Source organism: Streptomyces sp. WMMC500 (assembly GCF_027497195.1).
In the GTDB taxonomy this organism is placed as follows: Bacteria; Actinomycetota; Actinomycetes; order Streptomycetales; family Streptomycetaceae; genus Streptomyces.
The window spans coordinates 6,389,139-6,850,511 of the sequence record NZ_CP114905.1; the positions used below are offsets into that span (position 1 = coordinate 6,389,139).

A 461,373-nucleotide genomic window follows, 5' to 3' on the forward strand; every position below is an offset into this window, starting at 1 on the left:
CATCCCGGACTCCAGCGCCTTGCGCAGCGCGACCAGCTCGCCGAGCGCGCGGGGTCCCTGCATCAGCCCGTAGGGGAGGTTGTCGAGCAGCGGGGTGAAGGAGAAGTCCCGGACGAACACGCCGCTGCCGCGGCGGGTTTCGAGCACGCCCGTGGACTCCAGGGCCTTCACCGCCTCCCGGACGGAGTTGCGGCTGACGCCGAAGAGGCGGGCCAGCTCGGCCTCCGGCTTGAGCGGGTCGCCGGCCCGCAGCCCGCGCTTGATGATGTAGTGCCTGATCTCGTCCTGCACCGTCTTGTGCAGCGGGGGCACCGTCCCCACCCGCTTGAACGCTGGTTGCACCGACGTCTCCCGCCCGCTCTCGTCCACTCTCGCATCCCCACTCTCGACTCCCCGTCCTACCACGGCTCTTGACAGCGGCACACCGTCAACCTACGGTCGCGAACCTGTAGGATATCTTGCAGACTCCGAACGGTCCCACAGGGGGAGCCTGGTGACCACACAGACGGGGTCGGCCCTGAGCATCAGGGACCTGACCGTTGAGTTCGACACCCCGGCCGGCGTGGTGCGCGCGGCGGACGGCGTGAGCTACGACGTCGCCGCCGGGGAGACCCTCGGCGTCGTCGGCGAGACCGGCTCCGGCAAGAGCGTCACGGCCCTGGCGGCGCTGGGGCTGCTGTCCGCCGGGAACGTGCGGCGGGTGACGGGGCAGGCGCTGCTGGGCGACACGGACCTGCTGGCGCTGCCGGCGGACGAACTGCGCGCGGTGCTCGGCCGCGACGTGGCGATGATCTTCCAGGACCCCGGCTCGGCGCTCAACCCGGTGCAGCGCGTCGGCGACCAGATCGCGGAGGCGCTGCGGGTGCACGACCGCACCCTGACGGCGCCCGCCGCGCGGGCCCGGACGGTGGAGCTGCTCGACGAGGTGGGCGTGCCGAACCCCGCGGGGCGGTACGACGCGTACCCGCACCAGTTCTCCGGCGGGATGTGCCAGCGGGCGGTCATCGCGATGGCGATGGCCAACCGGCCGCGGGTGCTGATCGCGGACGAGCCGACGACGGCGCTCGACGTCAGCGTGCAGGCGCAGATCCTCGACGTGCTGCGGCGGGCGGCGCGGGAGACCGGGGCGGCGACCGTGCTGATCACCCACGACCTGGGGGTGGTGGCGGAGACCGCGGACCGGCTGTGCGTCATGTACGGCGGCCGGGTGGTCGAGTCGGGCACGGTGCACGACGTCTTCGCCCGGCCCCGGCACCCGTACACGGCGGCCCTGCTGGCGTCGCTGCCGCGCCTCGACGTCCGCGCCGACCGCCTCACGCCCATCCCGGGCCAGCCCCCGGACCTGATCGACGTGACCCCGGGCTGCCCGTTCGCGCCGCGCTGCCCGGTGGGCCACGACCGCGCACGGTGCGCGGAGGAGCGCCCGGAGCCGGTGGTGATCGGCAACGGCACGAGCGCGTGCCACTACCCCGACGAGGCGGGCCCGCCCCCAAGGGCGGTGGGACCCGAGCGGGATCCCGCGCCGCGCGCCGCGGGCACTGGCGGCGGGGCGGGTGGCGGGACCGGCGTGCAGGGCACGGCTTCGCCGCACCACGGTGAGCAGGAGAAGTCCGGGGTGCGGCCGAGCGGCGGCGAAGGCCCGCCCGCGGCTGCACCGCGAGGCGCGGGGGCGGGAGCCGGTGTCTCCGCGTCGGATGTGCGGGCGTCTGCGGCCGAGTCGCGGCCGACTCACGCGGCGTCCGGCACCGAGGTGGGCGGGCCGCAGGAGACAGCCTCGTCGACGCGTGGCGCGACGGGGGAGTCCGGCGATCCGCCGGGTAGCAGTCGTGCGCACGACCCGGCCGGCGGCGCCCTGTCCGCGGCTGCGCCGCGTGGTGCCGCGGCGAAGTCCGCCGTCCCGGCCACGGACGCGGGCGCGTCCGCGTCGCCTCCGGCACCGGGTGCGCCCGGCGCTGCCGCTGGCGGGTCGCGGGAGGCGGCTGCGCCGCGTGGTGCGGCGGCGAAGTCCGGTACCCCGCCGGACGGCGGCTCCGCGCCGGACGGCGGGGTCGCGCTCGACGTGCGGGACGCGCGCAAGCTCTTTCCCGTCCGTACCGGCGTCTTCGCCCGCACCTCCGGGTACGTGCACGCCGTCGACGGGGTGTCGTTGCAGATATCCGCCGGGCGGACGCTCGGTCTCGTGGGGGAGTCCGGCTGCGGCAAGTCGACACTGGCGCGGATGCTGCTGCGGCTCGTCCGGCCCAGCGGCGGGGAACTGGCCGTCGCCGGGCAGGACCTCGTCCGCGCGAACCGCGGCGAGCTGCGGCGCATCCGGCAGCGGGTGCAGATGGTCTACCAGGACCCCTTCGCCTCGCTGAACCCCCGGCTCAGCGTCGGCGACAACGTCGCCGAACCCCTGCGCCTCGCCGGCGGCTTCAGCCGCCCGCAGCGGCGCGCCCGCGTGCTCGACCTCTTCGACCTTGTGGGCCTGCGCCCCGAGCACGCCGACCGCTACCCCGCCGAGTTCTCCGGCGGGCAGCGCCAGCGCGTCGCCATCGCCCGCGCCCTCGCGCTGCGCCCGCGGCTGCTGCTCCTGGACGAGCCCGTCTCCGCGCTCGACGTCTCCGTCCAGGCGCAGGTCCTCAACCTCCTCGCCGACCTCCAGCGCGAGTCCGGCATGGCCTACCTCTTCGTCAGCCACGACCTGTCCGTCGTCCGGCAGGTCGCCGACGACGTCGCCGTCATGTACCTCGGGCGGATCGTGGAGACCGGCCCCGTCGAGCGCATCTACGGCCGGCCCCGCCACCCGTACACGCGCGCGCTGCTCGACTCCGTGCCCGCCCCCGATCCCGCCGGCCGCGAGACCCGCCGCCGGGCGCCGCTCGGCGGCGACGTGCCGAGCCCGGCCGACCCCCCGTCCGGCTGCCGCTTCCGCACCCGCTGCCCGCTCGCCGTGGAGCGGTGTGCCGCCGAGGAGCCGGCGCTGCGCGACGTCGACGGCGGCCTGACCGCCTGCCACTTCGCCGAGACCCTCCGCGCCCCCGACGCCCTCCGCCGCCCCGACGTCCCCCGCGACTCCGACCCCGGCGCTGATCCCGATCCTGACCCCGATGCCCCCCGCGCCACCGGTCCCGTACCCCGCGAGGTGCGCACGTGACCGCCGCCCGCACCCCCGGCCGCCCCCCGTCCCCCGCCGCTGCCGCTGCCGCTGCCGCCGATGTTCGCCGCGCGGTCGATCCCCCACGGCGCGAGGTGCGTTCATGACCGACACCGCCCCGTCCAAGACCCCCGCCGCCGGCCCGTCCGCGAGGACGCCCCGCTTCGCCGCCGCCCGCCGCTTCGCCCGCTCACGCTCCGCGCTCGCCGGCGCCGCCGGGCTGCTGCTGCTCGTGCTCCTCGCCCTCCTCGCCCCCTGGGTCGCCCCCTTCGACCCCAACGAGCAGGGCGCCGACAACCTCCTCGGCCCCTCCGCCACCCACCTCCTCGGCACCGACGAACTCGGCCGCGACATCGCCTCCCGCGTCATCCACGGCACCCGCGCCTCGCTCCTCGTCGGCTTCGGCGCCGCCGCCCTCGGCGCGCTCGTCGGCGTCCCGCTCGGCCTCGTCGCCGGCTACGTCGGGCGCTGGGCCGACGCCGTCGCCATGCGGCTGACCGACCTGATGCTCGCCGTGCCCGGCATCCTGCTCGCGCTCGTCATCATCGCCGTCCTCGGCCCCGGCCGGCTGAACCTCATCCTGGCCATCGGCATCGGAGCCGTACCGGAGTTCGCCCGGCTCACCCGCGCCGCGACGCTCTCCATCCGGGAGCGCGACTTCGTCGTCGCCTCCCGCGGCATGGGCGCGCCGGCCGCCGACACCATGGTCCGTACCGTGCTCCCGAACGTCCTCGGCCCCATCCTCGTCCAGCTCGTCGTCACCGCCTCCCTCGCGGTCGTCGTCGAGTCCGGCCTCAGCCTTCTCGGCCTCGGCACCCCGCCGCCCGCGCCCTCGTGGGGCGGGATGCTCCAGGAGGCCCGCTCGTACCTGCACCAGAGCCCCTGGTACGGCGTCTTCCCCGGGCTCTGCCTGGCGTTCACCGTCTTCTGCCTCGACCGGGTGGGCCGCGGGCTGCAACGGGCCTACGGCACGGCCGTGTCGAGCGGCGCACGGGAGGGGACGGTCTAGATGTACGCGTACGTCATCCGGCGGCTGCTGCAGTTCGCCCTGGTGCTGTTCCTCGGCTCCGTCGCCGTCTGGGCGTTCGTCTTCGCGCTGCCCGGCGACCCCGCGACGGTCCTCACCGGCCCCGACGCCGCCCCCGCGGAACTGGCCGCCACCCGCGAGCGGCTCGGCCTGGACGACTCGGTGGCGCGGCAGTACGTCACCTGGCTCGGCAACGCCGTCACCGGCGACCTCGGCGACTCCTACTTCTCCGCCGAGACCGTCCGTTCCACGCTCCTCGACACCGTCCCCGCCACCGGGCAGCTCGCCGCGTTCGCCATGGCGCTCACCCTGCTCATCGGCATCCCCGTCGGCACCGTCGTCGCGCTGCGCCCCCGCTCGTGGGCCGGCCGCGCCGCCGACGCGTACCTCACCGCCGGGCTCGCGATCCCCGCCTTCTGGCTCGGCCTGCTGCTCATCATCGTCTTCGCCGTGCAGCTCGGCGCGCTCCCCGCGGCCAGCGACTACGTGCCGCTGTTCAGCGACCCGGTGGGTGCGCTGCGGGCCACGATCCTGCCCGCGCTCGCCGTCGCCGTGCACGCCTCCAGCGTGCTCGCCCGCTTCCTGGCCGCCTCGCTGCGCGAGGTGATGGGCCGGGACTACATCCGCACCGCGCGCGCCAAGGGCGTGCCGGAGCGGTACGTCGTACGCCGGCACGCGCTGCGCAACGCCGCGCTGCCGACCGTCACCGTCGTCGGCATCCAGCTCGGCGGCTTCCTCGGCGGCACCGTCGTCATCGAGGCGGTCTTCAACTACCCGGGCCTCGGCCGGCTCCTCTACACCTCGATCGGCGAGCGCGACTACGCCGTCGTGCAGGGCGGCGTGCTCTTCGTCGTGGCCGCGTTCCTCTGTCTCAACCTGCTGGTCGACGTCCTCTACGCCTACCTGGACCCGCGGATCCGGCTCGCCTGACCCGCCCCACCGACTCCGACTCCTGAAGGACCCCGCTCCACCGACACCCGCGCACGCCCTACACCAAAGGAGTCCCGCCATGGCACGACCCGCGCCACGGCTCAGCCGGCGTTCCCTGCTCAAGGCCGCCGGTCTGACGGGAGCCGGCACGCTGGCCGGAGTACCGCTGCTGACCGCCTGCGGCGAGGGCAGCACGTCCGGCGGCGCGTCCGGCCGGCTGACCCTCGGCACCACGCAGATCATGCAGTTCGACCCGTACCAGACGAACACCGCCCTGCACATCCATGCCTTCTACGCCTACCTCCTCGACTACACGGACGACTACACGGCCACGCCCGCGGCGGCCTCGAAGTGGGAGTTCGCCGACGACAAGAAGTCCGTGACCGTGACGCTGCGGAAGAGCGAGTTCCACTCCGGCCAGGCGGTCACCGCCGCCGACGTCGTCGCCGGCGTCGAGCGCGCCAAGGACCCCGAGGCGGGGTTCACGCTGGCCGCGACGACCGCGTTCATCGACCGCGCCACCGCCGAGGACGACCGCACCGTACGGCTGGACTTCGCCGAGGCCGTGCCGGACGAGCTGGTCCTGGACTGGATGTTCGCCTTCCCGCTGGTCCCGGCGAAGCGGAACGAGGTCGCGGTGCTGGAGAAGGAGCCGGCCGGCTCGGGACCGTTCCTGCTGGAGGACTTCCGCCGGGACCGGCTGCTGCGGCTGAGGAAGAACCCGGACTACTGGAACAGCGGCGAGCCGCGGCTGGACGAGGTCGAGTTCCGCTTCTTCCGCGACGAGGAGTCCCTCGTCAGCGCGCTGGAGTCGGGCGACCTCGACGGCGCGCTGTACCTGTCGCTGCGCAACGCCGACCGGCTGCGCGACCGCTTCAAGCTGGTCCAGGGCGCCGGGCGGATGGACCTCTTCTTCATGAACGGCGCCAGGCCGCCCTTCGACGACAAGAAGGTGCGCCAGGCCCTCGCCCGCGCCATCGACCGCGAACGGATCATCGACCAGGTCCGCTTCGGCCTCGGCGAGCCCGTCTACACCGCGTTCATGCCGGAGTCCCCGGCGTTCGACCCCGCCTACCTCGACTCCCACGGCTTCGACCTCGACGCCGCGGAGAAGATGCTGGACGCCGCCGGCGGGCCGCGCAAGGCGACCGCCGCGTTCGGCCCCGAGCCCGGCGCCAAGGACATCGTGCAGGCCATCCAGGCGGACTTCGAGAAGATCGGCTTCGAGCTGACGCTCCAGCCGATGGAGGAGACGGCGTTCCTCGACGCGCTGTTCGCCGGCGAGCTGGAGTGCTGCATCGCCGCGCAGCCGAACAACCTGCAGAGCCCGTCGCTGATCTCCCGCGGGCGGCAGATGCTGACCACCGAGGACAACGTGATGATGGGCGCGAGCGTGCCCGCCCGCTACGCCGCCGCCGTCGAGGCGAGCCGCACGGCGCTCACGCCCGACGCGCAGACCACGGCGTACGCGGAGCTGAACGCGGTGCTCGTCGACGAGGCGTGGGTCGTGGGGATCGCCACGCGGCCCTCGCTGGCGGCGCTGGAGAAGAACGTCAGCGGCTACGCGGTCGACAAGCGCGACTTCCTCGACCTCACGCACACGCGCACCGCCTAGCGGCGGGCGGCGGGTGGTTGGTGGTTGGCGGTGGGCGCCTGGCCGGTGGCCGGTGGCCGTGGGGTGGCCGGGTGGCCGGGTGGCCGGTGGCCGGGTGGTCGGCGGGCGGTTGGTGGTAGGGGCCTCGCGCCTGGCCGGTGGCCGGTCGCCGGTGGCCGGTGGTCGGCGAGCGGTGGTCGGCGGGCGGTTGGTGGTACGCGCCTGGCGCCTGGCCGGTGGCCGGTGGTCGGTCTGCGGTGGACGCGGGGCGCTGGACGTGCCCGGGCGTCGGCGGCGCACCGGGCGCCGCCGGCCTCGCCGCCGCCCGGCCACCGTCCCGCCCGCCACGCGGCGCCGCCCGGTCACGGCTGTTCGGCCCGTCCGCCGACCTTCGTCCGCCCGTGTGCCCGCCCGTCCGCCCTGTCCGTCCGTCCACCTGTCCGGCGTCCGTCCCCCCACCGAGCCTGTCCGCCCCGCCTGCCCGCCCCGCCCGCCGCGCCAGTCTGTCCGTCCTGCCCGTCTCGCCCTCCCGTCTGCCCGCCCCTCCGCGCCGCCGCGCGACCCGCCCCGCCCCGCCCTCCTGCCCGTCCGCGTCGCCGCGACCCGACCCGTCCTGCCCGCCCGTCCCCGCCGGCCCTCCGCGGCCCGCGCCCGCACACCCGGCCCCGATCCTCCGAGAGAGGTCTCGTATGAAAGCGCTCGACTACGCCGCCGCCCCCGTGATGAACCTGCTCACCGCGGTGTTCACCCCCTTCCGCCCCGACGGCGGCCTCGACCTGGAGACCGTCGGCAAGCAGGCGGACGCGGTGGCGGCCTGGGGCTGCCCGGCGGTGTACGTCGGGGGGACCGCCGGCGAGGGGGCGTCGCTCACCACCGCGGAGCGGATGGCGCTGCTGGAGCGGTGGTGCGCGGTGGCGGAGGGGCGGATGGACGTCATCGCGCACGTCGGCCACACCAGCCTCGCCGAGGCCCAGGTCCTGGCCGCCCACGCCGAGGCGAGCGGCGCCCGCGCGGTCTCCGCCGTCCCGCCGTACTTCCACCGGCCCCGGGACGCCGCCGCGCTCACGGACTTCCTCGCCCCGCTGGCCGCCGCGGCGCCCCGACTGCCGTTCATCTACTACCACATACCGTCCGTCACCGGGGTGCAGGTGCCGGCCAGCGAGTTCCTCACGGAGGCCGCCCGGCGCATCCCGACCTTCGCCGGCATCAAGTACGCGGACAACGACCTGGCCGACTTCCAGCGCTGTCTGGAACGGGCCGGGGACACGTACGAGATGTACTTCGGCAGCGCCCGGCTGCTACTGGCCGCCGCCGGGGTCGGGGCGCGCGCCGCGATCGGCTCCGCGTACAACTTCGCCGCCCCCGTCTACCTGCGGCTCATCCGCCACCTCGAACGCGGCGAGACCGACCGGGCGCGCGCCTGCCAACTCCTCGCCCAGGCCGCCATCGACGCTGCCTCCCGGCACGCCGGCGAGCTGCCGGGCTTCAAGGCGGCGACCCGCCTCGCGGGCGTGGACTGCGGTCCGTGCCGGGAGCCGCTGGGCACCCTCGACGACGCCCAGCTCGCCGCCCTGCGCGCCGACTTCGACCGCATCGGCTTCCCGGACGGGCGGCCCGCGTGACCGCGCCGCCCCCCGCGCCGCAAACCTCGCCGCCAGGGCGCTGTGCCGGCGGCAGGCCCAACGTGCTGGTCATCCAGGCCGACCAGTACCGCTGGGACTGTCTCGGCGCCGCCGGTCACCCCGACGTCCGCACCCCCGCCCTCGACCGGCTCGCCGCCGACGGGGTCCGGCACACCGAGGCGTACTGCCCGTACCCCGTCTGCACCCCCTCCCGCTACGCCCTCCTCAGCGGCCTCTACGCCCACCAGCACGGCGCCTGGACGAACCACAGCACCCTCGACACCGCCCTCGGCACCTTCCCCCGCGCCCTGCGCCGCGCCGGCTACCGCACCGCCGCCGTCGGCAAGATGCACTTCACCCCGACCTACCTCGACGTCGGCTACGACCGCCTGCACCTCGCCGAGCAGCACGGCCCCGGCCGCTACGACGACGACTACCACCGCGAGCTGCGCGCCGCCGGCCTCGCCGACGTCGTCGACCTCCTCGACCAGGAACTCGCGCTCCGCCCCCAGGCGCCGCCGGGCTACCGGGCCACGTACGGCACCGGCCGCTCCGACCTTCCCGAGGAGTGGCACTCCACCACCTGGATCGGCGAGCGCGCCCTGCGCGAGCTTGAGGAGTGGGACGACGGCGGCGGGCAGCTTCTGCACGTCTCGTTCGTCAAACCCCACCACCCCTTCGATCCGCCCGCACCCTGGGACACGCTCCACGACCCGGCCGCGCTCACGCTCCCGCCGGGCTGGACCCCCGCGATCCCCGACGCCGATCTGCCGCACGCGCGCGCGTACTTCGACTACGGCCCGCTGACCGAGCCCGTGCTGCGCACCGTCCTCGCGCACTACTACGGCGCCATCGCCCAGCTCGACCACCACGTCGGCCGGCTGCTGGGCGCGCTGCGCCGGCGCGGGCTCTACGACGACACCCTCGTGCTGTTCACCTCCGACCACGGCGAGTACCTGGGCTTCCACCACCTGCTGCTCAAGGACGGCCCGATGTACGACCCGCTGGTGCGGGTGCCGCTGCTGGTCAAGTACCCGGCCGCGGCCCGCGGCGGCGACCGGCGCGGGGAGGTGAGCGCCACCCCGGCCTCGCTGGTCGACGTGGCCCCCACGGTGCTCGCCGCCTGCGGCGCCGCCGGACCCGGCGACCTGCCGGGGCGCGACCTCGCGGGGCCGGGCGCGGGGCCCCGGTACGTCTTCGCCGAGGACCGCCGGCGCGGCCGGGTGCTCATGGCCCGCTCCCGTACGCACAAGCTGCTGCTGGCCGCCGATCCGGCGGAGGACGCGCTGTACGACCTGGCGTCCGATCCGTACGAGCTCACCGACCGGCTCGCCGACCCCGCCTGCGCGGACGCCGCCGCCGAGCTGCGCGAGGCGCTGTGGCGCTGGGCGGTGTTCGACACCCCGGTGCCGGCGCGCCTCGACGAGAACGCCCCCCGCGTCGCCGGTGCCCCGGGCCCCGCCGCGGCGACCGGCGGCGATCCGCGCGCCGCACCCCGCGCGCACGACGCGGCGGCCGTCCGCCGCGCCCTCGACGCCGGCGGCCCCGCCGCCTGGGCCCCCTCCCGCTCCGCCTCCTCCGGTGACACCCACCCCTGAAGGGAGCACCATGTCCGCACCGCCCCGCCCGTCCGCCCCCCAACCCCGCCGCGGCCGGGGGCCGTTCCGCGCCGCCGGGCCCGCCGCCTGCGCCCTGCTGCTGGCCGGTGCCGTCCCCGCCGCCGCCCTGCCCGCGGCGCAGGCACCGGACGCCGCCGCCGGATCCGGGTCCCGGCCCACGGCGCGCATCGCGTACTCCACCGTCTTCGAGCGCGGTGAGGACGGCTACCACTCCTTCCGCATCCCCGCCGTCGTCGAGGCCGCCGACGGCACGCTCCTCGCCTTCGCCGAGGGCCGGGTGGCCGGCGCGGGCGACGACGGCGACATCGACCTCGTGCTCAAGCGGTCCCCGGACGGCGGCCGTACGTGGGGCGAGCTGGACGTCGTGGCCGACGACGGCGGCAACAAGTTCGGCAACCCCGTGCCGGTCGTGGACCGCGCCACCGGCCGCGTCCTGCTCAACACCACCCGCACCGGCGGCGGCGTCTCCGGCCAGGACGTCATCTGCGGCCGGGCGACGGCCGAGGAGACCCGGCGCTCGTTCGTCCAGCACAGCGACGACCACGGCGCCACCTGGTCCGACCCGCGGGAGATCACCGCCGACGTCAAGCGGCCCGAGTGGCGGCACTTCGTCGGCGGGCCCGGCCACGGCACCCAGCTCACCCGCGGCGCGCACGCCGGCCGCCTCGTCATCCCCGGCAACCACTCCCGCGCCCCCGAACCCGGCGGCGCCTGCCCCGACGACCGCCTCTTCGGCGGCCACGCCCTCTACAGCGACGACGGGGGTGGCACCTGGCACCTCGGCGGCGTCGACGAGGTCACCGACGGCACCGTCATCCCCAACGAGACCTCCGCCACCGAACTCTCCGACGGCACCGTCTACTTCAACACCCGCGACCAGCACGGCAGCAGCCCCGGCGCGCGCGCCGCCACCGTCAGCGGCGACGGCGGCGCCACCTTCGACGCCCCGTACCGCGAGGTGCCCGACCTCCTCGCGCCCGTCGTCCAGGGCGCCGTGCTCACGCTCCCGGCCGCCTCCGACCCGGCCGGGCGGCTGGTGTTCTCCGCGCCCCGGCACGCCACCGCGCGCGAGAACCTCACCCTGCGCACCAGCCGCGACGACGGCGCCGCCTGGCGGGAGGGACCGCAGGTCCACGACGGCCCGGCCGGCTACTCCGACCTCGTACCGGCCGCCGGCGGCGTCGGCGTGCTCTACGAGAACGGCGACCGCACGCCGACCGGCGACGGCCTGCTCCCGTACCACCGGCGGATCACCTACGCGCACGTGCCCGCCCGGCTGCTGAGCACCCCGCCGCCGCGGCCCTCGACCACGCCCGACGCCTCAGGACACCGCCACCACTCCGTCGTCAGCGGCAGCCCGGAGCGGGTCCGCGGGGTCTCCGGTCGCGCCCTGGAGCTGTCCGGTGACTACGTCGAAACCCCGCTGACCGGCGAACTCGCCTTCGACGAGGGACCGTTCACCGCCGCCGCCTGGTTCCGCAGCACCGAGCGGGAGCAGCAGCAGGCCGTGCTCTGGGCGCACTCCGAGGAGGCGGCGGACGCCAAGTGGTGGATCCGGCTGGAGCCGGACCAGAACCGCATCCGCGGCCACGTGAACACCGGCTCCCAGAACACCTTCGTCTCCGCCCCCGGCGACTTCGCCGACGGCGAGTGGCACCACGTCGCGCTCACCCGCGACGACACGGGCATCACTCTCTACGTGGACGGCGCGCCCGCCGCCGCCTCCGGCCCGGTCGCGGGCTCGGTCTCCGCGGACGCCCGCACCGGCATCCGGGCCGGCGCGCGCGTCAACGGCATCAACAATCCGCTCGTCGGCGCCGTGGACGAGGTGTGGCTGTTCGACCGCGCCCTCGACGCCGCGCAGACCGAGCGGCTCGCGGCGGACAACCGCCCGCCGCGGGGCGCGGCCGTGCTGCACCTGCCGCTGGAGACGGTCCGCCGCGGCTAGCGCCCCGCGCGCGGGGCCCGTCTTCCGCCCCCTCGGCTCGCACGGAAAAAGCGAGTCGGGAGGGGGGTACGGGCCCCAGCTCTTGCGTTTTCCGGGGCCCGTTACAGTGAAATCGCCCGTTGCGGGTACTGTGACGTATGGCACGAAAGCGTGTCGCCACGACTGCCGGGCCCGTGATCGGGTAGCGGCGGGCGTGACCAGCCGTCGACCGAGGAGGACCCGCGGTGGCCGCTCCCGCTCCGTACGAAGTCAGCCACGCCCTGCACCTCAAACCCGTCGAGGGCGCCGACCCCGACTACGGCCTGGCCGGTGCCTGCTCCTGCGCCGAGCTGCCGCTGACCAGCGAACCCCCGCTGGCCGCGGGCACCCCGCTGACCAGCGAGCCGCCGCTCGCCGCCGACGACAACCTCATCAGCGAGCCGTTGCCGCCCGTTCACTTCACGTGACGGCCTGCTGACGGCGCGCGGCAGCCGCAGTACGATCAGCCTGCCGGCTCACCCCGGCGGCGACCCTCCGGGGCCCGCGACCTGTTACGTGGGTGAGTCCGGAGCCGATGACGTCGCATACCACCTGGGGGTGGCATGTCTCTGGCGCGGTTAGCTGCGCTGCACGGAGTCGCGGTCAGTCACGAACACACACCGGGCCGCGCCCTCCCCGTCCCCGAGGACACTCTCGTCGCCGTCCTCGCCGCACTCGGCGTGGACGCCTCGGGGCCCACCGCCGTCGCGGAAGCGCTCGCGGCGTACGAGAAGGCCGAGCGGGACCGCCTCCTGCCCGCGGCCGTCGTGCCACCCGCCGGCACCCGCCTCGACCTCGACCCGCTGCCCGACGGCACCGAGACCGCGCTGACCGGTGAGGACGGCGACGCGCTCGACCCGCGCGCCCCGCTCCCCCTCGGCGTGCACACCCTCACCGCCACCGCCCCCGACGGGCGCACCGGCCGGGCCACCGTCATCGCCGCTCCCACGCGCGTGCCGCAGCCGCGGCGGCGCGGCGCGGGGCTCGCGCTCCCGCTGCCCGCGCTGCTGTCCGGCCGCTCCTGGGGCATGGGCGACCTCGGCGACCTCGCCGAGCTGGCGGCCTGGTCCGCGCGCACCCACGGCATGGACTTCGTGCAACTGGCGCCGCTGCACGCCGCCGTGCCCGGCGCCGCGGGGCGGCCCGCGGACCCGTCCCCGTACCGGCCCTCCTCGCGGCGCTTCGCCGACCCCGTGCACCTGCGGATCGAGGACATACCGGAGTACCGCTACCTCGCCCCCGCCGACCGCGCCCAGGCCGACGAACTCGCCGGCCGCGCCGCCGCGCTGCGCGAGAAGGTACGCGCCAAGGGCGGGCTCATCGACCGCGACGAGGTGTGGCGGCTCAAGCGCGCCGCGCTGGAACTGCTGCGCCGCGTCGAGCTGACGCCCGGCCGGCGCGTCGCGTACCACCACTTCCTCGCCGAACAGGGCCAGCCGCTCGACGACTACGCCGCCTGGTGCGCGCTGGCCGAGATCCACGGCCCCGACTGGCGCTCCTGGCCCGGCGGCCTCGCCGACCCGCGCTCCACCGCCACCACCCGGGCCCGGCACGACCTGCTCGACCGCATCGACTTCCACTGCCGGCTCGCCTGGCTCACCGACAACCAGCTCTGGCGCGCCCAGCGGATCGCCCGGGACGCGGGCATGGCCGTCGGCGTCGTGCACGACCTGGCGGCCGGCGTGCACCCCTCGGGCGCCGACGCCTGGGCGGAGCAGTCCGTCCTCGCCGCCGGCTGCACCGCCGGCGACCCGCCGGACGCCCGCGACCCCCGCGGTACGGACCGGGGCGTGCCGCCGTGGCGGCCCGACAAGCTGGCGGCCGCGGGCTACGGCCCGTACCGCTCGGTGCTGCGCGCCGCGCTGCGGCGGGCGGGGGCGCTGCGCATCGGGCACGTGAGCGGGCTGTTCCGGCAGTGGTGGGTGCCGGCGGGCCGGGCGCCGGCGGAGGGCACGTACGTCGCGTACGACGCGGCGGCGATGCTCGGCGTGCTGGCGCTGGAGGCGCACCGGGCGGGCACGCCGGTGATCGGCGAGGACCCGGGCGGCGACCCGGCCGACGGCGGCGTACGGGACGCGCTGGCGGTGCGCGGCGTGCTGGGCACGTCTGTGTTGTGGACGCAGCGGACCCAGCGCGAGGCGGCGCCGGAGACCGTCGCGGGCGTTCCGTGCCCGCGGCCGCCGGAGGTCTGGCGGGCCGACGCGCTGGCCGCGGTCACCGGCCCCGACCTGCCGCCCACCGCGGCCCGGATCAGCGGCGCACACCTGGCGCTCCGCCACGAACTCGGCCTCCTCGACGCCCCGCTGCCCGCCGCCCGCGTCGCCGACGCGGTCGAGGTCGGCACGTGGCTCGACCTGCTCGAACGGCTCCGGCTGCTGCCCGGCGGACGGGCCGACGAGGCGTCCGTCATCACCGGCCTGTACCGCCTCCTCGCCCGCAGCCCCGCGCGGCTCGTCGCCGTCTGGCTGCCGGACGCGGCCGGCGACCGCCGGCCGCAGCACGTGCCGGGCGCGGGCGCGGAGTACCCCGGCTGGAAGCTGCCGGTCGCCGATCCGGACGGCCGCACGCTGCTCTTCGAGGAACTGGCCGACGCGCCGCGCACGCACCGGTTGCTGGCGGAGGTGGTGCGCGAACTCGGCGGCGGGGACGACGCGGACCCGGACGCTCCCGACGGAGAGCAGTCCGGCGGCGAGCAGTCCGGTGAGCGGGAGTCCGGCGGCGAGGAGTCCGGTGGGGAGGACTCGCGCGCGGAGACCCGCGCCGCCTCCGGGCGTACGAGCGGGGAGGCGCCCCGTGCGTAGAGGCGCCCGTTCCGTCGGCACGGGAGCCGCGGCCGTCGCCCTCACCGCCACCGCCCTGCTGCCGGCCGCCGGCGAGACCGCGTCCGCCGCCGACGAGTGCACCCGGCCGGTCGAGCCCGCCTCCCTGATGGCCGTCGAGGACTGCGACAGCCCGGAGCGCATCCTCGCCAAGGCCGCCCACATCGTGCCCACCCGCGGCCAGCTCGCCTGGCAGCGGCGCGAGGTGACCGCCTTCACCCACTTCGGCATGAACACCCTCACCGACCGCGAGTGGGGCTCGGGCGCGGAGGACCCGGCGCTCTTCGACCCGGGCCGCGTCGACGTCGCCCAGTGGATGCGTACGTACCGGGCGATGGGCGCCGAGATGGCCATGCTCACCGCCAAGCACCACGACGGCTTCAACCTCTACCCGACGCGCTACTCCGACCACTCCGTGGCCGCCAGCCCGCACAGCCGCGACCTCCTCGGCACGTACGTCAGGGAGGCCCGCAAGGCGGGCCTCGGCGTGGGCGTCTACCTCTCCCCGTCCGACGGCTCGGAGCTGCCGCACGCCTGGCACGCCGGCTGGCTGGACCGGCTGCGCGCGAAGCAGGAGGCGGGCGAGCCGCTGACGAGCGTCGAGCGCACCGCGCTCGCCGACGGCGGCCCGCCCTCGGGCCACGGCCGCTACGGCAACGGCAGCCCGGTGCGCACGCACACCATCCCCACCCTCGTCGAGGGCGACGACCGCGCCGACGACGTCGCCGCCGGGCGGCTGCCCACGTTCACGGTGCGCGCGAACGACTACGACGCCTACTACCTGAACCAGGTCTACGAGCTGTTCACCGAGTACGGCCCCATCGACGAGCTGTGGCTCGACGGCGCCAACCCGTGGCGGGACGCGGGCATCGCGCAGGAGTACGGCTTCCGGCAGTGGTACGAGCTGATCCACGCGCTCTCCCCGGACACCGTCGTCTTCCAGGGCCCGCTGGGCATCCGCTGGGTCGGCAACGAGCGCGGCGTCGCCCGCGAGACCGAGTGGAGCGTCACCCCGCACACCGTCGACCCCCGGTCCACGCACGGGGCGCTGCCCAGCGACTCCACCGACCCCGACATCGGCTCGCGCGACAGGCTGCTGGCCGACGGGGTGCGGTACCTCCAGTGGTATCCGGCGGAGGCCGACGTCTCCAACCGCCCCGGCTGGTTCCACCACCCCGGCGAGCGGCCGAAGACCGCGGACGAGCTGTTCGCGCTGTACGAGCAGAGCGTCGGCCGCAACGCTCCGCTGCTGCTCAACGTGCCGCCCGCGCGCGACGGCCGGATCGCCCCCGAGGACGTACGCGAACTGCGTGCCTTCGGGGACCGGGTGCGCGCGGTCTACGGCGCGGACGTGCTCGACCGGCGCGGGCCGCAGACGTTCGACCGGGTCCGGCTGGCGGAGGACGTTCGGCACGGCCAGCGCGTCGAGCGGTTCGCGGTGGAGGCGCGGGATCCGGCGACGGGGGAGTGGCGGGAGATCGCGGCGGGCACGACGATCGGCGCGTACCGGATCCTGCCGCTGGCCGCGCCGGTGACGGCGGAGAAGCTGCGGGTGCGCGTGGACGAGGCGCGGGGCGAGCCGCGGCTGCTGCCGGTCACGGCGCATCTGAGCACCGCCGGGGGCCCGTAGCACCTTAGGCGACCCCGGGCGCGCGGACGGCGGCGGTGTTCGCTACGGTTTGAGCGTGGACAGGAAGAAGACCCTGCGCGCCGGTGCACTCGCCGCCGGGACGGCGCTGATGATGCTGATGTCGTCCCCCGCCGCCTCCGCGCTCAACCGCGACGACGGCGACGACCCGGGCCCCGGGCTGAGCGTCGCGGAGACCCTCGGTCTCTTCGTGCTCACCCCGCTGGTGGCCTTCGCGGTGATCGCCGGTCTGGTGGTCGCGGCGGAGCGGAAGAAGAGCTGACGGCCGCCCGACGCGGCGCGCAGGCGCCTGCCCCGCAGCCGGGGCAGGCGCTTTTGGCGCGCGTACGGGCGCGGACGTGACCGGCGTGACCGGGGCCGGGCGCCTCGGCACCCGGCCCCGCCGCCCGCTCAGGCGAAGTCCGGCATCTCGCCGACCGTGCGGTTGACGTTGATCACGGTGAACGACGCGCCCTGCGGGTCCTGAAGGGTCGCCATCCGCCCGAACGGCGAGTCCTGCGGCCCGAACGTCACGTTGCCGCCGTGCCGCCGCGTCGTCTCCACGGCACGGTCGCAGTCCTCCACGGCGAAGCAGACGCCCACGTGCGGGGGCGTCCCGGCGGGGAAGACGTCGCCGCTCATCTGCGCCCGGCCCAGCAGCGGGTCGCCGTCACCGACGCTCCACACGGCGTAGTCCATGGTGTCGTCCTGCATCTTGCGCACCCGGTAGCCGAAGACCTCGGGGAAGAAGGCGTCGGCGTGCTCGGGGTTGCGGGTGTCGACCTCGGCCCAGCAGAACGTGCCGGGCTCGCCGATCGCGGCGAAGCCCTCGTGGCTGCCCGGCTCCCACAGGCCGAACCGGATGCCGTCCGGGTCCTCGGCGATGGCCATCGTGCCGTACGGGCCGACCTCCATCGGGCCCGTGACGACCCGCCCGCCGTTCTCGCCGACGTGCTCGGCGGTGGCGTCGGCGTCGGGCGTGGCGAAGTAGAGCGTCCATTCCGCCCGGGCGTCCTGCTCCCCCGGCATCGGCGGCGCGAGGCCGGCGGCGACGCCGCTGTCCGCGGACGCCTGGGTGTAGTGCCCGGCGGCCTTGCCGCCGTCCTCGAAGGTCCAGCCGAAGACGTCGGCGTAGAAGCTCTTCGCGGCCTCGAGGTCGGGGAAGGTCGCGTCCGCCCAGCAGGGTGCGCCTTCGGGTCGTACGGTCATGATCGGTCGCCTCCTTTGAGGCTGGGGGGTATTGCGCGGATTCGTGCACTTCTCACGCTAGTCCCGTGACCCGCGGCTCGCGCGCGGACGGCTCGGGGACGGCTCCGGAGCGCGCACCCTCGCACGGGAAGCGACGCAGCGGTGCCGCGCCCTCGCCGTCGGTGACCGGCCCGGGCGGGCCGTCCGGCGCCGCCGGGCGCGCTGGCAGAATTGCGTCACGCATCCACCGCGTGACGCCGACCAGGAGGGACAGGAGCGTGCCGGACGAGACGTGTGCGGTCTGCGGCGGGCCGCTGCCGCCCCGCGCCGGCCGCCGGGGCCGCAGCACCGTCTACTGCTCCGCCGCCTGCCGCCAGCGCGCCTACCGCGGGCGCCGCGCCCCCGAGGCGGCCGGCTCCGTGCGGGACCTGATCTCGGACGTCGCCGCGCGCGCCGGGCGGCTCACGCCGCGGCCGCCGGAGACGTTCTACGCGGAGGTGACGGAGCTGTCGTCGTCGGTGGGGCGGCTGCGGCGCATCGCCCGTACGGCGCGGGACGCGGCGGCCGAAGGACCGGCCGCACCCGAAGACGGCGCCCCCGCACCGGACGGCGTCCCGCCCGGCACCGCCGGAGAAAGCTCCGCGCCCGCCGCCGGAGAAAGCTCCGCGCCCGCGGCCTCGGAAAACGTCACGCCGCGGCCCGTGACGAATGAGCCGGCGGAACCCCCGGACGACGCGGACTTCGCCGGCCTGATGGAGGCGTACCGCCGCGAACTGCAGGTCCACTGCTACCGGATGACCGGCTCGTACGACGAGTCGGAAGACCTCGTCCAGGAGACGTTCCTCAAGGCGTGGCGCCGCCGCGAGACCTACGAGGGCCGCGCCGCCGTACGCGCCTGGCTCTACCGCATCGCCACCAACACCTGCCTCGACCACCTCCGGCGCCACTCCCGCGCCCCCGCCCGCTACGAGCGGCTGCCCGGCATGGCCCACGGCGACGCCGAGCCGCCCACCCGTATCACCTGGCTCCAGCCCTACCCCGACGAACTGCTGGCCGACGTGCCCGCCGCCGACGCGGGGCCCGAGGCCCAGGCCGGCGCCCGGGAGACCGTCGACCTGGTCTTCCTCGCGGCGCTCCAGCACCTGCCGCCGCGCCAGCGGGCCGTGTTCGTCCTCCGCGACGTCGTCGGCCTGCCCGCCGCGCAGACCGCCGGCCTGCTGGACCTGAGCACCGCCGCCGTGAACAGCGCCCTGCAGCGCGCCCGGCCCGCGCTGCGCGCGCACCTGCCCGCGGGCGGGCCCGCGGAGTGGACGCCGCTGAGGCCGCCGACGCGCGCGGAGCTGGCGGCCGTCGACCGGTACCGGGAGGCGGCCGAGCGGCTGGACATGGCGGCGATGGCGGCGGCGCTGACGGAGGACGCGAAGCTGACGATGCCGCCGAACCCCTTCTGGTTCGTCGGGCGGCAGACGATCGTGGACTTCGTCTCGCAGTCGCTCGATCCGGCCCTGCCCGCCTTCTTCGGCGACTGGCGGCATGTGCGGACCCGCGCCAACGGCCGCCCGGCGGTCGCCGGTTACGTGCGCCGGCCGGGCACGACGGTGTACCGGGCGCAGACGCTGGAGGTGCTGCGGGTGGCGGACGGGCGGATAGCCGAGATCACGACGTTCGAGCCGCATCTGCTGCCCGCGTTCGGGCTGCCGATGACGCTCTGACCCGGCGGGTCCTGCCGCACACGTGATGCTGCCGGATGTCGGCTACTTCCAGCAGCGCCTGCCCTGGGACGGTCGCCGCGCGGGGCCCGCGCCGGCGGGGAGCGATGACTGCCGCGGCCCGCGTACGTCTCAATGGCCGGCATCACACGATGACGACATCCGAGGAGCGACAATGCTGCTGCAGAACAAGAACGCGATCGTCTACGGCGCCGGCGGAAGCATCGGCGCCGCGGTGGCCCGCACCTTCGCCCGCGAGGGCGCCCGGGTCCACCTCGTCGGCCGGCACGCGGCGAACATCGAGGCGGTGGCGCGGGACATCACCGAGGCAGGCGGCACGGCCGACGCGGCGGTCGTCGACGCGCTGGACGAGCGCGCGGTGGAGGAGCACGCGGCCGGGGTGGCCGCCGAGGCGGGCTCCATCGACGTCAGCATCAACCTGATCACCCGCAACGACGTCCAGGGCACCCCGCTGGTCGACCTGTCCGTGGCCGACTACGTCTCCTGCGTCACCCGCGGCCTCACCACCAACTTCATCACCGCCCGCGCTGCGGGCACCCGCATGGCGGAGCAGGGCTCCGGCGTCATCCTGGCGCTCAACAGCGGCTCGTCCCACACCAGCCCGCTCATGGGCGGCACCTGCCCCGCGGACTCGGCGATCGACGCCCTCATCCGCTCCCTCGCCCAGGAACTGGGCCCCCGCGGCGTCCGCGCCGCGGGCCTGTGGGCCGCCGGCGTCCCGGAGAGCCTCACCCCGCAGAAGCTCGGCGCGGTCAACCCGGCGATGGCCACCCCGGAAGCCCTCCAGGGCGTCCTGGACACGCTGGACGACCTCCGCATGCTCCCGGCGTCCCCCCGCATCCAGGAGATCGCCGACCTGGCCGCCTTCCTCGCCTCCGACCGCGCGAACGCCGTCACCGGCACCTGGGTCAACGCCACGGCGATGTTCCCGAGCTGACGGTGGCCCGGGTGCCGGGCCGCCGGCCGGTTCTCGCGCCGGGCCGTGCGGCGGCTCGTGCCGTACGGGTGGGCCCCCGGGCCGGGGGCCCACCGGCGTCAGGACCCGGCGGCGGCGTCGGCCTGTTGGGCGCGGAGGGCGCGTTCCACGCCGGCGCGGGACTCCGTCACCATGCGGCGCAGGGCCGGGGACGGCTGGGTCTCGGCGAGCCAGGTGTCCGTGGCGTCCAGGGTGGCCTGGGAGACCTGGAGGGCCGGGTAGAGGCCGACCACGATCTGCTGGGCGATCTCGTGGCTGCGGGAGTCGAAGACGTCCTTGACCGCGTCGAAGTACTTCGCCGTGAACGGGGCCAGCAGGTCGCGCTGGTCGGTCTGGACGAAGCCGCTGATCACCGCCTCCTGAACCGCGTTGGCGAGGTTGCCCTCCTCGACGACCTCCTGCCACGCGCGCGACTTCGCCGCCGCGGTCGGCCGGGCCGCCCGCGCCGAGGCCGCGTGGCGTTCGCCCGCGGCGGTCCTGTCGCGCTCCAGCTCCGCCGCGATCGCGTCGTCGTCCGCGCGGCCGGTGGCGGCCAGGCGGTGCAGCAGCGTCCAGCGCAGCTCGGTGTCGACGTCGAGGCCGTCGATCGTGCGGGACCCGTCGAGGAGACCGGCGAGCAGGTCGAGTTGGTCGTCGGTGCGGGCGGTGGCCGCGAAGGCGCGGGCCCAGGCGAGCTGGTGGTCGCCGCCCGGCTCGGCGGCGTGCAGCCGGGTCTCGGCCTCGGCCGTCCAGCGGGCCAGGCCCGTGGCCCGCCAGTCGGGGGCCGCGTAGAGGTCGAGGGCCAGCTTCACCTGGCGGTGCAGGGACTGCACCACGCCGATGTCGCTTTCCTTGCGGATGCCGGAGAGGACGAGGGCCAGGTAGTCCCGGGTGGCCAGCTCGCCGTCGCGGGTCATGTCCCAGGCCGACGCCCAGCACAGCGCCCGCGGCAGCGTGGTCTCGAAGTCGCCGAGGTGGCGGGTGACCACGTCCAGGGAGGCGGGGTCGAGCCGGACCTTGGCGTAGGTGAGGTCGTCGTCGTTGAGCAGGATGACCGCGGGGCGGGGGCGGCCCGCCAACTGCGGGACGTCGGTGAGCTCGCCGTCGATGTCCAGCTCCAGCCGGTCGGTGCGGACCAGCCGGCCGTCCTTCAGGTCGTACAGCCCGACGGCGATGCGGTGCGGGCGCAGCACCGGCTCGCCCTTGGCGCCCGCGGGCAGCGCGGGAGCCTCCTGGCGGATGGCGAACGACCTGACCACGCCGTCCGGTCCGGTCTCCAGCTCGGGGCGCAGCACGTTGATCCCGGCGGTCTCCAGCCACGCCTTGGACCAGGCCGCGAGATCCCGCCCGCTGGTCTCCTCCAGCGCGCCGAGCAGGTCGCTCAGCCGGGTGTTGCCGAAGGCGTGGCGCTTGAAGTACGCCTGCACGCCGCGGAAGAACTCGTCCTCGCCCACGTAGGCCACGAGCTGCTTGAGCACCGAGGCGCCCTTCGCGTACGTGATGCCGTCGAAGTTGACGAGCACGTCGTCGAGGTCGGTGATCTCGGCCATGATCGGGTGGGTGGACGGCAGTTGGTCCTGGCGGTACGCCCACGTCTTCATCTGGTTCGCGAACGACGTCCACGCGTGCGGCCAGCGCGAGCCGGGCGCCTGGGCGAGGCAGGCGGTGGAGGAGTACGTGGCGAACGACTCGTTCAGCCAGAGGTCGTTCCACCACTCCATGGTCACCAGGTCGCCGAACCACATGTGGGCCAGCTCGTGCAGGATCGTGTCGGCCCGCATCTCGTACGCCGCGTCCGTGACCTTGGAACGGAACACGTACTGGTCGCGGAAGGTGACCGCGCCCGCGTTCTCCATCGCGCCGGCGTTGAACTCCGGGACGAAGAGCTGGTCGTACTTCTCGAACGGGTACGGGTAGTCGAACCGCTGCTGGAACCAGTCGAAGCCCTGCCGGGTGACCTCGAAGATCGCCTCCGCGTCCAGGTACTCCGCGAGCGACGGCCGGCAGTACACGCCCAGCGGCACCGTCCGCCCGTCGCCCTCCCAGGTGCCCTGCACCGACGCGTAGGGCCCGGCGATCAGCGCGGTGATGTACGTCGAGATGCGCGGCGTGGGCGGGAAGCGCCACACCCCGCCCGCCGGCTCCGGCGCCGGGGAGTTGGAGACGACCTGCCATCCCTCCGGCGCGGTCACCGTGAAGGCGAACGTCGCCTTGAGGTCCGGCTGCTCGAAGCTCGCGAACACCCGGCGGGCGTCGGGCACCTCGAACTGCGTGTACAGATACGTCTCGCCGTCCACCGGGTCGACGAAGCGGTGCAGACCTTCACCCGTATTGGTGTACGCGCAGTCGGCGACGACCCGCAGCTCGTTCTCCCCCGCGCGCAGCCCCGGCAGGGCGATCCGGGAGTCGGCGAAGACCTCGGCGGCGTCGAGCGCGGTGCCGTTCAGCACCACCTCGTGCACCTCGGGCGCGACGAGGTCGGCGAAGGTCTCCGCGCCCTCCTCGGCGGCCGAGAACCGCACCGTCGTCACCGACCGGAAGGTGCCCCCCTCCTTGGCGCCGGAGATGTCGAGGTCGATCTCGTACGCGTCCACCTTCAGCAGGCGCGCGCGCTCCCGCGCCTCTTCCCGGGTCAGATTCGTGCCAGGCACCTGGGCTACTCCTTACCCCTACGACTGACCGCAATCCTCGCACGCCGGACCCTCGCGCGGAGCGGCCTGTGGATGACGGCGGCACCCCCGGCCGTACGGCCCGTACCGCCTGTGGACAACTCCGCCCGGCGACCGCCCGCGCGCAGGCCGGACCCGCGGCTATGACCCGCGGCCCGGACCCGCGGGCCGGGCCCTCAGGACCGGCGCTCCGCCGCGACCAGTTCCGCGATCTGCACCGCGTTCAGCGCCGCACCCTTGCGCAGGTTGTCGCCCGAGAGGAACAGCGCGAGCCCGTTCTCCGCCGTCTCGTCGCGCCGGATGCGCCCCACGTACGAGACGTCCCGCCCCGCCGCGCCCAGCGGCGTCGGCACGTCCGCGAGCGCCACGCCCTCCGCGGCGGCCAGCAGCTCCGCGGCCCGAGCGGGGCTCAGCGGCGCGGCGAAGCGGGCGTTGACCTGCAGCGAGTGCCCGGTGAAGACGGGCACGCGGACGCAGGTGCCGGAGACCTTCAGCTCCGGGATCTCCAGGATCTTGCGCGACTCGTGGCGCAGCTTCTGCTCCTCGTCCGTCTCGTCGAGGCCGTCGTCGACGAGGGAGCCGGCCAGCGGCAGCACGTTGTACGCGATCGGGGCCGCGTACTTCGCCGGCTCGGGGAACGCGACAGCGGCGCCGTCCCGGGTCAGCTTCGGCGCCTCCTCGCCGGCGGCGCGGACCTGCTGGAACAGCTCCTCCACGCCCGCGAGGCCGGAGCCGGAGACCGCCTGGTAGGTGGCGACGACCATGGAGACCAGGCCCGCCTCGCGGTGCAGCGGCTTGAGCACGGGCATGGCGGCCATCGTCGTGCAGTTCGGGTTGGCGATGATGCCCTTGGGGCGGTCCGCCACCGCGTGCGGGTTGACCTCGGAGACCACCAGCGGCACCGACGGGTCGCGGCGCCACGCGGAGGAGTTGTCGATCACGACAGGGCCCTGCGCCGCGACCTTCTCGGCGAGCGCCTTGGACGTGGCGCCGCCGGCGGAGAACAGCACGATGTCGAGCCCGGAGTAGTCGGCGGTGCCCGCGTCCTCCACCGTGACCGCACCGCCCGGAGCCTCCCGCCACGGCAGCGTGCGCCCCGCGGACCGGGCCGACGCGAACAGGCGAAGCTGGTCCACCGGGAAGGCGCGCTCGGCGAGGATGTCGCGCATCACTCCGCCGACCTGGCCGGTGGCTCCGACGATTCCGATCTTCATGGCTCTCCGTTCACAGTGCGGGGTGCGCCCCCCATGATGCCGGGCGCCCGGCGGCAGGCTCCAGTCGTTTCCCCTGCCCGGCCGCCCGCCCCGGGCGCGCCCGCGCGGCGAACTGAGACGCACGCCACAGGGGCGGGACGCCGTCGCTCCGGCGTCCCGCCCCCGCGGGTGCTGTCGGTTCGCTCAGGACGTACGCGCGGCACACTCCGCGTACGTACCCGCTCGCGCTACGGCACGACCGTCCCGATCCGCACGCTGCCCGCGCCCGCCGCCGTGCCGCGGGCGTTCTGCAGTCGCACCTCGCCGAAGAACTCGCGGCCCTCGGGACCGGGGGCCGCCACCGTGACCTCGGCGCCGACCTCGGCGCTCGCGCCGCTGTCCAGCTCCACCGGCTCGTCGCCGACGCTCACCTCACCCAGCGCCGGGGAGAAGTACACGTCGCGGTAGTCGTACTCCGTCGTGCCCGCCGGCACGTCGTAGGCGAAGACCTCCACCGTGTACGTGCCGGGCTCCGGGTCGGTCAGGGAGACCGCCTCCTCCGAGTCGGCGTCGGCGGCCTGGCCCACCTGCACGCCGTCGCGGTAGACCGTGAGGTCGAGGTCCGCGTTGGCGTCGGAGGGGGCGCCGATCACGGCGTCGAGCCGGGTGACACCCTCGGCGACCTCGATCGTCGTGGTGTTCGTCGCACCCGCCGCGATGCTCGGGCGCTCCGCAAGACCGGAGCCGAGCGGCCCGCCGGCGAGCTTGCCGGACACCGGCGCGAACCCGTTGGTCACCGTCCACTCCACCGGGCTCGGCGTGCCGACCTTCGCCTCCTCGATCGTCTGCACCTCCGGGTCGAAGGTGGCGCCGAGCACGGACGCCCCGACCGTGAACGGGTTGTCCAGCTCCGGCGAGGTGCGCCGCGACTCGACCTCGATCTCCCACACCCCCGGCATCGGGTTCTCGTAGGAGCGCAGGTCGGGGCGGCAGGTGTTGGCCGGGTTGTCGTAGTTGTTGTAGCAGAACGGCGTGGACGTCTCGTCGGCCGGAATGCCCCACGGGTCGATCGCGATCCAGCGGGTCTGGCTCTTGCCCTTGAGCCCGCTCATCGCCACCTCCAGGGTCTTCGCGCCCTCGGGGACCTTCACGAAGTACGAGCGGTGCGCGTTGCGCTGCACCGCGCCGGAGACCTCGTGCGCGTACGCCGGCTCCGCCAGCTCCTGCGAGGTGACGACCGTCGTCAGCACCCGGTGGTCGACGCCCTCGGTGCGCTTGCCGTCGACCAGCAGCGCGGCGCTGTGCAGCCCCGCGGAGCGCGGCTCGGCCTGCACCCGCACGGTCAGCGGCTTGCCCCGGCGCAGCGTGACGTCGTCGTCCCCGAGCAGCGTGAACGTGCCGTCGTTGCCCTGCCAGTCCAGCTCGTGCGGCGTGCCGCCGGCCGGTCCCGAGGTGCGGGTGAGGGTGATCTCGTACGTCTCGGACCCGCCGCGCGCCGGGCCGCTCTCGCGGTCGTAGACGCCGGTGCCCACGCCGGGGGTGGCGAGGAAGCCGGCGAGCGCGGTGTCGACGGGCGCCTGCACCTCGTACTCGTACGAGGTGGCGCCGTCCTCCAGGGAGTCCCAGGCGTCGACGACGTCGACCCGGCCGGCGCCCTCCGCGTAGGTCTGCACGCCGGGGATGTGGTCGGCGGTGGAGGTCAGCGCGGTGCGCAGGGCGTTCGGGGTGACGTCGACGCCCTCCCGCTCGGCGGCCGACAGCAGCAGCGCCGCGGCGCCGGCGGTCTGCGGCGAGGACATCGAGGTGCCCTGCAGCATGCCGTAGCCGGGCGGCAGTTCGTAGCCGGCCTCGGCGACGGGCTCGCCGGGCTGCCAGGTCGGGATGGTGTTGACCGACGCGCCGGGGGCGGTGATCGTCGGGGTGGCGCCGCCGTCCTCGCGCGGACCGCGGGAGGAGAACGGCATCATCGCGTACTTCTTCTGCACGACGCTGCCGTAGTTGGCGGCCCAGGTCTCGCGGGAGACGGCCGCGCCGACGCTGATGACCTTGTCGGCCAGGCCGGGGTCGCCGATGGTGTTGGCGCCGGGGCCGTCGTTGCCCGCGGAGATGACGAGCTGCACGCCGTAGGTGTCGATGAGCCGGTTGTACAGCTCGGCGCGGGCGTTGTTGCCGTCGTTGAGCGGCGGCAGGCCGCCGATCGACATGTTGACGATGTCGACGTTCCGGTTCGCCACCAGGTCGATCATGCCCTCGGTGAGCGCGACCGCGGTGCAGCCGCCGCTCCAGGTGCAGGCGCGGGAGGAGACGAGCTTCGCGCCGGGCGCGGCGCCGTCCATCCGGCCGCCGAAGAGGCCGTTGGCGGCGGTGATGCCGGCGACGTGGGTGCCGTGCGCGCCCTCGACGACGCCGATGTTGACGAAGTCCTCCTTCTTGCCGATCCAGTCCCCGCCGTAGGGATCCATCGGCACGTCCCTGCGGATCTCCACGACGAACGGGATGGCCTCGGCGATCGCCGTGTCCGGGTCGTCGGTGCCGAAGGAGGCGAACTTGTGGTCCTCGCCGTACGGGGCCATCGGCTTGTCGTTCCGGAAGTCGGCGTCGTCGCCGAGGTCGACGCGGACGGTGCCGGCCTGCGCGTCGTACAGCAGCGCCCACGTGTCGGTGGTGTCGCCGTCGCGGTTCAGGTCGCCCTGCATCTCGCCGCCCAGCGTGGCGTTCTCGCTGAAGAGGCTGACGGAGTAGTCGCCGCGCGGGGCGGTGTACTCGCGGTCGTCGAACGTGAAGGAGGGGCCGGAGACGTCGGTGACCATCGGCCGCCAGGTGCGGTCGCCGTCCACGATCGGGTCGGTGGCCGTCACCCAGTCGGTGATCTTGCGCTCGCCGGTGGTGGTCTTGCGCAGCGCCGGGTGGGCGAGGTCGACGCCGGAGTCGAGGATGCCGATGGTGATGCCGCGGCCGTCGGCCTTCGGGTGCTTCTCGACGAAGTCGACGGCGCCGGTCTCGTGGGCCGGCTGGTACGGGTTCTCGGCCGGCGTGGAGCGGTCGGGGGCGGGGTACGCGCCGCCGCCCGTGCTCCCCTTGTCGCCCTTGGCCCGGTCGGCGCCCGGCCGCGGGTCCGGCAGCTCGATCTCCTCGTTCAGATCGATGCCGTGGACGGCGGACATCTTCGCGGCCCTGTCGATGGCGGCGTCGGCGCGGCCCGTGGGCACGGTGGCGCGGACGTAGCCGAGCTTGTCGTGCGTACGGCCGACGGAGGCGCCGCGTACGCCGCGGAAGGTGCCGGCGACCTCGGCCGCCTCGCCCGGCTCGACGGCGACCAGCAGCGTGACGTGCTTGTCGCCGTCCGCCTTCGCCTCGGCGAGCAGTTCGGCGTCCTTCGCGCCGAGTTTGTCCGCCGCCGCCTTGGGCCGGTCGGGCTCCGGTGCGCCCTCCGCGGCCTGGCCGGCCGCCGAGCCGGTCGCGGTGAGCGCGGCGGCCAGTCCGGCCGCGAGGGCTATTCGGGCGGCGGCACGCGGCCGTCCGCCCCCCGGTATGCGCCCGGGTGTGCGTCTGCGAGAGATCGTCATCTCTTGTTCAACCCCCACCTGTGTGGAAACCGGCATCCGGTGCCGGCTGTCCGCATATCTATCAGCAAGGCACGTGCGCGCGGGGGGAGTTGAGAGTGGCGGATTGCGGCGTTGGCGCATAGCCGCCAACGGGTCGCGGGCGGCGTGTTCCCGCCGCGGTGAACCCACGGTGACCGTGGCCACTCGAACGGGCGAGGATCGCGTGTCCATTGCGCGGTGTTTTCGGCCGGTGGAGGTATTTGTGGGCTTCCCGGCCGCCGTCGTTCCGGTTGCGTTAAGTAGCAGGTCACCCGGCGTGCCAAGGCTCCGAGTGTACGGGTGACCCACCCGCGTCGAAGCCTCCCGCTCATCCCCCCTCAGGAGCGCCGATGCACCGCGAAAGCACGTCCACCAGGCCCCCGGGCCCCGGCCGGCGCGCCGTCCTCCTGGGCGCCGCCGGGGCCGCGGGTGCGGCCGCCGGTCTCGGGCTGGCCCTCGGGCCGGGCCAGCCGCAGGCGACCGCGCGGTCCGCCGGGCCGCCTGCCCTGGCCTCGCGGGCCGGCGCTCAGGGGCTCGTGCCCGGCGGACGGCCCGCGCCGTCGTCGGCGGGCACCACGATCCGTACCACCGCGGCGGCCGTGGGTCACGGCGGCTACCGGCACCTGACGGAGGGCGCCGGCTGGCCCCGGGTCGTACGCGCGGAACTGGGCGCCGCGGGCCCGCGCCGCGAGGACAAGCGCACCCCGCTCGCCGCCTTCGTCCAGCTCACCGACCTGCACATCGTGGACGTGCAGACGCCGCTGCGCTCCGAGTACTTCCGCGAGCGCGAGGGCGACGGCTGGCGCCCCCAGGAGGCGCTGAGCGTGCCGGGCGCGGTCGCGCTGATCGAGCGCGTCAACTCGCTGACCGTCGGGCCCGCCACCGGGCGCGCCCTCGGCTGCGCCGTCACCACCGGCGACAACACCGACAACAACAACGGGCTGGAGCTGGAGTGGTTCCTCACCGCGATGAGCGGCGGGCGGATCGTCCCCAACAGCGGTGACCCGAGGTCGTACGAGGGCGTGCAGAACAGCGGCGTCGACCGCTACTGGCACCCGGAGAGCCGGCTGCGCGACGCCGACAAGGCGCTGGGCTTCCCGCGCGTGGACGGCTTTCTGGAGGCCGCGATCCAGGAGGTGGAGAGCCCGGGGCTGCACCTGCCCTGGTACTCCACCGTCGGCAACCACGACCTGCTCCCCGGCGGCTGCTACGCGGCGCGCCAGCCGTTCTTCGCGGAGTACGCGGTCGGCGACCGGAAGCTGATGACGCTGCCGGAGTCGATCGCCGGGCCGCTCTTCGACGCCCTGCGCGCGCACACCGACCCGCGGGGCGAGGCGTTCGCCGACATGCTGCGCACGCAGCGGCACCTGATGCGCACGGTCACGCCGGACGAGCGGCGGCTGCCGTTCACGTCGCACGAGTACGTGGCCGCGCACCTCCAGGAGCGCTTCGCCGGGGCGGGCCCCGTGGGCCACGGCTACACGGAGGACAACCGCGTCTCCGGCGACCTGTACTACGACTTCGTGCTGAGCGAGACGGGCCCGGGCGTCGTCGGCATCAGCCTGGACACCACCGACCAGGGCGGCGACTACCGCGGCTCGGTGGGCACGTCCCAGTTGCGCTGGCTGGAGCGGAAGCTGGCGGAGCACAAGGACTCCTACGTCATCGTCTTCAGCCACCACACCAGCAAGTCGATAGACAACACGACGCCGGACCCGTTCCGGCCGGACGACGAGCGGCACACGGGCGCGGAGCTGCTGGAGCTGCTGCTGGCCCACCGCAACGTGGTCGCCTGGGTGAACGGGCACAGCCACCGCAACGAGATCACCCCGCACGGCGACGCCTCCGGCGGGCTGTGGGAGATCACCACGGCCTCGCACGTGGACTTCCCGCAACTGGCCCGCGTGGTGGAGCTGGCGGACAACGGCGACGGGACGCTCTCGCTGTTCACGACGCTGATCGAGTCCGCGGCCCCGTACCGCGTGCCCGGCTCGGAACTCGACCAGACGGGCCTGGCGTCCCTCTACCGCGAACTGGCCCTCAACGCCCCCCACTCCCCGCGCCGCCGCGCGCTGTCGGGCCTGGAGACGGACCGCAACACCGAGCTGCTGCGCACCCGTTGACCCCGGGGGCCGGGCCCGCCCCCGGCCGCCGGCGCGAGTGCGCCGTGCGGGCGGGGGCGCGGCGCCGGAGCGCCGGTCCCCGGCGCGGCTACGCGGGGGCGGGGGTGTCGAGCAACTGCGTCTCCCAGGCGTACGCGACCCCGGTGCCGCCGCCGTGCAGGGCGTTGACCTCCACGAGCGCCGGGACGGTCGCCTCGCGGGCCCAGTCACGCTGCAACTCACCCTGGACGGCAAGCCAGGTGATCGGCACCACGCCCGCCTGGACCATGCGCCTCACCGCCATGTCGTGCGCCTCCGGCGAGACGCCGCCGGAGGCGTCGGTCACGACGTAGACGGCGTAGCCGTCGTCCAGGGCATGAAGCGCCGGCATGGCCACGCAGATCTCCGTCCAGAGACCGGCCATGATCAGCTTCTTGCGCCCGGTCGCCTTCACGGCGTCCACGACGCGCCGGTCCTCCCAGGTGTTGATGAGCGTCCGGTTGATCGGCTGCTGGTCGGGGAAGACGTCCTGCACCCCCTGGATCAGGTGGCCGCCGCGCCCCTCGACGACGGTGGTCAGGATCGTGGGGATGCCGAAGGCCCGGGCGGTCTTCGCGAGCCCCACGGTGTTGTTGACGACCATCGCCGGTTCGTGGCTGTTGAGGTTGGCGAACTGGAACGGCTGGTGGTCGATCAGCAGCAGGACGCTCTCCTCCGGCGTCAGCAGGGCGTCGAGTCCGGTCTTCTTGGCGCTCATGGCGTCTCTCCTTCTCTCTGTCGGACGGGTCGAGTGTCAGGTCCCCCCGGGGCTCGGCGGATCGGCCGGTCAATCGGTCGCCCCGGGGCCGGCGGACCGGGCTATAGACTCCGAACGGCCGCACTCTCGCGGCCTGGCGCGACCTTCCGGGGTGGGACATGGACCTGTGGGGCCGGCGCGCCGAGACCGCGGCCCTCGACCGGCTGCTGGACCGGGCCGCGGACGGCGCGGGCTCCGGGCTCGTGGTGTGGGGTGAGCCGGGCATCGGCAAGACCGCCCTGCTCGACTACGCGGCGCAGGCGGCGTCCGGCGCCACCGTGCTGCGGTGCCGGGGCACCCGGACAGAGGCGGGGCTCGCGTTCGCCGCGCTGCACGAGCTGCTCTGGCCGGTGGCCGACCGGCTGCGGACGCTGCCCCCGGCGCAGGCCGCGGCGCTGCGCGGGGCGCTGGGGATGAGCCGGGATCCGGCGAACCGGTTCCTCATCGGCGCGGCCGTGCTGTCGCTGCTCACCGGCCTGGCCCGGGAGCGGCCGGTGCTCGTCGTGGTGGACGACGCCCAGTGGGTCGACGAGGCGACCGCGCACTGTCTGGGCTTCGTCGCCAGGCGCGTGCGGACCGACCCGGTCGCGGTGCTCCTGACCGGACACGAGGATCCCGCCTCGGGTCCGTGGGAGGGCCTGCCGTCGATGGAGGTCGTGGGCCTGGCCGACGACGACGCGCGCCGGCTGGTCCACGCCGTCGTGCCGGACGCCGGCGAAGCGCTGGTCGAGCAGACGGTCCGGGCGGCGGGCGGCAACCCGCTCGCCCTGCACGAACTGCCCACCCTCGACCGCGAGACCGACGGCGCCGCGCCCCTCCCGCCGTCCGCGGAACCGGTGCGGGTCGGGCCGCGGCTGCGGCGGGCGTTCTGCGCGCGTACGGAGTCCCTGAAGCCGCCGGCGCGGGCGCTGCTGCTGCTGGCCGCCGCCGAGGACCGGGGGGACCGCCGCGTCGTGCACCGTGCCGGGGCCGGCTGGGGCGTTGACGTGTCCGCCTGGGACGAGGCACTCGGCTCCGGTCTGCTCCATGTCTCGGGCGAGCGCGTCGAGTTCCGCCATCCGCTGATCCCGGCGGCCGTCTACGACGGCGCCCCCTTCTCGGAGCGGCAGGCCGCGCACCGGGCGCTGGCCGCGGCCCTGCCGGCGGAGGCCACCGCGGAACGGGCCTGGCACCTGGCGGCGGCGGCCGACGGGCCCGACGAGGACGTCGCCGCGCTGCTGGAGCAGGCCGCCGAGGAGTGCCTGCGGCGCAGCGCGGGTCCGATGGCGGCCCGTACGCTGCGCCGGGCGGCGGAGCTCTCGCCGGCGCCGGCCGCCGCCGCGCACCGGCTGGCCGCCGCCGCCCGCGCCGCGTGGGACGCGGGACGCGCCGAGACGGCGCGGGAGCTGCTCCAGGAGGCCGAGCGGCTGTGCGGCGAGCGTACGGTCGCGCGGCTGAGCGGCGGTCTGCGCGGCATCCTGGAGTTCGCCTACGGGATACCCGAACGCGCCCACCACTACCTGGCCTCCGACATGGCCGTGGTCACCGGGCCCCGCCGCGCGGTGGAGCTGGGCACGCTGGCGGTGCGCGCCGCGTGGTCGGCCGGCCGGCCCGACCTCCAGCGGGAGGCGCTGCGGCAGGTACGGGCCGTGCCCGCGGACGGCGATCCCGCCCTGGCGGAGCTGCTGCCCGTGCTGCGGAACTGGTGGTCCTGCTACGACGAGACCGGTGCGGCCACCCCGGCCACCCAGGCCCTGGCCACCGGCACGGTCGGCCGGCTCGGTACGGCCGCGTGGGAGCTGCTCCCGCCCGTGCCGCTGGTCCAGGCGTGGGGCGTCGAGGGCGGGCTGCTCGACGTGCTGCGCGTGCAGGCCGCACAGTTGCGGCGCCGGCACGAACTCACCGCGCTCGCGCTGGTGCTGTCCCAGACCGCGGTCCTCGACGTCGCCGCGGGCCGGTGGGACGCCGCCGGGACCGCGGCGGCCGAGGGGCTGCGGCTGGCCGAGGAGGTCGGCGCGGCTCACGTGGCCACCCAGTGCCGCACGACGCTGGGAGCGCTGGCCGCCCCCCGGGGCGACGGCCGCGCCGTCGACGAGCACGCCGCCCGGATCCTGGAGGTCTCCGTGCCGCGCGGGGTGCGGGTGCTCACCGCGGCGGCGTACTGGCACCGCGGCCGGGCGGCGCTGTTCGCCGGCCGCCCGCAGGAGGCGCTGCTCGACCTGCGGTGTCTCGCCGAGCCCGGCCACGAGGCCGCACACCCCACCTCCGCGCTGTTCGCCGCGGCGGACATCGTCGAGGCGGCGGTGCAGGTCGGCGCCGCCGACACGGTCGGGCCCCAGGTCGCCGGGGTGGAGGAGTGGGCGCGGCGTACCGGCGCGGCCTGGGCCCGTACGACGGGCCACCGGCTGCGGGCCCTCGTCCAGAGTGGGCCGGCGGCCGAGTCCTCGTTCCGGGCCGCCCTGGACAGCCCGGGGGCGGCGGGGCGTCCGTTCGAGTACGCCCGCACCCGGCTGCTGTACGGGGAGTGGCTGCGGCGGGCGCGCCGCCGGGCGGACGCCCGGCACGAACTGGGCGGAGCGGCCGAGGTCTTCGGCCGCCTGGGCGCGGAACCGCTGCGGGCGCGGGCGCTGCGCGAGCGGGCGCTGACCGAACGGCCGGCCGCCTCCCGCGAGGCCGACCCGCCGGCCGCGGCCGGGCTGACCGCGCAGGAACTGCGGGTCGCGCGGCTGGCCGCCGACGGCCTGACCAACCGGGAGATCGGGGCGCGGCTGCTGATCAGCCCGCGCACGGTGGGCCACCACCTGGCCAGCGTCTACCCCAAGCTCGGCATCACCTCCCGCACCGAACTGGCCCGGATCGACTTCGCGGCGGGCCTGCGGCTGCGGCCGGCCGGTGAGTGACCGGCCGTGCGCCGCTGACCGGCCGCGCACCCGTACGGGCCCGGCGTCCCGCGGCGGTCGGGCGGCTCACCTCGGCAGGACCACCACGTGCACGGCCTGCTCGCGTTCCGCCGCGGCCAGCATCGCGGCGCGCACCGTCTCCGCCTGCTGCTCCAGCGACTCGCGCAGCCCCCGCGGGGTGAGGTGGACGACCGTGATGCCCAGGCGCTCCAGGGTCTCCCGCTTCTGCGCGAACGGCGACCACGGCCCCTCCTCGTCGTAGGGGGCGCGGCGCGGGGCGCGGGCGTCGATCTCCACGGCGACCGCGTGGTCCGGCCAGTAGGCGTCGACGCCGCCGAGGTGCGGGCCGCCGGGCAGGCGGAGGTCGACGTGCCAGAGGGGGTCGGGCAGGGCGTGGGTGTGGACCATGGCGTACAGGCGGCCCTCGGCCAGCGCGCGGCCCTCGGCGATCAGGGTGTCGACCGCGTCGATCACGTGCGGGCGGCCCAGCAGCCGGGCCCGGCTCAGCTCGCGTACCACCGCCGCCGCCTCGCAGTGGCCGCCGCGGACCGCCTCTGTCAGCAGCCGGTGCACGTCGGCGGCGTCGGTGAGGAGCGCGACCGTGTCGGCCAGGGCGCGGGGGACCGGGGCCACCGGCAGGCCCGTGACGTGGTCGGGGCGGGGCAGCGCGTGGGCGCGTACGAGGCGGACGAGGCCGGTGGAGCGCAGCCGGCGGGTGCGGGGGAGCAGGACGTCGATCCGGTCGAGGGCGAGCAGCGGCGGCGCGGCGGCGAAGCCGTGCAGTGCGAGCGCCGCGAGCCCGGTGATCATCGCGTCGCCGTACGGGGCCGGGGCGGCGCCCTGCGCCGGGGCGGAGGCGGTGGTGCCGCGGGTCTGGCCGGGGACGGTGGCGCGGCCCGGCGCCCGGCCGGCGTAGAGCAGGGCCGCGTGCAGCCGCTCCGCCGGCGTCGGTGGCCCGGCGTGCAGGAGGTAGACGCCGGGCAGGAGTTGCTGCCACGGGCCGCCGGGGCGGCAGCGCTGCGCGGTGTCGGCCGGGGCGATGCCGTGCTCGCGCAGTTGCCGGGCGGTCATGACCTGGCCGCGGGCGCCGGCGGCGTCGTGGAGCGGGCGCGGGCTGAGCGGTGCGGGGAAGGGCGGGTTCGCGTTCATGGCCGCTGGATTCCCGGCCGCCCGCCCTCCCCTAACCGCTGTTACAGGGCCGTCGAAGAATGCGGACAAGCCGGGGCTAATGGGCACACGTTCGACGGTCGGGCAGGTGAGCGCTCACCCGGTACGGGCCACGCCCCCGCGGGGGTCAGCCCTGCCCGTCGCGCGCCTGCGCGCGCAGCGCGCGCGCCAGGTCGTCGCGCGCCTCCCGCACCAGCCGCCGCAGCGCCGGCGGCGCCGAGCCCTCGGTGTCGCGCAGCCACGTGTCCGTCGCCTCCAGCGTCCCCTCGTGCGCCTGCAGCGCCGGGTAGAGGCCCCGTACGACCGCCATGGCGCTCTCGATCGTCCGCTCCCGCCAGATCCGCTCGATCGCCTCGAAGTACCGCGGCGCGTACGGCGCGAGGAGGTCCCGCTGCCCGGGCCGGGTGAAGCCGGAGATCGTCGCCTCGACGATCGCGTTGGACAGCTCGTCGGAGTCGACGACCGCCTTCCAGGCCGCCTCCTTGACCCGCGCGTCCGGCCGGGCGGCCAGGCAGCGGACCTGGTGGCGCCTGCCGGAGGCGGTGTCGTCGCGGGCCAGTTCCGCGTCGATGGCGGCCGTGTCGGCGGCGCCGTGCGCGGCCAGCGGGAGCAGCACCTCCCAGCGCAGCTCCTGGTCGACGTCGAGACCGTCGATCTTCGCCTGCCCGTCGAGGAGGCCGCGCAGCAGTTGCAGGTCCTGCTCGGTGGAGGCGACGGAGGCGAAGAAACGGGCCCAGGCCAACTGGTGGTCGCTGCCGGGCGGCGCCAGCCGCAGCTCGCCCAGCGCGCCCTCGGCGAGGGTCTGTTCGGCCTCGGCGCGGTGCCCGGGGGCGGCGTAGTGGTCGACGGTGTAGTGGGCCTGCTGGTGGAGGCCCTGGAGTACGCCGATGTCGGTCTCGCGGCCGGCGAAGCGCAGCACGAGGCCCAGGTAGTCGCGGGCGGGCATCAGACCGTCGCGGGTGAGGTCCCAGGCGGCGGCCCACAGCAGGGCACGGGCGAGGGGGTCGGTGACCTCGCCGAGGCGTTCGCGCACGGTGTCGAGCGAGTCCTCGTCGAAGCGGGCCTTGCAGAAGGTCAGGTCGTCGTCGTTGACGAGGATCAGCTCCGGGCGCGGCTGCCCGGCCAGCTCGGCGACGACCGCGTGCCCGTCGGTGACGTCGACCTCGGCGCGCGCGTAGCGCACCAGCTCCCCGGACGCGCCCGGCTGCGCGTACAGCCCGACGGCCACCCGGTGCGGCCGCGGCGGCGCCCCGGCCGCGGCGGGGCCCGGGCCGGTCGCGGGGCCCTCGCGCAGGACCGCCAGCTCGGTGATCCGGTCGCCCGCGTCGTACGTCGCCTGCGGCGTGAGGGTGTCGACGCCGGCGGTCTGCAGCCACGACCGGGCCCACGCCGACATGTCCCGGCCCGAGGTCTCCGCCAGCGCCGCCAGCAGGTCGGCGAGGCGGGTGTTGCGGAAGGCGTGCCGCTTGAAGTAGCGGCGGGCGCCCTCCATGAAGGCGTCCCTGCCGACGTACGCGACGAGCTGCTTGAGCACCGCGGCGCCCTTGGCGTACGTGATGCCGTCGAAGTTGAGCTTGGCGGCCTCCAGGTCCGGGATGTCGGCCGTGATCGGGTGCGTCGTCGGCAGTTGGTCGGCCCGGTACGCCCACGCCTTGCGGCGGTTGGCGAAGGTGATCCAGCTCCCCGTGAACCGGGTGGCCTCCGCGAGCGCCAGCGCGCCCATGTAGTCGGCGAACGACTCCTTGAGCCACAGGTCGTCCCACCACTCCATGGTCACCAGGTCGCCGAACCACATGTGCGCCATCTCGTGCAGCACGACGTTCGCCCGGCGCTCGTACGCCGCGTCGGTGACCTTGCCGCGGAAGACGAACTCCTCGCGGAAGGTGACGAGACCGGGGTTCTCCATGGCGCCGATGTTGTACTCCGGCACGAACGCCTGGTCGTACTTGCCCCAGGGGTACGGGTAGTCGAAGTGGTCGTGGAAGAAGTCCAGGCCCTGCTTGGTGACGGTGAAGACGTCGTCGGCGTCGAAGTGCCGGGCGAGCGACCTGCGGCACAGCGCGCCGAGCGGCACCACCAGCTCCCGCCCGTCGTCGAGGGTGCGCGTGTAGCGGTCCTCCAGGTGGGCGTACGGGCCGGCGACGACGGCCGTGATGTACGTGGAGATCGGCTTCGTCGGCTCGAACCGCCAGGTCGCGAAGGTGTCCTGGTGCCGCTCGGGGCGGCCGGCCGGCGCCGCGCCGGAGAGCACCGTCCAGTGCGCGGGGGCGGTGACGGTGAAGGTGAACGGGGCCTTGAGGTCCGGCTGTTCGAAGGTGGCGAACACGCGGCGGGCGTCGGCCGGCTCGTACTGCGTGTAGAGGTAGACCTCGCCGTCCTCGGGGTCGACGAAGCGGTGCATGCCCTCGCCGGTGCGGCTGAACGCGCAACGCGCGTCGACCACGACCTCGTTCTCCGCCGCCAGGTCCTCCAGCGCGATCCGGGAGCCGTCGAAGACCGCCCCGGGGTCGAGGTCCCGGCCGTTGAGGGACACCGCGGTCACGTCGGGGGCGACGAGGTCGAGGAAGGTCGCCGCGCCGGGCTGGGCGCAGCGGAACCGCACGGTGGTCACCGACCGGAAGGGTCCGGGGTCGGGGGCCACCGCCGTGCGCAGGTCGAGCTCGACCTCGTACGCCTCGACCTCCAGCAGCCGCGCGCGCTCCCGGGCCTCCTCGCGGGTCAGGTTCTCACCGGGCACGGGGGGACTCCTTCGTCTCGCAGGTCCGACAGCGAAATCATGTCATGCGGGTACCCCCGCGGCGGTGCTGACGTACCAGGCCCGCGAGCGACAGCGCCACCGTCAGACCCGCCGTGGTCAGCAACTGCGTCCGGGAGTCCGGCTCGCGCAGCATCAGCACCAGGATCCCTCCCATGGCGGCCAGCGCCGCCCAGGTCAGGTACGGGTACGCCCACATCCGCACCGTCAGCAGCTCCGGCGCCTCGCGCTCCAGGCGGCGGCGGGTGCGCAACTGGGCGACGGCGGTGAACGCCCAGACCACGAGGATGGCGGCGCCGGTCATGTTCAGCAGCCACTGGAAGAGCGTGTCGGGCCAGCGGTAGCTGAGCAGCACGGCGGCGAAGCCGAAGGAGCAGGTGGCGACGACCGCGCGGCGCGGCACGCGGCCGGTGAGCCGGCCCAGGAAGCGCGGGCCCTGGCCGCGGGCGACCAGGGAGTACGCCATGCGCGAGGCGCCGTAGATGTTGGCGTTCATCGCGGAGAGCAGGGCCACCAGCACGACGACGTTCATCACCTGGCCGGCGGCCGGGATGCCGAGGTGGTCGAGCGCGGCGGCGTACGGGCCGGACTTCACCGTCGGGTCGTCCCAGGGGATCAGCGCGACGACGACCAGCATCGAGCCGACGTAGAAGATCGCGATCCGGTACATCGCGGTGCGCACCGCGCGGGCGACGCCGCGCCGCGGGTTGTCGGACTCGGCGGCGGCGATCGTCACGTTCTCCAGCCCGCCGTACGCGAAGACGGAGGCGAGCAGGCCGACGAGCAGCCCCTCGGAGCCGTTCGGCAGGAAGCCGTCGCCCGCACCCGTGAGGTTGCCGGTGCCGGGCGAGTCGGTGCCGGGCAGCAGGCCGAGCACGGCCAGCAGGCCGAGGGCGAGGAAGGCGGTGATCGCCGCGACCTTCAGCCCGGCGAACCAGAACTCGGCCTCTCCGAAGTTGCCGACCGCCGCCAGGTTCGTGACGCAGAAGACGGCCATGAACAGCAGGACCCACATCCAGGACTCGGTGCCCGGCAGCCAGCCCGTGACGATCTGCGAGGCGCCGATGGCCTCCACGGCGATGGCGACGCCCAGCAGCGACCAGAACATCCAGCCGGAGGTGAACCCCGCCCACGGGCCGAGCGCCCGCTCGGCGTGGACGGAGAAGGAGCCGGAGGCGGGGTTGGCGGCGGACATCTCGCCGAGCATCCGCATCACGAGCATGACGAGCAGCCCGGAGACGGCGTAGGCGAGGACGATGCCGGGGCCCGCCGCGGCGATGCCGGCGCCGGAGCCGACGAAGAGCCCGGCGCCGATCACGCCGCCGAGGGCGATCATCGTCAGGTGGCGCTGCTTGAGGCCGGTGCCCAGCGCGGTCGGCACGGGGGCGGGGGGCGCCGCGGCGGTGGCCGTCTCTGCGGTGACCGCTTCTGAGGAGGCCGCGGTGGCCGGGGTCGGGCTCGCGGCGCCGTCGGCGTGGGGGGATGTGCTCATGCTCGTGTCCTGGGGGGTAGTGCGTGGCGACGACCCAGTGTGCGGCATCGCGCCCGGCGCGGGCCGCGGCCGGCGAGCCGGCGTTGGAGGGGTTCCACAGCGGGAGTCGGGCGTGGGGCCGGGCAGTTGGGCCGGCGCGAAACCAGATCCCGGTGTGGCGTATCTCACGTGACCTGCTCGGATGCCGGAATCGCGGTCCTCGGGCCGGTGGCCGCGGCGGTGCGGGGGAGTGACAGGTATGTGCGGGGCGGGTTGGCACCTTTCCACGGTGATCGGCCCGGGGCCGTCGGTTAGCGTACGCACGTCCCCGTACCCCGCGGCGGACCCGTGAACCGAGACCGGAGAACCCGATGAGCACTGCCGCCGTGTCCACCCCGCACGCCGTCCGCCCCGGCGCCGTACTCGCCGACGTGCTGCCCGCCTCGACCGCGGCCCGCGCCCGGCTGCGCGACGCCGCGCTCGTGTGCGGCGGCGCGGCGCTCACCGGCGCCGCCGCCCAGCTCGCCGTGCCGGTGCCCGGCTCGCCGGTGCCGGTCACCGGGCAGACCTTCGCCGCGCTGCTCGTCGGCGCCTCGCTGGGCACCGGCCGGGCGTTCCTCTCCCTCGCGCTCTACGCGGTCGCGGGCGTGGCCGGGATGCCGTGGTTCGCGGAGGGCTCCTCGGGGTGGGGCATGCCTTCGTTCGGCTACGTCCTCGGGATGCTGCTCGCCGCCGCGGCCGTCGGCGCGCTGGCCCGCCGCGGCGGCGACCGCGACGTGTGGCGCACGGCGGGCACGATGGTCCTGGGCAGCGTCGTCATCTACGCCGTGGGCGTGCCGTACCTGGCGCTCTCGCTGAACGTCTCCGCCGCCGAGGCGGTCTCCCTCGGCCTCACCCCGTACCTCCTCGGTGACGCCCTGAAGGCCGCCCTCGCCATGGGCGCGCTGCCCGCCGCCTGGCACGTCGCCGGGCGCGCGCACCGGGGCTGACCGGGGGCCCGTAGACTCCGGGCCATGCGCGTGTACCTCGGCAGCGACCATGCCGGCTACGAACTCAAGAACCACCTCCTCGGCTGGCTGAAGGAGCACGGGCACGAGCCCGTCGACTGCGGCCCGCTGATCTACGACGCCGACGACGACTACCCGCCGTTCTGCCTGCGCGCCGCCGAGCGCACCGCCGCCGACCCCGGCAGCCTCGCGGTCGTCATCGGCGGCTCCGGCAACGGCGAGCAGATCGCCGCCAACAAGGTGGCGGGCGTCCGCGCGGCGCTGGCGTGGAGCGAGGAGACGGCGCGGCTGGCGCGCGAGCACAACGACGCCAACGTCGTCGGCATCGGCGCGCGGATGCACACGCGGGACGAGGCCACCAGCTTCGTCGAGGTGTTCCTCGCCACCCCGTACGCCGGCGAGGAGCGCCACCGGCGGCGCATCGACATGATCGGCGCGTACGAGAGCGGCGGCACGCTGCCCGACGTGCCGGCGCACCACCCGCAGCCGTAGCGGCCGGGGGGGAGCGGGACGGCCGGGACGAGACGGACAGGAGCGAGCTAGGCGCATGCCCGAGGGTCACACCATCCACCGCCTGTCCGTCGAGTACGGCGTCCGCTTCGGCGGCCGGGCGGTGCGCGCGGCCAGCCCGCAGGGCAAGTTCGCCGACGGCGCCGCGCTCATCGACGGCTGCCGGCTCACCGGCACCGACGCACACGGCAAGCACCTCTTCCTCGGTTTCGGGCCCGTCGGCCACCTCCACGTCCACCTCGGCATCTACGGCAAGGTCGGCTTCGGCGACGGCCCCGCGCCGGCGCCCGTCGGCGCCGTCCGGCTGCGGCTGGCCACCGGCGCCGGCTACGCCGACCTGCGCGGCCCGTCGGCGTGCGAGCTGGTCACCGAGGAGGAGAAGGACGCCGTGCACGCCCGGCTCGGCGACGACCCGCTGCGCGCCGGCGACGACGGCGAGGCGGCGTGGGCGCGGATCTCGCGCAGCCGCGCGCCGGTCGCCACGCTCCTCATGGACCAGCGGGTGATCTCCGGCGTCGGCAACATCTACCGCACCGAGGTCCTCTTCCGGCACGGCATCGACCCGTACCGCTTCCGGCACGGCATCGACCCGTACCGCGCGGGCCGCGACCTCGGCCGCGCCGCCTGGGAGGCGGTCTGGGCGGACCTGGCGGTGCTGATGCGCGCGGGCGTGCGCACCGGGCGCATCGACACCGTACGGCCCGAGCACATGCCCGAGGCGATGGGCCGCCCGCCGCGCGTCGACGGGCACGGCGGCGAGGTCTACATCTACCGCCGCGCGGGCCGCCCCTGCCACCTCTGCGGCACCGACGTGCGCACCGCCACCCTCGCCGCGCGCAACCTCTTCTGGTGTCCCACGTGCCAGCCCACGTGACCCTCGTCCCAACTGCGAGCGGGCAGGCTCTCTCTCGTTCCCTCCGAGGTGAATTCGCATACGATTCCGGCAGTGCCGCCCGAAGAGTGCGGTCGGCACGCCGCGAATCGACGCCCGACGCGGCGGGTGGATAGGGTCCCGGGGCATGGCCGGAGGCGCGGGTTCCACCTCGCAAGCGGCCCGGTGGCACAAGACGCTGCACCGGGCCCGCGTCGGCGTGCGCAGGGCCGGTGTCGACTACTTCCGCGGCGAGGGCTCCGACTGGCTGGCCCTCGTCGTCCTCCTGCTGACCATCCCGGCGCTCGCCGCCGGCACGATCCTCTCGGCGGCCTGGGTCTCGCCGGGCGCGCTGGCGCTGCCGATCTTCATCGGCGGCCTGGTGCTGCGGCCCGCCAGCCTCCTCGCGCTGTACGCCGCGTCCGCCACCGCGCTGATCGTCGAGGCGATGCTCCTCGGCCCGTACGCCGAAGGCCCGGCCCGGGTGACACCGGGCGACGTGCTCGTCATCGCCTCGGTCGGCCTGACGGGGCTGACCGTCGCGCAGTTCCGCAGCCGCGTCGGCGTGCCGTGGCGGCGCGGCGGCACGATGCTCTTCGACCTGCGCGAGCGGATCCGGGTGCAGAGCAAGCTGCCGCGGCTGCCGCGCGGCTGGCACGCCGAGATGTCGCTGCGCCCGGCCGGCGGCCAGTCCTTCTCCGGCGACTTCGTCGTCGCCGCCCGCACCCACGGCGGCCACATCCTGGAGGCCGTGCTCACCGACGTCTCCGGCAAGGGCATGGCGGCCGGCTCGCGGGCGCTGCTGCTCTCCGGCGCCTTCGGCGGGCTGCTCGGCTCGCTGCCGCCGCACGACTTCCTGCCCGCCGCCAACGGCTATCTGCTGCGCCAGGAGTGGCAGGAGGGCTTCGCCACCTCCGTGCACCTGGTGCTGGACCTGGAGTCCGGTGACTACGAGCTGTTCTCGGCGGGGCACGTGCCCGGTGTTCAGCTCAGCGCCGGCACGGGGCGCTGGGAGGAGAAGGGCGCGGAGGGGCCGCTGCTCGGCGTGGTGGAGGAGGCGCAGTTCGACCCGCTGAAGGGGACGCTGCGCCGCGGGGACGTGCTGATGCTCTTCTCGGACGGCCTGGTCGAGGCGCCGGACCGGGATCTGACCGAGGGCATGGACCGGCTGATAGGCGAGGCGGACCACTACGCGTCGAGTACGTTCCGGGGCGCGGCCTGGCACCTGATCGAGAAGGTGGCCAAGGACGTCAAGGACGACCGGGCGCTGCTGCTGATCTGCCGCGAGTGAGGCGTACGGACCGGGGCGCTCGCGCGTCGCGGTCGCGCACGTACGCCCCGGTCCCCGCGGTCAGTTGGCCGTGGCCGCCTCCGGCGCGGGTGCCGGTGCGGCGCCGCCCCCGGGCGGTCTGCCCCCGGGCAGGATGCGGGCCAGCCAGTGCGACCGCCCGGCCGCCAGCGGCCCGAGCACGGCGAGCAGCAGCACGTACCCGGCGATGAACGGCGACAGCCGCCCGTCGAGGCCGGCGGTGGCGGCCATCGTGGCCAGGATCAGCGCGAACTCGCCGCGGGCCAGCAGCGTCAGCGCGATGTTCGACGCGGGCAGGGCCCCGAACCCGTAGAGCTTCGCGGCGGCGAGGCCCGCGGTCACGTTCATGACGATCGTCAGGAGCACCGCGAGGGCCACCGGGGCCGCGACCGAGGGCAGGTCGCCCGGGTCGATCGAGAGGCCGAAGCCGAAGAAGAAGAGGGCGCCGAAGGCGTCCCGCAGCGGGTGCACGAGCGTACGGATCCGGTCCGCGGACGTCGTGCTGCCGAGCATCAGGCCGACCATGAACGCGCCGATGGCGTCCGCCACCCCGAACCACTCCGAGATCCCGGCGACCAGGACCGCGGCGCCGAGGAAGGAGATGACGAGCAGCTCGTTGTCGCGGGTGTCGAAGAGCCGGCCGACGACCTTGGTGCCGTAGCGCGCGAGGGTGGCCAGGGCCAGCAGGAACGCCAGCGCCTTGCCGGCCTGCAGGGCGGCCTCGCCGGGGCCTTCCGCGCCGGAGAGCACGGGCTGCAGCACGGCCAGGTAGACGGCGAGGAAGATGTCCTCGACCACGATGATGCCGAGGATGGGCCTGGTCTCGCCGTTGCCGATCCGGCCCAGGTCGACGAGGATCTTCGTGACGATCGCGGACGAGGAGATGCCGAGCACACCCGCCAGCACCAGCGCCTCGGACGTGCCCCAGCCGAGCGCGAAGCCGAAGCCGAGTCCCGCGCCCACGTTGAGCAGCAGATAGACGCCGCCCACCTGGGCCATGCGGCGACCGCCCGACTTCAGGTCGTCCATGTGGAATTCGAGGCCGAGGTAGAAAAGCAGCAGGACGAGGCCCAGAGCGGTGAGCATCTCCAGGTCGTGCGGGTCCTCGACCAGCACGATGCCGGGGGTGTTCGGGCCGAGCAGGATGCCGGCGAGGATGAAGAGCGGGATGGTGGGCAGCCCGATGCGGCTGCCGATGCGGGCGAGGATGGCGGCGGCCATGAAGGCTCCGCCCATGGCGATCAACGTGTCTGCGTGTCCGATGGGTTCCTCCCGGGGTCGTGGGGACGGCCGTTCCGGGACCTGAGTCCTTTACTTACTTTACCTTATTGTTGTCATGGCAACTAATCTCCGGGGCGCTCGGGTTAACCCCACCTCCCGTCCGCCAGCAGCCGCCATGGGCAGGACCGCCCCCGCTCCGTAGCGTCGGAACCACGATGACCAGGGCGGCGGTCCCGGCCACCGCCACGGCGCACGGCCAGGACGAAGGGGCGGACGACATGCGGCTGCGGAGCAGGGGAGAGCGGCAGGACGACGGGGCGCCCGCCGCCCCCGGCCACGCCGTCGAACTACGCGGCGTACAGCGGCGCTACGGCCGCGGCGCCGGCGCGGTCCACGCGCTGCGCGGCATCGACCTCGCCCTCCCGCGGGGCACGTACACCGCCGTCATGGGCCCGTCCGGCTCCGGCAAGTCCACGCTGCTGCAGTGCGCCGCGGGCCTCGACCGGCCCACCGCGGGCTCGGTGCTCCTCGGCGGTACGGAGCTGACCCGGCTCGGCGAGAACAAGCTCACCGAACTGCGCCGCAGCCGCCTGGGGTTCGTCTTCCAGGCGTTCAACCTGCTGCCCTCGCTGACCGTCTCGCAGAACATCCTGCTGCCGATGCGGCTCGCCGGGCTGCGCGCCGACCACCGCCGGGCGGCGGAGGTGCTGGCGCAGGTCGGCCTCGCGCAGCACGGCAGGCGGCGGCCGGCGGAGCTGTCCGGCGGCCAGCAGCAGCGGGTGGCCATCGCCCGCGCGCTGGTCACCAGCCCGGACGTGATCTTCGCGGACGAGCCGACGGGGGCGCTGGACACCCGCACCGCCGCGGAGATCCTGGCGCTGCTGCGGCACGCGGTGAACACCCTGGGCGCGACGGTGGTCATGGTCACGCACGACCCGGTGGCCGCGTCGTACGCGGACGTGGCGCTGTTCCTCGCCGACGGCACCCTGGCGGGCAGCCTCCGGCGGCCGACGGCGGAACAGGTCGCGGCCCGGATGACGGCGCTGGACCCGCGCGGCCCGCGCCGTGCGGCGGAGCCGGCGGCGTGAGCGGCGGGCGGCCGGGGGCGGGGGAGACGGCGGGGGCGCGGGCGCGGACGAACGGGCTCGCGCGGGCCGCGCTCCGGTTCCGGCCGGGCGGCTTCGCAGGGACGTTCGTCGCGCTGATGATGGCGGCGCTGATCGTGTCGGCCTGCGGGATCCTGCTGGAGACGGGCGTACGGGCCACGGTGCCCCCGGACCGGTACGCGCACGCGCCGGTGGTGGTCGCCGCGGACCAGCGGGCGCACCTGACGGTGGGCAGCGGCGACGGCGAGTACGACGCCTCGGAGCAGGTACCGGACCGGGCGCGGGTGACGACGGCCCTGGTGGAGCGCGTCGCGGCGGCACGGGGCGTCGCGGCGGCGGTCCCGGACGTCACGTTCCCGACCCGCCTGGCGGCGGGGGCGGACGCGGACGCAGACGCCGCCGCGCTCACGGCACAGGGCTGGGGCTCCCACGCCTTCACCGGCGCCGCGCTCACCGCGGGGTCGGCGCCGGGGGCGGGGGAGGCGGTCCTCGACCGCGCGACGGCACGCGCCACGGGCGCGGAGGTGGGCGACCGGATCACGCTCGTACTCCCGTCCGGACACCGGCCGTTCCGCGTCTCCGGCCTCGCGGCCCCGGCGAAGGCACCCGCCGCGGGCGGTCCGTCCCTCTACCTCGCGGACGACACCGCCGCCCGGGCCGCCGGGCATCCCGGGCGGTACGACGCCGTCGCCGTGCTGCCCGCCGGGGGCGTCGGCGCCGGGCAGCTCGCCGACGCCGTGCGCGGTGCCGTGGGGGAGCGGGCCGAGGTGCACACCGGGGACGGGCGCGGGGGCGCCGAGGATCCCGGTGTCGCCGCGGCCGAGGAGCTGCTGACCGGGCTCGGCGGCTCGTTCGGCGGCATCGCCGCCACCGTCGCCGTCTTCACCGCCGCCGGGACCGTCGCCCTCTCCGTCGCGCAGCGCAGACGCGAGTTCGCCCTGCTCCGCGCCATCGGCGCGACCCCGCGGCAGATCCGCCGCTCCGTGGCCGCCGAGGCGCTGCTCGTCGCGCCGGCCGCCGGGCTCGCCGGCCTGCTGCCCGGCATCGGGCTCGCCTCCTGGTGGTTCGGCCAGCTCAAGGACCGCGGCGCCGTGCCCGCTGCCGTCGACCTGCACGTCTCCGTCATCCCGCTCGCCGTCGCCGTGGGGACGGCGCTGCTCAGCGCCCTCGTCGCCGGCTGGGCCGCCTCCCGCAGGCCCGCGCGGACCAAGCCGGGACAGGCGCTCACCGAGGCGTCCGTGGAGCGGCTGCGCCCCGGGATCGTCCGCACCGTCCTCGGCCTCGCCGCGGCCGGCGGCGGCATCGCCCTCAGCGGCGTCGCCGCCCGCTCCGCGGGGGACGACGCGGCCGAGGCGGCGCTCGGCGTCGTGATGCTCTTCATGCTGGCCGTCGCGCTGCTGGGGCCGCTGATCGCGCGGCTGGCCGCCGGGCTGTTCGGCCTGCCGCTGCGCGCCGGCGACGCCAGTGCGGAGCTGGCCGCCGCCAACTCCCGTACGAACGCCCGCCGGCTGGCCTCCGCGATCACGCCGATCGTGCTGGCGACGGCGTTCGCCTCGGTGCTCGTCTTCATGCACACCAGCGAGGACCACGCCACCGCGACCCAGCAGCGCGACGGCATCGTCGCCGACCACGTCGTCACCCACCCCGCCGGGCTGCCCGCCGACGCCGCCGAGCGCGCGGCGCGGCAGCCCGGGGTGGACGCGGCGGTGGGGGTGCTGCGCACCCAGGTGCTGGTGCCGGTCGGCGGCGGGGGCGACCGGTGGCTCCAGAGCGCGACCGCGCAGGGCGTCTCCGGCGACGGGCTGGCCCGCGTCCAGGATCTCGGTGTCCGCGACGGCGCCCTCGACCGGCTGCACGACCCGGGAACGGTGGCGCTCGACGCGAACCTGGCGCGCTCCGCGGGCGTCGGCACCGGCGAGCGCGTCGGGCTGCGGCTGCCGGACGGCACGCCCGTGCGGGCCGAGGTGGTGGCCACGTACGGGCGCGGTCTCGGGCTCGCCCAGGTGACGCTGGACCGCGCGGTGCTGGCGGGGCACGTCACCGCGGCGTACGACACGGACCTGCTGGTCAGCGGCGGTCGCGCCGCCGACCTCGGCGCCCTGGGCGGCGCAGGCGCCGCGGTGACCGACGCGGCCGGCTACGCACAGCGGCAGGACGCCGAGCGCAGCCTCAACCGGTGGGCGAACTTCACCATGGCCGGGGTGCTCGGCGGCTTCGCCGCCGTCGCCGCGGTCAACACCCTCGCCATGACGGTCCTGGACCGCCGCCGCGAGCTGGGGATGCTGCGGCTGATCGGCTCCACCCGCCGCCAGGTGCTGGGGATGATCCGCTGGGAGGGGCTGCTCGTCGGGGTCGCGGGCCTGGTGCTGGGCGGGGCCATCGCGGCGGCGACGCTGGTGCCGATGGTCCGCGGGATCACCGGCGGGGAGCCGTATCTGCCGCCGCTGACGGTCGCGGCGTTCACGGCGGGGGCCGTGGGGCTGGGGCTGCTGGGCACCGTGCTGCCGGCCCGCGCCGCGCTGCGCCGGGCCGACGGCGGGCTGACGGCGGGCTGACGGAGCGGCTCCGGCCGCCCTTCCGCGAGGAGGGGCGGCCGGAACGGCGTGCCGTACGGGACTCAGCGGGTGGCGGTCGCCCGCTCCCGCTCGGGGGCGGGCTCGGCCGCCGTCCGCGAGCGCGGCGAGCCGCCGCGGCCGTCGCCGGGGTCGGACCTGAACAGCCAGTCCATCTTCGGCTCCATGGCCCACCGGAACATCTGCCGCACCGGCGGGGTGCACAGCGCCGTGACGATCACGGCCGCGATCGCCGTCACCGCGACGGCGCCCAACGGCGTGTGCGCGAAGTCGTTGTCGTACCAGCCCCAGAAGCGCGAGCCCTTGGCGAGGAACCCGTGCAGCAGGTAGCCGTACAGCGTGCCGGCGCCCAGCACCGTGAACCACATCGTGCGCCGCGGCACCCAGGCCAGGAAGCACGCCGTGAGCACCAGCGCGCAGCCGAACATCGCGAACGTCATCGCCGGTCCGGCCCAGATGGGCGCGCCCAACTCCTGTGCGGAGTCGCGGTGGTAGAACCAGCCGGCGTTCATCCGCGGCACGGCCCAGTACGCGACGACCGCGGCCATCACGCCCACCGGGACGGACAGCAGCCGCACCTCACGCCGGCGCACCAGATCGAAGTGCTCCGGCCTGAGCATCAGGCCGAGGACGAAGAAGGGCATGAACTGCAGCACGCGCTGCAGGTCGAGGTCGTTGCCGACGGTGTCGCTCATGGACGCGGCGGTGGCGATGACCAGCGCCAGCGGGACCGGCCAGCGCACCGCCTTCCACAGCGGCGCCGTCATCCGCCAGACGAACAGCGCGATCAGGAACCACGTCAGATACCACGGGTCGAGGATGCTGATGCGGTAGTCGGGGACGTCCCCCGCCCAGCGGTTGAAGAACGTGTACGCGGTCTCGAAGATCACGTACGGCACGAGGACGCCGGTGACCAGTCGTTGCACGCGCCCGGGGCGGCCGAGGTCGAACGAGCGTGACATGTAGCCGGAGATGAGGATGAATGCCGGCATGTGGAACGAGTAGACGAGCATGTAGAGCGCGGACGCGGCGCGGCTGTCGTCGCGCAGCGGCTCCCACGCGTGGCCGAGCGCGACCAGCACGATGGCCAGGTACTTTGCGTTGTCGAAGAAGGGATCGCGGGTCTTCGGCGTGCCGGAGTCGCCGGCCGGACGAGCCGCGGTCCGCGGCGGGTGGGTCACGAAGCCTCCAGATGCGAGTCCGGCGGCGGAACCCGGAACCGCACCGGCGGGTTGGGGTCGAGGGGGGATCGGAACATCGTCGGCACCATAGCGTCCGAGTGTCGCGCCAGTAAATTCGAAGTCGGTGTCGGCAATTTCTCGCCGTGAAGAAGGACGGCGTGGTCAGCGGGCATCATCGTATGCCAGGTTTGTCCTGAATGAATCGGACATAGGGGTACGAAACGTGGGCGTGTCCGGCGATCTTCTTTCGGCCGGTTTTAGCGTGCATGCATCCGGTGTGAATGGGGAATTGCGACGCCCGGGAACGCCCGTCCGCGTACCGCGCATTACGTATATCCGGGCCCCCGGAGCGCGGAATTCGGATTCGCCGGCGGTTTCCCCCGGCCCGCCGCCGGGGATGGACCGCATGGGCGCGCCACCGGCGCGGAGGTCGTACGGCGCCCCGCGTACGGCGCTGCGCGTGCGCCGTGGGCGCAGATCGGTGTAAGGGGCGCGAGATATCAGCCAGTTGGGCATCCCACGCACCCCCGTGCACCTCTTGGTGGCACGATGGATCCACCGGGGTGTGCGGGCGGCGGGTGCCCTGGGTGGGTGAACGAGAACCTAGGGGTGATCAGGGCGTGGCTATCTCACTGTCATTGGTGCTGCTGATGGGGATCATCCTGGTCGTGCTGATCCGCGGCGGCTCGATCAAGGTGGGCCCGGCGATCGTTGCGGTGCTCTTCGGCTTCTTCCTGGCGTCCACCAGCGCCGCTCCGGACATCCAGGACGCCCTCGACGAAATAAGCCAGAGCATCAGCGACATCGGCACCTGACCGCCCTCCGGGGCGCACCCGGCCGCCGCGCACACGTCAACGGCCGGGACCCCGGCCTGCGCACGTCACCCCGGACGCGGCGCGGCCCGGATCCCGGCCGTCTCACCGAGCGGGTGACGGGAATCGAACCCGCGTAGCCAGCTTGGAAGGCTGGAGCTCTACCATTGAGCTACACCCGCAGGCGCCACCGCGGCGGGTGGCACGCCCTGCATCGTAGCCGCTGAGCCCCCCATCCCGCACGCCGCCCGCCTCCGGGCGCCCGCGTGCGGGCCCGGGGGCGCACACGCGCGTGCCGCGGCACGTGCCGTACGGTCCGCGACCCGGGGCGCGCGGCGGCCGCGTGCGGCGTCACCAGGGACGTAATCGGCGGCGGCCCGGCTGCGCGGGCATGTACCCTACTGCTCGCACATGCGGGGTGTGGCGCAGCTTGGTAGCGCGTCCGCTTTGGGAGCGGAAGGTCGTCGGTTCGAATCCGGCCACCCCGACCGCGGCGGCGACCTTCGGCGCGAAGGTCCCTTTACGGGGAGCGGACCCGGCACCGGTACTATGCAAGCTGCGTTCCTGCGTGCCTGGACCGGGCCGCGCCACGCTTCCAGCCGAAGCCCGGACGCAGCCACAAGAAGTCCAGAAGAAGTACAGCACTTCCCAGACGCCATCCCAAGGAGACCGACCGTGAAGAGCGCCGTGGAGACCCTGAACCCGACCCGGGTTCGGCTCACTGTCGAGGTGCCCTTCGAGGAGCTCAAGCCCAGCCTCGACGCGGCGTACAAGAAGATCAACCAGCAGGTCACGGTGCCGGGCTTCCGCAAGGGCAAGATCCCGGCCCGGATCATCGACCAGCGGTTCGGTCGCGGTGCCGTCCTGGAGGAGGCCGTCAACGACGCGCTGCCGAAGCTCTACGAGGACGCCGTCAACGAGGGCGACCTCAAGCCGCTGGGCCGGCCCGAGGTCGACATCACCGAGCTGAAGGACAACGAGACGCTGACCTTCACCGCCGAGGTCGACATCCGCCCCGAGTTCGAGATCCCGGACTACTCCGGCATCAGCGTCGAGGTCGACGCCGTCGAGGTGCCCGACGAGGACGTCGACAAGTCCGTCGAGCAGCTCCGCGAGCGTTTCGCCTCCACCACGCCGGTGGAGCGCGCCGCGGCCGAGGGCGACGTCGTCACCATCGACCTGGAGGCGCGGGTCGACGGCGAGGTGCTGGACGACGGCGTCGCCAGCGGCGTGTCGTACACCATCGGCTCCGGCGAGCTGCTCGACGGCATCGACGAGGCGGTCACCGGCCTGGAGGCCGGCGGCTCCACGACGTTCGCCTCCGAGCTGAAGGGCGGCTCCGCGGCCGGCCAGGAGGCGCAGGTCAAGGTCGACGTCACGCAGGTCGCCGAGCGCGAGTTGCCGGAGCTGGACGACGAGTTCGCCCAGATGGCCAGCGAGTTCGACACGCTGGAGGAGATGCGGGCGGACAGCCGCAAGCGGCTGGAGCAGATGAAGCGCTACGACCAGGCGCAGCAGGCCCAGGAGAAGGTGCTGGACGAGCTGCTCGGCCTGGTGGAGATCCCGGTGCCGGAGAAGCTGCTGGAGGACGAGATCTCCACCCGCCGGCACAACCTGGAGAACCACCAGCTCGCCCAGATGGGCCTGAACCTGGAGGGCTACCTGAAGCTCCAGGAGAAGACCGCCGAGGAGTTCGAGGCCGAGCTGAAGGAGCAGGCGGAGCGCGGCATCCGCACGCAGTTCGTCCTCGACGAGCTGGTGGGCAAGGAGCAGGTGAACGTCGGCCAGGAAGAGCTGACCGAGCACCTGATGCGCCGCGCCCAGTCCTCGGGCATGAGCCCGGACCAGTTCGCGCAGGCGGTCGTCGAGGGCGGCCAGGTGCCGGTCCTGGTCGGCGAGGTGGCCCGCGGCAAGGCGCTGGCGGTCGTGGTCGAGGCCGCGACGATCAAGGACACGAACGGCGAGACGGTCGACCTGTCGGACGAGGACGAGACGGCCGAGACGGTCACGGCCTCCGCCGAGGAGACGGCGGACGAGGACGAGCCGTCCGAGAAGGCCGGCGCCTGACCCGTACGACCCACCCCCGGGCCCTGCCGCCCCGCGGCGGGGCCCGCGGCATGCCGCGGGCGGCCCCGGCACCCGCCGGCCGGCCCGGACCGGCCCGGACGGCCCGCCCCGCCCCGGCCCGGACGGCCCCGTAGCCCGGCCCGGCGGGCCTGCGCTCACAGCGAACAGTTCCGGAACCGGGATGGCCGCCGCCTACCTGCGCGTTAGGGTCCATAAGCAAGTCAGGCAACTAGGAACGTACAGTCAGACGGCCTCTGGCGGCCGTCGCAGAGTGAGCAGGTGGACACGTGACGAACCCGATGCTTTCCGGCCCGGGCGAGCCGTCCTTCGGCGGCCTTGGCGACCAGGTCTACAACCGGCTGCTCAACGAGCGCATCATCTTCCTCGGCCAGCCCGTCGACGACGACATCGCCAACAAGATCACGGCGCAGCTCCTCCTCCTCGCGGCCGACCCGGACAAGGACATCAACCTCTACGTCAACAGCCCGGGCGGCTCCGTGACCGCCGGCATGGCGATCTACGACACGATGCAGTTCATCAAGAACGACATCGTCACCATCGCCCTCGGCCTCGCGGCTTCCATGGGCCAGTTCCTGCTCAGCGCCGGCACCCCCGGCAAGCGCTTCGCGCTGCCGAACGCCGAGATCCTGATCCACCAGCCCTCCGCCGGCCTGGCAGGCTCCGCGACGGACATCAAGATCCACGCCGAGCAGCTCATCCGCACCAAGAAGAAGATGGCGGAGCTGACCTCGCTGCACACCGGCCAGACCGTCGAGCAGGTCATCCACGACTCCGACCGCGACCGCTGGTTCTCCGCCGAGGAGGCCAAGGAGTACGGCCTCATCGACGAGGTCATGCCGTCGGCCGCGGGCATCCCCGGCGGCGGCGGCACCGGCGCCTGAGGCCCCGGCGCCCGGCGACGACCGCACCAGACCCGCGCAGCCCTTCACAGCCGCACTGCCACCAGGACGGAACACCACGATGCAGAACTTCCCCGGACGCGGTCTCTACGACCGCATGGCCGACGAGGCCGCCGACGCCCGTCGTTCGCTGGGCGCCGAGTCCCGCTACGTCATTCCGCGCTTCGTCGAGCGCACCTCGCAGGGCATCCGTGAGTACGACCCGTACGCGAAGCTCTTCGAGGAGCGCGTCATCTTCCTCGGCGTGCAGATCGACGACGCCTCGGCGAACGACGTGATGGCCCAACTCCTGTGCCTGGAGTCGATGGACCCCGACCGGGACATCTCGGTCTACATCAACAGCCCCGGCGGCTCCTTCACGGCGCTCACCGCCATCTACGACACGATGCAGTTCGTCAAGCCGGACATCCAGACCGTCTGCATGGGCCAGGCCGCCTCGGCCGCCGCCGTGCTGCTGGCCGCCGGCACCGAGGGCAAGCGCATGGCCCTGCCGAACGCGCGCATCCTGATCCACCAGCCGTACACCGAGACCGGCCGCGGCCAGGTCTCCGACCTGGAGATCGCCGCGAAGGAGATCTTCCGGATGCGTAACCAGCTCGAGGAGATGCTGGCCAAGCACTCGACCACGCCGATCGAGAAGATCAAGGACGACATCGAGCGGGACAAGATCCTCACCGCCGAGGAGTCCCTCGAGTACGGCCTGATCGACCAGATCGTCTCCACCCGCAAGCTGTCCGCCGGCATCGGCGGCTGACCGCTCGCGGCCGGCTCCCGGCTCCGTGTCCGCGGCGCCGGACCATTGCCCGGGCCCTCGTCCTCTGGACAGGGCCGCCCGTGGAGCGGTCCCCTGGGATGCGAACCAGTGAGTTGGGCCCAAGGGGACCGCTCGGGGCTCCGGGCAAGGTACCGTCGATACGCAACCAGGTTCCGCCCCCCAAGAGCGGATCCCAGGCGAAGGGGAAGCACCTCGTGGCACGCATCGGTGACGGCGGCGATCTGCTCAAATGCTCGTTCTGCGGAAAGAGCCAGAAGCAGGTCAAGAAGCTCATCGCAGGACCCGGTGTCTACATCTGCGACGAGTGCATCGACCTCTGTAACGAGATCATCGAAGAGGAGCTGGCCGAGAGCTCCGAGGTGCGCTGGGAGGAACTGCCCAAGCCCCGCGAGATCTACGAGTTCCTGGAGGGCTACGTCGTCGGCCAGGAGGCCGCCAAGAAGGCGCTCTCCGTCGCCGTCTACAACCACTACAAGCGGGTGCAGGCGGGCGAGAACGGCGCCGCGGCGCAGAACCGCGAGGACGGCATCGAGCTGTCGAAGTCCAACATCCTGCTGCTCGGCCCCACCGGCTCCGGCAAGACGCTGCTGGCGCAGACCCTGGCCCGGATGCTCAACGTCCCCTTCGCCATCGCCGACGCCACCGCCCTCACCGAGGCGGGGTATGTCGGCGAGGACGTCGAGAACATCCTGCTGAAGCTGATCCAGGCCGCCGACTACGACGTCAAGAAGGCCGAGACCGGCATCATCTACATCGACGAGATCGACAAGGTCGCACGGAAGAGTGAGAACCCGTCGATCACCCGTGACGTCTCCGGCGAGGGCGTGCAGCAGGCGCTGCTGAAGATCCTGGAGGGCACGACGGCCTCCGTGCCGCCGCAGGGCGGCAGGAAGCACCCGCACCAGGAGTTCATCCAGATCGACACGACGAACGTGCTGTTCATCGTCGGCGGCGCCTTCGCCGGCCTGGAGAAGCTCATCGAGTCCCGGGCGGGCGCCAAGGGCATCGGCTTCGGCGCCACCATCCGCTCCAAGCGCGAGCTGGCGAACGAGGACCCGTTCCAGGAGGTCATGCCCGAGGACCTGGTGAAGTACGGCATGATCCCCGAGTTCATCGGGCGGCTGCCGGTCATCACCAGCGTGCACAACCTGGACCGGGCCGCCCTGCTGAAGATCCTGGTCGAGCCGCGCAACGCGCTCGTCAAGCAGTACCAGCGCCTCTTCGAACTCGACGGCGTCGAGCTGGACTTCGACCGCCCGGCGCTGGAGGCCATCGCCGACCAGGCCATCCTCCGCGGCACCGGCGCCCGCGGGCTGCGCGCCATCATGGAGGAGGTGCTGCAGTCCGTGATGTACGAGGTGCCGTCCCGCAAGGACGTCGCCCGCGTGGTCATCACGGAGGAGGCGGTGCACTCCAACGTCAACCCGACGCTGGTGCCCCGCTCCCGCACCGCCGAGCCGGAGCAGCGGCACCAGGAGAGCGCCTGAGCCGCACGCGCTCAGCGGCCGCCACGTCCCGGACGAGCCGGGCGCGGCACGCCGTACCCACACGGAAAGGGGCCGCCCACCGGGCGGCCCCTTCGCGTGTGTGCCGTCGGGCTCAGCCGAGCGGCACCCGGACGTCGTTGCGGACGTCCGCGGTGGTGGTCGCGGCCTCGTCGATGCTCGTCTCGCCGCCGGTGATGATCAGCGACGGGTCGGTCATGGCGACGTAGCCGATGGTGCTGCTGTCGGCCCAGGCGCAGGTCGGGAAGTTGAAGCTGTCGACCGGCGCGCCGGAGTCGTCGCTGGAGAACTTCACGTACTGGCACTTCATCGAAGCGCCCTCCTCCAGGCCCTCGGGCTGGACCTCCTCCGGGCTGCCGACCAGCTCGGCGCTGTCGCCACCGCCCGCGGACGGGTCGGCGGCGGCCTCCTCGGCCATGTACGTGAAGAACGCGTCCAGGACCATGTCCGGGTCGGAGACCTCGCCGTAGACGCCCTGGAACTGCAGGATCTTCGCCGTGGCGCTGTCGCCCGCCTTGTAGCCGGCGCCGACGTCCTTCGGGTCGGAGATCCCGATCGTCTCCAACTGGTCGATGTCGCTCGACGAGAGCCCGGAGCCGGAACTGCTCGCGGCGTCCTTCTGGTACTCGGTCGCGACCGTCTCGGGGGCCGTCAGCTTGTACTTCTCGTCGCTGGCGGGCGGGTCGTCCCCGCCGCCGCCGTCGTCCCCGCTGCCGCCGTCGGTCTGCGAGTTCTTCGACTCGTCCTTCTTGCCGTCGTCCTCGTCGTCGCCGCCGATCAGGAAGAACGCGGCCACGGCTATCACCGCGACCGCGACCACGGCGCCGACGACGACGAACAGGGTCTTGTTCTTGCCGCCGCCGGCCGGCGGCGGCGGGGGAGCCTGACCGTACCCGGGCTGCTGCCCGTACGCCTGCTGCTGCTGGCCGTACTGCTGCTGGCCGTAACCCCCGGGCTGCCCGTACGCGCCGGGCTGTTGCTGCTGCCCGTAGCCCTGGTCGCCGCCCTGCTGCGGGTAGCCGTAGCCGGGCTGACCCGGCTGGCCGGGCTGCGCCGGCTGGGCGTAGGGAGACTGCGCCGGCTGCTGCGGGGGCTGCGGGGGCTGGCCGTAGGGACCGGGCTGCCCGTACGGGCCTGGCTGCTGCCCTCCACCCCCGTACGGTCCGGGTGGCGGCGGCTGGTTGTGACTCATTCCGGTTCCCTCCGTGAGTTAATGCTGTCCGCCCATACTGTCGGATCGCGCCGCGTCGTGCTGCCTCGGGTCTCGAACAGTCGCCGCGCGGTTGTCCACAAGGACGCACGCGGTCCACAACTGGTTCGCAGCGGAGTGTGACGCGCCTCTAGACTGGCCGGCGTGACCGACGCAGAGAACCCGCAGAGCAGCGCAGCAGAACTTCCCACGCAGTACACGCCCGGCGAGGTCGAGACCTCGCTGTACGAGGGCTGGGTAGAGCGCGGTTACTTCGCGGCGGACGCCAAGAGCGACAAGCCGCCGTACGCGATCGTCATCCCCCCGCCGAACGTCACGGGGAGCCTCCATCTCGGCCACGCCTTCGAGCACACGCTGATCGACGCCCTCACCCGCCGCAAGCGCATGCAGGGGTACGAGACGCTGTGGCAGCCCGGCATGGACCACGCCGGCATCGCCACGCAGAACGTCGTGGAGCGCGAGCTGGCCAAGGAGGGCCTGTCGCGGCACGATCTGGGCCGCGAGGCGTTCGTCGAGCGGGTGTGGACGTGGAAGGCGGAGTCCGGCGGGCAGATCGCCGGCCAGATGCGCCGCCTCGGCGACGGCGTGGACTGGAGCCGCGACCGCTTCACCATGGACGAGGGCCTGTCGCGCGCCGTCCAGACCATCTTCAAGCGGCTGTTCGACGACGAGCTGATCTACCGCGCGGAGCGCATCATCAACTGGTGCCCCCGCTGCCTCACCGCGATCTCGGACATCGAGGTGGAGTACCAGGAGGACGACGGCGAGCTGGTCTCCGTCCGCTACGGCGAGGGCGAGCAGTCCATCGTCGTGGCCACCACCCGCGCGGAGACGATGCTCGGCGACACCGCCGTCGCGGTCCACCCGGACGACGAGCGCTACCGCCACCTCGTCGGCACGGAGATCGTGCTGCCGCTCACCGGCCGCCGCATCCCCGTCGTCGCCGACGCGCACGTGGACCCGGAGTTCGGCTCCGGCGCCGTGAAGGTGACCCCGGCGCACGACCCGAACGACTTCGAGATCGGCCGCCGCCACGGCCTGCCGATGCTCACGATCATGGACGAGCACGCGGTCATCACCGCCCACGGCCCGTTTCAGGGCCTGGACCGGCTGGAGGCCCGCTCGGCGATCGTCGCCGCGCTGCGCGCCGACGGCCGGATCGTGGCTGAGAAGCGCCCGTACGTGCACTCGGTGGGCCACTGCTCCCGCTGCAAGACGACGATCGAGCCGCGGCTGTCCATGCAGTGGTGGGTCAGGGTCGGCCCGCTGGCGAAGGCCGCGGGCGACGCGGTGCGCGACGGCCGGGTGGCCATCCACCCGAAGGAGATGGAGTCCCGCTACTTCGGCTGGGTCGACAACCTCAACGACTGGTGCATCTCCCGCCAGCTCTGGTGGGGCCACCGCATCCCCGTCTGGCACGGCCCGGACGGCGAGCTGGTCTGCGTCGGCCCCGGCGAGGAGCCGCCGAGCGGCGAGGGCTGGACGCAGGACACCGACGTGCTGGACACGTGGTTCTCGTCCGGCCTGTGGCCGTTCTCCACGCTGGGCTGGCCGGAGGAGACCGAGAGCCTCGCGAAGTTCTATCCGAACGCGGTCATGGTCACGGGCTACGACATCCTCTTCTTCTGGGTCGCCCGGATGATGATGTTCGGGCTGTACGCGATGGACGGGGAGATCCCGTTCCGTACGATCGCGCTGCACGGCATGGTCCGCGACCAGTTCGGCAAGAAGATGTCGAAGTCCTTCGGGAACGCGGTGGATCCGCTGGACTGGATGGACAAGTACGGCTCCGACGCCGTCCGCTTCACCCTCGCCCGCGGCGCCAACCCCGGCACCGACGTGCCGATCGGCGAGGACTGGGTGCAGGGCTCGCGGAACTTCGCGAACAAGGTGTGGAACGCCACGCGCTTCGCGCTGATGAACGGCGCCACGGTCGAGGGCCCGCTGCCCGCCGCGGCCGAGCTGTCCACGACGGACCGCTGGATTCTCTCGCGGCTCGGCGCCGTCGTCGCCGAGGTCGACGCGCTCTACGACGACTTCCAGTTCGCGAAGCTCTCCGACGTGCTGTTCCACTTCGCCTGGGACGAGGTCTTCGACTGGTACGTGGAGCTGTCCAAGACGACGTTCGCGGCCGGCGGCCCCGCGGCCGACGCCTCGCGCCGCGTCCTGGGCGAGGTCCTCGACGTCACGCTGCGGCTGCTGCACCCGGTGGTCCCGTTCGTCACCGAGGCGCTGTGGACGACGCTGACGGGCCGCGAGTCCCTCGTGATCGCCGACTGGCCCGCCGACGCCGGCTTCCGCGACGCGGCGGCCGAGGCGGAGATCGTGAAGCTCCAGGAGGTCGTCACCGAGGTCCGCCGCTTCCGCGCCGACCAGGGCCTCCAGCCGGGCCAGCGGGTGCCCGCCCGGGTCGAGCTGACCGGCGCGGGGCTGGCGGCGCACGACGCCGCTATGCGGCAACTGCTGCGCCTGCAGCCCGAGGACGCGGCCGGCCGGGAGTTCACCGCCACGGCGTCGCTGCCGGTGGCCGGGGCGACCGTCGCGCTGGACCTGTCCGGGACGATCGACGTGGCGGCCGAGCGCAAGCGGCTGACGAAGGACCTGGCCGCGGCCGAGAAGGAGAAGACGCAGGCGGAGGCCAAGCTCGGCAACGAGGGCTTTCTCGCCAAGGCGCCGGAGCCGGTCGTGGCGAAGATCCGTACCCGGCTGGCGAAGGCCGAGGAGGACATCGTCCGCATCGGCGCCCAGTTGGAGCGCCTGCCGCAGGCGTAGCGCGTACCGTACGGGCCCGGGACGACCGCCCCGGGCCCGTACGCCGGGCTACGCGCTGTGGCCCAGGGACTCCGGCCGGACCGGGTGCGCGAAGGGCAACCCGGCCGCGTAGCGGGCCAGTTCACCGGCCGCCGCCCGGCCCAGCCGCGGCAGCTCGCCCGCCAGGGACCCCGCGACGTGCGGCGTCAGCAGCACGTTCGGCAGCTCGTACAGCGGCGAGCCGGCCGGCAGGATCTCCGGCTCGGTGACGTCCAGGACGGCGTGCAGCCGCCCCGCGACCAGCTCCTCCGTCAGCGCCTCCTGGTCCACCAGCGAGCCCCGCGCGGTGTTGACGAGCGTCGCCCCGTCCCGCATCGACGCGAGCAGCGCGCGGCTGATCAGGTGCCGGGTCTCCGGCAGCGCCGGCGCGTGCACGGTGACGACGTCGGCGGTGGCGCACAGCTCGTCGAGTGGTGCGGGCGTGGCGCCGAGCGCGCGCAGTTCGCCCTCGTCCGCGTACGGGTCGTACACCAGCGCCGACAGGTCGTACGGGCGCAGCAGCTCCAGCACCCGCCGCCCGATCTGGGAGGCGCCGACGACGCCGACGGTGCGCCGGTAGTTGCCGGCGCCCGGATGGTCTCCGTACCAGTCGTACGGGCCGCGCCGCCGCCGGTACTCCTCCCGCACCTGAAGCACCCGCTTGTTGGCGAACAGCACCGCCGCGACGGTGTACTCCGCCACCGGCAGCGCGTTCGCCCACGCCGAGGAGGAGACCGCGATCCCGCGCCGCCACACCGCCTCGGTGAGGTGGTGCTTGACGGACCCCGCGGCGTGCACGACGGCCCGCAGCAGCGGGGCCCCGGCGAGCACCGCCTCGTCCAGCGGCGGGCAGCCCCAGCACGTCACGAGCACCTCGGCGCGCGCCAGCGCGGCCGCCGCCCGCGGCTCGGCGAAGTCCGCGGCGACCAGGCCGGGTTCGAAGTCCGCGACCTCGGCGAGCCGGTCCCGGGTCGCCGCGTCGAAGAGCAGCGGCAGGGTGTCGGGGGCCATCGCGAACAGGGCGCGCGGGCGGCGCGCCGCGCCGCCCGGAGGGCTGCCCGGGGAGTCGCCCGGGGGATCGTTCGGGGAGTCGTTCGGGGACACGCGGTCGCCTCCTGTGTCGAACCTGCGATCCGACGCTGCTTGTCGTACATCCGCCGGCCCCCCGCCGGAGCGGGGAGTGTCGTAGCCGGACCCTAGACTGGCACCGTGAGCGCCCGCGATGAACCCGCAGGTCCCGACCCGGATGAGACTCCCGGCGGCCGGGACACCCCGGACAGCCCCGACAGCCCCGACGACGCAGCCTTCGACGAGATCGTCGACACCGAGACCGACCGCGACCCCGACCTGGCGGTCATCGAGGCCGGCAGTCGCACGCTGCGCACCCAGGCGGGCCCGCCCGCCGGCGACGGCGTGCCGGCGCCCCCGGCCGACCCCGAGGTGGCGCGCGCCCTGCGCGAGGCCGAGGCCGAGCTGCTGGCGCGCTGGCCGGAGACGCGCATCGACCCGTCGCTGGAGCGCATCCGCGCGCTGCTCGACATCCTCGGCGAGCCGCAGCGGGCGTACCCGTCGATCCACCTGACCGGCACGAACGGCAAGTCCTCCACGGCCCGGATGATCGAGGCGCTGCTGGTGGCGTGCGACCTGCGGACGGGGCGCTTCACCAGCCCGCACCTGCAGTCGATCACGGAGCGGATCGGCCTGGACGGGGCGCCGATCGACGCCGAGCGGTTCGTGGAGACGTACCGCGAGCTGAAGCCGTACGCGGAGATGGTCGACGCCCGGCAGGAGCACCCGCTGTCGTTCTTCGAGATGCTCACCGCGATGGCCTTCGCCGCGTTCGCCGAGGCCCCGGTGGACGTCGCGGTCGTCGAGGTCGGCCTCGGCGGCACCTGGGACAGCACGAACGTCATCGACGCCGCCGTCGCCGTCGTCACCCCCATCGCCGTCGACCACAGCAGGCTGCTCGGGGACACCCCCGGCGCCATCGCCGCGGACAAGGCGGGGATCGTGAAGAAGACCGCGACGTCCCCGGGCGGCGGCCCCGGCACCGTCGTGATCATGGCCCAGCAGCCCGTCGACGCCGCGCAGGTCCTGCTGAAGCGGGCCGTAGAGGTGGACGCGACGGTGGCGCGCGAGGGCATGGAGTTCGGCGTGCTGAGCCGGGAGGTCGCCGTCGGCGGGCAGTTGCTGACGCTGCGCGGCCTCGGCGGCGAGTACCCCGAGGTCTTCCTGCCGCTGCACGGCGAGCACATGGCGCACAACGCCGCGGTCGCGCTCGCCGCCGTCGAGGCGTTCTTCGGCGTCGGCTCGGAGCACGCCCGCAGCCTCGACCTCGACACCGTCCGGCGCGCCTTCGCCGGCGTCACCTCGCCGGGCCGCCTGGAGGTCGTACGGACCTCGCCCACCGTCGTCCTCGACGCCGCCCACAACCCGGCAGGCGCGCAGGCCACCGCCGCGGGCGTGCAGGAGGCGTTCGGCTTCAGCCGGCTCGTCGGCGTCGTCGGCACCAGCAGGGACAAGGACGTGCGGGGCGTGCTGGAGGCGTTCGAGCCGATCTTCACCGAGGTCGTCGTCACCCGGAACTCGACCACCCGCGCCATGGACCCGGACGAGCTGGCCGCCCTCGCCGTCGAGGTCTTCGGCAGCGAGCGCGTGCAGGTCGAGCCGCGCCTCGACGACGCCCTGGAGGCGGCGATCACCCTGGCGGAGGAGGAGGACGAGTACGCGGGCGCGGGCGTGCTGGTCACCGGCTCCGTGATCACCGCAGGAGAAGCCCGGCTGCTGCTCGGCAGCACATAGCCCGGAGGGCGGGGCGGGCGACACATACCTCGGGTGCGCCCACTACCCTGGCGGGAGACGGACGGGTGCACCGTTGCCCGTGTGCCGGGTCCGTCCTCACCGCCGAACGAGAAGGGGCGAGCGATGCGCACGCTCTGTGCGAGCACGCTGATCGGCGAGATCCTCGTCATCGGCCTGACGGGTCTCGTCGCGATGCAGCAGTCCGACCTGTCGAACGGAACGATCTGGGCGGTCAGCGGCGCCGCCATGCTGCTGTGCCTGCTGGTCTGCGGCATGCTCGGCCGCCCCGGCGCCGTGCAGGTCGGCTGGGGCCTGCAGATCGCGCTGATCGCCTCCGGCTTCGTGGTGCCGGCGATGTTCTTCCTGGGCGCGGTCTTCGCCGCCCTGTGGTGGGCGTCGGTGTACTACGGCCGGATCGTCGACCAGGCCAAGGCGGCGCGGGCCCGCGCCGCCGCGGAGGAGACCGACGGCGCCCCGGCGTAGCCGCGTCGGCGGGGATGCGTGCGGGCGCCCGCGAGCAGCCCGGTAGGGTCGGATTCCCCCGAAACCAGCAACGCACTGCCAGGAGCCGTACATGAGCCAGCGCACGCTCGTCCTCCTCAAGCCCGACGCGGTACGCCGCGGGCTGGTCGGCGAGATCATCGGCCGGATCGAGCGGAAGGCCGGCTGGTCGATCGCCGCGCTCGAGCTGCGCACCCTCGACCGCTCGATCCTGGAGCAGCACTACGCCGAGCACGTGGGCCGGCCGTTCTACGAGCCGTTGGTGGAGTTCATGGCCTCGGGACCGGTCGTCGCGCTCGTGGTCGAGGGCGAGCGGGTCATCGAGGGAGTCCGTACCCTGTCCGGGCCGACCGACCCGATCGCCGCCGCGCCCGGCAGCATCCGCGGCGACTTCGGCACCATCGTCCGCGAGAACCTCGTGCACGCCTCCGACTCCGAGGAATCCGCCGCGCGCGAGCTGAAGCTGTTCTTCCCCGACCTGGCCTGACGTCCGCGCAGGTCGGCAGCGGGCCCGACGCCCGACGAGGCGACCGGATCATTCGGTCGCCTCTTGGCATGTGCAAGCGAAAAGAGGGAATGGGGCTACCGACACGGTGCCGTATTGACTGCGACACCCTCGCTCCCTCCACGACCTCGCGAGACTACGATGTCCCCCACGGGCCGTAGCGCGCGCCGCCCGGCTGCCGACCCCCGTCCGCCACCACCTCGGAAGGCCAGACGTACCCCATGGCGAACAACATGTCTTTTTCGCCATGCGGTACCTCACTTGTCGCCGGATCCTGGCCTGTTGGCCATGGCGGACCGTGCGCGCCGAGGGTGAATGGTGGTTGTGACCAGCAAGGATTCGCAGATGGTGAGTAACAGTATGAGTTTTTCGCCATGTGGGATCATTCTGCTGGCCGGGTGATCATCCTTTCATTTGTCGGCGTGTTCCCTTTCTTCTGACGCTTGTCAGAGTTGTATGTGCGCCACGCATCGCCGCGTGGCCCAAGTCGGGCCCCGCGTACGGACGGAAAGGGACCTGACACACCGATGCCTCGCACCCCAACAGTTCACCCTGCCGTGCTCGCATGGCGTGACGCGCTGCACCAGCAAGGGAACTGCACCCAGAAATCTGCTCAGACCATGGCCGGACACATCATGGCCATGGTCCGCCGACTCGACGTCGAACCCACCGAACTCCCCGAGAATGCCGTGCATTTGCACTTCCGGGGCCGCGCCGTATCCGCGAAGACCTGCAAGGTGTACGAGGACAGCCGGAAGGCATTCGCACGCTGGCTCGACAACGGGGCGTGCATCTTCCGGGACGGCAGCCCGAAGCGGATCACGGAATACGCCGACGAAGATGTCGCCCGCTTCCACCGGCGGCTGTGCACGTCGAAATCCGAGACGACAGCGGACCGCTACGCACATCAGGTCGCGATGATCGCGCGGGAGGCGGGAAAGCTCGCGCGGGACCTCACCGAGGACGACCTGTACGACCACATCCAAGACCGTGACGACAAGAACCAGCGCTCTAGGGGCCGCCCTCTGCGCGCCAACTCGGTTAGTGCCAAGCTGGCCGCCATGCGCGCATTCCTCCGGGTCATGCACCTGCCGGACATCACCCGGGACGTGCGCGCAGAAATCAACCTGACCGGGAGGGATGAGGCGCACACGCCGCCCATCCCCAAGGAGACCCTGAAGTTTCTGCTCGACTGCGCGCAACTCGACGCACAAGACAGCTCGCGCGCGGTCGCAGAAACGGGAAAGCGGGCACGCACGATGCTGCTGCTCGGCTCCACCAACGGACTCCGCATCCACGAAATGCTGCACATCGGGCGGGAAAGTCTCGTCTGGCGTGACGGCACCGCCTATCTGGAACTCCGCAAGCACAAGTCGGGCCGGCGTCTTCCGTCCGTGTATCTGCGCGCCTCTGCTCAGGTCGTGGCAGACCTCACCGAGAACTATCGCCGAAAGGAAAAGGTATGTCTCTCGGACTGGACGCCGAGGAAGGCTGCTGAATGGCTCGTGGCGTTCGCCATAAGGCATGGCGTAACGGGACTGCGCAGTCACATGCTCCGGGCCCGGTTCGGAACGTCGCTGTACCGCGAGAGCGGAAACAACCTGGTGGCCGTCAAGGAGTACATGCGGCACAAGGACATCGGGACCACGCAGAGGTACGTCGTCATAGAGGAGGACGACCCCGCGCATGCAGCGGCATTCTCGCTCGGGTCGGATTGGACGGCTACGCCGCCCAAGGTGCCCGCACAACCCGCCCGCGGTGCCGATTGGCGGCCCGGTGAGGTAACGGCCGGTAAGCCGATAGCCAAAGCCACGGACGCCGCCTAGGGCTGTCGAGCGACAGGGGTACTCCACTGGTGTACTGAGACCCGGCAGGGAGCAACCTTTCCCGGTCTAAGTCTCGGACTGTGGCATAGTCCCTGGCGCGAGGCATCGGTGCGACAGGGAGCACCGATCCGACACGGCCCCCCGGCGCGCTTATCGTCGGGGGGCCGTGCTTTGCGCCCCCGGGGCAGCCGGAGACGCGGCACCCGCGAACCCTCGGGGGCCCGCAGCGATGCCGGGCATCCCTTTTACGCGCCCATAGCTGCAAGTGGCAACCAAATGAAGCACTGAGTCATATGCCGTGGCGCTATGCAATCGGCGCCACCCCTCGCCACTCACTCACCGTGATATCCCGCGCTGATAGTCAGTACATCGCATGGAACACGTGTGTGACCATCGCATGTCTGAATCCCGGGATAGGCGCGGGTGTCCCCGCATACTCGAAGCGAGCGAATCGAAAGGAAATGCCATGGCACAAAGAAAATCCGCATGCCCGCACCGTCGAAAGCAGTTCCACGCGGCAGCCAACGCCCGAACAGAAATCTGGATCTGCCGGGACTGCGACCGGAAGTTGATCAAAGTCGTGAGAGCACGGCCCGCACCGCAGAGGGCCGACAGGTGAACGCGGTTCTCCTCCTGGTGGCCCTGGCCGTCTGGCTCGTGGCGCTGGCCGCTGTCGCCGCTATCGGATACGTCGCCATCTTCGCCGCGCGGTGGCTCGAATCGCTGCGCTGGCCCGAGGACGCCACGGGCGCAGTGCCCGGCCCTCGGCACACCGAATAGGGGAACTATGGCAGGCACGCAGAAACCGCGCGGAATTCAGCGGTGCGCATGCTGCAACAGGATCCGCGGCGCGTACCACAAGATGTCCTGCGTCTACACGTACAGCGCCGAGGCTGCAAAGCATCAGAAATGGGTGACCGTCGAGCCGGCGGAGAGCGACCGGCCGGAGAACGAGGAGTGACATGGAACTCGACTTGACTGCATTCGTGGCCGTGAAGCCCGGGGCAGGGTGGCGCATTCGGCAGCTCAGCCGAGAGAGCGTGTGGGAGCAGTGGGAACCGCTTATCGGGTGGGCAGTCGACGAGTGGGGGGAGACCCGCCCTCTGGTGATCGTGCGAACCGGCCGCCTCCTGGCGCTCGCGATCCCGCCCGCGGACAAGTACCAGATCCAGCAGGAGCTGGATTTCCCCGTGCAGCACTTGCCGGAGTCGGCGGAGGATGCGGCGGCGGCGTGAGTAGCGCACTGCGGCCCGGAGGATCGTCACGAGCGTGGCGGAGAATCCGGGCCGCCGTGCTGTCCGAGGAACCGGTATGCCGGTGGTGTGGCAATGCCGCTTCCACCCATGTCGATCACATCATTCCGCGGGCCCGCGGCGGGGACGACCGGCGGGAAAATCTGTGCGGCGCGTGCGGCCCGTGCAATCTCGCACGCGGCGACGGAATGCCGGTGGCGGCGCCCTCCGCGGATTGGTGAGCGGCGCGGGTGATAATCGGGCCGTGACAGAAACCCGCACGGTCCGCGCGATGGATGCCGACTCGGCTGCTGCCCTATCCGGAGCGCTGGCCGCATTCGCGACTGGAGGAGGGTCGTACGTGCTGGTGAGAATCGAGCGGATCCGGCAGGAAGCGGAAACCGAGCGGCAGCGCAGACAGCACGCGCACGAAATCCACCTGGAGAACCTGCGGCACAGACACGCCATGGAACTCGGGGCGCAGAGTCGGTCCCGCGAATTCGAGGGTGATTCGTGATGCCGGGGGGTGGATGCGAAAACACGGGGGGAGTGGCGCGCGCTGACGAGACCGGGCGGGGGAGGAGGGGACGGCCGAGGACCGGGCCGGGCACGTCGACCAGGCGCACGCCCGGCCCGGCCCGGCCGGGCCCGCGCGGTCGAGCTGCACGGCGCGGGCCCCGCCCGCTCCCGCCCGCTGCGCCGCGTAGGGGCCCCGGTGGGGGGCCGAGGGCCGGGCGGGCCGGTGGGCCCGCGGGCCGCCGTCACGGCGCGTCAGCCGCGCGCGCAGCGGACCCGCGTAGGCGCGTCGCGCGCCTCGACGGCCCGCGTTTTTGATCACCGGGGGGCCGCGGACACCCCGCGCCCCCTGTCCTCCCTCCCCGGCTGGGGGGTGGGGGGCCGCCCGGTGGGCGGCAGGAGACGCTGAGAGGGGCCGTGCATGGCTGCCAGAGGGTCACGGGCCCCGCGGGGCCCCAGCGGGCCGCACACGGCCGCTGAGAGCCGCACGGGGGGCCGAGGGGCGGGCCGGGTCGAGACCGGGGTCACGCGCGCCATCCGTGCCGCCCGGGACGGGGCGGCGGCAGACCCTCGGCTAGCCGGTCTGGAATCCCTGGCACGCACCCTCGCTGCGGGTGTCGATATCGCCGCGGACCAGCCGTACGCCCTGGCGCAACTCTCCCCCCGCCTCCTCGATGTGCTGGAGACGCTGATGCTCATTCCGCGGCAGACGCACTCGGATGCGCTGGCGCAGCTTCTCGCAGACATCGCCACACCGACCGTTCCGGGTGATGACGAATAGGCGCGGGATCCCTCCCGCCTTCGCCACACCCCGGGATCCGCGGGCCCCCACGTACGGGCCCGCTGTCGGGACCCTGGCCGCTTCCATGGGCACGCCGTATATGCCGTGGCAGCGGCAGGTGGTGAATACCGCCCTGGAAGTCGGCCCCGATGGCCGACTGAGGTATTCCCTGATTGTGGTGACGGTCCCGCGGCAGTCGGGGAAGACAACGCTGCTGGCGAGCATCTTCGCGCACGCGATGCTCACCAGGTCGCGGGCCCGCTGCTGGCTCACCGCACAGAAACGCGAGGATGCGCGCGACACGTGGGGCGAGCTGTCCAGCCTGATCGAAACTTCCCCGCTGGCCGAGATCACGCGTCGGCGCAATGCGAACGGGCAGGAAATGCTGTCGGTGCCGCTACTCGGCTCGACGCTGCGCCCCTTTCACGCGGGTGACGAACGGGCTTTGCACGGAAAGCAGAGTGACCGGGTCCTCTGCGATGAGGCATTCGCCTTCTCGCGGGAGCAAGGGCGCGCCATTCTGCAAGCGGTGGTCCCGACACAGGCGACGCGGCCCGATGCCCAGACATGGGTGGTGAGCACGGCCGGGACAGCCGCTAGCACGTGGTTGTGGGACTACGTGCGCGACGCACGCGAGCGACTGTCGACCCCGGGCGGCGGCACCGGGCGTATGGCGTTCTTCGAGTGGGGCATTCCCGCGGACACCGAGGACCTGACGGACCTGGACGTATACGCCGCACATCACCCGGCACTCGGGCACACCATCGGTCGGGATGCCCTGGAAACGGCGGCTGAGCTGCTGTCTCCGGCGGAGTTCGCGCGGGCTTACGGGAACTTCTGGACGCAGACGGAATCCTGGGCACTGGCACCCGCACTGTGGGACGGGGCCCGGACAGCGGTCCCGCTGGATATGTCGGGGCCGCTGTCGTTCGCCGCCGAGGTATCGGCGGACCGGAAATCGTCGGTCATCGCGGTGGCCGGACAACGCAGTGACGGGCAGGGCCTGGCCGCGGAGATTGTTGATTTCCGGGATGGAATCGCGTGGGTGGCGCCGCGGATTCTGGAACTGGCAGAGCGCTGGAATCCGGCCGCGGTGGTGGTGGACCCGGGGTCACCGGCGGGCACCGTGTACCGCAGATTGTCAGAGCAGCGTGATATGCGGCTGCCCATGGTCGACGTCACCGCCGGCACCCTGGTAGACGCACATACCGAATTCCTCGACGGACTTGTGTCCGGTGCCTATGCGCACCGGACCCATAAGCGGCTGGACGCGGCCGTGCGGGCGGCTACGACACGCCTCCTGCGGGAGACATCCGTGTTCTCCCGATTGGTCGCCGAGGACGGCACGACACCCGCGCCGCTGTTGGCCGCCATGCTGGCGCTCTATGGCCTCTCACACCCTCCCGCCGCATTCCCCGCGGAGCTGGTCACCGCGGCGTGAGACGTGCCATTACCGGCCGCGGAATGCGCATGGTCGTATATTGCCGCTATGGGCCTTTCCGACATTCTCCGGCTGCGGCGCCGTACGAGCGCTATCGCAGCGGCCGAAGATGTCGACATCGGGCGCCCGGTCGCGCCACCGGCAGGGAACATCGCCCCCGCACTCGTCTCGCAGATGGAAGCGGGGATGTCGAATCCGCTCGCCTTTCAGGCGATGGGCGGGTGCCTTACCCGGGAAATCGCCCTGGCCGTGCCCGCGGTGCGCCGCGGCGTGCGGGTCATCACCACGGCCATTGCGCAAATGCCCCTCACCCGCTGGCGCGGAATGGACCCGATGGATCCCGGCCCCTATCTCCAGCAACCCGAACCCTCGCGCGCGTACGTGACGACGCTCACTCTCACCGTGGAAGACCTGATCATGCACCCGCATGCGTGGTGGATGGTGGTCCACCGCGATGCGGCCGGATACCCCCTGAATGTGCGACGCCTCGAACCAGAGCTAGTGACCGTCGAGACCGAATACGCCACGGGGGAGGTGACCCGGCAATACGTCGCCTACCAGGGTCGCCAAGTGCCGCAGCGGGACCTTATCCGCTTCGACGGCCCGGACCTCGGGATTCTGCGGCTTGGGATTGTCGAGATCCTGACCGCGCTGCGGCTAGAGATGGCGGCCCGCATGTATGCGGATCCCGAGGTTCCGTCCGGCTACTGGAAAAACTCCGGTGAGTACCCCATGAAGCGGGACGAGATCACCACGTTCATGGCCGAATGGCGGGCCGCACGCGCACGCGGATCCTCCGCATTCGCAAACGGGTCCGTCGACTGGGTGTCGGTCTTCATGCAGCCTGACCAACTTCAGCTTGTGCAGGGCCGGGAGGAAGCCAGCGCACAGATTGCGCGACTGCTCAACCTTCCGGCCCGCTACGCGAACGCCAAGAGCGCGGATTCGATGACGTATAGCACCATCGCCACGGAACACCGGGACCTGTACGACCTGTCTCTTCAGTGCTACATGGCCCCCATCGCGCAGCGGCTATCCATGCCCGACCTGAACGGCACGCCGCGGGGACAGCGGGTCGCATTCGACGCTGATGTCTTCCTGCGCAGTGAGCCGAGGGACCGCGCGGAAGTCGGCGAAATCCTGATCCGCTCCGGCCAGTCCACCGCCGAGGAACAGCGCCAGGAGCAAGGGAAGCCGCCACTGCCCACCGAGGAGGACTCCGCCAATGCGGCCTGAAGTCATCACGGTACAAAACTCCGCCGTCACCGCCGGCGGAACGCATGAGGGCCGGACTATCTCCGGGACACTGGCGACGTACGGAATGCGCGTCCACCCGCACGGCCCCTGGTACGCCGTAAGGCTCTCCCCGGGCGCGCTGAGAATCCCCGCGGAACTGTCCGCCGTGAAGCTGCTCGACTCGCATGACGACCGCGCCATTATCGGCTCACTCGCCGAACTGGACGACGACGGCGGACGGGTCCGGGGAGTCTTCCGGGTAGCGACCACCGCCGCCGCCACGGACGTGCTCACGCTCGTATCCGAGGGGCACGTAGACGGCCTGTCGGTGGGATACCGCGTCCTCGACGGCCGGGAAGTCATCGAGCAAGAGGAAGAAGTTTTCGAGGTCACCGCGGCCGAACTCTTCGAGGTCTCGGTAGTCGGGTGGCCCGCGGACTCCACCGCGCGCATCGGAGAAATCACACAGACAAGGGAGAATGCAATGCCCGTAGAGACTCCGGCCGCGCCGGACACCGCCCCCGAGACGCTTACCCGCGCAGACCTGGAAACCGCCGTCACGCACGCCGTGAGCACGGCCCTGGCGACACAGGCCCCGCCCCCGGCCGTGGACGTGCTGGAGGGAGCGCAGACAACCGCCAGGGCCGCCAGCGGCGGCCGGGCCGGGCCGCCCGTGCTCCGCACCGCGGACGGCCGTGTCATCGCAGTACAGGCCCGGGACCGGGCCCGCAGTCAGTACCCGGGGGTGTGGACCCCGGACGGCCGGTACATCACCGCGGGTGACTACCTCGCGGCATGGGCCCGCGCGGTCGGCCCCGAGGGTGACAGCGGCGAATTCTCCGCCATTCGCGCAGCTCTGGCCGACGAGATCACCACCGATGTTCCGGGACTCCTGCCCACGAGCATCATTGGCGAACTACTGGGCCGCCCGACCGGCAGGCGGCGGCTGTGGGATTCGCTGTCGATGAAGGACATGCCCATGGTGGGAGAGAAGTTCTCCCGCCCGAAGCTGACGCAGAACACCGCGGTCAATCCGCAGACGGCACAGAAGACCGAAGTGGCGTCGCAGAAGATGACGGTCACACTCGAAGATGTGCAGAAGACGACGCTGGCGGGTGCGCTCGATATCGCCTACCAGGTGATCGACTGGACTTCCCCGGCATTCCTGAACGAAGTGGTGCGGAACTTCGTAGCCGTCTACATGGCGCGCACTGACCTGCTGGCAGCAACGAACCTGAACGCGGCGGCTACCGGCGGGCCCGTTGCGTGGGACGGCACTCCGGCCGGTCTGAATACCGCGCTGGCTACCGCCGCGGGTCTGGTCTACGAGTCCATTCCGACCGGTGCGGACGCCATTCCCAATACCGTCTGGATCAGCACGGACGTGTGGGTCAGACTCGCCGGACTGACTGACACCACGGGCCGCCCGCTGCTGCCCTACCTGTCTCCGTCGAATGCGTCGGGGCAACTCGACGTGTCCGACCCGGAAACCGGGATCACGAATTCGCCCTTCCGCTGGGTGATTTCCAAGAATCTGCCCGACGCCACGATGATCGTCGGTGATGCGGAACTGACCGAGAGCTACGAGAATGGCCGCCGTTTCCTTCAGGCGGAAAGGCCCGATGTCCTCGGCAGGGATCTCGCGTACATGGGATACGTCGCCACGTACTTCCCGTACCCGGCATCGCTCGTGCGGGTAACGGTCCCGGCCCCCGCTCCCGCACGCGCCGCGAAGTAGGCGGGCGGGAAATGGCTACGTCGGTCACACGGGAGGCGGTAGCGGCGCACATGGGAATGACGCCGCCCGCTCCCGAAAGCGTCGACGGACGGCACCTTGACGCTTCCGTTGCAGCGGTAAACGCGCTCCTGCCGGATTTCGCGCATGCGCTCGACGGCCTTCCGCCCGGGGCGGAATGGCCCGCTGACGTACTACTCGCAGGGATCATGCTGGGAGCACGGCTGTACGCGCGCCGCAATTCTCCCACCGGCGTGGCCACCTTCTCGGAACTCGGAGCGCAATACGTCAGCAGGTGGGACCCGGACATTGAAAGGCTCCTGAGAATCGGGACGTGGGAGCCGCCGAGAGTGGGTGGATAATGACTCGTCTCATCACAGACGCCATGGAAGAAATCGCGGCAGCACTCCGCCTGGAACTGCCAGAGCGGCGTATCGTAACCGATCCGCGGAACGTAACCGCGCCATGCGTGCTCATCAACCCGCCGACCATTCAAGACCCGCACACCCTCTGCGGTGGATTCCGGTACCAATTCGAGGTACTGGTAATCGGTCTGGCCGGAGCCGGCGCAGAGCTGCATGTTCTAGCGGAACTACTCGCGGAAGTGCTCGACGTACTGCCCATCACCCTCGCCGAACCGGTGCCCGTCGAAATCGGCCCCGCATCCGGCACTGACCCGAATCAGGGATACCGACTGACAACGAACTGGATGGAGTGAATGAGTCATGGCTGCGAGCCTGCATAGGCGGGGAATCTTCGAACTCTCCCTGGACGGCACAACCTACACGGCGTATAGCTGCGCCCCCACCGCTGTCGTGCTCACCCCGGAAGCAGGGGATACCCCCGATCCAGTCGAGCCACTCTGCGGTGATCTCCTGACCGGTGAGCCTGGCCCGACAAGTTGGACCATGAATCTGACCTCCCTCATGAATTGGGAGGCAGCGGATACCGCCACCACATCGCTTGTCCTGTGGGCCCTGGAGAATGACGGTCAGACCGCTTTCTACCGGTGGCAGCCCGGCCCCACGAGCAAGATTTTCTCGGGGCAGGTGCGTGTGGTGTCCATTCCGATCGGTGGCGATGTCGGGGGTGAATACCCCACACAGGAGGTGGAGTGGCCCATGGTGGCCAAGCCAGTCACCACGGACCCGCCCCCGCCCACTCCCGTGGTCCCGTCCGCCGAGACGCCCGACACGAGGCCCGGAAAGGCCGCGGGCAAGCCTCGCGCCACGGTCGGCTAGGCGGCCCGCTATGGCGCGTGGACAGACCGTTGTGGCGGTACGGGGCGGACGGGAGCTGCGGCGCCGCCTACGGGCCGTTGACGGCGGCCTGGAGGACCTGAGAGCGGAGCATCGGTGGGTGGCCCGCTACGTCACCCAGGCAGCCATGCCGGGCACCCCGCGGCGTACCGGACGACTCGCCACTACAGGCCGCGCGTCGGGCACCAAGACGGCCAGCATCGTTCGGTTCGGCCGCGCGAGCGTCCCGTATGCAGGACCCATTCACTACGGGTGGCCCGCCCGCCGAATTCCCGCCCACCCATGGGTGATTGACGCGGCACAACGAAGCGAACCGACTTGGCGTAGCCATTTCGAGAGAACCATTCACACCCTTGTCGAAAGGACCCCGGGAGCATGAACACCCTTCCGCCGCCGCCGCCGAACGCCCCGGCCCCGCCGTCGTTCGGCTGGTACACCAACCCGCGCGACCTGACGAACGGAGAGATTGACGCCATCAAACGTCGGCTCAAGGTAAAGGAAATCGCGGATGCCGACGGACCCGCCTTTCTGGCACACGTTGCCGTGGCATTCGCGCGGCGCGAAAACCCGCAGAGATACCCATGGGAGTGTTCAGCGGACATCCCCATTTCAGAGCTTCCGGTACCGGAAGCGACACCGGACGAAAAGGAACTCGCCCAGTACGAGGAGGCAGCCGCGGAGGCAGCAATTCTCGGAACGGATGAGCCGGCGGACCCCGCCTAGCCGGAGAGGTAGGGGCCCGCGTGGTGCTGGCCCGAGCATGGCGCATCTCTCCGGCTGCACTCAGGGAATGCACCCTGGCAGAAACCGCAGCCATGCACGCCGTCATCGCAGCAGAAATCCGGCAGCGGGAAGCCGAGGAACGGCGCCACAGGAGGTGAGCACAGATGGCAGGACGACCGGCAAACCTCACCATTCGAGTCACGTCTGATTCGCGGCAGGCTCAGCGCGATATGCGGGAGATGCCCGGCCGCGTGTCGGGCATGATGGACAGTCTCAAATCAGCAGGGCCCGCTGCGGCGGCAGCGGCCGGGGCCGCCATTGGTGCCGCGATTATCGGCGCATTCTCCGAGGCACTTGACCAGCGGCGCATCACGGCCACCTTGGGCGCCCAACTCGGTGCCACCCCGAAACAGGCGAAACGATACGGAGAGATTGCCGGGGATCTCCTCGCCAAGGGGATCACCGCGGACTTTCAAACAGCGTCGGATTCCATCGGTGAAGTCATGCGCGCGGGTCTGCTCGACCCGACAGCGACGGACAAACAGATTCGACAGATGGCTACGAAGGTCTCGGACCTAGCCACCACTTTCGGACAAGAGTCCTCTCAGATCGCACGGTCTGTTTCCCAAATGCTGAAGACCGGCATGGCGGATAGTGCAGCGGAAGCGTTCGACATTCTGACCCGGGGTTTTCAGACCGGAGGTAATGCGGCAGATGATTTGCTGGACACGTTCAGTGAATACTCGACGCAGTTCCGGAAGTTGGGACTTGACGGTGCGGACGCCATGGGCCTCATTTCGCAGGGACTCAAGGGTGGTGCCCGCGATGCGGATGTAGTCGCAGATGCGCTCAAGGAATTCTCTATTCGCGCAGTGGATGGCTCTGAGTCCACCAAGAGGGGTTTTGACGCAATCGGCCTGAGCGCGGACGAGATGGCCCGGAAGTTCGGGACCGGTGGCGATACCGCGAAACGTGCTCTGGACGAAACCATTGACCGCCTCCGCGCCATGAAGGATCCGGTCGACCAATCCCGCGCGGCAGTCGACCTATTCGGAACTCAGGCCGAGGATCTGGGAGCGGCCCTCTTTTCTCTGGATCCCTCGGAAGCGGTGAATTCCCTCGGGAAGGTCGGGGGCGCCGCGGGCCGGATGGGGAAAACGCTGAGAAGTGGCCGGACGGATGTCCAGCAGCTTTACTCCAGACTGAAACAAGAGTTTGTCGAGAGCATCAACAATCACGCCATCCCGGCCCTTAGCAGATTCGGGCGGTGGGTGAACCGCAACCGCGATTCCCTCGCCGCCATCGTGGCGTTCGTGAACGCGCGATTCGTTCTCGCCTGGAATGCCATCAAGGCGGTTGCAGATCAGGTCTCCGGTGCCTACCGGAGAAACGAGAAGGAACTCCGGCCGCTGACAGGCGCGTTGAAAAGCGCTTGGCGCTTGGTATCCAAGAACCTCATTCCCATCCTGACCAAGTTGGGAACGAAGGTAGGGACCCTCGTGGGTTTCTATCTCGCGGGACTCATCAGCGCCATTGCCGCGGTAGTCACCTTTATTTCGTGGCTGGTGGACTGGATCAAATCCGCCGTGAGCTGGCTCGCGGAACTCGGCAGATGGCTCAGCAGGATTAAACCGCCAGGATGGCTGTCCGATCTCGCGGGGAGCATTGGCGGCATTTTCTCTGCCGCTCCCTTCAGCGGCGGCCCCGACACCGGAAACGGAATCCGCACGCTTACCGCGGCCGAGACCCGAGCAATCAGCGTCCCGACTGTCATGACCATGAGCCGGCCCGCGCCCGTTGTGAACGTCTATATCGACGGACGGCAGATCACAGGAATGGTGCAGCGCACCGTATCCGGCGCGCTGGCCACTGAGGGAATCCGGCGCCGCGCGGGATCGAGGTACACGTAATGGCGACCTGGCAACGCATCATGGCTCAGGACTTCACCACGGCCGGAACCTGGGAAGCGGTCAACCCGGCAAGCGGCGCGGTCGAGGGGCCCGTAGAAGTCATTCCGGACGGCACGGACAGCGCAGCAATCGCCCGGGGTGCCAAGATCCTCCGCGCGGGACAAGGCAGTCAGATTCAGCTCGCAGCGTCGAGCCTGTACCGCGTGCAAGCCAGGCTGCGGACCCTGACCACTCCCACCGGGGTCGTGCCACGGGCCTCTGTGGGATTCTCCGGGGTCGCCAGCGACGGCACGACCACTATCAACCAGACCGGCGCGCCATCGCCTACAGGGCAGGCATACGCCTGTTGCAGAGACCAGTCCATCACGACCGCGTACACCACCTACATCGGGTACGTAATGGGCACCGCCACCCCCGGCGGAGAAGGCCCGGCAAACGACATTGGCGCGCCCCTGAAGATGCACCCGGCCATCGCCTACGTGCGTCCCCATGCGTACATGCTGCCGGGTGCCACGGACGGCGAAATGCTCCTTACCGCCGTGACCGTGGACGAGGTTCCGTCAGCGGCGCGGCGGGCCCGCCTACAGACAGCAACCGGCGCATTCCCGACGTGGACCGAGATCCTGGAATGGCCAGAGGAGACGTACGACCGCGATAACGCAGTGCTGGCCATTCACCGTTCCCCGGCACCCGTCGTCGTATTCGACTCCCTACGCATGCCCCACAGCACCCTTTCTCTCCTGACCCGCACCGAGGCAGATTACATTCAGATGGAATCCGTCCTGTCGCAGAACGAGCGCCTGGTGCTGGATCCCGAATGTCCCGCCGTTGCCCTCGGGAACACCGTCACATTCGTGGTGCTCTCGGCTACCAAAGAGCGGGTATCCGGCAGGGCCGGGGACTGGCGCCGCATGTGGCACCTCTCCATTCAGGTGGTGACCGATGCGTGAGGTACCGGAGTGGTGGGCGGACGCACTCCGTACCAGCCACCAAACCCGGACACGAGTCATGGCCTATCGAGAGGGCAGCCCTCAGTACGATGTCCCGATCACTGAGGGAACCGTCACATTCGATGCGACCGCGGAAGAGGAGAGACGCTGCGAATTCACCGTGCCGCGTTTCGACTCAAACGGCTTCGACTGGCAACCCGGACGGGACCGACTTCACCCCCTGGCCCCGTACGGGCAGAGCGTCTACATCTCGAATGGTCTCTTCAACCCGGCAAGTCCCGGGGAATTCTACATGTGCCACATGGGGCACTATCTGATCACCAACGTTGAATCCGACTCGCACACTGTCAAGGTGACCGGAGCCGACCTATGGCGGAAGCTCAAAGAGCAGCTAATCCAAGGAAGTCCCATTGACGGATTCGGGCCATCGAACACCTATCAGGGCGCACTTGGTCGACTGACGTGGGTAGGACTTCAGAACTCGCTGACGGATGACGTGCAGATCATCACGCCCGATTTCTCGGCAATGCCGACCAATCCTCGCCTCTCACAGTTCGTTGCCACCCCCTTCATGAGCGACCGCACGGAGCCCATTAAGACATTGGCCGAAGCATGGGGTGCCCGCGTGTACGTGAATGACGTTGCAGATTTGGCGTTCGTGCCCCATGTCCGCGAACCAAGCGGAACTCCGGTGTTCACTTTCCGGGGCGGCCCCACCGGGACCATGCTGCGGCGGGTCCGCACTCAGGATCGGGACGGCGTTTACAACTGGATCATTGCGCAGGGAAAGAACCCGGCAACCGGCGCGAATACATACTTCGGGAGATTGTTCACTCAGACCGGCCCGCTCGATATCCGGGGCCCGCACGGGTGGGTGTCACAGTATTACGAGACCGGGCAGTTCGCGACGGTAGACGACGCCGTGCGGACGGTAAATGACCTGTGGGCAGCGTCCATGCTCAGAGGCTTCACCGAGACCGTTTCCGCCGTACCGAACGCTGCCCTACAGCTTTACGACACCGTGCGTGTCATTGACGACGACGGATCCTCGAATGTCATGCTGATTCTCGCTCTCGACGTTCCCCTCACCGCATCCAGTCTGGGCGGTGAAATGCGCGTCGTGGTCGGGGAACGGGTGGACAGCACGTCAGCCGCCGCAACCCGAAAGGCAGGGATGAGCAATGCCGACGCTGGCACAAACTCTCAACGATGAATCTCCGCCGGCGGATACCCGCATCTCGGCGCTCTCCTCAGGCTCGACCAGCACGACGATTCAGACGTCGGACGGCACGATGGTAAATGCCATCGGAGTCACGCCCACCACGGGCCGGGTGATCTCTATTCGAATCGGTGGGCTCCGGTACGCAATTGGCTGGATTCGCTCCTGAGAGATGCCCTGTACTCTGTGCGGATGCTGACGGTTGACTGGACATTTGAGGTACCCGCGATCAAGCCCAAGCGGCCCCTGATCGACCGTTTCAGGCGCGCGGACCCGCCACCGCCCCGAGGCGAGATGATCGTGGGCCAGGCCCAGGTCAACGACCTGAACGAGGCTGCGGACGCCTTCCGTACGGCCATGCGGGAGGCGCACGGGTCTACGTGGACGCCCGATCACGCGCAAGGGGCGGCATGGATCGTCAACTGCATGGTTCGGGAGGGTCCGCCCGCCCTGGCGGAGACTGGCGAATGGCAGATTCGAGTGGGTGGGTACGTAGTTCGGGTTTCAACAGCCCCCGCGCGCTAGTAGATTGGGGCCATGAACAGGTACAACGTCAACATGAACATGGAGCGTACTGCCTGGGCCATTCTGGACCGGGAGTACTTCGACTTCTGCGCCCTCCCGGTAGAGGGGCCCGACGGCACGACCGAACTGCGGCGTTTGTTGTTCATCAGCCGGGAAGCCGCTGAGAAGTGGCTGATGGGGTGCTATCGGGCATGGGACGCCGGGAAGGTCCCGGTTCCGAAGAACTGGCGCCCCATGCCACCCGAACCCATGGTCGACCTTGCTGCCGACTTGTATTTCCACGGCAGTCAGCGGGGGGCCGCTACCTGGATTGGTGAGATCCAGGCGTACCCGGAGGAGACACCGGAGCGTAGGCGGGACCACTGATCATCGGTGCAGCCAGGACGGTTGCGTCCCGTGACCTCTGTACTTCGACCACGGCCGGGCCCGGCAACGGCCCGGCCGTTGCGCTGTCCGGGCGCTGTCCTGGCAAGATCCTTGCGGTACGCCGTGCGGGTCATCTCTGCATGTGCGCTTCTGATCGGTAGGGTTACATGGAGCGCACACACGCAGAGGGATCTACGGCCGCTGTGACCTGCAAGGATGTTGGTACAGGTGAGTAACAGTATGTCTTTCATCGGCCGTGACATGGCCGTCGACCTTGGGACCGCCAACACGCTGGTGTACGTCAGAGGCCGGGGCATCGTGCTGAACGAGCCGTCGGTCGTGGCCATCAACACCAACACCGGCGGGATCCTCGCGGTCGGCGCCGAGGCGAAGAAGATGATCGGCCGCACCCCGGGCAACATCGTCGCGGTGCGTCCGCTGAAGGACGGCGTCATCGCCGACTTCGAGATCACGGAACGGATGCTGCGCTACTTCATCCTGAAGATCCACAAGCGCCGCTACCTCGCCCGCCCGCGCGTCGTGGTCTGCGTCCCCTCGGGCATCACGGGAGTCGAGCGCCGCGCGGTCATCGAGGCCTCGACCCAGGCGGGCGCGCGCCAGGTGCACATCATCGAGGAGCCCATGGCCGCGGCGATCGGCTCCGGGCTGCCGGTGCACGAGGCGACGGGGAACATGGTCGTGGACATCGGCGGCGGCACCACCGAGGTCGCGGTGATCTCCCTCGGCGGCATCGTCACCGCGCAGTCCATCCGGGTCGCCGGGGACGAGCTGGACAACGCGATCATCCAGCACATCAAGAAGGAGTACAGCCTCCTGCTCGGCGAGCGCACCGCCGAGATGATCAAGATCACCATCGGCTCCGCGTACGACACCGACCGGGACGAGCACACCGAGATCCGCGGCCGGGACCTGGTCAGCGGGCTGCCGAAGACGGTCGTGATCTCCTCGGCCGAGGTGCGCAAGGCCATGGAGGAGCCGCTCAACGCGATCGTCGACGCGGTCAAGACGACGCTCGACAAGTGCCCGCCGGAGCTGTCCGGCGACATCATGGACCGCGGCATCGTGCTCACCGGGGGCGGCGCGCTGCTGGCCGGCCTCGACGAGCGGCTGCGGCACGAGACGGGGATGCCGATCCACCTCGCAGAGGAGCCGCTCGACTCCGTCGCGCTCGGCTCCGGCAAGTGCGTCGAGGAGTTCGAGGCGCTGCAGCAGGTGCTGGACGCACAACCGCGCCGCTAGCCCGCAAGTCCGCACCACCCAAGCCCCAGACACCCAGGAAGGCGCTTCGGAAGCACGTGAGGGACACACGAGAGAGCCGGGTCCTGCTCCTGCTGCTCATCACCATCTCGTTCGCGCTGATCACGGTGGACATCCGGGGCGGGGACGACTCTCCCCTGGACGCCACGAAGCGGGGGGCCGCGGCGGCGCTGGGGCCCGTCGAGAACGGCGTCGCCACGGTGGTCGACCCGGTGGGCAACGCGATCGAGGCGGTCCGCGAGTCCGGGGACAGGCACGACCGGATCGCCGAGCTGCAGCGGCAGAACGCCGAGCTGAAACAGCGGCTGGGCAGCGACGACCGCAACCGCGCCCGGGCCGCCGAGCTGGACAAGATCCTGGGCACCGCGGGCGCCGGCCGGTACGGGATCAAGGGCGCCCAGGTCATCGCCATAGGAGCGGCCCAGGGCCTGTCCTGGACCGTGACCATCGACGCCGGCTCCCGCGACGGCCTGGAGCGGGACATGACCGTGCTGAACGGCGACGGCCTCGTCGGCCGCATCACCACCGTCGGCCCGTCCACCGCCACCGTGCTGCTCGCCAACGACCCCGAGTTCACCGTCGGCACCCGGCTGGAGAAGACCAGCGAGCTGGGCTTCGCCACCGGCCAGGGCGACCGGCCCATGAAGGTCGAGCTGCTCAACGGCAAGCTGAAGGTGGCCAAGGGCGACCGGCTGGTGACCTTCGGCTCCCGGGGCTCCCGGCCGTTCGTGCCGGGCGTGCCGATAGGAGTCGTCTCGTCGGTCGAGCCGGTCGGCGACGTCACCCGCACCGTGTACGTCGAGCCGTACGCCTCGTTCACCCGGCTCGACATCGTAGGAGTCGTCGTCCAGCCGCCCCGCGACGACCCGCGCGACGCGGTGCTGCCACCCGAGCCGAAGGCCACGCCGACGCCGACCGTCACCGTCACCGTCCCCCTGGGCGGCGAGGACGCGGCGGACGGCGGGGCGGACGCCGGGGCCGGGACCGACGCAGGTACCGACGCCGGTACGGACACCGGTGCCGGCGTCGGAGCCGGGGAGGACCCGGCCGGCGATCCCGCCGCAGGGGGCCCCGCGGCCGGAGAGGACGGGCTGACCCCATGAGGCACGTGAACCGCGTTCTGCTCTGCGCCACGCTGCTGGTGACCGCCCTCGTCTTCCAGGTCACCGTGCTCGCCCGGCTCCATCTGCCCGGCGCCGTGCCCGATCTGACGCTCCTCGTCGTCCTCGCCCTCGCGATGGTCTACGGCCACGTCGGCGGCGCGCTCGTCGGCTTCACCGGCGGCCTGCTCGCCGACATCGCACCGCCCGCCGACCACGCCGTGGGCCGCTACGCCCTCGTGCTCGCCGTCATCGGCTACCTCGCCGGGCTCATCAAGCCCGAGTCCGGCCAGGTGCGTACCGCGGCGGGCCCGATGATGGTCGTCGGCTGCGCCGCCGTCGGCTCCACGCTGCTGTACGCGGGCGTCGGCGCCCTCGTCGGCGAGGGCTCGGTGCGCGGCGTGGGCCTGGGCAACCTGGTCTTCACCGCCGCGATCTACGACCTGCTGCTCGCCCCGTTCACCGTCCCGCTGGTGATGGCGCTGGCCCGCAGGGCCGACCGCGACACGACCGCCGAGGCCGCGGAGACCGCCACCGGCGGCACGGCCTCCGGCGACTCCGCGTACCGCTGGCTGGCCGGCGGCACCGCCAGCCGCGCCGCCGTCAGGCGCGCCCGCTCCTACGGCCGCGGCGGCATCGGCCGGCAGCGCGGCAACCTGTTCGGCCCCAAGTCCAAATCCGCCAAGGCCACCCGCATCAAAGGGGTGAAGCGGCTGTGACCAACATCCCCGAGACCGGCAAGTCCACCCGGGTCACCGTCCGGCTCGTCGCGATTCAGGTGCTCGTGCTCTCGCTGCTGCTGACCCTCGGCGGCCGGCTGTGGTACCTGCAGATCCGCAACGGCCAGGAGTACGAGGAGGAGGCCGCAGGCAACCACGTCCAGCAGGTCATCGAGCCCGCCGTCCGCGGCTCCATCCTCGACTCCCGCGGCGAGCCGCTCGCCGACAACGAGACCCGCCTCGTGGTCTCCGCCAGCCGCACCGACCTGATGCGGATGGAGGACGAGGGCGAAGCGATACTGACCAAGCTCGCCGGCGTGCTCGGCATGAAGCCCAGGACCGTGATGGAGCGGGTCCGGCTCTGCGACGCCGAGACCCCCAAGCCGTGCTGGAACGGCTCCCCCTACCAGCCCATCCCCATCACCGACGAGGCCACCGCCCGCCAGGCGCTGCAGATCCGCGAGCGCGAGGAGGAGTTCCCCGGCATCACCGCGGAGCCCACCGCCGTCCGCCGCTACGGCGCGCCGAACGAGGCGAACACCGCGCAGGTGCTCGGCTATCTCTCCCCGGTCACCGACGAGGAGATCGCCGCTGCCGAGGACAGCGACAACCCGCTGCTGCGCACCGACCAGATCGGCCGCTCCGGCCTGGAGCGCTCCTACGACTCCGAGCTGCGCGGCCAGGCCGGCGTGACGAGCTACCGCGTCGACAAGCTCGGACGGGTGATAGGGGAGGCCGACAAGCAGCCCGGGACGCCCGGCTCCAACCTGGTCACGAGCATCGACTCGCGGGTGCAGGCGCTGGCCGAGAAGGAGCTGGACAAGGCGATGAAGGCGGCGCGCACCCAGTTCGACGACAACACCGGCACGAACTACAAGGCGGACTCCGGCGCGATGGTGGTGATGGAGGCCGACACCGGCCGCATCGTCGCCATGGCCTCCAACCCGACGTACGACCCGAACGACTGGGTCGGCGGCATCGACGCCGGCACGTACAAGAAGCTGACCGGCAAGAAGGCCAACTACCCGCTGCTGAACCGGGCGATCCAGGGCCAGTCGGCCCCCGGCTCGATCTTCAAGCCGATCCCGACGACGGCCGCGGTCAACGCCGGCTACGACTTCGACGGCAGCTACGAGTGCAGCAGCGACTACAGCATCGGCGGCCAGGTCTTCAAGAACTTCGAGTCGCAGAGCTACGGCGCCATCGGCCTCGGCCGCGCGCTGGAGGTCTCCTGCGACACGGTCTACTACCGGCTCGCGCACCAGGAGTGGCTGAACGACGGCGGCAACAAGCCGAAGAAGAAGCCCGACGACTGGTTCTACAAGACCGCGCACCAGTTCGGCCTCGGCGCGGAGACCGGCGTCGACCTGCCCAACGAGGTCACCGGCCGGGTGCCCGACCGGCAGTGGAAGAAGGACTACTGGCGGGCCAACAAGGACGCCTGGTGCAAGCAGGGCAAGCAGGACGGCGACTACGCCGAGCGCATCGCGTACGAGAACTGCCTGGAAGGCATGCGGATGCGCGCCGGTGACTCCGTCAACTACTCCATCGGCCAGGGCGACACGCTCGTCACCCCGATACAGATGGCGACGATGTACGCCGCGATCGCCAACGGCGGCACGCTGTACGACCCGACCGTCGGCAAGGCCGTCATCAGCGCCGACGGCAAGAAGATCGACATGATCGAGCCGAAGTCGCACGGCAAGCTGCCGCTGGACAAGGCCACGCACGCCGCCATGAACGACGCGCTCGCGGGCGTCGCGACCCGGGGCACCGCCGCCTGGCGGTTCACCGGCTGGCCGCAGGACGAGATCCCGATGCACGCGAAGACGGGCACCGCCGAGGTCTACGGCAAGCAGACGACGTCGTGGTTCGCGACGTACACCGAGGAATACGCGATCGTCATGACCATGTCCCAGGGCGGCACCGGCTCCGGCGCCTCGGCGCCCGCGGTCCGCGCCGTGTACGACGCGCTGTACGGCGTCGGCAAGGGCGGCGGCATCGACCCGAAGAAGGCGCTGCTGCCGAAGCCGGAGAAGGACCTGCCGAAGATCTCGCCGGACGGCAGGATCGAGGCACGATGACGGCGACCGACGGGTACTCGGTCCGGCGCTTCACCCCCGAGCTGGGCACGTGGGGCAAGCTGACCGCGCGCGACTCGCTGGTGCGCCGGCTGGACTGGATGCTGATGCTCTCCGGTCTCGCGCTGTCCGTCGTCGGCACCGCGCTCGTCTGGTCCGCGACCCGCAACCGCGACGACCTCACCGGCGGCGACCCGTACTTCTTCGTGACAAGGCACGCGATCTTCACCACGGTCGGCATCGCGCTGATGGCCGCCACCGTCTGGGTGGGCCACCGCACGCTGCGCGGGGTGGTGCCGGTGCTGTACGGGCTGTCGCTGATGCTCGTCGCCATGGTGCTCAGCCCGCTGGGCAGCACCATCAACGGCTCCCGCGCCTGGCTCGACCTCGGCGGCGGCTTCACGGTCCAGCCGGCCGAGTTCACCAAGATCACGATCATCCTGGGGATGGCGATGATCCTGGCCGCCCGGGTCGACGCGGGTGACCGCCAGTACCCCGACCACCGCACCGTCGTCCAGGCCCTCGGCATGGCCGCGGTGCCCATCGGGATCGTCGTGCTGATGCCGGACCTCGGCTCGGCGATGGTGCTGACGGCGATCGTGTTGGGCGTGCTGCTTGCCTCCGGCGCGTCGAACCGCTGGGTGCTGGGCCTGGTGCTGGCCGGCGTCAGCGGCGCGGCGCTGGTCGTCTCGCTGGGCATGCTCGACGAGTACCAGGTCAACCGCTTCGCGGCCTTCGCCAACCCGGCGCTCGACCCGGCCGGCGTCGGCTACAACACCAACCAGGCCCGTATCGCCATCGGCTCCGGCGGGGCCACCGGCAAGGGCCTGGGCGAGGGCAGCCAGACGACGGGCCAGTTCGTGCCCGAGCAGCAGACCGACTTCATCTTCACGGTGGCCGGCGAGGAGCTGGGCTTCGTGGGCGCGGGGCTCATCCTGCTGCTGCTCGGCGTGATGCTGTGGCGCGCGTGCCGGATCGCGCGGGACGCCAGCGACCTGTACGGCACGATCGTCGCGGCGGGCGTGGTGGCGTGGTTCGCGTTCCAGTCCTTCGAGAACATCGGGATGACGCTCGGCATCATGCCGGTGGCGGGTCTGCCGCTGCCGTTCGTGAGCTACGGCGGCTCGTCGATGTTCGCGGTGTGGATCGCGGTGGGACTGCTGCAGTCCATCAAGGCGCAGCGGCCGCTGTCCGCCTGACCGCGGCCGGAGCGGCGCGGCCCCGGCGGCGGTACGGAGCCGGGGCGGCGTTCTCGGCGCGGGCCCGGCGCACCCGCGTCACCACCGCCGCAGGAGCAGCACGGCCGCCGCCGCGACCACCCCCAGCAGCACCGCCCCCACCCCGGCCGCGAGCCGCCCGCCGCGCAGCGCCCCCCGCGCACCGTCCACGGAGACCTGCCCCGCCCCGGTCAGCGCGAGCGCCACGCCCGCCGCGCACAGCAGGACCTCGTACTCGATGCCCCGTGGATCCGCCGCCGCGATCGGGCCGCTCCAGTCGAAGCCCCACTTGACGGCCACCGCGTTGATCATCACGCCGATCACCGAGGCGGCCGCCAACGGGGTGAGGAAGCCGGCGACCAGCGCGACCCCGCCGACGATCTCGCTCAGCCCCAGCACCCAGGTCATCGTCCGCTCGGCGGGGTAGCCGGCCGCGGCCAGGGTCGCCGCCGTCGGGTCGAACCCGGCGCCGCCGAACCAGCCGAGGAGCTTCTGCGCGCCGTGCCCCGCCATGACGACGCCGGCCGCAGCCCGCAGCACCAGCAGCCCGGCGTCGACACCGGTCACGCCCTCCCTGACGTCCTCGGCGTAGCTGATGACGGGGATGGTGCGCGTCTGGGTCATGGGCGGGCTCCTTGTCGTTCTGGGCGCGACGCTAGGACACCCCCGGAACCCTCGCCACCCGGCTCCTCCCGTGATCCGGCACCGCGCACCTCATGACCAAACGCCCCGACGCGGCTAAATTCGATTCATGGTGGACACGGTGCGCGAGATCGAGCGGAAGTACGAGGCCACGGCGGGTGCCCGCGAGCTCCCCCCGCTGCCGGACCTGACGGGCGTCGAGGGCGTCACGGCGGTGATCGACCAGGGGACCGCCCTGCTCGACGCCGTCTACTACGACACCGCCGGCCGCCGGCTGGCGGCCGACGGCATCACCCTGCGCCGCCGCACGGGCGGCGAGGACGCGGGCTGGCACCTGAAGCTGCCGGTGGCGGCCGGCGTACGCGACGAGGTGCGCGCCCCGCTCGGCGAGGACATCCCGCGCCGCCTCACGGCACTCGTCCGATCCCGTACGCGTGACGCGGAGCTGGCGCCCGTGGTCCGCATCCGCTCGGAGCGGGACGTCCACCAACTGCTCGGCACGGACGGCGAACCGGTCGCGGAGGTCTCCGTCGACCGGGTGACCGCGGAGCGCCCGGAGACGGGGGCGACGGCGCAGTGGGCCGAGGTGGAGGCCGAGCTGAGCCCCGGGGGAGACCCGGCGCTGCTGGACGCGGTGGAGGCGGCGCTGACCGGGGCCGGGCTGCGGCGGTCGGCGGCGGGGTCGAAGCTGGCGCGGGCGCTGGAGGAGACGGACGAGAAGGCGGGGAAGAAGGCGAAGGACGGCAAGAAAACGAAGAACGGGAAGGACGGCAAGAGCAGCAAGAGCGGCAAGGACGGCAAGGACGGCAAGAAGAAGTCGGCCGGCAAGAAGAAGACCGCCGACAACAAGCCCGCGAAGCCCCCGAAGCCCGCCGCCCGCCCCGCCGGCGACGTCGTCCTCGACTACGTCCGCAAGCAGATCACCGCCCTCATCGAGCTGGACCCCGCCGTCCGCCGCGACCAGCCCGACGCCGTCCACCAGATGCGCGTGGCCAGCCGCCGCCTGCGCAGCACGTTCCGCAGCTACCGCGCCGTGCTCGACCGGACCCGCACCGACCCGCTGTCCGGCGAACTGCGCTGGCTGGCCGGTGAACTCGGCGTCGACCGCGACCGCGAGGTGCTCACCGAGCGGATCCACGCCGGCCTCGGGGAGCTGGAGCGCCCCCTCCTCCTCGGCCCCGTCCGCGGCCGGCTGCGCATCTGGTCCACCGCCCGCCGCACCGGCTCCCGGCGCCGTGTCGTCGCCCTGCTCGACGGCCGCCGCTACCTCACCCTGCTCGACGACCTCGACGACGTCCTCGCCCACCCGCCGCTGCGCCCGGCCGCCGACCGCCCCGCCGAGCCCGTGCTCCGCAAGGCCGTCGACCGGCAGTACCGGCGCTTCGCCGGACACCTCCAGGAGACCTTCGACCTCGCGCCGGGCCCCGACCGCGACACCGCCATCCACGAGACCCGCAAGGCCGCCAAGCGCACGCGCTACGCCGCCGAGGTCGCCCGCCCCGTCCTCGGCCGGGAGGCCAAGGACGTCACGTCCCTGATGCGCGAGGTCCAGGATCTGCTGGGCGACTACCAGGACGGCGTGGTGGCGCGCGCCGCGCTGCGCGAGATCGCGGTGCAGGCGCAGGCCGCGGGGGAGCCCTCGTTCACGTACGGCATCCTCTACGCGCGCGAGGAGGCGCGCGCGGCGGAGCTGCGCGACCGGCTGCCGCGGCTGTCGCGGAAACACCTCTGAGCAGCGCGAAGAGGGGCACGTGCCGGGCGCGCGCTACGCTGAATGGCCACCCGCGTACGTATCACAGGACCGCCGAGGACAGCTTTCCCGATGACTGCCGCGCCCGCATCCACCGCCGAGTCGGTCTTCCCCCGCCTGGAAGCCCTCCTGCCGCACGTCCAGAAGCCGATCCAGTACGTCGGCGGTGAGCTGAACTCCACCGTCAAGGACTGGGACGCGGTCGACGTCCACTGGGCGCTCATGTACCCGGACGCGTACGAGGTCGGCCTGCCCAACCAGGGCGTCATGATCCTCTACGAGGTGCTGAACGAGCGGGCGGACACGCTCGCCGAGCGCACGTACAGCGTGTGGCCGGACCTGGAGGAGCTGATGCGCGCGCACGACGTGCCGCAGTTCACCGTGGACAGCCACCGTCCCGTGCGCGCCTTCGACCTCCTCGGCGTCTCCTTCGCCACCGAGCTGGGCTACACCAACCTCCTCGCCGCCCTCGACCTCGCCGGCATCCCGCTGGCCGCCGCCGACCGCGGCGACGACGACCCGATCGTCGTCGCCGGCGGGCACGCCGCGTTCAACCCGGAGCCGATCGCCGCCTTCGTGGACTGCGCGGTGATCGGCGACGGCGAGCAGGCGGTGCTGACGATGACCGACATCGTCAAGGCGTGGAAGGCCGAGGGCCGCCCGGGCGGGCGCGAGGAGCTGCTGTTCCGGCTGGCGAAGACGGGCGGGGTGTACGTGCCGTCGTTCTACGACGTCGAGTACCTGCCCGACGGCCGCATCGCCCGCGTCGTGCCGAACCGCTCCGGCGTGCCGTGGCGCGTCTCCAAGCACACCGTCATGGACCTCGACGAGTGGCCGTACCCGAAGCAGCCGCTGGTGCCCATGGCCGAGACCGTGCACGAGCGGATGAGCGTGGAGATCTTCCGCGGCTGCACCCGCGGCTGCCGCTTCTGCCAGGCCGGCATGATCACCCGCCCGGTACGGGAGCGCAGCATCACCGGCATCGGCGAGATGGTCGACAAGGGCCTGAAGGCCACCGGCTTCGAGGAGGTCGGGCTGCTGTCGCTGTCGTCGGCGGACCACAGCGAGATCGGCGACGTCGCCAAGGGCCTCGCCGACCGCTACGAGGAGGACAAGGTCGGCCTGTCGCTGCCCTCCACCCGCGTCGACGCCTTCAACATCGACCTGGCCAACGAGCTGACGCGCAACGGCCGCCGCTCCGGCCTCACCTTCGCCCCCGAGGGCGCCACCGAGCGCATCCGCAAGGTCATCAACAAGATGGTCTCGGAGGAGGACCTGATCCGCACGGTCGCCACCGCGTACGGCAACGGCTGGCGGCAGGTCAAGCTCTACTTCATGTGCGGGCTGCCGACCGAGACCGACGAGGACGTGGTGCAGATCGCGGACATGGCGGCCAAGGTCATCGCCAAGGGCCGCGAGGTCGCGCGGTCCAACGACATCCGCTGCACCGTCTCCATCGGCGGCTTCGTGCCCAAGCCGCACACGCCCTTCCAGTGGGCCCCGCAGCTCTCCGCCGAGGACACCGACGCCCGCCTGGAGCAGTTGCGCGACCGCATCCGCGCCGACAAGCGCCACGGCCGCGCCATCGGCTTCCGCTACCACGACGGCAAGCCGGGCATCGTCGAGGGCCTGCTCTCCCGCGGCGACCGCCGCGTCGGCGACGTCATCCGCGCCGTCTACGAGGACGGCGGCCGCTTCGACGGCTGGCGGGAGCACTTCTCGTACGAGCGCTGGATGCGCTGCGCGGAGAAGGCGCTCCCGGCGCACGGCGTGGACGTCGGCTGGTACACGACGCGCGAGCGCTCCTACGAGGAGGTCCTGCCCTGGGACCACCTGGACTCGGGCCTGGACAAGGACTGGCTCTGGGAGGACTGGCAGGACGCGCTCGACGAGACGGAGGTCGAGGACTGCCGCTGGACACCCTGCTTCGACTGCGGGGTGTGCCCGCAGATGGACACTTGGCCACAACTGAGCGAGAGCGGCAAGAAGCTCCTACCTCTCACCGTGGTCAAGGGCCAGACCAGCGGAAACGGCGGCTGAGGGTGGACGAGGCCGTACAGCGGTTGGCGGACGCTCTGGCCGAGGCGAGCGAGAACGAGGTAGCCGCTGCCCTCCGCACGGTGGGCATGCCCGCGCCGCGACAGCCGACGGTCCAGGAGGCCCCGAGAACGCCTCTGCCGCCTCCTGGAGGCTCGTCGGACATCCACTGTGAGGTCGAGTGGGTGTGAAGGGGCGGGCAGGCGCCTGAGGGCGTTGTGCCGGCTCGGCGGCGCGTGCCGTGCTGCCCTCGTGCCCTCGTGCCACGGCTCTTCCCTCTGTACGGTCTGAGGGGTGTCCGGCGCACGTCGGGTTGGTCACCCGTAGGGCGTGTGCCGGTTGATCGCACACGTACTAGGGGAGCTGGTTCCGGCATGGCGTCTGACGCTGCTCGGGCATCGGGTGAGGGGTTCACGTCGACACGGGCAGCGCGGGTGATGTCCGCGGCCTGCCGCTCCGCGGGCCTGGACGACGACGGCGCGGAACTGATCCGTTTCGGCGAAAACGCACTCTTCCGACTGGCCGCGGCGCCGGTGATCGTGCGGATAGCGCGCGGGCCTGAGTGGCTTGAGAACGCGCGCAAGGAAGTGGCCGTCTCCCGCTGGCTGGCAGACGCAGGGCTTCCCGCATCCCGAGTGCTTGAGGACCTGGACCAGCCGCTGTCCATCGAGGGGCACCCCGTCACCTTCTGGCATCTGATCGTAGAGGGAGAACGCAAGGCGACGTACGGCGAGCTGGGCGCCGTCCTCCGGGATCTCCACGCTCTCATGCTGCCCGCCGGCCTGGAGCTGCCAAGGGTTGAGCCTTTCGACAAGTGGGACCTGCGGCTGGAGCGGGCCCCGATCCCGGAGGACGACAAGGCGTTCCTGCGGAAGCGGCAGCGGGAGCTACAGGACAAGTACGCAGAGTTGCGCTTCGAGACGCCCAAGGGTCCCGTCCACGGGGACGCCCATGTACAGAACCTCATGGTGTATAAGCGGGGCCAAGTGATCCTGATCGACTTCGAGGGCTTCTGCTTCGATCACCCCGAGTGGGACCTGATGGTCACCACAGTCGAACACCACAGCCTCGGCTGGCAGACAGACGAGCAGTACGCGGACTTCGTGATGGCCTACGGTCGAGACCTCTACGAATGGCCCGGCTACTCAACGCTGCGTGGCATCCAAGAGTTCGGCATGACGACGTGGCTCATGCAGAACGTCGGTGAAAGCAAGCGGGTAGCCGAAGAGTACAGGCGCCGGATCGGCGCCCTGCAGGATGACGACGCCCCCAGGGACTGGCATCCCTGGTGACTTGGTCATGTCATCTTGGCTTCCATGCCATCTACCGAGAGTCGCTCCAGTGAGTGGATCTTCGCCCATCGGCGCCCAACGTCGTGCGTGAGGTAGTGGCGAAAAATCCCTCCATCGACACCGAAGTTGGGCCAGACTCTTGGCATGCCTCTCGATAACGATCCTGAAGCTCAGCTAGATCCGCCCAAGCCCGAGGATCAGGTTGCGCACAAACTAATGCGCAAGATCGAGCGTCTTGCAAAACGACTAATAACGGTCGACTTCGAGGGAGCAGACGGTCTTTGGGGGTTCCAGCGTGACCTTTTGGCACTCCAGTGGGAAATCCAGAAACAAATCAGAGCCGAAAAGCAGGAAGTGCGTATCCGGAAGAAGGATTCTGAGGCTCTAACATCCCTTAAGTGGGCTCGGTGGCAATCCAGAAGATTGGGGGACTCGTTTGCCTGGGTAATCCTGGGAATGGACAGAAAGTTGCTATACGCGCTCTCGGAAAACGCACCGGTTCCAGTTTCGCAGGAGGGTCACGGAAGTCGCGGACTACTTGCGGTCTCTGAATACTTGGCAGGTCAGGGCTGGGGTTTCCCTCTCATTCATGATATTACAGATACCTTACGCATTGGGGACGTCACCTTCGTCAGGTTCGAGGGTGAGTCGAGAAGTGTGTGTACAGTCGAAGTGAAAACGCGATCGCTTGGCCCAGACAGCGATGAAGAGGGCTCAGCCCTCTGGAAATACCAGGTTGCGATATCCTTTATGGAATCTCGTGACGCCGAACTTAATATCACTGTCAAGGTTCCATCAGAGAGTGAGCAACGCCCTGGGCGGCCAGACAGACGAATTAGTCGCCAATCAAAGCGCATGGCAAAAGCCATCACCTGGCAGCAAGCCGAGGGTAGAAAAATTGTTGACATTGACGGCAGGCCGACACTAACCGCATCCCTGGAGTCGTCTTCCTCCTCCAAGTGGAAGATGCTGAGGCGAGTCATCCGCAAATCTAGGACTGACGGCTACGCGAGCGAATTCATAGATGGCGCGTTTATGATCGCTGCTTTCTATGAGAATTACGGAATAACCGCAGAGACAGTTAGGGATGATCGGATCAGGAAGGACATGGAAGCCTTTGCAAAGCTGAATCAAAGCAACTTCAGTAACACCCTTGAAATTGCCTCGATCCCTACTGACGTTACTCGGGGAGCCCAGCTTTTCCGACCTTACTACCTGTACCCGATCCCCCAACGGGCGATCTTTGACTTGCTGTACGGCCGCCTGGCCATAATTGTTGGCGTCAATGCCGGTGGCATTGCAGGCGCGCTCAAGGATCATGGCCACAACGTGCAAATATCAGAAGAAACCACGCCGCCTTCGCGTGCCATCATTCTTTCGGATGTGGTAGCTATCGAAGGGCAACCGTATAGAGTGGAGCTGCACGATCTCGGCGTTCCTATCCAAGAGGCTATCTACGAATTCAAGGGGGTCGAGTTTGTCGCGGAATTCACTGACTCAATTAGAGACCATCATGATCTTATGATGGAGCACATTACGACGGCGTCACAATCCGAACTTGAAGGGCAATGACTCGGGTGAGTGCTGGATACCGAGATGCACGCTGCTGTGTACGGTCATGGCTCCGTGGTAATCGATGGGCTCTGTGACTGGTTCAGTTCGTCGGCTTGAGAGAGATTCAAAACTGAACGACTTATACCCGACCATCCGATAAGGTCATCCTTTAGAATGCCATTGAACTGTGCCAGAATGTCACGCGAGAGTTCCCTAGGATCTTCGCTGCATGCCCTACGAAACTGCATCTCCCTCTTGAGCTGTTGCAGTTTTGAGAGTGTAGATGAGCGTAGCTGCCATAGTTCCTGATCTCGAAATAGATTGTTTCGTGCTGCCAAGATTCCGGCACAGCCTGCTAGCCCCGTGCTGGCCAATCCAAACCAGGGGTACTTCCAAACTGCGCTGGCGACACCAAGTATCGCAATGCCTGCGTTAAGTGCTGCGATGAGTGTGATAACTCTGCCGACGCGCTTCCTGGATATCTGGCGGATTCTCGCATACTCCTGCTCGTACCAGCTCACATAATGTAATACGAGTGTGAAGGCGTCCGCACCGTCGGGGGGATCTGGAGGGGTGTGCATGCCGTGTGCCTTGGCTAAGAGTGGTTGCCGTCTAGAATCTTTCGATCGTTTCACAGGTTCCTGTCTCGTTAATCGACTCTTGGCTGGTGACATAAACGCTAATCGTCGTTCAGGCTCTCGATAGCTGCGCGTACTTGCTCATTGAACTCTGTGGCGACGTGATTAGTCGTCAGCTCACTGACGTCACGTTGGAAGTCGTTGACGTAGCGTTGGAAGCGAGCGGATTGCAGGGAATCTCCAGCGTTGACGGCGAGAGTAGCGGTCTCTAAGGCTGCTTCGAGTTCACCGTTGATGAGTTGGCTCTTGGCGAGGACCATACGGCAGAAGCCGAGGGTGCGGGCGTAGTTAGGGTCGGTGTCGCCGACGGCCTTCTGGGCGTACTTGACGGCTCCGCGGCGCTGTTTCAGGTCGCGGAAGCAGTGGCAGAACTCGCCCATCAGCTCGGCAGAGTCGAAGTAGCCGAGCCATTCGGGGTCTTCGGCTGTGTCGGCGCGCTCGAAGTAGCGCTCTGCTTCGTTCATGGCTCGTCCTGCGGCGATGGGGTTGCCCGCGTTGGAGTAGGCGCGGGCCGCCATGGCGGCGAACAACGCCATGGCGCGGGGTGTGGACTTGCCCTTGCCGCCCTCGACGGCGGCCCGACCGAGACGGATGGCCTGCGCGTGGTTGCCCAGGTAGTTGGCCTGATGGCTGAGGTTGGACAGGATGCGGGCGCCGAACATGCGGTCATCGATGACCTGGGTGAGGCGGAGGGTGCCCGTCAGGTAGCGGTAGGCGAGACGGTGGTTCCCGGTGTCGTAGGCGGTCCAGGCGAGAAGTTGGGAGATCTCGGCCGCGGCGCTGTAGAGCGCCTTGCCGACCTTCTCGGTGTAGCTGGCGCTGAGCAGCGGCAGGACTTCTTCGCGGAAGTAGGCCCGTAACGCCTTGTGGCCGTGTCCGCCGCCGTATAGGAAGTCCAGGTGCATGAACATGTCTGCGGCGGTGCGGACGGCGCGTACATCGCGCATGCCGACGCGCTTGGAGCTGGGGCGGTCGGGCTGGACGCCGTCCGGGCGGGCGACCATCCACGATAGGACGGCGGAGCTGAGTTCGGCGTCCGGGATGATCAGCTTGCCGCCCGTGGACTCCGGTCGCTCCTCGCTGGTGCCTTCGAGCATCGCCAGGGCGTCGGTCATCGTCTCGGGGTAGCTGGGCGACGCGGGGGCAGAGGGTTCGTACGGGTCGGGGAAGCCGAGATCGCTCAGTGAGACCCGAGGCTTTAGTTTGGCGCTGAGGACCTGCGCCATGTCGGCGGCTGCCTGGGGCTGGATGCCCCCGCCGTCGCGCCAGCGCTGCACGGACACGTGGGTTGTTCCGAGACTTCGGCCCTGGTGGACTGCGTGGTCGCGCATGCGCTTGGCGAGGCCCTTGCTGGAGACGCCGGCCTCGTACATGAGGGCTATTAGCTGCGCGTTCGGCTCTCGGTTCATGCTCCCTGCACCCATCCGAGATGACGGCTCGTGTTCATGGTGTCACAGATCACATACCTCAGGGGGTTCATTCGTGAACCCCTCCCCGTCCCGGTGTTCACGTGAACCCCCTGGTGAACGCTCCCGGTTGGCACGCTCGCGTCGTTCACTGGGGGACGTACGGAGATCGCTAATGACTCGGAGGGACGCCATGGGGAGCGGCGACAAGATCACGACACGGAGGCTTCAGTGGCCGCGTGTGTGCACGCTTCGCTGATATCCCCTCCGGTCGAGCACTTCCGAGCCATGACCCTGTATGCAGAGTCGCCGGACACTGGGCACGCGGCCCGGCGGCTGGCTACGACAGCCCTTGAAGACTGGGGGCTCGCGTGGCTGAGCGATGATGTGGAGATCGTGATCGCTGAGCTGGTCGCCAACGTCGTCAACCATGCGGTCCCGGATGAGCGGCTGTGCTGTCCGGGGGCGTCCAGGCGGCTGGACGTCACGCTCCGCAAGTGGCCGTCCTGGTTGTTCCTCGGGGTTGCCGATGAAGATTCAAGTCCGCCCACGTTCCCCGGCGGAGAGCTGTTCTCCCCGGAGCTGATCGGCGGTGCCCGATCGGCCCCCTGCTCTTCGAGGCTCGCCCCATGGGAGCTGCGTAAAGCCTCGGAAGACGGCGACACCCGACCCGGCGGGCCCGGCCCGACGACTGACGGTCGCCTCTTCACCTCCTCGGGCGCCATCGGGCATCGGGCGCCGGCCGACCGGCCGGGACCGGCGGGCACGCCGCACGCCCGGCCGGGGCGGCTGAGGCGCCCGGCGCGCCGCAGGCGCGCCCTTGAGGAAGTAGAGAAAGTTTCGACCGATCCCCGTTGCTCAGGCGCTGCGGCTTCGGCCGGGCGGCTTGTCGGCGGTGATCCGGTAGGCGAGTTCGGCGCGGTCCGTCCCGGCGCGAAGCGTTTCGAGGATCAAGGGCCGGTCGTCGGCGCCGTGCGTGACCCGGGCGAGGTGCATGACCGGGGTGGCGTCCGGGAGCTGGAGCGTGGTCCGCTCGTCGGGCAGCGGCATGCGGGCGTGTACGGTCTCGGACCACCACAGCTTGTGTCCGGCCTCGGCGAGCAGTGCATAGATAGCGTCGGGCTCGCTGTCCGGTGTCTCGGCGAGCGCGTCGATACCCTCGGCGACTTCGAACGGGATAGTCGTGCGGTGCAGGGCGCGTGTGCCGGTGGCCGAGTCCATAAGCAAGCGGTCGCACACGAAGATCGCTTCTTCCGCGTCCAGCCCGAGAAGCGCGCCGGTGTGCTTCGAGGTGTGGGAGCGGAAGACCGTGGGCTCTTCCACGGTGGTCCACTCAGTGCCGCCCGCGGACGTGAAGCGGCCGTTGCGGGTGCGGGTCACCCGGCGCTCGATGGTGAGCGTGGGCTGTCGCGTGCGGCGGACGAAGCTGCCTTTGCCGTGGCGGACTTCGATGAGTCCTTCCGCGCGCAGGACCGCGATGGCGTTGCGGACGGTCGGGCGGGACACCTCGTATCGCTCGATGAGCTGGGACTCCGAGGGCAGCGGTGCGCCGGCCTCGAACTCGCCGGAGAGAATCGCCTCCCGGATGGCGGCGGCAACCTGCTGGTAGAGCGCTCCGGGCCGCTGGATCTCGCTCATCTCGGCACCTTCGTCTTCCCATCCTCGTAGGCACGTCGCACGCGCGGCGTCACTCGTCAGAATAAGTCGTTGACCCTCGGTCGTACAGAGGCACATACTCATAACTCATCAGGACAAGTGACGTCAGATCAACTGGCGTTCTGATTGGCCAAGGAGGCCCAAGCAATGCAGTCCATACCCGTGGACACGGCGCGGCTCGGCGTACTGCGGTGCGCCATCGCGCCCGAAGCAAAGATCGTCAACCCGGAAACCAAGGAGGTCAGGAAGGACCGCGACGGCAACACGATCTACACGGTCGCGGTGACGGTACGACAGGACGGGCGGCGGATCTCCGTGATCGAGATCACCGTGGCCGGAGAGCCGAAGGGGATCGAGGAAGGACAGATCCTCAAGGTCAGCGGACTGACCGCGTTCCTCTGGCAGATGGGCGAGCGGCACGGTGTCAGCTTCCGCGCCGACTCCATCAGCCCGACCATCGTCCCGCCGGTCAAGGGCGGTGGTACCGGATGAACTGGACCCTGATCGCCTTAGCGCTGGCGGTGCTGGCGTGGGTGCTGGTCGTCGGCGACTTCCTCAAGCGGCGCCGTCCGGCCTGGCACTGGTACGTCGCCAGCTATCCCGTGACCGCCGGCCGGGTGCTGTTCACCTGGCGCAGGCTCGCCATCCTCACCGGCCTGGCCGTCTCCCGGCGGCCGCCGCGGGGGCTGCTCGGCGACTTGGTGGTCAAGGGTGAGGCGCTGCGGCCGATGCCGCCGCGGATCTCGTTCCCGCGGGCAACCCGGATGGGCCTGACCGTGACCGTTCGCCTGCACCCCGGCCAGACCCCGGCTGTGGTCATGGCGGCGGCCGATGGCCTCGCACACGTCTGGAAGGTCCACGCCGTCCGCGTCACCTCCCCCGAACGCGGGCTCGTGTTGCTGACCGCGAGAGCCCGAGATCCGCTGGAGCGCCCCGGGCTCGTCAGGGCCCCGGCCCGCCTGCTGTCCGCCCTCATAGGGGCACTGGAAAGCGGCGGCGCGTGGGTGATGGACCTGCGGATGGTGCCGCACTGGTTCATCGCGGGAGCCACCCGGTCAGGCAAGTCAACGCTGCTCGCCCGGCTGGTCACCGAACTGGCCCCGCAACCGGTCGCCCTGATCGGCATCGACTGCAAGGGCGGCATGGAACTCGGACTGTTCGCCCGGCGGCTGAGCGCGCTTGCGGCCAGCAGGCGCGAGGCTGTCGCCGTCCTCGGCGCCCTCGTGATCGAAACACAGGACCGCATGCGCGTCTGCCGCGCGGCGGGCGTCCGCTCGATCTGGGAGCTCCCGGACAAGCTCCGGCCCGTGCCCGTCGTCGTCATCGTCGACGAGCTGGCCGAGCTGTACCTGTCCGACGGCACGCGCGCAGGCAAGGCGGAAGCCGAACAGTGCTCCACCTACCTGCTGCGTATCGCCCAGCTCGGCGCGGCACTCGGCGTGCATCTGGTCGTCGCCGGCCAACGGATCGGCTCCGACCTCGGCCCCGGCGTCACCGCACTGCGCGCCCAGCTCGGCGGCCGGATCTGCCACCGGGTCAACGACCCGGCCACAGCGGAGATGGCCCTCGGCGACCTGAACAAGGACGCCGTAGCGGTCGCCCAGTCGATCACGCCCGGGGAAAGCGGCGTAGCCGTGTGCACCGGACCGGACGGCGGCTGGAGCCGGGCCCGCTCGCACCTGACCACCACCGAGGAAGCAACCACCGCGGCGGTGCGGCACGCGGAGATGACCCCGCTGCTGCCCGCCCTGGACCGGGCCCTTGAGGCGCTGAGGGGAGACGGGTCATGACCAGCGCAGGTACGGCCGTCTCGCTCGTGGTCGTGTTCGGGATCATAACGTTTCTCCTCGTCCGCTCCCGGGATGTACGCGCCTGGGAGGCGGCCTGCATCGCCTCTTCGGATCTACCTCGGGCAGACCCCGGTGATCCACACGGTCGACGGCTTCATGACCTGGATCACCAGCGGCTTCGCCCACTTCTAGGAGGTCGCCAAATGCCCATGCCCCGAGTCAGGTGCCCGAACTGCAAGGGAGAAGGCGCCCGGACGACGTGGACAGGGCGGCGCCGTCGCTGCCGTGTCTGCCGGGTGTCGGCAACGGCTGAATGTGGTGCCACTCCCAACGGATGAATGCTGACCCTCTTGGACGGTCTGGCTCGTTGAGCCCGGCCGGGAGGGATGGTGATCGGAGTGGAGGACTGGGCGGAGATCCGGCGGCTGCATCGGGCTGAGCGGATGCCGATCCGGGCGATCGCGCGGAAGCTGGGGATCTCGCGGAACACGGTGCGGCGGGCGGTGGCGTCCGACCGGCCGCCGAAGTATCAGCGGGCCCCGAAGGGCTCGATCGTGGACGCGGTGGAGCCGCAGATCAAGGAACTGCTGGCGGTGTGGCCGGACATGCCGGTGACAGTGATCGCCGAGCGAATCGGCTGGCAGCGTGGGCTGACGGTGCTGCGTGATCGGGTGCGCGAGCTGCGGGGAGAGTTCCTGCCGGCGGATCCGGCGTCCCGGACGGTCTATGAGCCGGGCGAGCTGGCCCAGTGCGACCTGTGGTTCCCGCCCGCGGAGATCCCGCTGGGCTTCGGGCAGACCGGCTGCCCGCCGGTGTTGGTGATGGTCTGCGGCTACTCGCGGTGGATCGCCGCGCGGATGCTGCCGTCGAGGACGGCGGCGGATCTGATCGCCGGACACTGGCGGCTGTTGAGGCGGCTGGGATCCGTGCCGCGGGCTCTGGTCTGGGACAACGAGCCCGCTGTCGGGTCCTGGCGAGGCGGACGCCCGCAGCTGAGCGAGGACTTCGCCGCCTTCGCCGGCCTGCTGGCGGTGCGGGTCATCCAGTGCAAGCCCGCTGATCCGGAGGCCAAAGGGCTGGTGGAGCGGGCTAATGGCTATCTAGAAACCTCGTTCCTGCCCGGGCGGATCTTCGCCTCGCCGACGGACTTCAACGTCCAGCTCACCGACTGGCTGACCAAGGCCAACCGGCGCATCCACCGCGCCTTGCAGGCCCGCCCGTCCGACCGGCTGGAGGCAGACAAGGCCCGGATGCTGCCGCTGCCGGCGGTCGATCCGCCGGCCTGGTGGAAGACCTCGCTCAGGCTGCCGCGAGATCACTACGTCCGCGTCGACACCAACGACTACTCCGTCCACCCGCTCGCGGTCGGCCGTCGCGTCGAGGTCACGGCCGATCTCGAGCAGGTCGTCGCGGTCTGTGACGGCACCGAGGTTGCCCGGCATGCCCGCTGCTGGGCCCGTCACCAGTCGCTCACCGACCCGGTCCATGCCCAGGCCGCCGGCTCCCTGCGGCGCCAGCCCACGGCCCTGGCCACCGCCGTCGACCTCCAGGTCGAACAGCGATCCCTAGCCGACTACGACCGCATCTTCCACGTGATCGACGGAGGCGCACGATGACCACCACCAGCACCCGCGACGTCGCCTCCGAACTGGTCTATCTCACCCGGGCATTGAAAGCCCCCGCCCTGCGGGACGCCGCCAGTCGGCTGGCCGAGCGGGCTCGCGCGGAGGAGTGGGGCTATGAGGAATACCTGGCCGCCTGCCTGCAACGTGAGGTCGCCGCCCGCGATGCTCACGGCGCCGAGGGCCGCATCCGCACAGCCCGCTTCCCCTCCCGGAAGTCCCTGGAGGACTTCGACTTCGACCACCAGCGCTCGATCAAACGCGAGACCCTCTCCCACCTGGGAACCCTCGACTTCGTCGCCGGGAAAGAGAACGTGATCTTCCTGGGGCCGCCCGGCACCGGCAAAACCCACCTCGCCATCGGCCTGGCCATCAGGGCCTGTCAGGCCGGTCACCGGGTCGCGTTCGCCACCGCCGCCCAGTGGGTCACCCGCCTTGCCGAAGCCCACCAGGCGGGCCGGCTGACCGACGAGCTGACCCGGCTGGGCCGGATCCCGCTGATCGTGGTCGACGAGGTCGGCTACATCCCCTTCGAACCCGAAGCGGCGAACCTGTTCTTCCAGTTCATCTCCGGCCGCTACGAACGCGCCTCCGTGATCGTGACCAGCAACAAACCCTTCGGACGCTGGGGCGAGGTCTTCGGCGACGACACCGTCGCCGCCGCCATGATCGACCGCCTCGTCCACCACGCCGAAGTCATCTCCCTCAAGGGCGACAGCTACCGCATGCGCGGACGCGACCTCGGCCGGGTTCCCACCGCCAACACCAGGGAATGAACAACATCAACTGACGCGACAAGGGTCAATATTCACCCGATGGGCCTGGCCCACGATTCGGCCGTTGCCGACAGCCGGGGGCGGGGAGTGATCCGCTGAACGACCGAGAGGCCGCCTGACCAAAGAGAAGGGAGCAACACCCATGGACGACACCGCGCCAGCCCTCGTCCGTCTGGCCGCTGCGGCGGCCCACCCCGGAAGGTCACCACCATCACAAGCGAGACCACTCCGGCTGACAGGCGCGTCGTGCTCGACTTGGCGGCGCGCCTGCGTCAGCTCTCCGACACAGACCGTGATGCCATCCGCATCGTCCAGAACCCCCAGTTCGACCGCTGGCTACGACAGATCATCGCCACGGGCGGCTGTGCTCGCCCGGTCCACCTCTCCGGCTGGACCACCACAAGCGACGCTGCGACCGGCGAGATCCTCCACCACTACGACACCCGACACGAACCCGGCGAACGGCTGGCCGTCCGCTGCCGCAACCGCCGCTCGACTGTCTGCCGCCCGTGCTCCCGGCTGCACGCGGGCGACACGTACCACCTCGTCCGTGCCGGCCTCCTCGGCGGCAAGAGCGTCCCTCCGTCCGTTCGTGAGCGGCCTCGCCTCTTCATCACCCTGACCGCGCCGTCCTTCGGTGCTGTCCACCATGCTGAGGAACGATGTCGCCCTCGTCGTGGCCGGGGCGAGTGCGAACACGGCCGCCCGCTGAGCTGTGGGACCGTCCACGACTCGGCAGACCCCCTCGTCGGCCAACCGCTCTGCCCGGCCTGCTACGACTACACGGCACACGTCCTCTGGCACGCGCATGCTGGGGAGCTGTGGGACCGCTTCGTCCGCGGAGTCCGACGCCACCTCGCCAGTGCGGCCGGAGTGACACAGTCGCGCTTCCCGGAACACGCACGCCTCTCCTTCGCCCGGGTGGCCGAGTATCAACGGCGGGCCGCTGTCCACATCCACGTCGTCGTGCGGCTGGACGGCCCGGCCGGGCCGGATGACGTGCCTCCCACGTGGGGCACGGTTGAGCGTGTCACGGATGCCGTCCGGGTTTCGGCACGGCAAGTTGTGGTGTGTGCCCCGTACAGCAGAGCCGCGGGAGAGATCGCACTGCGGTGGGGCGGCGAGATCGACGTTCGGCCTCTGTCATCCGACGAGGCGGCCCCGGCCGATGACGCCGTAGCCGCATACGTGGCCAAGTACGTCACTAAGGGAGCGGCCGATGCATGCGCCGGCACCGATTACCGCCTCTCCTCCTGGGACGACATCGACGCGGCCGCGGTAAGCGATCACGTACGTACCCTCATGCGAACCTGCTGGCGTCTCGGCGGACTCCCCGAATTCGAGCCGCTGCGGCTGCGTGCCTGGGCCCACTGCCTCGGTTACAGAGGACACATCCTCACGAAGTCACGTGCCTACTCCACTACGTACGCCTCGCTGCGGGCTGCGTGGACTGAGAGCCAACAGAGTGGCAAGCCGTCCAGCGAGGGGACCGTCACCGATGGCCAATGGCGTTACGTCGGGTCGGGACACACGCCCGGTGCGGCGCTCATCGCGGCAGGTGTCGCGGAAGACCTTGAAGAGTCCCGGCGGCTCCGCGCGGAAGCGCGAATCGAGAGCGAGATCGTGATCGTGGATGACGAGGGGAACGAGGAGCCGTTCGACCCTGCGTCATGGTTCGCATGAGACATGGAAGCCGCCTCTCGCGAGTCGAGGAGGCGGCTTCTACGTGCTCGTATGTGAGAGGTCAGAACTCCTCAGCGAAGTCGTCCTGCTTGATCACCAGACGATCCCGCACGTCCTTGGGGACTCTCAGCTTCAGGTGCACCTTCGGGGCACGCTGCTTCGGGATCTTCGTGCGAGTGACCGCACACTGGATGCCGACGCGCCGGAGGTCCGCACCCATGGCCTCCATGCCTCCCGCTTCCCAGCGCTGACGGAACGTCTGGCCGTTGTGAACCTTGATCCATCGGTCTTCGGTGGTCTGGGGATCGACGGCATCAAGGTCGGCGATCATCTTGTCCAGCGTCTCCTCCGCCTGCTCCCTGGTGAACCGGGTCTTCGTGTACCGGCCGCCCGGCTCCAGCTCCTTCATGTAGTAGGCGATGGATTCCTGCAGCCGCTTGACCTCCTTACGGGCCTCCTCGCCGCGGGCATACTCCCGGACCTGGACGGGCTCGTCCCCGAGGACGCCCAGTACTTCCTTGACGAGTCGGCTGTACACGGCGTCCGGGTCGGGTGCGCCGTGGCCGCCGCTCTTGCACTTCTGGCAGCGGAGGTACTTGTAGTCACCGAACTTGTTCCGGGTGTGGTGCACCGTCATGTTCGACTTGCAGACCGCGCAGATCAGTACGCCGAGGAACTTCGTCGCTCCGCTCGGGGAGCGCTGCGGCTGGTTCTTGGCGTGCTTGTCGAGTGCCGCTTGGAGAGTGTCGAACTCTTCCTCAGTGAAGATCGGCTCCCCGATCCTGATCGGCTTGCCGTCGCGTCCGAGGACCAGCTTGGAGCGGCGGTAACCACCGTTCTTGTCCTCCTCTACCCGGTACCCCATGGTCCCGGGGTTCCGGAGACGACGGGTCAGCGTGGCTACCGTCAGGCCGTCGCTGACGAGTCCCGATCGCTTCATCACATGGACCATGCGGCGACGGGGCACTCCCCGCAGAGCCATCCGTCGCCCCCAGTGCAGGACCCTGTAGGCGGTCTCATCGATGGCCAGCCTGACCCGGCCGTCGTCGTCTTCCACCGTGACGTAGCCGTACGGCGGCTTGCCCACGATCCAGTCCGACTGCGTCTTTGCGTAGTCCCAGAGGCTCGCCACTCGCGTGCTGGTGTTAGCGGCCTCGATCTCGGCCACGCCGCCGATGACCGTCACCATGATCTTCCCGGCCGTGGTGGTCAGGTCGATGGTGTCGTGCTTGGAGACGAGGTTCTTGCCGTACCTCAGCGACCAATTGATCATGGTGTTAAGGTCGCTCAGGTTCCGGATGAAGCGGTCCATCTTCCAGAACAGAAGGGCGTCGAACTCCGGCGTGCGGTTGTTGAGCCAGTCGCCCAACTGCTTCCGCTTCCACGGTGGGACCTTCGTGGCCGACACGTTGAGGTCGCTGGCCACGCCTGCCACTCGATACCCCTTCTCTATGGCAAGGGCGCGTAGGTCCAGCTCCTGACGTACGGGAGAGGTGGTGTCGTCGGTGAAGACCGACAGCCGGACCGAGAGCAAGGCACGTGGGGCGTCAGCCGGGAGCTGGGCCTCCTTCTCCTGCAGCTCGGCGAGGAGGGCTAAGTCGGCCTCGGTCCACTCGGTGTCTACGGAGTAGGCCGCCCGCTCGGCTGCGGTGCGGCGCTTGGTTCGGGTCCCCATGTCGTCGCAGGCTACTGCAGTTTTAAGACTGAGTCCATGTGTCCGCAGCTCGACACGGAGATCCAGATCGGCCCGACGGGCAGGAAGCTGCTCCCGCTGACGGTGAAGAAGCCGTAGGCGGCGGCCACGGTGGCGGAGGGGGATGCCGTCGGCCGGATGGCTGAGGTGCCGGCCGACGTGGGCCGGGACGAGCCGTCGCCGGGTCCTGCGAGGGCTCGTCATTCTGCGCCACTGCCGGCGGTCGGCGACGCAAAGCGAGGCGATGGGCAGGGGATGACCCCTGGGCCCTGTCGAACGACCGCCGGGTCTCAGCGGCTGAGAATCTGCCACAGTTTCAAGGTTTTTCCGCTGTGAAACAGTGACCAGCCAGGTGCGGCGCGGCGTCCGGGCCCCCGCCCGCGGGCGCCCACCAGGCAGGTGCGCACGCCACTGCGGCCTCGACGAGATCCTCTCGCGTGACGTCCGGATCGCCGAGCCATGCCTTGACGGCGCCGGCGAAGCCGTGTGCCAGGAACTGGGCGACCACCTGGTGTCCGGTTTCGGGAGTGCCGGGGATTGCCTGTCTGGTGCAGCGCGCCAGGTAGGCCAGGGCGTAGTTGTCGAAATGGTCCACCAGCGCGGTGTAGATTCCGCGGTCTGCGGGATCGCCGAGGGACTGCCGGTAGAGGTCCGCGTACCGCTCGACATGGTCGGCGACCTCGCCGACGGCCAGGCGCAGGAGGTCCTGATCGGCCCAGCCCTCGGCGCGATGTCGGTCCTCGAGCCGGTGTCCGGTCTCCAGATCGGCGTAGAGCACCTCGATGAGCGGGTCGAGGACGGTGCTGTAGCGGTTGTAGAAGGTGGCTCGGGTGACACCCGCACGCTTCGTCAGCTCGGCCACCGTGATCCGGGAGACGGGCCGTTCTGAGGCGAGTTCCACGGCGGCGCGCTGCAGGGCGCCGACGGTGCGCATGATGCGGGGATCGGTCCGATCGCTCACCAGGTCTGCCTCCGCCGCGTGTCTCGTTCTCCGTTTGCGCACCCCTGTGACCAGTGCTGTTATTCAAGCGTCCGATAGTTTCACGAAGGAGCCCCTCATGGCCGCCCACGACTCGCTGTCGCCTCAGGAAGCTGCCGACCGTCTTGCCATCCGCGAGCTGATCGACGCGTACGCGCACTGTGCCGACCGCCGGGACGCCAGGGGGCAGATGGCCCTGTTCACCGAGGACACCCGTTTCCTGACCTTCATGGACGCCACCGCGGCCGAGCCGACGCAGGAAACGCACGGGCGGGACTCTCTGGCGCCGGTGTTCGACATCCTCAACACCTACAAGGCCACGACCCACTTCAACGGCCAGAGCACAGTCATCCTCGACGGCGACCGGGCGAGCGGTGAGAGCTACTGCATCGCCCACCACATCTCGTACGGCACGGACGACGAGCGCACGATCATGATCGCGTCCATCCGCTATCTCGACCAGTTCGTCAAGCAGGACGGTGAGTGGTTCTTCGCCGAACGCCGCCTGATGGTCGACTGGACCGAAACCCGCCCCAGCAAGCCCTGAGCGGCGCGGTACGAACACACGCGGTGCCCGTGTCCCACGAGGGCATGCCGGCGAGATGCCCGGCCGAGGCACTCGGCCCGGCCGGTTGCGCACCTACGGAGGAGTCATGGACAAGCGGGAACTGGGCAGTCAGGGGCTGGAGGTGGGCAGCCAGGGCCTCGGCTGCATGGGCATGAGCGCCTATTACGGCGCCACCGACGAGGCGCAGTCGCTGTCCACCATCGACCGCGCCCTCGAACTCGGCGTCACGCTGCTGGACACCGCGGAGAGCTACGGCCCGTTCATCAACGAACAACTGCTCGGCAGGGCCCTGGCCGGGCGCCGGGACACCGCCGCCGTCGCGACCAAGACGGGCATGGAGATCACCGACGACGGCCGGATGGTCGGCCTCAACAGCCGGCCCGAGTACCTGCGCCATGCCCTCGACCGGTCCCTGCGGCACCTCGGCACCGACTATGTCGACCTGTACTACCTGCACCGCATCGACCCGGGCGTGCCGATCGAGGAGTCCATCGGCGCGCTGTCCGAGCTGATCGAGCAGGGCAAGCTGCGCCACATCGGCGTGTGCGAGGCGTCCGTGCAGACGATCCGGCGCGCCCACGCGGTGCACCCGCTGACCGCTGTGCAGACCGAGTACTCCCTCTTCGAGCGCGGGATCGAGCACGACGGGGTGCTCGACACGCTGCGGGAACTGGGGATCGGCCTTGTTGCCTACTCTCCGCTGGGGCGCGGCTTCCTGTCCGGCGCGATCACCAGTCCAGACGACTTCGACGAGGACGACTGGCGCCGCACCGACCCCCGCTTCCAGGGCGCGAACTTCGACCGCAACCTCGAAGTCGTACGCGAGGTCCGCCGCGTCGCCGCAGCCAAGGACGTCAGCCCTTCCCAGATGGCGCTCGCCTGGGTCCAGCACCAGGGCGCGGTGGCCATCCCCGGCACCAAGCGCCGCCGCTACCTGGAGGAGAACGTCGCTGCTACCGAGATCACCCTGACCGCTGACGATGTCACCGCGATCGAGGCGGTCGCCCCGCACGGTGTGGTCACCGGCGACCGCTACGCCCCGGAGGGTATGGGTTTCCTCAACGGCTGAGAGCCGACCGGCGCGGCCCCGGAGGACAGGCAGGCGTCACCGCGACCCGGGTCGACGGTGGTCGAGCGCAGGTCGAGGGCATCGTCCGCTCGTTCAACAAGGCGGTGGATCCCGGCGGTCAGCAGGGTCTGGCGTCGGCCGCGTGTGCCGACGAGGGTGTTCACGGCTGGGTCGCGGCGCTTGCCGTGCCGCGTGTGCGCCCGTGGAGTGTGTCGCTCACGGCGACGGCCACGACGACCAGCACGGCCAGGAAGGACAGGACGAGCGGTTCGGTGACCGTGGCGACGGGGATCAGCAGGCACAGCGCCGCGAGGGCGAGCAGACGTGAGGGGACCCAGAAGCCGGAGACGGTGCGGTGGAAGAGGAGGTGCCCGGCGAGGAAGAGGGCCGGGCCGAGGAGGATGGCCGTTGCGGTCGCCGTGGTCATGGGGTGGCGGGGTCCGGCGATGGTCAGTTCGTCCCCGACCGCGGTGACGATGATGCCGGCGATCATCGGGATGTGCAGAAAGGTGTAGCCGATGCGGCCGATGCGTGCCGGATCGGCGGCGGCCCCGATGGCCCGGGCGCCGAGGCGGGCGGAGCGGTCGAAGTAGATCCACCACAGGGCGACGCTGCCGAGGAAGGCGATGACCAGCGCCCCCAGTGTGGTGGCGCTCGGCCGGTGGCCGGCGAAGGTGGCGCCGGTGACGAGGATGGACTCGCCCAGGGCGATGATCACGAAGAGATGGCAGCGCTCCGCCATGTGGGAGCCGGTGATGGCGCGGTCCTCGGTGCCGGACCTGCCGAGCACGGGCACCCGGAAGCCGACGAGGGGGCCGGTGTTGTCGACGACCACGGCGGCCAGCCACACGAGCTCGCGCGTGCCGCCCGCCGCGTAGCCGCCGGCGATCCACAGCACCGCGGAGGCGGCCATCCAGACGGTGATGCGCTGGAAGGTGCGGCGGAGGGCCCGGTCGCGGCGGCTGAGCCACAGCACGGCGAGGGTGCGGCCGACCTGCATGAGCACGTAGCTTCCCGCGAACCACAGGCCCCGGTCGCCGAAGGCGCCGGGCACGCCGGCCGCGGCGACGAGGCTCACCAGCATCGTCCCGATCAGCACCGCGCGGACCGGCAGGGACCGGGGGTCGAACCAGTTGGTCATCCATGTCGCATACATCCATGCCTGCCACATCGCGAGCAGGATCAGTGCCGCGTGGAAGGCGCCGTGCCGGTTCAGGTCCTCCAGGAGGAGATGGGAGATCTGGGTGACGGCGAAGACGTACACGAGGTCGAAGAAGAGCTCGACGGGCGTGACCGCCGTTGCGTCCTCGGCCCGCTCACGCAGGTAGGGGTTGCCGGCGTCCACGCGCCCGGTCCTTCGCCGGGAGGCTGAGCGGGGATGCCGTGCGCGGCCGGCGTGGGAGCGGTGGCCGGCCGGCGTTCGGCGTGGCGGGTGCGCTCATGCGCCCGACGCGTCCCTCTCCGGGCCGGACCGCCGCGGGGCGGTGATGCGGCGTACGGATTCGAGGAGCGCGGCACGGTGCTCGTCGAGCCGCTCGGCCGACAGGGGCTGTGTGCCCGCCACGGCCCTCAGCGCGGGCGGCGCGTCCAGCCAGCTCTCGGTGATGCGCAGCACCACGGCGAAGAGGTCGACGGCGGGGAGGCTGTCGTCGAGGCGGCCCGCACGCTGGGCGGCGGCCACGGCGTCGACCCTGGTCCGGTAGCTCTCGATCTCGGTCTCGCTCCAGTGGGCGTGCTCGAAGCGGCGCCAGGCCGCCAGCCGGGCCGTCTCGGGGTGGGCGAGCATGTAGTCGAAGCGCGCGGCCGCGAAGGCGACGAGGTCGCCGTCGGTGAGGGGCGTCTCCTTGAGGAGCTGTCCGATCTCGTGCCGCAGCACGGCCTCGAAGAGCGCTTCCTTGTCCCCGAAGTAGACGTACAGCAGGCGCTTGTTGGCGCCTGCGCGCTCCGCGATGCGGTCGATGCGGGCCCCGGCCAGCCCGCGCTCGGCGAACTCCGACGTGGCCGCGGCGAGCAGCACGGCCTTGGTGGCGCGGGAGTTCCGCGGGCGTGGGGGCCGCGGGTGGGTCTCGTCCGACTTCGTAGCCATGAGACCCAGGCTAGCCTAAGTAACCGGCCTTTGACTTATTCGGGCATTCCGGTCTACGGTGTAACCGTTCAGTTAGATGTGGCTGGACGGCACCGGAAAGGACGGCCCGCATGACGACCACCTCCGAGCTCCCGACCTTCACCCTCACCGGCGGTCTGACGCTCACGCGCATGGGATACGGCGCGATGCAGTTGGCCGGTCCCGGCGTCTTCGGCCCGCCCAGGGATCGCGGCCAGGCGGTCGCCGTCCTGCGCGAGGCGGTCGAGCTGGGCATCACCCATATCGACACCGGTGACTTCTACGGCCCCGCCGTCGTCAACGAACTGATCCGCGAGGCCCTGCACCCCTACCCCGACGACCTGCACATCGTCACCAAGGTCGGCGCCCGCCGCGACGACCGGGGCGGCTGGATCCCCTCCCTGGACCCCGCCGACCTCAAGGCCCAGGTCCACGAGAACCTCCGGCACCTCGGCCTGGACGTCCTCGACGTGGTCAACCTGCGCACCGGCTCGCACGAGGGCGTCACCGAGGACTCGATCGCCGACCAGTTCGGCGCCCTGGCCGAGCTGCGCGAGCAGGGCCTCGTTCGCCACCTCGGGCTGAGCGGCGTCTCGGACGCCCAGCTCACCGAGGCGCAGGACATCGCGCCGGTGGTCACCGTGCAGAACCTCTACAACCTCGCCAACCGCGCCGACGACGCCCTGGTCGACCGTTGCGCGCGCGAGGGCATCGCCTTTGCCGCGTTCTTCCCCCTCGGCGGCTTCAGCCCTCTGCAGTCGCAGACCCTCTCCGACGTCGCCGACCGCCTGGGCGCATCGTCCCAGCAGGTCGCCCTGGCCTGGCTGCTGCAGCGCTCGCCGTCGACGGTGCTGATCCCCGGCACCTCTTCCGTCGCCCACCTGCGTGAGAACGTCGCCGCCGTCGACCTCGCCCTGCCCGCGGACGCGATCACGGCACTCGACGCCATCGGCGCCTGAGGAAACCGCCCGTCCGGACCGCGTGAGCAACGCGCCGGACCCGACGTCAAGGACCGCACCATGCCCGACACCACCATCGCGGACCGGCCGGTCATCGGATTCGTAGGTCTCGGCGATCAGGGCGCGCCCCTCGCGCAGGCCATCGCGGACGCCGGATTTCCGCTGCACGCCTGGGCCCGGCGCCCCGCCTCACTCGCCGCCCTCGACGGCAGACCGTACTCCGCGCACGAGACGCTGGCCGACCTGGCCCGCGCCGTCGACGTGGTCGCTCTGTGTCTGCGCGAGGACTCCGACATCCTCGAACTGGTCGAACAGCAAGGGCTGCTGGAGCACATGCGCCCGGGCTCGGTCCTGGTCAACCACGGCACCGGCCTGCCCGCGACCGCGCACCGCCTGCAGAAACTGGCCGGCCCGTCCGGCATTCACATCGTCGACGCGCCGGTCAGCGGCGGCCACGCGGTCGCCGTGGCGCGGGAGCTGACGACCATCGCGGGCGGCGACGACGCGGCCCTCCGGCTGGTCACCCCGGTCTTCGAGAGCTTCTCCAAGCAGGTCATCCATGTCGGGCCGGCCGGTGCGGGCCAGTACGGCAAGTTGTTCAACAACGCCGTCATGATGATGAACCACAAGAACCTGCTGGACGCCCTCGCCGTCGCCCGGGCACTCGACCTCCCCCTCGCCCCGCTCCTGGACGTCCTTCGCTCCGGCTCCGCCGCAAGCTTCGCGCTGTCCGCCTTCGGCCCCTCGATCACCGCGCAGAACGCCGACCACCTGCGCGAGCTGGAACTGATCGACATGGACCTGTTCGCCGCCGCCACCGCCGGGAACGCCGGGGAGGAACGCGACACGGTCGTGGCACGCGCCGCCGCCGGCGCCCGGGGACTTCCCGAACTCACCCGCATGACGGGGAACTGACGCCATGACGCGGGCGACCGGAACCGCCCCCCACCGAGGAAGCACCGTGTCCGACCTCTTCCGCAGTCCCTTTGACCGCCACTCGACCGCCGCGGACGTGATCGCCGGCGTCGACCTCTCGGGCCGGCGTGCCGTGATCACCGGCGCCACGTCCGGCCTCGGTGTGGAGACGGCCCGCGCGCTGGCGGCTGCCGGCGCCGAGGTCACCCTCGCCGTCCGACGCCCCGACGCCGGCGAGGCGGTCGCGGCCGACCTGCGCACCAGGACCGGCAACGACGCCGTTCACGTCGCCCGCGTCGACGTCGCGGACCTGGACTCGGTCCACGCTTTCACCGCCGCCTGGACCGGCCCCCTGCACATCCTCGTCAACAACGCCGGGATCATGATGCTCCCCGAACTGGAGCGCGGCACCGGCGGCCACGAGCAACAGTTCGCCACCAACTACCTGGGACACTTCGCCCTGGCCCGCGGCCTGCACGGCGCGCTTGCCGAGGCCGGTGGGGCACGCGTGGTGACCGTGGCCTCCAGCGGCCACCTCTTCTCCCCGGTCGTCTTCGACGACGTCGACTACCGCTTCCGCCCGTACGACGCGCTGGGCGCGTACGGCCAGTCCAAGACCGCCGAAGTGCTGATGGCGGTCGAGGCGGACCGGCGCTGGGCAGGCGACGGGATCAGGTCGAACGCCCTGCACCCCGGTGCCGTCGCCACCAACCTCCAGCGGCACACCGGCGGGCTGCGGACGCCCGAGCCGTACCGCAAGACCGTCGAGCAGGGCGCGGCCACATCCGTCTTCCTCGCGGCCTCTCCGCTGGTCGCCGACATCGGAGGCCGCTACTTCGAGGACGTCAACGAAGCGCCGCGGGTCACGGAACGGCCCACGGAACCGGGCGTGCCCGGGGTGGCGGCCTACGCACTCGATGGCGCGAACGCCGAGCGCCTGTGGGGGTTCGGTGCCACCGTGCTGAGCCGCCGTCGCTGAGCGTGCGGCATTTCATGGCATTCCCGGGGCGCTTTTCCTTGCTCCCCTGATAATCGCACTATTGGTCCGCACGAGGGACTTGAGCGCGATTGTTCCGCGCGCCGTGTCGTCGGCGCGCCGCCCTCGTTTCGCATGACGAAGGTGGGGATTCGGGAGAACGGCCGTCGCTTCGACGGTGAGGAACTCGCTCCGAAGACTCCGTGGCGGAAAGGATGCCAATTGAAGTACGTCAAGTCTGCCGTGGTCCTGTGCGGTGCCGCTCTGGCGCTCGGCGCGGCGGGCCCGGCGGGCGCAATCGACCCCGGGCTCACCAACCCGGACCTGAGTCTGGACGCCGCGGCCGCGCAGGCCGTGGAGGGTCTGGTGAACCAGCCCACGACCGAACTGGTGCAGCACAACCTGCCGGTCGACGGGCCGGAGGTCCGAGAAGTCACCCGGCCGGTCGACGATGCGGCGCACGACGTCATGCGGGACGTCCTGCCACAGGACGTCCTGGCGCCCGCCGGCGTGGAGTCCCTCGGCGGCTCCTGAGCGATCGGTTTCGCTCCGGATGCATCCGATCGTCCGAACGGACGTTTTCGGATAACTCACTCGCGGGTGCGGAGTCTTTTCAGCGTGCCCGCATCGTTGTTCCCTCAGGCGGAAAAGGAAAGAAAAACATGAGGAAGTACCTGAAGTCCGCGGCGGTTGCCGTCACCCTGGTCGGCGCCTCGGCGATGGCCGCCCCGCAGGCGCTGGCCGCCGACGACGGCGACGGTCCGTACGCCAACGGCAACGGCTCGATGCAGGCATACGGCAACACCCAGACGGACGGCTACATGAGCCCGAACATGGCCCTCGTCAACGGCTCGTTCAACGAGCCCTGCGTCGCGCTGCCGCAGGCCGGCAAGAACGTGAAGGACCTCGTCGGCGTGGTCAACGTCGGCGTGGACGACGTCCTCAACCAGAACCAGAACCAGACCTGCGCCAAGAACTCCAGCGCGGACCAGGGCGACGCCCCGCTGTCCCACCTGCTGGACGGCTTCCCGATCCTCTCGGGCAACGGCGCGGGCAACGACGCCGGCTGAGTCCGGCACCAACGGGGAATCCCGGTACCCGGCCCGGGGCGAGTCGCGTGCTCGCCCCGGGCCGGGTCCTTGTGCGGGGCAGGTGCGGGAGTCCACGTACAGGAGTACCCGCACGGGAGTGACGCCCGCGGCGCGCGAAGGCGGCCCGCGGAGTGCTTCTCCGCGGGCCGCCCTCACCGCTCTGCCAGGCGGCTGTGCTCAGCCGACGAGGCCGGCGGCGAACGGGCCGACCGTCGGCAGCTCCTGCAGGGACGCGCCCTCGGCCAGCGGGCCGGTGACCGCCGCGGTGCTCACCGGCGCACCGTTCTCGCCGATCTGCGTGCCGACCGAGTTGTCCAGCGGGTCGGAGCCGGTCTTGGCCATCGGGTTGAGCTGGAGGTCGGTCAGCGGCGCGAGCGCCGTGCGCCTGGCCGTGTCCGCACCCCGGTTGACGCCGGCCAGAGCAGCATTGACCTCGTCGGTGTCGATCTCGTTGTTCTCGCCGACCTTGATCTTGTCCAGCGTGTCCACCGCGTCGGGCAGCCTGCCCGCGAGGCCGTCCGCGGGTGCCGCGGCGGCCCCCGCGGCTCCGCCGGCCGCGAGCGCGGAGCCCGCCGCCGCCGTGATCAGGCCGGCGCGCAGCAGGGCGCGCTGCGTACGGGAGGGGATTCGGGAGGCGTGCTGGCCCATGGTCACCACCAGTGAGTAAAACGACACTTTCAGTGGCATGCTTCCACAAACCCCTGGATTACTGAAAATCCTCCCTTGCGCCTCACTGTGCGCATCCGCCTCAACTGTTTTGTGAATACGCTGTGACCTCCGGTTATCCGGTTGCCGGGGTGCTCCGAAGCCCGTAAACATGGCCCGATGCCGCAATTGACCACCCCCCACGTTCGATTCCGGGCCTCCTTCGCCGGGGCGATGAAGGAGTTCGAGGCCGAGGGCAGGGGCACGGTCGGCGACGACACGTCCATCGGTCAGGACCTCCGCCGCTGGCGCCGGCGCTGGCACGACCCCGCGGTCTTCGACTCGTACGTCGCGGGGCTGCGCGCCGAGGCCGACGAGACGATCCCGATGATCCGCCCGGGCTGGGTGCACTGCACCACGCTCTGGTACGGGGACGGCGACACCTATCTCGGCCGGATCGCCATCCGGCACTCCCTCACCGACTGGCTGCGCGAGCAGGGCGGCCACATCGGCTACGACGTCCGCCCCTCCGCCCGCCGCCGCGGGCACGCCACCGCTATGCTGCGCGACGCGCTGCCCGTGGCCCGGGACCTGGGCCTGGCGGAGGTGCTGGTGACGTGCGACCACGACAACGTCGGATCGCGGAAGGTCATCGAGGCCAACGGGGGAGTGTTCGAGGACCGGCGGGGGCTGAAGTTGCGGTACTGGGTCGCCACGGGGGCGGCACGGGCGTAGCGGCGCAGGGGGATGTCCGCACGGGCGGACGAGGGGGATGAGGGCCGTGGCCCAGGAACGGGGACGGGAACAGGACCGGGAACGGTACGGATCGGCGGCGCCCGGCGGCGGTGGCTGTCTCGCGGCGCCGGTCCGGTGGACTGTGCTGATCCTGGTGGTGCCGGTTCGGGCCGCGTGGGACGTGCTCGTGGCCGCCGCCAAGGGGCTCGGTGCCGGGCTCGCGTGGCTGGGCGGCAAGCTGGTGGCCGCGCCGGTGGTGTGGCTGTACGGGCGGGTGCTGGCGCCGGTGGGCCGGGGTGTGGTGTGGCTGTTGCGGGCCGCCGGGGCGGGGGTGGCCTGGGTGTGGCGGTGGGTCGTCGTCGCGCCGGTGGTGTGGGTGTGGCGGTGGCTGGTCGTGGCGCCGGCGTCCCTGATCTGGTCGTACGTCCTGACCCCGCTCGGCCGCGGTCTGCTCTGGCTGCTGCGCGGCCTCGTCATCGCCCCCGCGACCGCGGTCCACCGCTACGTCCTGCGCCCCGCCGGCACCGCCGTGACCTGGCTGTTCCGTACCACGGTCCGCCTCGTGGCGGCCGGCGGGCGGGCCACCGGCGCCGGCGGCAGGTGGCTGGCGTACACGCTCGTCGTCGCGCCGGCGTCGTGGACGTACCGCCGGGTGCTGACGCCCGTCGGGCACGGCGTGGCGTGGACGCTGCGCGCGACCGGCCGCGGCATCGCCGCCGCCGGGCGCGGAACCGCCGCGGGGGTCGCGTGGCTGTGGCGGTGGGTCGTCGTGGCGCCGGCGGTGTGGCTGTACGGGCGGGTGCTGGCGCCGGTGGGCCGGGGTGTGGTGTGGCTGGTGCGGGCCGCCGGGGCGGGGGTGGCCTGGCTGTGGCGGTGGGTCGTCGTCGCGCCGGTGGTGTGGGTGTGGCGGTGGCTGGTCGTGGCGCCGGCGTCCCTGCTCTGGTCGTACGCCCTGAAGCCGCTCGGTCTCGGCCTGGTGTGGCTGGCCTTGGGGTTCGTCACCGTCGTCGGCTGGGTGCTGCGCACGCTTCTCGCCCCCTTCCGCCTTCTCTGGCGCCACGTCCTCGCTCCCGCGTGGGCCGCCGCGGGGCGCTTCACCCGGTGGCTCTGGAACGCCACCGCCCGGCCCGCGGGCCGGGCCGTCCGCGACGCCTGGCGCGCCGCGCGGGACGCCGTCGCCGCGGCGCGCGCGACGGCCCGCCGCACCCGCATGGAGCTGCGCAGCGCCCTGTTCGGCGCCCCGGACAAGCCCGCGCGTGAGGCGGCGCCGCCCGCCCCCGAGCCGTTGCCGGTGGCCGCCCCGGCACCCGCCGTGGACCTGCAGAAGCACGTGCCGCGGGGCGGCGGCCGGCACCGCTGACCGCCTCCTGTGCAGGCCCGCCGCTGCCCAACGCGGCGCGTGTACGACGCACATGAATGTCCGACGGAGCGGAGCCGCCGGAAGGGCGGGCACGTACGCTGGGGACAGGACAAGCTCACGAACGAAGGACTGAACGACTCTGGGCAAGCGACAGCCCGAAGGCCCGCCGCCCGCACCGCCGGTGCAGCGCATCCGACTCCGCTACACCAAGCGCGGCCGCCTCCGGTTCAACAGCCACCGCGACTTCCAGCGCGCTTTCGAGCGGGCGCTGCGCCGCGCGGAGGTGCCCATGGCGTACTCCGCCGGCTTCACCCCCCACCCCAAGGTCTCGTACGCGAACGCCGCTCCGACGGGCACCGCGAGCGAGGCCGAGTACCTGGAGATCGCGCTCGCCGAGGCCCGGGACCCGGAGCTGCTGCGCGCGCTGCTCGACGAGTCCTTGCCCGCCGGTCTCGACGTCGTCGACGCCGTCGAGGCCCGCGCTCCGGGGCTCGCCGACCGGCTGGGGGCGTCGGTGTGGGAGCTGGTGCTCGACGGCGTGCCGCCCGCCACGGCGGAGGAGGCGGTCCGCGCCTTCCTCGCCGCGGAGACGGTCGAGGTGGAACGGCAGACGAAGAAGGGGATGAGAACCTTCGACACGCGCGGCGCCGTGGCCGCGCTCGACGTGCTCCCTGCCGGGGGCGATAGGCCGCAGGCGGGTCCTTGTGCGATACTGCGGCTGGTAGTGCGGCACCTGACACCTGCCGTACGACCCGACGACGTCCTGTCCGGCCTGCGAGTCGCGGCTGACCTGGCGCCGCCGGTCCCGGCAGCGGTGACCAGGCTGGCGCAGGGGCCGCTCGACGCGGAGACCGGCACGGTGACCGATCCGCTTGCGCCGGACCGCGACGATGCCACGGCCCTTGCCGCCACACCGCGGGCCGCGAGCGGAGCCCCGCCCACGGCGGGGGACGGCACCGGGTAGGGACGGTGTCGAAGCGCCGCCGGTGGACGAGGGAGCCACCCCGGACCCGGCAGGCGCATGGACCAGCAGACTTTCGCCGGTCCGCCTGAGGAGGCGGGCCCGGCGAGCGAGACAAGAGCCCTCGCGCGGCGCATACGTCCCGGGCGGTGGCCCTGTGCACGGCACGGGCGCCGCCGCCGTACGGGGGGTGGCGCCCGGGGGCGTGACGGGAGAACCGCCCGCATGCTCGAACCGATTGAGCCTTCGGAAGCGCAGTCGCCTTCCGCGGGCAGCACCGGCGATGCCGAAGCCGCCGTTGGCGGACCACTCGACACCCCCAGTGACCGCCTGCCCTTCCGCCGCCGGTACCCGGCGGCGGCGGAGCCGGCGGCGGAGGTGTCACCGAGTACGTCCGCGCCGTGGGGCGCGGACGCGATGCAGAGAGAGACGGAGCCGGCCGCCGGGGACCCGGGGTCGGCGCTGACGTATGAGCCCGCCGCTCCGACGGCGGGCGGGACGGGCGCGGCGGAGCCGGTCGCGGGCCTCACCGGGGAGGTGCCCGCCGCGGCGGGCGGCCTCGGCGCACCCGCGCCTGCCGGCGGCGCGCCGGACGTGCCCGCGCCCGCGGAGCCGGTCGTAGCCGCGGCGGAGGCCGCCGGGCCGCCCGCGGCCGTAGCCGCGGAGGACACCGCCGGTGCGGCGTCGGCGGAGCCGGGTTCCGGTGCCGCGGTCGCCCCGCCGGCGAGGCGGTCGCGGCGGCGCGTCGTACGCGACGCCGGTACACCGGAGGCCACTACGCCGGACACCGCCCCGGACACCGCCGTGCCGGACACCGCGACCTCGGAGACCACCACCCCGGACACCGCCGCGGAGCCGCCCATCGAGCGGCCCGAGCCCGCGACCTCCGGGCACGCGGCACCCGCGGCCGGCCCGGACCGGCCCGCCGCGGAGCCGTCCGCCGGGGCCGCGCCGCCGCGGAGGCGGCGGGTCGTACGGGACGCGGGTACGCCGCGGCCGACGGCCGCCGCCGATCCCGGTCCCGTGGCGCAGCCCGCCGCGGCCGGACGCGCCGCCACCACAGACCACAACGACAGCACCAACGAGGGAGCCCAGACCGTGGCCGACAACGAAACAGAGGCCGACGGCGCAGATGCTTCCGCCGAGTCCGGCCCGCGCCGCAGGCGCCGCCGGGTGACCCGCACGGCGGGCACCCCGACCACCGGCACCGAGCAGGCGCCGCAGCAGACGGCGGCGGAGCCGGCCGCCGAGACCGCCACCGGCGCCAAGCAGGCGGCGGCACCGGAGCCGGCCGCCGAGACCGGCCCTGTCGCCGAGGAGCGGCCGGAGCCGGACGCCGACGCCGCCCCGAAGGGGCGCAAGCGCCGCCGTGTCGTACGCGACGCAGGTACCCCGGAGGCTGCGGAGCAGGCCGCATCGGCCGAGGCCCCGGCGCCCGCCGGGGAGCCGGGGCCCGCCGAGGCCCCGGCCGCCGGCGAGGAGCCGGCGCCGCGCACCCGCCGCGTACGCCGCCGCAAGACCGACGCTGAGGCCGCCGACGCGGCGGAGAGCGCGGCCGACGCCGCGCCGGGCGACGGGACCACCGCCGCGTCCGCCCCCGGCGAGGACGCCGCCGAGCCCGCCGCGGGCACCCGGCGCCGCAGGTCGCGCCGGGTCACGGCACCCGCGGGCGAGCCCACCCACGTCGAGCCCGCCGCCGAAGCCCCGGCGACCGCCGAAGCCGCCGAGTCCGCTCCGGCCACGGCCACGGCCGCCGCCACCGAGGCCGAGCCGGCCGCCGGCACCGGGCGCCGCCGCACCCGCCGCGTGACCGCCCCGGCGGGCGAGCCCGCCGCCGGTGCCGCGGGCGCCGGTGAGCAGGCCGACGAGCCCGCCGCCGAGTCCGAGCCCGGCACCGCGGCCCGCCGCCGTACGCGCCGTGCCGCCGCCTCCGCGGGCGAGCCCGCCACCGGCGACCAGGCCGCCGCCGCGTCGGCCGACGCCGGAGCCGAGCCCGGCACCGCCCCCCGCCGCCGTACCCGCCGTGCCGCCGCGTCCGCCCCCGAGCCGGCCGTGGAGGACGCCACCACGCAGTTCTCCGACCCCGTGGCCGAGCAGGCCGCGCCCGGCTACGGCGCCGCGCCGCTCGCGCTCTTCCAGGCGCCGGTGTTCACCGAGCCCGCGTTCCAGACGCCGCAGCGCGCCGCCGCCGAGGCGGCGGTGGGGCCGGAGGAGGACGAGGCGGCCGACGAGCTCGAGGACGCCGACGAGACCGGGGCACCGGCGCAGGCGGGCGCCGAGAGCCACGGCGAGGCCGCCGCGGACGGTGGCGCGGAGGACCACGAGGAGCAGGAAGACCACGACGACGGCGAGGACCGCGGCCGTCGCCGGCGCCGCCGCGGCGGCCGGCGGAGGCGGCGCGGCGAGGGTGCCGAGGACGGTGACCGCGGCCCCGAGGACGCCGAGTCCGCCGAGTCCGCCGAGGACGCCGCCGCGGGCGGCGACGGTGCGGACGCCGAGGACACCGACCGCGGCAGGGGCGGCTCGGCCGCCAGCAGCACCAGCAGCCGCCGGCGCCGCCGCCGGCGTCGCCGTACCGAGGGCGCGGACGGCCCCGACGGGTCCCCGGACGACCCGGAGCGCACCGTCGTCAAGGTCCGCGAGCCCCGCGCCAAGGCCGAGCCGAGCGACGAGGTGCAGTCCATCAAGGGCTCCACCCGGCTGGAGGCGAAGAAGCAGCGCCGCCGCGAGGGCCGCGAGCAGGGCCGGCGGCGGGTGCCGATCATCACCGAGGCCGAGTTCCTGGCCCGCCGCGAGGCGGTGGAGCGCGTGATGGTCGTGCGCCAGCAGGGCGACCGTACGCAGATCGGCGTGCTGGAGGACAACGTCCTCGTCGAGCACTACGTCAACAAGGAGCAGTCGGCGTCGTACGTCGGCAACGTCTACCTCGGCAAGGTGCAGAACGTCCTGCCCTCCATGGAGGCCGCGTTCGTCGACATCGGCAAGGGCCGCAACGCCGTCCTGTACGCCGGCGAGGTCAACTTCGAGGCCCTCGGCCTCGGCCACAGCCCCCGCCGCATCGAGCACGCGCTGAAGTCCGGCCAGTCCGTCCTGGTCCAGGTCACGAAGGACCCCATCGGCCACAAGGGTGCCCGTCTGACCAGCCAGGTCTCGCTGCCCGGGCGCTACCTGGTGTACGTGCCCGAGGGCTCGATGACCGGCATCAGCCGCAAGCTGCCCGACACCGAGCGGGCCCGGCTGAAGACGATCCTCAAGAAGATCGTCCCCGAGGACGCCGGCGTCATCGTCCGTACGGCCGCCGAGGGCGCCAGCGAGGACGAGCTGCGCCGGGACGTGGAGCGGCTGCAGAAGCAGTGGGAGGACATCCGCAAGAAGGCGAAGGGCGGCAACGCGCCGACCCTGCTGTACGGCGAGCCGGACATGACCGTCCGCGTGGTCCGCGACATCTTCAACGAGGACTTCTCGAAGGTCATCGTCAGCGGCACGAAGGCGTGGGACACCATCCACGGCTACGTCTCGCACGTGGCCCCGGACCTCGTCGAGCGGCTGTCGAAGTGGTCGTCGGAGGTGGACGTCTTCGCCACGTACCGGATCGACGAGCAACTGATGAAGGCGCTGGACCGCAAGGTGTGGCTGCCGTCCGGCGGCTCGCTGGTGATCGACAGGACCGAGGCGATGGTCGTGGTCGACGTCAACACCGGCAAGTTCACCGGGCAGGGCGGCAACCTGGAGGAGACGGTCACCAGGAACAACCTGGAGGCGGCCGAGGAGATCGTGCGGCAGCTCAGGCTGCGGGACCTCGGCGGCATCATCGTGATCGACTTCATCGACATGGTGCTGGAGTCCAACCGGGACCTGGTGCTGCGCCGGCTGCTGGAGTGCCTGGGCCGCGACCGTACGAAGCACCAGGTCGCGGAGGTGACGTCGCTGGGCCTGGTGCAGATGACCCGCAAGCGGGTCGGGCAGGGCCTGCTGGAGACGTTCTCCGAGGCGTGCGCGCACTGCAACGGGCGCGGCGTGATCGTGCACATGGACCAGCCCGCGGCGGCCGGGTCCGGCGGCGGCAAGCGGAAGAAGAAGGGCAAGGAAGGCAAGGAAGGCAAGGAGGGCAGGGAGGCGAAGGACGCCGGGGACGTCCAGGCCGGCGGCGAGGCGAAGGCGGTCGAGGCCGTGCCCGCGGAGGTCGCGGGCGTCGCGCCCGTCGAGGCGGAGCCGGCGGCGGCCGGCGAGCCCGCGGAGCCGGCGCGGCCGGCCCGTACGCGCCGGCGGGTGACGCGCAAGGCGATGTCGCCGGGCGGCCCGCCGCAGGCGGCGGAGCCGGCGGCCGGGGAGCCTGCCGGCACCGACGCGGCGGCGGCGGAGCCGGCGGCGGAGGCCGCGGCGGCGTCCGTGGCGGCCGTGGAGACCGTCCGGGCCCCGGAGCCGGCCGCCGTGGAGGCGGACGTCCCGGAGCAGCCCCGGGCCCGTAAGAAGACCGCCGCCAAGCGCGCCTCCGCCAAGAAGGCCACGGCGAAGAAGGCCGCGGCCAAGAAGACGGCGAAGAGCACGGCGAAGACCACCGCGAAGAAGGCCGCGACCAAGTCCGCCGCGACCAGGACGGCGACCAAGGCCACGGCCAAGAAGTCGGCCAAGAAGTCGGTCAAGAAGACCGCCGCGGCCGAGCAGGGCTCCCCGCCCTCGGTCTCCGTCACCACGGAGGACTGACGCCCCGGGTCGATCCCGCCGTCACGCCCCCTCGCCCCGCCGGTCCGCCGGCGGGGCGAGGGGCGTTATGCCTCACTTGTCGGTGCGCTTGACATCGGTTCGTACGCCGGTTTGGATACAGCGCACTCGAACGCGCGGGCGCCCCCATCGCACGGCAGTCGAGGCAGCAACCGCCGGCCGTGCACCCAGGGGGTCGTTTCCGCCATGTCCGTGTTCAAGCCCACCGGACGCCATCGTGCCGTCGCCCCGCGCAAGGGCGCGCGCCGGGCGATAGCGCTGGCCACCGTGCTGTCCGCCTCCGCCGCCCACGCCGTGAGCAGCGCGGGCGGCGCGGCGGCGGAGCCGCGGGTGTGGATCGAGGGGCCGATCTTCAACGACCCGCTGGGCACCGTGGACGAGCAGCACGCGATCCGCACCCGGCTGATCGAGCTGACCGACGCGGCGGTCCCCGGCTCGACGATCAAGGTGGCGGTCTACCACATCTGGGAGCAGCCGATCGTCGACGCGCTCGTACGCGCCCGCGACCGCGGCGTCCACGTGCAGGTGCTGCTGGACGAGACCAGCCGCAGCGACCGGCCGGACAACACCATGTACGCGAGCCTGCGGGCGGCGCTCGGCACCAGCACGGCGGCGCCGTCGTTCGTGAAGCTCTGCCCGGTCGACAAGTCCTGCCTCGGCGACCCGAAGTACGGGGTGTCGATCATGCACAACAAGTTCTGGCTCTTCTCGGAGGTCGAGGGCGCCCGGAACGTCGTCGTCCAGACGACCTCCAACTCCACCCCTTCGGCACACACGAAGTTCTTCAACGACGCGCTGCTGCTGCCGGACAACCCGGCGATGTACGGGGCGTACTCCGAGTACTTCCGCGACATGCTCGGCGCCGGCTGGCAGAGCTGGCGCTACCGCGCGGTGACCGCGAACAACGGCCTCTACAAGGCGTACTTCTTCCCGCGCGCCGGCACCACCAACAGCACCGACACCATCCACGCCGTCCTCGACAACGTGCGCTGCACGTACAAGGACGCCGCGGGGGTGACGCAGCGGACCCTGGTCCGGGTCGCGATCTTCAAGATCACCCGGAAGGCGATCGCCGACAAGCTCGTCGCGCTGAAGAAGGCGGGCTGCGGCGTCAGCCTCGTCTACGCCGAGTCCGACAGCGCGCGGAGCCAGGGCGGCACCCCCGGCACCTGGGAGGTGCTGCACGCCTCGGGCGGTCCCTCGCTGCGCTGCTACAACGACGACCGGGACCCGCAGAACCCGGGGCAGAAGCTGACCACGCCGTACATCGTGCACAACAAGTACGTGCTGATCGACGGCATGTACGCCGGTGCCCGGGACAAGCTGGTCTTCACCGGCTCGCAGAACTTCACCGGTCCCGCGCTGCGCGAGAACGACGAGGCCGTCGTCAAGGTCGACAGCGACCCCGTGCACGACACGTACCTCGGGCACTACACGTCGGTGCGGAACGTGGCGTGGCCCGGGACGGCGGACAGGACGAACCTGTGCCAGGGAGTGAAGCCGCTGCCCCAGGACGGCGAGCGACCGCTCCGATAGACCGGTTTGACCAGGCGGTCAAGGGGCCCGTAACCTTGAACGTCGGCGTGTCTGCGTGGCACGCCAGGCTCCTGAGCAACTCCCTCCCGAAACCTCCTCGTGAGCAGCGGGAGAGGCCGCTCGTCCCATGTCCCCCACCCGGGCGGCTGGCATCAGGGGTCTCCGTCGCGACTGAGAAAGAGAGCTGAAGCGCGTGTACGCGATCGTGCGCACCGGCGGCCGCCAGCAGAAGGTTTCTGTGGGCGACGTCATCGAGGTAGACCGGATGTCCAGCAAGAGCGTCGGCGACAGCGTCGAGCTCTCCACCCTTCTCGTCGTCGACGGCGAGACCGTGACCAGTGACCCCTGGGTCCTGGGCGGTGTGAAGGTCCAGGCCGAGGTCGTGGACCACCACAAGGGCGACAAGATCGACATCCTGAAGTACAAGAACAAGACCGGTTACCGCAAGCGGATCGGTCACCGCCAGTTGCACACCGCGCTGAAGATCACCGAGATCCCGGCGCCGGCCGCGAAGTAAGGGACTGAGGAGAGATGGCACACAAGAAGGGCGCATCGTCCACCCGGAACGGTCGCGACTCCAACGCCCAGCGGCTCGGCGTCAAGCGCTTCGGCGGTCAGGTCGTCGGCGCCGGTGAGATCATCATCCGGCAGCGCGGCACCAAGTTCCACCCGGGCACGGGCGTGGGCCGCGGCGGCGACGACACGCTGTTCGCGCTGATCCCCGGCTCGGTCCAGTTCGGCACCAGCCGCGGCCGCAAGGTCGTGAACATCGTCCCGGCCGCCGGCTGAGCACCGGCTCCGGACACCACACACCTGATCCGAGGGCGGTCCGCCGCTCCGCACGTGCCACGGACGACGTGCGGGGAAGCCGGGCCGCCCTCGGCGCGTTCTCCTCTCGCCGAGAAGGCGTCGTACGGACGAGCGTTCCGTACGGCTTCCCCCTCGGGAGAGGGGAACTCAGAACCACGACGCTCCTCACCGCCGGGAGGCACACCCTCATGACCACCTTCGTGGACCGCGTCACCCTGCACGTGGCCGCGGGCAACGGGGGACACGGCTGCGCCTCCGTGCACCGCGAGAAGTTCCGGCCGCTCGGCGGCCCCGACGGCGGCAACGGCGGGCACGGCGGGGACGTCATCCTCACCGTCGACCAGAACGTCACCACACTGATCGACTACCACCACACCCCCCACCGCAAGGCCACCAACGGCAAGCCGGGCGAGGGCGGCGACCGCGCGGGCGCCAACGGCAAGGACCTCGTGCTGCCGGTGCCGGACGGGACGGTCGTCCTCACCCGGGACGGCGAGATCCTCGCCGACCTCGTCGGCCACGGCACCACCTTCGTCGCCGCCCAGGGCGGCCGCGGCGGCCTCGGCAACGCCGCGCTCGCCTCCCCGCGCCGCAAGGCCCCCGGCTTCGCGCTCCTCGGCGAGCCGGGCACCGCGCGGGACGTCGTGCTGGAGCTGAAGACCGTCGCCGACGTGGCGCTCGTCGGGTATCCGAGCGCCGGCAAGTCGTCCCTGATCAGCGTGCTGTCCGCAGCCAAGCCCAAGATCGCCGACTACCCCTTCACCACCCTCGTGCCGAACCTCGGCGTCGTCACCGCCGGCGCCGTGACGTACACGATCGCCGACGTCCCGGGCCTCATCGCCGGCGCCAGCGAGGGCCGCGGCCTGGGCCTGGAGTTCCTGCGGCACGTCGAGCGCTGCTCGGTGCTCGTGCACGTGCTGGACACCGCGACCCTGGAGTCCGACCGCGACCCGGTCAGCGACCTCGACGTCATCGAGGAGGAACTGCGCGCGTACGGCGGCCTGGACGACCGGCCGCGCGTGGTCGTCCTCAACAAGATCGACATCCCGGACGGCCGGGACCTCGCCGAGATGGTGCGCCCCGACCTCGAAGAGCGCGGCTTCACGGTCTACGAGGTCTCGGCGGTCGCGCGTACGGGCCTGAAGGAGCTGTCCTACGGGCTGGCCGGGATCGTCGGCGCGGCGCGCGCGGCGCGGCCGAAGCAGGAGTCGACGCGGATCGTCATCCGCCCGCAGGCCGTCGACGAGGCCGGCTTCACCGTCGCCCGCGAGGGCGGCGGCAGCGGGGACGGCGCCGACGTGTTCCGTATCACCGGCGAGAAGCCGGAGCGCTGGGTGCGCCAGACCGACTTCGGCAACGACGAGGCCGTCGGCTACCTCGGCGACCGGCTGAACCGGCTGGGCGTGGAGGACCGGCTCCGCAGGGCGGGGGCGAAGCCCGGCGACGACGTCGTCATCGGCACGGGCGAGGACGCCGTCGTCTTCGACTGGGAGCCCGCCATGGCCTCCGGCGCGGAGATGCTGGGCCGGCGCGGCGAGGACCACCGCTTCGACGCCCCGCGCCCGGCCGCGCAGCGCCGCCGGGAGCGGGAGGCGGAGCGGGCCGAGGAGGAGTACGAGGACTTCGACCCCTTCGCGTGACCCGTACGGGCGCGCCCCACGTCTGCGGGCGCCACCCACGCTCACGGGCGTGAGCCACGACGACGGCGGCGGCCCGCGGGAGGTGCTCCCGCGGGCCGCCGCCGTTCACGTCTCCAGGTCCGGTTCCGCCTCGGGGTCCAGGTCCGCCTCCGCCCTCGCGTCGGCGTCCTCGTCCGTCACCGGATCCGGGTCAGGGACGCGGCCTAGACGCCTGCCGGCTCCTCCGGCTCCAGCTCCATCTCCTCGGCCGCGTCCCGACGCTGTGAAGGGATATCGGACTCCCCTCGCGCGTCCATGCGCGCCGCGCGCGCGTCCGCCTTGGCGCACAACGCCACCGCGGCGGCGTTGAAGCGCACCAGGGACGGTGGATCGGAGGGTCCGAGGAGGTGTTCCTTCAGCTCGGTGCGGGCCTGCACGAGGGTGTCGTGCGCCGGGTCGCGGACGGCCCGCAGGAGGGCGGGGACCTGCTTCGCCTTGGGGCCGAGGATGGTGCCGGCCCGTACGGTCGGGAACTCCGCCGTGAACTCCGCCTCCGTCCGGCCGCTGGTGTTGGCGACCGCGTACGGCTTCTCGCTGGTCAGGTAGTCCGAGATGACGCTGGAGACATCGCTGATCAGCACGTGCGCGACGTTGAAGCAGGCGTAGATGCCGGGGCGGGAGTCGGTGATGATCTGGTGCTCCCACGCGGGCAGCGAGGCCCAGTACGCCTCCTCCCAGGCGGCGGTCGCGGCCTGCACGGCCTCGGCCCGGCCGGGCTGGGGGGAGGACTGCACGAGCATGCGCTCGACCTCGTCGGCGCCGGTGCGGAAGGACGTGGTGGCGAGCGCGTCCAGCTCCGTCTGCACCCGGGCCAGCTCGGCGGCGGCCTCCGGACCCGGCCGCTCGACGCCCCGGCCGCCCCCGCCCCCGCCGCCCGCGGCGGCCTCGGCGACCATCGCGGCGTTCGCCTCGGTGATCATGGCCTGGATCCGCTTGTTGGCCTCGCCCGCGCGCGGGTCGACCGAGCCGGTCAGCGGGTGCGGCTTGTACAGCAGCCGTACCCCGGGGTCGGCGAGCAGCTCGCGCACGATGTTCTCGCCGGCCAGCACGACGGAGGTGTTGCCCGGGTTGCCGTCCCAGCCCTCCCAGGTGGGGGCGTACAGCACGGTGGTGAGGCCGTCGGCGGGCGGCGGTCCCGCGTATGGGCGGATCGGGGCGAGCTGCGGGCGGCCGACCTCCACCACGTCGTGGTCGTCGACGCCGATGTCGGCGAGCTGGTAGCGGTCGCGGGCCGCGGGACCCGCCACCCACACCTCGTCGTACGCCTTGGCGTAGGGGTTGCAGCTCGACAGCTTGTCGCTCTCGCCGTGGTTGGTGAAGGCGTGCTTGATGGTGGGGATGCGCAGCACCTGCGAGGTCTTCCCGGAGTTCGCCGGGTGCAGCAGCATCTTCAGCGTCGAGTGCTCCAGGAGCATCAGGTCGGCGACCTTGGGCAGGCAGACGATCGGCACGTCGGTGGCGGTGATCTTCTGCACCATGAAGCGCTCGCGGAGCACGATCAGCGGCTTGCCGTCGAGGGCGGCCAGCGTGGAGACCCACATGTTGGCCTGGTACGCGGACGTGGCGCCGCCGGAGAAGTAGAGGCCCACGGTCGGGCGGTACTCCTGCAGCCAGCCGGCGAACCACTCGCGTACCCGCTGTTCGTCGGCCGTGCGCTTGTCGGGCAGCAGCCAGGTCGCCAGGTACAGGGCGCCGCCCAGACTCAGCGCCAGCGAGATGCCGAGGCCCAGCACGCCCCACACCGCGTCCGCGGTGGCGGCGGTGGTCAGCAGCCCGACCGTGACCGGCACCGAGAGGTACAGCAGGCGGTGGCTGGAGCGGCGGGCGAGGATCCGCGGCGGCGCGGGCGCGAGGCCCAGCGCGGAGACGTCGACGTTGCGGGTGACGACCGGCAGCGTACGGTCGCGGCGCACCATGATCATGACGCCCTGGATGAGGAAGTGCACCAGGTACGTCGACAGCAGCATGACCGTCAGCGGCGACTGCTCCTTCAGCGGCTCGATGCCGTCGATCTGCAGGAGGCCGAAGAGGATGAGCATGTCGCGCAGCAACTGGCGGACCATCACGTCGAAGCGGACCCTGCTGAGCAGGGAGAGCAGCCCGGGCTGCCGGTGCTGCAGATAGAGGTCGAGGGCGAGGCCGCCGGCGGCGGCGGCGACGAGCAGGGGCACGTTGGGCTTGAGCGCGCCGACGAGCTGCGCGCAATACGCTGCTAGCAGTGCGGTCAGCGCCATGAGCTGCACGGCGCGGCGGGGGGCGATACCGGCGAAAGGCACGGGTGCTGACTCCTGGCAGGAAAGTCGTGAGGGCAGTCCCGGGACCGCGTGGTTCCGGGGTGGTACGGAGTTGACCCCAGACCGTATGACGGTGACGGGGCAGGAGACAATTCTCCACCCGGCATGGGCCGCCAATCGGGCTCAAATGCGGGTATGGGTCCTTGCCGCCCTTTTCGTTTCCGGGATCCGCACACGTGTCCGCCCCGGCGCGCCGGCGGGGCAGCCGGGGCTCCGGGGCTCCCGCGGGCTCCGGGCGGATGTCCGTACCGTGGGACGGCGCCGCCGGGCGGCCGGCCGGTGGCGTAGATTCGCAGTTCCGTACGTAAGGGACGCGGGCCGGGAAAGCGCAGGGGTACAGGTGGCAGGGGCGAGTCGGGAAGCCGCGGCGGGTGCCCGCAGGATCGTCGTGAAGGTGGGGTCGTCCTCGCTGACCACCGCGGCCGGCGGGCTGGACGCGGACCGGGTCGACGCGCTCGTGGACGCGCTCGCCAAGCACGGCGAGCGGGAGATCGTGCTGGTCAGCTCCGGGGCCATCGCCGCCGGTCTGGCGCCGCTCGGCCTCGGCAAGCGGCCGCGCGACCTGGCCAGGCAGCAGGCGGCGGCCAGCGTCGGGCAGGGGCTGCTGCTGGCCCGCTACACCGCCTCGTACGCCCGCTACGGCCGGCGCGTCGGGCAGGTGCTGCTGACCACCGACGACATGAGCCGCCGCACGCACTACCGCAACGCGCAGCGCACCCTGGAGCAGCTCTTCGCCATGGGCGCCGTGCCCGTCGTCAACGAGAACGACACCGTGGCCACCGAGGAGATCCGCTTCGGCGACAACGACCGCCTCGCCGCCCTCGTCGCCCATCTGGCCCGCGCCGACCTGCTGGTGCTCCTCTCCGACGTCGACGGCCTCTACGACGGCCCGCCCGCCGCTCCGGGCGCCACCCGCATCGCCGAGGTGCGCCACCGCGGCGAGCTGGCCGGCATCCGGCTCGGGCCCGCCGGGCGGGCGGGGGTGGGCACGGGCGGCATGGTGACCAAGGTGGAGGCCGCCAGGATCGCCACCGGCGAGGGCGTGCCCGTCGTGCTGACCTCCGCCGTGCACGCCGACGCGGCGCTGGCCGGGCTGCCCACCGGGACGTACTTCCACCCCACCGGGCGGCGCGCCCGGGGCCGCCTGCTGTGGCTCGCGCACGCCTCCACCCCGCTGGGGGCGCTGGTGCTGGACGACGGCGCGGTACGGGCCGTCACCGAGCGGCGCACGTCGCTGCTGCCGGCGGGCATCAAGGAGGTGGAGGGCCGGTTCACGGCGGGCGACCCGGTGGAGCTGCGGGACACCGCGGGCCGGGCGGTCGCGCGCGGGCTCGTCGCCTTCGACGCCGAGGAGCTGCCTCGGCTGCTCGGGCGCTCCACCCGCGAGCTGGCCCGGGAGCTGGGTCCGGCGTACGAGCGGGAGGTCGTGCACCGGGACGATCTCGTGGTGCTCGACAGGTGAGGCGCGGGCGGTGCTGTGCGACAACAGAGGCGTCACGGGTGACGGGCGACAAGTGCTGTGCGGCGGGCGACAGTTGAGCGCCGGGGGCACGCGAGTGAGGCGCGAGGGGTGACGCACCCCGCGTGAGACCGGCGCGCGGTCCGCGAAATTCCGCAGTCGCGGCAGAGACCTTGGGCAAAAGCACCACGGGCGGGCGCGTCGGCTGGTCAACTTTGTTGTATGGGGCTGCCGCGGCGCGCAGCCCGTTGCAGACTCGTATTCAGGAGGCCGCCCGTGACCCAAGGGCGTCCAGGGGCGCTGCCCCGGGGAACGGCACAGCGGACGCTGACCAGCGTCAAAGGGACCGGAGGTGGGCAGGCGGGCAGCGCGGAGGAGCCGGCGACCGCGGCGGACGCCGACGGGCCCGCCGCGGACGGTGCCCACCGGCTGTGGCACGTCACGCTGAGCGTCGCGGGACCCGAGGCCCCGCTGAAGGAGGTCAGGCGCGGTCTGGAGCGGCTGGCACACGACCACCCCTTCCTGCTGACCAGCCGTTACGCCAACGACCACGCCGAGATCCGCTACTGGGAAGAGGCCCGCGACCTGCACGACGCGGCGGCCGTGGCGCTGCGGCTCTGGGGGGAGCACCGGGCGTCGGCGCAGTTGCCGCCGTGGGAGATCGTCGGCCTGGAGGTGATCGCGCGGGAGACGTACCACCAGCGCATCGCCGACGGCTACGGGCCGGCCCCGGCGGTTCCGGTGGGGGTGCATCCGTTCTGAGCAGCGCGGAGCCGGCCGCACCGGTCGGGGGCGTACGGGGGCGTGCGCCTCGGCGCACGCGGCGGCATCCGCGCCCGAGGCGGCTACCGGCGCACGCGCACGGGGTGAAGCGCGGGAGCACACATCCGCCGGTCCCGCGTCTCGCGGAGTGATACGGCACGTCCGCGATGTCGGCACCGCCGACTACGCTGCTCGGCATGAGCAGCGAAACCCTGTCCCCGGTCGGCCAGGCCGCCCAGCGTGCGCGTACCGCGGCGGCGATGATCGCCCCGCTGCCCCGGGCGGCCAAGGACGCCGCCCTGCTCGCCGTCGCCGACGCGCTCCAGGCGCGCGCCGCGGAGGTCGTCGCGGCCAACGCCGAGGACGTCGCCCGGGCGCGGGCCGACGGGGTCTCCGACGCGATCGTGGACCGGCTGACGCTGACCGAGGAGCGGATCGCCGGCGTCGCCTCCGACGTCCGGGACGTCGCCGGGCTGCCGGACCCCGTCGGCGAGGTGGTCCGCGGCTCCACGCTGCCGAACGGTCTCGAACTGCGCCAGGTGCGGGTGCCGCTGGGCGTCGTCGGCATCATCTACGAGGGCCGGCCCAACGTCACCGTGGACGCCGCCGCGCTGTGCCTCAAGTCGGGCAACGCGGTGCTCCTGCGCGGCTCCTCCTCCGCGTACGCCTCGAACACCGCCCTCGTCGCCGTGCTGCGCGACGCGCTGGCCGCCGCCGGGCTGCCGCCGGACGCGGTGCAGTTGGTGCCCGGCCAGGGCCGGGAGTCCGTGCACGAGCTGATGCGCGCCCGCGGCCTGGTCGACGTGCTGATCCCGCGCGGCGGCGTCGGCCTCATCCGCACCGTCGTGGAGGAGTCCACGGTCCCGGTGATCGAGACCGGCACGGGCAACTGCCACGTGTACGTGGACGAGCACGCCGACCTCGACCTCGCCGAGAAGATCCTCGTCAACTCCAAGGCGCAGCGCCCCAGCGTGTGCAACGCCGCCGAGACCGTCCTCGTCCACCAGGCCGTGGCCGACGCGTTCCTGCCCCGCGCCCTGCGGGCCCTCCAGGCCGCGGGGGTGACCGTGCACGGCGACGACGCCTGGGTGAAGGCGGGCGCCTCGGCCGGCGTGGAGGTGCCCCTCGCCGGCGACGAGGACTGGGCCACGGAGTACCTGTCGTACGACATCGCCGCCGCCGTGGTGCGCTCCCTGGACGACGCGGTCGCGCACATCCGCCGCTGGTCCTCCGGGCACACCGAGGCCGTCGTCACCCGCGACACCGGCGCGGCCCGCCGCTTCACCTCTCTGGTGGATTCCGCGGCGGTCATGGTCAACGCCTCGACCCGGTTCACCGACGGCGCGGAGTTCGGCTTCGGCGCGGAGATCGGCATCTCCACGCAGAAGCTGCACGCCCGCGGGCCGATGGGGCTGCCGGAGCTGACCTCGACGAAGTACGTCGTCACGGGCGACGGCCAGCTCAAGGGCCAGTAGCCCGGCGCCCGACAGCCGAACGGACCACAGAGCCGCCGGGAGCCGGACCGGCGGCCCGTGCGCCCGGCGGGCGCCTCGGGGCCCCTGAGCCCGGCGGGCGGCCTTTGCGCCCGGTGAGACCGGGCGGCGGCCCCGGTGCCGTGAGAGGGCCGTACAGGCGGCTTCCCGGGCCCGTACCGCGGCCCGCGCGGGTCGCGGGGACGGCCGGGACCCGTCGCCCGGATCCCGCGCTGCCTGGCGCATCCCGACTGTCCCGGTTTACGCTGGTCGGGTGCCGGACGATGCGGGGGGCAGGCCGTACGCCGAAGGCGACGAGCCCGACAGCCACCACCACGGAGGCGCGGACGAGGAGTTCGCCGCCGTGGTCCTCGACGAGGACTTCGTCCGTTCCGCCCACTTCCACGAGCCCAGCGCCGTGGAGCGCATGGTCGGCGCCGCCGAGGCGCGCGCCCAGGCCGAGGCCGTCCTCGACGACGCCGCGCAGGAGAGCCGGCTGTACGACGGCTGGGACGACCCGGACGCCCCCGACCCGTACGGCCCCTACGGCGGCGCCCTGCGCCCGTACCGCGGCCACGGGCACTGGCAGCGCCCCGTCGCCCTGCTGCTCGCCCTCCTCCTCGGGGTCGGAATAATCGCGCTGTCCTTCGCCGCCGTGTACCGTTCGGGCCCCGACGGCCGCGACGACGCCCCGCCCCCCGGCGGCTCCAGCCCTTCGGCCACGACCGGCGCGGACGCCCGCGAGCCGTCGCTGACACCGCGCTGAACCCCTGCCGGACCGGCGCCGGCGATCTACGCCGGGCGCTTCCACCCGATTGGTCCTCACCCTCCCCCTACGTCCTGCGGCCGTGGGCGGTACCCCCACGGCGCAGCGGCAAGTTGGCGTTGACGCGCCGGTTTACGCGGGCCGCCGCGGACCTACTCTTCTGTATATGGCCGGGCACGAAGGCCCGCCCGACGGGACACCCGAGCGCGCCCCGGGAGGCGGAGACGACGAGTACCGCTCCATCGTCTTCGATGAGGCGTTCGTCAAAGCTGCCCGACTGGAGGAGTACTCCGCCCGCGAGCGCGTCGGCGACCACACCCCCGCCGTACGCAGCCGCCGCCCACACCGCCCCGGCGCCTCGCGGCAGGCCCTGGTGCTCGTCCTGCTCATCGCGCTCGCCTTCGGCACCGCCATCTACATGGGCGTACGCCACCCCTACCGGCAGCCCGGCGTCCCCGCCGCGGCGCCGCTGCGCAGCACCGTCGTCCCGCTGACGCCCGACGGCCCGGTGCCCGGCGGCCGGCCAGGCGAGCTGATCGCCGACAGCCCCGCCGCGGACTTCGGCACCGGCGCCGCCGGCATCGAGCTGCCGGACCCGGACTCGACCCGGCACTTCACCGAGGAGCAGGTCGTCCAGGCCCTCACCGCCAGCAAGGACTACCTCGTCACCTCGGCGGCCGACGTCGGCACGCTCACCGGTGGCAACGTCCGCGACGTGCGCGTCCAACTCGACCCGCAGCAGCACGGCCAGTTCGACCAGAGCCTGGCCCGCCCCGCCGACGACGGCAGGCACGCCGCGACCGGCTGGATGATCCGCTTCGACCCCGAGCACGTGCGGCTGGCCGACCAGCGCGTCCGGGTCGACGGCGCGGTGAGGTTTGCGGAGGTGAGCGAGCAGGAGCTCGAGGTCAGCGCCGACCACGTCTTCGTCTACGTGCTGCGTTCCGCCAAGGAGTCCGCCGGGGCGGCCGGAAGCGCGGACGCCTCGCTGTTCACCGTGCGCCGCCAGGTGCGCATCCGCTTCGACCACGACGACCTGCGCGACCGCCAACTGGAGCTGGCCGAGACCGCGCTGACCGCCGGGCCGCTGGCGTGCACCGCGGACGCCGCGGCGTACCTGCGGCCGCTGCTGGCCGGCGAGCGGGATCCGCAGAAGACGCCGCAGGGCACCAACCCGTTCGCGACGCCGGGGCAGTTGAGCGGCGCGCTGTGCGGGGTGCTGGACACGGGCCAGGTGACGAGAGCGTCGTAGCCCGCGGAGGTACGGGCCGGGCGCACGGGCGGACGGGACGTACGGACCGGAGGGGCCGGACCCGCCGACCGCGCGTACGACCGGCACCCCCGCACCCCCCAAAGAACGGCGCCGCCGCCCCGGGACGAGGGGAGGCGGCGTGCGTACGGGGGGCGGGCGCTGCCCGCCGAGCGGAGGGGGTGCTCAGTTGGGCGAGGCGTCCGAGGGGCCGGACCCGTCCGACGGACCCGAGCCGCCGGAGCCGCCGGTGCCGCGGCTGTTGAAGCGGTCCCGCAGCTTGCCGCCTATGTCGGCGGTGCCGCCCGCGATGTCGTTGACGAGCCGCAGCAGCGGGTCCTTGCTGTTCTTCACGGTGTCCGCGTAGCTGCTGGCCGACTCGCGGAAGGAGTCGCGCGCGGAGGCGTCCTTGTCCTCGTCGCGCCGCGGGTAGTGGCCGTCCATGATCCGCTGGTAGTCGCGGCTCTCCGACCACCTCTTGAGCTCGGCGGCCCGGATGGTGGTGAACGGGTGGCTGCGCGGCAGCACGTTGAGGATCTTCAGGACGGAGTCGCGGACGTCGCCGCCCTTGTCGTACTCCTCGGCCTGCTGGAGGAAGGCGTCGACGTTCATCTCGTGCAGGTGGTTGCCGCCGGCGAGCTTCATCAGCCCGCGCATCGACGCCTCCAGGTCCTGCCCGACGAGCAGCCCGGCGCGGTCCGCGGACAGCTCCGACTTGCGGAACCACTCCAGCAGCGCGGCGATGATGGCCCGGATCGCCAGGGCGCCCAGCGGGATCCAGGCGAGCGCGAGGGCGAGGTTGGTGAGGAAGAGCATGATCGTGCGGTACACCGAGTGGCCGGAGAGCGCGTGGCCCACCTCGTGACCGACGACCGCCCGCATCTCCTCCTCGTCGAGCAGCTCGACGAGGCCGGTGGTGACGACGATGATCGGCTCGTCCATGCCGATGCACATCGCGTTGGGCTGGGGGTCCTGCTTGACGTACATCTGCGGGACCTTCTCCAGGTCCAGGATGTAACAGGCGTCGCGCAGCATGTCGTGCAGGTGCTGGAACTGCTGGTCGCTGACCCGCACCGAGTCGGAGAGGAACAGCAGCCGCAGCGAGCGCTCGGGCAGCATGCCGCTGATCGCCTTGAAGACCTTGTCGAAGCCGGTGAGCTTGCGCAGCGAGACCAGCGCGGAGCGGTCGGCGGGGTGCTCGTACGCCCGTGAGGAGATGCCGGGGAACCTCCGGCGTTCTCGGCTCGGCACGTTCTTGTTGAGTTCAGGCATGTGCGTCCGTCCCCTCCCCGTACGTCTGACCCCCAAGGCTAGTGCGACAACGGGCCGGCGCGGCCGGGAGTTCCGTAGCAGGTTCGTCACGGCACCCGTACCGGGCGGTGACCTCGACGGCCGCCGCGGCGGGCCCGCCCGCGCCCCCCGATGGCGGAGCCGACGTGGGGGCACGCCGCGGACCCGCTTACGATGTCGAGGCACGCCCACCCGACGACACCGGATTGGCCACAGTGACCATGAGCGCTCTGACCGCCGCCCACGACCTCGCCGTGACCCTCGCCGCCGCATCCGAGAGCGGAGGCGGCGGCCATCACGAGAGCGACGACTCCAGCCTCAACGCGTACTTCGTCGGCGGGAGCGCGCTGTTCATCCTGCTGCTGCTGCTCTTCATCACCACCCGCTTCAACCGGGACCGCTGAAGGCGGTGAGGCGCAGACTGGGCGTGATGGGCGGGACGTTCGACCCCGTCCACCACGGTCACCTGGTGGCGGCGAGCGAGGTCGCCGCCCGCTTCCACCTCGACGAGGTGATCTTCGTGCCCACGGGCGAGCCGTGGCAGAAGAGCGAGAAGGCGGTCTCGCCGCGCGAGGACCGCTATCTGATGACCGTGATCGCCACGGCGTCGAACCCCCAGTTCTCGGTCAGCCGCATCGACATCGACCGCGACGGCCCGACGTACACGATCGACACCCTCCGGGAGCTGCACGCGCTCGAACCGGAGGCGGAGCTGTTCTTCATCACCGGCGCGGACGCGCTCTCCCAGATCTTCACCTGGCGGGGCTGGGACGAGCTGTTCTCGCTGGCCCACTTCATCGGAGTGACCAGGCCGGGTCACCGGTTGCACGACCCCGGGCTGCCCGAGGGCAGGGTGTCGCTGGTCGAGGTTCCCGCGCTCGCCATCTCGTCCACGGATTGCCGGGAACGGGTGGCTCGTGACGAACCCGTCTGGTATTTGGTGCCAGACGGCGTTGTGCGCTACATCAACAAGCGAAGGCTTTACCGCGACCCGGAATGAAGCGCAGGATCTACGGGGGCGGCGGGGGCCGCACGGGGAGCGAAGGGTAAGCACGGGGGGACCGTGGGCGGGGATTGCCCATAATGGAAGGGGCACCAGTGAACGACGGATACCGCGGCCCTCAGGGCCACGACCCGTACGAGGACCCCTACGCCCGCGGCTACGACGCGTACGGACAGCAGGGCTACGACTACGACGGGCAGGGCGCCCCCCAGGACCCCGGCCAGCGCTACCGGGATCCGTCCGGCGGCTACGGGTACGACTACGACCCGTACGCCCAGCAGCAGCCCCCGCAGCAGGCCCCCTACCCGGCCCAGGCCCCCCACCCCCAGGCGCGGCAGCACTACGCCCCGCAGGCCCCGCCCCCGGCCGTCGGGTACGACTACGACTACGACCCCTACGGCCCGGCCGCGCACTCCGGCGAGCAGCCCGTGACCGCCGTACCCCCCGACGGCGACTGGGCGCGCATCCCGCAGCAGCGCGCGCCGGGGGAGCCCGCCGGCCCGGGCGGGCCGCCCCACGAGCCGCGCGAGTACGCCACCGAGCAGTTCTCCTTCGTCGAGGACGAGACCGAGTCCTCCGAAGACGTCATCGACTGGCTGAAGTTCACCGAGAGCCGCACCGAGCGGCGCGAGGAGGCCAAGCGCCGCGGCCGCAACCGCCGCGTCGCGCTGCTGGTCGTCATGGTCCTCGCCGTGCTCGGCGGCACCGGCTACCTGTGGGCCACCGACCGGCTCCCCTTCGTCGGCGGCGAGTCCGGGCCCCCGGCGGCGGCCGAGGAGAAGCGCGACACCCTCGTGGTGCACCTGCACGACACCGACGGCGGCGGCAGCGCCACGGCGCTGCTCGTGAACAACGCCACCACCGGCAAGGGCACCACGGTGCTGCTCCCCAACGACCTCGCCGTCTCCGGCGACGACGGCACCGCCACCACCCTCGGCCAGGCCGTCGACGAGCAGGGCGCGGGCGCCACCCGGGACGCGATCGACACGCTGCTCGGCTCGCAGATCAAGGGGAGCTGGCGGCTGGACACCCCGTACCTGGAGATCCTCGTGGAGGGCGTCGGCGGCATCACCGTCGACGCGGACGCGACCGTGCCCGGCGCGAAGAAGGGCGACGACCCGCTGGTCGAGGAGGGCCAGAAGCGCAGGCTCAACGGCGAGCAGGCCATCGCCTACGCCACCCACCTGGCGGACGGCGAGCCGCAGACGGCGCAGTTGCAGCGCTTCGGGCAGGTCATGCAGGCGGTGCTGCGGAACCTGCCGAGCGATCCGGCGGGCGCCAAGAGCCTGGTGAAGTCCATGGGCATGGTCCTCGACCCGTCGCTGTCGGAGGCCGAGCTGGCCGCGTCCCTGGCGTCGCTGTCGGAGCTGGCCAAGGAGGGCGCGTACGCGACCGAGACGCTGGACGTCGGGGGCGACGGCCGGCCGAGCGAGCAGGCCACGCGGAAGGTCGTCGAGGACGTCCTCGGCGGCACGGTCAAGAGCCCCGACGGGGCCGCGGCCCCGCGGGTCAGCGTGCAGAACGGCGCGGGCAGCGCGAAGCCGGCGGAAACGGCGAAGGTCGCGCTGGTCAACGGCGGCTTCACCTTTGTCGACGGCGGCCAGGCGGCGGAGCCCGCGGAGACCTCCGAGGTGCGCTACAAGGACGCGGCGGCGAAGGAGCAGGCCGTGCAGGTCGCCAAGACGCTGGGGCTGCCGGAGAAGGCGGTGGCCAAGGGCGAGACGCCCGCGAACGCGGACGTCGTGGTCGTCCTCGGGCAGGACTACGAGGGGTGACGGTGCCGGAAGCCGCGGGGCTGTCGTACGGGCGTGAGATCCTGGAATGTGTATCCACGGTGATACCCCGAGTTCCCGACAGAAGTGGACAGCCCCGCCCGTGACCGCAACGGACCGCTCCATCGACCTGGTCAGCACCGCGGCGCAGGCCGCCGCCGACAAGCTCGCGCACGACATCGTCGCGTACGACGTCAGCGACGTCCTCGCCATCACCGACGCCTTTCTGCTCGCCTCGGCGCCCAACGACCGCCAGGTCAAGGCCGTCGTGGACGGCATCGAGGAGGCCCTGCTGAAGGAGCGCGGCGCCAAGCCGGTGCGGCGCGAGGGCGAGCGGGACGGCCGCTGGGTCCTGCTGGACTACTCGGACATCGTGGTCCACGTGCAGCACTCCGAGGAGCGGGTGTTCTACGCGCTGGAGCGGCTGTGGAAGGACTGCCCGACGCTGGACCTGCCGCCGGACGCGGTGGCCACCCGGGGCCGCGCCGCCGAGTACGCGCAGGCGCACGGCGACGGGGTCCGGCGGGATGCGTGACCGCCGGATCGTCCTGTGGCGGCACGGCCAGACGGCGTGGAACCTGGAGGGGCGCTTCCAGGGCCAGACGGACATCGAGCTGACCGAGGCGGGCGTGCTGCAGGCGCGGCGCGCCGCCCGGCTGCTTGCGGCGCTGCGGCCGGACGCGATGATCTGCTCCGACCTGCTGCGGACGCGCGCCACGGCCGCGGAGCTGGTGGCGCTGACGGGCCTTGAGGTGACGTACGACAGCGCCCTGCGGGAGACGTACGCGGGCGTCTGGCAGGGGCTGACGCACGACGAGATCATCGCGCGGCACGGCGAGCAGTACGCCGCGTGGAGGCGCGGCGAGCCGGTGCGGCGCGGCGGCGGTGAGCTGGAGACCGAGGTCGCGGACCGGGCGGCGCCGGTGGTGCTGGCGCACGCCGACAAGCTGACGGACGTCGGCACGCTGGTGGTGGTCAGCCACGGGGGCACGATCCGCACGACGATCGGGCGGCTGCTGGGCATCGAGCCGCGGCACTGGGAGGCGCTGGGCGGGCTGTCGAACTGCAGTTGGTCGGTGCTGGGAGAGTCGGTGCGCGGCTGGCGGCTGCTGGAGCACAACGCGGGGAGCCTGCCGGAGCCGGTGCTCGGCGACGACACGTGAGGATCGGGCGGTCCGGGGAAACCGATTTTTGTTTCCGGCCCCCTTCCCGCTAAGCTCTGACACGTTCCGCCCGCCAGGTTCGGCGGCCGTACGGGGCTATAGCTCAGTTGGTAGAGCGCTTGCATGGCATGCAAGAGGTCAGGAGTTCGATTCTCCTTAGCTCCACGCGAACGATCTTCGAAATCCCGTCCCGCTGGGGCGGGATTCGTCGTTTCCGGAGCCCTCAGCGATCCCTCAGCGACTCGCTCGGGCGCGCTCCTCCGACAGGGGGCGGGCGTGGGCCGGGCAGCCGATCAGCGGATCGGCCAGGGTCCGCAGGCAGTCGAGCAGCTTGCGGCTCTCGTCGTCCGCGGGGGTGTAGACCACGATCCGGGTCTCCGGCATGCCCGTGATCGACAGCGACGTGGAGACGCAGCGCAGCTCGCCGACCGAGGCGTGCTGCACGACCTTGATGCGTGAGCCGGGCGGGGCCACGTCCCCGCTGCGCCACATCGCCGAGAAGTCCTCGCTGATCTCGGACAGGCCGCGGATCAGCCGCTCCCAGGACGGCTCGCCGACGTGCCGCCCGTACGCCCCGCGGAGCGTCGCCACCAGGATCGGCAGCTCCTCGTCCCGGTTGGTCATCGCGCAGCAGCAGGCGCGGGTGGAGAAGAGCTGCCACAGGACGTTCCGCTCGTGCGGCTCGGCGGCGCGGACGGCGGGGAACATCCGCTCGTACAGGTCGTTGGCCGCGAGGACGTCGTAGCGCGAGTTGTAGACCGCCGCGGGCAGGTCCATGGCTGCGAGGATCCCGAGCACCTCCGGGCCGACGGACCGGGCGGCGGCGGCCGGCTCGGGCGCGTACGGCACCGCGGCGAGGTGGTAGAGGTGCTCGCGCTCCATCGCGTCGAGGCGCAGGGTGCGCGCCACCGCGTCGAGCACCTGGGGGCTGGCGTTGATGGGCCGGCCCTGCTCCAGCCACGTGTACCACGTGACGCCGACGCCGGAGAGCTGCGCGACCTCCTCGCGGCGCAGCCCCGGGGTGCGGCGCCGCGGGCCCGGCGGCATGCCGACGTCCGCCGGGGTGATGCGCGCCCTGCGGCTGCGCAGGAAGGCGGCCAGCTCCGGCCTGCGGCGTCCGTTCGCCACCGTCGTCATGCTCATCTCCCCAGGGTCGGGCCGGCCGGCCCGCCGTGCCAGGTGCTGTCAGTACCAGCATTGGCAGGCTCTCATTACCAGTACAGCGCCCGGGAGATGCTCGCGGTATGCGTGAGACCACCACGACCTCCCCCGCCGACGGCCCCCGGTCGCCCGGCACCGCCGATGCATCCAGTAAAGCGCCCGGCACCGACATCGCCCCCGGCGTGCGTACCGGCTGGCTCCTCGGCGTCGTCCTCGCCGGTCAGTTCATGGCGCTGCTCGACGTCTTCATCGTCAACGTCGCGGCCCCCACCATGCGCACCGACCTGGGCACCTCCGGGGCCGAGCTGCAACTGATCATCGCCGGGTACGTCATCTCGTACGCCGTGCTGCTGATCACCGGTGCCCGGCTGGGCGCCATGTTCGGCCACCGCCGCATGTATCTCGTGGGGCTCGCGCTCTTCACCGCCGCCTCGCTCGCCTGCGGGCTTGCCGCAGGGCCCGGCCAGCTCATCGCGTTCCGGCTGGTGCAGGGCGCCGGCGCGGCGGCGATGATCCCGCAGGTGCTCAGCCTCATCCAGCGCACCTTCACCGGCACCGCGCGCGTCCGGGCCCTCGGCGTCTACGCGGCGGTCCTGGCCACCGGCGCGGCGGCCGGGCAGATAGCCGGCGGCATCCTGGTCAGCGCCGACCTCTTCGGCTGGGGCTGGCGCCCGGTGTTCCTGGTGAACGTGGTCGTGGGCCTGCCCCTGCTCGTGCTCGGCGCCCGGCTGCTGCCGGGCGACGAGCCGCGGCCCGCGGCGGGCGGCGGCCCGGTCTACGGCGGGGTGCTCGACCGCGGCGGGCTGGTGCTGCTCGCCACCGCGGTCTCCCTGTTCACCGTGCCGCTGGTGCTGGGCCAGGAGCTGGACTGGCCCGCCTGGGGCTGGGTCATGCTGGCCGGCAGCGTGGCGGCGGCGGTGGCCTTCGCGGCGTACGAGTCGAGCCTGGCCCGGCGCGGGGGCGTGCCGCTGTTCCCGCCGCGCGTGGTGCGTGCGCCGGGGATGCCCGTGGCCGTCGTGCGCACCGGTCTCTCGATGGTGGTCAACGGCGGGTTCATGTTCGTCATGGCGCTGCACCTGCAGTCGGGGCTCGGCTTCGGCGCGCTGCGCGCGGGGCTGACCTTCGTGCCGACCGCCGTCGCCTTCGGGGCCGCCGGGCTGACCTGGCAGCGGCTCCCGGAGCGGCTGCGCCCGGCGCTGGTGCCGGCCGGCTTCGCGACGCTCACGGTGTCGTTCCTGGCGGTGGGCCTGGCGATGCGCGACGGCGGCGAGGGCGGCCCCGGCTTCTACGCCGGGCTGACCGGCGTCGGGCTCGGCCTGGCGCTGGCCTTCAGCCCCAGCCTGACCGGCGCGCTCGCGCTCGTACGCCCCGAGGACGCGCCGCACGCCAGCGGCCTGATGACCACCACGGCACAGCTCGGCAGCCTCATCGGCGTGGCCACGATCGGCACCCTGTACCTGGAGCGCGTGGGCCCGCTGACTGCCCAGGGTTCCGCGGACGCGATCTGGGACGCCTGTCTCGCGCTGGCCGCTGTGGGGGTACTGGGGCTGCTTGCGGGGGTTCGGTACCGGTATCGGCGCTGACCGCCTCCGGCGCGCGTGGCAGAATCACAGCATCCTCACAGGGCGGAAGCCGAAGGGAGGGGCTGCGAGATGCCTTCGTGCGCCACCGGGAGGCAGCCGGCGGCCGATTCCCGCCGGCCGGGAACGTACCGCGCCTCCGCCCTGCACTGTCCGGCCTGCGGTTCCTCGCACGTCGCGCAGGTGCTCGGTGACAACGGCGGAGTGTCCTATGTGTGCACGGCCTGCGGCCATAGCTGGAGCTGAGTGATGGGAGCACACAGCAGGAAGTGCGACTGGTGCGGCAACGGCACCCCGATCGTGCGCGACATGGAGCCGCTCAACCCCGACTACCAGTACTGGTGCGAGGAGTGCGCGCGGGCGCTGATCATAAAGGGCGACCCCATCGAGACGTACCGCGAGCTGGAGGGCGAGCCGATCTACGGCCGGCTGCTGGACGAACACTGCACGCTCAAGCGCTTCTACTCGTTCGCGACGGCCTGATCCCGCGCCTCCGGCGGTGGGGTAGGGTGAAGCCCGCCCAGGGGCTATAGCTCAGTTGGTAGAGCACTTGCATGGCATGCAAGGGGTCAGGAGTTCGAATCTCCTTAGCTCCACTCGGCTCCCCTCCGGGCTGCGATATCCTGGGCGCATGCGAGCCCGACGCCTTCTGCTTAGCGGGCCGCGCTGACGGCAGGAAACACTCAGCGCGGCGTCCCCTCCTGTGCGAGGGGATTTTTCGTTTCCGCCCCCGGACCGCAGGCAGAGACCACCAGGAGCTTTGAGGACGATGAGCAGCGAGACGACCACCGCCGCCGCCACCGAGTCAGTGCCGGCGACGGCACCGCACCGCTACACCGCGGCCCTGGCCGCCGAGATCGAGGCACGCTGGCAGGACTTCTGGGCCCGCGAGGGCACGTACGCGGTGGACACCGCCGCGGCGTCGGACAAGCCCCGGAAGTTCGTCATGGACATGTTCCCGTACCCCTCGGGCGCGGGCCTGCACGTCGGCCACCCGCTGGGGTACATCGCCACCGACGTCTCCGCCCGCTACGCGCGCATGACGGGCCACGACGTGCTGCACACCATGGGCTTCGACGCCTTCGGCCTGCCCGCCGAGCAGTACGCCGTGCAGACCGGCACCCACCCGCGCGTCACCACCGAGGCGAACATCGCCTCGATGCGCCGGCAACTGGGCCGCCTGGGCCTGGGCCACGACACGGACCGGTCGTTCGCCACGATCGACCCGGACTACTACAAGTGGACCCAGTGGATCTTCCTGCAGATCTTCGAGTCCTGGTACGACGAGGAGGCCGACGCGGCCCGCCCGATCGCCACCCTGGTCGAGCAGTTCGAGACCGGCAAGCGCGAGACGCCCGACAAGCGCCCCTGGGCCGATCTGACGCCCGAGGAGCGCGCCGAGGTACTGGGCGGCCACCGCCTGGCGTACGCCTCCGACTCGCCGGTCAACTGGTGCCCCGGCCTGGGCACCGTGCTGGCCAACGAGGAGGTCACCGCCGACGGCCGCTCCGAGCGCGGCAACTTCCCCGTCTTCAAGGCGAATCTGCGGCAGTGGATGATGCGCATCACCGCCTACGCCGACCGGCTGCTGGCCGACCTGGACGAGCTGGACTGGCCCGAGGCCATCAAGCTGCAGCAGCGCAACTGGATCGGCCGCAGCGAGGGCGCGCGCGTCGACTTCCCCGTCGACGGGCACGAGGACGCCCGGATCTCGGTCTTCACCACCCGCCCCGACACCCTGTTCGGTGCCACGTACATGGTGCTGGCGCCCGAACACCCGCTGGTCGACGGCATCGTCCCGGCCGGCTGGCCGCAGGGCACCCACGGGGTGTGGACCGGCGGGCACGCCACGCCCGCGGAGGCGGTGGAGACGTACCGTGCGCAGGCCGCCGCCAAGTCCGACGTGGAGCGACAGGCAGAAGCCAAGGAGAAGACCGGCGTGTTCACGGGCGCGTACGCCCTGAACCCGGTCAACTGCGAGCGCGTCCCGGTCTTCATCGCCGACTACGTCCTGATGGGCTACGGCACCGGCGCCATCATGGCCGTACCCGGACAGGACCCGCGCGACTGGGAGTTCTCCGAGGTCTTCGAGCTGCCCATCATCCGTACCGTGCAGCCGCCGGCGGACTGGGACGGCAAGGCGTACACCGGCGAAGGGCCCGCGATCAACTCCGCCGGGGAGGGCGTCGACCTGAACGGCCTGGACGTGGCCGAGGCCAAGCGGAAGATCATCGCCTGGCTGGAGGACCAGGGCGTCGGCGAGGGCACGGTCAGCTTCCGGCTGCGCGACTGGCTGTTCAGCCGCCAGCGCTACTGGGGCGAGCCCTTCCCGGTCGTCTACGACGAGAACGACGTCGCCCACGCGCTGCCCGAGTCGATGCTGCCGCTGGAACTGCCGGAGGTCCGCTCGGCCGAGGACTACTCCCCGCGCACCTTCGACCCGGACGACGCCGACAGCCGCCCCGAGACGCCGCTGTCGCGCAACGCCGACTGGGTGAACGTCACCCTGGACCTGGGCGACGGCTCAGGCCCCCGGCGCTACCGGCGCGAGACCAACACCATGCCCAACTGGGCCGGCTCCTGCTGGTACGAGCTGCGCTACCTGGACCCGCACAACGCCGCGCGGCTGGTCGACCCCGCGATCGAGCGCGCCTGGATGGGCCCGGCCGAGGGCAAGCCGCACGGCGGTGTCGACCTGTACGTCGGCGGCGCCGAGCACGCCGTGCTGCACCTGCTGTACGCCCGCTTCTGGTCCAAGGTGCTGTACGACCTGGGATACGTCTCGTCCGCCGAGCCGTTCCACAAGCTGTTCAACCAGGGCATGATCCAGGCGTACGTCTACCGCGACGCCCGCGGCTTCCCGGTGCCCGCCGCGGAGGTCGAGGAGCGCGACGGCGGCTACTGGTACGGCGGCGAGCGGGTCAGGCGCGAGCTGGGCAAGATGGGCAAGTCCCTGAAGAACGCCGTCACACCCGACGAGATCTGTGCCGAGTACGGCGCGGACACGCTGCGGCTGTACGAGATGGCGATGGGCCCCCTGGACGTCTCCCGGCCCTGGGACACCCGCGCGGTCGTCGGCCAGTACCGGCTGCTGCAGCGGCTGTGGCGCAACGTCGTCGACGAGTCGACCGGCGCCGTCACCGTCGTGGACGCCGAGCCGGACGAGGAGACGCTGCGGGCGCTGCACAAGGCCGTCGACGGGGTCACCAGGGACATGGCGGGGCTGCGCTTCAACACCGCCATCGCGAAGGTCACGGAGCTGAACAACCACGTCACCAAGCTGCCCGCGGTGCCGCGGAGCGTCGCCGAGGCGCTGGTGAAGCTGGTCGCGCCGCTGGCGCCGCACGTCGCCGAGGAGCTGTGGCGGCGGCTGGGGCACGGCACGACGGTGGTCTACGAGCCGTTCCCGGTCGCCGATCCGCGGTATGTGGTCGACGAGACGGTCACGTGCGTGGTGCAGGTCAAGGGCAAGGTCAAGGCCCGGCTGGAGGTGTCGCCCGACATCGCCGAGTCGGAGCTGGAGGCGGCGGCGCTGGCGGACGAGGCGGTGCAGCGGGCGCTGGGCGGTGCACCGGTCCGGAAGGTGATCGTACGGGCGCCGAAGCTGGTGAACGTGGTCATCTGAGCACGCACGGCGCCTTCGAGCGGGGCGCGCGCTCCGGCGTGCGACCGCCGCGGAAGCGGTGCGGGAGCGGTGCGCGGGGCGTTCCCTAAGGGACGGTTCCGGGAAGGCCGGGGGCCGGCGGGGCCGCCCGGCCTCTCCCGTACCCCGTACGCTGGAGGGAAGACCGCCTGCCGTGGCCGCCGGGGCCTGCGGGGCCCGAGATGGAGGGATGCAGACCTCATGGACGTCGTCGTCGCTCTGCTGGCGTTGCTCTTCGTGCTCTGTGTCGTTGCGGGCGCGGTCCTGACCGTGAAGGCGACGCGGGCGGTGAAGCGCGGCGTCGAGCGCACGGTGGCCGACACCCGCAAGACGGTGCAGGAGACTACGCTCAAGGCCCGCCGTGCGGTGCAGCCGGGCGCGGCCGGCGACATCGCGGGTCTGCGGCTCACCCTGCGCAGCTCGATCGACTCCACCCGCCGCGAGCTGGAGCAGGCCGTGGAGGGCGACCCCGGGCTGCGCGAGTCGATCGGCCTGCTGGACCGGCTGCACGAGTACGGGCGCCAGGTCGACGGCGAGCTGCGGCTCCTGGAGCGGGAGCCGGACAAGTCGCGCGTCGCGGAGCGGCTGCCGGAGCTGCGGAGCCGCGCGGAGCGGATCGCGCAGTCGGCGAACTCGCTGCGCTGGGCGGCACAGGACCGCGCGCGGCACACGGCGGAGGACGAGGACGGGCTGGACGCGCTGACGACGCAGATCGACCTGGAGACGGGCGCGTTGCGGCACTGGACGCCGGCGGCGGAGCAGGAGGCGGCGGAGGCCGCCGCGGGTGCCGCGTCCGCTGGAGACGCGGGGGCGGCGGACGACGGGGGCCGGTCTGGGGACGGCGCGGGTCGGTCCGGTCGGTCGACCCGCTCGCCGAAGGAGCAGCCGGCACTGTCGTCCGGCGGTACGGCGGAGGGGCAGGACGCCTTCCAGGCGCTGCTGTCGAAGATCGAGAAGATGCGCAAACCGGAGTCGGCGTAGGGCTGTCCGGGGCGCCGCCCGAGGGCGGGACACCGGGTGTGACCTCGGCGGACCGCTTGGTCCTTACGCGCCGTGCGGGCCCTCGGATGCGGCCTGTTCCGCGCGCCCAGTAGTGTCTTGGGCATGTCCCCCGATGTCGCGATCGTCGCCGATTCCACGGCCTATCTGCCGCCCGAGGCGATGCGGCGGCACGGCATCATCTCCGTTCCGCTGACCGTCGTGCTCGGGGACCGCGCGCTGGAGGAGGGCACCGAGATCTCCGCCCGCTCGCTGGCGGAGGCGCTGCGCAAGCGGAACCCGGTGACGACGTCGCGGCCGAGCCCGGCGCTCTTCGCGGCGACGTACCGGAAGGCGGCGGAGGCGGGCGCGCGGGGCATCGTGTCGCTGCACCTGTCGGGGGAGGTCTCCGGGACGTACGACGCGGCGGTGCTGGCGGCGAAGGAGGCGCCCGTGCCGGTGCGGGTGGTGGACACCCGGATGGTGGCGATGGCCCTCGGGTTCTGCGCGATCGCCGCCGCGGAGGCGGCGGAGGCCGGCGGCACCGTGGACGACGCGGTGGCGGCCGCGGAGCGGCGGGCGGCGGGCACGTCGGCGTTCTTCTACGTCGACACCCTGGACTACCTGCGCCGGGGCGGCCGGATCGGCACCGCCCAGGCGCTGCTGGGCTCGGCGCTCGCGGTCAAGCCGCTGCTGCGGCTGGACGGCGGGCGGATCGAACTGCTGGAGAAGGTCCGTACGGCGAGCCGGGCGATCCTGCGGCTGGAGGAGATGGTGCTCGACCGTGCGGCGGAGGGCCCGGTGGACGTCGCGGTGCACCATCTGGCGGCCGCGGAGCGGGCGGCGGAGCTGGCCGACCGGCTGCGGGAGCGGGTGCCGGGGCTGGGGGAGCTGCACCTGAGCGAGGTGGGCGCGGTCATCGGGGCGCACACGGGGCCCGGGCTGCTGGGTGCGGTGGTGTCGCGGCGGGACGGCGCGTAGCCGGGGTTTGTCCACAACCGGCGGGTTATCCACAGAAGTTGCCGGTGATCACCGGGGGTGGGGGCGGGGCTCGTACCTTCGGGTCATGAGCGCACGGACGGAGACCAGGGGACCGGGCCGCCACGAGCCGCGCAGGCGCCGCCTGCGCGGGAGGACGGCGGCGGGGGCGACACGCGGGGCGGCGCGGGAGCGACTGCGGACCCGAGCGACGACGATGCTCACGCCGCCACCGCCGCGATCCCGCCACCCACCCGGCGACCCGCCACCGCGACTCCACTGGTCCAGCAAGGACCCCCCGCGCTTCCCCCGGAGGGAGTCGGGGGAGGCGACCCGGCGGACTCCCGCGGAGCCGTCGGCACCGGGGGCTCTGGGACGGGTCGGTGGGGATCGTTCGCGCGGCGGGTCGGGTCCGCCTGGGCCGGAGCGGCAGGTTGTCCGGCAGGCCGCGGGCAGCCGCGGCGCCGGGGCGGGGCCGGACCGTGCTTCTCCACCGACGTCCGCCGTCGAGCCCGTGCTCGGCGCTGGGCCTACGCCCGCCCCCCCTTCCGTGCCCACGGCTGCCGTGCCACCCCTCCGCACCGCCGTTCCCACGGTCCCTGACCCCGCGGGTGCCGCCTGCCCGCACGACGGGGAAGACCCGGACCAACCGGCAGCGGGGCGGGGGGATCTGGGGCGGTGGGAGCGGTGGGGGGTTGCGGTGCGGGAGCGGCTGCCGGTGTGGATCCGGTTGCGGTGCGGGCTGGAGCCCGCGGCGTGCGCGGCCCTGGTGCTGGTGCTCGTCGCCGGGGTCGCTCTCGCCGCGTACCACTTCTGGTCCGGCCGGCCCCAGCCCGTACGGCCTCCGGAGGCACGCGGCTCCGCACCGCCGCCCGCCGCGGCGGCGGACGCGGCGGCGCCGGCGGCCGCGGGGGAGCCGAGCGCCGGTGCGGCGGCGGACCTGGTGGTGGACGTCGTCGGCGAGGTGCGCGAGCCGGGCGTCCACCGGCTGCCCGCCGGGTCCCGCGTCGAGGACGCCTTACGTGCCGCGGGCGGTGTCCGCCCCGGTGCGGGAGCGGACGGCCTCAACCGGGCGCGCCCGCTGGCCGACGGCGAGCAGATCGTCGTCGGCGAGCCGCCGGCGGCGGCGCCGGGCGGGCCACCAGCGCCGCTCGCGCCAACCGCCCCGGGCCTGAGCCCACCCGCGGGAGGCGGCTCACCCACGGGGGTGGTGAGCCTCAACTCCGCGACACCGGAACAGCTCGACGCGCTGCCCGGCATCGGTCCCGTGCTGGCCCAGCACATCATCGACTACCGCGACCAGCACGGCGGCTTCACCGACATCGAGCAACTCCGCGACGTGAACGGCATCGGTGACAGCCGGTTCGCGGACCTCCGTCCCCATGTCCAGCCGTGACGCCGCCCCCGCCAGGACCGTCGCCGCGCACCCCGGACAACCGGCAGCGCCCCTTGGCCGGTTGCCGGACACCCGACGGGCGAGCGCGGCGGTGGCCCGGTCCGGTGCGGCGGGGGCACCGACGGAGGCACCGGCCGATCTGCGGCTGGTGCCACCGGCGTTGGCCGCCTGGGCGGCGGCGGCCCTGGCGCTGGGAAGGGAGGGAGCCGCGGTGCCGGTGGCGTGCGCGCTGGCAACGGCCGCCGGACTGGCGCTGCTTGCCGCCGCCCGCCGCCGGGGCAGGCGGCACCGCCCGCGGCCCGTGCCTCGCGCGGGGGGCGCCGTCCGACCGGTCACCGCCGCGTCGTCGCGGGTGCTGGCGGCCGGGGCCGCCGCCCTGCTGTGCGGCGCCGCGGGGGCGGGGGCTGCCGCGCTGCACGGCGCCGACCTCCACCGCGGTCCGCTGCCGGCGGTCGCCGAGCGGTACGGGCAGGCCACCGTCGAGGTGGAGGTGACCTCCGACCCTCGCCTCACCCGACCGCAGGTCCGCGGCCCGGCTGCCGCCCCCGCCGCCGTACTGGTCAGGGCCGAAGCCCGCCTCGTCACCGTCCGCCCCGCCGACACGTCCCCCGTGCCTCCGAACGGCCCGGCCACCGACGCAAACACGGCCACCGGAACCGGAACGAGCACGGGCACGGGCAGCGGCACCGGCACCGGCACGGAAACCGGCGTCGGCGCCGCGCCGCCCGCCTCCGTCACCGTGCCGCCGCCCTCCGTCCCCGCACCGCCCGCCTCCGTCCCCCCGCCCACCGCCGGTTCCGCATCCCGGCCCTCCGCCCCGGAGCCGACGGCCCCCGCCGCCGCAGGTCCCCCCGGCCCCGCAGCCGCGGGCGCGCCGCAGACCACCCGCGTGCGGACCCCCGTGCTCGTCCTCGTGCAGCCCCGGGACTCCGCCGCGCGGCGGGCCTGGCTGGGGCTGCTGCCCTCGACCCGGCTGCGGGTCGAGGCGCGGGTCTCGCCGGACTCCGGGGGCGGCCGGGCCGTGGGCGCCGTGCTGCGCGTCGCCGGGCCCGGGCCGCCGGACGTCGTGCGCGGGCCCGGCGACCTGCAACGCGCCGCAGGCGCTCTGCGGGGCGGGCTGCGCGAGGCCACCGACGGGCTCACCCCCGACGCCCGCGCGCTGCTGCCCGGGCTCGTCGTCGGCGACACCTCCCGCATCCCCGCCGACCTGCAGGACGCCTTCCACGCCACCGACCTCACCCACCTCCTCGCCGTCTCCGGGGCCAACCTCACGATCGTCCTCGCCCTCCTCGTCGGCCCGCCCCACCTCGCCGCCCGCGCAGAGCGCCGCGGGCTCGCCCCGCGGCTCGGGATCCCACTGCGCGCCACCGCGCTCCTCGGCGGGCTCCTCACCCTCGGCTTCGTCGTCGTCTGCCGCCCCGAGCCGAGCGTCCTGCGGGCGGCGGCCTGCGGCCTCATCACGCTGCTCGCCCTCGGCACCGGCCGGCGCCGCTCCCTGCTTCCCGCCCTCGCCGCCGCCGTCCTGCTGCTCGTCCTGTACGACCCGTGGCTCGCCCGCGAGTACGGGTTCCTCCTCTCCGTGCTCGCCACCGCCGCCCTGCTCACCCTCGCGCCCCGGTGGAGCGCGGCGCTCCGCGCCCGCCGCGTGCCGCCGCGGCTCGCCGAGGCGCTGGCCGCGGCCGGCGCCGCGCAGGCGGTGTGCGCGCCCGTCGTCGCCGTGCTCGCGGCGCGGGTGAGCCTGGTCGCGATCCCGTGCAACCTGCTCGCCGAGTTCGCCGTCGCGCCCGCCACCGTCCTGGGGTTCGCCGCGCTCGCCGTCGCCCTGCCCGCGATGCCGGCCGCCGAACTGCTGGCGACGCCCGCGGGCTGGGCGGCGGAGTGGATCGCCGGCGTCGCCAGGACCGGGGCCGCGCTGCCGGGCGCCACGTACGGCTGGCCCGGCGGCTGGTACGGCGGGCTGGCCCTGGCCGCCGTGACCCCGGTGCTGCTGCTCGGGCTGCGCCGCCTGGCCCGCCGCCGGTGGCTCTGCGTCGCCTGCGTCCTGCTGGCGCTGCTCGCCGTGCTCCGCCCCGTGCCCCTCACCCGGGTCCTCACCGGCTGGCCGCCCGCCGGCTGGCGCCTCGTGGCGTGCGACGTCGGCCAGGGCGACGCGCTCGCGCTGGCCGCGGGCGACGGGCAGGCGGTCGTCGTCGACACCGGCCCCGACCCCGCGCTCGTGGACCGCTGCCTGCGCGACCTCGGCGTCCGCCGCATCCCCCTGCTGGTTCTCACCCACTTCCACGAGGATCACGTCGCGGGCCTGGCCGGCGTCCTGCGCGGCCGGGCCGTGGGCGCCATCCAGGTCGGCGGCCTCGACGAACCCCCCGGGCAGGCAGCCGCCGTGCGCCGTACGGCCGCCGCCGCGGGGGTCCCGGTGATCCGCGCGCGGCCGGGGGAGCGGCGCCGGGTGGGCGGGCTGACGTGGCAGGTGGTGTGGCCGGCGGCCGGCGCACCGCCCCCGGCCGAGCCGAACGACGCCAGCGTCACCCTCCTCGTCCGCACCGCGGGCCTCACCGTGTTCCTGCCCGGGGACCTGGAGCCGCCCGCCCAGCGCGCGTTGCTCACCGCCGTTCCCGAACTGTCCCGCGTCGACGTCCTGAAGGTTCCGCATCACGGCTCCGCCTACCAGGACCACGAGCTGTTACGGCGCCTCAAGCCCCGCTTCGCCCTCGTCAGCGCCGGCACCGGCAACCCGTACGGCCACCCCGCGCCCCGTACCGTCGCCGCCCTGCGCGCCCAGGGCGCCGCGGTGCTGCGCACCGACGAGCACGGCCCCCTCGCGCTCACCGCGGAAGGAGACGACGACCGTACCCCCGCCGCGACCGTGGGCGGCAAGTAGCCGGGCCCCGCCGCCTCCTGTCCCGGTCCGCCACAGAGATCCAAACGGACCGCTGAACTCCGGCACTTGACCCAACCCCGCACCAGCCGTCACAACCCGGCTGTCACCCCCCGGTTTGCCTGGAAAGCAGCACCAGTGCTCGAATGAATGCCCGAGCTACTGAAATTCCACGGGGGTGGATGCTTCATGATCGGTCGTCTCCGACGCAGATCCTCGGCCACGGCAACCCGGCGCGGCCCCGGCATGATCGGCCTGCGGGTCCCCGCACACGCGGGGGTGCTGAGCTGCCGCGTACTCGATCCGGTCGACCATCCGCTGCCGCAGGCGGAGGTCGTCCTCGCCGACGCCGCCGGGCGCAGGGTCGTCAGCGGCGAGAGCGATCCGTTCGGCACCTTCGTCGTGGCCGTCCCGGCCGGCAGCTACCGGCTCTCCGTCAACGCCGAGGGCTTCACCCCGTACCGCGGCGAGGTCGAGGTCGCCGAGGGCGCCCACCGGTCGCTCGGCGACCTCGCGCTCAGCCCCTCCCCGCTGCCGCAGCTCCCCCCGCCCGGCGACTGGGAGATCGACCCGGCGCACACCACCATCGCGTTCGTCGCGCAGCACATCGGCATGGCGCGCGTACGCGGCCGGTTCAACGCCTTCCAGGGCGCCCTGCGCATCGGTCAGCGCATGGAGGACTCGGCGCTGCGCGTGTCCATCGAGGCGGCCGGCATCGACACCAACATCAGGATGCGCGACGACCACCTGCGCTCCCCGGACTTCCTCGACGTCCAGCGCTACCCGGTGATCGAGTTCGCCGGCGACCGCTTCCTGCACCGCGGCGGCCCCCGCTGGGCCGTCACCGGCGCGCTCTCCATCCACGGCGTGAACCGCACCGTCACGCTCGACACCCACTACCTCGGCACCGGCTACGGCACGGAGGGCGAACTGCGCGCCGCCTGCCGGGCCACCGTCGAACTGCACCGCGAGGACTTCACGCTCAACTGGCAGCACATGCTCGCCCGCGGCATCGCCGTCGTGGGCTCCAGCATCCAGGTCGAACTGGACATCCAGGTGGTGGCCGCGAGCTGACGCCCGGGCCGGCGGCCCCGCGGAGTTACTCCGCCGGGCCGTCCGGCACGGTCGCGGAGCCCTCCAGCCAGCCGTCGTACGACTCGGCCAGCTCCTCCAGCTCCGCCGCCACCGCCTCCCGCGCGTCCTCGACGACGACGAGCCACTGCGCGTCCTCCGCGTCGTCCTCGCCGGCCAGGGCGTCGCGGATCAGTTGCGGCTCCCCGGTCAGGCCGAAGCGCTCCACGGCCAGCCCGGCGACCTCCTCCGCGGCGTCGCGGTCGGGCAGCACGAGTACGTACGTCAGGTCGTCCACGCCGCCATTGTGCCGGTGGGCGCCGGCCAATGTCGTAGCGGCGTGGGATGCTGTACGGCGATGGCTGCGACGACCCGGAACCCCAGGACCGGCAACGGCAAAAGCGCCGGCGGCGGCGACCCGCTCACCCCCGTCACGCTCGCCGTGGGCCAGGAGGACCTGCTGGTCGACCGCGCGGTGCGGGAGGTCGTGGCCGCCGCCCGCGCCGCCGACCCCGACACCGACGTGCGCGAGCTGACCCACGACGCCCTCCAGCCCGGCACGCTCGCCGAGCTGACCAGCCCGTCGCTCTTCGCCGAGCGCAAGGTCGTCGTCGTGCGCGGCGCGCAGGACCTCGGCGCCGACGCGGTGAAGGACGTCAAGGCGTACGTGGCCGCCCCCGCCGACGAGATCACGCTGGTGCTGGCGCACGCCGGCGGCGCCAAGGGCAAGGGCCTGCTGGACGCGGCGCGCAAGGCAGGCGCCCGGGAGGTCGACTGCGCGAAGGTGACGCGCCCCGCGGACCGGCTGGCGTTCGTGAAGGCCGAGTTCCGGGCCGCGGGCCGCACCGCGACGCCGTCCGCGTGCCAGGCGCTGGTCGACGCCATCGGATCCGACCTGCGGGAGATGGCCGCCGCCTGCGCGCAGCTCGCGGCCGACGTGGACGGCACGATCGACGACGCCGTCGTCGCGCGCTACTACACGGGCCGGGCCGAGACCTCCGGCTTCGAGGTGGCCGACCGGGCCGTCGAGGGCCGTACGGCCGAGGCCCTGGAGGCCCTCCGCTGGGCCCTGCACACGGGCGTCGCGCCCGTCCTGCTCACCAGCGCCCTCGCCCAGGGCGTCCGCTCCATCGGCCGCCTCGCCTCCGCCCCGCGCGGCATGCGCCCCGCGGACCTGGCCCGCGAGCTGGGGATGCCGCCGTGGAAGGTGGACCGGGTCCGCAAGCAGATGCGCGGCTGGACCGCGGACGGCGTGGCCACGGCCCTGCGCGCGGTGGCCCAGGCGGACGCGGACGTCAAGGGCGGCTCGGACGACCCGGCCTACGCCCTGGAAAAGGCGGTGGTCACCATCGCCACCGCGGCCCGCACCCCCTGACCGGAGGCCGGCACCCCCTGACCGGGGGTCGCCGCGGCCACGCGAAAGGCCCCGCCGGCCCCGGGGAAGGGCCGAAGGCGGGGCCTTGCGGTCTGGCTGTGCGCCGCACCCGCGTGGCGAACGCAGGCCGCGTGCGGCGTGGAGTCTTCTCGTGCCCGACCGGAGCGGAGTGAGAGGGCTCGCGGCGGTCCGGCAGAGGGCCCTGGGGCCCGGGATCAGGCCTGGAGGGCCTGGACGCGCTTGGCCAGGGCGGCCTTCTTGTTCGCCGCCTGGTTCTTGTGGATGACGCCCTTGCTCACTGCCTTGTCCAGCTTGCGGGCGGCGGCGCGCTGCGCCTCCACGGCCTTCTCGGCGTCCCCGGCCTCGACGGCCTCGCGGGTACGGCGGATCGCGGTGCGCAGTTCCGACTTCACGGCCTTGTTGCGCAGCCGGGCCTTCTCGTTGGTCTTGATCCGCTTGATCTGGGACTTGATGTTCGCCACGTAGCTGCCTCTTGGAGATCTTCGGAAAATGTCCTGTGGGACCTGGACTGCCGGACCTCACCGGGTCCAGACACAGTGGCTCAGGCTACCAGCAGCCGGGACGGCCGCCCAAACCGTCCCCGGCCCCGCGCGCATGGGACGATGGGGGCGACGAGTGCAGACACGCCCCTCCCTCCCGACAGGACCCCTAGGTGCCCGCGACCGAAACCACCGTGCCGCAGCCCAGCCGTACCGAGCCCGCGCTGATCCGTAACTTCTGCATCATCGCGCACATCGACCACGGCAAGTCGACGCTGGCCGACCGGATGCTCCAGATCACCGGAGTCGTCGAGCAGCGCCAGATGCGCGAGCAGTACCTCGACCGTATGGACATCGAGCGCGAGCGCGGCATCACGATCAAGTCCCAGGCCGTACGCATGCCGTGGTCCCCCTCGGAGGGTGAGAGCCGCGGCACGGCGCACATCCTCAACATGATCGACACCCCCGGGCACGTCGACTTCACGTACGAGGTCTCCCGCTCCCTCGCCGCCTGCGAGGGCTGCGTCCTGCTGGTGGACGCCGCCCAGGGCATCGAGGCGCAGACCCTCGCGAACCTCTACCTCGCGATGGAGAACGACCTCACGATCATCCCGGTGCTGAACAAGATCGACCTGCCCGCCGCCCAGCCGGAGAAGTTCGCCGCCGAGTTGGCCGGCCTGATCGGCTGCGACCCGGCGGACGTGCTGCGCGTCTCGGCGAAGACCGGCCAGGGCGTCGAGGCGCTCCTCGACGAGGTGGTCCGGCAGGTGCCGGCGCCGGTGGGGGTCAAGGACGCGCCCGCCCGCGCGATGATCTTCGACTCGGTCTACGACTCGTACCGCGGCGTCGTGACGTACGTGAAGGTCGTCGACGGCACGCTCGGCAAGCGCGAGCGGATCAAGATGATGTCGACCGGCGCCCAGCACGAGCTGCTGGAGATCGGGACGAACTCGCCCGAGATGACCCCGGCCGACGGCCTGTCCGTCGGCGAGGTCGGCTATCTGATCACGGGCGTCAAGGACGTCCGCCAGTCGAAGGTCGGCGACACCGTCACCCGGCTCAGCAAGGGCGCCACCGAGCCGCTCGGCGGCTACAAGGACCCGAAGCCCATGGTGTTCTCCGGGCTCTACCCCGTCGACGGCTCCGACTACCCGGAGCTGCGCGACGCGCTCGACAAGCTCCAGCTCAACGACGCGGCGCTGGTCTACGAGCCGGAGACCTCCGCGGCGCTCGGCTTCGGCTTCCGCGTCGGCTTCCTCGGCCTGCTGCACCTGGAGGTGATCCGGGAGCGGCTGGAGCGCGAGTTCGGCCTGGACCTGATCGCCACCGCGCCCAACGTGATCTACCGCGTCGTGCTGGAGGACCGCACCGAGCACGTCGTGACCAACCCCAGCGAGTTCCCGGTCGGCAAGATCGAGGAGGTCTACGAGCCGGTCGTACGGGCGACGATCCTCACCCCCAGCGAGTACATCGGCTCGGTCATGGAGCTGTGCCAGAACCGCCGCGGCACGCTGCTCGGCATGGACTACCTCTCCGAGGAGCGGGTCGAGATCCGCTACACGCTGCCGCTCGCCGAGGTCGTCTTCGACTTCTTCGACCAGCTCAAGTCCAAGACCCGCGGCTACGCCTCCCTCGACTACGAGCCCACCGGCGAGCAGAGCAGCCAGCTCGTCAAGGTCGACATCCTGCTGCACGGCGACAAGGTCGACGCCTTCTCCGCGATCACGCACAAGGACAAGGCGTACGCCTACGGCGTGCGGCTCGTCGCCAAGCTGAAGGAGCTGATCCCGCGGCAGGCCTTCGAGGTGCCCGTACAGGCGGCGATCGGCTCCCGCGTCATCGCCCGCGAGACCATCCGCGCCATCCGCAAGGACGTCCTCGCCAAGTGCTACGGCGGCGACATCTCCCGGAAGCGGAAGCTGCTGGAGAAGCAGAAGGAAGGCAAGAAGCGGATGAAGATGGTCGGCAGCGTGGAGGTGCCGCAGGAGGCGTTCATCGCCGTGCTGTCCTCCGACGAGGGCGACGCCAAGCCGAAGAAGTAGCACCGGGGCGGCATCCGGGCGGCGTCGGGGGCGCCGGCGGCGGGACGGAAGCGGAACCGTACGGACCGGGCCGGCGCGGGGCGTACCCCGCCGGCCGGGCTTCGAGACCTATCCGACGCCTCGCAGACCCTTACGTCGCTCGCAGTCACCCTCTAATCTGCTGGTTACTCGCCAGTTACCAGCGAAGAGCAGGGCCGGAGGATGCAGTGACCGAGACCGAAACCCAGACGAAGCTGGACAGCCGCCCGCCGTCCGTCGCCACGCTCTTCCTTGACCGCGTCGAGTCCACCCCGGACCTGGAGGCGTTCCAGTACCCCGTGCGCGCCCCCGGCGGCGGGGCCGGCGGGGCCGACGAGTGGCGATCGCTGACCTGGGCACAGTCCGCCGAGCGGGTCTTCGCCATCGCCGCCGGGCTGCTCGACCTCGGCCTGCGCGAGGAGGAGCGGGTGGCGGTCGCCTGCAACACCCGGCTGGAGTGGATACTCGCCGACCTCGGCATCCTCTGCGCCGGCGGCGCCAACACCACCGTCTACCCCAGCACCAACGCCGAGGAGACCGCGTACATCCTCGCCGACTCCGGCAGCCGCGTGCTCGTCGCCGAGGACGCCTCCCAGCTCGCCAAGGTGCGCGAGATGCGGGCCTCGCTGCCCGACCTGGCGCACGTCGTCGTGGTCGAGGCCGCGGACGCCGCGGCCGAGGAGGGCGACCCGGAGGGCTGGGTGCTCTCCCTCGCCGAGCTGGAGCGCCGCGGCGCGGACTACCTGGAGAAGCACCCCGAGGCGGTACGGGAGCACATCCAGGCCCTGCGCCCCGACCAGCTCGCCACCCTCATCTACACCTCGGGCACCACCGGCCGCCCCAAGGGCGTACGGCTGTCGCACGACACCTGGTCGTACATGGGCTACGCCATCGAGGGCATCGAACTCGTCATGCCGGAGGACGTGCAGTACCTGTGGCTGCCGCTCGCGCACGTCTTCGGCAAGGTGCTCACCGCCGGGCACATCAAGGTCGGGCACGTGATGGCCGTCGACGGCCGGATCGACAAGATCGTCGAGAACCTGCCGGTCGTCCGGCCCACGCAGATGTGCGGTGTCCCGCGCATCTTCGAGAAGGTGTACAACGGCGCGGCGGCCAAGGCGAAGGCCGGCGGCGGCGCCAAGTACAAGATCTTCCTGTGGGCCGCCGAGGTCGCCCGCGAGTACGCGCGCGTCACGCAGGACAACCACCGCCGCACCGGCAAGCGCACCGCCCCGGCAGGGCTGCGTACCAAGCACGCCCTCGCCGACAAGCTGGTCTACGGCAAGTTCCGCGCCGCCTTCGGCGGCCGGATGCGCGGCATGGTCTCCGGCTCCGCCGCCCTCGCCCCCGAGATCGGCTACTTCTTCGACGGCGCGGGCCTGCCCATCCTGGAGGGCTACGGCCTCACCGAGTCCGCCGCCGCCAGCTTCTGCAACCGCCTGGAGACCTACCGCACCGGCACCGTCGGCAAGCCGCTGCCCGGCTGCGAGGTACGGGTCGCCGACGACGGCGAGATCCTGCTGCGCGGCCCCGGCATCATGCAGGGCTACCACGGCCTGCCGGAGAAGACCACCGAGGTGCTGGAGGGCGACGGCTGGTTCCACACCGGCGACATCGGCGAGCTGTCCGACGACGGCTTCCTGCGCATCACCGACCGCAAGAAGGACCTGATCAAGACGTCCGGCGGCAAGTACGTCGCGCCCAGCGAGGTCGAGGGCCAGTTCAAGGCGATCTGCCCGTACGTCGGCTCGATACTCGTCATCGGTGCGGACCGTAACTTCTGCACCGCCCTGATCTCCCTCGACGAGGTGGCCCTGACCGGCTGGGCGAAGGAGAACGGCCTGGAGGACCGGCCGTACGCGGAGCTGGTCGCCTCGGCGGAGGCGGAGGCGCTGGTCGAGGGGTACGTCAAGCAGCTCAACGAGCGGCTGCAGCGCTGGCAGATGATCAGGAAGTTCCGGATCCTGCCGCGGGACCTCGACGTCGAGCACGGGGAGCTGACGCCGAGTCTGAAGCTGAAGCGGCCGGTGGTGGAGCGGGAGTACAAGGACCTGATCGAGGACATGTACGCCGGCGCCAGGGAGGCCTGAGGCGCTCCTGCCCCGGACGGCGCCCGCGGGGCCGACATCCGCCCCGCCCGCGGACCGCTCGCACGTGCGACCGGTCCGCGGGCGTGCGTCTGCCGTCGTCCACGGCGCGCGAGAAGGGCGTTCAGGGGTGTGCGGGCGGCGTGAGTGTCGCCGGTCGCGCCCCTCGTGCGGGCGAAGCGCTCTCTCTCATTGACGGCGGCCGTGGCCCCCTTCCGCGGGGTGGGGAGAGGGCCGTGCCGGCGCGGGCGGGGTCTCGTACGCACGCGTGTCCACCGCGGTGAGCTGTGCGTTCGCCGCCGCGGCGGTCCCGGGCCCGGCGCGCGCGCCGCCGGGCCGACGTGCTGGGCGGGGGTGGCCGGAGGGGGTAGTCCGGGGGGTGCGGCGGGGGTCGGATGGGCCATATCCGGTCACCAGTTGTGTCACTTGGTGCATCTGGGCGAGCTCAGTCTGTCACTCTGGCTACGTGGGGAACGCCCGTATGCCGGGATTGGGCCGGGAGAGGACAGTGGGGACGACCTTCGCAGTGCAGGCCGCGCGTCGATCCACCGTGGTGTCGGTCGTGCGAAGAGAGCCCGCGGAGCCGGACGGCGAGGCCGGCGGGACCGGTCGGACCGACCGGACCGGCGGAGGCGGCGCGGAAGGTGCCGGCGGCACGGACGGGGCCGACGGCACGGACGGTGCGGACGACGTGCCGGCGCACGGTGGAGAGGCCCGCGAGGACGGCGCCCCCGCGACGTACCGTACGGCCCGGGACGGCGGTGGCACCGGGGGCGGGGACGGCGGTGGCGGCGGCTCGGCCGACGGCGGTGCCGACGACGACGGCGGTGCGGGCAGCGGCGCGGACGGCCCGGCGGCGGGCGCGGCTGCGGACGGTGCCGCCCCGGACGGCGCGTCCGCGGACGGTGCGGCCCGCGGCGCGCGGGACGTGACCGACATCGCCCTGACGCTCGCCGCCGGGATGCCCGCCGCCGCGGCGGCCCGCCGGTTCGTCCGCGGGCTGCTGGCCGGCCGCGCCGGGCCCGAGGTCGAGGACGCCGAGCTGCTGACCAGCGAGCTGGTCACGAACGCCGTGGTGCACGCCGGCACCGACGTACGGGTGCGCTGCCGGCTGGTCACCGAGGACGCGACCGCCGCCGGGCTGGCGTGCGACGGCGCGGACGGCGGCGGGCCGGCCGCGGAGCCGACGCTGCTGGTGGAGGTCACGGACGGGCACGCGGCCCGGGTGATGCCGCTGCCGGCGCCGGAGGAGTCGTACGGCTACGGCCTGCAGCTCGTCGCCGCGCTCGCCGACGCCTGGGGCGTCGAGCACCGGCGCAGCGAGAAGACCGTCTGGTTCCGGATGGGCCCGCTCCGCGAGGTCGCGGACGAGTCCGTCACCGACTCCGTCACCGACTCCGCCGCCGACTCCGCCGCCGACGACGCAGCCGCCGCGGTACCCGGCCGGGAGACCGGCGAGGCCGGCGCGTACGGCGTACCCGACGAGGAGGCCCACGGCCGGGGCGTACCGCACCATGCGGACGGCTCCGGCGGCGAGGTCGTGCGCGGCGCGCACGACCTCGCCGACGACGACCTCGCCGACCTGCACGTCGCCCACACCGCCGCGCTCCGCCTGCCCAGCCAGGCCACCGCGCACACCCCGCGCAGCGCCACCGACCCGGAGCTGCGCGGCGGCGGCCCCTGGGCCGGCGTCGGCGCCTTCTCGTTCCTCGCCGAGACCTCCGACATGCTCGCCGGGCAGTTCGACGAGGACATGGTCGCCTCCCTGGCCACCCAGCTCCTCGTGCCCCGGCTCGCCGACTGGAGCGCCGTCTGGCTCGAACGGACCGACGGCGCGGAGCCCCGCCTCGCGCAGGTCTGGCACGCCGCCGAGGAGCGGATCTCACCCCTGCGCAGCGCCCTGGAGCAGTGCCCGCTGCCGCCGCCCGACGCGCGCCCCGTGCCGGTGGCCTGGCCCGGCGGGACCGGCGGCGTCGCCCGCGGCCCGGGGGACGCCGGCTACGGGCTCGGCGGCCCCGCGCTGGCCTGCCCGCTGGTCGCCGGCGGCCGGCGCGTCGGCACGCTGCTCTTCGGCCGCACCGGCATCGCGCGGATCGGCGGCGACGTCGTGGCCGTCGTCACGGACTTCGCCCGCCGCGTGGCGCACGCCGTCTCCGCGGCCCGCCAGTACACCCGGCAGGTGACCATCAGCGAGGTCCTGCAGCGCGGCCTGCTGCCCAGCGGCATCGCGGAGATGCCGGCCATGGACACGGCCGTCGTCTACGAGCCGGCCGAGGGCGCCGCCGCGGGCGGCGACTTCTACGACCTCTTCCCCAGCGGCAGCGACCGCTGGTGCTTCGCGCTCGGCGACGTCTGCGGCCAGGGCCCCGAGGCAGCGGTCGTCACGGGCCTCGCCCGCCCCGTGCTGCGCCTGCTGGCGCGCGAGGGCTACGGCGTCGCCGACGTGCTCGCGGGCCTGAACCGCACGCTCGTGGAGCACGCCTTCGAGGCGGTGGAGGCGGCGACGGCGTTCGGGCTGCCGCCGGAGCAGGCACGCTTCCTGTCGCTGCTGTACGGGGAGCTGGTGCCGTACGCGCGGGACCGCGGCGGCGTCCGGTGCACCGTGGCCAGCGCCGGGCACCCGCTGCCGCTGCTGCTGCGCAGCGACGGCGGGGTGCGGGCGGCGGCGGACGCGCAGTTGCTGCTGGGCGTGCTGGACGACGCGGAGTACTACAGCCAGTCGTTCGACCTGGAGCCGGGCGACACGCTGCTGTGCGTCACGGACGGGGTGACGGAGCGGCGGTTCGGGGACCGGCTCTTCGACGACGGCGACGGGCTGGCGGAGGCCCTGTCGTGCTGTACGGGGCTGGGCGCGGCGGCGGTGGCGGAGCGGATCAGGACGGCGGTGCACGACTTCGCGCCGGTGCCGCCGCGGGACGACCTGGCGATGATGGTGCTGCAGGCGCGCGGGACGGAGCGGGGCGGGTACTGAGGGGGCGGGGACCGGGGCCGGAGGTTGCCCGGCGGCCGGGGGACAATGGGCGCATGCCCTCCGTACTGCCCGATGGCGAGCCCGCGCCCGTGGACGGGACCCTGCCCGCCGAGGCGCTGGCCGGGGCCGCCGACCGCCCCCTCGGCTTCTACGCCCACGTCCCCTACTGCGCCACCCGCTGCGGCTACTGCGACTTCAACACCTACACCGCCGCCGAACTGCGCGGCACCTCCCGTGACGACTACGCCGCCACCTTCGCCGAGGAGGTCCGCCTCGCCCGCAAGGTGCTCGGCGACGACCCGCGCGAGGTCGAGACGGTGTTCTTCGGCGGCGGCACGCCCACGTTGCTGCCGGCGGCGGACCTGGGGCGGATGCTGGCGGCGATCCGCTCGGAGTTCGGCCTCGCGGCGGACGCGGAGGTGACCACGGAGGCCAATCCGGAGTCGGTGGATCCGGCGTCCCTGGCGGCGCTGCGGGAGGCCGGCTTCAACCGGATCTCGTTCGGCATGCAGAGCGCGCGGGAGCACGTGCTGCGGGTGCTGGACCGTACGCACACCCCGGGGCGGCCGGAGGCGTGCGTGGCGGAGGCGCGGGCGGCGGGGTTCGCGCACGTGAACCTGGACCTGATCTACGGCACGCCGGGCGAGACGGACGACGACTGGCGGGCCTCGCTGGCGGCGGCGCTGGAGGCGGGCCCGGACCACGTGTCGGCGTACGCGCTGATCGTGGAGGAGGGCACGCAACTGGCGCGGCGGATCCGCCGGGGCGAGGTGCCGCCGACGGACGACGACGTGCACGCGGACCGGTATCTGATGGCGGAGGAGGCGCTGTCGGCGGCGGGGATGCAGTGGTACGAGGTGTCGAACTGGGCGGTGCCCGGGGACGCCGCGCGCTGCCGCCACAACGAGCTGTACTGGACGGGCGCGGACTGGTGGGGCGCGGGTCCGGGTGCGCACAGCCACGTGGGCGGGGTGCGCTGGTGGAACGTCAAGCACCCGGCGCCGTACGCGTCCGCGCTGGCGGCGGGGCGGTCGCCGGCGGCGGGCCGGGAGGTGCTGACGGAGGAGGACCGCAGGGTGGAGCGGATCCTGCTGGAGCTGCGGCTGTCGGCGGGCTGCCCGCTGTCGCTGCTGCGCCCGGCGGGGGCGTCGGCGGCGGAACGAGCGGTAAGGGACGGCCTCTTGGAGCACGGCCCTTACGAGGCGGGCAGGGCGGTGCTGACGCTACGGGGCCGGCTACTGGCAGACGCGGTGGTCCGAGACCTGGTCGACTGACGGGGCTTCCCGACCCCGGTCCCGAACTCCCCCGATGACCCCCGCACACCCGCCCAAGGGTATGCGCCTGCTGTGACATTTCCGGCTCACCGCCCCGGTTGCTCACGCCGCTCGATCCAACGTGCGTGCGAGGTGCGCGTCCCGAGGCAAAACTCGACGCCTGCGGGTGATTTCGCCCGTTTTGAACGGGGGCGATGCCGGAAGTTCGCCTCGGTAGCGCACACGCGGTACGGCCGGACCGTGCCGGTGCGCCCCGGTCAGCCCTCCGGGGCCGTGACGAAGTCGATCAGTTCCTCCACCCGCCCCAGCAGCGACGGCTCCAGGTCCCGGTACGTCCGTACCGAGTCCAGGATCCGGCGCCAGGCCGCGCCCGTGTCCGGGGGCCAGCCCAGTTCGCGGCAGACGCCCGTCTTCCAGTCCTCGCCCCGCGGGATCCGCGGCCATGCGGCGATGCCCACCGAAGAGGGCTTGACGGCCTCCCAGACGTCCACGTACGGGTGACCCACCACCAGCGCGTGGGCGCTCGTCACCGACTCCGCGATGCGCCACTCCTTCGTGCCCGGCACCAGGTGGTCCACCAGCACTCCCAGGCGCGCGTCCGGGCCCGGGGCGAAGGACTCGACCACCGACGGGAGGTCGTCCACGCCCTCCAGGTACTCCACGACCACGCCCTCGACCCGCAGGTCGTGGCCCCAGACGCGCTCCACCAGCTCCGCGTCGTGGCGGCCCTCGACGTAGATGCGGCCGTCGCGTGCCACGCGCGCGGTGTGGTCGCGGACCGCTATCGAGCCGGAGGCGGACAGCAGGGGGCCCGTGGCGGCCACCCGGCCGGGGAGCGTCAGCGTGACCACCCTGCCGTCGATCATGAAGCCGCGCGGCGTCAGCGGGAACACCCGGTGCTTGCCGAAGCGGTCCTCCAGGGTCACCGTCGGGCCCTCCGCCGTCTTCTCCGTGCGGATGACCGCGCCGCAGAAGCCCGTGCCCACCTCCTCCACCACGAGGTCCGGCTCGGCCGGCACCTCCGGGGCGGGCTTCCGCGGCTGCTTCCAGGGCGGCGTGAGATCGAGGTCGTCGTAGCGGCGCACGAAGGTGAGATTACGACAAGCGCCCCGCCAGCTCGTCCCGTTGGGCCCGTACGAAGTCCGCGTCCACCGCCGCCCCGTGCCCCGGCACGTACACCGCCGCAGGACCGCCCAGCTCCAGCAGCCGGTCCAGGGCCGCCGGCCACCGCACGGGGTCGGAGTCCGGGCCCGACGAGGGCGGGCCCGACTCCTCCACCAGGTCGCCGCAGAACACGACGGCGGGCCGCCCCGGGACGTACACCGCCATGTCGTGCGACGAGTGCGCCGCGCCCAGCTCGACGAGCAGCACCTCCCGGCCGCCCCCGAGGTCCAGCGGGTACGTGCCGGAGACCGCGTGCCGCGGGGCGACCAGGACGTCGACGGCCTCCGCCGCCGCGTCGCGGGACAGCCCGTGGCGTACGGCGTCCGCGCGCAGCTCGTCCGCGCCCGCCCCGCGCAGCCGGCCGGCGATGCCCGCCGGGCCGTGGACCTCCGCCCCGGCGAAGGCCGCGGTGCCGAGTACGTGGTCGAAGTGCGGATGGGTGAGCGCGATGCGGGTCACCGGGCGCCCGAAGCGCTCGCGTACCGCCCGGCGCAGCTCCGCGCCCTCGCGCAGCGAGGCGCCGGTGTCCACGAGCAGCACGCCTTCCGCGCCGCCCACGGCGCCCGCCGTCGCGTCCCAGCGGGGCAGCCGGCGCCGTACGACGTCCGGGGCGAGCTCTTCCCAACCGCCACCCATGGCACGACGCTATAACGTGACCGGCCGCCTTGCCCGGGCCGCCCTACCCGGCCGTACACTGGCCCCGAACCCTGGCACTCTGCGCCGTCGAGTGCCAGCGGCGGAACGGCGGGACGGGAACCGAGTGTGGAGGTGGGCAGCATGCTCAGCGAGCGCCGGCTCGAAGTGCTGCGCGCCATCGTCCAGGACTACGTGGGCACGGAGGAGCCGGTGGGCTCCAAGGCGCTCACCGAGCGGCATCACCTGGGTGTCTCCCCGGCGACGGTGCGTAACGACATGGCCGCCCTGGAGGACGAGGGCTTCATCGCCCAGCCGCACACCAGCGCCGGCCGCATCCCCACCGACAAGGGCTACCGGCTGTTCGTCGACAAGCTCGCGGACGTCAAGCCGCTGAGTGCGGCCGAGCGGCGGGCGATCCAGAACTTCCTGTCCGGCGCCGTCGACCTCGACGACGTCGTGGGGCGCACGGTGCGGCTGCTCGCGCAGTTGACGCGGCAGGTGGCCGTGGTGCAGTACCCGTCGCTGACCCGGTCGACCGTGCGCCACGTCGAGCTGCTCCAGCTCGCCCCGGCGCGCGTCATGCTCGTGCTCATCACCGACACCGGCCGGGTCGAGCAGCGCGTGATCGACTGCCCGGCGCCGTTCAGCGAGGACTCCCTCGCCGACCTGCGCGCCCGGCTCAACAGCCGCGTCGTCGGCCGCCGCTTCGGCGACGTGCCGCGGCTGGTGGCCGACCTGGCCGAGTCCTTCCCGGCGGACGACCGCGGCACGGTGCAGACCGTGCTGTCGGTGCTGCTGGAGACACTGGTGGAGGAGACCGAGGAGCGGCTGATGATCGGCGGCACCGCCAACCTCACCCGCTTCGACCACGACTTCCCGCTCACCATCCGGCCGGTGCTGGAGGCGCTGGAGGAGCAGGTGGTGCTCCTGCGGCTGCTGGGCGAGGCCAAGGAACCGGGCATGACGGTGCGTATCGGTCATGAGAACGACCACGAGGGGCTTACCGCCACCTCGGTCGTCTCCGTCGGATACGGTTCAGGCGGCGACACCGGCGAAGCCGTCGCCAAGCTCGGCGTGGTCGGACCTACCCGCATGGACTACCCCGGAACGATGGGAGCGGTACGCGCAGTGGCACGGTACGTCGGACAGATCCTGGCGGAGTCATAAGTGGCCACGGACTACTACGCGGTCCTCGGCGTCGGACGTGACGCCTCGCAGGAAGAGATCAAGAAGGCGTTCCGCAGGCTCGCCCGCGAGCTGCACCCGGACGTGAACCCGGATCCGAAGACCCAGGAGCGGTTCAAGGAGATCAACGCCGCCTACGAGGTGCTGTCGGACCCACAGAAGAAGCAGGTCTACGACCTCGGCGGTGACCCGCTGTCGCAGAACGGCGCCGCGACCGGCGGCTTCGGCGCCGGCGGCTTCGGCAACCTCTCCGACATCATGGACGCCTTCTTCGGCCAGGCCGGCCAGCGCGGGCCGAGGTCGCGCACCCGCCGCGGCCAGGACGCCATGATCCGGCTCGAAATCGAGCTGGAGGAGGCGGCGTTCGGCGCCACCAAGGAGATCCAGGTCGACACCGCGGTGGTCTGCGGCACCTGCAACGGCGAGGGCGCGGCGCCCGGCACGTCGGCGCAGACGTGCGACATGTGCCGCGGTCGCGGCGAGGTCTCCCAGGTCACCCGCTCCTTCCTCGGCCAGGTCATGACCTCGCGGCCCTGCCCGCAGTGCCAGGGCTTCGGCACGGTGGTGCCCAACCCGTGTCCCGAGTGCGCGGGCGACGGCCGGGTGCGCTCGCGGCGCACCCTGACGGTCAAGATCCCCGCGGGCGTCGACACCGGCACCCGCATCCAGCACGCCGGCGAGGGGGAGGTCGGCCCGGGCGGCGGCCCGGCGGGCGACCTGTACGTGGAGATCCGCGAGCTGCCGCACCCGATCTTCCAGCGCCGCGGCGACGATCTGCACTGCACGGTGACGATCCCGATGACGGCGGCCTCGCTGGGCACGAAGGTCAACCTGGAGACGCTCGACGGCCTGGAAGAGGTCGACATCCGTCCCGGTACGCAGTCGGGGCAGTCGATTCCGCTGCACCAGCGCGGCGTGACGCATCTGCGCGGCGGCGGCCGGGGCGACCTGGTCGTGCACGTCGAGGTCGAGACGCCGCAGAAGCTGGACCCGGAGCAGGAGCGGCTCCTGCGCCAACTCGCCCAGTTGCGCGGCGAGGAGCGCCCGCAGGGCCAGTTCAAACCGGGCCAGCAAGGGCTGTTCTCGCGCCTGAAGGACGCCTGGAGCGGACGTTAGCCCGAAGGGCCGGATTCCGGCGCTTCGGGCGTCCCGACCTGCGTGACAGGTTGGTGTCCTCCCCCCCCCCTCGGAGAGCGGAGGATGCCAGCCCGATCGCTCGGGCTGAGGTTCGCGGTGCACCGGCCCGGCAACCCGAAGCCCTTCCCGCGCAGCAACGGCCCACCCGGCCGCCGATCGCTTGGTTCTCGCGATACCGGCACGCTACCAGCTCCCAGGGACATCAAAGGGGGGCGATGACAGGATGAGCCCATGCCCACCGAGCTGAACGATCTGTTCACCTTCCCGATCGTGCAGGCGCCCATGGCCGGTGGCGCATCCTGCCCGCAGCTCGCCGCGGGTGTGCTGGAGGGCGGCGGCCTGGCGTTCCTCGCCGCCGGGTACAAGACACCGGAGGCGATGTACGAGGAGATCCGCCAGTTGCGGGCCGTCACCGACCGGCCCTTCGGCGTCAATCTGTTCCTGCCCCAGCCCCCCTCGCCCCCGGATCCCGCCCAGATCGAGGCGTACGCCCAGCAACTGGCCGGCGAGGTCGAGTGGTACGGCACGGAGCTGGGCGACGCCGGGGCCGCCACGGACGACGCCTTCGACGCCAAGGTGGCCATACTCCTGGACGAGCCGGTGGCGCTGGTCTCGTTCACCTTCGGCTGCCCCGAGCCGGCCGTGCTCGACGCCTTCGCCCGCGCCGGGACGTACACCGTCGTCACCGTCACCAACGTCGTGGAGGCGCGCCACGCGCAGGCCGCCGGCGCCGGCGCCGTGTGCGTGCAGGGCGTCGAGGCCGGCGGCCACCAGGGCGGCTTCCGCAACGATCCGCGCGACGACCGCGTGGGCCGCGGGCTGCTCACGCTGCTCGCCGAGGTGCTGGAGGCGGTCGACGTGCCCGTGATCGCCGCCGGCGGGCTGATGCGCGGCGGGCAGATCGCCGCCGTCCTGTCCGCGGGCGCCGCCGCCGCGCAGCTCGGCACGGCGTTCCTGGTCTGCCCCGAGTCGGGCGCCCACGCGCTGCACAAACGGGCCGTCACCGGCGGGGTGTTCACGCGTACGGAGCTGACCCGCGCCTTCTCCGGCCGCCCCGCGCGCGGGCTGGTCAACCGATTCGTACGCGAACACGGCCCGTACGCCCCCGCCGCCTACCCCCAGCTTCACCACCTCACCTCCCCGCTGCGCGCCGCCGCCGCCCGCGCCGGCGACCCGCAGGGCATGTCGCTCTGGGCGGGACAGGGCTACCGGCTGGCGCGCGAACTGCCCGCCGCCGAGCTGGTGGAGGTCCTCGCGCGGGAGCTGGCCGACGCGCTCAGCGGGACGACGAAGCCCGCCGGCGACGCCCCCGGGGGCCTGCTGTGACGGCCCCGGTGTTCGTCGCCGACGCGGCCGTGCTGGACGCCGCCCGCCCCGGCGCGGTGCTCGCGCTGACCGGGCCCGAGGGGCGGCACGCGGTGTCCGTGCGTCGGCTGCGCGCCGGCGAGGACGTCGTGCTCACCGACGGCGCGGGGCGCGGCGCGTACGGGACCGTGGCGGGCGCGGAGGGCGCCGACCGGCTCCTCGTGACCTGCGCCGAGGTGGTCGAGGAGCCCGCGCCGAGCCCGCGGCTCACCGTCGTGCAGGCGCTGCCGAAGGGCGACCGGGGCGAGCTGGCCGTCGAGACCATGACCGAGACCGGCGTGGACGCGGTGGTGCCGTGGACGGCCGCCCGCTGCGTGACCCGGTGGCGCGCCGAGCGCGGAGAGAAGTCCCTGGCCAAGTGGCGTGCCACCGCCCGCGAAGCGGGCAAGCAGGCCCGCCGGCTGCGGTTCCCCGAGATCGCCGGGCCGCACTCGACGAAGGAGCTGCTGCCGCTGCTCGCCGGCGCCGCGTTCACCGCCGTGCTGCACGAGGAGGGCGCCGCGCCGCTGGCCGCCGCCGAGCTGCCGCGCGCGGGGGAGATCGTGCTCGTGGTCGGCCCCGAGGGCGGCGTCGCGCCGGAGGAGCTGGCCGCGTTCGCGGACGCGGGCGCCGGGGCATACCGACTGGGGCCGACCGTGCTGCGCACCTCCACCGCGGGCACCGCGGCGGGCGCGGTGGTGCTCGCGGCGACCGGCCGGTGGTCCTGACCGCCCGGAGCCAGAAGTTCCGTTCACCCGGACCCGCACGTTCCGTATGCCGGCGTCACGGGGGCTTTTCCCGCGTGTTCACCGGTACGCCCCGATTCGTTCCACCCCGGTACGGGACGAAGGTCACACCGCACCGCAAAGCGGTGGTGGGCGCCGCCTCCGCATGATGGGATGATCCACGTGACTCAGCCTGCTTACCTGCGATTCCCGCACCTGCACGGCGACTTGATCACCTTCACGGCGGAGGACGACGTCTGGGCGGCGCCCCTCGACGGCGGCCGCGCCTGGCGGGTGAGTGCCGACAACATGCCGGTGGACCACCCGCGCATCGCCCCCGACGGCACCCGCGTCGCCTGGACCTCCACCCGCGACGGCGCCCCCGAGGTCCTCACCGCGCCCGTCGACGGCGGCGCGCCCGCCCGCCTGACGTACTGGGGCAGCGGCAAGACCTCCGTACGCGGCTGGACGCCCGACGGCGACGTGCTCGCGCTCACCACCCACGGCCAGTACTCGCTGCGCCGCACCTGGGCGCACGCCGTGCCGCCCGACGGCGGCCCCCCGCACGCGCTGCCGTTCGGCCCCGTCGGCAACGTCGCGTACGGGCCGGAGGGCCGCGTCGCGCTGCTCACCGCGGGCATGGGCCGGGAGGCGGCGTACTGGAAGCGCTACCGCGGCGGCACCGCGGGCCGGCTGTGGCTGCGTACCGCGGCCGACGCGGAGTTCACCCGGCCCGCCGAACTCGACGCCGTCCTCGGCAACGCCGAGTACCCGCTGTGGGCCGGCGGGCGGCTGGCGTTCCTCTCCGACCACGAGGGCACCGGCGCGCTGTACTCCGCGGATACGGCCACCGGCACCGACACCTCCGACGCGTACGCCGCGCTGCGCCGCCACACCCCCCTCGGCGGCTTCTACGCCCGCCACGCCGCCTCCGACGGCACCCGCGTCGTCTACGCCAGCGCTGGCGAGCTGTGGCTCCTTGACGACCTCGACGAGGGCACCGAGCCCCGCCGCCTCGACGTCCGCCTCGGCGGCCAGCGCACCGACCTGCGCCCCCGCCCGCTGCGCGCCCGCCACAACCTCGGCGCCGCCCGCCCCGACCACACCGGCCGCGGCAGCGCCGTCGAGATCCGCGGCACCCTGCACTGGGTGACCCACCGCGAGGGCCCCGCCCGCGCGCTGGCCGCGGAGCCGGGCGTACGGGCCCGGATGCCGCGGGTGTTCCGCGCCGAGGGCGCCGAGCACGTCGTGTTCGTGACCGACGCCGAGGGCGAGGACGCGCTGGAGTTCACCCCCGCCGCAGGCCGCGACGCCGGCGCCACGCCCCGCCGCGTCGCCGCCGGCCGCCTCGGCCGCGTCACCGCGCTGGCCGTCGCGCCGGACGGCAGCCGCGTCGCCGTCGCCTCCCACGACGGCCGGGTGCTGCTCGTCGAACGCGCCTCCGGCGACGTACGCGAAGTCGACGCCAGCGAGCACGGCGACGCCGGCGGCCTGGTGTTCTCGCCCGACTCCGCGTGGCTGGCCTGGTCCCACCCCGGCCCCGGCGAGCTGCGGCAGGTGCGGCTGGCCACCACCGACGGGCTGGCCGTCGCCGAGGCCACGCCGCTGCGCTTCCGCGACTACTCCCCGGCGTTCACCGCCGACGGCAAGCACCTGGCGTTCCTCTCCGAGCGGGCCTTCGACCCCGTCTACGACAGCCACGTCTTCGACCTGTCGTTCCCGTACGCCTGCCGCCCCCACCTGATCACGCTGGCCGCCGAGACGCCCTCGCCGTTCGGCCCGCAGCGCCACGGCCGGGCCCCCGAGCGCGGCACCTCCGACGACGGCGACGACGCCGGCTCCGGCGACACCCCGCCCGTCACCCGCATCGACCTCGACGGCCTCGCCGACCGCATCCTGCCCTTCCCCGTCGAGGCCGCCCGCTACTCGACGCTGCGCGCCGCCGAGGGCGGCCTGCTGTGGCTCACCCACCCGCTGCGCGGCGTCCTCGGCACCGACACCGCGGGACCCGACGACGACGGGCCCACGACCCGGCTGGAGCGCTACGACCTCGGCAAGCAGCGCGTGGAGGAACTCGCCGACGACGTCGAGGGCTTCACCGTCACCGGCGACGGCACCCGGATCCTGCTGCGCACCGACGGCAAGCTGAAGGTCGTCCCGGCCGACCGCAAGGCCAGCCACGTCGACGACGGCGACGGCGACAACGTCACCGTCGACCTCACGCGGATACGGCAGTCGCTCGACCCGGCCGCGGAGTGGCGCCAGATGTACGCCGAGGCCGGCCGGCTGATGCGCGACAACTTCTGGCGCGCCGACCTCGGCGGCGTCGACTGGGACGGCGTGCTGGAGCGCTACCGCCCGCTGCTGGAGCGCGTCGCCACCCACGACGACCTCGTCGACCTGCTGTGGGAGGTGCAGGGCGAGCTGGGCACGTCGCACGCGTACGTCGTCCCCCCGGGCGGCGCCACCCCCACCGGCGCTCCGGAGCGGCGGCAGGGGCTGCTCGGCGCCGACCTCACCCGCGCGGACGACGGCAGTTGGCGCGTCGAGCGGATCCTGCCGTCCGAGACCTCCGACCCGCACGCGCGCTCCCCGCTGGCCGCGCCGGGCGCCGCGGTCCGCCCCGGCGACGCGATCGTGGCCGTCGACGGCAGGCCCGTCGACCCGCAGGCCGGGCCCGCGCCCCTTCTGGTGGGCGCGGCGGGCAAACCCGTCGAGCTGAGCGTGCTGCCGGCCGACGGCGGCGACGTGCGGTACGCGGTGATCGTGCCCACCGCCGACGAGGAGCCGCTGCGCTACCACGCCTGGGTCGCCGGCCGGCGCGCGTACGTACACGAGGCGTCCGGCGGGCGCCTCGGCTACCTCCACGTACCCGACATGCAGGGTCCCGGCTGGGCACAGCTCCACCGCGACCTGCGCGTCGAGGTCGCCCGCGAGGGGCTGGTGGTCGACGTCCGCGACAACCGCGGCGGGCACACCTCGCAGCTCGTCGTGGAGAAGCTGGCGCGGCGCGTCGTCGGCTGGGACGCGGGCCGCGGCCTCAAGCCCGTCAGCTACCCGATGGACGCCCCGCGCGGCCCGGTGGTCGCCGTGGCCAACGAGTTCTCCGGCTCCGACGGCGACATCGTCAGCGCCGCGATCCGCGCGCTGGGCATCGGGCCGCTCGTCGGGCGGCGCACCTGGGGCGGGGTCGTCGGCATCGACAGCCGCTACCGGCTGGTCGACGGCACGCTGGTGACGCAGCCGAAGTACGCCATCTGGCTCGAAGGACCGGGCTGGGGCGTGGAGAACCACGGCGTGGAGCCGGACGTCGACGTGCAGCTCACGCCGGAGGACTGGGCGCAGGGGCGCGACCCGCAGGTGGAGACGGCGGTGCGGCTGGCGCTGGCGGAGCTGGAGCGCAGCCCGGCGGCGGTGCCGCCGGAGGTGCCGGGACCGGCGGCGGCCGCGCCCGACCGGGCGGGGCCGGCCGCGCCGGACTCGGCGGAGCGGGCGGAGTCGGAGTCGGAGTCGGAGTCGGAGTCGGGGGAGCAGAGAGAGAAGCCGGCGGGGGAGTAGCGGCAGGGGCATCGGCCACGGGCTGCGGGCACGGGCCGGCGGGGTACGATGCGCCCCGTACCGCCCGACTCGTACGAAGGAGGCCGGGAACATGGCCGGGGAGCCGCAGGCCGACTGCCTGTTCTGCAAGATCACCTCGGGGGACGTGCCCGCGACGGTCGTCCGCGAGACCGCGACGACGATCGCCTTCCGCGACATCAACCCGCAGGCGCCCACGCACGTCCTCGTCATCCCCAAGGCCCACTACCCGGACGCCGGCAGCCTCGCCGCCGCCGACCCGCAGCTCGTCGCGGACATACTGCGCGAGACCGCCGAGGTCGCCGCCGAGGATAAGATCGACGCCACCGGCTACCGCGTCGTGTTCAACACCGGCACCGGCGCCGGCCAGACCGTCTTCCACGCGCACGCCCACGTGCTCGGCGGACGCGGCCTGAACTGGCCCCCCGGGTAGCGCGGACCGCCCGGACTTGCCCGCACGCGAACTCGTCGTCCTCGGCACCGCCAGCCAGGTCCCCACCCGCCAGCGCAACCACAACGGCTACGTGCTGCGCTGGGACGGCGACGCCATCCTCTTCGACCCCGGCGAGGGCACCCAGCGCCAGATGCTGCGCGCCGGCGTGGCCGCGTACGGCCTGACCCGCGTCTGCGTCACCCACTTCCACGGCGACCACTGCCTGGGCCTGCCCGGCGTCATCCAGCGCATCAACCTCGACCGCGTCCCGCACCCCGTGACCGTGCACTTCCCGGCGAGCGGGCGGGAGTTCTACGAGCGGCTGCGGTACGCGAGCGCGTACCGGGAGACCACGAAGATCGAGGCGGGCCCGGTCGAGGCGGACGGCGTCATCGCCGCCACCCCCGCGTACACCCTGGAGGCCCGCAAGCTGCACCACCCCGTGGACGCGTACGGCTACCGCCTCGTCGAGCCGGACGGCCGCCGGATGCTCCCCGGTCTCCTCGCGCGCGCGGGCATCGCGGGGCCGGACATCTCGCGGCTGCAGCGCGAGGGCTCGCTGCGGGGCGTGCGGCTGGAGGAGGTCTCGGAGCCGCGCCGGGGGCAGCGGGTCGCGTTCATCATGGACACGGGGCTGTGCGAGGGGGTGTACGCGCTGGCGGAGGAGGCGGACCTGCTGGTCATCGAGTCGACGTTCCTGGGCGCGGAGACCGATCTGGCCGTCGAGTACGGGCATCTGACGGCGGCTCAGGCGGCGGGGGTGGCGATCGCGGCGGGCGTACGGCACCTGGTGCTGACGCACTTCTCGCAGCGCTATCCGGACCCGGGGGACTTCGCGCGGGAGGCGCGGGAGGCGGGGTACGCGGGGCCGCTGACGGTGGCGACGGACCTGGGCAGGGTGGCGGTGCCGGCGCGGCGCTGAGGCGGCCGGGGGCGGGCCGGGCCCCGGGGCCGGTCAGGCCGGAGGGCTGGCCGCCGGCCCCGCCCCGGTTTCCGTACGGGCGGGCCGGCGGGTGCGGCGCAGGGTGCGCACTGCCAGGGCCGCCCCGAGCAGTGCGGCGCAGAACGCGGCGACGGCCGCCGGGCCTGCGGCGTCCACGGCGTCGGCGAGGGCGCGTTGGGTGGTGCCGGCCGCCTCGATCACGGGGTCGGTGGTGGCGGGGTCGTCCTGGGCGCGGATCTCGTACCAGCCGTAGTAGGCCACGTAGGCGCCGACGAGGAGGAGCACCCCGCCGCCGAGGCGCGGCGTGGCGGCGCCGAGGCGGCGCAGCGGGGCGACGGCGGTTGTACGGGTGAGCGCGACGCTCAGGGAGGCGGCACCGACGATCAGCCCCATCCCGGCGGCGTAGGCGACGAACAGGACGATGCCCTCCGCGGTGCTGCCACTGCGGAAGGCGGAGACGACGATCGCGAGGAAGGGGGCGATGGTGCAGCCGAGGGACGCGGTGGCGTAGGCCATGCCGAACAGCGCCATCGAGGGCAGGGAACGGGACAGCTTCGGTGCCCGCCGGAGTTTCGGGGCGAGGACCGCCAGCCGGCGGCCGGCGAGCAGCCAGGCGCCGGCGGCGGCGACGAGCAGGCCGAAGGCGATGGTGAACCAGGGCAACTGCTCCTGGACCTGTCCGGCGACGGGCTGGACGGCGAGGCCGAAGACGCCGAAGAGGGCGGCGAAGCCGACGGTCATGGCGGCGGTGGCGGCGAGGGCGCGGCCGACGGCGACGGTGCGGCCGGGCGGGTCGTCGCCGAGGACGAGAAGGGACAGGTAGGCGGGGAGCAGGGCGAAGCCGCACGGGTTGACGGCGGCGAGCATCCCGGCGCCGAGCGCGAGGGCGAGGGGCAGGTCCGCCATGCCGGTTCAGCCGGTGACGGTGGCGAGCTTGTCCGCCAGGCCGTCGCCGCCGGGGAGTACACCCTCGTAGACGGTCTTGCCGTCCTTGTCGAGGATCACGTAGACGCTCTGCTCGATGATCCCGAACTTCTTCCAGACGTCCCCGGCCTCGTCGGACAGGTGCGGGAAGGCGCCGACCTGCATGTCGGCGACGAAGTCCCGCATGGCCTGGGGCTCGTCGAGCCCGGCCACGCCCAGCACGTTGGCCCGGCCCTGGAACTCGGACGCGACCTTGGCGGTTTCGGCACTCTGGCCCTGGCAGACGGTGCACCACGGGGCCCAGAACCACAGCACGACGGGCTTGCCCGCGAGCGTCTTCGCGTCGAACGGCCTGCCGTCCACCGTGGTGCCGGTGAAGGACAGCGCCTCGGGCACCTCCGTCTCCGCCGCGCCGCCCTCTCCGCCCTCTCCACCCTCTCCGCTCTCTCCGCCGTCTCCGCCGTCACCGCTGTCCGCGGTCGCAGGTGGCTGGGCGGGGGAGGACGACTGCGCGGATTCGCCCCCCGCGTCGCCGGCGGATGGGGAGTCCTCGCCGGAGCACCCGGCGAGCGTGACGAGAGTGAGGAGGCCGGCGGTCAGCGTGGCCGGGATGAGGGTACGGGCGCGCAAGGGGACTCCTGTGGGTTCGGTCTCGGTGGTGAAGATAGCCCGTGGGGTCCGGGCGGGCGGCGCTTCACTTCTTACGGCTGGGTGACGTCTCTTACGGCTGGGTGACGTCGGCGGGCGGCGCTCCGGCACAACCGATGTTTCCGCCGCGTGCCCCCGGGCGATGCGCGAGTATGTTCGGCACACCTTGACGACGCCCAGAAGGTCACCGCGATGAACGGGCCCGTGCCGAACGACGACCGCGACCCGCACTCCCGGGTGGACAGCACCGTGCCGCACTCCGCACGGGTGTGGAACTACTGGCTCGGCGGCAAGGACAACTATGAGGTCGACCGCCAGGCGGGGGACGAGATGCTCGCCTTCGCCCCCGCCCTGGTCGCATCGGCGCGCGAGGACCGGCTGTTCCTCATCCGCTCGGTCCGCCTGCTCGCGAGCGAGCTCGGGATACGCCAGTTCCTGGACATCGGCACCGGCCTGCCCACCGCCGACAACACCCATGAGGTGGCCCAGCGCGCCGCTCCCGACGCCCGGGTCGTCTACGTGGACAACGACCCCCTGGTCCTCGCGCACGCCCGCGCCCTGCTCACCAGCACCGAGGAAGGCGCCACCGCCTACATCGACGCCGACGTGCACGATCCGCAGGAGATCCTGCGGGTCGCGGCGCACACGCTGGACTTCGCCAGGCCGGTCGCCGTCACCATGCTGGGCATCGTGAACCACATGCCCGACATCGAGGTGGCGCGCGCGGTCATCCGGAGGCTGATGGACGCGGTGCCGCCGGGCAGCTATCTGGTGATCTCCCACCCGACGACGGAGGTCGACACGGAGGCCATGCGCCAGGTGGCAGACCACTGGAACGGGCGGGGCAGCTCGCCGCTGGTCATCCGCTCGGCCGCCGAGGTCGAGAGCCTCTTCGCGGGCCTGGAACTGCTGGAGCCCGGAGTCGTCTCCTGCCCGCGCTGGCGCCCGGCCCCGGCGGAGGCACCGCAGGTCGGCACACGCGTCGACGTCGCACACTACTGCGGCGTCGCCCGAAAGCCCTGACGCGCTGTCGCGCCGCGCGAAGCGTGCGGCCGGGCCCGGCCTGTTCCGCCTGCCCGGCCCGTTCCGCCGGGCCGGACCGGGCAGTCGGCGAGGTGAGAGGGAGCGGCGGGGCGGTGTGCGGGCCGTTGTCAGTGGGTTGATGCAGACTGGCATCAGTCGGACAGGTGTTCCGTTATCGGTGCGGAGGGAGGTGCTCACGTGACCACGCCCACGGGCTCGTCCGCCCCGGCCCCGCCTGCAGTGGACCCGCTGAAGCACGTGCGCGGCCCCGCGGACCCGGCGGTCGACGTCTACCTGACGGGGACGGTCTTCCTGGACATCGTCTTCACCGGCCTGGACAGCGCCCCCGTCCGCGGCACGGAGTCCTGGGCCCGCGGCATGGGTTCCAGCCCCGGCGGGGTGGCGAACATGGCGACGGCCCTCGCCCGCCTCGGCCTGCGCACGTCCCTGTCCGCCGCCTTCGGCGACGACGTCTACGGCGACCACTGCCAGGAGGCCCTCGCCGGCGAGGGCGTCGACGTGTCCCTGTCCCGCACGTGCCGCGGCTGGCACTCGCCGGTCACGGTCTCCATGGCGTACGACGGCGAGCGCACCATGGTCTCGCACGGCCACGAGGCGCCGCCCCCCGACGAGCCCCCGCGCTGCCCGCCGCCGAGCCGCGCCTGCGTCGCGTCCCTCGCCCCGGACCGCCGGCAGCCGTGGATCGAGCAGGCCGCGCGGCACGGCAGCCGTATCTTCGCCGACGTCGGCTGGGACGAGACCGGCCGCTGGGACCTGGCGGAGATACCGGAGCTGGCGCACTGCGAGGCGTTCCTGCCGAACGCCGCGGAGGCCATGCGCTACACGCGGACGGACTCACCCCGCGCGGCGGCCCACGCGCTCGCGGAGCACGTGCCGGTGGTGGTGGTCACGATGGGTGCGGAGGGCGCCTACGCGGTGGACGGCCGCACGGGCGAGAGCGCCGAGGTGCCGGCGATATCGGTCGCGGCCCTGGACACCACCGGCGCCGGAGACGTCTTCGTCGCCGGCTTCGTCACCACGTCACTCGCCGACTACCCGCTGGCCGACCGCCTGGCGCTGGCCGGACTGACGGCGGCGCTGTCGGTCCAGGAGTTCGGCGGCTCCCAGTCGGCCCCCGGCTGGACGGAGGTCGCGGCCTGGTGGGAGCAGGTGCGCACGGTCCCCGAGCAGGACCCCCAGGCCCTGGCCCGCTACTCGTTCCTCGACGACATCACCCCCTGCGCCCCCCGCCGCTGGCCGCTGCGCCGAGCGGTGCCGACGATCGGCTTCCGCCCGGAACCGAAGGAGGAGTAGCCCCGGACCCCGGTCAGACCCGGGTCGTCCTCCGCAGCTCCCCGTCCGGGCAGGCCAGCAGAACCGGGGTCCCCGGCGGCTACAACAGGTGGTCGGCCTTGCCCGCTTTGATGTCCTGGATGAGTGTGCGCAGCGCTTCGCGTGTGTCCGTGAGGTAGGTGTCCTCCTGGCCTGCTACGGCTATGTAGGCGTTGCCGTCGTTGTCGGTGCCGATGCGGAAGCAGTTGTTGCCTTCGGCGCAGAAGGGGTCTTCCCACTTGATGTCTGTCACGGTCGGATTCCTTACAGGTCCCTGATAACGGCGTGAATGAAGTCTCTTGACGCTTCGGCGGGCAGGCTCATTCGGTCCATCCATTGCAAGTGAGCCCGATACTTCGAGAGTTGCAGCTCTGCATGCATGAACTCAGGGCTGTGGGCTGAGTCGAGTTGCGCCGTGTCGAGTTGAGGTACGGGCCCCTCCGCGTAGAGCAGCGCGTGCCCGGCTCCGGGGAAGCTTCCGAGTTCAACGGGTACGACACGCACGACGACGTTGGCTCGCTCGCTCCACTCGATCAGGGCGTTGAGCTGCCCTCTGGTCGCCTCTCGTCCACCGAACAGCATGCGAAGCGCGGCCTCGTGCACGTATCCCACGTACGTCACCGGTTCGTCGCGGACCAGAACGCACTGCCGGTCCATGCGATGAGCGACGCGCAGTTCGACTTCGAGGCGCGACAAGGCGGGGAGCCCCGCCGCGAAGACGCTCCGCGCGTAGTCCTCCGTTTGGAGTAGCCCAGGCACGTGGACAGTCTGAATGGTCTGAATACGGGTCGCGTGCCACTCCAGCTCGACGATGTCCAGAAGGGCGGGCGAGAGTCGCCCCCGGTACTCATCCCACCAGCGAGGCTTGGACGGCTGGGCCATGTCCACCAGCGCTTCCAGGTACCGGTCGTCCGCGCACTCGCAGTGTGTCGCCAGCGTCCGCAGACGGTCCGGGCTGATGTTGCGGATGCCTGTCTCGATGTTGGAGATCTTGCCTCGATCGACTCCCAGCAAGCCCGCGACGTACTCGGAGCTGAGTCCCGCCTCCGTGCGCAGCTTCTTGACCTCCGCGCCGAGTCTGCGTTGTCGCTGCGTAGGTGTGGTGCGTGGCGGCATCGATCGCCCTTCTCCTCGGACCATGGCCCAGTCTGCCGGGAGCGGCCAGCGTAATCCACTGGGGGGTGAACCATCACTTCAGGGGTGGTGTATGCACCACGTCACGCTCTACTGTAAGTCACGCGATGCTCACGCAAGGTGCACATGAAGAGCATCGCGCGAGCCTGCCCGCGGCCTCCTGCCGTAACGGCCCTGCCCCGACAACGCCTCTCGTGTCGCCAACGACACGCCCCCGTACCAGTGTTCACGCCGCCGAATGGAGTCGTCATGCCCGAGAACGCACCTACGGCACCCGCGATGTCCGACGCCGCCCCCGCCACCACCCCGCTCGCCCGCCGTACTTCCGCAGGTCGTCCCGGTCACCAACCGGTCGCAGGGCGGGCGCGAACCAGCCTGCCCGCCTACTCGCTCGGCTCGCCGTACGCCCTCTGCGCTGGTCCGGCGGTCACTCAGTGCCCGCCGCCCCCGCCGGACCTCGGGGAGCCCTCCGCCGCCTGCTTCGTCTACGGGCTGACGCTCCCCTCAGCCGCCTGGGCGCCGGTGGTCGCGTACCAGGCGGCCGAGGCCGTCCTCGACGTGCACGGAGCCGCGGACGGGCTGGTCGAGCCCACACTCGGTCTCGTCCACGAACTCGCCGTCCACGCCTGCCGCTTCACCGGGGCGGGGGAGATGGTCCACCTCGTACTCCGCCGCTCCGACGGCGTCCTGCACGTGGTGGCGTACGACACGCACACCCCGCACCTCAACTCCCGGCTCGCCGCTCAGTGCGCCGAACGCCGCCGGGTGTCTCTCGCGGTGGTTCGTGAACTGGCGGAAGGGCGGGGCGGGGAGTGGGGGTTCGCCGCCTCGCACCCGCCCGCCCCGGGGGTGTGCACCTGGGCCTCGATCGCGTGCGACGGGCAGGACCCGGTGGCGTCGGGCGCGGCCGGGACGGAGGTCGCCTGACCGGCCGCGGGGCGGGGGTCCGGCGCGGCAGGCGCCGGGCCCGTCGTCGTAGCGGTGTGACTCGGATACGGCCCAAACGGGCCATGGGATGGCCTCGGCGATGCGCGGGCGGTCCAGTCGTCGCCTCAGTATCCGTCGCGGACCACCGCCAACCCGCCGACCCGGGTCATGATGCCCGCCGGCCCGTGCCGGGCCGAAGCGAGCACGCTGGCCGGTCGACCGAGGGTGTCGCCCTGCTCCACCTCGATCGCGACCGTCTGCGCTCCCGTCGTGTCGAGCAGGTGGGCCGCCAGGCAGCCGGTGCTGTTGGCGTTGGCGACGTCCTCGTCGACACCGATCGTCGGCGCGAACATCCGCGCCGCACCCGGTCGGCCGCCCACCGGCGGTACGTACACGAAACAGCCGAGGAGCCCGTACCGCCGGCACGCCGCTGTCAGCCTGCCGAGGTGTGGGCGGACTCGGAGCAGCGCCGACCGGTCGTGGACCGGTACCAGCACGCGTGGTGCGCCGGGCGCGGCGATCCGTGGCGCGTCGGTCGGATGCGGATCGTCCGCCGTGAGCCCGAGCGCGGCGACGATCGCGGCGTGCTCGTCCGGTGCCGGGTGGCGCAGCGCGACGAGGCCCTGGTCGAACCACACCTCGATGCCGGCGGGGCGGCGGATCGCGGTGGTGTCGAACGTGCGCCCGCCGGTGTGCTGGCGGTCGTTCAGCTCGCTCAGCGCGGTACGGGTCAACCGGACGGCCTGCGCGGCAACGGTGCCGTGGCCGCAGCCGGACAGTTCGGCGGTGGCGGTGAAGAAACGGACCGGCCGGCCACCGTCCGGCGTCCGCCCCGGGCCGAGGAACGCCGCGTGCGAGGTGCCGGCCGCAGCAGCGACCGCACGCCGGTCCGCGTCCGTCGCCGCCGGGTCGTCGTCGGTGACGGCCGTGGGGCTACCGCCCCGGCAGTCGCGCCGCACGCACGCATCAACCACCGTGACATCCGGCCAGGACATCGGTCAGTCGATGCCTTCGACGATGCGGAAGTCGCGCTCGACGCCGTCGGAGAGGGCGGCCAGCGCCTCCTGGTAGGCCGCACTCTCGCGCGTCGCGACGGCCTGCTCGAAGCTGTCGAACTCGACCAGGACGGTGCGCTCGGCGATTCCGGCGTCATACGCCACGACCCGGCCGCCAAGGACGATGGTGCGGCCGCCCCCGGGCTCGACGGCCAGGCGGGCCAGCTTGTTGTAAGCGGCCAGCTTTTCAGGATCCGAAATGGTGCGGTAGACGCTGACCCAGTAGCCCTTGGGCATGGAACCTCCAGTGTGGGACGAGTGCATCCGTCGCGTTCGTTTCGAAATCAGAAACGCCGAGTGGATGCTAGTGTTTCGAATAACGAAACGCAAGGAGGGTCATGCCGACACCGCGCCCAGGAACACCGGTTCGTGGATCGACGACCGGCCGTCCCCTCATGGCCGCGCTGGACCTGTTCGGCCGTCGGTGGGCGCTGCGCATTCTCTGGGAACTGCGTGCGGGTCCGCTCGGCGCCCGCGCGCTGTTGGCACGGTGCGAAGGTCTGTCATCCAGCGTTCTCTACCAGCGCCTCCGCGAACTCGCATCGAGCGGGATCATCGCCCAGTCAGCCGATGGCTACGAGCTCACTCGGCTGGGGACAGCCCTCCGTGATGCCCTTCGTCCGCTCGACGAATGGGCGAACTCCTGGGCGGAGGAGCAAGAACACAACGATCAGGGGCCCACGGAGGCGTGAAGGTCACGCCCGACCAGGCTCCCGGTTCCGTCAGGTCCGGGTGGTGCTGCGGACCTCCCCGTCCGGGCCGGCGAGCAGAATCGGGGTCCCCGGCCCGCCGAGGTCCCGCACGGCCGCGAGGTCCGCGTCCGCGGGCGTTCCCGCCTCGGTGACGACCGCCGCGGCCTCCAGCGACGTGGCGCCGCTGGCGACGGCCATCGCCACGGCGGTCTGGAGCGCGGTCAGCCGCAGCGACTCCAGCGCCACGGTGCCCGCGACGTAGGTGCGGCCGGTCTCGTCCCGTACGGCCGCCCCCTCCGGCACGGCGTTACGCGCGCGGGTGCTGCGCGCCAGCGTAACGATCTTGCGGTCCTCGGGATCCAGCGCGCTGCTCTCACTCATACCGCCGAGCATACGAACCACCCGCCCCCGCCCGGGGCACCGTCCCCGGCTACGGGCCCTCGTCCTGTTCCTCCGGCGCCTCCCGCACCGGCTCCACCAGCACCGTCACGATCTTGTTCCGGCGCCCCGCCGGCGACTCCGCCGTCAGCCGCAGCGCCCTCAGCCCCGGGTCGGAACCGTCGTGCGTGACGTCGACCTCCGCCGTCGCCCCCGCGATCGGCACCCGGCCCAACTGCTTCGCCAGCAGCCCGCCGACCGTCTCCACGTCCTCGTCGTCCAGCTCCAGGTCGTACAGCTCGCCCAGGTCGCCGATGTCCAGCCGGGCCGTCACCCGGTAGCGGCCCTCGCCCAGCTCCGCCGCCGGCGGCAGCTCCCGGTCGTACTCGTCGGTGATCTCGCCGACGATCTCCTCCAGGATGTCCTCGATCGTCACGATCCCCGCCGTCGACCCGTACTCGTCGATGACGACCGCCACGTGGATCCGCTGCTGCTGCATCTCCCGCAGCATGTCCGCGGCCTTCTTCGTGTCCGGAACGAACGCCGCCGGCCGCATCGCCGTCGACACCAGCTCCGACTCGGCCTCCCGGCTGATGTGCACCTTCCGCGCCAGGTCCTTCAGATACACCACGCCGACCACGTCGTCCTCGCTCTCACCCGTCACCGGGATCCGCGAGAAACCGGAGCGCAGCGCGAGCGTCAGGGCCTGCCGCAGCGTCTTGTACCGCTCGATGGTCACCACGTCCGTCCGCGGCACCATCACCTCGCGCACCAGCGTGTCGCCGAGTTCGAAGACCGAGTGGACCATCCGCCGCTCGTCGTCCTCGATCAGCGACTCCTTCTCCGCCAGGTCCACCATCGCGCGCAGCTCCGCCTCCGACGCGAACGGGCCCTGGCGGAAGCCCCTGCCCGGCGTCAGCGCGTTGCCCAGCAGGATCAGCAGCCGCGGCACCGGGCCCATCACGCGCGCCAGCGGCAGCAGCACGTACGCGGCGGCCGTCGCGGTCACCACCGGGTGCTGGCGCCCGATGGTGCGCGGCGAGACGCCGATCGCGACGTACGAGACGAGGACCATCGCGGAGATCGCGACCGTCAACGCCTCCCACGTGCGGTCGAAATGGCGCAGGCAGCCGTACGTCACGAGCGCGCCCGCCGCCATCTCGCAGCCGACCCGCACCAACAGCGCCACGTTCAGATAGCGCACCGGGTCCGACGTCACCGCCAGCAGCTTCGCCGACCCGCGCTGCCCGGCCCGTACCGCCTCCTCGGCCGCGATCCGCGTCGTCCGCGCCAGCGCCGTCTCCGCACACGACGCCAGCCAGCCGCCGCCCACGAGCAGGACCGCCGCGGCGATCAGCCGGGCGGTCATCGCTCGGTGGGCGCGGGCGACGGCCCGGCCACGCCGCGCTCCGCGCGCCAGCCGTCGACGATCGCCTTCTGCAGACCGAACATCTCGGCCTTCTCCGCGGGATCCTCGTGCTCGTAGCCGAGGAGGTGCAGCACGCCGTGCACCGTGAGCAACTGCAGTTCCTCGTCCATGGAGTGCCCGGTCGGCGCCGCCGCACCCTGCCGGCGGGCGACGTCGGGACAGAGCACGATGTCACCGAGGAGTCCCTGCACGGGCTCCTCGTCGTCCTTGGCGGGCGGCCGCAGCTCGTCCATCGGGAACGACATCACGTCCGTCGGCCCCGTCTCGTCCATCCACTGCACGTGCAACTGCTCCATCGCGGCGGGGTCGACGAGGATCACCGACAGCTCGGACAGCGGATGGATCCGCATCCGCGCCAGCGCGTACCGGGCGACGTCGAGCACGGCCTCCTCGTCGGCTTCGACCCCGGACTCGTTGTTGACCTCGACGGACACGGGATCAGGCCCTGCCGTTCCTGTCGCCGCCGTTCTTGACGTCGTACTTGTCGTACGCCTCGACGATGCGGCTCACCAGCTTGTGCCGGACGACGTCCTTACTGGTCAGCGTGGAGAAATGCACGTCCTGCACCCCGTCCAGGATCCCCTGCACCTGCCGCAGCCCGCTCCTCGTCCCGCCCGGCAGGTCGACCTGCGTGATGTCGCCGGTGACGACGATCTTAGAGTTGAACCCGAGGCGGGTGAGGAACATCTTCATCTGCTCGGGATTCGTGTTCTGCGCCTCGTCGAGGATGATGAACGCGTCATTAAGGCTGCGACCACGCATGTAGGCCAGCGGGGCCACCTCGATGGTGCCCGCGGCCATCAGGCGCGGGATCGAGTCCGGGTCCAGCATGTCGTGCAGCGCGTCGTACAGCGGGCGCAGGTACGGGTCGATCTTCTCGTACAGCGTGCCCGGCAGGAAGCCGAGGCGTTCGCCCGCCTCGACCGCGGGGCGGGTCAGGATGATGCGGTTGACCTGCTTGGACTGCAGGGCCTGGACCGCCTTGGCCATCGCCAGGTACGTCTTGCCCGTGCCGGCGGGACCGATGCCGAAGACGATCGTGTGCTTGTCGATGGCGTCGACGTAGCGCTTCTGGTTCAGCGTCTTCGGGCGGATCGTCTTGCCGCGGTTGGACAGGATGTTCTGCGTCAGGACCTCGGAGGGGGCGTGGTGGCCGCCGGCCTCGTCGTCGCGGTCGGACTTGAGCATGGCGATCGTCCGCTCCACCGCGTCCTCCGTCATGGGGGCGCCGGTGCGCAGGACGAGCAGCATCTCGTCGAAGAGGCGCTGGACGAGGGTGACTTCCTCGGGGGCGCCGACGGCGCTGACCTCGTTTCCCCGCACGTGGATGTCGGTGCTGGGGAACGCCTTCTCGATGACCCGCAGGAGGGAGTCTCCGGAGCCCAGCACCGTCACCATGGGGTGCTTCGCCGGGATGGTGATCTGGGCGCGGGCCTGTCCCTCTTCGGGGGTGCGGCTTACGGGTGTCTGTGTCATGGGCCGGCCCTCGGGCCTGAATCTCATCCCACTTCTTCGCTCGCGTGACTGTGAGGAGGACCCGCCGGACGGACCACGCCCGGGGTCCCGACGCCTGCTCCACGCGCAGGCCCTGACGCCATCGTAACGGGGTGAGGTGCGGCTGTGGCCAGTGAGTTTCGACGGCCGTACGCCAGACGTGTGGGAGACGCGCGGGTGCCTGCTCACGGGCTACCGCGGTACCGGGGTAGCCCGTGAGTGGCGGGATGCCGCTACGCCGGCAGCGGCGCGCCGGGTGGCTCGGGCGGGGTGTCGGGGGCGGTGGGCGAGGTGGGCGCGGTGGGGCGGGCGGCTTCGGGCTGTGGCTCGGCGGGGGCGGGGGGCGGCGTAGCGGGGTCGGGGGCCGGTTCGTGGTCGGCGGGGGCGGCCTCGGTGGGGCTGCCGTCCCGCGGCTGCGGGGGGCGGGGCTGGTCGGCGGGCGGGGTCGGGACGGTCTGGGCGCGCACGTACGCTTCGAGCGCGCGCCAAGGGTCGATCGGCATGGCGAACTCCTGCTTGCCGCTGGCGTGCAGAGGTGGAGGTACGAGCGAGCGGGGCAGGCGTCCGTACGCGCACGGGCGTGCCCCGCGGCCCGGTCAGCAGCGCAGTACGGCGTACCGCCCCCGCGCGGCGGCGAGCACCGCCGCCTCCGGGGCGTACGGGCACCACAGGGCGCTCCCCGCGTCGGCGTCGCGCGGCACCCGGGGCAGGGGCCACGGGGCTGCCCCCGGCACGCGGTCGGCCCGGCCGGTGCGCCCGGCCTTCGCCGGCCGGGGCCCGCGCCGTGCGGGGCCGGGCGCCGCCCTTGACCCGCGCCGTACGAGTCCGGGTGCCGGGCCGGTGTCCTCGCCGGGCGCCGCCTCGCCCGCGGCTCCGGCCGCCCCGGGGGCGGTGGAGGACGCGGGGCGGGCATCGGCGGTGGCGGCGCGCTCGGCGGCCCCACCGGGCACAAGTAGCACCCCGAGGAGCAGCGCGAGCACGGCGCGCAGGGCGAACCTGCGGACGAGCGCTGCACGGGCGATCACATACTTCAGGTAACCATGGCGCTACGGTCCGTACAGTCCGCCCTGAGGGTGACGCTGCGTGCGCCGCGGCGCCCCGCGGCAGGCGCCCGCGTCGCCCGTACCCGGGCCGTACGCGCCGCGCACGCCCGCGCTGGCCGCGCTGGCCGCGCTGGCCGCGCTGGCCGCGCTGGCTTACGAGCCGTTCCCCGGCCCCTTCCTACGCGCCCCCGCCCCCGCCGCCCCCGGTGCCTCCCGGAACGCCGCCGCGAACTCCGCGATCTCCCGCCGTCCGTCCCCCGCCCGCCACACCAGCGCCAGCTCGCACGGCGCCAGCCCCCGTACCGGCACGGACACCACGTCCGGCCGCGGGTACAGCCGCGCGTTGCCCTCCGCCAGCAGCACCACGCCGAGCCCCGCGCCCACCGCCTCGAACACCTCCTCCGGCGACGACGCCTCCAGCGCCACCACCGGCTCCCGCCCGCCCCGCTCCGCCGTGCCCAGCCAGAAGTCGCGCAGCGGGCCCGCCGAGTGGGGCAGCGCCACGAACGGCTCGTCGAGCAGCTCCGCGAAGGCCACCTCCGTCCGGTCCGCGAACCGGTGCCGCAGCGGGAGCGCCACCCAGCGCTCCTCCCGCGCGAGGACCTTCGCCGTCAGCTCCGCGCCCACCCCCGGCACCGGCAGCCAGCAGAACGCCGCGTCGGCGGCCCCGCCGGCCAGTCCCGCCGTGGGGTCCTCCCAGTTGACCAGCCGCAGCGAGATCCGCCAGCCCCGCTCGCGGAACCGGCTCAGCACCTCCCGCTGCAGGTCACGCCCCACCGCCGTCTGCATGCCCACCGCCAGCGACGCCACCGGCCCCGCGGTGCGCGCGGCCCGTACCGCCTCCGCCCAGCCCGCCGCCAGCTCCCGGGCCGCCGGCAGCAGCGCCGCGCCCTGCGGGGTCAGCGCGATCGCGCGCGCCCGCCGCTCGAAGAGGGGGAAGCCGAGCTGCCGCTCCAGCGCCCGGATCTGCTTGGACAGCGCGGGCTGGGAGACGTACAGCCGCTCGGCGGCGCGGGTGAAGCTCAGCTCTTCCGCGACCGCCGCGAAGTAGCGCAGATCGCGTACGTGGACGTCCATAGCCACCGGTTATAGCCGTAGGTCTTGGACGCCGCGAGGGAATTCCACGGAGGCTGCGGGCATGACGACAGCTTCGAACGCCGTTCCCGCCCGCACCCTCGGTGCCCTCGAATCCCCCGCCATCGGCTACGGCGCGATGGTGCTCTCGCCCGGCGTGTACGGCGAGACCGACGACGACCGCGGCGTCGCGGCGGTGCGCGCCGCGCTCGACGCGGGCGCCACGCACGTCGACAGCTCCGACGCCTACGGCCCCGACGGCCACAACGAGCGCCTGGTCGGCCGGGCGCTGCGCGGCCGGCGCGACGAGGTGGTGGTGGCCACGAAGTTCGGGCTGCGCCTGCCCGAGGGCGCCGGAGGGCGCACGCATCCCGTCAGCTACGCCTTCGGGCACCTCACGGTCAACGCCGAGCCGCGGTTCGTGCGCGGCTATGCCGAGAGTTCGCTGCGCAATCTGCAGACCGACCGCATCGACCTGTACTACGTGCACTACCCCGACCCCGCGGTGCCGATCGAGGACACGGCGGGCGCGATGGCCGAGCTGGTCGCCGAGGGCAAGGTGCGCCACCTGGGCCTGTCGAACGTCACCGCGGAGCAGTTGCGGCGTGCGCACGCCGTGCACCCGGTCGCGGCGGTGCAGACGCAGTGGTCGATGTGGACGCCCGTCGACCCGGAGCTGCACGCGGCGGCGCGCGAGCTGGGCGTCGGCCTCGTCGCGTGGGGGCCGCTGGGTACGGGGTTCCTCACCGGCTCCGTGACGGACGTCGCGGAGAGCGACTTCCGCCGCAACATCGGCGCCTTCGACGCCGCCAACCTCAGGACCAACCACGACCGCTTCGCGCCGCTGCGCGCGGTCGCCGCGGACGTGGGGCTCACGCCGGGGCAGCTCGCGCTGGCGTGGCTGCTGCACCGGGACGACCACGTGGTGCCCATTCCCGGCAGCAGGACGCCCGCGCACATCGAGGAGAACGTGGCGGCGGCCCGCGTCGAGCTGCACCCGGACACCCTGGCGCGGATCGACGAGATCCTCACCGGGCTGGCCCCGGAGGGCGGGGCGCGGCTGCTGGGCGCGTAGCGCCCCGGGGCCAGGGCCGTACGGGTGGCCGGTGCCGGGCCGGGGTCGGGGAGAATGCTCCCCATGACCACCCCTGACACCGGGCACCGCTCCGGCTTCGCCTGCTTCGTCGGCCGGCCCAACGCCGGCAAGTCGACCCTGACCAACGCGCTGGTCGGCCAGAAGGTGGCCATCACCTCCAGCCGGCCGCAGACGACCCGGCACACCGTGCGCGGCATCGTCCACCGCCCCGACGCGCAGCTCGTCCTCGTCGACACCCCCGGCTACCACAAGCCGCGCACCCTCCTCGGCCAGCGGCTCAACGACGCGGTGCGCGCCACCTGGGGCGAGGTCGACGTGATCGGCTTCTGCGTGCCGGCGAACGAGAAGATCGGCCCGGGCGACCGCTACATCGCCGCGGAGCTGGCCGCGCTGCGGCGTACGCCGAAGGTCGCCGTCGTCACGAAGACGGACCTGGCCGATTCCGACACGATCGCCGCGCAGCTCGTGGCCGTGGACCAGGCGGCGAAGGACCTGGGCTTCGAGTTCGCGGAGGTGGTGCCGGTCTCGGCGGTCGAGGGCAAGCAGGTCGGCCTGCTCGCGGACCTGCTGGTGCCGCTGCTGCCGGAGGGCCCCGAGCTGTATCCGGACGGGGAGCTGACCGACGAGCCGGAGCAGGTGATGGTCGCCGAGCTGATCCGGGAGGCGGCTCTGGAGGGCGTACGGGACGAGCTGCCGCACTCGATCGCGGTGGTGGTCGACGAGATGGAGCCGCGCGAGGACCGGCCGGCGGACCGGCCGCTGGTGGACATCCACGCCAACCTGTTCATCGAGCGCGACAGCCAGAAGGGCATCGTCATCGGGCCGAAGGGGAAGCGGCTGAAAGAGATCGGCACCAAGGCCCGCGGGCACATCGAGGCGCTGCTGGGCACGCCGGTGTATCTCGACATCCACGTGAAGGTCGCCAAGGACTGGCAGCGGGACCCGAAGAAGCTGCGCCGGCTGGGTTTCTGAGCGCGCCTCCGCGCGCTCAGGACGGTGTGCGCGCCGACGTCAGCAGCCGCTCCACGTCCGAGGCGGGCAGCAGCAGCGCGTCGCCGACGACGACCAGCGTCTCCCACTCCGGCGGCGTGTACGCCCCGTCCGCGAGCGCGATCCGCGCGCCGCTGAGCAGGATCGACTCCCGCCCGGCGGGCACCAGGTGCGGCGCGAGCGGCGCGAGGGTCTCGCGCAGCTCGGCCTCGAAGTTCCGCTGCTCCGGCGGGAGGTCGGCGCACAGGTCGGGCATCCGCCCGGAGTCGGCCTCGATGGCGGCCAGCAGCGTCAGCAGTTGCTCCTCCGTGCAGTCTCCGTAGCCCGCGGTGCGTACGGCGGTGACGGCGGTGCCGCGGACGGCGGGGGAGGAGGTGCCGCCGGCGTGGAGGACGGCGAGCGCGACGGCGTGGGTGGCGTCGCGCAGCAGCAGCGCGAAGCGCGTGGAGGTGGGTTCGGCCAGGGCCGGGAGGCCGAAGTGCCCGCCGCAGTCGCCGCATTCGACGACGGGCCCTGCGGCGCCGCGCGGCAGCACGGGTACGCCGAGGAGGGTGAACCGCCGTCTGCCGGTGCGCCGGCGGTAGGTGCGGTCGCCGCCGCAGCCGGGGCAGAAGAACTCACCGTCGGACTCGGTGTGCCAGGACGTCCGCACGCCGGCGAACCGGCGGAGGAAACGCGTCACGTCGACCTCCCTCACGCTTCGGCAACGCTGCCGCGCTGACGTGATGCTAACCACACCGGCCGACATCGTCAGCCCTCGCGCACGTCAAGGCGGTGCGAACGAGCCGCGCCCCGCGCCCCGTCCGTACTCGGACGGCGCGCGGGGCGCTCGGCGCTCCGGGGGCGCACCCCGGGGGCGCTCCCGGGGCGGGCCGCGGTTGTCAGCGGGCGGCGCGGTTGACCGCGGAGACGACCGCCTTCAGCGACGCGCGCGTGGTGTTGGCGTCGATGCCGATGCCCCACAGCACCTTGCCGTCGACGGCGACCTCGATGTACGAGGCCGCCTGCGCGCTGGCGCCCTCGCTCATCGTGTGCTCCTGGTAGTCCAGCAGCCGCGCGTCGATCCCGATGCCCTGGAGGGCGTGGAAGAACGCGGAGATCGGGCCGTTGCCGGTGCCGACGAGGGTGGTCTCGGCGCCGTCGACCTCGGCCTGCACGGTCAGCGTGTCGACGCCGTCGCGGTCGGTCGTCGTCTGGCCGCCCCGGAGCTGGATGCGGCCCCAGGCGTTGCCCGGGTTGGGCAGGTACTCGTCGCGGAAGACGTCCCAGATCTGCGCGGGGGTGACCTCGCCGCCCTCGGCGTCGGTCTTGGCCTGAATGATCTGGGAGAACTCCACCTGCATGCGCCGCGGCAGGTCGAGGCTGTGGTCGTGCTGGAGGACGTACGCCACGCCGCCCTTGCCGGACTGGGAGTTGACACGGATGACGGCCTCGTAGGAGCGGCCGACGTCCTTGGGGTCGATGGGCAGGTACGGCACCGCCCACTCCAGCTCCTCGACGGGCTTGCCGGCCTGCCCGGCCCTGGCCTCCATCGCCTCGAAGCCCTTCTTGATGGCGTCCTGGTGGGAGCCGGAGAAGGCGGTGTAGACGAGGTCGCCGACGTAGGGGTGGCGGGGGTGGACGCCCATCTGGTTGCAGTACTCGTAGGTGCGCCGGATCTCGTCGATCTCCGAGAAGTCGATCATCGGGTCGACGCCCTGCGAGAACAGGTTCATGCCCAGGGTGACGAGGTCGACGTTGCCGGTCCGCTCGCCCTGCCCGAACAGGCAGCCCTCGATGCGGTCGGCGCCCGCCATGAGCGCCAGCTCGGCGGCGGCGACGGCGGTGCCGCGGTCGTTGTGCGGGTGGACGGACAGGCAGACGTGCGCGCGGCGGGTCAGGTTCCGCGACATCCACTCGAAGCGGTCGGCGTGCGTGGAGGGCGTGGAGCGCTCGACGGTGGCCGGCAGGTTGAGGATGATCTCGCGGCCGTCCTCGGGCTGCCAGACGTCCATGACGCCCTCGCAGACCTCCAGCGCGAAGTCCAGTTCGGTGTCGGTGAAGATCTCCGGGCTGTACTGGTAGCCGAAGACGGTGCGGTCGTCGAGCAGCTTCTCGGCGTACTCGACGACCAGCCGGGTGCCGTCGACGGCGATCTGCTTCACCGCGTCGCGCGAGCCGCGGAAGACGACCTCGCGCCAGACGGGCGCGGTGGCGTTGTACAGGTGGACCGTGGCGCGGTGGGCGCCCTTCAGGGACGCGACGGTGCGCTCGATCAGCTCTTCGCGCGCCTGGGTCAGGACGGAGATCGTCACGTCCTCGGGGATGGCGCCGTCTTCGATGATGGAGCGGACGAAGTCGAAGTCGGTCTGCCCGGAGGAGGGGAAGCCGACCTCGATCTCCTTGTAGCCCATGCGGACCAGGAGGTCGAACATGGCGCGTTTGCGCGCGGGCGACATGGGGTCGATCAGGGCCTGGTTGCCGTCGCGCAGGTCGGTGGAGAGCCACCGGGGCGCGTGGGTGATGCGGTTGCCGGGCCAGGTGCGGTCGGGGATGTCGACGGCGTCGTACGGGCGGTAGCGGTGCACGGGCATGCCGGAGGGCTGCTGGCGTACGGTCGCGGCGGTGACGGGCGTGCCGCGGCCGACGGCGTTACCGGAATGGCCGGAACGGCCGGAGTGGGACATGGTGACGTGGGCTCCTTCGCGCGAGCTGGTCGTCGACCGACGGGTGGCAGCACCGAACTCCGCGGGGAGGGGGTCGGTCTACGACGGCAGACCCTCGCCGCGGCGGCTAAGAAGAAGCAGCCCGTAACGCACGATGCCGACCAATGTAGCCCAGCCGCGGCGGGGCAGCCGATCAGTATCACGATGCGAGACCCCGTGTGGGCCCCACCACCCGAAATCGCTAACATCCGCTGCGGGGAGTGACAATCTGGTTACCTAGTGCCACATTGCGGCCATGGACGCCATCTCACGCACCCCGGTCTTCTGCACCATCGTGCCGCCGCACATGCTGGACAAGCTGGCCCGTACCGACGACGTCACGCTGTCCACCCGCGCCCGCCGCACCCTGGAGCGCGACGCCCTGCAGCGCACCCGCCGCCGCATCACCACCGTCCGCCGCGCCGCCGCCCCGCCGGCCCCGCGCGCGGCCGGGGAGGACGCCGAGCCGAAGCGCACGATCTACGACGCCGGGAGGACCGAGGACCTGCCCGGCACGAAGGTCCGCGGCGAGGGCGACGAGGCCGTTGCGGACGCGACCGTCAACCGCGCCTACGACGGGCTCGGCGCCACCTTCGAGCTGTTCCTCAAGGGCTACCGGCGCGACTCCGTCGACGGCGCCGGGCTGCCGCTGAAGGCCACCGTCCACTACGGCGAGGACTACGGCAACGCCTTCTGGGACGGCGAGCAGATGGTCTTCGGCGACGGCGACGGCGAGGTGTTCCTCGACTTCACCCTCGCCGTCGACGTCATCGGCCACGAGCTGGCGCACGGCGTCACCCAGTACACCGCGAACCTGGAGTACTTCGGCCAGTCCGGTGCGCTCAACGAGTCGGTCTCCGACGTCTTCGGCTCCCTGATCAAGCAGCACCTCCTCGGCCAGTCCGCCGCCGACGCCGACTGGCTCATCGGCGCCGGGCTCCTGGCCCCCGGCGTGTCCGGCGAGGCGCTGCGCTCGATGAAGGCCCCCGGCACCGCCTACGACGACGACGTCCTCGGCAAGGACCCGCAGCCGGCGACGATGGCCGACTACGTCGACACGTCCACCGACAACGGCGGCGTCCACATCAACTCCGGCATCCCCAACCACGCGTTCTACCTGCTGGCCACCGACCTCGGCGGCAACGCCTGGGAGCGCGCGGGAAGCATCTGGTACGACGTGCTGACCGGCGGGGGCCTCGCCACCACCGCGGACTTCGCCGCGTTCGCCGCCGCGACCGTCGCCGCCGCCGAGGCCCGCTACGGCGACGGCGCGGAGCGCGCCGCGGTGCTCTCGGCGTGGTCGCAGGTGGGCGTGGCCACCGACGCGGAGGCCACGGTGCCGCGGCAGACCCCGGCCCGGGAGGGTGCGCGGCGGCAGGCGGGGTAGGGGCGGCGGCATGCGCATCACCGTCACCCGCACCGGGGGGTTCGCGGGCCTGACCCGCGAGGCGACCCTGGACACGGCCGGCCGCGCGGACGCGGCCGGCCTGGAGGCCCTGGCCCGCCGGGCGCTCGCGGAGGGCGCCGCCGGCCCGCCCGTGGGCGTACCGGACGGCTTCGCGTACCGCCTCACCGCGGACGGCCGCACCGCCCACTTCGCCGACCCGCGGCTGACCGACGCCCAGCGCGCGATCGTGCGGACCGTGCTGAAGGAAGGCGCGTAGGTACTCCCCGGGGTACTCCCCGGGGAGCAGCGCGCGGTGCGGACCACCCCGCGCAGTAGGCGCGTTCTCGCACCCGGGAGCGAAGAACCGTGCCGGTCCCCGGGGGCAAGCTGGGGCGAGTCCAGTTGCTTCCCGGAGGGAGAGCCCGCCATGGGCGCCGTATCCGCACCACCCGAAGCGCCGTCCGGCTCCGCGACGAGGCCGCGGCGCCGCTGGCTGCCCTGGGCCGTGGTCGGCCTGTGGGTCGCGATCCTCGCCCTCGCCCTGCCGTTCGGCGGCAAGCTCGGCGACGCGAGCCGCGACCGGCCCGTCGACTACCTGCCCGGCAGCGCCGACTCCACCCAGGTGTCGCAGCTCGCCGAGGAGATGCCCGGCGGCGACACCCTCGACGGGATCCTCGTCTACCAGCGCGACGGCGGCGTGACCGCCGCGGACCGCACGCTCGCCGCCGAGCACGCCGGCGACCTGGCCGGCCGGTACGAACTGGCGCGGGACCGTACGCCGCAGGCCGTGCCGTCGGAGGACGGCACCACCCTGATGGTGCCGTTCTCCGTCGTCGGACTGCCCGACGAGGACGCCCAGATGGAGGCCGTCGAGGAGATCCGCGAGCAGGTGATCGCCGATCCCCCCGAGGGCCTGTCCGTCGAACTCGGCGGCCCGGCCGGCATCCAGGCCGACTCCGAGGCGGTCTACGAGCAGGTCGACGGCACCCTGATGTACACCACGGCGGGCATCGTCACCATCCTGCTGATCCTCACCTACCGCAGCCCTTTCCTGTGGCTGCTGCCGCTGGTCTGCGTGGGGGTGGCGTCGCTCAGCGCCATGGCCCTGGTCTACGGCCTCATCCAGGCCTTCGACCTGACGGTCAACTCGATGAGTTCCGCGGTGATGACGGTGCTCATCTTCGGCGCGGGCACCGACTACGCGCTCCTGCTCGTCGCCCGCTACCGCGAGGAACTGCGCCGCACCGCCCGCCCGCAGGACGCGATGCTGACGGCCCTGCGCAACTGTGGCCCGGCGATCCTCGCCTCCTCCGGAACGGTCGCCGCCGGCCTGATCTGCCTGCTGGCCGCGGACCTCAACTCCAGTGCGGGCCTCGGCCCGGTCGGCGCGGTCGGCGTGGTGTGCGCGCTCGCGGTGATGACGACGCTGCTGCCGGCGCTCATGGTGCTCTTCGGCCGCCGCATCTTCTGGCCGCTGATCCCCGCCTACGGCAGCGAGCCCAAGCGGCGCGGCTTCTTCGACCGGATGGGCTCCTCCGTCGGCCGCCGCCCGGCGGCGATCCTCGTCGGCGGCGTGGTGCTGCTGGGCGCGCTGGCGCTCGGGGCGTTCAACCTGCCCGGCAACCTCAAACAGGAGGACGCCTTCACCGACAAGCCCGAGTCGATCACCGCGATGGAGAAGGTGAAGGACGCCTTCCCCGACCAGGGCGCCCAGGCGATCGTCGTCGTCGCGAAGGAGGCGCGCGCGGACGCGGCACTGTCCACGGCGCAGGGCGTGGAGGGGGTCGCGTCCGCGGAGATCACCCGGTCCGGCAACGGGTTCAGCGAGATCACGGTCTACGCCTCCGACCCGCCGCAGTCCGCGGAGGAGGACCGCACGATCGCCGGCCTGCGCGCCGAACTCGGCGCCCTCGACGGCGCCGACGCCCTCGTCGGCGGGCCCAGCGCCGAGGCGCTGGACCTGGCGGAGGCCAACGCCGGCGACCGCAAGCTCGTCATCCCCCTCACCCTGGCCGCCGTACTCGTCATCCTCATCGCCCTGCTGCGCAGCCTCGTCGCGCCGCTGGTGCTGACCGTCGCCGTCGTGGCGTCGTGGGGCGCGGCGATGGGCATCGGCGGCCTGGTCTTCGAGCCGGTCATGGGCTATCCGGGCATCAGCGGCGACCTGGCGCTGCTGACCTTCGTCTTCGGCGTCGCCCTGGGCGTCGACTACGGGATCTTCCTGCTGCACCGGATGCGCGAGGAGGCCGCGGCCGGCACCGACACCCGCACCGCGGCGCTCACCGCGCTGCGCCGCACCGGCGGCGTCATCGCCTCGGCGGGCGTGGTGCTGGCGGCGACGTTCGCGGTGCTGATGACGATGCCGATGGTGATGATCTTCGAACTCGGCTTCATCGTCGCGGTCGGCGTCCTGCTGGACACGTTCCTGGTACGCACCTACCTGGTGACGTCCGCGAGCTGGCTGCTGGGCAGGAAGATCTGGTGGCCGGGGCCGCTGTCGAAACGCCCGGAGAACCCGCCGCCCGCCGCCGGGGAGCGGCGGGAGCCGGAACCGGAACCCGCGGGCGCGACGGCGGCGCACTAGCCCCGCGGTACCGCGCAGGCATGGCCGTACGCACCGTACGGCCCGTACTCCCCGGCCGGGCGGCGGTGCTCCGCGCCGCCGCCCGGCCGGGGCCCCGCCGTGCACGCGCCCGCGGTCCGCGCGTGTACGGCCCGTCCGTACCGGGGAGTTCGCCCGAGGGACCGTAGGCGAGGATGGTTGTCATGCAGTCAGCGAGGATCCGGCCGGGGAGGCTGAAGAAGCCGACGCGCCGGGACGTTCTGTTCACCGTGGCCGTCGGCGCCTTCGTCGCGTGCCTGGCGCTCTTCGGCAGCGTCGGGGCCACCGCCCACCGGCCGGACGCCTTCGGCTGGCTGCTGCTGGTGGTCGTGGTGGCGCCCCTGGCGTGGCGCCGCCACTACCCGATGGGCGTCTTCGTGGTGTCCATCCTCCCCGAGGCCCCGTACCACATCCTCGACAACATCCACAGCGCGCCGACGCCCGCGACGATGGTCGCCGTCTACTCCCTCGCGGTCGCCGGGCCCCGGCTGCGGACCCTGCTGGTCACCTGCGGGCTCGTCGTCGTCGCCGTCACCATGCTGACGCTGCGCAGCGCCGACCAGGGCGCCGAACTGCTGCGCACCTCCGGCTGGGTCATGTCCGTCGCCCTCCTCGGCGAGGCGGTGCGGGTGCACCGCAACTACGTCGGCGCCATCGTCGAGCGCGCCGAACGCGCCGAGCGCACCCGGGAGGAGACGGCCGCCCGCCGGGTCGCCGAGGAACGGCTGCGCATCGCCCAGGACCTGCACGACCTGCTGGCCCACAGCATCACCCTCATCGGGGTGCAGACGTCGGTGGCCGCGCACCTGCTGGTCGCCGACCCCGGCCGGCTGGACCGCGCGGCGCTCGCCGACGCCCTCGACGGCATCGCCGGCACCTGCCGCGACTCCCGGGCCGAACTGCGCACCACGCTGCAGGTGCTGCGCGGCGGCGACGCCCTGGAGGGCACCCATCCGCCGCCGGGCCTCGCGGGGCTGCCGGACCTGGCGGCGGCGGCGCGCTCCGGGGGCGCCCGGGTGCGCCTGGACGTCGCCGACGCGGCCCGCGACGTGCCGCGGGGGGTGGGGGCGGCGGCGTACCGGATCGTGCAGCAGTCGCTGACCAACGCCGTGCAGCACGCGGGGTCCGCGGTGCACGTGCGGATCGCCGTCGCCTACGACGAGGGGGCGGGAGTGCTGCGCATCAGCGTCGTCGACGACGGACCCGCGGAGCCGGGGAAGGCACCGGCCGCGGACGGGACCGCGCGCCCCGGCTACGGCATCGTCGGCATGCGCGAACGGGCCCGCAGCGTCGGCGGCACCCTGGAGGCGGACCACCGCGCGGACGCCCCGGGCTTCGCGGTCACCGCCGTGCTGCCGTGCGCGCCGGCCGGGGCCGAGGACGTCGAGACCGTGGAGGCCGCCCCCGCAGACCCGGCAGCCCCCGCGGAGCCCGCAGCCCCCGCGGGCCCTGTGGACGACCCGCCGGCCGCAGCGGACCTGGCCGCAGCGGACCCGCCCGGCTCCGCCGCCGACGCCTCCGGGGCCCGTACCGCCTTCACCGACAGGAGCCGCACCGCATGACCGCGCAGCCCATCCGCGTCCTGCTCGCCGACGACCAGACCCTGGTGCGCAAGGCGTTCGCCATGCTCGTGGACTCCGCCGCCGACATGGAGGTCGTCGGCGAGGCGGGCAACGGCCGCGAGGCCGTGGCGCTGACCCGCAGCGAGCGCGTCGACCTGGTGGTCATGGACCTGCGGATGCCGGAACTCGACGGCATCGAGGCCACCCGGCTCATCGCCGCCGACGAGGACCTGGCGGGCGTCCGGGTCCTCGTGCTCACCACCTACGACACCGACGAGCACATCATGGCGGCGCTGCGCGCCGGCGCCTCCGGCTTCATGGTCAAGGACACCCAGCCGGCGGCGCTGCTGGAGGCCATCCGCACCGTCGCCGCCGGCGACGCGCTGCTCTCGCCCGGCCCCACCGCCCGCCTCATCGAGCGCCTGGTGCGGCTGCCGGAGGCCCCGCAGCCGACGCAGGACGGCGGGGCGGCGCTGGGCGCGCTGTCGGAGCGCGAGCGGCAGGTGCTGATGCTGGTGGCGCGCGGGCTGAACAACACCGAGATCGCCGAGTCGCTGGCGCTGTCGCCGCTGACGGCCAAGACCCACGTGAGCCGGATCATGGGCAAGGTGGGGGCGCGTGACCGGGCGCAGTTGGTGGTCATCGGCTACGAATCGGGGCTCATCACTCCCGGATCTTCCTCATCTTCCGGATGAACCTCCCGTACCACACGTAGGATGTCCCTCCTTGTGCGTACGATACCGCCATGCCCCAGGAGCTGAAGCACCCCCAGCCGCGTTCGGACCGCAGGAAGCGCATGGGCGGCCAGATCCAGCGCGAGATCATGCAGCTCATCCTCGACCGGGGGCTGCGCCCCGGCGCGGTGCTGCCCACCGAGACCGAGCTGATGGACGACCTGGGGGTGAGCCGGAACTCCGTGCGCGAGGCCCTCAAGGCGCTGCAGGCCCTCGACATCGTCGAGATCCGCCACGGCTACGGGACCTATGTCGGCGAGGCGTCCCTCACGCCGCTCGCCGACGGGCTGACGTTCCGCACCCTGGTGCAGCTCGGCGGCGACGACGCGCACGCGCTCACCGAGATCCTCCAGGTCCGCGAGATACTCGAAGAGGGCCTGGTCAGCCGGGTGGTGGAGAGTATCCCCGAGGCCGACCTCGACGCGCTGGACGCCATCGTCGCGCGCATGGAGGCCCGCGCCGGGCAGGGGGAGGTCTTCCCCGAGGAGGACCGCGAGTTCCACGAGGTCCTCTACCGCTCGATAGGCAACACCCTGGTCCCGCAGCTCCTCGGCGCGTTCTGGAACGTCTTCCACCGCGTCGCCGGCGCCCGCGGCTGGGCCAAGGACCCCTCGCCCCTGGGCACCGCACGCCGGCACAGGGAGATCGTCGCGGCGCTGCGCGCCCGCGACCGCGAGCGGGTACGGGCCGCGATGACGACCCACTTCCGGGGCATCGAACTGCGCGCGGGGAAGGCGATGCGCGGCGTCGGGTGAACGGCGCTCACATGTGCGGAAGGTGAACAACAGGTAGCTGCCGACGGGCTCTTGACCGTACGCGGGGCCGCCTTTACGTTACGCCGGTGGACATCCCACGTCCTACGTAGGACATGGGGCAGTCGCCGCCGGCCGCTCCACCGGACATGCCCGACGCTTCCCGAAGAAAGCGAGACGCACCATGCAGCCACGCCTCGCACCCGCCCCAGGCCGCCCGCGCCGAAGAGACCCCCGCCCAGGCCGCGCCGGCGCGCTCGCGACGTGCGCCGCGGTCCTCGGCACCGGCCTGACCGCACTCGCCCCCCACGCCGGCGCCCAGGACACCCGGGGCCCCCGGGAAACGGCAGCCGCACCGGAGTTCACCGAGGAAGTGCTCTTCCAGGCCGGCACCGGCGGCTACTTCTGCTACCGCATCCCCGCCGTCGTCGAAGCCGCCGACGGCACCCTCCTCGCCTTCGCCGAAGGCCGCGTCGACAGTTGCGCCGACAAGGGCGACATAGACATCGTGCTGCGCCGCTCCACCGACAACGGCGCCACCTGGTCCGACCCGCAGGTCGTCCTCTCCGGCGACGGCGACACCCGCGGCAACCCCGCACCGGTCGTCGACCGCGAATCCGGCCGCATCTCCCTGCTCAGCACCCACAACCCCGGCGACGACGACACCAAGCGCACCCCCTACCTGCAGCACTCCACCGACAACGGCGGCACCTGGACCGTCGCCCGCAACATGGCCGCGGAACTGTCCAAGCCCGAGTGGGACCGCTGGTACGCCACCGGCCCCGGCCACGGCCTCCAGCTCACCACCGGCGACCACGCGGGACGCCTCCTCGTCGGCGCCAACCACCAGGGCCTCGACGGCCGCCAGGGCGCCCACCTCCTCTACAGCGACGACGGCGGCGTCACCTGGCACGTCGGCGCCGACGACACCCGCGCCACCCAGCCGCCCGACGTCAAACCCCAGGAACTCAGCCTCTTCGAACGCCGCGACGGGTCCGTCTACGCCGCCGCCCGCGACGAACGCGGCACCGACCCCGGCAACCGCGCCGCGGCCGTCAGCAGCGACGGCGGCACCACCTTCGACGCCCCCTTCGCCACCACCCAGACCCTCGTCAGCCCCGTCGTCCAGGGCGCCACCCTCCGCCACGGCGACACGGTCCTCGCCTCCCTGCCCGCCCACCCCGCCGACCGCAGGGTCATGTCCGTGCGCGCCTCCCACGACGACGGCGCCACCTGGGAACCCTGGCAGCAGGGCCGCGTCATCTACTGGGGCCCCACCGCCTACTCCGACATGGTCGAACTCGCCGAGGACCGCGTCGGCCTCCTCTACGAAGCCGGCACCGCCGGCCCGTACGAGACGATCCGCTGGGCCCGCTTCAACGACGCCTTCCTCGACCAGCCCAACGACGACCCGCCGCAGCCTCCCGCCCCCGACCCGGGAGCGACGACACCCGACGTCTCCGGCAGCGGCAACACCGCCTACGTCCGCGGCAGCTCCCACCTGCGCCCCGGCCGGTACGGCCAGTCCCTCTACCTCGACAACGCCGACGACCACGTCGACGCCCGCGTCGAGGTCCCGTGGCACGACTCCCTCGACGTCGGCGACGGCGACTTCACCTGGACCGGCTGGTTCAAGTACGGCCGCACCAACGGCGCCCACGTGATCATGTGGGCCTACGGAGTCGGCGGCAACGCCCCGTCCGTCTGGCTGCGCGCCGAACCCGAACAGAACCGCATCGTCGCCCGCATGCAGATGGAACAGGCCGCCGTCAGCGTCCAGACCACCGGCGCGTACAACGACAACGCCTTCCACTTCGTGACCCTCCAGCGCGCCGGCGGCAAGCTCACCCTCAGCGTCGACGGCACCTCCTACGCCGCCGACGCCCCGCCCGGCTCACCCACCGCCGGCAAGGAGTTCGGCATCGGCGGCATCGACGTCGGCCAGCGCCTCGACGGCGCCAACCGCTTCCACGGCTACCTCGACGACATGCGCGTCTACGACCGCGCCCTGACCCCCGGAGAACTGAACGGCATCCGCTGGGCCAACACCCCCCTCACCGAGGGCCAGCGGCTCCGCCTGCCCCTCGACACCGTCAACCCGCAGTAGCCCGCCCCGACGGCCGCACCGGGGCGGGTCACCGCCCCGGCCGGCCCCGGTCCGGGCCGCGCCGGGCGCGGGAACCGGTCACGTAGGCAAGAATGGGCCCATGACCCTGTTCCGCGACGACGGCATCGTGCTGCGCACCCAGAAGCTGGGCGAGGCGGACCGGATCATCTCCCTCCTCACCCGCGGCCACGGCCGCGTCCGCGCCGTCGCCCGCGGCGTACGGCGCACCAAGTCGAAGTTCGGCGCCCGCCTGGAACCCTTCAGCCACGTCGACGTGCAGTTCTTCGCCCGCGGCAGCGACCTCGTCGGCCGCGGCCTGCCCATGTGCACCCAGACCGAGACCATCGCCCCCTACGGGGCCCCCATAGCCGGCGACTACGCCTGCTACACCGCGGGCACCGCCATGCTGGAGACCGCGGAACGCTTCACCGACCAGGAGGGCGAGCCCGCCACCCAGCAGTACCTGCTGCTCGTCGGCGCCCTGCGCACCCTCGCCGGCGGCGCCCACGCCCCGCAGCTCGTCCTCGACGCTTACCTGCTGCGCTCCCTCGCCGTCAACGGCTACGCCCCCAGCTTCGGCGACTGCGCCCGCTGCGGCCTCGACGGACCCCACCGGTTCTTCTCCGTCAACGCGGGGGGAGTGCTGTGCGGCGATTGCCGCGTGCCCGGTAGCGTCGTACCGTCACCCGAGGTACTCGCGCTGCTCGGCGCGCTCCTGACCGGCGACTGGCACACCGCCGACCGCTGTGGTGCACACCACGTCAAAGAAGGCAGCGGCCTCGTCGCGGCGTATCTGCACTGGCACCTGGAACGGGGCCTGCGCTCGCTGCGCCACGTCGAGAGGTAGCCGGAGCCGGACGCGGCGGCCATGGGACGGCCATGGGACGGCCATGAGACGGCCATGAGAGGGGCCCACGACGGGCAGAAGCCGAGCAGCAGACGAAAACAGGACGGGAACGACACCGGCCACGCCGAGGAACGGAGAGCACGGCACATGGCACCACGAGGGATCCGCGGCCCGTCCCTGACGCGGCACCGCCGCAACTACCAGGCCCCCGAGCCGCACCCCTCCGGCGCCCGCGCGCCGAAGCTGCCCGGGGAACTGGTCCCCCAGCACGTCGCGATCGTCATGGACGGCAACGGCCGCTGGGCCAAGGAACGCGGCCTGCCGCGCACCGAGGGCCACAAGGTCGGCGAGGCCGTCGTCCTCGACGTCGTCCGGGGCTGCCTGGAAATCGGGGTGAAGAACCTCTCCGTCTACGCCTTCTCCACCGAGAACTGGAAACGCTCACCCGACGAGGTGCGCTTCCTCATGAACTTCAACCGCGACGTCATCCACCGCCGCCGCAGCGAACTCGACGCCATGGGCGTACGCATCCGCTGGGCCGGACGCATGCCCAAACTGTGGAAGAGCGTCGTCCAGGAGCTCCAGGTCGCCGAGGAGCAGACCCGCGGCAACGACGCCATGACCCTCTACATGTGCGTCAACTACGGCGGTCGCGCCGAGATCGCCGACGCCGCCGCCGGCATCGCCCGCGACGTCGCCGCCGGACGCCTCGACCCCAAGAAGGTCAGCGAACGCACCTTCGCGAAGTACCTCTACCACCCGGACATGCCGGACGTGGACCTGTTCATCCGGCCCTCCGGCGAGCGGCGCACGTCCAACTACCTCATCTGGCAGAGCGTCTACGCGGAGATGGTCTTCCAGGACATCCTGTGGCCCGACTTCGACCGCCGCGACCTGTGGCGCGCCTGCATGGAGTACGCCTCCCGCGACCGCCGCTTCGGCGGCGCCATCCCCAACGACGCCGACGCCGACGACGCCGACGACGTCCACGACGTCGACCAGGGGGCGCGTACGCGCTGACACCCGCGGGCGGCGGGGCGCAGGCTCAGTCCCGCTGCTGCGCCGCGCACTCGGCGCACGTACCGAAGACCTCCACGGTGTGCGCCACGTCCACGAACCCGTGCTCCGAGGCGACCGACTCCGCCCAGCGCTCCACCGCCGGGCCGTCGACCTCCACCGCCTTGCCGCACACCCGGCACACCAGATGATGGTGGTGCTCACCGGTGCTGCACCGGCGGTAGACCGCCTCACCCTCCGTCGTCCGCAGCACGTCGACGTCGCCCGCGTCCGCCAGCGACTGCAGCGTCCGGTACACGGTCGTGAGCCCCACCGACTCGCCGCGATGCCGCAGCATGTCGTGCAACTCCTGGGCACTGCGGAACTCGTCGACCTCTGCCAGCGCCGCGGCCACCGCCGCCCGCTGACGCGTCGACCGGCCGCGTACCGGGGGACCTGCGGTCGTCACCCTTGCCTCCTGCTGCTCGCTCGAAGCCTTGCCCGCCCCACGAGCCGCCATTGTGCCAGCAGCAACCCGGGAACCGGACACAGCCGCGGCAGCCGTCCTCACCGCGACCCACCCCCGACCCGCACACCGGCCCCCTCCGCCGCCGGCTCACCGGCCGCGGCGCCCCCCTGGCCGCGGGACTGGGACCGCAGTCGCGCCAACGGCACTGCCAACGCCGTGACCAGCAAGAACAACCCCAACGCGAACAGGACGATGGTCGCCCCCGGCGGCACGTCCACGTAGTACGAGAACACCGTCCCCGACAGCGTCGTCACCACCCCCATCGCCACCGCCAGCGCCAGCGTCGCCGCGAACGCGCGCGTCGCCTGCTGCGCCGCCGCCACCGGAATCACCATCAGGGCGCTGACCAGCAGCAGCCCCACCACGCGCATCGCCACCGTCACCGTCACCGCCGCGGTCACCGCCAGCAGCAGGTTCAGCGTCCGCACCGGCAGCCCCGTGACCTTCGCGAACTCCTCGTCCTGGCAGATCGCGAAGAACTGCCGCCGCAGCCCCAGCGTCACCAGCAGCACGCACACCGACAGCCACAGGATCGCCACCACGTCGGAGTCCGACACCGTGGTCACCGACCCGAACAGGTACGTGGTCAGGTTCGCCGTCGAGCCGTTCGGCGCCAGGTTGATCAGCAGCACGCCGCCGGCCATGCCCCCGTAGAACAGCATCGCCAGCGCCAGGTCGCCGCGCGTGTGCCCGTACGAGCGGATCAGCTCCATCGCCACCGCGCCCGCCGCCGCCACCAGCACCGCCGTCCACACCGGGCTCGTGTTCAGCAGGAAGCCCAGCGCCACCCCCGTCAGCGCCACGTGCCCGATGCCGTCGCCCATGATCGCCTGGCGGCGCTGCACCAGATAGATGCCCACCGAGGGTGCCGCGATCCCCACCAGCAGCGCCGCCAGCAGCGCACGCTGCATGAACGCGGGCTCAAGGAACTCCAGTGTCATGTCAGCAGCCCGGTCCTGTCCGTCTCGGCCGGCTCGCCCGCCGCGCCCGGATGCGGATGGCACGCCAGATCGTGCACCCGCGCCGCCGCGTCCGCCTCGCCGCGCCCGTACTCCCGCGCCACCACACCGCCGTCGAGCACGACCGTACGGTCGATCAACGGCTGCAGCGGCCCCAGCTCGTGCAGCACCAGCAGCACCGACGCGCCTCCCCGCACCTGCTCGGCCAGCGCCTCCGCCAGAATCCGCTGGCTCGGCAGGTCCACCCCGCCCAGCGGCTCGTCCATGATCAGCAGCTCCGGCTCCGCCGCCAGCGCCCGCGCGATCAGCACCCGCTGGTGCTGGCCGCCGGACAAACGATTCACCGACTCCTTCGCGCGGTCCGCGAGACCCACCACGTCGAGCGCCCGCGCCACCGCCGCCCGGTCCGCCCTGCCCAGCGGGCGCAGCCGCGACCGCGACAGCCGCCCCGACGACACCACCTCACGCACCGACGCCGGCACCCCGGAGGCAGCCGTCGAACGCTGCGGCACGTACCCGAGCCGCCGCCACGCCCGAAACCGCGCCAGCGGCGTCCCGAACAGCTCCAGCCCGCCCGACGTCAGCGGCACCTGCCCCACCACGGCCCGTACCGTCGTCGACTTCCCCGAACCGTTCGCCCCCAGCAGCGCCACCACCTCGCCGCGGCCCACCGTCAGGTCCACCCCGCCCAGCACCGCGCGCCCGCCCAGCGAGGCGCGCCCCGCACGCAGACTCACCACCGGCTCCACCACGCCCGCTCCCTCCACGGAGACCACGCTCACGTCGCGCCCAGCGCCCGCTGGAGCGCCGCGAGGTTCGCCTCCATGATCTCGAAGTAGTCGTCACCCTTCGACTTGTCCGTCACGCCCTCGATCGGGTCGAGCACGTCCGTCTTCAGGTCGAGGTCACCCGCGAGAGTGCGCGCCGTCTTGTCGCTGACCAGCGTCTCGAAGAAGACCGTCGTCACCCCGTCGGCCTCCGCGACGTCCTGCAGCTCCTGCATCCGCGCGGCGCTCGGCTCCGACTCCGGGCTCAGCCCCTTGATCGACTCCTGCACCAGGCCGTAGCGGTCCGCGACGTAGCCGAACGCGGCGTGCGTGGTGATGAACGTGTCCGTACGGCGGTTCTCCAGGCCCGCGGCGAACTGCCCGTCCAGCTTGCGCAGCCGGTCCGCCAGCTCCGCGGCGTTCTTCTCGTACGCGCCGGCGTGGTCCGGGTCGGCCTTCGCCATCGCCTCGCCGACGCCCTCGGCGACCTCCGCGTAGCGCACGGGGTCCAGCCAGATGTGCGGGTCCGGGCCGTCCTCGTCGCCGTGGTCGTGACCCTCGTGGCCCCCGTCGGCCTCTTCCTCCGCGGCGTGCCCGTCCTCCGCGTGCTCGTCTTCGGCGTGCCCCTCTTCGGCGTGCTCGTCTTCGGCGTGGCCGTCTTCCTCGTGCCCGTGGCCGTCCTCCTCGGAGCCGTGCTTCTCCAGCGTCGTGAACTCCGACGCCTCCACGACATGCTCCGCGCCCGACTGCTCGATGGCCTCGTCCACCGCCGGCTGCATGTCCTTCAGATAGATGATCAGCCCCGCGTCCGCCAGGTCCCCCGTCTGCCGCGGGCTCAGCTCCAGGTCGTGCGGCTCCGTCCCCGGCTTCGTCAGCGTGGAGACCTCCGCGTTCCGCCCGCCTATCTCCTCGGCCAGGAACTGCATCGGATAGAACGACGCGGTCACCCGCAGCCTGCCGTCGTCCGTCGTGGTGCCCGCATCACCGGTGCCGCAGGCGGACAGGGCCACCACCGCGGCCGCGGACAGCGCCGCAGCCGCGGCGGGCGTGAGACCGGATATGGACCGGCGGCGTATTCTCATGACACTCATTTTCATCAAACATGGAAACGATTGTCAAAAAATTTCCCGGTCTGCGACCCCGCGAAGCCCCCCGGCCCTCCGGCCACGACCCCGCCGCCCCGTACCTCCGCACCGTCCGCCCCCCGATTTGAAACCAAGGGCACCGCCGCCGGTAACCTGGAGCACCGCTTCGTCGTCGTAATGAAGAGAGCACCGTGGCCGCCGACAAGATCGACACCATCGTCAGCCTGAGCAAGCGCCGTGGCTTCGTCTACCCGTGCAGCGAGATCTACGGCGGCCAGCGCGCCGCCTGGGACTACGGCCCCCTCGGCGTAGAGCTCAAGGAGAACATCAAGCGCCAGTGGTGGCGCTTCATGGTCACCTCCCGCGACGACGTCGTCGGCCTCGACTCCTCCGTCATCCTCGCCCGCGAGGTCTGGGAGGCATCCGGTCACGTCGCCACCTTCACCGACCCCCTGACCGAATGCACCTCCTGCCACAAGCGCTTCCGCGCCGACCACCTCGAAGAGGCCTACGAAGCCAAGCACGGCCACCCCCCCACCGGCGGCCTCGCCGACATCAACTGCCCCCACTGCGGCAACAAGGGCGGCTTCACCGAGCCCAAGCAGTTCTCCGGGCTCCTCTCCACCCACCTCGGCCCCACCCAGGACGCCGGCTCCGAGACCTTCCTGCGTCCCGAGACCGCCCAGGGCATCTTCACCAACTTCATGCAGGTCCAGACCTCGTCCCGGAAGAAGCCCCCCTTCGGCATCGCCCAGACCGGCAAGTCCTTCCGCAACGAGATCACCCCCGGCAACTTCATCTTCCGCACCCGCGAGTTCGAGCAGATGGAGATGGAGTTCTTCGTCAAGCCCGGCGAAGACGAGACCTGGCACGAGTACTGGATGCAGCAGCGCTGGAACTGGTACACCGGCCTCGGCATGCAGGAGAGCAACCTCCGCTGGTTCGAGCACCCCAAGGACAAGCTCTCCCACTACTCCAAGCGCACCGTCGACATCGAGTACCGCTTCGACTTCGCCGGCAGCCAGTGGGGCGAACTCGAAGGCATCGCCAACCGCACCGACTTCGACCTCAAGGCCCACTCCGCCGCCTCCGGCCAGGACCTCTCCTTCTTCGACCAGGAAGCCGGCGAACGCTGGACCCCGTACGTCATCGAACCCGCCGCCGGCGTCGGCCGCACCATGCTCGCCTTCATGCTCGACGCCTACATCGAGGACGAAGCCCCCAACGCCAAGGGCAAGATGGAAAAGCGCACCGTCATGCGCCTCGACCCCCGTCTCGCCCCGGTCAAGGCCGCCGTGCTCCCCCTCTCCCGCAACCCCGAACTCTCCCCGAAGGCCAAGGGCCTCGCCGCCGCCCTCCGCGGCCACTGGAACATCGAGTTCGACGACGCCGGCGCCATCGGCCGCCGCTACCGCCGCCAGGACGAGATCGGCACCCCCTACTGCATCACCGTCGACTTCGACACCCTCGACGACAACGCGGTCACCGTCCGCGAACGCGACTCCATGAAGCAGGAACGCGTCAGCCTCGACCAGGTCGAGACCTACCTCGCCGGCCGCCTCCTCGGCTGCTGACCCCGCCCGCACACCACGACGGCGCCCCCGCGGAAGGGGGCGCCGTCGTCGTTCGCGGGGGCGCCGTCGTACGCGAAGACCCCGCGGAATACGCGCAGCGGGCTGCGGCAACCGGGCACCTTGCTGCACACTGAGCCCCACCGCCAGGCCAGAAGGAGCCACGAGGAGCACAAGCAGCGAACGTGGGAGTCACCATGCAGGACAGGGCCAGCAGCCGGGTCACCGGCACCGACCCGGACGGCCACGACCACACCGTCCACGTCACGGGCGCGGGCGCCCGGCGCAAACTGCAATGCGAAAGCTGTGACTGGAACAGAGCCGCGCAGTTCCTGCCCTGGCTCAAAGCCGAAGAACACCTCGCGGAAGCCCACCGCGCCACCACCGGAGCAGGACGCACCGACTCCGGAACGGCACCCGCCTCAGGGACGTAGCCCCCGCCTCAGGGACGAGGCCCCCGCCTCAGGAACGCGGCCCTGCCTCAGGGGCGCAGCCCCCGCACCACCACGTCCACCACCAGCGCGAACTCCGCCTCCACGCCCGGGTCCTGCCACCCCGGCGCGAACGCCGGGTCGTGAAACCGGCGCGTCGCGTCGAACACCGCCCGCGCCACACCCTCCACCGACCGCCGCGCCGCCTGCCCCACCGCCGTCGCGTCGGCGTCCGCCGACGCCACCGCGGGCGGCACCGACAGCACGCCCTGCCGCACCCCGTCCTCCAGGATCAGCGTCAACTGCCCCGTCAGCTCCTCGATATGCCGCGTCACCACACCGGCGACCGTCGCGGAACCGCCCGCCGCGCCCGCACGGGCCGCGACTTCGCTGTCGCCGATCAGCGTCATGTACGCCGCGAACATCTCCGGGTCGTCATGCGCCTTGTGCCGCTTCGCGTCGAACAGCTCCGCAAGCCACCGCCGCAACCGCACGTCCGCCGGCCCCGCCGCCGCCACCACCCCCGCCAGCGCCGCCGACGTCCGGTCCAGCCACCGCGCCGCCACCGCCGCGTGCAGCGCCGCCTTGCTCGGAAAGTGCCGGTACACCGAACCGTGGCTGACGCCCAGCGCCCGCGCCACGTCCACCACCGTGGCCTTCGCCGGACCGTAGCGGCGCAGCACGTCCTCCGTGGCATCGAGGATGTGCTCGGGGGTCAGGGTCTCGGGCGGCATCGGTGCTCTCCGGGCTCTCGGGCTCCGCCGACTGTCGCCGGCTCTGCTACCAGCTTCGCAGCCCGCGCCGACAGCGGCGCCGGCCCCCCGTTCCAGGGCTGCGGGGCCGGACCGCCGGGGGGCGGCCCGGCCGGGCAGCCGACGGGGCTGCCGGCGGGGCTGCCGGCGGGGCTGCCGACGGGGCTGCCGATGGGGCTGCCGGCGGGGCTGCCCGGCCACGCCACCGGCCGGCCGTGCTAGCCGGCCTGCCCGCCGGACCTCTCGCTGTCCAGCATCGCCATCTGCTCCGGCGCGTACCGCTCGCCCGCCGCCGCGCCCGCCGGCACCGCCCGCTCGATCGCGGCCAGATCCGCCTCGTCCAGCACCACGTCCAGGGCGCCCAGGGACTCGGCCAGCCGGTCGCGGCGCCGCGCGCCCACCAGCGGCACGATGTCCTCGCCGCGGCCGAGCACCCAGGCGATGGCGATCTGCGCGACCGTCACCCCCTTGTCGTCCGCGACCTGCCGCAGAGCGTCGACGAGCGCCAGGTTCCGGTCGACGTTCCCGGCGGCGAAACGCGGGCTGGACGCCCGGAAGTCGTGCGCGCCCAGCTCCCGGACCCGCTCGCGGGTCATGTGCCCGCTGATGAGGCCCCGGGAGAGCACGCCGTACGCGGTGACGGAGATGCCCAGCTCGCGGCAGACGGGCAGGATCTCGTCCTCGATGCCCCGGGAGAGCAGCGAGTACTCGATCTGCAGGTCGGCGACCGGCGCCGTGGCGGCGGCCCGCCGCACGGTCTCCGCGCCCACCTCGGAGAGGCCGATGTGGCGCACGTGGCCGGCGTCGATCAGCTCCTGCACGGCGCCGACGGTCTCCTCGACGGGCACGTCGGGATCGAGGCGGGAGAGCCGGTAGACGTCGATGTGGTCGGTGCCGAGGCGCTGCAGGGAGTACGCGGCGAAGTTCTTGACGGCGGCGGGGCGGCCGTCGTAGCCGAGGAAGCCGCCGGAGGGGTCGCGCAGGGCGCCGAACTTGACGCTGATGACGGCCTGGTCGCGGCTGCCGGGGCGGGCGGCGAGGGCGTCGCGGATGAGCAGCTCGTTGTGGCCCATGCCGTAGAAGTCGCCGGTGTCGAGGAGGGTCACGCCGGCGTCGAGGGCGGCGTGGAGGGTGGCGATGGACTCCTTGCGGTCGACGGGTCCGTAGAGCGCGGACATGCCCATGCAGCCGAGGCCGAGGGCGGAGACGCGGGGGCCGGAGGTACCGAGGGGGCGGGTCGGGATCGAAGTCATGATGACAAGTATGGAATGACGAATGACAGATGTCAAAATCTGTCACTTCTACATTCTCAGGTGATCCGGAACACCGTCGTCCCCGCCGCCGTTGACCCCACAGTCCGAAACCAAGGAGTAGCTCATGCGTCGAGTTCGCCCCGCGTCCTTCGGCGCCGAGCCGGCGGGTGCCCGGCTGGCGCGGATCCTCAACTCGCCGAACTACGACCCGGAGGCCGGCGCGTTCCGCAACCCCGTCCCCGCCGCCATCGGCCCGCAGCCCGGCGGCGCCTCCCGCGGCGAGATGTTCCGCGCCCTGCTCCGCCGCGACGGCCGCAAACCCGCCGGCCCCGTCCCCGTGCAGCGCCCCGACCTGTCCGCCCCGCCGGCCGACGGGCTGCGCCTCACCTGGCTGGGCCACGCCACCGTGCTCGCCGAGATCGACGGCCGCCGGGTCCTCTTCGACCCCGTCTTCGGCGAGCGCTGTTCGCCGTTCTCCTTCGCCGGCCCGCGCCGCTTCCACCGCGTGCCGCTGCCGGTCGCCGAACTCGGCCCGCTCGACGCGGTCGTCATCTCCCACGACCACTACGACCACCTCGACATGTCGACCGTCCGGGAGCTCCGCAAGGCGGTCGCGGACGACGTGCTGTTCGCCGTGCCGCTCGGCGTCGGCGCGCATCTGGAGCGCTGGGGCGTGCCGCAGGACCGCATCGCCGAGCTGGACTGGCACGAGTCCACCGAGGCCGCGGGTCTGACCCTCACCGCGACGCCCGCCCGCCACTTCTGCGGCCGCGGCATCCGCAACAAGCAGCGCACGCTGTGGGCGTCCTGGTCCGTGCGCGGCCCGGAGCACCGGGTGTTCCACAGCGGCGACACGGGCTACTTCCCCGGCTTCGCCGAGATCGGCGCCGCGCACGGCCCGTTCGACGCGGCCATGGTGCAGATCGGCGCGTACAGCGACTTCTGGCCGGACATCCACATGACCCCGGAGGAGGGCGTACGGGCCCATCTCGACCTGCGCGGCGGGGTGTTGCTGCCCATCCACTGGGGCACGTTCAACCTCGCCCCGCACCGCTGGGAGGAGCCCGCGGAGCGCACCGCCGCCGCGGCGGCGGCAGCCGGGGTCCGCGCGGCGATCCCCCGGCCCGGGGAGCCCTTCGAGCCGGCGGCGCGGACGCTGCCGGTGACGCCCTGGTGGCAGGAGATCGCCGCCCCCGAGCGCAGCACGCAGCCGGGCGGCACCGGCGGCCGGCCGGCCCCGGCGAAGCCGAGCCCGGCGACGGAGCGGTAGCGGGGGGACGGTAGCCGGGGGCGTCGGTGGCGGGCGTTGCGGTCTGACGCGGTCCGGTGCTTCTCGGCTTGGTCCGACGCGGCCCGGCGCGTCACCGGCCGGGGTGGGGTGGCCCGGGAGCGCGTCCGGGGGCGTTGCCGAGGATCGCCGCCCGGTGCTGCTACGCCGTGGCGGTGGCCCGGTGCGGTTCGGGGTGCGCCGCCGGGTGGTCGGTCAGGGCCATGCCGCGGCCCTGTTCGTGCGCCGCGGCGAAGCCCGCCGCGCCCAGGGCCGTCGTCGCCCGGGCCGTGATCCGGTCCACGTCGCCCCGCTCCGCCGCGGGCAGCGGTGCCCCCGCCGCCGCGCGCAGGGCGGCGGCGGTGCCGAGCAGCCGGGCGGCGGGCGCGTGGTTGCCGGTCAGCGTCTCGACGCCGGCGAGCCCCTCCAGCGCCAGCGCGGCGGCCCGGGGGTCCTCGGAGGCCAGCGCGGCGGCCAGCCCTTCGCGCTGCATGGCGCGCGCCTCGTCGGCGTCCCCGCGCTGTTCCGCGAGGAAGCCCAGCTCCGCCGCGATCAGCGCCACCCCCCGCGGGGCCGCCGAGCAGTCGAGCCCGCGCCACCACTCCAGCCAGGGGCGCAGATGTCCCTCGGCGGTCTCGGGCCGGCCGGCCCTGCGGGCCACCATCCCGAGGCCGATCTCGGCGAACTCCTCGCCGGCCGGGTCGAAGTGCGCGGTCGCCAGCGCCATGGCCCGCTCGTGCAGCCGCCGCGACTCGTCGAGGTCGCCGGTGAGCATGGTGACCCGGCCCAACCCGGCGAGCCGGTACGACTGCTGGGCCCACAGGCCGAGTTCCTCGGCCCGGCGGGCGTCGTCGCGGTGCAGGCGCGCGGCGCGCGCGTAGTCGCCGGTGATCTCGGCGTGTCCCGCCATGGCCTCGCTGGCTTCGAGGCGGCCCCAGTCCTCGCCCAGTTCGTCGAAGATGCGGGCGGCGGTCGCGGAGTGCCGCGCGAGCGCGGCGAGGTCGCCGCGGAAGAGGGCCACGGTCGACCGGACGACGAGCGCGGCGGCTTCGCCCCAGCGGTCGCCGCGGGCGCGGAACTCGCCCAGCGCGCGGTCGGCGAGCGCGGCGGCGCGGGGGATGCTGCCGAAGCTCGCCTCAGCGTGGGCGAGGAACCACACCGCCCGGGGGTCGGCGGCGTCCCCGGGGAACGCCGGGCCGGCAGTCGGCGCGTGGGGGGTGCCGCCGTCGCCTGTCTCGCCCGTCTTGTTCTTCTCTTCCGTCTCTTTCGTCTCGTCGGTCTCGTACGTGCCGTACGTGCGGGCTTCTCCGGCCCTTGCCGGAGCGCGGACCGCGGAGTCGAGCAGGGCGAACCCGGCGTGCCAGGCGGCAACCGAGGCACGCAGCGCGGCGACGTGGGCGGCGTCGGCGCCCGCCGCGGTCGCCGCCGTGCCCGTCTCCAGCGCGCGCGACAGCGCGCGCGTGCTTTCGCGGTGGCGCCCGCGCAGGAACCAGTACCACGCCAGCGCGTTCGCCAGGCGCAGCGCCAGGGTGGCGTCGCCCGTCGTCGTCGCGGTGTCCAGCGCGCGGCGCAGGTTGGCCGCCTCGGCGTCGAGGAGGCTCAGCCAACGCGCCTGGGTGCGGGTGAAGAGGTGGGGCGCGGCGCGTTCTGCGAGGTCGGCGTGGTGGCTGGCGTGGTGGCGTAGCGCGCGGGGGTGTTCGCCTGCGGCGGTCAGTTCTGCGAGGCCGTAGGCGGCGACCGATTCCAGCAGTCCGTAGCGGCGGCCCTCGGGGCCCGGGGTGGTGACGACGAGGGAGCGGTCGACGAGGCGGGCGAGCAGGTCGGCGACGTCGGCGGGGTCGATGTCCGTGCCGGCGCAGACGGCTTCCGCGGCGGGCAGCGTGGTGCCGGTGGCGAAGACGGACAGCCGGCGCAGGACGGCCTGTTCCTGTGGGGTGAGGAGTTCCCAGCTCCATTCGATCGTCGCGCGGAGGGTGCGCTGCCGTTCCGGCGCGTCCCGGCGGGCGCCGCCGGCGGCGAGGACGCGGAAGCGGTCGTCGAGGCGTTCGGCGATCCGGTGGACGCCGAGGGCGCGGACGCGGGTGGCGGCGAGTTCGAGCGCGAGGGGGATGCCGTCGAGGCGGCGGCAGATGGCGGCGACGGCGGCGGCGTTGCCGGGTTCGAGCTGGAAGCCGGGGGCCGCGGCGGCGGCGCGGGCGAGGAAGAGCCGCACGGCGCTCGACTCGTGCAGGCACTCGGCGGAGGGGGCGGCGGTGCGGGCCGCGGGCGTGCCGGCCGCGGTCGTCCCGGTGGTGGCGGCGTCGTGGCCGGGCGGGGGCAGGGCGAGCGGCGGTACGGCGTAGAGGGTTTCGCCCGCGATGGCCAACTGCTCCTGGCTGGTGGCGAGGATGCGCAGGCCGGGGGCGGCGCGCAGGAGGCGGGCGGCGAGCGGGGCGACGGACTCGACGAGGTGTTCGCAGTTGTCGAGGACGAGGAGGAGCCGTTTGGCGCGCACGGCGTCGGCGAGGACGTCGTGGGTGGGGCGTCCTTCGGTGTCGTGGACGCCGAGGGTCTCGGCGATGACGTCGGCCGGGTCGTCGTAGCAGCGGCGGCCGGCGAGTTCGGCGAGCCAGACGCCGTCGGGGAAGTCGCCGGGGAGGCCGGCGGGGGCGTCGGTGAGCGCCTGTGCGGCGGCTTCGAGGGCGAGCCGGGTCTTGCCGACGCCGCCGGGGCCGGTGAGGGTGACGAGGCGCTCGGTGCGGAGGAGTTTGCGTACGTCGGTGAGTTCGCGGTCGCGGCCGACGAGGTCGGTGACGGGGGCGGGGAGGTTGGCCGGCGGCGGGGCGGGTCCTGCCGGGGACATCGCCGGTACGGGGGCGGCCGGGCGGCCGGGGCCCGCGGGCGGCTCGCTTCTCCCCGCTGCCGTCCGCAGCGCCGGATCCTGGGCCAGGATCGCGCGCTGCAGCGCCGCCGTCTCGGGCCCGGGCGCCAGCCCCAGTTCGCGGGCGAGGTGCCGGCGCAGGTCGTCGTACGCGGCGAGCGCCTCGCTCTGGCGTCCGGCCCGGTACAGCGCCGTCATGTGCGCGGTGCGCAGCCGTTCCCGCAGCGGGTGGCGGTCGGCGAGGGCGCCCAGCTCGGCGGCGAGCGGGCCGTGTTCGCCGAGGGCGAGCCGGGCGTGCGCCAGGTCCTCGACGGCGGTGAGCCGGGTCTCCTCCAGCCGCGCCACCGCGGCGCGGGCGAAGTCCTGGTCGGCCACGTCCTCGTACGCCCCGCCGCGCCACAGGGCCAGCGCGTCCCGCAGCCGCGCTGCCCGTACGTGCGGGTCGTCGGCCGTGCGCGCACGGGTGAGGAGGGCCGTGAAGCGGCCGGCGTCGACGGACTCGGGGGCCGCGGCGAGCCGGTAGCCGCCGTGCGCGCGCACGACCAGGTCGCGGGCGCCGGGCTCGGCGGCGGCGAGCGCGCGGCGCAACTGCCAGACGCGGGTCTGGAGCGTCGCGGCCGGGTTCGCGGGACGGGCGCCGGGCGGCCACAGGTCCTCGACCAGCCGGCCGGCGGAGACGGTACGGCCCTCGTGCAGCAGCAGGTCGGCGAGGAGCGCGCGGGTCTTCCGCTCGGCGACCTTGACCGGCTCGCCGGCGTCCGTCCACACCGCCAGCGGACCGAGGACCCCGTATCGCATGCCTCAACGGTACGCAGCCGGTCTGACACCGCGCCCCGCCGCGGGCCGCGCGGGGCCGGCGGGCGGCGGCGGGGCGGCGGCCGAGAGGGGATCTGGAGTGGACCGAGAGCGGCGGACCGCACAGTCGGGTCCTGCGGCGAGTGTGGTCGTCACCGGCCGCGCCGTCCGACCGCGCAGACCGCACACATTGCACAGACCGCACAGACCGCAGCGACCGCATACGCCGAAGCCGTCCGCCCACTTCGAAGGGATCCCCGTGACCACCGACCTCACCCCCGGCCCCGGTGCCTCCGACGCCCCCGGCGCCCCCGACCCGGGCGGCACCGGCGAACGCGCCGGGCCGCGCGCGTGGGCCGGGCTCGCGGTGCTGGCCCTGCCCACCCTCCTCCTCGCCCTCGACATCTCCGTGCTGCACCTGGCCGTGCCGCACCTGGCCGCCGATCTGCAGCCCAGCAACACCCAGATGCTGTGGATCATCGACATCTACGGCTTCATGATCGCCGGCTTCCTGGTGACCATGGGCACGCTCGGCGACCGCGTCGGCCGCCGCCGGCTGCTGCTGATCGGCGCCGCCGCCTTCGGCGCCGCGTCCGTCGCCGCCGCGTACGCGCCGGGGCCGGAGGCGCTGATCGTCGCCCGGCTGCTGCTGGGCGTGGCCGGGGCCACGCTGATGCCCTCGACGCTCTCGCTGATCAGCAACCTCTTCCCCGACCCGCGGCAGCGGGGCATGGCGTTCGCGATCTGGGCGGCGATGTTCTCCGTCGGCGTCGCCCTCGGGCCCGTGGCGGGCGGGGCGCTGCTGGAGCACTTCTGGTGGGGTGCGGCGTTCTTGATGGGCATCCCGGTGATGGTGCTGCTGCTGGTCGCGGGGCCGCTGCTGCTGCCGGAGTCGCGGGATCCGGACGCGGGCCGGGTGGACGCGGCGAGCGTGGCGCTGTCGCTGGCGGCGATGCTGCCGGTGACGTACGCGATCAAGGAGCTGGCGCACGGGCCGGCGGTGCTGCCGCTGGTGGCGGCCGCGGTGGGCGTGACGGCGGGGGCGGTGTTCGTGCGCAGGCAGCGGCGGTTGGCGAGCCCGCTGCTGGATCTGGGGCTGTTCGCCGACCGGTCGTTCCGCAGCGCGCTGCTGATCCTTCTGGTGGGCACGATCGCGGTGAGCGGCTCCTATCTGTTCGTGACGCAGTATCTGCAGATGGTCGAGGGACTGTCGGCGTTCCGCGCGGGGCTGTGGCTGCTGCCGCCGGCGGGGGTGCTGATCGCGACGTCGATGGCGGCACCCGCGCTGGCGCGCCGGTTCGGGCCGGGTCCTGTGATGGGTGCGGGACTGGTGTCGTCGGCGGTGGGGTTCGCGCTGCTGAGCATGGTCGAGCCGGGTGGTGCGGGGGACATCGCGGTGATCGTCGTGGCGTATGCGCTGGTGAACTCCGGTATCGGGCCGGTGCTGGCGCTGGGCACCGAACTGGTGGTGGGTGCGGCGCCGCCGGAGAAGGCGGGTGCGGCGTCGGCGGTCAGCGAGACCAGTACGGAGCTGGGCGTGGCGCTGGGGGTCGCGGTGCTGGGGAGCGTGGGCACGGCGGTCTACCGGGCGGAGGTCGGCGGCGGGGTGCCGGAGGGCACGCCGGACGCGGCGGCGGACACGGCGCGGGACACCCTGGCGGGCGCGGCGGCGGTGGCGGAGGAGCTGCCGGGGCCGCTGGGTGCGGAGTTGCTGGGGGCGGCGCGGGAGGCGTTCGCGGGCGGGCTGGCGACGGTGGGCGTGATCAGCGCGGTGCTGTCGCTGGCGGTGGCGGCGGTCGCGTTCACGGCGCTGCGGGGCGTGACGGGCGGGGGCGCGGAGAAGTGAGCGGGGGGCGCGCGGGGGCGTGGAGCGTACGGGCCGGGGCGCGCCCGCTCGTGTCCCGATGGGCGCACCCGACTCCGGTGTCACTCGGGCCCGTTAGGCTGCCTCCCGAGGCACGGACACAGCGCGCGCATCGGACAGGGTGCGTGCGGCGGACGGCAGAGGACGGCTGTGGGGGAGAGCGAAGCGGGGGTCGGCCGGCGGCTCGCCGGGCGGTATCGCGTGGTGGGGCAGCTCGGGCGGGGCGGCATGGGCACGGTGTGGCGTGCCGTGGACGACGTCCTGGGCCGCGAGGTGGCGGTGAAGGAGCTGCGGGCGTTAGGCGAGGGCGTGCCGCACGACGCGGCGGAGCTGCGCCTGAGGATGCAGCGGGAGGCGCGGGCCGCGGCCCGTGTCGACCACCCGGGCGTGATCGCCGTGCACGACGTCACGGAGCACGAGGGCCGGCCCCTGATCGTGATGGAGCTGGTCGACGGCCCCTCGCTGGACGACGTCCTGCGTGAACGGGGCGTGCTGGACCCGGCGGAGGCCGCGGGGATCGGCGCGAAGGTCGTCGACGCGCTGGCCGCGGCGCACCGGGCGGGGGTCCTGCACCGCGACGTCAAACCGGCGAACATCCTCCTGGCCCGCAGCGGCCGCGTCGTCCTCACCGACTTCGGCATCGCCGCGATGGACGACCCGGGCGACGACGGTTCGACGCGGCTGACCGCCCCCGGCGAGATGGTCGGCTCCATCGACTACCTGTCGCCCGAGCGGGCCCGCGGCGAGCTGCCGGGGCCGCCGTCGGACGTGTGGTCGCTGGGCGCGACGCTGTACGCGGCGGTGGAGGGCATGTCGCCCTTCCGCCGGTCGTCCACGTGGTCGACCATCAGCGCGATCGTCGTGGACCCGCTGCCCGAGCCGCGGCGCGCGGGCGTGCTGGCGGGCGCGCTGCGGGAGTTGATGGACAAGGACCCGGGTCGCCGCGCGGACGCGCTGCGCGCGGGACGGCTGCTGGCGGCGGTGGCGGCGGGAGAGCCGCTGCCGGACCCGGCGGAGACGATGCGGCTGGGCGGCGCGGGGCTGGGCCTCGGCGCCGGTGCGGGTGCGGCAGGGTCCGGTGGCGGTGCGGGGGCGGGCGGGTTCGGTCCGGCGCCGGAGTCGCATACGCCGACGATGCCGCCGGAAGCGCTGAACGCGGGAGCGGGGTTCGCGGCGGGAGCCGCGGGCGGACCGGGCGGCGCGGGCGGGCCGGTGCCCGGAGCACCGGGGGCGGCGGCCCCGTACGGCCCGGGCGGGCAGCACCCGGGAGCACCGGCGGCGCACGGGCAGGCCACCCCGCCGGGGCAGTTCACCCCGTACGGGCAGAGCCCTTCCGGCCCCGCGGGCACCCCGGCCGCCCGCCCGCCGGCGCGGCGCCGCCGTCCGCTGATGCTGGCCGGCGCCGCGGTCGCGGTGGCGGCCGTGGCGGCGCTGGCGTTCACGGTGCCGGGATGGATGGGCTCCGACGACGAGGACGACGCGGCGAAGGCGGCCGGGGCGGACCGGAGTTCGAGCGCTTCGGCCCCGGAGAGCGCACAGCCGGGCAGCGCGAAGCCGTCGGAGTCGAAGAAGGACGGCAAGGAGTCCGCCTCCCCGTCCCCGAGCCCGTCCGTCGCGGGCACCTCGCAGCCGGCCGAGCCCCCCGGCAAGACCGCCGACCCCACCCCCAAGCCCACGCGCCCCGACGCCACCTCGGCGAAGCCGACCACCCCGCCCACGACGTCGGCGCCGCCCGCGGACCCGTGGGACTCGTGCACGTACTACTCGGGCACGGCCCTCACCCAGAGCGGCGACAAGGGCGAACGCGTCGTCCAGGTCCAGTGCATCCTCCGCGCCCGCGGCTACGACCTCGGCGCGGGCGGCGTCGACGGCATCTTCGGCCCGAGCACGGAGGCGGCGGTGAAGAGCTTCCAGTCGGCGAAGGGCCTGGCCGTCGACGGCCAGGTGGGCCCCGACACGTGGGGTGCGCTGCGGAGTTGAGTTCGGTCCCCTCCCTGCCGGGTCGTACGGGCCGGCCGGCGTGTGCGAGTCATGTGACCGGATGCCGTAGTACGTGTTCGGTACGAGGCTGATACATACGCGGTGGTACGACCGCCGGTACCCTGCCGCCAGGGACGTAAGACCTCAGGGGGACGAACATGGGTGACCTGTGCGTGGACTACGAGCGCCTTCAGGTGATCGAGCGTGATCTCGGCATCGTGAAGAGGGAGTTCGAGAGCTGCGAGGACCATCAGGAGCGGCTGCGCGGCATCTACGGCTCCGGCACCGTCGCGGACGCGATGGAGGACTTCACCACCAACTGGGACCGGCACCGCAAAGAGGTGCTGGAGTCCGTGAAGTCCGTCGGCGAGATGGCGAGCAGCGTCCATCAGTCGTTTCTGAAGACGGACAAGAAGCTTGAGCAGGAATGCAAGGGTGAGTGACGATGGCCCGCCCCACCGACTGGCAGCCGCTCGCCGACTCCGATCCCGTACCGGGGAACGTCCAGGACATCCGGGACGAGGCCGCCCGGCTGAAGAAGATCGGCGAGACCATCGAGTCGCAGGTCGGCAAGCTGCGCGACATCGGCAAGGACGGTGCCCTGAAGGGCAAGTACGCCGACAAGCTGCGCAGTGCCGCGACCGATCTGGCCGGGAAGATGGAGAAGACCTCCGGGCGGTACAAGGAGGTCGCCGGGCATCTGTCGTCGTGGGCGGGTGATCTGGACGAGGCGCAGAAGGCCGCGGAGCGGGCGCTGACGAAGGCGCAGAGCGCGGCGGGGACGATGGCGCAGAACAAGCCGCCGGACAAGGCGGCGTCGCCGGACGCGCCGGAGCCCACCGACGCGGAGAAGGAGGCGGAGAAGGGCCGGGAAAAGGCGTACGGGGCGGCCGAGGGGGAGCTGGAAGAGGCGCGCCGGATGCTGGGGCGGGCGACGTCGGCACGGGACGGTGACGCGGACGCGGCGGCCGGGCGCATCAAGAAGTCCATCGACGACGACGTCAAGGACAGTTGGTGGGACAACGTCAGCGACTTCGTCGACAAGTACGCCGACATCATCAAGATCGTCATCGATGTCATCAGTTGGGTGGCGACGGCGGTGGCGATCATCTCGCTGTTCATCCCGGGGCTGAACGTGGTGGCTTTCCTGCTGATCGCGGGGTTGCTGGTGGTCGGGGGCAGAGCCCTGCTCGCGGCCACGGGCAACGCGAGCTGGATGGACGTGCTGGTGGACTCCATCGGGCTGCTGACCATGGGTCTCGGGCGCGCCGGCATGGCTGCTCTGAAGGGCACCAACGCGCTGACGAAGACTGCTGCGACCGGGGCCCGTTCGCAGCAGGTGGCTCAGAACCTCGCCCGGTCGTCCTCGCAGCGGCAGGCGTTGGGCAGGGTGCTCAGCAGCCGTACGGCGAGTCCCGCGGCGAAGCGCGCGGCTCGCGCGCAGATCGACGCGCTGAAGGCGCAGGCGCGACGGCAGGCGACGAGCGTGCCGCAGAACCTTCCGTCGGTGGGGCGTCTGGGCAAGATCCTGAACATGGGCGACACCGAGGGGCTGTCCATGGTGCGCAACATCGGGCGCATCTCGGACCGCTTCCCGGGCCTGGTGAGCGGTGGTACGGCGGCGAAGGCGTCGGCCGCCTACACGGCCTCTTTGGGCGCCGCCTGGGGCGGTACGATCGTCGACCTCGGTGACAAGGCGCTGGGCAGCAGCGACATGCTTCCCTTCAAGCCGTTCAACGAGTCGTACAACGACTGGAAGGGCGACACCTGGAAGGCGCCGATCGGCTCGACGTGGTGACGCGGGCCGCCCGGTGGCGTCGGCGGCCCGCCCTGTGACGTGACGCCCGCCGCGGTCGCTCCGTCGTCGTGCCGCCCGCCCCCGTGATGGAGGAGCCGATGGTCTTCCTGCCCCGCCGCACCACCCCGTCCGCGCGCGGACGGGCGGACGGGCGGCTGCTGGTGGCCGCGCGCACCGCGGTGCTGGTGCCGGTGGCGGCCGGGGCGCTGCTCGCCGGGCTGGCCGCCGTCTTCGACGGCGCGGGGGATGCTCTGGCCTGGGTCGAGCGGGGGCTGCTGGGCGCGGCGGTCGCGGTGCTGGTGTGGTCGGTGATCACAGCGGCGGTACGGAACGTGGGCGACGGCGAGCTGGAGGTCACCGCCGTCTTCGGGGCGGTGCTGCTGATGGTCGCCGCGTACTTCACGGGGCCGCCGGTGCTGGTCGCAGTGCCGGGGGTGGCGCTCGTGACGGGGGTGGTGTCGGCGGTGCGTACGGACCGTGCGGAGCGGCGGCGCAGGCGGGAGCGGCGGGAACGGGACGCGCGGGTGCGGGCGCACCACGCGGAGAAGAAGCGGCGGAAACGGGAGAGCGGAGGAGCCGGCGGTGGCTGAGCAGGGGCGCGTGGACTATGTGAAGCGGCCGGGGCGGTCGGGGCGTACAGAGGCGCCTGTACGGGAAGGGAGCCGTGCCCGGGGCAAGGACCGGGACCGGGCCAAGGACCGGGCCGAGGGGGCCGCCGTCGGGTACACCCTCGTCCTGCCGCCCAACTGGTCCCGCATACCCCTGCGCGACGGCACCGACGAGGCCGTCATGCGGATCGTCGACGAAGCCGTCGCCGACCTGCCCGACGACTTCCCGCGCGACCAGGTGCCCGCGGTGCGCCTGGAACTCGTACGCCGCCTGCGCAAGGCCGCCGCCGACGCCCGCAAGAACGGAGGCCTCGACCTCTACCTTCCCGTCCAGCAGATGCACGGCGTGACGGTCGCGGCGTCGTTCGTCGTCTCCGAGATCACCCTGTCCGCGGGCGCCGACCCCGCGCCGGTCCTCGCCCGGCTGCTCGCCGACGCGGAGAACTCGCAGCCCACGGCCGTCGACGGGTCCGTGGGCTACCGCAACGAGCGGGTCGCGCGCCCCTCCGGCGACGAGGGCGGCGAGTACCCTTCGCGGCGCGTCGACTACGTGCTGGCGGTCCCCGAGGACGACACCCGGTGGGTGACGGTGGGGTTCAGTACGCTCGCGGACGGCGATCCGAAGGGGCAGTTCGCCGACGTGCTCGTCGAGCTGTTCGACGCGGTGATGACCACCTTCCGCTGGACGAGGAGCAGCCGGTGAGCTGGATCGAGGTCGACTACGACGACGCCAAGTGGCTGTGGGTGCCGCAGCAGTGGGAGGGCATGCCGTGGCCCGGGCCCGCGGAGTGGGCGGATGCCTTCGCGGAGGCGTGGTGGACGCTGGCGGACGTCGAGCCGGGCGACGAGGAGGAGGTCGCGCGGCTGCGGGACGCGCTGCTGGAGTTCGCGACGAAGGCCGGCACGGTCTTCCCCGGCCAGGACCTGTACCTGTATCTGCCCGACCCGCGGCAGGCGCCGGTGCCGCTGGCCGTGTGGGGGCTCGCGATGGCGGGTGACCGCAACGACCGGCTGCGGGAGCTGGTGAGGTCGATGGACGCCGAGGCGGTGGAGGCGCCGATCGTGGAGCTGTTCCGCCACCCGCACCTGGGCAACGGGCTGCGGGCCATGCGCTACTTCACCGACCCGGGCGACGGCACCCTCGGCTGCTCGCTGAACTACGCCTTCCGCTCCGAGCCGCACGGCGTGGACGTGCTGCTCCGCGCCCTCGGCTCCGACGTGGGGCGGCTCGCGGCGGCGGCGCAGGACATGGACGAGCTGGCGCTGGCGGTACGGGTCCGCCGCGACGAGGACCGCTGAGGGCGGGCCGTAGGCGACCTCGCGCGCGGTGGGGGACAATGGAGGGTCCGTCCCCGTACGCATCGAGGTAGCCGCCCGCATGTCCCACCCTCTCTCCGAGCTGCAGATCGGCCCCCACACCGTCTCCCCGCCCGTGGTGCTCGCGCCCATGGCGGGGATCACGAACGCGCCGTTCCGTACGCTGTGCCGGGAGTTCTCCGGCGGCAGGGGCTTGTTCGTCAGCGAGATGATCACGACGCGGGCGCTGGTGGAGCGGGACGCGAAGACGATGCGGCTCGTCCACTTCGACGGCACGGAGAAGCCGCGGTCGATCCAGTTGTACGGCGTGGACCCGGTCTACACCGGCCGCGCGGTGCGCATGATCGCCGACGAGGACCTCGCCGACCACATCGACCTCAACTTCGGCTGCCCGGTGCCGAAGGTGACTCGCAAGGGCGGCGGCTCGGCGCTGCCGTACAAGCGGAACCTGCTGCGCGCGATCCTCCGCGAGGCGGTCGCCGGCGCGGGCGACCTGCCGGTGACGATGAAGATGCGCAAGGGCATCGACGACGACCACCTGACGTACCTGGACGCGGGCCGGATCGCCGTCGAGGAGGGCGTGACGGCCGTCGCCCTGCACGGCCGTACGGCGGCGCAGCACTACGGCGGCACCGCGGACTGGGACGCCATCGCGCGGCTCAGGGAGCACGTGCCGGAGATCCCGGTGCTGGGCAACGGGGACATCTGGTCGGCGGACGACGCGCTGCGGATGGTCCGCGAGACGGGCTGCGACGGGGTGGTCGTCGGACGCGGGTGCCTGGGGCGGCCGTGGCTCTTCGGGGACCTGGTGGCGGCGTTCGAGGCGGGTCCCGGCGGGTCGCCGTACGCGCCCTCGCTGAAGGAGGTCGCGGGGGTGATGCGGCGGCACGCGGAGCTGCTGGGGCAGTGGCTGGGCGACGAGCGGCGGGGCGTCGTCGACTTCCGCAAGCACGTTCCGTGGTACACGAAGGGCTTCTCGGTCGGCAAGGAACTGCGCCACCGGATGGCGATGGCCGGCTCGCTCGCGGAGCTGGACGACCTGCTGGGCACGCTGGACCTGGACCAGCCCTGGCCGGCGGGCGCGGACGGCCCGCGGGGGCGCACGGCGGGCCGGAACAAGGTGGTGCTGCCGGAGGGCTGGCTGGCGGACCCGTACGAGTGCGCGCGGGTGGACGCGGCCGCGGAACTGGACACCTCGGGCGGCTGAGCCCCACGCGGCACCCCGCCGCCGACGGCCTGCACCCGTCGGGGCTAGCCTCGGAGCGGTGGACACGACGCACCGGCCCGCCGCGCGGGTCATCTGCCTCGACGCCGCCGAGCGCCTGCTCCTGATGCGGTGGCGCGACCCCTTCGACGGCGCCCTGATCTGGGAGCCGCCCGGCGGCGGCATCGAGCCGCACGAGACCCCGCTCGCCGCCGCCCGCCGCGAACTCGCCGAGGAGACCGGCCTCGACCCCGCCGCCGTCCAGGACCGCGGCGTGCCCGTCGCGCGCGACTTCCACTGGAAGGGCACCCACTTCGCCGGCACCGAGCACTTCTTCCTCGCCCGCTACGCCGCCGACCGCCCCCCGCTGCGCCGCACGGGCCTCCTCCCCGACGAACAGGCCACCCTCGCCGGCCACGCCTGGATCCCCTGGCCCGACATCCCGGCCCTCCCGGACCCCCTCGAACCCCCGCACCTGCGGACCGTCCTCGCCGACCTCGCCCCGGACGGCCCCTGGTCGACGCCCGCCGGCGCCTAGCGCACCACCCGGTGGCGGAGGAAGACGACGCCCGAGGGAGCGCAGCCTGGGATGCGACCACCCGTTCACCGTCGCCGGGCGGGAACTGCTCGGCGATTTCGCGTCGGGCCGGGACCGTCCGACCGAACGGTGAGGGCCCTAGCCTTCCGCCGCGGCGAGGGCCGTGAGGAGGGCCAGGGGGGTTGTCGCCGACCACGAGCGGGGAGTGCCGGTGTCGGGGAAGGGGACCGGGGTGGGCTGGGTGGTGCGGGGGTAGCCGGCGACGGCTTCGGGGAGGCGGTGGGCGGTGCGGGACGCCAGGTCGGCCAGGGCCGTTGCCACCGTGCGGGCCTCCTCGTGGAGGCCGTAGCGGGCCAGGCCCAGGGCCAGGATCGCGTTGTCGTGCGGCCAGACGCTGCCGCGGTGGTACGCCATCGGGTGGTACGCCCCCTGCCCCGCCGCCACCGTCCGTACGCCCCAGCCCGAGAAGAAGTCCGGCTCCAGCAGCCGCCGGCCCACCCGGCGCGCGCGGTCGGGGTCCAGCAGCCCGGACCACAGCAGGTGTCCGGCGTCGGAGGCCAGGGCGTCGGCGGGGTGGCCGGTGCCGTCGAGGGCCAGGGCGGGGAAGTCGGGGCCGGGGAGCCAGAAGTCGGCCGGGAAGCGGGTGCGGAGGTCGTCGGTGGCGGCGGTGAGGCGGTCGGCGAGTGCCGGGTCGGCCCAGGCGGTGGCGGCGAGGCGGGCGGTGTGGGTGAGGGCGGCGTAGGCGTAGCCCTGGGGTGCGGCGGGCGCGACGGCGCCGGTGGCGCGGGTGCCGTCGGCGGCGCACAGGGCACCGGGGGAGTCGCGCCAGCTCCGGCCGGCCGGGCCGCCGTCGTCGGGGCGGCAGCGCAGGTAGCCGGTGTCGGTGAGGCCGCCGTCGCGGAACATCCACTCGACGGCGGCGCGGGCCTGCGGCTCCAGGCGGCGGGCCGGCTCGTCGTCGCCGGTGTGCTCGGTGAGGGCGCCGAGGAGGACGAGGAACAGCGGGGTGGTGTCCACGGCCCCGTAGTGGCGCCCGTACGGCACCTGGCCGAAGTGGGCCAGTTCGCCGTGGCGCACCTCGTGCACGATCTTCCCGGGTTCGCCGTCCGCGTCGCCGGCCTGGGTGGCGGCGAGCGCCAGGAGCGTGGCGCGGGCGAGCGCGGGGCGGTGGTGGAGCGCGAACAGGGACGTCACGAGCGCGTGGCGGCCGACGAGCGCCAGGAACCACGGCCCCCCGGCGGCGGGCACCCGCACCTCCTCGCCGCCGGGGCCCGCGGCGGGGATGAGGAGCCCGTCGAGGTCGGCGAGGCCCTGTGCCGCGGCACGGGCGAGGTCGGGCCGGGCGGCGGTGCCGGTGGTTCCGGTGGCGGCGGTGGCGGCCGTGGCGGCGGTGGGGGGCGACGCCGGGTGTGCGGCTGCGGTCTGTGTGGGGGTGGCGTGTGCGGGGGTGGAGTGCGCGGTGGGGGCGTGCTCGGCGGGCGTGGGTGTCCCGGCGGTGCGGGGCCGGGGCGGGTCGGCGGCGCGCGGCTGCCCGGCCGCCGTCGCGGCGGCTGCCGGCACCGGCCCGGCCGCCGGCTCCGCCGGCTCCGCCGCCCGCCACACCGGCCCCGTTCCCGACGACGCCGCGGCACGGAGTGTCAGTTCCGTCGTCTCGTACGGTTCCAGCGCCAGCCGCCACACCAGCCGCCGTGCGCCGCTCCCCGTCTCCTCCACCGCGTCCGGTGCCGGGTCCGCCGTGACCGTCGTGCGCGCCCGCCAGTCGCCGCGCCGGTAGCGGAACTCCACGCCCGCCGGCAGCACTTCCCGGCCCCGTACCGCGTGCGGCTTGCCGTAGGCGCGGTGGTCGCCCCGTAACTCGAACTGGTCCGCGAAGTCCGCGTCGACCGTCAGCGCGAGCCACAGCTTCTCCGGCTCCGCCCGGTTGCCCGTGATCCGCAGGACCTCGACCAGGGCGCCGCCCTCGACGCGCTGGTCGCGGAAGACCGTGTGCGGCGGCGGCTCGTCGCGGTCGGTGGGCGGTACGAGCACCGCGTGCGCGGCGGCCGGGCTGCCGGCGGCCGGGGCCGCGGCGAGCAGGGTCGGGACCGCGCCGTCCACCGTCAGCCGCCAGCGGCTCAGGTGCCGGGTGTCTCCGCGGAAGAAGCCGTCCGGCTGCGCTCCCCTGTCCCCGGTGATGTCCCCGGAGCGGGTCACCGCGGCGAACGCCCCGCCGTGGAAGAGAAGCCGGTGTTCCGCGCCGCTCATGCGAGCGCCTCCTCAGCGAGGTGTCGTCAGCAGGGTGTCGTCAGCGATTGTCACCAGCGGGTGCCGTCGCGTCATTACGTCTGGTTGGCACGCAAAACTAGCGCGCTGCTGTCGGGTCGACAAGCAGAACCGGGGGCGCACGCACGCATGCGGCGGGGGCACGCGCCGCGGCTCCGGTGCCCGCTTCCCGTTCCGGCCGGGTAGCCCCGCCCCGCGGGCCCCGCAGCGTCCACATGGTGAGATTCCCCGCGCCCGATCGCGTGATTCTCCCCACGTCTGATAGGTCTTCCGCTCAGACGAGCGCTCAAATGTGGGCGTCATCTCTCGTATGCGCGGCACCGGGTGCCATGCGCATTCCTTCACGGCTCGAAGGCGCAACTGCGTTCCGTAACGCGGATGACCCGCCCCGGCTTGCCGATGCCCGCCCGTCCGGGATCGTCGTTAAGAGAAGTGAAGAAGGGGCGCGGCTCCCGGTCGCCAGCAGGATCCCAGGTGTGAGGGCCGAAACCCCTCGTGATCGTCTACGCCTCATCCCCTGGAGCCTTCGATCTGGGTATGTTCCTCGCCGTCAGGGCAGTTCCCCGCCAGGGGTCCCACACGAGGAGTCGATCCCGTGCCGGATACGAAGCCGGGTAAGAAGAAGGCAGTGAAGAAGGCGACGGCGAAGAGGCCCGCGCCCGCACCCGCGCCCCCAGCCGCACCCGCACCCGCCGCGAAGGCGGCCGCGGCCGGGACCGCGGCCAAGTTCGTCTACGACTTCCACGAGGGCAACAAGGACCTCAAGGACCTCCTCGGCGGCAAGGGCGCCAACCTCGCCGAGATGACCAACCTCGGCCTGCCCGTCCCTCCGGGCTTCACCATCACCACCGAGGCGTGCAAGGTCTACCTCGCCAGCGGCGCCGAACCCCCCGCCCTGCGCGACGAGGTCAGCGCCCACCTCGACGCCCTGGAACGGCGCATGGGCAAGAAGCTCGGCCAGGCCGACGACCCGCTCCTGGTGTCCGTACGCTCCGGCGCCAAGTTCTCCATGCCCGGCATGATGGACACCGTCCTCAACATCGGCCTCTCCGACGCCTGCCTGCCGGGCCTCGCCGCCCAGGCCGGCGACGAGCGGTTCGCCTGGGACTCCTACCGCCGCCTCATCCAGATGTTCGGCAACACGGTGCAGGGCATCGACGGCGAGCTGTTCGAGAGCGCCATCGAGGACGCCAAGCGCGCCAAGGGCGCCGCCACCGACGTCGAGCTGGACGCCGCCGACCTCGAAGCCCTCGTCGGCACGTTCAAGGACATCGTCGCCGCCCAGACCGGCCGGCCCTTCCCGCAGGACCCGCGCGAGCAGATGGACCTGGCCGTACGGGCCGTCTTCGAGAGCTGGAACGGCGAGCGCGCCCGGCTCTACCGCCGCCAGGAGCGCATCGCCGGCGACCTCGGCACCGCCGTCAACATCTGCTCCATGGTCTTCGGCAACCTCGGCCCCGACTCCGGCACCGGCGTCGCCTTCACCCGCGACCCCGCCAGCGGCCAGCAGGGCGTCTACGGCGACTACCTGCAGAACGCGCAGGGAGAGGACGTCGTCGCCGGCATCCGCAACACCGTGCCGCTCGCGAAGCTCCAGGACCTCGACCGGGCGTCGTACGACGAGCTGATGCGGATCATGGAGACGCTGGAGACGCACTACCGCGACCTGTGCGACATCGAGTTCACCATCGAGCGCGGCAAGCTGTGGATGCTGCAGACGCGGGTGGGCAAGCGCACCGCGGCGGCGGCGTTCCGCATCGCCGTGCAACTCGTCGACCAGGGGCTGATCTCCGAGGCCGAGGCGCTCCAGCGCGTCAACGGAACGCAGTTGGCGCAGCTCATGTTCCCCAGGTTCGACAACGGCCACAAGGGCGACCTGCTCGCCCGCGGCCTCGCCGCCTCGCCGGGCGCCGCCGTCGGCAAGGCGGTCTTCGACTCGTACACGGCCGTGAAGTGGTCGCGCTCCGGCGAAAAGGTCATCCTCATCCGCCGCGAGACCAACCCCGACGACCTCGACGGCATGATCGCCGCCGAGGGCATCCTCACCTCCCGCGGCGGCAAGACCTCCCACGCCGCCGTCGTCGCCCGCGGCATGGGCAAGACGTGCGTGTGCGGCGCGGAGGACCTGGAGGTCGACACCAAACGCCGGCAACTGACCGCGCCCGGCGGCGAGGTGATCGACGAGGGCGACGTCGTGTCCATCGACGGCTCCAGCGGCAAGGTCTACCGCGGCCGGGTGCCGGTCGTGCCGTCGCCGGTCGTGGAGTACTTCGAGGGCCGCATGCACGCCGGCGCCGAGGACGCCGACGAACTCGTCGTCGCCGTGCACCGCCTCATGTCGTACGCCGACCGCATCCGCCGGCTGCGCGTACGGGCCAACGCCGACAACTTCGACGACGCCGCCCGCGCCCGCCGCTTCGGCGCGCAGGGAATCGGGCTGTGCCGCACCGAGCACATGTTCCTCGGCGAGCGGCGCGAGCTGGTCGAGCGGCTGATCCTCGCCGACACCGAGGAGGAGCGCGACGCGGCGCTGAAGGAGCTGCTGCCGCTCCAGCAGCGGGACTTCGTGCAGCTCTTCGAGGTGATGGACGGGCTGCCGGTCACCGTGCGGCTGCTCGACCCGCCGCTGCACGAGTTCCTGCCGGACATCACGGAGCTGTCGGTACGGGTCGCGCTCGCCGAGTCGCGCAAGGACCACAACGAGAACGACCTGCGGCTGCTCCAGGCCGTGCACCGGCTGCACGAGCAGAACCCGATGCTGGGCCTGCGCGGCGTGCGCCTCGGGCTGGTGATCCCCGGGCTGTTCACGATGCAGGTGCGGGCCATCGCGGAGGCGGCGGCGCAGCGCCTGGAGGCGAAGGGCGACCCGCGGGCGGAGATCATGATCCCGCTGGTGGGCACGGTGCAGGAGCTGGAGCTGGTACGGGACGAGGCCGAAGCCGTCATCGCCGAGGTGGAGGCGGCGCGCGGCGTGGCGCTCAAGCTGACGCTGGGCACGATGATCGAGCTGCCGCGGGCGGCGCTGACGGCGGGGCAGATCGCGGAGTCGGCGGACTTCTTCTCGTTCGGCACCAACGACCTCACCCAGACCGTGTGGGGCTTCTCGCGCGACGACGTGGAGGCGAGCTTCTTCACCGCGTACCTGGAGAAGGGCATCTTCGGCGTCTCCCCGTTCGAGACGATCGACAAGGACGGCGTCGGCGCGCTGGTCCGCGACGCCGTGGAGGCGGGGCGCGCGACGCGGCCGGACCTGAAGCTCGGCGTGTGCGGCGAGCACGGCGGCGACCCGGAGTCGGTGCACTTCTTCCACGACGTGGGTCTCGACTACGTCTCGTGCAGCCCGTTCCGCATCCCGGTGGCCCGGCTGGAGGCGGCGCGCGCGGCGGCGGCCCCGGCGGCCGGGAACCGGGCACCCGCCAACGGGACGTCGGCGGACCGGACGTCCGCGAACGGGGCCGCCCCGGGCGCCGCGTCCGCGGCGTCCGCCCCGAACGGCCGGAAGCCGCAACCGGCCGCCTGAACCCCCGGCCACCGTCGGCGTTGCCCTGACCCTCACCCGACGGCAGACCGGTTCCGCGAGGGGCGGCGCCCGTGCGGGGGCGCCGCCCCTCACCTCCGCTGCCGGGCGCGGGCGGCGTTCGTTACGCTGTCGCTCGCTCGGACCTGGCCGCCGCCGGCGGCCCGAAGCGGCGACGTGGCCGGCAGGCCACCGGGGGGTGAAGGGGACCATGTCCCGACCGGACGACGGCCCGGCGGCCGTGCCGCACGCCCGTGCGGGGGAGCCGGGGTGGCCCACCGCCCCGCCGCCGCACCGGCCGCTCGGGGCGGCCGACCCCGCCGTGGCCGGTCCGTACCGGCTGGAGGCGGTGCTCGGCGCCGGCGGCATGGGCCGCGTCTACCTCGCGCGCACGCCCGCGGGCAGCGCGGTGGCGGTCAAGGTCGTCCACCGCGAGTACGCGGGCGACTCGGGGTTCCGCAAGCGCTTCGCGCAGGAAGTCGCCGCCGCCCGGCGGGTGCAGGGCCTCTACACGGTGCCGGTCGTCGACGCGGACCTCCAGGCCGACGAGCCCTGGCTGGCCACCGCGTACGTGCCCGGGCCCTCCCTCCAGGACGCGGTCGCCGAGAGCGGACCGCTGTCCGCCGGTGCGGCGCTGGCGCTGACCGCACGGGTGGCGGAAGCGCTCCAGTCCATCCACGCCGCCGACGTCATCCACCGCGACCTCAAGCCCTCCAACATCCTCCTGACCGCCGACGGCCCCAAGGTCATCGACTTCGGCATCGCCCGGGCCGCGGACCTCACCGCCGTCACCGCCACCGGCGTACGCGCCGGCACGCCCGCCTACATGGCGCCGGAGTACATCCGGGGGCAGACCGTCACCGAGGCCGGCGACGTCTTCGCCCTCGGCGGCATCGCCCACTTCGCCGCCACCGGGGGGCATGCCTTCGGGGGCGGTACGGACCACGGCGTGGTCTACCGGATCCTGGAGCAGGAGCCGGACCTCGCCGCCTGTCCCGAGCCGGTACGGGGCGTCGCGGCCGCCTGCCTGACCAAGGACCCGGCGCGGCGGCCGACACCCGCCGAGGTCATCGAGCTGTGCCGGCTTGCCGCGACGGGCGGACACCCCGCGACGGTCCTCGACGCGCCCGCGCCGGGCCCGGAGGCCGTCACGGCGGCGGCCACCGCCCCCGCGGCTCAGCCCACCCCGGCGGCGCCCGCCGCCCAGGCCGGCGCCCCGGCGACGCCCGCCCCGGACCCGTACGCCCTGACCCAGACCGTCACCGCCGGCGCCCCGGGCTCCGTGCCGCACCCCCCGGACCCCGGCGGCGGCGGATCCTCCGTGCCGCCGGCCCTGCTGCTGGCCGGTGCCGCGGCGGTCGTCCTCGCCATCGTCCTGGTCGCCGTCCTCCTGCCCTCGTCCGGCTCCTCCGACAACTCGCAGGCGGACTACCCCTACCCGACGCACGAGCCCACCGCCAACCTCACCTTCCCGCCCCGGACCAAGGGCGCCTCGGCGCTCGCCTTCAGCCCGGACGGCAAGACGCTCGCCACCGGCGGCTCGGAGGGCTTCATCCAGGAGTGGGACGTCGCCGGGCGCAAGATGCGCACCGCCTATCCCGAGCGCGCCACGTCCACCACCATGTTCCAGATCACCGACCTGGCGTTCAGCCCCGACGGCGAGCGCCTCGCCACCGGCCACAGCAACGGCGGGACGGGGCTGTGGGACCGGACCCGGCGCCGGCAGGTGCACTACCTCCCCATGGGCGGCGAGAGCGTCGAGTTCTCCCCGCCGGACGGCAAGCTGCTCGCCATCGGCAGCAGGACGGGCGCGATCTATCTGCAGGACCCCGAGGTGCGCACCGACGACCACGTGGCGTACTTCGACCAGGAGTCGGACGTCACGGAGGTCACCTTCAGCCCGGACGGCCGCACGCTGGCCACCGCGGGCGACGACTCCGACAGCAACTCCGGCAGGGACGACCAGGTGCGGCTGTGGAACGTCGGGAAGCTGGACCCGGAACCGTACGGCCAGGACGGCCCGCGCGTGACCCTCGGCGTCACCCGCGAGGTGCTGAGCGTGGCGTTCAGCCCGGACGGCAAGACGGTCGCGACCGGTGGCCCCGACGGCAGGGTGGAGTTGTGGGACGCGGCCAGTGGCCGCAAGAAGGGGGTCCTCGCCGACGAGTTGCTCACCTCGGTCGCGGACCTGGCGTTCAGCCCGGACGGGAAGACCCTCGCGACCGCCTCCGTCGTCAGTGACGGCGTGCTGCTGTGGAACGTGGCCGCGCGCAAGCCGCGCGCCCTCCTGCTGACCGGCGAGGAGGCGGGGAGGGGGAAGGGCGTGGTCGAGGCCGTGGCCTTCAGCCCGGACGGGCGGCTGATCGCCGGCAGCGACCGCGAGGACCGCGCCGTACGGCTGTGGAAGAACCCGGGAGCAGCCCCTCGCTGATCTCGCCGACCTCGGCGACCGGTGCGGGGCCCGGGGGCGTCAGGAGCGGAACGGGCCCGTTATCTCGTAGGTGATGCCGCCCGAGGAACTGCCCGAGGTGCCGCGCTGGCTGGAGAAGTACAGGCGGGTGCCGTCCGGGGTGAAGGCCGGGCCGGTGATCTCCGAGCCGCCCTGGCCGTCGACGCGCAGGAACGGGGCGACGACGTCGTCCGGCGTGATGAGGCAGATCTCCATGTTGCCGCCGTCCTCGGCGACGTAGAGGTCGCCGGAGCGGCTGCCGGTGACGTTGTCGACGCCGGTGAGCGGGGCGCTGCCCGGGATCAGGGAGTCGTCGTACGCCAGCTCCAGGGTCTGCGCCCCCGCGTCGTACTGCCAGACGCGGCCGTCGCCCTTCGTCGTGAACCAGCAGATGCCGCCGTCGCTCGCGTAGTGGCAGCCCTCGCCGCCGTCGAACCGCTTGGCGCCCGCCACCTGGTTCCGCGTCGCCGTCGACGCGCCGCTCGGGTCCGGCACCGGCGCCCACGTCACCGGGCCCGAGGTGCCCGAGCCCATCCGCAGCACCTCCAGGGTGCCGGCGGACAGCGAGCCCCAGGTGCTCGGCCGGAAGCGGTAGAAGCAGCCGTCGGAGACGTCCTCGGTGAGGTAGACGACCTGCCGCTCCGGGTCCGCGGCCGCCGCCTCGTGCTTGAAGCGGCCCATCGCGTCGCGCCGGATCGCCGCCTTCGCGCCCCAGGGGTCGGTCTCGTAGACGTAGCCGCGGTCGACCTCCTCGCACGACAGCCACGTGTCCCACGGCGTCTTGCCGCCCGCGCAGTTCTGCCGTGTCCCGGACAGGATGCGGTGCGCGCCCGCGACCGCGCCGGCGGCGGTGAAGCGGATCGCGCCCGCGCCGCCGGAGGGGGTGACCTCGGAGTTGGAGACGTAGATCCAGCCGTCGCCGTCCGCGAAGCAGGCGCCGCCGTCCGGCGCCGGGTGCCAGGTGTACGACGTACCCGCCACCTGCTGCCCGGAGCGCGCCACGACGCGGCTGGTGAAGCCCTGCGGCAACCGGATCCCGTTTCCGTCGGCCTGCCCGGGCGCCCCGTACGGGCCCGCCCCAGGCTGCGCCGGGTCGGCCGCGGCCGACCCCCGCCACAGGGTGCCGCCGAATGCCGTCGCAGATCCGCCGACGACTGCTCCGCGCAGGAAAGAACGGCGCTCCACGACCATCCACTCCTTGAGGTGGGGGAGCCCGGGACAGCCGCCCGCGGGCCGCCTTCGCACCATAGAACTGCGAGGTTGACGGAGCGGCAACACGCCGGTTACGCAGAGCTGACCGCTCGCCGTCAGGCGACGGCGCGGACACCGCCGCAGGCGGCGGCGAGCGGACGTCAGGGCGGGTCCGCCGCCCCTCCCGTGTCCGTCTCCGTGTCCCACAGGCGGAGGTCGTCTGGACGGTGCAGGTTTTCGACGGCACGGCGGCGTTCTGCCTCCGTGAGGTCGAGGGCGGCCAGCCGGCGGCGCCATGCCTCGACCCCGTCGGTCTCCGCCACGGCGGTGGCCAGCTCGATCAGGGTGGCGAGCGTCCGGGCCAGGTCCACGGGCGGGGCGCCGGCCCCGTGCCTGCGCAGGGCCGTGGTGAGGATCCGGAGGGCGGCGCGGTCGTCGTTCTTGAACTCGCTGAAGATCCGGGCGTTGTCCAGTGCCCTGGCCAGACCCGTGAGGCTCTTCGAGCCGCCGTACTCCAGCTCCGCGGGCTCGTCGCGCTGAATGAAGATGACCGAGTTCCCGGACGGGTCGACCACGGTGAACCGGCTCGCCCCTGGCCGGAACCGGGTGAGGCGCGGCCTGCCCCTGGCCGGGACCCTCCCGTAGGCGGCGCGCAGGGCCCGGGTGAACTCCGCGTGGTACGGCGCGACCTCGTCGACCATGACGAGGCAGCCTCCGACGTCCTCCTGGCTGGGATCGATGTTCTTCGGCGGCGTGCCGAAGTGCAGGGCGACACCGCTCCACTCCAGCGCCAGGTAGAGGTAGGGCCGGGTCTGCTTGTACGTGACCTCGAACCCCAGCGCCTGGTAGAACTCCAGCGTCTCCGCCACCGACACGCACGGCAGCACCGGCACCGTCGTCTCGTTCGCCCGCACCGTCGCCTCCGCCATGCCCGCCGCCTCTCGGCTCCTGTCCCGACCCGGGCCTGTGAGGGTGCCGCAGAACCGGGTGCCCGCGCCTATGGCGTTTTTATCTCGCCTTTATGTCCGCAGGTTCAGGCCGCGGTGCGGGTGGCGGTGCGGAGGGCGGCGAGCTGCTCGTCGTAGCGGTGGAGTACGAGCCGGGCCAGCGCCGGGTGCGCGCCGAGCGGTGCCGCGGCGGGCAGGCCCAGGGCACGGGCGTCGGCCGCTGTGCGGCGGGCGAAGAGGCCGGGCGCCGTGAAGCAGCAGGCCACCCCGATACGGCGGCAGCCCCGGGCGGCGAGGACCCGGGCCGCCTCCGCGACGGTGGGCGCGGCGGCCGAGGCGTACGCGGGCAGCACCGGTACCCCCAGCCGGGCGGCGAGCAGCGCGGCGGTGGCCTCGGTGTCCGCCGCCGACCGCGCGGCGCGCGATCCGGCGGCGGCGAGCACGACCCCGTCGCCGTCCCGCCAGCCGGCCTCCGCCAGCCGGGCGGCGAGGGCCGCGGCGAGGAGGGGGTGCGGGCCGAGGGGGGCGGCGATCCGGGCGGAGAGCGGGGGCGGGGGCCCGCCCGCCGTGCGGAGGGTCGCCTCCCGCAGCAAGTCCGGGATGTCCTTCGTGACGTGGTGACCCCGCCCGAACAGCAGCGGCACCAGCACCGCGTCGCCCCTCAGCGTCCCCAGCGTGTCCCGCAGCAGCGGCTCGTTCAGCTCCACGTGCCCCAGCCGCACCGGCAGCCCCGGCCGCAGCTCCCGTACCGCCGTCAGCAGCGCGCGTACCGTGCGCACCGCCTCCGGATCCCTGCTCCCGTGCGCCACCGCCACCAGCACAGGAGGCCCCGGGCGCCCGCGGCCCCTGCCCACCGCCGCCAGCCGTGTGCTCAGCTCGGCGGTGATCCTCGACATCAGCTCTGCTGTCCCGGGGGGCGGTGAAGTGGCCGTCATACCGCGAGCCTGGCCCACCGCCGTTGCGGTCTCGTTTCGCCGCCGCGTCGCTGTGTTGACGGGTGCTCACGCCCGTACGCCCCCGCCGCTGAGGACGGCGAACCCGTCCCGTAATACCCCCGTCCACCAGCGGTGACATCCGTCCCGCACCCTCACCGTATGACCGTCGACACCCACTGCCCGTACTGCTCGCTCCAGTGCGGCATGACGCTGAAACCCGACGGCACCGCCGGGCTGGAGGTACTGGAGCGCACGGCGTTCGACGTCAACCGCGGCGCCCTGTGCGGCAAGGGCCGCACCGCCCCCGCCGTCCTCGACTCAGCGGCCCGCCTCACCGAGCCTCTCGTACGCGAGGACCGCGATGATCCAGCCGCCCCGCTCCGCCCCGCCACCTGGCCCGACGCGCTCGACCGCGTCGCCGCCGGCCTCGCCCGCGCCCGCGCCGGGCACGGGGCGGACGCCGTCGGGGTCTTCGGCGGCGGCGGGCTGACCAACGAGAAGGCGTACGCGCTCGGCAAGTTCGCCCGCGTCGTCCTCGGCACCTCCCAGATCGACTACAACGGCCGCTTCTGCATGTCCTCCGCCGCCGCCGCGGGCACCCGCGCCTTCGGGCTCGACCGCGGCCTGCCCTTCCCGCTCGCCGACATCCCCCGCACCGGCTGCGTCATCCTCGTCGGCGCCAACCCCGCCGAGACCATGCCGCCCGCCCTGCGCTACTTCACCGAGCTGCGCGCGAACGGCGGTACCCTCGTCGTCGTCGACCCGCGCCGCACCCGCACCGCCGAGCAGGCCGACCTGCACCTCGCCCCCCGCCCCGGCACCGACCTCGCGCTCGCCCTCGGCCTGCTGCACCTCGTGATCGCCGAAGGCCGCACCGACGACGCCTACATCGCCGCCCGCACCACCGGCTGGCCCGCCGCCCGCGCCGCCGCCATGGCCCACTGGCCGGAGCTGGTCGAGCGGATCACCGGCGTGCCCGTACCGCACCTGCGCCGGGCCGTCGAGCTGTTCTGCGCGCCCGAGGCGGCCATGGTCCTCACCGCCCGCGGCCCCGAGCAGCAGGCCAAGGGCACCGACACCGTCGGCGCGTGGATCGACCTGTGCCTGGCCACCGGCCGCCCCGGCCGCCCCTACTCCGGCTACGGCTGCCTCACCGGCCAGGGCAACGGGCAGGGCGGCCGTGAACACGGCCAGAAGGCCGACCAGCTCCCCGGCTACCGGCTGCTCACCGACCCCGACGCGCGCCGCCACGTCGCCGGCGTCTGGGGCGTCGACCCCGATACGCTCCCGGGCCCCGGGCGCAGCGCGTACGAACTGCTCGACGCCCTCGGCGCCCCCGGGCCCGACGGCGTACGGGCGCTGCTGCTCATGGGCTCCAACCCGGTGGTCTCCGCGCCGCGGGCCGGCCACGTCGAGGAGCGGCTGCGGTCGCTGGACTTCCTGGCGGTCGCGGACGTGGTGCTGTCGGAGACCGCCGCCCTGGCGGACGTCGTGCTGCCCGTGACGCAGTGGGCCGAGGAGACCGGCACGCTGACGAACCTGGAGGGCCGCGTACTGCTGCGCCGCCGCGCCGCCGACCCGCCGCCGGGCGTCCGCGGCGACCTCGACGTGCTGCGCGGGCTCGCCGAGCGGCTGGCGCCGGAGCGGGCGGCGGGGTTTCCCGTGGCGGCGGAGGAGGTCTTCGCGGAGCTGCGGCGGGCGTCGGCCGGGGGGAAGGCGGACTACTCGGGGATCACGTACGCGCGGATCGAGGCGGAGGACGGCGTGTTCTGGCCGTGCCCGGAGGGCGGCGAGCCGCAGCCGCGGATGTTCCTCGACCGGTTCGCGACGCCGGACGGGCGGGCGCGGTTCGCGGGGGTGCAGCACCGGCCGGCGGCGGAGGAGACGGACGCGGAGTACCCGGTGTGGCTGACGACGGGCCGGGTACTCGCGCAGTACCAGTCGGGCGCCCAGACGCGCCGGGTGAGCGAGCTCACCGCGGCCTCCCCCGGGCCGTACGTGCAGATGCACCCGGAGCTGGCCGCCCGCGTGGGCGCCGACGAGGGCGACCCGGTCGCGGTTCTCTCCCGACGCGGCCGGGCCGTGGCACCGGCCCAAATCACCACGGCGATCAGGCCGGACACGGTGTTCATGCCGTTCCACTGGCCGGGCGCGGGCCGGGTCAACACGGTGACGAACCCGGCGCTCGACCCGGTGTCGCGGATGCCGGAGTTCAAGGTGTGCGCGGTGCGGGTGGAGCGGGCGGAGGAGGGGGAGTAGCGGGGGTCTCGTCGCGTACGGGCCGGCGCCCGCGGCGTACGGGTCCTCAGCCCGTCGTCTCCCGCTCCACCCACGCCAGGTACCCCGCGCTCCCGCGGGTGACCGGGACGGCGATGATCTCCGGTTCGTCGTAGTCGTGCGCCGCGCGCAGGTGGGTCTCCAGCTCCGCGTACCGGGCGGCCGTGGTCTTGAGCAGCACCTGCCACTCCCGCGACTCCTCGACCGCCCCCTCCCACCAGTAGACCGACGTGACCGGGGCGCTCACCTGGGCGCACGCCGCCAGCCGCGCTTCCACAGCCCCGCGGGCGAGCGCCTCCGCCTTCTCGCGGGCATCCGTCGTCGTCAGTACCGCCAGGAAGTCCGTCATGCCCACTGATCGTAGGCGAGCTTGGCGACCAGCCCGACGACCGTGACGACCAGCACGCCGCGGACGAAGCCGCTGCCCTTCTTCAGCGCCATGTGCGCGCCGAGCCAGCCGCCGCCCAGGTTGAAGACCGCGAGCAGCGCGGCCAGCGACCACAGCACCGTGCCCTGCACCGAGAACGTCACCAGCGCGCCGAAGTTGGTGCAGACGTTGACGATCTTGGCGGTGGCGGACGCCTGCACGAGGTTCATCTGCAGCACGGCGGTCAGCGCGAGCACCAGGAACGTGCCCGTACCCGGGCCTATGAGCCCGTCGTAGAAGCCGATGCCCAGCCCCGCGACCGCCACCGCGGCGGCCACCCGCCGCGGCGTCACCGGGCCGGTCGCGGGCGCGTCCGTGCCGAACGACGGGCGCAGCACGACGAACACGAGCACCGCGAGCAGCACCACCATGATCACCGGCCGCAGCACGTCGCTGCTCACCCCCGCGGCGAAGAACGCCCCCAGCGCGGAGCCGGCGAGCGCCGCCGCCCCGATGCGTACGGCCAGCCGCACGTCGACCGGGGACTTGCGGGCGTACGTCACCGCCGCCGCGGAGGTGCCGACGATCGCCACGGCCTTGTTCGTACCGAGCAGGTACGCGGGCTGCAGATGCGGATAGCCGAGCAGCAGCGCGGGCAGCAACAGCAGCCCGCCGCCGCCGACCACGGCGTCGATCCAGCCCGCCGCGGCGGCGGCGACACACAGCATGACCAGGGTGAACAGGGGTATGTCGGGCATCGTCGGCGAGCGTAACCCGGGACGGAGTGGCGCCCGGACGGCGGGGTGGAACCGGGGATCACGCGGGCCGCGTTGAAGGGGTGGGAGGGGGAGTCATCGTGAGGATGCCGTGGGAGGACCCGACGACACGGCCGGCGGCACGCGGGCGCACGGGACGGCCGCGGCTGCGGCTGCCGGGGCGGTCGGCGCTGCGGCTGCGGCTGCCGCGGACGCGGGGCGGGCGGCGGCGGGCGTTGCGTGCCGCCGTGCTGGCCTGCGTCCTCGCCCTGCTGCCCTCGGCCTGGCTGTTCGTCGCCGCCGGCGACCGCGTCGTGGCCGCCGAGCGGGCGCCGCACGCGCCCGTGGCCCTCGTCTTCGGCGCCGGCCTGTGGGGCGAGGTGCCGTCCCCGTATCTCGCCCACCGGCTCGACACCGCCGCCGAGCTGTACGCACGCGGCAAGGTCGACGCCATCCTCGTCAGCGGCGACAACGGCACCCGCGACTACGACGAGCCCACCGTCATGCGCCGCTACCTCGTGGACCTCGGCGTCCCCGCCGGCGCCGTCGTCCGCGACCACGCCGGCTTCGACACCTGGGACTCCTGCGCCCGCGCCCACCGCGTCTTCGGCGTCGACCGGGCGCTGCTGGTCAGCCAGGGCTTCCACATCCGCCGCGCGCTGGCGCTGTGCCGGGCGGCGGGGATCGACGCGTACGGCGTCGGGGTGGACGAGCCCCGCCGGGGGGCCTGGTACTACGGCGGGCTGCGGGAGATCCCGGGGGCCGTGAAGGCGGCGTACGACGCGGCGTTCACGCCGGACCCGCGCCACCTGGGGCCGCGGGAGCGGGGCGTGGACGAGGCGGTGGCCGCGGCGCGGTAGCGGCGGGCCCGGGCACGGGCGGCTCGGAAGCCGGTGCGCACCGCAGCGCGGCGCGGCGCCGGCCGCTCACAGCGCCGCCCGTCCGCCGCTGAGGGCAGTGTTGCGCCGCGGAAACAGTGGTGATGCGGTGGGGTAACGGCACCGCCGCAGGGTGGGCCCATGAACCTGCCCGTGCCCGAAGCCGCCGCTCCCGCCGCTCCCGCCGGCGGGCGGCGCGTCGTGATCGTCGGCGGCGGCATGGCCGGTACGCGGCTCGCCCGGCAACTCGCGTCCGCGGGGGAGCACGTGACGATCGTCGGGGAGGAGCCGCACGCCGCGTACAACAGGGTGCTGCTCGCCGACGTCCTCGCCGGACGCTACGAACCGGACGTCATCCGCCTCCCCGACCTCCCCGCGGCCCCCGCCGTCCGCGCGCTGCGGGGTGTGCGCGCGCTGCGCGTCGACCGCGCCGCGCGCCGGGTGTGGTGCGACGACGGGCGGGAGGTGCCGTACGACGTGCTGGTCCTGGCCACGGGCGCCGCGCCCGTGCTGCCGCCGCTGCGGGGGCTGTGCGACGGCGCGGACGAGGCGCTGCCGGCGGGGGTGCACGCCTTCCGCACGATGGACGACTGCCTCGCGCTGAGGGGGGCGGCGGCGAGCGGCACGGCCGCGGTCGTCGTGGGGGGCGGGCTGCTCGGGGTCTCGGCGGCGCGGGCGCTGGCGCTGCGCGGGGCGCGGGTGGTGCTGGCGCAGCAGGGGGAGCGGCTGATGGAGCGGCACCTCGACCCGGCCGCGGCGCGACTGCTGCGGACGCACCTGGAGGACCTGGGCGTGGAGGTCCACACGGAGTGCCGCGTACGGGGCGTCCGCACGCACCCGGCACCGCCGGGGTCCCCGGCCCGCACGTCCCGGCCCCCGGCCGCCGACGGCTCCGCCGCGCCCGCGGGACCGGGCGGTACCGTCGCCGGCCTCGCACCGAGCTCCGACCACCGCCCGGGCCCGGACCCGGTCCCCGCGCACCCCGCCGACTCCACCGCCCGCCCCGGCCCGCACCCCGCCCTCCCACCCACCGCCCGTCCCGTGCCGGACCCCGGCCCCGCCACCGACGTCCCCTCCCGCGGCGCCGCCGTCCCCACCCGCGTCGTCACCGGGGTCGAGCTCGCCGACGGGCACGTCCTCGACGCCCGGCTCGTCGTCCTCGCCTGCGGGGTCCGGCCCCGGGCCGGGCTCGCCCGGGGCGCGGGGCTCCGCGTCGGCGAGGGCGTCGTCGTCGACGACGAACTCCGTACCTCCGACCCCGCCGTCCACGCCATCGGCGACTGCGCCGAGCACGCCGGCGTCCTCTACGGCCTCGCCGCCCCCGCCCTCGACCAGGCCGACCTGCTCGCCCGGGTCCTCACCGGCTCCCGCCCCGAGGACAGCGGCCCGCCCCGCTACGCCGGCACCCGCGCGCTGACCCGCCTCACCCTCCCCGCCGGCGAGCGCCCCCTCGACCTCGCCGTCTTCGGCGAGACCGAGCCCGCGCCCGGCGACGACGTCGTGCACCTCGCCGACGCCACCCGCCGCGTCTACCGCAAGGTCGTCGTCCGCGCCGACCGCCTCGTCGGCGGCATCCTCCTCGGCGACCTCGGCGCCGTCGGCACCCTCGCCCGCGCCTGGGAGGGCGACGACCCGCTGCCCCCCGGCACCCCGCTGCACCACCTGCTCACCGACCACCTCGGAGGCTCCTGACGATGGCGACCACGCCCACTTCCCCGACGCCCCCGCCCCGCACCATCGTGCTCGTCGGGCACGGCATGGTCGGGCAGCGGTTCCTCGAAGCCCTCGCCGAGCACCGCGTCACCGAGACCGCCCGCGTCGTCGTCTTCTGCGAGGAGCCCCGGCCCGCCTACGACCGCATGCACCTCACCTCCTACTTCTCCGGCACCACCCCCGACGGGCTCTCCCTCACCCCGGACGGCTTCCTCGCCGAGCACGGCATCGAACTCCACCTCGGCGACCCCGTCGCCGCCGTCGACCGCGCCGCGCGCACCGTCACCTCCGCCGCCGGCCGCACCGTCCGGTACGACGTGCTGGTGCTGGCCACCGGCTCGTACCCCTTCGTCCCGCCGGTCCCCGGCAAGGACGCCCGCGGCTGCTTCGTCTACCGCACGGTCGAGGACGTCCTGGCCATCGAGGCGTACGCGCAGGGCGCCACGGCCGGCGTCGTCGTCGGCGGCGGGCTGCTGGGTCTGGAGGCGGCGGGGGCGCTGCAGGGGCTGGGGCTGCGGACGCACATCGTGGAGTTCGCGCCGCGGCTCATGCCCGTACAGGTCGACGAGGGCGGCGGCGCCGCGCTCCGCCGCACGATCGGCGACCTGGGGCTCGACGTGCACACCGGCGTCGCCGGCAAGGAGATCCGCACCGACGCCGCGGGCGCGGTGACGGCGATGGAGCTGTCGGACGGCTCGGCGGTCGCCGCGGACCTCGTCGTCTTCTCCGCCGGCGTACGTCCCCGGGACGGGCTCGCCCGCGACGCGGGACTGGACGTCGGCGAGCGCGGCGGCGTCGTCGTCGACGAGCGGTGCCGGACCTCCGACCCCGCGGTGTTCGCCATCGGCGAGTGCGTTCTCGCCGCGGACGGGCGGGTGTACGGGCTGGTGGCCCCCGGGTACGAGATGGCGGAGACCGCCGCCGCCGCCATCGCGGCCGGCCCCGCCGCCGCCAGGAGCTTCACCGGCGCCGACACCTCCACCAAGCTCAAGCTCCTCGGCGTCGGCGTCGCCTCCTTCGGCGACGCCCTCGGCGCCGCCGACGACTGCCTCGACGTCGTCTACTCCGACTCCCGCGCCGGCCTCTACAAGAAGCTCGTCGTCGCCCGCGACGGCACCCTCCTCGGCGGCGTCCTCGTCGGCGACACCGACGCGTACGGCGTGCTCCGCCCGCTCACCGGCAGCGTGCCGCCCGTACCGCCCGAGCAGTTGGTGCTGCCGCCGGGCGCCGGCGCGCCCGCCGCCCTCGGGCCCTCCGCGCTCCCCGACGACGCCGTCGTCTGCAACTGCCACAACGTCTCCAAGGCCGCCATCCGCGGCGCCGTCGCCGACCACGGCTGCACCACCGTGCGCGAGGTGGAGAAGTGCACCCGCGCCGGCTCCGGCTGCGGCTCCTGCGAGAAGGTCCTCACCACCCTGGTCAACGACGAGCTGGAGGCGCGCGGCGTCGCCGTCGACAAGGGCCTGTGCCGCTGCTTCGCGCACACCAGGACCGAGCTGTACGAGATCGTCCGCGTCAAGCGCATCAGCTCCTACGTCCGCCTCCTCGACGAGCACGGCCGCGAGGAGGCCCGCAGCAGCGACGGCTGCGAGGTCTGCAAGCCGGCCGTCGCCTCGATCTTTGCCTCCCTCGCACCGGTCATCGGCGCCGACGGCTACGTGCTCGACGGGGAGCAGGGCGCCCTCCAGGACACCAACGACCACTTCCTCGCCAACCTCCAGCGCAACGGCTCGTACTCCGTCGTCCCGCGCGTGCCCGGCGGCGAGATCACCCCCGAGAAGCTGATCGTGCTCGGCGAGGTGGCGCGCGACTTCGGGCTCTACACGAAGATCACCGGCGGCCAGCGCATCGACCTCTTCGGCGCCCGCGTCGACCAGCTCCCGGCCATCTGGGCCCGCCTGGTCGACGCCGGGTTCGAGTCCGGGCACGCCTACGGCAAGGCGCTGCGCACCGTGAAGTCCTGCGTCGGGTCCACCTGGTGCCGCTACGGCGTGCAGGACAGCGTCCGCATGGCCATCGACCTGGAGCTGCGCTACCGCGGGCTGCGCTCGCCGCACAAGCTGAAGGCCGCCGTCTCCGGGTGCTCGCGCGAGTGCGCTGAAGCCCAGGGCAAGGACTTCGGCGTCATCGCCACGGCGAACGGCTGGAACCTGTACGTCTGCGGCAACGGCGGCGCCACCCCCCGCCACGCCGACCTGCTCGCCCAGGACCTCGCCGACGACGAGCTGATCCGGCTCATCGACCGGTTCCTGATGTTCTACATCCGCACCGCCGACCGGCTGGAGCGCACCTCGGTGTGGCTGGAGCGGCTGGAGGGCGGCCTCGACCACCTACGCGACGTCGTCGTCGACGACTCGCTCGGCATCGCGGCCGAACTGGAGGAGCAGATGACCGCGCACGTCGCGCACTACCGCGACGAGTGGGCCGCCACCCTGGCCGACCCCGAACGGCTGGGGCGCTTCGTCTCGTTCGTCAACGCGCCCGGCGTGCCGGACCCCACCGTGCGGTTCGTCCCCGAGCGCGACCAGGTCAAGCCCGACCTCACCCTGCTGTCAGGACCCGCCATCCCGGTGCGCGGGACGCTGGAAGGAGCCTCCGCATGACCACGACGGTGCCCGCGCCCGCCCGCACCGTGCTGCGCGTCGAGATCCGCACCGCGGCCGGCTGGCACCCGGTGTGCGACCTCGGCCTGCTCACCCACGGCCGGGGCGTCGCGGCCCTGCTCCCGGACGGCACGCAGACCGCGGTCTTCCTCGGCCGCACCGGCGCGGTCTACGCGATCGGCAACCGCGACCCGTTCACCGGCGCGTACGTGCTGTCGCGCGGGCTGCTGGGGTCGGCACCCGCGCCCGAGGGGGGCCGGCCGTTCGTGGCGTCGCCGCTGCTGAAGCAGCGGTTCGACCTGGCGACGGGGCGGTGCCTGGACGACGAGGAGGTGGCCGTGCCGGTGTACGAGGCGCGGATCGCGGAGGTGGCCGCGTAGCGGGGGGTACGGACCGCGGGCGCCGCCCGGCGCGTACCGTCGCGCCCCGTACGGACCGGGGCGTCCGGCCCGTACCGCCCGAACCCCCGCGCGGCCCCCCGGCTACCGTTCGGTCCATGGGGTACACCGACGCCGACCTCGAACGCTGGGCCCCCGAGCCCGACAAGCGCCCGGGCCGCACCGCGTTCCAGCGCGACCGCGCCCGCGTGCTGCACTCCGCCGCGCTGCGCCGGCTCGCGGGCAAGACCCAGGTCGTCACGCCCGGCGTCGGCGACGACGGCGAGGTCGGCCGAGCCCCGACGTTCGCCGACGCCACGCCGCGCACCCGCCTCACCCACTCGCTGGAGTGCGCCCAGGTCGGCCGTGAGCTGGGCGCGGCCCTCGGCTGCGACCCCGACCTGGTGGAGACCGCGTGCCTCGCGCACGACCTCGGGCACCCGCCGTTCGGCCACAACGGCGAGCAGGTGCTCGACGAGCTGGCCGCGCCCTGCGGCGGCTTCGAGGGCAACGCGCAGTCGCTGCGCCTGCTCACCCGGCTGGAGCCCAAGCGGTTCACCGACGACGGCCGGGCCGTCGGGCTCAACCTCACCCGGGCGGCCCTGGACGCCGCCACCAAATACCCCTGGACGCGCGGCGGCCACCCGGCGGGCCCGGACGCGGTCAAGTTCGGCGTCTACCCCGACGACGTGCCGGTCTTCGACTGGCTGCGCGCGGGCGTCCCCGGCGTCCCCCCGGGCCGTACGTGCTTCGAGGCGCAGGTCATGGACTGGTCCGACGACGTGGCGTACTCGGTGCACGACGTCGAGGACGGCCTGCACGCCGGCCACTTCGACCCCGCCGTGCTGCTCGCCGGGCCGGAGCGCGCCGAGGTCTTCGCCGTCGCCGCCGGGCGCTACGCCCCCGGCACGGACGCCGCGGAACTCGCCGACGCGCTCGACCGGCTGCTGGCCCAGGAGTGGTGGCCGCACGGCTACGACGGCACCGCCGCCGCGCAGGCCCGCCTCAAGGACGCCACCAGCCAGCTCATCGGCCGCTTCTGCCTCGCCGCCGAGGGCGCCACGCGCGCCGCGTACGGCACCGGCCCGCTGTCGCGCTACGCCGCCGAGCTGATCGTGCCGCGCGCGGAGCGGCTGGAGTGCGCGGTGCTCAAGGCGGTCGCGGACCGGTTTGTGATGCAACGGCCGGACCAGGAGCGGCTGCGGGCGGACCAGCGGGTCGTGCTGGGGGAGCTGGCGGAGGCGCTCACGGCGGGGGCGCCGGCCGGCCTGGACCCGCAGTTCCGGGCGCTGTACGGCCGGGCGGACGACGACGCCGGGCGGCTGCGGGCGGTGGTCGACCAGATCGCGGCGCTGACGGACGCGGCGGCGCGGCGGCTGCACGCGCGGCTGACGGGGTAGCGCGGGGCCGCCGCCGGGCGAACGGCGAGATCCGGCCACCGGCGCGCCGGCGGGTGCGGGGGCGGGCGGGGAGCGGTGAGCGCCCCGGGCCGCGTACCGGTCCTGTACACCGCCCCCGTACCCGCCCATCACCGCCCCCACCAGCCCGTTTCCCCACCACCCGCCCCTGTGCCGGCGCCGCACGCGGCCCGCCCCGCACCGCGGCGGTCCCGTTCGCCACCGCGCCCGTCCACGCAGCCCTGGCGCGCCTGCCCCTTCCGCCCCCGCGCCCCGGTGCGGGAGGCTCGCGGGGGCGGCAACACGGCCGAGGACACGGCAAAATGGATGGTCGGGGGCAGGGAGCTAGGAGGCGTGAAGTGGTCGACGCACATCAGACGTTCGTCATCGTCGGCGGAGGACTGGCCGGTGCGAAAGCGGCAGAGACGCTGCGATCGGAAGGGTTCACCGGCCGGGTCATCCTGATCGGCGACGAGCGCGACCACCCGTACGAGCGACCGCCGCTGTCCAAGGGCTACCTCCTCGGCAAGGAAGAGCGCGACAGCGTCTTCGCGCAGCCCTCCGGCTGGTACGCGGAGGCGGAGGTCGAGCTGCACCTCGGGCAGACCGTCACCGCGCTGGACCGCGCCGCCAGGACCGTGACCCTCGGCGACGGCACCCGCGTCCACTACGACAAGCTCCTCCTGGCCACCGGCGCCGAGCCGCGCCGGCTCGACATCCCCGGCACCGACCTCGCCGGCGTCCACCACCTGCGCCGCCTCGCCCACGCCGAGCTGCTGCGCGGCGTCCTCGCCGCCCTCGGCCGCGACAACGGCCAGCTCGTCATCGCCGGCGCCGGCTGGATCGGCCTGGAGGTGGCCGCGGCCGCGCGCTCGTACGGGGCGGAGGTCACGGTCGTCGAGCCGGAGCCCACGCCGCTGCACCGGGTGCTCGGCCCGGAGATCGGCCAGGTCTTCGTCGACCTGCACAGCGAGCACGGCGTGCGCTTCCACTTCGGCGCCCGGCTGACGGCGATCACGGGCAAGGACGGCATGGTGCTGGCCGCCCTCACCGACGACGGCGACGAGCACCCCGCGCACGACGTGCTGGCCGCCATCGGCGCCGCCCCGCGCACCGCGCTCGCCGAGGCCGCCGGGCTCGACGTGGTGCCGCGCGAGGAGGGCGGCGGCATCGCCACCGACGCCTCGCTGCGCACCTCGGACCCGGACATCTACGCCACCGGCGACGTCGCCGCCTTCCTGCACCCCGCCGCCGCGGGCGGCGGGCGGCTGCGGGTGGAGCACTGGGCGAACGCGCTCAACGGCGGCCCGGCCGCGGCCCGCGCGATGCTCGGGCAGGACGTGACGTACGACCGGGTGCCGTACTTCTTCTCCGACCAGTACGACACGGGCCTGGAGTACTCGGGACACGCGCCGCCCGGGTCGTACGACCAGGTCGTGTGCCGCGGGGACGTGGGGAGGCGGGAGTTCATCGCGTTCTGGCTCAAGGAGGGCCGGGTGCTCGCCGGGATGAACATGAACGTGTGGGACGTCACCGAGGGCATCCAGAACCTGATCCGCTCCGGCGCGCCCGTCGACGCCGACCGCCTGGGCGACCCGGCGGTGCCGCTGGCGGACCTGATCGCGTAGGGCGCGGGCCGCGGCGCACGGCCGCGGGCGGGGGGCGCAGCCGTACGGGCAACGCCCCCCGCCCGGCGGGTGTCCAGCGGCCCCGCCTTATCCTCGGGCGCATGGCCATCCGCACCGCCCGTGTCGACGTCGCCGAGATCTTCGCACTGCGCCACTCCGTGCTCCTGCCCGGCCGCCCGCCCGCCGAGGCGGAGTTCGCCGAGGACGGCGCGCCGGGCGCCTTCCACCTCGCCGCGTACGATCCGCGGGGCGCGGTCGCGGCCTGCGTCTCCTTCTGCCCCGAACTCCTCCCCGGCGACGACACCCCCGCCTACCGCTTCCGCGGCATGGCCAGCGCCCCCGCCGCCCGCGGCGAGGGCTACGGCGTCGCCGTCCTCGACGCGGGGCTGGCCGAGGCGGCGGCCCGCGGCGCGCACCTGGTCTGGTGCAACGCCCGTACGTCGGCCGCCGGGTTCTACCTCAAGCGCGGCTTCGAGGTGCGCGGCGCGGAGTTCGTCATCGAAGGGGTGGGCCCGCACGTGGTGATGACCACGAAGCCGACGACCGGCGCCTGACCCCGGGGCCCGCCGGCGGTACTCCCGCGGGAGTAGCAGCCGGTTCCGGCCACCCCGGGCAGTAGCGCCGGTTTCGGCCGCGGGGGCGAGGCACGCGCCCGGGAAGCCGGGGACGCTGGAGACGTACCAGCACAGCACCGGCAGCCGCCCCGGGACGACACGACCGGGCCGTCCGGGTGAGGAAGAGCCGCATGCCGTCACCGATACCGGTACAGGGGCGGTTCGTCGTGCCCCTGGGCAGGGACATCGCCCTGGCGGCGGCCGTGGCGGCGACGGCGGTGGGGCTCGCGCTGCGCGCGGACGTCGAGGTGGGTGCGCACCGCCCGGACCCGCTGGGCTGGGTGCTGCTGGTGGCCGCCTGCGGCGCGCTGGCGTGGCGGCGGCCCGCGCCGATGCTGACGTTCGCGGCGGTGATGGCCTTCCAGTTGCCGTACCACGGGCTGCAGAACATCCATAGCGGGCCGGTTCCCGCCACCGTCGTCGCCGTCTACTCGCTCGCCTTCGCCGGGCCCCGGCTGCGTACCGCGCTCGTCGTCGGCGGGCTGCACCTCGGGCTGATGGGGGTGCTGACGACCGTCGACATGAGCCGGGCCATGGACCTCCTGGGCGTCTCCGGCTGGGTCATCGCCGTCGGCCTCTTCGGCGAGGCCGCGCGGGTGCACCGCAACTACCTGTCCGCGATCGTCGAGCGGGCCGAACGGGCCGAGCGCACCCGGGAGGAGACCGCGGCCCGGCGGGTGGTCGAGGAGCGGCTGCGCATCGCCCGCGACCTGCACGACCTGCTGGCGCACAGCATCACGCTGGTCGGCGTGCAGACCTCCGTCGCCGCCCATCTCGTCGTCGCCGACCCGGACCGGCTGGACCGCAAGGCGGTCGCCGAGGTGCTGGAGGGGATCGCCGGCACCTGCCGGCACGCCCGCGCCGAGCTGCGTACGACGCTGCAGGTGCTGCGCGCCGGCGAGGGCGGCAAGGACGCCACCGGGCCGCTGCCGGGTCTTGCGGGCCTGGACGGGCTGGCCGAGGCGGCGCAGGCCGGCGGCGCCCGGGTGGAGCTGGCGGTCGCGGCGGACCTGGAGGTGCCGCAGGCGGTGGGGGCGGCGGCGTACCGGATCGTGCAGCAGTCGCTGACCAACGCCGTGCAGCACGCGGGTCCCGGCGTGCGGGTGCAGGTCGAGGTGCGGTACGACGGGGACGCGGAGGCGCTGTCGGTCCGCGTCACCGACGACGGCCCGGCCGGCTGCGAACAGCCGCTGCCGCCCGCGGGCCCGCGCCGCGAGGGCTTCGGCATCGCCGGCATGCGCGAACGCGCCCGCAGCGTGGGCGGGTTGCTCACGGCGGGCCGGCGCCCGGGCGGGTCCGGCTTCGCGGTGGCCGCCGTGCTGCCCTGCGGCCGGGAGGCGGACGAGTGAGCCGGCGGGCGGGCGGACCGCCGGCCCGGCGCCGCGGCGGCGGGGCGCGGGGGTGTCGGCGCCCGGCCGTAGACTGCACTCGTGGCAGGCAGGATCAACGACGACGACGTGCGGGCGGTCAGGAACGCGGTTCCGATCGACGCCGTCGTCTCCGAGTACCTGCAGCTCCGCCCCGGCGGCGGGGGAAACCTCAAGGGACTCTGCCCCTTTCATGACGAGAAGTCCCCTTCCTTCCACGTGAGTCCGGCCAAGGGCCTGTACCACTGCTTCGGTTGCCAGGAAGGCGGGGACACGGTCGACTTCGTCATGAAGGTCGAGCACCTGTCCTTCTCCGAGACCATCGAGCGCCTCGCCGCCCAGGCCGGCATCACCCTGCGGTACGAGGAGGGGGGCTACACCCCCGGCAGGCAGCAGGGCGAGCGGACGCGGCTGCTGGAGGCGCACAAGGTGGCCGCGCAGTTCTACACGGAGCAGCTCGGCTCCGCGGAGGCGGAGACCGGGCGCGCGTTCCTCGCCGAGCGCGGCTTCGACCAGGCGGCGGCGGAGCGCTTCGGGGTGGGGTACGCGCCGGCGGGCTGGGACCACCTCACGCGCTTCCTGCGCGGCAGGGGCTTCACCGACAAGGAGCTGACCCTCTCCGGACTCGCGCAGGACGGCCGCCGCGGGCCCATCGACCGGTTCCGCGGGCGGCTGATGTGGCCGATCCGGGACATCACGGGCGAGGTCGTCGGCTTCGGCGCCCGGCGGCTGCGCGAGGACGACAACGGGCCGAAGTACCTGAACACGCCGGAGACCCCGATCTACCGCAAGTCCCAGGTGCTGTACGGGATCGACCTGGCCAAGCGGGACATCGGCAAGCAGGGCCGGGCGGTCGTCGTCGAGGGGTACACGGACGTGATGGCCTGCCACCTGTCCGGGGTGACGACGGCCATCGCGACGTGCGGCACGGCGTTCGGCGGCGAGCACGTGAAGATCCTGCGGCGGGTGCTGACGGACAACTCCCGCTCCGAGGTGGTGTTCACGTTCGACGGCGACGCGGCGGGGCAGAAGGCGGCGCTGCGCGCGTTCGAGGACGACCAGAAGTTCGCGGCCCGGACGTCGATCGCGGTGAGTCCGGGCGGCATGGACCCGTGCGACCTGCGGCTGGCGAAGGGCGACGAGGCGGTGCGGCAGCTCATCGAGGAGCGCTCGCCGCTGTTCGGGTTCGCGATCCGCTCGTTCGTGACGCAGCACAACCTGGAGACGGCGGAGGGCCGTTCCGCGGCGCTGGAGCAGGCGGCGCCGGTGGTGGCGCGGATCAAGGACGTCGCGATCCGGCACGAGTACGCGGTGCGGCTGGCCGGGATGCTGGGGATTCTGGACGAACGGTTCGTGGTGGACCGGGTGCGGCAGCTCGCGCGGTACGCGGCGCAGGGCGGCGCGGGCCGCGGCCGGGGTCCCGGCCCGGGCCGGGCCGCGGGCGGCGGGCAGGGCGGCCAGGTCCCGGGCCGCGGCGCGGGAATGCCGCCGGCGGGCCCCGGACCCGCGGGTCCCGCGGCCGGCGCGGGCGGCCCGGCGCTGTATATGCGGACCCCGGCGCTGCACCGGGAGCGCGAACTGCTGAAGCTCGCGCTCCAGCACCCCGAGCTGGTCGCCCCCGCCTTCGACGCCTACCTCGCCGACGAGTTCACCGCCGCCCCGTACGCGACGGTCCGCGCCGCCGTCGAAGCGGCCGGCGGCGTGGCCGCCGCGGACGACGGCGCCGCCTACCTGGCCCGCGTCCGCGACGCGGCCCCCGACGACGGCGTCCGCTCGCTGATCACGGAACTGGCGGTCGAACCGATCCGCAGCCGCCGCGAACCGGACGCGATCTACGCGGGCGAACAACTGGCGGGCGTCCGCCTGGCGGCGGTGGACCGCCGCATCGAAGACGTCCGCAGCACGGTCCACCGCCTGGGCGCCCAGGGCCCACCGGACCGGTTCGAGACGGCCCAGCGCGAGCTATGGACACTCCAGCAGTACAGGGAATCCCTCCGCGCTCGCGGCGCGGCAGCGCTCTGAACGCGGACGCGGAGGCCGCGGCCTGGCCGCCGCGGCGGGTCAAGGTCACATCACTTTGTGAACGCATCCTCACACTCCGCAAGAACTGGCCTGCCCTGAGCGTGTACATTCGTCCGTTGCGTAACCATCCGGTCACGGGCCGGGCACAAAATATGGTCGCACGACCCTACTGCCGGGCGTGTGTCGTACCCCACACTGGGGGCGGTGCCTGAGTCCTCGGAGCGTGGCGGTGTTGCCCGGAAGGGGCGACAAGCCGCCAGGGATCCGCTACCCACGATCGGGACGGAAGGCGGCGAGTCCGCCGCAGCCGTTCCGCTGCCCCACGTCCCCGAACCGGCAGTGACCACCCTGGAGGTCGCCCCCGTGCAGACCCAGACCCTCAAGACTTCCGTACGGGCCGGGCGCGAGGGCGCGCCCGACGTCCTGACCCTGCCGAACGGGGCTCCGGCGGGGCTCGACGAGCCCGGGGCCGCGGCGGAGCCGATGCCCGCGCCGCCGCCGGCCGCCGCCGTGCGGCCCGAGCGCGGCGGGCCCACGTCCGACCTGTTCCGGCAGTATCTGCGCGAGATCGGCCGGATCCCGCTGCTCAGCGCCGCCGAGGAGGTGGAGCTGGCCCGGCGGGTCGAGGCCGGGCTCTTCGCCGAGGAGAAGCTCGCCAGCGAGCCGGACCTCGTCACGCAGCTCGCGCTGGACCTGGACAGGCTCGTCGTGCTGGGCCGCATGGCCAAGCGCCGCCTCATCGAGGCGAACCTGCGTCTCGTCGTCTCCGTCGCCAAGCGGTACGTGGGCCGCGGGCTGACGATGCTCGACCTGGTGCAGGAGGGCAACCTCGGCCTGATCCGCGCGGTGGAGAAGTTCGACTACGCCCGCGGCTACAAGTTCTCCACCTACGCGACCTGGTGGATCCGCCAGGCCATGTCCCGCGCCCTCGCCGACCAGGCCCGCACGATCCGGGTGCCGGTGCACGTCGTCGAGCTGATCAACCGGGTCGTGCGCGTCCAGCGCCGCATGCTCCAGGAGCGCGGCTACGAGCCGACGCCCGAAGAGGTCGCCACCCACCTCGGGCTGGCCGAGGAGCGGGTGAGCGAGGTGCTGCGGCTGGCCCAGGAACCCGTGTCGCTGCACGCGCCGGTCGGCGAGGAGGAGGACGTCGCGCTCGGCGACCTCATCGAGGACGGCGACGCCGCCTCCCCCGTGGAGTCGGCGGCGTTCCTGCTGCTGCGCGAGCACCTGGAGGCGGTCCTTTCGACGCTGGGCGAACGGGAGCGCAAGGTCGTGCAGTTGCGGTACGGGCTGATCGACGGCCGGCCGCGGACGCTGGAGGAGATCGGCCGCATCTTCGGCGTGACCCGCGAGCGGATCCGGCAGATCGAGTCCAAGACCCTCAACAAGCTCCGCGACCACGCCTTCGCCGACCAGCTCCGCGGCTACCTGGACTGAGGGAACCGGCCCGGCCGGACGGGCGCGTGGGGCCTGTGAAGGACCCCCGCCCGGCCGGACCGGCGCCTGCGAAGTTAACACCGCCCGGGTCGCGTTGAAAGACCTTGCAAGCATCTTTCCTATGGGTTGACGGCGTTCCGGCGTGCCCTCTACGGTCGGTCTGCAAAATCTTTCACCCCGAACACCGATACACCGATGTGGCTGTGGCGCGTCAGCCCTCCGAAGCGAGGAGGGTACACATGGCTCATCCGGTACGTGCACGGCTGCGCGGCCGGCGCCTGCTGCTCGGGACGGCGCTCGCCGGTCTCGTGCTCGGGCTGCTGCCCGCCGCCACGCAGGCGGACACCCGGGCGGATGCCGGGCCGGACACGGGCCCGGCCGCCGCCGGCAACGACGTCATCGCCAACCTGTGGTCCTGGAACTGGACGTCGGTCGCCGCCGAGTGCACCGACGTGCTCGGCCCCGCCGGGTACGCCGCCGTGTGGGTGGCGCCGCCCGCCGAATCACTGGCTCACCCCCAGCACCACTGGTGGGACGTCTACCAGCCCTACAGCTACGCCCTGAACGGCCGGCTCGGCAGCGAGGCCGACTTCACCGCCATGACCGCCGCCTGCAACGGCGCCGGCGTCGCCGTCTACACCGACGCCGTCGTCAACCACACCGCCGCGCAGACCGGCACCGGCTACGCCGGCACCGCGCTCGGCGACAAGTACGCGCCGCCCATGTACTCCCGGGCGGACTACAACGTCGACGTCTGCAACCGCGAGATCGCCGACTGGAACGACAAGTGGGAGGTGCAGAACTGCGAACTGCTGGGCCTGCCGGACCTCAAGACCGGCAGCGACGCCGTTCGCGACAAGATCGCCGGATACCTCAACGCGCAGATCGCGCGCGGCGTCTCCGGCTTCCGCGTGGACGCGGCCAAGCACATCCCGGCCGCCGACCTGGAGGCCGTCGTGGGCCGGCTGGACGACACCGCGGCCGGCGGGCGGCCGTTCGTCTTCCACGAGGTCTTCCCGGGCGGCACGCCCGCGCCCGACGAGTACTACGGCAGCGGCCGGGTCCTGGACTTCTTCTTCGGTGACCGGGTGAAGGCCGCGTTCCAGAGCGACATCGCCCAACTGGAGAACCTCGGCCCCGACCAGGGGCTGCTGCCCGCGCAGAACTCGGTCTCGTTCGTCACCAACCACGACACCGAGCGCAACGGCCGCCACCTGACGTACAAGGACGGCGACACCGCCGTCCTCGCCAACGTCTTCCAGCTCGGCTGGACGTCCGCGCCGCCCACCGTGTACGCGGGCTTCGCGTTCTCCGGCAACGACGACTCGCCGCCGGCCGACGCGGGCGGCTTCGTCACGGGCACGGACTGCGGCGCGGGCTGGTACTGCCTCGACCGCGACCCGCGGATCACGGGCATGGTCGGCTGGCGCAACGCCGTGGGCGACGCGGAGGTCACCGACTGGCAGTCGCCGCGCGGCAACGTCGTCGGCTTCGGCCGCGGGGGCGCCGGGTTCGTGGCGCTCAACAACACCGGCGAGCCGCTGAGCCAGGAGTTCGGCACGGCGGTCGCGGACGGCACCTACTGCAACGTGCTCGACGACTGCGCCTCCGAGGTCACCGTCGCCGGCGGGCGGGTCACGCTCGACCTGCCCGCCAAGGGCGCGGTCGCCTTCCACCCGTAGGAGCGGCGCCCCGCGCCCGGCCCGGCGCCCGCGGTCACGAACCCGCCGCGGGCGCCGAGGCCGTCGAGCCCCGTACCACGAGCTCCGGATGGAAGACGAACTCGGCGTGCGGCGCCGGGGTGCCGCCGATCTCCTCCAGCAGCGCCCGTACCGCCGCCTGCCCCATCGCCGTCACCGGCTGGCGCACCGTCGTCAGCGGCGGGTCGGTGAAGGCGATCAGCGGCGAGTCGTCGTAGCCCACCACCGACACCTGCCGCGGCACCGCGAGCCCCCGCTGCCGCGCCGCGCGGATGGCGCCCAGCGCCATCATGTCGCTCGCGCACACGACCGCCGTGCAGCCGCGGTCCAGCAGTGCCGCCGCCGCGGCCTGGCCGCCCTCCAGCGAGTACAGCGAGTGCTCGACGTCCGCCCGTGCGTCGTCCTCCGGCACGGACAGCACGTCGCGCATGGAGTCGAGGAACCCCTCGACCTTCCGCTGTACGGGCACGAAGCGGCCGGGGCCCAGCGCGAGCCCGATGCGGCGGTGGCCCAGGGAGGCCAGGTGGGTCACCGAAAGCCGCATCGCGTCCCGGTCGTCGGGGGAGATGAACGTGCCCTGGAACTTCTCCGAGTAGCCGTTGATCATCACGAACGGCACGCCCTTGCCCCGCAGCCGCGTGTAACGCTCCATGTCCGCGGTGGTGTCGGCGTGCAGCCCCGAGACGAAGACGATGCCGTCCACGCCCCGCTCCACGAGCATCTCGGTCAGCTCGTCCTCCGTCGAGCCGCCGGGCGTCTGCGCCGCCAGCACCGGCGTGTAGCCCTGCCGGGTCAGCGCCTGGCCGATGACCTGGGCGAAACCGGGGAAGATCGGGTTGTCCAACTCGGGGATGAGCAGCCCGATCAGGCCCGCGCTGCGCCGCCGCAGCTTCACCGGCCGCTCGTAGCCGAGCACGTCGAGCGCGGCCAGCACGGCCTGCCGGGTGGTGTCCGCCACGCCCGGCCTGCCGTTCAGCACCCTGCTGACCGTCGCCTCGCTCACCCCGGCCTGGGCCGCGATGTCGGCGAGCCGCGCGGTCGCGGGACCTGACTGTTCCTGGCGCACGTCGTGTCCTCCCTGGTTCTCGGCTGCGACCGTAACTCCTTGCAGAAATTCTTTGCAAGGTCTTTCGATCGCATGTCAATCCTGTTAGCTTCTCGGCGTCCGGCGCCGCGCTGCGCGGTCGCGGTTCCCTGCCCGAAGGAGAGTTCACTATGCGACGTGGCATAGCCGCCACCGCCCTGGCCGCCTCACTTGCCCTGACGGCCACGGCATGCGGGGACGACGGGGACGGCGGCGACGGCGGCGGGAGCGCTGGCGGGCAGGTGACGATCACCTGGTGGGACACCTCCAACGCCACCAACGAGGCCCCGACGTACAAGGCGTTGATCAAGGAGTTCGAGAAGGCGCACCCGGACGTCAGGGTCGAGTACGTCAACGTCCCCTTCGACCAGGCGCAGAACAAGTTCACCACCGCCGCCGGCACCAAGGGCGCCCCGGACGTCATCCGCACCGAGGTCGGCTGGACCGCCTCGTGGGCCAAGTCACAGTTCCTCGCCCCCCTCGACGGCACCCCCGCGCTGGCGGAGCAGGACGACTTCACGCCGTCGCTGCTGAAGCAGGCGCAGTACGAGGGCACCACCTACGGCGCCCCGATCGTCACCGACACGCTCGGGCTGATGTGGAACAAGGAGCTGCTGAAGAAGGCGGGCCACGACGCGCCGCCCGCCGACTGGGACGAGCTGATGGACCTCGCCGCCGACGTCGAGGACAAGACCGGCGCCGACGGCTTCTGGCTCAACAAGGACCCGTACTACACGCTGCCGTTCCTCTTCGGCGAGGGCACCGACATGGTCGACGCCGAGGCCGGGAAGATCACCGTCAACTCGCCCGAGGCCGTCACCGGCGTCGAGAAGGCAAAGGAGATCGCCGACGCGCCCGGCACCGCGGACCTGGACGTCACCGCCGACGCGTACGCCCACATGCAGGACGCCTTCGTGAACGGCAAGGTCGCCATGATCGTCCAGGGCCCGTGGGAGCTGACGAACGTCTACGCCGGGTCCGCCTTCAAGGACAAGGCCAACCTCGGCATCGCCCCCGTCCCGGCCGGCTCCACCGGCGAGGCCGGCGCCCCCACCGGCGGCCACAACCTCTCCGTCTACAACGGCTCCGACGAGGCCCACCAGGAAGCCGCGAAGGAGTTCGTCGGCTGGATGACCTCGGCGAAGACCCAGGCGAAGATCGCGCTGAAGAACGGCACCCTGCCCACCCGCACCTCCGCCTACACCGACGAGGTCAAGGCCGCCCCCGGCGTCGCCGACTACCAGCAGGTCCTCACCGACACCGCCCAGCCGCGCCCCGCGCTGCCCGAGTACAGCACCCTGCTCGGCGACGACTTCGCGCAGAACCTCGCTGCGATCCTCAAGGGCGACACCGGCGTCGAGGACGGACTCGACGCCACCGCCGAGAAGTTCACCGAGCTGGTCCCCGACTTCTCGTAGCACCGCAGCGGGCCGGAGGGGCACCGAATGATCAGCAGTCTGAAGCGGTCGTACAGCCGCCACTGGTACGCCTACGCCATGGTGGCCCCGGTCGTCGCCGTCCTCGGCGTGCTCGTGGCGTACCCGCTGGGCCGGGGCGTCTATCTGTCGCTGACCGACGCCACGAGCGACAACGTCGGCCGCACCATCGGCGTCAACGAGATCCCCGACAGCTTCTCCTTCGTCGGCTTCGACCACTACGTCGAGATCCTCACCGGCAGCGCCGCCGACACCTTCTGGAAGCAGTTCGTCTGGACGCTGTTCTGGACCGCCGCCTGCGTCGCCCTCCACTACGGCATCGGCCTGGGCCTCGCGGTCCTGCTCAACCGCCGGATGCGCGGGCGCACCCTGTACCGGCTGGCGCTGATCCTGCCGTGGGCGGTGCCGACGTTCGTCACCGTCTTCTCCTGGCGCATGATCCTCGCCGACGGCGGCGTGCTGAACTCCGCGTTCGCCTCCTTCGGCCTGCCCGAACCGGCCTGGCTCAGCGAGCCGTTCTGGCAGCGCACGGCCGCGATCGTCGTCAACACCTGGTGCGGGGTGCCGTTCATGATGGTCTCGCTGCTCGGCGGGCTGCAGTCGATCCCGAACGAGCTGTACGAGGCCGCCGAGACGGACGGCGCCACGCCCTGGCAGCGGTTCCGGTACGTGACGCTGCCCGGCCTGCGCGCGGTGAGCAGCACGGTGATCATGCTGGGCGTGATCTGGACGTTCAACCAGTTCATCGTCATCTTCCTGCTGTTCGGCTCCACCGCGCCCGACACCGAGATCCTCGTCACCTGGGCGTACCGGCTCGGCTTCGGCCAGACGCCGCGGGACTACGCCGGCTCCGCCGCGTACGGCGTGATCATCCTGTCCATGCTCGTCGTGCTGGTGTCGGTCTACCGCCGCTGGCTGAACCGCAACGAGGAGGCGGTGGCCCGATGACCCGCCAGACCCGAACCGCCGTCTCCCGCCCCGCGGGCGCCCGCCCGACCCGCGCTGCCCCCTCCCGCCCGACCCGCCCCGGTGGATCCCGTCCGCGCCGCCGCGGCGAGCGGAGCACCGCCGCGTCCGTCCTGCTGCACGGCACGCTGCTGGCGGCCAGCTTCGTCGCCCTCTTCCCGGTCGTCTGGCTGGCGTGGATCTCGCTCGGCCCCGACAAGACCGACTTCCTGCACGCCGGCGACATCGCCGGCAAGATCAGCCTGTCGAACTACACGACCGTGCTGTCCGACACCGACTTCCTGCACTGGGTCGGCAACTCGCTCGTCGTCAGCCTCGGTACGTGCCTGATCGGCGTCTTCGTCTCCGCCAGCGCCGCCTACGCCGTCTCCCGCATGCGCTTCCCCGGCCACCGGCAGCTCATGTGGACGTTCCTGGTCACGCAGATGTTCCCGTTCGCGATCCTCATCGTGCCGCTGTACAACATCCTGGCCGGGCTCGACCTGCTGGACACGTACTGGGCGCTGATCGCCGTCAACCTCACCCAGGCCGTGCCGTACTGCGCCTGGCTGCTCAAGGGCTACTTCGACACCATCCCGCACGAGATCGACGAGGCCGGCCGGGTCGACGGGCTCACGCCCTTCGGCACGTTCTGGCGGCTGGTGCTGCCGCTGGCCCGGCCGGGCATGGCGGTCGCGGCGTTCTACACCTTCATCACCGCGTGGGCGGAGTTCGCCTTCGCGTCGGTGTTCATGCTCAGCTCCGACAAGTACACGCTGCCCATCGGCCTGGCGACCTTCGTCAGCGAGCACGACCAGCAGTGGAACCTGATGGCCGCCACCGGCGTGCTCATCGGGATCCCGGCCGCGGCGTTCTTCTACCTCGTCCAGCGCCACCTGGTGACCGGCCTGACGGCCGGCGCCGCCAAGTCGTGAACTCCCGCGCCGCCCCGCACCCTCCCGCAAGCCACTGGACGCGGCCCGCCCGGCCGCCCGCCCACCGACGACCCGGGGAAGACATGACCCAGCACCTTGCCGCCCGTACGGCCGCCGACTCCGCCGACGCCCTCGACTGGTGGCGCGACGCGGTGATCTACCAGGTCTATCCGCGCAGCTTCGCCGACGGCGACGGCGACGGCAACGGCGACCTGCCCGGCATCCGCGCCCGGCTGCCGTACCTCGCGCGGCTCGGCGTCGACGCGGTGTGGCTCAGCCCGTTCTACGCCTCCCCGCAGGCCGACGGCGGCTACGACGTCGCCGACTACCGCGCCATCGACCCCGTCTACGGCACCCTCCACGACGCCGACGCGCTCATCCGCGACGCCCACGAACTGGGCCTGCGGATCATCGTGGACGTCGTGCCCAACCACTCCTCCGACCGGCACGAGTGGTTCCGCCGCGCCCTGCGCGAGGGCCCCGGCTCCCCGCTGCGCGCCCGCTACCACTTCCGCCCCGGCAAGGGCGCGCACGGCGAACTGCCGCCCAACGACTGGGAGTCCATCTTCGGCGGCCCCGCCTGGACCCGCTGCCCCGACGGCGAGTGGTACCTGCACCTCTTCGCCCCCGAGCAGCCCGACTTCGACTGGGAGCACCCGGCGGTCGCCGACGAGTTCCGCTCCATCCTGCGCTTCTGGCTCGACATGGGCGTGGACGGCTTCCGCGTCGACGTCGCCCACGGCCTGGTCAAGGCAGCCGGGCTGCCCGACATCGGCGGCGAGGACCAGTTGCGGCTGCTCGGCAACGCCGCCATGCCCTTCTTCGACCAGGACGGCGTGCACGACATCTACCGGAGCTGGCGCCGCGTCCTGGACGAGTACCCCGGCCGGCGCATCGCCGTCGCCGAGGCGTGGACGCCGACCGTGGAGCGCACGGCCAACTACGTACGCCCCGACGAGCTGCACCAGGCGTTCAACTTCCAGTACCTCGGCACCTACTGGGACGCCGCCGAGCTGCGCCCCGTCATCGACGCCTCGCTGGCGGCCATGCGCCCCGTCGGCGCCCCCGCGACCTGGGTGCTGTCCAACCACGACGTCACCCGGCACACGACCCGCTTCGGCAACCCGGCGGGCCTGGGCACCCAGTTGCGCTCGGCCGGCGACCCCGTCCGCGGCCTGCGCCGCGCCCGCGCCGCGACGCTGCTGATGCTCGCGCTGCCCGGCTCCGCCTACCTCTACCAGGGCGAGGAGCTGGGCCTGCCGGACGTCACCGACCTGCCCGACGAGGTGCGGCAGGACCCGGCGTTCGCGCGCGGGGCGGGACAGGACGGGTTCCGCGACGGCTGCCGGGTGCCGATCCCGTGGACGGTGGCGGGGAGTTCGTACGGGTTCGGGGACGGCGGCAGTTGGCTGCCGCAGCCGGCGGGCTGGGGGGAGCTGAGCGTCGAGGCGCAGACCGGCGACCCGGGCTCGACGCTGGAGCTGTACCGGGCGGCGCTGGCGATACGCCGGGAGCACCCGGCGCTGGGCGCGGGGGACGGGGTGGAGTGGCTGGACGCGCCGGAGGGGGTGCTGCTGTTCCGGCGGACGGCGGCGAGCGGCGCGGCGTTCGTGTGCGCGGCGAACACCACGGGCGCGGCGGTGCGGATCACGGTGCCGGCGGGGCGCAGGCTGCTGGCGAGCGGGGACACGGCGGAGGGCGACGGCGGCGGCGAGGTGGAGCTGCCGGCGGACACCACGGTGTGGTGGTCGGCGGCGGAGTCCTGAGCGCCACGGACCGGGGGAGCACCCGGTTCGTACGGTCCGGGAAACGCCCGTGCCGTACGGACCGGGCGCGCGTCTCGCGCCGTAGCGCACGGATCGCCGTGTCCCGGCCCGCCGGTTGCCGATAGCCTCGGTGAGCTGGACTGGGGCGAGCGCGGAGGCAGTTGATGCCGGGTGGGGAGACGGGGACGCCGGATGTCCGGGGCGGCCGGGGCAGACGCCGCGACCTGCGGGGCCGCCCCTTCCCCGGCGCCGCGCTGGAGGCGGCCGGCGGGCAGGCGGAGATCCTGCGGGAGCTGCGGGCCTGGGCCGAGCAGGAGGCCGAGGACGCCGTCGAGTGGTATCTGAAGGACAAGCGCCTCAAGCGCCGCGGCTCCCGCGTCGTCACCGCGCTGACGATCCTCCTGGCCGTCGCCGGCACGCTGATCCCGCTGGCGAGCGCCATCTCCGGCGGCCCGCCGCAGGGCTGGGGATACGTGCTGCTGGCGCTGGCCGCCGGATGCAAGGGGTTCGACCACTTCTTCGGCCTGTCCTCGGGCTGGATGCGCGACATCACCGCGGCACAGGCCCTGCGCGCGGAGCTGAACGACTTCCGGCTGGCCTGGGCGGCGGAGCAGCTCCGCGCGGCCGACGGCACGGCCGCCACCGCCCCGGACGGCGCCGCCGGCGCCCTCGACACCGCGGCGCTGGAGCGCCGGCTGGTGCTGCTGACGTCGCTGGTCGAGGCCGTACGCCGGCAGGTGGAGGCGGAGACGGCGGAGTGGCTGAGCGAGTTCCGCGCCACGGCGCAGCAGCTCCAGGACCACGCGGGACCGCCGCCCGGCGAGCGGGGGTGAGGCGGGGTGGCCACGGAGCGGATGCTGACGGTCGTCCTGCCGGACGGCACGGAGCAGGACGTGGTGCTGGAGGCGCCGGACGGCGCGCGGGTGTCGGAGGTGGCCCGGCGGCTCGCGGACTGGTGCGGTCCGCTGCCGTCCGCGGCGCGGCTGTTCCTCGCCGACGGCACGAAACTACCGCCCGACGCGGCGCTCGCGGACGTGCCCGTACGCCCCGGCACCCGGCTCTGGATCGTCACGCCGCCCGCCGCCCCCGACACGGGCGACACCTCCCCGGAGGCGATCCACCGCGCACTCCTCGAAGCGGGCCTCGCTGTGCCCGGCGAGGGCGGCACGCTCCTCTTCTCCCGCTCGCGCCCTGCCCCCGTCACCTTGCTGCCCGAGCGCGCGAGCCTGGCCGATCTCGTGATGCCGGCCGGGTTGCTCGTCTCGGAGGTGTGGCGGCAGGTGAGCCTGCGCCGCCGGCGGCGGGGCAGGCAGCCCTTCTTCGCCCACCCCGGTGTGGACAGCCGGAGGCTGGTCGCGAACGTCCGCAGAGCGACGTGGGAGCTGTGGCACCGCCGCCCGGCCGACCGGGACTTCCTCGTGCTCCAGGTGGGCGAGAAGGACCACGCGGGCGAGGACGACGCCTACATCCCCATGGTGGTGAACCTGCTCGAGTACGGGGTGATCGGCATCGCCACGGACGAGGGACGGCACCGCACCGGCGCCTGGCTCGTCGCCCAGATCGCGGCCGTCCACAGCCCCGCCGACGTCGACGTGCGCGTCCTGACCTCCGACGAGGATTCTGACGCCTGGGACTTCCTGCGCTGGCTCCCGCCCTCCGCGGCCGGCCCCCGGGTCAGCCGCGACGCGCGGGCGCACGCCGCGCACCTGTCCGACCTGCTGCGCCGGCTGGAGAACCGGCCGGCCGGCGGTCCGCAGCCGCCGCGGGCCGTGGTGGTGCTCGACGGCTCCCGGCTGCTGCGCAGGCTGCCCGGCGTGGCGGAACTCCTCCGGGAGGGCCCGCGCCACGGCGTGTCGGTGATCTGCCTGGACGCCGACGCGGCGATGCTGCCGGCCGAATGCCGCGCCGTCGTCGGCGGGGACACGTACCTCAAGCTGCCGGACGACGAGCACTTCGTCCACAACTGGTTCGCGTACCAGGCCGACCCCGCCTGGTCCGACCGCGTCGCCCGCATCCTCGCCCCCCTCCGCGACCCCACCGCCGACGACCCGATGGACAGCCCCCGCCTGCTCGACCTGCTCGAACTCCCGCACCCGGGGCCCCACAAACTCGGCGCCCGCTGGGCGTCCCGCGCCCCCGGGCTGTCCGCCCCCATCGGCGAGTCCTGGGGCGCACCCGTCTCCATCGACCTCGTCAGCGACGGGCCGCACGCCCTCGTCGCCGGCACGACCGGCTCCGGCAAGACGGAGTTCCTGCGCACCTGGATCGCCTCCCTGGCCGCCTCCGTCGCGCCCGACGCGGTGTCCTTCCTGCTCGTGGACTACAAGGGCGGCGGCGCGTTCGGCGCGTGCGCCCGGCTGCCGCACACCGTGGACGTGCTCGCCGACATCGACGGCTACCTCGTCGAGCGCACCCTCTCCGGCCTCGCCGCCGAACTGCGCAGGCGCGAGCAACTGCTGGCGCGGACCGGCGTGCGCGACGTCGGCGAGTACGCCGACCTGTACGCGGTCGGGGACGACCGCGCGCCCGTGCCGCTGCCCCGGCTGGTGCTCGTCGTGGACGAGATCGCCGCGCTGGTCAGCGAGTTGCCGGACTTCGTCAGCGGGCTGGTGGACATCGCGCGTCGCGGTCGCTCCCTCGGCGTCCACCTCGTCCTCGCCACGCAGCGGCCGGGTGCCGTGGTGAGCCCCGAGATCCGCGCCTACACCAACCTCCGCATTGCGCTGCGGCTCGCGGATCCGGACGAGAGCACGGACGTGATCCACGCGCCGGACGCGGCCCTGCTCGGTGAGTCCGAGCCGGGCGCCGCCTACGTGCGCACCGGTGCCGAGACCCTGGTGCGCCTGCGCACCGCGCGCGTCGGCGTCCGCTCCGCCGCCGGCCCGGGCGGCGAGCCACCCGTGCGGGTCCGCGGCGTCCACGCCGTGGGCGCCGAGGCCACCAGCGGATCGCTGCGCGTCGAGCCGGAGCCGACCGGGCCGACGGACCTCACCGTCCTGGTCGACGGCATCCGCGCCGCCGCCGTCGCCCTCGGCTTCGAGCGGCCCCCCGCCCTCCTCCCGCCCCCGCTCGCCGACGAAATCCAGCTCGACGAGCCGCTCACCGAGGACGACCTGCCCGAGCGCGGACGCGACCTGATACCCGTCCCCATCGGGCTGGCCGACGTGCCCGAGGACCAGTTCCAGACCGTCGCCGTCCTCGACCTCGCCGACAAGCTGCCGCTGCTCGTCGCCGGCGGCCCGCGCACCGGGCGCTCCCAGCTCCTGCGCACCGTCGCCGGCTCGGTCGCCCGTCAGCACAGCCTCTCCGACGTGCACCTCTACGGCATCGACTGCGGCACCGGCGCGCTCCAGGCGGTCGCCGAACTGCCGCACTGCGGCGCCGTCGTCTCCCGCAACGAACGCGAGCGGCTCACCCGGCTGCTGGACCGGCTCACCACCATCGTGCGGGCCCGGCAGTCCCAGCTCGCCGCCGAGGCATTCCCGGACGTCGCCGCGCAGCGGCAGGCGGTGGCGGCGCACCGGCGGCTGCCGTACCTGCTGGTGCTCGTGGACGGGTGGGAGGGCTTCCTCGACGCGCTCGGCGACGTCGACTACGGCAAGCACGTCGACGACTTCACCCGGCTGTGCCGGGAGGGGCCGCGGGTCGGGGTCTGCCCCGTCGTCGCGGGCGGACGGAGCGTGCTGAGCGGGCGGATCAGGACGACGGCCGCGGACATGCTGATCCTGCGGTTCGCGGATCCCGACGACTACCGTACGGCGGGCATCAGGCCCCGGTTCGTCCCCGGCCGCATGCCGCCGGGGCGCGCGCTCTACGCCGAGGGCAGGGACCGTACCGTCGTCCAGGTCGCGCTCCTGCCCGGCGACCCCACCGCCCGCGGCCAGGCCGAGGCGCTCGCCCGGATCGGCGCGGCGGCGAGGGAGCGGGACGCCCGGGTGCCGCCCACGCGGCGCCCGTTCCGGGTCGACGCGCTGGACCTGGCCGCCGACCGCTTCCACGTCGGCGGCGGTACGGGCCGGCCCGTCGGCCGCGACGCGGAACTCGCGTGGCTGCGCGACCGCTACGCCACCGGCACCTCCGTCGCGCTGCTCGGCCCGCGCCGCGCGGGCAAGACGTGGGTGCTCGGCGAGCTGGAGCGGCGCCTCGTCGCGGACGGCGCGGGCCGGGTCCGCAAGCTCACCGTCCCGCACCGCGCCAGCCCCGTCGACAGCCCCGACCAGCTCGCCACCCTCCTCGACCCCGCCGTACGCGGCGCGGCGAGCCCCGCCGAGGCCCTGCTCACCCGGGCCGGGGAGCGCGCGGCCCGCGCCGACCGGGAGGCGTTCCTGCTCGACGAGGTCGGCCGGCTCGCCGAGTACCACCCGGCGGCCGTCTCCTGGCTGCGCGACCTCGGGCAGGCCGGCGCGTGGCTCGTCTACACCGGCACCGAGAAGGACTGGCAGACCGTCGTGCGCTCCGCGCTGACCGCGCCCGGCTCCAGCTTCGGCAACGACGTCGACAAGCGCATCCTCGGCCCCCTCGGCGAGCCGCACGCGCTGGCGTTTCTCACCGGCACCGCCGCGAACCTCGGCGTCGACATCGAACCCGGCCGCGCGGGCGCGCGGATCCTGTCCCTGGTCGGCACCTGGCCGTTCTACCTCCAGGTGATGGGCGACGCGGTGGTACGGGCCGTCCAGGCGGACGACCGGCGCCCGCTGACGAGCCGGGCGGCGCTCGAAGAGCTGCGCAGGCAGGAGCTGTTGATCGGGCGCAGCGAGCAGTTCCAGTCCCGCTGGGCGGAGATCGGCCCCGCGGGCCGCGCCGCGCTGCTGCACACGCCCGGCGAGCCCCCGCCGGAGCCGGCGCCGGCGCAGCGGATGGAGCTGCGGGAGGTGGGGCTGCTGCGGCCGGGGGACGTGTGGCTGGCGGACCGGCCGTTCTTCGACTGGATCGCGCTGAGCCAGGTGTCGCTGCGCGACGAGTCGTTACGGGGCCGGGTCCGCGACGCGGCCCGCCGCCCCGCCGCGGACCCCCCTGCGCACCCGACCGCGGACCCCGCACGGGCCGACGGCCCGCGAACCGATGAGGAGTCAGCCACATGAGCCGCTTCCGGCCGAGCCGGGCGTACCAGCCCGAGCTGGACGTCCGGTTCCCCGGCGACCACGTGCCCGGCTGGGCCCGGCCCCTGGTCGAGGGCCAACTGCCCAACTCCGCCGCGTGGCTGGTGGAGCTGCCCCGCCGGGCGGGCAAGACGTGGCTGGCGCACGCCGTCGAACGGGCCCGGGGCGACCGGCCGTCGCGCCGGGTGGACCTGCGCTCGCCCGCCGAGGCGGTACGGCGCCGGGGGCTCGGGTGTCTGCGGGGCGGCAAGCAGGCGCCGGGGGTGCCCGTCGGGTGCGTGGTGCTGGTCGACGAACCGGCGCTGGCGCGGGACGCGGCGGCCGGCGGCCGGGCCCGTACGCACCACACGACCCGGACCGCACCCGGCGCGCCGCCCGCACTCGCCGCCGCACTCCCGGCCGCCCTCCGGGGCGTCGACCCGGCGGCGCTCGCCGCGGGCCTCGAACAGGTACGGGACGCGGGCGCCGTGCCCGTCGTCTTCGCCACCCCCGCCGAGCAGTTGCTCCTCACCCCGCACCTTGGCGCGGACGCGCCCAAGGACGTGCTGCGCCCGCCGCCGCTCGCGGACGCCGAGTGCGCACGCATGGCCGACCGCTGCCCGGAGTGGGCGCCCGGGGTCGTCGAGCTGCTGCGGACGGCGGAACCGGCGTGGCTGCAGACGCCGTTCCTCCTTGAACTCGCCCTCCAGACCGCCGAGGAGCACCCGGCGCTGCGCGCCGACGCGGCGCGGCTGGCGACGGCCGCGTACGAGGAGGCGTGCGACCGGCACCAGTACGTGCCGCAGTGGTTCCACGACGGCCTCGCCGCCGAGCACCGGGCGGCGCTGCGGGCGCGGCGGTGGCGCGACGCGGGCGTGGAGGACGCGGGCGTGGAGGCCGCCGTACGGGCCGCGCACGCGCCGCCCGCGGACGACCCCGTCCTCGTCCGCCACCTGCCCGACGTGCTGCGCATCCACCACGTCACCGACCTCCACCACGGCGGCGGGCTGCGCGCCAACGTGGACGCCAAGGACACCTCGCAGGCCGGGCAGCGGCTCGCGGAGCTGGCGGGGGCCGGCTCGCCGCTCGACGCGTACCTGGACCACGTACGCCAGCTCGCCGGCCAGGGCCGGGCACCGCACCTGATCATCGCCACCGGCGACCTCGTCAACCGCCCCGTCGACGCCGACGGCGAGACCGCCCTCGCCTGGCTGCGCGCCCTGGAGGACCAGCTCGCCGACCACGCCGACCTGCGCCCGGACGACCCCCGCGTGTTGCTCACCGGCGGCAACCACGACGTGTCGTGGGAACTGTGCCTGGACGAGGACCCGCAGGCGCGGCACCACTGGTTCGCCCGGGTCTTCGGCCGCTACCCGCACCCCGACCTGCACGAGCCCGACACCGCGGCCCGCCGCGTCCACGTCACCTATCCGGACGCCGGGCTGCGGGTGGCGCTCCTCGGCACCGCCGAGTCCGGCGGCGAACCGGCGCACGACCGGGACCGGGAGCGGCTGGAGCGGTTCCGCGCGGAGTACGTCGAGGCGGCGGACGCGGCGGACGGAGAGGCCGTACGCCGGATCGTGCTGGACTTCGAGCGCCACGACCCCGGCGTCATCGCCCGGGGCGTGCTCGACCGCCTCACCCGCGAACCGGGCTACGTCACCCTTGCGGCCCTGCACCACCCGCTGTCGCCGGTGCCGGCGGTGGAGATCGCCCCGTACTCGGGGGTGGTCAACGCGGGCCAGGCGAAGTGGATGCTGGCGGAGGCCGGCACGTCCCTGGTCCTGCACGGCCACACGCACCTGGGCTTCACCGCGGCCGAACGCCTGCTGGGCACCGCCCGCCCCTGGACCACCCGCATCGCGGGCGCCCCGGCGCTGGGGAGCCGCGAGTCGGACGAGCGCAACGGGTACAACGAGGTCTTCGTCGCCCGCGAGGGCGGCGACCACGCGCTGGCGCTCCGCACGGTCCGCTACGAGGCGGGAGCCTGGGCCCCGAGCCCCCCGGTCGCCTTCACCCCGGGCGCGCCGGACGAAACCCCCCTGGCGGTCCTGTGCCGAGACCACCCCTGACGCGGGAGTCCGCCTGACCGGCGGCACCGCACCGGTAGGGGAACGCGGGCGGGCGGCGGCGGCCGACGCACCGGGGCCCGGACGGCGGTGGCCGGTGGCGGGTGGCCGGCACCGCGGCGAAGCGCGCGGGCCGCACGGATCGGTGCGCACCGTCGGCGCTCGCCACGGGCCCGGCGGGAGCCGGGAGGCGAGGCGCCGCGGCGAAGCCAGGCGCCCGCGTCCGCGCGGCGTGTTCCACGTCCGCGGCGCGCTCCGCGCCCGCGGCGCTCCCCGCCTCCGTGGCGGCCTCGCGTCAGGGGCGTGCTCGGTCGCGCTCAGCCTCCGCGGCGTCCGCGCCTACGCGGCCCCGCGCCGCGCGCGTCCCTCCGCGGGCGTACGGCACACGGTGCGGTCCGCGCGCCGCAGGCCGGCCCCGTTCAGCCCTGTGTCGCTTCCTGCCCCGCCCCGAGGCCCTGCTCCTGCTCTCCCGATCCGTGCCCCGGCTCCGCGCCGCCCGCGGTCCCGCCCGGGCCACCACCCGCAGTCCCACCACCCGCGGTCCCGTCACCCGCGGTCCCCCCGCCCGCGCCACCGGCCGCCGCCGCACCCGCCGTGCCGGCTGCAAGCCCCAGCGCTCCGGGGTGCACCGACTCCCGCACCGCCGCGTACTGCTGCCGCACCGCCTGGCCCAGCGCCAGGTCCTCGCCCGCGTCGAACGTCTCGTGCGGCCCCGTCTCCCACACCGGAGGCGCGTCCGCGCTCAGCCGGCCCTCCGCCACCCCCAGCGCCCACGCCGCCTGCCGCGCCGCGCCGAGGGCCGCGTAGTCGGCGGACGCCGGGACCACGACCTGCGCCTCGAAGACGGCCGGCGCCAGCGCCTGCACCGCCGGGAGGCCGGCCGCGGCGCCGAGGAGGAAGACGCGGCGTACGGTGACGCCCCGGGTGCGCAGCACCTCCAGGGCGTCGGCGAGGCCGCACAGCATGCCCTCGAACGCCGCGCGCGCCAGGTGCTCCGGGCGCATGCTCTCGCGGCGCAGGCCGTGCAGGGAGCCGGCGGTCTGGGGGAGGCTCGGGGTGCGTTCGCCGTCGAGGTACGGCAGGAGGACGAGCCCGTGGGCGCCGGGCGTGGAGGTCAGCGCCAGCTCGGAGAGCCGCTCCAGGTCGGCCGGCGCCAGGCCCAGCAGCTCGGCGGCGCCGCGCAGGGCGCGTACGGCGTTGAGGGTGTGGACGACCGGCAGGTGCTTGCCGGTGGCGTCGGCGAGCGCCGTGATGGTGCCGCCGGAGTCCGGCAGCGCGGCGTCGTGCACGGCGTAGACCGCGCCGGAGGCGCCGAGGGTGACGACCGCGTCGCCGGCGCCGAGGCCGAGGCCGAAGACGGCGGCCATGGTCTCGCCGGTGCCCGCGGAGATCAGCAGCCCCTCGGGGGTGCGGCCGGCGGCCTCGGCGGGGCCGAGCACCTCCGGCAGGCCGGCCTCGTGGCCGAGGGCCAGCTCGACGAGGTCGCGGCGCCACTCGCCGGCGGGGCCTGCGTGCGCGGACCAGTAGCCGGTGGTGGAGGCGGAGCCGCGGTCGGTGGTGCGGCGGGACGGCTTGCCGAGCAACTGCCAGACCAGCCAGTCGTGCGGGGTCATGAGCTGCGCGGTGCGCTTGGCGTGATCGGGCTCGGTGGCGGCGAAGCGGCGCAGCTTGGTGACGGGCAGCTTGGCGTCCGGCACGGCGCCGACCGCCTCCGCCCACGCCGCCCGGCCGCCGAACTCGCCGGTGAGGTCGGCGGCGGCGCCCTGGGCCCGCTTGTCGTTGCCGATGAGCGCGTGGCGTACGGGCGCGCCCGCGGCGTCCAGCGGGATGACGGCGTGCTGCTGTGCGGCGACGCCGATGGCCTGCACTCCCTCCAGCACGCCACCGTCCGCGGCCTCGCCGAGCGAGAGGAGCCACGTCTGCGGGTCGGCTTCGTACGCCGCCGCCTCGTCGGCCGACTCGGGCACCTGGTGCCGGGCGTAGCCCTGCTTGAGTACCGCGCCGGTGTCGGCGTCGCAGACGACGATGTTGGTGCCTTCAGGCGAGCTGTCCAGACCGGCGACTATCCCCATGCCGCAGATGATGCCCTATCGGCGGGGCCGCCCGGGCACCGGCGCGGTTTCGGCCGCGGGACCGTCGGGATCCGGCCCGCCGGGCGCCGGCCAGGCTCGAACCGGTGCGCGCCCGGCGGGCCGGCCCGGGGTCAGGTGTTCGTCGTACCCCACTCGTCGGACTCCTCGCGCCGGCCGCGGGTGCCGTTCGCGTGCCCGTTCCCGTGGAGGAAGTGGACACGCGAGGCAACGGTCTCGGGCACGACGTCCGCGAACTTCGTGGAGAGCGAACTCGCCGCCTTGGTCACGGCGTCCCTGCTGGTCAGCGCGGCGGCCTCGGCGGCGTTACGCACCGCGGGAGACTCGCTGAACTGCTGCGCCGCCTTCCGCATCTGCTCGTAGCGCTCACGTCCGGCCCGACTGCCCAGGACGTACCCGACGGCGATCCCCGCAACGAAGCTCACCCGGTACCGCATGGTCTCCACCTTCCCTCGGACTGCCTCGACTGGGCTGTTCCGCCCTGCCGTCACCGATACGGGTACCCGGAGAGGGGGAGGGGTGAATACCGATTTCGGAGCGGACCCAGCCATGCGCTAATGTATGGCGAGCAGCACAGGAGCGCCCCCCGGGAGCGGGAAGGGCCTCCGTGCGGAGCAGTCCTCCGTAGCTCAATCGGCAGAGCAGCCGGCTGTTAACCGGCAGGTTACTGGTTCGAGTCCAGTCGGGGGAGCACATGCGCGAAGGCCCCGACCGGGGCCTTCGCGCATTTCTGCCCCCGCGACCCTCCCGCCCCACCACCGCCCCCCGGAACCGGAAGCGGCACACCCGCGTCCTTCCGGACATGCGCAGCGGCCCGGGTCCCACCCCTGCGGACGGGGTCTCCGGGCGACAGATCGTATGAGCGGCTATGCTGCGGCAGACGGCGCGCACATCTGTACGTGACGCGCCGTACGGGGCGGTAGCTCAGCCGGTTAGAGCAACGGACTCATAATCCGTCGGCCGTGGGTTCGAGTCCCACCCGCCCCACCCAGAAACCCCCCAGAGGGATCGTTTCGCCCAGCGGTTTCGCGCCCCGGAGAGCCGCAGAGATCGTTGCCTGGCCCGAGTGTCACAGGAGACCGCCCATTCGGCCGCGTCACGCGAAGAGGCGAGCCTGCAGCCCGCCGCACGTGACATCGCCAGAGCGAGCGGGGCACCCGGGAAGGGACCAACCCCGCGGGCGCGGGGAGCACCGAGTACGAGCCCGCGCCGTAACGGCACGACGCCCCCTGTCCTGGCCCACGCGGCCGGGGCAGGGGCGTTTCGTCGGGCCCTCAGCCAAGAGCCTCGATCGCACTCAGGATCAGCGCCCGCGCCTTCACCCCGTACACGGCGAGCTGGCGCAACTGTTCAAACGCCTTCAGGTACAGGGCGATCTCGGAGGGCTGTGTGACGTTCACTTCGGCGGAGACGAGTTCGACCGATACGAGGGCGTCGTCGTACACGCTGAACGTCTCGTCCGGCCAGCGCATCCGTTCGCGCGCCGCCATCGGGACGATGCCGAGCGAGACGGCCGGCAATGCGCCTGCGGTGAGCAGGTGGCCGAGCTGGGCGGCCATCGCGTCGGAGTCCGCCATCTGGTAGCGCAGCACGGACTCCTCAACGACGATCACGAACCTGTGTCCTTGCTCATGGATGACCCGGGAGCGCTCGACGCGGGCCCGCGCCGCTTCTGCGCTGTCCTCGATGGGGAGATCCCGAAAACGGGCTGCCCGGCGGAGGACGGCAGCCGCGTAGCCCTCGGTCTGCAGCAGCCCGGGGACCAGGGTGGAGGAGTAGACGCGGAACAGCTCGGTGTCCCGGTAGAACTGCACCAGGCTTTCCTGCAGTTGCTTTTGGCCTCTGCGGATCTGGTGACGCCACTCCCGGTACATCGACTCCGCGTTGACGGACTGGACGACGAGGTCCTGCGCCTGGTCCTGAGTGCGGGTGGCCTCGCACCACTTGCGGATATCCGTTGCCGTGGGGCCGGTGAGGGCGTTCTCGATGCGTGAGGTCTTGGAGTAGTGCCAGCCGCACCGGTGGGCCAGCTCGACGATGGTCAGCCCGGCCTCCTTACGAAGGTCTCGCAGCCGCCCGGCGACGGCTTCGCGCGCAGCCTGCGCGGCAGAGGACGGGGAGACGGACATGAGCTGGCCAGCCGGCGCTTCCTGTCAGCGGATCTCGTACTGATCGTGTGGGACAGCGCGCGCCCACACCGCCTCGAAGGCCACGGCACACAACTCGGCTGCGGCTGGCTCGTCGGTGATCTCCTGTCCGGCCCAGGCGCCGCTGCCGGTGAAGTGGTTCCAGCGGATCAGGCGTTCGTCGAACAGCCAGAAGTCGTTTCCCGGCAGGGCGATGTCCGAGGCGCGCCGCCGGGGGAGCCAGCGGACCTGTTCGCCCGCGGCGACGTTGACGACGGTTCCGGCGTGCTCGTATCGGATGTAGTCGGTGACCGGCTCGGAGACGATGCGGGCACGCCGCACGGTGACGCCGCGCGCCACGGCCTGGGAGATCAGCCCGACCCAGGAAGCCCAGGACTCCGATTCGGGGTCCGTGTCGCGCTGGCCGGTACGTAGCCAGGCGCTGAAGCCGTCGGTTTCGTCGCTGACCCCGTACTGGTCCCGCATCTCCAGGTGCACGGCGGAGCGCTTGCAGGCCGTGAGGAGTTCAGGGAACGTCGGCTCGCTCGACGACATCGCACGCCTTCCTGATCATGTGCACCATCCTGGCAGGAACCCGGATCACTGCCTCCTCGGCCGGGATGCCCTTCGCGTGCCCGGGCACCTCGAACGCGGCGCACTCCGCTTCCAGTTCGGCCCCCGGTTTCCAGCCCTGGAGGACGAGTTCGTTGGTCTCCTGGTCGACCCACACGGTAGGGCTCTTGTCCTTCTCCGTAGCGGGGTCGATCCCGACGAACAGTAACGGCATGTCAGCCTCCGTCTACATCGAGTTGCAGTGCTTTGCATCACGGTCCCGTGCATGGGGTAACCCGTCAAGGGCGCGAGGCAGCCAACGGCTCATGGTGCAGGATCTGACGCAAATTTCTGCAAATTAATGGTGTGTGCAAACCGCTCGTTTCTACCTTCCTGGGCATGGCCGCCCAAGCAGAGGCGCCGTCGGCGCCTGAACGTCCGTTGCTGACCCTGCGTGTGTCCCGCGACAGCGGGCGCACCTGGGGGCGCGAGAAGAACTACTACGCCCGCGACTGCGAGCCTCCCCTGCTCAGCAGCACCATGCCGCCCTGCGAGTGCCCCCGGTGCCGCGGGAGGCGGCGACCGTGACCGCCGATGCAAGGGACGCATCCGCCTGCCGCACCTACCCCTCTCCGCCGGTGGTGCTCCCGGTCCGCGACAGCAGGGAAGCTCAGCCCGTTCGTGGTTGCGAGACGTGCAGCCGGCTCGGCGAGGAGCGCCGGGACGCGCGCAACCGTGGTGATCACTCGGCGGCCACGGACCGCTCCGTCCTCATACGCCGGCACCCCGACCACTGAACTCCCACCCCCTGGCCGCCTGTCCGATCCGCCAGGGAGCGGGCCCGGCCGGTCGGCCCTGCAACGGACCGGCCGGGAAGGCGCCCCGCCCGCCGCAACCCTGCCGGCCGGCGGGCGGGGCGCGCACCACCGCCCCGGGCGCTCCGGGGCGCACCGGAGAGGAGGCACACCCGATGACCTTCAACAACCCGCTGCCGCTCACCCCCGCCGCCTGCGGTGACCCGGGCGACGAGGACGACAACACCGACATCGAGGACGGCGACGGCGGAGGCGGCAACCCGTCCCCCGGCCACCGCTGACATACCCCGACAAGTCAGTCCCCGCGGCCACGGTGCCGCGGGGGCCGACCCGGACCGAGGAGCACCATGGGCAGCGAGCAGACCGGCACCGGGCGCGTCACCGTCTTCCCGCTCACCCACCACTGGCCCGACCGCCGCTGCCTCCTCGCCTACACCACCACCGGCCACTTCGGCACCACCGCCATCGTCGGCGTCCTGCCCGTGCCGGAACTGGAGCACCCCGACCTGCTGGCAGTCGCCGCCGACCACCACCCCCAGGGCCTGTACGGATCCCGCGGCGGGCACGAGAACGCCTGCGCCGGGTGGGTGATCTGCACCGGCTGGTCCGCCCGCATCGGCGGCTCCGGCCCCCGCCTCGACGTCCACAACACCACCTGGAGCCTGCACCTCGACCGCCGCATCCCACTGGCCAAGCAGATGTACGGCCACGACGTCCTGCACACCGGAACCTTCACCCTCGACGACGGCGACCTGATGCAGCAGGCCCTTCAGCTCGTCCGCTGAACGTCCGCCGCCGGCACGGCGGGCGTTCCCCCGGCCCCGTCCCCCGGCGCGGCGGGGGCACCCAGAGCAGCCCCGCTCGCCCGGATCGTAGCCCCTGGGCTGGCGGGGCCCTGATCGCCCGCGTGCGGCGCTGTGGCGGCGACTGTGCGCCTCCCGTTTACGGAAGGACGGGCGGGCAGGGGGCGGCCCCGGGAGCGCGAGCGTGCGCTCCCGGGGGCGTTCCTCGTGCTCAGAGCGGCAACGCTCATTCAGGTGATGCTCAGTAGAAATCGTTGGACCAACCCCGCGGGCGCGGGGCGCACGGACGCGACGAATGGAAGGGCATGCCCGAGACGGGACCAACCCCGCGGACGCGGGGAGCACGCCCAATAGTGCTCGATGTTGGTGTCGCCGTGGGGACCAACCCCGCGGGCGCGGGGAGCACCTTCACGAGAGTGCGCACCTGCCCGAGAAGCAGGGACCGACCCCGCGGGCGCGGGGAGCACCGACCGCCCCCGGGCACCGTGCGCGGCCTCCAGGGGACCAACCCCGCGGGTGCGGGGAGCAGGACCACTTGACCCCCGACCAGATCGAGGCCCTGGGACCATCCCCCCGCGTGCGGGGAGCAGCCGCAGCCTGCCGCCGAGTCGCAGGATCCGGTGGGACCATCCCCGCGTGTGCGGGGAGCAGATCCTCTTGTCCGAGGTGTCGATCAGCCCGTTGGGACCATCCCCGCGCGTGCGGGGAGCAGTACGTACGCCCCGCGCGGTGCAGCTCTCCCCCGGGACCATCCCCGCGGGTGCGGGGAGCAGGCTCCGTGGCCTGCAGTTTTTCGTCGATCCCGCTGTGTTTTCAAGCACTTTCGTGGATTCGTGCATTTGGTGTGAAGGGCGATGCAATCGGACCGCGTCTCTGAACGAGGAAAGGTTGTCTTGGGGCATTGACTTGGACCGAACTGCGGCGGCTGCTGGCCGCGAAGGCCGGCCTGGAACCCACCCCGTCCGGTCTTCGCAGCGCCGTCTGTGCCACGACTGCCGACTTCCCGGCGCATGGCCGAACAACCCGCCGCCCCGCAGACGTTCCGCCGCCACAGGGACGCCTGTCTGCCTGAGACGCCCGGTGGCGCGGCCACTGCGGGTTCGAGTCCCACCCGCCCCACCCTTCCCCCCTCCTAGCAGGAACGTTTCGACGGGTGCGGACGTGCCGGCCCCTGCTGCGAGTGCGGGGCGCGCCGTTTGTCGGGTGGGGGAGAACCGCGGGTGGCTGGTTTTCGTCTCTCTGGGGAGGTCGCACGGTGTCGGGCTGGTGTCCGGGTCCGTGGACGGGACGACCGCGAGCGATGTGCAGGGGGAGCCATGGGTAGCCGTCCGACGGATTGGCATGTGCTCGATCTGGATGACGACCCCACGCCGGGGGATCCGGAGCGGGTCAAGCAACTGGCCCGTGAGCTGCACGACTTCGCCGACGATGTGGCGGATGCGCTGCGGCAGATCAAGGGGATGGCCGGTGAGGACGCGCTGCTGCGGTGGGCGGGGAAGACCGCCAAGGCCTTCCAGGACGAGTTCGAAGAGGTTCCCAAGAATCTGAAGAAGCTCCAGCGCTCTTACGACCTGGCGGGCGATGCGCTGGCCGCGTACTGGCCGAAGCTGGAGCGGGCCCAGTCCCTCGCCGACAAGGCTCTCGCCAAGGGCCGGGAGGCGCAGAGTGATCTGACCGCCGCCAACGGGCGGCTGGACTCCGCCAACTCCTGGGTCGATCGGGCCACTGCGAAGACCGAGGAGTACGACGAGAAGGAGGGCAAGGAGAAGCCCGACGAGTCTGAGGTACGGGCCGCCACCCGCAACGCCACCGACGCCAAGTCCGCCCAGTCCTCCGCGCAGTCGGCCGTCGACAACGCCGAAGCCGGTCTCGAAGCCGCGAAGAAGATGGCCGCCGATGCCAAGAAGATGCGTGAGGACGCCGCCTCCGAAGCCAAGGACAAGCTCGAAGACGCCTCCGACGCCGGTATTCAGAACCGGAAGTGGTGGGAGAAGGCGGTCGACTGGGTCAAGGACAACTGGGACACGATCGTCAACGTCTGCAAGGTGATCGTCGCGGTCCTCGGCATCGTCGTCCTGATCATCGGCGGGCCGCTGGCTTGGGTCGTTCTCGCCGCAGCCCTCGTCGTCCTCGCCGACACCCTCTACAAGTACATGAACGGCCAAGCCTCCCTCTGGGACGTCGCCTTCGCCGCCCTCGACTGCATCCCCGGCATGAAGGGACTCACCACCCTCGGCGGCCTCGCGAAGGGGCTGAAGGGCGGGCTGGCCGCGGTCAAGGGCGGCATGAAGGGCATGAAGGCCGCCGTCTCCGGGCTCGGCAAGACCATGCAGGCCATGGGCCGCTCCATGAAGAAACTTTTCACCTGCGGCGACCCCGTCGACGTCGCCACCGGGCAGATGGTCATGTCGATCGAGGACATCAAACTCCCCGGCCTCCTGCCCCTCGTGCTGGCGCGCAGCCACCGCACGGGGATCGGCGTCGGCCGGTGGTTCGGGCCGAGTTGGGTGTCCACGCTCGACCAGCGGCTCATGCTCGACGACGACGGCCTGCGGCTCGTCACCGAGGACGGGATGGTGCTGTACTACCCCGTGCCCGTCGCGGGTGAGGCGGTGGCGCCGGTTGTCGGGCCGCAGTGGCTGCTGACCTGGGACGGGAGTCCGCAGGGGGCGATCACCGTGCGGCAGCCCGAGGCGGGGCGGACGTTGCGGTTCGTGCCCGATCCGGGCGGTCGGGCGGGGGAGCTGGTGCTGGCCGCGATCGGTGACCGTAACGGCAACAGCCTGGAGGTCGTCTACGGCAAGGACGGCGCGCCCGCGGAGCTGGTCCATCACGGCGGCTACCGCGTCGGTCTGACGTGTGCCGACGGCCGCGTCACCGCGCTCACCCTGCGCAGTGACCCCCGGGAGCCGGTCCTGCTGCGCTACCGCTACGACGACCGCGGCAACCTCGCCGGCGTCGTCAACTCCTCCGGCCGGCCGCAGCGTTACGCGTACGACGACGAGCGCCGGATCACCGGCTGGTGCGACCGCTCCGACGCCTGGTACCGCTACGCGTACGACGAGCTGGGCCGCTGCGTGCGCACCGGGGGCGACGACGGAGTGCTGGCGTACGCGTACGCCTACGACGACGAGACCCGTACCACCACCGCCACCGACTCCCACGGGCACGCCACGGTCTACCGCTTCGACGAGTCCTTCCAGCTCGTCGCCGAGACCGACCCGCTGGGCCACACCACCACCCGCACCTGGGACGCCTTTCAGCGCCTCGCCTCGCTCACCGACCCCCTCGGCCGCACCACCAGCTACCGCTACGACGCCTCCGGCAACCTCAGTGAGATCGAGCGCCCCGACGGCGGCGTGCTCGCCGTGGAGTTCAACGACCTCGACCTGCCCGTCAAGGTGATCCGCCCCGACGGCACCTGCTGGGAGTACGCCTACGACGACCGCGGCAACCGGCGCGCCGTCACCGACCCGCTCGGCGCCACCACGGTCTTCACCGTCGACGGGCGCGGCGCCACCACCGGCATCACCGACCCGCTCGGCAACCGCCTCCAGGTTCTCGACAACGACGCCGCCGGCCTCGTCGTCGCCGCCACCGACGCGCTCGGCGCGCGGCGTTCCTTCACCCGCGACGCGTTCGGCCGCATCACCGAGCTGACCGACCCCTTCGGCGAGGTCACCAAGGTCGGCTGGACGGTGGAGGGCCAGATCTCCTGGCGCGAGCTGCCGAGCGGCAAGAGCGAGCGGTGGACGTACGACGCCGATCTCAACCCGCTGGAGTACGCCTCCTCGACCGGCCGCCGCACCGTCTACCGCCACACGCACTTCGACCTGCGCGCCGCCGAGGAGGACCAGGACGGCACCGCGCACCACTTCACGTACGACAGCGAGCTGCGGCTGACCGAGGTGCGCAACGGCTCCGGGCAGCGCTGGAGCTACCGCTACGACCCGGTCGGCAACCTCGTCGAGGAGACCGACTGGGACGGCCGCACCCTGCGCTACCGCTACGACGCCGCCGGGCAGTTGGCCGAGCGGACCAACGGCGCGGGGCAGACCACGGCCTTCGCGTACGACGCGCTGGGCAACGTCACCGGCATGACGGCCGACGACGTCGTCACCACCTACCGCTACGACCCGCTCGGCCGCCTCGTGCACGCGGCCAACCCGGACGTCGAGCTGAGCGTCGAGACCGACGCCGCCGGCCACACCCTCGCCGAGTCCTGGAACGGCCGGACGGTCGGCTTCGCGTACGACGCGGCGGGCCGCAGGACCGAGCGGCGCACACCGTCCGGGGCGGTGACCCGCTGGACGTACCGGCCGGCGGAGCGCTCCGCGGTCCAGCACATCGGCGACACCGACGTCACCTTCGGCTACGACGCCGCCGGGCGGGAGCTGGAGCGGGTGCTCGGCGACGCCGCGGTGCTCACCCACCGCTTCGACGGCGACCGGCTGCGCACGACGCAGGAGTTGACGGCCCCGGCCGGTACGGGCGCCGCGGCCGCCGGGAGCGGCACGGCCCTCCAGCGGCGCACGTACGTCCACCGCGCCGACGGCTTCCTCGCGGGCGTCAGCGACCTGCTGCGCGGCGACGTCGACTACGAGCTGGACGCCGCCGGCCGGGTCACGGCCGCGCGCGGCGGCGGGCGGGAGGAGTCGTACCGCTACGACGCGCTCGGCAACCTCCTCTGGTCCGGCGTCCCGGACGCCGCGGCCGGCGACGACGCCGGGCCCGGCGAGCGCACGTACAGCGGCACCCTCATCCGGCGCGCCGGCCGCACCGTCTACGAGCACGACGAGCAGGGCCGCGTCACGCGGCGCAGCACCCGGCTGCTGTCCGGCGGGCGGCGCGAGTGGCGCTACTCCTGGGACGCCGAGGACCAGCTCACCGGCGTCGTCACGCCGGACGGGCGGGAGTGGCGCTACACGTACGACCCGCTGGGCCGGCGCGTCGCCAAGCGGCTGCTCGGCGACGACGGCGAGAGCGTCGTGGCGGAGGTGCTCTTCTTCTGGGACGGCGACCGGCTCGCCGAGCAGACGGACGGCGCCGCCAGCACGGTGTGGGACTGGGGCGAGGGGCACACGCCCGTGGGCCAGCGGGTGCGTACGCCTGCCGCCGACGCCACGCAGGAGGAGATCGACGAGCGGTTCTACGGAATCGTCACCGACCTCGTCGGCACCCCGGAGGAGTTGGTCGACGCCGCCGGCACGGTCGTCTGGGCCCGCCGGTCCACCGTCTGGGGCCTGCCGGCGGACGGCGGCTCCGGGGGGCGGGGCGGAGTCGAGTGCCCGTTGCGCTTTCCGGGCCAGTACCACGACGCCGAGACCGGGCTGCACTACAACCGCCACCGCTATTACGAACCGGCCACCGGCCGCTACTTCAGCCCCGACCCCCTGGGCCGTACCCCGGCGCCCAACCACCATGCCTACGTGCCCAATCCGCTGCAGTGGACCGACCCGCTCGGCCTGCGCGCGCCGTGCATGGTGGACCTTTATCACGGCACGTTCGGCAGGGCGGCCGACAACATCATGGCCAACGGAGTCGACGTCCATTACGGCACCAGGAACATGGACTTCGGGCGCGGCGGCTTCTACGTGACGAACGACCCGGCGCAGGCCCTCACCTGGGCCAAGCGCCTCGCCAGGCGCGAGGGCGACGTGCCGGCGGTCATCCACTTCCGGGTGCCGCGCAGCGAGCTGGACAACCTGAACAGCCGGATCTTCAACGGGCCGAGCGACGAGCTGAACGACATGCTCAGGTCGGGCAGGACCGGTGGCCCGATGCACGACTACGACATGGTCGAGGGGCCCATGCTGAGGAATGTGGGAGACTTCCTGAACGGTGCCCCACCGCGCCTGGAAGGGCACCAGATCGCCATCTTCACCGACCGGGCGCAGGACGTCTTCAACAACGCCGAAATCACCCGCCACGGACCGCCGACAGGATCATGACGGAAGAATTCACGACGGACCTCGACGAGGGAATGCTGAAGTATTTCCGGGACATCGCCGATGTCATGGTGCAGCGCATCGGCATTTCCCGGGCCGAGGCCGTGGCCCGGATCAACAGGGCCTACGGCGGCGCGGAGATCGAGCCGTATCCCGACATCATGTGCCACGAGCTTCCCGACTACTGGGCCTACGGCCTGTACTACGCGGGGAACGTGCCGTACTGGGAGCCGGACGCGGACCCCTCCGGCTGGGAGGTCCGCGAGGCGCCGCCGAGGGGCGGGCCGGAGTGGACGCTGCCGGAGGAGTGAGCGCGGCCGGTTCTGCCGCGGCGCGGTCGCGGGGTCCCGGGCTGCCGGGGCTCAGAGGCGGTCGTGGAGGAGGCGGGACAGCTCCACGCGGCGGGTCTTGAGGGTCGCGGTGCGGGGGAGTTCGGCCAGCGGGAGGTGGACGGGGGCGCCGAGCTGGGGGTAGTCGGCGGTGGCCGCCCGCCAGCGGGCCGGGACCAGCGGCTGGTCGTCGCGGGTGCACAGGACGGGTACCGGCTCGGCGTCCGGGCCCGGGACGACGACGAGTTCGACGAGTTCGTCCAGGCGGTCGAGGACGGCGTCCTCGATCTCCAGGCTGGAGCCGACGCCGGGGATGGTGTCGATCTCGCGGTCGAGCATGTGCAGGCAGCCGGCGCGGGTCCGGTAGCCGACGTCGCCGGTGCGCCACCAGCCGTCGTGGACGTTCTCGTCGTAGCGGTCCTGTTCGCCGTGGTACGTCTGGGCGAGACCGGCCCAGCGGACCTCGATGAAACCGGGGTTCGCGGCGGAGACCCGCCGGCCGTTCCGGGAGACGACGCGGACCCGCGCGCTGCCCGGCAGCGGGAAGCCGACGCAGCGGCCGTCCATGCGGCGGGCGTCGCGGCGGAAGTAGGGGCGGCCCACGGCGGGGCCGACCTCGGACTGGCCGTAGATCTGGAAGAACTGCGGGGCGCGGCGGCGGGAGGCGTCCAGGAGGCGGCGAACGGTGCGGGGGTGGAGCGCGTCGAAGGTGGAGGAGAAGTACTTCACGGACGCGAAGGGCTCGCGCGGGTCCGCGGCCAGGCCCTCCCAGGCGAGGAACGCGTTGGGCAGGGCCTCGACGAGGCCGGGCCGGTTCCGCAGGAAGACCTTCGCCACCGCCTCCGGGTCGTGGTTGGTGAGCAGGATGGTCGGCATGCCCTTCGTCAGCGCGAGCGTCATCGCCGCGAACAGCCGCGAGTGGACGAACGGCACGCTGATCGCGACGGTCTCGCGCCGGCGCATCAGCGCCAGCATGACGAGCTGCGGGCGCAGCCGGGCGCGCATGGTGCGCGGGGTGTGGACGACCAGCTTCGGTACGCCCGTGGTGCCCGAGGTGTGCGTGATCATCGCCGGCTCGTCCAGCCCCTGGAACACCGGCGGTACGGGCGGGGCGCCGGCGAGGCGGGCCAGCGACGCCACGCCGCGGCCGGCGCCCGCCACGCCGATGACCGACGTGGTCAGCTCGTCGAGGGGCAGGCCGGCCAGCTCGGTGAGCTTCGGGCGGTCGGTGAGCAGGTGGGGGCGGCGCGGTCCCTGGAGGCGCTTGAGGAGGGCGGCCACCGTGGGCGCGGGCAGGGCGGGGGAGAGCATGACGGGGATCGCGCCGAGGCGGGCGGCGGCGGTGGCGAGCAGCCAGGCGTCGACGTTCGCCCGCTTGTAGACGACGACGTGGTCTCCGGCCCGTACGCCCACCGCCGCCTGCCGGTTCGCCAGGTCGGCGGCGAACTCCGCCACCTCGGCGATCGTCAGCCGGCGGCCGGCCTCGGGCAGGGCGTCGAGGTCGTGGTCCAGCGTCAGCAGCGTCCCGCCGTGCTTCGCCGCGGCCCGCTCCGGCACCGTACCCAGATAGAGGCCGCGCTTGTGGTGGGGATTCCGGCTCACGATGCCCTTCACCTGTCCTCCGCCCAGACCTGCGTCACGTTCGGTAACCGCGGGCGGCGCCGCCGCCCGGGGTCGCGCGCGGACAGTGTGGGGTGGCGGACTCGGGGGACGGCAGAGGACCACTTGGCGTCTAGTTGAGGATTCGTCACGGGAAAGGCGGCATACAAGACACGCCCGACCTCTCGGGCGTGCAAATGGGGAGGTGAGGGCGTGTTTGATTCCTGGTTCGAATAATGGCGTCGAGCACGCGCGGGGCCGGGCGGTGCTCCGGAGTCCCCGCGGGCCCGTCACGAGGTGACCCGGCGTGACGGGCCGCGGGGCGGGTCGGGCTCGCTCAGGTGGGCAGGACGCAGCCCGTGGACGCCGTGGCGAACGGCTCACCCGCCGCCGTGAGCGCGCCGCTCTCCGCGTCCACGGTGAACACGCCGATGGTGCGGCCCCGTTCGTTGGCCGAGTAGAACAGCGCGCCGTCCGGCGAGAGGGTGATGTGCCGCGGCCAGTCGCCGCCGCAGGGCACGGTGTCCACCAGGCTCAGCTCGGCGCCGTCGGCCGCCACGGCGAGGCGGGCGACGCTGTTGTGCCCCCGGTTGGAGAGGTAGACGAACCGGCCGTCCCCCGAGATCGTGATCTCCGCGGGGTAGTTGCCGCCGGGGTCCACGTCGTCGGGGAGGGTCGGCAGGCTCTCCAGCCGGGTCAGCTCGCCGGTTTCCGCGTCGTGGGCGTACGCGGTGACGGTGCTGTCCAGCTCGTTGGCCACGTACGCGTACGCGCCCTGCGGATGGAAGACCATGTGCCGCGGCCCGGCGCCCGGCACGGCCTTCGCCTCGGAGACCGCAGAGAGCGCGCCGCTGCCGGTGTCGAGCGCGTACGTGTAGACGGAGTCAGTGCCCAGGTCCACGGCGTAGACGAAGCCGCCGGCCGGGTCGGTGAGGATCTGGTGCGCGTGCGGGCCCTCCTGGCGGTCCGGGTCCGGGCCCGAGCCGGTGTGCTGGACGAAGCCGGTGCGCTCGCCGACGCTGCCGTCGTCCTCGATGACGTGCACGGCGACGCTGCCGCCCGTGTAGTTGGCGCTGAGCAGATGCCCGCCGGCGGGGTGCACCGACAGGTGCGTGACGCCGGCGCCGCCGGTGGACTGCACGCCGCCGAGCGCGCTGAGCGCGCCGTCCGCGCCGATGGCGTACGCCCGTACGCCGCCCTCGGCGCCGCCGCCGACGGTGGAGTAGAGGACGTCGCCGGCGGGGGAGAGGGCGAGGAAGTCGGGGTTGGTGACGTCGCCGAAGCCGCCGTCGGTCTCGGCGAGGGCGCCGGTGGCGGTGTCGTACGTGCAGGCGAGGATGCCCTGGCCGTAGGTGCCGAGGTAGAGGGGGCGCAGTGCGAGGGGCCGGCGTCCTGCGGGGGGTGCGCTCTGCGGGGCACCGGCGTGGGCGGCGCCGATGCCCGCGGCGCCGAGCGCGCCGGCGCCGAGGCCCGCGGCGCCGAGGAGCAGGGAGCGGCGGGTGGGGCGGGTGGGGCGGGACGGCATGGGAGACCTCCAGTGGGGGATGGAGTGACGAATGGGTGGCATGTCCCGGCCATGAGCATGCCGGGCGGCCCCGGGCGGGTCAACGGCGCCCGGTGCCACCGGCGTTGCGTCTCGGCCGTGCGCCGACGGCGCGCCGGGGCCGCCGTTCCGTACCCCCGGCGCCTACTCCGCCCGCCGTCTCACCACTGCTGCGCCTCGGCGGCTTCCGTCGCGATCGTGGTCGTCTCGCCGTGCCCGGTCCGTACCACCGTTTCCGGTGGCAGGGTCAGCAGCCGCGCGCGGATCGACGCCTCGATCGTCCCCTACTCCTCCCGCCTTCTCACCACTCCCGCGCCCCGGCGGCCTCCGCTCCGATCGTGGTCGACTCGCCGTGGCCGGTCCGTACCACCGTCTCCGGCGGTAGCGTCAGCAGCCGCGCGCGGATCGACGCCTCGATCGTCGGGCGGTCGGAGTACGAGCGGCCGGTCGCGCCCGGACCACCGTGGAAGAGGGTGTCGCCGGTGAAGACGGTGCCCAGCTCCGGCGCGTACAGGCAGACGGCGCCCGGCGCGTGGCCCGGGGTGTGCAGGACCGTCAGCTCCGTGCCCCCGACCGTCAGCGTCTGGCCGTCCGCGAGGGCGCCGTCCGGGGCGCGGTCGGGGTGGGTCATCTCCCACAGCACCCGGTCGTCGGGGTGGAGGAGGACCGGCGCGCCGGTCGCGGCCGCGAGCGCGGGGGCGGCGTCGATGTGGTCGTCGTGGGCGTGGGTGCAGACGATGGCGGTCACGCGGCGGTCGCCGACGGCGGCGGCGATGGCGGCGGCGTCGTGGGCGGCGTCGATGACGAGCGCCTCGGCGTCGTCGCCGACGATCCACACGTTGTTGTCGACGTCCCAGGTGCCGCCGTCGAGCGAGAACGTACCGGAGGTGACCAGGTGGTCGACGCGGGCGCCGCTCACAGGATCACCACCGAGCGCAGCACGTCGCCCGCCTGCATCCGGGCGAAGGCGGCCTCCACGCCGTCGAGTTCGATGGTCTCGGAGACGAAGGCGTCGAGGTCGAGCCGGCCCTGCCGGTAGAGGTCGATGAGCATGGGGAAGTCGCGGGACGGCAGGCAGTCGCCGTACCAGGAGGACTTCAGTGCGCCGCCGCGGCCGAAGACGTCGAGCAGCGGCAGCTCCAGCGTCATCTCGGGCGTCGGCACGCCGACGAGGACGACGGTGCCGGCGAGGTCACGGGCGTAGAACGCCTGCTTGTACGTCTCCGGGCGGCCGACCGCCTCGATGACGACGTCGGCGCCGTGGCCGCCGGTGAGGTCCCGTACCGCCTCGACGGGATCGGCCTCACGGGCGTCGACCGTGTGCGTGGCGCCCAGGCCCGTCGCGGTGGTCAGCTTCCGCTCGTCCACGTCGATCGCGATGATCTTCCCGGCGCCCGCCAGCCGCGCGCCCATGACGGCGGCCCCGCCGACGCCGCCGCAGCCGATGACGGCGACGGAGTCGCCGCGGCCGACGGCGCCGGTGTTGAGCGCGGCACCGAGACCGGCCATCACGCCGCAGCCGAGCAGCCCGGCCGCGGCGGGGGACGCCTCGGGGTCGACCTTCGTGCACTGGCCGGCGGCGACGAGCGTCTTCTCCGCGAACGCGCCGATGCCCAGCGCGGGCGCCAGCTCGGTGCCGTCCTGGAGGGTCATCTTCTGCGTGGCGTTGTGGGTGTCGAAGCAGTACCAGGGCCGCCCCCGCTCACACGCCCGGCACCGGCCGCACACGGCACGCCAGTTGAGGACGACGAAGTCGCCCGGCGCCACCTCGGTGACGCCGTCGCCGACGGACTCCACGACGCCCGCCGCCTCGTGGCCGAGGAGGAAGGGAAAGTCGTCGTTGATGCCGCCCTCGCGGTAGTGCAGATCCGTATGGCACACCCCGCACGCCTGCACCGCGACCACGGCCTCGCCGGGCCCGGGGTCGGGCACGACGACGGTGGTGATCTGCACGGGCTCGTTCTTCGCACGCGCGACGACGGCTCGTACGTCCTGAGGCATGAGGGCGCTCCCTTCGTGACGGGGCTCATACAGTACGTTCCCCGCCCTCGTGAATCGCCCTGCCCTGCCGCGGGGGGCGTCAGGTGTTGTTCGCCCGGCCGACGTAGAGGTTCCGGGCGCGGTAGTGGGTGTCGCCGGAGGGACCGGGGGAGCCCGAGGAACCCTCCATCTGCAGGTTGATGATGATCCACATGGGGGCGCCGACGAAGTTCGAGCCGCGGTGCTGACCGACCCAGGTGCCGTCGAGGTAGTAGTGGATGTCGACGTCGGTGGCGCTGACCTTGGCGATCCAGGCACGATAGGTGTGCCAGGCACCGGGGTTGGAGACCGGGACGATGGTGTTGTCCCAGCCGCCGTCGTAGGTGTTGAACCAGTTCCGGGCGTCGCCCTTGTACTCCAGGATGTCGCTCTCCGGCGGCCAACTGTCGGCGCCGGTCAGCCAGAACGCGGGCCAGGTGCCGCGCGCGGACGGCGCCTGGAACTCGCCCTTGACCTCCCACTGCGGGTACCGGTCGTCGACGACGACGTGCGCCTTGGCGTGGACGGCACCGGAGTGGTAGCGGATGGGCAGGTGGGGATCGCTGCTGCTGTTGCCCTCGTCCCAGGTGATGCGCGACGCCCTGAGCACGAGGACGCCGCCGGACTCCAGATAGACGTGGTTGTGGTCGGTGGCACTGGCGTACATCCGCGCGGAGCCGTTGTGGTCGGAGCCCCACGGGTAGCGGTAGTTCCAGGCGGCCTGGAGCGCGCCGTAGTCGGCGAAGGTGCCGGACCCGATGACGGTCTCCCACGCGAGCGGCGCGGCGGGCGGCTGCGCCAGGGCGGGCGGCTGCGCGAGGGCGGGCCGGGCGGTGGCGACTCCGGCGCCGGCGGCGAGCGCGGCGCCGGAGGAGAGCAGGAACGTGCGGCGGTCGAGCGGCATGGGGGGCCTCTTTTCGCGGGTGAGGGACTGGCTCCGTACGCGGGCGGAGGCGAGGCCCCGGCGCAAACCGCCCGCCGACTCCTCACGAAAGCACAACCCGCGCCCCGGCGGGAGACCGCCGTGCCCGTTTCAGCCCTGCTCTCCGTGGTGCTGCTCCCTGTAGTGCCGGGCGAGTTCGAGACGGGCCGGTGGCCTGTCCGGCAGGCCGACGCGGAAGAGATGGATCTCGTTCTCGACGACGGCCGCCAGCCGGGCACCGTCGGGCGACCACGCGAGGGCCTGGGCGGTGATCCCGGCCTGCGCAGGGTCGCGCGCGGGGCGCCGCATGATCAGCTCCCGGTCGGCGACCCGGTAGAGGTCGGGCGTGCACCTGCGTTCGTCGTCCCAGTCCTCGGTCGCCACGGCCAGGTACGCGCCGTCGGGGCTCGCCGCCAGCGCGTTCAGCCAGTCACCCGGCACGGGGACGGCGTCGAGGACCCTGCCGGTGGCGGGCTCGACCACGTGCACCTGCGCGTCGTGGGCGACGAACATCCGGGTCTCGTCCGCGCTGAACGCCACGCCCCGGACCCGGCCGGAGGACGGGTCACCGAGCCGTATCGTGCGATCGGGCGAGGACTGACCGGAGACGAAGTCCACCCGGCCGCCCTCGCCGTACTCGACCCGGAAGCGGCCGGTGCGGGAGCGTACGCGTCCCGGCTCCACCGCAACGTCGGTCTCGGTGCCGGCGTCGAGGTCGTAGGCCCACGGGCGGACCTCGTCGTTCCCGTCCTCCTTGAGCGTGACCACATGCCGCCCGGGCACCCACATGATGTCCCGGCCGGCCGACGCGGGTGCCGCGCGGAGCCGCTCGGAGCGGTCGGCCGTGTCGTAGACGGCGAGTTCGCCGTCCTCGCTGGTGACGGCGAGGAAGCGGCCGTCGTCGGAGAAGGCCAGCACCACGACGTGGTCGCCACCGTCGGAACCGGCGGAACCGTCGGAACCGTCGGAACCGTCGAACGGGGCGAGCACCGCCTCCGGCTCCGTGAGATCCGGTACGTGCGGGGCGTCCCCGGCGCGCAACCGGCGGGTCGGGTCCGGGTAGTACCCGGTCTCCCAGCTCAGCCCGGGCCGCAGATGCTCCAGCCACCGCGGGTCGGTGACCTGCACCTCGTAGTCGGCCTGCACGAGCCGGTCCTCGTCCGGCCAGCCGTCGTCGCGCTGGTGGATCCCCTCCTCCCGGAGGGCGGCGACGTGCTCCCAGAGCTCGTCGGGCGGCGGGTGGTGGCGGACGGCGACGGGTTCGACGTTCTCCACGAACCAGCGGGCGTTCACGGCGAGCCAGCCGTCGTTCTCGGGCTCCCGCCAGGTGAGGAAACCGCCGAGTGAACCGCCGCCGCCGACCGCGCTCTCCCACAGCAGCGACAGGAAGAAGCCGGCGTCCTCCGGCAGTTCGGCGTGCCACCGGCGGTCGGGGTGGTAGTCGACGACGAAGATCCGGAATCTCACCCGCCGCCGGCCGGGGTCCAGGTCAAGCACGCGCACGCCGTAGAAGGGATGGACGGACAAGGCACTCCTTCTCGTCGGAACCGGAGGGCGGTCGGTGAGGACTTCGGGCCGGACGGCCCCGCCCTGGGCGGACGTGAGGCCGCACGTCGGTCGCCCATGCTGCCATGCCCGGCGTCCCATGCCACGGCGGTGCTGACTTCCGGTACGTGCCAAGGCGTTGACCCCGGGCGTCATGAGGCTTACGTTGACAGGGCACAGTCAGAAAGCGCTTTCTTCGCGATCCCTCAGGAGAATCACTGTGCCCACCCCCCACCGCCGTACCCCCCTGCGGGCCGTCCTCGTCACGGCCGCCGCCGGCTGCCTCCTCGCCGCCGCCCCCGTCCCCGCGTCCGTCCCCGCGTCCGCGTCCGCCCCGGCCCCGGCCCCGGCCCCGGCCGAAGACTGCGCCCCCGAACGCCTCGTCCTCTTCGACGGCACCTCCACCGAAGGCTGGAGCCAGGCCGGGCCCGGCGGGTTCACCCTCGCCGACGGCGCGCTCACCTCGCACGGCGGCCTGGGGCTCATCTGGTACTCCGACCGCGAGTTCGGCCAGGACTACCGCCTGACCCTCGACTGGCGCGTGGCCGGCGACGACAACTCCGGCGTCCACCTCGGCTTTCCCGCCGGCGAGGACCCCTCCATCCGCAACGAGGGCTTCGAGGTCCAGATCGACGCCACCGACTCCCCCGACCGCACCACCGGTGCGGTGTACGGCTTCCAGTCGCCCGACATCGCCGCCCGCGACGCCGCGCTGAAGCCGCCGGGCGAGTGGAACACATACGACCTCCGCGTCGCCGGCGACCGGCTCACCGTGCACCTCAACGGCGTGGAGATCAACGACTACACCGACGCCGTCCCCGAGCGCCGTCTCGGGCCCGGGCACATCGGGCTGCAGAACCACGGCGCCGGGGACGAGGTCTCGTTCCGGAACATCGTGATCGAGGTCTATGACAAGTGACGAGCAGGCGGGGACCGTCGTCCCGCCGTACCGCCTCCACCGTTGGGAGCCTCATGAGCCGAACGATCAAACCCCTGTCCCTCGTCGCCGCCCTCACCGTCCTGCCCGCCTTACTGTTGGCGACGCCCTCCGCCGTGGCCGCGCCCGAGCCCACCGGCACGAGCGCCCCGAACGCGGCCGGGTTCACCCGCACCGCGCTGGTCGACTCCGACCTCGCCGACCCCTTCGAGCTGGCCGTCGCGCCGGACGGGCGGGTCCTCTGGGCGCAGCGCACCGGTGAGCTGAAGATCGTCGACCAGGAGACGCGGGAGATCACCACCGCGTACGACTTCGACTATCCGCTGGAGTTCACCACCCAGTCGGACGGGCTGCTCGGCCTCGCGCTCGACCCCGCCTTCGCGACGAACCACCGGCTGTACGTCATGCACTCCGACAAGGCCGAGAAGAAGGTCGACATATCCCGGTTCACCCTCAAGGGCAACCGGCTCGACCCCGCCTCCCAGAAGGTGCTGCTGTCCATCCCCACCTGGCGCGGCGAAGGCCGCGCCAACGTGCACATGGGCGGGTCGCTGACCTTCGACAGCAAGGGCAACCTGTACGCCGCCACCGGCGACAACACCGACCCGTTCGAGTCGGACGGCTACTCGCCGATCGACGAGCGCGACGGCCGGCACGGCTGGGACGCCCAGGCCAGCGCCGCCAACACCAACGACCTGCGCGGCAAGGTGCTGCGCATCAAGCCCACCAAGGGCGGCACCTACACCGTCCCCAAGGGCAACCTCTTCAGGAAGGGCGAGAAGAAGACCCGTCCCGAGATCTACGCGATGGGCTTCCGCAACCCGTTCCGTATCGCGGTCGACCCAGCGACCGACGCGCTGATGGTCGGCGACTACGGCCCCGACGCCCGCGAGGCGAACGCCGACCGCGGCCCGGCGGGCATCGTCGAGTACAACCTGATCTCCAAGGCCGGCAACATGGGCTGGCCGTACTGCGTCGGCAACAACATCCCGTTCAACGACTACGACTTCGCCACCGGCACCTCCGGCGGGAAGTTCGACTGCGCCGCGCCGGTGAACGACTCGCCGAACAACACGGGCAAGACCCAGTTGCCCCCGGCCACCGCCGCGCAGGTCTGGTACTCGTACGCGGCCTCCGCGGAGTTCCCGCAGCTCGGCTCCGGCGGCGGCGGCCCGATGGGCGGTCCGGCGTACGACTTCGACCCGGACCTCGACAGCGCGACGAAGTTCCCCGAGTCGTACGACGGCAAGTGGTTCAACTACGAGCTGACCCGCAAGTGGTTCAAGACGTTCACGTACAGCGCGGGCGGCGAGCCGCAGGCGATCGACCCGGTCTTCGAGGGCATGAGCTGGATCCAGATCTTCGACGCCCACTTCGGCCCCGACGGCTCGCTCTACGTCATCGACTTCGGCGAGGGCGTCGGCGTCGGCCGCGGCGGGGAGAACGTCAACGCCGGGATCTACCGCATCGACTACGTCGCGGAGGCGGCCGAGTAGCGGCCGGGTAGGCGCAGCCGGACACCGTGGCCGATCGGCGCCGCCGGGCGATTCTGCCGCCCGGCGGCGCCCTTCGGCCGTTCCGGTCGTCGGCTGCGTGCGCGTCGATCGGCAAAAGTCCGGTCGCGTGGGTGTTTTGGGGTGTTTTTCGGAGGCGGGTTGCCGTGAGTTCGTCCCGGTGGCGTGCATTCCGCTCGCGCCCGGCGTCCTCAGTGCCTGAAGTGCTCGTCTATGCCCGGGATCCAGAAGCACAGTTCCAGCGTCTTGAGCCGCGCCCAGTGCTGCATCCTCCGGCCCTCCCGCACCGCGCCCACCGCGCCGATGACCACCAGCGCCGCCGGGCCCGCGGACAGGTCGGGGACGTCGGCGATGCCCAGCCGGGTGAGGACGTAGGTGGCCAGGGAGAGCTGGAGGGCTCCGGGTATCGCGTACGTGAGGACGCCGAAGATCCCGAACGCGAACGGCATGCTCCTCCTCCGTGGTCGAACGGGTGCGCCGGCGGCTTCCGTTACGCCGACTCCCGTACCACCAGCTCCGGTTCGAAGATCACCGACGCCGGCGGGGCCTCCGGCGACTCCAGTGCGGCCAGCAGCAGCCGGACCATCTCGCCGGCCATCTCCTCCACCGGCTGGCGCACCGTCGTCAGCTCCGGTCGCGTCGCCGTCGCCGCGCTGCTGTCGTCGAAGCCGATCACCGCCACGTCCTCCGGGACCCGTCTGCCCTGGTCGCGCAGCACCTGCACCGCCGCGCGGGCCATCAGGTCGTTCGCCGCGAAGACGCCGTCCAGGTCCGGGTGTTCGCGCAGCAGCCGGGTCATGGACTGCTCGCCGCCGGCCGCCGTGAAGTTGCCCTCCGCGCACGGGACGTACGCGTGGCCGTGGCGGGCCATGGCCTGGTTGAAGCCGTCGAGCCGCTCCTGTCCCGCCAGGACGTCCAGGGGGCCGCTGATCGTGACCGGCCGGCGGCAGCCGCGGGCCAGCAGGTGTTCGGCGGCCAGACGGGCGCCGTCGCGGTGGGCCAGGTCGACGTAGCCGGCGGGGACGGGGCGGGCCGGGCGGGCGAACAGCACCGTGGTCACGTCCGCGGCCGTGAGCATGCCCGGCAGCGGGTCCTCGCCGTGGGTGGAGACCAGCAGCGCGCCGTCCGCGATGCCCTGGCGCAGGTGGGCGACGACCTGTTCGCGGGCGTCCGCGGTCTCGGCGAGCATCAGCATCGGGTGCATCCCGCGCGGGCGCAGCGCGCCCATCACGCCGTCGACGACGCGGCCGAAGAAGGGATCGGAGAAGACGTAGCGCCGGTACGCGGCCTCGTCGCCGCCCTCGCCGGCGCCGGAGATCACCAGGCCCACCGCGCCGGTGCGCCGGGTGACGAGGGAGCGGGCCGCGCTGTTGGGCGCGTAGCCGGTGGTGCGGACGGCCGCGCGGACGGTCTCCTGGATCGCCGGGTCGACGTTCCGGGTGGCGTTGATCACGCGCGAGACCGTGGCCCGGGACACTCCGGCGACCCGGGCCACGTCCTCCAGCGTCGGCGGTCGGCTCATAGGCGCTTTTATAGCACGCGCCGGAAATCGCTCTCCGACCGCTGATCGATCAGCGGTACACGCCGAACTCGTAGAGCGAGTACCCGTATCCGGTGCCCCGCGCGGTGCCGTTCATCCGCACGTAGCGGCCGGTGCCGGAGACCTCCAGGTCGTCGATCCCGCCGTTTCCCGCGGCGGTCTCGTACACCGTCTGCCAGCTCTGCCCGTCGTCGGAGACCTGGATCGCGTACGCCTTGGCGAAGGCCCCCTCCCACGCGAGCTGGACGTGCGAGAACGTCGTCCGCTCGCCGAGGTCCACGCTCAGCCACTGCGGGTCGGCCCACGAGCTGGCCCAGCGGGTGGTGTAGCTGCCGTCGGTGGCGTCGCCGGCCTCGCAGGGGCAGCCGCCGTAGGCGTCGGTCTGCTCGGTGGACGCCGTGGACGGCTTGCCCTGCGCGACGTTGGTGCCGTCGACCGGGGGCGGGACGACCTTCACCGACAGCGTCTCGATGCCGACGTTGCCCTTGCCGTCCGCCGCCCGGAGGTACACCTTCCACACGCCGAGCCGGTCCGGTGCCGTCACCGCGAACGTCCCGTCGCCGGTCTGCCGGAACTGCGCCGGCCGCAGCGCCTTGTCCTGGTCGATGTAGTTGCTGTTGACGAGCACCTCGTACGTCACGGCGTCCCCGTCCGGGTCCGCGACGTCCGCGGAGAGCGTGAACTCCCTGCCCGCCGGCACGGATCCGGGGTTCTCGGCCGCGAGGCCGGAGATCACGGGAGGGGTGTTGTCGCCGCCCGTGTCGCGGCCGTACGCCTCCTTGACCGCGTAGTACGACAGCCGCCGCTGCCTGTCCGGGGTGAGGTTGAACCACACGCCGCCGAAGTCGTTCTCGATGCCGTAGTGGAAGAGGGTGGCGCCGAGCGCGACGCCGTCGTGGCCGGTGACGCAGTCCCACGCGCTGCCGTAGCCCTCGGCCTTGGCGACGTCGGACGGCTCCTCGGGCACGCCGTTGGCGTCGTCCTCGACCTCCCACTCGCCGGCCGGGCCGCCCTCGGTGACGATGTACGGCTTGTCGTACCCGCCGGCCTCCCACGCCGCGCGCACGTCGCAGACGGCGGCGTAGGAGTTGACGGCGTACAGGTCGAGGTCGGGGGCGTTCTTCTTGTAGTACGGCCAGGCGCCGACCCAGGCGTCCGTGGAGGTCACCGGGTGGTTCGGGTCGACCTCGTGGATGCGCTTCGCGACGTCGTTGACGAAGGTGGTGTACGCGTCGCGCTGGCGCTCCAGCTCGGCGCCCTCGTAGCAGTTCTGCAGCCCGAGGACCGACTCGTTGCCGACGTTCCACATCAGCACCCCGGGGTGGTCGCGGTACTCCTCGACCCAGCGGGGGAACTCGGCGAGCATGTCGTTCTTGTACGCGGTGTCCGTGACGTAGTCGACGCAGCCGCCGCTGCCCGGGCCGCCGCCGGGCTGGAGCCAGAAGCCGGCGATGACCTTGACGCCGTTGGCGGCGGCGGCGTCGAGCAGCGGCCTGGTGGTGGCGTCGGTGCCCCAGGTGCGTACCGTGTTGGCGCCCAGGGACGCGACGTCGGGCATGTAGTCCGCGGCCTGGGCGACGGGCGGGCCCCAGGTCAGGCCCTTGACGGTGTACGGCTGGCCGTCGACGGTGAGCTGCCAGTCGCCCTGCGAGCCGGTGACCTCGACGACGCTCGCGGCGGCGGCCGAGGGCTCGGGGGCGGGCTGTGCGCCGGCCGGGAGGGCGGTCGTCAGGCCGGCCAGCAGGGCTCCGGCGGCGACCACGGCGGCGACGGCCGGCAGGCGCTTGGCGCCCCGGGGTCTCGCCGTGCCGGGGCGTGCGGGGGGTTGAGGGTGCATGGGAGGGGTCCTCCAGCGGTGGGGGGTGGGTCAGGGAAGCTCGTAGTCCTCGTTGAGGGCCGCGCCGGCTTCGGGGTGGGTCTCGTCGTAGCCGCGCGCGTTGCACTGGAGCGCGCCGACGACGCAGTGGTCGACGAGCGCCTTGAGCGTCGCGTCGTCCCAGACGTTGATGAAGTCGTAGTGGAAGGAGTAGCCGCGACCGCTGGAGAGCGCGACCCGCGACATGTCGCCGTTCACGGGGAACGCCATCTTGAACTCGATCATCGGCAGCGCCACCGGGTGGCTCTGCGGGCAGACGTCGTTGTTCGTACCGGCCTTGACCACGGGGTACGCCATGTGGCTCTTGTGGTCCGGGGTGTCCAGGTAGCGGCCGTCCCAGCAACTGGGGGCCTGCATCCGGATGTTGAGCTGGGTGTCCTGGGAGCCGGGGCAGGTGGCGGGGATGTCGACGTTGAAGTAGCTCTCGCCGCACTCCCAGCCCTCGACGAAGCCCGGGTGGTTGCGGAACTCCTCGGCGCTCTGCAGCGGGTTGCCGACGACGAAGCGCAGCCCCTTGGGGAACGGGCGGACGCTGGTGTAGTCGGTGACGCCGGCCTTGTAGTAGATGACCTGCTCGCCCACGGGCAGCACGGGCCGGCCGCCGTTGAGGACGGTGGGCATCCAGTAGCCGGACTTGTCGCCGGGCGCCTTGCACGCGGTGCCGCCGGCGTCGAGGGAGGCGGTGGTGCTGTGCGCGTCGGTGGTGTCGTTGCCCATGAAGGTGTGGTCGTGGGACTTGCCGGGCTGGCCGGGGTAGACGATGGGGTCGTCGGGCTTGGTGTGGGTGACGGAGCAGTTGGCCTGGAACTCGTGGAAGTAGCGGTGGGGCGGCTCCTTGTCGGACGGTACGACGCCGGTGACGGGCGGTTCCGCGGGGATGTAGCCGTCGCCGTCGGGGTCGTCGCCGGAGACGGCGGGGCGGGGCTGGGCGTGGCCGGCGTGTGCGGGTTGGTCCGCGTCGTCGGCGGCTGCCGCCGTGGTGCGGGCGCTGGCCGTCTCGCCGGTGACGGCGATGGCACCGAGTGCGGTGACGCACAGGGCCAGGGCCAGGGCCGGCAGGAGTACGGCGTAGAGGCGCGATCTCCTCATCGGAGCCTCCTGGGGGTGGGGGAGGGAGAGAGAGCGGGAGAGCGCTCTCCCGTTGGGCTGGATGGTTACGCTCCGGAGAACGGCCGTCAAGAGAGCGGGCACGGACCCGTGGCTCGATATGCGGGAACGCGTCAAATGTCCGGCCGATTACGGCAGTTGACGGGCGGGCGCGGAGCGGGCCGCGGGGTGGCCGTCGATACGGTCCGTACGCCCCGCGCGTGCCCGTACCCCGGAGATCGCCTGCCTCGCGCCCGTACGCCCTCCGGTTCGTACCATGCACCGATGCCGGACTCCGACCTGACGCCGTACTGGAACACCAACGTCGCGCGCCACCCGGGCATCCTGCGCGCCGTCCCCGAGGGGTGCCGCGACGCGCTCGACGTCGGCTGCGGCGACGGCCTCCTCGTGCGCAAGCTCGCCGCGCGGGCGGAGCGCGTCACCGGCGTCGACAGCTCCCCGGAGATGATCGCCAGCGCGCGCGAGCAGGCCGCCGGCCGCCCCGGGGTCGGCTTCGTCGCGGGCGACTTCCTCACCGCCGACCTGCCCGCCGCCGGCTACGACTTCGTCTGCTCTGTCTCGGCCGTGCACCACATGGACTTCACCGCCGCCCTCGCCCGGATGCGTGACCTGCTGCGTCCCGGCGGCGTCCTCGTGGTCGTCGGCCTCGCCCGCGAGGCGAGCGTCGGGGACTGGGCCGTCACGGTCGCCGCGGCGCCCGTCGTACGGACGGCGAAGGTGCTGCGTCGCGCCTCCGGTCCGGCCGCCATGCCCTGCGCCGACCCGCGGATGAGCTACGGCGCGGTCCGCGCGGAGGCCCGCCGTCTGCTCCCGGGCGTGGACTACCGCCGCCACGTGCTGCGCCGCTACAGTCTCACCTGGCGCGCCCCCTGACTCACCCGGCGCGGCCCCCGGCTCACCCGGCGCGCCTCGCGACTCACCTGGGGTGCCGTCTGACTCACCCCGCCCGCGTGCGAGTTCACCTCCTCGTCACGTTTCGCGGTCTACGCCCCCGGCCGCCGGGCTCCTAGGCTGATCAGCATGCCGACCCACCGCATCAGCGCGCCCCTGCCCTCCTTCGACCCCGCCGAGGCGGAGGTCGTCATGCTCCCCGAGGCCCCCGAATCCGGGTACTGGACCGGCTGCCCCGGGGTGTTGTACGAGCCCGAGCGGGGGCGGTGGCTGATGACGTACCGCCGCCGGCGGCCCCGCGGCCACCCCGGGGGCGAGCGCGGCTGGCGCTGCGCGGTCGCCGTGAGCGAGGACGGGGTGGACTTCTCCGACGTGTGGGCGGTGGAGAGCAAGCAGTTGGGGACGGACTCGATGGAGCGCTTCAGCCTGCTGCCCACCCCCGGCGGCTACCAGCTCTATCTCAGCTACGTCGACCCCGCCGACTCCCGCTGGCGCATCGACGTCGTCGACGCCGCCGCACCCGACGCGTTCGACCTCGCCGGGGCGCGCCCCGCGCTGACCGCCGCCGGCACCGGCACCGAGGGGGTCAAGGACCCGTACACGCTGCGGCACGGGCCGCTGACCTACCTCTTCGCGAGCTACGCGCGCGCCGGGCTCGCCGCAGCCGACGCCGAGCGCGCGCACGCCACCGCCGACATCTACAACACCGGTGTCACCACCCACCCCACGGGCCTCGCCGTCTCCCTCGACGGCGGCGCGACCTTCGCCTGGCAGGGCGAGACCTTCCCCACCGGCAGCGGCTGGGACTCCTACCAGACCCGGCTCAACTCCGCGGTCCCGCTCGGCCCGGGCGCCGGCTGGCTCGGCTTCTACGACGGCATCGCCTCCCACGAGCAGAACTACGAGGAGCAGTGCGGCCTCGCGCTCTCGTACGACCTGCGCACCTGGCACCGGATCAGCACCGAGGGGCCGTGGGCGACCGTCCCGTACGGCACGGGTTCGGTGCGCTACGTCGACGCGGTCGTAGCTGAGGGCACGTGGCACATCTACTTCGAGGCCGCCCGCGCCGACGGGGCGCACGAACTGCGGTTGGCGCGCGTGCCCGTGGGCTGAGCGGGCGGCCGGGCCGTGGTGCGGCGGTGCCGCGGTGCCCCGGTGCCGCGGTGCCGTGGTGCGGCGGTGGCGCGGTGGCGCGGTGGTCCGCTGCGGCGCGGAACTGTGACCGTGCTGTGGCCGGCGGAGTGACCGCCGTCACAGCCGAGCCGCATCCGCCCTGGTCGACTGGGCGGATGCATCCCGCCACGCGCCGGTCCCGCGTACGTCACGCCCGCCCTCGCGCCACCCTCGCCCTCGCCGCCGTACTGCTGCTCGCCGCCTGCGGTACGGAGTCCGCCGGCGGCGCCGTGGACGCCGGGGCGCCGACCGCGCCCGGCAACCCGACGCCGGTGGAGGTCGACGGCGTGACCGTCACCCGCGTCCACACGGAGGCGGCCACCGCGGCGCCGGTGCGGGTGGAGTTCGAGATCACGAACCGCGGGGCGGAGGCGATGACGTACACCGTCACCTTCGAGGTACGCGCCGCCTCCGGTGAGGCGCTGTCGTACCCGACGCAGATCGTGCAGGCGGTGCCGGCGGGCCGTACGGTGCCGGGGCAGGTCGAGGTCTCGGAGCCGCGGGCGCGCGGCGGCGGCGCGCAGGTGCAGATCGGCGAGGTGCGCAGCGTCCCGGCGGACGAGGCACCCTCGGAGGGCGGGCCGTGCCCGCCGGCGGGGGTGCGGCTGTACGCAGACAGGGGCGACGCCGCGATGGGGCTGCGCGTGGTCGGGCTGCACCTGGAGAACTGCGGCACCGGGGTCCACCGGCTGGAGGGGTACCCGCGCCTGCAACTCCTGGACGAGGACCACCGGGAGATCGGCGGCGTACGCATCCACCGCGGTGGCGCCGCCATCGCCGCCGGCACGGGCGCGGACAACCCGCCCCGGCCGCTGGAACTGAAGCCGGGAGAGCGGGCGATGACCCTGCTGGTGTGGCGCAACACCGTGGAGGCGGGCGATCCGGTCAACGTCCCGTACGTACGGGTGCGGGCGAAGCCCGGCGCGGCACCGGTGACGGTGACCCCGGAACTCGACCTCGGCACGACGGGCGAACTCGGCGTCGGCGCCTGGCAGAAGACGTAACCACCCCATCCCCGCACTCCCGCCCAAGGGTAGCCGCGCCCTGTGACATCGCCCCGAGGGCAGCGCCGCCGTCTCGACCCGTGCGCCCCGAACTCCGGCCCGTCGAACGCCCTCCTGGAGCGCCGCTGCCGGACGGTCATCCGCTCCCGGAAGGCCGTGGGCGGGGCTCGGTGTCAGAGGAGGCGCCTACCCTTGGGCGGGCGTGTGGGGTTCACCTGGTGAAGGTGCGGATGCGGTAGCGCAGGCCGGTGCGGCTGAGCTGCCAGCCGCCGTCCTCGGCGAGCCGCCACTCCGGTCCGGGCGCCGGCGCGTACGTGTCGCCGGCCACCGCCGTGTCGACCTCCGTGACCGAGAGCGTCGTGGCGTGCGGCAGCGCGGCCCGGTAGACCTCCCCGCCGCCGATCACCCACACCGTGGCGCCGGGCCCGCCCGCGGCCGACTCCAGCGCCCGGTCGACGGACCCGGCGCGCACGGCGCCGTCCGCCGCCCACCGCGGGTCGCGCGTCACCACGACGTTGCGCCTGCCGGGCAGCGGCCGGAACCGCGACGGCAGCGAATCCCACGTCCTGCGCCCCATCACCACCGGGTGGCCGAGGGTGGCCGCCCTGAAGTGCGCCATGTCCTCGGGCAGGCGCCACGGAACGGCGTTGTCCGCGCCGATCACGCCGCCGCGCGCCTGCGCCCAGATCAGCCCTACGTTCACACCGCGACCGGGGCCTTGATGGCCGGGTGGTGCCGGTAGCCGACCACCTCGACGTCCGCGTAGGCGTAGTCGAAGAGCGAGTCGGCCTGGCGCAGCCGCAGCTTCGGGAACTCGTACGGGGCGCGCGCAAGCTGCTCCGTCACCTGGTCGACGTGGTTGTCGTAGATGTGGCAGTCGCCGCCGGTCCAGATGAAGTCACCCGGTTCGAGGCCGGTCTGCTGCGCCACCATGTGCGTGAGCAGGGCGTAGCCGGCGATGTTGAACGGGACGCCGAGGAAGAGGTCGGCGCTGCGCTGGTAGAGCTGGCAGGAGAGCCTGCCCTCGGCGACGTAGAACTGGAAGAAGGCGTGGCACGGCGGCAGCGCCATGCCCTCCAGTTCGGCGACGTTCCAGGCGGAGACGATCATCCGGCGGGAGTCGGGGTTGCGGCGCAGCGTGTCGAGCACGTCGCTGATCTGGTCGATATGCCTGCCGTCCGGCGTGGGCCAGGAGCGCCACTGCACGCCGTAGACGGGGCCCAGCTCGCCCTCGGCGTCGGCCCACTCGTCCCAGATGGTGACGCCGTGCTCCTGGAGCCAGCCGACGTTGGAGTCGCCGCGCAGGAACCACAGCAGCTCGTACACGATGGACTTCAGATGCACCTTCTTGGTGGTGATCAGCGGGAAGCCCTGCGCGAGGTCGTAGCGCAGTTGGTGTCCGAAGACACTCCGGGTGCCGGTGCCCGTCCGGTCGGCCTTGGCCGTCCCGGAGGTGAGCACGGTTCGCAACAGGTCTTCGTACTGGGTGTCCGCCACAGCGGTCGAGTGTACTGCCGCCCACCAGGCAGAGCGCGAAACGGAACCTCCTCCTCCCCCGGGCGGTCGGTGGCGTACGCGCCTACTTGCGGCCGTGCCGCAGCCCGTGCACGGCCGCGATGGCCGCCGCCGCGCCCGCCGCGATGCCGGCGACGACGAAGCACAGGACGTACGCGTCCACGGTCGGCACCTCGGTGCCGTCGATGACCTGTGCCGCCAGCACCGCCGCGGTCGCGGCGCTGGCGATGCTGCCGCCGGCGGTACGGACGAGGGAGTTGATGCCGCTGGCGATGCCGCTCTGGTCCATCGGCACGTGCTGGACGGCGAGCGTGCCGAGGGCCGCGTAGGCGATGCCGATGCCGAGGCCCTGGATGCCGCTGAAGATCATGATGTCCAGGGCGGAGTCGTGCATGAGCGCCAGCCAGACGTACGCGACGCCCGCGACGACCGAGCCGAGGGACAGGGTCCAGGCGGCGCCGACCCGGGCCTCGATGCGGCCGGAGAGCGCGGAGAAGATCAGCATGGTGAAGGTGCTGGGCAGGAGGTACAGGCCGACGTCCAGCACCGAGCCGCTGAGTCCGTAGCCCACCTCGCTCTCGGGGGTCTGGATGAAGTTCGAGATCAGGGTGAAGGCCGCGAACATCGAGAAGCCCAGGAGCAGCGAGGCCAGGTTGGCCGACAGGGACTGGGGGCCGACCAGGATCTGCAGCCGTACCAGCGGCTCGCGGATCCTCAGTTCGACGGCCACCCACACCGCGCACAGCACGACCGCCGCCGCGAACAGGCCGAGGATGCGGGCGTCGGTCCAGCCCCACGAGTTGCCCTGGCTGATGCCGATCAGCAGGCTGACGAGCCAGCCCGCGAGCAGGGCGGCGCCGACGAGGTCGGGGCGGCCGCCGGCGCGGCGGCCGGAGTCGCGGGTGCAGAAGAGGACGAACAGCAGCCCGACGGCGGCCATGGCGGCGGCTATCCAGAAGACCGGGTGGTGCGAGTCGGTGTTGTCGGCGATGAGGCCGGCGACGAGCATGCCGACGGCACCGCCGACGCCGAGGGTGGCGCTGACGACGCCGATGGCGGTGGTGACCTTCTCGCGCGGGTAGGAGTCGCGGATCATCCCGATGGCCAGCGGGATGACGGCCGAGGAGGCGCCCTGGAGGGCGCGGCCGACGATGAGGACGGCGAGGGAGTCGGATATCGCGCAGACGACGGAGCCGGCGACGAGCAGCCCCATCGTCACCGAGATCATCTTCTTCTTGCCGTACATGTCGCCGAAGCGGGACAGCAGCGGCGTGGCGACCGCCCCGGCGAGCAGCGTCGCGGTGAAGACCCACGAGACGGCGGCGACGGAGATGTCGAACGTCTGCATGAGCTGGGGGAGCAGGGGCAGCACCAGCGTCTGCTGCAGCGATACGACGAGCCCGGCGGTGGCCAGCGCGAGCAGCGTCGGGCCGGGTCCGGAGGACGGGCCGACCCGGTCGGCGCGGCCGTCCTCGGCCACCGTGGTGGCGGTGTCTGTCATCGGGGTGGACTCCTGCGGCGGGAGGTGGATTACTTGACTTACGCAAGCATGTGGTCCTTAGTTGAGTCAAGCAAATGATTGTTAAAGTGATGCCTATGTCATTCCGGCCACCAGTAGCCACCCACGTTTCCCCCGACGTGGCCGAGATCGAGCGCGCCCTCAGCCGCATCGCGTACCTGAGCGGCCGGGCCCGGCAGCACGAGCGGCTGATGGCGCTCGCGGGGGTGCCGCTGGACCGGGCGGCGGTGGCGCTGCTGCGGCAGATCGAGGACTCCGAGCCGCTGCGCCTCGGCGAGCTGGCGGACCGGCTGGGGGTCGAGGCGTCGCATGTGACGCGGCAGGTGCAGCAGTTGCAGAAGGCGGCCTACGTCTCCCGCGTCCCGGATCCGGACGACCGCCGGGCGCAGCGCATCCAGCTCACCGAGGCCGGGCGCGAGGCGATCGGGCGCATCCGGGAGGTGGCGTGCCGGGGAATGCAGGGGGCGCTGGCGGAGTGGTCGCCGGAGGATCTGCGCCGGCTCGCGGAGCTCTTCCACCGGATGGTCGACGACTTCGTCGCGCACATCGACGAGTAGCCGGCCGCGGTGGGGCGGTGCGCCGGGGCGGAGGGGTCCGGCGAGGACGGGCCCGTCGGGGGAGAGGGCTTGACGGCGTCGGGGGCCTCGGCTTCAATCCGTTAATAGGTCCAGACCAATAGCTCACGCTCCCTCCCGTCGAGACGGCTCGATCCCCGGCTGTCTGTAGCTGTCTGTAGCTGTCATGCACGCGACATCGCCCGTGTCGGCGCCGCCCTCGTGTGACCCGGGCACCCACCCCACCGCACTGGGAGGACCCGTGCGTATCCGAAACCGCTTAATCGCCTACCTGAGCGCCGCGCTGCTCGCCGGCGCCGGCGCGGTGGCCCTGCCCACCACGGCGCAGGCCGCCAACCTGCTCGACGACCCGGGCTTCGAATCCGGCAGCCTGGCCGACTGGAACTGCGCCGACGGGGCCGGCTCCGTCGTGAGCAGCCCCGTCCGCAGCGGCACCAGGGCGCTCTCCGGCGCCGCGACCGCGAGCAGCAACGCCCGCTGTGCCCAGACCGTCGCCGTGCAACCCGGCACCACGTACACCCTGTCCGGCTGGGTGCGCGGCAGCTACGTCTATCTCGGCGTGACCGGCGGCAACGCCACCTGGACGGCGTCGGCCACCAACTACACCGAGCTGACGACGTCGTTCACCACCGGCGCCAACCAGACCACCGCCGAGGTCTACGTCCACGGCTGGTACGGCCAGGGCACCTACTACGCCGACGACATCACCCTCGACGGCCCCGGCGGCCAGCCCGACACCGAGGCGCCCGGCGCACCGGGCACCCCCCGCGTCACCGGCACCGGCGCCACCTCCGTCTCGCTCGCCTGGGACGCCGCCACCGACAACGTCGGCGTCACGGGCTACGACGTCTACCGCGACGGCACCCTGGCCACCACGGTGACCGGCACCACCGCCACCGTCACCGGGCTCACCCCGAGCACCGAGTACGCCTTCACCGTCCGTGCCAAGGACCGGGCCGGCAACGCCTCGCCGCTCACCGCCGCGGTGCGGGCCACGACCGACGAGGACGGCGGCGGCAACGCCTTCGTCCAGGCGGCCCCGTACCTCTACCTGGGCTGGGGCGACCCGCCGAGCCCGACCGAGGTGATGAGCGCGACCGGCATCAAGTGGTACACGATGGCGTTCATCCTGGCCCAGAACGGCTGCAACCCGGCGTGGGACAGCCAGCGTCCGCTCACCGGCGGCCAGGACCAGGCCGCCATCAACGCCATCCGCGCGGCCGGCGGCGACGTCGTCCCCTCCATCGGCGGCTGGAGCGGCAACAAGCTCGGCCCCAACTGCGGCACGGCCGAGGCGCTGGCCGGCGCCTACCAGAAGGTGATCGACGCCTACGACCTGAACGCGATCGACGTCGACATCGAGAACACCGACGAGTTCGAGAACCCGACGGTGCAGGACCGCATCCTGAACGCGCTCAAGATCGTCAAGCAGAACAACCCCGGGCTGCGGACCATCCTCACCTTCCCCACGCTCAACACCGGCCCCAACTCCTGGGGCAACCGTCTGATCGAGCGGGCCCACGCCCTCCAGGCGGACATCGACAACTTCACCATCATGCCGTTCAACTTCGGCGGTCACGCGGACATGTACGGCAACACCGTCCGCGCCACCGAGGGGCTGAAGGCCAAGCTCACCTCCGTCTTCGGCTGGACCGATGCGGAGGCGTACGCCCACATCGGCATTTCGGGCATGAACAACAACAGTGACGTGGGCGAGGTCACCACGCCGCAGATCTGGACCCAGATCCGCGACTGGGCCAACTCCCACGACATCGGCCGGCTGGCCTTCTGGTCGGTCAACCGCGACCGTCCGAACTGGGAGTTCACCCGCATCACCGCCGGCTTCACCGGCTGACCACCCGCGCGCCGCTACGAGTGCGCCGGCACCCCCGGGGCCCGCTCCGGGGGTGTCCCGGCGTCCGAGGCGTCCGAGGCGACCGCGGTGTCGGCGGCGTCGGCCGGGCGGCGGCGGTGAGGATGCGGAGGGGCACGTGCTAACTCCGTGGTGTCGTGGGTCGTTCGGCCGGGGGCGGGCCCGGCGTGTAGCCGGCTTCCTCGACGGCGGCGTGGATGTCCGCCTCCGGCACCGGACGGTCCGCCCGTACGACGACGGTCTCGGCCGCTATGTCCACGCGCACGTCCGTGACGCCCGGGACGCGGCCGATCTCCTCGCCGACGATTGCCGCGCAGTGACCGCACACCATGCCCAGCACGGTGTGACGCGACTCGATCACGAGCCGTCCCCCTCCTCGCCCGCTTCTTCCGCGGGCGTGCCGTCCCCGTCCGTCCCCGGGGTCCTGACGGTCCTGCTGAGCTGGTGGGTCCGGCGTATCCGGCCGTCCGGGGCCAGCTCGCCGAAGAGATGGACCTCCGTGCCGGTGCACCGGCCCCTGCGGTCCGTGGCGTGAATCGTGAAGCGGGCGGCTATCCGATCGCCGTCCCGCAGCGCCTCGTGCACCTCGAAGGCGAAGTCCGAGAGGTTCTTGCGGACCGGGCGGATGTGCGCCACCAGCCGCGCCCGGTCGATGCGGATCCCGTCGGCCGTCTGCACGATGTCCGGTGTGTAGTAGCGGTCGACCACCGGGCCGGGGTCACCGTCGTCCGCCGTGACCTCCCGCGTGAAGGAGGTGAAGAACTCGGCCACGAAGCGGCGGGCGTCGGTCGTCTCACGGGCCGTCATGTCGCTCCCCCCGTCGCGGGACGAGCCCGCGCACCACTGCGAAGTAGCACCCGCGGGCGCTATCTCTTACACTCCGTAAGATATAGCGCCGAACTAACTTTGACAAGGTGTATGACTTTGCCGTCCAAGGGATCCAGGGAACCCACGGAGTCCGCGGGAGACCGCCCGGCCCCGCGCCGCCGCCGCGCCGATGCCGAGCGCAGCCGCTCCGCCATCGTCGACGCCGCGGTCCGGCTGCTCGGCGAGCGGCCGGAGGCCAGCGTCGAGGCCATCGCCGCCGCCGCGGGCGTCACCCGCCAGACCGTCTACGCCCACTACCCGTCGCGCAACGAGGTGCTCACCGCCGTCTTCGACCGCCTCACCGCGGAGACCGGCGCCGCGCTCGACGCCGCGCGCCTCGACGAACTCCCCGCCGCCACCGGCCTGCTGCGGCTGCTCGACGTGAGCTGGGAGATCGCCGACCGCTACCCCGGCCTCCGGCACACCGAGCCGCCCCCCGCCGACCGCCGGCAGGAGGCGGAACAGCACCGGCCGATCACCGACCGGCTGGAGCGGATCGCCCGCCGCGGCCAGGAGTCGGGGGAGTTCGACCGCGACGCCGACCCCCGCTGGCTCGCCGCCGCCACCGTCGCCCTCGGCCACGCGGCGGGGGCGGAGGTCGCCGCCGGCCGGATGACCCCGGCCGCCGCGGCGAAAGAGCTGCGCAAGGGGGTGCTGCGGCTGTACGGGGCCGAGGCGTAGACCGGGGCTGTGGCCGAGGCGGAGGCCCGGGCAGAGACAGAGGCAGAGACAGAGAAAGACGCCGAGGCCGAGGCGGAGTCACGGGCGTAGGCCCGGGCGGGGCTCTGGCGCCCCGGCCCGGGCCCGGCCGAACCCCACGCCGACCGGGCCCGGCCGCGGGGCCGGGTCCCCTCATTCCGGCCCGGCCCCGCGCGACGCCCTCGGCGGTGCGCTGCCGCAGCACCGCCGAGGGGCGCCCGGCCCCGCCCCCCGCGGGACCGCGGTCAGCCCTGCTGCCTCGCCGGACCGTTCCGCCGCTGGTTGTACACCAGCGCCCCGCCGGCGAAGATCACCGCGCCCACACCCGCCAGCGCCGCGGGCAGCACCGGCGACGAGTCGTCGGACGCGGCGGCCAGGTTCGAGTCACCCGCGTCCAGCGTCTCCACGGCCTGCGTCTGCCCGCTGTGCGTGCCGTGGTCGCCGTGCGCGCCCTTGACCGGGTCGGCCTTGGTGTTCTCCTGGTCCGCGCCCAGCGCCTGGACCTCGTCCGCCGACAGCGCGCCCGGCGTCAGGCCGGTGACCTGGCCGTTGCCGCCGTCGAAGACGACGTCGGAGCAGGAGAAGAAGTTCTCCTGGCTGTCCGAGCGGATCCACTGGACGAACAGCATGTGCTGCCCACTGCGCTGCGGGAGTTGCAGGTCCCAGTAGTAGTGCCCGCCGTCCGAGCCCGCGCCCCCCGCCTGCGGCGGGTTGGTGACCGTCTGCAGGTGCGTCAGGTCGCCCCAGGACAGCGCCCCGGACGGGCTCCAGCCGTTGTTGGTGATGTACACCTCGAACCGGCCGGGGTGGTGCGCCCAGTTGCTGTACTCGAGCTTGATGTTCGAGCCGGAGGTGAGGTGGGTGACCGGCCAGTCGGTGCGGGCCGCGTTGTACGGCGAGAAGTTGTACGGGCTGCGGTCGCCGGCGCTGCAGAGCTTGCCGTCCGCCACGTAGCCCTGGCCGCGCCCGCCGGCGTTGGAGTCCAGCACGGCGAACCAGTTGTACAGCGGCGTCGTGCCGGCGGACTGCACCGCCGCCTTGCACGCCGGGTTCTGCGGCATCTGCGTGGAGCTGTTCGCGAGCAGGTCCTTGTAGCACAGGAACGTACGCGAGCCGGGCACCATCGCGACGCCGTGGGCCGACGCGGGCGTCGGCACCGCCAGCGCGGCGGTCGCGACGCCCGCGACCCCGGCGAGTGCGAGCGTGCGCCGGAGGCGGAGTGATCTTCCGGCGCGGACGAGTCGTTGGACAGCCATGGTCATGGTCTCCTTCGGGTTCCCTGAGCGCTGACGCGAGAGCCCGCGACCTCGGTGCGCGTGACGGGCCGCCGGGCCGTCCCGGGGCCCGGGTGGCCGGCGACCGACCTGGCAGGGGGTCTCACGGTCGTCGTGAACAGGTCAATGGGAGCGCTCCCAATGACGGTAGCGCGGTATTTCACGGCTGTAAACGGAACGCACACCGGTCCGGCGACTTCTCTTCTCTCCTCCGGGCATGGGCCGGGCGGGGCCCGTTGTTGTCGATCTCGACAGGCCCGCCGTGAACAGGAGACAGACATGCCCGAGATCCGCGACGCCGAGATCGTCGTCTTCGACGTCCTCGGCACGCTCGTCGACGAACCCGGCGGGCTGCGCGCGGAGATCCGCGCCGCAGCGCCCGCGGCCGACGACGCGGCGGCCGACGACCTCCTCGCGCTGTGGCAGGGGCACGTCGAGGCCGAGCAGGCGCGGATGGCCCGGGGGCAGCGCCCGTACGCCGACAGCGAGACCGTCGACCGCGAAGCAGCCGAACTCGTCGCCGAACGCGCCGGCGTCACCGACCCCGCGGCCGTCGCCCGGCTGGCCACCGCCACCCGCCGGCTCCCCCCGTGGCCCGACTCCGCCGCCGGACTCGACCGCGTCGCCCGGCACTTCCCGGTGGCCGGGCTCTCCAACGCCGCGGGACCCGCGCTGCTCCGGCTCGCCGCGCACGGCGGGCTGCGCTGGCACCAGGCCCTGTCGGGCGCGGCGGTACGGGCCTACAAGCCGGCGCCGGAGGTCTACCGGCTCGCCGCCGAGGCCGCCGACTGCCCGCCCGAGCGGGTGCTGATGGTCGCCGCGCACGCCTGGGACCTGCGGGCGGCGCGGGAGAACGGCCTGCGGACGGCGTACGTCCCGCGGCCGGTCGGCGATCCGCCGGCGGAGACCGACGCGTTCGACTGGCACTTCGACGGTCTCGACGGTCTCGTGGAGGCCCTGACGGCGCAGTAGGGAGTACGGCGCGGCCGGCTCTCCGGACGGTCACAGCCGCCCCATCCGCCCCACCCGGCACACCCTCCCCAACGAGGGGCGCGCGGCGCGCGCCGTGCTCCCGGGCGCGTACGGCTAGGCCGGCTTCCGCCTGTTCGGCGGGGCCGCGATGGGCCACGATCTTCCCGGCGGCCGAAGTGCCCGCCGGGGGGCGGGTGTTCCGGGACCCCTCCCGGCTCCGGTGCCCAAGGATGGGAGACGGCCGCCGGTGGCTCGCCCGAGAAAGGGATCACGATGGAAGCGTTTCCTCCGATGCCCAGCGAGCCGCCCTCCGGATCCGGGCAGCCCTCCGAACCGGGACGGCCTTCCGGAGCCGAGCGGCCGTCCGGCCCCGGGCAGCCGTCCGACTCCGGGCAGACGCCTACCGAGCCCGAGATGCTGGTGTACGAGCCCGCCCGCCCGGTGTTCGAGTTCGCGCCCGTGCCCGTACGCCCCCGTGACCCGTACGCCGTCGGGCTCGCCAACGCCTCGCTGCTGGGCATCGGTTACGGGATGCTCCGCCGGCCGCGCCTGGCCGTCGGCGCCGCGGGCGTGTCGGTCGTGCTCGTCATCCTGCTGGCGACGGCCGGACGGAACGTGTGGTTCCAGGCCGTCGTGCTGGCGTGGTGGATCGCCGTCACGGTGCACGGCTGGTACCTCGCCGGCGGCCGCCTGCCCCGCCGCGCCACCGCCGCGCCCCAGTCGTCGCAGGCCGTGGAGCCGTCGCAGGCCACGGAGGCGTCCCAGACCCCGGAGCCGTCGCACACCGTCGCGGCGGCGCACGCCGCGGAGCCCGTACCGGCCGACGCGCCCCCCGGGCCGCCACCGCCCCCCGCACCTCCCGCGCCCCCTGCCCTCCCCGTCAACGCACGCCGCGACCGCCTGGTCGCCCTCCTCGTCGCCGCCCCCGTCATCCTCGCCTGCACCGCCCTGCGCCTCGACGCCTCCCGGATCGAGGGCAACGCCGCCGACGCCCACCGCGCCGACAAGTGCGCCGAGGCCGTCTCCGACCTCGACGGCCTCTGGTTCGGCCACCGCCTCGCCGACGCCCCGCTGACGGCCCGTGCCGAGGAGAGCACCGAGGCGTGCGAGCTGCTGCTGAAGGCCGAGCGCCAGGCGGCCGGCGACCGCGTACGCGGCGCCCGTACGCTCAAGGCGTACGCCGAACACCCCGGCGCGCTCTGGGACGGCGCCGCCGACCAGCGGGCCGACCTCCTCCTCGCCGAGGCGCGGGACGAGCTGGAGGCCGGACTGACCGGTGACACCGACGCGCTGAGCGCGGGTTTCGGCCATCTCTCCACGGTCCTCGACGAGTTCGACGGCGGCGACGACAGCGGCGGTGAGGACCGCGGCGGCGACGTGGACGACCGGCTCGACGAGTTCCTCGGCGCGCTGCCCACCGACGACGCCTGCCAGACCAAGGAGGTCACCGACTGGCTCGGCGCATACGAGGCCGGCGACGACGGGCTGGCGCGCGCCGCCGACGTCGTCCCCGAGGTCGCGCCCGCCGCCATGGTCGACTGCGGCGACAAGCTGATGGCGGACGACACCTGGAAGCAGGCCCGCACCCAGTACGAGCAACTCCTCGACGAATACCCCGACCACGAGCTGGCCGGCGCCGCCGAGGCCGGCGTCGAGCGCGCGGATCTGGCCATCCAGCTCGACAAGGTACGCGGACTGCTGGAGCCGGGCCCGTACGGCGAGAAGCCCGGCTACTGCGACAACCCGGCCCCGTACCGCGGCGCCAAGGCCTACCGCGGCGACGGCCCGCACCGCGCGATGCTCATCGGCCAGAGCAAGCACCGCGCGAAGCTGCCGTCCTCCTGGCTGGCGAAGGACCCGAAGGACGCGGTGGCGATCATCTGCGCGGGCGGCTCGAAGCACGGCGCCACGGTGGCGAACTGCCCGTACGAGTCCGACCTGGCCGTCGGCGGGGTCCAGAACGTGGCGTTCAAGAACCGCGAGATCCCGGTCCGGGTCTACGAGCTGCGCACCGGCAAGCTGGCGAAGAAGACCACCGTGGAGATCGGCGGCTCCAGTTGCCCGGCCGTGCTGGAGTACACGTACTACGGCGTCGACGCCGGCCCGCCGTCCGAGGTCTACGTCACGTCCTCGGAGTCCGACGTGCGCGCGGGCTACGAGTCGCTGATCTATCCGTGAGGAACCACCCCTGAGAGCCGGGGCCGGTCCGGGTCGGTGGCGGCCGACCCGGACCGGCCCGGCTGAACAGCCGGCGGGGGACTCAGTTGGTCGCCAGCGCGTACGCCAGGTCGGGGACGAACTGCCCCGCGCCCGCCGCGCAGCCGTCCGCCTCGCCGGGCGGCTTGACCCACAGCAGCGCGTCGACGGCGTCGTCCCCGGTCGAGAGCGTCGGGTTCGCGCCCAGCGCGCGGCCGGAGGGGTCGCACCACTCGCCGTTGGAGCCGTTGCCGTTGCGGCTGGTGTCCACGACGAGGTTCAGGTCCGGGTCGCCGACGGCGGCGAGGATCTGCTTGCCGTACGCGACCTCGTCGGCCGTGGTGTGGAAGTTGGAGACGTTGGTGAACACGCCGTCGGCCTCCGCGACCCCGGAGGCGGACAGCCGCGCGGCCTGGTCGGCGGGGGAGTGCCATCCGGAGTGGCCGCCGTCGAGGTAGACGTGGGTCTGCGGGCCGGCGGACTTCAGGGTGGTGACGGCCTGCCGCAGCGCCGCGTGCCGGGCGTCGCGGCCGGCCTGGTCGAGGCAGTCCTCCAGGGCGAGCGCGTCGGTCTCCAGGATGATCACCACGGGGTGGTCGCCGAGGCCCGAGGCGATCAGCCGGATCCAGTTCTGGTACGAGGGCAGGTCGGGGGCGCCGCCGGAGCTGGCGCCGCCGCAGTCGCGGTCGGGGATGCCGTAGACCGAGAGCACGGGCAGGGCGTCACCGGCGGCGGACATGTAGCCGGCGACTTCCTGCTGCACGGTGCCGGGGTCGTAGTGGGAGAGCCAGCGGGCCTGCGGCTGGGAGGCGATGCGGTCGGCGATGACGGGCTGCCGCGAGTCGCCGGGGTTGGCCGCCGTCCACCGCCGGACCTGGGAGTCGGGGTCGACGTACAGCGGGCCCTGGAGGTCCGCGGCCTGCCGTTCGCCGGAGCCGGGCGCCGCGGCCGGGGCCGCGGAGGCCGCCCCGGCGAAGGCGAGGGCGGCGCCGAGGAGGCCGGCCAGGGCCGTGCGGTGCGCTCGGCGCGGGAGGTGTGCGCGCATGGTGGTCCGTCCTTGTCGCGTCTGCCGGGGACCGGGGGTCTCCGGGTGGGGGCGTGCGGGGGGTGTGGGAGCGCTCCCATGCGTTGCCGGAGCATAGTGGCGGACCGCCCGGTTGGGAACACCGCCCGCGCGCCGGGCGGGGATGCGTGGGACGTACGTCACGGCCGGAGGCCGGCCGTATCCGGGTTAGAGTCGACCGGTGAGCGAGGGAGGACCCGAGGACGAGGCCGTCGGCTGCCCGCTGACCGCCGTCGCCGCCAGGTACCTGCCCCGGCTGTCGGAGTTCGCTTTCGAGCCGGGGCTCGTCGCGGCCGTCGACCAGCACGCGGCCGCCGTGCGCGACGCGTTGGTGCCCCGGCAGCGCCGCCCCTGGCACGACCTCCTGCCCCAGCGGATCGAGCGGGTCTGCGCGCCTCAGCGGATGCGGCGCGAGGACCTGACGGACTACGTGGTCGGCTTCACCGACGTGCTCGCCGAGAGCGACTGGCGCGAGCCCGTCGGGTACGACTTCGCGGTGCTGCGGCTGACGGCGGTCTGCTGGCTGGTCCGCGAGTACGACCTGCTGGCGGGCTGAGCCCGGCGCGGCGGTCCGCCGGCCGTTCCCGTACGCGCGGGAGGGCGCCGGTCGTTCCCCGCACTCCTGCCCCGCGGCTCCGCCCGGCCGTCGCCGCACGGCGGGCACCGGTCGGGTGACGTCTCGTGTGACGCGCCGGAAGACCCCAGCGGCGCGGGCGGGTGAACGCGCGCCGCCGCCGGATTGCGCCGTCTGGTACGTCCCGTATCGTCACGAATGCCCCCGCGACGAGGAGGGACCGTGCCCGAACCCCAGCCCGTGCTGGCCCCGCCCGCGACCGCGGCGGTGTTCCTCGTCGTCACCGTCGCGCCCGGCGGCGAGGAGACCGTCCGCGACGTGCTCGAAGACGTCCCCGCCCTCCAGCGCGCCGTGGGCTTCGGCGCCCCCGACGACCTGCTGACCTGTGTCGCGAGCGTCGGCGCCGCCGTCTGGGGCCGGCTCTTCCAGGGCCCGCGGCCGGCCGGGCTGCACCCGTTCCGCGAGCTGGCCGGAGAGCGCCACCGCGCCGTCGCCACCCCCGGCGACGTGCTCTTCCACATCCGCTCCCGGCGCATGGACCTCTGCTTCGAGCTGGCGAGACGGCTGCGCGGGCGGCTCGGCGACGCCGTCGCGGTCGCCGACGAGGTGCACGGCTTCAAGTACTACGACATGCGCGACCTGCTCGGCTTCGTCGACGGCACCGAGAACCCGGTCGGACAGGCCGCCGCCGCCGCGGTGTTCACCGGCGCCGAGGACCCGCGGTTCGCCGGCGGCAGCTACGTGATGGTGCAGAAGTACGTGCACGACCTCGACGCCTGGGAGGCGCTGAGCACGGAGGAGCAGGAGCGGGTCATCGGGCGCACCAAGCTGGGCAACACCGAACTGCCGGAGGAGGTGCAGCCCGACGACTCGCACGTCGCGCTCAACACCGTCACGGGACCGGACGGCGAGGAGCGCGAGGTCGTCCGGGACAACATGCCCTTCGGCTCCGTCGGGGACGGCGAGTTCGGGACGTACTTCATCGGCTACGCCCGTGCGCCCGAGGTGCTGGAGGAGATGCTGGAGAACATGTTCCTCGGCCGGCCGCCCGGGACGTACGACCGGATCCTGGACTTCTCCACCGCCGTGACCGGCTGCCTGTTCTTCGCCCCCGCCGTGGGCTTCCTGGACGACCTGCCGGACCGGCCCGCCGCCCTCGGCGCGGCGGCCACCGCCGTCCGGGACGCCGTCCCGGACGCCGTCCCGGACCCCGTACCCGAACCCGCGGCCGCCGGTGACGGCTCGCTGGGGATCGGCGGCCTCAAAGGAGCACCCGCACGATGAACAACCTGCACCGTGAACTCGCTCCTGTCACCCAGGCGGCCTGGGCGGAGATCGAGGAAGAGGCCCGGCGCACCTTCCGCCGCCACGTCGCCGGCCGCCGCGTCGTCGACGTCACCGGGCCCGAAGGGCCGGAGCTGGCCGCCGTCGGCACCGGGCACCTGGAGGAGATCGCCCCGCCCGCGCCCGGCGCGACCGCGCGGCTGCGCGCGGCGCAGCGGCTGATCGAGCTGCGGGTGCCGTTCACCGTCAGCCGCGAGGCCGTGGACGACGTGGAGCGCGGCTCCCGGGACTCCGACTGGCAGCCGGTCAAGGACGCCGCCCGCACCGCCGCCTTCGCCGAGGACCGGATGATCGCCGACGGGTACGCCGCCGCCGGCGTCGAGGGCCTGCGGACCCGCAGCTCGCTGCCCGAGCTGAGCCTGCCGGCCGAGGTCCGCGACTACCCCGACATCGTCAGCCAGGCGCTCTCCGCGCTGCGGCTGGCCGGTGTGGACGGCCCGTACTCGCTGCTCCTGGGGGCGGACGCGTACACGGCGGTGAGCGAGACAGCGGACCACGGCTATCCGGTCGCCCAGCACATCGCGCGGCTGCTGGACGGCGAGCTGATCTGGGCGCCGGCGATGACCGGCGGCCTCGCGCTGTCCACCCGCGGCGGCGACTTCGAGCTGCGCCTCGGCGAGGACCTGGCCGTCGGGTACACCGCGCACGACGCGAAGACCGTGCAGCTCTACCTGCACGAGACGTTGACGTTCCTGCCGTACACGGACGAGGCGATCGTCGTCCTGCGGGCGTGACGGGCGTGCGGGGCACGCGCCGCGGCGGCAGGGACGGCCCGCCGCCCGGTGACCGGCCGGCGGACGGCGACGGCCCGGAGCACCGCCGGGACCCGCTGCTCCCCTGGCTGCGCGAGGTCACGCCCGTGGCGCTCATGGTCGTCGCGTACTTCGTGCTGCCCCTGCATCTGCTGGGCGCGGAGAGACCCGAGCTGAGCTGGACGCTCTTCGTGCTGGCGCTCGGGGCGGTCACCCTGCTGCTGCTCCGCGAGATCCGGGCGGTGCTGCTGGACGTGCCGCACGCCCGTCCCGGGGTCACCATCCCGCTGCTGATGATCGCCTCGATCCTCGTCTTCGCCGCCGCGTACAGCGCGATCGCCCGGCAGCAGGGGGAGTTCCACGGGCTGCGGACCCGGGTCGACGCGCTGTACTTCACGGTCGCGACCGTGGCGACCGTCGGCTACGGGGACATCACCGCGCGCGGGCAGACGGCCCGGATCCTGGTGATGGGGCAGATCACGTACAGCTTCGTCTTCCTGACCGCCGCCGCGACCGCGCTGAGCGGCCGGCTGCGCCGCGCGCTCGGCGGGCGCCAGGGCGGCGGCGAGCGGAGAGGACGCGGCGAGCGGCGGGGGAGCGGCGCGGGACCGGGCTGAGGCCCCCGGGCGTTCACCCGTACGGCCCGCACGGATCGTCGCCCCGCGACCCCGGCGTGATGCTGGGATTCCCCGGCCACCACCCGGCCCCCGGTGGCCCCCGGTAAGGAGTGTGTTCCGATGACCACGCCCACCGCCTCCTCCCACGGCACCTCGCCGACCTCCCCGCACCGCCCGCCGAGCGGCGGCGGCAGCCCGTGGGCGACGGGCGGCACGGTGTTCGCCGGGGTGCTGATGCTCGTGTACGGCGTCCTCGCCGTACTCCAGGGCGTCGCCGGCATCGCCCACGACGACGTGTACGCCCGGCAGGGCGACTACGTCTACAAGTTCGACCTGACGACCTGGGGCTGGATCCACCTGATCCTCGGCGTCGTGGTCGCGATGGCGGGCCTGGGCATACTCCGGGGCAACGAGTGGGCCCGGCTCATGGGCGTCGCCCTGGCCGGCCTGGCGGTGGTCGCCAACTTCGTGTGGCTGCCGTACCAGCCGTTGTGGGCGATCGTGAACATCGCGATCGGCGTCTTCGTGATCTGGGCGCTGTGCACCGACCGCTCCCGGGCGCTCCTCTGAGGCTTCGCGGCCCGCGGGCTCAGCCGCCGGAGCGGCCGAGGAGGGTGCGTACCCCCGCGGCACTCAGCGTCAGCGCGCCCGGGCTGCCGGTGTCGATGGTCAGCGACACCTCGTCCGACGGCCACGCGTTGGCCAGGAGCACCAGCGGCAGCTTGCGGTACTTGTCGACGGAGGGCAGCGCGTTCCCCATCCGCGACTCGGAGGTGAAGACGGGCACCAGCCGGTCGCCGTTCGGCTGCTCCATCACCGGCAGCATCATGCTCTCCTCGGCGCCGGGCGGCTCCTCCTCCGCGCTCCCCTCGGGCAGGTCCGGTCTCTCGTCCGGCACGGGCACGAGCACCTCGCTGTGGGCCAGTGCGTGCAGCGCCGCCGGGTCCTTGGCGTCGGTCGCCAGAGCCTCCAGCGCCCGCTGAGTGGTCGAGGGGTCGTTCCCCTGCGGTGCCTCGGTCATGGTCCTTCGCTTCCTCCGGTGTGCCGCGGCGCGCAGTCCCTTCCGGCCCGCCCGCGGCCTTGCCTACCCCGTACAGCGTCGAACGTGCCCCCGCTGTCACTCCCGGGACGAAGTGACGGAGCCGTTCCGGGTGTGCGCGCGGCCGGAAAGGACCATAATCCGGGCGATGAGCGACCCAGGGGGCGAGTCACACACATATTCCAGAGCCGGTCACCGGCTCGCGCTGCGCGCCGCGGCCCAGAGGTTACGGGCGGAGTTCCAGGGCGTGTTCGGCGAGGAGACGATCGAGCGGTACCTGTGCGGCGCGTACGGCGACATCGCGGTACGCGGCGGCGCGCCGGACGACTTACCGCGGCTCACCGAGCACTACGTGCGCCGCCGGCTGCACGCGCTGGCACGCGCGGAGGGGGTGAGCGGCGACCGCCGGCCCGTCGTGCTCTTCCTGTGCGTGCACAACGCGGCGCGCAGCCTGATGGCGATGGGCCTCCTGGCCCGGCTGGCGGAGAACCGCGCCGTGGCCTGGTCGGCGGGCTCCATGCCGGGCCGCGGTGGCGACGCGGCGGCGGTGGCGGCGATGGGGGAGCGGGGGATCGACATCTCGGAGGAGTTCCCCATGGCCTGGACGGACGAGGTGGTCCGCGCGGCGGACGTGATCGTCACGATGGGCTGCGGGGACGCCTGCCCCGTGTACCCCGGCAAGCGCTACGTGGACTGGCCGCTGCCCGACCCGCGCGGGTGGGCGGTGGCCGAGGTGCGGCCGTTACGGGACGAGATCGAGCAGCGGGTGCGCAAACTGCTGGCGGACCTGGGGATCCCGGCGCGCGGCTGACGACGGCGGGGTGACCCCCTGTCGCGGCGGGGCGGGACGTCCGGGAGGAGCGCAGCGCGCGCTCCGGGTTCGTCCGCCCGCCGCGCCCCGGTGGTGCGCCCCGGCGGCGCCCCCGCGGCCGCCCTCCGCTTCACCCGAAGGGCGGGCGGTGGCGCGCGTGTTGGTCTGCGGGGCCGCCGCCCGCGCTGCCGATCATGGTGGGGCCGCCGACCGCCGAGCGTGAAGGGCCCCCACCGTGACGCGAACCCGCACCGTACGCATGGCACTTGCCGTCCTCGCCGCCGCCGGACTGGCCGGCGGCGTCCCCGCCGCGGCGGCCTCCGCCGGTCCCCCCGACCGGGCGACCCACCCGACGGCCGTCCGGCATGTCCCCGCCGCGTCTCCCCCGGCCGGGACCGCCGCCGCGGCGGGCCCCGCGGGCACCGCGCCGGGCACCGCCGTGGGCACCGCCCGGCGGGGCGAGCCCGACTGCACGGGCGAGCGGCTCGGCGACGCGCGGCTGGGTCCCGAGCACCTGCCGGGCCGGTGGGAGCCGCGGGTCGGCCCGCTGCTGCAGGGGTGGCGGCCCACCGGTTCGCTCACGCCCGCCGCGTTCCTGGAGAAGTACTGGACGGGCCCGGCCGAGGGCGGCACCTGGAAGTACCCGCCGAACGACGGCTTCGCCGAGGTCAACGGCACCGTGGACCGCGAGGCGACGCGGCTGGAGGCCGGGCAGTTGCTCGACCGCTTCGGCTCCGAGTACGGCGGCTACCTCGCCCCCGCGGGCGACCGCTACGCCGAGCGCGCGCTGCCGCCGCAGAACCTCCACACCCGCGACCCCGACGCTCCCTGCGACTACCGCGTCTACCAGGTCACCAAGCCCTTCTGGGTCTGGCAGGGCGCGGTGGCGCCGTGGTTCGAGCAGCCCGGCGGGGGCGAGCAGATCAAGCTCGACCCTGTGTTCCTCGACCCGGGCGAGGGGCGGCGGCTGAACGTCACCTGGCTGCTGGAGCACGGCTACCTGGCTGCCGCGTAAGGCCCGCCGCGGGCCCGCGGGCCCGTCAGTCGTGCTCGGAGACGAGAACGGCGACCGTGTCCGGCGCGAGCGCCTCGAAGACGTGCGGGACGTCGGCGGGGTACGAGGCGTAGTCGCCCGGTTCGAGGTCGACCGGCTCCTCCATCACGCCCACGCGGGCGCGCCCGCTGCTGAGGATCACGTGCTCGATGACGCCGCGGGAGTGCGGGTCCGAGCGGCGCGGGGTGCCGGGCTGGACGGTGATGAGGTAGATGTCGCGGCGCGCGTGGGCTGGGGAGGAGGCGAGCAGCGTCGCGGCGTAGTCGGCGTGCTCGGAGGGCACGGACGGGCCCTCGCCGCGGCGGATGACCTGCACGCGGGGGCGGGGCGGCTCGACGAGCTGGGAGAAGGGCACGGCGAGCGCGACGCTGAGCGCCCAGAGGGTCTCCACGCTCGGGTTGCCGGTGCCGGACTCCAGTTGGGAGAGCGTCGACTTGGCGATGCCCGCGCGGCGGGCCAGCTCCGTGAGCGTCAGCCCCGTACGGCGGCGCTCGCGCTGGAGCGACGCGGCGATGGCGTCGAGGGGGGCTCCACCGCTCGGGACCATGACGCGCTCCGTTCGCTTCTGCGGGTGTGCCGGCAAGTCGGCGTGTCGGTCTGTCGGTGTGCGTTCCGCCGGTGTTCGCTCTGCCGATCGTTTATTCGGCTTGACGAACAGACTAGCGGATGTTCAGCATGGCAGTCATGCGTTCGATATGGCGAACCCTGCGCGGCGGCCTCGCCCGCGACATCGCGCTCGTCTGCGCCGCCGACACCCTGGTCGGCGTCTCCTTCGGGGCCATCGCGGTCGGCGAGGGGCTGCCGCTGTGGCTGCCGGTGCTGCTGTCGGTGGTGGTCTTCGCGGGCGCGGCGCAGTTCATGTTCGTCGGCATCGTCGCCTCCGGCGGCACCGCGCTCGCGGCCGTGGCGGCGGGGCTGCTGGTGAACGCGCGGCATGTGCCGTTCGGCTTCACGGTCGGCGACGCGCTGGGCGGCGGCAGGCTGCGGCGGCTCGCCGGCAGCCATCTGATGATCGACGAGACCGTCGCGTTCGCGCTGGCCCAGCGCGACCCGGAGCGGCGGCGCGCGGCGTACTGGGCGTGCGGCGTCGGGTTGTTCGTCTGCTGGAACGCGGGGGTGGTGCTCGGCGCCCTGGGCGGTACGGCGGTGAGCGACACGGACGCCTTCGGGCTGGACGCGGCGTTCCCGGCCGTCCTGCTGGCGCTGGTGCTGCCGTCGCTGCGGGAGGCGGGGACGCGGCGGGCGGCGCTGGTGGGGCTGGGCGTCGCGCTGGCGGCGGCGCCGTTCCTGCCGGCCGGCGTGCCGGTGCTGCTGGCGCTGGCGGGGCTGGCTGCGGCGGGCACCGGCGGGCGGGAGCGGGCGCCGGAGCCGGGGGACGGCGCGGCGGTGGCGGAGGGCGGACCGGGGGACGGCGGGCCGGCGGTCGGCGGGCCCGCCGGGCCCCGCGAGTCCGGCGCCGGTGACGACGAGCCAGGGGCCGGTGCGTACGACGAGGAGCGTGTGCCGTGACCGCGACGACCCTGGTGCCCGCCGTTCTGGTGCTCGGCGCCGGCACGTTCGCCTTCCGCTTCGCGGGCCCCGCGCTGCGCTCCCGCGTACGGCTGGAGCCGCGCGCGGAGCGGCTGATGACGGTCGCCGCCGTCGTGCTGCTCACCGCCCTGGTCGGCACGCAGGCGCTGCTGGACGACGGCGGCTTCGCGGGGGTCGCGCGGCCGGCGGGTGTCGCGGTCGGCGGTGTCCTGGCGTGGCGCCGGGCGCCGTTCGTGGTGGTGGTGGTCGCCGCGGCGGCCACGGCGGCGCTGCTGCGGCTGTGCGGCGTGGACTGACGGGGCGGGGGCGGTCGCCGTGCAGGCCGCCGCGTCAGGCGCGGCGCAGCAGCGTGTCCAGCACGGCGTTCAGATAGGGATCGCGGTCGGCGCCGGACGGCAGCAGGCCGGGCACGGCCCGGTTGAGCTGGATGTGCCCGAGGTACGTCGTGTACGCGGCCGTCGCCCGCAGCCGCGCCTCGGCGTGCGCGAAGCCCAACTCCGTGAAGACCTCCGCCACATAGCCGATCCGGCGCTCCGTCACCCGGCGCAGCGCTTCGGCGACCTGCGGCTGGTCGACGGCGGTGAGCAGGGACAGCTCCAGCGGATCCGCGGGCGCCGACCCGACCGCGTAGGCGAGCAGCCGCCGCAGCCGTAGCTCCGGGTCGGGCTCCTGCTCCGTCTCTTCGATGACGGCCTCGGTGCTCAGCTCCTCCCAGCGGGCCAGCGCGGCCCCGACCAGCGCGTCGCGGTTGGTGAAGTGCCAGTAGAAGCTGCCCTTCGTGGCGCCGAGCCGGGCGGCCAGCGGTTCGACGGCGACGCCGGCGAGCCCGTGCTCACCGATCGCGGCGAGGGCGGCGTCGGCCCAGTCCCGTGCGCTCAGCCGGCGCTTCCCCGGCGTGGCCTCGCGGCCCTCTTCGTGCTGTTCACGTCGGTGTTGCGGCATGACCATACGGTACCGTATGGTCAACCATACGCAAGCGTATGGAGGAGTCGTGCGCACGGTACGCAATGTTCATGAACGGATCCTCGACGCCCCCGCCGCCGCGGTGGGCGCCCTGGTCGACCGGCTCTCCGCCCCCGACGACCCGCTCTTCCCCAGCCCCGCCTGGGCCCCGATGGCCTTCGACCGGCCGCTGCAGACCGGTGCCGCCGGCGGCCACGGCCCGGTGCGGTACGAGGTGACGGCGTACGAGCCCGGCCGTCGCGTCCGCTTCGGCTTCACGCCGCCCGTGGACGGCTTCCACGAGATCACCGTCGAGCCGCTGGCCGACGGGCGGTGCAGGCTGCGGCACGTCCTGGAGTCGCGGATGGGGCCGGTCGACCTGCTGATGTGGACGCTGGTGATCCGCCGGGCGCACGAGACGGTGGTCGAGGAGGTCTTCGACAACGCCGAACTGGTGGCCACGGGCGCGGTCGCCCGGCCGGTGCGCCGATCGGCCCTGGTGCGGCTGCTGATGCGGGCGGAGTCCGAGAAGGCGACCGCCGTGGAGCTGCCGGCGGGCGCCCGGCTGGCCCGCGGCGCCTACGAGCGGCCGGACTTCAGCGACGCGTGGCAGATCGCGCTGCGGCCCGGCATGCCGCGGGACGTGGCCGCCTGGCGCGATGTCCTCCCGTTCCCGGTCGTGGCGCGCGAAGGCGCCGAGCTGCTGCTCGGCAAGGACGCCGGGCACCTGGACTTCCGCGCCTCGGTGCTCGTCGAGGACGAGCGGGTCACGCTGAGCACGGTCGTACGGATCCACAACCGGCGCGGCCGGCTGTACTTCGCCGTGGTCCGCCGCTTCCACCCGCGGGCGGCGCGGCACATGCTCCGCGTCGCCTGGCGGCGGCTGGCGCTGGCGGCTCCGTCGGCGGGGGCGCGGGAGCGGGAGCGGGCGGGGGCCACGGGCCGTACGGGGGAGGGGTGAACTCCCGTGGACTCCGGGCCCCGGGCCGCAGGGGCGTACAGGGCGCCCGGGCGGGCGCACGGTGGCCCGGGGACTGTGGGGGAGCCACCTCCTTTACGGAGAGTGATGAAGCCTTTACGATGAGTGCGTGACAGCGTCGAAGGGCGGCGCGGACCGACGTCACCAGCGAGAGAAAACCGGGGGGTTGTTCGTATGGCCGATCCACTGTCCGCCTCCGTCGTTCTGCGCGCGCTGAAGCGCGAGGGGCTGACGGTCGTCGAGCACCGCACATGGCGCACGCACAACCGCAACCACAAGGGCCCGTGGGGTCCGGTGCACGGTGTGATGGTCCACCACACCGCCACGTCCGGCACGGACGACACCGTCCGGCTCTGCTACAACGGCCGGCCCGACCTGCCAGGACCGCTCTGCCACGGCGTCATCGACAAGCGGGGCCGGGTCCACCTCGTCGGCCACGGCCGGACGAACCACGCCGGGCTGGGCGACGACGAGGTGCTGCGCGCGGTGATCGCCGAGCGGTTCGGCGAACGGCCGCCGTCGCCCAACGAGCAGAACACGGACGGTAACGCCCGGTTCTACGGCTTCGAGTGCATCAACCGCGGCAACGGCGAGGACCCGTGGCCCGACGTGCAGTTGGAGGCCGCCGAGCGGGCCTCGGCGGCGCTGTGCCGGGCGCACGGATGGCAGGCGAAGTCGGTGATAGGGCACAAGGAGTGGACGAACGAGAAGATAGACCCGCGCGGCTTCGGCATGCCCGGGATGCGCGAGCGCATCGCCAAACGTCTGGCCGGCAAGCCGGAAGGCGAACCCCCGAGCCCACCGGAGCCCCCCGACTGATCCGACCCGGGAACCCGTCCCGGGGAAGCCTCACCGCGCCGCGCCGGTTGCATCCGGAGAGCAAGTCTGCCGGCCACCCAGCGGAGGCACCGTGACCGCACCACCCGCCGACTCCACCGCGCCGCTCGTCGTCCGGGACCTGCCCGCGCCGCCGCCGCTGGTCCACCGGGCGTGGACCGACGCGGACCTGCTGGCGCGGTGGATCGGGCCACGGGGCTACACCGTCCCGCGCGACACCGTCACCGTGGAACCGCGCGTCGGCGGGCGCTTCGACTACTGCCTGGTGGAGTCCGCCGAATCAGCCGAGTCCGCCGGCACCTCCGGCACCTCCGACGGCACCCGCCACTGGCTCCGCAGCCACATCACCGAACTCGCCGTCCCCCGCCTCCTCGTCCTCACCTCCGCCCCCATGCCGGAGCACGGGACCCCCGCCCCGGTCACCACCCGCGTCCACCTGGCCCCCGCCCCGCCCGGCACCCGCCTGACGTTCACCCGCCCCTACCCACCCGACCGCCGCCCCACGGCCCGCGCCACCTGGAGCACCTCGTTCGACAACCTCGAAGCGCTCCTGCGCACCCTCGCCTGACCGGGCCGCGGCGGAGCAGGTGAGGATGCCGCGGGTGAAGACGGCTTCGCCGGCGACAAGGGCGACGGCGGCGGCGTAGCCGGCGCGGGTGCGGCCGGCCGCGCAGGCCCCCTGGGTCGTCCGGGATCTTCCGGGAGGGGCGTGGTGCCCGGCATCCCGGCGTCAGCTCGCGGGGCTGGTCTCGTATATGAGCAGCTCCGTGCCCGCGGGGGAGGTGCCGTCGTCCGGGGCCGCCCACATGCGCAGGCCGTCGCCGCGCAGCGCCTCCAGCAGCACGGGGTTGCGGGTCGCGACGTGTCCGCCGGTCGACCAGAGCTGCACCGGCACCTCGTGCTCGATGTCGAACGTGCGCAGGTCGATGGTCGCGATGCCGCCGAGCTCGAAGTCGGCGCCGGAGGCGTTCTTGAAGCCGGTGATGCCGGTGCACAGCATCTTGCGGGAGTCCGCGTACGCGCAGTCCTGGTAGTCGACGAAGTGGCTCTGGTTCGCCTGTCGTTGCACCTGGCGGCCGTGCCGGTCCCAGGTGTAGAGGGTCCGCGAGCCCCACGAGACGCCGTGGATCCTGCCGGTGCGCGGCTCGGGCACCACGCCGCCGACGTGGTCGTCGACCCGGAACTCCTCGCTCACCTTCAGCGTGCGGACGTCGACGCGGTAGACGACGGCCGCGCTGTTCGGCCGGTACTCCGCGACCGGGACCCACACCGAGCGGCCGTCGGTGTCGATGCCGCCGGGGTGGTACATGTCGCCCTCGCCCAGCGTGATGTCCTCCAGCAGCCGGCCCTTCAGGTCCAGGACGAAGAGGTGGCCGACGCCGCGGCCCGGGCTGCGGTCGTAGCCGTCGACGGGCTCGGGGTAGCGCACGGGCGGCTCGATGACCTCGACGCTGGAGAGGAACAGCCGGTCGCCGACGCGGGTCAGCCCCTGCGGGTGGTACGTCTCGAAGTCAAGCGGCAGCTTCTCGACCAGCTCCCACGTGCTGTTGCGGTCCAGCTCGGCGACGGCCTCGACGACCCGGGCGTCGCGCTCGGGCCGGTGGTCGCCGCCGGGCCGCGCCGCGGGGGCCGCGGAGGCGGCGACGGTGCCGAGCAGGGCCGCGGCCACGGCGGTGACGCCGAGCGCTCTGACGTACCTCATGTGGATCCCTTTCCTCGCGGGCCGGCCCGGCCGGCGGGGTGGTCCCGCGCGGCGCCCGGCCGGCGCGCCCGATGATGGCGAGGGCATCCTGCCCGTACGTGGCGCGGAGGCAATCCCGCGGCGAACAGCGGGACACGGCGCCGGGACGGCACGCCGTCCGCGGTGCCCCGCCGCCGCGGTCAGGTGCTCCGCTTCCGGGCATGCGAAAGCCGGCGGCCCCACCCAGCGGGGCCGCCGGCCGGTCTCGCGGCTCAGGTCGTGTCGTGGCTTCCGTGGGCCGGAGTCTCGCGGGTCGGCTTCATCGCCTCCGCGTTGTGCTTTCCGGCCACCGTGCCGTTGGGGTTCGTCACCACCAGCAGCCCCGCCACACCCATGTCCGCGTGGCTCTGGACGTGGCAGTGGTACATCCACCGCCCGGAGCCGACCAGTTCGCCCGCGACGAACTGGAAGCCGAACGAGTCGCCCGGCCCGACGATCTTGTTGTCGATGACGGGAGTCGGGTCGTCCACGCTCGTCAGCATGCCCGTGCGGTTGTCCGCCCAGCGGTGACCGTGTAGATGGAACGTGTGGTAGAACTCGCCGTGCGTGATCATGAGGACCTCGCACCGCTCGCCGAGGGTGGCGGTGAAGTCGGGCCCGTGGCCGGCGACGTTGTTGATGGTGTTGTCGTTGAAGACGATGACGAACTGCTTGTCGGGCAGCTTGTCGCCGCGCCGGCGGACGATCAGCCCGCCGTACAGCCCGCGCTTGACGCCGCCGGACCCGTGCGGGGTGCCGACCGCGTGGTCGTGGTAGTGCCAGTAGCCCGCGCTGCCCGGCTGGATGGTGCCGTCGCGGCGGGTGCCGGCGGTGTGCGAGTGCCAGACGTAGTTGCGCGAACCGCCCGGCGGCACCGCGCTGTTCGTCATCGGCGTGCCGTCGTTGTCGATGTCGTAGTCGACGCCGTGGACGTGCAGGCTGGCCTCGATGTCGAGGTTGTTGACCACCTTGATCATCATGCTGTCGCCCTCGTACATCTCCAGCAGCGGGCCGGGGATGGAGGGCTTGCCCGGTTCGAGACCGTAGCCGAGCTGGCCGTCGGGCATGGCGTCGATGTACAGCGTGATCCGTTTGATCTCGCCGAGAGGCTGGGGTCGCGGTTCGTCGCTCGACCCGGTGACCGTCGCTCCCGAGGTGGACAGGGCGACCGGGGTCGCCAGTGCGGCCGCGGCCGCACCGCTCGTGAAGGACCTTCTGGTAAAGACATTGCGCGGCATGGTGGCCCCCGCCTTCTCGCGCGTTTGTGACTCGTCCCTGACAGCCGCTCATGGTAAGGGCTTGCCAGGTCTTTGCCCATCCTCAGGACAAAGTTCGAACCGAATCCGGCTGTAGGCATTGGCAGTTCGCCAAAAGAGGTCTAACTTCCTACGGCGGCGCAGCTATCCCGCAGCATCCCGGGACGAGGTGGGAGGACCATGCGACGCAGGGGAAACGCCCTGAGCTGGGCGGCCGGCGCATCGGCCGTGGCAATGACGGCAACGCTCCTGGCAGGAGCGCAGGCCGTGGCGGGGCCGTCGGACGGCGGACCGCTCGCGGCCGGCAAACCGCCGGGCAGCGCGGCCGCTTCGGTGCTCGTGTTCCACCGGGTCGACGGCGATCAGCATGCCGTGACCCAGGCGGGCATCGAGGCCATCGAGGCGATCGGTGCCCAGGGACCGGAGACGTTCACGGTGACCGCGACCGACGAGGTCACGGCGTTCACCGACAAGAATCTGGCAAAGTACAACGCGGTCGTCTTCCTGTCACCGGGCAGCGACCGGCTCAACACCGTGCAGGAGCAGTCGTTCCAGCGCTTCGTCGAGGCGGGCGGCGGGTTCCTCGGGATCCATGACGCGGCCCGGTCCGAGCCGGAGTCCGACTGGTTCACGGGCCTGATCGGCAGCCGCCCCGCCGGCACCCCGGGCGGCGCGCAGGAGGCCGTCGTCGAGGTCGGCGACCGGCTGAACCCGGCCACCAAGGACCTGCCGCTGGAGTGGTCGCGCAGCGACGTGTGGACCAACTGGGAGACCAACCCCTCCGGCAGCGTCCACACCGTCGCGCGGGTCCGGGAGAGGACGTACGATCCGGGCTCGACGGCCAACGGCTGGGACCACCCGATCTCCTGGTGCCGCGACTACGAGGGCGGGCGTTCGTTCTACACCGGCATGGGAGGCACCGCCGCCGGCTTCGCGGAGGAGAACTTCCGCTCGCACCTGCGCGGCGCCCTGCTGTGGACCACCCGCCAGGCGCAGGCCGACTGCCAGGCGAGCATCACCGCCAACTACGAGGCGACGCGGCTGACCCAGCCGAACCAGCCGAACCAGCTCGACCAGATCGGCGAGCCGCACGGCATCGACATCGCCGACGACGGCAAGGTCTACTACATCGGCCGCGGCGGCCGGTGGTCCGGCGCCCCCGTCGACGTCGACTGGAACAGCGCCGAGATCGGCAAGGGCCCCGGCACGGTCCACATGTGGGACCCGGAGACCGAGCAGGTGACCGCGGTCGGGACGCTCGACGTCTTCGGCAACAAGGGCGGCGGCGACGAGCTGGTCAAGGTCGAGGAGGGCCTGCTCGGCATCGCGCTCGACCAGGACTTCGCCACCAACGGCTACGTGTACCTGCACTACACGCCGCACGCCGGCGTCGACCGCGCCGCGCACATGGCCGAGCGGCGGGTCTCCCGGTTCACCATCGACCAGGCGACCCAGAAGCTCGACACCGCCTCCGAGAAGGTGCTGCTGTCCTGGCCCGTCCAGGTGCACAGTTGCTGCCACGCGGGCGGCGACATGGAGTGGGACTCCAAGGGCAACCTGTACATCGCCACCGGTGACACCAACTCCTCGCGGTTCAGCGACGGCTACTCCGGCAACAACCCGGAGCCGAACTTCGGCGGCGTGTCCTTCGCCGACGCGCGCCGCACCGCGGGCAACACCAACAACCTCAACGGCAAGATCCTGCGGATCCACCCCGAGGCCGACGGCACGTACACCATCCCCGAGGGCAACCTCTTCACCGGCGACGAGGGCGACGGCGACCAGGCCAGGCCCGAGATCTACGTGATGGGCGTACGCAACCCGTCCCGCATCGAGATCGACGCGCAGGACCGGCTCTACGCCGGCTGGGTCGGCCCCGACGCCGGCTCGCCCAGCACCACCTGGGGCCCGGCGAAGTACGACACGTTCGCCGTCATCACCAGCGCGGGCAACCAGGGCTGGCCGTACTGCATGGGCAACTCGCAGCCGTACCGCGACCGCAACCTGCCCGACCCGACGCAGCCGCTCGACTGGTACGACTGCGACAACCTCAAGAACACCTCGCCCAACAACGACGGCCTGACGGACATCCCGCCGGCCCGTGACAACAACATCTGGTACTCGCCCCAGGGCGGCGGCCCCGACTACCCGCGCAACGCGGACGGGGTGCCCAGCTACAACGTCGGCGAGGCGCAGTACCGGCTGCCCTGGCTCAAGGGCGGCGGCCAGGCGGCCATGACGGGCCCCGTGTACCGCTACGACGCCGACTCCGACAGCACGGTCAAGTGGCCGGAGTACTGGAGCGACAAGTGGTTCGTCGGCGACTTCTACGACCAGGACCAGCCGCGGCACGCCGTGGTCATGGACCCGGCCAACGCCGGTAACGGCGGGCTGCCCGTGCACGCCGAGTCGCTTGACAAGATCATCCCGGTGGGCGACGGCGGCATCCGCAACCTGATGGACTGGAAGTTCGGCCCGGACGGCGCGCTCTACGTGCTCGACTACGGCCGCGGCTTCTTCAACGCCGACTCGGCGTCCGCCCTGTGGCGAGTGACGTACAAGGGCGGGCCGGCGACGCCCCTGCCCGAAGACCTGATCACGAAGGGGAGTCGATGAGATCCGGAGCTCTGACCGCGGGGGGACCGCGGCGGGCGCTGATCACTCTGGTGGCGGTCTGCCTGGCACTGCTCGTGCCGGGCGGGCTGCCCGCCGCGGACGCGGCGGCGCCCGACGAGGCCAGGGCGGCGCAGACGCTGACCTGGACCGCGGGCGACAGCATCACCGAGTACACGTCCGCGCCCACGACGGCGGTGGCCGGGGAGACGACCATCGTCTTCGAGAACAGCGCCGCCACCGGCAACACCACCGGCATGGTGCACACGCTGACCTTCGACACCTCCACCGCGGGGTACAACCACGACGTCAGCCTCAACCTCCAGGCGTCGCCGAACGACCAGAACGGCGGCAAGTGGACGGCGACGGTCGACCTGAAGCCGGGCAAGTACCGCTACTACTGCGCCATTCCCGGCCACCTCTCGATGGCCGGCGAGCTGATCGTCACGGACGGCGGCGGTGAGGACACCACGGCGCCCGAGACGGCGGCCGAGGTCACCGGCGAGCAGGACGCGAACGGCGCGTACCTGGGCAGCGGGACGGTCGAGCTGTCCGCCACCGACGACATGTCGGGGGTCGACCGCATCGACTACGCCGTCGACGGTGCCACGGACTGGACCGCGTACGAGGCGCCCGTGGTGGTCAACACCCCGGGCGAGCACACCGTCAGATACCGCGCCACGGACAAGGCGGGAAACACCGCCGAGGAGAAGTCCGTGACCTTCACGGTCGTCGAGGCGGACGACACGACGCCGCCCACGGTCACCGCTTCGCTCAGCGGTGAGCAGAACGAGGACGGCGCGTACGTGGACATGGCCATGGTCACGCTGACGGGGGCCGACACCGGCGGCTCCGGTCTGGACAGGGTCGAGTACTCGCTGGGCGGCGGCGCCTTCCAGAGGTACACCGACATGCTGCACGTCCAGACCCTCGGCGAGCACACGGTCAGCTACCGGGCCACCGACAAGGCGGGCAACTCCTCCGAGGTCGGGACGGTCACCTTCACGGTCGTCGAGAAGTACCCCAACCCCGACCCGGACTGCCCGGAGCTGGACTCCCGTCCGATCGTCTTCATCGGCGAGTACGACACCCACGTGCCCAACCGCGTCACCGCGAGCGGCTGCACGATCAACGAGGTGATCGAGGACGAGAAGGCGTGGAAGACGCACCGGGCGTTCATGACCCACATCCGGGAGACCACCGACGAGCTGTACGCGGACGCCGTGATCGACGGCGAGGAGCGCCAGGCGCTCCGCGTGACGGCCAAGGCGTCCGGGATCGGCAAGCCTGGCCAGAACGACGGCTACACGCCGATCTTCACCGGCACCGAGAACTCCTTCTCCAAGTGGGACCACGTCGGCGGCGGCAGCTTCCACCTCAACGAGGACGGCTCGATGACCAGCGGGACGACGGTCGGCGGGCTGGGCATGCTGTGGTACCCCGAGGCCCAGTACGAGGACTTCTCGCTCAAGCTGCAGTGGCGCGACGACGCGCCGGGTGACGGGCGCGCCAACTCCGGCGTCTTCGTCCGCTTCCCGGACGTGCGCGACCACCCGGACGAGTCGCGGCCCGAGTGGGTGGCGATCAAGTACGGGCACGAGGTGCAGGTCTTCGACTCGGAGGCCGGCGACCAGTACAAGACGGGCTCGGTCTACGGCTTCGACCTGGTGAACCACGGCTCGGCCGGGGTGACGCCGAAGGGCACGTGGAACGACTACGAGATCCGGGTGGTGGACCAGCACTACGAGGTCTATCGCAACGGCGTGCTCATCAACGAGTTCGAGAACGCCCCGGGCCAGCTCTTCTCGCCCCCGCGCGCGGACGACCCGGGCACGGACGGCCGGCAGCACGCCAAGGGCTACCTCGGCCTCCAGGTGCACGGCACCACGGACGTGGTCTCGTACCGCGACATCCGGATCAAGCCGCTGTGACGTATACGGTCGGCTGAGCTGACGCGGGTCCCGGTGGGGGGCGGTGGCACACACCGCCCCCCATCAGGCGTTTCGAGGGTGTTCCAACCGGCGCCCGGGCTGAAACGTCCGTTCGCCACGGGATCGAAACCGCGCCGGTGCGCGCACCTCGGTGGGATAGTCGGTCCGTTCGGTGTCCACGGTCCCGAAGGAAGGTGATGGCCCGTGGTGTTCGCCATGGGATTCTCCGCATACGGCGGAGCCGAGGTGCTGCGCCGCATCGACGTCGACGTGCCGGCGCCGGCCGCCGGCCAGGTGCGTGTCCGCGTCCGGTGCGCGGGCGTCAACCCGATGGACTGGAAGCTGCGCAGCGGGCGGATGGCCGCCGTCCGGCCGCTGAGCCTCCCGCACGTCCCGGGGCTGGAGGCCGCGGGCATCGTGGAGTCCGTCGGCCCGGACGCGGACCCGTGGCGGGTGGGCGACGAGGTGCTGGGGCCGGTGAGCGCCGGGTACGCGGTGCAGACGCTGGCCCGCGCGGACCGGCTCGTCGCCAAGCCGCCGGGGCTGCCGTGGGAGCTGGCCGGCGGCCTGCCGACGGCGTCGGAGACCGCGTACCGCACGCTGACGGCGCTGGGCGTGGCCAAGGACGACACGCTGCTCGTGCACGGCGCGGCGGGCGGGGTGGGCAGCCTGGCGGTGCAGTTCGCGGTCTCCGCGGGGGTGCGGGTGATCGGTACCGCGAGCCCCGGCAACCACGACTACCTGCGCTCGCTGGGCGCGGAGCCGGTCGCGTACGGGGAGGGCGTGGGCGCGCGCGTACGGGAGCTGGCGCCGGACGTCAACGCGGTCCTGGACGCCGCGGGCCGGGGCGTGCTGCCGGAGTCGGTGGACCTGGCGGGCGGCGCGTCACGGGTCCTGTCGATCGCGGACGCGGCGGGTGCGCAGGCCGTCGGCGCGCGGTTCTCCAGCCAGGCGGACGGCGAGGACCAGCATGTGGCGGGGATCGAACGGGCGTTGGCGCTGTACCGCGACGGCAGGCTGCACCTGCCCGTGTGGCGGGCGCTGCCCCTGGCGGAGGCGGCGGACGCACACCGGGAGAGCGAGGGGGGCCACTTGCGCGGCAAGATCGTCCTGGTGGCGGCGGGCTAGCGGCCGGCGGTCCGGCGGGCGGATCCCGCCGGGTCCGGGTGCGCGGCGGGAAGGGCGGGCCGGCGCGCGGGCGGCTGTGCACCGCCGGGTCGGAGAGCCGGGCCGGGGGCTCAGCGGGGTGAGGCGCGGGCCGGTCCGGGCGCCCCACGGCCGCGCCCACGACGCTGGAACCGCTACCTGTCTTACGTTCGGCCTCCCGGCCGGACCGCCGCGGGCAGCGCCGCGCGGGGCGGGTCAGCGGGCCAGGCTGAAGGTTTCGGACGGGCGCGGTGCGGGATTCCGCGGCCAACCGACGGGAGCGTCCGCCGCCTTGGCGGCCTGCCGCTGCGTGGCTGCCCGGTCGGGGCGCGACAGCAGGACGACGCCACGGGCGGCCAGGGCCGTTGCCGTCAGGGCCACCGCCGCGCCCAGCGCGCCGCCGGCCAGGTGTTCGCCCAGCAGCGTGAGGCCCACCGCCGCGCAGACCGCCGGGTTGACCAGTGTCGCCGTGGCCAGCGGGGCGCCCAGGCCGCCGCGGTAGGCCGCCTGCGAGAGCATCAGGCCCGCCGGGGCCAGCGCCGCCACCGCCAGGCCCGTCAGGATCGTGAAGGCGTCGGGGCCGGGGCGTACCGCGACCGTCTGGGTCAGCACCGAGCCGGCGCCGAAGGCGATGCCCGCGGCCGTGGCGTACGCGAGGCCGGCCGCCCGCGGGCCCGCACCGCGCGCCGCCGCGCCGAGCACGGCCAGCGCCGCGGCGGTGGCCGCGACCGTGCCGAGGACCTGCGCCGGGGTCAGCGCCTCGACGTGCCCGCCGCCCCGGACCAGCGGCAGCACCCCCGCCAGGCCCGCCAGCGTCAGCGCCGCGCCCCGCCACCGCACCGCCCCGACCCGGCGCCCGGTGCAGGCCGCCTGCAGCGGCAGCGCGAGGACCAGGGTGAGGGCGCCGAGCGGCTGTATCAGGGTGAGCGGCCCGTACCGCAGCGCGAGCACGTGCAGCGCGGCGCCCGCGACGTTGAGCCCGACCGACAGCCACCACGAGCCCCGCGTGAGCGCCGCCCACACCCCCGCGTCCGTCTCCCGGCCCGCACCCGCGACCCGCTCCTGGAGCACGGCCGCCCCCGCGTACGCCGCGGCGGACGCGAGGGCCAGCACCAGTGCTGCCGCGAGGCCGTTCATGCCGTTCATGTCCCCTCCGGTGGTCGAGCCGTGCCCCGACGGTACGAAGTGTTGCGGTCAGATCCTGTCCGCAAGTCGTCGCTGCCGTCGTGTTTGTGGACTGCGCGGGCCGCCCGAACTCATCGGAGGGAATCATGGGCACCGTGTCCTCCCTGCTGTACGACGACTCCGTCCTGCCGCCCGGCCCCGTCCAGTTCCAGCTCGTCCTGCTGCGCCGCATGCAGGACTTCCAGCCGGAGCTCGTCGCCGACGCCCTGCGCGCCCTCGGCGTGCCGCGCTCCGCGATGCGGGAGGCCAACCGCCGCTGGCAGGGCCGGCTCCGCGCCCGCGGCGGCCGGGAGCCCGGCGCCGCGCGGGCCCGGGACTTCGCCGCGCTGCTCGGGCCCGCCGTGTCCGAGACGCGGCGCGCGCACGGCGACATGACGGTGGACGTGCACGTGTGGCGCGTACCGCTCTGGCCGGACCTGCGGTTCGAGGCGACCTGCGGCGTGGGCGGGGTCGCGCTGAACGCGTGGCTCGTCCGGGCCCCGGACGCGGCAGGCCCCGCGCTTCGTACGCTCGCCGATCTCGCGCCGTGGGGCTGCACCGTCGACGAGGTCGCGCGTGCGTTCCCGCCCGCGCGGCCCCGCGAGGCTTCCGCCACGCATCGCTTCGCGCTGGCCTTCACCGCGCGGGAGGCGCCGGGCGCGCCCGGTGAACCGCGGGCGTGCACGGCCGAGTTCGCGTGGGGGCTGGTGCAGCGGTGGGCCGTCGATTAAGGATCGCTTACCGATCCCTTCAACGAATTCTCGCTGGTGCTGCACAGTCTTCCGCGGGGAGACTGGGAGACATGATCACACCGGACACCAAGGACTGGACCTGGGTCCTCGACCGGCCGTGCCCCGAGTGCGGCTTCGCGGCGGCGGAGATCCGGGCGCAGGACGTCCCCGCGCTGACCCGGCAGTGCGCCGTGCGCTGGGTGCAGGTCCTGGCCGACGAGCCGGCGCGGCTGCGGGCGCGGCCCCGGCCGGACGTGTGGTCGGCGCTGGAGTACGCGTGCCACGTGCGCGACGTGTTCCGGCTGTACGACGAGCGGCTGCGGCTGATGCTCACCGAGGACGGCCCGCACTTCGCCGACTGGCCGCAGGACGAGACGGCGGTCGAGTCCCGGTACGGGGAGCAGGACCCGCTGCGGGTGGCCGCGGAGTTGTCGGCGTGGGGGGAGACGCTGGCGGAGCACCTGGACGAGGTCGGCGAGGGGGAGTGGGGGCGGACGGGGTTCCGCAGCGACGGCGCGGCGTTCACGATCGACACGTTCGCGCGCTACTTCGTGCACGACGTGGTCCACCACCTGTGGGACGTGGGCGCACCCCTGGACCGGTGAGCGGCTCCGCCGGGGGCGGCGGGGTAGAGGAGGGTTTTTCCGGGGGCTGCGCCCCCGGACCCCCGGCGCGACGGTGTCGCCGGTGGTCTCGTCCACCTTCCCCCTCCGTCGCCCGTTGTCGTCACCGTACGTAGGTCCGGCGAGGCCCTGAGCCCGTCGGCGGCACCGTCGGTTTCGGCCACCACCACTCCCGCGTCCCCCGTCGGCCGCCCCCGGAACACCGCTGCCCGGCCCACCCCGACGACTACTGTGCGTAGCCGGAAAATGCTGAACGGAAGCAGTCGGAAGCGCCTGATTGCAGGCAGGTCACGGCAGTGGCCTAGACCTGTTCGCGAGAGGCGCCCCTCGGTAGGCTGACGCCCAGCGCACGCTGGATGATCTTCATCTGGTCGTTAAACCAGCGCCGAGGACAAAGGGGTTCAACAGTGAGGACAGTACGGTTGATCAGTGCCGGCGCAGCGGCCTCTGCGCTGGTGCTGGGGCTTGCGGCATGCGGTGATGACGGGGGTAGCTCGGACGGGACGACCACCCTCAAGCTGGTGGCGGCCGACTACGGGGACAAGGCCTCGAACGCGTCCAAGGTCTACTGGGACGACGTCGTCAAGCGCTTCGAGGCGAAGAACAAGGACATCAAGGTCGACGTCCAGGTCATCAACTGGAACGACATCGACGCCAAGGTCAAGACGATGATCCAGGGCGGGAACGTCCCGGACATCCTGCAGACCGGCGGTTACGCGGACAAGGTCGCCGACGACCTGCTGTACGAGGCCGACGAGGTGCTCTCGCCGAAGACGAAGTCGAACCTCATCGAGTCCTTCGCCAAGGCGGGCGAGGTCGACGGCACCCAGTACGGCATCCCGTTCGTCTCCTCGGCGCGGCTGATGTTCTACAACAAGGAAGTCCTCGACAAGGCCGGCGTGGAGGTCCCGCAGACCTGGGACGACGTCGCCGCCGCGGCGGAGAAGATCAAGGACGAGAACGCCGCGGAGATCCCCTACGCGCTGCCGCTCGGCCCGGAGGAGACCCAGGGCGAGACGATGATGTGGGAGCTGGGCAACGGCGGCGGTTACACCGACGCCGAGGGCAACTACACCATCGACAGCAAGCAGAACGTGGAGACGTTCGACTGGCTGCAGGAGAACCTCGTCGGCCCCGGTCTGACCTACGAGAACCCCGCCACCACCGACCGCAAGACGGCCTTCGCCGACTTCGCCGCCGGCAAGGTGGGCATGCTCAACGGCCACCCGACGCTGATCCAGATGGCCAAGGACGGCGGCGTCGACTACGACGTGGCCCCGATCCCCGGCAAGGACGGCCCGCTGGACTCCACCCTCGGCGTCGCCGACTGGATGATGGCGTTCAAGGACGGCGGCAAGCAGGAAGAGATCAAGAAGTTCCTGGACTTCGCGTACGCCAAGGAGAACACGCTCAAGTTCGACGAGATGTACAACCTCATGCCGGTGACCACGGACACCCTTGAGGAGATGCAGTCGAGCGGCAAGCACAAGGACCTGGAACCCTTCTTCGAGGTGCTGCCGGCCGCCGAGTTCTACCCGCTGGGCAACACGAGCTGGGACGTGGTCTCCGCCGAGATCAAGAAGTCGGGCGGCAAGGCCGTGTCCGACGACCCGGGCGACGTGCTGGGCGAACTGCAGCAGAAGGCCGAGGACACCGCAGCCGACATGGGCGAGTGACCCGGCACGGGTGCTGAACACCCCTCGGTGACCGTACCGGGCCGGGCCGCCGCGCCTTGAGCCGCGCGGCGGCCCGCCCCCGGCGCCGTCACCCCGGCACCCCTCGCGCGAGCGCGCGTACGACGCGCCGCCGCGCCCCCGTAGTCCCCGTGCGGTCCCCGGGCCGCCGTACCCGCAAGGAGCCCCCCGTGCCCGTCACGGTCAAGGAGCCCGCGGCCGATACCGGCCCCGGGCCCGGCGGGCGGAAGACCGGGCCGCAGCGCCGCCGTCGCGGCGGCCTCGCCCGGCTCGGCCCGCTGCCCTGGATCGCCCCCGCCATCCTGCTGATCGTCGTGGTGGTCCTCTGGCCCATCTACGAACTGATCCGCACCTCGTTCCTCAACGTCAGCATCAGCGGATTCGTCCGCGGCTCGGCCGGCACCGAGAAGTACCGCCAGCTCTTCGACGAGTCCGGCTTCGGCAGCGTGCTGACGATGACAGTGGTATGGACCGTCGCCGTCGTCGGCGTCACCATGCTGCTCTCGCTCGGCCTGGCCCAGTTGTTCAACAAGCCCTTCCCGGGCCGCACCGTCACCCGCTGGGCGCTCATCGCGCCGTGGGCCGCCTCGGTGCTGATGACCGCCATCGGCTTCCGCTGGATGCTCGACCAGACCGCCGGCGTGCTCAACACCCTGATGACCGACATCGGTCTGATCGACGGGCCGAAGGACTGGCTGGGCGACCCGGCGACCGCCTGGCCGTGGATGATGTTCGTCGCGGTCTTCGTCTCGCTGCCGTTCACCACCTACACGCTGCTCGCCGGGTTGCAGACCATCCCGCACGAGGTGTACGAGGCCGCCCGCATCGACGGCGCCAACCCCCGCCAGACCTACTGGCGCGTGACCGTGCCGCTGCTGCGGCCGGCGTTCCTCGTCGGCTTCGTCATCAACCTCATCAACGTCTTCAACTCGTTCCCGGTCATCTGGGCCATGACCAAGGGCGGCCCCGGCAGCGACACCGCCACGACCACGGTGTTCATGTACCAGTTGAAGGACACCGACATCGGCGAGTCCGCCGCGATGTCCGTCGTCAACTTCGCGATGGTCGTCCTACTCGTCCTGATCTTCCTCAAGGTCAGCCGCTGGAACAAGGAGGACGCATGAAGGTCTCCGCGCCCTCAGGCACACCCGGGGAAGCCGTCGCCGCGGAAGCCGGCGGCACAGGCGGCAGGGCCGGCGGCGCCGGCAAGGGCGGCAAGGGCGCCCCCAAGGCGCGCAAGTACGGCCCGCGCACCCTCGTCATCGCCGCGAGCGCCTGGATGCTCGCGGTCATCTTCATCGCGCCGTACGTGGAGATGATCATCACCGCGCTGCGGCCGGCGAACGAGCTGCGCGACCGCACGTACCTGCCCACGTCGTTCGAGTGGAAGAACCTGGTCGACGTCTGGGAGGAGTCCACGCTCGGCGACAACCTCCAGGTCACCCTGCTGATCGCGGGCGGCGCCACGCTGCTCGTGCTGCTGGTGTCGCTGCCGGCCGCGTACTACACGGCGCGCGTGCGCTACCGCGGGCGCAAGGCGTTCCTGCTGCTGGTGCTGGTCACCCAGATGTTCCAGCCCACCGCGCTGCTCATCGGCCTCTACCGCGAGTTCCACCAGCTCGACATGCTGAACTCGGTGTGGACGCTGATCCTGGCCAACGGCGCGTTCAACCTCGCCTTCGCGATCTGGATCCTCACCGCCTACATCTCCTCCATCCCGGCGGAGCTGGAGGAGGCGGCGATGGTCGACGGCACCGGGCGGTTCGGCGCGCTGTTCCGGGTGACGCTGCCGCTGGCCATGCCCGGCGTGGTCACGGCGCTCATCTTCACGTTCATCTCGACCTGGAACGAGTTCGTGATGGGCCTGACGCTGATGACCGAGCCGGAGAAGCAGCCGCTGACCGTCGGCATCAACAACTTCATCGGCAACTACACCGTGGAGTGGAACTACCTCTTCGCGGCGTCGGTCGTCGCCATCCTCCCGGTCGTCGTGCTCTTCGCCTTCATCGAGCGGCACGTCGTCTCGGGTCTGACGGCCGGCTCGGTGAAGTAGACCCCGACCCGCACCCCGCCCGCCGGCGCGCCCACGCGCCCGGCCGGCGGGGTGCGGCGTACCGCGGCCGGGGGAGCGCGGGGGCGCGGACGGCTGCGCCGGACGGGCGATATACACCGGCGCTCCCGCGTTTCCTTCGCAACAGCGCGCGATAACGACGTAATTTCGACCGATGCGACGAATTATCACACAAACAGGAGCGGCCACGGCCCTGTGCGTCGCCCTGGCCGTCCCCGCCGGCGGCACCGTGCACACCGCCGCCCGCCCCGACCCGGGCACGGACGGCAAGACCGGCGTGCGGGCGGTGCTCGGTACGGTCGACCGGCTGTTCCGGGACGCCGCCGCGGCGACCGAGCGCTACGAGGCCGCCCGCCGGGCGTCCGCCGCGCAGCGCGTGAAGATCGCCGAGCTCCAGCGGGCCGTACGCGCCCAGCACCGCAGGCTCGTCGTGCTCCGCGGCCGGATCGGGCAGCTCGCCGCCCGCCAGTACCAGTCCGGCGGCCTCGGCCCCACCGCCGAACTGCTCACCTCGCGCTCCCCCGAGGACCTGCTCGACAAGGTCTTCCTGCTCGACAAGGGCGAGCAGGCCGCGGCCGGCCTCTACCACCGCGCCGAGCGGGCCGAGCGGCGGCTCGCGGCAGAACGGGAGCGCCAGGCCGTCGCGCTCGCCGACCTCCGCGCCGAACTGCGCACGCAGGCGCGGGTGAAGCGGCTCATCGAGACCAAGCTGGCGCGCGCCCAGCGCCGGCTGGAGCGGCTGCAGAGCGGGCAGACCGCCCGCTCGCGCGGCTCCGACTGCCCGCGCGCCGAGCGCTCCCGGTCCGTGACGCTGAGCACGGACGGCAAGGCCCTCGGGGGCCGCAAGTGGACGGCGCCGGTGGGCCGTTACACCCTCTCCGCGCGCTTCGCCCAGGACGGCGGGATGTGGTCCTCCCGCCACACGGGCCTGGACTTCGCCGTCCCCGAGGGCCGGCCCGTGGGCAGCGTCGGCTACGGACTGGTGTACGAGATCGGCTGCGACGACGCCTTCGGCAACTCCGTCACCGTCCTGCACGACGACGGCTACTACACCTTCTACGCCCACCTCTCCGAGGTCCGCGCCAAGCCCGGCGCACGGGTCTTCCCCGGCCAGCCCCTCGGCCGCGCGGGCACCACCGGGAACTCCACGGGCCCGCACCTGCACTTCGAGGTGCGGGTGACCCCGCAGTTCGGCTCGGGCATCGACCCGGAGCCGTGGCTGCGGGACAAGGGCGTACGCCTCCGCAAGGGACCGGCGGAGTAGGGCCTACGGCTGGGGCTGCAGACCGCCCGTGATCCGCTCGTGCTCCTCGTCCGACACCGCCTCGCCGGAGGCCGGCAGCAACTGCGGGACGCCGTCGCGCACCGGATAGCGGCGCCGCAGCCGCGGGTTGTACAGCGCGTCGCCCGAGTCCAGCAGGGTCAGCGGGCCCTTGTCGAGCGGGCAGACGAGGATCTTCAGCAGCGGGTCGTCGGGGTTCATGGGACGGGTCCTCCACGGTCGGGGGTCGGGACGGGGGCGGGTGGCACGGCTGTGGGGCCCCGCTCGGGCCCGGCGGCGGACCCGGGCGGCAGCCCGGGGTCCCCGGCGCGTACGGGCCGGGGCTCGGCGTCCCGTACGGGCGCGGAACCGGGCGCGGCACCGGGCGCCTCGCCGGGAGCCCGCTCGGGCGCCGGCTCGTCGTGGCGCGGCAGGGCCAGCAGCACCGACACCGCCAGCGCGATCCCGCCCAGCCGCAGCAGCAGCCGCGGCACGTCGTCCGGCAGCGGCTCGCCGAAGACGAACGTGCCCGCGGCGACGGCGTGCAGGCAGTTGGCCGTCGTGCACACCGGCACGATCAGCGAGGCCCGGCAGCGCTGCAGCGCCGCCTGCGACATGACCAGCCCCGCCGCCCCGGTGAACAGCAGCGTGTACGGGTACGGCGACGTCAGCAGGTCGCCCGCGGTGCCCAGCAGGTCCGAGCCGGACACCAGACCCGAGACACCCTTGATCGTCAGCGAGCTGACCCCGTACAGGAAGCCCACCCCGACCCCGTACGCGATGCCGGTCGTCGGGATCCGGTGCCGCCGCTTCGCGCGCAGCTCCGCCGCCAGGTACAGCCACAGCCCCGCGGCCAGCGACGGCACCGCGATCAGCAGGAACCGCCCGGCCGGCGCCGAGGTGCTGACCGTGTCGGCGTCCTTGTCCAGGGACAGCACGATCATCCCCAGCGAGAGCAGGATCGCACCCACCCCGGCGATCTCGCGCGGGCTCAGCCGCTCGCCGAGGAACCGCGACGACAGCAGGATCAGCAGCACGAGACCCGAGACGAGGATCCCCTGCGCGGCGGCCAGCGGCAGCGTGCGGTAGCAGAGCACCTGGGCGGCGAAGCCGAGCCCCAGGCTGAGGCAGCCGGCCAGCCAGAGCGGGCTGGACACCAGCACCCGCACCATGCGGCCCGGCCGCTTCACGCTCAGCTCCGGCAGGGCCGACAGTGCCCGCTTCTCCAGGACGAAGCCGCTGCTGATGAAGACGTTCGCCAGCAGCGCCGCCGCAACCCCCCACCACATCGACTACTCCCGCCTGGCGTGGACGAGCAGGATCGAAGCCAGCGACGGCGCCCTGCACAGGGCGCGGTCGAACGGCCGCAGCGGCCGGGGCACGTCGTGGTACGGCGCGCCGGCCACCTTCTCCACCGTAAAGCCGGAGGCCGCCAGGAAACCCCGCAGTGCGCGGGCCGTGTACAGCCGGAGGTGGCCGACGACCTGGTTGCCGGGCCTGCCGTGGATGCCGCGCAGGCTCACCTCGGAGAACACCGGCTGCACGCCGGCCAGCAGCAGCGCGCGGTTGTACCAGGCGGCGAGGTTGGGGGTGGACAGCAGCAGGTGGCCGCCGGGCCGCAGTACGCGGCGCAGTTCGTCCAGCGCCGCGTCCGGGTCGACCAGGTGCTCCACGACCTCGCTGAAGAGCACGGCGTCCGCGCTGCCGGCGGCCAGCGGCAGCCCCGCGGGCTGCGCGGCGCCGTCGGGCAGCCCGCCGCGTACGACGTGCACCGGGGTCCCGGGCGCGGCGTCTCGGGTACGGGCCCTGGCGCGGCGCAGGGCGTCGTGCGACCAGTCGACGGCGACGAGGCGCTGCCCGCCGGGGCGGCGCCCGTCGAGCACGCCGGCGGCCACGGCCGCGGCCGAGCCGTCACCGCACCCGACGTCCACGACGACCGCGGGCGCCTCGCCGGTACGGAACGGGCCCAGGGCGTCCGCGAGCATCCGCGCCTGCCGCCGGCTGCGGGCGTCGCCGGAGGCGACGGGGACGGCCGGGTTCTCGTAGAACTCCCGCAGCGAGGCGGGTGCTTCGGCGGCGCCCCGCGCGCCGGGCCCGCTCATGCGGGGCCCCCGTGCGCCGCACGGCGACGGGAACGCCGCGCCTGCGGCGGCGGGTCCGGGTGTGCACCGCGCCGCCACCGGTCCGCCCCGGGTCCGGCCACCGGACCGGGACCCGTCCTACGCCCTCGCAGGCCGGCCGCGGGGCTCATCGCGGCGGCTCCGCACAGGCCGCGAGGCCCTCCTGCATCAGCTCGCCGATGCGGACGGCCGCGGCGTGGTCGAGGAGGGCGCGGGAGTAGCGGATGGCCAGGTGCAGCCGGCCGGCGGTGGAGGCGGCGGTGACCGCGAGGCCGCGCGGCATGCGCGCCGGGGCGGAGAACCACACCGCGGTCGGGCGGCCGGCGGCGCCGAAGTCCAGCGGGTAGACGATGCGGCCGAGGTTGGACAGCAGGGTGGTCGACATCAGCGGCGCGGCGGCGCGGCGCAGCGTGCGGGCCAGCGCGCCGCGTACGCCCACGGGCAGCACAGGCGCGGTGAGCAGCACGCCGGAGAGCCCCAGCGGGTAGCTCGGCTCGGACTTGAGGGCCTGGGTACGGGCCATGGTGGCGCGCAGCAGCCGCTCCACCGCCGCCGGGTCCGGCGCCGCACCGCCGGTCAGCGCCTCCGCGTCTGCCCGCTCCCCGGGGCCGAAGCCGACCTCGGTGAGCCGGGTGCCGTTGCCGATCGGCATCTCCGCCGACTCCCGCGGGCGGTTGTCGACGGGCATGGTGATGCGCACCGGGGCGCTGCGGACCCCGTGCGCCCGGTTCCAGCGGGCGGCCGTCAGGCAGGTGGCGACGAGGAGCTGGTCGTTGACGGTGGCGCCGTAGGGGGTGCGGCGGGGGGCGGGCAGGTCGAGGAGCAGCAGGCCGTTGCCGGTGCCGGGCGCCCCCGAAGACGCAGTGGACGACGTGTCGCCGGCGATGCGGGCGGGGCGGGCGGGTCCGGAGCGGCCCGCGGCGGCGGGCGGGGGCGGGGGCGTCGCGGGGGCCGCTTTCGCCCCCGTACCGCCGGAGAACGTACGGCCGGGGGCCGTACCGGCGGAGGAGGGCGCGGTCTGGGCCTCGACGCCCGCGTACACCTCCGCCGCCGTGGCCAGCACCCGCAGGCACGACGGGCCGTCCATGGCGGTGTGGTTGACGGTGGCCATCAGCACCGTGCCGCCGTCGTCGGTCTCGACGGCCTCGATACGCACCGGCGGCGCGGCGTCCAGCGGCGGGCAGTCGGTCAGCGTCCGCGCGCGCGCCGCCTCCAGCACGCCGGGTCCGGCGGCCCGGAACGTCACCGGGTCGACGTCGGCCTCCGCGGTCACCTGCCACTGGTAACGACGGTGCCACCACCGGCTGTCGGCCTTGCGCTGCTGGAACCGCGGGTGCCGGCGCGCGGCCTCGGCGAGCGCGGTGCGCAGCCGCTCGGGCTCGAACCGCCCGGGGAAGTGGATCTCGATGTGCACGGTCTCCGGTTCCACCGGATCGGTGCAGTGCAGCGAGACCTCGTCCACCGTGGGGAACGGGACCCGCCCGGGCGCCGCCGGGGCGGGCCGGGCGGGCTGCGTCACCGTCATCTACGCCTCTCCTTCGCGGCGGGCGCCCCGGGGTGGGGGGCGCCCGCCGTCACTCAACTGCCGTTCTCTCCCCGCCGGCCGTCCGGCGGGGTGTCCGCGGGGGGTGCGTCCGCGGGCGGGGTGTCCTGGACGCCGTCCTCCGCGCCGGCCGTGCCGCTGAGCGGGATCGGCGGCTTGGGCACGAAGGCGTCGCGCGGCTCGTCCTGGGCGGTGCCCAGCGGCGGGGTCGCGGCGTCGCCCGCCCCGGCCCGCCCGGTGCCGAGCGGCGGCGTCTGCTCGGCGCCGGACTCCGCGGCCGGGCCTGCGGCGTGGCCCGCGGACCTGCGGCGCCAGAACCGCTGCGTCGGCCGGTCCGGCTCCTGCGGCGGCGCCGCGGCCGGGGACGGGTGCCCCGCCGGTGCGCCGGCCGTACGTCCGGGCGGCCCGCCGGGGCCGGGCGGCGGACCGCCCGCGGCACCGGCCGCACCCGCGCGGGCCACCCCCGCGCCGTACGCCGGGAACGCGGCCGTCTCCGCCTCCGGGTCGGTGTCCGGGCCGTACCCGGTCTCCGCCCCGGCCGGCTCCGGCCGCTCCGCGGTGACCAGCGCCGCGGCCAGCGCCAGCACGGCGAGCGCCTGCGCCACCCCGCTGAAGGCCCCCTCGTCCATGCGGACAGCCTCGCCCGCGCCGGTCAGCGCCGCAACACCCGCGCCGGCCATCGCCACCAGCGCCAGCGGCGCCAGCAGCCCGGCCCGGGTCCGCGCCAGCAGCGCCAGCGCCGGCACGATCAAGGCATAGGGACCGGCCACCACGGCGACCACGGCGGTGAGCACCAGCGCGCCCAGCACCCAGCCCGGCGCCGGCGGCGCCGGCTCGGCGGCGACGACCTCGCGCCGCCCGGCGCGGACGAACGCGAGCCCCAGCAGCGCCAGGACGGCGGCGACACCGGCGAAGATCCCGGCGTCGTACCAGACCGCAGGCTTGTACTCCAGCTTCACCTCGCCGCTCAGGTCCGCCGGCACCAGGAAGCCCTGCTGCCAGCCGTCGAGCCGCACCGACTCCAGCTCCTCGCCGTCGAGCGTGGCCTTCCAGCCGTCGTTGTAGTTCTCGTACGTCGTGAGGTAGGCGTCCTCGCCCTCGCCGACCGTGACGGAGCGCTCGTCGCCCGCCCAGTCGGTGGCCTCCACGTCGCGGCCCTCGGCCGCCGCGGCCGGCTCGCCGCGGGTCAGCGTCAGGTCGGTGACCGCCAGCGCGTCGCCGTCACCGGCGGCGACGGCGTGCCGGCCGGACTCCAACTGCACCGGGCCCGCGGCCTCGCCGTCGTCGGGGCACAGCTCGATGCCGACGGGGCGGCGGTCGACGAGGTCGCCCAGCGTGCCCTCGGCGCGGGTGTTGAGCAACTGCCCGTCCACGGCCACGGTCGGGCCGCGGCCGCACTCCAGCTCGAACGGCTCGTCCTTGTCGACCGGTTCGGTGCGCAGGTCCTTCTGCGCGTCCTCGCCGAGCGCCGGGACGTAGACCTCGGTGAGGCCCACGGGCAGTTGCACGTCGCGGTCCGCGAACGGGTTGTGCACCGTCAGCGACTCGGACTCGGTGACCTTGATGTCGATCCGGTCGGTCGTCACCGGCGGGATCCGCACCCAGCCGTTGTCGTCCACGCCCACGGTCTGCGCCCCGGTGGGGGTGCTCACCTCGACCTCGGTCGGCCGCGCCGACAGGCCGCCGGCGGGCGCGAGCACGAACTCGCTGATCTCCGTCTCCTCCGGCCAGGTCAGCGTGAGCGACTGGTCCTCGCCCGCGATCCACGCCGTCGTCAGGTCCTTGTCGACCAGGTTGCGCGGGCTGAGCTGCGGGCTCAGCGGCAGCGTGGAGCCCGCGGTGACGTTGATCCGGTCCTCGTCCGCCGCGCCCAGCTCGTCGAGCAGCGCGTCGAGTTCCTGCCCCTGTACGGGCAGCGCGCTGCCGGTGACGGTGTACTCGCCCGCGCCGGACTCGAAGCGCCGCTGCAGACCCGTCTCGGCCGCCGCCGGGTTGAGGCCGCCGAGGTCGCTGCCGCGGTGCAGGGAGATCTGCTCCGCGTCGGCCGCGACCTGCCGGGCGTCCTCGGGCAGCCGGAGCTGCCGGGTGACCGGCGAGACGCCGGGGATCTCGACCTCGGCGAAACCGGCGCCGGCGAAGCCGGTGCGGTGCCCCTCGGTCTTGCGGATGGTGATCCGCAGCCAGTCCGCCTGCCCCGCGGGGGCCTTGACGGTCTGCGTACGGCCACCGGTCTGCAGCGTGCTGACCTCGCTGCCGCGCGGGGTCTCCACCTCGACCTCGACGGGCTCGGGGCGGACGCCGGCGCCGGGCAGCGGCGTCAGGTCGAGCGTGCCCTCCAGGTTCGTGGGCTCGGTGAAGTCGATCTGGAGCCACTCACCCTTGGAGGTGTCCGGGTTGCCCTCGGCCCAGCCTGTCTGCGCGACGCCGTCGAAGGCGTTGACGGGGTCGAACTGCGGCAGGTGGAACATCCAGTTGCCGCTGGTGGACGCGGTCACCGAGGCGGCGCCGTCGAGGACGGCGGTCGTCTGGTGCTCGGCGCCCTGCTCCGGGACGATCATCCGCGGCTCGTCACCGGGGTCCTGGAGGCTCTCCGACGGGTTCTTCTCGTCCTCGGTGTAGGTGTACGAGGTGTTGTTGTTGACCACGCCGAACCGGGTGTCGGCCCGGCGCAGCCCGTCCGTCTGCACCTTGACCGCCGGCTCGTCGACGCCCGGGTGGGCGTCGCCTGCGAGCACCGCGGGCCGGCCCTGCCAGTCGGGGTCGGCGGACAGTTGCAGCAGCGACTCCGGGCCGCCGCTGAGGACGGCGGTGTCGGCGGCGTTGAGCGTGCCGGCCGCGCCGGGGCGCAGGTCCTCGCCGTCGGCCGGCTGGAAGATCTCCACCGCCCGCTGGCGCGAGAACAGCCCCTCGATCTGCAGCGGCGTGCCCTCGGGGATGCGCCCGCCGGTCAGCTCAGGGCCGAACTCGGCGACCTTCTCGTAGCCGGAGGACTCCAGGGTCTGCTTCACGGTGGTCGGCGGGACGTAGCCGACCTGGTCGGGGTCGAGGTCGTTGCGTACGACGACGTAGTGCAGGCCGGCGCGGGCCAGGAACGCCTGCAGCCCCGGCACCTCGCCGCCGGTCATCAGCGCCTGGTCGACGGCGTCCATCGCGCGCCGCGAGCCGGCCGTGCCGAACGGCACGTAGTCGCGCTGCGCCCAGCGGGACTCGGCGAGCACGTCCAGCGGCTGGTCGATCGGCTTGCCCCACTCGTACGTGCCGTGCGCGGTCGCCGGCACCACCAGGGCCCGGCTGTCGGGCGAGTACTCCTCCAGCCAGTCCGCCGTCTGCTCCCAGTGCTTGGGCAGCTTGTCGAACGCGCCCGGCTGGAGCACGTCGCCGTTGGCGTACGGCAGCAGCAGCCCCGGCAGCACCACGAGGGAGGCGATCGCGGGCACCCACACTCTGCGCCGCGGCGTGGCGCGGGTGCCGCGGCGCTCGGCGGCGACCGCGACGAAGTGCGCGAGGCCCAGGGCGAGCGCGAGGGCCAGACCGGGCTGGAACTTGTAGATGTTGCGGAACGGGCTCAGCCAACTGTCCAGCGCGTCCTGCACGCTGCCGGAGAACGGGGCGCCCAGCGCGCCGCCGTAGCCGGCCAGCGTGACCAGCGCGACGACCATCACGGTCAGCACCAGCCAGCGCCGCTCGGGCAGGTCGCGGCGCGCGAGCCCGGCCAGGCCGAGGCCGGCGGCGAGCGCGGAGGACAGGATCGGCAGCCAGCCGGTGGCCACGGTCCAGCCGCCGGGCAGCCACTCCTCGCCGAAGTTCAGGTACGCGACCCAGTTGCCGGTGCCGCGCAGCACCTCGGTCGCCGACATCGTCGTCGTGGTGTTGTGCGCGGTCTCGATGAACGGCAGGAAGTTCTCGCCGTAGACGCCGAGGAGGAGCAGCGGCACGATCCACCACAGGCACGCCAGCGCCACCCCGGGCAGCCACCACGCCAGCAGTTTCGTGCGGCGCGGGCCGGTGCGGGTGCACACGTACAGCAGCGCGGGCACCAGCGCGGCCAGCGTGGAGGCCGCGTTGACGCCGCCCATGAACGGGATGATCAGCGCCGAGCGGGCGGCGGCGACCCGCGGGGTCAGCCGCTCGTCGAGCAGCGGCAGCAGCACCCACGGCAGCACCGCGCCGGGCAGCGCGCCGGCGGAGGTGGAGCCGACGATGATGGTGAACACGGGCCACAGCGCGTACGCGGCGGCGCCCAGCACCCGCGTCCCGGAGGTGCCGAAGCCCAGCCGGTCGGCCAGCTTCAGCGCGCCCCAGAAGGCCGCGGTGACCACGAGCGACAGCCACAGCCGCTCGGCCAGCCACGTCGGCATCTGCAGCAGATCGGTGAGCAGGTAGTACGGCAGCATCGGGAAGGCGTAGCCGAAGTACTGGTCGTGGATGCCGCCGAAGCCGTTCTGGTCGTGCCACAGCTCGCCGAGGTCGCCGGCGAACTTCCACGGGTCGACCGCCACGCCGAGCTTCGTCTCGAACGTCGTCTTCCCCGCGGAGGGGATGAGCCAGGCGACGAACGCGAGGGCCCAGAAGCCGAGCGGCCAGCGCCAACTGCGCCGGCTCTCGGGCGGCCGCGCCCCTTCCGGCCCCGCCGGGGGCGGTGGTGAGTAGGGCCTGCCGGGCGTGGCCGGCTGGGCGGGGAGCGTGGAGGTCATGGGCACCGCCGGAGTATGAGAAGAAGGTTCCAGGTGGCGAACTCGCGCACGCCGGGGACACGGACGACGGCCTCGGCGAGGAAGGGCCAGTAGCGGGAGCGGGCCGCGACGACCTCGACGTCGTCCCGGGCCCGTACCGCCTTGAGCGTGGGGCCTATGTGGATGGGGAAGAGGTTCTCGCCCAGGGTGTGCTTGGGGTCGCGTCCGCTGCGCCGCCGGTAGCGGCGGCGCGCGCGGTCCGCGCCCAGGTAATGCCAGGGCGCCTGCTCGTGGCCGCCCCAGGGGGAGAGCCAGTTCGTGAACGCCACGTACAGCAGGCCGCCGGGCTTGGTGACCCGGATCAGCTCGCTGAGGAAGGTCTCGGGATCGGCCACGTGCTCCAGCACGTTGGAGGAGAAGGCGACGTCGGCGACGCCGTCGGCGAGCGGCAGCAGATAGCCGTCGGCGACCACGGCACCGGTCGTGACGTCCGGGCCGGCCGCTGCGCCGGACATCTCACCGGCGTCGCAGTCGAAGAGGTACGCCTCGGCCCCGCGGCTGCGGAACTCCTCCGTGAACCAGCCCCCGCCGCCGCCGACGTCGACGACCAACCGGCCCTTGAGCGGCGTGATCCGCTCGACCTGGTCCGCCGCGTCCCGCGCCAGCAGGCTGTAGGCGTGCGCGGGGTCGTCCTGTTCCTTCATGAAGGCGCGGAAGAGGGCGACCGACCGCCGGATGGAGGGGTCCCGCACTGCTGTCATCCCTCCCGCTTCTCGGGCCGGCCGGCGCGGGCGAGCGCCTCGTCGGCGACGGTACGGAAGTCGCGTACCGTCGCCTCCCAGCTCAGCCGGGTGGCGCGGCGCCGGGCCGCGGCGCCGAGGGCGGCCCGCCGCTCCTCGCTGAGCGCGAGGGCGCACCAGTGGGCGGCGAAAGCGCTCTCGCCGCGCGCCAGCATGCCGGTGTCGCCGTCGCGGATGGAGTCGCGCAGGCCCGGTATGTCGAAGCCGATCGCGGGGGTGCCGCGCACCGCGGCCTCGGTCACCACCAGGCCCCAGCCCTCGACGAGGGAGGGGTGCAGCAGCAGCCAGGAGGAGGCGAGGAGGCGGTGCTTCTCGCCCTCGGAGACGTGGCCGGTGAACGTCACGCCGGGGCCCGCCATCGCTTCGAGCCGGCCGCGCTCGGGGCCGGTGCCGACGATGACGAGACGGCCGCCGGTGACCGGGCGCACCCGCTCCCACAGCCGCAGCAGCAGGTCGATGCGCTTGTACTCCACCAGCCGCCCCATCGCCAGGAACAGCGGCTCGGGCGACTTCGGCGGCAGCGGGCCCGGGTCCTCGACGCCGTTGTGGACGACCCGTATCCGCTTGGGGTCGACGCCGATGTTGCGCAGGGCGGCGGCGGTGGAGGAGGAGACGGCGACCAGGAGGTTGCCGCGGTGCGCGCCGGCGAGCGCCCAGTGCTCCAGGCGGCGGCCGAGCCTGGCCAGGGGCCCGGGGTAGCGCATCGCCCACAGCTCGGTGTGCACGTGGTTGACCAGGCAGAGGGAGGGGCCGCGGTGCCACAGCGGCGCCAGGTAGGGCATGCCGTTGCAGACCTCGACCAGCAGGTCGGTGCCGCCGACGTGGCGGGAGAGCGCGCGGCGCGCGCGCAGGAAGTGCCCGGCGTCCCCGCCCGCGGACACGACGCGGTAGTCGCGGTACGCGGCCGGGCCCCCGCAGACCAGGGTCACCTGGTGGCCGTGGTCGGTCAGGCCGCCGGCGAGCCGGTCCACGAGCAGTTCGGAGCCGCCCGCGGCGGGGTTGCCGAGGTCGCGGCGGGCCAGGAAGGTGATCCGCCGGGCGGCGTGGCCGTTGCTCGTCCCTTCGGCGGCACGGCCTTCGGCGGCACGGCCTTCCGCGGTCCGGCTCGCGGGCACGCCGGCGCCGCCGGCCGGGTGCGGGTGCGTACGCCGGAGCGCGTCCGCGTCCAGGGACGGGGGTACGTGCTGGGGCATCGGCGCTCCAACTCGTCTCAGGGTGCGGGCGGGATTATCGGGGCCGTTCGTGGGGTGCGGCATGGCGGTCGGGGAGGGGTGTCGGGGAGGAGTGCGGACGGAAGGGGGCGACGGGGACGCCGGCCGGGGGAAACCGGCGTCCCCGTCGCGGGGTGGGGGGTGGGGGGCATCAGGCCGCGACCGGCTGGGGCGGCACGCCGTCCGGCTCCCGGTCGCGGTCCGGCTCGTCCGGCCGGCCGCCGCGGGCCAGCAGCACGGCGCCGGCTCCCGCGAGTACGAAACCGGCCACGAGGGCGACGACCGGCAGGGTCTCACCGACCAGCTTCAGCCTGCTGCTGTCCTCGTCGGCGAGGTCGACCTGCTCCTTCTGCGTCTCCTCGGTGAACTCGATGCCGTCGCTCTGCAGCAGCGTGACCTCGTCGGTCCCGCCGCCGGGCTGGCGCAGCGTCTTCTTCGGCGCGATGGAGGCGTAGATGATGCGGCCGGTGCGCTCGTCGGCGACGAGCTCGATCTTCTCGTTGGCGTACCACTCGTCGGCGAACACCTGGTCCTTGTCGGGCAGCCCGACCATCACCCCCGGCACCTGCCGGGTGCCGGTCTTGACGGGCTCGATCTCGCCGGTGAAGGCGAGGCCGGTGTAGCCCTGGATCTTCCGCTCGCCGGCGTACTGCAGCGCCACGGTGTCCTGGGCGGTGCTGTCCCACCAGCGGTAGGTGTCCTTCTCGACGTCGAAGGGGAACTTCAGGTACGCGTCGCCGGCGAACTGCTTGCCCTTGACCCCGGTGTTCTCGTCGCAGCAGTGCTCCGGCGCGTTGGTCTCGCGGTTCATGACCCACCGCTCGGTGGTGAACTGGAACGCGCGGCGCGGATCGTCGATCTCCCGCGTCAGCGGGGTGTCGATGGCGGTGGCGGCGTCCCAGACGGCGGTGTCGTCGTCGCTGGCGGCCACGTCGCCCAGCACCCGCCGGACGATGGTCAGCTCCTGGTTGTCGCGTTCCTTCTGCGCGTCGGTGTCGTAGAAGGTCCCGGTGCCCTCGTAGCGGGTCGTCGAGTCGATGTCGACGGGATTGAGCTTGGCCCGCGGTTCGACGTAGAACGCGAGCATGGGGGCGAGCACGAGCAGGAAGACGCCCAACCCCAGCAGGATGAGGGACAGGGGTGACGCGGTACGGCGGCTCATGCTGCACTCCCGGCAGGGGCTGGTTTACGACGCTGGTTTGTCACCGCGGTGCAAGTTCTACGGGTCGGTAACGTAAGGCTGTGCTTGACAGGGTGTCAATGCTGCTCCCACACTCAGCGTCCATGCAGAACCGACTGGTAGCCGCCGTGGTGACCAGCGTCGCCGCCGCCGCTCTCGCCGTGGGCGCAGCCCTCGGCCTGGTGGCCGCGCTGAACGTCACCCCGGATCAGCCCAACGTCCCGCTCATCAGCTTCGACGGTCGCTGACCTGGTATTCGTCCCCGCCGCGCAGGCCGCGGCGGGGGCTTTGCCACGCCCTGGCGGCCGGCGGCGAGACGGCCGGGACACGCCGAGGACACGGTGGCATACCGATGGCGAATCTTTGTCGACCAGGTGACAAGTAGTCACCGCCCGGCGGCGCGCCGCGAGCGCCGGGCGCCGGCATCCGGACTCCGCCTGCCACCCGCGCGCGCCGGCGCGCGCGGGTTTTCAGCCGAATTCCGCCCACACGCACTTGTCGTTGCCGCGCGACTCCACGCCCCACACGTCCGCCAGCATGTCCACCAGCAGCAGCCCGCGGCCCGAGACGCCCGCTTCGCCCGGTTCGCGGCGGTGGGGCAGTGCGCTGGAGCGGTCCTCGACCTCGACGCGCAGCCGGGGTTCCGGCGTGCTCAGCGGGCGGATCGTCACCACCGCCGGGCCGTCGGTGTGCAGCAGCGCGTTGGTGATCAGCTCGTCGGAGACCAGCTCGATCTCGTCCGCGCGCTCGCCGGCGCCCCAGGAGCGCACCGCGCTGCGGATCATGTGGCGGGCGGCGGAGAGCGCGTCGGGGTCGGAGGCCGGGATGTACTGGCGCAGCCGGCCGCCGGGCTGCGCGGTGTCGCCCGCGGTGCGGCGCAGTATCACCAGCGCCATGTCGTCCTGGATGTGCCGCTCGTCCACCACGTCGCAGAGCCGGTCCGACAGCTCGCCGATGTCGCGCGGCCCGGTGCGTACGAGCTCGGCGAGTTGCGCCAGGCCGTCGTCCAGGTCGGCGCCGGGGACCTCCACCAGGCCGTCGGTGCACATCAGCAGTGCGTCGCCGGGGTCGAGGGTCAGGGTCGTCACGGGGTAGTCGAGCGGGCCGAACGTCGCGGAGAGCCCGAGCGGGAGCCCGCCCGGCACGGTCAGCCAGCGGCAGCCGCCGTCGGTGTGCCGGACGAGGGGGTCGATGTGCCCGGCACGGACCAGTTGCAGCGCGCCGCTGGACAGGTCGATCTCCGCGTACGTGCAGGTGGCGAAGCGCTCGGTGTCCAGCTCGTGCAGGAACTCCGAGGCGCGGGCCATCACGGTGGCCGGCGCGTGGCCCTCGCCCGCGTACGCCCGCAGCACGATGCGCAGTTGTCCCATCACCGCGGCGGCCTTCGTGTCGTGGCCCTGGACGTCGCCGATGACGACGCCGACCCGGCCGCCGGGCAGCGCGATCACGTCGTACCAGTCGCCGCCGATGCCCTGCCCCTCGTGCGCCGGCCGGTAGCGCACGGCGACCTCCGCGCCCGGCACCTCGGGGATGCTGCGCGGCAGCATGGCCTGCTGCAACTCACCGGCGAGGTCGTGCTCGCGGTCGTGCAGCTTGGCGCGCTGGAGGCTCTGCCCGATGCCGCTGCTCAGCGCGATCAGCAGGTTGCGCTCCTCCGGCGAGAAGGCGCTCTTGCCGCGGTAGGACAGCCCGAGCGCCCCGATGACGCGCCCCTCGGCGATCAGCGGCAGGTACGCGGCGGAGTCGATGCCCAGGGACTCCGCGTGCGGGTAGAGCCGCGGGTACGCGGCGGCGAACTCCGCCCGCGAGAGCACCAGCCGCGGCCGGCCCGTACGCACCACCTCGCTCATCGGCAGCCCGGGGTCGTCGACCCGGACGTACTCCGCGAGCTGCGACTCCCTGCCCTCGCCCACGGTGACGATCCGGATCCGGCCCGCCTCAGCCAGGCCGAGGATCATGTTCACCGCGCCGAGCCGGGCCAGCCCCTCCGGGCCGCCGAGCACCCCGATCACGTCCTGCACGGTGCTGGCGTTCGCCAGCGCCGCCGCGGTCTGCTGTATGACGCCGGTCTGCCGGCGCCGCTCCTGGTCCAGCGCGAACTGCTGCGCGGAGAAGTTCAGCTCCAGCGTGGCGTCGCGGACCATGCCGACGACGCGGTGCGCGCGCCCGCCGTCGTCGCGGAGGATGGTGCCCTGGGCGTGCGTCAGGCGGGTCGTGCCGTCGCGGAGCTGCACCCGCAGGTACGCGCTGTAGGCGGGGCGGCCGTGCGCGATGGCCTGGGAGATCAGCGCTTCGAGCCGCGCGCGCTCCTCCTTGGTGAGGCGCGAGCCGAGCGTCCCGGGGGCGCCGTCGAACTCCTCCGGCCGCAGGTCCATGACCCGCAGCGCCCCCTCGTCCAGGTGCATCTGCCCGCGGGCGAGATCCCAGTCGAAGCTGCCCATGTGGTTCAGCTCCATGCTGAGAGCCGCGGGCGCGGGCCAGTCGCCGGCCTCCCGGGCCGGTGCCGCCGGGCCTCCCCGGTCGCTCATGCTGTTACTTTCACACTTTTTGTACGGATATTCGAGTGAGCCGCCATTCTACGCGCCGCGCGGCACAATCCGGTGGCGCCGCCCGCGCCGCCCCGGCATGCTGAGCCCATGCTGATCAGGGACGCCACCGCCGACGACTGGCCCGCCATCTGGCCTTTCTTCCACCGGATCGTCGCCGCCGGCGAGACCTATCCCTACCCCCTGGACATGAGCGCCGAGCAGGGCCGCGAGGTGTGGCTGCCGCCGCCCCCGGACCGTACGACCGTCGCCGTCGACGACGAGGGCCTGATCGTGGGCTCGGCGAAGATGAACGCCAACCGGCAGGGCAACGGCGACCACGTCGCCAGCGCGAGCTACATGGTCGACCCGGACCGGCACGCGCGCGGCACCGGCCGCGCGCTGTGCGAGGACTCCCTGCGCTGGGCGCGCGCCCGCGGCTTCCTGTCCATGGAGTTCAACGCGGTGGTCGAGACCAACATCTACGCCGTGAAGCTCTACGAGTCCCTCGGCTTCCGCATCACCGGCACCCAGCCCCGGGCCTTCCGCCATCCCACCGAGGGCCTGGTCGGCCTGCACTGCATGCACGTCGACCTCTGACCTCGGTGACCTCGGCCCCCATTGCCCGCGGTGGGGGCGGGCGTTACGCTGCGTCCGTCATTTCGATAACTGATCGAGATTTCGGACTATTCGAGGGGTGGGTGAGCGCGCATGGGGCGACTCGTTCCGGCCGTGACGCGGGCACTCGACATCCTAGAGCTCTTCCTGGACCGGGACGCGACGCTCTCCGCCCCCGAGATCACCCGCAAGCTGGGCCTGCCCAGGACCACCGTGCACGAGCTGGTCACCACGCTGGCCGCCCGCTCCTACCTCGCCGCCGTCCCCGGCCAGCCGGGGCGCTACCGCCTGGGGGTGCGCACGTACCAGCTCGGCAGCACCTTCGGGGAGCAGCTCGACCTCGCCGCCGAGGGCCGGGAGGTCGCCCGCGAGGTCGCCGAGACCTGCGACGAGACCGTGCACATCGCGATCCTGGAGGACACGGACGTCATCTACATCGCGAAGGTCGACAGCACCCGCGCGGTACGGATGGTCTCCGCCACCGGCCGCCGGCTGCCCGCGCACTGCACCGCCGTCGGCAAGATGCTCCTCGCCTCGCTGCCCGAGCAGGCCCTCGACGCGCGGCTGCCCGAAGGCAGGCCGCTGGTCGCGATGACCGACCGCAGCCACACCTCCGTGCGCGAGCTGCGCCGCCACCTCGCCGGGGTGCGCGAGCGCGGCATCGCCGTCGAGGAGCGCGAGTCCAACCCGGACGTGAGCTGCGTGGCGGCGCCGGTGCACGACTCCGCGGGCCGGGTGGTCGCCGCGCTGAGCATCTCGGTGCCGATGATCCGGTGGAGCGCGGAGCGCAGGGACGAACTGGCGGAGCTGGCCGCGAAGGGCGCGGGCAGGCTGTCCGAGCGCCTGGGCCACCGGGGCCCGGGGAGCAGAGCCGAGTGAGCCGGGGACGTACCCGGAGACGAGAGCCGGGACGTACCCGGAGAGGAGCCAGGTGACGATGCTGGACGTGGCCGTGCGCACGCGCGCCGAGCTGGGCGAGGGACCCACGTGGGACCCCGCGGCCGGCCGGCTGATATGGGTCGACATCCTGGGCGCCCGCGTCCACGCGTACGACCCGGCCACCGGCAGGCGCACCGTGCAGACCACCGAGCAGCACGTCGGGGCCGCCAAGCCGCGCGCCGGCGGGGCCGGTTACGTGGTCAACCTGCGCGACGGCGTCGGGCTCTACGACGCGGACGGCGCGTTCCGCTGGCTCGTCCACGAGCCGGTCGCGGGCCGCCGCGGCAACGAGGCGATGGTCGCCCCCGACGGCGCCCTCTGGGCGGGCACCATGCGCTACGACGCCACCCCCGGCGGCGGCACCCTGGCCCGCGTCACCGGCGACGGCGAACGGACCGTCGTCCTGGACGACGTCACCGTCAGCAACGGCACCGGCTGGAGCCCGGACGGCCGGCTCATGTACTACGCCGACACCCCCACGGGCCGGATCGACGTCTTCGACACCGACGGCGCCCGGGTCACCGGCCGGCGGGTGTTCGCCGCCGTCGAGGACACCCCGGGCTCGCCGGACGGGCTGTGCGTGGACGCCGAGGGGTACGTGTGGGTCGCGCTGTGGGACGGCTCCGCCGTCCGCCGGTACGCCCCGGACGGCACCCTGGACCGCACGGTGGAGGTGCCCGTACGCCGCCCCACCTCCTGCGCGTTCGGCGGACCGGAGCTGGCCGACCTGTACATCACCTCCTCGTCGCTCGCGGACACCCACCCGCTGGCGGGTTCGGTGCTGGTGCTCCCGGACGCGGGCCGCGGACTGCCGCAGGCACCGTTCGCGGGGTGAGGCGCGGATGACCGCGGGCACGTTCCGCATCGGCGGGGACCTGGAGGTCGGGCGGCTCGGGTTCGGCGCGATGCAGTTGCCGACCGAGCCGGCGGACGCGCGGGCGGCGTCCGTCGCGGTGGCGCGCCGGGCGGTGGAACTCGGCGTCACGCTGATCGACACCGCGCACCTGTACGGCGGCGGCGCCAACGAGGAACTGCTCGCCGAGGCGCTGTACCCGTACCCCGAAGGGCTGTTGATCACCACGAAGGTCGGCGTCGCCCGCTCCGCCGAGACCGGCGAGTGGGGTCTCGACGGGCGGCCGGAGGTGTTGCGGCAGCAGGTGGACCACGCGCTGCGGCGGCTGCGGGTGGAACGGATCGAGCTGCTGCAACTGCACCGCATCGACCCGGAGGTGGACCTCGCCGAGCAACTGGGGGCGCTGCGGGAGCTGCGGGAGGCGGGCAAGGTCGGCCGGCTCGGGCTTTCGGAGGTCACGGCCGGCGAGCTGACGCGGGCGCGGCAGTCGGTGGACGTCGCGAGTGTGCAGAACCGGTACAGCGTCGGCGACCGGGAGCACGAGGCGGTGCTGGAGGCGTGTGCGGCGGCGGGGATCGCGTTCCTGCCGTGGCGGCCGGTGCTCGGCGCGGTGCCGCCCGCGGACGGTTCGGACGCCCGGAGCCCCGAGGCCCCGTACCACGTGATCGGCTCGGTGGCCCGCGAACTCGGCGCGACGCCCGTACAGGTCGCGTTGGCCTGGCTGCTGGCGCGCTCGCCGGTGGTGCTGCCGATCCCGGGTACCGCGAAGCTCGCGCACCTGGAGGAGAACGTCGCCGCCGCGGACGTACGGCTGGAGCCCGCCCATCTGGACCGGCTCGACGGGCTGTCCGGGAACGGCTGAGGCCGGGCGCCCGTCCCGGGGGCGGGCTGCCCGGACGGTGAAATCGATTGCTCGCCCGGGGACTTGACACCCGCGCCCCGTCACTCCTGTTGCGTACAGACCTCTTGACCCGCCCCGTGTCCGCCCCTAGCTTCTCGTGAAATCGATTTCGCGAATCGCGGGAGGCACCGTGAACAGACATGGCCGGGTACGCGGCGGCGTCGCCGCACTCCTCGCCCTGGTGACGGCGCTGGCGACCGGGGGCCTGGCGACGGCCTCCCCCGAGGCGCCCGAGCCGCGCGGCGGGCCGGACCGCGCGGCGGGCAAGGGGCCCGTCGGGTGGGACACGTACCGGCAGCTCGACCGGCTCTCCGACCTGCCGGCGGGAGTGCACACCAAGCAGTTCTCCAGCTTCGACCGGACCGGCGGCAACGCGCACGACGGGTTCGACGGCAAGTTCTCCTGCCTGCGCACGACCGCCGCCGGCTGCGTCATCGCCGAGCAGTCCGGGGCCGGCGAGATCGGCGCCATCTGGTTCACCCGCGACGAGGGCGACGTCAGCAAGACGGGCCGGATCACCATCGAACTCGACGGCGAGAAGGTCGTCGACGCGCCGCTGCAGGACCTCGTCGACGGCAAGCTCGGCGCGCCCTTCGTCAGCCCGCTCGTCGCCAACGCCGACCAGACCTCCGGCGGCGTCGTGATCGAGGTGCCGATGCCGTACCGGGAGTCGATGCGCATCACCACCGAGCACAACCCGCTCTTCCACCACGTCTCGTACCGGACCTTCGCCGACGCCGAAGGCGTCGCCACCTTCGACCCGGGCGACCCCGCCCGCGACGTCGTCGACATGCTGCGCGCCGCCGGCACCGCCGACCCGAAGCCGGCCCTGCCCGGCGCCCGCACGCAGCGCACCGCACTCGCCCTCGCGCCCGGTGCGTCCCAGACCCTCGCCCGCGCCACCCGGCCCGGGCTCCTCTCCGAGCTGCGCCTCACGCTTCCGCAGGCCCCGTACGTCGAGCCGCGCAGCGAGACCGACGAGGGCCGGGCCTACGGCGCCGGCGGCGGCAGCGAGTTCACCGTCGCCGTCGACCCCGCGAACGAGGGCGTGCGGCTGACCCGCCGCTACGACCCGATCATCGCGAACCAGGTCGCCACGGTGTACGTGGACGGCCGCGAGGCCGCCACCTGGGGCCCGACGCCGCAGGCCGGCGGCGGGCTGTGGGGGGAGGACAGCGTGGAGCTGCCCGCGGAACTGACCGCCGGGAAGTCGGAGATCACCGTACGCAACGCCTTCGTCTCCTCCGACCTCGACGTCAACGAGTTCACGTACTGGGCCGACAGCCGCGTCGGCGGCGAGACGCGCCGCACCGACACGATGGACGTCGGCGACGCCGCGAGCGAGACCGCCCACGGCTACACCGTCACCGCGCCGAACTGGGAGGGCGTGCGCACCTACGACTACCCCCTCGGCGACGACGAGCGCGCCCGGCTGGCCGCGGCCCAGGACGTGCTGCGGGGCCTGCGGCTGCGCGCCACCTTCGACGGCGAGCGCACGGTGGACGCCCCGCTCGGCGAGTTCTTCGGCTCCGGCCACGCGACCGCGCCCGTACGGGCCCTGATGTACGGCATCGACGCCGAGGCCGCGGGCGGGCCCGTGTTCACGTCCTGGTGGCCCATGCCGTTCGCGAAGAACGCGAAGGTCGAGCTGTACAACGGCTCCGGCACGGCGATCACGGCGGGCACCGCCGAGGTCACCGCCGCCGCGTCCCGCACCCACGCCCGGGCCGTCGCCGCCGGCGACGCCGGCCGCTTCCGCGCCACGTCCCACGCCGGGCCGACCGTGCCGGGGGAGAGCTGGGACTTCCTCGCCACCGCGGGGACCGGCAAGTTCACCGGGGTCACCCACACCATGACCGGCGAGCTGAACCGCAACTACCTGGAGGGCGACGAGCGCGTGTACGTGGACGGCGCCCGCACCGCGCAGCTCCACGGCACCGGCACCGAGGACTTCTACCAGAGCGGCTGGTACTTCAACCGCGGCACCTACACCCAGCCGTTCAACGGCAACCCCGCCCACCTGGGCCCGCCGACCGGCTGCGCGGCGGAGCGGGACTGCACGGGCACGTACCGGCTGATGATCCACGACGCGGTGCCGTTCTCGCAGGCGATCGACTTCGACGTCGAGCACGGCTTCGTCAACGACAAGCAGGCGGACTACTCCACGACCGCGTACTGGTACGGGGAGAAGAAGGCGACCGGCGCGAGGACCGACACTCTGGACGTCGGCGACCCGCGGAGCGAGAAGGCCCACGACTACGCCTCCGACGCCCCCGGCGAGGTCACCGAGCTGGACTCCGTCTTCGAAGGCGACGCGCAGCACCCGCGGCGCCTCACCGCCGACACCCGCGCCACGACGGCGCCCGTCAGCTTCACCCTGCGCGTCGACCGCCGCAACGCGGGCGTCGAACTGCGCCGCACCAGCGACCAGGCGGCGGCGTACCAGCGCGCGGCGGTCGAGGTCGACGGGCAGCGGCTGCCGGACTGGCTCCAGCCGCTGGGCAACGAGGAACGCCGGTGGCTGGACGACACGTATCAGATCCCGGCGAGCGCCACGGCGGGCAAACGCGAGATCACGGTGACGCTGACGCCGGCGGCGGACGCCCCGCCCTGGTCGGCGGAGTCGTACGAGGCCCACAGCCTGGGCCCGGCCGGCTGACGTCCGTCAGATGTGCCTGCCGCTGAACTGCTGCCAGTAGCTCACGCAGGTGTCCCGCCAGTCGGCGGCATCCGCCTCGTGGAGCGCCAGCTTGGCCCTGACCTCGGCGAAGCGGCGGGCGTCTATCCGGGACTCCAGGGAGTCCCACGCCCGCCGCATCCCGCCGACGTACCGGACGCCCGCGTAGTAGCGGTGGACGAGTTCGTCCCAGAAGATCCTGCCGCTGCTCATGGGGTGGTCCCAGGGCACGTGGTGGAACCACATCATGAGGTTCTCGGGGACGGTGCCGAGGTCCCCGTACGCCGCCTGAAGACCGGGGAAGTACTGGGCGGTGAAGTCGCTTCCGGTGGGGGAGCGGTCGTAGCCCAGGCCGATGCTGTCCGCCTTGTGGTAGTAAGTGGGGTTCCAGTCCTCGCGCGGGAGGTGCGACTCCGAGGGGCCGGGGCCGTAGTGCACGTCGGCGGTGAACTGGTGGGCGATCCCGAGCGGGGTCTGGTAGTTCACCAGCGCCTCCCAGGAGCCCATCATCATGGCGACGACCACGCCGACGACGTGGTGGTCGTTGCTCCAGGTCATCCGGACCCAGTCGGCGGCGATGTCCCCGGCGTCCAGCGTCCAGTCCCAGGACTGGCGGCCGAAGGCGTACAGGTTGGCCTGGGAGAAGTGATGCCCGGTCAGGTTGTCCGCGTTGCCGAGGTTGGCCACGCCGACGACGGCGGTGTCCGAGTGGTGCTGGGCCGTTCCGTCCACGACGTGGCCGACCAGGCGCTTGTCGAGCAGCCGGCCCCGCGCGTCCGTGGCCCGGGTGTCGGTCTTGAGGATCTCCTCCCACATGGGGGCCAGGAAGCAGAGCATCCGGTTCTGCCCGGTGTACTCCTGGGTGATCTGCAGCTCGATCGCCTGGTTGGTGTTCTCCATCCGGCCGAACATCGGGTGCACGGGCTCCCTGGCCTGGAAGTCGAGGGGGCCGTTCTTGGTCTGGAGGAACACGTTGTCCAGGAAGCGGCCCCTGCTCCCGTCGGGCTGGGGCTCGTCGTCGATGTGGCCGAACTCCAGGTAGGCCCGCTTGAGCCGGTCGCTGTCCACCTCGGGGTTGTAGACGAAGGTCCGCCAGTAGATCTTCAGGCCGAGGGGTGCCACGGCGGCCGCCATGCCGTTGGCGCCGTCGCCGTGGTCGTAGCCGAAGTCCTGGGGTCCCGGCTGGCCCTCGGAGTTCGCCTTGACGGTGAACCCGGCGAAGTCCGGTACGGACTGCTGGATCCGCCGGGCCCTGCGGGTCCACCAGGCCCGGAAGTCGGGGTCGGTGGGCGCCATCTGTTCCTCGGTGAGCGTGTCCGGCGCGAACCGGCTGTCCAGGGGGGCCGCGTACCTGATGGAGAGCGCGAGCCTGATCCCGTACGGCCGCAGCGCGTCGGCCAGGGCGGCCTCCTGGGCGATGTACTCGTCCGTGAGGTACGCGTTGTCGGCGTTGACGTTGTTGATGGTGATGCCGGTGATCCCGACCGACGCCATCGCCCGCGCCGCCACGAGGTAGCGGTCGAGGACGACGGGCAGGTTCAGCCCGGCGCTGGCGCCGGTGGCGGCGAAGTTGAAGATCGCGCCGTTCTCGCCGTTCAGCCCGCCCGTTCCCGGTGCGTCGTTGCCGGCGTAGAGGCGCTCGGTGTCCCAGTAGTTCAGGTGGCGGTGCGCGACCCGGGGGCTCTCGGCGACGGCGAGCCCCTCGACGGGCCGGTGCGTCTGGATGCGCCGCAGAAACGCGAACGTGCCGTACAGCGCACCGACGTCCGTGTGGCCCGCGATGACGGTGAACGCCCGCCGCCCCTGCGTCACCGACCTGAGGACGAAGCCGTCCCGGCCCACCCGCGCCAGCTCCTCGGCCGGGACGAACCGGCGCACGGCCGGCGAACTCTCCCGGGTCCCCACGACGACGGCGCCGTCGGGCAGGTCGTGTCCCGGCCCGTGGACCACCCGTACCGGACGGTCCAGCAGTCCGCCGAGACCCCGGACCAGCTCCTCCCGGGCGGCCTCCAGCGTGGACGTCATCAGCCGCTCGGTCGATCCCGGAGCCATGCTCAGGTTCGGCGTGTGGCGGTACGACCTGTTCCGGTCGGCGTTCTCCACGACGACGGCGGTGACCCGGCGCCGGTACCGCCTGAGCAGGTGCGGATCACCGACCGGCACGTAGCGCAGCCACAGGGCGGATCCGTCGTAGCCGTCGTCCCGTTGCCCGGCGGGGCCGGAGGGCGTGTCCTGCCCGCCCAGCGCCCGCGCGGTCCCGGCCGCGTCAGTTCCCAGGGTCACGCCCGCCGTGACCGCACCCACGAACACCCGTCGACTCATCGGCATGGACCCGTACACCCCTTGCTCTCCCGGATTCCTGTACAGAGAACTGCTTCTACGTACGTGAACGGCCGCCCGCCGCGCGCCTGCCCGGACGTGGCCCGGCGGTTCAGGCGGTCGTGCTGAACGTCGTCATGCTCCGGGCGGGCAGCGTGACGGTGAAGGTGCCGTTCGACGCGCCGGCCGGCGACTGGGGCGAGACGTTCCTGCCCGCGTCGGTCAGCCAGGACGAGACGCTGGACGCGGTGCTGTTCGCCACGGAGAACTGCTGGCTCACCGCGGCGGCGCCCTTGTTGACGGCCACGATGACGACCGTGGAGCCGCCCAGGTACGCCGAGACGTGGACGTTCGGCGCCGGGTTCGCCGTCGCCTCGATCCGCACGTGCCCGGGGCGTACGAACCGGGCGAAGTGCGCCATGGCGGCGCCGCGCTTGCTGATCCCGCCGTCCTCGCGCATGGGGCCGTAGCCGCGCCGGATGTACCACCAGACGTACGCCTGGAAGCCGCCGTCCACCAGGGCGCGGTGGATGTGCTCCCCCACGTCGAGCGCCTGGGGCCAGAGGTCGGCGGAATCGGAGCTGTTGGGGTAGTAGACCTCGGTCATCCAGAGTTCCTTGCCCGCGCCCTTCTGCCGGAAGAGGGGGTAGGGGAAGTCCGCGAACGAGGTGCCGTAGAGGTGGGCCCCGATGATGTCGGTGTTGGCGAGCGCGGCGGCGTCGTTGAGGATCGGGTCCGACATGTTCTTCCGGTACTGGAAGGACTCGGGCGCGATGACCCTGGTGCCGATCGAGCCGGCGTTCTCCCGCAGGAACCGGACCATCTCGCCGGGGGTCCACCACGTCCAGTCATGGGCGTAGTCGGGCTCGTTCTGCACCGATATCCCGTACAGGTTCACCCCGTTGTTCCGCAGGTGGGTGGTGAAGTCGTCCAGGTGCCGGGCATAGGCGCCGTACATGTCGTACCGCAGGCGCCGCGCGTCGGTCTGGTCGCCGCGGACGAAGGTCTCGACCATGTGGGCGGGGGGATTCCACGGCGACGCGATGACGCTCGCCCCGAGTTCGCTCGCGCGCCGCGCGGTCGCCACGTCACGGCCCCAGTCCGCCTGGTTCTCGGGGACGGGGATCCGCAGCAGGGAGAACCCCAGCCGCCCGTCGCCCGTGCCGAACGCCGTGTCCCGCTGAGCGGCCGTCAGATCGCCGATCCAGGCGGTGTGGTTCATGCCGCCGAAGCCCCGGATCGTCTGCCGCCGCGCCGAGGGGTCGACGACCGCCGTGGCGGCCGGTGCGGCCGCGGCTCCCGGGGGCGCGACGGCCGCCGTCGTGGCCGCCAGGACCGGCAGCGTCCCCAGCGCCAGGACCGTTCGCCGGCTCGGCAGGCGCGGTGGTCCGCTGCTCACGTGCTCTTTCCGGGCTCGCGTCATCCCTCCTCCTGTCCCCTCACCCTGACCGGGAGCGCTCCCAATCATGTTCGGTATGGCGGACGACGTCCAAGTCTGTGAATACGGGCAAGGTAATGACCCCGCTCACCGCCGTCAAGGCTCCCGGCATCCCGCCGGCGGGGGGCCCGTCCCGCAGGACGTCGGGTACCTGCGGGACGGGTGGCTCGCGGGGGCGGGTCAGTCCGCGGCGAAGGAGTGGACCGTGGTGGAGCGGTAGGTGTCGCCGGGGCGCAGGACCGTGCTGGGGAAGGACGGCTGGTTCGGGGAGTCGGGGAAGTGCTGGGTCTCCAGGCAGAAGCCGTCGCCCTGGCGGTAGACCCGGCCCGAGGTGCCCGCGAAGGAGCCGTCGAGGAAGTTGCCGCTGTAGAACTGCAGTCCGGGCTCGGTGGTGGCGATGCTCATGGTGCGGCCCGACGACGGCTCCCGGACCGTGGCGACGCGCTCCGGGGTGCGGGTGAGGCCCTTGTCCAGGACCAGGTTGTGGTCGATGCCCTTGCCGTACAGCAGTTGCTCGTGGTCGTCGCGCAGGTCGGCGCCGATGGTCTTCGCCCGCCGGAAGTCGAAGGGGGTGCGGGCGACCGGGGCCAGTTCGCCGGTGGGGATCAGGCCGGCGTCGACCGGGGTGTAGCGGGCGGCGGCGATCCGCAGCTCGTGGTCGTAGACGTCGCCGCTGCCCTCGCCGGCGAGGTTGAAGTAGACGTGGCTGGTGAGGTTGACGACCGTCGGCGCGGAGGTGGTGGCGGCGTAGTCGATCCGCCAGTCGCCGGCCGCCGTGAGGGTGTAGTCGACCCGGGTGGCCAGCGCGCCGGGGTAGCCCATCTCGCCGTCCCCGCTGACGTAGCGCAGGGTCAGGCCCACGCCCGCCGCGGAGGTGAACGGCTCGACGTCCCACACCCGCTTGTCGAAGCCCTTGTCGCCGCCGTGCAGGCTGTGGTCGCCGTCGTTGAGGGGCAGTTGGTGGGCCGTGCCGTCGAGGGTGAAGCGGCCCTCGGCGATGCGGTTGCCGTAGCGGCCGATGAGCGCGCCGAAGTACGGGCTGAGGGCGACGTAGTCGTCGAGGTTGTCGAAGCCCAGCGACACGTTCGCGTACCGGCCGCGGCGGTCGGGCAGCTCCAGGGACTGCACGATGCCGCCGTAGGACAGCACCCGCAGCCGGGTGCCGCCGTTGGCGAGCGTCCAGCGGTCCACGCGGGTGCCGTCGGCAAGACGGCCGAACGGCTCGCGCACCGGCCGGCGGGTACGGTCCGCGGAGTCCGCCGCCGCCGGGGCGGCGAGGCCGGCGGCGGCCAGGCCGCCGGCCGAGGCGGCGAGCACCGTTCTCCTGCTCGGCGCCGCCGGGGTCGGGGGTCGGGTGGGGTTCATAACAAGACAGCTCCTCTTGAAGGGAATTCGGGTCGGGTCACACCGGTCACAGGGCTACGCGCCCGCCCTGCGCTTGTTCCAGATGTCGAAGCCCACCGCGGCCAGCAGCACCAGCCCCTTGATGACCTGCTGGTAGTCCGTGCCGAGCCCGACGAGCGACATACCGTTGTTCAGCACGCCCAGCACCAGGCCGCCGATCACCGCGCCGAACACCGTGCCGATGCCGCCGCTCATCGACGCGCCGCCGATGAACGCCGCGGCGATCGCCTCCAGTTCGAACATCTCGCCGGCCTTCGGCACGCCCGCGTTCAGCCGCGCCGCGTAGACGCAGCCCGCCAGCGCCGCGAGCACGCCCATGTTCACGAAGACGAGGAAGGTGACCCGCTTGTCCTTCACGCCGGACAGCTTGGCCGCGGCCTTGTTGCCGCCGAGCGCGTAGACGTGCCGGCCGACGACCATGTTGCGCATCACGTAGCCGAGCGAGATCAGCAGTCCGGCCATGATGAGCAGCACCACCGGGATGCCCCGGTAGCTGGCCAGCATCAGCGTGGCGACGACCACCGCCGCCACGATGAAGGCGCACTTGCCCAGCCACAGCGGGTACGGCAGCACGTCCAGTTCGTACGAGAGCTGCCGCCGCCGGTCGCGCCACTCCTGCCACAGCAGGAACAGCCCCACGCCCACGCCCAGGAGCAGCGTCAGGTTGTGGTAGTTGGTGTCCGGTCCGGTCTCCGGCAGGAAGCCCTGCGCCATGTTCTGGAAGCCCTTGGGGAACGGCGACAGCGACTGGCCTTCGAGGACGATCTGCGTGAGGCCGCGGAAGACCAGCATTCCCGCCAGCGTCACGATGAACGACGGTATGCCGATATACGCGATCCAGAAGCCCTGCCACGCCCCCGCGACCGCCCCGATGAGCAGGGAGCACACGAGCGCCAGTGGCCAGGGGAAGTCGTGGTTGACCATCATCACGGCCGACATCGCGCTGGCGAACGCGCACAGCGAGCCCACCGACAGGTCGATGTGCCCGGCGATGATGACGATCATCATGCCCATCGCCAGGATCAGGATGTAGCTGTTCTGCTGGACGATGTTGGAGACGTTGCGCGGCAGCAGCAGCGTGCCGTCGCTCCATACCTGGAACACCACGACGATCAGTCCGAGCGCGACGAGCATGCCGTACTGCCGCATGTTGTTGCGCATCGCTTCCAGCAGGGCGCCGGCGAGCGCGCCGCGGGACCCGCCGGGGGCGGGGGCGGCGGCCGGGGTGTCGCGCTTCTCGGTGGTCAGCGGGCTCATCCTTCGTCCCTTACGTGCGTGGTCATGTGGCGCATGAGTACTTCCTGGGTGGCCTCGGCCCGCGGCACCTCGCCGGTCAGCCGGCCCGCGGCCATGGTGTAGATGCGGTCGCACATCCCCAGCAGCTCGGGCAGCTCCGAGGAGATGAAGACGACCGCCTTGCCGCGGGCGGCGAGCTGGTCGATGACGGTGTAGATCTCGTACTTCGCCCCCACGTCGATGCCGCGGGTGGGCTCGTCCAGGAGCAGCACCTCGGGGTCGGCGTGGATCCACCGGCTGAGCACGACCTTCTGCTGGTTGCCGCCGCTCAGCCGGTTCACGGGCTCGAAGACCGTGGGGGTCTTGATGTTCATCGACGTGCGGAAGCCCTCGGCGACCCGCCGTTCCTCATGCTCGTCGACCGCGCCGCGGCGGACCAGCTTCGGCAGCGCGGAGAGCGTGATGTTGCGCATGACGTTCTCGATGAGGTTGAGGCCGTACGTCTTGCGGTCCTCGGTGACGTACGCGATGCCGTGCCGTACCGCGTCCGGCACGGTGCGGGTGTCGACCTCGCGGCCGTCAACCCGTACCGTGCCCGACTCGTACCGGCCGTAGGAGCGTCCGAAGACGCTCATCGCCAGCTCCGTGCGGCCCGCGCCCATCAGGCCCGCGATGCCGACGATCTCGCCGCGCCTGACCTCGATCGAGACGTCGTCGACGACCTTGCGCTCGTGGTCGATGGGGTGGCGCACGGTCCACCCCTCGACGGACAGCGCGACCGTGCCCGTGTCCGCGCCCCGGTAGGGGGAGCGCTCCGGGAAGCGGTGGTCGAGGTCGCGGCCGACCATCCCGCGGATGATGCGGTCCTCGGACAGAGCTTCCCCCGCGCCGGTCGGACCCGCGCCGTCCGCACCCCCGCCGCGTACGGCGAGGGTCTCGATCGTCCGGCCGTCGCGCAGGATCGTCACCGCGTCCGCGACCTGCCGGATCTCGTTCAGCTTGTGCGAGATGAGGATGCAGGCGATGCCCTGGTCCCGGAACTCCCGGATGAGGTCGAGCAGTTTGCGGCTGTCCTCGTCGTTCAGGGCCGCGGTCGGCTCGTCGAGGATGAGCAGTTTCACCTTCTTGGAGAGCGCCTTGGCTATCTCCACGAGCTGCTGCTTGCCCACGCCGATGTCGGCGATCCGGGTCTGCGGCTTCTCGGCTCCGAGACCGACGCGCCTGAGCAGCGCGGCGGCGTGCCGGAGGGTCTCGTTCCAGGAGATGACGCCCCGGGTGGCCTGCTCGTTGCCGAGGAAGATGTTCTCGGCGATGGACAGGTACGGCACCAGGGCCAGCTCCTGGTGGATGATGACGATCCCGCGCGCCTCGCTGGCCTTGATGTCCTTGAAGGCGCACGGCTCGCCCTCGAAGAGGATCTCTCCGTCGTAGCTGCCGTGCGGGTGGACCCCGCTGAGGACCTTCATCAGGGTGGACTTGCCGGCGCCGTTCTCACCGCAGATCGCGTGGATCTCGCCGGGGGCGACGGTGACGCTGACGTCGGACAGCGCCCTGACCCCGGGGAAGGTCTTGGTGATGGAGCGCATCTCGAGGACCGGAGCGGTCACTTCAGGTCTCCGGCCTGGTAGTAGCCCTCCTCGACGAGCAGGTCCGTGTTGGTCTTGTCGATGCTGACCGGGTCGAGCAGGAACGACGGCACGACCTTGGTGCCGTTGTCGTACGTCTTGGTGTCGTTGACCTCGGGCTTGCCGCCGGTGAGCACCGCGTCGGTCATCTGCACGGCCTGCTTGGCGAGCTTGCGGGTGTCCTTGTAGACGGTCTGGGTCTGCTCGCCGGCGATGATGGACTTGACGGAGGCCAGCTCGGCGTCCTGCCCCGTGACCACCGGCAGGTCCTTGCCGCCGCTGCCGTAGCCGGCGCCCTTCAGCGCGGAGAGGATGCCGATGGAGATGCCGTCGTACGGGGAGAGGACCGCGTCGACGTCCTCGCTGCCGTAGTTGCCGCTCAGCAGGTCGTCCATGCGCTTCTGCGCCGTGCCGCCGTCCCAGCGCAGCGTGGTGACCTGGTTCAGCTTCGTCTGGCCGGACCGCACGGTGAGCTGTCCCGAGTCCAGGTACGGCTGGAGCACGCTCATGGCGCCGTTGAAGAAGTACTGCGTGTTGTTGTCGTCGGGGGAGCCGGCGAACAGCTCGACGTTGAACTTCGCGTCCTTGTCGTCCTCGAGCTCGAGGGCGTCCACGATGTACTGGCCCTGCAGCCTGCCGACCCGCTCGTTGTCGAAGGAGGCGTAGTAGTCGACGTTCTCGGTCTCCAGGATCAGCCGGTCGTAGGCGATCACGGGTATGCCCGCCTCTTCGGCGTCGGAGAGCACCTCGGTGAGCGAGGTGTTGTCGATCGCCGCCACGACGAGCGCGTCCACGCCCTTGGTGATCATGTTGTCGATCTGCGAGACCTGGTTCTCGACCTTGTCCTCGCCGTACTGCAGGTCGGTCTCGTAGCCGGCGGCCTCGAACTCCTTGACCATGTTCTCGCCGTCGGCTATCCAGCGCTCCGACGACTTGGTCGGCATGGCGATGCCGATCGTGCCGCCTTCGCCGGAGTCCTTCTTCTCCTCGCTGCCGCCCTCGCTGTCCTGGCCGCAGGCGGCGAGGGCGAGAGCGAGTACGGACACGGTGGCGGCGGTGCGCAGGCGTGCGGCTCGGGGGGTGCGCATGGTGGTCAGATCCCTTCGGGTACGGAGGCGGGGGCGGAGTTGGGGGAGGTGGCAGGGTCGGGCGGGCGGGAGGTGTCAGACTCGGGCGGGCGGGAGGTGTCAGGCTCGGGCGCGGGGGAGGTGGCAGGCTCGGGGGCGGGGAACCGGCGCAGGTCGCCGGGCAGCCGGGAGCCGAGCGGGGACATGGCGTCGCCGGCTCCGAGGCGGTCGAGGAGGTCCAGGACCAGCCGTCCGCGGCGCACCCGTTCGCGCGCGGTGGCGATCACCGTCTCGCGCATGTGGGCGCCGTACGGGTAGATCCCGGGGGCCTTGGAGAGGCCGAACTTCAGGTACAGCGGGGCGCCGCGGCGGATCAGCTCGGCGGCGTCGTACATCCGCACGAAGCCGCCGAGGTCGTCGGGCGCCTCCACGTACAGGTCCATCGGCGCGGCGCTGGCCCGGCGGATCTCGGTGAGCTGCTGGAGCGACAGGTCCGAGGGGATGTTGAGCGAGTCGGCGCCGAGCCGTTCCCAGACCGCGTACGCGGCGGGGTTCACCGGGCCGACGAGCGCGGAGACCTTGAACGTGGTGTGCGCGGGCAACTCGCCCAGCTCGCGCAGCCCGTGCAGCAGCCACAGCACGCCCTCGTCGGCGACGAGCAGGCACGTCACGCCCAGGCTCGCGGCCCGGAGCGCGTCCTCCACGCAGCCGGCGAGCTGGTCGTGCCCGCGGGCCCGCAGTCCGGCGCCGCCGGAGGCGCTGCGGGTGGCGGCGCCGGTGTCCCAGGTGCCGCGCGGGCCGGTGAACAGGCACAGCTCGACGTCCCGTGCGGCGCAGGCCGCGACCATGTCGGTGATCTCGGTGTCGGTGAGCATCCACACGCCGCTGCCCTGGCTGATCCGGTGGACCGGCACGCCGAGGCGGGTGCTCTCCTTCAGGACGGCGGCCAGCGCTTCCGGGCCTTCGACGGACGGGATCTCGGTACGCCACCGGCCTCCGTCGGGGAAGGCGTGCGGCGAGGTGTCGGCCGGGTCGGCCGGCCGGGCGCGGAAGCCGAGGCGGCCGAGGGCCGGTTCACCGGGGGCATGAGGCACGGTACTCCTTTGTTCGGCATTTCGGACGTCGTTCGGTTGTGATCACAAAGGAACAGCGGCCGTCGCCTGGACGGCCGCTCTCCGGGCTACGGCCGCAGCAGCACCTTGCCGACGGCGGGGTCGGTGCCGCCGACGAGGCCGACGGCCTTCTCGTACGCGTCGAGGGGCAGTTCGTGGGTGATCAGCGCGGCCGGGTCCAGCAGCCCGGCGCCGAGCGCGCGCACCGCGTACGACCACGCCGCCGGCGGGGCGCCGAAGACGCCGAGGACGGCGACCTGGCGCATCGACAGCTCCAGCGGGTCGATGCCCGCCGCGCCGCCCGGCGGGATGCCCGTGACCACGGCCCGCCCGCCGCGGCGCGCCAGCGCCACCGCGGCCACCGCCGACCGCGCCGCACCCGCCGTCTCCACCACCATGTCGTACGCCCCCGCCAGGCCGGCGGTGTCGCCGGGCGCCACCGTCCGGGCGCCGCACACCCGCGCCTGCGCGGCCCGTTCCTCCCGCGGCTCGACCACCAGCAGCTCCGCGGGGGAGTACGCGGCGAGCAACTGCACCGCCAGCAGCCCCAGCGTGCCGCCGCCGACGACGGCCACCCGCTCGCCCGGCAGCGGCCCCCCGCGCAGCACCGCCGCCGCGGCGACCGCCGCCGGCTCCAGCAGCGCGGCGGCGCGCAGGTCGGCGGCGTCGTCCAGGACGTGCAGCAGCGTCGCCGGCACCGTCACGGTCTCCGCGAACGCCCCGGGCCGGGTGAACCCCGTCTCGTCGTACGGCCCCTCGCACAGGTTCGGCTCGCCGGCCCGGCAGCGCGCGCACACCTGGCAGCGGCGGAAGCCCTCGGCGACGACCTTCCGCCCGCCCAGCTCCTCGCCGACGCCCGGCCCGACGGCCTCGACGGTCCCCGACCACTCGTGGCCGGGCGTCAGGGGGTACGTGACGTAGCCGGCCGGCCGGGTGCCGTCGTACACCTCGCGGTCGCTGCCGCACACCCCCGCCGCGTACACCCGCACCCGCACCTCGCCGGGCCGGAGCAGCCCGGTCGCCACGCTCTCGACCCGCACCCGGCCCGGGCGCTCCAGCACGACCGCGCGGTGGGCCTCAGCCATCGGGGTTCCTCTTCTCCCAGCCCTCGGCCCACAGGTCGAAGTGCGCCCGCTGCTGCGGGAACTCCGCCGCCGCGTCGGTGTCCAGCTCCACCCCCAGGCCCGGGGCCGACGAGCGGGCGAAGTAGCCGTCGACCACCTCGGGCGCGCCCTTGACGACCTCCTTGATCTCCGCGTCGGCGAAGTCGTTGAAGTGCTCCAGGATCTTGAAGTTGGGCGTGCAGAAGCCGACCTGCAAGGAGGCCGCGGTCAGCACCGGGCCGCCGACGTTGTGCGGCGCGACCAGCACGTAGTGGGTCTCGGCGGTGGCGGCGAGCTTGCGGGTCTCCAGGATGCCGCCGACGTGTCCCACGTCCGGCTGGACGATGTCGGCGGCCTGGCTCTCGAACAGCTCGCGGAACTCGATCCGGTCGTGGATCCGCTCCCCGGTCGCCACCGGCAGGTCCACCTTCCGCGCCACCTTCGCCAGCGCCTTCAGGTTCTCCGGCGGCACCGGCTCCTCCAGCCACGCCGGCCGGAACGGGGCCATCTCCCGGGCCAGCCGCACCGCGGTGGCCGGTGAGAAGCGGCCGTGCATCTCCAGCATCACCTCCACCTCGTCGCCGACGGCGTCGCGCACGGCCTCGATGAGGGAGACGGCGTAGCGGGACTCGGCGTGGTCCAGCTCGAAACGGCCCGCGCCGAACGGGTCGATCTTCAGCGCCCGGTAGCCGCGCTCGACCACCCTGCGGGCCGCCTCGTGGTACGCCTCCGGGGTGCGCTCGGTGGTGTACCAGCCGTTGGCGTACGCCTTGACCCGGTCGGTCACCGCGCCGCCGAGCAACTGCCACACGGGCACACCCAGCGCCTTGCCCTTGATGTCCCAGCAGGCCGTCTCGACGCACGCGATCCCCGACATCACGATCTCGCCGGCCCGGCCGAAGTCGCCGTACTTCATCCGGCGGACCAGGTCCTCGATCGCGAACGGGTCGGAGCCCGCGATGTGGTTCGCCTCCGCCTCGCGGAGATAGCCGACGAGGGCGTCGGTGTGGCCCAGCATCCGGGTCTCGCCGACCCCGGTCAGGCCCTCGTCGGTGTGCACTTGGACGTAGGTCAGGTTGCGCCAGGGGGTGCCGACCACGTGCGTGCTGATTCCGGTGATGCGCACGGCTGCGGGCTCCTTCACCGTGTTCGAGATTTCGTCAGTCGTTCGAAATGCTGGCGCGACAGTAAGGAGGCAAGCGGCAGGTGTCAACGGTCAGCGCACGGCGAACTCGTAGACCGTGGCCGAACGGTAATGCTCGCCGGGCCGCAGCACGGTCGAGGGGAAGTGCGGGTGGTGCGGTGCGTCGGCGAAGTGCTGGGTCTCCAGCGCGAGTCCGTCACCCGGACGGTATGCCCGCCCGGAGAGCCCGGTGAACGACGGGAAGACGAAGTTCGCGGTGTAGAGCTGCAGTCCGGGCTCGGTGGTCAGCACCCGCAGCACCCGGCCCGAGGCCGGCGAGCGGACCTCGGCCACCGGCTCGGGTCCGGCGGTGACGCCCTTGTCGAGCACGAAGTTCTGGTCGTACCCGCGGCCGATCAGCAACTGAGGGTGCCCGGAGCGCAGTTCGGCGCCGACGGGGCGCGCGGTGCGGAAGTCGAACGGGGTGCCCGCCACGTCCGCGATCTCGCCGGTCGGCGCCGAGGTGGGCGTGTTGACGGTGAACCGGCTGGCGGCGATGCGCAGCCGGTGGTCCTCGACGCTCCCGCTGCCCTCGCCGTCGAGGTTGACGTACGAGTGGTTCGTGAGGCTCACCACCGTCGGCGCGTCGGTGGCCGCCTCGTAGTCGAAGCGCAGCGCGCCCCCGGCGGTCACGGTGTACGTCGCCCGCACCTGGAGCGTGCCGGGGAAGCCCTCCTCCCCGTCCGGGCTCGTCCGCGACAGCAGCAGCGCGGCGGCACCCGGCGCGGCCGGCGCCTCGGCCGCGGCCCACACCCGCTTGTCGAAGCCGCGGGCGCCGCCGTGCAGGCAGTTGGGGCCGTCGTTGGCGGGCAGCGCGTACGTGCGGCCGTCGAGGGCGAACGAGGCCCCCGCGATGCGGTTGGCGTACCGCCCGATGAGCGCGCCGAAGTACGGGTCCGCGTGGGCCACGTACTCGTCCACGGTCGCCAGCCCCAGCGCCACGTTCGCGTACCGCCCGGCCCGGTCCGGCACCTCCACGGACTGCACGATCCCGCCGTACGACAGCACCCGCACCCGGGTGCCGCCCGCGACCAGCGTCCACCGCTCGACGGGAGTGCCGTCGGCGAGCTTCCCGAAGGGCTCGGCGGTGACGGAGGGCGCCGGCGCGGCGTCGGGCGGGGGCAGGGGAGTCTCGGCCATGGGGAGACCTTATGCGCCCCGCCCGGCCGTCCCGCGCGCCGCCCGACGCCCGGCCCGCCTACTCCTCCCGGGCCGCGCGGAGCTTCTCGTACGCGATCTCCGCCAGGACCCGCTGGCCCTCCTCGTCCGGGTGGAAGGAGTCCCAGCGGCTCAGGTGGTCGCCGGTGAAGGCGTACTGGAACGCCGCCCCGTCGTCGTACACGCACAGCGGGTGCTTCCCGCACTCCTCCTGGAGCACCGCGTTGAACTCCACCACCCGCTCCTGCACCGCGTCGCGCCGGCCGGTCGCGGACACGCCGAGGTCCGACGGGTCCTCCAGCATCGACTGGCAGATGCCCAGCGACCAGATCTGCCGGGTCAGCGCGCTGCCGCGGCCCACCTCCCACAGCCGCATCAGGCTCGGCACGCTGGAGACGTACACCTGCGTCCGCGGCAGGTCGGCCGCCAGCCGGTCCAGCGAGTCCGCCACCGCCGTGCGGAAGTCCGCCACCGGCGTCATCCCCGCCGCGCTGTCCGTGCAGGCGTCGTTGGCGCCGATGAGGACCGTCACGAGGTCCGGGCGGCGGGCGATGGCCTCGCCCGTCTGGACCGGCAGATCCGCCACCTGCGCGCCCGAACGGGCGAAATTCCAGGTGTGCCCCGACGGCTTGTCCAGCAACCGCCCCGCGAGGCTGTCCACGTCCTTCGAGGTGCCCGTCGACCAGGACTTCTCCGGGCAGTCCGAGAGGGGTTCGCAGGCGTGGAAGCCGCGCGTGATGGAGTCGCCGAGCGCGGCCACCGACCGCGGCGGCCGGGGCGCCGCCCTCGCCTGCTCCGACGGTGCCCCCACGTCCTCGGCGCCGCCTGACGGCGCGGCAGATCCCCTGTCCCTCCCCTGTGTCGAGCCCTCGCCGGTGCAGCCGGCGAGGACCAGTGACCACGCGACCGCCCCCGAGAAGACGAGTGCCGCCCCTTTGCGCATCCCTGCGCTCCCTCCCGCCCCCGAGGTCGTCCTCCGAACGTAGTCAGCATGCCCAGGACCGACCGTACGGCACGCGCGGAGTGCGCCGGCGCGATAGCTTGGCTGGTGCTCAACGGCCCGTATCGCGGCGGGATCGCACCCGGTGGCGGAGTGTCCTGTTTACCCGGAAAGGCGACCCGTGGTGTTTACTCTAGGCAACTTCGAGCCCGCGGATGGAGGCCCCCGGTGACGACGCGTGGAGTTCTGTTCGTCCACTCTGCCCCGCGGGCGCTCTGCCCGCACATCGAGTGGGCGGTCGCCGGCGTCCTCGGCGGCCGGATCAGCCTGGACTGGATCCCGCAGCCCGCCTCTCCCGGCACGTGGCGCGCGGAGTTCTCCTGGCAGGGCGAGCCCGACACCGCGTCCCGGCTGGCCTCCGCGCTGCGCGGCTGGCACCTGCTGCGCTTCGAGGTCACCGCCGAGCCGTACGCCACCGCGGAGGGCGAGCGCTACAGCTCCACCCCCGACCTCGGCATCTTCCACGCCGTCACCGGCGTGCACGGCGACATCCTCATCCCCGAGGACCGGCTGCGCGCGGCGCTGGCCCGCGCGCAGCGCGGCGAGACGCAGTTGGAGGCGGAGATCGCCAAGCTGCTGGGCAAGCCGTGGGACGACGAGCTGGAGCCCTTCCGCTACGCCGGCGAGGGCGCGCCGGTCCGCTGGCTGCACCAGGTCGTCTGAACCCGGCGGGCCGTCGGGCCCGCCGGGGGACGGTCGCGGCCGGGCCGGCCGGACCGCGCGTCAGACCGAGCGGAACGCGAGCACCACGTTGTGGCCGCCGAAGCCGAACGAGTTGTTCAGCGCGACGATCCGGCCGCTCTGCGGCAGCGGGGTCGCCTGCACGGCGATCAGCGCCGGGTCGACCTCGTCGTCCAGGTCGTCGACGTTGATCGTCGGCGGCGCGACGCGGTGCCTGACCGTCAGCACCGCCGTCACCGACTCGATGCCGCCGGCGCCGCCCAGCAGATGGCCGGTCATCGACTTCGTACCGGAGACGAGGACGTGCCCCAGCTCGTCGCCGAACACCTTCTGCATGGCCTTGATCTCCGCCACGTCGCCCTGCGGCGTCGACGTCGCGTGCGCGTTGACGTGGACGACCTCGGCGGGCGTCAGGTCGTTCTGCGCGAACAGGTTCTCCAGCGCCGCCGCGATGCCGCGGCCGCTCGGCTCCGGCTGCGCGATGTGGTGGCTGTCCGCCGACAGCCCCTGGCCGACCGCCTCGCAGTAGACCGTCGCCCCGCGCCGCTTCGCGTGCTCCGCGGACTCCAGCACCAGCACGCCCGCGCCCTCGCCGAGCACGAAGCCGTCGCGCTCCTTGTCGTACGGGCGGGAGGCGCCGCGCGGGTCGTCGTTGTTCTTCGACATCGCCATCATGTTGGCGAACGCCGCGATGGGCAGCGGGTGGATCGCCGCCTCCGTGCCGCCGGCCACGACGACGTCGGCGCGGCCGGTGCGGATCATCTCCACCGCGTAGCCGATCGCCTCCCCGCCGGAGGCGCAGGCGCTGACCGGCGTGTGCACGCCGGCCCGGGCGTTGATCTGCAGGCCGACGTTGGCCGCCGGGCTGTTGGGCATGAGCATCGGCACCGTGTGCGGCGAGACGCGCCGGGGACCCTTGTCCCGGAGGTTGTCGTACTGGTCCAGCAGGGTCGTCACGCCGCCGATGCCGGAGGCCACGACGGCGCCGAGCCGGTCGGGGTCGACCGCGGAGTCCTCGCCCGCCCGGGCGGTGAACCCGGCGTCGGCCCACGCCTCCTGGGTGGCGACGAGCGCGAACTGCGCCGCCCGGTCCAGCTTGCGGGCCTGCGGCCGGGGGATGGTCTCGGTGGGCTCCACCGCGACCTCGCCCGCGAACCGCACGGGCAGGTCGGCGGCCCACGGGTGGTCCAGGTCCGCGATGCCGGAACGGCCGGCCACCAGGCCGTCCCAGGTGGACGCGCTGTCGCCACCCAGCGGTGTGGTGGCGCCGATTCCGGTGACGACCACGGTGCGATCGGTCGCGTTCACGTCGATGCTCACTCCGAAGGTTGAGGTGTTTCTACGGTGCCACCGCGGGCCGCCGCCGCGCCCGCGGGCGCAGGGGAGGGGGTGGCGACAGCGGGCGACCGGTCGGTCAGCTCTGGTGCTTGAGGATGTAGTCCGTGGCGTCGCCGACGGTCCTGAGCTGCTTGACGTCGTCGTCCGGGATCTTGACGTCGAAGCGCTCCTCGGCGGCGACGACGACCTCGACCATGGACAGCGAGTCGACGTCCAGGTCGTCGGTGAACGACTTGTCCGACTGGACGTCCTCGACCGGGATGCCGGCGATCTCGTTCACGATCTCCGCGAGACCGGCGACGATCTCTTCCTGAGTGGCGGCCATCTTGGGGACTCCTTCTTTCCGTTCCTTGAGGTTGTTCTCGAGTGGAGTGAGCTGCGGGGCGGTCGGGCGGCCCGACCGCGGGTCAGGGAAGGGTCACGACCGTGGCGGCGTAGACCAGTCCGGCCCCGAACCCGATGACGAGGGCGGTGTCCCCGCTCTTCGCCTGCCCGGTCGCCAGCATCCGCTCCATGGCCAGCGGGATGGAGGCGGCCGAGGTGTTGCCGGTGGTCTCGATGTCGCGGGCGACCGCGACATGCTCCGGCAGCTTGAGGGTCTTCACCATCGAGTCGATGATCCGCATGTTGGCCTGGTGCGGGATGAAGACGTCCAGGTCGTCCGGCGTGATGCCGGCGGCCTCCAGGGCTTCCTGGGCGACCTTGGCCATCTCGTAGACCGCCCAGCGGAAGACCGTCTGGCCCTCCTGGGTGATGGCGGGGAACTTCACGTCGCCGTTGTCGTCCAGGGGCAGTTCGCCCAGGTCGCCGACGCGGAAGCGGTCCCACGACACGGTCTGCTTGATGGTCTCGTGCTTGTCGCCCTCCGAGCCCCACACCGAGGGGCCGATGCCCGGCTCGTCGGCGGGGCCGACGACGACCGCTCCGGCGCCGTCCCCGAAGAGGAAGGCGGTGGTCCGGTCGGACGTGTCGGTGAGGTCCGAGAGCCGCTCGACGCCGACGACGAGCACGTGCTCCGCGCTGCCCTCCACGATCAGGCCCTTGGCCAGCGTCAGCCCGTACCCGAAGCCGGCGCAGGCGGCGGAGATGTCGAACGCGGCCGGCTTGCCGGCGCCCAGCAGGTGCGCGATCTCGGTGGCGACCGACGGCGTCTGCAGGAAGTGCGAGACGGTCGAGATGATCACGGCGTCGATCTGCTCCGCCGTCACGCCCGCCGCCGCGAGCGCCTTGCCCGCGGCCTCGACGGACATCTGGGCGACGGTCTCGTCCGGGCCCGCCCAGTGCCGGGTGGCGATGCCCGAGCGGCTGCGGATCCACTCGTCGGAGGAGTCGATGTACTGCAGGATCTCCTCGTTGGTCACGACGCGGGTCGGGCGGTAGCCGCCGACGCCCATGATGCGGGCGTACGGAGCACCCTTGGTGGGCCGGATCTTCGCGGTCATGCGCTCTCCTCCGCGGCCGCCGCGGCGGCCGTCTCGGCGACGGCGGCGCGGGCCTTCTCGATGTCCTCGGGAGTCTTCAGCGGAACCGCCGCCACGCCCTTGAGGGCGCGCTTGGCGAGTCCGGTGAGCGTGCCGCCGGGGGCGGCCTCGACCAGCGCGGTCGCGCCGTGTGCCGCGAAGGTCTCCATGCAGGCGTCCCAGCGGACCGGGCTGGCGACCTGGTCGACCAGCCGCTCGACGACCTCCGCGCCGGTGCTCACCACGCGGCCGTCGCCGTTGGACACGTACGGAATCTGCGGGTCCGCGGGGGTGAGCCGCCCGGCGCGCGCCGCCAGCGCGGCCACGGCGGGCTTCATGTGCTCGGTGTGGAAGGCGCCGGCGACCTTCAGCGGCATGACGCGGCGCGCCCCCTCGGGCTTGTCGGCGGCCAGCTCCGCGAGCTGCGCGGCGGTGCCGGCGGCGACGATCTGGCCGGCGCCGTTGACGTTGGCGGGGGTGAGGCCGAGGCGGTCCAGGTGCGCGAGCACCGTGTCCTGCTCGCCGCCGAGGACGGCGGACATGCCCGTCTCCGTGACGGCGGCGGCCTCCGCCATGGCCAGGCCCCTGGCCCGTACCAGCGCGATGGCCTCCTCGTCGGTGATCACCCCGGCGAGCGCGGCGGCGGTCAGCTCGCCGACGCTGTGGCCCGCGACCATGCCCACCTGCCGGCGCAGCGGCGCGGGGCCGTCGAAGAGCGCGTACGCGCTGACCAGGCCGGCGGCGACCAGCAGCGGCTGCGCCACGGCGGTGTCGCGGATCTCGTCCTCGTCCGCCTCGGTGCCGGCCCGGACCAGATCGAGCCCGGCGACGTCCGACCAGGCCGACAGCCGCTCGGCGACGCCGGGCAGGTCGAGCCAGGGGGTGAGGAAGCCGGGCGTCTGTGCGCCCTGGCCGGGAGCTGCGAGTACGAGCACCCTTCAACCTTCTCTTGTCGGGGGTGTCTGCCGCCCGTGAGGACGGGGACGAAGAACACCGGAGGGTTTTGTTGAGTCCGAACAAACGGTTACGGCTGGGGCTCCGTCTCCGTCAGCCGGCCGAGGATCAGTGCGATACGCAGAGTAAACGCCGAACGGACATCGGACGGGGACCAGCCCGTGACATCGGTCACACGTCGCAGCCGGTAGCGAACGGTGTTGGGGTGAACGAACAACATCCGCGCGGCGCCTTCGAGGCTCGACGCCTGCTCCAGGTAGACGCTCAGCGTCTCCAGGAGCGCCGAGCCGGCCTCCGCCAGAGGACTGTAGATCTCCTCCACCAGTTGTTCGCGCGCCGCCGGATCGCCGGCGATCGCCCGTTCCGGCAGCAGGTCGTCCGCCAGCACCGGCCGCGGCGCGTCCTCCCACGCAGAACACGCCTTCAGCCCGGCCGCCGCGGCCTGCGCGGAACGGGTCGCGGCCAGCAGGTCGCCGACCACGGGACCGGCCACCACGGGACCCTGCGCGAACGGGCCGATCAGCGCCTTCGCCGCCTTCAGCGGATCGGCGCTGCCGCCCGCGACGACCACCAGGCGGCTGCCCAGCACACCGGTGAGGACCTGGAGCTTCGCGTGCCGCGAGGCCCGCCGGATCGCCTCCACGGTCAGCTCGCTGTCCCCGTCGGGCGCGGTGCCGAGCACCACGCACACGTGCTCCGGCGCGCTCCAGCCGAGCGCCGCCGCGCGCGACAGGGCGCCCTCGTCGGCCTCGCCGGAGAGCACCGCGTTGACCACCAGCGACTCCAGCCGCGCGTCCCAGGCGCCGCGGGCCTCCGCGGCCTGCGCGTAGACCTGGGCGGTGGCGAAGGCGATCTCGCGGGCGTAGACGAGCAGCGCCTCGCGCAGCGCGGACTCGTCGCCCGGCGCGGCCACCTCCCCGATGGCGGACTCCATGACCTCGATCGTCGTCCGCACCATCTCCACCGTCTGCCGCAGGGTGACCGCCCGCGTCAGCTCCCGCGGCGCGGTGCCGAAGACGTCGGTGGAGATGGCCTGCGGCGTCTCGGGGTGCCGGAACCACTCCGTGAACGCGGCGATGCCCGCCTGCGCCACCAGCCCGATCCACGAGCGGTGCTCCGGGGGCATGGCCCGGTACCAGGGCAACTGCTCATCCATCCGGGCGATGGCGGCGGCGGCCAGTTCCCCGGACGACTTCTCCAGCCGGCGCAGGGTCGCGGCGTGCGGATGCTGCAACCGAGCGGCGTCACGATCGGGCGGCTCGGGTGTCTCGGTCGGTTCAGGCACGGGTCTAGCCTGCCCTATCCGGGTCGCCCCGGACGAAAGCGGCGTCTTCCGGCCGGCGCGGGGGCGACTTCCGGCGGCGTACGGTGGCGGGGTGATTCAGCTACGGCGGGGTCCCGGGCGCTACCGCGGCGGGGACGCGGGGGCGGGAGTCGAGACGCTGCACGCCTTCTCCTTCGGCGGCTTCTACGACCCGCAGAACGTCCGCTTCGGCGCGCTCGTCGCGTGCAACGAGGAGCGGCTGCGGCCCGGCGCGGGCTTCGCCGAACACCCGCACCGCGACATGGAGATCGTCACCTGGGTCCTCGACGGCGAGCTGACCCACGAGGACTCCGCGGGCCGCACCGAGACGGTCCGCCCCGGTGACGTCGCGCGCCTGTCGGCGGGCACGGGCATCCGCCACGTGGAGCGCAACGCGGGCCCCGCGCCGCTGACGTTCCTGCAGATGTGGCTGATGCCGGCGGAACCGGGCGGCACCCCGTCGTACGAGATCGTCCGCGGCATCGCCGACGGCACCCCGCTGGCCGTCGAGGAGGCCGCGGCCGTCCTCCATGTACGCCGCCTGCGCGCGGGCGGACGCACGGCGCTGCCGGACGCCCCGTGGGTCTACGTGCACGTGGTCCGCGGCGCGGTGCGCATCGGGGGCGGGGGCGCGGGCGACGCCCCGCCGGCGGAGGCGGGGGACGCGGCGCGTATCGCGGGCTGCGAGCGGCTGGACCTCACCGCGGTGGAGCCCGCCGAGGTGCTGGTGTGGGAGATGCAGGCGGCGGGCGTATGAAAGCGTTTGTACACCGGCCGTCTCCTTGACGACGGCCGGGCGGGATGGTGGGGGACCGGTCCCCGCACGCGTCTGACAGCGTGCCGACTGCCTGCGCCCGACCGCGTCACCACGGCACCACCCCTGCTGTACGAAGCTCTCCGACGCGGCCGCGCCGTGCAGGCGGCATCGCCGTGCGCAACCTCGCGGTGTTCCACCACAACCGTTCGGCGCCGGGCAGATCCCCTCGGTCGGCCCGGTGCTCCGACCACAGTGAGGCCCTGTGAAGAGAACGACTCGCGCGCTTCTGGTGGGCGTCTTAGCCCTCGGAGTCTCCAGCGTGTACCAGCCGGTCGCGTCGGCCGAGACAGCCGAGATCGGTGCGCCCCTGCCGGTCACGGCCGTCACCGCCAGCGCCGATGACGGCAACGTGCCCGAAAACACCCTCGACGACGATCTGAGTACCCGGTGGTCCGCGGAGGGCGACGGGGTGTGGATCCGCTACGACCTCGGCTCCGTGCAGACCGTCGGCTCGGCGTCGATCGCCTGGCACCAGGGAGACACCAGAAGGAGCACCTTCGACGTCGAACTGTCCGACGACGGACAGCAGTGGACGCCGGCCCTGTCACGGAAAGTGAGCAGCGGGACCAGCCTCCAGCCGCAGAACTACGACTTCGCCGACGCCTCCGCCCGCTACGTGCGCATCGTCGGCCACGGCAACACCTTCAACGACTGGACCAGCATCACCGAGACCACCGTCCACGGTGAGGACGGCGGAGGCGGCGGCGGCGAGTGTGAGTACCCGGCCGACGTCCTGGACCTGACGAACTGGTACATCGGGCTGCCGACCGGCGAGGAGGAGTCGCCGACCAACGTCTACCAGCCGGAACTCGACACCTTCTCGGTCGACCCGTGGTTCACCACGACCGCGGACTGCGACGCCGTCCAGTTCCGCGCCGCCGTCAACGGGGTCACCACCAGCGGCTCCAACTATCCGCGCTCGGAACTGCGCGAGATGACGGACTCGGGGGAGACCAAGGCGGCCTGGTCCGCGAACTCCGGCACGCACACGATGGTGATCGACCAGGCCATCACGGACGTCCCGGAAGAGAAGCCGCATGTCGTCGCCGGGCAGATCCACGACTCCTCGGACGACGTCTCGGTCTTCCGCCTGGAGGACACCAAGCTCTACATCACCTCTCCCGAGGACAGCAATCACCACCTCGTGACCGACGACTACGAGCTCGGCACGAGGTTCCAGGCGAAGTTCGTGGTCAGCGACGGCGAGATCAAGGCCTACTACAACGGCGAGCTGGAGACCACGGTCCCGGCGGACTTCTCCGGCGGCTACTTCAAGGCCGGCGCGTACACCCAGGCCAACTGCGAGCGCTCGTCGCCGTGCAGCGACGACAACTACGGCCAGGTGGAGATCTACGATCTGAGCGTCAGCCACGACGACGGTCTGGCGGCCGAGGACCCGACGCAGGCGGCCGACCGGTACGACTGGGGCGAACCGCTCCCGGTCTCCGACGAGTTCGACTACACCGGCCCGGTCGACCCCGCGAAGTGGGACGTGCCGTCGGGCAGCGTCGGCGGCACGCCCCAGTGCTGGGAGGGGCACGAGGGGAACGGCCGCCGGTGCGGGAAGAACAGCACCGTCGCGGACGGCATCATGACCATGCGCGGCGAGGCGAACGGCGACACCGGATGGATCCGGCAGAACGTCGACATGCAGTACGGCCGCTGGGAGATCCGGTCCCGCTCCCGGAACACCGGCTCCAGCGGCGGGCTCTACCACCCCCTGCACCTGATCTGGCCCACTCACGGCGACCGGCTCAAGAACGGGGAGTACGACTGGGTCGAGTACTCGAACCCCGACGCGCAGTGCCTCTCGGCTTTCCTGCACTACCCGGACAGCCCGACGGACAAGAAGGAGAACCCCGAACTCTGCCCGGTGGACATGACGCAGTGGCACAACTTCGCGTTCGAGTGGACACCGGAGGAACTGGTCGGCTACGTCGACGGGGAGGAATGGTTCCGGTTCGCGGACGGCGCGAACGCCGACCGGGGGGACATCCAGACGATGCCCCTGGGGAATCTCGTCATCCAGCTCGACAACTTCACCGGCGACAGCGGTCTGCGCCCGGCGGTGTTCGAGGTCGACTGGGTCCGGACGTATCCGGTCGGGCCGTCGGACGGCTCTCCGGGTTCTCCGCTGCCGGTCACGGGAGTCACGGCCAGCGCCGATGACGGCAATGTCCCCGAGAACACCCTGGACGACGATCTGAGTACCCGGTGGTCCGGCGAGGGCGACGGGGTGTGGATCCGCTACGACCTCGGCTCCGTACAGACCGTCGGTTCGACGTCGATCGCCTGGCACCAGGGAGACACCAGGAAGAACACCTTCGACGTGGAGCTGTCCGACGACGGACAGGAGTGGACGCCGGTCCTGTCGGGCAAGGAGAGCAGCGGGACCAGCCTCCAGCCGCAGAACTACGACTTCGCCGACGCCTCCGCCCGCTACGTGCGCATCGTCGGCCACGGCAACACCTCCAACGACTGGACCAGCATCACCGAGACGGTCGTCCACGGTGAGGACGGCGGCGGCGAGGATCCCGGGCCGGGACCCGGCCCCGGCCGTACCGTCGAGGTCGCGGACTCGGACGAGTTGCAGGACGCGATGGGGGACGCGCGCGCCGGGGACCGCATCGTCCTCGCGGACGGCGCGTACTCGATCGGGAAGATGAGCGGCAAGAACGGCACCGCCGCCGAGCCCGTCACCGTCGTCGCGGAGAACCGCGGTCAGGCGGTGATCGAGGACGGGCAGTTGGAGGTGCTCGACTCCTCGTACGTCACCTTCGAGGGTCTGAAGTGGACGAACAGTGACACGTTGAAGATCACCAGCTCGAACAACGTGCGGCTGACCCGCAACCACTTCCGGCTGACCGAGGAGGAGTCGCTGAAGTGGGTGATCATCCAGGGTGAGAACAGCCACCACAACCGGATCGATCACAATCTCTTCGAGGAGAAGCACGAGCTGGGAAACTTCATCACCATCGACGGATCCGAGACCCAGCAGTCGCAGCATGACCTGATCGACCACAACCACTTCCGCAACATGGGTCCCCGTGCGGAGAACGAGATGGAAGCCGTCCGGGTCGGCGAGAGCGCGCTCTCCGAGTCGAGCGGATTCACGGTCCTCGAGTCGAACCTCTTCGAGAACTGCGACGGCGACCCGGAGATCGTGTCCGTGAAGAGCAACGACAACGTCGTCCGCTACAACACCTTCCGCACCTCTCAGGGCGTGCTCTCCCAGCGCCACGGGAACCGCGGCTCCTTCTACGGCAACTTCTTCCTCGGGGAGGGGAAGGCGGGAACCGGAGGAATCCGGATCTACGGCCGGGACCACAAGATCTACAACAACTACTTCGAGGGCCTGACCGGCTCCGGCTACGACGCCGCGCTCCAGATCGACGGCGGCGACGTGGACACCTCGGGCGCACTGAACGCGCACTGGCGCGTCTACCGGGCGACCGTCGTGAACAACACCTTCGTGAACAACGTGTCGAACATCGAGATCGGCGCCAACTACGATCTCGCGCCGGTCGACTCGGTCGTCGCCGACAACGTGGTCACAGGAAGCCGCGGCAAGCTGTTCAACGAGGTCATGGAGCCGGAGGACATGACGTACGCCGGCAACATCGCCTGGCCCACGGGCTCGGCGAGCGTCGGCGTCGACGTGCCCTCCGACGCCGTCAGCCAGGCCGATCCGCTGCTGGACGCCGACGGACCGGTCCAGCGCATCGGAGCCGGCAGCCCGGCCATCGACGGCGGCACCGGCGACCACGCGTTCGTGACCGACGACATGGACGGTCAGACCCGCTCGGGCGTCGCCGACGCCGGAGCCGACGAGCGCTCGTCGTCCGCCGTCGCGCGAGCCCCCCTCACCGGGGGCGACGTCGGCCCGAGCGCTCCGTAGGACGCGCGGCACGACCGGCGGCGGCCCCGGCCGCCGCCGGTCGTGTCCTCGCGACGGTCAGGCGACCCACTCCCGGGAGACGCACGTGAACATTCCGAACGCCCCGACAGGACGGTGACGACGATGAGGAAAGGTTTATCGGTGAGACGCATTCTGACCGCCGCGCTGTGCGCGTGCACGGCGATCGGCTCGGTGGCGCTGCTCAGCCCGACGGCGTCGGCGGCGACGCTGCCCATCAGGACGGCGACGGCCAGCGCCGACGACGGCAACGAGCCGGCCAACGCGATCGACGGCGACCTGTCCACCCGGTGGTCCGGTGCCGGTGACGGCGTCTGGATCAGCTTCGACCTCGGCTCGCTCGCCACCGTCGACTCGGTGTCGCTGGCCTGGTACGAGGGGGACAACCGGCGGGCGACGTTCGACGTCGAGCTCTCTCAGGACGGCTCGGAGTGGTCGACCGCGCTGTCCCGGGAAACCAGCAGCGGCGCCACCAGCGACTTCGAGACGTACGACGTCGACGCCGCGCAGGCCCGCTACGTACGGATCGTCGGCCACGGCAACGACTCCTCCGACTCCTCGAAGTGGACGAGCATCTCGGAGGCGACCGTGGCCGGCACGCCCGGCGACGATCCGACTCCGCCCGGGCAGTCCCTCGGCGTCGGCGGCGTGGCGACGCCGCCCGGCGCCATCCTCGTACCGGACCAGGACTCCCGGTACGAGATCGACTCCGGCGGCACGTCGTCCGCGCCCAAGGTCTACGACTGCCAGGGCAACACCGTCCGCGGCGGCATCCTCATCGAGGACGACCACGTGGTGGTGCAGAACTGCCGGGTGGACGCCGAGCAGCAGTACGGCATCTACTCGGACGACAACACCAACGTGACCATCCAGAACAACGACATCAAGGGCGTCGAGGGCCCCGGCGACCTGAACGCCATCACGTTCTTCGGCGACCGTCACAAGATCCTCTACAACACCGCCGTCAACTTCGTGACCGGCGACCCGGGCGACAGCCACACCGACTTCATCCAGACGTGGGTGTCCAGCTCGCACCCCATCGCCAGTGACGACGTGCAGATCCGCGGCAACAAGGCCGTCGGCCCGCCGAACCCGGACCGCGAGGACAGCATCCCCAGCATCCACCAGTGGCTGATGGCCGAGGACTACGGCCGCGGCGGGAACTCCGGCGGCAACACCGACGGGATGAAGAACTGGATCGTCGCGGACAACGAGATGGGCGACAGTTGGAACCAGTCCATCAAGCTGGACGGTCCTGACCAGGTGGCGATCACCCGCAACGACTTCGTGGGCTCCTCGACCCGGGTCATGGAGGTCACCTCGGCCTCGTCCGGCGTGAAGTTCTACAGCGACAACGAGGTCGGCTCGGACTACGGATCGGTCGGCATGACGGTCACCCCGGGCGACGGGCCCGACTGACGGATCCCGGCTCAAGGAGGGGGCGGTCTGTCTGAGGCCGCCCCCTCCGGCTTCATTCCTGTGCGTCATGTCGCTCACGAAACCCGGGCGCGACCTCTGGCAGGCTGATCTCCCCGTCGGAGAGCTGGCGTTTCCCCAGGCGTCGAGTCGGCTTCCGCCGGGGGATCCAGTGAGGCAACCAGGGAGTGAGTGCGCCGGTGCGGACAGGAACGAGGAGGTCGGCCGCGCTCCTCTGCCTCCTGGTGTTCGGCTGCGAGCTGCCCGAGCCCTACGTCCCGCCGGGCAAGAACTCCGGCGGCGGGTACACGTACTACGTCAGCCCGGACGGCGACGACGACCACGACGGTCTCTCCCCCGCGCGGGCCTGGCGGACACTGGAGCACGCCGACGGGGCGAGGCTCAGGCCCGGGGACCGGCTGCGGCTCAGGGCCGGGGCGCGGTTCCGCGGCGAGTTGACCCTCGACGAGAGGGACGCGGGAAGCGCCGAAGAACCCGTGAAGATCGAGTCGTACGGCAAGGGGCGCGCCACGATCGCGGCCTCCGGTGGCACGGGGATCTCCGTCCACAACACGGCCGGTGTCGAGATCCGCGATCTCAACCTGGTGGGGGACCGGGCATCGTTCAGGAAGCGGCCCGGCATCAATTTCTTCGCCGACGCGCCGGACGGCGGGAAACTGGAGAACGTCGCCGTGTCCGGCGTCGACGTCTCGCACTTCAGGACCGGGATCGGCATCGGCGCCGGAAAGGGCACCTCGGGATTCCGGGACGTGCGGATCAGCAACTCCACGGTGCGTGACAACAAGGACGCCGGCCTTTCCGCGTACGGGCCCGACTTCGACGCCGGTGATCCGGCGTACGCGCACGAGCGGGTGACCGTGTTCCGCGTCAGGGCCTACGGAAACGACGGCGATCCGGCTGCCCACGGCCGCAACACCGGCAGCGGCATCATTCTCGGCAGCATCCGCGGGGGGAAGGTGCAGCGGGCGGTCGCGCACGACAACGGGTCGAAGTCGTCCGCCGAGGCTCTGGAAGGGCCGGAGGGCATCTGGACCTACGACTCGACCCGCATGGTCATCGAGAACAGCGTCGCGTACGCCAACCACACCGGCTCGCGCTCCGACGGCGGCGGGTTCGGCCTGGACAACAACGTGTCCTCCTCGGTCCTCCAGTACAACCTGTCCTACGGGAACGACGGCCCCGGCTACCTGGTCTACTCGGCCGCCGACAACCGTGCGCAGAAGGACAACACCGTCCGCTTCAACCTCAGCGGGGGCGACTCCGGAAAGCTCTCCATGTACGGCGGAATCGTGGCGTACGGGAAGAGAGTCCAGGACGTGGACATCTACCACAACACCGTGGTGCAGACCGGCGGCGGTGCCGTTCGGGCGCCGGCCCTCCGGCTGCAGGAGGGACTCACGGGCGCCCGGGTGTACAACAACATCTTCGTCACGGACGGAGCCCCGCTGGTCGATTCGTCCACGCCGTACCCGCCCGCGAAGGTGCGGTTCCGGGGCAACACCTACTTCAGCACCGGTCAGTGGGCCCTGCGGTGGGGTGCCGGAACGTACGACGCGCTGAGCGGGTGGCGCGGGGGCACCGGCCAGGAAGTCCTGGACTCCGCGCCGACCGGGACGACCGGGGACCCCTGCCTCCCGGGGGCGGCGGCCCCGATCACGAGCGTGGCCGGGGCCGCCCGGATGGTGCCGGCGTGCGCCGACGGGGTGGCGGGTGCGGTGGACCTGGAGTCACTCGGCGTCGACCCCGGCCCCGTGGACTACTTCGGGGAGAGGCTCAGCGAGTCGGTGTCGAGCGGAGCGGCGCAGCCGGAGCCGGAGCCGTGAGGGATGATCACGCGCGCGGGCGGGCGGCCGGTGTCCGGCGCCGGCCGGCCGAGCGCCCGCACGGTCCAGCCGGCGGCGCGCCACAGGTCCGCGTCGAGGCCGTTGCGTGCGTCCAGGATCCTCGGCTCCCGCACGACCGCCGCCAGCGCGACGGGATCGAGGTCGCGGTAGTGACTCCACTCGGTCAGGTGCAGCACCACGTCGGCGCCCCGGCACGCCGCGGTCACGTCGGCGGCGTACCGCAGGGCGGGCAGGAGCGCCCGGGCGTTGTCCAGCCCCTGCGGGTCGTGGACGTGCACCTCGGCACCCTCGTCGTGGGCGGCCGCGGCGACGGTGAGTGCGGGTGAGTCGCGTACGTCGTCGCTGTCCGGCTTGAACGTCGCGCCGAGAACCGCCACCCGGCGGTCGGTGAACGTGCCGCCGGCCAGGTCCCTGGCGATGTCGACGGTGCGCCGGCGCTGCCGCATGTTGATCTCGTCGATCTCCCGCAGGAACGCCACCGCCGGGCCCACGCCGAGTTCCCCGGCGCGGGCGGTGAAGGCCCGGATGTCCTTGGGGAGGCAGCCGCCGCCGAAGCCGAGACCCGCGCGGAGGAAGCGCCGGCCGATACGCGGGTCGTGCCCGATGGCGTCGGCCAGGGTGACCACGTCGGCCCCGGCCGCGTCGCACACCTCGGCCATGGCGTTGATGAACGAGATCTTCGTCGCGAGGAACGCGTTGGCCGCCACCTTGACCAGCTCCGCCGTCGCCGGATCCGTGCTGACGTACGGGACGCCCGCCCGCAGCATGGGCGCGTACACGGCTCGCAGCGTGTCGTCCGCCTGCCGCGAAGCGGCGCCGGCGACGAGCCGGTCCGGTTCGAGGGTGTCCCGCACCGCGAAGCCCTCCCGGAGGAACTCGGGGTTCCAGGCGACCTCGACGTGGCCGCCCGGGACGAGTTCGCGCAGCCGGGCGGTGAGCCGCTCCGTCGTCCCCACCGGGACCGTGGACTTGCCCACGATCAGGCACGGACGGTGCAGATGCGGCGCGAGGGAGTCGACGGCGGCGTGGACGTACCGCAGGTCCGCCGCCTGCGCATCGCGCCGCTGGGGTGTGCCCACACAGACGAAGTGGACGTCACCGAACCCGGCGGCCTCGCGGAGCGAGGTGGTGAACCGCAGCCGCCCGGAGCCGACGTTTCCGGCGAGTACCTCCCGCAGACCCGGCTCGAAGAAGGGCGGCCGGCCCTCGGCCAGGGCCCTGACCTTCCCGGCGTCGACGTCGACGCCGAGGACCTCGTGTCCGATCTCCGCCATGCACGCGGCGTGCACGGCTCCGAGATATCCCGTACCGATGACGGTCAAGCGCATGTGTGTGTCCCCTGTCTGGATGACTGCTGACTCCTGAACCGCCGCCTGCGACGGCGGTGGACGGATCAGTCGGGGTAGCCCGACGGGTTCAGCTCCTGGAACTCCCACGCGTCGCGGCACATGGCGGCGAGATCACGGGTCGTGGCCCAGTTCCAGGCCCGTGCCACGGCGCCCGGGTCGGCGACGAGCGCGGCCACGTCGCCCGGCCGCCGCGCGGTGATCTCGTACGGGATCGGCCGGCCGCACGCGTGCGTGAACGCCGCCACGAGTTCGAGGACGGACGTGCCCACCCCGGTGCCGAGGTTGAAGGTGCGCATGCCGCGCTCGTCACCGAGGTGTTCGAGAGCGACGCGGTGTCCGTCGGCGACGTCCCTCACGTGGATGTAGTCGCGGACCCCGGTGCCGTCGGCGGTGGGGTAGTCGTCGCCGAAGACGCGGAGCCCGGGGAGCCGTCCGACCGCGACCTGGGCCAGCACCGGCATGAGGTTGTCCGGCACGCCCCGGGGGTCCTCGCCGAGCAGCCCGCTGGAGTGGGCGCCGACCGGGTTGAAGTACCGCAGCGCCAGGACGCTCATGTCCGGCAGCCGCCGGCACGTGTCGGCCAGCACCTGCTCGCAGAGCCACTTCGTCGTCGCGTACGGGTTGGTGGGCGCGGCCGGGTCCTCCTCGGTCAGCGGCACCGCGGCGGCATCGCCGTAGACCGAGCACGAGGACGAGAACACCAGCCGGTGCACGCCGTGCTCACGCATGGCGGACAGGAGCGCGGTGGTGCCGCCGACGTTCGTGTCGTAGTACTCGACCGGAAGCTCGACGGACTCGCCGACCGCCTTCTTCGCGGCGAAGTGGATCACCGCGTCGAAGGCGTGGGCGTCGAACACCGCGGACAGGGCGCGCCGGTCCCGCACGTCGATCCCGTACGCCGCGGTGACCGGCCGGCCGGCGATCTTGGCGACGCGCTCCAGGGCCCGGGGCGAGCTGTTCGAGTGGTCGTCGACCACGACGACGCCGTACCCGTGCTCCAGCAGTTCGACGCACGTGTGGCTGCCGATGAACCCGGCGCCGCCGGTCACCAGCACTGTTGCGGACATGGACGTACCTCTTTCGACCTCGTCACGGGTTGTCGCGGGAGCGGGCCGGTCTCACCAGCCGATGACGCCTGCCAGGTAGACCGGGTACATCGAGAGAGCCCAGGAGAGCGGAACGAGCAGCGTCCCGGCGGCGATAAGCGGCAGGCCGACCGTGCCCAGCGCGTGCTGGACGCGCACCCCGGCCGCCCTGGCCGCCTCGACGGCGTGCAGCACCGCGACCGCCAGGGCGACCAGCGCGTACGACACGGCACCGACGAGGCAGAGGAAGACGTAGCCCACCGCGGGACCGGTCAGCTCGCCGATGATGGCCGCGCCCGTCAGCACCGACGCGAGGAGGAGATGGGGGGCCACGAGCCGCAGGGGCAGGGGTTCGAGGCCGTCACGGCTCTTCGGCGTGACCTTGAAGACGACCGTCCTGGGGCGCAGCTTCTGCAGGACGGCCGTGCCCACACCCCAGACGACGAACGGCCAGCGCGACACGCCGAACAGCCAGCTCTCCCAGCTCACCACCGGTGCGTCCGCGGGACGCAGCAGGCCGCGCCGGCGCATCAGCACCGCCAGCAGGACCAGCCACACGGTCATCGCCCAGAAGTGGCCGAGGAACTCGAAGTAGTTCACGTTGATCCACGGCAGCCCGGCGACGGCCGCCACCGGAGGCAGCATGAGTCCGACCGTCGAGGTCAGCGCCAGCATCGGGTAGTACGACAGCGCGAGCAGGAACCGCACGCGCAGCCGGCCGCTCAGCCGGCCCAGGTGCCGGGGCACCAGGCCCATCAGCATCACCGCGAGGCTGCGCGACCACTGGAACTCCTGTGTCGCCATCGCCGCGAAGGTGATCGGCCCGTCGCCGTGGGCCTCGGCGTCGATGGCGAACGCCCCCTGCCAGCCGGCGGAGTTGAGCAGGAAGGCGGTGGAGAAGTCCTCGGCCAGCTCGGGGCCGATCCCCCCGATGTCGCGCAGGGCCCGGGTGCGGACCGCGTAGTGGGAGCCGATGCAGACGGGGGCGAGTCCTTCGGAGTGCCCGAGCTGGACGGCGCCGTGGAACATGGCTTCCCGGTGGAGCCGGCCCCGGGCCGACCACGAGGCCGCCGCGTTGGCGTCGCACACGCTCGGGGCGGCCACGTATCCGACGGCGGGATCGGCGAACGGGCGGATCACCTCGGTCAGATACGTCCGGTGCGGCACGTGGTCGCAGTCGAGCTGGGAGACGACGTCGTAGTCGCGGTATCCCCAGTGGTCGTAGAAGTAGGCGAGGTTGCCCTCCTTGCAGCGCGTCCGGCGCGGCCAGGTGGCCCGGTGGTAGTCCGCCCGGCCGCGCCGGCACGACACCCGCACCCCGTTCGCCGCGCACCACTGAAGCACCTCCGCGGACGGGTCCTCGTCGCAGAGCCACACGTCGTACGCGTACGGGAAGTCCTGCGCCAGCATCGCCTGGAGCGTGCCGCGGGCCATCTCCCAGTGCTCCGACGGCGCGCGCGTCACCACGAACGCGGTGCGCACCCGCGGAACGCCGATCACCGGACTGAACCTGCGCAGACGCAGGAGCGGGACGAGGAAGTGCACGGGCATGAGCGCCAGGTACATCAGGAGCGCGCTGTTCACGACCAGCCCCACCCAGCCGATCCGGTGCCCGGGCTGCAGCCACCACACCCAGAACCAGACCAGGCACCCCAGCCATCCCGTCACCAGCACCCGCACCTTCCACCGGTCGGCCCGGGGGAGCAGGGAGACGAAGCTGCCGGCCCCGGTGCGCCGGGACGGTGCGGGCCGGCCGAACGCCGGTCCGTCGGACGGGATGCGGACGACGTTGCCGTCCGAGAGCGCGAGGATCCGGGCACTCAGGTCTGCGTCCGGCAGGTCTGCGTCCGGACGAACGGGTGCCGTGCCGGGACCACCGGTCGCGACGGCCCGGCCCGCGGGTCCTGACTCCGCCTGCGTCATGGGACGGCGGACACGACGGCCGGCACGCCGTCCTGCTGGCCACCCCGGATCGCCGCGGCACCGGCCGCCACCTCCCGGGGCCGCGCGGCGAACCACTCCACGGTCCGGCGCAGTCCCTCTTCGATGCCCACGTCCGGATACCAGGCGAGCCGTTCCTGCGCACGGGTGATCACCGGGCGGCGGCGGGCCGGGTCGTCGACGGGAAGGGGGTGGTACTGCAACTCCGACACCGAACCGGTGATGTCCAGCACGAGTTCGGCAAGCTCGGTGACGGTCCGTTCTTCCGGGTTTCCCAGATTGAACGGGCCTCCTTCCGGCGAGTCGAGCATCGCGACGATCCCGCGGACCAGATCGTCCACGAAGCAGAAGCTGCGCGTCTGCTTTCCGTCCCCGTACAGCGTCAGCGGCTCGCCGCTCAGGGCCTGCGTGATGAAGCTGGACACCACGCGGCCGTCCCGCGGGCGCATGCGCGGGCCGTAGGTGTTGAAGATGCGCAGGATGCCGGCGTTGACGCCGCGGGTACGCCGGTAGGCGGCAGAAAGCGCCTCGGCGTACCGTTTGGCCTCGTCGTACACGCTGCGCGGCCCGACGGGGTTGACGTTCCCCCAGTAGTCCTCTTCCTGAGGATGGGCCAGAGGGTCCCCGTACACCTCGCTCGTCGACGCCAGCACGAAGCGGGCGTCGTGACGCTGTGCGAGGCGGAGGCAGTTCTCGGTGCCGCGGCTGCCCACGGCCAGCGTCTCCAGGGGCCACCGCAGATAGTCGGGCGGCGAGGCGGGGCTCGCGAGATGCGCGACGGCGTCGATCGGCCCCGGGACGTCCACCGCGGTGCTGACGTCGGCATGGATGAACGCGAAGCCGGGGTTGTCCCTCAGGTGTGCGATGTTCTTCGGCTCACCGGTCGAGAAGTTGTCCAGACACACCACGGAGTCCCCGCGCCGCAGGAGTGCCTCGCACAGATGCGACCCCAGAAAACCGCCGCCACCGGTCACGGCAACGTGCATGACTTTCTCCACGAATCAAGGAAGAAACGTCGGCTCCAGGGCCGGGGACGCCCCGCCCTTTCGCGGCGGAGGAGTTCCGGGAGTGGAGGCGGCTCTCGGTGAACCGCAGAAAAATCATATGGAAATAAGAAAGACCGTCCTCAAAGGGTGCGGGGCTTTGCTGGGCTGATCGGCCGTACGCCGGCGGGGCGGCCACTGCCCGCGATCGCCGTGCGGAAGCCCTCGGGGGGCACTGCTCCGCCGGCCTCCGGCTCACTCACCCGTGTGAACCGACGCCGTGCGCGTCGCGCACGGTCTCGTGGAGGCCGCCCCTCGAAGAAAACGAGTCGTCAGACAGGGCGGTGAGTCGTAGGCTTCCTCGCGGTCCGGGAACGATCACCACGGAGTGCGTCGACGCGAGGGTGAGGGACGAGCGAGATGAAGGCATCAGACCTCTCGCGTGCGGTGGCCGCGGGTGCCTCCACGGCCACCGAGCTCGGCCTGAAGGTCGATGACGCGGTTGTTCTGCACGACTCGAACAAGGTCACTCTGCGTCTGCTGCCGTGTGACGTCCTGGCCCGGGTCGCACCGGCGGCGGATCAGATAGCACAGTTCGAGATCGAACTGGCACAACGGCTCGCCGAAACAGACAGCCCGGTGGCAGCCCTCGACCCTCGGGTGGAGCCACGCGTCTACGCGCGCGACGCCTTCGAGGTCACGCTGTGGACGTACTACGAACCCGCGACGCCTTCAGCGGTCCCCCCGGCCGCATACGCCGACGCGCTCAAGCGGCTGCACGCCGGCATGCGCCGACTCGACATCCCCACGCCCCACTTCACGGACCGAGTCGAGCAGGCTCAGCAACTCGTGGCCGACCCCGACCGCACTCCGGCACTCGCCGACGCGGATCGGGACCTCCTCGCCCACACGTTGCGAAGCCTGCGACGAGTGGCGGGCGAGCGCGGCGGCGCCGACCAGCTCCTGCACGGCGAGCCGCACCCGGGCAACGTGCTCGGCACGAAGGACGGGCCGTTGTTCGTCGACCTCGAAACGTGCTGCCGCGGGCCTGTCGAGTTCGACCTCGCCCATGCGCCCGAAGAAGTCGGCGCGCACTATCCCGATGTCGATCAGGACCTGCTGCGCGCGTGCCGGATCCTCGTGCTGGCGATCGTCACGACGTGGCGCTGGGACCGGGACGACCAATTCCCGGACGGGCGCCGACTGGGCACGGAGTGGCTCGGCCAGATCCGCGCGGCACTCGACCGATGGGGCAGGGGCTGAGGTCCGGGGGTTCGTCTCACCGGTCTCCCTGGAGCGCGGGCGCGGGCGCGGGCGCGGGTGTCGGCGCGCGTGCGGGCGCGGGGTGCGCGCCGCGTCAGAACTCCGCTCGCAGGTGGTCCTGCGCCCATTGTGCGAAGGGGGTGAGCGGGATGCCCAGAGCCCGGGCGTACTCGGGACGGCCGGGCTGGCCGGCCGCGTTCAGCCACTCGTGGGAGACGCCCATGGGCGGCATGCCCGCGGCGAGGGCCTGCTCGGCGGTCATGTCCGGCGCGGACAGGGGCGTACCGAGGACGCGGGAGAGGACCTCGGCGATCTCCGTCATCGACAGGTAGTCGCTGGCCAACTCCAGCTCGACGCGGTCGAACCGCTCCGGCGCGGCGACGGCCGCGGCCGCCGCGCGGCCGATGTCGTCCACCGCGACCAGGGACAGCCTGGTGCCGGGGTTCAGGACGCTCACCAGGCCGCCATCGATGCCGCGCGGGAAAAGGAACTTCATGGACGGGAGGAAGTTCTCCATGAAGGTGCCCGGCTTGAGGAGCGTCCAGCGGGGGAACCCGGCCGCGCGGAGGTGGTTCTGGACGGCGCTCTTGGCCGCCAGGCTGGCTTCGACCGCCCAGCGTCCCTCGGCCCATCCGGGGGTCTCGGTGTGCTGCCCGGCACCGGTGACGGATGTGTGCACGAACTGGGGAACCCCGGCGGCCTTCGCCCCCTCGATGAGGTTGACGCCCTGGGCCACCTCGCCGTCGAAGTCGAAGCCGTCCGCGGTCACCGCGGGCATCTGCACGGAGAAGACGGCCCGTACGCCGGTCGCGGCCCGGGTCACGGAGTCGCGGTCGCGGAGGTCGCCGGCGACCAGCTCGGCGCCGAGCGCTTGGACGGCGGCGGCCCGGTCGCTGCCCGGGTCGCGTACCAGCGCGCGGACGGGAACGCCCGCGGCCCGCAGGGCGCGGGCGGTGGCACCGCCCTGTCGGCCGGTGGCGCCGGTGACGAGGACGGGCGGGGGTGCGGGTGCCGGTGTGGGTGCGGGTGCGGGTGCGGAGGCTGCGGACATGGTGCTCCTCGGATGCCGGCCGGGAAGAAACGGCGGACCCCGCCGTTTAGCTCTCGGGTACGATACGGCGGGGCCCGCCACTTAGCAAACCCTCGGAGACGACACCATGCCCGGCAGCAGCCAGCGCGCAGACGCCCGGCGCAACTACGCGCGCATCCTCGCCGTCGCCGAGGAAGAGGTCGCCACGCAGGGCGCCGGCGCCTCCCTGGAGCAGATCGCCCGCACCGCGGGCGTCGGCTCGGCGACCGTACGGCGGCACTTCCCCACCCGCCGCGCCCTGCTGGAGGCGGTCTCCCGCGAACGGATCGAGGCCCTGCGCCTGCGCGCCCACGAGCTGACCGGCAAAGCCGACAGCCGCGGCGCGCTGCTGGAGTGGCTGGACGAGGTGGTCGCCTACTGCGTCACGGCCCGCGGCCTGGCCGCGGCCCTGGCCTACGACACCGCCGGCGCCGACCCCGTACAGGGCAACACCTGCGCGGCGGTCCTCGAAGAGGCGGCAGCCCCGCTGCTGCGCCGGGCCGTACGGGACGGCGGGGTCACCCCGGACGTCACCGTCGCCGACCTGATCACCCTGATCGTCGGTATCGCCCTGGCCGCGGAACACCACCCGGACCCGGCCGCCCAGGCGGACCGCCTGTTCCGGCTGGCGGTGACGGGCCTGAGCCCGCGGGGCTGAACGCGGGGCGGCGGGGGCGCGTCGGAGGGATCGGCTCCTTGAGCAGCCCGACTACGGCGGGGTCCGTGTCGGGGTGGGCCGGTGTCGTCAGGGCACCCCCCGGGCCACCCCGTACTTGATGATGCGGGTCTCCGCCCGGCGTCAAGGGCGCCCCTCCGCTTCGCTCCGGGACGTCGCTTTGCGATGGGGCTGCGCCCCACCCTTGACACCGGACTCCGGCCCGTAAAAGACCGGCAGCTACGAGGTGGCCCGGGGGGAGCGGGCACCCTCCAACCGACACCACGAAGGGATCCCCGCCGACGGGGACCGGACCACCCGAGACAGGCCCACTCCGTTCGCCGATGACCCCGGAGGACGGGGACCGAGCTCGGAAGGCGGCCCAGGCCCAGACGCGGACGACCCGGCGTGGGGCAGGCGGACCCGAAGACGTACCCGCCCGAGCACGGGCAACCCCACCGAGAACCCGCTCCTGGCCGTCCCGAGCGGAGAAATCCGGTCGTAACTCGGGGTAACACCCCCGGATCCGCCTCAAATCAGGCCCGCAGCACCGACTTTCGCCGCTTCACACGCACTCAGCCAGCCGAGACCTGCCTCTACCACCCCACGCGGCCCGGAATTCGGGCCCGCAAGACCAGGCCAAATCGCCCACCGAGGCCGAGTTTCAGAAGTCGCCGGGGCGACGCCCGGGGGGCTGCCACCACAGCAGATTGGTGGCTGCCTGGGCTTCCGTTTCGAGGATCTCCCAAGCTTCGGTGAGGAGCCCGTTCTCGAACCGGAAGATTTCGACGCACGCGATCTCCAGGCCGGTGCTGCGCAGCCGGCGCAGTGTGTGCATCACAACGTGATCTCCGGCGCCCAGGACGTTCTGGACATCGATCTGTACGTCGGCGACGGGCACCGCGAGTACGGTTTCGAGAAATTCCGCTTTGTTGCGCGAGGAGTCCGGCCGGTGGTGGAGGAAGTCGTCGCTGAGTGCCGCTTCCAGGCTTTCGACGTTGCCCGTGGCGAGCACTTCCGCCAGGACTTTCTGGACGAGGGTCGTGTTCTCTGTGGTCATGGGAGAAGTGTTTCCGGCGTTGCGACGGCTGTCGATGAACTGCGATTTCATGGCGCAGGGCCGGACATGGACGTAACGTCGACGACTGTGAACACAGTGGGAGAGCTGCTGCGGCAGTGGCGGCAACGCAGACGGCTGAGCCAGCTCGATCTCGCGATCGCCGCCGATGTCTCGGCTCGTCACGTCAGCCTGGTCGAGACCGGCAAGTCCAACCCGAGCGCCGACATGGTCCTGCGGCTGGCGACTCAGCTCGACGTGCCGTTGCGTGATCGCAACCGGCTTCTCGTCGCCGCGGGGTTCGCACCGCGGTATGACGAGCGTTCGCTCGACGACGACGCGCTCTCGGCGGCCCGGGACGCCGTCGCGAGGGTGATCCGTGCGCACGAACCGTATCCTGCGGTGGCCTTCGACCGGCACTGGAACCTCGTGATGACCAACCGCGCCGTCGATCCGTTCCTGGCGAAAGTCGCTCCCCATCTGCTGCGGCCGCCGGTCAACCTGGTGCGGCTGGCACTGGACCCGCGCGGGCTCGCCCCGCTGGTCGTCAACCTGGCGGACGTGCGCACGGGGCTCCGTACCCGGATCACGCGCCAGCTTGCCGCCGCCCCCGATGCCGGTCTCACCGCTCTCTACGAGGAGCTGTTGGGGTCGGACCCCGAGGGCGAGAGTCTCCCGCTTGAGTCCGAGATCGTCATTCCCATGGTCATTCGCTTCGATGGTCGAGAACTACGGATGTTCTCGACCATCACCACGTTCGGTACCCCGCTGGACATCACACTGGACGAGATCTCGATCGAGTCCTATTACCCAGCAGACGCGCAGAGTGCCGCCTACTTCACGGAAATCGACGGGAGAAACCCCGGATCGCCTACTGACCGGTGGTGGTGGCGTGGGTGAGGAAGGCGGACCAGGCTTCGGGGGTGAAGCAGAGGTGGGGGCCGTGGGGGTCCTTGGAGTCGCGCACGTGGACGGCACCTGGTACGGGGGCCACCTCGACGCAGTTGCCGCCTTCGCTGTTGCTGTGGGTGGACTTGCGCCAGGCGACGGCGACCTCGACGCAGGCGCCGCCCTCGTCGTTGCTGTAGCTGGACTTGAACCAGTCGAGCTCGTCCTTCATCGCTCCTCCAGGAGCTGCGTGATGAACCGTAGGGAGTCCCGCGGGCTCAGGGCCTCGCGGGCGATCATGTCATGGCGACGCATCACGGTGCTGACCTTCTCCCTATCAGCGTAAAGGACCCCGGTCGTCTGACCTTCCTCGTAGGCGAGATGTTCGTGCTCAGGCGTCTCCAAGATGACGAACGGGCCGCGGAACCCGGGATGGATACCGCTCTCCGCGAGCATCACCTGCACGGTGACGTTCCGCTGCTGGGCGATCTCCAGCAGCCTGCGCAACTGCCGTTTGTACGCCTCTTCATCGCCGAAGCGACAGCGCAGCGCTGCCTCCTCGATGATGAAGCTGAACGAGCGGTTCTGGATCCCCAGCAACTTCTGTCGCCCCAGCCTCGCCGTGACTCGCTGCTCGAACGTCTCCTCGTCCAGCGGCGGTACGAATGAGGCCAAAACCGCCCGGACGTATTCCTCGGTCTGCAACAAGCCCGGGATGTATCGGGGTTCGTACCAAGTCAGGGAGACGGCTTCCGCCTCGTACAGCATGAACTCCTGCGAGTACGACGCGAACTTCTCCGGCTGCAGGTACGCCAACGCCGCCACCAACAGCCCCTGCGCATTGCACATCTCATCCGCCACCTGCAACGCCCGCGGCGTCGGCCGGCGGCGGCCCTGCTCCATCATCTTCACGGAGTCGTAGGCATACCCCGCCTCATCCGCCAGTTCCTCCCGGCTGACCCCCGCCCGCTGCCGCCACCGCTTGATCTGATTGCCGCAGTACCGCCACTGCATCGGCGGCTGGGAGTTCTGAAGCGTCGTCACCGCGTTCACCTCGCCTTTGAGGGTACGGAGGTCCAGGGACCCCCCTGTGTCCCTACTCACAGTAGCGAGCAGTAACCACTCTGTGAGAGGTGAACCCCAAACCTCCCACCCCCTTTCCCCCCGACGTCGTGTGGCGGCTGCCCACAAGCCGCCGCAGCCCCGCCCGTGCCCGCGCGCTGCTCGCCGCGCAGGCGCGCGAGTGGCGGCTGCCGGCCGAAACCGCCGACACCGCCGTGCTCTTGGTCAGCGAGCTGCTGACCAACGCCTGCCTTCATTCCCGCGCCCCGCGTGACCGGCACATCGCCGCCCGGTGCGTGCTGGGCGATGGCGGGCTGCGGGTCGAGGTCTCCGACGCGGGGACCAGTGAGCTGCCCACGCCGTGTGAGGCCGGGCCGGGTGACGAGTCCGGCCGGGGGCTGGCTCTCGTGGCGGCGCTGGCGTCGCGCTGGGGTGCCTATCCGCGGCGGTACGGGATCGGCAAGACCGTCTGGTTCGAGCTGCACGACCCCGTACCCGGGCCAACCCCCACCACGTAGGCCCTCACGCCTCCGCGGGGCGCGTGTCCTCGGGTGCGCCGTCCCCTGCCGCGCCCGCCGCCGCATCCGCCTCCGCCGGTTCCGTCTGCTCGGCCAGCTTCACCACCGCGACCGCCGCGACCACCACTCCCGCGACCGTGACCAGCTTCTCCAAGGCGTTTCCGAATCCGAAAAGCATCGGCTCTCCCCCTCACCGTCAGTGGTCGTCAGCCTACCGCCGACCAGTGACACAGGTCACTTGCCCTCGGCCAGCTCCGCGAGGACCCCGTCCGTGAACGGCGGCCACGCCCGCACCGCCCAGTCCCCGAAATTCACGTCGGCGAGCGCTACGCACGCCGCCCCCTGCCCCGCCGACGTCGTGGCCTCCGGGTCCACCCACAGGAACGTGCCGGACTGGCCGAAGTGCCCGTACGTGCGCGGGGAGGACGAGGCGCCCGTCCAGTGCGGCGACTTGCCGTCCCGGATCTCCAGGCCCAGGCCCCAGTCGTTCGGGTTCATGTGCCCGTAGCCCGGCAGCACGCCCTTCAGCCCCGGAAACTGCACCGACGTCGCCTCCGCGTGCGTCTCGTCCGAGAGCAGCCGCGGCACCAGCAGCTCGCCCGCGAAGCGGACGAGGTCCGACACCGTCGACGTCGCCGAGTGCGCCGGTGAGCCGTCCAGCGTCGTCGCGGCCATGCCCAGCGGCGCGAAGACCGCGTCCCGTACGTACTCCGCCAGCGGTATGTCCGTGGCCTTGGCGAGGTGGTCGCCGAGTACCTCGAAGCCGGCGTTCGAGTACAGCCTGCGGGTGCCGGGCGCGGCCATCACGCGGTGCTCGTCGAAGCCGAGGCCGGAGGTGTGCGCCAGCAGGTGGCGCACGGTCGAGCCCTCCGGGCCCGCCGGCTCGTCCAGGTCGATCGCGCCCTCCTCGACGGCCACCAGGGCGGCGTACGCCACCAGCGGCTTCGTCACCGACGCCAGGTAGAAGCGGTGGTCAGTGGAGCCGTGGGTCCCGGCGAGCGAGCCGTCGGCGCGTACGGCGGCGGTCGCGGCCGTGGCGACGGGCCACGAGTCGATCACATGCAGGCTGTCCATGCGCCCGAGCCTAACGCGGGCATATGTTGTTGCTTGGAGTGCACTCCAAGCAAGTAGCGTCGAGCGCGTCGAGAGTGGGGAGCGGCAATGAGCCTGACCACAGCGGCCCGGGTACGCCCCGTGGGCCAAGATCACTACTCCATCAGCGAGGTCGCCTCGTACACCGGACTCAGCGCGCACACCCTGCGCTGGTACGAGCGCATCGGGCTGCTCAACGACGTGCACCGCTCGCACACCGGGCAGCGCCTCTACACCGACGGCGACCTGGACTGGCTCGACCTCATCGGCAAGCTGCGGCTCACCGGGATGCCGGTGGCGGACATGGTCCGCTACGCCGAGCTGGTACGGGCCGGGGACGGGACCTTCACCGAGCGGATCCAGCTCTTCCGCGAGCACCGCGAGGTGGTCCGGCAGCAGATCGCCGATCTGCAGTCGACGCTCACCGTCCTTGACTTCAAGATCGATTTCTACGAGGGAGCAGCATCCACGTGCAGTCCATGAACACCCCCATCGCCACGGTCCCGCTCGGCACCGACGGGCCCCAGGTCGGCGTCCAGGGCCTCGGCTGCATGGGCATGAGCTTCGCGTACGGGCCCACCGACGCCGACGCCGCCCGCGCCACCCTGGAACGCGCCCTCGAACTCGGCGTGACCCTGTACGACACCGCCGACATGTACGGCGACGGCGAGAACGAGAAGTTCCTCTCGCCCTTCGTCCGGGCCAACCGCGACGCCGTCACCCTGGCGTCCAAGTTCTCGCTCGCCACCGACCCCGAGAACCCGCAGAAGCGCGTGATACGCAACGACCGGCCGTACATGCGCTCGTGCATCGAGGCCAGCCTGCGCCGGCTCGGCGTGGAGACCATCGACCTGTACTACATGCACCGCCGCGACCTGCGCGTGCCGATCGAGGACGTGGTCGGCAACATGGCCGAGCTGGTCCAGGAGGGCAAGGTGCGGCAGCTCGGGCTGAGCGAGGTCACCGGCGCGGAGCTGCGCGCCGCGCACGCCGTGCACCCGATCGCGGCGGTGCAGTCCGAGTGGTCGGTCTTCAGCCGGGACGTGGAGCGGACCGCGGTGCCCGCGGCGCAGGAGCTGGGCGTCACCTTCGTGCCGTACTCACCGCTCGGCCGCGGCTTCCTCACCGGCTCCTTCGTGAACGCCGAGGCCGACCTGAGCGCCGACGACTTCCGCCGTACGATGCCGCGCTTCAGCGGCGGCAACGGCGAGAGGAACGCGGAGCTGCTCGCGCCGCTGCGGCAGATCGCCGAGGCGCACGGGGCCACGCCGGGGCAGATCGCGCTCGCGTGGCTGCACGGGCAGGCGAAGCGGCGGGGGATGACGGTCGTGCCGATCCCGGGGACGCGGAAGCCGTCGCGGGTGGAGGAGAACACGGCGGCGACGCTGATCGAGCTGACCGAGGCGGAGTGGGCGCTGCTGGAACCGCTGGCGGGGCAGGTCGCGGGGCCGCGGTACGCGGACGTCTCCTTCACGTCGGCGGGCCGGGAGTAGCCGGGCCGGGAGTAGCCGGGCCTGGAGCGGCGGGGTGCGTCCGCGGTCCGGTAGCCGGGCCCCTGGAGAACTTCCCCCGGGGGCCGGTCTCTCACCTCTTCGTCGGCCGTCGTCGGGCGAGTCGCAGCGGGGCTGCAGTCGCACGCACCGCCCTGCTCGCACCGCTCGGCGACGGGCCCTCGCGGTCGATGTACGTGGCCCGGCTACCGAGCGGCACCCCGGCGAGGCCCGCCCTGGTGGGATGACGTCCGGGGCGACTGGGCATGGGACTCGGCCGGCTGCCCGCGTTGCTGGCGAGGGTCGGTGGCTCGGCTGTCGAACGGCGGAGGCAGCAACGCACTGACGCCCGCGGCCGGCGCGCCGGGGCGGACGTGCACGGAGGCATGCTGCGTGTGCGCGGCACTGCCGTGCTGGGTGTATGGGACATCGCCATGGGTGTGCCGGACATTGCCATGCCGGCTGTCCACATGCGCTTGGTTGAGCGTCAGCCCCTGCATCGCCTGCCCCAGTGGGTCCTCCAAGGACTCCCGGGCCCTCACCTTCGTTGTGTGGTGATCCCCGGACCAGTCGTGCGACCACTCGTTGTCGTCCGTCCCGGTCTGGGTTGTTTCCGGCAACTCGGCCTCCATAAGGCGTTCCCACAGTGCATGGTGCTTCGACATCGCCTCGGCGTAATAACTGTGCGATATCAACCCTGTGGCGCCGAGCTGGCGGTACACATCGTCAGAGGCCAAATCAAGATTAGGATGAGCCAGCAACGGCGACACATCCCAATCCTCCGGGTGACGAGCCGCGATCCCGGTCGACCGCCACATTTTCAGGCCCTGCCCTTCGGTACCCAGCGCCACCAACGTGCCCTCCGGCGGTAGCAGCGGCCAGTGCGGCTCCAGGTGTTGGCGATAAGCGGTGTACACATACAACGCCTCACGAATATCCTCGGGCGTAGCCGAGGTCTCCCACGCATTATCCGGTGGCAAGGTGGCCTGCTTCCTCTCGTTCTTGTGGAACTCCTACCGCACCGCCACAACGTGTCGCACCACCGTCCGGTTCACACCGCGGCTCGTAGCCCACCCCACGAGCTGACGTTCCCGGCTTGTAGGCCCTGTTCTCCCGAAGCTACGGCGAAGTAACAAGTAGCTCTCTGTAGCGGATGTGGGGTGTGCTTGTCAGCCTTTTTGATCTTCTGGGGTCATCGAGGGCCGTGCTCGACGAGGTTGGTCCGGTCATGACGACTACCGGGCGATCGAGGAACTCGGGCGGGCGGTACGAACCGCGTTCATGCGACCACCTCGCGGACGCCGACCTGCTCCGTGAGATCAATGACGGGCTCCGGGTCGTGGAGAACGGGAACTCCGCCAACCACGACCTGTCCTACGGCAAGGACGGCGACCTGACCGGCTCCGACAAGGAGTCCCAGGAGGTCTCGATGCTCGCCCTGCACGTGCTCCAGTCCACGCTGGTGCACGTCAACACCTTGCTGCTGCAGGACATCCTGAGCGAGGAGAAGTGGCAGAAGCGGCTCACCGACGCCGACCGGCGGGCCCTGTCCCCGCTGTTCTGGACCCACGTGAACCCCTACGGCCGGTTCGAGCTGGACATGAACCCCCACCTCGACCTCGCTGCCACGGCGTCCATCGTGCCCGGCCCCCGAACCCCGCCCGGCTCTGTCCGATCAGCAGCGGAGGACACGGCCCGGTCGCCTTTCTGAAGCGCCGGCCCGGCGTCGTTGATCGGGCAGAGCCGCCTGCCCCCTCTGCTACGTCTGCCTCGGCGACGGCTGCTCGGACGGGGCCGGCGTGGCGGTCATGTCCAGCAGGACCATGGCGTCGTGGTCGGGGCTGCCGGGTTCGGCGGTGTAGAAGCCCATGCGCTGGCCAGGGGTGCCTTCCAGGGCCGTGCCCTGGAAGGCGAGGGTGATCGTGCCGACCTGAGGGTGCTGGAAGGTCTTGGAGGTGATCTTGCGTCCGGTGACCTCGTAACGCTCCCACAGGCCGGCGAAGGCCGGGCTCTTCAGGAGGAGCTCGCCGACGAGCCTCGTGAGGTCGGGGGCGTCGGGGTCGGTCCCGGCGAGGGCGCGCAGGCGGGCGACGCAGCCGCGGATCTGGTTGTCCCAGTCGGGGAAGACCTCGCGGGCGGCGGGGTGGAGGAAGAGGTAGCGGCCCAGATTGCGCTGGGAGGCGGGCCAGTCCTCGATGCCGGCGTAGAGGGCGAGTCCGCCGGGGTTGTGGGCGAGGACGTCCATGCTGCGGCTGACGACGTACGCCGGATTCGGGCGCAGCGCCTCCAGCACCAGTTTCAGGTGCGGGCGCACGGTGAGGCTGGGAGCGGGCGCGGTCTGAGGAGCGAAGCGGGCGGCGCGGACGGCGAGGTCGCGCAGGTGCTGGTGCTCGGCGTCGTCCAGCTGCAGGGCCCGGGCCAGGGCATCGACCACGGCGGGGCTGGGCCGGGTCTCCTTGCCGCGCTCCAGGCGGGTGTAGTAGTCGATGCTGACCCCGGCGAGCGTGGCCAGCTCTTCGCGTCGCAGCCCCGGGGTGCGCCGTACCCCGGGGCCGGGGGTGAGGCCGGCGGACTGCGGGCTGGTCTGGGTGCGGCGGGCGCGCAGGAAGCGCCCCAGCTCGTCGCCGCCGCTGTGCTGCTCAGGTGCCATAGCGCCAGTGTCTCTCCGCCGCCGGTGCGCCGTGCCGGCGGCGGGGGGCCCTGTCACACCCCCGCTGGGCACCCCCCGGCACGCCTCGGCCTGCCTCCGGCGGCCGAAAGGCTGCACGCTCGACCATGGCAGCGCACGGTGGAAGAGCTCACACCCCCGGCGCCCGCCCCGTGGCCACCTTGGTCCTGGGCTCTGCACACCGGAAGGAAGGAACGATGGCCGACTGGAACAGCGCGGACCTGAAGAAGATCGCCGCTGCCGAGGAGCTGGACCTTTCCTCCGAACGGGCCAACGGCACGCTGCGTGATCCGGTGACCATGTGGGTGGTCCGCTCCGGCGACCGGCTATACGTCCGCTCCGTCAAGGGCGTCGACGGCCCCTGGTACCAGGGCACCCGCACCCGTCGCCAGGGACGCGTGACGGCCGGCGGTGTCCGTACCGACGTCACTTTCCACGACGCCGACCCCGACGAGTACGCCGACGTGGACGCGGCCTACCGGCAGAAGTACGGGCGCTACCCGAGCATCGTCGAGCACGTCCTGACCGACGCGGCCCGCGCCTCCACTTTGCGCCTCGAACCCCGCTGACCGAGCGCCGATCAGCGACTGTCACCCCAGCTCACAGAGCTACTGCAAGCCACGAAAGGCAAGATCCTCCATGCGCGCCACCTTCATGTACGGACCCGGAGACGTCCGGATGGAGAACGTCCCCGACCCGCAGATCGTCGAGCCCACGGACGCGGTCGTCCGCATCACCCTGGCCTGCGTGTGCGGCTCCGACCTGCACCCCTACCACTCGATGGACAAGACCAACGAGGGCGTTCCGATGGGGCATGAGTTCCTCGGCATCGTCGAGGAGACCGGTTCCGAGGTCCGCGGCCTCCAGCGCGGTGACTTCGTCGTCTCCCCGTTCGCCTTCGCCGACAACACCTGTGCCATCTGCCGCGACGGCTTCCAGACCGCCTGCCCGCACGGCGGGTGGTACGGCGTCGGCGGCGTCGGCGGCGCCCAGGCCGAGGCCGTCCGCGTCCCCCAGACCGACGGCACCCTGGTCAAGATCCCGGGCGATGTCGACACCGCACTGCTGCCCTCGCTGCTCGCCCTGAGCGACGTCTACCTCACCGGCTACCACGCCGCCCACATGGGCCGCGTCGAGCCCGGCAAGACCGTCACCGTGATCGGCGACGGCGCCGTCGGCCTGTCCGCCGTGCTGGCGGCCAAGCGTATGGGCGCGGAGAGGATCATCCTCATGGGGCGGCATACCTCCCGCACCGATCTGGGCCGCGAGTGGGGCGCCACCGATGTCGTCGCCGACCGCGGCGAGGACGGCATCGCCCAGGTCATGGAGCTGACCGGCGGCGAGGGCTCCCACGTCGTGCTGGAGGCCGTGGGCCTGATGCCCGCCTATGAGCAGGCGTACGGCATCGTCCGCGCCGGCGGGATCATCTCCCGCGTCGGCGTCCCGCAGTACGAGGAGGCACCGGTCGGGTTCGGATCGCTGTTCGGGAAGAACGCCCAGCTGGCCGGCGGCCCGGCCCCGGTGCGCGCCTACCTGGAGCCCGCCATCGCCGACGTGCTCGCCGGCCGCATCAACCCGGGCAAGGTCTTCGACGCCGAGGTCCCCCTCGACGACGTCGCCGACGCCTACAAGGCGATGGACGAACGCAGCCGCCTGAAGGTGCTGGTGCGCCCGTGACCGTCCGCAAGCCCAACGCCGCGGCCACCGCCGCTCACGAGCGACTCTTCCCCGGCCACGTCTCCACCCTCGCCGTCACCGACCCGGAGCTGATCGAGTACTTCGACAACTTCGCCTTCGACGAGGTCCTCCAGCACACCCGTGAGGTCGGCGAGCGCACCCGGCTGATGACCCAGCTCGCCGCGATGATCGCGGTGGGGGCGGTGGCCGAGTACCGGGTGATGCTCGGCGCCGCGCTCACCGCCGGCGTCACCCCGGTCCAGGCCAAGGAGATCATCTACCAGGCCGTGCCGTACGCCGGGATGGCCCGCGTCTTCGACTTCCTGCACGCCACCAACCAAGTGCTCACCGACCGCGGCGTCACCCTGCCGCTGGAGGGCCAGTCCACTACCAGCTCGGACACCCGAATGGAGCAAGGGCTGGCGGTGCAGCAACGGATCGTCGGCGAGAAGGCCGTGGACGCCATGTACGCCAACGCACCCGCGGACGAGCAGCACATCCAGCGCTTTCTCAGCGGCAACTGCTTCGGTGACCACTACACCCGCACCGGCATCGACGTGCCCGTGCGCGAGCTGCTCACCTTCGCCATGCTCGCCGCGCTCGGCGGCGCCGACCCGCAGGTAAAGGGCCATGTCGCCGCCAACGTGCATGTCGGCAACACCCGCGGCGTCCTGATCGCCGTCCTGACCGGCCTGCTGCCGTTCATCGGCTACCCCCGCACCCTCAACGCCCTGGCCGCCGTCGACGCGATCACCCCGGCCGACGACGCCCCGACCCCGAAGGACGACGCATGACCACCCGCACCTGGCTCATCACCGGCGTCTCCAGCGGCTTCGGACACGCCCTGACCACCCAGCTCCTTCAGCGCGGCGACACCGTCATCGGCACCGTCCGCAACCTCGACAAGGTCGCCGACCTCGCCGACAAGTACCCCGACACCTTCCGCGCGCACATCCTCGACGTCACCGACACCGCCGCCGTGCGCAAGACGGTCGACGCCGCATTCGCCGCCGGCCGCGTCGACGTGATCGTCTCCAACGCCGGCTACGGCCTCTTCGGCGCCGCCGAGGAACTCACCGACGCCCAGGTCGACCACATCATCGCCACCAACCTCACCGGCTCCATCACCCTGATCCGCGCCGCCCTGCCCCACCTGCGCGCCCAAGGCGGCGGACGCATCATCCAGATGTCCACGTACGGCGGCCAGGTCGCCTTCCCCGGCAACTCGATGTACCACGCCACCAAGTGGGGCATCGAAGGCTTCGCCGAGTCCGTCGCCCAGGAAGTCGCCCCCTTCGACATCGGCGTCACCATCGTCGAACCCGGCGGCGCCCGCACCGAGTTCCGCTACGGCAGCGCCAAGGTCGCCCACCCGATCGACGCCTACGAGAGCAACCCCGCCCACGCCTTCCAGGCCATGCTTAACCCCGCCAACGGCCTCGCCCCCGGCGACCCGCAGCGCATGGCAGCCCGCATCATCCAATCCGCCGGCACCGAACCGGCCCCGCTTCGCATGGTCCTCGGTTCCCAGGCCCTGGACTCCACCCTGGGCGTGCTGCGCAAGCGGATCGAGGACTTCGAAGCCCAGCGGGACCTGGCGGCCTCCACGGACTTTCCCGCCGGCGAGTAGCAGCCACCTTGCCGACCGACGCGCTCGACCGCGCCGGACCACTACGACCACCCATGGAGAAGCACCGCATCATGAAGCACATCAAGCTGGGCGACCTGGACGTCGCACGGATCGGCCTGGGCGCGATGGGCATGTCCCACGGCCTGACCGGCGCCGGCACCGACGACGCGGAATCCATCCGCACCGTGCACCGGGCCATCGACCTCGGCGTCACCCTCATCGACACCGCCGAGATCTACGGCCCGTACGTCAACGAAAACCTCCTCGGCCAGGCACTCAAAGGCCGCCGGGACCAGATCGTCCTGGCCACCAAGTTCGGTCTGGTCTCCCACGGCGGAGGCGGCGCGTGGACGCTGGACTCCAGCCCAGCCAACATCCGCACCGCGCTCGAAGGCTCCCTCAAGCGGCTGGGCACCGATCACATCGACCTGTACTACCAGCACCGCGTCGACCCGAACACTCCCATCGAGGAGACCGCCGGGGCCGTCGCCGAACTGATCGCCGAGGGCAAGGTCCGCCACTTCGGCCTCTCCGAAGCCGGCCCGGACACGATCCGTCGCGCCCACGCCGTCCACCCCGTCACCGCCGTGCAGTCCGAATACTCGCTGTGGACACGCGGCATCGAGGCCCGCATACTGCCTGTCCTGCGGGAACTGCGCATCGGCCTCGTGCCGTTCTCCCCGCTCGGACACGGCTTCCTCACCGGCACCGTCCGCAACGAGAACGACTTCGAAGAAGGCGACTTCCGCCGCGGCAACCCCCGCTTCACCGGCGAGAACTTCCAGCGCAACCTCGCCCTCGCCGACGAAGTCCAGACCATCGCCGCAGAAGCCGGCGCCACCCCGGCCCAGGTCGCCCTCGCCTGGCTCCTCGCCCAAGGCGACGACATCGCCCCCATCCCCGGCACCAAGCGCGTCACCCGCGTCGAGGAGAACACCGCCGCCGACCGCCTCCAACTGCCCGCCGACGTCCTGCACAAGCTCTCCAGCCTCCCTCCGGCCGCCGGAGACACCCACACCGAAGCCGGCCTGCGCATGCTGGAACGCTGACCCCGACACCCCCTTTTCAGTACGAAAGCAAGGAGCATCCCCGTGGAATTCGTGGAACCGCAACCGACTGGCAAGGGGCCCGAGAACTGGTTCAACGGCGACGTCTGGTTCGACGTCATCCATGCAGGAAGCGAGCCCTCTCGCATCCGCGCCAACATGGTGCGATTCGCCCCCGGCGCCCGTACCGCCTGGCACCACCACGCGGTCGGCCAGACCCTCCATGTCATCGCCGGTGTCGCCCTGGTCGGCACCCGCGACGGCGTGGTCTTCGAGGCCCACCCCGGTGAGACGGTGACCTGTCCGCCCGGAGAGGAACACTGGCACGGAGCTACCGAAGACCGCTTCATGCAGCACCTGGCTTTGTGGGACGCCACCGCACCCGACGACGATCGCCCCGAGACCACCTGGCTGGAGCACGTCACCGACGATCAGTACAACGCGCCGCGCACCCGCAGCCGCTAGGGTCTTCTCACAAACGGTCCACCCGCCGCTTCACCATGGTGCCCCGGCTGAAGAAGGCGCTGCGGGTACCAACCCCGGCCGACCGCGGCCCGGGCCGTGGCGGCCCGGCACCCCGCCGTCGGCGCCGATCGACCCCGACCTGCCGAGCGCGGACATCCGCATCGGCTACGCCCGGTCCTCGACGCACGGGCAGGAACTCGACTCCCAGCTCGACGCGCTCAGCAAGCACGGCATCCCCGGGGACAAGATCTTCAGCGAGAAGATCAGCACCCGGGTACGGGTCCGCCCGAAGTCCGAGGAGGCGCTGCGGAGCGCGCGGGAGGTCAAGGCGCACGCCCCGCACTGCCGGGTCATCTTCACCGTGTACGAGATGAAGCGCCTCCGCCGCGACGCCGCCGAGCTCACCGCGCTGGCGGACCACCTCACCGCCCACGGCCTCATCCTGGAGATGCTCGCCGGGCCCCTGCCCGGCATCTACGACCCCACCGGGCCGGGGAAGCTGCTGTTCGCGTTCTTCGCGGCGATGGCGGAGACCGAGCGGGAGAACATCCGCGAGTCCACCCTGGAGGGGCTCGACACCGCGGCCCGCAAGGGCACGCACGGCGGCCGGCCGCCCGTCATCACCGACGACATGCTCCACACCGTGCTGCGGCGCCGATCACTCGGTGAGCCCGTCGAGCAGATCCAGCCCGACCTGATCATCCCACCGGCAAGCGCAAGGGACAGAACCCCTCGGTGGCCAGCATCTACCGGGCGCTCGCCGAGCACGCCAAGCGCGAGGCATACGCCGAAGCCGTCGAACAGGCCCACGCCGACTTTGCTGACCTCCAGGTCGGCGACGTCCTCGGACCTCGCCCCGCTATCCCTGACCGAGCATCACTCTGATTACAGATAGCTACTTGTCACTTCGCCGTAGCTTCGGGAGAACAGGGCCTCGTACGGGCTGGTGCGGAGCGTGGTCGGCCGGGCCGCCGCACCGTGGCATTTCACGGGATACCGGGCTGGATGGCTGGTAACGCTCCTGCCGCCTCTCGGAGCCGGCCCGGCGACGGTGTGGTCCCCGCCCAGGGCGCGGTCGATGCCACCAGCAACGGATCGACCACGCAAGGTTCTCGGTGGAGGAAAAGAAGGCCGTCGGGACGGATCGCGCCGCACGGGGACTTGGCCGTCGGGCTCGTGCAGGGCGGCGCTGCCGGACCCGCGACGGGGGGCGAGCTCGGCGATAGCGTCTCGGCGCGTTGCTCGTGGTGTGCTCTGTCGCGGTGCAGGCCGGTGCCGCCACCCCGGTGGCGGTCGCCCGGCGCGGGGGGTGGACGCCGCGACGCGCGCCGTGTCCTGCGCGGACCGCGGACGGCCGCGGACGGTAGACACGGGACACGCGCCCGGGCCCGTCACTCCCGGGGAGCCGCCGGCCGCGGGACGGCCTCGCCTGCCGGTCCCGGCACGGCCCCACCCGCCGGACCCGCTCCCGCCCCGCCCCCCGCCTCCGCCTGCCGCAGCGCCGTGAGCTCCGCCCGTAGCGACGCCACCTCCCGCGTCAGCTCCCGCAGCGCCTGCGTCTGCTGCTCCTCGTGCTCGCTCTCGCGCTCCACCTGCGAGATGAACCACGCCGCGATGTTCGCCGTGACCAGACCCAGCAGCGCGATCCCCGAGATCATCAGCCCGATCGCCAGCAGCCGCCCCAGGCCCGTCGTCGGGGCGAGGTCCCCGTACCCGACCGTGGTCATCGTCGTGAACGCCCACCACACGGCGTCGCCGAGCGTGTGGATGTTCGCGTCCGGCTTCCCCCGCTCCACCTCCAGCACCGCGAGCGCGCCGAAGAGCCACAGCACCAGGACCGAGCCCGCCACGTACGTCGTCAGCCGGACCTGGGCGGCGGCCGTCGCGAGCCGCCCGGTGAGCAGCAGCGCCGAGACCAACTGGAGCAGCCGCAGCGGCCTGATCAGGGGGAGCAGCACGGCGCAGAGGTCGAGCACGTGCGTGCGGACGAACCGCCACCGGTCCTCCGCCAGCCGCAGCCGCACGACGTAGTCCGCGGCGAAGAGGGCCCACACCCCCCACGTTGCCGCCCTGCACGCCGTGTGCACGGCGTCCGGCACGCCGGGATCGACGACGGGCACGGCGTACGCGGCGGCGAAGACCAGCGCGAGCCCGAGCAGCGGGCGCCGCGTGCGGCGCTCCCATATCTCCAGCGGTGTCTGCTGGGCGTGTTGCGTGCTTGGCATGCCCCGATGCTACGGAGAGCCGGGACGGGCCCCGGACGTCACGTCACGTCCGGGGCCCGTCCCGCAGGTGGCGGTGGCCCGCGGGCCCCGCCGGAGGCGTCAGGCGTCGCCGCCCGCCGCGCCCGGGTCGGCCGCGGCGACGTCGAGCAACTGGTAGCGGTCGATGGCCTGCTTGAGCACCGAGCGGTCCACCTTCCCCTCCTTCGCCAGCTCCGTCAGCACCCCGACCACGATCGACTGCGCGTCGATGTGGAAGTAGCGCCGGGCCCCGCCGCGGGTGTCGGCGAAGCCGAAGCCGTCGGCGCCCAGCGACTGGTACGTGCCCGGGACCCACCGCGCGATCTGGTCGGGTACGGACCGCATCCAGTCCGACACGGCCACGAACGGGCCCTCGGCGCCGGAGAGCTTGCGCGTCACCCACGGCACGCGCTGCTCCTCCTCCGGGTGCAGCAGGTTGTGCCGCTCGGCCTCGACGGCCTCGCGGCGCAGCTCGTTCCACGAGGTGGCCGACCACACGTCGGCGCTGACGTCCCACTCCTCGGCCAGGATCCGCTGGGCCTCCAGCGCCCACGGCACCGCCACGCCGGACGCCATGATCTGCGCCGGGACCTGTCCGGCGGTCGCGGGCGACAGCTTGTGGATGCCCCTGACGATGCCCTCGACGTCGACGTTCTCCGGCTCGGCCGGGTGGACGATCGGCTCGTTGTAGACGGTGAGGTAGTAGAAGACGTCCTCGCCGTGCGGGTGCTCCGGCGACGAGCCGTACATCCGCCGCAGGCCGTCCCGCACGATGTGGGCGATCTCGAAGCCGAACGCCGGGTCGTACGCGATGGCCGCCGGGTTCGTCGACGCCAGGAGCTGGGAGTGGCCGTCGGCGTGCTGGAGGCCCTCGCCGGTGAGCGTCGTGCGGCCGGCGGTGGCGCCGATGACGAAGCCGCGGCCGAGCTGGTCGGCCATCGCCCAGAACTGGTCACCGGTGCGCTGGAAGCCGAACATCGAGTAGAAGACGTAGACCGGGATCAGCGGCTCGCCGTGGGTGGCGTACGCCGTGCCGGCGGCGGTCAGCGCGGCCGTACAGCCGGCCTCGGAGATGCCGTCGTGCAGGAGCTGGCCGGTGGGCGACTCCTTGTAGGCGAGGAGCAGCTCGCGGTCCACGGACTCGTACGTCTGGCCGAGCGGGCTGTAGATCTTGGCGCTCGGGAAGAAGGAGTCCATGCCGAACGTGCGGTACTCGTCCGGCGCGATCGGCACGAAGCGCTTGCCGATCTCCTTGTCCCGCATCAGGTCCTTCAGCAGCCGGACGAACGCCATCGTGGTGGCGATCGCCTGGCTGCCCGAGCCCTTCCTGACGGCCGCGTAGGTCTTGTCGTCCGGCAGCTTCAGCGGCCGGGAGCGCACCACGCGGGTCGGCACGTACCCGCCGAGGGCCTGCCGGCGGTCGTGCATGTACTGGATCTCCTCGGAGTCCCGGCCCGGGTGGTAGTACGGCGGGAGGCCGTCCTCAAGGTCCTTGTCCGGGATGGGGAGGTGCAGCCGGTCGCGGAAGCGTTTGAGGTCCTCGACCGTGAGCTTCTTCATCTGGTGGGTGGCGTTGCGGCCCTCGAAGTTCGGGCCGAGCGTCCATCCCTTGATCGTCTGGGCGAGGATGACGGTCGGCTGGCCCTTGTGCGCCACGGCGGCCTCGAAGGCGGCGTAGACCTTGCGGTGGTCGTGGCCGCCGCGGCCGAGGTGGAGCAACTGGTCGTCGGTCATGTCCTCGACCATCTTGCGCAGCCGCAGGTCGTCGCCGAAGAAGTGCTCGCGGATGTACGCGCCGGACTCGGTGGCGTACGTCTGGAACTGGCCGTCCGGCGTCGTGTTGAGCTTGTTGACCAGCGCGCCGTCGCGGTCCTGTGCCAGCAGCGGGTCCCAGGAGCGGTCCCAGACCAGCTTGATCACGTTCCAGCCGGCGCCGCGGAAGTACGACTCCAGCTCCTGGATGATCTTGCCGTTGCCGCGTACCGGGCCGTCGAGCCGCTGGAGGTTGCAGTTCACGACGAACGTGAGGTTGTCCAGCCCCTCGCGGGCGGGCAGCGACAACTGGCCCAGCGACTCGGGCTCGTCCATCTCGCCGTCGCCGAGGAACGCCCACACGTGCGAGTTCGAGGTGTCGGCGATGCCGCGGGCGTGCATGTAACGGTTCATCCGGGCCTGGTGGATGGCGCCCAGCGGGCCGAGGCCCATGGAGACCGTCGGGAACTCCCAGAAGTCCGGCATGTTCCGCGGGTGCGGATAGCTCGACAGGCCGTGCGGCGCCCTGGAGTGCTCCTGCCGGAAGCCGTCGAGCTGCGCCTCGCTGAGGCGGTCGAGCAGGAAGGCACGGGCGTAGATGCCGGGCGAGGCGTGGCCTTGGAAGAAGACCTGGTCACCGCCGTCGCCGCGGTCCTTGCCGCGGAAGAAGTGGTTGAAGCCCACGTCGTAGAGCGACGCCGACGAGGCGAAGGTGGCGATGTGCCCGCCGACGCCGATGCCGGGGCGCTGCGCCCGGGAGACCATCACGGCCGCGTTCCAGCGGGTCGCGTTCAGGATCTTCCGCTCGATCTCCTCGTTGCCGGGGAAGAACGGCTCGTCCTTGGTCGCAATGGTGTTGACGTAGTCCGTGCTGCGCATCTCGGGAACGGCCACACGCTTCTCGCGGGCCCGTTCGATGAGGCGGAGCATGAGATAGCGGGCCCGTTCCCGGCCGCGCTCGTCGACCGCGGCGTCGAGCGAGTCGAGCCACTCCTGGGTCTCCTCGGGATCGAAATCCGGGACCTGGCTGGGAAGGCCGCCAATGATGATCGGGTTGCGATCGGATCCGGAAGCCACGCTGCCCCTTTGCTGTACGTATCGGTAATCGGACTGCTCGCAGAGTGAGAGGTCTCGCGTTGATTCCCATCGTCCACCGCGGTTGCGGCCACGTCATCTCTACTGTTTGGTAACCCTGCCGTGGTTCCACCGAACCTCCACCGAAACGGCCGTGGAGGGGGCGTACGGGCTGATCGCCAGCGTACCCGCAGGCAACCGGGGCGACTGCGCCCCCTGGTCCAGGGGTGCCCTCCATAGGGCGGGATCGGCCGCCGGGTACTTGCGCGATTCGCCCGGCACGTGTGGACTACGCCCATCGCCTCGCGTGCGCGCGGGTGTGATGCTGATTTTGGATGACATCGGAAGACACAAGGCACACGAGCAGGAGGCAATCCGTGAGCGCGACCGCGGACCACGCGGAGGAGCGGACCAACCCCGCCACCAGGCTGGGTTTCCAGGCCGGAGAGGTGGTCCAGGAGATCGGTTACGACGACGACACCGATCAGGAGCTTCGCGAGGCCATCGAATCGATCACCGGGCAGAACCTCGTGGACGAGGACTACGACGACGTCGCGGACGCCGTCGTGCTCTGGTTCCGCGACGACGACGGCGATCTGACGGATGCGCTGGTGGACGCCACCACCATGATCGACGAAGGCGCCCCGGTCTGGCTCATGACGCCCAAGACCGGCCGCGACGGCTACGTCGAGCCCAGCGACATCGGCGAGGCGGCGCAGACCGCCGGTCTGGCCCAGACCAAGAGCATCAACGCGGGCAAGGACTGGAGCGGCAGCCGGCTGGTGACCCCGAAGGGGGCCCGCTCGACCAAGCGCTGACACGGTGCCGGGGTCCCGGCCGGCGCGGCGGGATCCCGGGCGCCGGCCGCACGTGCCCCGCGCGGTGGGAAGCCCGGCACCCCCGGCCCGGCGATGGCACGCAACCAGCCGCCCTGGGCCGTGCCCACGCGCGCCTGCGCGCTGCGGGGGAGCTGCGGGGGATCGGCACCGGGGGCGAACGAGGGCAGACCGCCGACGGGCCCTAGGCTCGTGACCCGGGACGGAACCGCACGACCGGAGGTCACGCACATGGCACTGGACGGGATCGAGGCCCTGGTGCCCGGCGCCGAGGCGCCGGACTTCGCGCTGCGCACCGAGCACGGCGAGACCGTGCGGCTCTCGGACCACCGCGGCGAGAAGGCCGTCGTGCTGCTCTTCTTCCCGTACGCCTTCACCGGCGTGTGCACGGGCGAGCTGTGCGCGCTGCGCGACCGGCTGCCCGCCTTCGTCAACGACGAGGTCCAGCTCCTCGCCGTCTCCTGCGACACCCCCTTCGCGCTGCGCACCTTCGCCGACCGCGAGGGCTTCGGCTACCCGCTGCTCAGCGACTTCTGGCCGCACGGCGCCACCGCGCGCGCCTACGGCGTCTTCGACGAGGAGAAGGGCTGCGCGGTCCGCGGCACGTTCATCATCGACGCCGCGGGGACGATCCGGTGGACCGTCGTCAACGACCTGCCGGACGCCCGGGACCTCGACGAGTACGTGACGGCGCTGAAGGCTCTCGCCCCCGCCTGATCTCCCGGGGGCCGGCGTCCCGCCGCCGGGCGTTCCGGGGCGGGCGGCCCGCGGCCGGTGTTCGTTCGGGTGTTCGGCCAGGTGGACGCGCGTGGCCGGAATCCTGCACGATCCGGCAGCGGCGCGACTCGGGACGCTTCCGGACCCGGGAAGTGTGGGGGCTTGACACGGCCGGGGAAGATGGGGTCACGACCTACGTGCCGGGACCGGGGGGACCGTGCGGGTACGGTGACGACAGCCCGGTGCGGTGCAGCGCCCCGGAGACGGACGGACACACGATGAGAATGGACGACTGCCAGTGGTGCTGAAAACCTTCGGCTGGTCTTTCGCGGTGACCGCCGCGGGCCTCGCCTGTGCCGCGATCTTCTGGGGGTGGGAGGCGTTCGTCCTGGTGGCGATCCTCTCCATCCTGGAGATCTCGCTCTCCTTCGACAACGCGGTCGTCAACGCCGGCGTGCTGAAGAAGATGAACGCCTTCTGGCAGAAGATCTTCCTCACCATCGGCATCCTCATCGCCGTCTTCGGCATGCGCCTCATCTTCCCCGTGGTGATCGTCGCGATCACCGCCAAGGTCGGGCCGATCGAAGCGATCGAGCTGGCCGTGGACGATCCCGACCACTACGAGCAGCTCGTCACCGACGCGCATCCGTCGATCGCCGCGTTCGGCGGGATGTTCCTGCTGATGATCTTCCTTGAGTTCCTCTTCGACGAGCGGGAGCACAAGTGGATCCCGATCATCGAGAAGCCGCTGTCGAAGGTCGGCCGGATCGACGCGATCTCCGTCTGCATCGCCCTCATCGTGCTGCTGACCACCGCGATGACGATCGCCACGAGCGCGATCCAACATGGCGGAGACCATGTGGATAAATCGGGCACGGTCATGTCCGCCGGCATCGCCGGCCTCATCACGTACCTCATCGTCGGCGGCCTCTCCGGGCACTTCGAGAACAAGCTCGAAGAGGAGGAGGAACGGGAACACGAGGCCGAGGAGGCGGCGAAGCGCTCCGGCCAGCAGCCGTCCGCGGTCGGACTCGCGGGCAAGGCCGCGTTCTTCATGTTCCTCTACCTGGAGGTCCTGGACGCCTCGTTCTCCTTCGACGGCGTCATCGGCGCCTTCGCCATCACCAACCACATCTTCTGGATGGCGCTGGGCCTGGGCATCGGCGCGATGTACGTCCGGTCCCTCACCGTCTACCTGGTCCGGCAGGGCACCCTCGACGAGTACGTGTACCTGGAGCACGGCGCGCACTACGCGATCGGTGCGCTGGCGACCATCCTGCTCGTCACCATCAAGTGGCACATCCACGAGGTCATCACCGGCGTCATCGGCGTCGCCTTCATCGGCCTCTCCCTCTACTCCTCCATCCGCCGCAACCGGCGCCTCGCACACGAGGGCGACGGAGGAGACGACGAACCGGCCGAAAAGGAGCTTCCGTCCCGCGTGTAGGTTCCGCGCGGGGTCCGATGCGGAAGGATTCCCCTCGGGGCCGGTCGTCCGACCGGGCCCGAGGGGTTTCCCACGTCTGGGGGTGCGAGGTGTCGTTCTGGGGCAACTGGCGGCGGGAGGGGGTGCCGCAGTTCGACAGCGCGGGCGCGTCGTACTCGGTGCAGCTCACCAAGCGCAAGCCGCTGCTCTCGCTGAGCCGGCAGGGATCCGACACCGGCAACCTGCGCATCAACCTCTCCTGGCGGATGCGCACCTCCGACCTGGGTGGCCGCAGCCGCAGGAGCGGCGGGCGGCTGCTGCACCCCGCGAAGCTGTTCCGGCCCGAGATCGTGCAGGCGCAGGGCCCGGCGGTCGTCAACGTCGACCTCGACCTGGCGTGCATGTACGAGCTGGCCGACGGCACCAGGGGCGTGGTGCAGCCGCTCGGCAACCTCTTCGGCGACATCAACGACCCGCCGTACGTCAAGCTCAGCGGCGACGACAGGTTCGGCTCGGGCTCCGGCGAGACGGTGTACGTCAACCTCGACCACAAGGACGCCTTCCGGCGGCTGCTGGTCTTCGTCTACATCTACGACGGCACGCCCGCGTTCGACCGCACCCAGGCCGTCGTCACGCTGTACCCGTCCAGCGGGCCGCGGGTGGAGATCGAACTCGACGAGCGGGCGCCGGAGGCGCGGAGCTGCGCGGTGCTGCTGATCGAGAACAAGAAGGGCGAGCTGACCGTGCGGCGCGAGGTGCGGTACGTGTACGGGTTCCAGTCGGAGCTGGACCGGCTCTACGGCTGGGGGCTGGTGTGGGGCCGGGGGTTCAAGACGAAGACGTGAGGCCCGGGGCGGCGGTCAGCGGCCGATGAACTGGGGGCCCTGCGGCGGCAGGGTGAACGCCGGGGGGTAGCCGTACGCGATGGGCGGCGCGGGCTGCGGGGCCGGCGCCGGTGCGGACCGGGGGCTGTGCGCGCCCTGGGGGTTCGCGTCGCTCCTGCCGCTGCGGGCGCTCGGCGCGGACTGCCTGCCGGAGACCGGGTCGTTCGCGGGCTCCGGCGCCGGGTGGTGCCCGGTGTCCGTCTCGTCCACGGAGATGCCGAACTCGGCGGCGACGCCGACCAGGCCCGTGTCGTACCCCTTCGTCACCGCCCGGAACTGCCAGCCGCCGCCGGCCCGCCGCAGCTCGCCGCAGATCAGCGCCGACGACGCCCCGCCGTCCGGCTGGATGTCCACGTACGCGAAGGGCTCCCCGCCGGCCGCGTCGCCGGCGCCGGCGTCGTGCAGCTCGACCCGCAGGCTCCGTACCCGCGTGAGGGAGCCGCCGTCCGCCGAGGCGACCAGCACCATGCGGTCGACCGACGGGTCCTGCCGGGTGAGCTGCGTCTCGACGGAGTCCGTCAGCCCCTCGCCCTGCCGCTTCTTCGGCAGCTTGCGGGCGAGCCCCGAGGGGTGCCGGGGCTGGTTGTAGAAGACGAAGTCGGCGTCGGAGCGCACCCGGCCCTTGTCGTCGAGGAGGATGACGCAGGCGTCGACGTCCGGGACCCCGGCCCCCGGGGTCCAGCGGAGCACGGCCCGTACCGCAGCGACGGATACGGACATGTCGGATCCCTGCGCCATGGCGTGCGTCATGCGAGCTATCCTGCCCTGTCGCCCGCGGAGGCCACAATGCGGGGCGATCGGGGAACGGCGGAGGGCTCCCGGACGTCCCTTTTACCGAATCATCGCCATTCCTCGACCCTCCTTTACCCGCGTCGGCCCCGCCCCGGCCGCGACGACCCCAGGGAGTACCCCATGCGCCACTTCGGGCACGTCTCCCCGGACGTGCGTGCCGCCCTGTTCCACCGCGAGCCGGCCGAGTTCACCGCCGGCGCCCCGCCCGCCGAGCTGGCGACGGCGCTCGGCGCGACCCTCTACAGCCCCGCCACCCGCCCGCACCTGGCCGGCGACATCCGCGCCCAGGCGGCGCGGGGGGTGGTGTCGATGGTGCTGTGCCTGGAGGACTCCATAGCGGACGGCGAGGTGCCGGAGGCGGAGGTCAACGTCGTCCGGCAGCTCCGGGAGCTGGAGCGGCAGGATCGGCAGGGCGCCGGCGGCGTCCTGCCGCTGCTGTTCGTCCGTACCCGCGAGGCGGGCCAGATCCCCGACCTCGTCGCCCGTCTCGGCCCCGCGGCCCGGCTGCTGTCGGGCTTCGTGCTGCCGAAGTTCACGGCGGACCACGGGATCGCCTTCCTGGAGGCGGTCATCAAGGCGGAGCAGGTCGCGGAGCCGGGCGGGCGGCGGCTGTACGCGATGCCGGTGGTGGAGTCGCCGGAGGTGCTGCACCTGGAGTCGCGGGCGGCGGCGCTGCGGGGCATCGCGCGGGTGCTGGAGCAGTACCGGGAGCGGGTGCTGGCGGTACGGCTCGGGGTCACGGACTTCTGCGCGGCGTACGGGCTGCGGCGCTCGCCGGACATGACGGCGTACGACGTGCAGTTGGTGGCGGCGGCGATCGGGGACGTGGTCAACGTCTTCGGGCGGGCGGACGGCAGCGGCTTCACGGTCACGGGGCCGGTGTGGGAGTACTTCCGCCAGCAGGAACGATTGTTCAAGCCGCAGTTGCGGAGCAGTCCGTTCGCGGCGGGGCGGGCGGAGGAGCTGCGGGCGGCGCTCATCGAGCACGACATGGACGGCCTGCTGCGGGAGATCTCGCTGGACCGCGCGAACGGACTGCAGGGCAAGACGTGCATCCACCCGAGCCACGTGGCGCCGGTGCACGCGCTGTCGGTGGTGAGCCACGAGGAGTACGTGGACGCGACGGACATCGTGCGCAAGTCCGGCGCGGGGGGCGGGGTGATGCGGTCGGCGTACACGAACAAGATGAACGAGGCGAAGCCGCACCGGGCGTGGGCGGAGCGGACGCTGCGGCGGGCCCGGGCGTTCGGGGTGGCGCGGGAGGACACGACGTTCGTGGAACTGCTGGCGGCGGCAGCGGGGCGGGGGGAGAGCTGATGGGCGCGGGTACGGGTGCGGGTTCTTTTGCCGGTACGGGTGCCGGTTCGGGCGGCGGTGAGGTGTGGTCGGGGGAGTGGGTGGAGAGCCGCCTCGGGGTCGAGCTGTCCGGCCCGGCGGAGCTGCGCGATTTGGTGGGCCTGGCGCTGCGCCGCAACCCGCGCCGGGCACACCTGCTGGTCTCCACGGTGCTGGGCAAGCACGTGCCGCAGCGCCCGTCGCGCATCCACGGCGCGGGCCTGCGCCTCGGCGGCCTCGCCCGGGACCTGCTGGGCCCGAAGGCGGCGGCCCGGGCGGTGGTGCTCGGCTACGCCGAGACGGCGACGGGCCTGGGCCACTGCGTGGCGGACGGCCTGGGGGCGGCCGCGTACCTGCACTCCACCCGCCGCCCGGTAGCGGGTGTGCCGCGGGCGGCGGGCTTCGAGGAGGAGCACAGCCACGCGACGGAGCACCTGCTGCTGCCGTCGGATCCGGGGCTGCTGACGGGGGACGGCCCGCTGGTGCTGGTGGACGACGAACTGTCCACGGGCCGCACGCTGCGGAACACGATCACGGCGCTGCACGGGGCGTGCCCGCGGGAGCGGTACGTGGTGGCGGTGCTGACGGACATGCGGGCGGAGGAGGACCGCAGGGCGCTGGAGAAGTCGGCGGCGGAACTCGGCACCCGGGTGGACGTGGTGTCGCTGGCGGCGGGCACGGTCCGGCTGCCGGCGGACGTGCTGCGCCGGGGCGCGGACCTCGTAGCGGAGCACGAGCCGCCCGCGGCGGACGGGGCTTCCGGCGCTTCGGCGGGCGGGTTGGGTACGGCGGGCGGTGCCTCCGTCGCGGGGGCCGGGGCGGGCACGCCGGCGGCCGGGTCGGATACGGCGGGAGCGGCCCCCGGCGCGCGGGGCGGGGCGGGGGCTCCGGCGGCCGGGTCGGACACGGCGGGAGTCGCTTCTCCCCGCTGGCCGGACGGGGTCGGCGAGGCGGGGGCAGCGGGCGGGTCGGCCGGTGCCGGCGGTGGCGAGCACCCGCCCGCGGCGGGCGCGGCTTCGCCCGGTGGGCCGGACGGAGTCGGCGGGGCGGGGGCGGCAGGCGGGTCGGCCGGTGCCGGCGGTGGCGAGCACCCGCCTGCGGCGGGCGCGGCTTCGTCCGGCGGGCCGGTTGGAGTCGGCGGGGCGGGGGCGGCAGGCGGGCTGGCTGGTGCCGGCGGTGCGGAGCACCCGCCGGGTGCGGGCGCGCCGGCGCCCGGCGCCTTCGGCGGCCGGGCGGCCGGGCGCTTCGCGACCCGGCCGGGCGGGCTCGCCGAGGGCCTCCACGAGGGCCCGGGGGTCTCGGGGGCGGAGCCCCCGAGTTCCGGGAAGGGGCGGGGCCGGGGAACAACACCCCCCACACCGCACCGGGTTGCGCTGGGGTGGCCCGTCGGGCTGCCGGACGGGGGGCGGCACGGGTTCACCGCCGCACACCGGGCGCGGCTCGACGCCGCCCTGCCCGGCATGGCCGCACGCATCGCCGACGCCCTCGCACTCCCCATCGGCGCCGCCCGGCCGGCCCGCGTGCTCGTGCTCGGCACCGAGGAGCTGATGTACGCGCCCCTCCGGCTCGCCGCCGCCCTCGAAGACCACCTCCACGCGACCGCGACCAGCACCGGCACCGGCACCGGTACGGGCACCAGCACCGACACCGGCACCGACTCCGGCCCTGCCGCCCAGGTCCGCTTCTCCTCCACCACCCGCTCACCCGTGCTCCCCGTCGACCACCCCGGCTACGCCATCCGCAGCCGCCTCGCCTTCCCCGCCCACGACACCCCCGACGGCACCCGCTACGCCTACAACGTCGCCGGCGACGACCCCCACGACCCCTACGACGCCGTCCTCGTCGTCACCGACTCCGCCGCCGACACCCCGGCCCTGCACGCCCCCGGCGGGCTCCTCGACGTGCTCGCCCCGCACACCCCCCAGGTACTCCTCGCCGTGATCCCCTCGTACGCGCCGCACACCGCCGAGCCCCTGCGCGGGCCCGCCTTCTCCTCCTACGCCCCCGACGAGGTCGGCTGGCTTCTCAAGGACCTCTCCGCCGTCGCCCTCGAAGCCCCCACGGAAGAGCGCGAGGAGGCCATCCAGCGCGGCGGCGCCCACTACGCCGAGTCGCTGCCCGTCGAGTACCAGCCCAGCCCCGCCTACGTACGCCTCTTCCACTCCGCCCTCGACGCCACCGCCGACCGCATCGCCCACGCCGTCGCCACCGTCACCGAGACCGTGCTCGCCGAGCGGTCGCCCGCCCCCGTGCTCGTCTCCCTCGCCCGCGCCGGCACCCCCGTCGGCATCCTCATGCGCCGCTGGGCCCGGCACGCCCGCGGACTCGACCTGCCCCACTACGCCGTCTCCATCGTCCGCGGCCGGGGCCTCGACACCGCCGCCCTGCGCCGGCTCGCCGCCCACCACGACCCCGCCGACGTCGTGTTCGTCGACGGCTGGACCGGCAAGGGCGCCATCGCCCGCGAACTCGCCGCCGCGCTCCGCGACTTCCCCGCCTTCGACCCGCGGCTCGCCGTCCTCGCCGACCCGGGCCGCTGCGTGGACACGTACGGCACCCGCGAGGACTTCCTCATCCCCTCCGCCTGCCTCAACTCGACGGTCTCCGGCCTGATATCCCGTACGGTGCTGCGCGCCGACCTCATCGGCCCCGCCGACTACCACGGCGCGAAGTTCTACCGCGAACTGGCGGACGACGACCTCTCCGGCCACTTCCTCGACGCCGTCACCGCCCGCTTCCCCGACCCCGCCGCCGTCCGCCCCATGCCCGCCACCGAGGAGCGCACGCCCACGTGGGCCGGGTGGGCCGCGGTGGAGCGGATCAGCGAGGCGTACGGGATCGGCGACGTGAACCTCGTCAAGCCGGGCGTCGGGGAGACGACGCGGGTGATGCTGCGCCGGGTGCCGTGGCGGGTGCTGGCGCGCCGCGGCGCGGGGGCGGACCTGGACCACGTGCGGCTGCTGGCGGAGCAGCGGGGGGTGCCGGTGGAGGAGACGGACGATCTGCCGTACACGTGCGTGGGGCTGATACATCCGCGGTACACGCGGGGTGCGACCGGCGCGGACGGCACGTCGGCGACCGGCGGGGACCCCACGGCGGGCGAGGGCCGCGCGTCGGCGGCGACCGGGGAGGCCGCCCCGTGACCGTCATCGCCAGCGACCTCGACCGCACCCTCATCTACTCCCCGGCGGCCCTCGCCCTCGACATGCCCGACGCCGCCGCGCCGCGCCTGCTGTGCGTCGAGGTCTACGAGGGCAAACCGCTGTCCTTCATGACCGAGGCCGCCGCCGCGCACCTCGCCGGCCTCGCCGGCCGCGCCCCCTTCGTACCGGTGACGACGCGCACCCGCGAGCAGTACGGCCGCGTCCGGCTGCCCGGACCGCCGCCGCGGTACGCGATCTGCGCCAACGGCGGCCACCTGCTGGTCGACGGCGAGGCCGACGCCGGGTGGCGGGCGCGGGTGGGGCGGGACCTGGCGGCGGACAGCGCGCCGCTGGCGGAGGTACGCGCCCACCTGGCGCGGGTGGCGGACCCGGCGTGGCTGCGGAAGCTGCGCACGGCGGAGGACCTGTTCGCGTACCTGGTGGTGGAGCGGGCGGCGGTGCCGGACGAGTGGCTGAAGGAACTGGGGGAGTGGGCGGCGGGCCGCGGCTGGTCCGTGTCGGCGCAGGGACGGAAGGTGTACGCGGTGCCGCGCGCGCTGACGAAGAGCGCGGCGGTGGCGGAGGTCGTCCGGCGGATCGGCGCGCCGGAAACCGTGCTCGCCGCCGGCGACTCCCTCCTCGACACCGATCTCCTCCTCGCCGCCGACCGCGCCTGGCGGCCCGGGCACGGTGAGCTGGCCGCCCGGGGCTGGACCGCGCCGCACGTCACCGCGCTGGCCGAGCGCGGCGTAGCCGCCGGCGAGGAGATTCTCCGGCAGATGGCAGGATGCCTCCCATGACCACTCCCTCTCCCGCGGGCCGGGACAAGCGCCCCGACCAGACCCCGGAGCTGTACCGGTACGTGCTGGACCACAACCCGCCGCTGGACGCCGTGCAGCGCGATCTCGTGGAGCTGACGCACGCCCGCTTCCCCGACTCGGCGAGCATGCAGTCCGCGCAGGAGCAGGGTCCGCTGCTGGCGTTCCTCGTCCGGCTCGTCGGCGCCCGGCACATCGTGGAGGTGGGCACCTTCACCGGGTTCTCGTCGCTGTCCATGGCCCTGGCCATGCCCGCCGACGGGAAGCTGGTGGCGCTGGACGTCTCCGAGGAGTGGACCGCGTACGCGCGGGAGGCGTGGGAGAAGGGCGGCGTCGCCGAGCGCGTGGAGCTGCGGCTCGGGCCGGCCGCGGACTCGCTGCGGGCGATGCCCGGGGAGCCGCACATCGACCTGGCCTATCTGGACGCGGACAAGCAGGGCTACGTCGCGTACTGGGAGGAGCTGGTGCCGCGGATGCGGCCCGGCGGCCTGATCGTCGTCGACAACGTGCTCTACGGCGGCCGGGTCGCCGACCCTGCCGCAGGCGGCGGGGCCGCGGCGATCCGGGCGTTCAACGACCACGTGGTCGCGGACGCCCGGATGGACTCCGTCCTGCTGACGGTCGCGGACGGCCTCACCGTGGCGCGGCGCCGGTAGCGGACCGGGCGTCCGCGCGGCCGGTCCGCGCGGCCGGGCCCTCGTTGCGGGTGCGCCAGTACGGGTTGTCGTAGGGCAGCCGGCTGCTGACGCGCCCGTACATCCCGAACGTCGCCAGGACCAGGCCCACGATGAAGCTGAACAGCACGTTCTGCATCTTGAAGGCGAGGAAGTTGCCGCTGGTCTCCAGGAGGGCCAGGTTGACGAAGCCGCTGAGGACGAAGAGCCCGCCCAGGACCATGTTCAGCGTGGAGGCGAAGTTGCCGCCGCGGACCATGCCGTAGAGCAGCAGCGCCCCGACGGCGATGGACAGGGTGCTCAGCGCGCCGTTGGTGTTCAGGCCGATGGTCTGGTCGCCGCCGGTGTCGAAGAACCAGACGCTGTTGAAGAGGCCGAGGATGCCGAACACCAGCAGGAAGAGGCCGACGAGGCCGGCGCCGGCGCGGTAGACGTTGCTGAGGTGGTGGTCGACGGGGAGGTGCTCGTCGATCCTGGTGTGCTGGTGGGCCGGGTGGCCGACGTTGACGCGGTCCTTGAGAGCCTCGCGGCTGCCGGGTACGTCACCCTCGGGCGGTGGGGCCAGCGGATGCGGCAGGGCCTCCCTGACATGCTCCGGCTGGGTCATGGGGTGACCTCCTTACGGCGGTCGTACGGCGGTGCCGTAATCCAGGATCCGCCGCCCCCGGTAACGGGGCAAATCGCCCGGCCGCGCCCCGCGTGCTACGACACCGCGCGGCAGCCCCCGCGGCTACGCGCCGCCACCCGCGCGGCTACGCGCAGCAGCCCCCGCCGCAGCATCCGCCGCCCCCGCCGGCCTGCGGCGATGCGGCACCGGCGGCGCCCGTCGAGCCGCCGACGGCGACGGTGGAGAGCAGCTTGACGGTGTCGTCGTGGCCCTGCGGGCAGTCCGCGGGCGCGGCGGACTCGGCCATGGGCCGGCTCACCTCGAACGTCGTCCCACAGGACCGGCAGCGGTACTCGTATCGCGGCATGGCGGACAGCATATAGCCGGCCGCCGGGCGGGCGGCAGACGACGAAAGCCGCGGTCAGTGCTGCGGCCGGCCCTGCGGCCGACGCCGCGGTCGGCGCCGCTGTAGGCGCCGTGCTCAGCGGCCGGTGCCGCTCCCGCGCTCGGCCCGTATCGCCTGGACCACCTCGGCCACCGTCTCGCGGACCGACTCCAGCTCCTCCAGGAAGCTCCAGTAGTCCGGATGCCGCCCCGTGAGCCCCGCCTCCGCCCGGTCGACGCGCTCGACCGCCGCGTCCAGCGGGCCCGCGTGCCGGGGATCGGGGCGGTCGCGGCCCGCCATCGCGAGGCGCTGCGCGTCGCGGATGGCGAAACGGGTGCGGTTCACCTCCGAGGTGCGGTCCTTCTCCACCTCGTCCAGGCGGTGCAGCCGGTCGCGGGTGGCGTCCACGGCCTCGTCGGTCTGGTTCAGCAGCGCCCGTACGCTCGTCAGCAGCGCGATCGCGTCCGGCCAGCGCTGCTCGCGGCGGGCCCGCGAGGCATCGGCGATCTTCTCCTCCGCCTCGGTCACGGCCTGCGCGGCACGGTCCGGCACCTCCTGCAGGTCGCGCCAGCACGCGAGCGCGAAGCGCCGGCGCAGCTCGCTGAGGACCGGCTTGACCTTCTCGGCACGGGTGGCGAGCGCCTGCGCGCGGGTGCGCAGGCTGACGAGGCGGCGGTCGATCTCCTCCGCGCGCTGCGGCAACTGCTCCGCCTCGCTGCGCAGCGCCTCGGCGTCGCGCTGCACGCCGACGGCGCGGTGGATGGTCTCCTGCACGCCGTGCCGCCCCGCACCCTCGTTGAGCTTGGTCAGCTCCGGGCCGAGCCCGGCGAGGCGGGCGGCGAGGTCGTCGGCCTGGAACCCCTTGCCGCGCACCTCGTCCAGAGCCGTCGTCGCCGCCAGCAGCGCCTGCCGGGCCCGCTCCACGGCGGGCGCGAGGCGGGCGAGCTGGGTCTCGGCCTTGTCGAGGAGAGGGCCGAGGCCGTGCGCGAAGTGGTTGAGGTCGGAGCGGACCCTCTCCAGCCGGTTCGTCGCCTGCTGCAGCTCCTGCCGGGCGCGGGAGGCGGTGCCGTGGTCGAGGTCGGCCCGGTCGAGGTCGTAGGAGTCGACGGCGGTGATGTACGTGTGGCTGACCTCGTCGATGCGCTGCCCCAGCGCGGCGAAGTCCGAGGCCGCCTTGCGAGCGGCCGGCGAGTCGTCGACGGCGGCGATCGTCTCCACGGAGATGCGCAGGTCGCGCTGCGCGGTATCCAGCTCGTAGAACGCGGTCGCGGCGGCGTCCTTGGCCGCCTGCGCCTCGGCCCGAGCCCCGTCACCCCGGTCTCCCCAGCCCCACCGCCGGGTGCCGCCTCCGCCTCCGCCGAATGCCACGAGACCCCTTTCCGTGCCCTGCGCTCCCCTGGAGGAACATTCTCCCACCAGGGCTGAACGAACACACGGCCCACGACGATCCCCGCACCACCCGCAGGTCGATCGGCGTCGGCGGGGCACGGTACGCTGTCCCCGCATCCGGGCGCGTAGCTCAGCGGTAGAGCGCTGCCCTTACAAGGCAGATGTCGGCGGTTCGACCCCGTCCGCGCCCACCCCGGGATCAAGCCCCCTGACCAGCAGGGGAGCCCCCACTCTCCACCTCTCCAACGGCCTCGGACGCTCCGTCCGGGGCCGGTTGCGTGAGCGATGCGTGAGCGGCAGTGCTGGCGATCTTCTCTTTCGGGGCCGCCGGCGTGCTGTTCCGCCGGAGCGGGACCTCGACCGCCGCAGCCCTCCTCGCCGGCGCCGCCATCGTCACCGTCCAGCAGCTCGCCGACGACCTCCACGGCGCCAACGCCGCGCGCGACGCGCTGGCGCTTCAGGTGGAACGGCTCGGCGGGGAGCCGGTGGCCGGCCCGCCGGGCTCGCGCGGGGAGCCGGGCGAGTCGGTCACCGGCCCGCCCGGGCCCCGCGGCGAACCCGGCCGCGACGGCACCACCCCGTCGCCGCGCACCGAGCCCCGAGGAGCGGAAGGCGAGCCCGGCGCGCGCCCTTCTGTCCCACCACCAAGGGCGTTACGGTACGCGCAAGTTCGTGCACACCTGTGGCCGCGTGGTCGGCCTGCGGGCAAGCCTGGGCAAAGCGGTTCGTCACTCCGGCGAAGGAGGCCAACCATGGCGCTGCACATGCTCGGCAAGGACCCCAACAGCCCCGAAGGCAAGTCGGCGACCGTCTACCTCGACGACGAGACCGACGTCTACCTCCTCCAAGGGAAGATCGTCACCGACCCCGAGCGCCTGGCGCAGATGGACCTACCTGACTATGAGACCGTGATCGAGTTCCCTCGGCACATGCTGCAGTTCTTCCCGGAGGTCACCAACGGTGCAGCCCCTGACGCTTGAGGACCGGCTGCGCGCCTGCCGGCATACGGCGGTGCACCTGGAGATGCGCGACGGCTACATGCGCTCCGACCCGCGGTTCGTCGCCTGGCAGCAGGGGCGCCGCGAGACCTCCGACGACACCGCGGCGGGGCCCTGGCTCGCGATGATGGAGGAGGTCACCGGCCGCGGTGTCGTGGTCCGCCGGGCGCGGATCGTCTCGGAGCCGGTCAGCGACTACATCCGGTTCGAGCACGCACTGACCGCCGGCAACGTGGCCGCCGGGGAGGACGTCCGGTGGCTGCCGCGCCGGCGCGCCTCGGATCTGGCCCTGCCCGGGAACGACTTCTGGCTCTTCGACGACCAGATCGTCGTGTTCCTCCACTTCGACGGGGACGGCGAATTGGCACCCGGCGGCGACGAGGAGGCGCGCGCAGAGCCGGCCGTGGCGAAGCTGTGCGCCGCCGCGTTCGAAGCCGTGTGGGAGCGGGCCGTACCGCACGCCGAGTACCGGCTCACCTGACCTGCGTTGTCGTCGCCGTCGTCCAGTGTCCAGCAGGCCCGCCGGGCCCTGGGCCAGCGCCTGCGTGAGATCCGCAAGGATGCGGGGATCACCGCGCGGGAGCTGGCCCGGCGGGCGGGCTGGCACGAGTCGAAGTGCTCGCGCCTGGAGCACGGCAGGACGCCGCCCTCGGACGCCGACATCCGGGCATGGGCGCTGCACTGCGACGCCCTCGGACAGGCCGACGACCTCATCGCGACCGCCCGCGGCATCGACGGCATGTACGTCGAGTGGCGCCGCATGGAGCGGGCCGGACTGAAGCGGGCGCAGCAGTCGGTGGCGCCCCTGTTCGAGCGCACCCACCGCTTTCGCATGTACCAGTCCTGGGTCGTCCCCGGGCTGCTGCAAACCCCCGCCTACACCACCGCCATCCTGCGCACCGTCGCCGAGCTGCGCGACGTGCCCGACGACGTCGCCGACGCCGTCGCCGTGCGCATGGAGCGGCAGCGCGTGCTGCACACCGGCGTCCGCCGCTTCGCGGTGCTGGTGGAGGAGTGGGTGTTGCGCACGGTCATCGGCGATGCCGAGGTGATGGCCGGGCAGTTGGGGCACCTCATCGCCGTCGGCACACTGCCCGCGGTGAGCCTGGGCGTGATCCCGCTCGGCGTGGCACGGGGCATCGGCTGGCCCGTGGAGTCGTTCACCATGTACGACGACCTGCAGGTGAACGTCGAACTGGTTTCGGCGCACCTGACCGTCACCCAGCCGCGCGAGATCGAGGAGTACGCGCAGTCGTTCGCGAACCTGGCTCGTCTCGCCGTGTACGGCCCACGGGCGCGGACGCTGATCACCTCCGCGATCGACGCCCTGGGGTGATCCCATGCAAGTTCGTAGAAGTTCGTTGAGGCCCCTCTGAGGGGGTTTCTACCTTCCTGGGCATGGCCGCCCGAGCAGAGGCGCCGTCGGCGCCTGAACGTCCGTTGCTGACCCTGCGTGTGTCCCGCGACAGCGGGCGCACCTGGGGGCGCGAGAAGAACTGCTACGCCCGCGACTGCGAGCCTCCCCTGTTCAGCAGCACCATGCCGCCCTGTGAGTGCCCCCGGTGTCGCGGGAGGCGGCGACCGTGACCGCCGATGCAGGGGACGCATCCGCCTGCCGCACCTACCCCTCTCCGCCGGTGGTGCTCCCGGTCCGCGACAGCAGGGAAGCTCAGCCCGTTCGTGGTTGCGAGACGTGCAGCCGGCTCGGCGAGGAGCGCCGGGACGCGCGCAACCGTGGTGATCACTCGGCGGCCACGGACCGCTCCGTCCTCATACGCCGGCACCCCGACCACTGAACCCCGCCCCCTGGCCGCCTGTCCGATCCGCCAGGGAGCGGCCCCCCGGCCGGTCGGCCGAGCACGAACCGGCCGGGAAGGCGCCTCGCCCGCCGCAAACGGCACGGACAAGCCGAAGGCGAGCTGACGACCACGTACCGCGCGCGGCCCATGGGTACCTCGAGCCACCCGCCGCGCGGTGCGCTCCAACGCGCCGCCATCCAGGGCCGAATGGCCCATTCCGCCCGCTCAAATCACCATCTAAAGTCCCGTCTCCACGCGAATCAGGGGGGATCGCCATATGACGTACCCACAGCAGCCCCAGCCCGGACAACCGCAGCAGCCGGGCTACGGCTACCCGCAGCAGCCCACGCAGCCGTACGGCCAGCAGCCGTACCCGCCACAGCAGGGATACCCCCCGCCGCCGCCGAAGCGCAGCAAGGGGAAGGTCATCGGCTTCTCCGTCCTGGGCGTCGTTGCGTTCATCGTCATCATCAGCGTCATCGCCGCTGCCCTCGGCGGAGGCAGCGACGACGGCGGGAGCGCGTCTGACACCTCCAACAGCGCGCCCGCGGCCCCGTCGGAGGACAAGCCCGCCGACAAGGGCGCCGCCGAGCCGAAGGAAGATAAGCCGCCCGGGGAAGAGAAGCCTGCCGCCAACGACGAGGCGAAGGACCTCACGTCGATCGAGTTGGACGACCGCAGCGAGTACGGGATCGCCGACATCTGGGTCACGTACACGGTCAAGAACAACAGCTCGAAGCCGTCGGACTATCTGATCAAGTACGAAGTCGTCGACTCCTCTGGCACCCGGGCCGACAACGGCGAGTTGTACGTCACCAACCTCCAGCCCGGTCAGGAGACCAAGGAAGAGATGTTCACGACCTTGGAGACGGTCAAGGGCATGAAGCTCAACGTCACGTCGCTCGACCGGACGGAAGCCTTCTGACCACTGCCCCGAGTCGAGGCCCCGCCGCCCTGCGAAGCTCGCAATCCCCGGTGGCGGGGCCTCTCGCTGTGCGCCCCCATAGTTGCCTACCAACTGGCCCAGCCGAGCGGGCCCTCCAGGGCCGCCCGACCCATAGCCTGCCGCGGAATGCTGGGCGGACGATGGCGTGATGGCAACCGAGAATGAAGATCAACAGCATCAGCGCGCCCTGCTGCAAATCCTCTACGACGCCCGGAAATACGACGAGATCGTCCGCACTGACGGTGGGTGGTCGATCCAGGACGGTAGTGCCCTCGCCGGCGACGACCCGCGTACACACCCGTACGAACTCTCTGGAGCTGCGTGGAGTGCCCTCAGTGTCGCCCGCGTCCACCTGAGGTGTCTCTACAGCAGCCTCACCGGTCTGGACATCGACGGGGACGTGCCAGAACAGTGCACCGTGACCGTCCACACCCACGCGCAGTACACCCTCATACGTGGCCTCCTTGAGAACGGCGCGCGCACGGTATGGATGCTCGCCCCTACCCTCCGCGCTGAGCGAGTGCAGCGCCGGATTATCCTCGAATGGAACGAAGTGCAGCAGGTCGTCAAGACCCTCGCTCTCCTCGGAGGTACTCTCACCCCCGACCTCGAAACCCGAAAGGCAAAGCTCACAGCCATACTTACTTCTGGAGGCACCTCCCCGCGGGACGCAGCAGCACTTCTGAAATCCCGCCCCGGCTACGGGGAGATGGTCCGTGAGGCAGGCTCTCTCACGACCATCACGAGCGACCGCGCGGAAGCAGCCTGGAAGGCTTGTAGCTCGATGGCTCACGGCGACTTCCGCGGTTCGTTCTCCATAGGAGAGCACGAGACCCTCCGCACGGAGGGCACCACTGCCATCGCGCGCGTGAGTGGCTCACCGAAGACCATGTTGTGGGGCACCAACGTGGCCATCACCCTCCTCAAGCACGCTTTCCACCTCTACGAGCAGCGCGCCACCCGGCACCACTGACTGTCCACTGACTGTCCACGCCCGGCGGATCGCTGCGCCGGAGCAGGCCCGTGAGCCGGACGCCACCCGGATCACCGCGACCCGCCGGGTGGGTCATCGGCACTGCCATCACCGTCGTGGCCGCAGCTGCTGCCGTACCGGGGATGCCGACGATCCGGCATGCCTCCCGGCTGCTCACACCTTGATCCATGAGCCGGAAGTATTCCTCCCTCTCACGGACCAGCGTCCTGGCTCCCTGAGCTGTACGGATCTTGCGGATCTCGAAGGCCATCGCGTCCCCGGAGGTCGGGTGTTGCGATGATCGCTAGAACTCAAGCACGGCCGGGGCAGGGGGTGATTTCGCGGGCCCGCGTGCGCCCTTGACGTGCTCCACCGCCGGGGTGACCGTGGTGCACACCCGTGCACCACCCTTCGACGGAGAATCACCATGCGCTTACGGTTTCTCGGGATCATCCCGAACACGCCCGGCAACGAGTCCCCCACCATGTGGGTCGACGAGGACACCGGCGACCTGCTCATCCAGTCGTACAAGGCCACTGACGAGGAAGTCGCGGCGTGCCAGGCGGTCGGCTCGATCCCCGGGCACGGAACCGACGTACCCGACCACGAGACGATCATCAGGCTGCCGAAGGTGATGCGGCAGTTCCTCCCGAACGACGAGGAGATCAGTGGCTGACTACCGCGACGAGTTCAACGCCGCCCAGCGCTCCGCCGTGCACCTGGAGATGCGGGACAGCTACATCCGCACCGACCCCGGGTTCATCGCCTGGCAGGGCGGCCGGCTCGACGAGGCCCTGGAGCGGTACGGGGAGTGGCGGGAGCTGATGCAGCAGGTCACCGGCCGCGGCGTGGCCGTGCGCCGGGCCCGCATCGTCTCCGAGCCCGTCAGCGACTACATCCGGTACGAGTACGACCTGACCGAGCCGTTGAACCTCGCCGGCGGCGAGGAGGTGCGGTGGCTGCCGCGCCGCCGCGCCTCGGACATCGCCCTGCCGGGAAACGACTTCTGGCTGTTCGACGACCGCATCGTGCGCTTCAACCACTTCACCGGCGACGGCGGCTCCGCCGGCCCCGAAGTGGTGGAGGAGCCGGCCGTCGTGAAGCTGTGCAGCGCGGCTTTCGAGACCGTATGGAGCAGGGCCATCCCGCACGCGGACTACGAGGTCTGACCGCCGCGGCACATCCTGACAATCGGACACCGCTATGCCCGCGTCACCGTCATCCAGTGCCCAGGCCGCGCGAGAAGCGCTCGCCGCGCGCCTGCGGGACCTCCGCCTCGACGCCGAGCTGACGGTGCGCGAGCTGGCTGAGCGGTGCGGCTGGAGCCATTCGAAGGTGTCCCGCATCGAGAACGCCCGCACCGCGCCGTCGCCCGCGGACCTGCGCACCTGGGCGCACGTCTGCGGCGCCGAGGGCGAGACCGACGACCTGACGGCGGCCCTCCGCGCGGTAGAGGGCATGTGGATCGAGTGGCGCCGCATGGAGCGCACCGGGTTGAAGGCCGCGCAGGAGGCCGTCCGGCCGCTGTACGAGCGCACACGCCACTTCCGCGCGTATGACTCCTGGCTCGTGCCCGGTCTGCTGCAGACCATGGGCTACACCACGGCGATCCTGCACGCCGTCCGCCGCCGCCGCGGCCTCATCGACGATGTTGACGCTGCGGTCGTCGAGCGCATGGACCGCCAGCACGTCCTCTACGAGGGCCGCCACACCTTCGCCTTCATCCTCGAAGAGGCCGTGCTACGCGCGGGAATCGGCGGGCGGGAGACGATGCGCGAGCAACTGCGGCACCTGCTCACCGTCGGCTTCCTCCCGAGCGTCAGCCTGGGCATCGTGCCCATGCAGCCGGCGCGCGAGGCGATGCGCCCGGTTGAAGGGTTCTGGGTCTTCGACAACGCCCAGGTGGCCGTCGAGCTGGTGTCCGGCTACCTGACCATCACCCGCCCGCACGAGATCGAGATGTACACCAAGGTGTTCCACGAACTCGGCCAACTCGCGGTCTACGGCGAGCGGGCGCGGGTCCTCATCCGCTTGGCGATCGACGCCTTGGAGTGAGTTCGTGCACCAACGTGCACCACGCTGGAGGCACTTGGTGCACCATCCCTAGCTTCGAAGCATGGCCGCCCAAGCAGAGGCGCCGTCGGCGCCCGAACGTCCGCTGATGACCCTGCGCGTGTCCCGTGACAGCGGGCGCACCTGGGGGCGCGAGAAGAACTACTACGCCCGCGACTGCGAGCCTCCCCTGTTCAGCAGCACCATGCCGCCCTGTGAGTGCCCCCGGTGTCGCGGGAGGCGGCGACCGTGACCGCCGATGCAGGGGACGCATCCGCCTGCCGCACCTACCCCTCTCCGCCGGTGGTGCTCCCGGTCCGCGACAGCAGGGAAGCGCAGCCCGTCCGCGGCTGCGAGACGTGCGGGCGGCTCGACCAGGAGCGCCGGGACGCGCGCAACCGTGGTGATCACTCGGCGGCCACGGACTGCTCCGTCCTCATACGCCGGCACCCCGACCACTGAACTCCCGCCCCTGGCCGCCTGTCCGATCCGCCAGGGAGCGGCCCCCCGGCCGGTCGGCCGAGCAACGAACCGGCCGGGAAGGCGCCTCGCCCGCCGCAACCCTGTCGGCCCCGGCGGGCGGGGCGCGCACCACCGCCCCGGGCGGTCCGGGGCAACCGGAAAGGAGGCACACCCGATGACCTTCAGCAACCCGCTGACGATCACCCCCGCCGTGTGGGGCGACCCGGGCGACGAGGACGACAACACCGACATCGAGGACGGCGACGGCGGAGGCGGCAACCCGTCCCCCGGCCACCGCTGACATACCCCGACAAGTCAGTCCCCGCGGCTACGGCGCCGCGGGGACCGACCCGGACCGACGGGAGCCCCATGGGCAGCGAGCAGACCGGCACCGGCCGCGTCACCGTCTTCCCGCTCACCCACCACTGGCCCGACCGCCGCTGCCTGCTCGCCTACACCACCACCGGCGACTTCGGCACCACCGCCATCGTCGGCGTCCTCCCAGTCCCCGAACTGGAACACCCCGACCTGCTGGCAGTCGCCGCCGACCACCACCCCCATGGCCTCTACGGCTCCCGCGGCGGGCACGAGAACGCCTGCGCCGGCTGGGTGATCTGCACCGGCTGGTCCGCCCGCATCGGCGGCTCCGGCCCCCGCCTCGACGTCCACAACACCGCCTGGAGCCTGCACCTCGACCGCCGCATCCCACTGGCCGAGCAGATGTACGGCCACGACGTACTCCACACCGGAACCTTCACCCTCAACGACGGCGACCTGATGCAGCAGGCCCTCCAGCTCGTCCGCTGAACGCCCGCCGCCGGCGTCGTGCCATTCACCGTCGACGCACACCCGAAGGAGCGGCGCCTCGCGGGCCGGGTAGACCCGGACACGCGGAGGCCGTCCCATATACACCCGCCGCGGCGGGAGACCTCGATCGAATCGTCCGCACGTTCGATTCTAGTCGCCTGGCAGGCGAAGAGATGCAGTGGAGCCCCGCTGTCCTGTGCCACCGAACCTTGAGCCTCGTGACACTGAAGACTGAGTGACGTGGGTCACCTGACGGGGCGCCACCATCTTTCTGTGAGGCCGACCCAATCTGGGTGCAAGAGCCAGTAGAGAAGCCCCAAGATCAGTGCGCCGATCAGGCTGCCGATGGCGAGGGTGCCCGTGGGGTCGTTGCGAGGCTTTGGGCAGGGATTCTCGTTGCGGGCACCGATGGCGCAGGCTCTTGCCTCGATCTCCTGCTTGTCCGCATGGCTCACGCGCCCGTCCCTCACCAGCCACTTCGAGACGACCATGAGTTCATCGACCTCGGCTTCGGTGAACACCCCGTAGTCGGGGTCCTCCACAATGCGGGCCACGGGGCTCACCGTGCAAACCATCAGCTCCCCCGTGTCTTCGCTGAAGATGAGGTCGGGTGGATAGTCGCAGTCCACATCGTCAGAGAAGGCCACCGCATAGGAGGAAGACCCGGGCTGTGTCGCCAACCAGATGACGCCGAACACCGCGGCGAATATCGCGACCACGACGGTCCATACGCCGATGATCTTCACCATGCGACGAGCACGCCATGCGGAGCTAGGTCCTTGCGCGGCAGGGGGCATCCTCAGAGTGTGCCAGTGGGGACCGGGACCCGTCCCGGGACAATGAACCGCCCTGGCCGCCTGCACTCAGCGCGATCAACCTTCGATGGCGCAGGACACCGGCGGGCCGAACGAGTGCTGGAACACGAAGCGTTCGCTCCGCAGAAAACCCCCGCCCTGTGCCGGCGAGTGGATGGCACGCAGCACCGGACAGGGGTTGTCGCATGAGCCACGACAGCTCAACCGGGGATCGGCTGCGCGGCTTTAGGCGCCGTCACGGCTGGACGTAGGAAGAGCTCGCCGAAGCCGCCGGCCTCAGCCCGGGGGTAGTCAAGAAGGTCGAACGCGGGGGGAAGGCGCGGGTGGAGACGTACCACGCGCTTGCCCGAGCGCTGAGGGGCAAGACGTCCGCGCTGTTCGAGCCCGCTGGGCCGCGGCAGAACACGCGCGCAGACGACGACACGGTGGATCTGCCGCCGCTGCGGCGTGCGATCTCTCCGCCGGTGACGCTCACCGGCCGACTGGGGCTGGATGGGGCCGACGAGGAACCTGACCTTGACGGCTGCGGGCAACCGCTACCGCCGTGGCACTGGCTACTACCGCGACACGTTGAGCCGCGGATCTCCGAGGCTCCGGCCGGTATGAGTACGCGTACTCACCCCAGGGCAAGGACACCCGCGCTCTGGCGCCGCGGCCTCGGCGCCGCGGGGCGGGGGCTGAACTTCCCACGCCCGTGCGCTGCGGTCCGCAGGCAAGAAAAAACCTGACCCACAAGGGGTCAGGTGGTTTGTGCCGCCAACGTACGTGGCGTCGGCGCACGGGTCAACTTTGCACTCGTGCTCGGTAACGCTGTGTCATCACCAGTCTGCGGGGCGCGCGTACCTCCCCAAGCTGGTGCCGCACAGACCTCTAACGCCGTAGGAGAGGTTGTAAGTACCTACGCACACTCCCACCCGCATGGGCACAAGCTAGCAGAATTCAACTCCCTTGCTGGTCTGTCGCGTTGGCGGTCGCCGGGCCGCCGGGGTCAGGGGGAGGTGGGTTCTGCCGCTCCGGGCTCGGCGCCAGGCGCCGTTCCTTCCCCGGACTCGTCCGGGGCCTCCCCCTCCGTCTCCTCCGGTGCCAGCTTCGCGTCGACCCTCTCCCGCGCCCACGAGCGCAGCGCCGAACGGGAGCTGAACTTCCCTATGTTCGTGTCGATCGGCGACGACGTGTACTGGTGGAAGCGCCACGGCGCGCGGATGTCCGGGTTGCCCGGGTCGCCGTTGTACTGGGCGATCCACAGGCCGTCGCCGGCGTAGCTGGTGGTGTCGCGGTTGAGCCAGAAGTCGCGGTTGCAGTAGAGCAGCACCTTGTAGCGCGGGCGCAGCCGCTTCACCGCGCGGATGAAGTTGTCCTTCTCCTTGTTGCTCGCGGCGGTGCCCTCGCTGGTGTGCTCCCAGTCGCAGGCGAGCATGTCGCCCGGCCTCTCCTTCGCCTTGTCGACGAAGTACCGGGCCTGCGCCTCGATGTTGCCCGGCCACAGGAAGTGGTAGAAGCCCAGCACCAGGCCCGCCTCGCGGCCGTGCGACGCCTGGGCGCCCTGCTTCGGGTTGACGTAGCTGCGGCCTTCCGACGCCTTGACGAAGACGAAGCTCATGCCTCGCGTGGAGTAGTTGCTTGACTGGTGTGAACTGACGTCGATGCCCTTGATGGTCATCATTCGTCCCTTTCGAGTGGGGGTCGGGACGGGACGGTGGCCGAATCCCTGGCGCTGTCCGTTGCTGTCCGTCACTGTCTCGGGGCGTTTCCCCCCTCATCCCCGTTACTAGCGCGGCGCATGCACCCCCGTGGAACCTCGCGCCCCCGGAGTGCGCCCCCAACGCGTGGGCGCGCCGGGGGAATTCGGTTCAGGTGTCCGCTGAGCGGGCATCTCCCGGGTACGAAGGCCGCTTTACCCGCGGTAGCCCCAGATCGGGGGATCTGACCATGAATCTGTACATCTCTGTGGTACGTACCCTTGTGCCGCTGTTCGTCGGCTGGGTCGTGACCGCGGCCGGCGCCTTCGGCGTGGATACCGACTCCGAGTCCGTGACCGCCGGGGTCACGGCCCTGGTCTCCGCCGGCTACTACGCGGTGTTCCGGGCCCTGGAGGAGTGGGCGACGAAGCACGAGTCGAAGCCGCTGCGGCTCGTCGCCGGTGTGCTGCTGGGCTGGGCGCGCCCGCCGCAGTACCCGCCGCGGGCGGCCGCGGAGCCGTCGGACGCGGCGCAGGGGCAGGCGCAGGCGGAGGCGCAGGCGCAGGCGCCGGTGTCCGCCGTGCCGCCGCCCGACGCCGCCGAGGGGCGGCCGGCGTGAGCGGCTCCGACTGGGTCTGGGGCGGGCTGCTCGCCCTCGGCGCGGTCGTGGAGATCGTCGCGCTGCGCACCCCGCAGAAGGGCGACACGCTCTCCGAGCGGACCCGGGCCTGGTTCCGGGTGCGTACGCCGGTGGGCAAGGCGGTCTTCGTCGCGGTCTGGATGGGCTTCGCGGGCTGGTTCCTGGTGCACATCGCCTGGTGACCGGCCCCGCGCGGCGGCTGAGCGCCGACCGCCGCTACCGTACGCGTACGGGGGCGGAACCGCCCCGTACGCGTACGGGAGGAACGGCATGAAGCTCACCGTGCTCGGCGGCAGCGGCGCCTGGCCGACCGCTGACGCCGCCTGCAGCGGCTACCTCGTCGAGCACGACGGCCACCGCCTGCTGCTCGACCCCGGGTACGCGGTGATGCCGCAGCTCCTCCGGCACCTGCGGCCCGGCGACGTCGACGCCGTCGTCGTCACCCACGGCCACCCCGACCACTGCGCCGACCTCAACCCACTGCTGCGCGCCCGCGCCCTGGCCGACACGCCCGCCCCCGCGCTCCCGCTGTACGCCCCCGCCGGCGCGCTCGACGCGGTCCTCGCGCTCGACCGGCCGGGGATGCTGCACGGAGCGTACGAACTGCACGAATTCGACCCGGCGACGGAACCGGAGTTCACCTCCGGACCGTTCCGCATCGGCACCCGCGCGCTGCCCCACCACGTACCCAACGCCGGCCTCCGGCTGACCGCCGCGGGCCGGGTCCTCGCCTACACCGGCGACACCGGCCCCAGCCCGGCGCTTGCCGAACTCGCCGACGGGGCCGACCTCTTCCTCGCCGAGGCCACGTACCCGGAGGAGGTGCCGGCGGAAGACGCGCCGTATCTGTCCAGCGCGCGCCAGGCGGGCGAACACGCGGCACGCGCCGGGGCGGGCCGGCTGCTCCTCACCCACCTGTGGCCCGGCGGGGACGCGCTCGCGGCGGTCGCCGCGGCGCGACGGGGGTTCGGCGGGCAGGTGGGGGTGGCGCGGCCGGGGACGGCGATGACCCTGGGGGCGGGGGAGACGGGGGCAGGGGCGGAGGCCGAGGCGGGAGCGGGGGAGGGAACCGGCTGACCGTCGCCCGCGGCGGTCGTACGGGCCGCACCCCGGCCGCGGTCGTTACGGGCCGCACCCCCGGCCGCGTACCCCCGCCGCCCCCTACACCCCCCGCGCCGCCTCCACCAGCGCCGCCACCGCCCGGTCCACATCCCCCGGCCCCGTACGCCAGTTGCTGAACGCCGCCCGCAGCCCGTGCGTCCCCCCGTACACCGTCGGCGTGACCACCACCTCCCCGCCCGCCGCGGCCGCCTCCGCCACCGACGCCACCCGCTCCCGCGTCGGCTCCCCGGCCAGCGTGAAGCAGACGACGTTCAGCCGCACCGGCGCCAGCAGCCGCAACCCGCCCCCGGCCGCGCCCTCCACCCGCTCGCCGAACCGCCGCGCCAACGCGGCGTTGCGCTCCACGACCTCCCGGTGCCCCTCGCGCCCGTACGCCGCCAGCGTCAGCCACGCCGGCAGGGCACGCAGCCGGCGGGAGTTCTCCGGCGTCAGGTGGACGAAGTCGGGATCGTCGCCCGGCTGCGCCATGTACGCCGCGGCGTTGCGGAAGACCCGGACCTGGAGATCCCGCCGGCGGGTGAACTGCACCGCCGCGTCGTACGGGACGTTCAGCCACTTGTGCAGGTCCACGCAGACCGAGTCGGCCGCGTCCAGCCCCGCCACCAGGTGCGCGTGCGCCGGTGACAGCGCCGCGAACGCGCCGAAGGCCGCGTCGACGTGCAGCCAGAACGGATACCGCGCACGCAGCGCGGCGATGGCGCGCAGGTCGTCGAAGTCGACGGTGTTGACCGTCCCGCTGTTGGCCACGACGATCGCCGGCCGCCCGTCCAGCTCCGCCAGCGCGGCGGCCAGCGCGGCCACGTCCACGGCCTCCCGCGCGGGCAGCAGCGGCACCTCCCGCAGCGCTCCGCGGCCAAGACCGAGGAGCGAGAGCGCCTTCGGCACACTGGAGTGCGCCGCACCCGACAGCACCGTGACCTCGCCCAGCGCCCCGACCCCGGCGTCCGCGACCGCGACGCCGAGCCGCTCGCCCAGCCACTCCCGGGCAACGGCCAGACCCACGACGTTCGACATGGTCGCCCCGGACACGAACGCGCCCGCGTGCGCGGCGCCCAGCCCGAACAGCTCGCGCAGCCAGCCCACCGTCTCGCGCTCCAGGTCCGTGGCGGCGGAGTCGCCGGCGGCGACCACGTTCTGGTCGTACGCCCCCACCAGCCAGTCGCCCGCCACCGCCGCCGGGGTCGCGCCGCCGGTGACGAACCCGAGGTAGCGCGGCCCCGCACTGCCCGACAGACCCGGCTCCCAGCGCTCACCGAAGCGCGCGAGCGCGGCGAGACCGCCGGCACCGCGCTCGGGCAGCGGCTCGTACGGGCCGGCGGCGCGCGGCGCGGGGGCGGCGACGGGGCGGTCGGCGAGGCCGCGGAGCGCGGCGACGGCGCGGGCGCGGGCGGCGTCGAGGAACTGGTCGAAGTCTTCGAGGTCGGCGGCGAGGGCGGGGTGCACGGGGCCTCCTTGTCGTAGGGCGGGAGGGGGCTGGGGTCGGGCGGGGGCTCTCCGGGCAGGACCGCTGCCCCCGGCGACCTGCGGCGATGTGTCCGTCGGGCGGTCACTTCCGCGTACGCTACGGGCCCGCACCCGCCTCGGTCCGGGGCCACTTCCGTCCCACTGGACCGCTTCCGCCGGCGCCCGGGCCCGGGCCCGCGCCTCAGACTTCCGTAGCACCCGCGGTTCCCGGCGTCAGCCTCGCCGACGACGCGGAGCCGCCCGCCGCTCGCCATCATGGTCGGCATGAGCCCGACCGTCAGAGGCATCTCGTACACCACGGGCGAGACCGACGCCGACCACGTACGCGCCGACATGCGCGCCATCCGCGACGAACTCCACTGCACCACCGTCATGCTCATCGGCACCGACGTGCCGGCGCAGACGGAGGCCGCGCGGATCGCGCTCGACGCCGGGCTCGACGTCTACGTACGCCCCTACCTGCCCGACCGGCCCCGCGCCGAACTGCTCGCCCACCTCGCCGAGACGGGCGCCGCAGCCGAGAAGCTGCGCGCGGCGTATCCGGGGCGGGTGACGCTGCTGGTGGGCAGCGAGTTCTCGCTCACCCAGCGCGGGATGCTGCCGGGACCGCGGCTGTACCTGCGGGTACAGGTACTGGTGCGCTGGCGGCGGTTCTTCGACCGCCGGATCACCCGCAAGCTCCGCCCGCTCCTCGCCGAGGCCCTCGCGACCGCGCGCGGCGTCTTCGACGGCCCGGTCACCTACGCCGCCGGCTACTGGGAGGACGTCGACTGGACCGGCTTCGACGTCGTCGGCGTCAACCTCTACCGCATGGGCACAGACACGGCCGCCTACGAGTGCCGCCTCGACGCGCTGCGGCAGGAGGCGGAGGCGCAGGGCAAGCCGCTGGTCGTCACCGAGTTCGGCTGCGGGGCGCACGTCGGGGCGGACCTGCGGGGGCCGGGGTCGTTCCTGATCGTGCAGTGGCTCGCGGACAGGCCGAAGGTGCGGGAGGGGCACGTACGGGACGAGGGCACGCAGGCGGCGTACCTGACCGAGCTCATCGACCTCTACGCCGAGCGCGGCGTGCACGGCTGCTTCGTCTTCACCTTCGCCATGCGGGACTTCCCGCACACCCCGGACGACCCGCGGCACGACCTGGACATGGCGGGGTTCGGGGTGGTGCGGTTCGCGGAGGGCGAGACGGGGCGGTGGGAGAAGAAGGAGGCGTACGAGGCGGTGGCCGGCCGGTACGGCGCCTTGGAGGGCTGAGGCTGACGCGCGTGACTGCTGACGTTTGACCGCAGACACCTGACGCCTGACTGCTGACGTCTGACACCTGACTGTTGACAGGCAACAACTGACAGATGACGGAGATTGTCAGTGAAAGGTATGCGCCGGGGCGGCGCCGAGCAGGGCATCCGGAAACGCGCGGGGCAATAGGCCGCAGGGACTCGACCCGAGCGCCGTCGACTCCCTACCCTACTGGCCAGTTGTCACCGCGTGCCGGAGGAGCCGATGGAGACCAAGCGCTGGGCGGGGCCCGTGCTCGCCGTGCTGCTGGTGGCCGTGGCCGTCGGCTGGGGCGCGGTGTCGCGGTCCGACGACGGCTCGGGGGACGGGGGCACGGTGGACAGCGCCGTACGGAACCAGGCGCCCGACCGCTCCCGCTTCACCTCCCCCGATCCCGACTCCACCGACCCCGGCCCGTCGAACCCCTCGAACCCGTCGTCCTCCGCACGTGCCCCGAGCACGCCGCAGGACGTGCTCTACCTCGGCGACTCCCTCGCCATGGAGGCCCAGGACGTCCTCGGCGGCCATCTCGAACGCTCCGCCCGCGTCGGCTCGTACAGCAGCGAGCCCGTCGCCGGCGTGACCGTCTGCGACTACATCCAGGGCCGCCCCGGCCGCTCCCTCGTCCCGCCCGAGGACAAGGCCGCCGCCCTGGTCGAGGAGCGCGAACCGGGCGTGATCGTGCTGCAGTTCTGGGGCAACACCTGGGGCTACACCCCGTGCATGGAGGGCGTCGAGTGGGGCACCCCCGAGTACTACGAGCGCTACGCCGCCGACCTGCGCGCCCTCACCCGCCAGATCGCCTCCGCCGCGCGCGCGGCGGACGTGCCGCGCCCCCGGCTCGTGTGGGTGCAGCAGCCGCCCGACGCGCTGCACCCGGAGCGGATCGAGCAGGTCAACGACCTCTACGAGGAGCAGGCCGCCGCCTCCGGCGACCTGCTGGCCGACGGCGGGCGCGAACTGCGCGACGGTGACGGGAAGTGGACGCAGTACCTCCCGTGCAACGACGACGAGCAGCGCACCGCCGGCTCCTGCACCGGCCCCGACGGCACGGTCCAACTGCACCGCGAGGACGACCCGTTGCACTTCTGCCTCGCGCCGACCCCGGAGGGCGGCCGGCCGTGCCCGGTCGAGTCGCCGGGTCTGGAGCGCTACAGCAGGGCGGTCGCGGAGGAGGTCGACGCCTACCTGGGCGGCTGACGGCGCCGGCCCGCCCCCGCGCCCGGGCCGCGCCCGCACAGGGCGCATCCGGCGGGCGGTTAGCCGGCGTTCGTCAGTCGGCGTTCGTCAGTCGGCGTTCGTCGGCTTCGGGCGCGGCCTGCGGACCAGGTACGCGGCGCCGAGCCCGCCGACGAACAGCGCCAGCACCGACACACCCGTCGCCAGCCAGCCCGCGCCCAGCCAGCGGCTGCCGAAGTACCCGAGCGTCACCCCGTACGCCGCCCACAGCAGCCCGGCGAGCGCGGACCACGGCAGGAACTCCCGCACCTGCCGGTGCATCGCGCCCGCGCCCAGCATCACCACGCTGCGCCCCGCGGGCGCGAACCGGGCCAGCACGACGATCCCGCCGCCGCGCCGCCCGCTGAGGTGGTGGCCGAGGCGCTCCTGCGCGCGGGCCACGTAGCGGGAGTTGGCGAACTTCTCGCGGCCTCTGCTGGCCAGCCGGAAGGCGAGCATGTCGCCGAGTACGGAGGCGGTGGCCGCGCAGATCATCAGGGCCAGCAGCTCCGCGAGGTGGTCGGCGGCGGGCAGCGTGGCCCCGTTGCGTACGGCGTCGGCCGCGGTGGTGGTGCCGGCGGCGGCGGTGGCGGCCATTATGACCAGCGCGCCGCTGGGCAGCACCGGCAGGAAGACGTCGAGGAGGACGGAGGTGGCGACGATCGCGTACATCCACGGGGTACCGCTCAGTGACCCCACAAACTCCACAGTTCCCCTGCTCCCCGTGTCCCGGCCGGCCGTCCGGTGTGTCTGCTGCCGCGGACGAGAGCGCCGGGCGGATCACAGCGTACGCCTGGCGCGTCGCCGGAAATCGCATGGGGGGACCAGATGTTACCTGCGTCACTCCAGAGCACCCGCTCACCTGCCGTCACGCGGATGGCGTACGACACGGGCGCGGCGGTGGCGTTCGGCGCAGGTCCGGGCGGTGCCGTACGGCGACGGCCGCCGCGCGGCACGCCCGGAACGCGGGCCTCCGCCCCCGCTCAAGCGGGCGGCCTCGGCGGGGAGTCGGCGCCCGGTCCTGCGCCCGGTCCTGCACCCGGTCCGGCACCCGGGCCGGGCTGCCACTTCTCGACCGCCTCACCGGGCGGCGCCTCCTCGTCGGAGCCGCACAGCTCCGCCGACAGCTCCTCCACCAGCTCCGTCAGGTCCTTCGGCCGGTCGGGCGTCCACCAGTCGCCCAGCATCTCCGCCAGCGCCGCCCGGCGCGCCGCCGCCAGCCGCTTCGCGACCCGGGCGCCCTCCTCCGTACAGACCAGCGGCAGCCCCTCCCGGCGCGTCAGCCCGCGTACCTCCAGCTCCTGCGCCGCGCCCAGGACCACCTCCAGCGGCAGCCCGGTGTGCTCCGCCAGCGCCACGGGCTCCACCTGGTCGGTGGACTCGTACCGCCGGACGCGCAGCAGCAGCCAGCTCGACGCCGGCCGCAGGTCCAGGCCGGCGCGCCGGGTGATGTCCTCGTACAACTCCCGCCGCCCCTCCCGGGTGCTGAGCGCGCTCAGGGCGCGGCACACCTCGTCGCGGTTCGAGCGCTCGACCGGGTGGGTGGCCACGGTCTCGCTGCCGTCCGGCACGGTGACGGTGCCGCGCAGCGGGTCCTCGCGCAGGAAGAGCGCGACGACGAAGGCGACGAACGCGACGGGTGCGGCGTAGAGGAACACGTCCGTGATGGAGGTGCTGTACGCGTGCACCACTTCCTCCCGCAGCGAGGCGGGCAGCCGGGCGAGGGAGCGGGGGTCGGATTCCAGCGTCTCCCTGTTCAGCCCGCCGGGCAGGGGCACGCCGCTCAGTTCGGCGTCGAGTTTGTGGCGGAGCCTGCTGGTGAAGACGGTGCCGAAGACGGCGACGCCGAACGAGGCGCCGATGGAGCGGAAGAAGGTGGCGCCGGAGGTGGCGACGCCGAGGTCGCCGTAGGAGACGGCGTTCTGTACGGCGAGGACGAGCACCTGCATGACGAGGCCGAGGCCGAAGCCGAAGACGAAGAAGTAGCCGCTGAGTTCCCAGTCGCCGCTGTCCTGGTGGAGCCGGTGGAGCAGGAGGAGTCCTGCGGTGGTGACGGCGGTGCCGAGGACGGGGAAGATCTTCCAGTGGCCGGTGCGGCTGATGAGCTGCCCGGAGCCGGTGGAGGCGATGAGCATGCCGGCGACCATCGGCAGCATGTGCACGCCGGAGGTGGTCGGGGAGACGCCGCGTACGACCTGGAGGAAGGTCGGCAGGTACGTCATCGCGCCGAACATGGCGAAGCCGACGACGAACCCGATGACCGAGCAGAGCGTGAACGTGCGGACGCCGAAGAGCTTCAGCGGGATGACGGGCTCGGCCGCCCGGCGCTCGACGTGCACGAAGGCGGCCAGCAGGACGATCGCCAGCAGCCCGGTGACGGCGACCTGCCAGGAGCCCCACGCCCAGGTCGTACCGCCGAGTGAGGTGACGCCGACGAGGCAGATGGCGAAGGAGGCGATGAGGGCGGTGCCGAGGTAGTCGATGCGGTGCCGGGTGTCGCGGCGGGGGATGTGCAGGACGACGGCGATGACGACGAGGGCGGCGAGGCCGACGGGCAGGTTGATGTAGAACACCCAGCGCCAGCTCAGGTGTTGGGTGAAGATGCCGCCGAGCAGCGGGCCGAGGACGCTGGTGGTGCCGAAGACGGCGCCGAACAGGCCCTGGTAGCGGCCGCGTTCGCGCGGCGGGACGATGTCGCCGACGATCGCCATGGCCAGCGCGATCAGCCCGCCGCCGCCGATGCCCTGGAGGGCGCGGAACGCGATGAGCTGGCCCATGTCCTGCGCGATGCCGCAGAGCGCGGAGCCGGTGAGGAAGATGACGATGGCGGTCTGGAAGAGCTTCTTGCGGCCGTACTGGTCGCCGAGCTTGCCCCAGAGGGGGGTGCCGGCGGTGGCGGCGAGGAGGTAGGCGGTGACCACCCAGGACAGGTGCTCCATGCCGCCGAGGTCGCTGACGATGGTGGGCAGGGCGGTGGCGACGATGGTCTGGTCGAGTGCGGCGAGGAGCATCCCGGAGAGGAGGGCCGCCATCGACAGCAGGACGGTGCGGCGGGGGAGGCCCTGGCCGGGGACCGCGGCGGCGGGCGCGGCGCCGGCGTCCTGGGACATGCGCGGCTCCCCTCGGGCGGCTTCGGTGTGCGGCGGGTGGTGTGGGTGGTGCGTGGGGTGCGTTCGGTGCCCGTGAGGCGCGGGCCGTTTGCCTCATAGTCGCCCGGATGCGGTGATACGGCCTGCCGGGGCGGTCCGCTCGGGCCCGGTTGCGGCCGGGGTGCGGTGCGCAGGGTTCCGCGGGGTCTGCATAATCGCCTCAGCCCACAGGAGGGGGAGCACGGTGAGACCTCGCGCATGCCGCACCTGCGGCGAGCCGCTCCAGGAGCAGGGCGGGCAGGGCTGCGCCTGCGGCGCGGGTGGTGCGGAGGGCGGTGCCGGGGCGCGCGCGGGGGGTACGCCGGGGCGGGAGAGGCCGCTGGTACGGCCGTACGTCATGAAGGCACCGGGTCCGGTAGGGGGGCGGGACGGCGCGGGCTCCGGGGCGGACGGGCCGCCGGCCCCGGAGACGTCGCTCCCGGCGACGCAGGCCGCGGGCGGGCCGCCGCCCGGTGCGCTGCCGCCCGGAGCACTGCCGCCTGGAGCACTGCCTCCCGGAGCGCTGCCCCCCGGGGCACTGCCTCCCGGAGCGCTGCCCCCCGGAGCACCGACCGCCGGCGGCACCCTCGCCGTCCCCTACGGCCTCGTCGGCGCTGCGCCGGAGGGCCCCGCGGACGCGGACCTCGGCCTGTTCGCCGACGACTCCGCCGGCGGCGCCCCGCGCGGCCCGTACGACGACGCGGACGACCTCGGTGATCTCGGCGGTCCCGCCGGCCCGTACGACCCGCGCCGGCACCGCGACCGCCTCGCCGCCCGCCGGCGCCGCCGTCTGACGCTCGTCCTCACCGTCGGCGGCGTCGTGGCCGCGCTCAGCGCGGGGCTCCTCGGCTCGGGGCTGTTCTCGGACGACGGGAACGACGACCGCGCCGTACCGAAGCCGGACACCATCACCGCCGTGCCCACCGGCGGCGGTACGGAGCCCGGCCCCGAGGACACCCGCAGCGGCGCCCCGACCGCCGCCCCCGACGGCGAGAACCCGGCGGAGCCCAGCGCGACCACCTCCGACCGCGCCGCCGGCGGCACCGGGACCGGGGAGGGCGACCCGGACGCCGAGCCCACGGGACACACCGAAGCCGGCCAGGTCACCGCCGCCCCGCCCGGCTCCGACCCCGACCCCACCGCGCCCGCCGACCCCACCGACGGCACCACCCCCGACGACCCCGACGACCCCCCGCCGCCGCCCACCCTGCGCCAGGGCGACGCGGGCCGGGAGGTCACCGAGATGCAGAAGCGGCTCACCGAGGCCGGCTACGGCAACTTCCTGCTCGACAGCGAAGGCGAGTTCGGCTGGTTCACGCGGCAAGAGGTCGAGCGCTTCCAGCGGAACCACGACGTCGAGGGCGACGACAGCGGTGTCTACGGTCCGGCGACGCGCCGCGCGCTGGAGTCGATGACGAAGGAGCCCTGAGGCCGGATGCATCGGCCCCGGCCTGCAGTTTCCGCAGGATGTGGGCCCGGACTCCGTCGGTCGGTATGGGCGGCAACAGCGGCTCCAGCCGCTGCGCTTGTTCATCCGTCAGGCCGCCACGTGCCATCCAGTGATCGTCTCACCATTTTGAATTGGTCAGTCCAATACGTGTAGGCTGCCCCGCATGGCACGACCGAGGACCTTCGACGAGGAGAGCGCCCTTGAAGGCGCCATGCGCCTGTTCTGGGAGAAGGGGTACGAGTCCGCATCGACCCAGGATCTCTGCGAGGCGACCGGCCTGGGCCGCAGCAGCATCTACAACACCTTCGCCAGCAAGCATGCGTTGTTCATCCGTGCGCTGGCGCACTATCTCGACACCATGGCCGAGGGGCAGGCGGCCATCCTGGAGGACGCGGTCCAGGGGTCTGTCGCCCGCCTGCGGAACCTGCTCTCCTCGGTCATCGCCATCGAAGAGGCCAACCGCCGCGAGGGGCTGGGCATCGGCTGCCTGGGGGTCAACAGCAGCGTGGAGCTCTCCCTGCGCGACCCGGAAGCCGCCGGGCTGCTGCAGCGCGACCTGAGGCGACGCCTCGGAAGGCTCCAGGACGTCATTACGTCCGGCCAACAGGCCGGCGAGATCTCCCAGGCGCGCAGCGCCCGCGAGTTCGCCCTGTTCCTCAACGCCGCCATCGCCGGGATGCGCGTCTCGGCCCAGAGCGGGCTCGACGGCCTCGCGCTGGAGGCGATCGCCGGAGCCACCCTGGGTGCCCTGACCCCTTGACCTGAACCGCACCGCTCGCATGCCGTCCAGGCATGCCCCGGTTTTGCACTGAACGATACAAAACGCTCTACGGGGCGATTCCCACAACAAAGGAAGCGATCGCACATGCCACGCGCTGTGTACGTACTGGCAGTCGGCATCTTCGCCATGGTGACCAGCGAGTTCGTCGTCGCCGGACTCATGCCGCAGATGGCGGCCGGACTGAATTCGACCGTCCCGCAGATCGGCTACCTGATCACCGCGTTCGCCGTCGCGATGGCGGTCGGTGGCCCTTTTCTGACCATCGCGCTCATGAAACTGCGCCCCAAGCAGGCGCTGCTCATCCTCTTCGCCGTCTTCCTCGTCGGCAACGCCCTGGCCGCGACTGCCGGCAGCTACGGCGTCATGCTTACTGCCCGCATCATCACCGGTATCGCCTCACAGGCGTTCTTCGGCATCGCGATCTCGGTGTGCTCCTCGATCACACGTGCGGAAATCCGCGGCCGCGCCATCGGCGTGGTCATGAACGGCCTCATGCTCGGCACCTTGCTCGGTCTGCCCATGGCCACCTTCATCGGCGGCAACCTGGGGTGGCGGGCCGCCTTCTGGGCCATCTCGGCTCTCACCGTCATCGCGGCCGCAGCGACCTTCCTCGGAATTCCCCCGCTCGACCGCCCCGGCAGCGCGGCAAGCACCTTCCGCGAGGAGATCCAGGTCTTCCGCCGGCCCCGCCTGTGGCTGGTGCTCACCACGAGCACGCTGATCATCGGCGCCACCTTCTCCGCCTTCAGCTACTTCAACCCGATCCTCACCGAGGTCAGCGGCTTCAGCGAACAGAGCGTGCCCGCCCTGCTCATCGCCTACGGTGCCGCCACCGTCATCGGCAACACCGTCGTCGGTCGCCTCGCCGACCGGTGGACGGTCGCAGTGCAGGCGACCGGGCTCGCCCTCAACATCGCGTTCCTGACCCTTTTCGCCCTCCTCGCCCACGTGGGCGCCACCGCCGCCCTCCTCATGATGGGCATCGGCCTCGTCGGCGTGACGATGAACCCGGCCATGGCGACCCGCGTCCAGCGCACCGGCAATCCCGGGCCCCTCGTGAACACGGTCCACTCCTCCTTCATCACCCTCGGCATCATCATCGGCTCGTCCGCCGGCGGCTTCTTCGTGGACACCTTCGGGCTGCGCTCCCCGCTGTGGCTCGGCGCCGCTCTCGCCGTCCTCGGCCTCCTCAGCCTGCTGCCGGAACTGCGACGGGCACCCGGCACCCCACCCACGGCAGACAACCACCCGCCGTCCACCTCCCCCCGAACGGACACCCATCCACCGACGCCGGCGAAGACCGGGCGTAGCTGAGCCCCGGCTGCCCTTCGGTCCGTCCCGTCAGGGCACGACTGACGGGACGGACGGTGATTCATCGAACCGAGGTGTCGAACATTCCGCCCTCCGGACAGCAGCGGCCGCTCCCCTCCTCAATCCCCTTTCCACAGGCGCTAGCGGCGGGCGGTGCGCAGGTGGATGCGTTCGCCCGACTTCCCGAAGAGGCTGAGCAGTTCGACGGGCCCGCGGCCCGCGGCGCCGAACCAGTGCGGGATCTGGCAGTCGAACTCGGCGGCTTCGCCGGCGGCCATGACGAAGTCGCGGTCGGCGAGTCGTACGCGCAGGCGCCCGCGCAGCACGTAGAGCCATTCGTAGCCCGCGTGCGTCCGCAGGTGCGGTTCCTTGTCGTGGGCCGGGATGGTCATCTTGTACGCGCGCGGCTCTCCCTGCTGCCGCGAGAGCGGGATCAGCACCCGGCCGTCCTTCGTGGTGGGCTGCTGGGGCACCCGCGGATCCACGATGCGGGGTGCGACGACGATCTCGTCGAGGGGGATGCCGAGGGCCGCGGTCACCGGCAGGAGCAGCTCCAGGCTCGGCTTGCGCTGCCCGGACTCCAGCCGGGACAGCGTGCTGGTCGAGATGCCGGTGGCGCGCGCGAGGCCGGCGAGGCTGACGCCCTTGTTCTCGCGGGCGCGGCGCAGCCGGGGAGCGATCTGGCCGATGACGGCGCCGACGGTGGGCTGGTCGTCCATAGGCCGCAGTCAACCAACGCGTCCCGGAATCGGCAACAGAAGTTGTCGGTTCGGAGCGCGCGGGCGGACTCTGCCCGCGGAGGTGGTCGACATGCGGACGGACGACGAACTCACGGGGACCGGCCGGCAGGGGCGGGCGGGCGGCGGCCGGGGGCCGGGACGGAAGGACACGCGGCTGCCCGCGGGGGTGTATCTGCTCGCCTTCAGCCTCTTCGCCATGGGGACGGCGGAGTTCCTGCTCGCGGGCGTGCTGCCGGACGTGGCCGGCGACCTGGGCGTCTCGCTCTCCTCGGCGGGCTATCTGATCACCGCCTTCGCCCTGGGGGTCGTCCTCGGCGGCCCGCCGTTCGCGGTGCTCAGCCTGCGCTGGCCGCGCCGCACCGCGCTGCTGGCGACGCAGGGCGTCTTCGCCGCGGGGATCGCCGTCGGCCTGCTGGGCGGGTACGAGGTCCTGCTGGTGACCCGGGTCGTCTCCGGCGTCGCGTACGCGGGCTTCTTCGCGGTGGCGTCGGTGACCGCGATCGGCCTGGTCACCCCGGACCGCAACGCCCGCGCGTCGGGCGTGGTGGTCAGCGGGCTGAGCGTGGCGATGATCGCCGGCGGCCCGGCGGGGACGCTGCTGAGCCACTTCGTCGAGTGGCGGGGCGGCTTCTGGGCGGTCGTCGCGCTGACGCTGGCGGGGATGGCGGGCTGCTACGCGGGCATCCCGGCGGGTGCCGGTGCCGGTGCCGGTGCCGGTGCCGGTGCCGGTGCCGGTCCCGGTGCCGGACCCGGTGCCGGACCCGGTCCCGGTGCTGGTCCGGGTGCGCGGAAGGCGGGGGAGTCGCGGCCGAGTGTGGCGCGGGAACTCGCCGCGATCCGCAATCCGCACCTGTGGGGGATCTACGCGATCACGATCCTGACCACCGCGGCGTACATGATCACGTTCAACTACCTCGCGGCCATGCTCGACGAGATCACCGCCCTGCCCGAGGTCTGGATCCCCGCGATCCTCGCGCTCTTCGGCGTCGGCGCGTTCGTCGGCCTGTCCGTGGGCGGTCGCGTCTCCGACCGGCGCCCGCACGCGGCGCTGCTGACCGGCGCGGTGGCACTCGTAATCCTGTCGCTGGCGATGACGGTCGCGATCCGCCACGCCTGGGTCGTGACGCCCACGGTCTTCGTGCTGGGCGTCGCGGCGTTCGTCCTCAATCCGGCCCTCTACGGCCGCGTCTTCGCCCTCGCGGCGCACGCGCCGACCCTCGCGGGGGCCACCACGGTCTCGGCCTTCCAACTGGGCATCAGCGGCACGCCGCTCCTCGCGGCGGCGGCGCTGACCCGGGGCGCGGACCTGACGGCGGTCTGCCTGATAGGCGCGGTGCTCGCCGGGTGCGCGGTCCCCTTCATCCTGGCCGACCGCGCGCGGGCGGCGCGCGCGGGCGGCGGAGCCGGCAGGTAGCCGCGTACGGGCGCAGAGGCTCGGAGTGAGTCCTCACTCATTGACGGAGTGAGGACTCACTCCGTACGATCGTGTCATGACGGCACCCAAGGAGAACCAGACCGCCCCCGCCCGCCGCCGCGCCCCCGGCATGTCGCCGGAGCAGCGGCGGGCGATGATCATCCAGACCGCGATCCCGCTGGTCGCCGAGTTCGGCGCTGCCGTGACCACGGCGAAGATCGCCCGTGCCGCGGGCATCGGCGAGGGCACGATCTTCCGGGTCTTCGCCGACAAGGACGAGCTGCTGCAAGCCTGCCTGGCGGAGGCGCTCTCGCCCGAGCACGCGGTCCGCGAACTCGGCGCGATCGACTCGTCCCAGCCGCTGCCCGACCGGCTCGCGGACGCGGTCGAGGCGCTCCGCGCGCACCTGGACCGGATGGGCGCGATCGCCGGCTCCCTGCTCGCCTCCGGGCACCGCGGCGGCAAGCACCCCGGCACGGTGCGTGGCGCGGGCCGCGACGAGTCGACCACCCGCATCCGCGCGGCCCTCGCGGACCTGCTCCGGCCCGACGAGGCCACGCTGCGCCGGCCGCCGGAGCAACTGGCCGCCCTCTTCTTCGGGCTGCTCTTCACCCAGCCGCACCTGGAGGACGAATCGGGGCCGACCGCGCGGGAGCTGGTGGAGATCTTCCTGCACGGTGCGCTCGCGGGCGGCGCCGAGTGAGCGCGCGCGCCCGGCGCCGGGCGGTCACCGGCCTCACGGTCGCGGCGGCCGCCCTGGTGTGGCTGGTCGCGGACCCGCTGCTGGGGTACCGGCTGCGGATCGCCCAGGGCGAGCGGACGCTCGACATCGGCGCGGTCGCGGTGGTGCTGATCGCGCTGCTCGCGTCCCTCGCCGCCTGGGGGCTGCTGGCCGCCCTGGAACGGTGCGGGGTACGCCGCGTCCGCGCTGTCTGGACCGGGGCGGCGGTCACCGTACTGGCCCTGTCCGCCCTGCCGTTGACCGGCGACGGCATGACCGCCGGCACCCGGACGGCGCTCGCCCTGATGCACCTGACGGTGGCGGCGGTCCTGATCCCGGGCCTGCGCGCGACCGCCGCGGCGGCGACGCCGGGGGCGCGCACGGCGCGTATGCCCGGCACGCGGCGCACTCCGCGTACGGCACCGGACGGCGACGGCTCCGCCGGAGTGCCGCGCGGCGGCCGGGGATGACCGCTCGCTACTTCGCCGGGAAGAGCCGCAGCTTCGCGGTGTCCCCGGCGATGGAGACCACGGCGATGGACAGCTCATTGATGGTGGAGGCCCCGCCCTGGTCGGGGCGCTGATCGAGCAGGCTGGAGTTGAATCCGGTCGCGTCGACGGACGTCAGGTCCACGCCCTCGGCGCCGACGCCGGTCACCGAGAACGGCCCCGCGCGCAGCCCGGGGGCCGCCGGGATCTCGGTGCCCTTCGTCACGACGACCGTGCAGCTTCCGTCCGTACAGGCGTCCAGCTCGGCGGGCGTCGACGGCTTCATCGGCTTCGCGGGTCTCGGCGACGGCGGCGGGGACGACTTCGCGGGCGTGGGCGTCGGTGAGGCGGGCGACGGTTCGGCCGAGCGCGAGGGCGGGGCCGACCCGGCGGCCTTGGCGTCGTCGTCCGAGTCGGAGCCGCAGCCGGTCAGCACCGCGGCGAGCGCCAGGAGCCCGCAGCCGGCCCCGGCGGCACCGCGTACGGCGGAAAGCCCGGGGCGGCGGGCCGTTGAGTCCGATGTGGTCATACCGGCGTTCTACCGCCGCCCGCCCGGGTGGGGTCCCGGGTGCCCCGCCACCGGCGCCTGCGTCCGGTCGGAAAATTGCGGGACCGGGAATGTCGAGATCGGTGTGGCGGCTGCGTCCCCGGGGTGGATGCGGTCGGATGGGGCCGTAGCCGGATCCCGGACCGGAAGGACACCGACATGGCCACCGCAGCAGACCTCGACCGCGCCACCGACTCGCAGTGGGACTGGGTCGCCGAGCACACCCGTACGTACCTCGCCTCGGGCGGCACCGAGGGGCATCAGCGCGATGGGGCGTACACGCTCCTGCTCGCCACCACCGGGCGGCGGACCGGGATGCCTCGCCGTACCGCCCTGATCTACGGGACGTCGGGCGACGACTACGTGGTCGTGGCCTCCAAGGGCGGTGCCGACGTCGACCCGGCGTGGTTCCTGAACCTCGTGGCGGAGCCCGTCGTCGGGGTGCAGGTCGGCACCCGGCGGTTCACCGCGCGTGCGCGGGTCGCCTCCGCGGACGAGCGGCCGGCGCTCTGGGAGCAGATGGTGGGCATCCTTCCGCACTACGAGGAGTTCGCGCGGAAGACCGCCCGCGAGATCCCGGTCGTCCTGATCACCCCGCTGGACGCACCCGGCCAGGCACCCGCGCCGCGCTAGGTGTGCCGATCCGGGATGTTGCGGTGTCCTGGGTTTCCCCGTGACCCCACGGCGCGGCCGATGAGTTCGTGGCTTCCGGCCGGTCCAAGCTGGTGACACCCCAGGAAAGGACACCGCCATGTCGGAGCTTCTCGTCGATTTCATCACCTCCCTCGACGGCTACGCGTCGGGAGAGGGCTGGCCCGGGTTCTGGGGCCTGGAGGGCCCGGAGTACCTCGCATGGCTCGGCGAGCAGCCCGAGGTCACCTACCTGATGGGAGCGAACACCTACCGCCAGATGTCCGGCTTCGCCGCCGGCGAGGTCCCCGTTGGCCAGGACGAGTTCAGGCCCGAGGAGGAGGCGTCCGTGGACGAGCTCACGCGAGCGTCCAAGGTGGTGTTCTCCTCCTCGCTCCAGGAGCCGCTGACGTGGGCGAACACCACGCTCGTCCGCGACGACGCCGTCGAGACGGTCCGCGCCATGAAGGAGAGTGGCTCGGGGCTCCTCAGCACGATCGGCAGCCTCAGCCTGTGCCGGTCCCTGCTGCGAGCCGGACTCGTCGACCGCTTCCGGGTCGGGATGTTCCCGGTGATCACCGGGGCCACGGGCGCGGAACGCATCTACGACGGCTATCCGGACGTCGCCCTCGAGATGACCGAGCACCGCACCTTCGACGGCCGTATCCAGATGGTCGAGTACAAGCCCCGCGTGCTGGAGCACCCGCCGCTCGCCGCCCCCGCGTGACGACAAGCCGACACGGTCGGTAAAGCTAGGGGTACGTCACGCCGGGCGTGAACGAGTCCGTCACCACCGCCAGCACCCGGCCCCGTACTCGAAGGCGGCGATCCGGCCGTCCGTGAGCTTCTGGAGTGCCGCGGCGGCGGCCGGAGGGCGGGTGGCCTTCGGCGGGGGGCGTGTTCATGGTGTCCGTTCGGGTCGTCGTTCCGGCGTCGTCGTCCCTACGGACAGCGGGGTTCCCGGGTGCTTCGAAAGCGGTTTTCTCCCACCCGGCCGGACTGCGGCGCCCGCCGTCTCCGGAGTGGTGCTTGGCGTGCGGTGCCGGATTTTGTATCGTGGGGGAACAAACGCCGTCTCCACCCCTGGGGGTTACGTATGGGCAGGCCCGCGGACATAGGTGTCTTCAAGGCACTGCTCCTCGACATGGACGGCACGCTCCTCAACTCCGACGCCGTCGTCGAGCGCATCTGGCGCCGCTGGGCCGCCGAGAACGGCAAGGATCCGGAGGAGATCCTGCGCCACGCCCACGGGCGGCAGGCGCACGCCACCATGGCGCACCTCTTTCCCGAGCGGCCCGTCGAGCAGAACCTCGCCGACAACGCGCGCATGCTCGCCTGGGAGACCGCCGACACCGACGGCATCGTGCCGGTGCCCGGTGCGCCGGAGTTCATGGCGGCCCTGGCCGGGCTGCCGCACGCGCTCGTCACGTCCGCCGACCGCGCGCTGTCGCAGGCGCGGATGGCCGCCGCCGGGCTGCCGGTGCCGGCGGTCTCCATCACCGCCGAGTGCGTGAGCGCCAGCAAGCCGGACCCGGAGGGGTTCCTCAAGGGGGCCGCCGACCTGGGGTTCGCACCGGCCGACTGCGTCGTCTTCGAGGACGCGGCGGCCGGTATCGCGGCGGCGCGGGCGGCCGGGATGCGGGTGGTGGGGGTCGGGCCGCGGGCGGCGGCGGAGGGGACGGACCTGCACGTGGAGTCGCTGGCGGGGGTGCGGATCCGGCCGCTGGGCGGCGGCGCGCTGCGGCTGGCGCTCGCGTAGGCGGCGCGGAGAGCGGACCGCCGCCCGACGCGCCGGGCGGCGGTCCGCTCAGCCCCTGATCGCCTCGTAGATGCTCACGCCCGCCAGCACCAGCATCACCCCCGCCGCCACCTTCGTGATCAGCTTCAGCGGTACGTACCGCATCAGCGTCCTTCCGCCCAGGATCCCGATCGCCGCCACCGCCCACAGCGCCAGCACCGCCCCGATCCCGACCGACAGCCAGTCGTCGTACCGCGCCGCCAGGTTCGCCGTCATGATCTGCGTCAGGTCGCCGAACTCGGCGACCAGGATCAGCATGAAGCCTGCCCCCGCCACCTTCAGGAAGCTCTGGTCGGCCGGGGCCCTGACCTCCTCCTCGTCGTCGTCCTTCTTCAGCAGCAGGATCAGCGCGCCCGCCAGGAACAGCGCGCCGACGATGCCCTGCACCGGCCGCTGCGGCAACTGCGCGAGCAGGCTGCCCGCGGCGATGGCGAGAGCGACGTGGACGACGAAGGCGGCGGCGACGCCGGCGAAGACGTAGGAGGCGCGGTAGCGGGTGCCGAGCATGAGGCCGGCGAGCGCGGTCTTGTCGGGGAGTTCGGCGAGGAAGACGACGCCCAAGACGATCGCGACGGTACTGAGGCTGAGCAAGGGTTCCCACTCTCGGTCGGGCGCCGTACCGAGAGCGTAAGCGCGGGGCAGACCTCGGCACGGCAGCGTCAACGGACACTGCGGCCGAAGGTCTCGCCGGCGCGGAGACCTCCGGCCGGACGGCCGTACGGTTCCGCGCTCCGGGCGCCGGCCCAGCGGGCTGGGCAGTATGTCGACGACACCGGCTGAGGGCTACTCCCCTTCAGACGTCCCCGAGTCTAGGCGATGCACCCGGCCGCGGGCGACCAGCTCCAGCACCACCGCGACCGCGACCGCCTGCACGGCCATCAGCGCGACCAGCACGAAGAGCTGCACCGCCCCGGCCTCGACGGGCGACGCGCCGCCCAGCAGCATGCCGACGTACGCGCCGGGGAGGGTGACCAGGCCCACGGTGCGGGTCTGGTCGAGGCCGGGGATCAGGGCGTCGGAGGCGGCCGGGCGGGCTACCTCCAGCCGGGCCTCGTGGTCGAGGAAGCCGAGCGCGAGAGCCGCCTCCACCTCGCCGTGCCGGGCGGTCAGCTCGTCGAGCGCACGGCGGCCCGCGAGTACGGTGCCGGTCAGCGCGCCGCCGATGAGGATGCCGCTGACGGGGATGAGGGCGATGTCGTCGACCGCGACGAGACCGGTGAGCAGCAGCGTGGCGACGACCGGGGTGACGCCGGTGGCGATGGGCACGGCGGCCCAGCGCCAGGTGCGGTTGTGCGTGATGCGGTGGCCCGCGGTCCAGGTGGCGACGGCGAACATCAGGGCCACGAAGGCGAGGAGGAGGGGCACGGCGTGTACGACGTAGCCGATGACGAGGGAGACGGCGGCGAGTTGGGCGGCGGCGCGCAGGCCGGCGGTGGCGATGGCGCGCGCGTGTGGTGAGCCCCCGAGGGTTTTACGGCCCTTCCCGCCCCCGCCGCCCTTGGCGCTCCTGCCGCCGTCCCCGTGTGCGTGTCCCTCGCCGAGCCGGGCGAGCGCGGCGACGGTGACGGCGGCGGCCAACAGGGCGGTGAGCACGGCCGCGAGGGTGACGTTGACGGGCAACACCGACCGAGCTTAATCCGGTTGCGGGGCGGTGGCGCCGGGGGCGCGGGGTGAGCGAACGGGCCACGCGGTCTTGTGCGTGACATGGCCATGTCCTCATGGTGTTACCTGGCGACTGCAGAAACGACACTTCGCAGCGCCAGGATCCACGTGCATGGCACAACACCCCCCATAGATCCGGGAGTTCGTATGTCCGGCATTTCCCTGCCGCGGGCGTCGCGGCTGAAGGTCTACGCGCGTCACCTCGCCGTGCCGCTCGCGGCCGCGGCGCTGCTGCTGACCGCGGCACCCAGCGCCCAGGCCGAACCGCCCACCCCGCCGAGCCCCAGCACCGCCCTCGGCTACCTCGGCGAGATCACCACCGCGCCCGAGGGCTCCTCCGACGGCTACGACCGCGACCTCTTCCCGCACTGGAGCACCCAGTCCGGGGCCTGCAACACCCGCGAGGTCGTCCTCGAACGGGACGGCGACAACGTCGTGCAGGACGCGAGCTGCGCCGCGGTCAGCGGTTCGTGGTACTCGCCGTACGACGGCGCGACCTGGACCGCCGCCTCCGACGTCGACATCGACCACATGGTGCCGCTCGCCGAAGCCTGGCGCTCCGGCGCCAGCGGCTGGAGCACCGGCGAGCGCGAGCAGTTCGCCAACGACCTCGACACCGCACAACTGCTCGCGGTGACCGACAACGTCAACCAGTCCAAGAGCGACCAGGACCCGGCGGAGTGGATGCCGCCGTCGACCGGCTACCACTGCACCTACGCGAGCATGTGGGTGTGGGTCAAGCACACCTGGAACCTGACGGCCGACGAGGCGGAGAAGTCCGCGCTGGAGTCCGTCCTTTCCGGCTGCTGACGGCCTGACCGCCCGCCGCTCCGGCGGCACGCGGGCGCGGCGCGGAACCCCCGCGCCGCGCACCGCCCGTGTTTGCGGCCCGCGATACGGGCTAACCGCCCTGCATGACTGTGTGGCTGATCATCATCCTGATCGTGGCCGCCGTCGCACTCGCGGCCCTGGTGTACACGCGCGCCGGTGGAGGCGTGGCCCTCCCCGGTCTGTCCGGCGGCCCGCGAGGGCTGCGGCGGCGCTTCGGACCGGAGTACGACCGTACCGTCGAGCGCTACGACGGCGACCGCAAGGCCGCGGAGAAGGACCTGGCCCAGCGCGTCCGCATGTACGGCAAGTTGCGGACCGTACGGCCGGACGCGGCGGCGCGCGAGCGCTACGACGCCGAATGGAGCCGGATCCAGGAGCACTTCGTCGACTCGCCCGCCCACGCCGCCGCCGAGGCAGACCGGCTCATCGCCCGGCTCGCCGGAGACTGCGGCTACCCCGCGGACGAGTACGACGAGCGGGTCTCGGCCCTGTCCGTCCACCACCCGCGGCACGTCGGCGACTACCGCCGGCTGCACCTGCTCGCCCAGCGCGACTCCCGCCGGGGCGGCGAGGAGCCGCCCACCGAGGAGGCCCGCACGGCGCTGCTGCGCACCCGGGAGCTGTACAAGGAGCTGGCCGGCCGACCGGCCGCCACCGCCACGCTCCCGAAGGCGCCGGCGGCGCCGACGGCGCCCGCGGCCCCGGATCCGGCCGGGAAGGCGGCGCAGCCCGCCGGCGAGCGCGGCTTCGGCCGCCGGCTGGCGGACCGGGTGCACGCGCCGCGGGCGATGCGCCGTGGCCACGGGCCGGGCGGGACCACGCCGTGAAGGGCGCGAGGGAACGCGACGGAGCGCTGGACCGGCAGCCCGGCGTCGCCGGGCGGCTGCAGCCGGAGACCGAGGCCCCGGGTGCGCCGGCGCCGGACGGCACGGAGCCGCGCGAGCCATCGAAGGGCGAGCCATCGAAGGTCGGCCCGGCCAAGGCCGACCCGGCGCACGGCGGCCCCGCGACGACCGACGAGGCAGCCGCCGCGGAAACCGTGGCCGCCGACCCGGTGGCGGTCGCGGACCCCGTGGCCCCCGCCCCCCGGACCCCGGCGTCCGCGTCGACTCCGGCGTCCCCATGGGCGCCGGCGTCCGCGGACCCCGGCCGCGACGGGGGACGGCAGCTCCTCGATGCGTCCGAACGGGACGAACTGGGAGACCGGCTGCAGCGCGCGACCGGCCGCTTCGTGGACAACCCGCCCGCCGCCCTCGACGACGCCGGCGTCGTCCTCGACGAGGTCGGCCGGCGGATCGCCGCGCTCCTCGCGGAGCGCCGTGACGCCTGCCGCGACCTGACCCGCGCGGCCCGCCGCGGCGGCGGCACCGACGGCACCGCGGACGCGGAGACCGAGCGCCTGCGCCTCGCCCTCCGCGACTGCCGCGACCTCGCGGAGCGGCTGCTGGCGTTGTAAGGCGCTGCCGCGGGCCCCTGGGGCCACCCGACCGGCCACCCCGACCGGCCACCCACCTCGGGGTGCCCGCGGCAGTCACACCCCGGGCCCGGCACCGCCGGGCCCGGGGTTCATGAACGGCCCGGCCGCGCCCCGTAGTTCGTTCCCCTCACAGGCCGCGCAGCCCTCAGCCACCCGCGACGAAGCCCGCGTGGTGCCGTCACTCCGCCGGAAGCGCCACTCGGCTCCGGACCCTCACGCCTCCCCGCCGTCCGTGCGGCCCGCCTGCTGCACCACCTCGAACGTCCAGAGCTCCGAGTCCGTCGCCGCCGGCCGCCGCTGCTCGCCCTCGCCGCCCGCACCGCCCCCGCCCCCGCCGTGCGCGGCCTTCATCGAACCCTCCCGCCACCTCTGGAAGTCCTCCTCGCTGCGCCAGCGGGTGTAGACGAGATACCGGTCCGACCCCTCCAGCGGGCGCAGCAGCTCGAACCACTCGAAGCCGTCCGCGCCCTCCACCAGGCCGGCGCGGGCCGCGAAGCGCTTCTCCAGCTCCTCCCGCTGCTCGGCGGGAACGGTCAGGGCGTTGATCTTCACCACGCTGGGCACAGGTCACCTCTCAGCCGACGGGGCGCGTCCGCCTCGGGAACGCCGCACGCGCCGTCTTCTCCGCCGCCAGCGTAAGCGCCGCAGGGTCTCCTCAGCCGCCTTGCCCGGCCTGCTGCCGCAGCGTGGCGATCTCCTGGAACGTGTGCTTGAAGTCGGCGTACGCCTGCTCGCCCACGACGGCGGCCAGCCGCCGTTCGATCAGGGCCAGGAGTTCGTCGGACCGGTTCATCTGATCGAGCCCGAGCTCGGTGGGGACGATCAGCTTGGCCCTGCGGTCGTCCGGGTCGGGTTCCCGGCGGACGTAGCCGAGGTCGATCAGTTCGTCGACGAGCGTTCCGATGACCTGCTTGTGCTGGCCGGAGCGCTGGGCGAGTTCGGTGGCACGGCTGCCCTCGGCGTCCAGGTAGGCCAGCACCGCCCCGTGTTTGGGCCGGATCCGCTCGTGGCCCTGGGCCGCGAGGGTCTCGACGACCTCGCGCTGGACGGAGAGCAGCACTCGTCCGGCCAGGATGCCCAGGTCGGGCTCGATTTCCTTGCGTGCGCTGCGGCTCACTCACCACACCCCTGGTAGTCACTAATCTTGACTGTCACTAATATTGACTATATGGTTCCCGGCAGAACCCGGCACTCACCGCACAGGAGTAGTCCGTGAACCAGCCCGTGAACCTCACCATCGTCTACTACTCGGCCACCGGAACGATCGCCACGATCGCCCAGGAGATGGCCGACTGCGCCGGAAAGGCGGGAGCCGAGGTACGGCTGCGCCGTGTCCCCGAACTCGCGCCCCGGTCGGCGATCGAGTCCAATCCTGCGTGGGCGGCCCACGCGGCCGCCACCGCCGACGTCCCGGAGGCCGTCCCCGACGACCTCGTCTGGGCAGACGCGGTGCTCATGGGGTCGCCGACCCGGTTCGGCAACGTCTCCTCGCAGCTCAAGCAGTTCGTGGACACCCTGAGCGAGCCCTGGCGGCGAGGGCTGCTCTCCGACAAGGTCTACAGCGGCTTCACCTCCACCGGTACCGCGCACGGCGGCCACGAGACGACACTGCTCGCCCTCTCCCACACCTTCGTCCACCTCGGCGGGGTGATCGTCCCGCCCGGCTACACCCACCCCGACAAGTGGTCCGACGGAAACCCCTACGGAACCTCCCACTGCGACCACGGCGGCACCCACGCCGTCGACGACACCACCCGCGCCGCCGCCCGCGTGCAGACGGAGCGGGTGCTGAGGTTCGCCGCCTCGGTCAAGGCTGCACCGGCCGAGCCGGCCGCCGCGTGACGCCCGACGGTACGCAGTCGGCGCCGAGCGAAGGAGGGGCCCCACTCGTGTCCGCCGGGACTCCCCCTGCGCCCGCAGAGCTCGTGCTGGTCCGGGCGTCCGACGCCGAAGTGCTGACACACGGCCCCGGCAGCCTCGTCACCCTGCTGACCGACTCGGATGCCACCGGTGGAGCGCTGACCAGCAACAGGGCCACCCTTCGACGGGGCGTCGACGGAGCGCCCCCGCACTTCCACACCAAGGCGGCCGAGATGCTGTTCGTGCTGGACGGTTCGTTGCGGGTGCTCGCCGGTGACCGGGTGCTGACCCTGTACGAGGGCGACACCTTCCTTGCCCCGCCCCGGCTGACGCACGCCTTCGCGCCGGCACCGGATGCCGACGCCGAGGTGCTGGTGGTGTTCACGCCCGGCATGGACCGCTTCGACTACTACCGGCTGCTGGACAGGGTGAACAGCGGCGAGGCGGACCCCGCGGAGATCGCGCGGTCGCAGCAGCGCTTCGACAACCACTACGTGGACAGCCCCGTCTGGCGGGAGGCCCTCAAGGGCAGGCCGGTCAGATGACCCGGGCTCGGCAACGCCACGACAGCCGGCCGGGGCGTCCCGCACGCCGCGCCGCCATGCGGGCCGTGCGGCCCGCGTGGCTCGCGCTCCTGGCCGGGCCGCTGTCGTTCGGGATCACCGGCCCCGCGCTGGTGCTGCCCGAGGTGGCACACGATCTCGGTGTCTCCCGCGTCTCCGCGACGGCGCTGGTCACCGCCTTCGGCTGGGGAATCGCGGTCGGAACGCCGGTTGCCGGTGTGCTGCAGACCCGGCGCGGGGTGCGCGCGGCGCTCCGCACCCATGTGCTGCTCGTCGTGGCGGGCGCCCTCCTCGTCCTCGGCATCCCACGGTTGCCGGTCCTGGTCGCCGGGATGGCCCTGATGGCGCTGGGCGCCGCCGGCATGACCGTGGCGGCGCTCAGCCTCACCCGGTCAGCGCGCGCCATGGGACTGGTCACCGCCTCGCTGGCGGTCTTCGGCGCCGCCGCGCCGCTCGTCGGCACCGCGGTGACCGCGGCGCTGTCCTGGCAGGCGGCGCTGGTGATGCCGCTGCTGAGCCTGCCCGCCGTGCCCGCGGTGCTGCGGAGCACCGCCGCCGTGTCCTGGCCGCCGGATGCGCAACGGTTCGATTCACGGGGAGCGTTTCTGTTCGTGGCCGCGCTGACCGCGCTGGTGCTCGTACCCCGGTTCCCGCTGTGGGCCGGCGGTGCGGCGGCGGTGCTCGCGGTCGTACTGTCCCGGCACGTCCGCCGCCTGCCCGGAGGGTTCGTCCCGGCCGCGGTCCTCGGCTCGCGCCGCTTCTCGGCTGCCGCCGGGCTGGCGTTCGCGCTGGCGGTGGTGAACTTCGGCATCGTCTACGCGGCGCCGGATCTGCTGGCGACGCAGACCGGCTGGAGTCCCGCAGAACTCGGCGTCGCACTGCTG

At 72.9% G+C, this 461,373-nt stretch carries 386 protein-coding genes, 7 tRNA genes and 5 pseudogenes (2 of these 398 running past the window's edge); 257 read left to right on the forward strand and 141 right to left on the reverse strand.

Features of this window, described 5'->3' with window-relative positions; genetic code table 11:
- Window positions 1-342: the beginning of a FadR/GntR family transcriptional regulator gene (locus O7599_RS27525; protein ID WP_281618293.1), read on the reverse strand. The gene continues 357 nt to the left of window position 1, outside the view; only the first 342 of its 699 coding nucleotides appear in the window; the start codon lies at window positions 340-342; the stop codon falls past the left edge of the window.
- 151 nt (window positions 343-493) lie between these two features.
- On the opposite strand from O7599_RS27525, the gene O7599_RS27530 reads away from it, so the two are divergent.
- The 11 genes from O7599_RS27530 to O7599_RS27580 all read left to right on the forward strand — a co-directional run bounded on the left by O7599_RS27530 (window position 494) and on the right by O7599_RS27580 (window position 16,623).
- Window positions 494-3,136, forward strand: coding sequence for a dipeptide ABC transporter ATP-binding protein (locus tag O7599_RS27530; protein WP_281618294.1), 2,643 nt, complete (start codon window positions 494-496; stop codon window positions 3,134-3,136).
- Between the two features lie 103 nt (window positions 3,137-3,239).
- Window positions 3,240-4,145 carry an ABC transporter permease gene (locus tag O7599_RS27535; RefSeq protein ID WP_281618295.1) on the forward strand — a complete coding sequence of 302 codons (906 nt, stop codon included), beginning with the start codon at window positions 3,240-3,242 and terminating at the stop codon, window positions 4,143-4,145.
- Complete coding sequence (locus tag O7599_RS27540; protein WP_281618296.1) at window positions 4,146-5,093, forward strand: ABC transporter permease; 948 nt, start codon at window positions 4,146-4,148, stop codon at window positions 5,091-5,093. It begins immediately after the preceding gene.
- A gap of 79 nt (window positions 5,094-5,172) precedes the next feature.
- Window positions 5,173-6,708 carry an ABC transporter substrate-binding protein gene (locus O7599_RS27545; RefSeq protein ID WP_281618297.1) on the forward strand — a complete coding sequence of 512 codons (1,536 nt, stop codon included), beginning with the start codon at window positions 5,173-5,175 and terminating at the stop codon, window positions 6,706-6,708.
- 668 nt (window positions 6,709-7,376) lie between these two features.
- Window positions 7,377-8,309 carry a dihydrodipicolinate synthase family protein gene (locus O7599_RS27550; protein ID WP_281618298.1) on the forward strand — a complete coding sequence of 311 codons (933 nt, stop codon included), beginning with the start codon at window positions 7,377-7,379 and terminating at the stop codon, window positions 8,307-8,309.
- 62 nt (window positions 8,310-8,371) lie between these two features.
- Window positions 8,372-9,907, forward strand: coding sequence for a sulfatase-like hydrolase/transferase (locus tag O7599_RS27555; protein ID WP_281618299.1), 1,536 nt, complete (start codon window positions 8,372-8,374; stop codon window positions 9,905-9,907).
- Between the two features lie 10 nt (window positions 9,908-9,917).
- The gene (locus tag O7599_RS27560; RefSeq protein WP_281618300.1) at window positions 9,918-11,876 is read left to right on the forward strand and encodes a sialidase family protein; all 1,959 of its coding nucleotides are present in this window, start codon (window positions 9,918-9,920) and stop codon (window positions 11,874-11,876) included.
- 224 nt (window positions 11,877-12,100) lie between these two features.
- Window positions 12,101-12,322 (forward strand): hypothetical protein, encoded by a 222-nt coding sequence (locus tag O7599_RS27565; protein WP_281618301.1) that lies wholly within the window; start codon window positions 12,101-12,103, stop codon window positions 12,320-12,322.
- A gap of 135 nt (window positions 12,323-12,457) precedes the next feature.
- Complete coding sequence (locus O7599_RS27570; RefSeq protein ID WP_281618302.1) at window positions 12,458-14,695, forward strand: 4-alpha-glucanotransferase; 2,238 nt, start codon at window positions 12,458-12,460, stop codon at window positions 14,693-14,695.
- Window positions 14,688-16,343: an alpha-L-fucosidase gene (locus O7599_RS27575; RefSeq protein ID WP_281618303.1), complete on the forward strand. Its 1,656-nt coding sequence runs from the start codon at window positions 14,688-14,690 to the stop codon at window positions 16,341-16,343. Before O7599_RS27570 ends, O7599_RS27575 begins: the two co-directional genes overlap by 8 nt.
- A gap of 55 nt (window positions 16,344-16,398) precedes the next feature.
- Complete coding sequence (locus O7599_RS27580) at window positions 16,399-16,623, forward strand: hypothetical protein (protein WP_281618304.1); 225 nt, start codon at window positions 16,399-16,401, stop codon at window positions 16,621-16,623.
- Between the two features lie 128 nt (window positions 16,624-16,751).
- Here the strand turns inward: O7599_RS27580 and O7599_RS27585 are convergent, their stop codons facing one another.
- Window positions 16,752-17,549 (reverse strand): VOC family protein, encoded by a 798-nt coding sequence (locus tag O7599_RS27585; protein ID WP_281618305.1) that lies wholly within the window; start codon window positions 17,547-17,549, stop codon window positions 16,752-16,754.
- A gap of 257 nt (window positions 17,550-17,806) precedes the next feature.
- Here O7599_RS27585 and O7599_RS27590 point away from each other — a divergent pair, with 257 nt between their 5' ends.
- Window positions 17,807-19,240 (forward strand): RNA polymerase subunit sigma-70, encoded by a 1,434-nt coding sequence (locus O7599_RS27590; protein WP_281618306.1) that lies wholly within the window; start codon window positions 17,807-17,809, stop codon window positions 19,238-19,240.
- A gap of 172 nt (window positions 19,241-19,412) precedes the next feature.
- Window positions 19,413-20,195, forward strand: coding sequence for an SDR family oxidoreductase (locus tag O7599_RS27595; protein ID WP_281618307.1), 783 nt, complete (start codon window positions 19,413-19,415; stop codon window positions 20,193-20,195).
- A 98-nt stretch (window positions 20,196-20,293) separates the two neighbouring features.
- Here O7599_RS27595 and pepN (O7599_RS27600) read toward each other — a convergent pair whose 3' ends face one another.
- The 3 genes from pepN (O7599_RS27600) to O7599_RS27610 form a co-directional block, all read right to left on the reverse strand.
- On the reverse strand, window positions 20,294-22,864 hold the full coding sequence (gene pepN / locus O7599_RS27600; protein WP_281618308.1) for an aminopeptidase N: 2,571 nt from the start codon (window positions 22,862-22,864) through the stop codon (window positions 20,294-20,296).
- 194 nt (window positions 22,865-23,058) lie between these two features.
- The gene (locus O7599_RS27605; protein ID WP_281618309.1) at window positions 23,059-24,096 is read right to left on the reverse strand and encodes an aspartate-semialdehyde dehydrogenase; all 1,038 of its coding nucleotides are present in this window, start codon (window positions 24,094-24,096) and stop codon (window positions 23,059-23,061) included.
- 227 nt (window positions 24,097-24,323) lie between these two features.
- A complete protein-coding gene (locus O7599_RS27610; RefSeq protein WP_281618310.1) occupies window positions 24,324-27,641 on the reverse strand; it encodes a S8 family serine peptidase in 3,318 nt (1,105 codons plus the stop codon).
- Window positions 27,642-28,009: 368 nt separating this feature from the next.
- Here O7599_RS27610 and O7599_RS27615 point away from each other — a divergent pair, with 368 nt between their 5' ends.
- Window positions 28,010-29,782, forward strand: coding sequence for a TIGR03767 family metallophosphoesterase (locus O7599_RS27615; protein ID WP_281618311.1), 1,773 nt, complete (start codon window positions 28,010-28,012; stop codon window positions 29,780-29,782).
- Window positions 29,783-29,870: 88 nt separating this feature from the next.
- Here O7599_RS27615 and O7599_RS27620 read toward each other — a convergent pair whose 3' ends face one another.
- A complete protein-coding gene (locus tag O7599_RS27620; protein ID WP_281618312.1) occupies window positions 29,871-30,518 on the reverse strand; it encodes a hydrolase in 648 nt (215 codons plus the stop codon).
- Window positions 30,519-30,676: 158 nt separating this feature from the next.
- Here O7599_RS27620 and O7599_RS27625 point away from each other — a divergent pair, with 158 nt between their 5' ends.
- Complete coding sequence (locus tag O7599_RS27625) at window positions 30,677-33,436, forward strand: LuxR family transcriptional regulator (protein WP_281618313.1); 2,760 nt, start codon at window positions 30,677-30,679, stop codon at window positions 33,434-33,436.
- Between the two features lie 66 nt (window positions 33,437-33,502).
- Here the strand turns inward: O7599_RS27625 and O7599_RS27630 are convergent, their stop codons facing one another.
- The 3 genes from O7599_RS27630 to O7599_RS27640 form a co-directional block, all read right to left on the reverse strand.
- Window positions 33,503-34,585 (reverse strand): hypothetical protein, encoded by a 1,083-nt coding sequence (locus O7599_RS27630; protein WP_281618314.1) that lies wholly within the window; start codon window positions 34,583-34,585, stop codon window positions 33,503-33,505.
- Between the two features lie 145 nt (window positions 34,586-34,730).
- A complete protein-coding gene (gene pepN, locus O7599_RS27635; protein WP_281618315.1) occupies window positions 34,731-37,340 on the reverse strand; it encodes an aminopeptidase N in 2,610 nt (869 codons plus the stop codon).
- A 37-nt stretch (window positions 37,341-37,377) separates the two neighbouring features.
- Window positions 37,378-38,850, reverse strand: coding sequence for an amino acid permease (locus O7599_RS27640; protein WP_281618316.1), 1,473 nt, complete (start codon window positions 38,848-38,850; stop codon window positions 37,378-37,380).
- Between the two features lie 350 nt (window positions 38,851-39,200).
- Between O7599_RS27640 and O7599_RS27645 the strand changes: the two genes are divergently transcribed.
- From O7599_RS27645 to O7599_RS27660, 4 genes are all read left to right on the forward strand, one after another.
- The gene (locus O7599_RS27645) at window positions 39,201-39,818 is read left to right on the forward strand and encodes a biotin transporter BioY (protein ID WP_281618317.1); all 618 of its coding nucleotides are present in this window, start codon (window positions 39,201-39,203) and stop codon (window positions 39,816-39,818) included.
- A 24-nt stretch (window positions 39,819-39,842) separates the two neighbouring features.
- Window positions 39,843-40,328, forward strand: a complete 486-nt coding sequence (locus tag O7599_RS27650) for a ribose-5-phosphate isomerase (RefSeq protein ID WP_281618318.1) — start codon at window positions 39,843-39,845, stop codon at window positions 40,326-40,328.
- Between the two features lie 55 nt (window positions 40,329-40,383).
- Complete coding sequence (locus tag O7599_RS27655) at window positions 40,384-41,220, forward strand: DNA-formamidopyrimidine glycosylase family protein (RefSeq protein WP_281618319.1); 837 nt, start codon at window positions 40,384-40,386, stop codon at window positions 41,218-41,220.
- A gap of 145 nt (window positions 41,221-41,365) precedes the next feature.
- A complete protein-coding gene (locus tag O7599_RS27660) occupies window positions 41,366-42,508 on the forward strand; it encodes a PP2C family protein-serine/threonine phosphatase (RefSeq protein WP_281618320.1) in 1,143 nt (380 codons plus the stop codon).
- A gap of 60 nt (window positions 42,509-42,568) precedes the next feature.
- Here O7599_RS27660 and O7599_RS27665 read toward each other — a convergent pair whose 3' ends face one another.
- Window positions 42,569-43,762 (reverse strand): cation:proton antiporter, encoded by a 1,194-nt coding sequence (locus tag O7599_RS27665; protein WP_281618321.1) that lies wholly within the window; start codon window positions 43,760-43,762, stop codon window positions 42,569-42,571.
- 263 nt (window positions 43,763-44,025) lie between these two features.
- Here O7599_RS27665 and O7599_RS27670 point away from each other — a divergent pair, with 263 nt between their 5' ends.
- Both O7599_RS27670 and O7599_RS27675 read left to right on the forward strand, forming a co-directional pair.
- Entirely contained in the window at window positions 44,026-44,835 is an 810-nt protein-coding gene (locus O7599_RS27670; RefSeq protein WP_281623542.1) for an ABC transporter ATP-binding protein, read from the forward strand.
- The gene (locus O7599_RS27675) at window positions 44,832-47,408 is read left to right on the forward strand and encodes an FtsX-like permease family protein (protein ID WP_281618322.1); all 2,577 of its coding nucleotides are present in this window, start codon (window positions 44,832-44,834) and stop codon (window positions 47,406-47,408) included. The genes O7599_RS27670 and O7599_RS27675 overlap by 4 nt, the downstream gene beginning before the upstream one ends.
- A gap of 62 nt (window positions 47,409-47,470) precedes the next feature.
- Here the strand turns inward: O7599_RS27675 and O7599_RS27680 are convergent, their stop codons facing one another.
- Complete coding sequence (locus O7599_RS27680) at window positions 47,471-48,607, reverse strand: acyltransferase family protein (RefSeq protein ID WP_281618323.1); 1,137 nt, start codon at window positions 48,605-48,607, stop codon at window positions 47,471-47,473.
- 620 nt (window positions 48,608-49,227) lie between these two features.
- Here O7599_RS27680 and O7599_RS27685 point away from each other — a divergent pair.
- Window positions 49,228-49,422 (forward strand): hypothetical protein, encoded by a 195-nt coding sequence (locus O7599_RS27685; RefSeq protein ID WP_018834270.1) that lies wholly within the window; start codon window positions 49,228-49,230, stop codon window positions 49,420-49,422.
- Between the two features lie 108 nt (window positions 49,423-49,530).
- On the opposite strand, the gene O7599_RS27690 is transcribed toward O7599_RS27685, so the two are convergent.
- Window positions 49,531-49,601, reverse strand: a tRNA-Gly gene (locus O7599_RS27690).
- 232 nt (window positions 49,602-49,833) lie between these two features.
- On the opposite strand from O7599_RS27690, the gene O7599_RS27695 reads away from it, so the two are divergent.
- The 5 genes from O7599_RS27695 (at window position 49,834) to clpX (ending at window position 54,668) form a co-directional block, all read left to right on the forward strand.
- Window positions 49,834-49,907, forward strand: a tRNA-Pro gene (locus O7599_RS27695).
- A gap of 187 nt (window positions 49,908-50,094) precedes the next feature.
- Window positions 50,095-51,486 carry a trigger factor gene (tig, locus tag O7599_RS27700; protein WP_281618324.1) on the forward strand — a complete coding sequence of 464 codons (1,392 nt, stop codon included), beginning with the start codon at window positions 50,095-50,097 and terminating at the stop codon, window positions 51,484-51,486.
- A gap of 299 nt (window positions 51,487-51,785) precedes the next feature.
- Window positions 51,786-52,388, forward strand: coding sequence for an ATP-dependent Clp protease proteolytic subunit (locus tag O7599_RS27705; protein ID WP_281623543.1), 603 nt, complete (start codon window positions 51,786-51,788; stop codon window positions 52,386-52,388).
- 79 nt (window positions 52,389-52,467) lie between these two features.
- Complete coding sequence (locus O7599_RS27710; protein ID WP_281618325.1) at window positions 52,468-53,160, forward strand: ATP-dependent Clp protease proteolytic subunit; 693 nt, start codon at window positions 52,468-52,470, stop codon at window positions 53,158-53,160.
- Between the two features lie 215 nt (window positions 53,161-53,375).
- The gene (gene clpX, locus O7599_RS27715) at window positions 53,376-54,668 is read left to right on the forward strand and encodes an ATP-dependent Clp protease ATP-binding subunit ClpX (RefSeq protein WP_281618326.1); all 1,293 of its coding nucleotides are present in this window, start codon (window positions 53,376-53,378) and stop codon (window positions 54,666-54,668) included.
- A gap of 112 nt (window positions 54,669-54,780) precedes the next feature.
- Here the strand turns inward: clpX and O7599_RS27720 are convergent, their stop codons facing one another.
- Complete coding sequence (locus tag O7599_RS27720) at window positions 54,781-55,878, reverse strand: hypothetical protein (RefSeq protein ID WP_281618327.1); 1,098 nt, start codon at window positions 55,876-55,878, stop codon at window positions 54,781-54,783.
- A gap of 162 nt (window positions 55,879-56,040) precedes the next feature.
- Between O7599_RS27720 and O7599_RS27725 the strand changes: the two genes are divergently transcribed.
- Window positions 56,041-58,668: a valine--tRNA ligase gene (locus O7599_RS27725; protein ID WP_281618328.1), complete on the forward strand. Its 2,628-nt coding sequence runs from the start codon at window positions 56,041-56,043 to the stop codon at window positions 58,666-58,668.
- Between the two features lie 48 nt (window positions 58,669-58,716).
- Here the strand turns inward: O7599_RS27725 and O7599_RS27730 are convergent, their stop codons facing one another.
- On the reverse strand, window positions 58,717-59,697 hold the full coding sequence (locus O7599_RS27730) for a hydroxyacid dehydrogenase (protein WP_281623544.1): 981 nt from the start codon (window positions 59,695-59,697) through the stop codon (window positions 58,717-58,719).
- Window positions 59,698-59,895: 198 nt separating this feature from the next.
- Between O7599_RS27730 and O7599_RS27735 the strand changes: the two genes are divergently transcribed.
- From O7599_RS27735 to rodA, 22 genes are all read left to right on the forward strand, one after another.
- On the forward strand, window positions 59,896-61,488 hold the full coding sequence (locus O7599_RS27735) for a folylpolyglutamate synthase/dihydrofolate synthase family protein (protein WP_281618329.1): 1,593 nt from the start codon (window positions 59,896-59,898) through the stop codon (window positions 61,486-61,488).
- 123 nt (window positions 61,489-61,611) lie between these two features.
- Window positions 61,612-61,971 carry a DUF4233 domain-containing protein gene (locus tag O7599_RS27740; RefSeq protein WP_281618330.1) on the forward strand — a complete coding sequence of 120 codons (360 nt, stop codon included), beginning with the start codon at window positions 61,612-61,614 and terminating at the stop codon, window positions 61,969-61,971.
- A gap of 91 nt (window positions 61,972-62,062) precedes the next feature.
- On the forward strand, window positions 62,063-62,476 hold the full coding sequence (gene ndk / locus O7599_RS27745; RefSeq protein WP_281618331.1) for a nucleoside-diphosphate kinase: 414 nt from the start codon (window positions 62,063-62,065) through the stop codon (window positions 62,474-62,476).
- A 638-nt stretch (window positions 62,477-63,114) separates the two neighbouring features.
- Entirely contained in the window at window positions 63,115-64,320 is a 1,206-nt protein-coding gene (locus O7599_RS27750) for a site-specific integrase (RefSeq protein ID WP_281618332.1), read from the forward strand.
- Window positions 64,321-64,935: 615 nt separating this feature from the next.
- Window positions 64,936-65,100, forward strand: coding sequence for a hypothetical protein (locus O7599_RS27755; protein ID WP_281618333.1), 165 nt, complete (start codon window positions 64,936-64,938; stop codon window positions 65,098-65,100).
- A 182-nt stretch (window positions 65,101-65,282) separates the two neighbouring features.
- Window positions 65,283-65,555 (forward strand): hypothetical protein, encoded by a 273-nt coding sequence (locus O7599_RS27760; protein ID WP_281618334.1) that lies wholly within the window; start codon window positions 65,283-65,285, stop codon window positions 65,553-65,555.
- A 262-nt stretch (window positions 65,556-65,817) separates the two neighbouring features.
- Window positions 65,818-66,069 carry a hypothetical protein gene (locus O7599_RS27765; RefSeq protein WP_281618335.1) on the forward strand — a complete coding sequence of 84 codons (252 nt, stop codon included), beginning with the start codon at window positions 65,818-65,820 and terminating at the stop codon, window positions 66,067-66,069.
- Between the two features lie 865 nt (window positions 66,070-66,934).
- Window positions 66,935-68,290, forward strand: a complete 1,356-nt coding sequence (locus tag O7599_RS27770; RefSeq protein ID WP_281618336.1) for a phage terminase large subunit family protein — start codon at window positions 66,935-66,937, stop codon at window positions 68,288-68,290.
- A 48-nt stretch (window positions 68,291-68,338) separates the two neighbouring features.
- On the forward strand, window positions 68,339-69,526 hold the full coding sequence (locus tag O7599_RS27775; protein WP_281618337.1) for a phage portal protein: 1,188 nt from the start codon (window positions 68,339-68,341) through the stop codon (window positions 69,524-69,526).
- On the forward strand, window positions 69,516-71,264 hold the full coding sequence (locus O7599_RS27780) for an HK97 family phage prohead protease (protein WP_281618338.1): 1,749 nt from the start codon (window positions 69,516-69,518) through the stop codon (window positions 71,262-71,264). Before O7599_RS27775 ends, O7599_RS27780 begins: the two co-directional genes overlap by 11 nt.
- Window positions 71,265-71,646: 382 nt before the next feature.
- Window positions 71,647-71,979 carry a hypothetical protein gene (locus O7599_RS27785; protein WP_281618339.1) on the forward strand — a complete coding sequence of 111 codons (333 nt, stop codon included), beginning with the start codon at window positions 71,647-71,649 and terminating at the stop codon, window positions 71,977-71,979.
- A gap of 916 nt (window positions 71,980-72,895) precedes the next feature.
- Window positions 72,896-73,243, forward strand: a complete 348-nt coding sequence (locus O7599_RS27790; protein WP_281618340.1) for a hypothetical protein — start codon at window positions 72,896-72,898, stop codon at window positions 73,241-73,243.
- A 164-nt stretch (window positions 73,244-73,407) separates the two neighbouring features.
- The gene (locus O7599_RS27795; RefSeq protein ID WP_281618341.1) at window positions 73,408-75,153 is read left to right on the forward strand and encodes a phage tail tape measure protein; all 1,746 of its coding nucleotides are present in this window, start codon (window positions 73,408-73,410) and stop codon (window positions 75,151-75,153) included.
- Window positions 75,153-76,103, forward strand: a complete 951-nt coding sequence (locus O7599_RS27800; RefSeq protein ID WP_281618342.1) for a hypothetical protein — start codon at window positions 75,153-75,155, stop codon at window positions 76,101-76,103. Before O7599_RS27795 ends, O7599_RS27800 begins: the two co-directional genes overlap by 1 nt.
- Window positions 76,104-76,161: 58 nt before the next feature.
- Entirely contained in the window at window positions 76,162-77,316 is a 1,155-nt protein-coding gene (locus O7599_RS27805) for a hypothetical protein (RefSeq protein ID WP_281618343.1), read from the forward strand.
- Window positions 77,317-77,514: 198 nt separating this feature from the next.
- Entirely contained in the window at window positions 77,515-77,847 is a 333-nt protein-coding gene (locus O7599_RS27810; protein ID WP_281618344.1) for a hypothetical protein, read from the forward strand.
- Between the two features lie 12 nt (window positions 77,848-77,859).
- Window positions 77,860-78,213, forward strand: coding sequence for a hypothetical protein (locus tag O7599_RS27815; protein ID WP_281618345.1), 354 nt, complete (start codon window positions 77,860-77,862; stop codon window positions 78,211-78,213).
- Window positions 78,214-78,453: 240 nt separating this feature from the next.
- Window positions 78,454-79,473 carry a rod shape-determining protein gene (locus O7599_RS27820; RefSeq protein ID WP_018834281.1) on the forward strand — a complete coding sequence of 340 codons (1,020 nt, stop codon included), beginning with the start codon at window positions 78,454-78,456 and terminating at the stop codon, window positions 79,471-79,473.
- Window positions 79,474-79,529: 56 nt separating this feature from the next.
- Window positions 79,530-80,594 (forward strand): rod shape-determining protein MreC, encoded by a 1,065-nt coding sequence (gene mreC / locus O7599_RS27825; protein ID WP_281618346.1) that lies wholly within the window; start codon window positions 79,530-79,532, stop codon window positions 80,592-80,594.
- Window positions 80,591-81,310: a rod shape-determining protein MreD gene (gene mreD / locus O7599_RS27830; protein WP_281618347.1), complete on the forward strand. Its 720-nt coding sequence runs from the start codon at window positions 80,591-80,593 to the stop codon at window positions 81,308-81,310. The genes mreC and mreD overlap by 4 nt, the downstream gene beginning before the upstream one ends.
- Entirely contained in the window at window positions 81,307-83,394 is a 2,088-nt protein-coding gene (gene mrdA, locus O7599_RS27835) for a penicillin-binding protein 2 (protein ID WP_281618348.1), read from the forward strand. Before mreD ends, mrdA begins: the two co-directional genes overlap by 4 nt.
- Complete coding sequence (gene rodA, locus O7599_RS27840; protein WP_281618349.1) at window positions 83,391-84,590, forward strand: rod shape-determining protein RodA; 1,200 nt, start codon at window positions 83,391-83,393, stop codon at window positions 84,588-84,590. The genes mrdA and rodA overlap by 4 nt, the downstream gene beginning before the upstream one ends.
- Before the next feature lie 78 nt (window positions 84,591-84,668).
- Here the strand turns inward: rodA and O7599_RS27845 are convergent, their stop codons facing one another.
- A complete protein-coding gene (locus O7599_RS27845) occupies window positions 84,669-85,232 on the reverse strand; it encodes a DoxX family protein (protein ID WP_281618350.1) in 564 nt (187 codons plus the stop codon).
- A gap of 127 nt (window positions 85,233-85,359) precedes the next feature.
- Between O7599_RS27845 and O7599_RS27850 the strand changes: the two genes are divergently transcribed.
- The 4 genes from O7599_RS27850 to O7599_RS27865 all read left to right on the forward strand — a co-directional run bounded on the left by O7599_RS27850 (window position 85,360) and on the right by O7599_RS27865 (window position 91,901).
- A complete protein-coding gene (locus O7599_RS27850) occupies window positions 85,360-86,982 on the forward strand; it encodes a CYTH and CHAD domain-containing protein (protein WP_281618351.1) in 1,623 nt (540 codons plus the stop codon).
- Between the two features lie 90 nt (window positions 86,983-87,072).
- Window positions 87,073-89,040, forward strand: a complete 1,968-nt coding sequence (locus O7599_RS27855; protein ID WP_281618352.1) for a TIGR03960 family B12-binding radical SAM protein — start codon at window positions 87,073-87,075, stop codon at window positions 89,038-89,040.
- 371 nt (window positions 89,041-89,411) lie between these two features.
- Window positions 89,412-90,329: an aminoglycoside phosphotransferase family protein gene (locus O7599_RS27860; RefSeq protein WP_281618353.1), complete on the forward strand. Its 918-nt coding sequence runs from the start codon at window positions 89,412-89,414 to the stop codon at window positions 90,327-90,329.
- Between the two features lie 144 nt (window positions 90,330-90,473).
- Entirely contained in the window at window positions 90,474-91,901 is a 1,428-nt protein-coding gene (locus O7599_RS27865) for a hypothetical protein (protein WP_281618354.1), read from the forward strand.
- Window positions 91,902-92,562: 661 nt separating this feature from the next.
- Here O7599_RS27865 and O7599_RS27870 read toward each other — a convergent pair.
- Together O7599_RS27870 and O7599_RS27875 are read right to left on the reverse strand one after the other, a co-directional pair.
- Entirely contained in the window at window positions 92,563-93,930 is a 1,368-nt protein-coding gene (locus tag O7599_RS27870; protein WP_281618355.1) for a sporulation protein, read from the reverse strand.
- Window positions 93,931-94,785: 855 nt separating this feature from the next.
- The gene (locus O7599_RS27875) at window positions 94,786-95,565 is read right to left on the reverse strand and encodes a GntR family transcriptional regulator (protein ID WP_281618356.1); all 780 of its coding nucleotides are present in this window, start codon (window positions 95,563-95,565) and stop codon (window positions 94,786-94,788) included.
- 165 nt (window positions 95,566-95,730) lie between these two features.
- Between O7599_RS27875 and O7599_RS27880 the strand changes: the two genes are divergently transcribed.
- From O7599_RS27880 to O7599_RS27905, 6 genes and pseudogenes are all read left to right on the forward strand, one after another.
- Complete coding sequence (locus O7599_RS27880; RefSeq protein WP_281618357.1) at window positions 95,731-96,075, forward strand: hypothetical protein; 345 nt, start codon at window positions 95,731-95,733, stop codon at window positions 96,073-96,075.
- On the forward strand, window positions 96,072-97,373 hold the full coding sequence (locus tag O7599_RS27885; protein ID WP_281618358.1) for an FtsK/SpoIIIE domain-containing protein: 1,302 nt from the start codon (window positions 96,072-96,074) through the stop codon (window positions 97,371-97,373). Before O7599_RS27880 ends, O7599_RS27885 begins: the two co-directional genes overlap by 4 nt.
- Window positions 97,370-97,565, forward strand: a pseudogene (locus O7599_RS27890) (hypothetical protein). Before O7599_RS27885 ends, O7599_RS27890 begins: the two are co-directional and overlap by 4 nt.
- A 197-nt stretch (window positions 97,566-97,762) precedes the next feature.
- The gene (istA, locus tag O7599_RS27895) at window positions 97,763-98,989 is read left to right on the forward strand and encodes an IS21 family transposase (RefSeq protein WP_281623545.1); all 1,227 of its coding nucleotides are present in this window, start codon (window positions 97,763-97,765) and stop codon (window positions 98,987-98,989) included.
- Window positions 98,986-99,771, forward strand: a complete 786-nt coding sequence (gene istB, locus O7599_RS27900) for an IS21-like element helper ATPase IstB (protein WP_281618359.1) — start codon at window positions 98,986-98,988, stop codon at window positions 99,769-99,771. Before istA ends, istB begins: the two co-directional genes overlap by 4 nt.
- A 246-nt stretch (window positions 99,772-100,017) precedes the next feature.
- Window positions 100,018-101,454, forward strand: coding sequence for a replication initiator (locus O7599_RS27905; protein ID WP_281618360.1), 1,437 nt, complete (start codon window positions 100,018-100,020; stop codon window positions 101,452-101,454).
- 61 nt (window positions 101,455-101,515) lie between these two features.
- Here O7599_RS27905 and O7599_RS27910 read toward each other — a convergent pair whose 3' ends face one another.
- Both O7599_RS27910 and O7599_RS27915 read right to left on the reverse strand, forming a co-directional pair.
- The gene (locus O7599_RS27910) at window positions 101,516-103,129 is read right to left on the reverse strand and encodes a recombinase family protein (RefSeq protein WP_281618361.1); all 1,614 of its coding nucleotides are present in this window, start codon (window positions 103,127-103,129) and stop codon (window positions 101,516-101,518) included.
- 334 nt (window positions 103,130-103,463) lie between these two features.
- Window positions 103,464-104,108: a TetR/AcrR family transcriptional regulator gene (locus O7599_RS27915; protein WP_281618362.1), complete on the reverse strand. Its 645-nt coding sequence runs from the start codon at window positions 104,106-104,108 to the stop codon at window positions 103,464-103,466.
- Between the two features lie 97 nt (window positions 104,109-104,205).
- Between O7599_RS27915 and O7599_RS27920 the strand changes: the two genes are divergently transcribed.
- Window positions 104,206-104,673: a nuclear transport factor 2 family protein gene (locus O7599_RS27920; RefSeq protein ID WP_281618363.1), complete on the forward strand. Its 468-nt coding sequence runs from the start codon at window positions 104,206-104,208 to the stop codon at window positions 104,671-104,673.
- Window positions 104,674-104,779: 106 nt separating this feature from the next.
- Window positions 104,780-105,763, forward strand: coding sequence for an aldo/keto reductase (locus O7599_RS27925; RefSeq protein ID WP_281618364.1), 984 nt, complete (start codon window positions 104,780-104,782; stop codon window positions 105,761-105,763).
- A gap of 160 nt (window positions 105,764-105,923) precedes the next feature.
- On the opposite strand, the gene O7599_RS27930 is transcribed toward O7599_RS27925, so the two are convergent.
- Window positions 105,924-107,108 carry a low temperature requirement protein A gene (locus O7599_RS27930; RefSeq protein ID WP_281618365.1) on the reverse strand — a complete coding sequence of 395 codons (1,185 nt, stop codon included), beginning with the start codon at window positions 107,106-107,108 and terminating at the stop codon, window positions 105,924-105,926.
- Between the two features lie 93 nt (window positions 107,109-107,201).
- Complete coding sequence (locus O7599_RS27935) at window positions 107,202-107,849, reverse strand: TetR family transcriptional regulator (protein ID WP_281618366.1); 648 nt, start codon at window positions 107,847-107,849, stop codon at window positions 107,202-107,204.
- A gap of 110 nt (window positions 107,850-107,959) precedes the next feature.
- Between O7599_RS27935 and O7599_RS27940 the strand changes: the two genes are divergently transcribed.
- From O7599_RS27940 to O7599_RS27960, 5 genes are all read left to right on the forward strand, one after another.
- The gene (locus tag O7599_RS27940) at window positions 107,960-108,826 is read left to right on the forward strand and encodes an oxidoreductase (protein ID WP_281618367.1); all 867 of its coding nucleotides are present in this window, start codon (window positions 107,960-107,962) and stop codon (window positions 108,824-108,826) included.
- Window positions 108,827-108,886: 60 nt separating this feature from the next.
- Window positions 108,887-109,741: an NAD(P)-dependent oxidoreductase gene (locus O7599_RS27945; protein WP_281618368.1), complete on the forward strand. Its 855-nt coding sequence runs from the start codon at window positions 108,887-108,889 to the stop codon at window positions 109,739-109,741.
- A 4-nt stretch (window positions 109,742-109,745) separates the two neighbouring features.
- Window positions 109,746-110,720 (forward strand): SDR family NAD(P)-dependent oxidoreductase, encoded by a 975-nt coding sequence (locus O7599_RS27950; protein ID WP_281618369.1) that lies wholly within the window; start codon window positions 109,746-109,748, stop codon window positions 110,718-110,720.
- A 219-nt stretch (window positions 110,721-110,939) separates the two neighbouring features.
- Entirely contained in the window at window positions 110,940-111,251 is a 312-nt protein-coding gene (locus O7599_RS27955; RefSeq protein ID WP_281618370.1) for a hypothetical protein, read from the forward strand.
- A 128-nt stretch (window positions 111,252-111,379) separates the two neighbouring features.
- Window positions 111,380-111,787, forward strand: coding sequence for a rodlin (locus O7599_RS27960; protein WP_281618371.1), 408 nt, complete (start codon window positions 111,380-111,382; stop codon window positions 111,785-111,787).
- A gap of 198 nt (window positions 111,788-111,985) precedes the next feature.
- On the opposite strand, the gene O7599_RS27965 is transcribed toward O7599_RS27960, so the two are convergent.
- Entirely contained in the window at window positions 111,986-112,456 is a 471-nt protein-coding gene (locus O7599_RS27965; protein WP_281623546.1) for a hypothetical protein, read from the reverse strand.
- A 177-nt stretch (window positions 112,457-112,633) separates the two neighbouring features.
- On the opposite strand from O7599_RS27965, the gene O7599_RS27970 reads away from it, so the two are divergent.
- From O7599_RS27970 to obgE, 8 genes are all read left to right on the forward strand, one after another.
- Entirely contained in the window at window positions 112,634-113,188 is a 555-nt protein-coding gene (locus O7599_RS27970) for a GNAT family N-acetyltransferase (protein WP_281618372.1), read from the forward strand.
- A 46-nt stretch (window positions 113,189-113,234) separates the two neighbouring features.
- Window positions 113,235-114,548: a hypothetical protein gene (locus O7599_RS27975; RefSeq protein ID WP_281618373.1), complete on the forward strand. Its 1,314-nt coding sequence runs from the start codon at window positions 113,235-113,237 to the stop codon at window positions 114,546-114,548.
- Between the two features lie 181 nt (window positions 114,549-114,729).
- Complete coding sequence (locus O7599_RS27980) at window positions 114,730-115,512, forward strand: TIGR03936 family radical SAM-associated protein (RefSeq protein WP_281618374.1); 783 nt, start codon at window positions 114,730-114,732, stop codon at window positions 115,510-115,512.
- Window positions 115,513-115,926: 414 nt separating this feature from the next.
- Window positions 115,927-120,213 (forward strand): Rne/Rng family ribonuclease, encoded by a 4,287-nt coding sequence (locus O7599_RS27985; protein ID WP_281618375.1) that lies wholly within the window; start codon window positions 115,927-115,929, stop codon window positions 120,211-120,213.
- A gap of 204 nt (window positions 120,214-120,417) precedes the next feature.
- Entirely contained in the window at window positions 120,418-121,767 is a 1,350-nt protein-coding gene (locus O7599_RS27990; protein WP_281618376.1) for a phospholipase D-like domain-containing protein, read from the forward strand.
- Window positions 121,768-121,960: 193 nt separating this feature from the next.
- Window positions 121,961-122,284, forward strand: a complete 324-nt coding sequence (gene rplU / locus O7599_RS27995) for a 50S ribosomal protein L21 (RefSeq protein ID WP_281618377.1) — start codon at window positions 121,961-121,963, stop codon at window positions 122,282-122,284.
- A gap of 14 nt (window positions 122,285-122,298) precedes the next feature.
- Window positions 122,299-122,556, forward strand: coding sequence for a 50S ribosomal protein L27 (rpmA, locus tag O7599_RS28000; protein ID WP_281618378.1), 258 nt, complete (start codon window positions 122,299-122,301; stop codon window positions 122,554-122,556).
- A 209-nt stretch (window positions 122,557-122,765) separates the two neighbouring features.
- On the forward strand, window positions 122,766-124,217 hold the full coding sequence (gene obgE / locus O7599_RS28005; protein WP_281618379.1) for a GTPase ObgE: 1,452 nt from the start codon (window positions 122,766-122,768) through the stop codon (window positions 124,215-124,217).
- Between the two features lie 203 nt (window positions 124,218-124,420).
- Here the strand turns inward: obgE and O7599_RS28010 are convergent, their stop codons facing one another.
- Window positions 124,421-126,532 carry a hypothetical protein gene (locus O7599_RS28010; protein WP_281618380.1) on the reverse strand — a complete coding sequence of 704 codons (2,112 nt, stop codon included), beginning with the start codon at window positions 126,530-126,532 and terminating at the stop codon, window positions 124,421-124,423.
- A 406-nt stretch (window positions 126,533-126,938) separates the two neighbouring features.
- On the opposite strand from O7599_RS28010, the gene proB reads away from it, so the two are divergent.
- The 5 genes from proB (at window position 126,939) to O7599_RS28035 (ending at window position 132,261) form a co-directional block, all read left to right on the forward strand.
- Window positions 126,939-128,012, forward strand: a complete 1,074-nt coding sequence (gene proB / locus O7599_RS28015; RefSeq protein ID WP_348652634.1) for a glutamate 5-kinase — start codon at window positions 126,939-126,941, stop codon at window positions 128,010-128,012.
- A gap of 273 nt (window positions 128,013-128,285) precedes the next feature.
- Window positions 128,286-128,771: a hypothetical protein gene (locus O7599_RS28020; RefSeq protein WP_281618382.1), complete on the forward strand. Its 486-nt coding sequence runs from the start codon at window positions 128,286-128,288 to the stop codon at window positions 128,769-128,771.
- A gap of 197 nt (window positions 128,772-128,968) precedes the next feature.
- Window positions 128,969-130,246: a glutamate-5-semialdehyde dehydrogenase gene (locus O7599_RS28025; RefSeq protein ID WP_281618383.1), complete on the forward strand. Its 1,278-nt coding sequence runs from the start codon at window positions 128,969-128,971 to the stop codon at window positions 130,244-130,246.
- A gap of 271 nt (window positions 130,247-130,517) precedes the next feature.
- Window positions 130,518-131,009: a hypothetical protein gene (locus tag O7599_RS28030; RefSeq protein WP_281618384.1), complete on the forward strand. Its 492-nt coding sequence runs from the start codon at window positions 130,518-130,520 to the stop codon at window positions 131,007-131,009.
- 166 nt (window positions 131,010-131,175) lie between these two features.
- Window positions 131,176-132,261: a hypothetical protein gene (locus O7599_RS28035; protein WP_281618385.1), complete on the forward strand. Its 1,086-nt coding sequence runs from the start codon at window positions 131,176-131,178 to the stop codon at window positions 132,259-132,261.
- Window positions 132,262-132,444: 183 nt separating this feature from the next.
- On the opposite strand, the gene O7599_RS28040 is transcribed toward O7599_RS28035, so the two are convergent.
- Window positions 132,445-133,530, reverse strand: coding sequence for a M48 family metallopeptidase (locus tag O7599_RS28040; RefSeq protein WP_281618386.1), 1,086 nt, complete (start codon window positions 133,528-133,530; stop codon window positions 132,445-132,447).
- A 239-nt stretch (window positions 133,531-133,769) separates the two neighbouring features.
- Between O7599_RS28040 and O7599_RS28045 the strand changes: the two genes are divergently transcribed.
- The 6 genes from O7599_RS28045 (at window position 133,770) to O7599_RS28070 (ending at window position 137,651) form a co-directional block, all read left to right on the forward strand.
- Window positions 133,770-133,952 carry a hypothetical protein gene (locus O7599_RS28045; protein ID WP_281618387.1) on the forward strand — a complete coding sequence of 61 codons (183 nt, stop codon included), beginning with the start codon at window positions 133,770-133,772 and terminating at the stop codon, window positions 133,950-133,952.
- Between the two features lie 5 nt (window positions 133,953-133,957).
- A complete protein-coding gene (gene nadD / locus O7599_RS28050; RefSeq protein ID WP_281618388.1) occupies window positions 133,958-134,548 on the forward strand; it encodes a nicotinate-nucleotide adenylyltransferase in 591 nt (196 codons plus the stop codon).
- 98 nt (window positions 134,549-134,646) lie between these two features.
- Window positions 134,647-136,326: an LCP family protein gene (locus tag O7599_RS28055; RefSeq protein WP_281618389.1), complete on the forward strand. Its 1,680-nt coding sequence runs from the start codon at window positions 134,647-134,649 to the stop codon at window positions 136,324-136,326.
- Window positions 136,327-136,426: 100 nt separating this feature from the next.
- Window positions 136,427-136,858, forward strand: a complete 432-nt coding sequence (gene rsfS / locus O7599_RS28060; protein WP_281618390.1) for a ribosome silencing factor — start codon at window positions 136,427-136,429, stop codon at window positions 136,856-136,858.
- Window positions 136,851-137,486, forward strand: coding sequence for a histidine phosphatase family protein (locus O7599_RS28065; protein ID WP_281618391.1), 636 nt, complete (start codon window positions 136,851-136,853; stop codon window positions 137,484-137,486). The genes rsfS and O7599_RS28065 overlap by 8 nt, the downstream gene beginning before the upstream one ends.
- 92 nt (window positions 137,487-137,578) lie before the next feature.
- Window positions 137,579-137,651, forward strand: a tRNA-Ala gene (locus O7599_RS28070).
- A 69-nt stretch (window positions 137,652-137,720) separates the two neighbouring features.
- On the opposite strand, the gene O7599_RS28075 is transcribed toward O7599_RS28070, so the two are convergent.
- Window positions 137,721-138,623, reverse strand: a complete 903-nt coding sequence (locus O7599_RS28075) for a helix-turn-helix transcriptional regulator (RefSeq protein WP_281623547.1) — start codon at window positions 138,621-138,623, stop codon at window positions 137,721-137,723.
- 107 nt (window positions 138,624-138,730) lie between these two features.
- Here O7599_RS28075 and O7599_RS28080 point away from each other — a divergent pair, with 107 nt between their 5' ends.
- The 9 genes from O7599_RS28080 to O7599_RS28120 all read left to right on the forward strand — a co-directional run bounded on the left by O7599_RS28080 (window position 138,731) and on the right by O7599_RS28120 (window position 151,171).
- The gene (locus O7599_RS28080) at window positions 138,731-140,230 is read left to right on the forward strand and encodes an MFS transporter (protein ID WP_281618392.1); all 1,500 of its coding nucleotides are present in this window, start codon (window positions 138,731-138,733) and stop codon (window positions 140,228-140,230) included.
- Window positions 140,231-140,476: 246 nt separating this feature from the next.
- The gene (locus O7599_RS28085; RefSeq protein WP_026276023.1) at window positions 140,477-140,710 is read left to right on the forward strand and encodes a hypothetical protein; all 234 of its coding nucleotides are present in this window, start codon (window positions 140,477-140,479) and stop codon (window positions 140,708-140,710) included.
- 40 nt (window positions 140,711-140,750) lie between these two features.
- Window positions 140,751-140,823, forward strand: a tRNA-Ala gene (locus tag O7599_RS28090).
- 173 nt (window positions 140,824-140,996) lie between these two features.
- Entirely contained in the window at window positions 140,997-143,852 is a 2,856-nt protein-coding gene (gene leuS, locus O7599_RS28095; RefSeq protein ID WP_281618393.1) for a leucine--tRNA ligase, read from the forward strand.
- Window positions 143,853-144,071: 219 nt separating this feature from the next.
- Entirely contained in the window at window positions 144,072-144,851 is a 780-nt protein-coding gene (locus tag O7599_RS28100; protein WP_281618394.1) for a hypothetical protein, read from the forward strand.
- Between the two features lie 123 nt (window positions 144,852-144,974).
- Window positions 144,975-145,829 carry a DegV family protein gene (locus O7599_RS28105; protein ID WP_281618395.1) on the forward strand — a complete coding sequence of 285 codons (855 nt, stop codon included), beginning with the start codon at window positions 144,975-144,977 and terminating at the stop codon, window positions 145,827-145,829.
- 697 nt (window positions 145,830-146,526) lie between these two features.
- The gene (locus O7599_RS28110) at window positions 146,527-147,222 is read left to right on the forward strand and encodes a ComEA family DNA-binding protein (RefSeq protein WP_348652568.1); all 696 of its coding nucleotides are present in this window, start codon (window positions 146,527-146,529) and stop codon (window positions 147,220-147,222) included.
- Between the two features lie 160 nt (window positions 147,223-147,382).
- Window positions 147,383-150,100, forward strand: coding sequence for a ComEC/Rec2 family competence protein (locus tag O7599_RS28115; RefSeq protein ID WP_281623549.1), 2,718 nt, complete (start codon window positions 147,383-147,385; stop codon window positions 150,098-150,100).
- Between the two features lie 186 nt (window positions 150,101-150,286).
- Complete coding sequence (locus tag O7599_RS28120; protein WP_281618396.1) at window positions 150,287-151,171, forward strand: YceI family protein; 885 nt, start codon at window positions 150,287-150,289, stop codon at window positions 151,169-151,171.
- Between the two features lie 25 nt (window positions 151,172-151,196).
- Here the strand turns inward: O7599_RS28120 and O7599_RS28125 are convergent, their stop codons facing one another.
- Window positions 151,197-151,466 (reverse strand): hypothetical protein, encoded by a 270-nt coding sequence (locus O7599_RS28125; protein WP_281618397.1) that lies wholly within the window; start codon window positions 151,464-151,466, stop codon window positions 151,197-151,199.
- 60 nt (window positions 151,467-151,526) lie between these two features.
- Between O7599_RS28125 and holA the strand changes: the two genes are divergently transcribed.
- Window positions 151,527-152,543 (forward strand): DNA polymerase III subunit delta, encoded by a 1,017-nt coding sequence (gene holA, locus O7599_RS28130; protein ID WP_281618398.1) that lies wholly within the window; start codon window positions 151,527-151,529, stop codon window positions 152,541-152,543.
- Window positions 152,544-152,758: 215 nt separating this feature from the next.
- Here holA and rpsT read toward each other — a convergent pair whose 3' ends face one another.
- Complete coding sequence (gene rpsT / locus O7599_RS28135) at window positions 152,759-153,025, reverse strand: 30S ribosomal protein S20 (protein ID WP_281618399.1); 267 nt, start codon at window positions 153,023-153,025, stop codon at window positions 152,759-152,761.
- 191 nt (window positions 153,026-153,216) lie between these two features.
- Between rpsT and lepA the strand changes: the two genes are divergently transcribed.
- The 4 genes from lepA to hemW all read left to right on the forward strand — a co-directional run bounded on the left by lepA (window position 153,217) and on the right by hemW (window position 161,435).
- Window positions 153,217-155,085 carry a translation elongation factor 4 gene (gene lepA, locus O7599_RS28140; protein ID WP_281618400.1) on the forward strand — a complete coding sequence of 623 codons (1,869 nt, stop codon included), beginning with the start codon at window positions 153,217-153,219 and terminating at the stop codon, window positions 155,083-155,085.
- 206 nt (window positions 155,086-155,291) lie between these two features.
- Entirely contained in the window at window positions 155,292-157,193 is a 1,902-nt protein-coding gene (locus tag O7599_RS28145; protein WP_281618401.1) for an AMP-dependent synthetase/ligase, read from the forward strand.
- A 547-nt stretch (window positions 157,194-157,740) separates the two neighbouring features.
- Complete coding sequence (locus O7599_RS28150) at window positions 157,741-160,161, forward strand: SpoIIE family protein phosphatase (protein ID WP_281623550.1); 2,421 nt, start codon at window positions 157,741-157,743, stop codon at window positions 160,159-160,161.
- Window positions 160,162-160,214: 53 nt separating this feature from the next.
- The gene (hemW, locus tag O7599_RS28155; RefSeq protein WP_281618402.1) at window positions 160,215-161,435 is read left to right on the forward strand and encodes a radical SAM family heme chaperone HemW; all 1,221 of its coding nucleotides are present in this window, start codon (window positions 160,215-160,217) and stop codon (window positions 161,433-161,435) included.
- A 257-nt stretch (window positions 161,436-161,692) separates the two neighbouring features.
- Here the strand turns inward: hemW and O7599_RS28160 are convergent, their stop codons facing one another.
- Together O7599_RS28160 and O7599_RS28165 are read right to left on the reverse strand one after the other, a co-directional pair.
- On the reverse strand, window positions 161,693-162,520 hold the full coding sequence (locus O7599_RS28160) for a DUF3097 domain-containing protein (RefSeq protein ID WP_281618403.1): 828 nt from the start codon (window positions 162,518-162,520) through the stop codon (window positions 161,693-161,695).
- A gap of 10 nt (window positions 162,521-162,530) precedes the next feature.
- Entirely contained in the window at window positions 162,531-163,235 is a 705-nt protein-coding gene (locus O7599_RS28165; RefSeq protein WP_281618404.1) for an MBL fold metallo-hydrolase, read from the reverse strand.
- A 141-nt stretch (window positions 163,236-163,376) separates the two neighbouring features.
- Between O7599_RS28165 and hrcA the strand changes: the two genes are divergently transcribed.
- From hrcA to O7599_RS28200, 7 genes are all read left to right on the forward strand, one after another.
- Window positions 163,377-164,402 (forward strand): heat-inducible transcriptional repressor HrcA, encoded by a 1,026-nt coding sequence (gene hrcA, locus O7599_RS28170; protein ID WP_281618405.1) that lies wholly within the window; start codon window positions 163,377-163,379, stop codon window positions 164,400-164,402.
- Window positions 164,403-165,536: a molecular chaperone DnaJ gene (dnaJ, locus tag O7599_RS28175; RefSeq protein WP_281618406.1), complete on the forward strand. Its 1,134-nt coding sequence runs from the start codon at window positions 164,403-164,405 to the stop codon at window positions 165,534-165,536.
- 252 nt (window positions 165,537-165,788) lie between these two features.
- On the forward strand, window positions 165,789-166,883 hold the full coding sequence (locus O7599_RS28180) for a nitronate monooxygenase (RefSeq protein WP_281618407.1): 1,095 nt from the start codon (window positions 165,789-165,791) through the stop codon (window positions 166,881-166,883).
- The gene (locus tag O7599_RS28185; protein ID WP_281618408.1) at window positions 166,880-167,629 is read left to right on the forward strand and encodes a 16S rRNA (uracil(1498)-N(3))-methyltransferase; all 750 of its coding nucleotides are present in this window, start codon (window positions 166,880-166,882) and stop codon (window positions 167,627-167,629) included. Before O7599_RS28180 ends, O7599_RS28185 begins: the two co-directional genes overlap by 4 nt.
- Window positions 167,630-167,800: 171 nt before the next feature.
- Complete coding sequence (locus O7599_RS28190) at window positions 167,801-171,184, forward strand: PDZ domain-containing protein (RefSeq protein ID WP_348652569.1); 3,384 nt, start codon at window positions 167,801-167,803, stop codon at window positions 171,182-171,184.
- A gap of 91 nt (window positions 171,185-171,275) precedes the next feature.
- Entirely contained in the window at window positions 171,276-171,635 is a 360-nt protein-coding gene (locus O7599_RS28195) for a histidine triad nucleotide-binding protein (protein WP_281618410.1), read from the forward strand.
- 16 nt (window positions 171,636-171,651) lie between these two features.
- Window positions 171,652-172,557 (forward strand): ribonuclease Z, encoded by a 906-nt coding sequence (locus O7599_RS28200; protein WP_281618411.1) that lies wholly within the window; start codon window positions 171,652-171,654, stop codon window positions 172,555-172,557.
- Window positions 172,558-172,590: 33 nt separating this feature from the next.
- On the opposite strand, the gene O7599_RS28205 is transcribed toward O7599_RS28200, so the two are convergent.
- Window positions 172,591-173,484, reverse strand: coding sequence for a cytochrome c biogenesis protein CcdA (locus tag O7599_RS28205; RefSeq protein WP_281618412.1), 894 nt, complete (start codon window positions 173,482-173,484; stop codon window positions 172,591-172,593).
- A 6-nt stretch (window positions 173,485-173,490) separates the two neighbouring features.
- A complete protein-coding gene (locus O7599_RS28210) occupies window positions 173,491-174,132 on the reverse strand; it encodes a redoxin domain-containing protein (RefSeq protein WP_281618413.1) in 642 nt (213 codons plus the stop codon).
- Window positions 174,133-174,342: 210 nt separating this feature from the next.
- Between O7599_RS28210 and O7599_RS28215 the strand changes: the two genes are divergently transcribed.
- A complete protein-coding gene (locus tag O7599_RS28215; protein WP_281618414.1) occupies window positions 174,343-175,173 on the forward strand; it encodes an SAM-dependent methyltransferase in 831 nt (276 codons plus the stop codon).
- A 198-nt stretch (window positions 175,174-175,371) separates the two neighbouring features.
- Window positions 175,372-176,487, forward strand: a complete 1,116-nt coding sequence (locus tag O7599_RS28220; RefSeq protein WP_281618415.1) for a PfkB family carbohydrate kinase — start codon at window positions 175,372-175,374, stop codon at window positions 176,485-176,487.
- 79 nt (window positions 176,488-176,566) lie between these two features.
- Here the strand turns inward: O7599_RS28220 and O7599_RS28225 are convergent, their stop codons facing one another.
- Together O7599_RS28225 and O7599_RS28230 are read right to left on the reverse strand one after the other, a co-directional pair.
- Entirely contained in the window at window positions 176,567-176,758 is a 192-nt protein-coding gene (locus O7599_RS28225) for a hypothetical protein (protein WP_281618416.1), read from the reverse strand.
- An 11-nt stretch (window positions 176,759-176,769) separates the two neighbouring features.
- Window positions 176,770-177,621, reverse strand: coding sequence for a helix-turn-helix transcriptional regulator (locus tag O7599_RS28230; protein ID WP_281618417.1), 852 nt, complete (start codon window positions 177,619-177,621; stop codon window positions 176,770-176,772).
- A 267-nt stretch (window positions 177,622-177,888) separates the two neighbouring features.
- On the opposite strand from O7599_RS28230, the gene O7599_RS28235 reads away from it, so the two are divergent.
- A complete protein-coding gene (locus tag O7599_RS28235) occupies window positions 177,889-178,566 on the forward strand; it encodes an ATP-binding protein (protein WP_281618418.1) in 678 nt (225 codons plus the stop codon).
- Between the two features lie 125 nt (window positions 178,567-178,691).
- On the opposite strand, the gene O7599_RS28240 is transcribed toward O7599_RS28235, so the two are convergent.
- Both O7599_RS28240 and O7599_RS28245 read right to left on the reverse strand, forming a co-directional pair.
- On the reverse strand, window positions 178,692-179,561 hold the full coding sequence (locus O7599_RS28240) for a PhzF family phenazine biosynthesis isomerase (protein ID WP_281618419.1): 870 nt from the start codon (window positions 179,559-179,561) through the stop codon (window positions 178,692-178,694).
- A gap of 3 nt (window positions 179,562-179,564) precedes the next feature.
- A complete protein-coding gene (locus O7599_RS28245; protein ID WP_281618420.1) occupies window positions 179,565-179,858 on the reverse strand; it encodes a DUF1330 domain-containing protein in 294 nt (97 codons plus the stop codon).
- A 158-nt stretch (window positions 179,859-180,016) separates the two neighbouring features.
- Here O7599_RS28245 and O7599_RS28250 point away from each other — a divergent pair, with 158 nt between their 5' ends.
- The gene (locus O7599_RS28250; RefSeq protein WP_281618421.1) at window positions 180,017-180,313 is read left to right on the forward strand and encodes a helix-turn-helix domain-containing protein; all 297 of its coding nucleotides are present in this window, start codon (window positions 180,017-180,019) and stop codon (window positions 180,311-180,313) included.
- A gap of 30 nt (window positions 180,314-180,343) precedes the next feature.
- On the opposite strand, the gene O7599_RS28255 is transcribed toward O7599_RS28250, so the two are convergent.
- The 7 genes from O7599_RS28255 to O7599_RS28285 form a co-directional block, all read right to left on the reverse strand.
- Window positions 180,344-180,694, reverse strand: a complete 351-nt coding sequence (locus tag O7599_RS28255) for a cytidine deaminase (RefSeq protein ID WP_281618422.1) — start codon at window positions 180,692-180,694, stop codon at window positions 180,344-180,346.
- A gap of 49 nt (window positions 180,695-180,743) precedes the next feature.
- Complete coding sequence (locus O7599_RS28260; RefSeq protein WP_281618423.1) at window positions 180,744-182,060, reverse strand: hemolysin family protein; 1,317 nt, start codon at window positions 182,058-182,060, stop codon at window positions 180,744-180,746.
- Window positions 182,057-182,554: an rRNA maturation RNase YbeY gene (gene ybeY / locus O7599_RS28265; RefSeq protein WP_281618424.1), complete on the reverse strand. Its 498-nt coding sequence runs from the start codon at window positions 182,552-182,554 to the stop codon at window positions 182,057-182,059. The genes O7599_RS28260 and ybeY overlap by 4 nt, the downstream gene beginning before the upstream one ends.
- Before the next feature lie 4 nt (window positions 182,555-182,558).
- Window positions 182,559-183,596, reverse strand: a complete 1,038-nt coding sequence (locus O7599_RS28270) for a PhoH family protein (RefSeq protein WP_281618425.1) — start codon at window positions 183,594-183,596, stop codon at window positions 182,559-182,561.
- A gap of 251 nt (window positions 183,597-183,847) precedes the next feature.
- Window positions 183,848-184,117, reverse strand: a complete 270-nt coding sequence (locus tag O7599_RS28275; RefSeq protein WP_281618426.1) for a hypothetical protein — start codon at window positions 184,115-184,117, stop codon at window positions 183,848-183,850.
- Between the two features lie 93 nt (window positions 184,118-184,210).
- Entirely contained in the window at window positions 184,211-184,639 is a 429-nt protein-coding gene (locus O7599_RS28280; protein WP_281618427.1) for a hypothetical protein, read from the reverse strand.
- Between the two features lie 171 nt (window positions 184,640-184,810).
- Window positions 184,811-185,734 (reverse strand): LysR substrate-binding domain-containing protein, encoded by a 924-nt coding sequence (locus tag O7599_RS28285; protein ID WP_281618428.1) that lies wholly within the window; start codon window positions 185,732-185,734, stop codon window positions 184,811-184,813.
- 61 nt (window positions 185,735-185,795) lie between these two features.
- On the opposite strand from O7599_RS28285, the gene O7599_RS28290 reads away from it, so the two are divergent.
- Both O7599_RS28290 and era read left to right on the forward strand, forming a co-directional pair.
- Window positions 185,796-186,806: an aldo/keto reductase gene (locus tag O7599_RS28290; protein WP_281618429.1), complete on the forward strand. Its 1,011-nt coding sequence runs from the start codon at window positions 185,796-185,798 to the stop codon at window positions 186,804-186,806.
- Between the two features lie 63 nt (window positions 186,807-186,869).
- Window positions 186,870-187,799, forward strand: a complete 930-nt coding sequence (era, locus tag O7599_RS28295) for a GTPase Era (RefSeq protein WP_281618430.1) — start codon at window positions 186,870-186,872, stop codon at window positions 187,797-187,799.
- A gap of 16 nt (window positions 187,800-187,815) precedes the next feature.
- Here era and O7599_RS28300 read toward each other — a convergent pair whose 3' ends face one another.
- Both O7599_RS28300 and leuA read right to left on the reverse strand, forming a co-directional pair.
- Window positions 187,816-188,565 carry a TerB family tellurite resistance protein gene (locus O7599_RS28300; protein WP_281618431.1) on the reverse strand — a complete coding sequence of 250 codons (750 nt, stop codon included), beginning with the start codon at window positions 188,563-188,565 and terminating at the stop codon, window positions 187,816-187,818.
- A 133-nt stretch (window positions 188,566-188,698) separates the two neighbouring features.
- The gene (gene leuA, locus O7599_RS28305) at window positions 188,699-190,483 is read right to left on the reverse strand and encodes a 2-isopropylmalate synthase (protein WP_281618432.1); all 1,785 of its coding nucleotides are present in this window, start codon (window positions 190,481-190,483) and stop codon (window positions 188,699-188,701) included.
- 274 nt (window positions 190,484-190,757) lie between these two features.
- Here leuA and O7599_RS28310 point away from each other — a divergent pair, with 274 nt between their 5' ends.
- The 9 genes from O7599_RS28310 (at window position 190,758) to O7599_RS28350 (ending at window position 201,512) form a co-directional block, all read left to right on the forward strand.
- The gene (locus O7599_RS28310) at window positions 190,758-191,888 is read left to right on the forward strand and encodes a M4 family metallopeptidase (RefSeq protein WP_281618433.1); all 1,131 of its coding nucleotides are present in this window, start codon (window positions 190,758-190,760) and stop codon (window positions 191,886-191,888) included.
- 10 nt (window positions 191,889-191,898) lie between these two features.
- The gene (locus tag O7599_RS28315) at window positions 191,899-192,165 is read left to right on the forward strand and encodes a protealysin inhibitor emfourin (RefSeq protein ID WP_281618434.1); all 267 of its coding nucleotides are present in this window, start codon (window positions 191,899-191,901) and stop codon (window positions 192,163-192,165) included.
- 228 nt (window positions 192,166-192,393) lie between these two features.
- Window positions 192,394-194,472, forward strand: coding sequence for an MMPL family transporter (locus tag O7599_RS28320; protein ID WP_281623551.1), 2,079 nt, complete (start codon window positions 192,394-192,396; stop codon window positions 194,470-194,472).
- A gap of 173 nt (window positions 194,473-194,645) precedes the next feature.
- Window positions 194,646-196,052: a histidine kinase gene (locus tag O7599_RS28325; RefSeq protein ID WP_281618435.1), complete on the forward strand. Its 1,407-nt coding sequence runs from the start codon at window positions 194,646-194,648 to the stop codon at window positions 196,050-196,052.
- Entirely contained in the window at window positions 196,049-196,747 is a 699-nt protein-coding gene (locus tag O7599_RS28330) for a response regulator transcription factor (protein WP_281618436.1), read from the forward strand. The genes O7599_RS28325 and O7599_RS28330 overlap by 4 nt, the downstream gene beginning before the upstream one ends.
- Before the next feature lie 101 nt (window positions 196,748-196,848).
- On the forward strand, window positions 196,849-197,541 hold the full coding sequence (locus O7599_RS28335) for a FadR/GntR family transcriptional regulator (protein ID WP_348652635.1): 693 nt from the start codon (window positions 196,849-196,851) through the stop codon (window positions 197,539-197,541).
- A gap of 181 nt (window positions 197,542-197,722) precedes the next feature.
- Window positions 197,723-199,645 carry a sialidase family protein gene (locus tag O7599_RS28340; protein ID WP_281618438.1) on the forward strand — a complete coding sequence of 641 codons (1,923 nt, stop codon included), beginning with the start codon at window positions 197,723-197,725 and terminating at the stop codon, window positions 199,643-199,645.
- Between the two features lie 100 nt (window positions 199,646-199,745).
- A complete protein-coding gene (gene recO / locus O7599_RS28345) occupies window positions 199,746-200,492 on the forward strand; it encodes a DNA repair protein RecO (RefSeq protein ID WP_281618439.1) in 747 nt (248 codons plus the stop codon).
- Window positions 200,493-200,639: 147 nt separating this feature from the next.
- Window positions 200,640-201,512, forward strand: a complete 873-nt coding sequence (locus tag O7599_RS28350; RefSeq protein WP_281618440.1) for an isoprenyl transferase — start codon at window positions 200,640-200,642, stop codon at window positions 201,510-201,512.
- 25 nt (window positions 201,513-201,537) lie between these two features.
- Here O7599_RS28350 and O7599_RS28355 read toward each other — a convergent pair whose 3' ends face one another.
- The 4 genes from O7599_RS28355 to O7599_RS28370 all read right to left on the reverse strand — a co-directional run bounded on the left by O7599_RS28355 (window position 201,538) and on the right by O7599_RS28370 (window position 204,834).
- Window positions 201,538-201,957 carry a Fur family transcriptional regulator gene (locus tag O7599_RS28355; RefSeq protein WP_281618441.1) on the reverse strand — a complete coding sequence of 140 codons (420 nt, stop codon included), beginning with the start codon at window positions 201,955-201,957 and terminating at the stop codon, window positions 201,538-201,540.
- 98 nt (window positions 201,958-202,055) lie between these two features.
- Complete coding sequence (locus tag O7599_RS28360) at window positions 202,056-202,958, reverse strand: metal ABC transporter permease (protein ID WP_281618442.1); 903 nt, start codon at window positions 202,956-202,958, stop codon at window positions 202,056-202,058.
- Window positions 202,955-203,728: an ATP-binding cassette domain-containing protein gene (locus O7599_RS28365; RefSeq protein ID WP_281623552.1), complete on the reverse strand. Its 774-nt coding sequence runs from the start codon at window positions 203,726-203,728 to the stop codon at window positions 202,955-202,957. Before O7599_RS28365 ends, O7599_RS28360 begins: the two co-directional genes overlap by 4 nt.
- A gap of 26 nt (window positions 203,729-203,754) precedes the next feature.
- Entirely contained in the window at window positions 203,755-204,834 is a 1,080-nt protein-coding gene (locus O7599_RS28370) for a zinc ABC transporter substrate-binding protein (protein WP_281618443.1), read from the reverse strand.
- Between the two features lie 185 nt (window positions 204,835-205,019).
- On the opposite strand from O7599_RS28370, the gene O7599_RS28375 reads away from it, so the two are divergent.
- Together O7599_RS28375 and O7599_RS28380 are read left to right on the forward strand one after the other, a co-directional pair.
- Entirely contained in the window at window positions 205,020-206,402 is a 1,383-nt protein-coding gene (locus O7599_RS28375) for a glycine--tRNA ligase (RefSeq protein WP_281618444.1), read from the forward strand.
- A gap of 194 nt (window positions 206,403-206,596) precedes the next feature.
- Complete coding sequence (locus O7599_RS28380) at window positions 206,597-206,833, forward strand: hypothetical protein (protein WP_281618445.1); 237 nt, start codon at window positions 206,597-206,599, stop codon at window positions 206,831-206,833.
- 47 nt (window positions 206,834-206,880) lie between these two features.
- On the opposite strand, the gene O7599_RS28385 is transcribed toward O7599_RS28380, so the two are convergent.
- Window positions 206,881-207,564: a TetR family transcriptional regulator gene (locus O7599_RS28385; RefSeq protein ID WP_281618446.1), complete on the reverse strand. Its 684-nt coding sequence runs from the start codon at window positions 207,562-207,564 to the stop codon at window positions 206,881-206,883.
- Window positions 207,565-207,800: 236 nt separating this feature from the next.
- Window positions 207,801-208,835 (reverse strand): aldo/keto reductase, encoded by a 1,035-nt coding sequence (locus O7599_RS28390; protein ID WP_281618447.1) that lies wholly within the window; start codon window positions 208,833-208,835, stop codon window positions 207,801-207,803.
- Window positions 208,836-208,959: 124 nt separating this feature from the next.
- Between O7599_RS28390 and O7599_RS28395 the strand changes: the two genes are divergently transcribed.
- The gene (locus O7599_RS28395; RefSeq protein ID WP_281618448.1) at window positions 208,960-210,105 is read left to right on the forward strand and encodes an MBL fold metallo-hydrolase; all 1,146 of its coding nucleotides are present in this window, start codon (window positions 208,960-208,962) and stop codon (window positions 210,103-210,105) included.
- A 160-nt stretch (window positions 210,106-210,265) separates the two neighbouring features.
- Here the strand turns inward: O7599_RS28395 and O7599_RS28400 are convergent, their stop codons facing one another.
- On the reverse strand, window positions 210,266-213,760 hold the full coding sequence (locus O7599_RS28400) for a BTAD domain-containing putative transcriptional regulator (protein WP_281618449.1): 3,495 nt from the start codon (window positions 213,758-213,760) through the stop codon (window positions 210,266-210,268).
- Window positions 213,761-214,016: 256 nt separating this feature from the next.
- On the opposite strand from O7599_RS28400, the gene O7599_RS28405 reads away from it, so the two are divergent.
- The 9 genes from O7599_RS28405 (at window position 214,017) to O7599_RS28445 (ending at window position 223,066) form a co-directional block, all read left to right on the forward strand.
- Window positions 214,017-215,603, forward strand: coding sequence for an MFS transporter (locus O7599_RS28405; RefSeq protein ID WP_281618450.1), 1,587 nt, complete (start codon window positions 214,017-214,019; stop codon window positions 215,601-215,603).
- A 168-nt stretch (window positions 215,604-215,771) separates the two neighbouring features.
- Complete coding sequence (locus O7599_RS28410) at window positions 215,772-217,601, forward strand: serine/threonine-protein kinase (protein WP_281618451.1); 1,830 nt, start codon at window positions 215,772-215,774, stop codon at window positions 217,599-217,601.
- 158 nt (window positions 217,602-217,759) lie between these two features.
- Window positions 217,760-218,044 (forward strand): hypothetical protein, encoded by a 285-nt coding sequence (locus tag O7599_RS28415; RefSeq protein ID WP_281618452.1) that lies wholly within the window; start codon window positions 217,760-217,762, stop codon window positions 218,042-218,044.
- 2 nt (window positions 218,045-218,046) lie between these two features.
- Window positions 218,047-219,399 (forward strand): putative T7SS-secreted protein, encoded by a 1,353-nt coding sequence (locus O7599_RS28420; RefSeq protein ID WP_281618453.1) that lies wholly within the window; start codon window positions 218,047-218,049, stop codon window positions 219,397-219,399.
- 98 nt (window positions 219,400-219,497) lie between these two features.
- Window positions 219,498-219,989 carry a hypothetical protein gene (locus O7599_RS28425; RefSeq protein ID WP_281618454.1) on the forward strand — a complete coding sequence of 164 codons (492 nt, stop codon included), beginning with the start codon at window positions 219,498-219,500 and terminating at the stop codon, window positions 219,987-219,989.
- Window positions 219,982-220,710, forward strand: a complete 729-nt coding sequence (locus tag O7599_RS28430; RefSeq protein WP_281618455.1) for a hypothetical protein — start codon at window positions 219,982-219,984, stop codon at window positions 220,708-220,710. Before O7599_RS28425 ends, O7599_RS28430 begins: the two co-directional genes overlap by 8 nt.
- On the forward strand, window positions 220,707-221,306 hold the full coding sequence (locus O7599_RS28435) for a hypothetical protein (RefSeq protein ID WP_281618456.1): 600 nt from the start codon (window positions 220,707-220,709) through the stop codon (window positions 221,304-221,306). The genes O7599_RS28430 and O7599_RS28435 overlap by 4 nt, the downstream gene beginning before the upstream one ends.
- 79 nt (window positions 221,307-221,385) lie before the next feature.
- Complete coding sequence (gene dusB / locus O7599_RS28440; protein ID WP_281618457.1) at window positions 221,386-222,531, forward strand: tRNA dihydrouridine synthase DusB; 1,146 nt, start codon at window positions 221,386-221,388, stop codon at window positions 222,529-222,531.
- Between the two features lie 58 nt (window positions 222,532-222,589).
- A complete protein-coding gene (locus O7599_RS28445) occupies window positions 222,590-223,066 on the forward strand; it encodes an NUDIX domain-containing protein (RefSeq protein ID WP_281618458.1) in 477 nt (158 codons plus the stop codon).
- A gap of 138 nt (window positions 223,067-223,204) precedes the next feature.
- On the opposite strand, the gene O7599_RS28450 is transcribed toward O7599_RS28445, so the two are convergent.
- Window positions 223,205-225,310 carry a glycogen debranching N-terminal domain-containing protein gene (locus tag O7599_RS28450; protein WP_281618459.1) on the reverse strand — a complete coding sequence of 702 codons (2,106 nt, stop codon included), beginning with the start codon at window positions 225,308-225,310 and terminating at the stop codon, window positions 223,205-223,207.
- A gap of 613 nt (window positions 225,311-225,923) precedes the next feature.
- Here O7599_RS28450 and ppdK point away from each other — a divergent pair.
- Together ppdK and O7599_RS28460 are read left to right on the forward strand one after the other, a co-directional pair.
- A complete protein-coding gene (gene ppdK / locus O7599_RS28455; RefSeq protein WP_281618460.1) occupies window positions 225,924-228,848 on the forward strand; it encodes a pyruvate, phosphate dikinase in 2,925 nt (974 codons plus the stop codon).
- Window positions 228,849-229,056: 208 nt separating this feature from the next.
- On the forward strand, window positions 229,057-231,276 hold the full coding sequence (locus O7599_RS28460) for a serine/threonine-protein kinase (RefSeq protein ID WP_281618461.1): 2,220 nt from the start codon (window positions 229,057-229,059) through the stop codon (window positions 231,274-231,276).
- Between the two features lie 39 nt (window positions 231,277-231,315).
- On the opposite strand, the gene O7599_RS28465 is transcribed toward O7599_RS28460, so the two are convergent.
- The 3 genes from O7599_RS28465 to O7599_RS28475 all read right to left on the reverse strand — a co-directional run bounded on the left by O7599_RS28465 (window position 231,316) and on the right by O7599_RS28475 (window position 234,367).
- Entirely contained in the window at window positions 231,316-232,479 is a 1,164-nt protein-coding gene (locus tag O7599_RS28465; protein ID WP_281618462.1) for an alkaline phosphatase PhoX, read from the reverse strand.
- 167 nt (window positions 232,480-232,646) lie between these two features.
- Entirely contained in the window at window positions 232,647-233,414 is a 768-nt protein-coding gene (locus O7599_RS28470) for a glyoxalase (protein ID WP_281618463.1), read from the reverse strand.
- 104 nt (window positions 233,415-233,518) lie between these two features.
- Complete coding sequence (locus O7599_RS28475; RefSeq protein WP_281618464.1) at window positions 233,519-234,367, reverse strand: CbiX/SirB N-terminal domain-containing protein; 849 nt, start codon at window positions 234,365-234,367, stop codon at window positions 233,519-233,521.
- 159 nt (window positions 234,368-234,526) lie between these two features.
- Here O7599_RS28475 and O7599_RS28480 point away from each other — a divergent pair, with 159 nt between their 5' ends.
- Complete coding sequence (locus O7599_RS28480; RefSeq protein WP_281618465.1) at window positions 234,527-236,626, forward strand: molybdopterin oxidoreductase family protein; 2,100 nt, start codon at window positions 234,527-234,529, stop codon at window positions 236,624-236,626.
- A gap of 46 nt (window positions 236,627-236,672) precedes the next feature.
- Here the strand turns inward: O7599_RS28480 and cutA are convergent, their stop codons facing one another.
- On the reverse strand, window positions 236,673-236,993 hold the full coding sequence (cutA, locus tag O7599_RS28485) for a divalent-cation tolerance protein CutA (protein WP_281618466.1): 321 nt from the start codon (window positions 236,991-236,993) through the stop codon (window positions 236,673-236,675).
- On the reverse strand, window positions 236,990-237,769 hold the full coding sequence (locus O7599_RS28490; RefSeq protein ID WP_281618467.1) for a TSUP family transporter: 780 nt from the start codon (window positions 237,767-237,769) through the stop codon (window positions 236,990-236,992). The genes cutA and O7599_RS28490 overlap by 4 nt, the downstream gene beginning before the upstream one ends.
- A 104-nt stretch (window positions 237,770-237,873) precedes the next feature.
- Between O7599_RS28490 and O7599_RS28495 the strand changes: the two genes are divergently transcribed.
- From O7599_RS28495 to O7599_RS28545, 11 genes are all read left to right on the forward strand, one after another.
- Window positions 237,874-238,626 (forward strand): ElyC/SanA/YdcF family protein, encoded by a 753-nt coding sequence (locus O7599_RS28495; RefSeq protein WP_281623553.1) that lies wholly within the window; start codon window positions 237,874-237,876, stop codon window positions 238,624-238,626.
- Between the two features lie 159 nt (window positions 238,627-238,785).
- Window positions 238,786-240,336 carry an FAD-dependent oxidoreductase gene (locus O7599_RS28500; RefSeq protein WP_281618468.1) on the forward strand — a complete coding sequence of 517 codons (1,551 nt, stop codon included), beginning with the start codon at window positions 238,786-238,788 and terminating at the stop codon, window positions 240,334-240,336.
- A gap of 2 nt (window positions 240,337-240,338) precedes the next feature.
- On the forward strand, window positions 240,339-242,960 hold the full coding sequence (gene nirB / locus O7599_RS28505; RefSeq protein ID WP_281618469.1) for a nitrite reductase large subunit NirB: 2,622 nt from the start codon (window positions 240,339-240,341) through the stop codon (window positions 242,958-242,960).
- A complete protein-coding gene (gene nirD / locus O7599_RS28510; RefSeq protein WP_281618470.1) occupies window positions 242,957-243,340 on the forward strand; it encodes a nitrite reductase small subunit NirD in 384 nt (127 codons plus the stop codon). The genes nirB and nirD overlap by 4 nt, the downstream gene beginning before the upstream one ends.
- A gap of 116 nt (window positions 243,341-243,456) precedes the next feature.
- Complete coding sequence (locus tag O7599_RS28515; RefSeq protein ID WP_281618471.1) at window positions 243,457-244,737, forward strand: deoxyguanosinetriphosphate triphosphohydrolase; 1,281 nt, start codon at window positions 243,457-243,459, stop codon at window positions 244,735-244,737.
- 356 nt (window positions 244,738-245,093) lie between these two features.
- Window positions 245,094-246,362 carry an FAD-dependent oxidoreductase gene (locus O7599_RS28520; protein ID WP_281618472.1) on the forward strand — a complete coding sequence of 423 codons (1,269 nt, stop codon included), beginning with the start codon at window positions 245,094-245,096 and terminating at the stop codon, window positions 246,360-246,362.
- A gap of 101 nt (window positions 246,363-246,463) precedes the next feature.
- Window positions 246,464-246,916, forward strand: a complete 453-nt coding sequence (locus O7599_RS28525) for a GNAT family N-acetyltransferase (protein WP_281618473.1) — start codon at window positions 246,464-246,466, stop codon at window positions 246,914-246,916.
- Between the two features lie 191 nt (window positions 246,917-247,107).
- Window positions 247,108-248,325, forward strand: coding sequence for a histidine kinase (locus tag O7599_RS28530; RefSeq protein ID WP_281618474.1), 1,218 nt, complete (start codon window positions 247,108-247,110; stop codon window positions 248,323-248,325).
- A gap of 81 nt (window positions 248,326-248,406) precedes the next feature.
- Window positions 248,407-250,365, forward strand: coding sequence for a DNA primase (dnaG, locus tag O7599_RS28535; RefSeq protein WP_281618475.1), 1,959 nt, complete (start codon window positions 248,407-248,409; stop codon window positions 250,363-250,365).
- Window positions 250,366-250,545: 180 nt separating this feature from the next.
- A complete protein-coding gene (locus O7599_RS28540; protein ID WP_281618476.1) occupies window positions 250,546-251,805 on the forward strand; it encodes an RNA polymerase sigma factor in 1,260 nt (419 codons plus the stop codon).
- A gap of 239 nt (window positions 251,806-252,044) precedes the next feature.
- A complete protein-coding gene (locus O7599_RS28545) occupies window positions 252,045-253,487 on the forward strand; it encodes an alpha-amylase family protein (RefSeq protein ID WP_281618477.1) in 1,443 nt (480 codons plus the stop codon).
- Between the two features lie 34 nt (window positions 253,488-253,521).
- Here the strand turns inward: O7599_RS28545 and O7599_RS28550 are convergent, their stop codons facing one another.
- Window positions 253,522-254,571, reverse strand: coding sequence for a LacI family DNA-binding transcriptional regulator (locus O7599_RS28550; RefSeq protein ID WP_281618478.1), 1,050 nt, complete (start codon window positions 254,569-254,571; stop codon window positions 253,522-253,524).
- 149 nt (window positions 254,572-254,720) lie between these two features.
- On the opposite strand from O7599_RS28550, the gene O7599_RS28555 reads away from it, so the two are divergent.
- The 7 genes from O7599_RS28555 (at window position 254,721) to O7599_RS28585 (ending at window position 266,821) form a co-directional block, all read left to right on the forward strand.
- On the forward strand, window positions 254,721-256,007 hold the full coding sequence (locus O7599_RS28555) for an extracellular solute-binding protein (protein WP_281618479.1): 1,287 nt from the start codon (window positions 254,721-254,723) through the stop codon (window positions 256,005-256,007).
- A 27-nt stretch (window positions 256,008-256,034) separates the two neighbouring features.
- Entirely contained in the window at window positions 256,035-256,973 is a 939-nt protein-coding gene (locus tag O7599_RS28560; RefSeq protein ID WP_281618480.1) for a sugar ABC transporter permease, read from the forward strand.
- The gene (locus tag O7599_RS28565; protein ID WP_281618481.1) at window positions 256,970-257,905 is read left to right on the forward strand and encodes a carbohydrate ABC transporter permease; all 936 of its coding nucleotides are present in this window, start codon (window positions 256,970-256,972) and stop codon (window positions 257,903-257,905) included. Before O7599_RS28560 ends, O7599_RS28565 begins: the two co-directional genes overlap by 4 nt.
- A gap of 83 nt (window positions 257,906-257,988) precedes the next feature.
- Window positions 257,989-259,671, forward strand: a complete 1,683-nt coding sequence (locus tag O7599_RS28570; RefSeq protein WP_281618482.1) for a glycoside hydrolase family 13 protein — start codon at window positions 257,989-257,991, stop codon at window positions 259,669-259,671.
- Window positions 259,672-259,835: 164 nt separating this feature from the next.
- Complete coding sequence (locus O7599_RS28575) at window positions 259,836-260,504, forward strand: SLATT domain-containing protein (RefSeq protein ID WP_281618483.1); 669 nt, start codon at window positions 259,836-259,838, stop codon at window positions 260,502-260,504.
- A gap of 6 nt (window positions 260,505-260,510) precedes the next feature.
- On the forward strand, window positions 260,511-264,752 hold the full coding sequence (locus tag O7599_RS28580; protein ID WP_281618484.1) for an FtsK/SpoIIIE domain-containing protein: 4,242 nt from the start codon (window positions 260,511-260,513) through the stop codon (window positions 264,750-264,752).
- Window positions 264,749-266,821: a metallophosphoesterase gene (locus O7599_RS28585; RefSeq protein ID WP_281618485.1), complete on the forward strand. Its 2,073-nt coding sequence runs from the start codon at window positions 264,749-264,751 to the stop codon at window positions 266,819-266,821. Before O7599_RS28580 ends, O7599_RS28585 begins: the two co-directional genes overlap by 4 nt.
- 416 nt (window positions 266,822-267,237) lie before the next feature.
- Here the strand turns inward: O7599_RS28585 and O7599_RS28590 are convergent, their stop codons facing one another.
- Entirely contained in the window at window positions 267,238-268,890 is a 1,653-nt protein-coding gene (locus O7599_RS28590; protein WP_281618486.1) for an FGGY family carbohydrate kinase, read from the reverse strand.
- Between the two features lie 131 nt (window positions 268,891-269,021).
- On the reverse strand, window positions 269,022-269,345 hold the full coding sequence (locus O7599_RS28595) for a YtxH domain-containing protein (protein WP_281618487.1): 324 nt from the start codon (window positions 269,343-269,345) through the stop codon (window positions 269,022-269,024).
- Between the two features lie 181 nt (window positions 269,346-269,526).
- Between O7599_RS28595 and O7599_RS28600 the strand changes: the two genes are divergently transcribed.
- A tRNA-Asn gene (locus O7599_RS28600) sits at window positions 269,527-269,599 on the forward strand.
- Between the two features lie 222 nt (window positions 269,600-269,821).
- Window positions 269,822-269,895: transfer RNA gene (locus O7599_RS28605), tRNA-Ile, on the forward strand.
- 287 nt (window positions 269,896-270,182) lie between these two features.
- Here O7599_RS28605 and O7599_RS28610 read toward each other — a convergent pair.
- From O7599_RS28610 to O7599_RS28620, 3 genes are read right to left on the reverse strand one after another with little or no spacing between them, the layout of a single operon-like run.
- Window positions 270,183-271,037 carry a helix-turn-helix transcriptional regulator gene (locus tag O7599_RS28610; RefSeq protein ID WP_281618488.1) on the reverse strand — a complete coding sequence of 285 codons (855 nt, stop codon included), beginning with the start codon at window positions 271,035-271,037 and terminating at the stop codon, window positions 270,183-270,185.
- A 24-nt stretch (window positions 271,038-271,061) separates the two neighbouring features.
- Window positions 271,062-271,589 carry a DUF6879 family protein gene (locus O7599_RS28615; protein WP_281618489.1) on the reverse strand — a complete coding sequence of 176 codons (528 nt, stop codon included), beginning with the start codon at window positions 271,587-271,589 and terminating at the stop codon, window positions 271,062-271,064.
- Window positions 271,561-271,821 (reverse strand): hypothetical protein, encoded by a 261-nt coding sequence (locus O7599_RS28620; protein ID WP_281618490.1) that lies wholly within the window; start codon window positions 271,819-271,821, stop codon window positions 271,561-271,563. The genes O7599_RS28615 and O7599_RS28620 overlap by 29 nt, the downstream gene beginning before the upstream one ends.
- A 735-nt stretch (window positions 271,822-272,556) precedes the next feature.
- Between O7599_RS28620 and O7599_RS28625 the strand changes: the two genes are divergently transcribed.
- From O7599_RS28625 to O7599_RS28640, 4 genes are all read left to right on the forward strand, one after another.
- On the forward strand, window positions 272,557-272,682 hold the full coding sequence (locus O7599_RS28625) for a hypothetical protein (protein ID WP_281618491.1): 126 nt from the start codon (window positions 272,557-272,559) through the stop codon (window positions 272,680-272,682).
- Between the two features lie 66 nt (window positions 272,683-272,748).
- Window positions 272,749-273,186, forward strand: coding sequence for a hypothetical protein (locus O7599_RS28630; protein ID WP_281618492.1), 438 nt, complete (start codon window positions 272,749-272,751; stop codon window positions 273,184-273,186).
- Between the two features lie 1,361 nt (window positions 273,187-274,547).
- Window positions 274,548-279,155: an RHS repeat-associated core domain-containing protein gene (locus tag O7599_RS28635; protein ID WP_281618493.1), complete on the forward strand. Its 4,608-nt coding sequence runs from the start codon at window positions 274,548-274,550 to the stop codon at window positions 279,153-279,155.
- Window positions 279,152-279,463 carry a hypothetical protein gene (locus O7599_RS28640; RefSeq protein WP_281618494.1) on the forward strand — a complete coding sequence of 104 codons (312 nt, stop codon included), beginning with the start codon at window positions 279,152-279,154 and terminating at the stop codon, window positions 279,461-279,463. Before O7599_RS28635 ends, O7599_RS28640 begins: the two co-directional genes overlap by 4 nt.
- Before the next feature lie 51 nt (window positions 279,464-279,514).
- On the opposite strand, the gene O7599_RS28645 is transcribed toward O7599_RS28640, so the two are convergent.
- The 7 genes and pseudogenes from O7599_RS28645 to O7599_RS28675 form a co-directional block, all read right to left on the reverse strand.
- On the reverse strand, window positions 279,515-281,083 hold the full coding sequence (locus O7599_RS28645; RefSeq protein ID WP_281618495.1) for an AMP-binding protein: 1,569 nt from the start codon (window positions 281,081-281,083) through the stop codon (window positions 279,515-279,517).
- 334 nt (window positions 281,084-281,417) lie between these two features.
- A complete protein-coding gene (locus O7599_RS28650; RefSeq protein WP_281618496.1) occupies window positions 281,418-282,605 on the reverse strand; it encodes a lactonase family protein in 1,188 nt (395 codons plus the stop codon).
- Between the two features lie 179 nt (window positions 282,606-282,784).
- Window positions 282,785-282,904, reverse strand: a pseudogene (locus O7599_RS28655) (MBL fold metallo-hydrolase); the annotation flags it as partial.
- A gap of 20 nt (window positions 282,905-282,924) precedes the next feature.
- Window positions 282,925-283,542 (reverse strand): MBL fold metallo-hydrolase, encoded by a 618-nt coding sequence (locus O7599_RS28660; RefSeq protein ID WP_281618497.1) that lies wholly within the window; start codon window positions 283,540-283,542, stop codon window positions 282,925-282,927.
- The gene (locus O7599_RS28665) at window positions 283,539-284,624 is read right to left on the reverse strand and encodes an S-(hydroxymethyl)mycothiol dehydrogenase (protein ID WP_281618498.1); all 1,086 of its coding nucleotides are present in this window, start codon (window positions 284,622-284,624) and stop codon (window positions 283,539-283,541) included. Before O7599_RS28665 ends, O7599_RS28660 begins: the two co-directional genes overlap by 4 nt.
- A 79-nt stretch (window positions 284,625-284,703) precedes the next feature.
- The gene (locus O7599_RS28670; protein WP_281618499.1) at window positions 284,704-285,546 is read right to left on the reverse strand and encodes a family 16 glycosylhydrolase; all 843 of its coding nucleotides are present in this window, start codon (window positions 285,544-285,546) and stop codon (window positions 284,704-284,706) included.
- A 129-nt stretch (window positions 285,547-285,675) separates the two neighbouring features.
- Window positions 285,676-287,091: a hypothetical protein gene (locus tag O7599_RS28675; RefSeq protein ID WP_281618500.1), complete on the reverse strand. Its 1,416-nt coding sequence runs from the start codon at window positions 287,089-287,091 to the stop codon at window positions 285,676-285,678.
- A 403-nt stretch (window positions 287,092-287,494) separates the two neighbouring features.
- Between O7599_RS28675 and O7599_RS28680 the strand changes: the two are divergent.
- Both O7599_RS28680 and O7599_RS28685 read left to right on the forward strand, forming a co-directional pair.
- Window positions 287,495-288,028, forward strand: a pseudogene (locus O7599_RS28680) (DUF1080 domain-containing protein); the annotation flags it as partial.
- 182 nt (window positions 288,029-288,210) lie between these two features.
- Window positions 288,211-289,530 (forward strand): annotated as a pseudogene (locus tag O7599_RS28685) (PQQ-dependent sugar dehydrogenase); the annotation flags it as partial.
- Between the two features lie 221 nt (window positions 289,531-289,751).
- Here the strand turns inward: O7599_RS28685 and O7599_RS28690 are convergent.
- From O7599_RS28690 to O7599_RS28705, 4 genes are read right to left on the reverse strand one after another with little or no spacing between them, the layout of a single operon-like run.
- The gene (locus O7599_RS28690) at window positions 289,752-290,009 is read right to left on the reverse strand and encodes a hypothetical protein (RefSeq protein WP_281618501.1); all 258 of its coding nucleotides are present in this window, start codon (window positions 290,007-290,009) and stop codon (window positions 289,752-289,754) included.
- A 41-nt stretch (window positions 290,010-290,050) separates the two neighbouring features.
- A complete protein-coding gene (locus O7599_RS28695; protein WP_281618502.1) occupies window positions 290,051-291,082 on the reverse strand; it encodes a LacI family DNA-binding transcriptional regulator in 1,032 nt (343 codons plus the stop codon).
- A 49-nt stretch (window positions 291,083-291,131) separates the two neighbouring features.
- On the reverse strand, window positions 291,132-292,937 hold the full coding sequence (locus tag O7599_RS28700) for a discoidin domain-containing protein (protein ID WP_281618503.1): 1,806 nt from the start codon (window positions 292,935-292,937) through the stop codon (window positions 291,132-291,134).
- A gap of 30 nt (window positions 292,938-292,967) precedes the next feature.
- Window positions 292,968-294,065, reverse strand: coding sequence for a DUF1996 domain-containing protein (locus O7599_RS28705; protein WP_281618504.1), 1,098 nt, complete (start codon window positions 294,063-294,065; stop codon window positions 292,968-292,970).
- 282 nt (window positions 294,066-294,347) lie between these two features.
- On the opposite strand from O7599_RS28705, the gene O7599_RS28710 reads away from it, so the two are divergent.
- The 3 genes from O7599_RS28710 to O7599_RS28720 all read left to right on the forward strand — a co-directional run bounded on the left by O7599_RS28710 (window position 294,348) and on the right by O7599_RS28720 (window position 297,151).
- Entirely contained in the window at window positions 294,348-294,956 is a 609-nt protein-coding gene (locus O7599_RS28710; RefSeq protein WP_281618505.1) for a class I SAM-dependent methyltransferase, read from the forward strand.
- A 147-nt stretch (window positions 294,957-295,103) separates the two neighbouring features.
- Entirely contained in the window at window positions 295,104-296,087 is a 984-nt protein-coding gene (locus O7599_RS28715) for a hypothetical protein (protein WP_281618506.1), read from the forward strand.
- Between the two features lie 290 nt (window positions 296,088-296,377).
- On the forward strand, window positions 296,378-297,151 hold the full coding sequence (locus tag O7599_RS28720) for a DUF4232 domain-containing protein (protein ID WP_281623554.1): 774 nt from the start codon (window positions 296,378-296,380) through the stop codon (window positions 297,149-297,151).
- Between the two features lie 211 nt (window positions 297,152-297,362).
- On the opposite strand, the gene O7599_RS28725 is transcribed toward O7599_RS28720, so the two are convergent.
- From O7599_RS28725 to O7599_RS28735, 3 genes are all read right to left on the reverse strand, one after another.
- Window positions 297,363-297,854: a dihydrofolate reductase gene (locus O7599_RS28725; RefSeq protein ID WP_281618507.1), complete on the reverse strand. Its 492-nt coding sequence runs from the start codon at window positions 297,852-297,854 to the stop codon at window positions 297,363-297,365.
- On the reverse strand, window positions 297,851-298,648 hold the full coding sequence (locus tag O7599_RS28730) for a thymidylate synthase (RefSeq protein WP_281618508.1): 798 nt from the start codon (window positions 298,646-298,648) through the stop codon (window positions 297,851-297,853). Before O7599_RS28730 ends, O7599_RS28725 begins: the two co-directional genes overlap by 4 nt.
- 82 nt (window positions 298,649-298,730) lie before the next feature.
- On the reverse strand, window positions 298,731-300,167 hold the full coding sequence (locus O7599_RS28735) for an MFS transporter (RefSeq protein ID WP_281618509.1): 1,437 nt from the start codon (window positions 300,165-300,167) through the stop codon (window positions 298,731-298,733).
- A gap of 95 nt (window positions 300,168-300,262) precedes the next feature.
- Here O7599_RS28735 and O7599_RS28740 point away from each other — a divergent pair, with 95 nt between their 5' ends.
- On the forward strand, window positions 300,263-300,742 hold the full coding sequence (locus tag O7599_RS28740) for a MarR family transcriptional regulator (RefSeq protein WP_281618510.1): 480 nt from the start codon (window positions 300,263-300,265) through the stop codon (window positions 300,740-300,742).
- Window positions 300,743-301,001: 259 nt separating this feature from the next.
- On the forward strand, window positions 301,002-302,615 hold the full coding sequence (locus O7599_RS28745) for a carbohydrate binding domain-containing protein (RefSeq protein ID WP_281618511.1): 1,614 nt from the start codon (window positions 301,002-301,004) through the stop codon (window positions 302,613-302,615).
- A 139-nt stretch (window positions 302,616-302,754) separates the two neighbouring features.
- Here O7599_RS28745 and O7599_RS28750 read toward each other — a convergent pair whose 3' ends face one another.
- Window positions 302,755-302,994, reverse strand: a complete 240-nt coding sequence (locus O7599_RS28750; protein WP_281618512.1) for a heavy-metal-associated domain-containing protein — start codon at window positions 302,992-302,994, stop codon at window positions 302,755-302,757.
- Entirely contained in the window at window positions 302,991-303,440 is a 450-nt protein-coding gene (locus tag O7599_RS28755; RefSeq protein ID WP_281618513.1) for a nuclear transport factor 2 family protein, read from the reverse strand. Before O7599_RS28755 ends, O7599_RS28750 begins: the two co-directional genes overlap by 4 nt.
- Window positions 303,441-303,557: 117 nt before the next feature.
- On the opposite strand from O7599_RS28755, the gene O7599_RS28760 reads away from it, so the two are divergent.
- Window positions 303,558-304,181 (forward strand): TetR/AcrR family transcriptional regulator, encoded by a 624-nt coding sequence (locus O7599_RS28760; protein ID WP_281618514.1) that lies wholly within the window; start codon window positions 303,558-303,560, stop codon window positions 304,179-304,181.
- A 263-nt stretch (window positions 304,182-304,444) separates the two neighbouring features.
- Here the strand turns inward: O7599_RS28760 and O7599_RS28765 are convergent, their stop codons facing one another.
- Window positions 304,445-305,461, reverse strand: coding sequence for a lytic polysaccharide monooxygenase (locus tag O7599_RS28765; protein ID WP_281618515.1), 1,017 nt, complete (start codon window positions 305,459-305,461; stop codon window positions 304,445-304,447).
- A 291-nt stretch (window positions 305,462-305,752) separates the two neighbouring features.
- Here O7599_RS28765 and O7599_RS28770 point away from each other — a divergent pair, with 291 nt between their 5' ends.
- Both O7599_RS28770 and O7599_RS28775 read left to right on the forward strand, forming a co-directional pair.
- Window positions 305,753-306,445, forward strand: a complete 693-nt coding sequence (locus O7599_RS28770; RefSeq protein WP_281618516.1) for a haloacid dehalogenase type II — start codon at window positions 305,753-305,755, stop codon at window positions 306,443-306,445.
- A 414-nt stretch (window positions 306,446-306,859) separates the two neighbouring features.
- The gene (locus O7599_RS28775; protein ID WP_281618517.1) at window positions 306,860-308,623 is read left to right on the forward strand and encodes a hypothetical protein; all 1,764 of its coding nucleotides are present in this window, start codon (window positions 306,860-306,862) and stop codon (window positions 308,621-308,623) included.
- An 82-nt stretch (window positions 308,624-308,705) separates the two neighbouring features.
- Here the strand turns inward: O7599_RS28775 and O7599_RS28780 are convergent, their stop codons facing one another.
- Complete coding sequence (locus O7599_RS28780; RefSeq protein ID WP_281618518.1) at window positions 308,706-309,686, reverse strand: glycoside hydrolase family 6 protein; 981 nt, start codon at window positions 309,684-309,686, stop codon at window positions 308,706-308,708.
- A gap of 199 nt (window positions 309,687-309,885) precedes the next feature.
- On the opposite strand from O7599_RS28780, the gene O7599_RS28785 reads away from it, so the two are divergent.
- The 5 genes from O7599_RS28785 (at window position 309,886) to O7599_RS28805 (ending at window position 313,561) form a co-directional block, all read left to right on the forward strand.
- Window positions 309,886-310,260: a DUF6401 family natural product biosynthesis protein gene (locus tag O7599_RS28785; protein ID WP_281618519.1), complete on the forward strand. Its 375-nt coding sequence runs from the start codon at window positions 309,886-309,888 to the stop codon at window positions 310,258-310,260.
- A 240-nt stretch (window positions 310,261-310,500) separates the two neighbouring features.
- On the forward strand, window positions 310,501-311,562 hold the full coding sequence (locus O7599_RS28790) for a Dyp-type peroxidase (RefSeq protein ID WP_281618520.1): 1,062 nt from the start codon (window positions 310,501-310,503) through the stop codon (window positions 311,560-311,562).
- Window positions 311,559-312,356 (forward strand): family 1 encapsulin nanocompartment shell protein, encoded by a 798-nt coding sequence (locus tag O7599_RS28795; RefSeq protein WP_281618521.1) that lies wholly within the window; start codon window positions 311,559-311,561, stop codon window positions 312,354-312,356. Before O7599_RS28790 ends, O7599_RS28795 begins: the two co-directional genes overlap by 4 nt.
- 95 nt (window positions 312,357-312,451) lie before the next feature.
- Window positions 312,452-312,991: a potassium channel family protein gene (locus O7599_RS28800; RefSeq protein ID WP_281623555.1), complete on the forward strand. Its 540-nt coding sequence runs from the start codon at window positions 312,452-312,454 to the stop codon at window positions 312,989-312,991.
- Window positions 312,992-313,111: 120 nt separating this feature from the next.
- Window positions 313,112-313,561 carry a hypothetical protein gene (locus O7599_RS28805; protein ID WP_281618522.1) on the forward strand — a complete coding sequence of 150 codons (450 nt, stop codon included), beginning with the start codon at window positions 313,112-313,114 and terminating at the stop codon, window positions 313,559-313,561.
- A gap of 19 nt (window positions 313,562-313,580) precedes the next feature.
- Here O7599_RS28805 and O7599_RS28810 read toward each other — a convergent pair whose 3' ends face one another.
- Entirely contained in the window at window positions 313,581-314,012 is a 432-nt protein-coding gene (locus O7599_RS28810; protein ID WP_281618523.1) for an SseB family protein, read from the reverse strand.
- A 166-nt stretch (window positions 314,013-314,178) separates the two neighbouring features.
- Here O7599_RS28810 and O7599_RS28815 point away from each other — a divergent pair, with 166 nt between their 5' ends.
- On the forward strand, window positions 314,179-314,841 hold the full coding sequence (locus tag O7599_RS28815) for an arsenate reductase ArsC (RefSeq protein ID WP_281618524.1): 663 nt from the start codon (window positions 314,179-314,181) through the stop codon (window positions 314,839-314,841).
- Between the two features lie 235 nt (window positions 314,842-315,076).
- A complete protein-coding gene (locus tag O7599_RS28820; protein ID WP_281618525.1) occupies window positions 315,077-315,856 on the forward strand; it encodes a TNT domain-containing protein in 780 nt (259 codons plus the stop codon).
- Between the two features lie 25 nt (window positions 315,857-315,881).
- Here the strand turns inward: O7599_RS28820 and O7599_RS28825 are convergent, their stop codons facing one another.
- Window positions 315,882-316,442, reverse strand: coding sequence for an XRE family transcriptional regulator (locus O7599_RS28825; RefSeq protein WP_281618526.1), 561 nt, complete (start codon window positions 316,440-316,442; stop codon window positions 315,882-315,884).
- A gap of 137 nt (window positions 316,443-316,579) precedes the next feature.
- Here O7599_RS28825 and O7599_RS28830 point away from each other — a divergent pair, with 137 nt between their 5' ends.
- Complete coding sequence (locus O7599_RS28830; RefSeq protein ID WP_281618527.1) at window positions 316,580-317,404, forward strand: AzlC family ABC transporter permease; 825 nt, start codon at window positions 316,580-316,582, stop codon at window positions 317,402-317,404.
- Window positions 317,401-317,721: an AzlD domain-containing protein gene (locus O7599_RS28835; protein WP_281618528.1), complete on the forward strand. Its 321-nt coding sequence runs from the start codon at window positions 317,401-317,403 to the stop codon at window positions 317,719-317,721. The genes O7599_RS28830 and O7599_RS28835 overlap by 4 nt, the downstream gene beginning before the upstream one ends.
- 34 nt (window positions 317,722-317,755) lie before the next feature.
- Here the strand turns inward: O7599_RS28835 and O7599_RS28840 are convergent, their stop codons facing one another.
- Window positions 317,756-318,367, reverse strand: a complete 612-nt coding sequence (locus O7599_RS28840) for a TetR/AcrR family transcriptional regulator (protein WP_281618529.1) — start codon at window positions 318,365-318,367, stop codon at window positions 317,756-317,758.
- 49 nt (window positions 318,368-318,416) lie between these two features.
- Here O7599_RS28840 and O7599_RS28845 point away from each other — a divergent pair, with 49 nt between their 5' ends.
- The 3 genes and pseudogenes from O7599_RS28845 (at window position 318,417) to O7599_RS28855 (ending at window position 320,751) form a co-directional block, all read left to right on the forward strand.
- Complete coding sequence (locus O7599_RS28845; protein WP_281618530.1) at window positions 318,417-319,328, forward strand: DUF2867 domain-containing protein; 912 nt, start codon at window positions 318,417-318,419, stop codon at window positions 319,326-319,328.
- A gap of 192 nt (window positions 319,329-319,520) precedes the next feature.
- Window positions 319,521-320,156, forward strand: a pseudogene (locus O7599_RS28850) (peptidoglycan recognition family protein); the annotation flags it as partial.
- A gap of 100 nt (window positions 320,157-320,256) precedes the next feature.
- The gene (locus tag O7599_RS28855) at window positions 320,257-320,751 is read left to right on the forward strand and encodes an SRPBCC domain-containing protein (protein ID WP_281618532.1); all 495 of its coding nucleotides are present in this window, start codon (window positions 320,257-320,259) and stop codon (window positions 320,749-320,751) included.
- A gap of 162 nt (window positions 320,752-320,913) precedes the next feature.
- On the opposite strand, the gene O7599_RS28860 is transcribed toward O7599_RS28855, so the two are convergent.
- On the reverse strand, window positions 320,914-321,885 hold the full coding sequence (locus tag O7599_RS28860) for a DUF6454 family protein (RefSeq protein WP_281618533.1): 972 nt from the start codon (window positions 321,883-321,885) through the stop codon (window positions 320,914-320,916).
- Window positions 321,886-322,136: 251 nt separating this feature from the next.
- Entirely contained in the window at window positions 322,137-323,141 is a 1,005-nt protein-coding gene (locus O7599_RS28865) for a multicopper oxidase domain-containing protein (protein WP_281618534.1), read from the reverse strand.
- A gap of 285 nt (window positions 323,142-323,426) precedes the next feature.
- On the opposite strand from O7599_RS28865, the gene O7599_RS28870 reads away from it, so the two are divergent.
- From O7599_RS28870 to O7599_RS28880, 3 genes are all read left to right on the forward strand, one after another.
- Window positions 323,427-325,775, forward strand: coding sequence for a ThuA domain-containing protein (locus O7599_RS28870; protein ID WP_281618535.1), 2,349 nt, complete (start codon window positions 323,427-323,429; stop codon window positions 325,773-325,775).
- Window positions 325,772-327,703 carry a family 16 glycoside hydrolase gene (locus tag O7599_RS28875; RefSeq protein ID WP_281618536.1) on the forward strand — a complete coding sequence of 644 codons (1,932 nt, stop codon included), beginning with the start codon at window positions 325,772-325,774 and terminating at the stop codon, window positions 327,701-327,703. The genes O7599_RS28870 and O7599_RS28875 overlap by 4 nt, the downstream gene beginning before the upstream one ends.
- 207 nt (window positions 327,704-327,910) lie before the next feature.
- Window positions 327,911-328,831 carry an NADP-dependent oxidoreductase gene (locus O7599_RS28880; protein WP_348652570.1) on the forward strand — a complete coding sequence of 307 codons (921 nt, stop codon included), beginning with the start codon at window positions 327,911-327,913 and terminating at the stop codon, window positions 328,829-328,831.
- A 234-nt stretch (window positions 328,832-329,065) separates the two neighbouring features.
- On the opposite strand, the gene O7599_RS28885 is transcribed toward O7599_RS28880, so the two are convergent.
- Window positions 329,066-329,995 (reverse strand): DMT family transporter, encoded by a 930-nt coding sequence (locus tag O7599_RS28885; protein WP_281618538.1) that lies wholly within the window; start codon window positions 329,993-329,995, stop codon window positions 329,066-329,068.
- A 134-nt stretch (window positions 329,996-330,129) separates the two neighbouring features.
- Between O7599_RS28885 and O7599_RS28890 the strand changes: the two genes are divergently transcribed.
- From O7599_RS28890 to O7599_RS28915, 6 genes are all read left to right on the forward strand, one after another.
- Window positions 330,130-330,744: a hypothetical protein gene (locus O7599_RS28890; RefSeq protein WP_281623556.1), complete on the forward strand. Its 615-nt coding sequence runs from the start codon at window positions 330,130-330,132 to the stop codon at window positions 330,742-330,744.
- A 71-nt stretch (window positions 330,745-330,815) separates the two neighbouring features.
- Window positions 330,816-331,349: a DinB family protein gene (locus O7599_RS28895; RefSeq protein WP_281618539.1), complete on the forward strand. Its 534-nt coding sequence runs from the start codon at window positions 330,816-330,818 to the stop codon at window positions 331,347-331,349.
- Between the two features lie 440 nt (window positions 331,350-331,789).
- Window positions 331,790-333,043 carry an extracellular solute-binding protein gene (locus O7599_RS28900; RefSeq protein ID WP_281618540.1) on the forward strand — a complete coding sequence of 418 codons (1,254 nt, stop codon included), beginning with the start codon at window positions 331,790-331,792 and terminating at the stop codon, window positions 333,041-333,043.
- A 188-nt stretch (window positions 333,044-333,231) separates the two neighbouring features.
- On the forward strand, window positions 333,232-334,185 hold the full coding sequence (locus O7599_RS28905; protein WP_281618541.1) for a sugar ABC transporter permease: 954 nt from the start codon (window positions 333,232-333,234) through the stop codon (window positions 334,183-334,185).
- Window positions 334,182-335,114: a carbohydrate ABC transporter permease gene (locus O7599_RS28910; protein WP_281618542.1), complete on the forward strand. Its 933-nt coding sequence runs from the start codon at window positions 334,182-334,184 to the stop codon at window positions 335,112-335,114. The genes O7599_RS28905 and O7599_RS28910 overlap by 4 nt, the downstream gene beginning before the upstream one ends.
- 172 nt (window positions 335,115-335,286) lie before the next feature.
- Window positions 335,287-336,396 (forward strand): peptidoglycan DD-metalloendopeptidase family protein, encoded by a 1,110-nt coding sequence (locus O7599_RS28915; protein ID WP_281618543.1) that lies wholly within the window; start codon window positions 335,287-335,289, stop codon window positions 336,394-336,396.
- A gap of 3 nt (window positions 336,397-336,399) precedes the next feature.
- On the opposite strand, the gene O7599_RS28920 is transcribed toward O7599_RS28915, so the two are convergent.
- The 8 genes from O7599_RS28920 to O7599_RS28955 form a co-directional block, all read right to left on the reverse strand.
- A complete protein-coding gene (locus tag O7599_RS28920) occupies window positions 336,400-336,615 on the reverse strand; it encodes a Trm112 family protein (RefSeq protein WP_281618544.1) in 216 nt (71 codons plus the stop codon).
- Window positions 336,612-337,682, reverse strand: coding sequence for a DMT family transporter (locus tag O7599_RS28925; RefSeq protein ID WP_281618545.1), 1,071 nt, complete (start codon window positions 337,680-337,682; stop codon window positions 336,612-336,614). Before O7599_RS28925 ends, O7599_RS28920 begins: the two co-directional genes overlap by 4 nt.
- Before the next feature lie 3 nt (window positions 337,683-337,685).
- Window positions 337,686-338,495 (reverse strand): class I SAM-dependent methyltransferase, encoded by an 810-nt coding sequence (locus tag O7599_RS28930; RefSeq protein WP_281618546.1) that lies wholly within the window; start codon window positions 338,493-338,495, stop codon window positions 337,686-337,688.
- Window positions 338,496-338,640: 145 nt separating this feature from the next.
- Window positions 338,641-340,038 (reverse strand): condensation protein, encoded by a 1,398-nt coding sequence (locus O7599_RS28935; protein WP_281618547.1) that lies wholly within the window; start codon window positions 340,036-340,038, stop codon window positions 338,641-338,643.
- Window positions 340,039-340,091: 53 nt separating this feature from the next.
- Window positions 340,092-344,750 carry an alpha-(1->3)-arabinofuranosyltransferase family protein gene (locus tag O7599_RS28940; protein ID WP_281623557.1) on the reverse strand — a complete coding sequence of 1,553 codons (4,659 nt, stop codon included), beginning with the start codon at window positions 344,748-344,750 and terminating at the stop codon, window positions 340,092-340,094.
- Window positions 344,747-345,481, reverse strand: a complete 735-nt coding sequence (locus O7599_RS28945; protein WP_281623558.1) for a class I SAM-dependent methyltransferase — start codon at window positions 345,479-345,481, stop codon at window positions 344,747-344,749. Before O7599_RS28945 ends, O7599_RS28940 begins: the two co-directional genes overlap by 4 nt.
- Window positions 345,482-345,486: 5 nt before the next feature.
- Complete coding sequence (locus O7599_RS28950) at window positions 345,487-346,722, reverse strand: glycosyltransferase family 4 protein (RefSeq protein WP_281618548.1); 1,236 nt, start codon at window positions 346,720-346,722, stop codon at window positions 345,487-345,489.
- 169 nt (window positions 346,723-346,891) lie between these two features.
- Window positions 346,892-347,902, reverse strand: a complete 1,011-nt coding sequence (locus tag O7599_RS28955) for a DUF3068 domain-containing protein (protein ID WP_281618549.1) — start codon at window positions 347,900-347,902, stop codon at window positions 346,892-346,894.
- 122 nt (window positions 347,903-348,024) lie between these two features.
- Between O7599_RS28955 and O7599_RS28960 the strand changes: the two genes are divergently transcribed.
- Window positions 348,025-348,168, forward strand: coding sequence for a hypothetical protein (locus O7599_RS28960; RefSeq protein WP_281618550.1), 144 nt, complete (start codon window positions 348,025-348,027; stop codon window positions 348,166-348,168).
- A gap of 222 nt (window positions 348,169-348,390) precedes the next feature.
- Here the strand turns inward: O7599_RS28960 and O7599_RS28965 are convergent, their stop codons facing one another.
- A complete protein-coding gene (locus O7599_RS28965) occupies window positions 348,391-350,448 on the reverse strand; it encodes a SpoIIE family protein phosphatase (protein ID WP_281618551.1) in 2,058 nt (685 codons plus the stop codon).
- 108 nt (window positions 350,449-350,556) lie between these two features.
- Between O7599_RS28965 and O7599_RS28970 the strand changes: the two genes are divergently transcribed.
- The 5 genes from O7599_RS28970 to O7599_RS28990 all read left to right on the forward strand — a co-directional run bounded on the left by O7599_RS28970 (window position 350,557) and on the right by O7599_RS28990 (window position 356,415).
- Window positions 350,557-351,045: a GNAT family N-acetyltransferase gene (locus O7599_RS28970; protein WP_281618552.1), complete on the forward strand. Its 489-nt coding sequence runs from the start codon at window positions 350,557-350,559 to the stop codon at window positions 351,043-351,045.
- 111 nt (window positions 351,046-351,156) lie between these two features.
- The gene (locus O7599_RS28975) at window positions 351,157-351,942 is read left to right on the forward strand and encodes an IclR family transcriptional regulator (RefSeq protein ID WP_281618553.1); all 786 of its coding nucleotides are present in this window, start codon (window positions 351,157-351,159) and stop codon (window positions 351,940-351,942) included.
- A gap of 58 nt (window positions 351,943-352,000) precedes the next feature.
- A complete protein-coding gene (locus O7599_RS28980; protein ID WP_281623559.1) occupies window positions 352,001-352,837 on the forward strand; it encodes an SMP-30/gluconolactonase/LRE family protein in 837 nt (278 codons plus the stop codon).
- A gap of 7 nt (window positions 352,838-352,844) precedes the next feature.
- Complete coding sequence (locus O7599_RS28985; RefSeq protein ID WP_281618554.1) at window positions 352,845-353,717, forward strand: aldo/keto reductase; 873 nt, start codon at window positions 352,845-352,847, stop codon at window positions 353,715-353,717.
- A 169-nt stretch (window positions 353,718-353,886) separates the two neighbouring features.
- Entirely contained in the window at window positions 353,887-356,415 is a 2,529-nt protein-coding gene (locus O7599_RS28990) for a glycoside hydrolase family 172 protein (protein WP_281618555.1), read from the forward strand.
- Between the two features lie 6 nt (window positions 356,416-356,421).
- Here O7599_RS28990 and O7599_RS28995 read toward each other — a convergent pair whose 3' ends face one another.
- From O7599_RS28995 to O7599_RS29045, 11 genes are all read right to left on the reverse strand, one after another.
- On the reverse strand, window positions 356,422-358,761 hold the full coding sequence (locus O7599_RS28995; RefSeq protein WP_281618556.1) for an alpha-glucuronidase family glycosyl hydrolase: 2,340 nt from the start codon (window positions 358,759-358,761) through the stop codon (window positions 356,422-356,424).
- Window positions 358,762-358,864: 103 nt separating this feature from the next.
- Window positions 358,865-360,175 carry a glycoside hydrolase family 30 beta sandwich domain-containing protein gene (locus O7599_RS29000; protein ID WP_281618557.1) on the reverse strand — a complete coding sequence of 437 codons (1,311 nt, stop codon included), beginning with the start codon at window positions 360,173-360,175 and terminating at the stop codon, window positions 358,865-358,867.
- Between the two features lie 195 nt (window positions 360,176-360,370).
- A complete protein-coding gene (locus O7599_RS29005; RefSeq protein ID WP_281618558.1) occupies window positions 360,371-361,555 on the reverse strand; it encodes an aldose epimerase family protein in 1,185 nt (394 codons plus the stop codon).
- 54 nt (window positions 361,556-361,609) lie between these two features.
- Entirely contained in the window at window positions 361,610-362,851 is a 1,242-nt protein-coding gene (mmsB, locus tag O7599_RS29010; RefSeq protein ID WP_281618559.1) for a multiple monosaccharide ABC transporter permease, read from the reverse strand.
- The gene (gene mmsA / locus O7599_RS29015; protein WP_281623560.1) at window positions 362,848-364,416 is read right to left on the reverse strand and encodes a multiple monosaccharide ABC transporter ATP-binding protein; all 1,569 of its coding nucleotides are present in this window, start codon (window positions 364,414-364,416) and stop codon (window positions 362,848-362,850) included. The genes mmsB and mmsA overlap by 4 nt, the downstream gene beginning before the upstream one ends.
- A 17-nt stretch (window positions 364,417-364,433) precedes the next feature.
- Complete coding sequence (gene chvE, locus O7599_RS29020) at window positions 364,434-365,543, reverse strand: multiple monosaccharide ABC transporter substrate-binding protein (RefSeq protein ID WP_281618560.1); 1,110 nt, start codon at window positions 365,541-365,543, stop codon at window positions 364,434-364,436.
- A gap of 5 nt (window positions 365,544-365,548) precedes the next feature.
- Entirely contained in the window at window positions 365,549-366,616 is a 1,068-nt protein-coding gene (locus O7599_RS29025; protein ID WP_281618561.1) for a hypothetical protein, read from the reverse strand.
- An 86-nt stretch (window positions 366,617-366,702) separates the two neighbouring features.
- Window positions 366,703-367,719, reverse strand: a complete 1,017-nt coding sequence (locus tag O7599_RS29030) for an alcohol dehydrogenase catalytic domain-containing protein (RefSeq protein WP_281618562.1) — start codon at window positions 367,717-367,719, stop codon at window positions 366,703-366,705.
- Window positions 367,712-368,863, reverse strand: coding sequence for a mandelate racemase/muconate lactonizing enzyme family protein (locus O7599_RS29035; RefSeq protein WP_281618563.1), 1,152 nt, complete (start codon window positions 368,861-368,863; stop codon window positions 367,712-367,714). The genes O7599_RS29030 and O7599_RS29035 overlap by 8 nt, the downstream gene beginning before the upstream one ends.
- A gap of 90 nt (window positions 368,864-368,953) precedes the next feature.
- Entirely contained in the window at window positions 368,954-370,060 is a 1,107-nt protein-coding gene (locus O7599_RS29040) for an aldose epimerase family protein (RefSeq protein ID WP_281618564.1), read from the reverse strand.
- A gap of 58 nt (window positions 370,061-370,118) precedes the next feature.
- The gene (locus O7599_RS29045) at window positions 370,119-371,021 is read right to left on the reverse strand and encodes a GDSL-type esterase/lipase family protein (RefSeq protein ID WP_281618565.1); all 903 of its coding nucleotides are present in this window, start codon (window positions 371,019-371,021) and stop codon (window positions 370,119-370,121) included.
- Window positions 371,022-371,246: 225 nt separating this feature from the next.
- On the opposite strand from O7599_RS29045, the gene O7599_RS29050 reads away from it, so the two are divergent.
- Entirely contained in the window at window positions 371,247-371,741 is a 495-nt protein-coding gene (locus O7599_RS29050) for a DUF3145 domain-containing protein (protein WP_027743975.1), read from the forward strand.
- 60 nt (window positions 371,742-371,801) lie between these two features.
- Here O7599_RS29050 and fabF read toward each other — a convergent pair whose 3' ends face one another.
- The 5 genes from fabF to O7599_RS29075 form a co-directional block, all read right to left on the reverse strand.
- The gene (fabF, locus tag O7599_RS29055; protein WP_281618566.1) at window positions 371,802-373,067 is read right to left on the reverse strand and encodes a beta-ketoacyl-ACP synthase II; all 1,266 of its coding nucleotides are present in this window, start codon (window positions 373,065-373,067) and stop codon (window positions 371,802-371,804) included.
- A gap of 106 nt (window positions 373,068-373,173) precedes the next feature.
- Window positions 373,174-373,422, reverse strand: a complete 249-nt coding sequence (locus O7599_RS29060) for an acyl carrier protein (protein ID WP_281618567.1) — start codon at window positions 373,420-373,422, stop codon at window positions 373,174-373,176.
- An 82-nt stretch (window positions 373,423-373,504) separates the two neighbouring features.
- Window positions 373,505-374,539: a ketoacyl-ACP synthase III gene (locus tag O7599_RS29065; protein WP_281618568.1), complete on the reverse strand. Its 1,035-nt coding sequence runs from the start codon at window positions 374,537-374,539 to the stop codon at window positions 373,505-373,507.
- Window positions 374,536-375,492: an ACP S-malonyltransferase gene (locus tag O7599_RS29070; RefSeq protein WP_281618569.1), complete on the reverse strand. Its 957-nt coding sequence runs from the start codon at window positions 375,490-375,492 to the stop codon at window positions 374,536-374,538. Before O7599_RS29070 ends, O7599_RS29065 begins: the two co-directional genes overlap by 4 nt.
- Before the next feature lie 89 nt (window positions 375,493-375,581).
- Window positions 375,582-376,796 carry a helix-turn-helix domain-containing protein gene (locus O7599_RS29075; protein WP_281618570.1) on the reverse strand — a complete coding sequence of 405 codons (1,215 nt, stop codon included), beginning with the start codon at window positions 376,794-376,796 and terminating at the stop codon, window positions 375,582-375,584.
- A 91-nt stretch (window positions 376,797-376,887) separates the two neighbouring features.
- On the opposite strand from O7599_RS29075, the gene O7599_RS29080 reads away from it, so the two are divergent.
- The 4 genes from O7599_RS29080 (at window position 376,888) to O7599_RS29095 (ending at window position 384,807) form a co-directional block, all read left to right on the forward strand.
- Window positions 376,888-377,571: a pirin-like bicupin family protein gene (locus O7599_RS29080; RefSeq protein ID WP_281618571.1), complete on the forward strand. Its 684-nt coding sequence runs from the start codon at window positions 376,888-376,890 to the stop codon at window positions 377,569-377,571.
- Window positions 377,572-377,890: 319 nt separating this feature from the next.
- Window positions 377,891-381,529: a chondroitinase-B domain-containing protein gene (locus O7599_RS29085; RefSeq protein ID WP_281618572.1), complete on the forward strand. Its 3,639-nt coding sequence runs from the start codon at window positions 377,891-377,893 to the stop codon at window positions 381,527-381,529.
- A 141-nt stretch (window positions 381,530-381,670) separates the two neighbouring features.
- Window positions 381,671-382,966, forward strand: coding sequence for a discoidin domain-containing protein (locus O7599_RS29090; protein ID WP_281618573.1), 1,296 nt, complete (start codon window positions 381,671-381,673; stop codon window positions 382,964-382,966).
- Between the two features lie 197 nt (window positions 382,967-383,163).
- The gene (locus O7599_RS29095; RefSeq protein WP_281618574.1) at window positions 383,164-384,807 is read left to right on the forward strand and encodes a right-handed parallel beta-helix repeat-containing protein; all 1,644 of its coding nucleotides are present in this window, start codon (window positions 383,164-383,166) and stop codon (window positions 384,805-384,807) included.
- On the opposite strand, the gene O7599_RS29100 is transcribed toward O7599_RS29095, so the two are convergent.
- The 4 genes from O7599_RS29100 to O7599_RS29115 all read right to left on the reverse strand — a co-directional run bounded on the left by O7599_RS29100 (window position 384,741) and on the right by O7599_RS29115 (window position 390,189).
- Window positions 384,741-386,156 carry a UDP-glucose/GDP-mannose dehydrogenase family protein gene (locus O7599_RS29100; RefSeq protein ID WP_281618575.1) on the reverse strand — a complete coding sequence of 472 codons (1,416 nt, stop codon included), beginning with the start codon at window positions 386,154-386,156 and terminating at the stop codon, window positions 384,741-384,743. The two genes, O7599_RS29095 and O7599_RS29100, sit on opposite strands and share 67 nt — an antisense overlap.
- Before the next feature lie 65 nt (window positions 386,157-386,221).
- Entirely contained in the window at window positions 386,222-387,244 is a 1,023-nt protein-coding gene (galE, locus tag O7599_RS29105; RefSeq protein ID WP_281618576.1) for a UDP-glucose 4-epimerase GalE, read from the reverse strand.
- A gap of 51 nt (window positions 387,245-387,295) precedes the next feature.
- Entirely contained in the window at window positions 387,296-389,185 is a 1,890-nt protein-coding gene (locus O7599_RS29110; protein ID WP_281618577.1) for a glycosyltransferase family 2 protein, read from the reverse strand.
- Window positions 389,182-390,189 carry a UDP-glucuronic acid decarboxylase family protein gene (locus O7599_RS29115; protein WP_281618578.1) on the reverse strand — a complete coding sequence of 336 codons (1,008 nt, stop codon included), beginning with the start codon at window positions 390,187-390,189 and terminating at the stop codon, window positions 389,182-389,184. Before O7599_RS29115 ends, O7599_RS29110 begins: the two co-directional genes overlap by 4 nt.
- A 417-nt stretch (window positions 390,190-390,606) precedes the next feature.
- Between O7599_RS29115 and O7599_RS29120 the strand changes: the two genes are divergently transcribed.
- Complete coding sequence (locus tag O7599_RS29120) at window positions 390,607-391,449, forward strand: phosphotransferase (protein ID WP_281618579.1); 843 nt, start codon at window positions 390,607-390,609, stop codon at window positions 391,447-391,449.
- A 94-nt stretch (window positions 391,450-391,543) separates the two neighbouring features.
- Here the strand turns inward: O7599_RS29120 and O7599_RS29125 are convergent, their stop codons facing one another.
- Complete coding sequence (locus O7599_RS29125) at window positions 391,544-392,500, reverse strand: NmrA family NAD(P)-binding protein (protein ID WP_281618580.1); 957 nt, start codon at window positions 392,498-392,500, stop codon at window positions 391,544-391,546.
- Window positions 392,501-392,606: 106 nt separating this feature from the next.
- On the opposite strand from O7599_RS29125, the gene O7599_RS29130 reads away from it, so the two are divergent.
- The gene (locus O7599_RS29130; protein ID WP_281618581.1) at window positions 392,607-393,176 is read left to right on the forward strand and encodes a TetR/AcrR family transcriptional regulator; all 570 of its coding nucleotides are present in this window, start codon (window positions 392,607-392,609) and stop codon (window positions 393,174-393,176) included.
- A 661-nt stretch (window positions 393,177-393,837) separates the two neighbouring features.
- Here O7599_RS29130 and O7599_RS29135 read toward each other — a convergent pair.
- On the reverse strand, window positions 393,838-394,233 hold the full coding sequence (locus tag O7599_RS29135; RefSeq protein WP_281618582.1) for a nuclear transport factor 2 family protein: 396 nt from the start codon (window positions 394,231-394,233) through the stop codon (window positions 393,838-393,840).
- Between the two features lie 87 nt (window positions 394,234-394,320).
- Between O7599_RS29135 and O7599_RS29140 the strand changes: the two genes are divergently transcribed.
- On the forward strand, window positions 394,321-395,130 hold the full coding sequence (locus O7599_RS29140; protein ID WP_281618583.1) for a helix-turn-helix transcriptional regulator: 810 nt from the start codon (window positions 394,321-394,323) through the stop codon (window positions 395,128-395,130).
- Here O7599_RS29140 and O7599_RS29145 read toward each other — a convergent pair.
- Both O7599_RS29145 and O7599_RS29150 read right to left on the reverse strand, forming a co-directional pair.
- A complete protein-coding gene (locus O7599_RS29145; RefSeq protein WP_281618584.1) occupies window positions 395,102-395,350 on the reverse strand; it encodes a DUF397 domain-containing protein in 249 nt (82 codons plus the stop codon). The two genes, O7599_RS29140 and O7599_RS29145, sit on opposite strands and share 29 nt — an antisense overlap.
- Entirely contained in the window at window positions 395,347-396,162 is an 816-nt protein-coding gene (locus O7599_RS29150) for a helix-turn-helix transcriptional regulator (protein ID WP_281618585.1), read from the reverse strand. Before O7599_RS29150 ends, O7599_RS29145 begins: the two co-directional genes overlap by 4 nt.
- An 89-nt stretch (window positions 396,163-396,251) precedes the next feature.
- Here O7599_RS29150 and O7599_RS29155 point away from each other — a divergent pair, with 89 nt between their 5' ends.
- The gene (locus O7599_RS29155; RefSeq protein WP_281618586.1) at window positions 396,252-396,698 is read left to right on the forward strand and encodes an ATP-binding protein; all 447 of its coding nucleotides are present in this window, start codon (window positions 396,252-396,254) and stop codon (window positions 396,696-396,698) included.
- Between the two features lie 4 nt (window positions 396,699-396,702).
- Here the strand turns inward: O7599_RS29155 and O7599_RS29160 are convergent, their stop codons facing one another.
- A complete protein-coding gene (locus O7599_RS29160) occupies window positions 396,703-396,876 on the reverse strand; it encodes a hypothetical protein (RefSeq protein WP_281618587.1) in 174 nt (57 codons plus the stop codon).
- Between the two features lie 56 nt (window positions 396,877-396,932).
- Complete coding sequence (locus tag O7599_RS29165; protein ID WP_281618588.1) at window positions 396,933-397,772, reverse strand: serine hydrolase domain-containing protein; 840 nt, start codon at window positions 397,770-397,772, stop codon at window positions 396,933-396,935.
- Window positions 397,773-397,859: 87 nt separating this feature from the next.
- On the opposite strand from O7599_RS29165, the gene O7599_RS29170 reads away from it, so the two are divergent.
- Together O7599_RS29170 and O7599_RS29175 are read left to right on the forward strand one after the other, a co-directional pair.
- The gene (locus O7599_RS29170; protein WP_281618589.1) at window positions 397,860-398,273 is read left to right on the forward strand and encodes a MerR family transcriptional regulator; all 414 of its coding nucleotides are present in this window, start codon (window positions 397,860-397,862) and stop codon (window positions 398,271-398,273) included.
- Window positions 398,270-399,283 (forward strand): aldo/keto reductase, encoded by a 1,014-nt coding sequence (locus O7599_RS29175; RefSeq protein ID WP_281623561.1) that lies wholly within the window; start codon window positions 398,270-398,272, stop codon window positions 399,281-399,283. Before O7599_RS29170 ends, O7599_RS29175 begins: the two co-directional genes overlap by 4 nt.
- A gap of 203 nt (window positions 399,284-399,486) precedes the next feature.
- Here the strand turns inward: O7599_RS29175 and O7599_RS29180 are convergent, their stop codons facing one another.
- The gene (locus O7599_RS29180) at window positions 399,487-400,197 is read right to left on the reverse strand and encodes a hypothetical protein (protein ID WP_281618590.1); all 711 of its coding nucleotides are present in this window, start codon (window positions 400,195-400,197) and stop codon (window positions 399,487-399,489) included.
- 422 nt (window positions 400,198-400,619) lie between these two features.
- On the opposite strand from O7599_RS29180, the gene O7599_RS29185 reads away from it, so the two are divergent.
- On the forward strand, window positions 400,620-400,991 hold the full coding sequence (locus O7599_RS29185; RefSeq protein WP_281618591.1) for a Tn3 family transposase: 372 nt from the start codon (window positions 400,620-400,622) through the stop codon (window positions 400,989-400,991).
- A 48-nt stretch (window positions 400,992-401,039) separates the two neighbouring features.
- Here O7599_RS29185 and O7599_RS29190 read toward each other — a convergent pair whose 3' ends face one another.
- Window positions 401,040-401,930, reverse strand: a complete 891-nt coding sequence (locus O7599_RS29190; protein ID WP_281618592.1) for a helix-turn-helix transcriptional regulator — start codon at window positions 401,928-401,930, stop codon at window positions 401,040-401,042.
- A gap of 215 nt (window positions 401,931-402,145) precedes the next feature.
- Between O7599_RS29190 and O7599_RS29195 the strand changes: the two genes are divergently transcribed.
- The 7 genes from O7599_RS29195 (at window position 402,146) to O7599_RS29225 (ending at window position 407,661) form a co-directional block, all read left to right on the forward strand.
- Window positions 402,146-402,517, forward strand: coding sequence for a DUF2255 family protein (locus O7599_RS29195; protein ID WP_281618593.1), 372 nt, complete (start codon window positions 402,146-402,148; stop codon window positions 402,515-402,517).
- A gap of 70 nt (window positions 402,518-402,587) precedes the next feature.
- Window positions 402,588-403,625, forward strand: a complete 1,038-nt coding sequence (locus O7599_RS29200; protein WP_281618594.1) for an alcohol dehydrogenase catalytic domain-containing protein — start codon at window positions 402,588-402,590, stop codon at window positions 403,623-403,625.
- On the forward strand, window positions 403,622-404,419 hold the full coding sequence (locus O7599_RS29205; RefSeq protein WP_281618595.1) for a carboxymuconolactone decarboxylase family protein: 798 nt from the start codon (window positions 403,622-403,624) through the stop codon (window positions 404,417-404,419). The genes O7599_RS29200 and O7599_RS29205 overlap by 4 nt, the downstream gene beginning before the upstream one ends.
- Complete coding sequence (locus tag O7599_RS29210) at window positions 404,416-405,255, forward strand: SDR family oxidoreductase (protein ID WP_281618596.1); 840 nt, start codon at window positions 404,416-404,418, stop codon at window positions 405,253-405,255. The genes O7599_RS29205 and O7599_RS29210 overlap by 4 nt, the downstream gene beginning before the upstream one ends.
- A gap of 71 nt (window positions 405,256-405,326) precedes the next feature.
- Entirely contained in the window at window positions 405,327-406,304 is a 978-nt protein-coding gene (locus O7599_RS29215; RefSeq protein WP_281618597.1) for an aldo/keto reductase, read from the forward strand.
- A 42-nt stretch (window positions 406,305-406,346) separates the two neighbouring features.
- Window positions 406,347-406,766 (forward strand): cupin domain-containing protein, encoded by a 420-nt coding sequence (locus tag O7599_RS29220; protein ID WP_281618598.1) that lies wholly within the window; start codon window positions 406,347-406,349, stop codon window positions 406,764-406,766.
- Between the two features lie 160 nt (window positions 406,767-406,926).
- Complete coding sequence (locus tag O7599_RS29225; protein ID WP_281623562.1) at window positions 406,927-407,661, forward strand: recombinase family protein; 735 nt, start codon at window positions 406,927-406,929, stop codon at window positions 407,659-407,661.
- A 496-nt stretch (window positions 407,662-408,157) separates the two neighbouring features.
- Here O7599_RS29225 and O7599_RS29230 read toward each other — a convergent pair whose 3' ends face one another.
- Window positions 408,158-408,991, reverse strand: coding sequence for a potassium channel family protein (locus O7599_RS29230; protein WP_281618599.1), 834 nt, complete (start codon window positions 408,989-408,991; stop codon window positions 408,158-408,160).
- 99 nt (window positions 408,992-409,090) lie between these two features.
- Entirely contained in the window at window positions 409,091-411,838 is a 2,748-nt protein-coding gene (gene aceE, locus O7599_RS29235; RefSeq protein WP_281618600.1) for a pyruvate dehydrogenase (acetyl-transferring), homodimeric type, read from the reverse strand.
- Window positions 411,839-412,212: 374 nt separating this feature from the next.
- Between aceE and O7599_RS29240 the strand changes: the two genes are divergently transcribed.
- The 4 genes from O7599_RS29240 to O7599_RS29255 all read left to right on the forward strand — a co-directional run bounded on the left by O7599_RS29240 (window position 412,213) and on the right by O7599_RS29255 (window position 415,659).
- Entirely contained in the window at window positions 412,213-412,653 is a 441-nt protein-coding gene (locus O7599_RS29240; protein ID WP_018839008.1) for a DUF3052 domain-containing protein, read from the forward strand.
- A gap of 249 nt (window positions 412,654-412,902) precedes the next feature.
- Window positions 412,903-413,388 carry a peroxiredoxin gene (locus tag O7599_RS29245; protein ID WP_281618601.1) on the forward strand — a complete coding sequence of 162 codons (486 nt, stop codon included), beginning with the start codon at window positions 412,903-412,905 and terminating at the stop codon, window positions 413,386-413,388.
- A 298-nt stretch (window positions 413,389-413,686) separates the two neighbouring features.
- Complete coding sequence (locus O7599_RS29250) at window positions 413,687-414,835, forward strand: DUF475 domain-containing protein (protein WP_281618602.1); 1,149 nt, start codon at window positions 413,687-413,689, stop codon at window positions 414,833-414,835.
- A gap of 89 nt (window positions 414,836-414,924) precedes the next feature.
- Window positions 414,925-415,659 (forward strand): Tellurium resistance, encoded by a 735-nt coding sequence (locus tag O7599_RS29255; RefSeq protein WP_281618603.1) that lies wholly within the window; start codon window positions 414,925-414,927, stop codon window positions 415,657-415,659.
- Between the two features lie 15 nt (window positions 415,660-415,674).
- Here O7599_RS29255 and O7599_RS29260 read toward each other — a convergent pair whose 3' ends face one another.
- Window positions 415,675-416,448: a TerD family protein gene (locus O7599_RS29260; RefSeq protein WP_281618604.1), complete on the reverse strand. Its 774-nt coding sequence runs from the start codon at window positions 416,446-416,448 to the stop codon at window positions 415,675-415,677.
- Between the two features lie 162 nt (window positions 416,449-416,610).
- Here O7599_RS29260 and O7599_RS29265 point away from each other — a divergent pair, with 162 nt between their 5' ends.
- From O7599_RS29265 to O7599_RS29280, 4 genes are all read left to right on the forward strand, one after another.
- Window positions 416,611-417,807 (forward strand): HpcH/HpaI aldolase/citrate lyase family protein, encoded by a 1,197-nt coding sequence (locus tag O7599_RS29265; protein WP_281618605.1) that lies wholly within the window; start codon window positions 416,611-416,613, stop codon window positions 417,805-417,807.
- Between the two features lie 80 nt (window positions 417,808-417,887).
- Window positions 417,888-420,968, forward strand: coding sequence for a phosphoribosyltransferase (locus tag O7599_RS29270; RefSeq protein ID WP_281623563.1), 3,081 nt, complete (start codon window positions 417,888-417,890; stop codon window positions 420,966-420,968).
- Complete coding sequence (locus O7599_RS29275) at window positions 420,965-421,768, forward strand: HAD family hydrolase (protein WP_281618606.1); 804 nt, start codon at window positions 420,965-420,967, stop codon at window positions 421,766-421,768. The genes O7599_RS29270 and O7599_RS29275 overlap by 4 nt, the downstream gene beginning before the upstream one ends.
- The gene (locus tag O7599_RS29280; RefSeq protein ID WP_281618607.1) at window positions 421,765-422,442 is read left to right on the forward strand and encodes an O-methyltransferase; all 678 of its coding nucleotides are present in this window, start codon (window positions 421,765-421,767) and stop codon (window positions 422,440-422,442) included. Before O7599_RS29275 ends, O7599_RS29280 begins: the two co-directional genes overlap by 4 nt.
- Here O7599_RS29280 and O7599_RS29285 read toward each other — a convergent pair.
- The 3 genes from O7599_RS29285 to O7599_RS29295 form a co-directional block, all read right to left on the reverse strand.
- Window positions 422,420-423,067 carry a DUF4383 domain-containing protein gene (locus O7599_RS29285; RefSeq protein ID WP_281618608.1) on the reverse strand — a complete coding sequence of 216 codons (648 nt, stop codon included), beginning with the start codon at window positions 423,065-423,067 and terminating at the stop codon, window positions 422,420-422,422. The two genes, O7599_RS29280 and O7599_RS29285, sit on opposite strands and share 23 nt — an antisense overlap.
- Before the next feature lie 145 nt (window positions 423,068-423,212).
- Window positions 423,213-423,434 (reverse strand): zinc ribbon domain-containing protein, encoded by a 222-nt coding sequence (locus tag O7599_RS29290; RefSeq protein WP_281618609.1) that lies wholly within the window; start codon window positions 423,432-423,434, stop codon window positions 423,213-423,215.
- A gap of 114 nt (window positions 423,435-423,548) precedes the next feature.
- A complete protein-coding gene (locus tag O7599_RS29295) occupies window positions 423,549-424,820 on the reverse strand; it encodes a hypothetical protein (protein WP_281618610.1) in 1,272 nt (423 codons plus the stop codon).
- 140 nt (window positions 424,821-424,960) lie between these two features.
- On the opposite strand from O7599_RS29295, the gene O7599_RS29300 reads away from it, so the two are divergent.
- The 12 genes from O7599_RS29300 to O7599_RS29355 all read left to right on the forward strand — a co-directional run bounded on the left by O7599_RS29300 (window position 424,961) and on the right by O7599_RS29355 (window position 432,878).
- Window positions 424,961-425,032: transfer RNA gene (locus O7599_RS29300), tRNA-Val, on the forward strand.
- A gap of 108 nt (window positions 425,033-425,140) precedes the next feature.
- Window positions 425,141-425,821 (forward strand): hypothetical protein, encoded by a 681-nt coding sequence (locus O7599_RS36920; protein ID WP_348652571.1) that lies wholly within the window; start codon window positions 425,141-425,143, stop codon window positions 425,819-425,821.
- A 43-nt stretch (window positions 425,822-425,864) separates the two neighbouring features.
- Window positions 425,865-426,320 carry a DUF6879 family protein gene (locus O7599_RS29310; RefSeq protein WP_281623565.1) on the forward strand — a complete coding sequence of 152 codons (456 nt, stop codon included), beginning with the start codon at window positions 425,865-425,867 and terminating at the stop codon, window positions 426,318-426,320.
- A gap of 6 nt (window positions 426,321-426,326) precedes the next feature.
- On the forward strand, window positions 426,327-427,175 hold the full coding sequence (locus tag O7599_RS29315; protein WP_281618611.1) for a helix-turn-helix transcriptional regulator: 849 nt from the start codon (window positions 426,327-426,329) through the stop codon (window positions 427,173-427,175).
- 740 nt (window positions 427,176-427,915) lie between these two features.
- Window positions 427,916-428,563: a hypothetical protein gene (locus O7599_RS29320; RefSeq protein WP_281618612.1), complete on the forward strand. Its 648-nt coding sequence runs from the start codon at window positions 427,916-427,918 to the stop codon at window positions 428,561-428,563.
- 169 nt (window positions 428,564-428,732) lie between these two features.
- On the forward strand, window positions 428,733-429,557 hold the full coding sequence (locus O7599_RS29325; protein ID WP_281618613.1) for a hypothetical protein: 825 nt from the start codon (window positions 428,733-428,735) through the stop codon (window positions 429,555-429,557).
- Between the two features lie 427 nt (window positions 429,558-429,984).
- Window positions 429,985-430,233, forward strand: coding sequence for a hypothetical protein (locus O7599_RS29330; protein ID WP_281618614.1), 249 nt, complete (start codon window positions 429,985-429,987; stop codon window positions 430,231-430,233).
- Window positions 430,226-430,726 carry a DUF6879 family protein gene (locus O7599_RS29335; protein ID WP_281618615.1) on the forward strand — a complete coding sequence of 167 codons (501 nt, stop codon included), beginning with the start codon at window positions 430,226-430,228 and terminating at the stop codon, window positions 430,724-430,726. The genes O7599_RS29330 and O7599_RS29335 overlap by 8 nt, the downstream gene beginning before the upstream one ends.
- Before the next feature lie 34 nt (window positions 430,727-430,760).
- Window positions 430,761-431,612, forward strand: coding sequence for a helix-turn-helix transcriptional regulator (locus O7599_RS29340; RefSeq protein ID WP_281618616.1), 852 nt, complete (start codon window positions 430,761-430,763; stop codon window positions 431,610-431,612).
- A gap of 246 nt (window positions 431,613-431,858) precedes the next feature.
- On the forward strand, window positions 431,859-432,071 hold the full coding sequence (locus O7599_RS29345; RefSeq protein WP_281618617.1) for a hypothetical protein: 213 nt from the start codon (window positions 431,859-431,861) through the stop codon (window positions 432,069-432,071).
- 175 nt (window positions 432,072-432,246) lie between these two features.
- The gene (locus O7599_RS29350) at window positions 432,247-432,372 is read left to right on the forward strand and encodes a hypothetical protein (protein ID WP_281618618.1); all 126 of its coding nucleotides are present in this window, start codon (window positions 432,247-432,249) and stop codon (window positions 432,370-432,372) included.
- A 68-nt stretch (window positions 432,373-432,440) separates the two neighbouring features.
- The gene (locus tag O7599_RS29355; protein WP_281618619.1) at window positions 432,441-432,878 is read left to right on the forward strand and encodes a hypothetical protein; all 438 of its coding nucleotides are present in this window, start codon (window positions 432,441-432,443) and stop codon (window positions 432,876-432,878) included.
- A gap of 245 nt (window positions 432,879-433,123) precedes the next feature.
- On the opposite strand, the gene O7599_RS29360 is transcribed toward O7599_RS29355, so the two are convergent.
- Window positions 433,124-433,627: a hypothetical protein gene (locus O7599_RS29360; protein ID WP_281618620.1), complete on the reverse strand. Its 504-nt coding sequence runs from the start codon at window positions 433,625-433,627 to the stop codon at window positions 433,124-433,126.
- Window positions 433,628-434,681: 1,054 nt separating this feature from the next.
- Complete coding sequence (locus tag O7599_RS29365; RefSeq protein WP_281623566.1) at window positions 434,682-435,353, reverse strand: glycoside hydrolase family 25 protein; 672 nt, start codon at window positions 435,351-435,353, stop codon at window positions 434,682-434,684.
- A gap of 269 nt (window positions 435,354-435,622) precedes the next feature.
- On the opposite strand from O7599_RS29365, the gene O7599_RS29370 reads away from it, so the two are divergent.
- The 3 genes from O7599_RS29370 to O7599_RS29380 all read left to right on the forward strand — a co-directional run bounded on the left by O7599_RS29370 (window position 435,623) and on the right by O7599_RS29380 (window position 437,089).
- Entirely contained in the window at window positions 435,623-435,991 is a 369-nt protein-coding gene (locus O7599_RS29370; RefSeq protein ID WP_281618621.1) for a hypothetical protein, read from the forward strand.
- On the forward strand, window positions 435,988-436,194 hold the full coding sequence (locus tag O7599_RS29375) for a hypothetical protein (RefSeq protein WP_281618622.1): 207 nt from the start codon (window positions 435,988-435,990) through the stop codon (window positions 436,192-436,194). The genes O7599_RS29370 and O7599_RS29375 overlap by 4 nt, the downstream gene beginning before the upstream one ends.
- Before the next feature lie 88 nt (window positions 436,195-436,282).
- Window positions 436,283-437,089 (forward strand): MBL fold metallo-hydrolase, encoded by an 807-nt coding sequence (locus O7599_RS29380; RefSeq protein WP_281618623.1) that lies wholly within the window; start codon window positions 436,283-436,285, stop codon window positions 437,087-437,089.
- Window positions 437,090-437,173: 84 nt separating this feature from the next.
- Here the strand turns inward: O7599_RS29380 and O7599_RS29385 are convergent, their stop codons facing one another.
- Window positions 437,174-438,577 carry a pyridoxal-dependent decarboxylase gene (locus tag O7599_RS29385; RefSeq protein ID WP_281618624.1) on the reverse strand — a complete coding sequence of 468 codons (1,404 nt, stop codon included), beginning with the start codon at window positions 438,575-438,577 and terminating at the stop codon, window positions 437,174-437,176.
- 285 nt (window positions 438,578-438,862) lie between these two features.
- Between O7599_RS29385 and O7599_RS29390 the strand changes: the two genes are divergently transcribed.
- Both O7599_RS29390 and O7599_RS29395 read left to right on the forward strand, forming a co-directional pair.
- Window positions 438,863-439,849 carry a hypothetical protein gene (locus O7599_RS29390; RefSeq protein ID WP_281618625.1) on the forward strand — a complete coding sequence of 329 codons (987 nt, stop codon included), beginning with the start codon at window positions 438,863-438,865 and terminating at the stop codon, window positions 439,847-439,849.
- Between the two features lie 246 nt (window positions 439,850-440,095).
- Window positions 440,096-441,070, forward strand: a complete 975-nt coding sequence (locus O7599_RS29395) for an SGNH/GDSL hydrolase family protein (RefSeq protein WP_281618626.1) — start codon at window positions 440,096-440,098, stop codon at window positions 441,068-441,070.
- 87 nt (window positions 441,071-441,157) lie between these two features.
- Here O7599_RS29395 and O7599_RS29400 read toward each other — a convergent pair whose 3' ends face one another.
- Both O7599_RS29400 and O7599_RS29405 read right to left on the reverse strand, forming a co-directional pair.
- Window positions 441,158-441,760, reverse strand: coding sequence for a VTT domain-containing protein (locus O7599_RS29400; RefSeq protein WP_281623567.1), 603 nt, complete (start codon window positions 441,758-441,760; stop codon window positions 441,158-441,160).
- Between the two features lie 311 nt (window positions 441,761-442,071).
- Complete coding sequence (locus O7599_RS29405) at window positions 442,072-444,198, reverse strand: MDR family MFS transporter (RefSeq protein WP_281618627.1); 2,127 nt, start codon at window positions 444,196-444,198, stop codon at window positions 442,072-442,074.
- 223 nt (window positions 444,199-444,421) lie between these two features.
- On the opposite strand from O7599_RS29405, the gene O7599_RS29410 reads away from it, so the two are divergent.
- From O7599_RS29410 to O7599_RS29420, 3 genes are all read left to right on the forward strand, one after another.
- The gene (locus tag O7599_RS29410; protein WP_281618628.1) at window positions 444,422-445,645 is read left to right on the forward strand and encodes a peptidoglycan-binding domain-containing protein; all 1,224 of its coding nucleotides are present in this window, start codon (window positions 444,422-444,424) and stop codon (window positions 445,643-445,645) included.
- A 184-nt stretch (window positions 445,646-445,829) separates the two neighbouring features.
- Window positions 445,830-446,426, forward strand: coding sequence for a helix-turn-helix domain-containing protein (locus O7599_RS29415; protein WP_281618629.1), 597 nt, complete (start codon window positions 445,830-445,832; stop codon window positions 446,424-446,426).
- A 105-nt stretch (window positions 446,427-446,531) separates the two neighbouring features.
- On the forward strand, window positions 446,532-447,761 hold the full coding sequence (locus O7599_RS29420) for an MFS transporter (RefSeq protein ID WP_281618630.1): 1,230 nt from the start codon (window positions 446,532-446,534) through the stop codon (window positions 447,759-447,761).
- A gap of 137 nt (window positions 447,762-447,898) precedes the next feature.
- Here the strand turns inward: O7599_RS29420 and O7599_RS29425 are convergent, their stop codons facing one another.
- Window positions 447,899-448,477, reverse strand: a complete 579-nt coding sequence (locus O7599_RS29425) for an XRE family transcriptional regulator (RefSeq protein WP_281618631.1) — start codon at window positions 448,475-448,477, stop codon at window positions 447,899-447,901.
- Between the two features lie 91 nt (window positions 448,478-448,568).
- Here O7599_RS29425 and O7599_RS29430 point away from each other — a divergent pair, with 91 nt between their 5' ends.
- The 3 genes from O7599_RS29430 (at window position 448,569) to O7599_RS29440 (ending at window position 451,103) form a co-directional block, all read left to right on the forward strand.
- On the forward strand, window positions 448,569-449,912 hold the full coding sequence (locus tag O7599_RS29430; protein WP_281618632.1) for an MFS transporter: 1,344 nt from the start codon (window positions 448,569-448,571) through the stop codon (window positions 449,910-449,912).
- A 76-nt stretch (window positions 449,913-449,988) separates the two neighbouring features.
- Window positions 449,989-450,615 (forward strand): TetR/AcrR family transcriptional regulator, encoded by a 627-nt coding sequence (locus O7599_RS29435; RefSeq protein WP_281618633.1) that lies wholly within the window; start codon window positions 449,989-449,991, stop codon window positions 450,613-450,615.
- Entirely contained in the window at window positions 450,612-451,103 is a 492-nt protein-coding gene (locus tag O7599_RS29440; RefSeq protein ID WP_281618634.1) for a DUF6069 family protein, read from the forward strand. The genes O7599_RS29435 and O7599_RS29440 overlap by 4 nt, the downstream gene beginning before the upstream one ends.
- A gap of 7 nt (window positions 451,104-451,110) precedes the next feature.
- Here the strand turns inward: O7599_RS29440 and O7599_RS29445 are convergent, their stop codons facing one another.
- Complete coding sequence (locus O7599_RS29445) at window positions 451,111-451,650, reverse strand: hypothetical protein (protein WP_281618635.1); 540 nt, start codon at window positions 451,648-451,650, stop codon at window positions 451,111-451,113.
- Between the two features lie 177 nt (window positions 451,651-451,827).
- On the opposite strand from O7599_RS29445, the gene O7599_RS29450 reads away from it, so the two are divergent.
- The 3 genes from O7599_RS29450 (at window position 451,828) to O7599_RS29460 (ending at window position 454,057) form a co-directional block, all read left to right on the forward strand.
- The gene (locus O7599_RS29450; RefSeq protein ID WP_281618636.1) at window positions 451,828-452,301 is read left to right on the forward strand and encodes a nitroreductase family deazaflavin-dependent oxidoreductase; all 474 of its coding nucleotides are present in this window, start codon (window positions 451,828-451,830) and stop codon (window positions 452,299-452,301) included.
- Window positions 452,302-452,419: 118 nt separating this feature from the next.
- The gene (locus O7599_RS29455) at window positions 452,420-453,025 is read left to right on the forward strand and encodes a dihydrofolate reductase family protein (RefSeq protein WP_281618637.1); all 606 of its coding nucleotides are present in this window, start codon (window positions 452,420-452,422) and stop codon (window positions 453,023-453,025) included.
- A gap of 369 nt (window positions 453,026-453,394) precedes the next feature.
- Window positions 453,395-454,057 (forward strand): HAD-IA family hydrolase, encoded by a 663-nt coding sequence (locus tag O7599_RS29460; protein ID WP_281618638.1) that lies wholly within the window; start codon window positions 453,395-453,397, stop codon window positions 454,055-454,057.
- Between the two features lie 48 nt (window positions 454,058-454,105).
- On the opposite strand, the gene O7599_RS29465 is transcribed toward O7599_RS29460, so the two are convergent.
- Entirely contained in the window at window positions 454,106-454,687 is a 582-nt protein-coding gene (locus tag O7599_RS29465; protein ID WP_281618639.1) for a TMEM165/GDT1 family protein, read from the reverse strand.
- A 192-nt stretch (window positions 454,688-454,879) separates the two neighbouring features.
- Window positions 454,880-455,719 (reverse strand): ABC transporter permease, encoded by an 840-nt coding sequence (locus O7599_RS29470; RefSeq protein WP_281618640.1) that lies wholly within the window; start codon window positions 455,717-455,719, stop codon window positions 454,880-454,882.
- Between the two features lie 186 nt (window positions 455,720-455,905).
- Between O7599_RS29470 and O7599_RS29475 the strand changes: the two genes are divergently transcribed.
- From O7599_RS29475 to O7599_RS29485, 3 genes are all read left to right on the forward strand, one after another.
- On the forward strand, window positions 455,906-456,568 hold the full coding sequence (locus tag O7599_RS29475) for an HNH endonuclease family protein (protein WP_281618641.1): 663 nt from the start codon (window positions 455,906-455,908) through the stop codon (window positions 456,566-456,568).
- A gap of 104 nt (window positions 456,569-456,672) precedes the next feature.
- Window positions 456,673-457,416, forward strand: a complete 744-nt coding sequence (locus tag O7599_RS29480) for a hypothetical protein (RefSeq protein WP_281618642.1) — start codon at window positions 456,673-456,675, stop codon at window positions 457,414-457,416.
- The gene (locus O7599_RS29485; RefSeq protein WP_281618643.1) at window positions 457,413-458,045 is read left to right on the forward strand and encodes a hypothetical protein; all 633 of its coding nucleotides are present in this window, start codon (window positions 457,413-457,415) and stop codon (window positions 458,043-458,045) included. The genes O7599_RS29480 and O7599_RS29485 overlap by 4 nt, the downstream gene beginning before the upstream one ends.
- 234 nt (window positions 458,046-458,279) lie before the next feature.
- Here O7599_RS29485 and O7599_RS29490 read toward each other — a convergent pair whose 3' ends face one another.
- Together O7599_RS29490 and O7599_RS29495 are read right to left on the reverse strand one after the other, a co-directional pair.
- A complete protein-coding gene (locus tag O7599_RS29490; protein ID WP_281618644.1) occupies window positions 458,280-458,630 on the reverse strand; it encodes an antibiotic biosynthesis monooxygenase in 351 nt (116 codons plus the stop codon).
- Between the two features lie 91 nt (window positions 458,631-458,721).
- Entirely contained in the window at window positions 458,722-459,183 is a 462-nt protein-coding gene (locus O7599_RS29495) for a MarR family transcriptional regulator (RefSeq protein ID WP_281618645.1), read from the reverse strand.
- Between the two features lie 95 nt (window positions 459,184-459,278).
- Between O7599_RS29495 and wrbA the strand changes: the two genes are divergently transcribed.
- The 3 genes in view from wrbA to O7599_RS29510 are tightly spaced (at most 56 nt apart) and all read left to right on the forward strand, a layout consistent with a single transcriptional unit that may run on beyond the window.
- Window positions 459,279-459,908, forward strand: a complete 630-nt coding sequence (gene wrbA / locus O7599_RS29500) for an NAD(P)H:quinone oxidoreductase (RefSeq protein WP_281618646.1) — start codon at window positions 459,279-459,281, stop codon at window positions 459,906-459,908.
- A 47-nt stretch (window positions 459,909-459,955) separates the two neighbouring features.
- Entirely contained in the window at window positions 459,956-460,471 is a 516-nt protein-coding gene (locus O7599_RS29505; protein WP_281618647.1) for a cupin domain-containing protein, read from the forward strand.
- A gap of 56 nt (window positions 460,472-460,527) precedes the next feature.
- Window positions 460,528-461,373, forward strand: the 5' portion of a protein-coding gene (locus O7599_RS29510; RefSeq protein WP_281618648.1) for an MFS transporter. Its footprint extends 327 nt past the window's final position; 846 of the gene's 1,173 nt are visible here — the first part of the coding sequence; the start codon lies at window positions 460,528-460,530; its stop codon lies beyond the right edge, outside the window.

What these genes read in the sequence shown, in the direction of transcription:
- O7599_RS27535 (WP_281618295.1), top strand. Translation starts at nt 3,240, where the DNA reads ATGACCGACACCGCCCCGTCCAAGACCCCCGCCGCCGGCCCGTCCGCG.
- O7599_RS27540 (WP_281618296.1), top strand. Translation starts at nt 4,146, where the DNA reads ATGTACGCGTACGTCATCCGGCGGCTGCTGCAGTTCGCCCTGGTGCTG.
- O7599_RS27545 (WP_281618297.1), top strand. Translation starts at nt 5,173, where the DNA reads ATGGCACGACCCGCGCCACGGCTCAGCCGGCGTTCCCTGCTCAAGGCC.
- O7599_RS27550 (WP_281618298.1), top strand. Translation starts at nt 7,377, where the DNA reads ATGAAAGCGCTCGACTACGCCGCCGCCCCCGTGATGAACCTGCTCACC.
- O7599_RS27560 (WP_281618300.1), top strand. Translation starts at nt 9,918, where the DNA reads ATGTCCGCACCGCCCCGCCCGTCCGCCCCCCAACCCCGCCGCGGCCGG.
- O7599_RS27570 (WP_281618302.1), top strand. Translation starts at nt 12,458, where the DNA reads ATGTCTCTGGCGCGGTTAGCTGCGCTGCACGGAGTCGCGGTCAGTCAC.
- O7599_RS27585 (WP_281618305.1), bottom strand. Translation starts at nt 17,549, where the DNA reads ATGACCGTACGACCCGAAGGCGCACCCTGCTGGGCGGACGCGACCTTC.
- O7599_RS27595 (WP_281618307.1), top strand. Translation starts at nt 19,413, where the DNA reads ATGCTGCTGCAGAACAAGAACGCGATCGTCTACGGCGCCGGCGGAAGC.
- O7599_RS27605 (WP_281618309.1), bottom strand. Translation starts at nt 24,096, where the DNA reads ATGAAGATCGGAATCGTCGGAGCCACCGGCCAGGTCGGCGGAGTGATG.
- O7599_RS27610 (WP_281618310.1), bottom strand. Translation starts at nt 27,641, where the DNA reads ATGACGATCTCTCGCAGACGCACACCCGGGCGCATACCGGGGGGCGGA.
- O7599_RS27615 (WP_281618311.1), top strand. Translation starts at nt 28,010, where the DNA reads ATGCACCGCGAAAGCACGTCCACCAGGCCCCCGGGCCCCGGCCGGCGC.
- O7599_RS27620 (WP_281618312.1), bottom strand. Translation starts at nt 30,518, where the DNA reads ATGAGCGCCAAGAAGACCGGACTCGACGCCCTGCTGACGCCGGAGGAG.
- O7599_RS27625 (WP_281618313.1), top strand. Translation starts at nt 30,677, where the DNA reads ATGGACCTGTGGGGCCGGCGCGCCGAGACCGCGGCCCTCGACCGGCTG.
- O7599_RS27630 (WP_281618314.1), bottom strand. Translation starts at nt 34,585, where the DNA reads ATGAACGCGAACCCGCCCTTCCCCGCACCGCTCAGCCCGCGCCCGCTC.
- O7599_RS27640 (WP_281618316.1), bottom strand. Translation starts at nt 38,850, where the DNA reads ATGAGCACATCCCCCCACGCCGACGGCGCCGCGAGCCCGACCCCGGCC.
- O7599_RS27645 (WP_281618317.1), top strand. Translation starts at nt 39,201, where the DNA reads ATGAGCACTGCCGCCGTGTCCACCCCGCACGCCGTCCGCCCCGGCGCC.
- O7599_RS27650 (WP_281618318.1), top strand. Translation starts at nt 39,843, where the DNA reads ATGCGCGTGTACCTCGGCAGCGACCATGCCGGCTACGAACTCAAGAAC.
- O7599_RS27655 (WP_281618319.1), top strand. Translation starts at nt 40,384, where the DNA reads ATGCCCGAGGGTCACACCATCCACCGCCTGTCCGTCGAGTACGGCGTC.
- O7599_RS27660 (WP_281618320.1), top strand. Translation starts at nt 41,366, where the DNA reads ATGGCCGGAGGCGCGGGTTCCACCTCGCAAGCGGCCCGGTGGCACAAG.
- O7599_RS27665 (WP_281618321.1), bottom strand. Translation starts at nt 43,762, where the DNA reads ATGGGCGGAGCCTTCATGGCCGCCGCCATCCTCGCCCGCATCGGCAGC.
- O7599_RS27670 (WP_281623542.1), top strand. Translation starts at nt 44,026, where the DNA reads ATGCGGCTGCGGAGCAGGGGAGAGCGGCAGGACGACGGGGCGCCCGCC.
- O7599_RS27705 (WP_281623543.1), top strand. Translation starts at nt 51,786, where the DNA reads ATGCTTTCCGGCCCGGGCGAGCCGTCCTTCGGCGGCCTTGGCGACCAG.
- O7599_RS27710 (WP_281618325.1), top strand. Translation starts at nt 52,468, where the DNA reads ATGCAGAACTTCCCCGGACGCGGTCTCTACGACCGCATGGCCGACGAG.
- O7599_RS27720 (WP_281618327.1), bottom strand. Translation starts at nt 55,878, where the DNA reads ATGAGTCACAACCAGCCGCCGCCACCCGGACCGTACGGGGGTGGAGGG.
- O7599_RS27730 (WP_281623544.1), bottom strand. Translation starts at nt 59,697, where the DNA reads ATGGCCCCCGACACCCTGCCGCTGCTCTTCGACGCGGCGACCCGGGAC.
- O7599_RS27740 (WP_281618330.1), top strand. Translation starts at nt 61,612, where the DNA reads ATGCGCACGCTCTGTGCGAGCACGCTGATCGGCGAGATCCTCGTCATC.
- ndk (WP_281618331.1), top strand. Translation starts at nt 62,063, where the DNA reads ATGAGCCAGCGCACGCTCGTCCTCCTCAAGCCCGACGCGGTACGCCGC.
- O7599_RS27750 (WP_281618332.1), top strand. Translation starts at nt 63,115, where the DNA reads ATGGCCGGACACATCATGGCCATGGTCCGCCGACTCGACGTCGAACCC.
- O7599_RS27760 (WP_281618334.1), top strand. Translation starts at nt 65,283, where the DNA reads ATGGAACTCGACTTGACTGCATTCGTGGCCGTGAAGCCCGGGGCAGGG.
- O7599_RS27770 (WP_281618336.1), top strand. Translation starts at nt 66,935, where the DNA reads ATGGGCACGCCGTATATGCCGTGGCAGCGGCAGGTGGTGAATACCGCC.
- O7599_RS27775 (WP_281618337.1), top strand. Translation starts at nt 68,339, where the DNA reads ATGGGCCTTTCCGACATTCTCCGGCTGCGGCGCCGTACGAGCGCTATC.
- O7599_RS27780 (WP_281618338.1), top strand. Translation starts at nt 69,516, where the DNA reads ATGCGGCCTGAAGTCATCACGGTACAAAACTCCGCCGTCACCGCCGGC.
- O7599_RS27785 (WP_281618339.1), top strand. Translation starts at nt 71,647, where the DNA reads ATGGAAGAAATCGCGGCAGCACTCCGCCTGGAACTGCCAGAGCGGCGT.
- O7599_RS27790 (WP_281618340.1), top strand. Translation starts at nt 72,896, where the DNA reads ATGAACACCCTTCCGCCGCCGCCGCCGAACGCCCCGGCCCCGCCGTCG.
- O7599_RS27795 (WP_281618341.1), top strand. Translation starts at nt 73,408, where the DNA reads ATGGCAGGACGACCGGCAAACCTCACCATTCGAGTCACGTCTGATTCG.
- O7599_RS27800 (WP_281618342.1), top strand. Translation starts at nt 75,153, where the DNA reads ATGGCGACCTGGCAACGCATCATGGCTCAGGACTTCACCACGGCCGGA.
- O7599_RS27805 (WP_281618343.1), top strand. Translation starts at nt 76,162, where the DNA reads ATGGCCTATCGAGAGGGCAGCCCTCAGTACGATGTCCCGATCACTGAG.
- O7599_RS27810 (WP_281618344.1), top strand. Translation starts at nt 77,515, where the DNA reads ATGCTGACGGTTGACTGGACATTTGAGGTACCCGCGATCAAGCCCAAG.
- O7599_RS27815 (WP_281618345.1), top strand. Translation starts at nt 77,860, where the DNA reads ATGAACAGGTACAACGTCAACATGAACATGGAGCGTACTGCCTGGGCC.
- O7599_RS27820 (WP_018834281.1), top strand. Translation starts at nt 78,454, where the DNA reads ATGTCTTTCATCGGCCGTGACATGGCCGTCGACCTTGGGACCGCCAAC.
- mreD (WP_281618347.1), top strand. Translation starts at nt 80,591, where the DNA reads ATGAGGCACGTGAACCGCGTTCTGCTCTGCGCCACGCTGCTGGTGACC.
- rodA (WP_281618349.1), top strand. Translation starts at nt 83,391, where the DNA reads ATGACGGCGACCGACGGGTACTCGGTCCGGCGCTTCACCCCCGAGCTG.
- O7599_RS27845 (WP_281618350.1), bottom strand. Translation starts at nt 85,232, where the DNA reads ATGACCCAGACGCGCACCATCCCCGTCATCAGCTACGCCGAGGACGTC.
- O7599_RS27850 (WP_281618351.1), top strand. Translation starts at nt 85,360, where the DNA reads ATGGTGGACACGGTGCGCGAGATCGAGCGGAAGTACGAGGCCACGGCG.
- O7599_RS27855 (WP_281618352.1), top strand. Translation starts at nt 87,073, where the DNA reads ATGACTGCCGCGCCCGCATCCACCGCCGAGTCGGTCTTCCCCCGCCTG.
- O7599_RS27860 (WP_281618353.1), top strand. Translation starts at nt 89,412, where the DNA reads ATGGCGTCTGACGCTGCTCGGGCATCGGGTGAGGGGTTCACGTCGACA.
- O7599_RS27865 (WP_281618354.1), top strand. Translation starts at nt 90,474, where the DNA reads ATGCCTCTCGATAACGATCCTGAAGCTCAGCTAGATCCGCCCAAGCCC.
- O7599_RS27870 (WP_281618355.1), bottom strand. Translation starts at nt 93,930, where the DNA reads ATGAACCGAGAGCCGAACGCGCAGCTAATAGCCCTCATGTACGAGGCC.
- O7599_RS27875 (WP_281618356.1), bottom strand. Translation starts at nt 95,565, where the DNA reads ATGAGCGAGATCCAGCGGCCCGGAGCGCTCTACCAGCAGGTTGCCGCC.
- O7599_RS27880 (WP_281618357.1), top strand. Translation starts at nt 95,731, where the DNA reads ATGCAGTCCATACCCGTGGACACGGCGCGGCTCGGCGTACTGCGGTGC.
- O7599_RS27885 (WP_281618358.1), top strand. Translation starts at nt 96,072, where the DNA reads ATGAACTGGACCCTGATCGCCTTAGCGCTGGCGGTGCTGGCGTGGGTG.
- istB (WP_281618359.1), top strand. Translation starts at nt 98,986, where the DNA reads ATGACCACCACCAGCACCCGCGACGTCGCCTCCGAACTGGTCTATCTC.
- O7599_RS27910 (WP_281618361.1), bottom strand. Translation starts at nt 103,129, where the DNA reads ATGGGGACCCGAACCAAGCGCCGCACCGCAGCCGAGCGGGCGGCCTAC.
- O7599_RS27920 (WP_281618363.1), top strand. Translation starts at nt 104,206, where the DNA reads ATGGCCGCCCACGACTCGCTGTCGCCTCAGGAAGCTGCCGACCGTCTT.
- O7599_RS27925 (WP_281618364.1), top strand. Translation starts at nt 104,780, where the DNA reads ATGGACAAGCGGGAACTGGGCAGTCAGGGGCTGGAGGTGGGCAGCCAG.
- O7599_RS27935 (WP_281618366.1), bottom strand. Translation starts at nt 107,849, where the DNA reads ATGGCTACGAAGTCGGACGAGACCCACCCGCGGCCCCCACGCCCGCGG.
- O7599_RS27940 (WP_281618367.1), top strand. Translation starts at nt 107,960, where the DNA reads ATGACGACCACCTCCGAGCTCCCGACCTTCACCCTCACCGGCGGTCTG.
- O7599_RS27945 (WP_281618368.1), top strand. Translation starts at nt 108,887, where the DNA reads ATGCCCGACACCACCATCGCGGACCGGCCGGTCATCGGATTCGTAGGT.
- O7599_RS27950 (WP_281618369.1), top strand. Translation starts at nt 109,746, where the DNA reads ATGACGCGGGCGACCGGAACCGCCCCCCACCGAGGAAGCACCGTGTCC.
- O7599_RS27960 (WP_281618371.1), top strand. Translation starts at nt 111,380, where the DNA reads ATGAGGAAGTACCTGAAGTCCGCGGCGGTTGCCGTCACCCTGGTCGGC.
- O7599_RS27965 (WP_281623546.1), bottom strand. Translation starts at nt 112,456, where the DNA reads ATGGGCCAGCACGCCTCCCGAATCCCCTCCCGTACGCAGCGCGCCCTG.
- O7599_RS27970 (WP_281618372.1), top strand. Translation starts at nt 112,634, where the DNA reads ATGCCGCAATTGACCACCCCCCACGTTCGATTCCGGGCCTCCTTCGCC.
- O7599_RS27985 (WP_281618375.1), top strand. Translation starts at nt 115,927, where the DNA reads ATGCAGAGAGAGACGGAGCCGGCCGCCGGGGACCCGGGGTCGGCGCTG.
- O7599_RS27990 (WP_281618376.1), top strand. Translation starts at nt 120,418, where the DNA reads ATGTCCGTGTTCAAGCCCACCGGACGCCATCGTGCCGTCGCCCCGCGC.
- rpmA (WP_281618378.1), top strand. Translation starts at nt 122,299, where the DNA reads ATGGCACACAAGAAGGGCGCATCGTCCACCCGGAACGGTCGCGACTCC.
- obgE (WP_281618379.1), top strand. Translation starts at nt 122,766, where the DNA reads ATGACCACCTTCGTGGACCGCGTCACCCTGCACGTGGCCGCGGGCAAC.
- O7599_RS28025 (WP_281618383.1), top strand. Translation starts at nt 128,969, where the DNA reads ATGAGCAGCGAAACCCTGTCCCCGGTCGGCCAGGCCGCCCAGCGTGCG.
- O7599_RS28035 (WP_281618385.1), top strand. Translation starts at nt 131,176, where the DNA reads ATGGCCGGGCACGAAGGCCCGCCCGACGGGACACCCGAGCGCGCCCCG.
- O7599_RS28040 (WP_281618386.1), bottom strand. Translation starts at nt 133,530, where the DNA reads ATGCCTGAACTCAACAAGAACGTGCCGAGCCGAGAACGCCGGAGGTTC.
- O7599_RS28045 (WP_281618387.1), top strand. Translation starts at nt 133,770, where the DNA reads ATGAGCGCTCTGACCGCCGCCCACGACCTCGCCGTGACCCTCGCCGCC.
- O7599_RS28065 (WP_281618391.1), top strand. Translation starts at nt 136,851, where the DNA reads ATGCGTGACCGCCGGATCGTCCTGTGGCGGCACGGCCAGACGGCGTGG.
- O7599_RS28075 (WP_281623547.1), bottom strand. Translation starts at nt 138,623, where the DNA reads ATGACGACGGTGGCGAACGGACGCCGCAGGCCGGAGCTGGCCGCCTTC.
- O7599_RS28080 (WP_281618392.1), top strand. Translation starts at nt 138,731, where the DNA reads ATGCGTGAGACCACCACGACCTCCCCCGCCGACGGCCCCCGGTCGCCC.
- O7599_RS28085 (WP_026276023.1), top strand. Translation starts at nt 140,477, where the DNA reads ATGGGAGCACACAGCAGGAAGTGCGACTGGTGCGGCAACGGCACCCCG.
- leuS (WP_281618393.1), top strand. Translation starts at nt 140,997, where the DNA reads ATGAGCAGCGAGACGACCACCGCCGCCGCCACCGAGTCAGTGCCGGCG.
- O7599_RS28100 (WP_281618394.1), top strand. Translation starts at nt 144,072, where the DNA reads ATGGACGTCGTCGTCGCTCTGCTGGCGTTGCTCTTCGTGCTCTGTGTC.
- O7599_RS28105 (WP_281618395.1), top strand. Translation starts at nt 144,975, where the DNA reads ATGTCCCCCGATGTCGCGATCGTCGCCGATTCCACGGCCTATCTGCCG.
- O7599_RS28120 (WP_281618396.1), top strand. Translation starts at nt 150,287, where the DNA reads ATGATCGGTCGTCTCCGACGCAGATCCTCGGCCACGGCAACCCGGCGC.
- holA (WP_281618398.1), top strand. Translation starts at nt 151,527, where the DNA reads ATGGCTGCGACGACCCGGAACCCCAGGACCGGCAACGGCAAAAGCGCC.
- hemW (WP_281618402.1), top strand. Translation starts at nt 160,215, where the DNA reads ATGCCCTCCGTACTGCCCGATGGCGAGCCCGCGCCCGTGGACGGGACC.
- O7599_RS28165 (WP_281618404.1), bottom strand. Translation starts at nt 163,235, where the DNA reads ATGGGTGGCGGTTGGGAAGAGCTCGCCCCGGACGTCGTACGGCGCCGG.
- hrcA (WP_281618405.1), top strand. Translation starts at nt 163,377, where the DNA reads ATGCTCAGCGAGCGCCGGCTCGAAGTGCTGCGCGCCATCGTCCAGGAC.
- O7599_RS28180 (WP_281618407.1), top strand. Translation starts at nt 165,789, where the DNA reads ATGCCCACCGAGCTGAACGATCTGTTCACCTTCCCGATCGTGCAGGCG.
- O7599_RS28190 (WP_348652569.1), top strand. Translation starts at nt 167,801, where the DNA reads ATGATCCACGTGACTCAGCCTGCTTACCTGCGATTCCCGCACCTGCAC.
- O7599_RS28195 (WP_281618410.1), top strand. Translation starts at nt 171,276, where the DNA reads ATGGCCGGGGAGCCGCAGGCCGACTGCCTGTTCTGCAAGATCACCTCG.
- O7599_RS28205 (WP_281618412.1), bottom strand. Translation starts at nt 173,484, where the DNA reads ATGGCGGACCTGCCCCTCGCCCTCGCGCTCGGCGCCGGGATGCTCGCC.
- O7599_RS28215 (WP_281618414.1), top strand. Translation starts at nt 174,343, where the DNA reads ATGAACGGGCCCGTGCCGAACGACGACCGCGACCCGCACTCCCGGGTG.
- O7599_RS28230 (WP_281618417.1), bottom strand. Translation starts at nt 177,621, where the DNA reads ATGCCGCCACGCACCACACCTACGCAGCGACAACGCAGACTCGGCGCG.
- O7599_RS28235 (WP_281618418.1), top strand. Translation starts at nt 177,889, where the DNA reads ATGCCCGAGAACGCACCTACGGCACCCGCGATGTCCGACGCCGCCCCC.
- O7599_RS28240 (WP_281618419.1), bottom strand. Translation starts at nt 179,561, where the DNA reads ATGTCCTGGCCGGATGTCACGGTGGTTGATGCGTGCGTGCGGCGCGAC.
- O7599_RS28245 (WP_281618420.1), bottom strand. Translation starts at nt 179,858, where the DNA reads ATGCCCAAGGGCTACTGGGTCAGCGTCTACCGCACCATTTCGGATCCT.
- O7599_RS28250 (WP_281618421.1), top strand. Translation starts at nt 180,017, where the DNA reads ATGGCCGCGCTGGACCTGTTCGGCCGTCGGTGGGCGCTGCGCATTCTC.
- O7599_RS28255 (WP_281618422.1), bottom strand. Translation starts at nt 180,694, where the DNA reads ATGAGTGAGAGCAGCGCGCTGGATCCCGAGGACCGCAAGATCGTTACG.
- O7599_RS28260 (WP_281618423.1), bottom strand. Translation starts at nt 182,060, where the DNA reads ATGACCGCCCGGCTGATCGCCGCGGCGGTCCTGCTCGTGGGCGGCGGC.
- O7599_RS28270 (WP_281618425.1), bottom strand. Translation starts at nt 183,596, where the DNA reads ATGACACAGACACCCGTAAGCCGCACCCCCGAAGAGGGACAGGCCCGC.
- O7599_RS28275 (WP_281618426.1), bottom strand. Translation starts at nt 184,117, where the DNA reads ATGCCGATCGACCCTTGGCGCGCGCTCGAAGCGTACGTGCGCGCCCAG.
- O7599_RS28285 (WP_281618428.1), bottom strand. Translation starts at nt 185,734, where the DNA reads ATGGACGTCCACGTACGCGATCTGCGCTACTTCGCGGCGGTCGCGGAA.
- O7599_RS28290 (WP_281618429.1), top strand. Translation starts at nt 185,796, where the DNA reads ATGACGACAGCTTCGAACGCCGTTCCCGCCCGCACCCTCGGTGCCCTC.
- era (WP_281618430.1), top strand. Translation starts at nt 186,870, where the DNA reads ATGACCACCCCTGACACCGGGCACCGCTCCGGCTTCGCCTGCTTCGTC.
- O7599_RS28300 (WP_281618431.1), bottom strand. Translation starts at nt 188,565, where the DNA reads ATGTCGGCCGGTGTGGTTAGCATCACGTCAGCGCGGCAGCGTTGCCGA.
- leuA (WP_281618432.1), bottom strand. Translation starts at nt 190,483, where the DNA reads ATGTCCCACTCCGGCCGTTCCGGCCATTCCGGTAACGCCGTCGGCCGC.
- O7599_RS28310 (WP_281618433.1), top strand. Translation starts at nt 190,758, where the DNA reads ATGGACGCCATCTCACGCACCCCGGTCTTCTGCACCATCGTGCCGCCG.
- O7599_RS28315 (WP_281618434.1), top strand. Translation starts at nt 191,899, where the DNA reads ATGCGCATCACCGTCACCCGCACCGGGGGGTTCGCGGGCCTGACCCGC.
- O7599_RS28325 (WP_281618435.1), top strand. Translation starts at nt 194,646, where the DNA reads ATGGTTGTCATGCAGTCAGCGAGGATCCGGCCGGGGAGGCTGAAGAAG.
- O7599_RS28330 (WP_281618436.1), top strand. Translation starts at nt 196,049, where the DNA reads ATGACCGCGCAGCCCATCCGCGTCCTGCTCGCCGACGACCAGACCCTG.
- O7599_RS28335 (WP_348652635.1), top strand. Translation starts at nt 196,849, where the DNA reads ATGGGCGGCCAGATCCAGCGCGAGATCATGCAGCTCATCCTCGACCGG.
- O7599_RS28340 (WP_281618438.1), top strand. Translation starts at nt 197,723, where the DNA reads ATGCAGCCACGCCTCGCACCCGCCCCAGGCCGCCCGCGCCGAAGAGAC.
- recO (WP_281618439.1), top strand. Translation starts at nt 199,746, where the DNA reads ATGACCCTGTTCCGCGACGACGGCATCGTGCTGCGCACCCAGAAGCTG.
- O7599_RS28350 (WP_281618440.1), top strand. Translation starts at nt 200,640, where the DNA reads ATGGCACCACGAGGGATCCGCGGCCCGTCCCTGACGCGGCACCGCCGC.
- O7599_RS28360 (WP_281618442.1), bottom strand. Translation starts at nt 202,958, where the DNA reads ATGACACTGGAGTTCCTTGAGCCCGCGTTCATGCAGCGTGCGCTGCTG.
- O7599_RS28370 (WP_281618443.1), bottom strand. Translation starts at nt 204,834, where the DNA reads ATGAGTGTCATGAGAATACGCCGCCGGTCCATATCCGGTCTCACGCCC.
- O7599_RS28380 (WP_281618445.1), top strand. Translation starts at nt 206,597, where the DNA reads ATGCAGGACAGGGCCAGCAGCCGGGTCACCGGCACCGACCCGGACGGC.
- O7599_RS28385 (WP_281618446.1), bottom strand. Translation starts at nt 207,564, where the DNA reads ATGCCGCCCGAGACCCTGACCCCCGAGCACATCCTCGATGCCACGGAG.
- O7599_RS28390 (WP_281618447.1), bottom strand. Translation starts at nt 208,835, where the DNA reads ATGACTTCGATCCCGACCCGCCCCCTCGGTACCTCCGGCCCCCGCGTC.
- O7599_RS28395 (WP_281618448.1), top strand. Translation starts at nt 208,960, where the DNA reads ATGCGTCGAGTTCGCCCCGCGTCCTTCGGCGCCGAGCCGGCGGGTGCC.
- O7599_RS28400 (WP_281618449.1), bottom strand. Translation starts at nt 213,760, where the DNA reads ATGCGATACGGGGTCCTCGGTCCGCTGGCGGTGTGGACGGACGCCGGC.
- O7599_RS28415 (WP_281618452.1), top strand. Translation starts at nt 217,760, where the DNA reads ATGGGTGACCTGTGCGTGGACTACGAGCGCCTTCAGGTGATCGAGCGT.
- O7599_RS28420 (WP_281618453.1), top strand. Translation starts at nt 218,047, where the DNA reads ATGGCCCGCCCCACCGACTGGCAGCCGCTCGCCGACTCCGATCCCGTA.
- O7599_RS28425 (WP_281618454.1), top strand. Translation starts at nt 219,498, where the DNA reads ATGGTCTTCCTGCCCCGCCGCACCACCCCGTCCGCGCGCGGACGGGCG.
- dusB (WP_281618457.1), top strand. Translation starts at nt 221,386, where the DNA reads ATGTCCCACCCTCTCTCCGAGCTGCAGATCGGCCCCCACACCGTCTCC.
- O7599_RS28450 (WP_281618459.1), bottom strand. Translation starts at nt 225,310, where the DNA reads ATGAGCGGCGCGGAACACCGGCTTCTCTTCCACGGCGGGGCGTTCGCC.
- O7599_RS28460 (WP_281618461.1), top strand. Translation starts at nt 229,057, where the DNA reads ATGTCCCGACCGGACGACGGCCCGGCGGCCGTGCCGCACGCCCGTGCG.
- O7599_RS28470 (WP_281618463.1), bottom strand. Translation starts at nt 233,414, where the DNA reads ATGGCGGAGGCGACGGTGCGGGCGAACGAGACGACGGTGCCGGTGCTG.
- O7599_RS28475 (WP_281618464.1), bottom strand. Translation starts at nt 234,367, where the DNA reads ATGACGGCCACTTCACCGCCCCCCGGGACAGCAGAGCTGATGTCGAGG.
- O7599_RS28480 (WP_281618465.1), top strand. Translation starts at nt 234,527, where the DNA reads ATGACCGTCGACACCCACTGCCCGTACTGCTCGCTCCAGTGCGGCATG.
- cutA (WP_281618466.1), bottom strand. Translation starts at nt 236,993, where the DNA reads ATGACGGACTTCCTGGCGGTACTGACGACGACGGATGCCCGCGAGAAG.
- O7599_RS28490 (WP_281618467.1), bottom strand. Translation starts at nt 237,769, where the DNA reads ATGCCCGACATACCCCTGTTCACCCTGGTCATGCTGTGTGTCGCCGCC.
- O7599_RS28495 (WP_281623553.1), top strand. Translation starts at nt 237,874, where the DNA reads ATGCCGTGGGAGGACCCGACGACACGGCCGGCGGCACGCGGGCGCACG.
- O7599_RS28500 (WP_281618468.1), top strand. Translation starts at nt 238,786, where the DNA reads ATGAACCTGCCCGTGCCCGAAGCCGCCGCTCCCGCCGCTCCCGCCGGC.
- nirB (WP_281618469.1), top strand. Translation starts at nt 240,339, where the DNA reads ATGGCGACCACGCCCACTTCCCCGACGCCCCCGCCCCGCACCATCGTG.
- nirD (WP_281618470.1), top strand. Translation starts at nt 242,957, where the DNA reads ATGACCACGACGGTGCCCGCGCCCGCCCGCACCGTGCTGCGCGTCGAG.
- O7599_RS28515 (WP_281618471.1), top strand. Translation starts at nt 243,457, where the DNA reads ATGGGGTACACCGACGCCGACCTCGAACGCTGGGCCCCCGAGCCCGAC.
- O7599_RS28525 (WP_281618473.1), top strand. Translation starts at nt 246,464, where the DNA reads ATGGCCATCCGCACCGCCCGTGTCGACGTCGCCGAGATCTTCGCACTG.
- O7599_RS28530 (WP_281618474.1), top strand. Translation starts at nt 247,108, where the DNA reads ATGCCGTCACCGATACCGGTACAGGGGCGGTTCGTCGTGCCCCTGGGC.
- O7599_RS28545 (WP_281618477.1), top strand. Translation starts at nt 252,045, where the DNA reads ATGGCTCATCCGGTACGTGCACGGCTGCGCGGCCGGCGCCTGCTGCTC.
- O7599_RS28555 (WP_281618479.1), top strand. Translation starts at nt 254,721, where the DNA reads ATGCGACGTGGCATAGCCGCCACCGCCCTGGCCGCCTCACTTGCCCTG.
- O7599_RS28560 (WP_281618480.1), top strand. Translation starts at nt 256,035, where the DNA reads ATGATCAGCAGTCTGAAGCGGTCGTACAGCCGCCACTGGTACGCCTAC.
- O7599_RS28565 (WP_281618481.1), top strand. Translation starts at nt 256,970, where the DNA reads ATGACCCGCCAGACCCGAACCGCCGTCTCCCGCCCCGCGGGCGCCCGC.
- O7599_RS28570 (WP_281618482.1), top strand. Translation starts at nt 257,989, where the DNA reads ATGACCCAGCACCTTGCCGCCCGTACGGCCGCCGACTCCGCCGACGCC.
- O7599_RS28575 (WP_281618483.1), top strand. Translation starts at nt 259,836, where the DNA reads ATGCCGGGTGGGGAGACGGGGACGCCGGATGTCCGGGGCGGCCGGGGC.
- O7599_RS28585 (WP_281618485.1), top strand. Translation starts at nt 264,749, where the DNA reads ATGAGCCGCTTCCGGCCGAGCCGGGCGTACCAGCCCGAGCTGGACGTC.
- O7599_RS28590 (WP_281618486.1), bottom strand. Translation starts at nt 268,890, where the DNA reads ATGGGGATAGTCGCCGGTCTGGACAGCTCGCCTGAAGGCACCAACATC.
- O7599_RS28595 (WP_281618487.1), bottom strand. Translation starts at nt 269,345, where the DNA reads ATGCGGTACCGGGTGAGCTTCGTTGCGGGGATCGCCGTCGGGTACGTC.
- O7599_RS28610 (WP_281618488.1), bottom strand. Translation starts at nt 271,037, where the DNA reads ATGTCCGTCTCCCCGTCCTCTGCCGCGCAGGCTGCGCGCGAAGCCGTC.
- O7599_RS28615 (WP_281618489.1), bottom strand. Translation starts at nt 271,589, where the DNA reads ATGTCGTCGAGCGAGCCGACGTTCCCTGAACTCCTCACGGCCTGCAAG.
- O7599_RS28620 (WP_281618490.1), bottom strand. Translation starts at nt 271,821, where the DNA reads ATGCCGTTACTGTTCGTCGGGATCGACCCCGCTACGGAGAAGGACAAG.
- O7599_RS28625 (WP_281618491.1), top strand. Translation starts at nt 272,557, where the DNA reads ATGACCTTCAACAACCCGCTGCCGCTCACCCCCGCCGCCTGCGGTGAC.
- O7599_RS28630 (WP_281618492.1), top strand. Translation starts at nt 272,749, where the DNA reads ATGGGCAGCGAGCAGACCGGCACCGGGCGCGTCACCGTCTTCCCGCTC.
- O7599_RS28640 (WP_281618494.1), top strand. Translation starts at nt 279,152, where the DNA reads ATGACGGAAGAATTCACGACGGACCTCGACGAGGGAATGCTGAAGTAT.
- O7599_RS28650 (WP_281618496.1), bottom strand. Translation starts at nt 282,605, where the DNA reads ATGCCGTCCCGCCCCACCCGCCCCACCCGCCGCTCCCTGCTCCTCGGC.
- O7599_RS28665 (WP_281618498.1), bottom strand. Translation starts at nt 284,624, where the DNA reads ATGCCTCAGGACGTACGAGCCGTCGTCGCGCGTGCGAAGAACGAGCCC.
- O7599_RS28670 (WP_281618499.1), bottom strand. Translation starts at nt 285,546, where the DNA reads ATGCCGCTCGACCGCCGCACGTTCCTGCTCTCCTCCGGCGCCGCGCTC.
- O7599_RS28690 (WP_281618501.1), bottom strand. Translation starts at nt 290,009, where the DNA reads ATGCCGTTCGCGTTCGGGATCTTCGGCGTCCTCACGTACGCGATACCC.
- O7599_RS28695 (WP_281618502.1), bottom strand. Translation starts at nt 291,082, where the DNA reads ATGAGCCGACCGCCGACGCTGGAGGACGTGGCCCGGGTCGCCGGAGTG.
- O7599_RS28700 (WP_281618503.1), bottom strand. Translation starts at nt 292,937, where the DNA reads ATGCACCCTCAACCCCCCGCACGCCCCGGCACGGCGAGACCCCGGGGC.
- O7599_RS28705 (WP_281618504.1), bottom strand. Translation starts at nt 294,065, where the DNA reads ATGAGGAGATCGCGCCTCTACGCCGTACTCCTGCCGGCCCTGGCCCTG.
- O7599_RS28710 (WP_281618505.1), top strand. Translation starts at nt 294,348, where the DNA reads ATGCCGGACTCCGACCTGACGCCGTACTGGAACACCAACGTCGCGCGC.
- O7599_RS28715 (WP_281618506.1), top strand. Translation starts at nt 295,104, where the DNA reads ATGCCGACCCACCGCATCAGCGCGCCCCTGCCCTCCTTCGACCCCGCC.
- O7599_RS28735 (WP_281618509.1), bottom strand. Translation starts at nt 300,167, where the DNA reads ATGACAGACACCGCCACCACGGTGGCCGAGGACGGCCGCGCCGACCGG.
- O7599_RS28740 (WP_281618510.1), top strand. Translation starts at nt 300,263, where the DNA reads ATGTCATTCCGGCCACCAGTAGCCACCCACGTTTCCCCCGACGTGGCC.
- O7599_RS28755 (WP_281618513.1), bottom strand. Translation starts at nt 303,440, where the DNA reads ATGACGGCCCGTGAGACGACCGACGCCCGCCGCTTCGTGGCCGAGTTC.
- O7599_RS28765 (WP_281618515.1), bottom strand. Translation starts at nt 305,461, where the DNA reads ATGACCATGGCTGTCCAACGACTCGTCCGCGCCGGAAGATCACTCCGC.
- O7599_RS28770 (WP_281618516.1), top strand. Translation starts at nt 305,753, where the DNA reads ATGCCCGAGATCCGCGACGCCGAGATCGTCGTCTTCGACGTCCTCGGC.
- O7599_RS28775 (WP_281618517.1), top strand. Translation starts at nt 306,860, where the DNA reads ATGCTGGTGTACGAGCCCGCCCGCCCGGTGTTCGAGTTCGCGCCCGTG.
- O7599_RS28780 (WP_281618518.1), bottom strand. Translation starts at nt 309,686, where the DNA reads ATGCGCGCACACCTCCCGCGCCGAGCGCACCGCACGGCCCTGGCCGGC.
- O7599_RS28795 (WP_281618521.1), top strand. Translation starts at nt 311,559, where the DNA reads ATGAACAACCTGCACCGTGAACTCGCTCCTGTCACCCAGGCGGCCTGG.
- O7599_RS28805 (WP_281618522.1), top strand. Translation starts at nt 313,112, where the DNA reads ATGACCACGCCCACCGCCTCCTCCCACGGCACCTCGCCGACCTCCCCG.
- O7599_RS28810 (WP_281618523.1), bottom strand. Translation starts at nt 314,012, where the DNA reads ATGACCGAGGCACCGCAGGGGAACGACCCCTCGACCACTCAGCGGGCG.
- O7599_RS28815 (WP_281618524.1), top strand. Translation starts at nt 314,179, where the DNA reads ATGAGCGACCCAGGGGGCGAGTCACACACATATTCCAGAGCCGGTCAC.
- O7599_RS28825 (WP_281618526.1), bottom strand. Translation starts at nt 316,442, where the DNA reads ATGGTCCCGAGCGGTGGAGCCCCCCTCGACGCCATCGCCGCGTCGCTC.
- O7599_RS28830 (WP_281618527.1), top strand. Translation starts at nt 316,580, where the DNA reads ATGCGTTCGATATGGCGAACCCTGCGCGGCGGCCTCGCCCGCGACATC.
- O7599_RS28840 (WP_281618529.1), bottom strand. Translation starts at nt 318,367, where the DNA reads ATGCCGCAACACCGACGTGAACAGCACGAAGAGGGCCGCGAGGCCACG.
- O7599_RS28860 (WP_281618533.1), bottom strand. Translation starts at nt 321,885, where the DNA reads ATGAGGTACGTCAGAGCGCTCGGCGTCACCGCCGTGGCCGCGGCCCTG.
- O7599_RS28865 (WP_281618534.1), bottom strand. Translation starts at nt 323,141, where the DNA reads ATGCCGCGCAATGTCTTTACCAGAAGGTCCTTCACGAGCGGTGCGGCC.
- O7599_RS28875 (WP_281618536.1), top strand. Translation starts at nt 325,772, where the DNA reads ATGAGATCCGGAGCTCTGACCGCGGGGGGACCGCGGCGGGCGCTGATC.
- O7599_RS28885 (WP_281618538.1), bottom strand. Translation starts at nt 329,995, where the DNA reads ATGAACGGCATGAACGGCCTCGCGGCAGCACTGGTGCTGGCCCTCGCG.
- O7599_RS28895 (WP_281618539.1), top strand. Translation starts at nt 330,816, where the DNA reads ATGATCACACCGGACACCAAGGACTGGACCTGGGTCCTCGACCGGCCG.
- O7599_RS28910 (WP_281618542.1), top strand. Translation starts at nt 334,182, where the DNA reads ATGAAGGTCTCCGCGCCCTCAGGCACACCCGGGGAAGCCGTCGCCGCG.
- O7599_RS28915 (WP_281618543.1), top strand. Translation starts at nt 335,287, where the DNA reads ATGCGACGAATTATCACACAAACAGGAGCGGCCACGGCCCTGTGCGTC.
- O7599_RS28920 (WP_281618544.1), bottom strand. Translation starts at nt 336,615, where the DNA reads ATGAACCCCGACGACCCGCTGCTGAAGATCCTCGTCTGCCCGCTCGAC.
- O7599_RS28925 (WP_281618545.1), bottom strand. Translation starts at nt 337,682, where the DNA reads ATGTGGTGGGGGGTTGCGGCGGCGCTGCTGGCGAACGTCTTCATCAGC.
- O7599_RS28930 (WP_281618546.1), bottom strand. Translation starts at nt 338,495, where the DNA reads ATGAGCGGGCCCGGCGCGCGGGGCGCCGCCGAAGCACCCGCCTCGCTG.
- O7599_RS28935 (WP_281618547.1), bottom strand. Translation starts at nt 340,038, where the DNA reads ATGACGGTGACGCAGCCCGCCCGGCCCGCCCCGGCGGCGCCCGGGCGG.
- O7599_RS28940 (WP_281623557.1), bottom strand. Translation starts at nt 344,750, where the DNA reads ATGACCTCCACGCTCCCCGCCCAGCCGGCCACGCCCGGCAGGCCCTAC.
- O7599_RS28950 (WP_281618548.1), bottom strand. Translation starts at nt 346,722, where the DNA reads ATGCCCCAGCACGTACCCCCGTCCCTGGACGCGGACGCGCTCCGGCGT.
- O7599_RS28955 (WP_281618549.1), bottom strand. Translation starts at nt 347,902, where the DNA reads ATGAGCCGCCGTACCGCGTCACCCCTGTCCCTCATCCTGCTGGGGTTG.
- O7599_RS28960 (WP_281618550.1), top strand. Translation starts at nt 348,025, where the DNA reads ATGCAGAACCGACTGGTAGCCGCCGTGGTGACCAGCGTCGCCGCCGCC.
- O7599_RS28965 (WP_281618551.1), bottom strand. Translation starts at nt 350,448, where the DNA reads ATGAGCGACCGGGGAGGCCCGGCGGCACCGGCCCGGGAGGCCGGCGAC.
- O7599_RS28970 (WP_281618552.1), top strand. Translation starts at nt 350,557, where the DNA reads ATGCTGATCAGGGACGCCACCGCCGACGACTGGCCCGCCATCTGGCCT.
- O7599_RS28975 (WP_281618553.1), top strand. Translation starts at nt 351,157, where the DNA reads ATGGGGCGACTCGTTCCGGCCGTGACGCGGGCACTCGACATCCTAGAG.
- O7599_RS28980 (WP_281623559.1), top strand. Translation starts at nt 352,001, where the DNA reads ATGCTGGACGTGGCCGTGCGCACGCGCGCCGAGCTGGGCGAGGGACCC.
- O7599_RS28985 (WP_281618554.1), top strand. Translation starts at nt 352,845, where the DNA reads ATGACCGCGGGCACGTTCCGCATCGGCGGGGACCTGGAGGTCGGGCGG.
- O7599_RS28995 (WP_281618556.1), bottom strand. Translation starts at nt 358,761, where the DNA reads ATGCCGATGAGTCGACGGGTGTTCGTGGGTGCGGTCACGGCGGGCGTG.
- O7599_RS29000 (WP_281618557.1), bottom strand. Translation starts at nt 360,175, where the DNA reads ATGACGCGAGCCCGGAAAGAGCACGTGAGCAGCGGACCACCGCGCCTG.
- O7599_RS29005 (WP_281618558.1), bottom strand. Translation starts at nt 361,555, where the DNA reads ATGAACCCCACCCGACCCCCGACCCCGGCGGCGCCGAGCAGGAGAACG.
- mmsB (WP_281618559.1), bottom strand. Translation starts at nt 362,851, where the DNA reads ATGAGCCCGCTGACCACCGAGAAGCGCGACACCCCGGCCGCCGCCCCC.
- mmsA (WP_281623560.1), bottom strand. Translation starts at nt 364,416, where the DNA reads ATGCGCTCCATCACCAAGACCTTCCCCGGGGTCAGGGCGCTGTCCGAC.
- chvE (WP_281618560.1), bottom strand. Translation starts at nt 365,543, where the DNA reads ATGCGCACCCCCCGAGCCGCACGCCTGCGCACCGCCGCCACCGTGTCC.
- O7599_RS29030 (WP_281618562.1), bottom strand. Translation starts at nt 367,719, where the DNA reads ATGGCTGAGGCCCACCGCGCGGTCGTGCTGGAGCGCCCGGGCCGGGTG.
- O7599_RS29040 (WP_281618564.1), bottom strand. Translation starts at nt 370,060, where the DNA reads ATGGCCGAGACTCCCCTGCCCCCGCCCGACGCCGCGCCGGCGCCCTCC.
- O7599_RS29045 (WP_281618565.1), bottom strand. Translation starts at nt 371,021, where the DNA reads ATGCGCAAAGGGGCGGCACTCGTCTTCTCGGGGGCGGTCGCGTGGTCA.
- O7599_RS29060 (WP_281618567.1), bottom strand. Translation starts at nt 373,422, where the DNA reads ATGGCCGCCACTCAGGAAGAGATCGTCGCCGGTCTCGCGGAGATCGTG.
- O7599_RS29065 (WP_281618568.1), bottom strand. Translation starts at nt 374,539, where the DNA reads ATGACCGCGAAGATCCGGCCCACCAAGGGTGCTCCGTACGCCCGCATC.
- O7599_RS29100 (WP_281618575.1), bottom strand. Translation starts at nt 386,156, where the DNA reads ATGCGCTTGACCGTCATCGGTACGGGATATCTCGGAGCCGTGCACGCC.
- galE (WP_281618576.1), bottom strand. Translation starts at nt 387,244, where the DNA reads ATGTCCGCAACAGTGCTGGTGACCGGCGGCGCCGGGTTCATCGGCAGC.
- O7599_RS29110 (WP_281618577.1), bottom strand. Translation starts at nt 389,185, where the DNA reads ATGACGCAGGCGGAGTCAGGACCCGCGGGCCGGGCCGTCGCGACCGGT.
- O7599_RS29115 (WP_281618578.1), bottom strand. Translation starts at nt 390,189, where the DNA reads ATGCACGTTGCCGTGACCGGTGGCGGCGGTTTTCTGGGGTCGCATCTG.
- O7599_RS29120 (WP_281618579.1), top strand. Translation starts at nt 390,607, where the DNA reads ATGAAGGCATCAGACCTCTCGCGTGCGGTGGCCGCGGGTGCCTCCACG.
- O7599_RS29125 (WP_281618580.1), bottom strand. Translation starts at nt 392,500, where the DNA reads ATGTCCGCAGCCTCCGCACCCGCACCCGCACCCACACCGGCACCCGCA.
- O7599_RS29130 (WP_281618581.1), top strand. Translation starts at nt 392,607, where the DNA reads ATGCCCGGCAGCAGCCAGCGCGCAGACGCCCGGCGCAACTACGCGCGC.
- O7599_RS29135 (WP_281618582.1), bottom strand. Translation starts at nt 394,233, where the DNA reads ATGACCACAGAGAACACGACCCTCGTCCAGAAAGTCCTGGCGGAAGTG.
- O7599_RS29145 (WP_281618584.1), bottom strand. Translation starts at nt 395,350, where the DNA reads ATGAAGGACGAGCTCGACTGGTTCAAGTCCAGCTACAGCAACGACGAG.
- O7599_RS29160 (WP_281618587.1), bottom strand. Translation starts at nt 396,876, where the DNA reads ATGCTTTTCGGATTCGGAAACGCCTTGGAGAAGCTGGTCACGGTCGCG.
- O7599_RS29165 (WP_281618588.1), bottom strand. Translation starts at nt 397,772, where the DNA reads ATGGACAGCCTGCATGTGATCGACTCGTGGCCCGTCGCCACGGCCGCG.
- O7599_RS29170 (WP_281618589.1), top strand. Translation starts at nt 397,860, where the DNA reads ATGAGCCTGACCACAGCGGCCCGGGTACGCCCCGTGGGCCAAGATCAC.
- O7599_RS29175 (WP_281623561.1), top strand. Translation starts at nt 398,270, where the DNA reads ATGAACACCCCCATCGCCACGGTCCCGCTCGGCACCGACGGGCCCCAG.
- O7599_RS29190 (WP_281618592.1), bottom strand. Translation starts at nt 401,930, where the DNA reads ATGGCACCTGAGCAGCACAGCGGCGGCGACGAGCTGGGGCGCTTCCTG.
- O7599_RS29195 (WP_281618593.1), top strand. Translation starts at nt 402,146, where the DNA reads ATGGCCGACTGGAACAGCGCGGACCTGAAGAAGATCGCCGCTGCCGAG.
- O7599_RS29200 (WP_281618594.1), top strand. Translation starts at nt 402,588, where the DNA reads ATGCGCGCCACCTTCATGTACGGACCCGGAGACGTCCGGATGGAGAAC.
- O7599_RS29210 (WP_281618596.1), top strand. Translation starts at nt 404,416, where the DNA reads ATGACCACCCGCACCTGGCTCATCACCGGCGTCTCCAGCGGCTTCGGA.
- O7599_RS29215 (WP_281618597.1), top strand. Translation starts at nt 405,327, where the DNA reads ATGAAGCACATCAAGCTGGGCGACCTGGACGTCGCACGGATCGGCCTG.
- O7599_RS29230 (WP_281618599.1), bottom strand. Translation starts at nt 408,991, where the DNA reads ATGCCAAGCACGCAACACGCCCAGCAGACACCGCTGGAGATATGGGAG.
- O7599_RS29245 (WP_281618601.1), top strand. Translation starts at nt 412,903, where the DNA reads ATGGCACTGGACGGGATCGAGGCCCTGGTGCCCGGCGCCGAGGCGCCG.
- O7599_RS29260 (WP_281618604.1), bottom strand. Translation starts at nt 416,448, where the DNA reads ATGACGCACGCCATGGCGCAGGGATCCGACATGTCCGTATCCGTCGCT.
- O7599_RS29265 (WP_281618605.1), top strand. Translation starts at nt 416,611, where the DNA reads ATGCGCCACTTCGGGCACGTCTCCCCGGACGTGCGTGCCGCCCTGTTC.
- O7599_RS29280 (WP_281618607.1), top strand. Translation starts at nt 421,765, where the DNA reads ATGACCACTCCCTCTCCCGCGGGCCGGGACAAGCGCCCCGACCAGACC.
- O7599_RS29285 (WP_281618608.1), bottom strand. Translation starts at nt 423,067, where the DNA reads ATGACCCAGCCGGAGCATGTCAGGGAGGCCCTGCCGCATCCGCTGGCC.
- O7599_RS29290 (WP_281618609.1), bottom strand. Translation starts at nt 423,434, where the DNA reads ATGCCGCGATACGAGTACCGCTGCCGGTCCTGTGGGACGACGTTCGAG.
- O7599_RS29310 (WP_281623565.1), top strand. Translation starts at nt 425,865, where the DNA reads ATGCGCGACGGCTACATGCGCTCCGACCCGCGGTTCGTCGCCTGGCAG.
- O7599_RS29320 (WP_281618612.1), top strand. Translation starts at nt 427,916, where the DNA reads ATGACGTACCCACAGCAGCCCCAGCCCGGACAACCGCAGCAGCCGGGC.
- O7599_RS29325 (WP_281618613.1), top strand. Translation starts at nt 428,733, where the DNA reads ATGGCAACCGAGAATGAAGATCAACAGCATCAGCGCGCCCTGCTGCAA.
- O7599_RS29330 (WP_281618614.1), top strand. Translation starts at nt 429,985, where the DNA reads ATGCGCTTACGGTTTCTCGGGATCATCCCGAACACGCCCGGCAACGAG.
- O7599_RS29340 (WP_281618616.1), top strand. Translation starts at nt 430,761, where the DNA reads ATGCCCGCGTCACCGTCATCCAGTGCCCAGGCCGCGCGAGAAGCGCTC.
- O7599_RS29350 (WP_281618618.1), top strand. Translation starts at nt 432,247, where the DNA reads ATGACCTTCAGCAACCCGCTGACGATCACCCCCGCCGTGTGGGGCGAC.
- O7599_RS29355 (WP_281618619.1), top strand. Translation starts at nt 432,441, where the DNA reads ATGGGCAGCGAGCAGACCGGCACCGGCCGCGTCACCGTCTTCCCGCTC.
- O7599_RS29360 (WP_281618620.1), bottom strand. Translation starts at nt 433,627, where the DNA reads ATGGTGAAGATCATCGGCGTATGGACCGTCGTGGTCGCGATATTCGCC.
- O7599_RS29365 (WP_281623566.1), bottom strand. Translation starts at nt 435,353, where the DNA reads ATGACCATCAAGGGCATCGACGTCAGTTCACACCAGTCAAGCAACTAC.
- O7599_RS29370 (WP_281618621.1), top strand. Translation starts at nt 435,623, where the DNA reads ATGAATCTGTACATCTCTGTGGTACGTACCCTTGTGCCGCTGTTCGTC.
- O7599_RS29380 (WP_281618623.1), top strand. Translation starts at nt 436,283, where the DNA reads ATGAAGCTCACCGTGCTCGGCGGCAGCGGCGCCTGGCCGACCGCTGAC.
- O7599_RS29390 (WP_281618625.1), top strand. Translation starts at nt 438,863, where the DNA reads ATGAGCCCGACCGTCAGAGGCATCTCGTACACCACGGGCGAGACCGAC.
- O7599_RS29395 (WP_281618626.1), top strand. Translation starts at nt 440,096, where the DNA reads ATGGAGACCAAGCGCTGGGCGGGGCCCGTGCTCGCCGTGCTGCTGGTG.
- O7599_RS29400 (WP_281623567.1), bottom strand. Translation starts at nt 441,760, where the DNA reads ATGTACGCGATCGTCGCCACCTCCGTCCTCCTCGACGTCTTCCTGCCG.
- O7599_RS29405 (WP_281618627.1), bottom strand. Translation starts at nt 444,198, where the DNA reads ATGTCCCAGGACGCCGGCGCCGCGCCCGCCGCCGCGGTCCCCGGCCAG.
- O7599_RS29415 (WP_281618629.1), top strand. Translation starts at nt 445,830, where the DNA reads ATGGCACGACCGAGGACCTTCGACGAGGAGAGCGCCCTTGAAGGCGCC.
- O7599_RS29420 (WP_281618630.1), top strand. Translation starts at nt 446,532, where the DNA reads ATGCCACGCGCTGTGTACGTACTGGCAGTCGGCATCTTCGCCATGGTG.
- O7599_RS29425 (WP_281618631.1), bottom strand. Translation starts at nt 448,477, where the DNA reads ATGGACGACCAGCCCACCGTCGGCGCCGTCATCGGCCAGATCGCTCCC.
- O7599_RS29430 (WP_281618632.1), top strand. Translation starts at nt 448,569, where the DNA reads ATGCGGACGGACGACGAACTCACGGGGACCGGCCGGCAGGGGCGGGCG.
- O7599_RS29435 (WP_281618633.1), top strand. Translation starts at nt 449,989, where the DNA reads ATGACGGCACCCAAGGAGAACCAGACCGCCCCCGCCCGCCGCCGCGCC.
- O7599_RS29445 (WP_281618635.1), bottom strand. Translation starts at nt 451,650, where the DNA reads ATGACCACATCGGACTCAACGGCCCGCCGCCCCGGGCTTTCCGCCGTA.
- O7599_RS29450 (WP_281618636.1), top strand. Translation starts at nt 451,828, where the DNA reads ATGGCCACCGCAGCAGACCTCGACCGCGCCACCGACTCGCAGTGGGAC.
- O7599_RS29455 (WP_281618637.1), top strand. Translation starts at nt 452,420, where the DNA reads ATGTCGGAGCTTCTCGTCGATTTCATCACCTCCCTCGACGGCTACGCG.
- O7599_RS29460 (WP_281618638.1), top strand. Translation starts at nt 453,395, where the DNA reads ATGGGCAGGCCCGCGGACATAGGTGTCTTCAAGGCACTGCTCCTCGAC.
- O7599_RS29475 (WP_281618641.1), top strand. Translation starts at nt 455,906, where the DNA reads ATGTCCGGCATTTCCCTGCCGCGGGCGTCGCGGCTGAAGGTCTACGCG.
- O7599_RS29480 (WP_281618642.1), top strand. Translation starts at nt 456,673, where the DNA reads ATGACTGTGTGGCTGATCATCATCCTGATCGTGGCCGCCGTCGCACTC.